The 461,373-nt window shown below is 52.5% G+C and carries 403 protein-coding genes, 2 tRNA genes, 13 pseudogenes, 2 riboswitches and 1 other annotated feature (2 of these 421 running past the window's edge); of the genes and pseudogenes, 304 read left to right on the top strand and 114 right to left on the bottom strand.

Annotation, left to right across the window (positions count from 1 at the left end):
- From FPL14_RS18015 to FPL14_RS18125, 23 genes are all read left to right on the top strand, one after another.
- Positions 1–741, top strand: partial view of a sensor histidine kinase gene (locus FPL14_RS18015; protein ID WP_182299084.1) — the 3' end only. The gene continues 1,074 nt to the left of window position 1, outside the view; 741 of the gene's 1,815 nt are visible here — the last part of the coding sequence; the start codon falls outside the window, past its left edge; the stop codon is at positions 739–741.
- Entirely contained in the window at positions 716–1,510 is a 795-nt protein-coding gene (locus tag FPL14_RS18020; RefSeq protein WP_182299085.1) for a response regulator transcription factor, read from the top strand. Before FPL14_RS18015 ends, FPL14_RS18020 begins: the two co-directional genes overlap by 26 nt.
- A 136-nt stretch (positions 1,511–1,646) precedes the next feature.
- Complete coding sequence (locus tag FPL14_RS18025; RefSeq protein WP_182299086.1) at positions 1,647–3,692, top strand: beta-galactosidase; 2,046 nt, start codon at positions 1,647–1,649, stop codon at positions 3,690–3,692.
- An 8-nt stretch (positions 3,693–3,700) separates the two neighbouring features.
- Positions 3,701–6,097: a glycoside hydrolase family 95 protein gene (locus FPL14_RS18030; RefSeq protein ID WP_182299087.1), complete on the top strand. Its 2,397-nt coding sequence runs from the start codon at positions 3,701–3,703 to the stop codon at positions 6,095–6,097.
- Between the two features lie 107 nt (positions 6,098–6,204).
- Positions 6,205–9,303 (top strand): glycoside hydrolase family 2 TIM barrel-domain containing protein, encoded by a 3,099-nt coding sequence (locus FPL14_RS18035; RefSeq protein ID WP_182299088.1) that lies wholly within the window; start codon positions 6,205–6,207, stop codon positions 9,301–9,303.
- 30 nt (positions 9,304–9,333) lie between these two features.
- A complete protein-coding gene (locus tag FPL14_RS18040) occupies positions 9,334–10,032 on the top strand; it encodes an SDR family oxidoreductase (protein ID WP_182299089.1) in 699 nt (232 codons plus the stop codon).
- A 323-nt stretch (positions 10,033–10,355) separates the two neighbouring features.
- Positions 10,356–10,727: a YhjD family protein gene (locus FPL14_RS18045; protein WP_182299090.1), complete on the top strand. Its 372-nt coding sequence runs from the start codon at positions 10,356–10,358 to the stop codon at positions 10,725–10,727.
- 11 nt (positions 10,728–10,738) lie between these two features.
- Positions 10,739–12,007: a DNA polymerase IV gene (locus FPL14_RS18050; protein ID WP_182304044.1), complete on the top strand. Its 1,269-nt coding sequence runs from the start codon at positions 10,739–10,741 to the stop codon at positions 12,005–12,007.
- Positions 12,004–12,333 (top strand): YolD-like family protein, encoded by a 330-nt coding sequence (locus FPL14_RS18055; RefSeq protein ID WP_182299091.1) that lies wholly within the window; start codon positions 12,004–12,006, stop codon positions 12,331–12,333. Before FPL14_RS18050 ends, FPL14_RS18055 begins: the two co-directional genes overlap by 4 nt.
- Before the next feature lie 429 nt (positions 12,334–12,762).
- Positions 12,763–13,608, top strand: a complete 846-nt coding sequence (locus FPL14_RS18060) for an alpha/beta hydrolase (protein ID WP_182299092.1) — start codon at positions 12,763–12,765, stop codon at positions 13,606–13,608.
- Positions 13,609–14,289: 681 nt separating this feature from the next.
- A complete protein-coding gene (locus FPL14_RS18065; protein ID WP_182299093.1) occupies positions 14,290–14,892 on the top strand; it encodes a TetR/AcrR family transcriptional regulator in 603 nt (200 codons plus the stop codon).
- 111 nt (positions 14,893–15,003) lie between these two features.
- The gene (locus FPL14_RS18070) at positions 15,004–17,307 is read left to right on the top strand and encodes an MMPL family transporter (protein WP_182299094.1); all 2,304 of its coding nucleotides are present in this window, start codon (positions 15,004–15,006) and stop codon (positions 17,305–17,307) included.
- 55 nt (positions 17,308–17,362) lie between these two features.
- Entirely contained in the window at positions 17,363–17,725 is a 363-nt protein-coding gene (locus tag FPL14_RS18075) for a DUF1304 domain-containing protein (RefSeq protein WP_267875379.1), read from the top strand.
- A gap of 212 nt (positions 17,726–17,937) precedes the next feature.
- The gene (locus FPL14_RS18080) at positions 17,938–19,182 is read left to right on the top strand and encodes a glycoside hydrolase family 5 protein (protein ID WP_182299095.1); all 1,245 of its coding nucleotides are present in this window, start codon (positions 17,938–17,940) and stop codon (positions 19,180–19,182) included.
- A 95-nt stretch (positions 19,183–19,277) separates the two neighbouring features.
- Positions 19,278–20,141, top strand: coding sequence for an ABC transporter permease (locus tag FPL14_RS18085; protein ID WP_229263986.1), 864 nt, complete (start codon positions 19,278–19,280; stop codon positions 20,139–20,141).
- Positions 20,142–20,157: 16 nt separating this feature from the next.
- Complete coding sequence (locus FPL14_RS18090; protein WP_182299097.1) at positions 20,158–21,060, top strand: carbohydrate ABC transporter permease; 903 nt, start codon at positions 20,158–20,160, stop codon at positions 21,058–21,060.
- 68 nt (positions 21,061–21,128) lie between these two features.
- Complete coding sequence (locus FPL14_RS18095) at positions 21,129–22,772, top strand: extracellular solute-binding protein (RefSeq protein ID WP_182299098.1); 1,644 nt, start codon at positions 21,129–21,131, stop codon at positions 22,770–22,772.
- A 79-nt stretch (positions 22,773–22,851) separates the two neighbouring features.
- Positions 22,852–24,417, top strand: a complete 1,566-nt coding sequence (locus tag FPL14_RS18100) for a response regulator (RefSeq protein ID WP_182299099.1) — start codon at positions 22,852–22,854, stop codon at positions 24,415–24,417.
- Positions 24,418–24,438: 21 nt separating this feature from the next.
- Entirely contained in the window at positions 24,439–26,211 is a 1,773-nt protein-coding gene (locus tag FPL14_RS18105) for a cache domain-containing sensor histidine kinase (protein WP_182299100.1), read from the top strand.
- Positions 26,212–26,625: 414 nt separating this feature from the next.
- Entirely contained in the window at positions 26,626–27,309 is a 684-nt protein-coding gene (locus FPL14_RS18110; protein ID WP_182299101.1) for a response regulator transcription factor, read from the top strand.
- Positions 27,306–28,694 (top strand): sensor histidine kinase, encoded by a 1,389-nt coding sequence (locus tag FPL14_RS18115; RefSeq protein WP_182299102.1) that lies wholly within the window; start codon positions 27,306–27,308, stop codon positions 28,692–28,694. Before FPL14_RS18110 ends, FPL14_RS18115 begins: the two co-directional genes overlap by 4 nt.
- A 71-nt stretch (positions 28,695–28,765) precedes the next feature.
- Positions 28,766–30,949 (top strand): MMPL family transporter, encoded by a 2,184-nt coding sequence (locus FPL14_RS18120; RefSeq protein WP_182299103.1) that lies wholly within the window; start codon positions 28,766–28,768, stop codon positions 30,947–30,949.
- A 309-nt stretch (positions 30,950–31,258) separates the two neighbouring features.
- On the top strand, positions 31,259–33,556 hold the full coding sequence (locus FPL14_RS18125; RefSeq protein ID WP_182299104.1) for a type IA DNA topoisomerase: 2,298 nt from the start codon (positions 31,259–31,261) through the stop codon (positions 33,554–33,556).
- A gap of 121 nt (positions 33,557–33,677) precedes the next feature.
- Here FPL14_RS18125 and FPL14_RS18130 read toward each other — a convergent pair whose 3' ends face one another.
- From FPL14_RS18130 to FPL14_RS18140, 3 genes are all read right to left on the bottom strand, one after another.
- Complete coding sequence (locus FPL14_RS18130) at positions 33,678–34,661, bottom strand: phosphotransferase (RefSeq protein ID WP_182299105.1); 984 nt, start codon at positions 34,659–34,661, stop codon at positions 33,678–33,680.
- Entirely contained in the window at positions 34,658–35,788 is a 1,131-nt protein-coding gene (locus FPL14_RS18135; RefSeq protein ID WP_182299106.1) for a glycosyltransferase family 4 protein, read from the bottom strand. Before FPL14_RS18135 ends, FPL14_RS18130 begins: the two co-directional genes overlap by 4 nt.
- A 211-nt stretch (positions 35,789–35,999) precedes the next feature.
- A complete protein-coding gene (locus tag FPL14_RS18140) occupies positions 36,000–36,704 on the bottom strand; it encodes a DUF421 domain-containing protein (RefSeq protein WP_182299107.1) in 705 nt (234 codons plus the stop codon).
- Between the two features lie 265 nt (positions 36,705–36,969).
- Here FPL14_RS18140 and FPL14_RS18145 point away from each other — a divergent pair, with 265 nt between their 5' ends.
- The 10 genes from FPL14_RS18145 (at position 36,970) to FPL14_RS18190 (ending at position 46,004) form a co-directional block, all read left to right on the top strand.
- Complete coding sequence (locus tag FPL14_RS18145) at positions 36,970–37,869, top strand: SDR family oxidoreductase (RefSeq protein WP_182299108.1); 900 nt, start codon at positions 36,970–36,972, stop codon at positions 37,867–37,869.
- Between the two features lie 282 nt (positions 37,870–38,151).
- A complete protein-coding gene (locus tag FPL14_RS18150) occupies positions 38,152–39,063 on the top strand; it encodes a dihydrodipicolinate synthase family protein (RefSeq protein ID WP_229263566.1) in 912 nt (303 codons plus the stop codon).
- Between the two features lie 6 nt (positions 39,064–39,069).
- Positions 39,070–39,717, top strand: coding sequence for an SGNH/GDSL hydrolase family protein (locus tag FPL14_RS18155; protein WP_182299110.1), 648 nt, complete (start codon positions 39,070–39,072; stop codon positions 39,715–39,717).
- Between the two features lie 8 nt (positions 39,718–39,725).
- Positions 39,726–41,147, top strand: a complete 1,422-nt coding sequence (locus FPL14_RS18160) for an ABC transporter substrate-binding protein (protein ID WP_182299111.1) — start codon at positions 39,726–39,728, stop codon at positions 41,145–41,147.
- A 95-nt stretch (positions 41,148–41,242) separates the two neighbouring features.
- Positions 41,243–42,118 carry a carbohydrate ABC transporter permease gene (locus FPL14_RS18165; RefSeq protein WP_182299112.1) on the top strand — a complete coding sequence of 292 codons (876 nt, stop codon included), beginning with the start codon at positions 41,243–41,245 and terminating at the stop codon, positions 42,116–42,118.
- A gap of 10 nt (positions 42,119–42,128) precedes the next feature.
- The gene (locus FPL14_RS18170) at positions 42,129–42,980 is read left to right on the top strand and encodes a carbohydrate ABC transporter permease (protein WP_182299113.1); all 852 of its coding nucleotides are present in this window, start codon (positions 42,129–42,131) and stop codon (positions 42,978–42,980) included.
- A gap of 26 nt (positions 42,981–43,006) precedes the next feature.
- On the top strand, positions 43,007–43,696 hold the full coding sequence (locus tag FPL14_RS18175; RefSeq protein WP_182299114.1) for an N-acetylmannosamine-6-phosphate 2-epimerase: 690 nt from the start codon (positions 43,007–43,009) through the stop codon (positions 43,694–43,696).
- Between the two features lie 3 nt (positions 43,697–43,699).
- Positions 43,700–44,584, top strand: a complete 885-nt coding sequence (locus FPL14_RS18180; protein WP_324617814.1) for an ROK family protein — start codon at positions 43,700–43,702, stop codon at positions 44,582–44,584.
- A gap of 38 nt (positions 44,585–44,622) precedes the next feature.
- Positions 44,623–45,477: a MurR/RpiR family transcriptional regulator gene (locus tag FPL14_RS18185; protein ID WP_182299115.1), complete on the top strand. Its 855-nt coding sequence runs from the start codon at positions 44,623–44,625 to the stop codon at positions 45,475–45,477.
- 53 nt (positions 45,478–45,530) lie between these two features.
- A complete protein-coding gene (locus tag FPL14_RS18190; RefSeq protein ID WP_182299116.1) occupies positions 45,531–46,004 on the top strand; it encodes a NanQ anomerase/TabA/YiaL family protein in 474 nt (157 codons plus the stop codon).
- A 98-nt stretch (positions 46,005–46,102) separates the two neighbouring features.
- Here the strand turns inward: FPL14_RS18190 and FPL14_RS30550 are convergent, their stop codons facing one another.
- From FPL14_RS30550 to FPL14_RS18210, 4 genes are all read right to left on the bottom strand, one after another.
- Positions 46,103–46,465: a response regulator transcription factor gene (locus FPL14_RS30550; protein ID WP_324617815.1), complete on the bottom strand. Its 363-nt coding sequence runs from the start codon at positions 46,463–46,465 to the stop codon at positions 46,103–46,105.
- An 8-nt stretch (positions 46,466–46,473) separates the two neighbouring features.
- Positions 46,474–46,713 (bottom strand): response regulator transcription factor, encoded by a 240-nt coding sequence (locus FPL14_RS18200; RefSeq protein ID WP_182299117.1) that lies wholly within the window; start codon positions 46,711–46,713, stop codon positions 46,474–46,476.
- A gap of 14 nt (positions 46,714–46,727) precedes the next feature.
- Complete coding sequence (locus tag FPL14_RS18205; RefSeq protein WP_182299118.1) at positions 46,728–49,025, bottom strand: sensor histidine kinase; 2,298 nt, start codon at positions 49,023–49,025, stop codon at positions 46,728–46,730.
- Between the two features lie 88 nt (positions 49,026–49,113).
- Complete coding sequence (locus FPL14_RS18210) at positions 49,114–51,081, bottom strand: serine hydrolase domain-containing protein (protein ID WP_182299119.1); 1,968 nt, start codon at positions 51,079–51,081, stop codon at positions 49,114–49,116.
- Between the two features lie 312 nt (positions 51,082–51,393).
- On the opposite strand from FPL14_RS18210, the gene FPL14_RS30020 reads away from it, so the two are divergent.
- The 6 genes and pseudogenes from FPL14_RS30020 (at position 51,394) to FPL14_RS18235 (ending at position 56,453) form a co-directional block, all read left to right on the top strand.
- Positions 51,394–52,155: a hypothetical protein gene (locus FPL14_RS30020; RefSeq protein WP_229263567.1), complete on the top strand. Its 762-nt coding sequence runs from the start codon at positions 51,394–51,396 to the stop codon at positions 52,153–52,155.
- Positions 52,065–53,549, top strand: coding sequence for an anthranilate synthase component I (locus FPL14_RS18215; RefSeq protein WP_229263988.1), 1,485 nt, complete (start codon positions 52,065–52,067; stop codon positions 53,547–53,549). The genes FPL14_RS30020 and FPL14_RS18215 overlap by 91 nt, the downstream gene beginning before the upstream one ends.
- A gap of 70 nt (positions 53,550–53,619) precedes the next feature.
- Positions 53,620–54,704: pseudogene (pabB, locus tag FPL14_RS30025) on the top strand (aminodeoxychorismate synthase component I).
- Positions 54,705–55,162: 458 nt separating this feature from the next.
- Positions 55,163–55,402, top strand: coding sequence for a RidA family protein (locus FPL14_RS30555; protein ID WP_324617816.1), 240 nt, complete (start codon positions 55,163–55,165; stop codon positions 55,400–55,402).
- On the top strand, positions 55,360–55,620 hold the full coding sequence (locus FPL14_RS30560; RefSeq protein ID WP_324617934.1) for a RidA family protein: 261 nt from the start codon (positions 55,360–55,362) through the stop codon (positions 55,618–55,620). Before FPL14_RS30555 ends, FPL14_RS30560 begins: the two co-directional genes overlap by 43 nt.
- Before the next feature lie 83 nt (positions 55,621–55,703).
- The gene (locus tag FPL14_RS18235) at positions 55,704–56,453 is read left to right on the top strand and encodes a GTP cyclohydrolase II (protein WP_182299122.1); all 750 of its coding nucleotides are present in this window, start codon (positions 55,704–55,706) and stop codon (positions 56,451–56,453) included.
- A 5-nt stretch (positions 56,454–56,458) separates the two neighbouring features.
- Here the strand turns inward: FPL14_RS18235 and FPL14_RS18240 are convergent, their stop codons facing one another.
- Together FPL14_RS18240 and FPL14_RS18245 are read right to left on the bottom strand one after the other, a co-directional pair.
- Entirely contained in the window at positions 56,459–57,517 is a 1,059-nt protein-coding gene (locus tag FPL14_RS18240) for an LLM class flavin-dependent oxidoreductase (protein ID WP_182299123.1), read from the bottom strand.
- Between the two features lie 153 nt (positions 57,518–57,670).
- Positions 57,671–58,735 carry an LLM class flavin-dependent oxidoreductase gene (locus FPL14_RS18245; protein ID WP_182299124.1) on the bottom strand — a complete coding sequence of 355 codons (1,065 nt, stop codon included), beginning with the start codon at positions 58,733–58,735 and terminating at the stop codon, positions 57,671–57,673.
- Between the two features lie 361 nt (positions 58,736–59,096).
- Between FPL14_RS18245 and FPL14_RS18250 the strand changes: the two genes are divergently transcribed.
- From FPL14_RS18250 to FPL14_RS18260, 3 genes are all read left to right on the top strand, one after another.
- Positions 59,097–59,237, top strand: coding sequence for a hypothetical protein (locus FPL14_RS18250; RefSeq protein WP_407644623.1), 141 nt, complete (start codon positions 59,097–59,099; stop codon positions 59,235–59,237).
- A 61-nt stretch (positions 59,238–59,298) separates the two neighbouring features.
- The gene (gene infC / locus FPL14_RS18255; RefSeq protein WP_182299125.1) at positions 59,299–59,787 is read left to right on the top strand and encodes a translation initiation factor IF-3; all 489 of its coding nucleotides are present in this window, start codon (positions 59,299–59,301) and stop codon (positions 59,785–59,787) included.
- Positions 59,788–59,826: 39 nt separating this feature from the next.
- Positions 59,827–60,891 carry an acyl-CoA dehydrogenase family protein gene (locus FPL14_RS18260; RefSeq protein ID WP_229263568.1) on the top strand — a complete coding sequence of 355 codons (1,065 nt, stop codon included), beginning with the start codon at positions 59,827–59,829 and terminating at the stop codon, positions 60,889–60,891.
- Between the two features lie 57 nt (positions 60,892–60,948).
- Here the strand turns inward: FPL14_RS18260 and FPL14_RS18265 are convergent, their stop codons facing one another.
- Entirely contained in the window at positions 60,949–62,991 is a 2,043-nt protein-coding gene (locus tag FPL14_RS18265) for a molybdopterin-containing oxidoreductase family protein (RefSeq protein ID WP_182299126.1), read from the bottom strand.
- Positions 62,992–63,121: 130 nt separating this feature from the next.
- Between FPL14_RS18265 and FPL14_RS18270 the strand changes: the two genes are divergently transcribed.
- Entirely contained in the window at positions 63,122–64,234 is a 1,113-nt protein-coding gene (locus FPL14_RS18270) for a WD40/YVTN/BNR-like repeat-containing protein (protein WP_182299127.1), read from the top strand.
- A complete protein-coding gene (locus FPL14_RS18275; RefSeq protein ID WP_182299128.1) occupies positions 64,224–64,499 on the top strand; it encodes a MoaD/ThiS family protein in 276 nt (91 codons plus the stop codon). Before FPL14_RS18270 ends, FPL14_RS18275 begins: the two co-directional genes overlap by 11 nt.
- Before the next feature lie 52 nt (positions 64,500–64,551).
- Here the strand turns inward: FPL14_RS18275 and FPL14_RS30810 are convergent, their stop codons facing one another.
- Positions 64,552–64,677: an EspF repeat-containing protein gene (locus FPL14_RS30810; RefSeq protein ID WP_182299129.1), complete on the bottom strand. Its 126-nt coding sequence runs from the start codon at positions 64,675–64,677 to the stop codon at positions 64,552–64,554.
- Positions 64,678–64,766: 89 nt separating this feature from the next.
- Between FPL14_RS30810 and FPL14_RS18285 the strand changes: the two genes are divergently transcribed.
- The 13 genes from FPL14_RS18285 to FPL14_RS18340 all read left to right on the top strand — a co-directional run bounded on the left by FPL14_RS18285 (position 64,767) and on the right by FPL14_RS18340 (position 82,234).
- On the top strand, positions 64,767–65,939 hold the full coding sequence (locus FPL14_RS18285; protein ID WP_182299130.1) for an amidohydrolase family protein: 1,173 nt from the start codon (positions 64,767–64,769) through the stop codon (positions 65,937–65,939).
- A complete protein-coding gene (locus FPL14_RS30565; RefSeq protein ID WP_324617817.1) occupies positions 65,936–66,670 on the top strand; it encodes an amidohydrolase family protein in 735 nt (244 codons plus the stop codon). Before FPL14_RS18285 ends, FPL14_RS30565 begins: the two co-directional genes overlap by 4 nt.
- A gap of 5 nt (positions 66,671–66,675) precedes the next feature.
- Positions 66,676–67,230 (top strand): amidohydrolase family protein, encoded by a 555-nt coding sequence (locus FPL14_RS30570; RefSeq protein WP_324617935.1) that lies wholly within the window; start codon positions 66,676–66,678, stop codon positions 67,228–67,230.
- A 307-nt stretch (positions 67,231–67,537) separates the two neighbouring features.
- On the top strand, positions 67,538–69,013 hold the full coding sequence (locus FPL14_RS18295) for a sensor histidine kinase (protein ID WP_182299131.1): 1,476 nt from the start codon (positions 67,538–67,540) through the stop codon (positions 69,011–69,013).
- Positions 69,010–69,699 (top strand): response regulator transcription factor, encoded by a 690-nt coding sequence (locus FPL14_RS18300; RefSeq protein ID WP_182299132.1) that lies wholly within the window; start codon positions 69,010–69,012, stop codon positions 69,697–69,699. Before FPL14_RS18295 ends, FPL14_RS18300 begins: the two co-directional genes overlap by 4 nt.
- 241 nt (positions 69,700–69,940) lie before the next feature.
- Complete coding sequence (locus tag FPL14_RS18305; RefSeq protein WP_182299133.1) at positions 69,941–71,419, top strand: S-layer homology domain-containing protein; 1,479 nt, start codon at positions 69,941–69,943, stop codon at positions 71,417–71,419.
- 292 nt (positions 71,420–71,711) lie between these two features.
- Entirely contained in the window at positions 71,712–71,912 is a 201-nt protein-coding gene (locus tag FPL14_RS18310) for a cold-shock protein (protein WP_041059099.1), read from the top strand.
- 77 nt (positions 71,913–71,989) lie between these two features.
- Positions 71,990–72,220, top strand: coding sequence for a cold-shock protein (locus FPL14_RS18315; RefSeq protein WP_182299134.1), 231 nt, complete (start codon positions 71,990–71,992; stop codon positions 72,218–72,220).
- Between the two features lie 325 nt (positions 72,221–72,545).
- Positions 72,546–74,954, top strand: coding sequence for a nitrite reductase large subunit NirB (gene nirB / locus FPL14_RS18320; protein ID WP_182299135.1), 2,409 nt, complete (start codon positions 72,546–72,548; stop codon positions 74,952–74,954).
- 144 nt (positions 74,955–75,098) lie between these two features.
- Positions 75,099–76,277, top strand: a complete 1,179-nt coding sequence (locus FPL14_RS18325) for an MFS transporter (protein WP_182299136.1) — start codon at positions 75,099–75,101, stop codon at positions 76,275–76,277.
- A 68-nt stretch (positions 76,278–76,345) separates the two neighbouring features.
- Positions 76,346–78,694, top strand: a complete 2,349-nt coding sequence (gene nirB, locus FPL14_RS18330) for a nitrite reductase large subunit NirB (protein WP_182299137.1) — start codon at positions 76,346–76,348, stop codon at positions 78,692–78,694.
- Positions 78,695–80,812 carry an assimilatory nitrate reductase catalytic subunit NasC gene (nasC, locus tag FPL14_RS18335; RefSeq protein WP_182299138.1) on the top strand — a complete coding sequence of 706 codons (2,118 nt, stop codon included), beginning with the start codon at positions 78,695–78,697 and terminating at the stop codon, positions 80,810–80,812.
- Between the two features lie 165 nt (positions 80,813–80,977).
- Complete coding sequence (locus tag FPL14_RS18340; protein WP_182299139.1) at positions 80,978–82,234, top strand: NAD(P)/FAD-dependent oxidoreductase; 1,257 nt, start codon at positions 80,978–80,980, stop codon at positions 82,232–82,234.
- A 55-nt stretch (positions 82,235–82,289) separates the two neighbouring features.
- On the opposite strand, the gene FPL14_RS18345 is transcribed toward FPL14_RS18340, so the two are convergent.
- Positions 82,290–83,522: an S-layer homology domain-containing protein gene (locus FPL14_RS18345; protein ID WP_182299140.1), complete on the bottom strand. Its 1,233-nt coding sequence runs from the start codon at positions 83,520–83,522 to the stop codon at positions 82,290–82,292.
- A 237-nt stretch (positions 83,523–83,759) separates the two neighbouring features.
- On the opposite strand from FPL14_RS18345, the gene FPL14_RS18350 reads away from it, so the two are divergent.
- On the top strand, positions 83,760–84,314 hold the full coding sequence (locus FPL14_RS18350; protein WP_182299141.1) for a guanylate kinase: 555 nt from the start codon (positions 83,760–83,762) through the stop codon (positions 84,312–84,314).
- Positions 84,315–84,332: 18 nt separating this feature from the next.
- Here the strand turns inward: FPL14_RS18350 and FPL14_RS18355 are convergent, their stop codons facing one another.
- The 5 genes and pseudogenes from FPL14_RS18355 to FPL14_RS18375 all read right to left on the bottom strand — a co-directional run bounded on the left by FPL14_RS18355 (position 84,333) and on the right by FPL14_RS18375 (position 89,323).
- Complete coding sequence (locus tag FPL14_RS18355; RefSeq protein WP_182299142.1) at positions 84,333–85,427, bottom strand: GerAB/ArcD/ProY family transporter; 1,095 nt, start codon at positions 85,425–85,427, stop codon at positions 84,333–84,335.
- Between the two features lie 6 nt (positions 85,428–85,433).
- The gene (locus FPL14_RS18360) at positions 85,434–85,676 is read right to left on the bottom strand and encodes a hypothetical protein (protein WP_182299143.1); all 243 of its coding nucleotides are present in this window, start codon (positions 85,674–85,676) and stop codon (positions 85,434–85,436) included.
- Positions 85,677–85,682: 6 nt separating this feature from the next.
- A complete protein-coding gene (locus FPL14_RS18365) occupies positions 85,683–86,879 on the bottom strand; it encodes a Ger(x)C family spore germination protein (RefSeq protein WP_182299144.1) in 1,197 nt (398 codons plus the stop codon).
- 44 nt (positions 86,880–86,923) lie between these two features.
- Positions 86,924–88,392 (bottom strand): annotated as a pseudogene (locus FPL14_RS18370) (spore germination protein).
- A 139-nt stretch (positions 88,393–88,531) separates the two neighbouring features.
- Positions 88,532–89,323 carry a (2Fe-2S)-binding protein gene (locus FPL14_RS18375; protein WP_182299145.1) on the bottom strand — a complete coding sequence of 264 codons (792 nt, stop codon included), beginning with the start codon at positions 89,321–89,323 and terminating at the stop codon, positions 88,532–88,534.
- A gap of 187 nt (positions 89,324–89,510) precedes the next feature.
- Here FPL14_RS18375 and lplT point away from each other — a divergent pair, with 187 nt between their 5' ends.
- Complete coding sequence (lplT, locus tag FPL14_RS18380) at positions 89,511–90,710, top strand: lysophospholipid transporter LplT (protein ID WP_182299146.1); 1,200 nt, start codon at positions 89,511–89,513, stop codon at positions 90,708–90,710.
- On the opposite strand, the gene FPL14_RS18385 is transcribed toward lplT, so the two are convergent.
- On the bottom strand, positions 90,686–90,982 hold the full coding sequence (locus FPL14_RS18385) for a hypothetical protein (protein ID WP_182299147.1): 297 nt from the start codon (positions 90,980–90,982) through the stop codon (positions 90,686–90,688). The two genes, lplT and FPL14_RS18385, sit on opposite strands and share 25 nt — an antisense overlap.
- A 140-nt stretch (positions 90,983–91,122) precedes the next feature.
- Between FPL14_RS18385 and FPL14_RS18390 the strand changes: the two genes are divergently transcribed.
- Positions 91,123–92,973 (top strand): LTA synthase family protein, encoded by a 1,851-nt coding sequence (locus FPL14_RS18390; RefSeq protein ID WP_182299148.1) that lies wholly within the window; start codon positions 91,123–91,125, stop codon positions 92,971–92,973.
- A 37-nt stretch (positions 92,974–93,010) separates the two neighbouring features.
- Positions 93,011–93,670, top strand: a complete 660-nt coding sequence (locus FPL14_RS18395) for a phosphatase PAP2 family protein (RefSeq protein WP_182299149.1) — start codon at positions 93,011–93,013, stop codon at positions 93,668–93,670.
- Between the two features lie 74 nt (positions 93,671–93,744).
- On the opposite strand, the gene FPL14_RS18400 is transcribed toward FPL14_RS18395, so the two are convergent.
- Complete coding sequence (locus FPL14_RS18400) at positions 93,745–94,368, bottom strand: TetR/AcrR family transcriptional regulator (protein WP_182299150.1); 624 nt, start codon at positions 94,366–94,368, stop codon at positions 93,745–93,747.
- 221 nt (positions 94,369–94,589) lie between these two features.
- On the opposite strand from FPL14_RS18400, the gene FPL14_RS18405 reads away from it, so the two are divergent.
- A complete protein-coding gene (locus tag FPL14_RS18405) occupies positions 94,590–96,092 on the top strand; it encodes an MDR family MFS transporter (RefSeq protein ID WP_182299151.1) in 1,503 nt (500 codons plus the stop codon).
- 229 nt (positions 96,093–96,321) lie between these two features.
- Here FPL14_RS18405 and FPL14_RS18410 read toward each other — a convergent pair whose 3' ends face one another.
- Entirely contained in the window at positions 96,322–97,212 is an 891-nt protein-coding gene (locus FPL14_RS18410; protein ID WP_182299152.1) for an MBL fold metallo-hydrolase, read from the bottom strand.
- Between the two features lie 166 nt (positions 97,213–97,378).
- Positions 97,379–98,302, bottom strand: a complete 924-nt coding sequence (locus tag FPL14_RS18415; protein WP_182299153.1) for a helix-turn-helix domain-containing protein — start codon at positions 98,300–98,302, stop codon at positions 97,379–97,381.
- A gap of 450 nt (positions 98,303–98,752) precedes the next feature.
- Here FPL14_RS18415 and FPL14_RS18420 point away from each other — a divergent pair, with 450 nt between their 5' ends.
- From FPL14_RS18420 to FPL14_RS18495, 16 genes are all read left to right on the top strand, one after another.
- Positions 98,753–99,697 (top strand): DoxX family membrane protein, encoded by a 945-nt coding sequence (locus FPL14_RS18420; protein ID WP_182299154.1) that lies wholly within the window; start codon positions 98,753–98,755, stop codon positions 99,695–99,697.
- A gap of 71 nt (positions 99,698–99,768) precedes the next feature.
- Entirely contained in the window at positions 99,769–100,338 is a 570-nt protein-coding gene (locus tag FPL14_RS18425; RefSeq protein ID WP_182299155.1) for a hypothetical protein, read from the top strand.
- Positions 100,339–100,397: 59 nt separating this feature from the next.
- A complete protein-coding gene (locus tag FPL14_RS18430; protein ID WP_182299156.1) occupies positions 100,398–101,378 on the top strand; it encodes an ABC transporter permease in 981 nt (326 codons plus the stop codon).
- Between the two features lie 67 nt (positions 101,379–101,445).
- Complete coding sequence (locus FPL14_RS18435; RefSeq protein WP_182304049.1) at positions 101,446–102,306, top strand: carbohydrate ABC transporter permease; 861 nt, start codon at positions 101,446–101,448, stop codon at positions 102,304–102,306.
- Positions 102,307–102,379: 73 nt separating this feature from the next.
- Positions 102,380–104,077 (top strand): extracellular solute-binding protein, encoded by a 1,698-nt coding sequence (locus tag FPL14_RS18440; RefSeq protein ID WP_182299157.1) that lies wholly within the window; start codon positions 102,380–102,382, stop codon positions 104,075–104,077.
- Positions 104,078–104,129: 52 nt separating this feature from the next.
- Positions 104,130–105,872, top strand: a complete 1,743-nt coding sequence (locus FPL14_RS18445) for an extracellular solute-binding protein (RefSeq protein WP_182299158.1) — start codon at positions 104,130–104,132, stop codon at positions 105,870–105,872.
- 22 nt (positions 105,873–105,894) lie between these two features.
- On the top strand, positions 105,895–107,466 hold the full coding sequence (locus FPL14_RS18450) for a response regulator (protein ID WP_182299159.1): 1,572 nt from the start codon (positions 105,895–105,897) through the stop codon (positions 107,464–107,466).
- Between the two features lie 36 nt (positions 107,467–107,502).
- Positions 107,503–109,275: a sensor histidine kinase gene (locus tag FPL14_RS18455; RefSeq protein WP_229263571.1), complete on the top strand. Its 1,773-nt coding sequence runs from the start codon at positions 107,503–107,505 to the stop codon at positions 109,273–109,275.
- A gap of 226 nt (positions 109,276–109,501) precedes the next feature.
- Positions 109,502–110,440 carry an ABC transporter permease gene (locus tag FPL14_RS18460; protein WP_229263991.1) on the top strand — a complete coding sequence of 313 codons (939 nt, stop codon included), beginning with the start codon at positions 109,502–109,504 and terminating at the stop codon, positions 110,438–110,440.
- 18 nt (positions 110,441–110,458) lie between these two features.
- Positions 110,459–111,349, top strand: a complete 891-nt coding sequence (locus tag FPL14_RS18465) for a carbohydrate ABC transporter permease (protein ID WP_182299161.1) — start codon at positions 110,459–110,461, stop codon at positions 111,347–111,349.
- 61 nt (positions 111,350–111,410) lie between these two features.
- Positions 111,411–113,111 (top strand): extracellular solute-binding protein, encoded by a 1,701-nt coding sequence (locus FPL14_RS18470; RefSeq protein ID WP_182299162.1) that lies wholly within the window; start codon positions 111,411–111,413, stop codon positions 113,109–113,111.
- Between the two features lie 117 nt (positions 113,112–113,228).
- Positions 113,229–115,142: a sensor histidine kinase gene (locus FPL14_RS18475; protein WP_182299163.1), complete on the top strand. Its 1,914-nt coding sequence runs from the start codon at positions 113,229–113,231 to the stop codon at positions 115,140–115,142.
- A complete protein-coding gene (locus FPL14_RS18480; RefSeq protein WP_182299164.1) occupies positions 115,117–116,676 on the top strand; it encodes a response regulator in 1,560 nt (519 codons plus the stop codon). Before FPL14_RS18475 ends, FPL14_RS18480 begins: the two co-directional genes overlap by 26 nt.
- Before the next feature lie 269 nt (positions 116,677–116,945).
- On the top strand, positions 116,946–120,089 hold the full coding sequence (locus FPL14_RS18485) for an efflux RND transporter permease subunit (protein ID WP_182299165.1): 3,144 nt from the start codon (positions 116,946–116,948) through the stop codon (positions 120,087–120,089).
- Positions 120,090–120,139: 50 nt separating this feature from the next.
- Positions 120,140–121,042 (top strand): TetR/AcrR family transcriptional regulator, encoded by a 903-nt coding sequence (locus tag FPL14_RS18490; RefSeq protein ID WP_182299166.1) that lies wholly within the window; start codon positions 120,140–120,142, stop codon positions 121,040–121,042.
- A gap of 93 nt (positions 121,043–121,135) precedes the next feature.
- Complete coding sequence (locus FPL14_RS18495; protein WP_182299167.1) at positions 121,136–121,735, top strand: zinc ribbon domain-containing protein; 600 nt, start codon at positions 121,136–121,138, stop codon at positions 121,733–121,735.
- A 66-nt stretch (positions 121,736–121,801) separates the two neighbouring features.
- Here the strand turns inward: FPL14_RS18495 and FPL14_RS18500 are convergent, their stop codons facing one another.
- A complete protein-coding gene (locus tag FPL14_RS18500; protein WP_229263572.1) occupies positions 121,802–122,677 on the bottom strand; it encodes an aldose epimerase family protein in 876 nt (291 codons plus the stop codon).
- Between the two features lie 298 nt (positions 122,678–122,975).
- Here FPL14_RS18500 and FPL14_RS18505 point away from each other — a divergent pair, with 298 nt between their 5' ends.
- The 4 genes from FPL14_RS18505 to FPL14_RS18520 all read left to right on the top strand — a co-directional run bounded on the left by FPL14_RS18505 (position 122,976) and on the right by FPL14_RS18520 (position 126,482).
- Positions 122,976–124,109, top strand: coding sequence for a phosphodiester glycosidase family protein (locus tag FPL14_RS18505; RefSeq protein WP_182299168.1), 1,134 nt, complete (start codon positions 122,976–122,978; stop codon positions 124,107–124,109).
- A gap of 126 nt (positions 124,110–124,235) precedes the next feature.
- Complete coding sequence (locus tag FPL14_RS18510; protein ID WP_182299169.1) at positions 124,236–125,276, top strand: LacI family DNA-binding transcriptional regulator; 1,041 nt, start codon at positions 124,236–124,238, stop codon at positions 125,274–125,276.
- A gap of 24 nt (positions 125,277–125,300) precedes the next feature.
- Positions 125,301–125,753, top strand: coding sequence for a VOC family protein (locus tag FPL14_RS18515; protein ID WP_182299170.1), 453 nt, complete (start codon positions 125,301–125,303; stop codon positions 125,751–125,753).
- 27 nt (positions 125,754–125,780) lie between these two features.
- Positions 125,781–126,482, top strand: coding sequence for an SDR family oxidoreductase (locus tag FPL14_RS18520; RefSeq protein ID WP_182299171.1), 702 nt, complete (start codon positions 125,781–125,783; stop codon positions 126,480–126,482).
- Between the two features lie 56 nt (positions 126,483–126,538).
- Here FPL14_RS18520 and FPL14_RS18525 read toward each other — a convergent pair whose 3' ends face one another.
- The 3 genes from FPL14_RS18525 to FPL14_RS18535 all read right to left on the bottom strand — a co-directional run bounded on the left by FPL14_RS18525 (position 126,539) and on the right by FPL14_RS18535 (position 129,289).
- Positions 126,539–127,147 (bottom strand): DUF3298 and DUF4163 domain-containing protein, encoded by a 609-nt coding sequence (locus FPL14_RS18525; protein WP_182299172.1) that lies wholly within the window; start codon positions 127,145–127,147, stop codon positions 126,539–126,541.
- An 89-nt stretch (positions 127,148–127,236) separates the two neighbouring features.
- Positions 127,237–128,466, bottom strand: a complete 1,230-nt coding sequence (locus tag FPL14_RS18530; RefSeq protein ID WP_182299173.1) for a nitrate/nitrite transporter — start codon at positions 128,464–128,466, stop codon at positions 127,237–127,239.
- 265 nt (positions 128,467–128,731) lie between these two features.
- The gene (locus FPL14_RS18535; protein ID WP_182299174.1) at positions 128,732–129,289 is read right to left on the bottom strand and encodes an ANTAR domain-containing response regulator; all 558 of its coding nucleotides are present in this window, start codon (positions 129,287–129,289) and stop codon (positions 128,732–128,734) included.
- A gap of 320 nt (positions 129,290–129,609) precedes the next feature.
- On the opposite strand from FPL14_RS18535, the gene nirB (FPL14_RS18540) reads away from it, so the two are divergent.
- From nirB (FPL14_RS18540) to FPL14_RS18550, 3 genes are all read left to right on the top strand, one after another.
- Positions 129,610–132,102 carry a nitrite reductase large subunit NirB gene (nirB, locus tag FPL14_RS18540; protein ID WP_182299175.1) on the top strand — a complete coding sequence of 831 codons (2,493 nt, stop codon included), beginning with the start codon at positions 129,610–129,612 and terminating at the stop codon, positions 132,100–132,102.
- Positions 132,103–132,357: 255 nt separating this feature from the next.
- On the top strand, positions 132,358–132,696 hold the full coding sequence (gene nirD / locus FPL14_RS18545) for a nitrite reductase small subunit NirD (protein ID WP_182299176.1): 339 nt from the start codon (positions 132,358–132,360) through the stop codon (positions 132,694–132,696).
- Positions 132,697–132,721: 25 nt separating this feature from the next.
- On the top strand, positions 132,722–133,564 hold the full coding sequence (locus tag FPL14_RS18550; protein ID WP_182299177.1) for a uroporphyrinogen-III synthase: 843 nt from the start codon (positions 132,722–132,724) through the stop codon (positions 133,562–133,564).
- A 241-nt stretch (positions 133,565–133,805) separates the two neighbouring features.
- Here FPL14_RS18550 and FPL14_RS18555 read toward each other — a convergent pair whose 3' ends face one another.
- The 3 genes from FPL14_RS18555 to FPL14_RS18565 all read right to left on the bottom strand — a co-directional run bounded on the left by FPL14_RS18555 (position 133,806) and on the right by FPL14_RS18565 (position 138,461).
- Positions 133,806–135,752: a sensor histidine kinase gene (locus FPL14_RS18555; protein WP_182299178.1), complete on the bottom strand. Its 1,947-nt coding sequence runs from the start codon at positions 135,750–135,752 to the stop codon at positions 133,806–133,808.
- Positions 135,749–137,710 (bottom strand): sensor histidine kinase, encoded by a 1,962-nt coding sequence (locus FPL14_RS18560; RefSeq protein WP_182299179.1) that lies wholly within the window; start codon positions 137,708–137,710, stop codon positions 135,749–135,751. Before FPL14_RS18560 ends, FPL14_RS18555 begins: the two co-directional genes overlap by 4 nt.
- Before the next feature lie 91 nt (positions 137,711–137,801).
- Complete coding sequence (locus FPL14_RS18565) at positions 137,802–138,461, bottom strand: response regulator transcription factor (RefSeq protein ID WP_182299180.1); 660 nt, start codon at positions 138,459–138,461, stop codon at positions 137,802–137,804.
- A gap of 192 nt (positions 138,462–138,653) precedes the next feature.
- Between FPL14_RS18565 and FPL14_RS18570 the strand changes: the two genes are divergently transcribed.
- Together FPL14_RS18570 and FPL14_RS18575 are read left to right on the top strand one after the other, a co-directional pair.
- A complete protein-coding gene (locus FPL14_RS18570) occupies positions 138,654–139,808 on the top strand; it encodes an HD-GYP domain-containing protein (protein WP_182299181.1) in 1,155 nt (384 codons plus the stop codon).
- 70 nt (positions 139,809–139,878) lie between these two features.
- Positions 139,879–139,954, top strand: a tRNA-Thr gene (locus FPL14_RS18575).
- Positions 139,955–140,014: 60 nt separating this feature from the next.
- On the opposite strand, the gene FPL14_RS18580 is transcribed toward FPL14_RS18575, so the two are convergent.
- Both FPL14_RS18580 and FPL14_RS18585 read right to left on the bottom strand, forming a co-directional pair.
- On the bottom strand, positions 140,015–140,656 hold the full coding sequence (locus tag FPL14_RS18580; RefSeq protein ID WP_182299182.1) for a class F sortase: 642 nt from the start codon (positions 140,654–140,656) through the stop codon (positions 140,015–140,017).
- A 72-nt stretch (positions 140,657–140,728) separates the two neighbouring features.
- Entirely contained in the window at positions 140,729–141,037 is a 309-nt protein-coding gene (locus tag FPL14_RS18585) for a hypothetical protein (protein ID WP_182299183.1), read from the bottom strand.
- A 151-nt stretch (positions 141,038–141,188) separates the two neighbouring features.
- Here FPL14_RS18585 and FPL14_RS18590 point away from each other — a divergent pair, with 151 nt between their 5' ends.
- From FPL14_RS18590 to FPL14_RS18605, 4 genes are all read left to right on the top strand, one after another.
- Positions 141,189–141,935 (top strand): polysaccharide deacetylase family protein, encoded by a 747-nt coding sequence (locus FPL14_RS18590; protein WP_182299184.1) that lies wholly within the window; start codon positions 141,189–141,191, stop codon positions 141,933–141,935.
- A gap of 72 nt (positions 141,936–142,007) precedes the next feature.
- The gene (locus tag FPL14_RS18595) at positions 142,008–142,481 is read left to right on the top strand and encodes a YhcN/YlaJ family sporulation lipoprotein (RefSeq protein WP_182299185.1); all 474 of its coding nucleotides are present in this window, start codon (positions 142,008–142,010) and stop codon (positions 142,479–142,481) included.
- A 119-nt stretch (positions 142,482–142,600) separates the two neighbouring features.
- Positions 142,601–142,676, top strand: a tRNA-Thr gene (locus tag FPL14_RS18600).
- Positions 142,677–142,854: 178 nt separating this feature from the next.
- Positions 142,855–143,523 (top strand): PsbP-related protein, encoded by a 669-nt coding sequence (locus FPL14_RS18605; protein WP_182299186.1) that lies wholly within the window; start codon positions 142,855–142,857, stop codon positions 143,521–143,523.
- Positions 143,524–143,554: 31 nt separating this feature from the next.
- On the opposite strand, the gene FPL14_RS18610 is transcribed toward FPL14_RS18605, so the two are convergent.
- Together FPL14_RS18610 and FPL14_RS18615 are read right to left on the bottom strand one after the other, a co-directional pair.
- Complete coding sequence (locus FPL14_RS18610) at positions 143,555–144,115, bottom strand: ImmA/IrrE family metallo-endopeptidase (RefSeq protein ID WP_182299187.1); 561 nt, start codon at positions 144,113–144,115, stop codon at positions 143,555–143,557.
- Positions 144,116–144,189: 74 nt separating this feature from the next.
- Positions 144,190–144,594, bottom strand: coding sequence for a helix-turn-helix domain-containing protein (locus FPL14_RS18615; RefSeq protein ID WP_182299188.1), 405 nt, complete (start codon positions 144,592–144,594; stop codon positions 144,190–144,192).
- A 264-nt stretch (positions 144,595–144,858) separates the two neighbouring features.
- Between FPL14_RS18615 and FPL14_RS18620 the strand changes: the two genes are divergently transcribed.
- The 21 genes and pseudogenes from FPL14_RS18620 to FPL14_RS18715 all read left to right on the top strand — a co-directional run bounded on the left by FPL14_RS18620 (position 144,859) and on the right by FPL14_RS18715 (position 160,318).
- On the top strand, positions 144,859–145,425 hold the full coding sequence (locus FPL14_RS18620; protein WP_182299189.1) for a sigma factor-like helix-turn-helix DNA-binding protein: 567 nt from the start codon (positions 144,859–144,861) through the stop codon (positions 145,423–145,425).
- Between the two features lie 112 nt (positions 145,426–145,537).
- On the top strand, positions 145,538–146,386 hold the full coding sequence (locus FPL14_RS18625) for a hypothetical protein (RefSeq protein ID WP_182299190.1): 849 nt from the start codon (positions 145,538–145,540) through the stop codon (positions 146,384–146,386).
- Between the two features lie 14 nt (positions 146,387–146,400).
- Positions 146,401–146,592 (top strand): YqzN/YkzM domain-containing protein, encoded by a 192-nt coding sequence (locus FPL14_RS18630; protein WP_182299191.1) that lies wholly within the window; start codon positions 146,401–146,403, stop codon positions 146,590–146,592.
- Position 146,593: 1 nt separating this feature from the next.
- Positions 146,594–148,042: a phage tail sheath family protein gene (locus FPL14_RS18635; RefSeq protein WP_182299192.1), complete on the top strand. Its 1,449-nt coding sequence runs from the start codon at positions 146,594–146,596 to the stop codon at positions 148,040–148,042.
- Between the two features lie 15 nt (positions 148,043–148,057).
- The gene (locus FPL14_RS18640) at positions 148,058–148,465 is read left to right on the top strand and encodes a phage tail tube protein (RefSeq protein ID WP_182299193.1); all 408 of its coding nucleotides are present in this window, start codon (positions 148,058–148,060) and stop codon (positions 148,463–148,465) included.
- Between the two features lie 20 nt (positions 148,466–148,485).
- The gene (locus FPL14_RS18645; protein WP_182299194.1) at positions 148,486–148,890 is read left to right on the top strand and encodes a phage tail assembly chaperone; all 405 of its coding nucleotides are present in this window, start codon (positions 148,486–148,488) and stop codon (positions 148,888–148,890) included.
- Between the two features lie 23 nt (positions 148,891–148,913).
- Positions 148,914–149,057 carry a hypothetical protein gene (locus FPL14_RS18650; protein WP_182299195.1) on the top strand — a complete coding sequence of 48 codons (144 nt, stop codon included), beginning with the start codon at positions 148,914–148,916 and terminating at the stop codon, positions 149,055–149,057.
- A 4-nt stretch (positions 149,058–149,061) separates the two neighbouring features.
- Positions 149,062–150,438 (top strand): hypothetical protein, encoded by a 1,377-nt coding sequence (locus FPL14_RS18655; protein WP_182299196.1) that lies wholly within the window; start codon positions 149,062–149,064, stop codon positions 150,436–150,438.
- Between the two features lie 24 nt (positions 150,439–150,462).
- Positions 150,463–151,070: pseudogene (locus FPL14_RS18660) on the top strand (LysM peptidoglycan-binding domain-containing protein).
- Entirely contained in the window at positions 151,067–152,032 is a 966-nt protein-coding gene (locus FPL14_RS18665) for an XkdQ/YqbQ family protein (RefSeq protein WP_182299197.1), read from the top strand. The pseudogene FPL14_RS18660 and the gene FPL14_RS18665 overlap by 4 nt, the downstream one beginning before the upstream one ends.
- Complete coding sequence (locus FPL14_RS18670) at positions 152,025–152,444, top strand: hypothetical protein (protein ID WP_182299198.1); 420 nt, start codon at positions 152,025–152,027, stop codon at positions 152,442–152,444. The genes FPL14_RS18665 and FPL14_RS18670 overlap by 8 nt, the downstream gene beginning before the upstream one ends.
- Positions 152,437–152,886 (top strand): DUF2634 domain-containing protein, encoded by a 450-nt coding sequence (locus FPL14_RS18675; RefSeq protein ID WP_182299199.1) that lies wholly within the window; start codon positions 152,437–152,439, stop codon positions 152,884–152,886. Before FPL14_RS18670 ends, FPL14_RS18675 begins: the two co-directional genes overlap by 8 nt.
- On the top strand, positions 152,886–153,998 hold the full coding sequence (locus FPL14_RS18680) for a baseplate J/gp47 family protein (protein WP_182299200.1): 1,113 nt from the start codon (positions 152,886–152,888) through the stop codon (positions 153,996–153,998). The genes FPL14_RS18675 and FPL14_RS18680 overlap by 1 nt, the downstream gene beginning before the upstream one ends.
- A 7-nt stretch (positions 153,999–154,005) precedes the next feature.
- The gene (locus FPL14_RS18685) at positions 154,006–154,560 is read left to right on the top strand and encodes a YmfQ family protein (protein ID WP_182304052.1); all 555 of its coding nucleotides are present in this window, start codon (positions 154,006–154,008) and stop codon (positions 154,558–154,560) included.
- Positions 154,560–157,313, top strand: a complete 2,754-nt coding sequence (locus tag FPL14_RS18690; RefSeq protein WP_182299201.1) for a hypothetical protein — start codon at positions 154,560–154,562, stop codon at positions 157,311–157,313. The genes FPL14_RS18685 and FPL14_RS18690 overlap by 1 nt, the downstream gene beginning before the upstream one ends.
- A 14-nt stretch (positions 157,314–157,327) precedes the next feature.
- Positions 157,328–157,810 (top strand): hypothetical protein, encoded by a 483-nt coding sequence (locus FPL14_RS18695; RefSeq protein ID WP_182299202.1) that lies wholly within the window; start codon positions 157,328–157,330, stop codon positions 157,808–157,810.
- A gap of 1 nt (position 157,811) precedes the next feature.
- Entirely contained in the window at positions 157,812–157,919 is a 108-nt protein-coding gene (locus FPL14_RS29600) for a CD1375 family protein (RefSeq protein WP_229263573.1), read from the top strand.
- A 107-nt stretch (positions 157,920–158,026) separates the two neighbouring features.
- Positions 158,027–158,287 carry a hemolysin XhlA family protein gene (locus FPL14_RS18700; RefSeq protein ID WP_182299203.1) on the top strand — a complete coding sequence of 87 codons (261 nt, stop codon included), beginning with the start codon at positions 158,027–158,029 and terminating at the stop codon, positions 158,285–158,287.
- Positions 158,288–158,292: 5 nt separating this feature from the next.
- Positions 158,293–158,556, top strand: coding sequence for a hypothetical protein (locus FPL14_RS18705; protein ID WP_182299204.1), 264 nt, complete (start codon positions 158,293–158,295; stop codon positions 158,554–158,556).
- The gene (locus FPL14_RS18710) at positions 158,543–159,382 is read left to right on the top strand and encodes a glucosaminidase domain-containing protein (protein ID WP_182299205.1); all 840 of its coding nucleotides are present in this window, start codon (positions 158,543–158,545) and stop codon (positions 159,380–159,382) included. Before FPL14_RS18705 ends, FPL14_RS18710 begins: the two co-directional genes overlap by 14 nt.
- 90 nt (positions 159,383–159,472) lie before the next feature.
- Positions 159,473–160,318, top strand: coding sequence for a tyrosinase family protein (locus FPL14_RS18715; protein ID WP_182299206.1), 846 nt, complete (start codon positions 159,473–159,475; stop codon positions 160,316–160,318).
- On the opposite strand, the gene FPL14_RS18720 is transcribed toward FPL14_RS18715, so the two are convergent.
- Entirely contained in the window at positions 160,293–160,931 is a 639-nt protein-coding gene (locus FPL14_RS18720) for an NUDIX hydrolase (protein WP_182299207.1), read from the bottom strand. The two genes, FPL14_RS18715 and FPL14_RS18720, sit on opposite strands and share 26 nt — an antisense overlap.
- 6 nt (positions 160,932–160,937) lie before the next feature.
- On the bottom strand, positions 160,938–161,426 hold the full coding sequence (gene mscL / locus FPL14_RS18725) for a large conductance mechanosensitive channel protein MscL (protein ID WP_182299208.1): 489 nt from the start codon (positions 161,424–161,426) through the stop codon (positions 160,938–160,940).
- A 108-nt stretch (positions 161,427–161,534) separates the two neighbouring features.
- On the opposite strand from mscL, the gene FPL14_RS18730 reads away from it, so the two are divergent.
- The gene (locus FPL14_RS18730) at positions 161,535–163,295 is read left to right on the top strand and encodes an ATP-binding protein (protein ID WP_182299209.1); all 1,761 of its coding nucleotides are present in this window, start codon (positions 161,535–161,537) and stop codon (positions 163,293–163,295) included.
- Here FPL14_RS18730 and FPL14_RS18735 read toward each other — a convergent pair.
- Positions 163,262–164,182, bottom strand: a complete 921-nt coding sequence (locus FPL14_RS18735; RefSeq protein WP_182299210.1) for a diacylglycerol/lipid kinase family protein — start codon at positions 164,180–164,182, stop codon at positions 163,262–163,264. The genes FPL14_RS18730 and FPL14_RS18735 overlap by 34 nt on opposite strands.
- Positions 164,183–164,334: 152 nt before the next feature.
- Between FPL14_RS18735 and FPL14_RS18740 the strand changes: the two genes are divergently transcribed.
- The 4 genes from FPL14_RS18740 (at position 164,335) to FPL14_RS18755 (ending at position 168,268) form a co-directional block, all read left to right on the top strand.
- On the top strand, positions 164,335–165,324 hold the full coding sequence (locus FPL14_RS18740) for a 2-hydroxyacid dehydrogenase (RefSeq protein WP_182299211.1): 990 nt from the start codon (positions 164,335–164,337) through the stop codon (positions 165,322–165,324).
- A gap of 3 nt (positions 165,325–165,327) precedes the next feature.
- Positions 165,328–166,005 carry a hypothetical protein gene (locus FPL14_RS18745; protein WP_182299212.1) on the top strand — a complete coding sequence of 226 codons (678 nt, stop codon included), beginning with the start codon at positions 165,328–165,330 and terminating at the stop codon, positions 166,003–166,005.
- A gap of 65 nt (positions 166,006–166,070) precedes the next feature.
- Positions 166,071–167,213: a DNA alkylation repair protein gene (locus FPL14_RS18750; protein ID WP_182299213.1), complete on the top strand. Its 1,143-nt coding sequence runs from the start codon at positions 166,071–166,073 to the stop codon at positions 167,211–167,213.
- Positions 167,210–168,268 carry an FUSC family protein gene (locus FPL14_RS18755; RefSeq protein WP_182299214.1) on the top strand — a complete coding sequence of 353 codons (1,059 nt, stop codon included), beginning with the start codon at positions 167,210–167,212 and terminating at the stop codon, positions 168,266–168,268. The genes FPL14_RS18750 and FPL14_RS18755 overlap by 4 nt, the downstream gene beginning before the upstream one ends.
- A gap of 212 nt (positions 168,269–168,480) precedes the next feature.
- Here FPL14_RS18755 and FPL14_RS18760 read toward each other — a convergent pair whose 3' ends face one another.
- The 6 genes and pseudogenes from FPL14_RS18760 to ilvA form a co-directional block, all read right to left on the bottom strand.
- Positions 168,481–168,759 (bottom strand): transposase, encoded by a 279-nt coding sequence (locus tag FPL14_RS18760; protein WP_182304053.1) that lies wholly within the window; start codon positions 168,757–168,759, stop codon positions 168,481–168,483.
- 13 nt (positions 168,760–168,772) lie between these two features.
- Positions 168,773–168,916, bottom strand: a complete 144-nt coding sequence (locus FPL14_RS18765; protein WP_182299215.1) for a hypothetical protein — start codon at positions 168,914–168,916, stop codon at positions 168,773–168,775.
- A 73-nt stretch (positions 168,917–168,989) separates the two neighbouring features.
- Complete coding sequence (locus FPL14_RS18770) at positions 168,990–169,625, bottom strand: TVP38/TMEM64 family protein (protein ID WP_229263574.1); 636 nt, start codon at positions 169,623–169,625, stop codon at positions 168,990–168,992.
- A gap of 33 nt (positions 169,626–169,658) precedes the next feature.
- A pseudogene (locus tag FPL14_RS18775) lies at positions 169,659–170,821 on the bottom strand (MFS transporter).
- Positions 170,822–170,856: 35 nt separating this feature from the next.
- Complete coding sequence (locus FPL14_RS18780; protein WP_182299216.1) at positions 170,857–172,038, bottom strand: MGDG synthase family glycosyltransferase; 1,182 nt, start codon at positions 172,036–172,038, stop codon at positions 170,857–170,859.
- 104 nt (positions 172,039–172,142) lie between these two features.
- A complete protein-coding gene (gene ilvA, locus FPL14_RS18785; protein WP_182299217.1) occupies positions 172,143–173,411 on the bottom strand; it encodes a threonine ammonia-lyase IlvA in 1,269 nt (422 codons plus the stop codon).
- Positions 173,412–173,527: 116 nt separating this feature from the next.
- Positions 173,528–173,784, bottom strand: a binding site (T-box leader).
- Positions 173,785–173,863: 79 nt separating this feature from the next.
- Here ilvA and FPL14_RS18790 point away from each other — a divergent pair.
- Positions 173,864–174,427, top strand: coding sequence for a hypothetical protein (locus FPL14_RS18790; protein WP_182299218.1), 564 nt, complete (start codon positions 173,864–173,866; stop codon positions 174,425–174,427).
- Between the two features lie 136 nt (positions 174,428–174,563).
- Positions 174,564–175,781, top strand: a complete 1,218-nt coding sequence (locus tag FPL14_RS18795; RefSeq protein WP_182299219.1) for a copper amine oxidase N-terminal domain-containing protein — start codon at positions 174,564–174,566, stop codon at positions 175,779–175,781.
- Between the two features lie 275 nt (positions 175,782–176,056).
- Here the strand turns inward: FPL14_RS18795 and FPL14_RS30815 are convergent.
- Together FPL14_RS30815 and FPL14_RS18805 are read right to left on the bottom strand one after the other, a co-directional pair.
- Positions 176,057–177,047: pseudogene (locus FPL14_RS30815) on the bottom strand (electron transfer flavoprotein subunit alpha/FixB family protein).
- A gap of 52 nt (positions 177,048–177,099) precedes the next feature.
- Entirely contained in the window at positions 177,100–177,828 is a 729-nt protein-coding gene (locus FPL14_RS18805) for an electron transfer flavoprotein subunit beta/FixA family protein (protein ID WP_229263575.1), read from the bottom strand.
- 223 nt (positions 177,829–178,051) lie between these two features.
- On the opposite strand from FPL14_RS18805, the gene FPL14_RS18810 reads away from it, so the two are divergent.
- From FPL14_RS18810 to FPL14_RS18845, 7 genes and pseudogenes are all read left to right on the top strand, one after another.
- A complete protein-coding gene (locus FPL14_RS18810) occupies positions 178,052–180,121 on the top strand; it encodes a (Fe-S)-binding protein (protein WP_182299220.1) in 2,070 nt (689 codons plus the stop codon).
- Positions 180,118–182,484, top strand: coding sequence for a 3-hydroxyacyl-CoA dehydrogenase/enoyl-CoA hydratase family protein (locus tag FPL14_RS18815; protein WP_182299221.1), 2,367 nt, complete (start codon positions 180,118–180,120; stop codon positions 182,482–182,484). Before FPL14_RS18810 ends, FPL14_RS18815 begins: the two co-directional genes overlap by 4 nt.
- Before the next feature lie 479 nt (positions 182,485–182,963).
- Positions 182,964–184,147: pseudogene (locus FPL14_RS18825) on the top strand (thiolase family protein).
- Positions 184,148–184,175: 28 nt separating this feature from the next.
- Positions 184,176–185,962, top strand: a pseudogene (locus tag FPL14_RS18830) (acyl-CoA dehydrogenase family protein).
- 12 nt (positions 185,963–185,974) lie between these two features.
- A complete protein-coding gene (locus FPL14_RS18835; protein ID WP_182299222.1) occupies positions 185,975–187,681 on the top strand; it encodes a long-chain-fatty-acid--CoA ligase in 1,707 nt (568 codons plus the stop codon).
- A 157-nt stretch (positions 187,682–187,838) separates the two neighbouring features.
- A complete protein-coding gene (locus FPL14_RS18840; protein WP_182299223.1) occupies positions 187,839–188,648 on the top strand; it encodes an FHA domain-containing protein in 810 nt (269 codons plus the stop codon).
- A 215-nt stretch (positions 188,649–188,863) separates the two neighbouring features.
- Entirely contained in the window at positions 188,864–189,052 is a 189-nt protein-coding gene (locus tag FPL14_RS18845) for a hypothetical protein (protein WP_182299224.1), read from the top strand.
- A gap of 65 nt (positions 189,053–189,117) precedes the next feature.
- On the opposite strand, the gene FPL14_RS18850 is transcribed toward FPL14_RS18845, so the two are convergent.
- A complete protein-coding gene (locus FPL14_RS18850) occupies positions 189,118–190,260 on the bottom strand; it encodes a hypothetical protein (RefSeq protein WP_182299225.1) in 1,143 nt (380 codons plus the stop codon).
- Between the two features lie 122 nt (positions 190,261–190,382).
- Between FPL14_RS18850 and map the strand changes: the two genes are divergently transcribed.
- On the top strand, positions 190,383–191,162 hold the full coding sequence (map, locus tag FPL14_RS18855; protein ID WP_229263576.1) for a type I methionyl aminopeptidase: 780 nt from the start codon (positions 190,383–190,385) through the stop codon (positions 191,160–191,162).
- Positions 191,163–191,196: 34 nt separating this feature from the next.
- On the opposite strand, the gene FPL14_RS18860 is transcribed toward map, so the two are convergent.
- Complete coding sequence (locus tag FPL14_RS18860; protein ID WP_182299226.1) at positions 191,197–191,913, bottom strand: hypothetical protein; 717 nt, start codon at positions 191,911–191,913, stop codon at positions 191,197–191,199.
- 400 nt (positions 191,914–192,313) lie between these two features.
- Here FPL14_RS18860 and coxB point away from each other — a divergent pair, with 400 nt between their 5' ends.
- The 15 genes from coxB (at position 192,314) to FPL14_RS18935 (ending at position 206,726) form a co-directional block, all read left to right on the top strand.
- Complete coding sequence (gene coxB, locus FPL14_RS18865) at positions 192,314–193,342, top strand: cytochrome c oxidase subunit II (RefSeq protein WP_182299227.1); 1,029 nt, start codon at positions 192,314–192,316, stop codon at positions 193,340–193,342.
- Between the two features lie 78 nt (positions 193,343–193,420).
- Entirely contained in the window at positions 193,421–195,226 is a 1,806-nt protein-coding gene (gene ctaD / locus FPL14_RS18870; RefSeq protein WP_182304056.1) for a cytochrome c oxidase subunit I, read from the top strand.
- On the top strand, positions 195,223–195,840 hold the full coding sequence (locus FPL14_RS18875) for a cytochrome (ubi)quinol oxidase subunit III (RefSeq protein WP_182299228.1): 618 nt from the start codon (positions 195,223–195,225) through the stop codon (positions 195,838–195,840). Before ctaD ends, FPL14_RS18875 begins: the two co-directional genes overlap by 4 nt.
- Before the next feature lie 4 nt (positions 195,841–195,844).
- Positions 195,845–196,168 (top strand): cytochrome C oxidase subunit IV family protein, encoded by a 324-nt coding sequence (locus FPL14_RS18880; RefSeq protein WP_182299229.1) that lies wholly within the window; start codon positions 195,845–195,847, stop codon positions 196,166–196,168.
- 126 nt (positions 196,169–196,294) lie between these two features.
- Positions 196,295–197,206 carry a cytochrome c oxidase assembly factor CtaG gene (gene ctaG, locus FPL14_RS18885; RefSeq protein WP_182299230.1) on the top strand — a complete coding sequence of 304 codons (912 nt, stop codon included), beginning with the start codon at positions 196,295–196,297 and terminating at the stop codon, positions 197,204–197,206.
- Positions 197,207–197,314: 108 nt separating this feature from the next.
- Complete coding sequence (locus tag FPL14_RS18890; protein WP_182299231.1) at positions 197,315–197,776, top strand: DUF420 domain-containing protein; 462 nt, start codon at positions 197,315–197,317, stop codon at positions 197,774–197,776.
- A gap of 304 nt (positions 197,777–198,080) precedes the next feature.
- Entirely contained in the window at positions 198,081–198,920 is an 840-nt protein-coding gene (locus FPL14_RS18895; RefSeq protein ID WP_182299232.1) for an electron transfer flavoprotein subunit beta/FixA family protein, read from the top strand.
- Positions 198,917–199,951, top strand: coding sequence for an electron transfer flavoprotein subunit alpha/FixB family protein (locus FPL14_RS18900; protein ID WP_182299233.1), 1,035 nt, complete (start codon positions 198,917–198,919; stop codon positions 199,949–199,951). The genes FPL14_RS18895 and FPL14_RS18900 overlap by 4 nt, the downstream gene beginning before the upstream one ends.
- Positions 199,935–201,230 carry an FAD-dependent oxidoreductase gene (locus FPL14_RS18905; RefSeq protein WP_182299234.1) on the top strand — a complete coding sequence of 432 codons (1,296 nt, stop codon included), beginning with the start codon at positions 199,935–199,937 and terminating at the stop codon, positions 201,228–201,230. Before FPL14_RS18900 ends, FPL14_RS18905 begins: the two co-directional genes overlap by 17 nt.
- Complete coding sequence (locus tag FPL14_RS18910) at positions 201,212–201,544, top strand: ferredoxin family protein (RefSeq protein ID WP_182299235.1); 333 nt, start codon at positions 201,212–201,214, stop codon at positions 201,542–201,544. The genes FPL14_RS18905 and FPL14_RS18910 overlap by 19 nt, the downstream gene beginning before the upstream one ends.
- Before the next feature lie 17 nt (positions 201,545–201,561).
- Complete coding sequence (locus FPL14_RS18915; RefSeq protein WP_182299236.1) at positions 201,562–201,708, top strand: hypothetical protein; 147 nt, start codon at positions 201,562–201,564, stop codon at positions 201,706–201,708.
- Between the two features lie 201 nt (positions 201,709–201,909).
- Positions 201,910–202,578: a DNA-binding response regulator gene (locus tag FPL14_RS29610; protein WP_220471170.1), complete on the top strand. Its 669-nt coding sequence runs from the start codon at positions 201,910–201,912 to the stop codon at positions 202,576–202,578.
- A gap of 529 nt (positions 202,579–203,107) precedes the next feature.
- Entirely contained in the window at positions 203,108–204,277 is a 1,170-nt protein-coding gene (locus FPL14_RS18925; RefSeq protein ID WP_182299238.1) for a PQQ-dependent sugar dehydrogenase, read from the top strand.
- Positions 204,278–204,378: 101 nt separating this feature from the next.
- The gene (locus FPL14_RS18930) at positions 204,379–205,242 is read left to right on the top strand and encodes a zinc ribbon domain-containing protein (RefSeq protein ID WP_182299239.1); all 864 of its coding nucleotides are present in this window, start codon (positions 204,379–204,381) and stop codon (positions 205,240–205,242) included.
- Positions 205,243–205,280: 38 nt separating this feature from the next.
- Entirely contained in the window at positions 205,281–206,726 is a 1,446-nt protein-coding gene (locus FPL14_RS18935) for a zinc ribbon domain-containing protein (RefSeq protein WP_182299240.1), read from the top strand.
- Positions 206,727–206,815: 89 nt separating this feature from the next.
- Here FPL14_RS18935 and FPL14_RS18940 read toward each other — a convergent pair whose 3' ends face one another.
- The 6 genes from FPL14_RS18940 to FPL14_RS18965 all read right to left on the bottom strand — a co-directional run bounded on the left by FPL14_RS18940 (position 206,816) and on the right by FPL14_RS18965 (position 212,720).
- A complete protein-coding gene (locus FPL14_RS18940) occupies positions 206,816–207,649 on the bottom strand; it encodes a sugar ABC transporter permease (protein ID WP_182299241.1) in 834 nt (277 codons plus the stop codon).
- Entirely contained in the window at positions 207,646–208,953 is a 1,308-nt protein-coding gene (locus FPL14_RS18945; protein WP_182299242.1) for a sugar ABC transporter permease, read from the bottom strand. The genes FPL14_RS18940 and FPL14_RS18945 overlap by 4 nt, the downstream gene beginning before the upstream one ends.
- A gap of 103 nt (positions 208,954–209,056) precedes the next feature.
- Positions 209,057–210,370, bottom strand: a complete 1,314-nt coding sequence (locus FPL14_RS18950) for a sugar ABC transporter substrate-binding protein (protein WP_182299243.1) — start codon at positions 210,368–210,370, stop codon at positions 209,057–209,059.
- Between the two features lie 295 nt (positions 210,371–210,665).
- On the bottom strand, positions 210,666–211,604 hold the full coding sequence (locus FPL14_RS18955; RefSeq protein ID WP_182299244.1) for an RluA family pseudouridine synthase: 939 nt from the start codon (positions 211,602–211,604) through the stop codon (positions 210,666–210,668).
- A gap of 58 nt (positions 211,605–211,662) precedes the next feature.
- On the bottom strand, positions 211,663–212,049 hold the full coding sequence (locus FPL14_RS18960) for a hypothetical protein (protein WP_182299245.1): 387 nt from the start codon (positions 212,047–212,049) through the stop codon (positions 211,663–211,665).
- Positions 212,001–212,720: a CAP domain-containing protein gene (locus tag FPL14_RS18965; protein ID WP_182299246.1), complete on the bottom strand. Its 720-nt coding sequence runs from the start codon at positions 212,718–212,720 to the stop codon at positions 212,001–212,003. Before FPL14_RS18965 ends, FPL14_RS18960 begins: the two co-directional genes overlap by 49 nt.
- 155 nt (positions 212,721–212,875) lie before the next feature.
- Between FPL14_RS18965 and FPL14_RS18970 the strand changes: the two genes are divergently transcribed.
- From FPL14_RS18970 to FPL14_RS19060, 19 genes are all read left to right on the top strand, one after another.
- On the top strand, positions 212,876–213,616 hold the full coding sequence (locus FPL14_RS18970; protein WP_182299247.1) for an ABC-2 transporter permease: 741 nt from the start codon (positions 212,876–212,878) through the stop codon (positions 213,614–213,616).
- Positions 213,617–213,644: 28 nt separating this feature from the next.
- Complete coding sequence (locus tag FPL14_RS18975) at positions 213,645–214,046, top strand: GntR family transcriptional regulator (protein WP_182299248.1); 402 nt, start codon at positions 213,645–213,647, stop codon at positions 214,044–214,046.
- Positions 214,047–214,048: 2 nt separating this feature from the next.
- Positions 214,049–214,972, top strand: coding sequence for an ABC transporter ATP-binding protein (locus FPL14_RS18980; protein WP_182299249.1), 924 nt, complete (start codon positions 214,049–214,051; stop codon positions 214,970–214,972).
- The gene (locus FPL14_RS18985) at positions 214,969–215,874 is read left to right on the top strand and encodes an ABC transporter ATP-binding protein (RefSeq protein ID WP_182299250.1); all 906 of its coding nucleotides are present in this window, start codon (positions 214,969–214,971) and stop codon (positions 215,872–215,874) included. The genes FPL14_RS18980 and FPL14_RS18985 overlap by 4 nt, the downstream gene beginning before the upstream one ends.
- Positions 215,867–217,132 (top strand): ABC transporter permease, encoded by a 1,266-nt coding sequence (locus tag FPL14_RS18990; RefSeq protein WP_182299251.1) that lies wholly within the window; start codon positions 215,867–215,869, stop codon positions 217,130–217,132. Before FPL14_RS18985 ends, FPL14_RS18990 begins: the two co-directional genes overlap by 8 nt.
- A 16-nt stretch (positions 217,133–217,148) precedes the next feature.
- Entirely contained in the window at positions 217,149–217,349 is a 201-nt protein-coding gene (locus FPL14_RS18995; RefSeq protein WP_182299252.1) for a hypothetical protein, read from the top strand.
- A gap of 152 nt (positions 217,350–217,501) precedes the next feature.
- Positions 217,502–218,293, top strand: a complete 792-nt coding sequence (locus FPL14_RS19000; RefSeq protein ID WP_182299253.1) for an endonuclease/exonuclease/phosphatase family protein — start codon at positions 217,502–217,504, stop codon at positions 218,291–218,293.
- A 147-nt stretch (positions 218,294–218,440) separates the two neighbouring features.
- The gene (locus FPL14_RS19005) at positions 218,441–219,604 is read left to right on the top strand and encodes a cache domain-containing protein (RefSeq protein ID WP_182299254.1); all 1,164 of its coding nucleotides are present in this window, start codon (positions 218,441–218,443) and stop codon (positions 219,602–219,604) included.
- Complete coding sequence (locus FPL14_RS19010) at positions 219,571–220,263, top strand: sensor histidine kinase (RefSeq protein ID WP_182299255.1); 693 nt, start codon at positions 219,571–219,573, stop codon at positions 220,261–220,263. Before FPL14_RS19005 ends, FPL14_RS19010 begins: the two co-directional genes overlap by 34 nt.
- Entirely contained in the window at positions 220,244–221,428 is a 1,185-nt protein-coding gene (locus FPL14_RS19015) for a response regulator (protein ID WP_229263992.1), read from the top strand. Before FPL14_RS19010 ends, FPL14_RS19015 begins: the two co-directional genes overlap by 20 nt.
- Before the next feature lie 185 nt (positions 221,429–221,613).
- Positions 221,614–222,906, top strand: a complete 1,293-nt coding sequence (locus FPL14_RS19020; RefSeq protein WP_229263577.1) for an ABC transporter substrate-binding protein — start codon at positions 221,614–221,616, stop codon at positions 222,904–222,906.
- A 66-nt stretch (positions 222,907–222,972) separates the two neighbouring features.
- Positions 222,973–223,854 carry a carbohydrate ABC transporter permease gene (locus FPL14_RS19025; protein ID WP_182299257.1) on the top strand — a complete coding sequence of 294 codons (882 nt, stop codon included), beginning with the start codon at positions 222,973–222,975 and terminating at the stop codon, positions 223,852–223,854.
- Positions 223,851–224,684: a carbohydrate ABC transporter permease gene (locus FPL14_RS19030; protein ID WP_229263578.1), complete on the top strand. Its 834-nt coding sequence runs from the start codon at positions 223,851–223,853 to the stop codon at positions 224,682–224,684. Before FPL14_RS19025 ends, FPL14_RS19030 begins: the two co-directional genes overlap by 4 nt.
- Positions 224,685–224,733: 49 nt before the next feature.
- The gene (locus FPL14_RS19035) at positions 224,734–226,224 is read left to right on the top strand and encodes an alpha-L-fucosidase (RefSeq protein WP_324617821.1); all 1,491 of its coding nucleotides are present in this window, start codon (positions 224,734–224,736) and stop codon (positions 226,222–226,224) included.
- Entirely contained in the window at positions 226,224–227,228 is a 1,005-nt protein-coding gene (locus tag FPL14_RS19040) for an asparaginase (protein WP_182299258.1), read from the top strand. Before FPL14_RS19035 ends, FPL14_RS19040 begins: the two co-directional genes overlap by 1 nt.
- Before the next feature lie 36 nt (positions 227,229–227,264).
- A complete protein-coding gene (locus FPL14_RS19045; protein WP_182299259.1) occupies positions 227,265–227,951 on the top strand; it encodes a copper homeostasis protein CutC in 687 nt (228 codons plus the stop codon).
- Between the two features lie 22 nt (positions 227,952–227,973).
- Positions 227,974–229,437, top strand: coding sequence for a dipeptidase PepV (gene pepV, locus FPL14_RS19050; protein ID WP_229263579.1), 1,464 nt, complete (start codon positions 227,974–227,976; stop codon positions 229,435–229,437).
- Between the two features lie 2 nt (positions 229,438–229,439).
- Positions 229,440–229,628: a hypothetical protein gene (locus FPL14_RS19055; RefSeq protein ID WP_182299261.1), complete on the top strand. Its 189-nt coding sequence runs from the start codon at positions 229,440–229,442 to the stop codon at positions 229,626–229,628.
- Positions 229,577–230,914: a leucyl aminopeptidase family protein gene (locus tag FPL14_RS19060; protein ID WP_182299262.1), complete on the top strand. Its 1,338-nt coding sequence runs from the start codon at positions 229,577–229,579 to the stop codon at positions 230,912–230,914. The genes FPL14_RS19055 and FPL14_RS19060 overlap by 52 nt, the downstream gene beginning before the upstream one ends.
- A 76-nt stretch (positions 230,915–230,990) precedes the next feature.
- On the opposite strand, the gene FPL14_RS19065 is transcribed toward FPL14_RS19060, so the two are convergent.
- From FPL14_RS19065 to FPL14_RS19075, 3 genes are all read right to left on the bottom strand, one after another.
- Positions 230,991–231,371, bottom strand: a complete 381-nt coding sequence (locus FPL14_RS19065) for a VOC family protein (RefSeq protein ID WP_182299263.1) — start codon at positions 231,369–231,371, stop codon at positions 230,991–230,993.
- Between the two features lie 86 nt (positions 231,372–231,457).
- Positions 231,458–232,276: an AraC family transcriptional regulator gene (locus FPL14_RS19070; RefSeq protein WP_182299264.1), complete on the bottom strand. Its 819-nt coding sequence runs from the start codon at positions 232,274–232,276 to the stop codon at positions 231,458–231,460.
- A gap of 60 nt (positions 232,277–232,336) precedes the next feature.
- Positions 232,337–233,041: a FadR/GntR family transcriptional regulator gene (locus FPL14_RS19075; protein ID WP_182299265.1), complete on the bottom strand. Its 705-nt coding sequence runs from the start codon at positions 233,039–233,041 to the stop codon at positions 232,337–232,339.
- A gap of 125 nt (positions 233,042–233,166) precedes the next feature.
- Between FPL14_RS19075 and FPL14_RS19080 the strand changes: the two genes are divergently transcribed.
- From FPL14_RS19080 to FPL14_RS19125, 10 genes and pseudogenes are all read left to right on the top strand, one after another.
- Positions 233,167–234,582 carry an FAD-binding oxidoreductase gene (locus tag FPL14_RS19080; RefSeq protein WP_182299266.1) on the top strand — a complete coding sequence of 472 codons (1,416 nt, stop codon included), beginning with the start codon at positions 233,167–233,169 and terminating at the stop codon, positions 234,580–234,582.
- 24 nt (positions 234,583–234,606) lie between these two features.
- The gene (locus tag FPL14_RS19085) at positions 234,607–235,965 is read left to right on the top strand and encodes a (Fe-S)-binding protein (RefSeq protein WP_182299267.1); all 1,359 of its coding nucleotides are present in this window, start codon (positions 234,607–234,609) and stop codon (positions 235,963–235,965) included.
- A 231-nt stretch (positions 235,966–236,196) separates the two neighbouring features.
- Complete coding sequence (locus FPL14_RS19090) at positions 236,197–237,123, top strand: hypothetical protein (protein WP_182299268.1); 927 nt, start codon at positions 236,197–236,199, stop codon at positions 237,121–237,123.
- Between the two features lie 93 nt (positions 237,124–237,216).
- Entirely contained in the window at positions 237,217–237,957 is a 741-nt protein-coding gene (locus FPL14_RS19095; RefSeq protein ID WP_182299269.1) for an ABC transporter ATP-binding protein, read from the top strand.
- Positions 237,950–238,699 (top strand): ABC transporter permease, encoded by a 750-nt coding sequence (locus FPL14_RS19100; RefSeq protein ID WP_182299270.1) that lies wholly within the window; start codon positions 237,950–237,952, stop codon positions 238,697–238,699. Before FPL14_RS19095 ends, FPL14_RS19100 begins: the two co-directional genes overlap by 8 nt.
- A gap of 2 nt (positions 238,700–238,701) precedes the next feature.
- Entirely contained in the window at positions 238,702–240,162 is a 1,461-nt protein-coding gene (locus FPL14_RS19105) for a sensor histidine kinase (RefSeq protein ID WP_182299271.1), read from the top strand.
- Positions 240,140–240,828: pseudogene (locus FPL14_RS19110) on the top strand (response regulator transcription factor). The gene FPL14_RS19105 and the pseudogene FPL14_RS19110 overlap by 23 nt, the downstream one beginning before the upstream one ends.
- A 165-nt stretch (positions 240,829–240,993) precedes the next feature.
- Positions 240,994–241,542, top strand: a complete 549-nt coding sequence (locus FPL14_RS19115; RefSeq protein ID WP_407644676.1) for a glycerol-3-phosphate responsive antiterminator — start codon at positions 240,994–240,996, stop codon at positions 241,540–241,542.
- 60 nt (positions 241,543–241,602) lie between these two features.
- Positions 241,603–243,093: a glycerol kinase GlpK gene (gene glpK / locus FPL14_RS19120; protein WP_182299273.1), complete on the top strand. Its 1,491-nt coding sequence runs from the start codon at positions 241,603–241,605 to the stop codon at positions 243,091–243,093.
- A gap of 142 nt (positions 243,094–243,235) precedes the next feature.
- Positions 243,236–244,915 carry a glycerol-3-phosphate dehydrogenase/oxidase gene (locus tag FPL14_RS19125; protein ID WP_182299274.1) on the top strand — a complete coding sequence of 560 codons (1,680 nt, stop codon included), beginning with the start codon at positions 243,236–243,238 and terminating at the stop codon, positions 244,913–244,915.
- 14 nt (positions 244,916–244,929) lie between these two features.
- On the opposite strand, the gene FPL14_RS19130 is transcribed toward FPL14_RS19125, so the two are convergent.
- Positions 244,930–245,880 carry an AraC family transcriptional regulator gene (locus FPL14_RS19130; RefSeq protein ID WP_182299275.1) on the bottom strand — a complete coding sequence of 317 codons (951 nt, stop codon included), beginning with the start codon at positions 245,878–245,880 and terminating at the stop codon, positions 244,930–244,932.
- Positions 245,881–246,078: 198 nt separating this feature from the next.
- Between FPL14_RS19130 and FPL14_RS19135 the strand changes: the two genes are divergently transcribed.
- From FPL14_RS19135 to FPL14_RS19145, 3 genes are all read left to right on the top strand, one after another.
- Positions 246,079–246,813 (top strand): ThuA domain-containing protein, encoded by a 735-nt coding sequence (locus FPL14_RS19135; protein ID WP_182299276.1) that lies wholly within the window; start codon positions 246,079–246,081, stop codon positions 246,811–246,813.
- The gene (locus FPL14_RS19140; protein ID WP_182299277.1) at positions 246,810–247,847 is read left to right on the top strand and encodes a Gfo/Idh/MocA family protein; all 1,038 of its coding nucleotides are present in this window, start codon (positions 246,810–246,812) and stop codon (positions 247,845–247,847) included. The genes FPL14_RS19135 and FPL14_RS19140 overlap by 4 nt, the downstream gene beginning before the upstream one ends.
- A gap of 157 nt (positions 247,848–248,004) precedes the next feature.
- Entirely contained in the window at positions 248,005–248,562 is a 558-nt protein-coding gene (locus FPL14_RS19145) for an NUDIX hydrolase (RefSeq protein WP_182299278.1), read from the top strand.
- 49 nt (positions 248,563–248,611) lie between these two features.
- On the opposite strand, the gene FPL14_RS19150 is transcribed toward FPL14_RS19145, so the two are convergent.
- Both FPL14_RS19150 and FPL14_RS19155 read right to left on the bottom strand, forming a co-directional pair.
- Positions 248,612–250,846 (bottom strand): DUF5050 domain-containing protein, encoded by a 2,235-nt coding sequence (locus tag FPL14_RS19150; RefSeq protein ID WP_182299279.1) that lies wholly within the window; start codon positions 250,844–250,846, stop codon positions 248,612–248,614.
- Positions 250,847–251,001: 155 nt separating this feature from the next.
- Positions 251,002–251,769, bottom strand: a complete 768-nt coding sequence (locus FPL14_RS19155) for a TIM barrel protein (RefSeq protein ID WP_182299280.1) — start codon at positions 251,767–251,769, stop codon at positions 251,002–251,004.
- A 179-nt stretch (positions 251,770–251,948) separates the two neighbouring features.
- On the opposite strand from FPL14_RS19155, the gene FPL14_RS19160 reads away from it, so the two are divergent.
- On the top strand, positions 251,949–252,584 hold the full coding sequence (locus tag FPL14_RS19160) for a ThuA domain-containing protein (RefSeq protein WP_182299281.1): 636 nt from the start codon (positions 251,949–251,951) through the stop codon (positions 252,582–252,584).
- A 120-nt stretch (positions 252,585–252,704) separates the two neighbouring features.
- Complete coding sequence (locus FPL14_RS19165; RefSeq protein ID WP_182299282.1) at positions 252,705–252,989, top strand: hypothetical protein; 285 nt, start codon at positions 252,705–252,707, stop codon at positions 252,987–252,989.
- A 27-nt stretch (positions 252,990–253,016) separates the two neighbouring features.
- Here the strand turns inward: FPL14_RS19165 and FPL14_RS19170 are convergent, their stop codons facing one another.
- Entirely contained in the window at positions 253,017–253,769 is a 753-nt protein-coding gene (locus FPL14_RS19170; protein WP_182299283.1) for an RNA polymerase sigma factor, read from the bottom strand.
- A gap of 233 nt (positions 253,770–254,002) precedes the next feature.
- Here FPL14_RS19170 and clpP point away from each other — a divergent pair, with 233 nt between their 5' ends.
- From clpP to FPL14_RS19200, 6 genes are all read left to right on the top strand, one after another.
- The gene (clpP, locus tag FPL14_RS19175; protein ID WP_182299284.1) at positions 254,003–254,605 is read left to right on the top strand and encodes an ATP-dependent Clp endopeptidase proteolytic subunit ClpP; all 603 of its coding nucleotides are present in this window, start codon (positions 254,003–254,005) and stop codon (positions 254,603–254,605) included.
- Positions 254,606–254,678: 73 nt separating this feature from the next.
- Positions 254,679–255,086 (top strand): hypothetical protein, encoded by a 408-nt coding sequence (locus FPL14_RS19180; protein ID WP_182299285.1) that lies wholly within the window; start codon positions 254,679–254,681, stop codon positions 255,084–255,086.
- A 500-nt stretch (positions 255,087–255,586) separates the two neighbouring features.
- Positions 255,587–256,585, top strand: coding sequence for an ABC transporter permease (locus tag FPL14_RS19185; RefSeq protein WP_182299286.1), 999 nt, complete (start codon positions 255,587–255,589; stop codon positions 256,583–256,585).
- Positions 256,579–257,385, top strand: a complete 807-nt coding sequence (locus FPL14_RS19190; protein ID WP_182299287.1) for an ABC transporter ATP-binding protein — start codon at positions 256,579–256,581, stop codon at positions 257,383–257,385. Before FPL14_RS19185 ends, FPL14_RS19190 begins: the two co-directional genes overlap by 7 nt.
- 18 nt (positions 257,386–257,403) lie before the next feature.
- Positions 257,404–257,820, top strand: coding sequence for a FixH family protein (locus FPL14_RS19195; protein ID WP_182299288.1), 417 nt, complete (start codon positions 257,404–257,406; stop codon positions 257,818–257,820).
- A 37-nt stretch (positions 257,821–257,857) separates the two neighbouring features.
- Positions 257,858–258,196, top strand: coding sequence for a hypothetical protein (locus FPL14_RS19200; RefSeq protein WP_182299289.1), 339 nt, complete (start codon positions 257,858–257,860; stop codon positions 258,194–258,196).
- Here FPL14_RS19200 and FPL14_RS19205 read toward each other — a convergent pair.
- Positions 258,161–258,745 carry a TlpA family protein disulfide reductase gene (locus FPL14_RS19205; protein WP_182299290.1) on the bottom strand — a complete coding sequence of 195 codons (585 nt, stop codon included), beginning with the start codon at positions 258,743–258,745 and terminating at the stop codon, positions 258,161–258,163. The two genes, FPL14_RS19200 and FPL14_RS19205, sit on opposite strands and share 36 nt — an antisense overlap.
- A gap of 280 nt (positions 258,746–259,025) precedes the next feature.
- Here FPL14_RS19205 and FPL14_RS19210 point away from each other — a divergent pair, with 280 nt between their 5' ends.
- From FPL14_RS19210 to FPL14_RS19235, 6 genes are all read left to right on the top strand, one after another.
- Positions 259,026–260,366: an O-acetylhomoserine aminocarboxypropyltransferase/cysteine synthase family protein gene (locus FPL14_RS19210; protein WP_182299291.1), complete on the top strand. Its 1,341-nt coding sequence runs from the start codon at positions 259,026–259,028 to the stop codon at positions 260,364–260,366.
- Positions 260,367–260,457: 91 nt separating this feature from the next.
- Positions 260,458–261,549, top strand: coding sequence for an ABC transporter substrate-binding protein (locus FPL14_RS19215; protein ID WP_182299292.1), 1,092 nt, complete (start codon positions 260,458–260,460; stop codon positions 261,547–261,549).
- Between the two features lie 86 nt (positions 261,550–261,635).
- A complete protein-coding gene (locus FPL14_RS19220) occupies positions 261,636–262,160 on the top strand; it encodes a carboxymuconolactone decarboxylase family protein (protein ID WP_182299293.1) in 525 nt (174 codons plus the stop codon).
- A gap of 18 nt (positions 262,161–262,178) precedes the next feature.
- Positions 262,179–262,985, top strand: a complete 807-nt coding sequence (locus tag FPL14_RS19225; protein WP_182299294.1) for a mycofactocin-coupled SDR family oxidoreductase — start codon at positions 262,179–262,181, stop codon at positions 262,983–262,985.
- Positions 262,986–262,991: 6 nt separating this feature from the next.
- The gene (locus FPL14_RS19230) at positions 262,992–263,714 is read left to right on the top strand and encodes an HAD family hydrolase (protein ID WP_182299295.1); all 723 of its coding nucleotides are present in this window, start codon (positions 262,992–262,994) and stop codon (positions 263,712–263,714) included.
- Complete coding sequence (locus FPL14_RS19235) at positions 263,699–264,730, top strand: LLM class flavin-dependent oxidoreductase (protein ID WP_182299296.1); 1,032 nt, start codon at positions 263,699–263,701, stop codon at positions 264,728–264,730. Before FPL14_RS19230 ends, FPL14_RS19235 begins: the two co-directional genes overlap by 16 nt.
- Before the next feature lie 5 nt (positions 264,731–264,735).
- On the opposite strand, the gene FPL14_RS19240 is transcribed toward FPL14_RS19235, so the two are convergent.
- The 5 genes from FPL14_RS19240 to FPL14_RS19260 form a co-directional block, all read right to left on the bottom strand.
- Entirely contained in the window at positions 264,736–265,065 is a 330-nt protein-coding gene (locus FPL14_RS19240; protein ID WP_182299297.1) for a DMT family transporter, read from the bottom strand.
- Entirely contained in the window at positions 265,062–265,637 is a 576-nt protein-coding gene (locus tag FPL14_RS19245) for a TetR/AcrR family transcriptional regulator (RefSeq protein ID WP_182299298.1), read from the bottom strand. Before FPL14_RS19245 ends, FPL14_RS19240 begins: the two co-directional genes overlap by 4 nt.
- Complete coding sequence (locus tag FPL14_RS19250) at positions 265,634–266,044, bottom strand: DUF5360 family protein (protein ID WP_182299299.1); 411 nt, start codon at positions 266,042–266,044, stop codon at positions 265,634–265,636. Before FPL14_RS19250 ends, FPL14_RS19245 begins: the two co-directional genes overlap by 4 nt.
- 115 nt (positions 266,045–266,159) lie before the next feature.
- Positions 266,160–266,678, bottom strand: coding sequence for a putative periplasmic lipoprotein (locus tag FPL14_RS19255; protein ID WP_182299300.1), 519 nt, complete (start codon positions 266,676–266,678; stop codon positions 266,160–266,162).
- Positions 266,679–266,780: 102 nt separating this feature from the next.
- Entirely contained in the window at positions 266,781–268,124 is a 1,344-nt protein-coding gene (locus FPL14_RS19260) for an LLM class flavin-dependent oxidoreductase (RefSeq protein ID WP_182299301.1), read from the bottom strand.
- Between the two features lie 187 nt (positions 268,125–268,311).
- Between FPL14_RS19260 and FPL14_RS19265 the strand changes: the two genes are divergently transcribed.
- From FPL14_RS19265 to FPL14_RS19275, 3 genes are read left to right on the top strand one after another with little or no spacing between them, the layout of a single operon-like run.
- Positions 268,312–269,346: a LacI family DNA-binding transcriptional regulator gene (locus tag FPL14_RS19265; protein ID WP_182299302.1), complete on the top strand. Its 1,035-nt coding sequence runs from the start codon at positions 268,312–268,314 to the stop codon at positions 269,344–269,346.
- 22 nt (positions 269,347–269,368) lie between these two features.
- Positions 269,369–270,088, top strand: coding sequence for a ThuA domain-containing protein (locus FPL14_RS19270; RefSeq protein WP_182299303.1), 720 nt, complete (start codon positions 269,369–269,371; stop codon positions 270,086–270,088).
- 21 nt (positions 270,089–270,109) lie between these two features.
- Positions 270,110–271,210 (top strand): Gfo/Idh/MocA family protein, encoded by a 1,101-nt coding sequence (locus FPL14_RS19275; protein ID WP_182299304.1) that lies wholly within the window; start codon positions 270,110–270,112, stop codon positions 271,208–271,210.
- 23 nt (positions 271,211–271,233) lie between these two features.
- On the opposite strand, the gene FPL14_RS19280 is transcribed toward FPL14_RS19275, so the two are convergent.
- Genes FPL14_RS19280 through FPL14_RS19295 form a run of 4 tightly spaced genes read right to left on the bottom strand, consistent with a single transcriptional unit; the run spans position 271,234 to position 275,329 of the window.
- Positions 271,234–271,404, bottom strand: coding sequence for a hypothetical protein (locus FPL14_RS19280; protein WP_182299305.1), 171 nt, complete (start codon positions 271,402–271,404; stop codon positions 271,234–271,236).
- A gap of 33 nt (positions 271,405–271,437) precedes the next feature.
- Positions 271,438–272,565, bottom strand: coding sequence for a GerAB/ArcD/ProY family transporter (locus FPL14_RS19285; RefSeq protein WP_182299306.1), 1,128 nt, complete (start codon positions 272,563–272,565; stop codon positions 271,438–271,440).
- Between the two features lie 39 nt (positions 272,566–272,604).
- Complete coding sequence (locus FPL14_RS19290) at positions 272,605–273,789, bottom strand: Ger(x)C family spore germination protein (protein ID WP_182299307.1); 1,185 nt, start codon at positions 273,787–273,789, stop codon at positions 272,605–272,607.
- A 19-nt stretch (positions 273,790–273,808) separates the two neighbouring features.
- Positions 273,809–275,329: a spore germination protein gene (locus FPL14_RS19295; RefSeq protein ID WP_182299308.1), complete on the bottom strand. Its 1,521-nt coding sequence runs from the start codon at positions 275,327–275,329 to the stop codon at positions 273,809–273,811.
- Between the two features lie 234 nt (positions 275,330–275,563).
- On the opposite strand from FPL14_RS19295, the gene FPL14_RS19300 reads away from it, so the two are divergent.
- Both FPL14_RS19300 and FPL14_RS19305 read left to right on the top strand, forming a co-directional pair.
- Positions 275,564–276,475, top strand: coding sequence for a DMT family transporter (locus FPL14_RS19300; protein WP_182299309.1), 912 nt, complete (start codon positions 275,564–275,566; stop codon positions 276,473–276,475).
- A 238-nt stretch (positions 276,476–276,713) separates the two neighbouring features.
- Positions 276,714–278,071 (top strand): IS1182 family transposase gene (locus FPL14_RS19305; protein WP_182299310.1). Its coding sequence is split into 2 segments (ribosomal slippage): positions 276,714–277,284 and positions 277,284–278,071, totalling 1,359 coding nucleotides; the frame shifts between segments, so codons are not numbered across the junction.
- Positions 278,072–278,238: 167 nt separating this feature from the next.
- Here FPL14_RS19305 and FPL14_RS19310 read toward each other — a convergent pair.
- Together FPL14_RS19310 and FPL14_RS19315 are read right to left on the bottom strand one after the other, a co-directional pair.
- On the bottom strand, positions 278,239–279,783 hold the full coding sequence (locus FPL14_RS19310) for a M56 family metallopeptidase (protein WP_182299311.1): 1,545 nt from the start codon (positions 279,781–279,783) through the stop codon (positions 278,239–278,241).
- Positions 279,784–279,786: 3 nt separating this feature from the next.
- Positions 279,787–280,161, bottom strand: a complete 375-nt coding sequence (locus FPL14_RS19315; RefSeq protein WP_182299312.1) for a BlaI/MecI/CopY family transcriptional regulator — start codon at positions 280,159–280,161, stop codon at positions 279,787–279,789.
- Between the two features lie 228 nt (positions 280,162–280,389).
- On the opposite strand from FPL14_RS19315, the pseudogene FPL14_RS19320 reads away from it, so the two are divergent.
- Positions 280,390–281,429 (top strand): annotated as a pseudogene (locus FPL14_RS19320) (sulfate ABC transporter substrate-binding protein).
- A 3-nt stretch (positions 281,430–281,432) separates the two neighbouring features.
- Here FPL14_RS19320 and FPL14_RS19325 read toward each other — a convergent pair.
- Positions 281,433–282,320, bottom strand: coding sequence for a helix-turn-helix transcriptional regulator (locus tag FPL14_RS19325; protein WP_182299313.1), 888 nt, complete (start codon positions 282,318–282,320; stop codon positions 281,433–281,435).
- Positions 282,321–282,474: 154 nt separating this feature from the next.
- Here FPL14_RS19325 and melA point away from each other — a divergent pair, with 154 nt between their 5' ends.
- From melA to FPL14_RS19340, 3 genes are all read left to right on the top strand, one after another.
- A complete protein-coding gene (melA, locus tag FPL14_RS19330) occupies positions 282,475–283,782 on the top strand; it encodes an alpha-glucosidase/alpha-galactosidase (protein ID WP_182299314.1) in 1,308 nt (435 codons plus the stop codon).
- Between the two features lie 56 nt (positions 283,783–283,838).
- A riboswitch (PreQ1 riboswitch) is annotated at positions 283,839–283,882 on the top strand.
- A 144-nt stretch (positions 283,883–284,026) separates the two neighbouring features.
- Positions 284,027–284,518: a preQ(1) synthase gene (gene queF / locus FPL14_RS19335; protein ID WP_182299315.1), complete on the top strand. Its 492-nt coding sequence runs from the start codon at positions 284,027–284,029 to the stop codon at positions 284,516–284,518.
- A 14-nt stretch (positions 284,519–284,532) separates the two neighbouring features.
- Entirely contained in the window at positions 284,533–285,072 is a 540-nt protein-coding gene (locus tag FPL14_RS19340; RefSeq protein ID WP_182299316.1) for a VUT family protein, read from the top strand.
- Between the two features lie 60 nt (positions 285,073–285,132).
- Here FPL14_RS19340 and FPL14_RS19345 read toward each other — a convergent pair whose 3' ends face one another.
- The 3 genes from FPL14_RS19345 to FPL14_RS19355 form a co-directional block, all read right to left on the bottom strand.
- Complete coding sequence (locus tag FPL14_RS19345; protein ID WP_182299317.1) at positions 285,133–287,130, bottom strand: sensor histidine kinase; 1,998 nt, start codon at positions 287,128–287,130, stop codon at positions 285,133–285,135.
- A complete protein-coding gene (locus FPL14_RS19350) occupies positions 287,127–287,789 on the bottom strand; it encodes a response regulator (protein WP_182299318.1) in 663 nt (220 codons plus the stop codon). Before FPL14_RS19350 ends, FPL14_RS19345 begins: the two co-directional genes overlap by 4 nt.
- Positions 287,790–287,988: 199 nt before the next feature.
- The gene (locus tag FPL14_RS19355; protein ID WP_182299319.1) at positions 287,989–288,753 is read right to left on the bottom strand and encodes a Crp/Fnr family transcriptional regulator; all 765 of its coding nucleotides are present in this window, start codon (positions 288,751–288,753) and stop codon (positions 287,989–287,991) included.
- Positions 288,754–288,993: 240 nt separating this feature from the next.
- Between FPL14_RS19355 and FPL14_RS19360 the strand changes: the two genes are divergently transcribed.
- From FPL14_RS19360 to FPL14_RS19370, 3 genes are read left to right on the top strand one after another with little or no spacing between them, the layout of a single operon-like run.
- Positions 288,994–289,434: a GAF domain-containing protein gene (locus FPL14_RS19360; RefSeq protein ID WP_182299320.1), complete on the top strand. Its 441-nt coding sequence runs from the start codon at positions 288,994–288,996 to the stop codon at positions 289,432–289,434.
- A 23-nt stretch (positions 289,435–289,457) separates the two neighbouring features.
- Entirely contained in the window at positions 289,458–290,114 is a 657-nt protein-coding gene (locus FPL14_RS19365; protein ID WP_182299321.1) for a response regulator, read from the top strand.
- Positions 290,104–291,153: a PAS domain S-box protein gene (locus FPL14_RS19370; protein ID WP_229263581.1), complete on the top strand. Its 1,050-nt coding sequence runs from the start codon at positions 290,104–290,106 to the stop codon at positions 291,151–291,153. The genes FPL14_RS19365 and FPL14_RS19370 overlap by 11 nt, the downstream gene beginning before the upstream one ends.
- Before the next feature lie 63 nt (positions 291,154–291,216).
- Here FPL14_RS19370 and FPL14_RS19375 read toward each other — a convergent pair whose 3' ends face one another.
- Complete coding sequence (locus FPL14_RS19375; RefSeq protein ID WP_229263582.1) at positions 291,217–292,227, bottom strand: YpdA family putative bacillithiol disulfide reductase; 1,011 nt, start codon at positions 292,225–292,227, stop codon at positions 291,217–291,219.
- 206 nt (positions 292,228–292,433) lie between these two features.
- Between FPL14_RS19375 and FPL14_RS19380 the strand changes: the two genes are divergently transcribed.
- Positions 292,434–292,967, top strand: a complete 534-nt coding sequence (locus tag FPL14_RS19380; protein ID WP_182299322.1) for a DoxX family protein — start codon at positions 292,434–292,436, stop codon at positions 292,965–292,967.
- Between the two features lie 61 nt (positions 292,968–293,028).
- On the opposite strand, the gene FPL14_RS19385 is transcribed toward FPL14_RS19380, so the two are convergent.
- Entirely contained in the window at positions 293,029–293,583 is a 555-nt protein-coding gene (locus tag FPL14_RS19385) for a PadR family transcriptional regulator (RefSeq protein ID WP_182299323.1), read from the bottom strand.
- 119 nt (positions 293,584–293,702) lie between these two features.
- Here FPL14_RS19385 and FPL14_RS19390 point away from each other — a divergent pair, with 119 nt between their 5' ends.
- Positions 293,703–295,163, top strand: coding sequence for an MDR family MFS transporter (locus tag FPL14_RS19390; RefSeq protein WP_182299324.1), 1,461 nt, complete (start codon positions 293,703–293,705; stop codon positions 295,161–295,163).
- A gap of 159 nt (positions 295,164–295,322) precedes the next feature.
- On the opposite strand, the gene argC is transcribed toward FPL14_RS19390, so the two are convergent.
- On the bottom strand, positions 295,323–296,267 hold the full coding sequence (gene argC, locus FPL14_RS19395) for an N-acetyl-gamma-glutamyl-phosphate reductase (RefSeq protein WP_182299325.1): 945 nt from the start codon (positions 296,265–296,267) through the stop codon (positions 295,323–295,325).
- A gap of 164 nt (positions 296,268–296,431) precedes the next feature.
- Positions 296,432–296,476, top strand: a riboswitch (PreQ1 riboswitch).
- Between the two features lie 7 nt (positions 296,477–296,483).
- Here argC and FPL14_RS19400 point away from each other — a divergent pair.
- Complete coding sequence (locus FPL14_RS19400; RefSeq protein ID WP_182299326.1) at positions 296,484–297,164, top strand: queuosine precursor transporter; 681 nt, start codon at positions 296,484–296,486, stop codon at positions 297,162–297,164.
- Between the two features lie 71 nt (positions 297,165–297,235).
- Here FPL14_RS19400 and FPL14_RS19405 read toward each other — a convergent pair whose 3' ends face one another.
- Positions 297,236–297,982 (bottom strand): MBL fold metallo-hydrolase, encoded by a 747-nt coding sequence (locus tag FPL14_RS19405; RefSeq protein ID WP_182299327.1) that lies wholly within the window; start codon positions 297,980–297,982, stop codon positions 297,236–297,238.
- Positions 297,983–298,110: 128 nt separating this feature from the next.
- Between FPL14_RS19405 and FPL14_RS19410 the strand changes: the two genes are divergently transcribed.
- The 6 genes from FPL14_RS19410 (at position 298,111) to FPL14_RS19435 (ending at position 305,110) form a co-directional block, all read left to right on the top strand.
- Positions 298,111–298,545 (top strand): Lrp/AsnC family transcriptional regulator, encoded by a 435-nt coding sequence (locus FPL14_RS19410; protein ID WP_267875380.1) that lies wholly within the window; start codon positions 298,111–298,113, stop codon positions 298,543–298,545.
- Between the two features lie 45 nt (positions 298,546–298,590).
- Positions 298,591–299,211 (top strand): RNA polymerase sigma factor, encoded by a 621-nt coding sequence (locus FPL14_RS19415; protein WP_229263583.1) that lies wholly within the window; start codon positions 298,591–298,593, stop codon positions 299,209–299,211.
- Positions 299,174–299,527, top strand: a complete 354-nt coding sequence (locus FPL14_RS19420) for a hypothetical protein (RefSeq protein WP_182299329.1) — start codon at positions 299,174–299,176, stop codon at positions 299,525–299,527. The genes FPL14_RS19415 and FPL14_RS19420 overlap by 38 nt, the downstream gene beginning before the upstream one ends.
- Complete coding sequence (locus FPL14_RS19425; RefSeq protein WP_182299330.1) at positions 299,505–301,769, top strand: carboxypeptidase-like regulatory domain-containing protein; 2,265 nt, start codon at positions 299,505–299,507, stop codon at positions 301,767–301,769. Before FPL14_RS19420 ends, FPL14_RS19425 begins: the two co-directional genes overlap by 23 nt.
- 785 nt (positions 301,770–302,554) lie before the next feature.
- Positions 302,555–303,697 carry a serine hydrolase domain-containing protein gene (locus tag FPL14_RS19430; protein WP_182299331.1) on the top strand — a complete coding sequence of 381 codons (1,143 nt, stop codon included), beginning with the start codon at positions 302,555–302,557 and terminating at the stop codon, positions 303,695–303,697.
- A gap of 237 nt (positions 303,698–303,934) precedes the next feature.
- The gene (locus FPL14_RS19435) at positions 303,935–305,110 is read left to right on the top strand and encodes an MFS transporter (protein ID WP_182304063.1); all 1,176 of its coding nucleotides are present in this window, start codon (positions 303,935–303,937) and stop codon (positions 305,108–305,110) included.
- 47 nt (positions 305,111–305,157) lie between these two features.
- Here FPL14_RS19435 and FPL14_RS19440 read toward each other — a convergent pair whose 3' ends face one another.
- A complete protein-coding gene (locus tag FPL14_RS19440) occupies positions 305,158–306,087 on the bottom strand; it encodes a LacI family DNA-binding transcriptional regulator (protein ID WP_182299332.1) in 930 nt (309 codons plus the stop codon).
- A gap of 174 nt (positions 306,088–306,261) precedes the next feature.
- Here FPL14_RS19440 and FPL14_RS19445 point away from each other — a divergent pair, with 174 nt between their 5' ends.
- Genes FPL14_RS19445 through FPL14_RS19475 form a run of 7 tightly spaced genes read left to right on the top strand, consistent with a single transcriptional unit; the run spans position 306,262 to position 314,533 of the window.
- Positions 306,262–307,614: an alpha/beta hydrolase gene (locus FPL14_RS19445; RefSeq protein WP_182299333.1), complete on the top strand. Its 1,353-nt coding sequence runs from the start codon at positions 306,262–306,264 to the stop codon at positions 307,612–307,614.
- Complete coding sequence (locus tag FPL14_RS19450) at positions 307,611–308,942, top strand: alpha/beta hydrolase (protein ID WP_182299334.1); 1,332 nt, start codon at positions 307,611–307,613, stop codon at positions 308,940–308,942. Before FPL14_RS19445 ends, FPL14_RS19450 begins: the two co-directional genes overlap by 4 nt.
- 17 nt (positions 308,943–308,959) lie before the next feature.
- Positions 308,960–310,351, top strand: coding sequence for a sugar ABC transporter substrate-binding protein (locus FPL14_RS19455; protein ID WP_229263584.1), 1,392 nt, complete (start codon positions 308,960–308,962; stop codon positions 310,349–310,351).
- Positions 310,352–310,358: 7 nt separating this feature from the next.
- Positions 310,359–311,675: a sugar ABC transporter permease gene (locus tag FPL14_RS19460; protein WP_182299335.1), complete on the top strand. Its 1,317-nt coding sequence runs from the start codon at positions 310,359–310,361 to the stop codon at positions 311,673–311,675.
- Positions 311,672–312,514 (top strand): sugar ABC transporter permease, encoded by an 843-nt coding sequence (locus FPL14_RS19465; protein WP_229263585.1) that lies wholly within the window; start codon positions 311,672–311,674, stop codon positions 312,512–312,514. Before FPL14_RS19460 ends, FPL14_RS19465 begins: the two co-directional genes overlap by 4 nt.
- 12 nt (positions 312,515–312,526) lie before the next feature.
- Complete coding sequence (locus FPL14_RS19470) at positions 312,527–313,804, top strand: MFS transporter (protein WP_229263586.1); 1,278 nt, start codon at positions 312,527–312,529, stop codon at positions 313,802–313,804.
- A 48-nt stretch (positions 313,805–313,852) separates the two neighbouring features.
- A complete protein-coding gene (locus FPL14_RS19475; protein WP_182299336.1) occupies positions 313,853–314,533 on the top strand; it encodes a BsuPI-related putative proteinase inhibitor in 681 nt (226 codons plus the stop codon).
- Positions 314,534–314,634: 101 nt separating this feature from the next.
- On the opposite strand, the gene FPL14_RS19480 is transcribed toward FPL14_RS19475, so the two are convergent.
- From FPL14_RS19480 to FPL14_RS19490, 3 genes are read right to left on the bottom strand one after another with little or no spacing between them, the layout of a single operon-like run.
- On the bottom strand, positions 314,635–315,048 hold the full coding sequence (locus tag FPL14_RS19480) for a hypothetical protein (protein ID WP_182299337.1): 414 nt from the start codon (positions 315,046–315,048) through the stop codon (positions 314,635–314,637).
- Positions 315,048–316,382, bottom strand: a complete 1,335-nt coding sequence (locus FPL14_RS19485) for an ABC transporter permease (protein WP_182299338.1) — start codon at positions 316,380–316,382, stop codon at positions 315,048–315,050. Before FPL14_RS19485 ends, FPL14_RS19480 begins: the two co-directional genes overlap by 1 nt.
- Positions 316,369–317,085 carry an ABC transporter ATP-binding protein gene (locus FPL14_RS19490; protein WP_182299339.1) on the bottom strand — a complete coding sequence of 239 codons (717 nt, stop codon included), beginning with the start codon at positions 317,083–317,085 and terminating at the stop codon, positions 316,369–316,371. The genes FPL14_RS19485 and FPL14_RS19490 overlap by 14 nt, the downstream gene beginning before the upstream one ends.
- Positions 317,086–317,286: 201 nt before the next feature.
- Here FPL14_RS19490 and FPL14_RS19495 point away from each other — a divergent pair, with 201 nt between their 5' ends.
- Both FPL14_RS19495 and FPL14_RS19500 read left to right on the top strand, forming a co-directional pair.
- Entirely contained in the window at positions 317,287–319,125 is a 1,839-nt protein-coding gene (locus FPL14_RS19495) for a glycoside hydrolase family 9 protein (protein ID WP_182299340.1), read from the top strand.
- Positions 319,126–319,285: 160 nt separating this feature from the next.
- Entirely contained in the window at positions 319,286–320,068 is a 783-nt protein-coding gene (locus tag FPL14_RS19500) for a hypothetical protein (protein ID WP_182299341.1), read from the top strand.
- Positions 320,069–320,368: 300 nt separating this feature from the next.
- Here FPL14_RS19500 and FPL14_RS19505 read toward each other — a convergent pair whose 3' ends face one another.
- Positions 320,369–321,235 carry a VOC family protein gene (locus tag FPL14_RS19505; RefSeq protein WP_182299342.1) on the bottom strand — a complete coding sequence of 289 codons (867 nt, stop codon included), beginning with the start codon at positions 321,233–321,235 and terminating at the stop codon, positions 320,369–320,371.
- Between the two features lie 274 nt (positions 321,236–321,509).
- Between FPL14_RS19505 and FPL14_RS19510 the strand changes: the two genes are divergently transcribed.
- The 4 genes from FPL14_RS19510 to FPL14_RS19525 all read left to right on the top strand — a co-directional run bounded on the left by FPL14_RS19510 (position 321,510) and on the right by FPL14_RS19525 (position 324,070).
- Positions 321,510–322,100, top strand: coding sequence for a beta-class carbonic anhydrase (locus tag FPL14_RS19510; protein WP_182299343.1), 591 nt, complete (start codon positions 321,510–321,512; stop codon positions 322,098–322,100).
- A gap of 171 nt (positions 322,101–322,271) precedes the next feature.
- A complete protein-coding gene (locus tag FPL14_RS19515) occupies positions 322,272–322,835 on the top strand; it encodes a LemA family protein (protein WP_182299344.1) in 564 nt (187 codons plus the stop codon).
- A 2-nt stretch (positions 322,836–322,837) separates the two neighbouring features.
- Complete coding sequence (locus tag FPL14_RS19520) at positions 322,838–323,623, top strand: TPM domain-containing protein (protein WP_182299345.1); 786 nt, start codon at positions 322,838–322,840, stop codon at positions 323,621–323,623.
- Positions 323,624–323,710: 87 nt separating this feature from the next.
- Positions 323,711–324,070: a response regulator gene (locus FPL14_RS19525; RefSeq protein WP_182299346.1), complete on the top strand. Its 360-nt coding sequence runs from the start codon at positions 323,711–323,713 to the stop codon at positions 324,068–324,070.
- A gap of 26 nt (positions 324,071–324,096) precedes the next feature.
- On the opposite strand, the gene FPL14_RS19530 is transcribed toward FPL14_RS19525, so the two are convergent.
- Positions 324,097–324,987: a helix-turn-helix transcriptional regulator gene (locus FPL14_RS19530; RefSeq protein ID WP_182299347.1), complete on the bottom strand. Its 891-nt coding sequence runs from the start codon at positions 324,985–324,987 to the stop codon at positions 324,097–324,099.
- Positions 324,988–325,122: 135 nt separating this feature from the next.
- On the opposite strand from FPL14_RS19530, the gene FPL14_RS19535 reads away from it, so the two are divergent.
- From FPL14_RS19535 to FPL14_RS19565, 7 genes are all read left to right on the top strand, one after another.
- Complete coding sequence (locus tag FPL14_RS19535; protein WP_182299348.1) at positions 325,123–327,105, top strand: glycoside hydrolase family 127 protein; 1,983 nt, start codon at positions 325,123–325,125, stop codon at positions 327,103–327,105.
- Positions 327,106–327,267: 162 nt separating this feature from the next.
- The gene (locus FPL14_RS19540; RefSeq protein WP_229263995.1) at positions 327,268–328,701 is read left to right on the top strand and encodes an ABC transporter substrate-binding protein; all 1,434 of its coding nucleotides are present in this window, start codon (positions 327,268–327,270) and stop codon (positions 328,699–328,701) included.
- A gap of 71 nt (positions 328,702–328,772) precedes the next feature.
- Positions 328,773–329,696 (top strand): carbohydrate ABC transporter permease, encoded by a 924-nt coding sequence (locus tag FPL14_RS19545; protein ID WP_182299349.1) that lies wholly within the window; start codon positions 328,773–328,775, stop codon positions 329,694–329,696.
- Positions 329,693–330,562: a carbohydrate ABC transporter permease gene (locus FPL14_RS19550; protein ID WP_182299350.1), complete on the top strand. Its 870-nt coding sequence runs from the start codon at positions 329,693–329,695 to the stop codon at positions 330,560–330,562. The genes FPL14_RS19545 and FPL14_RS19550 overlap by 4 nt, the downstream gene beginning before the upstream one ends.
- Before the next feature lie 75 nt (positions 330,563–330,637).
- Positions 330,638–332,002 carry an ABC transporter substrate-binding protein gene (locus FPL14_RS19555; RefSeq protein WP_182299351.1) on the top strand — a complete coding sequence of 455 codons (1,365 nt, stop codon included), beginning with the start codon at positions 330,638–330,640 and terminating at the stop codon, positions 332,000–332,002.
- Positions 332,003–332,122: 120 nt separating this feature from the next.
- Entirely contained in the window at positions 332,123–333,049 is a 927-nt protein-coding gene (locus tag FPL14_RS19560; RefSeq protein WP_182299352.1) for a carbohydrate ABC transporter permease, read from the top strand.
- Between the two features lie 4 nt (positions 333,050–333,053).
- Positions 333,054–333,908 carry a carbohydrate ABC transporter permease gene (locus FPL14_RS19565; RefSeq protein WP_182299353.1) on the top strand — a complete coding sequence of 285 codons (855 nt, stop codon included), beginning with the start codon at positions 333,054–333,056 and terminating at the stop codon, positions 333,906–333,908.
- Between the two features lie 32 nt (positions 333,909–333,940).
- Here the strand turns inward: FPL14_RS19565 and FPL14_RS19570 are convergent, their stop codons facing one another.
- From FPL14_RS19570 to FPL14_RS19585, 4 genes are read right to left on the bottom strand one after another with little or no spacing between them, the layout of a single operon-like run.
- Positions 333,941–335,038, bottom strand: coding sequence for a GerAB/ArcD/ProY family transporter (locus FPL14_RS19570; RefSeq protein WP_182299354.1), 1,098 nt, complete (start codon positions 335,036–335,038; stop codon positions 333,941–333,943).
- Positions 335,039–335,055: 17 nt separating this feature from the next.
- Positions 335,056–335,286, bottom strand: a complete 231-nt coding sequence (locus FPL14_RS19575; RefSeq protein WP_182299355.1) for a hypothetical protein — start codon at positions 335,284–335,286, stop codon at positions 335,056–335,058.
- Positions 335,287–335,292: 6 nt separating this feature from the next.
- Positions 335,293–336,495, bottom strand: coding sequence for a Ger(x)C family spore germination protein (locus FPL14_RS19580; protein WP_182299356.1), 1,203 nt, complete (start codon positions 336,493–336,495; stop codon positions 335,293–335,295).
- A gap of 17 nt (positions 336,496–336,512) precedes the next feature.
- Positions 336,513–338,075: a spore germination protein gene (locus FPL14_RS19585; RefSeq protein ID WP_182304068.1), complete on the bottom strand. Its 1,563-nt coding sequence runs from the start codon at positions 338,073–338,075 to the stop codon at positions 336,513–336,515.
- 85 nt (positions 338,076–338,160) lie between these two features.
- Between FPL14_RS19585 and FPL14_RS19590 the strand changes: the two genes are divergently transcribed.
- The 3 genes from FPL14_RS19590 (at position 338,161) to trxB (ending at position 342,851) form a co-directional block, all read left to right on the top strand.
- Complete coding sequence (locus FPL14_RS19590) at positions 338,161–339,642, top strand: sialate O-acetylesterase (RefSeq protein ID WP_182299357.1); 1,482 nt, start codon at positions 338,161–338,163, stop codon at positions 339,640–339,642.
- A gap of 55 nt (positions 339,643–339,697) precedes the next feature.
- Complete coding sequence (locus FPL14_RS19595) at positions 339,698–340,651, top strand: phosphotransferase family protein (protein WP_182299358.1); 954 nt, start codon at positions 339,698–339,700, stop codon at positions 340,649–340,651.
- A gap of 1,273 nt (positions 340,652–341,924) precedes the next feature.
- Complete coding sequence (trxB, locus tag FPL14_RS19600) at positions 341,925–342,851, top strand: thioredoxin-disulfide reductase (protein ID WP_182299359.1); 927 nt, start codon at positions 341,925–341,927, stop codon at positions 342,849–342,851.
- A 52-nt stretch (positions 342,852–342,903) separates the two neighbouring features.
- Here the strand turns inward: trxB and FPL14_RS19605 are convergent, their stop codons facing one another.
- Positions 342,904–343,059: a hypothetical protein gene (locus tag FPL14_RS19605; RefSeq protein WP_182299360.1), complete on the bottom strand. Its 156-nt coding sequence runs from the start codon at positions 343,057–343,059 to the stop codon at positions 342,904–342,906.
- Positions 343,060–343,319: 260 nt separating this feature from the next.
- Between FPL14_RS19605 and FPL14_RS19610 the strand changes: the two genes are divergently transcribed.
- On the top strand, positions 343,320–344,636 hold the full coding sequence (locus FPL14_RS19610) for a phytoene desaturase family protein (RefSeq protein WP_182299361.1): 1,317 nt from the start codon (positions 343,320–343,322) through the stop codon (positions 344,634–344,636).
- Positions 344,637–344,655: 19 nt separating this feature from the next.
- The gene (locus FPL14_RS19615) at positions 344,656–345,555 is read left to right on the top strand and encodes an RNA polymerase sigma-70 factor (RefSeq protein ID WP_267875381.1); all 900 of its coding nucleotides are present in this window, start codon (positions 344,656–344,658) and stop codon (positions 345,553–345,555) included.
- A gap of 81 nt (positions 345,556–345,636) precedes the next feature.
- On the opposite strand, the gene FPL14_RS19620 is transcribed toward FPL14_RS19615, so the two are convergent.
- The 5 genes from FPL14_RS19620 to FPL14_RS19640 form a co-directional block, all read right to left on the bottom strand.
- A complete protein-coding gene (locus FPL14_RS19620; RefSeq protein WP_182299362.1) occupies positions 345,637–346,197 on the bottom strand; it encodes a peroxiredoxin in 561 nt (186 codons plus the stop codon).
- A 131-nt stretch (positions 346,198–346,328) separates the two neighbouring features.
- Positions 346,329–347,099, bottom strand: coding sequence for a winged helix-turn-helix domain-containing protein (locus FPL14_RS19625; protein ID WP_182299363.1), 771 nt, complete (start codon positions 347,097–347,099; stop codon positions 346,329–346,331).
- Positions 347,069–347,473 (bottom strand): Fur family transcriptional regulator, encoded by a 405-nt coding sequence (locus tag FPL14_RS19630; protein ID WP_182299364.1) that lies wholly within the window; start codon positions 347,471–347,473, stop codon positions 347,069–347,071. Before FPL14_RS19630 ends, FPL14_RS19625 begins: the two co-directional genes overlap by 31 nt.
- Before the next feature lie 124 nt (positions 347,474–347,597).
- Positions 347,598–348,512 carry an ArsR/SmtB family transcription factor gene (locus FPL14_RS19635; protein ID WP_182299365.1) on the bottom strand — a complete coding sequence of 305 codons (915 nt, stop codon included), beginning with the start codon at positions 348,510–348,512 and terminating at the stop codon, positions 347,598–347,600.
- 143 nt (positions 348,513–348,655) lie between these two features.
- Positions 348,656–350,707, bottom strand: coding sequence for a methyl-accepting chemotaxis protein (locus tag FPL14_RS19640; protein WP_182299366.1), 2,052 nt, complete (start codon positions 350,705–350,707; stop codon positions 348,656–348,658).
- 403 nt (positions 350,708–351,110) lie between these two features.
- Between FPL14_RS19640 and FPL14_RS19645 the strand changes: the two genes are divergently transcribed.
- The 16 genes from FPL14_RS19645 (at position 351,111) to allB (ending at position 371,515) form a co-directional block, all read left to right on the top strand.
- Positions 351,111–352,454, top strand: a complete 1,344-nt coding sequence (locus tag FPL14_RS19645; protein ID WP_182299367.1) for an ABC transporter substrate-binding protein — start codon at positions 351,111–351,113, stop codon at positions 352,452–352,454.
- Between the two features lie 82 nt (positions 352,455–352,536).
- Positions 352,537–353,472 (top strand): carbohydrate ABC transporter permease, encoded by a 936-nt coding sequence (locus FPL14_RS19650; RefSeq protein ID WP_407644624.1) that lies wholly within the window; start codon positions 352,537–352,539, stop codon positions 353,470–353,472.
- Between the two features lie 36 nt (positions 353,473–353,508).
- The gene (locus FPL14_RS19655; RefSeq protein ID WP_182304070.1) at positions 353,509–354,321 is read left to right on the top strand and encodes a carbohydrate ABC transporter permease; all 813 of its coding nucleotides are present in this window, start codon (positions 353,509–353,511) and stop codon (positions 354,319–354,321) included.
- A 30-nt stretch (positions 354,322–354,351) separates the two neighbouring features.
- Complete coding sequence (gene arfA, locus FPL14_RS19660) at positions 354,352–355,869, top strand: arabinosylfuranosidase ArfA (RefSeq protein ID WP_182299369.1); 1,518 nt, start codon at positions 354,352–354,354, stop codon at positions 355,867–355,869.
- Complete coding sequence (locus tag FPL14_RS19665) at positions 355,862–357,301, top strand: arabinan endo-1,5-alpha-L-arabinosidase (RefSeq protein WP_182299370.1); 1,440 nt, start codon at positions 355,862–355,864, stop codon at positions 357,299–357,301. The genes arfA and FPL14_RS19665 overlap by 8 nt, the downstream gene beginning before the upstream one ends.
- Positions 357,302–357,417: 116 nt before the next feature.
- Positions 357,418–358,377, top strand: coding sequence for a glycoside hydrolase family 43 protein (locus tag FPL14_RS19670; RefSeq protein WP_182304071.1), 960 nt, complete (start codon positions 357,418–357,420; stop codon positions 358,375–358,377).
- Positions 358,378–358,450: 73 nt separating this feature from the next.
- The gene (locus FPL14_RS19675) at positions 358,451–359,437 is read left to right on the top strand and encodes a glycoside hydrolase family 43 protein (RefSeq protein ID WP_182304072.1); all 987 of its coding nucleotides are present in this window, start codon (positions 358,451–358,453) and stop codon (positions 359,435–359,437) included.
- A 103-nt stretch (positions 359,438–359,540) separates the two neighbouring features.
- Positions 359,541–360,650: a rhamnogalacturonan acetylesterase gene (locus FPL14_RS19680; protein ID WP_182299371.1), complete on the top strand. Its 1,110-nt coding sequence runs from the start codon at positions 359,541–359,543 to the stop codon at positions 360,648–360,650.
- A 103-nt stretch (positions 360,651–360,753) separates the two neighbouring features.
- Positions 360,754–362,499 carry a cache domain-containing sensor histidine kinase gene (locus FPL14_RS19685; protein ID WP_182299372.1) on the top strand — a complete coding sequence of 582 codons (1,746 nt, stop codon included), beginning with the start codon at positions 360,754–360,756 and terminating at the stop codon, positions 362,497–362,499.
- Positions 362,500–362,502: 3 nt separating this feature from the next.
- Positions 362,503–364,065, top strand: coding sequence for a response regulator transcription factor (locus FPL14_RS19690; RefSeq protein ID WP_182299373.1), 1,563 nt, complete (start codon positions 362,503–362,505; stop codon positions 364,063–364,065).
- 103 nt (positions 364,066–364,168) lie between these two features.
- Positions 364,169–365,527: an ABC transporter substrate-binding protein gene (locus tag FPL14_RS19695; protein ID WP_182299374.1), complete on the top strand. Its 1,359-nt coding sequence runs from the start codon at positions 364,169–364,171 to the stop codon at positions 365,525–365,527.
- 566 nt (positions 365,528–366,093) lie between these two features.
- The gene (locus FPL14_RS19700; protein WP_182299375.1) at positions 366,094–366,993 is read left to right on the top strand and encodes a carbohydrate ABC transporter permease; all 900 of its coding nucleotides are present in this window, start codon (positions 366,094–366,096) and stop codon (positions 366,991–366,993) included.
- A gap of 1 nt (position 366,994) precedes the next feature.
- Complete coding sequence (locus tag FPL14_RS19705) at positions 366,995–367,840, top strand: carbohydrate ABC transporter permease (protein WP_182299376.1); 846 nt, start codon at positions 366,995–366,997, stop codon at positions 367,838–367,840.
- Between the two features lie 24 nt (positions 367,841–367,864).
- Positions 367,865–368,896, top strand: a complete 1,032-nt coding sequence (locus FPL14_RS19710; protein ID WP_182299377.1) for a glycoside hydrolase family 88/105 protein — start codon at positions 367,865–367,867, stop codon at positions 368,894–368,896.
- Positions 368,897–369,016: 120 nt separating this feature from the next.
- Positions 369,017–369,970, top strand: a complete 954-nt coding sequence (corA, locus tag FPL14_RS19715) for a magnesium/cobalt transporter CorA (RefSeq protein WP_182299378.1) — start codon at positions 369,017–369,019, stop codon at positions 369,968–369,970.
- 132 nt (positions 369,971–370,102) lie between these two features.
- Positions 370,103–371,515, top strand: coding sequence for an allantoinase AllB (gene allB / locus FPL14_RS19720; protein WP_182299379.1), 1,413 nt, complete (start codon positions 370,103–370,105; stop codon positions 371,513–371,515).
- A gap of 22 nt (positions 371,516–371,537) precedes the next feature.
- Here allB and FPL14_RS19725 read toward each other — a convergent pair whose 3' ends face one another.
- Positions 371,538–372,929, bottom strand: a complete 1,392-nt coding sequence (locus FPL14_RS19725) for a hypothetical protein (protein WP_182299380.1) — start codon at positions 372,927–372,929, stop codon at positions 371,538–371,540.
- Between the two features lie 157 nt (positions 372,930–373,086).
- On the opposite strand from FPL14_RS19725, the gene FPL14_RS19730 reads away from it, so the two are divergent.
- Positions 373,087–373,755 carry an HAD family hydrolase gene (locus tag FPL14_RS19730; RefSeq protein WP_182299381.1) on the top strand — a complete coding sequence of 223 codons (669 nt, stop codon included), beginning with the start codon at positions 373,087–373,089 and terminating at the stop codon, positions 373,753–373,755.
- A 144-nt stretch (positions 373,756–373,899) separates the two neighbouring features.
- Here the strand turns inward: FPL14_RS19730 and FPL14_RS19735 are convergent, their stop codons facing one another.
- The 4 genes from FPL14_RS19735 to FPL14_RS19750 form a co-directional block, all read right to left on the bottom strand.
- A complete protein-coding gene (locus tag FPL14_RS19735) occupies positions 373,900–374,124 on the bottom strand; it encodes a helix-turn-helix transcriptional regulator (RefSeq protein WP_182299382.1) in 225 nt (74 codons plus the stop codon).
- 1 nt (position 374,125) lies between these two features.
- The gene (locus FPL14_RS19740) at positions 374,126–374,572 is read right to left on the bottom strand and encodes a hypothetical protein (RefSeq protein WP_182299383.1); all 447 of its coding nucleotides are present in this window, start codon (positions 374,570–374,572) and stop codon (positions 374,126–374,128) included.
- Between the two features lie 196 nt (positions 374,573–374,768).
- The gene (locus tag FPL14_RS19745; protein WP_182299384.1) at positions 374,769–375,266 is read right to left on the bottom strand and encodes a YcxB family protein; all 498 of its coding nucleotides are present in this window, start codon (positions 375,264–375,266) and stop codon (positions 374,769–374,771) included.
- Between the two features lie 43 nt (positions 375,267–375,309).
- Positions 375,310–375,498 carry a hypothetical protein gene (locus FPL14_RS19750; protein ID WP_182299385.1) on the bottom strand — a complete coding sequence of 63 codons (189 nt, stop codon included), beginning with the start codon at positions 375,496–375,498 and terminating at the stop codon, positions 375,310–375,312.
- A 194-nt stretch (positions 375,499–375,692) separates the two neighbouring features.
- Between FPL14_RS19750 and FPL14_RS19755 the strand changes: the two genes are divergently transcribed.
- From FPL14_RS19755 to FPL14_RS19770, 4 genes are all read left to right on the top strand, one after another.
- On the top strand, positions 375,693–376,787 hold the full coding sequence (locus FPL14_RS19755) for a GntR family transcriptional regulator (RefSeq protein WP_182299386.1): 1,095 nt from the start codon (positions 375,693–375,695) through the stop codon (positions 376,785–376,787).
- Between the two features lie 107 nt (positions 376,788–376,894).
- Positions 376,895–377,599: an L-ribulose-5-phosphate 4-epimerase gene (araD, locus tag FPL14_RS19760; RefSeq protein WP_324617822.1), complete on the top strand. Its 705-nt coding sequence runs from the start codon at positions 376,895–376,897 to the stop codon at positions 377,597–377,599.
- Between the two features lie 51 nt (positions 377,600–377,650).
- Positions 377,651–379,324 (top strand): ribulokinase, encoded by a 1,674-nt coding sequence (locus tag FPL14_RS19765; RefSeq protein WP_182299387.1) that lies wholly within the window; start codon positions 377,651–377,653, stop codon positions 379,322–379,324.
- A 424-nt stretch (positions 379,325–379,748) separates the two neighbouring features.
- The gene (locus FPL14_RS19770; protein ID WP_182299388.1) at positions 379,749–380,396 is read left to right on the top strand and encodes a TVP38/TMEM64 family protein; all 648 of its coding nucleotides are present in this window, start codon (positions 379,749–379,751) and stop codon (positions 380,394–380,396) included.
- A 303-nt stretch (positions 380,397–380,699) separates the two neighbouring features.
- Here FPL14_RS19770 and FPL14_RS19775 read toward each other — a convergent pair whose 3' ends face one another.
- Positions 380,700–381,398 (bottom strand): hypothetical protein, encoded by a 699-nt coding sequence (locus FPL14_RS19775; protein ID WP_182299389.1) that lies wholly within the window; start codon positions 381,396–381,398, stop codon positions 380,700–380,702.
- A 225-nt stretch (positions 381,399–381,623) separates the two neighbouring features.
- On the opposite strand from FPL14_RS19775, the gene FPL14_RS19780 reads away from it, so the two are divergent.
- The 15 genes from FPL14_RS19780 (at position 381,624) to FPL14_RS19850 (ending at position 401,746) form a co-directional block, all read left to right on the top strand.
- Positions 381,624–382,643: a substrate-binding domain-containing protein gene (locus FPL14_RS19780; RefSeq protein WP_182299390.1), complete on the top strand. Its 1,020-nt coding sequence runs from the start codon at positions 381,624–381,626 to the stop codon at positions 382,641–382,643.
- A gap of 22 nt (positions 382,644–382,665) precedes the next feature.
- Complete coding sequence (locus FPL14_RS19785; RefSeq protein WP_182299391.1) at positions 382,666–384,480, top strand: cache domain-containing sensor histidine kinase; 1,815 nt, start codon at positions 382,666–382,668, stop codon at positions 384,478–384,480.
- Positions 384,481–384,482: 2 nt separating this feature from the next.
- On the top strand, positions 384,483–385,709 hold the full coding sequence (locus FPL14_RS19790; protein ID WP_182299392.1) for a response regulator transcription factor: 1,227 nt from the start codon (positions 384,483–384,485) through the stop codon (positions 385,707–385,709).
- A 119-nt stretch (positions 385,710–385,828) separates the two neighbouring features.
- Positions 385,829–386,833 (top strand): LacI family DNA-binding transcriptional regulator, encoded by a 1,005-nt coding sequence (locus tag FPL14_RS19795; protein ID WP_182299393.1) that lies wholly within the window; start codon positions 385,829–385,831, stop codon positions 386,831–386,833.
- A 302-nt stretch (positions 386,834–387,135) separates the two neighbouring features.
- Entirely contained in the window at positions 387,136–389,166 is a 2,031-nt protein-coding gene (locus tag FPL14_RS19800) for a cellulase family glycosylhydrolase (RefSeq protein ID WP_229263589.1), read from the top strand.
- A gap of 219 nt (positions 389,167–389,385) precedes the next feature.
- Positions 389,386–390,513: a multiple monosaccharide ABC transporter substrate-binding protein gene (gene chvE, locus FPL14_RS19805; RefSeq protein WP_324617823.1), complete on the top strand. Its 1,128-nt coding sequence runs from the start codon at positions 389,386–389,388 to the stop codon at positions 390,511–390,513.
- Positions 390,514–390,605: 92 nt separating this feature from the next.
- Positions 390,606–392,138, top strand: a complete 1,533-nt coding sequence (mmsA, locus tag FPL14_RS19810) for a multiple monosaccharide ABC transporter ATP-binding protein (RefSeq protein ID WP_182299394.1) — start codon at positions 390,606–390,608, stop codon at positions 392,136–392,138.
- Between the two features lie 3 nt (positions 392,139–392,141).
- On the top strand, positions 392,142–393,305 hold the full coding sequence (gene mmsB, locus FPL14_RS19815; protein WP_182299395.1) for a multiple monosaccharide ABC transporter permease: 1,164 nt from the start codon (positions 392,142–392,144) through the stop codon (positions 393,303–393,305).
- A 777-nt stretch (positions 393,306–394,082) separates the two neighbouring features.
- Positions 394,083–395,117 (top strand): LacI family DNA-binding transcriptional regulator, encoded by a 1,035-nt coding sequence (locus FPL14_RS19820; protein ID WP_182299396.1) that lies wholly within the window; start codon positions 394,083–394,085, stop codon positions 395,115–395,117.
- A gap of 85 nt (positions 395,118–395,202) precedes the next feature.
- Positions 395,203–396,534, top strand: a complete 1,332-nt coding sequence (locus FPL14_RS19825; RefSeq protein ID WP_220471171.1) for an ABC transporter substrate-binding protein — start codon at positions 395,203–395,205, stop codon at positions 396,532–396,534.
- Positions 396,535–396,641: 107 nt separating this feature from the next.
- Entirely contained in the window at positions 396,642–397,550 is a 909-nt protein-coding gene (locus FPL14_RS19830; protein WP_182299397.1) for a carbohydrate ABC transporter permease, read from the top strand.
- On the top strand, positions 397,540–398,364 hold the full coding sequence (locus FPL14_RS19835) for a carbohydrate ABC transporter permease (protein ID WP_182299398.1): 825 nt from the start codon (positions 397,540–397,542) through the stop codon (positions 398,362–398,364). The genes FPL14_RS19830 and FPL14_RS19835 overlap by 11 nt, the downstream gene beginning before the upstream one ends.
- Positions 398,364–399,488, top strand: a complete 1,125-nt coding sequence (locus FPL14_RS19840; RefSeq protein ID WP_182299399.1) for a Gfo/Idh/MocA family protein — start codon at positions 398,364–398,366, stop codon at positions 399,486–399,488. Before FPL14_RS19835 ends, FPL14_RS19840 begins: the two co-directional genes overlap by 1 nt.
- Position 399,489: 1 nt before the next feature.
- Positions 399,490–400,212: a ThuA domain-containing protein gene (locus tag FPL14_RS19845; protein WP_182299400.1), complete on the top strand. Its 723-nt coding sequence runs from the start codon at positions 399,490–399,492 to the stop codon at positions 400,210–400,212.
- A gap of 172 nt (positions 400,213–400,384) precedes the next feature.
- Positions 400,385–401,746 (top strand): MATE family efflux transporter, encoded by a 1,362-nt coding sequence (locus FPL14_RS19850; RefSeq protein WP_182299401.1) that lies wholly within the window; start codon positions 400,385–400,387, stop codon positions 401,744–401,746.
- A gap of 681 nt (positions 401,747–402,427) precedes the next feature.
- Here the strand turns inward: FPL14_RS19850 and FPL14_RS19855 are convergent.
- From FPL14_RS19855 to FPL14_RS19880, 6 genes are all read right to left on the bottom strand, one after another.
- Positions 402,428–403,066, bottom strand: coding sequence for a ThuA domain-containing protein (locus tag FPL14_RS19855; protein WP_182299402.1), 639 nt, complete (start codon positions 403,064–403,066; stop codon positions 402,428–402,430).
- 56 nt (positions 403,067–403,122) lie between these two features.
- A complete protein-coding gene (locus FPL14_RS19860; RefSeq protein WP_182299403.1) occupies positions 403,123–403,848 on the bottom strand; it encodes an SDR family NAD(P)-dependent oxidoreductase in 726 nt (241 codons plus the stop codon).
- A gap of 39 nt (positions 403,849–403,887) precedes the next feature.
- Complete coding sequence (locus FPL14_RS19865; protein WP_182304076.1) at positions 403,888–404,610, bottom strand: SDR family NAD(P)-dependent oxidoreductase; 723 nt, start codon at positions 404,608–404,610, stop codon at positions 403,888–403,890.
- Positions 404,611–404,636: 26 nt separating this feature from the next.
- Positions 404,637–405,473, bottom strand: coding sequence for a carbohydrate ABC transporter permease (locus FPL14_RS19870; protein ID WP_182299404.1), 837 nt, complete (start codon positions 405,471–405,473; stop codon positions 404,637–404,639).
- Entirely contained in the window at positions 405,473–406,330 is an 858-nt protein-coding gene (locus tag FPL14_RS19875; RefSeq protein WP_182299405.1) for a carbohydrate ABC transporter permease, read from the bottom strand. Before FPL14_RS19875 ends, FPL14_RS19870 begins: the two co-directional genes overlap by 1 nt.
- A 77-nt stretch (positions 406,331–406,407) precedes the next feature.
- A complete protein-coding gene (locus FPL14_RS19880) occupies positions 406,408–407,727 on the bottom strand; it encodes an ABC transporter substrate-binding protein (RefSeq protein WP_182299406.1) in 1,320 nt (439 codons plus the stop codon).
- Between the two features lie 388 nt (positions 407,728–408,115).
- Here FPL14_RS19880 and FPL14_RS19885 point away from each other — a divergent pair, with 388 nt between their 5' ends.
- The gene (locus tag FPL14_RS19885) at positions 408,116–409,948 is read left to right on the top strand and encodes a sensor histidine kinase (protein ID WP_182299407.1); all 1,833 of its coding nucleotides are present in this window, start codon (positions 408,116–408,118) and stop codon (positions 409,946–409,948) included.
- Entirely contained in the window at positions 409,920–410,672 is a 753-nt protein-coding gene (locus FPL14_RS19890; protein ID WP_182299408.1) for a response regulator transcription factor, read from the top strand. Before FPL14_RS19885 ends, FPL14_RS19890 begins: the two co-directional genes overlap by 29 nt.
- 89 nt (positions 410,673–410,761) lie before the next feature.
- Here the strand turns inward: FPL14_RS19890 and FPL14_RS19895 are convergent, their stop codons facing one another.
- Positions 410,762–411,976: an MFS transporter gene (locus FPL14_RS19895; protein ID WP_229263590.1), complete on the bottom strand. Its 1,215-nt coding sequence runs from the start codon at positions 411,974–411,976 to the stop codon at positions 410,762–410,764.
- Between the two features lie 177 nt (positions 411,977–412,153).
- On the bottom strand, positions 412,154–412,312 hold the full coding sequence (locus FPL14_RS30040) for a hypothetical protein (RefSeq protein ID WP_229264035.1): 159 nt from the start codon (positions 412,310–412,312) through the stop codon (positions 412,154–412,156).
- On the opposite strand from FPL14_RS30040, the pseudogene FPL14_RS19900 reads away from it, so the two are divergent.
- Positions 412,305–413,072 (top strand): annotated as a pseudogene (locus tag FPL14_RS19900) (alpha/beta hydrolase); the annotation flags it as partial. The gene FPL14_RS30040 and the pseudogene FPL14_RS19900 sit on opposite strands and share 8 nt — an antisense overlap.
- 22 nt (positions 413,073–413,094) lie before the next feature.
- On the opposite strand, the gene FPL14_RS19905 reads toward FPL14_RS19900, so the two are convergent.
- On the bottom strand, positions 413,095–414,942 hold the full coding sequence (locus FPL14_RS19905; protein ID WP_182299410.1) for a cache domain-containing sensor histidine kinase: 1,848 nt from the start codon (positions 414,940–414,942) through the stop codon (positions 413,095–413,097).
- Between the two features lie 4 nt (positions 414,943–414,946).
- A complete protein-coding gene (locus tag FPL14_RS19910; protein ID WP_182299411.1) occupies positions 414,947–416,590 on the bottom strand; it encodes a response regulator transcription factor in 1,644 nt (547 codons plus the stop codon).
- Between the two features lie 236 nt (positions 416,591–416,826).
- Here FPL14_RS19910 and FPL14_RS19915 point away from each other — a divergent pair, with 236 nt between their 5' ends.
- From FPL14_RS19915 to FPL14_RS19940, 7 genes are all read left to right on the top strand, one after another.
- Positions 416,827–418,239, top strand: coding sequence for an ABC transporter substrate-binding protein (locus tag FPL14_RS19915; RefSeq protein ID WP_182299412.1), 1,413 nt, complete (start codon positions 416,827–416,829; stop codon positions 418,237–418,239).
- Positions 418,240–418,316: 77 nt separating this feature from the next.
- Positions 418,317–418,751, top strand: a complete 435-nt coding sequence (locus tag FPL14_RS30945; protein ID WP_456064435.1) for a carbohydrate ABC transporter permease — start codon at positions 418,317–418,319, stop codon at positions 418,749–418,751.
- A 32-nt stretch (positions 418,752–418,783) separates the two neighbouring features.
- Positions 418,784–419,224 (top strand): carbohydrate ABC transporter permease, encoded by a 441-nt coding sequence (locus FPL14_RS30950; RefSeq protein WP_456064436.1) that lies wholly within the window; start codon positions 418,784–418,786, stop codon positions 419,222–419,224.
- An 11-nt stretch (positions 419,225–419,235) separates the two neighbouring features.
- Positions 419,236–420,078, top strand: a complete 843-nt coding sequence (locus FPL14_RS19925; RefSeq protein WP_182299413.1) for a carbohydrate ABC transporter permease — start codon at positions 419,236–419,238, stop codon at positions 420,076–420,078.
- Between the two features lie 19 nt (positions 420,079–420,097).
- A complete protein-coding gene (locus FPL14_RS19930; RefSeq protein WP_182299414.1) occupies positions 420,098–421,045 on the top strand; it encodes a dihydrodipicolinate synthase family protein in 948 nt (315 codons plus the stop codon).
- Positions 421,046–421,138: 93 nt separating this feature from the next.
- The gene (locus tag FPL14_RS19935; protein ID WP_182299415.1) at positions 421,139–421,504 is read left to right on the top strand and encodes a CidA/LrgA family protein; all 366 of its coding nucleotides are present in this window, start codon (positions 421,139–421,141) and stop codon (positions 421,502–421,504) included.
- A complete protein-coding gene (locus tag FPL14_RS19940; protein WP_182299416.1) occupies positions 421,485–422,171 on the top strand; it encodes an LrgB family protein in 687 nt (228 codons plus the stop codon). The genes FPL14_RS19935 and FPL14_RS19940 overlap by 20 nt, the downstream gene beginning before the upstream one ends.
- Before the next feature lie 156 nt (positions 422,172–422,327).
- Here FPL14_RS19940 and FPL14_RS19945 read toward each other — a convergent pair whose 3' ends face one another.
- From FPL14_RS19945 to FPL14_RS19955, 3 genes are read right to left on the bottom strand one after another with little or no spacing between them, the layout of a single operon-like run.
- Positions 422,328–423,305, bottom strand: a complete 978-nt coding sequence (locus FPL14_RS19945) for a sugar ABC transporter substrate-binding protein (RefSeq protein ID WP_182299417.1) — start codon at positions 423,303–423,305, stop codon at positions 422,328–422,330.
- On the bottom strand, positions 423,280–424,887 hold the full coding sequence (locus tag FPL14_RS19950) for a response regulator (RefSeq protein ID WP_182299418.1): 1,608 nt from the start codon (positions 424,885–424,887) through the stop codon (positions 423,280–423,282). Before FPL14_RS19950 ends, FPL14_RS19945 begins: the two co-directional genes overlap by 26 nt.
- 12 nt (positions 424,888–424,899) lie before the next feature.
- The gene (locus FPL14_RS19955) at positions 424,900–426,708 is read right to left on the bottom strand and encodes a sensor histidine kinase (RefSeq protein ID WP_182299419.1); all 1,809 of its coding nucleotides are present in this window, start codon (positions 426,706–426,708) and stop codon (positions 424,900–424,902) included.
- Positions 426,709–426,989: 281 nt separating this feature from the next.
- Between FPL14_RS19955 and FPL14_RS19960 the strand changes: the two genes are divergently transcribed.
- The 13 genes from FPL14_RS19960 to FPL14_RS20020 all read left to right on the top strand — a co-directional run bounded on the left by FPL14_RS19960 (position 426,990) and on the right by FPL14_RS20020 (position 444,585).
- Positions 426,990–428,063, top strand: a complete 1,074-nt coding sequence (locus FPL14_RS19960; protein WP_182299420.1) for an ABC transporter substrate-binding protein — start codon at positions 426,990–426,992, stop codon at positions 428,061–428,063.
- A gap of 101 nt (positions 428,064–428,164) precedes the next feature.
- A complete protein-coding gene (locus FPL14_RS19965; protein ID WP_229263591.1) occupies positions 428,165–429,688 on the top strand; it encodes a sugar ABC transporter ATP-binding protein in 1,524 nt (507 codons plus the stop codon).
- A gap of 16 nt (positions 429,689–429,704) precedes the next feature.
- Positions 429,705–430,733: an ABC transporter permease gene (locus FPL14_RS19970; protein WP_229263996.1), complete on the top strand. Its 1,029-nt coding sequence runs from the start codon at positions 429,705–429,707 to the stop codon at positions 430,731–430,733.
- Positions 430,726–431,691: a galactofuranose ABC transporter, permease protein YjfF gene (gene yjfF / locus FPL14_RS19975; protein WP_182299421.1), complete on the top strand. Its 966-nt coding sequence runs from the start codon at positions 430,726–430,728 to the stop codon at positions 431,689–431,691. The genes FPL14_RS19970 and yjfF overlap by 8 nt, the downstream gene beginning before the upstream one ends.
- A gap of 39 nt (positions 431,692–431,730) precedes the next feature.
- Positions 431,731–433,731, top strand: a complete 2,001-nt coding sequence (locus tag FPL14_RS19980) for a methyl-accepting chemotaxis protein (protein ID WP_182299422.1) — start codon at positions 431,731–431,733, stop codon at positions 433,729–433,731.
- Positions 433,732–433,781: 50 nt separating this feature from the next.
- Positions 433,782–434,828: an ABC transporter substrate-binding protein gene (locus FPL14_RS19985; protein WP_182299423.1), complete on the top strand. Its 1,047-nt coding sequence runs from the start codon at positions 433,782–433,784 to the stop codon at positions 434,826–434,828.
- 236 nt (positions 434,829–435,064) lie between these two features.
- The gene (locus FPL14_RS19990) at positions 435,065–436,156 is read left to right on the top strand and encodes a cache domain-containing protein (protein ID WP_182299424.1); all 1,092 of its coding nucleotides are present in this window, start codon (positions 435,065–435,067) and stop codon (positions 436,154–436,156) included.
- Positions 436,107–436,853 carry a sensor histidine kinase gene (locus FPL14_RS19995; RefSeq protein WP_182299425.1) on the top strand — a complete coding sequence of 249 codons (747 nt, stop codon included), beginning with the start codon at positions 436,107–436,109 and terminating at the stop codon, positions 436,851–436,853. Before FPL14_RS19990 ends, FPL14_RS19995 begins: the two co-directional genes overlap by 50 nt.
- Positions 436,854–436,856: 3 nt before the next feature.
- Positions 436,857–438,479 carry a response regulator transcription factor gene (locus FPL14_RS20000; protein WP_182299426.1) on the top strand — a complete coding sequence of 541 codons (1,623 nt, stop codon included), beginning with the start codon at positions 436,857–436,859 and terminating at the stop codon, positions 438,477–438,479.
- A 99-nt stretch (positions 438,480–438,578) separates the two neighbouring features.
- Positions 438,579–439,931 (top strand): ABC transporter substrate-binding protein, encoded by a 1,353-nt coding sequence (locus FPL14_RS20005; protein ID WP_182299427.1) that lies wholly within the window; start codon positions 438,579–438,581, stop codon positions 439,929–439,931.
- An 820-nt stretch (positions 439,932–440,751) separates the two neighbouring features.
- Positions 440,752–441,645 (top strand): carbohydrate ABC transporter permease, encoded by an 894-nt coding sequence (locus tag FPL14_RS20010; protein ID WP_229263592.1) that lies wholly within the window; start codon positions 440,752–440,754, stop codon positions 441,643–441,645.
- Between the two features lie 46 nt (positions 441,646–441,691).
- Positions 441,692–442,531, top strand: coding sequence for a carbohydrate ABC transporter permease (locus FPL14_RS20015; protein WP_182299428.1), 840 nt, complete (start codon positions 441,692–441,694; stop codon positions 442,529–442,531).
- Entirely contained in the window at positions 442,528–444,585 is a 2,058-nt protein-coding gene (locus FPL14_RS20020) for a hypothetical protein (protein WP_182299429.1), read from the top strand. The genes FPL14_RS20015 and FPL14_RS20020 overlap by 4 nt, the downstream gene beginning before the upstream one ends.
- Before the next feature lie 196 nt (positions 444,586–444,781).
- On the opposite strand, the pseudogene FPL14_RS20025 reads toward FPL14_RS20020, so the two are convergent.
- Positions 444,782–445,920, bottom strand: a pseudogene (locus FPL14_RS20025) (virulence factor).
- 53 nt (positions 445,921–445,973) lie between these two features.
- On the opposite strand from FPL14_RS20025, the gene FPL14_RS20030 reads away from it, so the two are divergent.
- The 11 genes and pseudogenes from FPL14_RS20030 to FPL14_RS20075 all read left to right on the top strand — a co-directional run.
- Entirely contained in the window at positions 445,974–448,403 is a 2,430-nt protein-coding gene (locus tag FPL14_RS20030; RefSeq protein WP_182299430.1) for a YcdB/YcdC domain-containing protein, read from the top strand.
- 119 nt (positions 448,404–448,522) lie between these two features.
- The gene (locus tag FPL14_RS20035; protein WP_182299431.1) at positions 448,523–449,503 is read left to right on the top strand and encodes an MBL fold metallo-hydrolase; all 981 of its coding nucleotides are present in this window, start codon (positions 448,523–448,525) and stop codon (positions 449,501–449,503) included.
- Entirely contained in the window at positions 449,500–451,128 is a 1,629-nt protein-coding gene (locus FPL14_RS20040; protein ID WP_182299432.1) for an ABC-F family ATP-binding cassette domain-containing protein, read from the top strand. The genes FPL14_RS20035 and FPL14_RS20040 overlap by 4 nt, the downstream gene beginning before the upstream one ends.
- Positions 451,129–451,591: 463 nt before the next feature.
- A pseudogene (locus FPL14_RS20045) lies at positions 451,592–452,466 on the top strand (cation diffusion facilitator family transporter).
- Between the two features lie 338 nt (positions 452,467–452,804).
- On the top strand, positions 452,805–453,788 hold the full coding sequence (locus tag FPL14_RS20050) for a C40 family peptidase (protein ID WP_229263593.1): 984 nt from the start codon (positions 452,805–452,807) through the stop codon (positions 453,786–453,788).
- Positions 453,789–454,025: 237 nt separating this feature from the next.
- Positions 454,026–456,389 carry a glycoside hydrolase family 9 protein gene (locus FPL14_RS30820; protein ID WP_229263594.1) on the top strand — a complete coding sequence of 788 codons (2,364 nt, stop codon included), beginning with the start codon at positions 454,026–454,028 and terminating at the stop codon, positions 456,387–456,389.
- 62 nt (positions 456,390–456,451) lie between these two features.
- Entirely contained in the window at positions 456,452–456,625 is a 174-nt protein-coding gene (locus tag FPL14_RS30955) for a hypothetical protein (RefSeq protein ID WP_220471268.1), read from the top strand.
- 11 nt (positions 456,626–456,636) lie between these two features.
- The gene (locus FPL14_RS30960) at positions 456,637–457,005 is read left to right on the top strand and encodes a cellulose binding domain-containing protein (protein ID WP_229263997.1); all 369 of its coding nucleotides are present in this window, start codon (positions 456,637–456,639) and stop codon (positions 457,003–457,005) included.
- A gap of 218 nt (positions 457,006–457,223) precedes the next feature.
- Entirely contained in the window at positions 457,224–459,428 is a 2,205-nt protein-coding gene (locus FPL14_RS20065; RefSeq protein ID WP_407644677.1) for a glycoside hydrolase family 9 protein, read from the top strand.
- Between the two features lie 55 nt (positions 459,429–459,483).
- Positions 459,484–460,449: pseudogene (locus tag FPL14_RS20070) on the top strand (cellulose binding domain-containing protein); the annotation flags it as partial.
- 26 nt (positions 460,450–460,475) lie between these two features.
- Positions 460,476–461,373 carry the start of a glycoside hydrolase family 48 protein gene (locus FPL14_RS20075; protein ID WP_182299435.1) on the top strand. It continues 1,829 nt past the right edge of the window, so the window shows 898 of its 2,727 coding nt (coding positions 1–898); its start codon is at positions 460,476–460,478; the stop codon falls past the right edge of the window.

Below are 461,373 nucleotides of genomic sequence, written 5' to 3' on the forward strand. Positions count from 1 at the left end.
TCCTATAATTCGATGATTCATCGGATCGATGAGCTGTTGAATAAGGTTCAGAAAGCGGAATTGATGAAGAAAGAAGCCGATTATTTGGTTATGCAGGCGCAAATCAAGCCCCATTTTCTGTACAACACATTGGAATCGATTCGCATGCTGGCGGAAATAAACGACGATCAAGACGTAGTCGAAGCGACTTATACTTTTGGCAAATTGCTCCGATACACGTTATCTTCGGGAGATAATGAAACGCCGCTTGTGGACGAATTTGAAAATATTCGCAATTACTTGGAAATGTACAAGCTGCGGATGCTAGATCGATTAAGTTATGAAATCCATATGGATACAGATATCTCCGGCATATTCTGTCCGCGTTTTATCCTTCAGCCTCTGGTTGAAAATAGTATTCATCATGGAATTTCAAAGAGTCGAGGCCAGGGCGAGATTAAGGTGAAGATAACGGAAGCCGATCCGTTTATACACATCAGCATTTCCGACAACGGCGCGGGCATTACGGAGGAACGTCTATCCATCATACGGGGCGTGCTTGACAATCGATTGGATCGAAGCGAACTGCAAACCGAAGACTCCGGTATGGGGTTGTACAATGTGAGCGAGCGGATTAAAGTCTATTTTGGAGAAAGCTCCGGATTGGATATTTACAGCAAAGTTGGAGAAGGCACGCTTTATGTTGTAAAGCTTCTAAGAGAAAGGGGAACTCCGAATGCTAAATTTGATGATCGTGGATGATGAACCGTTCATGATTAAAGGGCTTATGAATATTATCGAGAAGGGAAATACGCCTTGTTCGGAAGTGATCAAGGCTTCCGATGGTTTCGATGCGCTGGAGAAGCTGGAAAACTTCAGGCCCGATTTGATGATTACGGATATACAGATGCCAGAGATGGATGGGCTGGAGCTCATCCGCCAAGCTCAGGAGAGAGGCCTTTGCAAACGTTTTATTATTTTGTCCGGCTATGATGACGCGAAGTACATGCGGCAAGCGATCAAGCGCCGGGTGATCGACTACTTGATGAAGCCGATCGACAAAACCGAACTATACGACATATTGGCGAATATCTCGCTTGAGTTGTTGAACTCGGCGTCGCCCAAGGATAATCCGAATTTACTAAGCCATGCGGTATCCGATCCGACGATTGACGAATTAGAGGAAAGCCGGCTCTCCAAGAACGTGAAAAAAATCATTCAATATATCGATCAGCACTATACGAAGGATCTTTCGCTGGATCAAATCGCCGACCACGTTTTCTTGCATCCCAATTACATCAGCGCATTATTCCGGAAGGAAACGGGGCTTACTTTCATTCATTATTTGCATCTGTACCGGATTAAGAAAGCCAAAGAAATGATGGTCATGGATAACGAGCTTTCGTTTCATCAAATTTCGGAGCGGGTCGGGTATGAAAGCGTGAGGCATTTCTTTAATGTGTTCAAAAAATACAGCGGAGCGACACCCGGAGAATATAGGGAACATTTCAAGCTTCAGATGCGGGGCTGATTACGGGAAGAATAATTAGTGTCAATAGAACATAGCGAAGGACGAATGCTTCAAAAAGAACATTCGAACCTGAGATATGTTCTATTTTGTATAGCCGATATTCATGTGAAAATAAGTGGATAAGGATGTGATGCCAATGTTTAATAAGCCTATCCCGAAAATGCTATATGGCGGGGATTACAATCCGGAGCAATGGCCCGAGGAAATATGGCAGGAGGACATGCGTCTGTTCAAGCTTGCCGGGGTTGATATCGCGACGATAAACGTGTTCTCGTGGGCGTTGAACCAGCCTGACGAGAATACGTATGAATTCGGCTGGCTTGATAAAGTGATGGACATGCTTCATGACAATGGCGTATACGCTTGCATGGGAACGGGGACTGCCGCTCATCCGGCTTGGATGGCGACCAAATATCCCGACGTGCTGACCGTCGATTTCGAAGGCCGCAAAAGAAAGTACGGCCGTCGACACAATTCATGCGCCAATAGTCCGACGTTCAAAACTTATTCCCAGCAAATCGCATTTCGGCTTGCTGAACGATATAAAAACCATCCGGCCTTGCTGCTATGGCACGTGAACAACGAATACGGCTGGCGCTGTTATTGCGAGAATTGCGAGAAAGAATTTCGGAAATGGCTGCAGCGCAAATACGGCAGTCTGGACGCTTTGAACGAGGCGTGGTACACGCGCTTCTGGGGACACACGTTTTATGATTGGAACGAGATTGTCCTGCCGAACGTGTTGAGCGAGCATCTGAGCTCGAGCAATCAGGATGCGACGGCCTTTCAAGGAATTTCCTTGGACTATGCCAGGTTTAATTCAGATAGCATTCTGGAGAGCTATAAGCTGGAACGGGATGCGATTAAGAGCATTATCCCGAATGCGGTTGTGACTACGAACTTCCAGGGTAACGGAACATATAAGCCGCTCGATTATTTCAAGTGGGCGAAGGAGCTCGATGTAATCGCGCTCGACAGCTACCCGCCGGACGATGCGCCGGCAAGTTATTCGTCGATGCGGCATGATCTGATGCGAGGGCTCAAGAACGGAGCGCCATTCATGCTGATGGAATCTTGTCCGAGCCAGCTCAACTGGAAGCCGCAAAATCCGCTCAAAAGGCCGGGCGTGTCCAGGCTATGGAGCTATCAAGCGATTTCTCGCGGCGCGGATAGCATCATGTATTTTCAAATGAGACGCTGTTCGGGAGCGTTCGAGAAATTCCATGGGGCGATGATTGATCACGCCGGCCACGAGAATACTCGCGTCTTCCGGGAATGCGCTTTAGTAGGACGGGAGCTTGGCCGGTTGGGCGATAGAATCGTTGGCGCGCGCACTCCGGCAAAGGCGGCGATCGTCTTCGATTGGGACAATTGGTGGGCGATCGAGTATTCGAGCGGGTTAACGGATCAGCTAAAGTATTTGCAGGAAGTTCAGAAATACTACGATGCTTTCCACGGTCGCAATATCGCGGTCGATTTCGTCAGTACGGAATCGGATCTCAGCGGTTATGACGTCTTGGTTGCTCCAGTGCTGTATATGGTGAAGGAAGGCTACGCGGAGAAGCTGGAACGGTTCGTCTCCGCAGGGGGGACGTTTTTGACGACCGCCTTTAGCGGTATCGTAGACGAGAGCGACAAAATCCCGCTGGGCGGTTACCCGGGCAAGCTGCGGAAGCTGTTAGGAATATGGGTTGAAGAGATTGACGCGCTTCTGCCTTTGCAGCGGAATCTGATGCGCGTAAGCAATCCGGTCGGAGAGCTTACAGGGTCGTATGAATGCAGCGTTTTGTGTGATGTGCTGCATGCCGAAGGAGCAGAGGTGCTAGCGGAGTTCGGTCGCGAATTTTATCAAGGAATGCCGGCGTTAACCCGCAATTCCTTCGGCAGCGGCGAAGCGTGGTATGTCGCCACTAGCCCGGAGCCGAGATTCTTGGACAAGCTTGTACTGCATCTGTGCGCGAATAAAGGGATTACCCCCTTGTTGGATACCCCATCGAATGTCGAAGCGACGTTCCGAGAAAAGGACGGGAACCGTTATTTGTTCGTGCTTAATCATAATGATGATGTGAAATGGGTGAACATTGGCCCGCTGCCGCATAGGGATCTGTTGAGCGGCGGCGATATAAGCGGCGAAGTTAAGCTTGAACCCAAAGGCGTGTTACTGTTGCAAATAGGAGTGTGAGCGTATCGATGAGCATAAGGAGCATAGGCAAGAACAACCCGATGCTGCTCTGGTATCGAAATCCAGCCGAGGAATGGGTGGAAGCATTGCCGCTCGGGAACGGCAGACTGGGTGGCATGGTCTATGGCGGCGTTAAACGAGAGCGCATTTCTTTAAACGAGGACACCCTGTGGACGGGCTCGCCAAGGGAAGCTGACAATATGGAAGCGGTTAAGCATTTGGACGAATCGCGTAAGTTGATTTTTGCCGGGCAATACCGGGAAGCTCAGACGGTTATCGAGAATCATATGCTCGGTCCTTGGTCTGAAGCTTATCAAGCGCTGGGTGACCTGGAGCTGGAGATGGAGCATGGCTCCAATGTACGGTCCTATCGCCGCGAGTTGGATCTTCGCAGCGGAATTAGCCGCACTGAATATACGCATGGAGATACGACTTACGTTCGCGAAGCCTTCGTATCCGCGGTTGATCGGGTAATGGTTATTCGGATTTCCGCGGATCATCCCAAGAAAATAAACGTGCAGGCTTCGTTGCGCAGTCCATTGAACTATTCGACCGGCAAATTGGGCGTGGATCGCATTTTCATGGCTGGCGCGGCGCCAAGCCGCATGGATCCAGTGGGCGACCCTGCCGAAGAAACGGTATTCTTCGAGGAGAACAAAGGGGTACGCTTTCAAGTTCAACTTCAGGCGATAGCGGAGGAAGGGCATGTCGAGACGCATGGCGCGCGTTTGCTCGTCAGGTCCGCGAAGGCGGTAACGCTTCTGCTGAGTGCATCTACCAGCTTTAACGGCTATGACAAGGATCCCGTAACCGAGGGGAAAAACCCGGCAGAGCTGTGCGAAGGCTCGTTAGCCGAGGCTTCTCGTTATAGCTATGCACAATTGAGAGAGCGGCACGTCGCGGATTTTCAACCCTACTTCGATCGAGTGGAGTTGGAGTTGGGCGGGGAGAGCCGAACCGAGCTGCCTACGGATGAACGTATTATTGCTGTGCGGGAAGGCGGGGAGGACGCGCAGCTCGCAGCGTTATTTTTCCAATACGGCCGTTACTTGATGATCAGCAGCTCGCGGCCCGGCACGCAGGCGACCAATCTTCAGGGCATCTGGAACAACATGACGAAACCGCCTTGGTCATGCAATTATACGACGAACATCAATACGGAAATGAACTACTGGCCAGCCGAAAGCTGTAACCTCGCAGAGTTCCATTATCCATTGTTCGATATGCTGAACGATCTTCGGACGACAGGCGGTAAAATGGCAGACGTCTATTACGGCGCTCGGGGCTGGACCGCGCATCATGGCGTTGATCTATGGCGGACTGCAACACCGCAGGGAGGACCGTCGAAAGGACCGGCGACTTGGGCTTACTGGCCGATGACCGGGCCTTGGATGTGCCAGCATCTATGGGAGCATTATGCCTACAATGGCGATGCTGATTTCTTGAGGGATGTCGCCTATCCGATCATGAAGGAAGCGGCTATGTTCTGCCTAGATTATCTGGTCGAGGACGAGAACGGGAATCTCGTATCGTCTCCTTCGACATCGCCGGAGAATACGTTCATCGCGCCGGATGGATCGCATGTCGCGGTCGGGATGAGCTCTACGATGGATATTGCGCTCATGCGCGAGCTATTTGCTAACTGCATGGAAAGCTATAGGATATTGAACGAAACCGATGGCTTCGGGGATACGCTGAGCCAAGCCTACGATCGCTTATTGCCATTCCGGATTGGCCGGCATGGGCAGCTTCAGGAATGGTTCCGGGACTTTGAAGAAGCGGAGCCGGGCCATCGACATACGGCTCATCTATACGGACTGCATCCGGGCAACCAAATTACGGTTCGCGGAACGCCTGAACTGGCGCAAGCCGTACGAACGACTTTAGATCGCCGTCGGGAGCATGAGGGCACGGATACGATCGGCTGGTGCTTTGCTTGGAATATTAACATTTACGCACGACTGGAAGATCCGGACAACGCCTACGGATATTTACGAAAACTGCTCGGCAATCCGTTTCCGAATCTCTTTAACGCGCATCGTCATCCGAAAATTACGTTTTATCCTTTTTCGATCGAAGCGAACTTTGCGGCTACAGCGGGCATTGCCGAGCTGCTTGTACAAAGCCATGCAGGTGAATTGCATTTGCTGCCTGCATTGCCTTCTGCTTGGAGCAACGGCAGCGTGAGAGGACTTCGCGCCCGCGGCGGATATGAAATCAGCATGGAATGGAAGCAAGGGAGATTGCATCATGCGATTATCCAAGCATCCTTGAACGGGAACTGTAGATTGCGATTGTCCGAGCTTGTCGGAATTGAAGGCGTCGACAGCGAGGTTGCGGCCGACGGCGTTATCGAGTTCAAGACGGAAGCGGGGAAATCGTATCGGGTTGTTCCGATCAAATAAGCAGAATATTCAATAGCAGAAGTCAGAAACGTCCCCTTCGCCAGGCTAGGCGAAGGGGATAAACTATAGGGACGGCTTGTCATTCAAGGTGGAATCGGAGGATGGATATGAGCACAATCGATACAGAAATACCGGATTGGATGAATTTGAACATTCTGGAGCGTAACACGGTAGCGCCGCGTGCGGATTTACTTCCTTACGGGGATTGGGACAGCGCTTTGGATAAGAATCGTGCGGCATCGCCCTTCTATCATCTATTAAATGGCAGTTGGAGATTTAACTACGCCGAAAGTCCGGATTTGGCTCCGGCGGATTTTCATGTAACCGATTACAGGGATGAAGGCTGGGATCAAATGCCGGTACCTGGAAATTGGCAGATGAATGGATATGGGCGCCCGCATTATAGCAGCTGTCCTTATCCGTTTCCGATCGATCCGCCGAATGTGCCGCTCATGAATCCGGTGGGCAGTTATCGCACGGTGTTCCGGCTCAGAGAGGGTTGGGGCGATAGACAGACTCGGCTCGTCTTCGACGGCGTGGATTCCTCCTTCCATGTATGGGTAAACGGCCAATTGGTCGGATATAGCCAAGGCAGCCACAATCGTTCGGAGTTTAATATTGCTTCGTACGTTCGGACCGGCGATAACGTATTGGCCGTACGCGTGTACCAATGGTGCGACGGAAGCTATCTGGAGTCGCAGGACAAGTGGCGTCTGAGCGGGATTTTCCGGGATGTATTCTTGTTGTCGCTTCCGGACGTGACCATTGAAGATGTTCGTGTGCGTACGCTAATGTCCGGCGATTACCGGAGCGCCGAGCTGGAATTGAAGCTGAAAATAACGCAAGCGCTGAACGGGAACCGGGAAATGCAATCCGAAGGCTATTCCTCGTGGAAACTGCGTGCGATATTGATGGACGAGAATCGAGAGACGATTTTCGATCATTATTATGATGGATCCCTTCAGCCGGAAGACGGTCATGAACGGATCATTACGCTCACGGAATCGATTGAAGCTCCTTGCATGTGGACAGCGGAAACCCCGTACTTGTACAGGCTGCTGTTAACGATATACGATGCTGACGACGTCATCGTGGAAGTCCAGGAGTCGTCCGTCGGATTCCGCGATATTGCGATTAGAGACGGACGGCTGTACATCAATGGGAAGCCGATTATTATTAAAGGCGTAAATCGTAACGAATTCCACCCGGTTACCGGTTATGTTACGACGATGGATGCTATGGTGGCGGATATTAAGTTGATGAAGCAGCACAATGTCAATACCGTTCGGCTATCCCACTATCCTAACGATACCCGATGGCTGGATCTCTGCGATCAATACGGCTTGTTCGCGATCGACGAGGCCGATTTGGAAACGCATGGCTTTCATTTTATAGAGGATGAGAGTTATTTAAGCAAGCATGCGGATTGGCAAGAAGCTTATGTTCAACGGGCGAGAAAAATGGTGGAGCGGGATAAGAATCACCCCTCCGTCATCCTATGGTCGCTAGGCAACGAATCAGGCTATGGTTCAAACCACGATGCAATGGCGGATTGGATCAGAGAGGCGGATCCTACGCGTCCTATCCATTATGAACGAGCCTACGAAGCTTCCGTTGTCGACGTTGTCAGCACCATGTATCCGTCAGTGGATATGCTGATCGCGGAAGGGGAAAAGGATGACCCGCGACCTTATCTGATGATCGAGTTCGGCCATGCCATGGGCAATTCCACGGGTAACCAAAAGGAATATTGGGATACGGTGTACGCCTATCCGCGTCTGCTAGGCGGACTGATATGGGAATGGTCCGATTTAGGCATCCTTCAGCGTACGGACGAAGGGAAAAGCTGGTACGCTTATGGCGGCGATTTCGGGGACGAGCCGCATAGCGGCCCCTTCTGCATGGATGGGCTTACGTTCCCGGATCGCGGTCTGAAGCCCTCGATACTCGAATACAAAAAAGCGATTGAGCCCGTGAAAATTGAAGCGAACGATCTGCTTGCCGGACGAGTGCGCATAACGAATCGCTATCATTTCGCAACGCTAGAGCATCTCAATGGCGAATGGAAGCTCATGCATGACGGCGTTGAACTTGACGGGGGAACGATTGCAGCTCTAGCAACGGAACCCGGCTCGGATGACGTCATCGAGCTTCCTCTTAACGGCGATTTGTTGAAATCTCCCGGAGAATATTGGATCCACATCCGATTTTTACTTAGGGATGATGCGTCGTGGGCAAAAGCGGGGCATGAAATTGCTTGGGCGGATTTGCGGTTGCCTGTGGAAATCGTTAACTCGGCATCTACGCCTATCACCGTGCAACATCCTTTGCGGGTAGAAGAAGATAACAAAGAAATCATCATCATCGGCGAAGAATTTCGCATTACGTTCGATAAACTCGCAGGATGGATCTCCGCTTGGGAACTTCAGGGGGAAAACGTGCTTATTTCCGGTCCGAAGCTGAACCTGTGGCGCGCTCCGGTCGACAACGATGTCCATCTGGCCAAAGAGTGGATGAAAGCCGGGTATAATCGGCTCATTGCGGACGTTCGGAAATTTTCGGCGTGCGAGCTAAGCGAGGACAGCTGCCGTCTTTCGGTGGAAATGGCCTTAGGAGCGAGGGGGGAAGGGCTAGCATTCCGGTCTATCATTCAATATGAGATTGACCGGAACGGACGGGTGAACATCGAAGCTGCCCTTGAACCCATGAAGGAATTGCCTTCATTGCCGCGATTCGGCTTGGAGCTGCGGCTGTCGGACAGCTATAAACAATTGACTTGGTTTGGCAAAGGCCCTCACGAATGCTACCCGGATCGCAAAGAAAGCGGAAAATTAGGAGTATACAGCGGAACTGTGGAAGAGCAATTTGTTCCGTATGAGAAGCCGCAGGAGAACGGCAATAAGTCAGAGGTTCGCTGGTCCACGATCATGAATGAGCAAGGGCTCGGTTTGCGATTCAAGGGTAAGCTTCCTTACGAGATGAGCGTTCATCATTATTCGATAGAGGACATGACCGCGACTCGCCATATTCATCAGCTGACACGCCTGAACGAGACGATCGTAAAGCTGGATGCCGGACAGAGCGGAATCGGCAACCATAGCTGCGGTTATGCGCCAACGATGGAGAAATATTTGCTCGGTTCCAAGGAACAGCGCTTTGAAATTTCGATCGCGGCAGTTTTCGGACCGCGAAGCAGCGGAGCTTGAACTAAATTAATTCCAGGGGAGGATATTGGAATGAATCTTATCATTACGGGCGCGAATCGAGGCCTGGGACTTATGCTTGTGCTGGAAGCGGCAAAACGGGGGCACACGGTATGGGCAGGAGTCCGGAAAGTATCGGAGTCGGGCAGCCTTAAAGATATGGCCCGGCAGTACCCGGGGAAGATCGAGATCGTTCCCCTTGACGTAACGAACGAGGAGGGGATCTCCAGCCTAGCGGAACGGCTGCACAAGGAGGGACGGAGCATCGATTCCATTATTAACAATGCAGCGGTCCTTATCGGCAGGGAGCACAGCTTGGAGGAGCTTCAGATCGCCGATCTCGAACGGACGATGGATGTCAACGTTTACGGTCCGATACGGATGGTGAAGCACTTTATGCGGCTGCTGCCGTCTCATGGCTCCAGTACGATCGTGAACGTGTCGTCCGCATCGGGCAGCTTCGAAAGAGCATACGGAGGAGATTATTCCTACGCGATCTCCAAGGCGGCTCTCAATTTATTTTCCCAGCAGCTTCATCATTTGCTAGAACCGAAAGGGTCTCGAGTATACGCCGTTCATCCCGGATGGCTGAGAACGGACATGGGCGGACCCCAAGCAACCAACGATCCGTCGATGCCCGCGCCCGGAATAATCGATCTTGCGGAAGGTAAGATCGAATGCGAGCGCGCTAATGTATTCGTAGACCACAACGGCAAGACTTTGCCGAGATGAGCTTAGTTCGACTCAGACAGAGGGGATCATGGTCTTTATGGGCATGATCCCCTCTGTGCGTTAGATCGACCCGTACGACAAATGAGGATTCGAGCATAATAGGTAACGAATAACCTTTTGGAGAGATAATTTCTTCGGAAGGTTATTTCTGATGCCCACGAAGGGACAAGCCCCAGCGCAGCTCGCCGAGCTTGTACTTCCAGTATAAGTTTGAAAAAGCAAAAAATAAACATGGATAAACGAACGTTTGTTCGTATATAATGAATAACACGAACACCGGGAGCGCTCGACGTTCGTGCCATACGGGATACGGGGGAATGGGAATGAAACCTCCAATGCTGAATCGCGAGGAGCTGCGAATGGTGAAGGAGTCGATTCTGATTCCGATCATGCTGGACTACCTTGAAAGTGATATCCACACGGCTCAATCGGCGGGATTCAAGCTGGACATGATTTTGATTCACGGCTTGAAGAAGGTGCAGGACGACATCATCAACGAGCATTACTCGATCAAGAAGCAGCTTCGGGAGCGAGGGATCAAGGTGCTTCCCGAGGAGCGGACGAAGCTCGGCGTCGAAGCGGATTACCTATGCCGGGGTTATCAGCATCATATGACTCTGTTATGGGGCACGGTGCGGACCGAAACGTTGAAAAAAGCGAGCGAGTACACGGGGGTTAAGCTGACGGATGGGTGAGGGTGACGGCGATGGGCCGCGACGAGGAAAGGATTATCATGCTTGCGGACTGCCAGAGCTTCTACGCTTCCGTGGAGAAAGCGAGCAACCCGCAATACGCGAACAAGCCGCTGGTCGTTGCGGGAGATCCGGAACGCAGAAGCGGCATTATACTGGCGGCTTGCCCGATCGCCAAACAATACGGAGTAACGACGGCCGAGACGGTGAGGGAGTCGCTGGCGAAATGTCCCGATCTCGTCATTATCAAGCCGCGGATGCAGCTGTATATCGACGTGTCCATGCAGATTACGAATATTTATCGTACCTATAGCGATCTCGTCGAGCCTTATTCGATCGACGAGCAATTTATCGATATTACGGGCAGCCGGAAGCTGTTCGGATCGCCGCGCGATATCGCGGAGGCGATTCAAATGCAAGTCCGGAACGATACGGGGGTGTATACGCGCTTAGGGATCAGCTATTCGAAAGTGACGGCCAAGATGGCGTGCGACCTATGGGCCAAGAAGAACGACGATGGCTTATTCACGCTGACGAAGACGATGTTGCCGGAGAAGCTATGGCCGCTGCCCATAGGCAAGCTGTTCATGGTCGGGAGCCGCATGACCGCCCACTTTACGGCGATGGGGTTGGCGACGATCGGAGAGCTTGCGCGGACGCCGCTGGCCGTCTTGAAGCAGATGATGCGGCGGAAGTTCGGCAAAAACTGCGACATCGACGCCGAATTATACTGGCGGCTCGCCAACGGGCTCGACGATAGTCCGGTCAGCCCTTACACCCATGAAGAGGCCCCTAAGAGCGTGGGCCATCAGATGACGTTGCCGCGGGATTACCGCAAGTTCGAGGAGTTGAAGGTCGTGCTGCTGGAGCTGACGGAGCTCGTCTGCCAACGCTGCCGCGGTCTTGGTTTCATGGGGGGCGTCGTATCCGTGGGGTGCCAAGGCGCGGATTTCGACCACCCTACCGGATTTTACCGGCAGATGAAGATGGTCGAGCCGACGAACGTGACCAATCTGGTGTACGCCGCCGCGGTTAAGCTGTTCCGGCAGCACTGGGAGGGAGTGCCGGTACGGAAGGTGGCGGTTAGCCTCTCGCAATTATCCAATGAAGAAGAGTACCAGCTCTCGTTGTTCGATCAACGGGATCGGTTTCGGGAGCTGGAGAAGACGACCGATGCCTTGAAGCTGAAATACGGCAATACCGCCATCATGAGAGCCGTATCCGTTACGGAAGCAGGGCAGGCCAAAGACAGGGCGGGCAAGATCGGAGGACATTACAAATGAGCAAAAAGCTGGAGAACAACGGATTGTGGGAGTCGAGCCGGATGATGCTTCCGGAGCATAAAGAGCGGATTATCGCCGAGAATCTAGAGATCAAGCACAGAAGGCCGACAAAGCCGGCGTTAGACGAGCAGCAATGGGAAGAGATCATGCGGGTGCTCATGGCATCGCTGGGCATGAGAGTCGCGGCGCAGTTCAAGCTGTATCACGAATACGAGGATTGCGCGGCGATCGGAATCGTCGACAAGGTCGATCCTTATACCCGGACGTTCATCATCGATGGGGAACGGTTTAGGATGGAGGATATTATCGGGGCGAGTTTGCAGTAGATAGAGGATGGGGCGGCGAGTACGACATCAAAGGGACATAACGAATGCGCGACCCCTCTCGTTCTCTACTGCTGATATCTGGGAGCATGGTCGTTGCCCATATTCTGTTTTGCATATTTCTTTTCGTATCTAAGAGAATCGAAAATGGGCTTGCCACAGGCATAACGGTCGGTTTGATGGTGCTGGCGGGTCTTCTATGGGCGTGGCTAGGCGTCTACTTATGGGGACGAATAAAACCGGTGCATTTCGATAAAATGATGCTTATAATGCAACTTCCAATGCAAGAATATGGAATGAGGCTATAGACCTAATTTTAAGCAGTACAAGTAGTACATTTGTGGTATAATGGATAAAAATAGCGCTTTCAATTATACTGATCCAGTGTAAACTATGGAAAAGCGTAAATGAGTTGACCGTCGGAGGTCCATCATGTTCGAAAGAGTACTGCCCCCAATTCAGACATACGAAGCAAGGGACGGAAGATCGTTGTGTTACCGCCATTACTTGGCGGAATCGGATAAAGTCATCATTCTGCTGCACGGGATTTCGGAGGACGGGCAATATTTGCATCCGTTGGCCGAATTCCTGTCCAAGAACCATCTGGCGCAAGTGGTCGTGCCCGATCTTCGGGGATACGGACTGCATCCGGTCCGTAGGGGCGACGTGGAATATATCGGCCAACATGACGACGATATCGAGGATTTGATCAAATGGATTCGGCCGCGACTCCCTTCGCCGCACACTTTGATCATGGCCGGGCATTCGGGAGGCGGAGCTAACGTGATCCGTCTAACTACACGTCGGTTGGCCAAGGAAGTTAACGCCTATCTGCTGCTCGCACCTGCCGTCCACCCGAAAGCGCCAATCAACCACAAGAAGGACCCATGGAGCACTATCCAGCTGGAAATGCCGAGAGTCGTATTTCTTACGATTCTTAACGCGGTCGGTCTCCGCTTCTTGAACAAATGGATCGTCATGCGCAACGACAAACCGATCGCGCGCAGACATGGACGCGAGACGTTGGAGCTCAGTTACAGGCTGCTTATGTCGAGAACGCCCAAAGCCAAATTCGAGCGTAATTTGCGGGCGATGACCCAACCGACTCTCGTATTGATCGGGGAGAAGGAAGAGGTATTTATTCCCGGGCAATACGCACCGATGTTCGCCGAATACAACGAAGCGAAGGTGTCGATGATTCTAGACAGCGATCACGATGGCATCCTCTCGAACGAGGGGACGTTCCGGGAAGTGGAGAGCTGGCTTAGAGCGTTGTGATCCTACGATAAGTTAGATGAAAACCCGACACAGTGGTCGGGTTTTTTGGCGATTTATTTTCCGACTTGCTTCCGGCGTAGACAGCATTCTCTCTCACTGAAGGACGGCGAAAGCCGGTTTGTGTTCGGTGCGTGGAAAAAGGGGGTTACTCGTTGGTTGTGGATGGATTGTGGATGAATGTGGATGAGTTGTGGACTAGTGTAGGTAAATTGTGCACTAATGTGGATGAGTTGTGGATGAATGTGGATAACTCTGGGGATAAGTCAAGGGTAGCCATGAGTTAGGACGCAAGTTAACCGGAAAATGACCACATTCTGAATCTTTATCCTACTCAGACGGGGCACCCCCGCAAGCTATTTAGTCGGTTTTTCCGCGCTACTTCCTTCCCCATCGCTTATCAGACGGGGAATGCGTCGCAGTAACACCACATTCTGATCCTGTAGCCACTCAGACTGTTCATCTACGGCTTCCTCGAATGGTTCATGCCCCAGTGAGGCAGTATAGAGGGACAGAAGCAGCCGGATAGTCAACTCAAAGGTCTCCAATGGCGTCCGCGAGCGGTTTAGAGTTTGCGACTTGCAAAAGATGGATCAACGTGTTATTCTCTGTTTGAACGTTCATTCAAACTCCATTCCTTCTGATCTCGTTCAAACCAAACTCTAAGATGCAGGAAGTGTGCCGATGACAGACGCAGACAAAAGAGACAGAATTATCGCGGCCGCGTATACCGTATTATCGGAGAAAGGCTACGATAAGGCCTCGACGAAGGAAATAGCAGCTACGGCGGGCGTGGCTCAAGGCTTGATTAACTACTATTTTCCGAGTAAGGATCTGCTGTTCGCCGAAGTATTCCGCCGCGAAACGAAGAAGTATTGCGATTCGTTTCTTCCCTTGCTTCAAGCCGCCGGTAACCCGGATGAGATATCTAACGCAACGATAGCGCAGATGCTTGAGCTGCCTAAGAGCAAGGCTCTTCAGCATCAGGACTGGTTCCGTCTTCGATTCGAGTTATTCGCGATCGGACTCCGGAAAGACAGCGCAACGGCTACTTTGCGGGAAATGCTCGCTACGGAGCGTGCTTATATTAGCGATACGATCGAATCGATCAGCGGGTTTTCCCGTGAGCAATCGGAGGCGATCGCTTCGATCTTGTACGCGGTGTTCGAAGGCTTAGGCCTGCAGAAGGTCGCCGATCCCGATTTCAAGTATGACGATGCGTACAATACGCTAGCGACAATGCTTGGCGCGTACTATGAATTCGTTAGCAAGAAGAGAGACTCGTGATCTTGTCTCTTTCTTTTTACCGCTTACTGTTTGAATGCTCAAACAATAAGCGACATATATTGTTAACGCAGTGTAGAACGAATACAAACAAAAGAGAAAGACGGTGGAGAGATGCACGCTTTATTGCATGGTTGGGGAAAGGCGCTTTACAAAGTAAGATGGGTAGTCGTAGCGCTATGGATCGCGGGTTTGTTGTTCGGAGGATTTGCGTTCGGCAAATTAACTCCTCTGCTTAGCGGCGGAGGTTGGGATGTTCCGGGGTCGCAATCGCTCGCCGCGGGGAAGCTGCTGGCATCGGAATTCGAGGGCAGATCCGAGAGTTCGCTGACGCTTGTCCTTAAGGATCCGAAGCATGCGGCCGGTTCCCCGGAATATAACGAGAAGCTGCAGAAGATCGTCGATCGGTTGAAAACCGAGGAAGGCGTATCCGGAGTATTCAGCATTCTGAGCGCGTCGGAGGGAATCGGATCCGGTCTGGTAGGCCAAGATCCGAACCTTAGCATCGCTTTCGTCGATATGGATACGAAATTGGATTTCTTGATTAACGAGGTTCCCGATTATCAAGAACGCGTAGTCGAGCAAGCTGCAAGCCTTGGAGCGGAAGCATACTTGGTGGGCGGCGCGGCGTTCTGGGGCGAGAGCAGCGTACAGAGTCAGGAAGGGCTGGCTAAAGCGGAAATGATCGTATTCCCGCTCATCGTGATCATCCTTCTGCTCGTCTTCCGTTCGATCATGGCCATGGTAACTCCATTAATGGTGACGATCGCTTCCGTGCTTGTCGCCATGGGAATCGTATACTTAGTCGCCCTTCAGGTAGAACTGTCGGTATTCGTCACGAATTCGGCCATGATGCTAGGGCTCGGAGTAGGAATAGACTATTCTCTCTTCATGGTTAGCCGGTTTAAGGCGGAGCTTGCCGTACCGGGAAATACGAAGCAGGATGCGCTGGTCAAAACGATGGGAACGGCGGGCCATACCGTATTCTTCTCGGCTCTCACCGTTATTGCCGCGCTCTCCGCGCTGTTCACCGTGCCGATAGCCGCGATCAAAGCGATCGCATTCGGCGGAATCGTCGTCGTGTTCGTCGCCGGATTGGCTAGCTTAACATTGTTGCCTGCAGTACTCGTCATTCTTGGAACCCGCATTAACAAGGGCAGCATCCCGTTCCTTCGTCCGCGCGAAACGACGAGAACGAGCGGCTGGAAACGGTGGACGAACGCGATCATGCGCCGTCCGGTCTTGTTCCTGATTCTTACGTTGGCGGCTTTGGGGGCATTCGCTTACCCGGCGCTCGATATGAAGCTGAATTCTCCCGATATTCGAACGTTGCCCGCGGACACGTCGGTTCGCCAAGGCTTTACGCTCATGGAAGAATCGTTCGGCATCGGAGCGGCTAATCAGATCAGCGTCGTCCTCCATAACGAAACCAGCGACCTAAGTTCGCCCGAGGCGCTCGCGAAGATCGCCGCGCTGCAGGCGGAGCTGGCCAAACAAGATCACGTTATCGGAGTATCGGCCGTAACGAACTTTTTCCCGGGCATGGAACCGGCTGCCGTCTCGGGAATTTTGAACGGAGGGGCCGACTCGCTGCCTCAAGACGTTAGCTACATGGTTAATCGTTACGTAAGCACCGACCGGCACACCGGGGTGCTCGAGGTAGAATTGGATCAATACGGCTCAAGCGACGTGGGCAGGGATTTCATCAAGCATTTGCGAGACACGTTATTGCCTGGGTTTGAACTTCCGGCGGGAACCGTGTTCAGCATCGGCGGAGAAACGATGACGGGCATGGATACGTCCAAGGCGATCAACGATAGCTTGTTGCCGGCGCTAGGAGTCATGCTGGTTCTAATCTTCTTGATTCTGGTACTCTCCTTCAAGAGCTTGCTGCTGCCGCTGAAGGCGATCATCCTTAACCTGTTCTCGGTAGCGGCTACCTACGGAATTCTAGTGTTCGTGTTCGCTCTCGGATACGGTTCGGAAATCTTCGACGTAGAATCGAACGGTTATATCATTCACTTCGTTCCGGTGTTGCTGCTTGCGTTGTTATTCGGACTTAGCACGGATTATGAAGTATTCCTCGTGAGCCGGATCAAGGAAGAGTACGACCGGACCGGAGCGCATGAGGACAGTATTGCCGAGGGAATGGAGAAAACCGGACCTCTGATTACGGGAGCGGCCGTTCTGATGGTTGCCGTATTCGCCGGCTTCGCGTTCTCGGGCGTATTGCCGATTCAGATGCTCGGCTTCGGTATGGCTATCGCAATCGCGCTCGATTCGACCGTCATTCGGATGCTGCTCGTTCCGGTAACGATGAAGCTGCTCGGACGGGCGAGCTGGTGGTTCCCGGGCAGACGGAAGCTGGAGCCTTCCCAACCGCGAAAACGGAGTGATAATTCCCTATCTCGAGAATAAATAATTAGTAGCGGTTACAACGCGTCAGGCTAGCAAACGGAAGGGGAGAGGCCCGGTGGTCATCGCGACGATTCTAGTTGGGCTTGTCGCTTTGGAGCATGTGATCATTCTGTTCATGGAGATGTTCCTCTGGACGTCTCCCGGCATTCGGAGAAGATTCGGAACGTCGGCAAGCTTCGCGCGGGACTCCCGGTCACTGGCCGCGAACCAAGGGTTGTACAACGGATTTTTGGCTGCAGGCCTAGTCTGGGGATTGCTTCATCCGAATGTTTCCACGGGGTACCAAATTCAGACCTTCTTTCTCGTTTGCGTAGTCATCGCCGCTATCTTCGGAGGTTTTACCGCCAAGAGGTCGATTCTATACGTGCAAGGCATTCCCGCCTTGGCCGCGTGGATCGCCGTCATGCTCGCGTGGTAATGCCGTCTTGCCATTAGAATAGCTTGCTTCCAGCTCGCCCGTAAGGGCGGGCTTTTTGTTTGTCTACCAATCCGATTCTGATCTTCTGACGGTCTAATCGGTTCGCACGGACAAGCATGGCAAAGTCCGTTGCAAACGTATTCAAATCGTTGCTGGGGTGCATTCCTTGAAGAGGTCCCTTTTCATATCATGGATATTGTAAGCAGTAACGGATGGGAGGGATCAAGATAGCTCGGAAGCGGCGAACGAAACAGCTCTTAGCCGCGGCAGCGATTATCGCGATTTGCGCGGCGTCTATCGTCATCTATAGACAATCCAACCCTGTCGAGCTTAAAGATGTACCGGAACATCGTTTGCAGAAATTGACTAGAGGCGTTAATCTTTCCGGTTGGTTCTGGTCCCATTACGACCCTTGGGCGTACGACTCGGATAAGTTGCAGAGTATACGGGATATGGGGTTCCTGCATGTCCGGCTGCCGTTCAACTCCACCAGCTTCTACAACGGCAACGACCCCGCCGCGATTAATCCGGTTATGCTGAAGCGCTTGGATCAGGCGATCGAGAATATTCTGAGCCATGATCTGGCCGTCGTGTTGGATTATCATGCGGAAGACGGCTTGAAAGCATGGATCCAGCTGGACCCGCTTCATGCCGAGAAGACGGCTTTATTCTGGGAGAGTCTAGCTAAGCATATGAGTCGATTCGATCCCGATCTGGTATTCCTGGAAGTATTGAACGAGCCTTACGCGGATGACCCGCAGGATTGGTACGATTCCCAGAAAACCATTATGGCCGCGATGCGCAGAGGCGCGCCCGAGCATACCTTGATCGCCAGCGCCAATCTGCAAACGGGGCTAGCGGAAGATTCGACCGACGGCATTCATAAGAGATGGAACAGTTCGCTTGCCCTGACTATGATGGAGCCCTTGAAGGATCGCAACGTCGTATACAATTTTCATATGTACGATCCGATGACCTTTACCCATCAAGAAGCCGGATGGGGTTGGGAAATGCAGAAATATATCAAGGACGTTCCTTATCCGTTGCCGGACGGCGCATCCTGTCCCGCAGCGAGGGAGAGCAGCGTTATGTCGCCGGAGGAAGCGACTATCGTTCAGGCGACCCTCGATCAGTATTGCCGGGAAGGGTGGAACAAGGATAAGGTCAGGGAATATTTGAAGCCGGTAGTCGATTGGGCGAGAAGCCACGATGTTCCTCTGACCGCTAATGAATTCGGCGTTTACCGCGCTGCGGAACAGATCAGTCGTCTTAGTTATATCCGGGACGTTCGGGAAGCGTTCGAGGAATTCGGCATCGGATGGACCCTCTGGGACTATCAGACGGATTTCGGCGTGGCGCCTAACGGGATTCCCGATCGGGGAGATATCGAGGCGCTCGGTCTGCAGCCGGTTCCGGGGTTCTGGGAATCGACGGCCGACGCGGAGGTGAAGCCATGAAGACGGAAGCCGGGGGTACGAATTCCGCGCGCGCGTCGCCTGCCCGGGGGAAAGGGATATGGCGCAGGCTGGCCGGCCAATGGGAATTGCAAGCGATGGTAATGCCGGGCATTGTCGTTATCTTTATTTTCAGCTATATCCCGATGTACGGGGTGTTGATGGCTTTTCAGGATTACAACCTGTTCAAGGGGTTCTTCCATAGCCCATGGGTCGGATTCAAGCATTTCGAGATGTTCTTCAACTCCCCGGACTTCTGGAACGTGATGCGCAACACGATCGTCATCAGCGGCTTGAAGCTGCTGATCGGATTTCCCGCTCCGGTCATTCTGGCGTTAATGCTGAACGAAGTCCAACGAATGTGGTTCAAGCGCACGATCCAGACAATCAGTTATTTGCCCCATTTCCTGTCGTGGGTCATCGTTGGCGGTTTCGTGTTTTCCATTCTGTCGACGGAGAACGGCAGCCTTAACATCTTGCTGCAACAGCTGAGGATCATAGGCGAGCCGATCAATTTCTTGTCCGTCCCGGAATATTTCTGGGCCATCTTGATCGGAACCGGCGTATGGAAAGAAATCGGGTTTGCCAGCATCGTGTATTTGGCCGCGATTGCCGGGATCGACCCTCACCTGTACGAGTCGGCTTCGCTAGACGGGGCGAGCAGGTTCAAGCAAATATTCCTGATCACGCTTCCCTGCATCGCGCCTGTCATTATTATCTTTATGATTCTTGCGGTCGGCAACATTTTGAGCGCCGGGTTCGAAGATATTCTGATTCTGTCCAACAATCCCATCCTGAAGGACGTTTCCGATGTCATCGATACCTACGTCTACCGGCTTGGAATCATGAATAATCGCTTCTCTTACGCAACGGCGGCCGGATTGTTCAAAGCGGTAATCAGCGTGGCCTTGCTCACGGCGGCGAACTATACGGCTAGAAGATTCGGCACGAGCTTATGGTAGCGCGGGGGGCTTGCGCATGAAATTCAGTTGGGAAGACAAGGTGCTTCAATCCTTCATTACCGTCCTGTTGGTCCTATTAGGCTTCAGCACGTTGTATCCGTTCTGGAACTCGTTGGTTCTTTCCTTCAACGTAGGCTCGGACACGGCGATGGGCGGAGTAACCTTCTGGCCGCGCAAGTGGACGTTGGACAATTACGATATCGTGCTTCAAGATACTCGGTTGTTGCGGGCTTTTATGATCTCGGTATTCAGAACCGTCTTCGGCACGGCGTTGTCCATTTTCTTTACCGCCATGTTCGCGTATGCGTTATCGAAGCGGGGATTGATTTTCAGAAAATACTATATGATCTACTGCATCGTTACGTTGTATTTCAGCGGCGGATTGATTCCTTCCTTCCTGCTCATCAGGGAACTGGGCCTTATGAATACGTTCTGGGTGATGGTCATTCCGGGGTTCGTCAGCGTGTGGAACATGATCATCTTTCGGACGTTCTTCCTGGAGCTTCCCGACGGCTTGGAGGAATCCGCGAGAATAGACGGCTGCAGCGATTTCGGTATTTTCTTCCGGATCGTCGTTCCCATCTCGGGACCGGTCATCGCGACGTTATCGCTGTTCACCGCCGTCGGCCATTGGAATGACTGGTTCGGTCCCAGTATATTTATTAATCAGGAAAATCTGTTGCCGATCCAGACGGTACTGAAGCAGATTCTGAACTCCAATATCGTAACGGACCAAATGCTGCAGGCAACGGGGGGCAACGCGGCGGCGCTCGATGCGCTGAGCAGGTCGCAGACGGTCACGACCAAGAGCTTGACGATGGCGACGATGATGGTGGCTACGCTGCCGATTATTCTCGTATATCCGTTCGTGCAGAAATATTTTGTCAAAGGCGTGTTGGTCGGTTCTTTAAAAGAATAATAAAGCGCTTTGTTCGGTATTCATGTCAAATTAGACTCGCAAACGAAATGCGGGAGAGGGGATGACGAATGCGCGTTCGAAGAGCATTCAGCTTGATTCTCGTTCTAATGGTTGCGTTTACCGTCATATTGGCAGGCTGCAGCGGAGGTTCCAACGAACCGGACAATTCCAAGGAAGCGAGCCCGTCGCCTTCGGGCTCCAATACGAAGGAGAATCCGGGTAACGAACTTGAGCCCTACACGTTCAGCTTCTACGGCAACTACGATTGGATGACTACGGAGCCTTGGGGCGCCGATCCGACTAGCAAATGGATACAAGAAAACATGAAAATCACGGTGGAACCGATTCAATCCGGAGGAGGAGCGGCGTCTAAGCTGAATACGATGATCGCCTCTAACACGTTGCCGGACGTGATGATGATCGATCGAGGCGGGGATGTCGAACGTCTTCGCGCGGGAGGCCAACTGGTCGCGCTGGACGAATATCTCGATAAATATCCGAATCTTAAGCAGTATGCGGGAGACCGGACGCTCAACATGCTGCGTTCCGAGGACGGCAAGCTCTATCAATTTCCTAACTGGTATACGTCCAGCGGCAACGGCAACACCGGTTGGATCATCAACACGAAAATTTATAAAGAGCTGGGAAGCCCTAAGCTGGAGACGTTCGACGATCTGTACGATTATTTGAAGAAGGTTAAGATAACCTATCCCGACGTGGTCCCGTTCGAGACGGGAATCGGAGGACAGGGAATCGACGTCATGTCGTCCGGATTCGCGGAGTACCACCCGATGAAATACATGTCGTCGAGGTTCGCTACCGACGGAACGCGGCTGATTTCCATTTTCCAAGACCCGGCATTCCAAGAAACGATGCTGTTCGCGAGCAAGCTGTTCCGGGAGAAATTAATTACTCAAGACGCATTAACGCAAAAGGACGACCAAGTGAAGGAGAAGCTGAATACGGGCAGAGTCGCGGTGTTCGCTTTCGGCGATGTGGCTAACTACGGACGCGAAGCGAACAATGCTTGGAAGGCGATTGATCCCGAAGGCGGTTACGAGCCGATATGGCCGATTCGCAAGTCGGGGCTGGATAAGGACAAAATCTTCGTCAGCGACTACAATTCGCTAGGTTGGAACGCTATTGTCATTACGAAGAACGCCAAGGATCCCGAGAGAATATTCGCCTACTTGGATTGGTTGACCGGACCCGAAGGGCAGCGCGTGGCATTCTTCGGACCTCCCGGATTGTACTGGGACGATTATGACGGGAACGGAGCGCCGATCCCTAACGATACCGCCATCAATACGCCGCAAGCCGAGAAGGACAAACAAAAAATCGGAGCGTTCGATTGGGTAGGCAATACGACGTTCGTCAACACTTCGAAGGCGGAATACGAGATGAAGCTGCCGGAGAACCAGCGGAATTGGACGACGGAAGCCCAGAAAAACTTCTTCTGGAAAACTTCGCTGGAGATGACGGAGTTCGTCAATATCGATCCGCTGCCCGATACCGATGAAGGGATAGCCAGAACGATGGTGAACGACATCTACGTTACCGCTTTTGCCAAAATGCTGTTCGCCAAGGACGATAACGAGGTGCTGTCTCTGATGGAACAGGCGCAACAACATGCCGTCGATGCCGGATATGATGAGCTTCTGCAATTTTATACCGATAAATGGAACGCAAACAAAGCTATCATACAGAAATAGAAAAGAAAATAAACTGGATGGGTGAAGAAGGGCTCCCGAGGGGGCTCTCTTCTCCTATGAAAAGCCGAAGGTGACAGCGATGTACAAATGCGTATTGGCGGACGACGAGCCTCTGGATCTGGAGGGGCTGCAGCGGTTGATCGATTGGCATTCGCTAGGCATCGAAGTGGTTTTCGCCGCGGGCAGCGGGTTCGCCGCTCTGGAATTTCTGAGACGAGAGAGCGCGGATATTCTGATTACCGACATCAAGATGCCGATCATGTCGGGATTGGAATTAGCGCGGCAAGCGCTCGAATCGCAGCCGCATATCAAGCTGATCTTTATTAGCGGATTCGAGGACTTTCAATATGCTCAGAAAGCAATCCAACTGAGCGCGTTCGGGTACGTGCTGAAACCGGTCGACGACTCGGAACTGTATGCTTTCCTGCAGAAGCTGAGATCGCAATTGGACAAAGATAAGGAGAAGCTTGCGTTCGAGCGGTCGATTCCGCTTATTCGCAATAGGCTCATTGCCCGGTGGCTGGAAAACGAAGGCGAACCGAACGATTTGGCCGTGTTGCCGGACGGCGGCGAGCGGCAGATCCGGCCGGATTGCAACCGTTCGGCGGTCGTGGAAATCGACGATCTTTCCTGGAAGCTGAACTCGTATCCGAAGGCGAGGCGGGATGCGGTCTTACGGCGAATCTATGATTATATCGAGAGGCAGTGCGGCAAATACGGGCTGTATCCGGTGCAAGTGGCTCCCCATCGGTTGGCGATTTTGTTTCGGGATTCGGCGGATTGCGGGGAACCGTTGCCCGTCTTCCGAACGATCTTGTCTGAAGCCGGAGAATGCATGCCTCTGACGCTTACGATTGCGGTCGGCGAGAGGGCGGCAGGCAGGGGCGAGCTTCCTTCCTCTTATCGGTCGGCCGTAGACGCGCTTTCCCTGAAATGGTTCGTCGGCAAGAACAGATTGATCTGCTCCGGGGAATCCAATCACTATATGGCCACGGAAGCCCGCAATCTCAACGAAGTGCTGGAAGAGTTATTCGATGCGATGAACGGTTACGAACTGGTTCGCATCGACGATATTCTGCAATTGCTGTTCGGTATCGCCCGCGGCATGGAAGAGAAGCTGCAGGTCCATCATTTTTCCTTCTATCTGATCGCCAGATTGGAGCAGTACTTGGCGTCCAAGGGAGAGAACTTCTATGCTTTGCTCGACATCGAACTATCCCATCTTGACGTGTTGTACCGGTTCGAGACGATCGCCGACATCCAGTCCTGGCTCCGGCGGCGGCTGTTCGAAATTTCGGAGAAGCTGAACGGGAAGAAGCTAGGGAAAAACCGCAAACTCGTGGAAGAAATGATGAAATACGTAGAAGAGCGGCTCGGAGATTCGTTCACGTTAAAGGACGTAGCCCATACCTTTTCCTTCAGCCCCAATTATCTCGGTTTTTTATTCAAAGAAGAGACCGGGGAAAATTTCAGCGATTACGTCATTCGCCAACGGTTGAATCAAGCGAAGGAGCTGTTGCGCGATCCGAAGCGCAAAATTTACGAGGTGGCCAGCGAGATCGGTTATAAAAACTTTACCGTGTTTAACCGGCAATTCCGCAAACTATTCGGCATCGCTCCGGGCGATTATCGCAAACGGATCTAGAGGTGAGGCAAGCTGAAGCGATTGTTATCGTTCGAGCGATTGTCGTTCAAGCGGGTGGATTCGGTTTCTTTCGGCGTTAAGCTGCTTGTCTCTTACATGCTGCTCGCGATGGTGCCGGTTATCATAACCGGTTTTTTTGCCTATCGGAATTCGGTCCAATCCGTTCGCGATCATACCCGCGACAATATTCAGGGTACTCTTCTGCAAATGCGGAACAACATCGCCTACAAAATGGAGGACGTTAAGCGAGTATCCGCTCTGGTGACTTCCGATCAGAGCCTTCAACGGCTGCTGAGCCGCAAGCACGATGCTTGGAGCGGCTTCGAGGCGATCACGAGATATTTGGATCCGTCGCTTCGCAACGCGGTGAATTCGAGCGCGAATGCGATTCAGCTATCGATCTACTTGGATAACGACAGCGTGCCGGAGGTTTACGACGTTGCGGAAGACGGAGTCGATCCGCTTAGCATGCCAAGAAACTATAAGGTGCTTCATGCCGTCCGGCTTGACCAAGAGCCGTGGTATTCGGAGGAGTTTTTCCAGAGCGGGCAATACGACGAAACGATTGTCTGGAAACAGGTAGGAACGGATGAAAAATACAATAACCTATCGACGTTCGGCAAGTTCTTCGACTTGCAGAAGCTGAAGAAAATAGGGGTCGTGAAAGTAACGGTCAAGATCGACCGGCTGCTTACCGAGGTGCAGCATTCGAGAATCGGCGAGCGATCTTCCCTATTCGTCATAGACGGTGCCGGGCGTACGATCTATTCTTCTAGCGGAAGCGAATCCCCGGTCATCGCGTCGGGCTCCGAGGCCGACGATTCTCGGCTCGTTATCCGCGAACCGATCTCCGGATTGGACTGGACGCTAGTCGCTATTATTCCCCGCGAAGTATTCGTCCGCGACGCGAGCCGCATGACCAATCTGACGCTGCTTATTCTCTCGGTCAATGTGCTTATTATTTTGTTCCTTAGTTATTTCGTTTCGAAGTATTTCATGAGACGGGTGAGCAAGCTGGTCCATTCGTTGCAGGCGTTCATGGACGGCGACTTATCGAAGAGGATCCGCTATACGGGGAAAGACGAGTTTGCCAGCATATCGAACGCCTTCAACAACATGGGCGAGAGCATCGAGCGATTGATCCGGCAAAACTATGAGGCCAACCTGCTGAAAAAAGAGGCGGAGCTGTCCACTCTTCAGGCGCAGATCAACCCCCATTTTCTGTACAATACGCTGTCTTCGATCGGCAGGCTGGCCAAATTCGGAGAAACCGAGAAATTGAACAGGATGGTCATCGAGCTGTCCAAATTTTATCGGCTGGCGCTTAATCAAGGCAGAACGGTCGTTACGGTCGAGCAGGAGCTTGACCATACGCGTACTTATATCGAGATCCAGAAAATCAAATACGGGGACAAGCTGCAAGTGTACTACGATATCGAACCTTCCGTGTATCCCTACGAAACGGTCAAAATCGTCGTGCAGCCTTTCGTCGAAAACGCGCTCGAGCATGCCTGGTACGGGGAACGGATCGCTATCCGCATCGTAGCCGAGTTAATGAACGATACGGTCGTCATTCGGATTATCGATAATGGCGTCGGCATGAGCCGTAATACGCTGGAGCAATTGATGAACAGGGACGGCATCCGAATCGGTTACGGGATACGGAACGTGGACGAAAGAATTCGTCTGCATTACGGGGAGAGCTACGGCGTCGATCTGCATAGCCGGCCGGGAATCGGGACGACCGCCGTCATTACGATTCCGCGCTGTCCCTCGCCTGCGCCGATGCCGTAACGTTCGGTTCTCGAATGACGCGCGGCAGGGGTGGAGTAGAGCTTGCGCACATTTACCAAGAGACTTGTTCCGATAGCCGATAGCGGCACGCCGTGCCGCTATATTGGTAAAATCCGGATCGTATGTCTATCTAACGGCACGCCGTGCCGCTATTTTGATGAAACTTGGATCGTATGTCCAATTAACGGCACGCCGTGCCGCTATATTGGTATAAACCGGACCGTATGTCCAATTAACGGCACGCCGTGCCGCTATTTTGATGAAACTTGGATCGTATGTCCATTTAACGGCACGCCGTGCCGTTATACGTGACCGCTACAAGGAAACACATTCTCCTCATCGAGGAGCCCTGTGATATACTGGAGCCAAAATATCGCGGAAGCCGTTCTGAGGTAACGGAAGAGGAGATCAAGCATGAGAATACATATCGTAGTGGCGGATGACGATCCTTCGATCCGGGAATTGCTTCGGCTCGTGTTGAGCAAAGAAGGTTATGTCGTGCTCGAAGCCGAGGATGGGGCGCAGGCCTCTCGGATATGCGAGAACGAGCAGGTTCATCTGGCGATCGTCGATGTGATGATGCCCGGAGTGGACGGGCTTGAGCTATGCCGCGAAATTCGGGAGCATTACGATATTCCCGTGATCATGCTGACCGCGAAGGGACAGCTTGAAGATAAAGAGCAAGGCTATTTGGCCGGAACGGACGACTACATGGTTAAGCCGTTCGAGCCGAAGGAATTGCTGTTTCGAATCAAAGCGCTGCTGCGGAGATACCGGCTGGTCTCGTCCGAAGTCATCAGGCTGGGCAACGTGAGCATCGACCGGAAAGGATACGAGATCCGAATAGGCGAGGAGCAGATCACGATCCCTTTGCGCGAATTCGAACTATTGGCGCAGCTCGCGAGCCAGCCTGGGCGAATCTACACCCGCGAGCAATTGATCCGATTGATCTGGGGCGCGGACTACGATGGCGATAGCCGCACGGTAGACGTTCATGTCAAACGGTTGCGAGAGAGGTTCGCCGATCGGCAAGCCGACTTCGTGATTACGACGATTCGCGGATTGGGCTACAAGCTCGAAGCGAGGGACGAGACATGAAGACGTTGTACGTGCGGATCGTCCTGACGTTCATGGTCGTCGCTCTCTTAAGCGGAGTGGTCGGGGTCGTACTGACGAGCTTATATTATCAGGAGAAAATCAAGACGAACAACGAGGATAAAATATTGGCGATGGGCCAGAGCATTGGCGCGCTGTACGGGCAGGATTCCGAAGTCAACCTGGATACTTACTTAACGGGAATCGCGGCGTTAGGCTTTCAAATCTACGCCGTCGACGAGAGCATGAACGGTAAAATGTTCGGGGGTCCGTTCAAGCACGGAAAGCTGAGCGACGAGGAAGTTCAAACCGTATTAGACGGCGGAATCTACCATGGCATGAAGGAAGAGAACAATCGACTGGAGATCTTCTCCTTGTTCGAGAACAGCGTTCGCAATACCGTCGGAATTCCTCTGTCAACGACAAACGGACCGAATGCCTTGTTCATCCGGCCCGACTTGGAAAAGCAAATCGGGGAAATTCGTATTATCGTTGCCGTCCTCCTCGGATTCACTTTTGTCACGAGCTTGATTCTAATCGTCATTCTGACGCGATTCATCGTCAAGCCGTTGCAAGTGCTGAAAAAGGCAACGCAGCAAATCGGCAAAGGAAACTTCAACGTCGGTTTGGAGAAGTCCCGGAACCGAAAAGACGAGTTCGGCGACTTGGCGGACCATTTCGCGCGAATGGCGGAGTCGATCCAGCGGCTCGATCGAATGAGGCAAGAATTCGTCGCGAACGTGTCGCATGAATTTCAGAGCCCTTTAACGTCCATTCAAGGGTTCGCCCGCGCCGTGCTGGACAAGCAAGTAACCGCCGAGCAGTCCGAGAGGTATTGGACGATCGTCGAGCAGGAAAGCAAGCGCCTATCTTCCTTAAGCAAACAGCTTCTTAAGCTCGCCGCGCTAGATAAGGAAGACCAGCGTCTGCAAATGACGACTTTCCGTTTGGACGAACAAATCCGCGAGATCATCATTATGCTGGAATGGCAATGGACGGAGAAAAGGTTGAACCTCGAGCTGGAGCTGCCCGAAGCGACGATCGCGGCGGATGCCCCTTTGCTCTACGAAGTATGGCTGAATCTGATTTCAAACGCGATTTATTTTACGCCTTCCGGCGGTACGATCGGCGTGGAGATTACAGACTGCGGCGCTGTCGGCATGGAGATCGAGTTCCGCGATTCCGGCGTCGGGATACCCGCGTCGGAGATTCCTTATATTTTCGAGAGATTCCACAAAGCGGACAAAGCTAGAAATCGTACCTCTTCGGGCAGCGGCCTAGGCTTATCCATCGTTCACAAAATCATCTCGCTTCATGGGGGAACGATCGAAGTCCAAAGCGAGGTTGGCAAGGGGACTCTGTTTACCGTCCGTATCCCCCGATTGTAATGCTCCGTTCATCGTCCGTTCATTCGCCTGTTCGATAATTCAGGTGAACGAACGGACAGGAGGTCGAGAGTATGAAACGATATGGATTATTTAGAATAACGAATTACGCGAGCAGCCGCAGAGGGGCGAAGATCAGCCTCCTTGTATGGTTGCTTCTTATTATCGCGCTAAGCGTAGCGGCTCCGGCGGCGAAACCCTATGCCATAAGCGCCGGGGAAGGAAACGCGAACGATAGCAACCCTTCCGCGGTTGCGCAAAGGATATTGGACGAGCGCTTTCCTTCATCGGGCGGTATGACCGCTCTGCTCGTCTTTCATAGCGGTCAAGCGATGACGGCGGAGCAATTGGAGACGATCGGAGCTTATAGCGAATGGTTGTCTTCCGGCGCTAAGCCGAAGTACGTTCAGAGCGCGATTCCTTTTCACGAGATGCCCGAGACAGAACGGAATCGTCTGTTATCCGAAGACCGGACGACTTTGCTGCTGAATGTCGAATTGAGGGAAGGCATGGAATCGGATAGCGCGCTGGAGACGATAGACGAAATGAAAGACCATTGGCAGCAGAAAGGGGACGGAACCGTTAGTATGGAGACGACGGGTCCGGCGGCGATCTCGGCGGATACGCTGAACTTGTTCAAGAACGCGGATTTCGTCTTGATGATCGCTACGGTCGTGCTTATTCTCGTATTGCTCGTTGCGATCTACCGTTCCCCGTTGCTGTCGATTATTCCTTTAGTCGTCGCCGGAGTAGTCTATCAAGCGGTGGACCGCTTGCTCGGGCTGGCGGGCAAGAACGGATGGTTCGTCATCGATAAGCAGTCTCTGTCGATCATGATGATTTTGCTGTTCGCGGTTATTACCGATTACTGTCTGTTCGTCTTCTCCCGTTATCGCGAGAAGCTGGCCACCGTCGATTCGAAATACGAAGCCATGGGCCAAGCGATGGCGCACGTCTCGGAACCGATTTTGTTCAGCGGAGGGACGGTACTCGCCGCGATGCTCGCGTTGTTCGCTGCCGTCTTCCAACCTTATCGCGGCTTCGCTCCAGTATTTTCGATCGCCGTTGCCGTTATCCTGCTCGCGGGCCTCACGCTTATTCCGGCGATCTTCGCCTTAGTCGGACGCAAAGCTTTCTGGCCATTCGTTCCGAGGATCGCGGGTGTAGCAGACGTGAAGCTGCCCAACGAGCGCCTTTCGTTCTGGGGAAGGGTCGGCCGGTTCGTCACGGATAAGCCGAGACGGGTCGCAGGCGCACTGTTGGCTTTGCTGCTGATAGCCTCTCTCGGAATCGGGACGATTCAATATTCCTTTAACCTGATGAAATCTTTTCCCGAGGATACGCCATCCCGGATCGGATTCGAGCTATTGGAGAAACAATTCCCTCCAGGTCGACTGGCTCCGGTTACGATCATCGTGGAGAACGATAAGGAGATATCGGGGGATGCTGCTTTCCCGGCTAAAGTGAAGGCTTTGATGGAGGAGCTGCGCCAAGACGGAGGAGTCGACTCCGTTGTCGAAAAGGGGTTGTCGGAAGATCGACGCGCGGTTCGGCTGCAGCTCGTGCTAAGCTCGAATCCTTACGTAGCGGACGCTCTGAATCTTGTTGACGGGTGGCTGGCGAATAAGGAAGAGTTGTTGGCGAATAGCGGAATGGATCCTGCTAAAGTCGATATGCATATTGCCGGACAATCCGCGCGGCAAGCGGACGTCAGGAGCCTGAACGAAAGGGATACCTTGGTGTTGTTTACGGTTATTCCGTTGTTCATCTTATTGATGCTTGCGCTCCAGACCCGCTCGATCAAGCTGTCGCTGCTCATGATGTTAACGATATTACTGTCGTATGCGGCGACGATGGGGCTCACTTGGACGGTGTTTCATAACTTGCTCGGCTTTGAAACCTTCAGCTATCGAATGCCCGTCTATACGTTTGTCTTCATGGTCGCGCTGGGCGTGGACTACAACATTATGCTCGTATCGAGAATCAAGGAAGAGGCTAAGCTTCATCCGTGGAAAGATGCGGTACGGCGCGGCGTAGCTTCCACTGGAGGAGTCATCTCTTCGGCAGGCATCATCCTTGCGGCGACGTTCGGAGTGCTGATTACCCAGCCGATGCAAGAGCTTTACTTGTTCGGCTTCGCCATGGCGGCGGGGATCCTCATCGATACTTTTCTCGTTAGAGGAATGCTGCTTCCTTCGATATTGACGTTGGCGGTTAAAGATAAAGGAATCGACCAATGGGGAGCTTCTTTTTCATAAGGGAAGGTAGCTCGTTATGGATAAGGCGATGACATAACGTTAAACGGTGAGAATTCCGTATGAGGTACGAGATAAGGCGATGGGGTAACGCTATGTGCTTGAAACTGCAGGAATGGGCTGGTTAAACAGGAAATAAGGTGATGGCATAACGCTATGAAAAGGAAATGGTGCGCACGGTTCAAGGATAAGGCGATGCGGTAACGTTATTTTCGGAAGGGGAGGTTGGCAAAAAGAACGGCGCTCTCCGATCTAGGAGTGTAGTATAATAAGGAATGGATTTGATTTCTTATCGGAAAGGGACGACCTTTGTTGAAGACGTTGGTTATAGCGGAAAAACCGGATATGGGCCGCAACATCGCCGCCGTCATTGAACCGAAAGCACAGAATAAGCGCTCGTACTTGGAGGGCGAAAATTACATCATTACTTGGGCGATCGGCCATCTGATCGGATTGGCCGAGCCCGACTTATACGACGAGAAATATAAAAAGTGGAGATTCGGCGATCTGCCGATTATCCCGGACGACTTCAAGCTGCTCCCCAATCCGAGGACGAAGGATCAGCTGCAAGTAATCGAAGACCTCGCGGCCCGGAGCGACGCGCTCGTTAACGCGTGCGATGCCGGGCGGGAGGGGCAGCATATTTTCTCGCTCATCGTGAGGCATCTGCATTTGCGGCAACCGGTCAAACGATTATGGATATCGGACCTTACGGCGGAGACGATTCGCAAAGGCTTCGATCAATTGAAGGACAATACGGAATACGACAATTTGACTCAGGCCGCCCGCGCGCGAAGCGAAGCGGATTGGCTCATCGGCATGAACGGTTCCCGGGCGTTCACGACGAAGCATAACGAGCTGCTGTCCGTCGGCCGGGTGCAGACGCCTGTACTAGCGTTGATCTATGATCGGCAGAAGCAGATCGAAGCGTTCGATTCCTTGAAATTCTACGACATTACGGGATTGTTCTCGCAACAGGCGACTAACTATAGAGGAATCTGGCAAGGCGATCGGCTTACCGACCCCGAGAAAGCCGAAGCGATCGCCGCCAAGGTGAAGGGCAAGACGGGAACTATCGCCAGCTATGAAGTGAAGGATACGAAGGAATATCCTTGGAAATTGTACGATCTGACGCTGCTTCAGCGGGAGGCGAACGGGAAGTTCAGCTTTTCCGCCAAGAAGACGCTCGACGTCGCTCAAGCTCTGTACGAGAAGCACAAGGTTATCTCCTATCCGCGTACGAACTCCAACTACGTGAACGAGCAGAACATTCCGGAAATGCACAAGATTGTGGACGCGATGCGAAGTTCGCCGGACTACGGGGATTTCGTGCAGGCTGCGAACAAAAAGCTCGTTCATACGGGCAACAAGAACGTGTGCAATCCAGCCAAGGTTGAAGATCATCACGCCATCATGCCGACGATGAAGAAGCCGCAAGGGCTGAGCCCGGACGAACGCAAGCTGTACGATCTGATCGTGAAGCGGTTTTTGTCCCATTTCTACCCGGCGGCCGAATATAAAGTACATACCGTTATGACCGAAGTGGAAAAGGAAAACTTCAAGACGACGGTGAAGCAGCTGTTGTCATTAGGCTGGAAGGTCATTTACGGCGGCGATTCGGCGCCGAAATCCGGGGGTAAAGAGAAGGGCAAGGATAAGGAAAAGGAAGACGGAGCGGGTTCCGCGGAAGACGAGGAGCAGGAGACGGATGCTCCGTTCGAGATCGATCCGCGGCAGCCGGTCGTCTGCTCCGACGTCGAGGTGAAGGAGAAGGAGACGCAGCCTCCGAAGCACTACACCGAAGGCACGCTGCTGAAAGCGATGGAAAGCGCGGGCAAGCAGATCGAGGACGAAGAGCTGCGCGACGCGATGAAGGATTCCGGGCTGGGCACTCCGGCGACGCGGGCAGCGACGATCGAGCGGCTGAAGCAGGTCGGTTATATCGACATGCAAGGGAAGAAGATCGTTATTACGCCTAAGGGCCGAACCGCCATCGAGCTCATCCGCGGCGCGGGGATCGAGCTGCTAACGTCGCCGGAGATGACCGGCCACTGGGAGCGGCGACTGACGGAAATTTCCCGCGGACAAGCTTCCGCGGAAGCTTTCATGGGCAACGTGAAGAAGTTCACATGGCAAATTATTGACAAGGTTAACGTTCAGCGGCCTGCGGCGAAGAACGCTTTCGCAAGACCGGAGCCCCCGGCCAAAGCTCCGCGCGGCAAGAAGGCCGCGGGAGCGGAAGGGGAAGCGGCTCCGAAGAAGACGAGGAACAGCGCCGCTTCGGCGAAAGCAGCAAGTACGGCTTCTTCCGCGTCTTCCGCGTCTGCGGCGCCGGGCACGATCGGCATCTGTCCTAGTCCCGGCTGCGGAGGGCATATCTTCATGGGGCGCAAAGGCTACGGATGCAGCAACTACAAGACCGGCTGCGGCTTCGTCGTCTGGAAAGAAAGCTTCGATCGCACGTTAACCGACACGATGGTCAAAACGCTCATCGAGAAGGGCAAGACATCGAAGTTGAAATTTGGCGGCAAAGACGGCGAAGAAAGCTTCGAAGCGCGAATCGTCTTGAAGAACGTTGCCACGGGCGAGCTCGCGTTGGATCGGGAATAGACGGAAAGCCTTCAATTCCACTCTCGCAAGGGTGGATCTGAAGGCTTTTTCTGCGTCCAATGGGGGAAAGGAATTGCAAGAGAGGAGTTAACCTGTATGCGATGAACGGATCGAGGCTTCATCAAGCGTAGTTGTTAAGTTTCTTCAGGAAGGTACCGATTTCCCTTTCAGACTCAAGCGCCCATTTCAACGAGTTCTTAGATAACGGAATTCTGTCAAAGGGGGATAACGCGAGATAAGTCGAATACGGAAACCGTAACCAGACTTGAATCAGCTTATAATCGGTTTTACTAAGCTTCGCAACCTGGCGATATCCGGATAGTATCGCCTTGGCAATCCCGAAATTCCAATGGTGATCTTTGCACGAGTTATAGATGATGCGATACAAGTCGTAGGCGCGCAAATTGACTTGCACGGTTTCGAAGTCGATGAGGTAGGTTCCTTTAGCATTTAGGATAAAATTGCTAGGACCTCCATCGCCGTGCGATACAACCCCGTATCGGCGCGGATTGCGACTGTAGGCGCGATACCCGCTATTTCGCAGCAATACTCCTGCTTGTTTCGAATATTGCAGGATTTCGGAGCTGATCTGCTGAACGAAACGGTTTATCGGCGGGCTGAATCCATTCCTTTTCGCCTTATTGATCATGCTTAGCAGTTTCCGTTGCCGACTGCGGAGATTGGCGTGCCATCTTCCTATCCGGCTGTAAGGGATTTGACCCTGAACGCCTGCGCGTCCGTTCATATGAAATTTTGCAAGCGCGACACCGCAGGCTCGCATGTCGCTTAATGAACGGGGAGAAGGGATTCTCCCTGAAATCCAAGGCGTAAGTACGTAAGGCTCACCGGTGGGAGCCTTCACGCAAAGCTGTCGTCCTTCCGGCATTCGCGGATTACGCCAAGCAAGGAGGGAGCCTCCGTTACGGATGCGTTGCAACGTTCGATCGATCCACCGTAAGCGCGCGATTCGCTTCGGCATTCGTTTCAAGCTGTAGGTTTTTCCGCCTGGCGCCGCAACTCGGAAAATCCCTTTTCGAATTCTCTTTATTCCGGTTACCTTAACCCCAAACCGCCGTGCGATCTTGGTCATTGTCTGCTCGTTCATCGCGACTTCACCTTTCTTAACTTTATAAACAGCGATTTGTAGCGACGAGCAATTACAGGCCATCTGTAACGGGCGGCAGTCGAACGGGCATTGATTAGCCGTTGCCGCGTCTTAGACGGATTATTCCACATCGTTGTAATGGCTCGAGCGATCGAGCCGCTATCTACGGAATGGATGATTTGGGCATTCCGGGAGTTCACGAATTCCTTCAATCCGCCCGACAATGTAGAGACAAGCGGGACGCCGTTTGCCATCGCTTCTAGCGCGACTAGACAGAACGACTCTTTTTGGCTAGGAACGATTACGGCACCGTATGAAGCGTACATTCGCCGTATCGTGGCATTCGGTTTACTATGAATCCAACGAATGCGCTTTGCGATGCCGGATCGTTTGGCGAGAGCCAGCAGATGATTTTTATAGCGCCCTTTGCCGCTTCCAACGATCGTCAAAGTAACATTTTTGCGATGGCGGGATAACAAAGCAACTGCTTTAATTAAGGGTTTAACGCCTTTTGAAGAAATAAGTCTTCCGATATAGAGCAATTTGGCAGGGGAACCTTGATGCTTCATCTGCATGGATTTTACGCCGTGTGGAATGATGGTTATCCGGCCTGACCTGCCCGGAAACAACCGCTTGGTTTCACGTGCTTGCCACCTGCTCGGTACGACGGTTCGTTTCGCGGCACGGATCAGCTTAGCTTGATTTTTGCCCGACGTTGAAGAAGTTCCTTTGGAAGCCGTAGAATGGCAAGTATATACGATTGGAATGCGGTATAGACTTCCTGCTGCCACAGCGACGGAAGCGAAATCCGTACTGTGAACGTGAATGAGGTCCGGTTTGCCGGAGCTCATGGCAGCTGCCGCCCGCAGAACGGGACTTGTTTTATATGCTCGTCTGGAGCAATTATAGTAGCGCGAGTCTCGGGGGATCCGAACGATACGTAATCTGCTGCCAGGATTCGAAGTCGTAAGACGAACGGATTCGCTGGAACATAACACGATAATGTCCACTTCTGCTCTGCTTAGCAATGTAGTTAATTGGGTTGCGACAATCCCAAGCCCACCGACAATATTCGGATGAAACTCATTGGTCATCACCCATACTTTAAGTCTCCGACGGCTCCCCACAAAGGCCCCCCTCAAAAAGGATTTCAAAACCCATTATATGGGGGGGAAATAAAAAAGTACGATCATATTTCGGAAAAGGGCGCATTCGGCAACTTCTATCAGATTATTTGAGTATTGGCCGAACCAAACCGAAGGGAATTTTAGACCTAATTCATGTCATAAGCGACAGCGAAAATTGGATGGCAAGAAAGGTGCGCAGTCGAGGTCGGGGCTAATCGATAGGCTTGTCAATGTGGTCCCGATAGTAGTCAAAATACAACTGATTTTGCGTGCCCCTCACGGCATAGAACACGTCGGATACGGACTTGTTCCGTTTCCGCAGCAACTCCTCCAGCCATTGGACGGTCAGCCCGTTGTGGTCGAGATTGTCTTCCATGATCCTGCCGTCCATAATCAACTCGACAGGGAACGACTGGACGGCCGCGGCATGTAGCTTTAGATCTTTGCGCGTCACCCACTCATACTCGCTTTTCTTCTTGACGGACAGCTTCCCGTGATCCTCCAAGCAAGCGTATTCGACCTCCGCCATATTGAAAATATCTTTTTCGCGCAAAGATTGGGCCAGGGAGTCCAACGTGTAGCGGATTTTTCGCATGTTGTCCTCGAGAATTTTGCCGTTCTCGATGACGACGGTCGGAGTGCCGGATACCAACCGGTTCCATGCCCGGTTTTTGATCGCGATCTTGGACACGAGGAAAGAGATGCCGAAGAACATCAGCAGCGATACGACGGTGAGCCAAGGGTTGAGTTTGTCGTTAAACGCCAAATTCGCCGCAATGGCGCCCAGCGTGATGCCGCTCACGAAGTCATGGAAGGTCATATTGGATATCGTCTGCTTGCCGAGAATTCTCGACGTGACCATGAGGAGGACAAAAGCGGCGATCGTTCGAAAAATAACTTCCACGTAGGTTTGCAATGGGCGGACTCCTTGTTCCAATTTGTAGGGCTGTCGTACGGCTCGATAGTAACACTATTGACAGTTGGAGCGGGTGTTATAACTCTTTCCGAGATGGCGCTCGCGTCGTTGCCCTTGCCATCGCCAGCCCCATGAGACCCGCGGCGGCACCCCTGCCCATCAGCAAGATTCCGAATCTAACTCCAGGATGGAATCAGAGGCTTTTTCACCAATCGCCCGCTGGGCGAATATCCTGCATATGCGATAAGAGCAAAGGAGGATTACGGTGGTCCCAATGTATCCCTACTATGGTTACCGGTTACGCTGTCGGCAGGAGCCGATCACTTTTCCGCCGCAGCATCAGAACGTGCAGCCCGGGTTGGAGTATTTAATGAACCCGCTTCCGATATCCGACAATCCCGGGTACAGGGGGAACGGTAAATTGGCGGGTAAAATCGCCATGATCACGGGAGGAGACAGCGGAATCGGTCGTGCCGTCGCGATCGGCTTCGCCAAAGAAGGGGCGGACGTGGCGATCGTCTACTTGTACGAACGCGAAGATGCCGAAGCGACTAAGCGGATGGTGGAAGGTTACGGTCGTAACTGCCTGTTAATCGAAGGCGATTTACGCGTACCTGCATTTTCCGCGGAAGCGGTAAAAAGGACGTTGGAGTGTTATGGGTGTCTAGACGTTATCGTGCTTAATCAAGGCGTTCAGTTCCCTCAGGAAAGCATATTGAACATAACGGACGAACAGCTCGAAAATACGTACCGGACCAACATTTTTCCTCACTTCTATATGACGAAAGCGGCGCTTCCTTACTTGAAGCCGGGGAGTTCCATCATATCGACGGCATCCGTGACCGCTTATGCGGGTGCTCCGTTGCTGGTCGATTATTCCTCGACCAAAGGCGCGGTCGTATCGTTCACCCGGTCTCTGTCTCTCCAATTAGTAAGTAAAGGCATCCGAGTCAACGCAGTGGCGCCGGGGCCGATATGGACACCGCTCATCGTATCGAGCTACTCGGCCGAATATGTAACGACGTTCGGCTTAGAAACCCCCATGAAACGTGCCGGACAGCCGTTCGAGCTTGCTCCGACCTATATCTATTTGGCATCGGAGGATTCCTCTTTCGTGACGGGACAAGTGTTGCATGTCAACGGCGGAGTCATGACGGAAACTTGAACGGAAACCTCCGGTCGCGGGCTACGCAATCAATGGAGACGCCTCCAATCCCAAGCCGATTTTGGGATTGGAGCGTCTTGGTTATACGGAACGGGAATGGACCCAACATCCGCATAGCGAAGGAAAATATGATCAATACTATTGCGCAGGAATGATAATTGTCAATTTTTATGGTGGAAATATTTTTCACGATTTAAATTATGGTGAAATTAATTTACAATCACGATTTTTAGTGATATGTTGTTAATGCCTAAACAATATGAACATCAGGAGGGGAGTTCATTGAGATTAGAAAAGTTCCATGGAATCATACCGGCTTTCTATGCTTGCTATGACGATCAAGGAAATATCTCAGAACCTCGAACGAAAGCTTTATGCGATTACTTGCTCGAGAAGAAGGTACAAGGGGTCTATGTCGGGGGGAGCTCCGGGGAATGCATCTACCAAAACCTGGACGAACGCAAAGCGATACTCGGCTATGTGGCCGAGCATTTGAAGGGAAAAATGACGCTTATCGCCCATGTGGGAGCGCCTTCCACGAGAGACAGCGTTGAATTGGCGAAGCACGCCGCGTCGCTCGGTTATGATGCTTTATCCGCGATTCCCCCTATTTATTTCAAGCTGCCGGACAGCGCTGTTTATAAATACTGGAGCGAGATTATCGATGCGACTCCTCTTGATTTCATTATCTATAACATTCCTCAGACTACGGGATACACGTTAACAACGTCGTTGTTCGCGAAGCTTCTGGCGAACCCGAAGGTCATTGGAGTTAAAAATTCCTCGATGCCGACAATGGATATCGAACGATTCAAAAAAGTCGGCGGAGACAACGTTATCGTCTTTAACGGCCCGGACGAACAATTCGTAGCCGGAAGAATCATGGGCGCGGACGCGGGAATCGGCGGCACCTACGGAGCCATGCCGGAGTTGTTCTTGCAAGCCAATCAATTTATTCAGCAAGGCAAGTTCGAGGAAGCGAAGCTCATTCAAAGCGAAATCAACGACATTATTATTGCGCTAGTCTCGCTGGACGGATCCATGTACGCCGTGATCAAGGAAGTTCTGAATAGACGGGGCGTAAATATCGGAAGCGTCAGAGGACCGCTCGAAGGCATTTCCAATGAAGATGCGGGTCGGATCGATAAGATTATCCATATGATCGATAAGTCCATTGCACGGTTCTGCGAGTAATTAACGATGAGAAAAACCATTGTATGTTTCGGGGACTCCAATACTTGGGGCTATAACGCGGAAACGGAATTAAGGTTCGACGAGGAGACGAGATGGACCGGTCTTCTGGCTGCCGGTCTTGGCAACTCGTATCGCATTGTAGAAGAGGGGCTTAGCGGTAGGACCAGCGTCAGCGAAGATCCGTTGTTCGAAGGGTTGTCGGGGCTTTCCTATCTCTATCCGTGCCTAATGTCGCATTCGCCTTTGGATTTGGTCGTGATAATGCTCGGAACTAACGATACGAAGGAACGCTTCGGTCTGAATTCGTATAACATCGCCCAAGGTATCGTCAGACTTGCGAGGAAAGCTAGAGGATCCGCATCCGGTATAGGCGGTGGGCCTCCCGAAGTATTAGTTATCGCTCCTCCTCCCATCGGAGAGAAGTACATCGACACTCCGATTGGCAATCCTATGGGGAGTCAATGCAGCATAAAGTCCGCAGAATTGGCGAAGCATCTAGAAAGTCTGCTTAAGGGAACGGATATTCACTTTGCGGATTCGGGAGCGCATGTCTCCATGAATAAGATTGATTATATGCATCTTGACGCGGATGAGCATAAGAAGATGGCGAAGTTCGTGCGGGGTCAGGTCATCAAAATATTAAATGAGAGGTAGATCTATACATGAATAGAAAGCGCTTACTGATTGTGGCTGTTGCACTGATGATGTTCGCTTCAATTGTTGCGGGATGCGCGGGCAAGAATAATGAAGCCGGCAACGCTACAGGTACCAATGCGGGCGGAGCCGCCGGGAACAAAGAAAAAGTGGAAATCAAAGTATGGCTGACGCCGCAGTGGAAAGGCGTGCTGGATGCTTCGGAATCAGGCGCCGACTACGACAGCTTCATGAAATACGCGGCAGAGAAATTTTCGTCCCAATACACGAAATACGATGCCAAAGTAAACGTGGAAGTCATTGCCGGAGATCAGCGCGATCAGCTTCTCAACGTAAACCTGAGCGGCGGAACTCCTCCGGACGTCATGTTTGAAAGCGTTTTTGCATTAGGGGATTACGTTCATCGCGGGGCATTGGTGCCATTGACGGATATTGTAGACGACGCGGCTAAAAAAGACATTTCCGAAAGCTATTGGAATTCCGTGACATTCGGAAAAGACGTTTATTTCTATCCGTTCCAAAATAATCCCGGTACCTTCGTATACAACGCGGATATGTTCAAGGCAGCCGGATTGGATAAGTTCATCGGCGAAGATTCCGAAATTAAAACCTGGACATTAGCGGAATACGAGGAAATATTGAAGGGTCTTAAAGACAATCTGCCAAAAGACAAGTACTCCAATGCTTATCCGATGGCTTTATATGCAGTGAATAACCAAGGAGACACTTGGAACCTTGCTTATCTCAGAATGTTCGGCAATAAATTCTTCGACGATCAAGGGAATATCGTTCTAGATGACGAGAAGGGCGTTAAGGCTGCGGCTTGGCTGAAAAAAATCAAGGATGCGGGTTATACGAATCCGGGCGCGGAATCCGTATCGTCCAACGACGTTAACGGAATGTTCCAGAACCAGCAGCTAGCCATCAGCTTCACGAATCCGATCTTGTTCAACAATACCAAGATGGACATGGAAAGCGGCAAAATCAAGAAATTCGATGCGCGTCTTGCCAACATTCCTTCCGAGAGCGGAGATCCGCTGTCCTTCACCTATGTAGTCGGAGCAGGGGTATTCCAATCGAAGGACGAGAAAAAAGTCGAAGTCGCCAAAGATTTCGTGAAATTCTTCTCTACCGACGCTGAATTGGTTAAATCTTCGAAGAACGGCATTCCGGTAAGAAGTTCGGTTGCCGAGGAATTCAAGAACGTGAATCCGCTATTCACCGCATACGATGCGAATTCCAAGTACTTGTTCAACTTCACGGGCAACGTTCCGGGATATAGCCAACTAAGAGAAGTTCTGTATCCTGAGCTGCAAGCTTTGTACACGGGAGCCTCGACGCCGGAGAAAATGGTTAAAGAATATCAAGCCAAAGGGAACGCGGTCATCGAGAACAACAAAAAGAATTCGGTGATCTACCAAAACCAGTAACTTATTAAACATTCACGATCGGAAGCCTTGGGACGGCAAGACACGGCCTTCAGGGCAGCGGTCTCAGGGCTCCCGATTAGAAAGGTAAAACAAATATGAGACTAAGAAATCAATCCACCAAAGAGAATTTGACCGGTTATTTGTTTATCTTGCCCCAAATGCTGATCTTCTTGATCTTCCTGGTCTATCCCATCGTTGAAGGGATCAGGCTCAGCTTATATCAGATTAATTATCAAAATGAAAAATTCGTCGGCTTGGACAATTACGTATCGCTGTTCAGCGATCCCGTATTCTTCAAAGCTCTCGTCAATACGGTCGTTTTCGTTGTATTCATCGTCGTTCTAACGGTTGGTTTCGCGTTGTTCGTAGCATCGGCCGTATTCGATAAGAATGCGAAGTACGTCTCTTTCATTAGAGGAAGCTACTATATTCCCGTAATGGTATCCATGGTCGTCATGAGCATGGTATGGAGCTTTTTGCTGAATCCTGCCAACGGGCTCATTTCGTACTTCTCTCAGGAAATGGGTTTCGGTACGGTTAATTTACTTGGGAAAACTCAGACGGTCATGCCGGTTATTATATTCGTCACGTTCGCGACAAACGTCGGGCAAGCGATCATCCTGTATATCGCAGCTATGATCGGCGTGCCTAAAGATCTATTCGAAGCAGCGGAAGTGGACGGTGCCAGCAGATGGCAAGTCATTCGCAAAATCCTGATCCCTTCCGTTCAACCTTCCACGATCTATATCACGATTATCAACATCATTGCCGTCTTGAAAATATTCGTCGTTATTCAGCTCTTAACCGGCGGCGGACCGAATAATGCGTCCGTGACGCTGATGTACTATCTCTATAACAATGCCTTTAAGTTTAATCAACTCGGCGTAGCTTCGGCCGTAGGGGTTATTATGTTCCTGATTACGCTGTTGTTGTCGGTGCCTCAGCTAAGAAGTTTGATTAAGGAGAAGTGAGGTAATCAGCATGTCGCAGAACCGGAATCCAAACAACAAGAAGAAGAAAGAGTTATTCGATGTCGTATCGAACGCGATCGTCTTCCTCTTCGCAATCGTCAACTTGTTTCCTTTATATTGGTTGTTTACGAGTTCGCTTAAAAATAGCTCGGACGTAGTCAAGATGCCTCCCGACTGGTGGCCGAGGACGGTAACGATGTCCAACTTCGTGGACATCTTTCAGAATCAACCGGCTTTGAGATGGGCTTTCAACAGCGTGTTCGTATCGGGAGTGTCCACGATACTTGTCATTGCCGTAGGGGCGATGGCCGCGTATGCCTTCTCGAAGCTTAAATTCAAAGGCAAGAGCATCATTTTCATCGTCTTTATTTCGAGTTTGATGATTCCCAAAGAAATCATGATCGTGCCCTTGTTCCGAATCACTCAGGATTTCGGGATGGTCAACAGCTACAACGGCATGATTTGGCCTAACGTGGCAACCGCATTCGGCGTGTTCTTGTTGAAGGGATTTTTCGATGCGACGCCGAACGCCTTAAGAGAAGCTTCTAGAATCGATGGGGCGGGGGAATGGAGAACTTTTCTGCAAATCATGCTGCCGATCGTCAAACCCGGCATCGGCGCGTTATTTATATTGAACTTCGTTCAAGTATGGAACGATTACTTGTGGCAATTGGTCATAGGACAGGAAAAAACAATGAAAACGCTGATGGTCGGCACGGCTACCTTGATGCAGGATCTAAATCCGAACTTCGCTTATAAAATGGCGGGTGCAACCGTTGCGGCTATTCCGATGCTGTTGATTTTCCTATTATTCCAACGGTATTTTACCCAAGGCATGACGGCCGGAGCGGTCAAGGAGTAAATATAATGGGCGTGGAGTGAAAACGAATGGATACTAAAAATAACGTTCTCGATAAAATAAACAGAAAGCTGATCGTTTCTTGCCAAGCGTTGCCGGACGAGCCGCTGCACAGTTCCTTCATTATGGGAAGAATGGCGTATGCGGCCTATTTGGGAGGAGCTTCCGGCATCCGGGCAAACAGCGTTGAGGATATTCAAGAAATCAAGAAACAGGTCGATTTGCCGATCATAGGGATCATTAAGAAGGTGTATGCAGGGTCAGAAGTGTTTATCACCCCAACGATGAAGGAAGTGGATGATCTATGCCGCGAAGGCGTGGATATCGTCGCGATGGATGCCACGGATCGCGTAAGGCCGGATGGTTCCACGATATCGGAATTGTTTCCCCTCATCAGAAACAAATACAAGGATCAGCTCTTCATGGCGGATTGCTCGACGTATGAGGAAGCGGCTAGCGCCGTCGAGCTTGGATTCGACTTTATCGGGACGACTCTAAGCGGGTATACGGAAGCGACGAAAAACAAAATTTTGCCCGATATCGAATTGGTTGAACGGATAGTGGGTTCTTTCTCCGTCCCGGTTATCGCGGAAGGGGGCATCTCGACGCCCGAGCAATTGAAACGGTTATACGATATCGGTATTTTTGCCGCGGTAGTAGGGTCCGCCATTACCCGACCGATGGAAATCACCAAAAAATTCATGAAAGTCGTCGATTAACCGATGAACTTGAACATACTAGCCGCGGATATCGGCGGAACGAATACGAAGATCGGCATTTGCGACGAACGGGGTAAAGTCGATCGGTTCAAGGAATATCCTACCGAAAGCCATATGGGCGGCCCTCATGTCGTGGATAGGTTGCTTGCCAAGCTGGGGGAATACGAAGGGTTCGACGCGATCGCCATCAGCACGGCCGGACAAGTCGATTCCGAAACGGGGACGATCGTGTACGCGAACGAGAATATTCCGAAATATACGGGGATGAACCTCAAAGAAATCATCGAGAGTCGATTTCGCGTGCCCGTGAAGGTCGAGAATGACGTCAACGCGGCCGCGTTGGGCGAGGCGACCTTCGGGGCAGCGGTCTCGTTTCCCGATTTCCTATGTCTCACCTTCGGTACGGGGATCGGCGGAGCCATCGTAACGAATCGCCGGATCTACCGGGGAGCTAACGGAGTGGCGGCGGAATTCGGTCATATTTGCACTCATTCGCTGTCGGAATCGGAAGGCGATCGGAGGAAGCTTTACTACGAACACTACGCCTCGACAACCGCTCTTGTCCGAATGGCTCGGAATGCGGATCCGGAATGTGTGGACGGAAAAGTTTTTTTTGATAAAATAAACAAGGGTAACGAGATATTGAACGAACTGTTGCATTCATGGATTGCCGAAGTCGCTATAGGCTTAGCTTCTCTCATACATGTCTTCAACCCGCCGGCCATTATCGTAGGGGGCGGAGTGATGGAGCGAGAGGATTTGGTACGCCTGATCGATAAACGAACCAAAGAGTTCATCATGGAAAGCTTCGCGGACGTGAAAATCCTAAAGGCTTCCCTTGGCAATAAGGCTGGATTACTGGGAGCGACATCCCTGTTTTTACGCTGAACGAAACGCATTCGATGAGGAACGGAGGAGGTGGCAGGTTGCGCGCAGTCAATATTTTTACGACGATCCATTCTAAGTACAATAATTTGACCAATACGGAAAAAAAAGTGGCTGACCATGTCCTGGAAAACCCGAAAAGCGTCGTATACATGTCGATTACCGACCTCGCGGATGCGTGCGGAGTAGGCGAGTCCAGCATATTCCGGTTTTGCAGGTCTTTAAGCTACAAGGGCTACCAAGATTTCAAGATCGCGCTGGCGCACGGCATTACGGTAGAGAACGAAATCCCGCAGCTCACGGACAAAGTCCTAATGAACGATACGATAGATCAAGTGGCTTCGAAGGTGCTGACCACCAATATTAGCGCTTTGAACGAAACGTTCAATTTAATCGACAACGCCAAGATCGATCAAGCGATCGAATATTTGCTTCAAGCGGACAAAGTCATCTTTTTCGGCGTGGGCTCCTCCCTAATGACCGCCATGGAAGCGAAAATTAAATTCATGCGGATTACGAACAAGACGGAATGCACTATCGATTCCCACCTTCAGATGATGTCGGCCGCTCTAATGACGAAACGCGACGTCGCGGTCATCATTTCTTATTCAGGCTCGACCAAGGATTCCATCGAAGTGGCGAAGAAAGCGAAAGAACGCGGGGCTACGATCATTTCCATCACTCGGTTCGTGAAATCCCCGCTTACTTCCTATTCCGATCTAACTTTGCTTTGCGGCGCTAACGAAGGCCCTCTGCAGGGAGGTTCATTGTCCGCGAAAATTTCGCAGCTTTACTTGCTGGACGTTCTCTACGTGGAATATTTCAAAAGAGCTTACGAGGAATCCATTAAAAATAAGGAAAGCACGGCGGAGTCGGTATCGGTGAAATTGCTCTGAAGATAACGAATGTCGCATAGGCATGCGGCAATAGGCAGATGGAGGAATGGGTTATGATTTTAGGCTCGATGTCATCATGGGAAAGCCATCGCAAGTATGAGCATAAGGTCATTGTGGCGGCAATGGGCGAACTGCAGAAAATACTTGCGGGAAACCCCGCTAACGGGCGTGTCGAGATCGACGGCGATCGGATGTACGTCTCGATTATGGAGTTCGACGCGAAAGCGCCGGAAGATCATCTCGCCGAGAAACACGAGTCCTACGTCGATCTGCAATATTTGATCGAAGGCGAAGAAACGATCGGGTGGTCTTCGCTGCGCGAGGAAGACGTCGCGGTTAAACCATACGACGGCGAGCAGGATTACGCGCTCTATGATCCTTCTTCGGACGAGATCCTGCTCCGTCTCAAGCCCGGCAATTTCGCGGTCTTCTACCCTAACGATATTCACAGACCCGGCATGGGGCAGTTAGGGACGAAAATCAAAAAAGCGGTAGTCAAAATTCACGTCGGCTTGTTGCAAGCTTGATTCAAAAGAGAGGCTGTCCCAAAAGATAAATTTGGGGCGGCTTCTTTTTTTATATCGATTATGGTTTAGCCGGGGATGTATCTCTTTGGGCTGCTCTCTCAAAAAAGCAGCCCAAGCTCAAACCCTTTCACGATAGCGCCGATGCGGGTTTTGACGCCTAGCTTCTGATTGATCGAAGCCAGATGGTATTCGACGGTGCGTTGGCTGATCGCCAGCTCCAGCGCGATTTCCTTGTTCGTCTTTTCCTTGGCCAGCAATTGAAGCACTTCCCGCTCGGCATGGGTCAGGGCGTCGGGAGACCCGGTCGAGCCTATGTTCTCCGGAATAAGGACGTGGCCAAGCATGCTTTGTTTGATCGCGTTGATGATTTTGGAGTAGGAAGCCTGCTTCGTCAGGTAAGCATGCACGCCGATGCGGTATGCTTTGTGGTAAAACTCTTCATACGTATAGCCGGACAGCAAAATGATTTTCAGGGAGTTGCCGTAACGGTCCTTAAGCTGCTGAGCCAGCTGAAACCGTCCGCGTCCGGGAGCGAGATGTCCAGGAGGACGACGTCGGGACAGACCCGCTCGGTTTGGGCGATAAATTCGCGCGGATCGGTGAACGTGCCCAGCACCTCGATGCCGGGCTCGGCGTCGAGTCGGTTCTTGAGCCCCTCGAGCACGAGGGGGTGGTCGTCCAGCAAATAGACGCGTATGTTATCGGTCATAGGATAATCGCTCCTTAACAAAGAGGTAGTTTAAGGGTAACCGAGGTACCTTGTCCGGGAACGGAATCGATATCGGCCGTTCCTCCCATATGTTCTATCTGATCACATACGGACAGCAGTCCGAAACCGGAACCGCCGGCGGCCGGTTTGTCGGGAACTGAAGCCGCCGTGAAGCCTTTGCCGTTATCGATGACGCTGCAATGGACGCAGTCCCGGTTCATCCAGACGCGGACGTTTAATTCCGATGCTTGCGCGTGTTTGAAGACGTTAACGATCAGCTCGCGCACGGCCCGGAACAGGTTCGCTTTGACCAAGGCGGGAAACGGGTCCGGCGCCGGCGCTTCATAATGCAGAGAGACGGCGATTTCGTCTTGGCGGTTCATGTCGCGCAGAAGCCACTGGAGAGCTTCCTGCAAATCCCCTCTGTCCAGAATGTGCGGATACAGATGGTCGCTCATCGTCCGGATGCTGCGTTGCGAATCGTAAAGGCATTTCAACCAAGTAGCGTTGCGTTCGCGCTCGTATCGGCCGGTATCGTGCAGTTCCTCCAGATCTCGGGACAGGAAAATCAAATTTTGCAGCAGGTCGTCGTGGAGGAAATAGGAAATTCTGATTTTTTCGGCCTCTCTTGCTTCCAGCAGCATTTGACTGTACGTCCGAAAATCGCGGAACCGGCTCTCGTGGTGAACGATTTGATGTTTGTTGAGCTCGTATTCCTGTCTTAAGCGGCTCAATTGCCTGACGTTCAGGAGCATTCGAACGGCCATCTCGCGGATGCTCTCTACGGCAAGAAGCTCTTCCCGGGTGAACGGAGCCCCGTCTATTTTCGATCCGAGGCACAAATAGCCCAGCTTCGTTTGCTCCCGATCGTCCGACAGCTCCAATGCCTTGGCGTAACCCTTCCCTTCGCTCCAATCGTGAAGAGTCGGCGTTGGCGCGTTCCCGTTTCCCCGTATTTCTGTATAGATCCCCGTGCTATGGACGAGCGGCAAGGCATCGTCTTCGAAATAAACCAAAGCAAGGCCTTGTATCTCGATCTTCTCGTGAAGCGAGTCGGCGAACAGCCGAAGAAGATCGCGGACGTTTTTCTTTTCGGATAGCTGCAACGTCATTCGGAGCTTCTGGTGATCAAGCCATTCCTTGTTGCGGTTCCCTTGCCGCCGCATGCGGAGGAGGAGCCGGCGATAACCAAGCGTCAGCAACGCGAGCAGGATGCACAGGCCGGCGGCATAAAGCGCCGAACCCCAAGCAGCCGCCAGCAGAAACAAAGCGAGCATGGAGGCGTAATAGGCGCCGCTTACGGCCAGCTTGGGAATATATAGCTTCCAATCGAGCATCTGGCGTTGGACGAGCAAATAAGTCAGCGTGCCGGATACCGGAACCAATCCGATGAGCGTATACTCCGCGGAGACGAAGAAGTCCGACCACAGAAGCCGGGGCAGGGCGTAAAGCAGCACGTAAGGCATCAGGCTCGTAAATACGCCGAGGAACAGAATAAAAAGCTGATTTTTTTCGATGCGGTCGAACTTAGTCCAATAAAATGCCGTTATGCACGTCATGAGCACAAGAGTGAAGATGAGAGCGATGTTAAGCAGATCCGTCATCCAATCGAACTTTTCCTGTCGGACAATGAAGGCTGCGGAGAAAACGGAAAGGGCGGCCGAGTAGAGTTGGTAGCCGAGCAACAAGGAACGGAACCGGGAATAGATGGACCGAAACGCGAACAGCAGGTAAAACGAAAGGATGACATACGGCAGCCAAATGGCGCAAAAGACGAAGATATAATTGGAAAGGTAGAGCTCGTCCGAGAACATGGAAACAATGCAGAAGGCGATGATGACGTTCATCAGGAAGAACCGCCGGAAAAGAAGGGATTCCGGCTTTTTGCGGACGGAGTACCAACCGACCCCGACGAGAAAAGCTTCCAATAGAAACGCAAAGCCGTTCTCGAGCATATCGGTTCGAGTCGGCTTGATCCCGATCGTCCGCTGCCTGCCTTCCGAGTCCAGTACTTCGATGTTTCTGGCGCCGCTCAATACGTGCTCGGCTTCGAACACGAACAGCTTCGGGTCGGGCTTCCCGTCGAAGCTCAAGATGCGGTCGCCTGGCCGAATGCTTAAGCCGGAAGCGATCGAATCGTTAAGAATTTTCGAAACGATCCATTCCGAAGACGAGTTCCGCTCTACCAGAATGCCAGGGCTAGGACTCGTAAGCGAGTGGAATTGAATATAGGAAGCGGCGCAAAGAAAAAACGCCAGACAGACGGGAACGAACAAGCGGCGAATACGCGGATGCTGAAGGATGCTCTGCATGGTTCACGATCCTTTGGGCGGGTTTCCTTCCATCATAATGGAAAGCAAGCGATTCGTCTCGAATCGCTTGCAACTTTCGTTCGGCTCGCTATAGAAGCTTCCGAAGGAACAAATAAATCAATGCCGCCGATTCCTGGTTCCGCATGGGTTCTTTCGGCCTGTAGTCTACCGGATCGGTCGACGGCCGTACGTCGGGACCGTATAGCTCCCGTCCGACCACGTACTGGACGCCTTCGGATGCCCAGGAAGAGACGTTATCTCGCAGCTCGGTCCGCACCGGGGCCGCGCCCAGTCCGATCTTGGCCAACCGCCAGATGAAGGTAGCCGCCTGCTCGCGGCTTAGCGGCTTGTCGGGACCGAACGTGCCGCCCGGCTGCCCTTGAATGAGGCCGAATTCATAAGCCGTTTGGATGGCAGCTTCATATGGGCTTCCGGTCGTATCGGTGAACGAAGAGGGCCGTGTTGAATACTGAAAGCCGGTTAACGGCATGATCTGGGCAATGAACCGGCCCCGGGAAATCGGTTCGCCCGGGTTGAATTCGGCAGAGTCGCTTTTGATGGCGCCCAACTGAACGAGCGGGTAGATATATTCGGCATACGGGTGATCGTCGGGGACGTCTTTGAATTTGGGAGGCGCGGGAAGCTTCTCGGCCCAACCGTCGAGCAGGTCGTACGAGAAGTATTGAATGTTTCCGTCCGCATCCGTCTTGAACCCGGCCGGAGTCCCCTCTTCGTCGTAGAACAACAAGTCGCTTACTTGCCGCAAAGTATGGCTGCCGAAAAGATTATCGACGATCAATGCCCCGTCTATTGCCGTTATCTCATAGCGGAATGCCGGAGTGCGCAGGTGCCGGTACAATCCCTCGAATCGATGCAGCTTCTGCTTGGTCGGTTCCGGGCTTACGAAAGCCGGCCCGTCGGTCGTTCGCGGGAAATAGCGGGACATAAACTGTTCGAAGAAAGGCTCGCGCAAGTTGCCCTTATCGCTGTTCAAGGCGAGGAATATTCCGGTATTCTGCTCGGGAAGCAGCCACAGATTCGAATGGAAGCCAGGCAAATCGCCGCCTTTTTCTACGACCGTGTAGCCGTTGTAGTCTTTGGGATACTGGGTTTCTAAGGCATATCCGACTCCGGGCACGTCCGGATGAATCGTGACGCTTCTTTTCTCCATGGCTTTCACGGACTCTTCCGTCAGAATGCGATCGTTGCCGGCTTGGCCGCCGTTCAGCATCGCGAGAAGGAACTTGGCCATGTCGGCCCCGGTAGTAAACATACCGCCTTCCGGAGCGCTGTCGGGTACGTTCGGATACTGCTCCACCGGTTTCAGAGTGTTGTCATGGGGAGTCGCGATCGTTTTTTTTACCTCTTCTCCGAAGATGAAGGTGCTGCTGTACATGCCTAAGGGTTGGAACAATTTCTTGGCCATGTAATCCTGAAAAGGCAGGCCCGATACTTTCTCGATAATATATCCTTGCAAAGTAAAGCCGTAGTTATCGTAGCTGAACGCTTCGCCCGGCTTCCGCACGACCGTCGGAACCGTGTCTTTCAGAAACGGATACAGCGCGTAAGGTTCGTTGGAGTCGGAATTGACGGTATCCGATACATCGAAACCGGTCGTATGGGTCATCAGATGCTTTAGCGTAAGCGGATATCCGGTTTTATTCGGGATTTGCAGATCCGGCAAATAAGCTTGCACGTCTTTGTCCAAATCGACTTTGCCGGCTTCGGCCAACTGCATGATGCCGACCGACGTAAATAGCTTGGATACGGAAGCGATGCGGAAAAGCGTTTTGTCGGCGTCGACCGGTTTCTTGGCGGCAATGTCGGCATAGCCGTAGCCCTCGTTCAAGAGAACTTGCCCGTCTTTGACGATGACGAGAACGGCGCCCGCCAATTGTTCCCGTACGTCCTTTTGCTGAAAAAACCGTTCGGCGAACGTTGCGACATCGGCCTTGTCCAGCTTGGCGGCGGATGAGTCGGCGGGAAGAGCGGCTGCCATCGCGGAAGCCGGAATCCAAAGTACGGCAATAAGCAGGAGCGCGATTATTTTTCTCAAGGGTAACTCTCCTTTGGTCTAGTATCGTACTTCTAGACTATCATCCCGGCTCCGATCCGAAATCCGTAGGAAGGGGCGAATTCGCGGGGCGGTCGCGCATTTGTATTGCGCGATCGCGCAATGCGCTTATCGCGGTCCGCGCGGGTTCCCATAAACGTATCCTATTGATATAATAAGCTAGAATTTAGATTAGCTGAGACGAGACAGGAAGAGCCGAGCTTGAGCCGAGATACGCGATGTTTATTTGTGTTATCCTCCTCTGCAAACTCCATAAAAAATCCTGTTCTCCTCTATGAAAATGGAGGCTTGAAGATGAACAGCATTTTATCCAAACTGATTTACAATCCCGAGCAACAACAGTACGCTTCGCAAGGCAAAGTTAATATTGCGCGAACGGTAGAACCGTTAGATTACAAGTCGGCCGCGGAAAGAATCTTGGAGCAGATCGACCATGCCAAAGGCGCTCTTTACTCCAGCTCCTATGAGTATCCCGGCAGGTATTCGCGCTGGGATATCGGATTCGTCAATCCTCCGGTTCAACTGCGTTCCGTTGAAAATCGTTTCTATGTAGAAGCGCTTGATAAACGCGGAGAACTGTTGATTCCAATCTTGCTGAATGCAATAGCCGAGCTGGAATCGATCGAGGCGAAGTTGGTTTCAGGCAGGATTGAAGGGATCATCCACCGGACGGAGCGAACGTTCACCGAAGAGGAAAGAACGTCGCAGCCTTCTATTTTCCATGTGCTGCGTTCTCTCAAAAATCTTTTTTATGCGCCGGAGGATTCGTTCCTGGGGCTCTATGGCGCATTCGGCTATGATCTCGTGTTCCAGCTTGAATCCATCCAATTACGCCAGAAGCGCGATTCTGAGCTTTCGGATATGGTTTTATTTATCCCCGATGAATTGATCGTCGTGGACCATCAGATGTCTTCCGCTTATAGAATTTCTTATGAATTTGAGAAAGACGGACAATCCACGCCGCGATTGCGAGAACAAGATCAGTCGTTCCTAAGGCTTCCGCGGCCGGGGGGAAAACGGATTACGTATATACGCCCGGATATTATGCGGGACTAGTAAATAAAGCAATAGAACAGTTCAAAGTAGGTAACTTATTCGAAGCCGTCCCCGCTCAGACTTTGTATGAAGAATGCAAGGATTCCGCCTCCGAAATTTTCCGGCGGCTTAAGAAGCTGAACCCGAGTCCCTATGGATTTATTATCAATTTGGGAGACGAGTTTCTAGTAGGTTCCTCTCCGGAGATGTATGTTCGCGTGGAAGGAAACCGAGTGGAAACTTGTCCGATCTCGGGTACGATTCAACGTGGCGCCAATGCCATCGAGGATGCGGACAATATTCGTACTCTGCTCAATTCAACCAAAGACGAAGCGGAACTGACGATGTGCACGGATGTCGACCGCAACGATAAATCCCGTATTTGCGTTCCGGGTTCCGTTAAAGTGATCGGCAGAAGGCAGCTCGAGATGTATTCCCATCTCATCCATACGGTAGACCATGTAGAGGGTTATCTTGAGCCTCGGTTCGACGCGTTGGATGCCTTCATGACGCATATGTGGGCGGTTACGGTCACCGGGGCGCCTAAGCGCGCAGCGATTCAATGGATCGAGAACAATGAAAAGTCTGCTCGCGGATGGTACGGGGGAGCCGTCGGGGTGTACGGCTTCGATGGCAATCTGAATACGGGTCTGACGCTGCGGACGATAAGCATCAAGAATGGGATTGCCGAAATTAAAGCGGGCGCCACGCTCCATATTGATTCGGATCCTGAATCGGAAGAGCAGGAAACCCTTACGAAAGCGGCAGCGTTATTGAAATCGATACGCGGCTGGAAGGAGCAGGGGGATTCCGCTTCCCCGGCGGAATTGAACGGCAAGGGCAAACGGATTTTATTCGTCGACCATGAGGATTCTTTCGTGCATACGCTGGGGAATTATTTCAAGCAGACGGGAGCCGAGGTCGTCACGTACCGTTCTTCAGCCGCCAGAGAGCAGATACGGTCGGGACGGTATGATCTTGTCGTCTTATCGCCCGGACCCGGAAAGCCGGAGCAATTCGGGCTAAACGAGACGATCGGGTTATGCGTGGAGCGTAATCTTCCTATATTCGGAGTCTGTCTGGGGCTTCAGGGGATCGTCGAGTACTTCGGAGGAACATTGGATACCTTATCCTATCCTCAGCACGGTAAAAGATCCGAAATCCGGATTACGGAAGATTGCCATCTATGGAAGGGTCTCGATAAAGAGGTAACCGTATCCCGGTATCATTCCCTGTATGCAAGCTCGGTACCTGACTGCTTGAAGGTCACGGCCGTGTCCGAAGATGACGTCGTGATGGCCGTGCGACACGAATCCCTTCCCATAACGGCAGTGCAATTTCACCCGGAATCCATCCTGACGGCCAGTCGGGATGTAGGCATTCAAATCATTCGCAACGTAGTCGGTTCTCTATAATAGAGAGTAATGTTTCTCTGCGTATGGCGTTGGAGGTGTAGGGCAACTAGTGAAAGACGAACCCGTCATCGTGATTGATTTTAATCAGAGAAGGTTGAAATTCGAGAAGCCCCTGCAAGTCTGGCAGACTTGCCGAACGGAACAAGTCAAAAGCATATTCGAAAAGGTCCAAGAGGCCATTGACGGGCAGTACTATGTCGTTGGGTACGTCAATTATGAGTGCGCGCCCGCTTTCGATACGAAGCTGAGCGTCTGCCCATCCGACGAGGAGGTTCCTCTAGTATGGTTCGGCATCTACGATAAACCAACGGAAGAGGAAGCCGCAAGGGAGCATGGGGACTACTCCGTATCAGACTGGAAGGCCGATATTGACCGCGAGATATATGAAGACAACATTGAAAGCATCCATGCGGCGATTGCGCGGGGAGAGACGTACCAGGTCAACTATTCGACGCGTCTTCGGGCGGAGTTCAGCGGAGATGACTTTGCCTATTACGAACGATTGAAAGAGGCGCAACAAGCCGATTATTCGGCGTATTTGAACATGGGCGATACCGGATATTGTCCGTTTCGCCCGAGCTTTTCTTTCACTGGGACGGAGATGTCATCCGTACGAAGCCGATGAAAGGTACCCTTCCCAAGTCGGAGGACAAGAGAGCTTTGCTCGAGTCCGAGAAGAACCGGGCGGAGAACGTGATGATCGTGGATCTCCTCCGGAACGATTTGGGCCGCATTGCCAAGACAGGCTCCGTAAAGGTTCCAAAGCTGTTCGAAATCGAGGAATACCCTACCCTGTACCAAATGACTTCGACAGTAGAAGCGAATACCAAGCCGGGGATAACCTTGTTCGAAGTTTTTCAAGCTATGTTCCCGTGCGGATCGATTACGGGTGCTCCCAAAGTTTCTACGATGAAGATCATTTCTTCCTTGGAGCGGGAGCCGCGTCACATCTATTGCGGCGCGGTGGGACTCGCCGTACCGGGTAAAGGCATCACGTTTAACGTGGCCATCCGGACCGTTCTTGTGGATACTCACACGCGGCAGGCCGAGTATGGAGTAGGGGGAGGAATTATTTGGGATTCGACCGCCGAGGACGAATACGAGGAGTTGAGGACGAAATCCCGAGTGCTAACGTACGATCAAGAACGCGGTTGACGCGTTGCGCCAGCTTGACTTCTCCGACGAGGACTAGGCTCACATTGACGCGATTTTGAAATAACGGCACGACGTGCCGCTAATGGGAGGAAACTCGGTTCGAGTTGCCCAATAGCGGCATGGCGTGCCCTTAAATCGTAGCCAACCCCGCAAATCCCGAGCACTCCACTGAAATAACGGCACGACGTGCCGCTAACAGGAGGAAACCCGGTTCGAGTTGTCTAATAACGGCATGGCGTGCCGTTAAATTCGGTCCGTAACCTATTTTATTGACAGGAGGTCGTCCAAGTACACGCGATGAGGGACGGGGATGTATTTACCGGAGGAGGAATTACGGCATCTATCGATCTTGGCTTGTTTTTCATCGAGTCGATCGAGAACAAGGGAGACGTGCCGGAATCCAAAAACGGATCGATTATCCTTACTATAAACGCATGATACAAGAAGGAGGAGCGAAGATGATTGGGCAAACGGCAACGGAGAGATTAATGGCATTTGGAATCGTACTGCCGGAGGCAAGCGAGCCTGCCGCCAAATATGCCAACTTTGTTCAGGTTAACGGTCTGTTGTTTCTTTCGGGGAAAGGGCCGCCGGCAATCCGAAGGGCAAGCTGGGCAAAGATTTCACGACCGAGGAAGGGTATCGGTTCGCCAGGCTGGCCGGAATCGAAGCGCTCGCCGTGCTGCAATCCGCTCTAGGCTCTCTGGATAAGGTCAAAAGGGTCGTAAAAATTCAAGACTTCGTGAACGCGGATCCGCAATTCGAGGAGCACCATAAAGTATTGAACGGCTGTTCGGACTTGATGCTGGACGTGTTCGGAGACAAGGGCTTGCACGCGCGCTCCGTCTTCGGGGCCGTGTCGGTGAGGAATAATCTCCCGATTATCATTGACTCCATTTTCGAGATCGAGGAGTAGGGGGCAGTTATTCGGTTAACGAATATTACTACTTTATCCGAGAAATATTAGGTATCAAAAACTCGATTCTAAGGGGTCATCTTATGTCCGTGCTTCAAGAGAAAGTCATCTCCATTCTGGAAAAGAAAATCAAATTAATTAAAAGCGACAAAGACGCCCTTTATCTAGTCGGCCCGATTCAACTGCCCGTGAGCTTGGACGGAGAAACCGTGACGTTCCAATGGTATTGTTGGCTGCAATGCGAAGAGGTGACGAATCATTTCGAACGAATCATCGAGAAATTATCCTCCGTTAACTTGGCTGAAATGCAGCAATCCAGCGTTCTGGTCTACGGGGATTTCGCCTCCAATGAAGAGGCTCTAATTCGAATGCACTCCATTTGCCATACGGGAGACATTTTCGGCAGCCAAAGATGCGATTGCGGCTTCCAATTGGAGCAATCGTTGAAGATGATCGTGGAGCACGGGACCGGCGCTTTGTTCTATCTCGCCAACCATGAAGGAAGAGGGATCGGGCTTTTCAGCAAAGCTATGGCTTACGTTCTTCAAGAGAACGGATACGATACCGTGGAAGCCAATTTGAATCTCGGTTTCGTTGACGATGCACGGAATTACGGAGACGCTATCCGGATCTTGAAATCCCTGCGTTCTAAGCCGGTCATGCTGATTACCAATAACCCCAAGAAACTAGACGCCCTGAGGAGCTCCGGTATGGACTTGTCGGGCAGAGTGCCGTTATGGGGCAACGTTTCGGAGTTCAACGAGAAGTATTTGCAGACCAAGATCAATCGGTCCGGACATCTGGCCGCAAGCGGCAGCTGCCCGAACGACTGATTCCGTTATTTGCTCGTCGCCCTGCGAACGATCGGAGCCACTTCCGCGGCAAGCAGTTCGATGCCGGCTGCCACTTTCTTAAACGGTATGCCTCCGATATCGATTTGAGCGACAAAACGCCGATGTCCGAACAGCTCGTATTGACGAAGGATTTTTTCGCTGACTTGCTGCGGGCTGCCCACGAATAGCGCGGTATCCGGATCCGTCATTCGATCGAAGTCGGACCGGGACATCCCGAAGTCCATTCCTCTCTGGCGATCGACCGTTGACCGATAACCGGCATAATACGGATAAAATTCATCTTTGGCTTGTTGAGTCGTTTTGGCGAGATATCCATGCCCGGTTATGCTTAACTTGAGATCCTCCGCGGCATGGCCGGCCTCGATACCCGCTTGGCGGTAGGCTTCGACAAGCGGCATGAATCGCACGGAATCTCCGCCGAGTATAGCGACGGTCATGCCAATGCCCAGCTTTCCGGCGCGAGCCGCGCTCTTCTGCGTGCCTCCTACTCCCATCGATAGGGGCAAACGGTTTTGGATAGGGCGGGGCGCGATTTCGGCTTCGGTCAAAGACGGGCGAAAATGGCCGCTCCAGGTGATTCTATCCGTTTCGTTAAGCTTCAGGAAGAGCTCCAGATTTTCCGAGAACAAGTTATCGTAATCCTCCGTGCCGTAACCGAACAAGGGGAACGATTCCAGGAATGCTCCCCGGCCGGCGATGATTTCCGCACGCCCGTCCGAGAGCAAATCCAACGTAGCGAAGTCCTCGAACAGCCGCACGGGGTCAACCGTGCTTAGCACGGTGGTTGCGCTAGTTAACTTGATTCGTTTGGTTGCTTGGGCGATGGCCGCTAGAACAACCGGAGGAGCGGATACCGCATAGTCCAGACGATGATGCTCTCCGACCCCGAACACGTCAAGCCCCGCTTCATCCGCGAGCTTAGCCGAATCTATGATTTCCCTTAACCTCTGCTTTGCGTTTATGGTTTGGCCGGTATGAGGATCCCGTACGATATCTCCAAGCGTATATAAGCCGATTTCCATGCCTGATTTTGCGAGTTCCATATTCTCTCTCCTTCAATCTCCCGCAGGGGAGAATGCTGTAGCCTAAGCCGCTGCCCGTAATAATGTTCCCAACAAATCTTTCGACATTACTTCTTCCGTGGGAAAAGGCCCGAATCGGCTCATTAAGCGAGCGAATTCGGGCCTTGTTTATGCTTAATCCACGCTCCGGGCAAGCTCCTTGCGCACGATCGGCGCGACCTTGGTGCCGAGCAGCTCGATCGCTTTCAGCACTTCGCGGTGCGGCATCGTGCCGACGTTCGCGTGCAGGAAGAACCGGGTGACTCCTAGATTGCGGCGCAACAAAAGGATCTTCTCCGCGACGAATTCGGGATCTCCGACATAGAGGGCGCCCCGAAGGCTGCGCGCGGCGTCGAAAGCTCCGCGGTCGTAAGGCGGCCAGCCCCGCTCGCGTCCAATGACGTTCATCTGGGCTTGCGTAGAAGGGAAGAATAAGTCGGCAGCCTGCTCGGTAGTCTCTCCTACGAATCCATGGGAATGAGTCGCGATCTGCAACGCGTCCGGGTTGTGGCCCGCTCGCGCGGCGGCTTCCTTATAGAGATTAACTAAAGGGGCGAACCTCTCGGGCATTCCGCCGATGATGGCGAAAGCGATAGGAAGACCCAGCGTTCCCGCGCGTACGGCCGACTCCGGATTTCCGCCGCTTGCGATCCATACCGGAAGAGGGTTCTGCACGGAACGGGGGTACACCCCGCGGTTCTGGATGGCCGGACGATGACCGCCGCGCCAGGTGACTTTCTCCGAGGCTCTGATAGCCAGGAGAAGCTCTAGATTTTCTTCGAACAACTCATCGTAGTCGTCCAAGCTATATCCGAACAGAGGAAACGATTCGATGAACGAACCGCGGCCTGCCATGATTTCCGCCCGGCCGTTAGAGATGCCGTCCAAGGTGGAGAAAGCTTGATAGACGCGAACCGGATCGTCCGAGGACAGCACGGTAACCGCGCTCGTAAGCCTGATCCGCTTGGTCATGCTTGCCGCGGCCGCTAGAATGACGGCTGGCGAAGACGCGGCGTAATCGGCTCGATGGTGCTCCCCGATACCATACACGTCAAGTCCCACCTGATCCGCGAGCACGATTTCCTCTACAGCATCGCGAATCCGCTGGGCATGGTTATAGGCTTTGCCCGTCACCGGATCTTGCGTCGCTTCCAAAAACGTACTGATTCCAATTTCCATATTCATTGCCGAATCGGCCATTGTCATTCGCCTCCCTCAATATCTATAGTTTACTATAATAATTATTGCTTCTCAACTAAAGTAAGTAAATGTTGAAGTTGATACAAGACGGAGGTTCAAAGTAATATTCGTATTGCCGAAAGTTTACTGTTGATATAAGTTATAAGAAGTTGAATCGCAATAAACGGGTGCTTGATGAAGTCGGGCTGAGATTGCGGCCTCGTGCCGCTGACCGTCGATCTGATCTGGGTAATGCCAGCGTAGAGACGTTATTGTCGAGCATGCTTTATGATGCCGTGCGCTAGCCTGCCCTTTAAGGGCAGGCTTTTTTTAATGGCTTCTGGCCCAGAGCATCAGGCGCGTTCACCGGATCGCCGTGGCGATGGAAGCGAAGCGGTTTGCCGGGGAAGCTAAGAGAACTTATTATTATATCATTGGCTACTCTTATCGGGATGCCGTGTTTGCCTTCTACGTGGTTGCCGTGCTCGGCGCGGCGTTAGCGGCCGGTATGGCGTGGCCATAGGTGGACATTACGGATGTTCGATAAGGATTGCCGGAGAGCATAGGACGGAGTTGGAGGCTGCATGATGATTCTGAACGAGAAAATAAAAGCGTCAGAGGTGCTGTTGACGGGAGTTAACGGAGAGGATTTGGGCATTGTCTCGCGGGACGAGGCGTTGGCTATGGCTCGCAAGCTTAAGGTGGATTTGGCGTGCACGTCGTTGTTCAGCAGCCCCCCTCCTTGCAAGTTAGTCGCGCGAGGAGCGGCCAAGCAAGAGGCGGCAAAGCAAAAGCAGGACGAGCGCAAGAAGGATCAGCCTTTGAAGGTAAAGGAGATCCGGCTTACGGCGAATATCGAAGACCACGATTACGACACGAAATGCCGGCAAGCCGAGAAATTGCTCGCTTCGGGCAACGCGGTTCAGCTGGTCGTCAAAATACAAGGCAAGGAAGGTCCTAAAGCGAAGGAATTGTTGGAACGATTGCTGAAGGATCTGGCCGCAAGCGGCACCAAACAAACCGGAATTCAAGTCAGCGGCAAACAAGCGGCCGTCCAGGTCAATCCGTTGTGAGCGGAAGATCGGCGGACCGACAGAAACGAGGATAACAACATGATGACATTCCCAGAAGCTATCGTACGCGAAATACGCGAGAACGCCGATCATGGCGATCATGCGGGGCGATTGACCCCGCGCATATTGGACTTTATTTATGAAGCTAAGCTATTCAAACTATTCGTTCCCAAAGACTTGAACGGTTTGATGCTCCCCTTACCGGAAGCGTTGCGCGTGTTCGAACAGGCGTCGCGGATCGAGGGAAGCTTCGGATGGCTGGTTACGATCGGCTCAGGCGGAGGATTCTTCTCGGCGACATTGCCGCCGGATCAAGCCAAAGCGCTGTTTAGCGGCGCGAACGCGGTCGTCGCGGGCAGCGGCCATGCCAACGGAATCGCGCGAAGAGTGGAAGGAGGCTACGTCGTGAGCGGGCAATGGAAATATTGCAGCGGATCGACTTACGCGAGCGTGTTCACCGCTAATTGCCGCATTGAAGGGGAGTCTGGCGAAGAGGCGGAGATTCGCTCCTTCGCGTTCTTGCCCGATCAAGTGAACGTGATTCGCGATTGGAATTCCTTCGGATTGAAAGCGACGGAGAGCCATTCCATTGCGGTGGATAACGCGTTCGTTCCGGCGGAACGTACTTTCGATATCATGAGCGCTCCTAATTTTGACGATCCGATTTTCAAGTACCCGTTCATGCCGTTCGCCCAAACGTCTTTCGCCGCGGTCAGTCTCGGGATATGCAGGCATTTGTTGGAGGAGGCTCGCGCATTCGCCGATGCGAAGCGGGAGGAATGGTCGCATTCCCGTCCCGAGCGTCTGGGCGGATTGCTTCGTGCGCTAGATGAACAAGAGCAAGAGCTGGAATCCGTTGCCGGACGATTCTATGGAACGGTCGAGCGTACATGGGAGCTTTTCGTTAGCGTGGGCTTTATGACGGAGGAGCAGCAGCGCGAGGTTAGAGAGGTTAGCCAAGGTTTGGCTAGAAGTACATTAGCATATGCGCATGCGATTTTTCCGCTGCTGGGGATGGCTGTCTTGATGGAGGATAACCTGATCAACCGAATTTGGCGGGATCTTCATACGGTTACCCAGCATTCGGTGCTCGTTCCGGCGTAAAAATGTAGCTATAAAGTCAAAAGGCCGGGAGAAGGATTCTTCTCCTGGCCTTTTTCATCATATTTTCTCGATGTCGACTCGAGTAGAGAAGAAGGTGGCGCCGCCGCCCATGTCGGCTAATCGCTGCGAGGTCAGCGAGTTGACGGCTTGAACGCCCTCGTTGCCGTGCTCCCACCATAAGCCTTGGCATACGAGTACGCCGGGCAGCACGTTGTTCGCGACTTTGACCGTAATCCGGCATTCGCCTCGGTCGTTCCATAGTCGCACCCGATCTCCCTGCCGAAGTCCCCGGGCCGAGGCGTCCTCGGCGTTCATATCTGCGGTCGGCTGCTTCTCCAACCGCTTTAGTCGGTCCTGATTGCCGAAGGTTGAATTGATGTAACTGTGGTTAGGACCGGTCACGAGCAGGAAGGGCAGTTCCCCAGGCTCCTTAATCGGCGTATATTCGGGTACGGGAGGGAGTCCGGCCCTCAGCATCGCCTCCGAATACAGCTCGAACTTGCCGGAAGGCGTAGGAATTTTCTCCGGGAACGTCGTAGAGCTTTCCAGCTTCATTTTCGCCCAGCCGTTCCGCGCGAGTTCCTCGTAAGTGAGTCCGTTCAAGTATGGCGTGTTGCGGTCCAATGCTTGCCGGATCATCTGCTCTTCGGTCAAGTCGAACGCTTCCGGTTCGAAGCCCATTCGCAAGCCGAGCTCCTTGAACAGAGTGAAGTTGGATTTGCATTCTCCCATCGGTTCGATAATCGGCTCGTGCAATTGAACGTATAAATGCCAGTAGGAGGAGAATAGATCAAGATTCTCGAAGTGGCTCGTTGCCGGCAGTACCAAATCCGCATAAAGGCAAGTGTCGGTTAAGAACAAATCGTGAACGACGGTAAACAGGTTATCGCGCATCATGCCCCGGCGAACTTGGTTCTGATCCGGCGCGACGACGGCGGGATTGCTGTTGTACACGAATAGAAAATCAATGGCGGGATCGGCTTCCAATAACGCTTCCCCGAGCCGGTTCATGTTGACGGAACGGACGTTTCGATCCGGCATCAAGTCGGGGCGCTCTAACTTATAGGCGTTCACCGCGGAATAATGGCTGTTTCCTTTGATCGCGCCGCCGCCCGGAATACCCCATTGTCCGGTCAAAGCGGGTAAACAAGCAATCGTACGGATGGCCATGCCGCCATTGTCGTGATGCTGCAAACCGTTGCCGATCCGAATGAACGAAGGAGACGCATTGCCGTACTCGCAGGCCAGTCTGACGATAACGTCAGCCGGAATGCCCGTAATTTCCGCTACGCGCTCCGGAGGGTATAGCGCAGCTTGAGCGGCGAGCTCCTCGTACCCCTTCGTGTACTTCCCGATAAACTCCGCGTTCGTCAGCTTCTCCCGGATAAGCACATGCATGATCCCTAATGCCAAAGCCGTGTCAGTGCCCGGGATAATCGGGATGAACTCGTCGGCCCACGCGGAGGTTCTATTCCGATGGACGTCGATATGAACGATTTTGGCGCCGCGCTTGCGGGCTTCGTTCAGATACATGACCTGATGCATGTTAGTCGAGACCAGATTGCAACCCCAGACGAGCGCGTACTTCGAATGAATCGTATCCTCGGGATCTATTCCCGCCGAGGCGCCCATCGTATAACGATAACCTGCCGATCCGGCCGCGTTGCAGATCGTGCGTTCCAACTGGCTCGCTCCGAGGCGATGGAAGAAACGGCGATCCATGCCCTCGGCGTTGAGGATGCCCATGTTTCCATAGAAGCTGTAAGGCAGAATCGTCTCCGCCCCCTTGTTCGCTATCGCGTTGCGCAACCGGCGGACAATCTCCTCGTAAGCTTCCTCCCAACTGATTCTCTCGAAGTCCATGGTCCCTTTAGGCCCGACTCTTCGCATCGGATACATTAGCCTATCGGGATGATAGACGCGTTCGTTGAGGTGCCGGACTTTGTTGCATATCGCGCCTTGCGTGACCGGATGGTCGGGATTTCCGTCAATCGAAACGATGACGTCTTGATCCATTTTCACGTTTAAGCTGCAAGTATCCGGACAGTCGAAAGGACAGACCGACCGAGCAATCGTAAATTTCGTGGTTGTTGCCGACATTCGCTACACGCTCCATTCCTTAAACCAGTATACCGTAAAATAATATGCGGAAATATCCGTTTCGAAAAAAGGAAATCCTTACCTATAGAACGAATGTTTGTACATCAAGTAGGTAAAGGGAGGAAATCGCTTGGCTAAAAGAGTGAATCTGCTAGTCGGAACGAACAAAGGCTTATTCGTCTATTCCTCGAACGAGCAAAGAAAGGATTGGAAGCTTAGCGGACCGTACTTGAACGGTTGGGAGGTTTATAGCGTACTTGGAGATAGCCGTAACGGGAATGCGATATTCGCGGGAACCTCCCACGCGGTTTACGGTCCGTCCATACGAGTGAGTTACGATACGGGAGAGACTTGGACTCAGATCGAGGAGGGTCCGCGTTATTCGGAGGAGAGCGGCTTTAAGTTGAATCGGATATGGCAGCTTGTTCAAGGCGCTTCATCGCAACCGGATATCTTGTACGCGGGAGTAGAAGAGGCCGGTCTATTCATCAGCCGCGACCGTGGAATCACTTGGCAGGAGCTAAGCGGGCTAACGAGCCATCCGACGCGTCCGGGTTGGTTTCCCGGAGCGGGCGGCATGTGTCTGCACACGATCATCGTCGACCCGAATCGCCCGGAGAGAATATGGGTCGCCATGTCGGCCGTAGGCGTATTCCGATCGGAGGACGGAGGGCAAACTTGGCAAGCCCGCAACGCCGGCCTTGCTCGCGTTCCTACGGGACAACCCTACGACGAGGTCGGGTATTGCATTCATAAAATGGCTATCGATCCGGAATGCTCGGATGTTCTATACATGCAGGAGCATTGCGGCGTATTCAAATCGGAGGACGGCGGGGATAACTGGACGCCCTATGAAGAAGGGTTGGTATTAAAAGAGGGGGATGAGCCGTTCGGATTTCCGTTCTGCGTATCGCCTACCGGGGATCTGTTCATTATTCCGCTGGAAAGCTCGGAGCAGAGGTCGATGAGAGACGGCAGGCTTCTTGTCTACCGCAGGCATAGGGACGAGCCCCAATGGCTGCCGATCGGCGACGTGCTCCCTGAGGAGAAGCGACACGTCAGCGTATTAAGGGACGCTATGTCGGTGGACTCGCTGGAGCCTTATGGCATTTATTTCGGTACGACGTCCGGCGAGCTGTTCTGCTCCTTGGATCGAGGAGAGAGCTGGCAGAGGCTTCCCGGTCAACTATCGCGAATCTTATCGGTGAAACCGTGGATCGTGGAGGCGGAGGATGAGGGTTGAAGTCGTCGTGCCGGGCTTGCTTGCGGATTGTACGGGAGGGCGCGCGAAGTTTTCTCTGGAAGCCGATACTCTACAGGGCGCGCTTGATCGGTTGGTAGACGATTATCCCCTGTTGAAACGGCACCTGTACGACGAGAGCGGCAAGGTCAGGAAACACGTGCTGTTATGCTACAACAATGAGAATATCGATTGGCTGGAAAGCTTGGATGTCCCTCTTCATCCCGGAGACCGGCTGGCCGTCATGCAACTGGTGTCCGGCGGATAAAAAAGCGAGAGCGAGAGTTCATCCTCGCTCTTTTTTTTTGCGTTTAGGCGAGTTAACGATCAACGGAAGCGAGATTATGGGGAAACGTTGGAAAAGGCCATTCCGGTGCTGGAATACGGTGTTCGGCCATTTCAACGCACTCATAGGGGTCAGCTTTCTGGCGGTAATTGTGATACACTTGTATTTGTTTAAAACCCCTGGGGCTTACATCCGTAAGGGATCAGCGCGCGTAAGGGACTCGGGGTCGCAAATAGGAGGTTGGAAAAGTTGATCGAGAAATTCAGGAGAGTGCGTATCGATTCCGATCTGTACGAGTTGGAGATTGATGGGGGCAAATTCACTCGTGTTGAATTTGATCGCGGGGATCGGACTCCGGAGATCGGGGAAGGCGAATGGGATGCGGCGGGTTTGCTGTATATGCCTACGTTGGCCGATATGCACTGCCATTTGGATAAGCATTTTATCGGAGAGCGTTGGCGGTCGCGCAAGAGGATCGACACGCTTCCTAATCAATTGCATAGGGAGAAGGAACTGCTGGCTTCCTTGAGCGGCACCGTAGAGGAGCGGGCTCGCATTTTGCTGAACCTCATGCTAAGCCACGGGACAACGCGCATCAGAACGCATGTGGACGTCGATCCCGAGCTCGGGTTAAAGCATCTGGAGGCGGTTCTTAAAGTACGGGAAGAGTATCGCGGCCTCATGGATATCGAGATCGTGGCGTTCCCGCAGCAAGGGCTGCTTCGTTCGCGTTCTTACGGCGTCATGCGGGAAGCGATGCAGAGCGGAGCCGATCTGGTAGGAGCGGTAGATCCGGGTGGCTTGGATCGCGGCATCGAACCTTGTTTGGAGCAGGTGTTCGGATTGGCGACGGAATTCAACGCGGGCGTCGATATCCATCTCCACGATCCGGGTCATCTCGGCGTGTATACGATCGAGCGAATGGCGGAATATGCCGGGCAAACCGGACTGCAAGGCCGGGTGGCGGTTAGCCATGCTTGGGGTCTGGGGCAGATTACCGAAGCGGAATCGGCTGATATCGGCCATAAGCTTAGGGAACAAGGCGTATCTGTCATTACGAGCGTGCCGATCGATCGGCAGATGCTTAACGTGCCGCAATTGTCGTCCATGGGCGTGGATGTTCGCGTAGGTACGGACAATGTGCTGGACGCGTGGTCTCCGTTCGGGAGCGGGGATATGCTGGAGCGTCTTGGCAGATTGGCGGAGAAGTGTTACTGGGTCGAAGACGAACAGTTGCTCGGGGCTTACCGGTACGGAACCGATAAGCAGCTCTCGCCGAAAGTCGGAGATTCCGCGGATTTCGTCCTCGTCGACGCCATGAATCTAGAGCATGCGATGGCATCCGCTCCGCCGCGCGAATGGGTTATCGTCGGCGGCAAGCCGGTCGCGGGCCGGCGATTCGAAGGGGGCTTGAACAAATGATCATCGTAAATGCTGTTCTTCGCGATAGAGAGGGGTTATGCTTCATTCGGTTGCGGGACGGTAAGATCGCCGCGATCGGGAGGATGGAGGAGATGTCCGACGCGGACGGTTCAGGGATGGCTCTCGTCGACGCGGAAGGCGGGCTCGTCCTGCCGCCGTTCATTGACTCCCATCTGCACTATGATTCGGCGCTTACGGCCGGGGAACCTCGTTGGAATCGGAGCGGAACGTTGTTCGATGCCATCGAGCTCAACGGCGAACGCCAAGCTTCGGCTACGCGAGAGGATTACAAGAGCAGAGCCGTTCGGACGATTAAGTGGCAAGCCGCGCAAGGGATTCAATATGTGCGCGTCCATGCCGACGTATCCGGTCCGAAGCTGACTTCCCTTGAAGCGATGCTGGAGCTTCGCGACGAGATGAAAGGCTGGGTGGACATCCAGGTCGTCGCTTTTCCGCAGATGGGCTTGATGGGCAGTACCCGTTCCTTGGAGCTCATGGAAGAGGCGGCGAAGTTGGGGGCTGACGGAATCGGGGGCATTCCCCATTTCGAGATGACCAGGGAGCTTGGCGTCGAGTCGGTTAAAGCTGCTTTCGATATTGCGGAGCGTTATGGCCGCTTCGTCGATATTCACTGCGACGAGACGGATGACGAGCATGCGAGATTCGTCGAGGTCGTAGCCGCGGAAGCTTATTTCCGGGGGATGGCAACCGGACGACGGCAAGTCATGTGACGGCGATGCACTCTTACAATAATGCTTACGCGGCTAAGTTGTTCGGAGTGCTGCAGCGATCCGGCATACACATCGTCGCCAATCCGTTGTCCAATATCAGCTTGCAAGGGCGGTTCGATTCCTTCCCGGTTCGCCGCGGAATTACGCGTATTAAACCGTTGCTCGAAGCGGGAATCAACGTTAGCCTCGGGCACGATAATTTCCTCGATGCGTTCTACTCTCTCGGAACGGCCGGTATGTTGCCCGTGCTCCATATGGGCTTGCATGCGTGCCACATGCTCGGATACGAGGATATTCTGCGATCTCTTGACTTGATTACGGTCAATGCGGCTAAGACTTTGGGTTTGGGATCGGAGGAATACGGGATTGACGTTGGTCGTCCGGCTAATCTTATTCTGATGGATGCGCCCGATGCGTTCGAATGCGTGCGGACGCAAGCCGCGGTCAAATTGGCCGTCCGCGGCGGTAAAGTGCTGGCGGAAACGCCGGTCGCCAAGACGAAGGTATACGATCCCTCGACCGGCCATGAGGAGAACGTCAATCGGATTCGTCGGCGTTAGAATAAATAGGGCGGAGAGGCGGGCGATCGACGGATCGCTCGTCTCTTTCTTCATTGGTTCAGCAGACTACAGCCTCAATTCCCTGCGCAAACCGCCTCGCATCCCCTCCAACCCTGCCCCCAATTAATAAAAATTTAATAACCGATTTAGATGCGATTAATTTCTGTCCTATAGTATAGGATCGGAGGGCATCCTGTGAAGGAGTGCCGCCTTTCGAAAGGGGGTTCGAAAAGTCGTCTTTGCGAAGGGTGCCGAAAACCCGACTTTTTGAACTCTCATTTTATACTTATGGAAACGGGGAGTGCCGATGCCGATCCGGAGGCGAATGCTGCTTTCTTACACGGTTATGATGCTAGTATCCGTGCTGTCGATATTGGCGTTGTTACTAACGGTAGCGATAGCCATAACGGGAGATTGGACCGGGGTCCGCAATCTTTTCGATAAGCAATACGCGCTTAAACCGATATCCATCGAGGAGCAAAACGCGTTCGACGAAGTGCGATACTTAGCCAAGAAAACCCCGGACCGCCTGCACGACACGGAATTGTTGTCCGGCCTGGACGTCCGGTTGCCTTCGGTGCAGTCCGGCCTTATCGTAAGGGAGGGCGATCGTATCCTATACGCGACGCCGGCGCTCGGGATGATCGCAACGGAAGTTGAACTGCCGGCATACGAGATGGTCAACATTAACGTTCGGGGGACGTGGTCCGCTGACGATCGGTTTTTCACTTACGTGAAATTCGATTTTTTATTTCCTAACCAAACCCCGGGAAGCATCTACATTGTTAAGCAGGTCAGCCCTTACGGGGAGATGACGAGCGAATGGTTCCCGGCCATGATCGCATTGCTCTTGATATTGCCGTTGCTCGTTAACGGTCTGCTCAATTATTACGTCTCGCGCAGCATCGTGAATCCTCTTAAGGAACTGAAGCGGGCAACGGATCAAATACGCGAAGGAGATCTGGCGTTCGAGGTCCGAAAAGGCTCTCGGGACGAAATCGGGCAATTGTTTCACTCGTTCGAGGAAATGCGGCGGAGGCTGGAACAGTCGGTCGGGCTGCAGCTTCAGTACGAGGAGAATCGCAAAGAATTGCTGTCGAATATTTCGCATGACTTGAAAACGCCGATCACCACGATTAAAGGCTATGTGGAAGGGATTCGGGACGGCGTGGCTAATACGCCGGACAAGCTGGACGTTTATTTGTCGACGATCTATTCCAAAGCCGTCGCGATGGATCGATTGATCGACGAGTTGTTTTTGTTCTCTAAGCTTGATCTGGGGAAAGTTCCGTTTAACTTCGAAAAGGTGAATATCGGGCGATACATGGAGGATTTGGTCGAGGAGCTGGAGATGGATCTGGCCGAGAGGGGAATTTCCATTCGATACCTCCCTCCGCATGACGGTCCGTTGTATGCCAAAGTCGACCGGGATAAGCTGAAGCGGGCGATGTTCAATATTACCGACAACAGCGTGAAGTATATGGACAAACCGCACAAGGAAATTCTGATCTCAATGTCCGCCCGGAAGCGCGATGAAATCCTCGTCGAGGTAGAGGATAACGGTCCGGGAATCGAAGCGGAAGCGGTTCCGCATATTTTCGAGCGGTTCTATCGGGCGGAGCAATCGAGGAGCTTGCAGACGGGCGGAAGCGGACTAGGGCTTGCCATTGTCAAACAAATCATTCACGAGCATGGCGGCAACATTCGGGCAACGAGCCGGGAAGGCGAGGGGACGACCATCTCGTTCACGTTGAAGCGGATGGAAGGAGAGATGGATAGTTGAAAAAAATATTAATCATAGAAGACGAACCGAGCATTGCCCAACTTCAGCGGGATTATCTCGAGATCAGCGGGTTCGCGGCGGATATCGTCGCGGAAGGGGATGCGGGGATCAGGCAGTCGCTAACCGGCCAGTACGATTTGATACTGCTCGACGTCATGCTGCCCAAAGCCGACGGTTTCGAGGTATGCCGAACGATTCGTTCGAAGATAGACATCCCTATAATCTTCATCTCCGCCAAAAAAGAAGAGTTGGACAAGATTCGCGCTCTCGGGCTAGGGGCGGACGATTACATGATCAAGCCGTTCAGTCCCGGCGAGATGGTAGCCCGGGTGAAGGCGCACTTATCCCGTTACGACCGCCTGCGGGGCGACCCGGTTGCGCAATTGAACGAAATCAACATCCGCGGGTTGAAAATAGACCGTGCCGCGCATCGCGTATTCGTCAACGACAAGGAGATTACGGTTACGGCCAAGGAATTCGATTTGCTTACTTTTCTCGCCGATCATCCTAACCGGGTGTTCAGCAAGGAGCATCTGTTCGAGCAGCTATGGGGGTTCGACGCGGCGGGGGATCTCTCGACGGTTACCGTCCATATCCGCAAGCTGAGGGAGAAGATAGAGGCCGACCCGTCCGATCCGCAATATATCGAGACGGTGTGGGGAGCGGGGTACCGTTTTACGGTGTAATTGTCCGAAAAAAGTCAAATCGTCGTCGCGCAAGGGATCTTTCGAATAAGTCTACTCGACTTGTCGGAAGGTCCCTTATTTGCGTTAGGCGGTGGTGCCGGGGCGTGCTGCCAACGATTTAATCAAATGATTGGATGGATTTAAGAAATGGATAATATCCCGTTTAGGGCGAATTTAGAATGACCCTTTATGATGAAATCTGTTAGCACGATTCACAATAAACGAAGGAGTGACTCACCTCATGAAAATCAATAAAAAAATTCCCGCGTTGGCGCTAGTCGCGGCAATGGGCGCTACTGTCGCCGGACAAGCATTCGCGGCCGAAGCGGTTACGACGAATGCGGCATCTGTCGCCAACAGCGAAGCTGCTATGAACGAGCTGGTTAAGCAAGGCGTATTGAACGGTTATGGCACGCAAGGGTTGAAACCCGAGCAACAAGCAAGCCGAGCGGAGTTGGCGAAGATCGTGAAGCTCGCCTTTAAGCTGGAGCTAGGAAACGCGGCGGCCAAGTCTTTCGCGGACGTTCCTAGCGGAGCTTGGCATTCCCCTTATATTAACGTCGTCAGCGGACTCGGCATCATGAACGGAACGTCGGCCTCGGCGTTCAAGCCGACGGCTCCCGTCATGCAAGCGCAGCTTGCGCTTGTCGTTTCGCGTATTACGAAGATAGATATGGCGACCGTGACTTCATGGTTGCCTCAATACTCCCCGCTAGCTGTCGTGACCCGCGGAGAGATCGCACGAGTCGTTGTCGCCGCGCAAGAAGCTCTGGTTAATGCGCCGGTTAAGGTGATGAGCGTCAAGTCGCTTAGCAAAATCGCGGTAGAGCTTGTCCTGTCCAAGCCGATCGCCGAAGAGGAAGCGAACTTGGATCTGGCCAAACAGAATCTGACGTTCAATAACGACTTGAAGATCGTAAACGTGCCCCGCCTGAAAAGCGGTTCTACTTCTACCTATATCGTGCCGGTAACGACTCAGAAAGCGGCTACGACCTATACGTTCTCCTACAAGGGCAAAGCAGCGGGTTCGTTCACTTCGAGCCAAGAGAATATCCGCATGGATTCCGTGCGCTCCGTTACGTCGGATACGTTCGAGGTAGAGTCGTTGATTACCGACGGAGTGACGGATTACGGTAACGTGATCAAAGCTTATGCCGGGGGGCGCGGTTCCCAAGCTTTCGCGCTCGACGAGAACAATCGTTACAACGGCCAAACCTATCAGATTATTTCGTCTCTCCGAGATCGCAGCGTAACGATCACTCCGCAAGGCGGGGAGCCGATCGTGGCGGCATACGTGCCGTTCACCCAAGCGACGGACGGTCGTCAAGCGGCGAAATTCCGATTGCCTTCAGGACAGACGTTAAAAGCGGGGACTTCCTATACCGTAGCGGCGGATTGGTTCGTTTTGAAGAATCCGACATTCGTCGCCCGGGAAGCTGCTCCGCTCGTTATCAAGAGCGCGAAATCGTTAAGCGCGACTTCGCTTGAAGTCACGCTGGCCGCGGATCCTAAAGACGAACTGTTCGCCGGACGTAGCGTAACTCTGAAAGCCGACGACGGAACTGAGCTGTCTGCGCAATATAAATTCCAGTCCCGCAAAGGCGCGGCAGGCATGTTCGATGTTCTTAACGGCGGTCAATTGCAAGCGGACAAGGAGTATACCGTTATTCCTATAGGAGACTGGGCAACCGTTGCTCAAGCGGTTAATCTCGGAAGGTAAGAAACGTATATTCCGCTATTAGAAGGGCAACCTATACCAGCAACGCTTGAAGTCGGAGTGTTGCTGGTTATCGTTCCAGGGAAAAAGGGGTTGTGCGAATGATTACGTAAGGTGATAATTAAGTTTGCTTTTTATTAGGGAACCTGTTATAGTAAAAACTATCGAAATCGTGACCTGGATTCACAAAATGGAAAGGGTTATAATTTTGAATTAAACCCTAGCCATGTTGTGGATTTTTTATTCGTATGAATAAAAAAGTTCATGAGGCAATAGAAGTTGGAGGTGAATTTAAATGCAAACAGGTACAGTGAAATGGTTCAATGCAGACAAAGGCTTCGGTTTCATCGAGGTTGAAGGCGGTAACGACGTATTCGTGCACTTCAGCGCGATCACGGGTGAAGGCTTCAAAACTTTGGACGAAGGACAACGCGTTCAATTCAACGTGGTACAAGGCAACCGCGGACCACAAGCGGAGAACGTTGTTAAACTGTAAATCCAGTGTAAAAATGCCCTTAACGGTTAGTTAAGGGCATTTTTTTTGGTTATGCTAATGGAAAAGGGGGCTCGTCCATGTACTCACGGAAAAAAGTGTTCGAAGAAATTCCTGAAGAAATGACGGCAATCTGGTCCTGTACGAGTGATGATTGCAACGGGTGGATGAGAGACAATTTCGCTTTCGAAACAGCGCCCACCTGCGGGCTCTGCCACCAGCCGATGAAGAGCGGCATGAAGATGCTGCCGCAGCTAGTGAATACAAGCCGGGATCAGAAATCCTCTCGTAAAGGCGTATCAATCGGATAACCAAACATATTTGTAGAAGAGCACCGCGAGAGGTGCTCTTTTTCTTTTTTATATATGTCATATTAAGTTACATAATCCGCGCATTTATGAAAACGCTTAACGTCATTTGGGGAAAGGGGGAAAACGTTTCCTGTATTTAATAAGACGTTGATAAAACAGGGATTGAGATGCGTTATCCTTAATGAAAACAGTTGAAAAACGAGGGGGTTAAGGTGAAGTAGCTATTGAATTATGTTAGAATTTATGACATAATTTAAGTCGTAGAACGATATTAATTCCTATTACATGACAATTTGTGTTAGATAATAGGTTGGGGGCTGCTGACATGAAGAAGAAACTTGTACTAGTAGGTAACGGAATGGCGGGGGTTAGTTGTATCGAACAATTGCTGAAGCTTGCTCCGAACCGTTACGACATTACGATATTCGGCAGCGAGCCGCATCCTAACTATAACCGCATTTTGTTATCCTCCGTACTCGCGGGCGATGCCGATATGAAGGACATCGTCATTAACGATTGGTCATGGTACGAGGAAAATCATATTACGCTGCATACCGGGCAAACGGTAACCCATATCGACAAAGATCGGAAGCTGGTCCGCACGGACGGTGGAATTAGCGTTCCTTACGACGAGCTGATCATCGCGACGGGCTCATTGCCGTTTATGCTCCCGCTTCCGGGCGCGGACAAGGAAGGCGTGATCGCCTTCCGCGACATTAAAGACTGCGAAACCATGATAGCTACGGCTAAAAAATATAAAAAAGCGATCGTCATCGGAGGAGGGCTGCTTGGCTTGGAAGCGGCTCGCGGATTGCTTAACCTCAACATGGAAGTATCCGTCGTCCATATCCATCCTTATTTAATGGATCGACAATTGGACCAACCGGCGTCCTTGATGCTGCAACGCGAGCTAGAGGGGCAAGGAATGAAGTTCCTGCTCTCCAAGAACACGGAATCGATTCTCGGCAGGAAGCGCGTTACGGGCTTGCGATTTACGGACGGCTCGGAAGAGGCGGCGGATCTGGTCGTCATGGCGGTCGGCATTCGGCCGAATGCCGCGCTGGCCAAGACCAGCGGGATCGAGTGCAATCGCGGAATCGTCGCTAACGACTTTATGGAAACGGACGTTCCGAATATTTACTCCATCGGAGAGTGCGCGGAACATCGCGGGATTTCGTACGGCTTGGTCGCTCCTCTGTATGAACAGGGGGCTGTCCTTGCGAAACGTCTAGCCGGCGTGGACACGCAAGGGTACCAAGGCTCGGTCGTCTCGACCAAGCTCAAGGTGTCGGGAGTTAACGTATTCTCGGCGGGGCAATTCAAAGACAGCTCGGATACGCGCGCCGTACGGCTCCAGGACGAACTGGACGGCGTCTATAAGAAAGTCGTGATCCGGGACGGCAAGGTCATCGGGGCCGTACTGTTCGGGGACACGGCAGACGGGTCGCGATTGTTCGCGATGATCCGCAGCGGAGAGGACGTAACGGGCAAAGAGAAGGAAGTGCTTCTCGGAGCGAGCGCCGGCGGTTCCGCGAAGTCGGGCGTAGACCTTGTAGCGGCGATGAGCGACGACGAAATCGTCTGCGGCTGCAACGGGGTCAGCAAAGCCGGCATCGTGCAAGCGATCAAGGAAAAAGGCTGCACAAGCGTCAACGAAATCAAGGCGTGCACGAAAGCTTCCGGTTCTTGCGGCGGCTGTAAGCCGCTCGTAGCCGACGTGCTCGCTTACGTGCTTGGCGCTGACGGCGTGACAAGCGTTAAAGAAGGCATTTGCGGTTGTACGGCATTGGGACGCGATGAAGTAGTCGAGGCCATTAAAAGGTTGCATTTGACGACCTCCAAGGAAGTCATGAACGTTCTGGAATGGAACAATCCCGAAGGGTGCTCCAAGTGCCGGCCGGCCGTCAACTACTACCTCGGCATGGTATGGCCGGAGGAGCATGAGGACGAGAGAGAGTCGAGATTCGTTAACGAGCGCAATCACGCGAATATCCAGAAGGACGGCACGTACTCCGTCGTGCCTAGGATGTACGGCGGCGTGACGACGCCTAAGGATTTGATGAAAATCGCGGAAATCGCGGATAAATACGAAGTTCCGCTTGTGAAGATGACCGGCGGGCAACGAATCGATTTGCTTGGAGTCAAGAAGGAGCACCTGCCGGCGATGTGGGCGGATTTGGATATGCCTTCGGGTTACGCGTACGGTAAATCCCTCCGCACCGTGAAGACTTGCGTCGGCTCCACGTTCTGCAGGTTCGGAACCCAAGACGCGATGGGCATGGGGATCAAGCTGGAGAAGAAATTCGAACGATTGAATACGCCGGCTAAAGTCAAAATGGCCGTATCCGGATGCCCGAGGAATTGCGCGGAAGCGACGATTAAAGATTTCGGCATTATCGCGATCGACGGCGGCTGGGAGTTGCATGTCGGAGGTAACGGAGGAACGAAGCTGCGGGGAACGGACCTCCTCTGCAAAGTCAAAACGGAAGAAGAAGTTCTTGAATGGTCCGGCGCATATCTCCAATATTATCGGGAAACGGGCAAATATAACGAACGGACTGCCGAGTGGCTAGAACGTCTCGGCTTGGATACGATCAAAGCGGCGTTGGAAAAGCCAGAGGATCGGATCGCCTTGAACGAACGAATCGATAAGACGTTAGGGCTCATGAAAGACCCTTGGAAAGAAATCATCGAAGAGAAGAAGCTGAACGAAACCTTCGTACCTTTAACTTAATCGTTCGTATGACGGTTACCAGAGAGACAAAGAAGTCTCCTATGGAATCGAATAGCCAGCATATCGGCTAATGAATGAGACAACGGAGTCTCTAAGCAGTGCTAGGACTTCGTTGTCTCATTTTGATTCGTAAGGAGCTGTAACATGGTCAAATCAACCTCTACGCAAATACTCGTCTTTTCCACCCTCGCCATGACGGCATCCTTTATGATCTGGAGCTTGTTCGCGCCTCTTGCAGGAAGCATCCAAGAAATGCTTCATCTGTCGACGCTTCAGAAGAGCGTGTTGATAGCAACCCCCGTCTTGCTCGGATCGATAATGCGAATCCCAATGGGAATATATACAGACCGCTTAGGCGGCAGAAAAATGTTCGTAGGAACGATGCTGTTTCTGGTGCTTCCTCTTCTGGCGGCGGGATGGGTCAAAAGCTATCCTCTTTTGCTGCTATGCGCTTTATTCATCGGGATGGCCGGTACAACGTTCGCGATATCCTTAACCTATGTTTCCAGGTGGTTTTCCGCGGACAAACAGGGTTTCGTGTTAGGTCTCGCGGGACTCGGCAATCTCGGAACGGCCGCTTCCAGCTATCTGATGCCCGTTATATACGGTAAGTTCGGCTATCAATGGGTGTTCTGGAGCATGGCTTGCATGATCGTCGTTACGGCCCTCGTATTCTGGTTCGGAACATCGGAATTGCCGAAGCCCAGCCAAGCCAAAACCTTCAAACAAGCGATGTCCGTAGTCAAGGAGAAGCCGACCCGGTATTTATCCTTGTTCTATTTTCTAACCTTCGGGGGCTTTGTGGCCTTTAGCGTCTACTTACCGACTTTGCTGAAAGAGCTGTTCGATAGAAGCACGGAGGATGCGGGCATTCAGACGGCCGCATTCGTGCTTCTGGCGACTTTGATTCGACCGCTCGGCGGCTATTTGGCGGACAAAATCGGATCGCAGAAAGTATTGGACGCCGTTTTTGCGGGAATTGCGGTCGCGGCGCTGCTGATCGCGGTTTCCGTTCATCATGACGTGCCCTTCATGATCGTGTGCTTGTTTCTCGGGGGGTTATTGGGTATAGGGAACGGTGCCGTGTTCAAAATGGTTCCCGAGGTTTCTACCGGGAATACGGGCGCGGTTACGGGAATCGTAGGCGCTGCCGGGGGCGTCGGCGGATTTTTTCCTCCGATCGTCTTGGGAATCGTTCAGCAGCAGACGGGCGGTTTTGCCTTAGGGTTCGTGTTCATGGCTATTTTCGCGGGAGTCTGCTTATGGGGCAATCGGGTTACGCGTGCGATGCAGGCATCTAAGCGGATGGCCGTAACGAGCTAGAAGCGGTCGGCGCAGGGAGAACTTAGTTTCGAGGGAAGCGGGAATGGATCCGGGGAGGGCGTAGGCTTATGGGAAAACAAAAACTGGTGCTGATCGGCAACGGGATGGCTGGAGTCAGGTGTATCGAGGAGATTATTAAGCAGGAGCCGGATGCTTTCGAAATTACGATTTTCGGCGGCGAACCTCATCCGAACTATAACCGAATCATGCTTTCCAAGGTGCTGCAGGGCGATACGCAGATTAAAGATATAACGATCAATGATTGGCAGTGGTACAAAGACAATGGAATTACGCTCTACACGGGCGATCCGGTCGTTCAGATCCATACGGGCGAACGCGTCGTTACTAGCAGCAAGGGGGTAACCGCGCGGTACGATAAGCTTATTCTGGCTACCGGTTCTTTGCCTTTCATGCTTCCGTTGCCGGGGGCGGACTTGCCGGGAGTGACCGCGTTCCGCGATATTAACGATTGCAATACGATGCTGGAAGCATCGCGTAAATATAAGAAAGCTATCGTCATCGGCGGCGGGCTGCTCGGGATCGAGGCTGCGCGGGGGTTGCTTAATCTCGGAATGGAAGTCGACGTCGTGCACATCTACCACCACATCATGGAACGGCAATTGGATGCGGACGCGGCGGAGATGCTCAAGAAGGATCTGGAGAAGCAAGGGATGAAATTCCTGCTGGGCAAGCACACGGAGAAAATTTTAGGCAAAAAAAGAGTGGAAGGCTTGCAGTTCAAAGACGGTACGAAGGCGCTGGCGGATCTGATCGTCATTGCCGTCGGCGTTCGGCCGAATATTAAGCTGGCTGCGGAAAGCGGCATTGAAGTTAACCGGGCGATCGTCGTCAATGACCGAATGGAAACGAATATCCCCAACGTCTATGCTGTCGGAGAATGCGCGGAGCACCGCGGGATGGTATACGGATTGGTTGCGCCTCTCTATGAGCAAGGGAAAGTGCTCGCGAAAACGATCTGCGGAACCGAGACGGAGGGTTATCAGGGCTCCATTCTGTATTCGCAGCTAAAAGTGTCCGGAGTGGAAGTGTTCTCTGCAGGCGAGATCCGGGATTCCGAAGTGGAAGCTACGTTCAAAATACACGACGGCATTCGCAACAAGTATAAGAAGGTAACCGTCCGGGACAATCGCGTCGTTGGCGCGGTATTGTTCGGAGACAGCAGCGAAGGCAACAAGCTTCTCGGATATATCAAGCAGGGCGCGGACGTCTCGGTATTGGATCAACAAGCAGGAGGCGGGGCGGATGCGGAGGATGAAGCGATATGCGCCATGTCCGACAAGGAAACGGTGTGTTCCTGCAACGGCGTAACGAAAGGGGCGATCGTGTCGGCGATTCGCGGCGACAAGCTCGAAACCTTCGAGGAAGTCAGGGAATGCACGAGGGCATCCAGCTCCTGCGGCGGTTGTAAACCTCTCGTGTCCGCTATTCTTCGGGTAACGTTAGCGAGCGGCGAGGAAGGCGAGGTAGAGAAGAAGACGATTTGCGCGTGCGCGGACTACAGTCACGACGAGCTGAAGGAAGCTATCGGACGGCAACGGTTCGGCACGGCTGAAGAAGCGCGTAGACTGCTTGGGTGGAAGGAGGAAGCGGGCTGCTCTGCGTGCCGTCCTGTAATGAGCTACTATTTGGGCGCTTTGAACGGCGATTCCGATCAATTTGCGGTTGCGCCGTTCGCCGATGGAACGTATTCCATCGTACCCCGATTGCATGGGGGGCTGGCCAAGGCAGCGCAATTGCGGCAGATCGCGAGCGTTATGGATAAATACGAAGTTCCGCAAGCGAAGCTCGGGCATGACCGGCTTGAGCTGTTCGGGATTTCCGATGACAAGCTGGCGGAAGCGGTATCGGAACTGGCCATGCCCGTAGCTTTGGCAAGCTACGGGCATCCCGTGACGGTAACCTCTTGCGAAGGAATGAAATACGATCCGCTCGCTTTGCGGGATTCGATCGGCATGGCGATCGCTCTGGAACGGCGGTTAGAAGGCTTGCAGATGCCTGCTCCGTTAACGATCGCCGTATCCGGGAGCCCGTTGCATCGCGCGGGGACGCTTGCCAAGGACATCGGCATCGTCGGAGTTCCCGGGGGCTGGGAAATCTACGTCGGAGGCAACGCGGGACGATCGCTTCGTCAGGCACAGCTGCTCAGTATCGAGACGATGGACCGGGCGGCGCTGGAACTGGCGGCGGCGTTCCTGCAAGCCTACCGCGAACTAGCCTATTACGGCGAAACGACATGGGATTGGATTGATCGGGCAGGGCTCGTGGCGCTGAGGGAAAGATTGTTCAACCGGGCGGAACGCGCCGGATTCATGGAGCGATTGGATTCGGACAGGGAAATCAGCTTATCCAGATCAATACAACGGCGGCCGGCGGCTGCCTGGGGGCGGGTGAATTAAATGGAGAGCAACGTTAAAGCGCTTGAGCCGCAAGGGACGTCGGTATTCGATACGCAGTGTCCATTCTGCAGCGTTCAGTGCAAAATGCAAGTAGTCGAGGAAAGGAATCGCGCGCAAGTAAGCTATACGGTTATCCCGAAGCCGAACGCCGCATCGGAAGGCCGCCTGTGCATCAAAGGCATGAACGCTTATCAGCATGCTTTGACCGCCGAGCGCATTCTGCATCCGATGGCGAAGGTAGACGGACAGTTCGTGCAAATCTCCTGGGAAGAAGCCTACCGGCGGATCATTCATAAATTCACGGAGCTTCGCAACCGTTACAGCTACGATTCGATCGGAGTTTACGGAGGCGGATCTTTAACGAACGAGACGGCTTACTTGCTCGGTAAATTTGCAAGGGTTGCCTTGCAAACCAAATATATCGATTACAACGGCCGATTTTGCATGTCCGCGGCCGCTTCCGCGGGCAACAAAACGTTCGGCATGGACCGCGGCTTGACGAATCCGCTGTCCGACATTCCTCTGGCCAAATGCATCATCCTCGCCGGAACGAATATCGCGGAATGCCAGCCTACGTTGATGCCGTATTTCACCAGGGCGAAGGAGAACGGGGCGTACGTCATCGTCATCGATCCTCGGGAGACGGGAACGACGGCGATCGCCGATTTGCATTTGAAGGTCATGCCGGGAATGGACGCCGCGCTTGCGAACGGCTTGCAGAAAGTTCTGCTCGAGGAAGGGTTGCTGGATAAGGAGTTTCTGTCCGATCGCACGGCAGGGTTCGAGAAGCTGAAATCCCACTTGCAGCAATTGGATCTTAACGAGATTGCGGAATTAACGGGCGTATCCGTCGAAGACATCCGCAAAGCTGCCATTGCGTATGGTAAGGCGGCAACCGGAATGGTATTCACGGCACGTGGGGTCGAGCAGCAGACGGACGGCTATATGGCGGTAAGAAGCTTCTTGAATCTCGTGCTGATGACCGGCAAGATCGGCAAGCCCGGATCGGGTTACGGGGCGGTAACGGGCCAAGGCAACGGGCAAGGCGGCAGAGAACATGGGCAGAAAGCCGATCAACTGCCGGGTTATCGAATGATCGACAATCCGGAACATCGGGCCTACGTGGCCGGAGTGTGGGGGATCGATCCGAGTACTTTGCCCGGGAAGGGCGTCTCTGCGTACGAGATGATGGAGAAGGTTCACGCCGAAGAGATTCGCGCGCTGATCATAATGGGATCCAACCCTATCGTGTCCAACCCGAACGCTAACTTCGTGGAAGAAGGGTTGAAGAAGCTGGATTATCTCGTCGTCGCGGATATGTTCCTATCGGAAACGGCGCAGTTGGCCGATCTTATTCTTCCCGTCTCCGCGTACATCGAGAATGAAGGAACGCTGACGAATATGGAAGGCCGCGTTCTATTGCGGGAAGCTAATCGTCCGGTGCCAGGGGAAGCTAAACATGATTGGCAAATTCTATGCGACATCGCGGAAGGGTTGGGGAAAGGGGAATACTTCGGCTTCCGTTCCGCGGAGTCGATCTTTAACGAACTGCGCTTAGCAAGCAAAGGCGGCATTGCCGATTATTACGGCATTACCTACGATCGGCTTCGCGAAGAAGAAGGCGTCTACTGGCCTTGTCCGTCTGCGGCGCATAAGAGTACGGGGCGCATATTCGAGGCCGAATTCGCGCATCCGGGCGGCAAGGCGGAAATCGTAAGCGTGGATAATCATTTGCCGGATGAACCGACGGACGAGCAATATCCGCTCATTCTGACGACGGGGCGCGCGCTGACTCATTATTTAACGGGCGTGCAGACGCGCAGAAGCCATTCCCTCGCCGCAAGGGATTTCGAATCCTATATGGAAATTCATCCCCGCACGGCCCGGAAGCAAGGGATTAAAGACGCCTCCTTGGTTCGGTTGCAATCGAGAAGGGGAGATATCGTCGTCCGCAGCCGATATCGGGCCGACATTCGGGAGGATACCGTGTTCGTGCCGATGCACTGGGGAGATATTCAGAACGTGAACAAGATCACGAATCCCGCTTTGGATCCGACCTGCCGCATGCCGGGCTTCAAGTCTTGCGCGGTTAACGTTGTATCGCTTTTCCCGCAATGAACTCATAAACGCCATTAAATCAAGAAACTCGACCCGGTCGAGTTTTTTTGCGTTTTTATTCCATGACCGCCTTGATGACTGCGGTAACTGGTCATATTACGTGACGGAGATATACGATAAACGGAGAGTTGAAACCTATCTACGCCGGAAGAGGGAGAGAGCTTAATGGGCAATGCGTACGACATCATTGTGGTTGGGGCAAGAGTAGCCGGCTCCACGTTAGCTTACTTATTGGCCAAGGAAGGATACAAGGTGCTTCTGCTGGATCGCGGAACGTTTCCGAGCGATACGCTGTCCACCCACAACATGTACAGCAATTCGTTAGGCATGCTTCGCGGGTTAGGCATATTGGATGCCGTGCTGGAGACGGCGACTCCGCTTTATCGCAGAGCGCGAGTGGACTTCGATGGAGCGATTATCGACGGGATTTTTCCGGAATCGGACGGTTTGCAGGGCTGTTTGTGCGTTCGTCGCAAATATTTGGACACGATCCTGTTCGACAATGCCAAAGCTGAGCCCGGGGTAACGGCGATCGAAGGCTTTCGCGTGACCTCGTTGATCGTAGAGAACGGAATCGTTAAGGGAGTAGAAGGGAAACGCAAGGATGGCGATGGAGAGGTCGAAAGGTTTACGGCTCATCTCGTCGCGGGCGCGGACGGCAGATTGTCCAAGGTCAGGGAATGGGCGGGAAGCGAGCGGAAAATCGTCGTGCCGACGGATTTCGCTTCTTATGTCGCTTACGTTACGAACTTCGAGCAAGCGGGGGAAATCCATGTCGAGTTTTACAAGAGCAAGGATAAGCTGGCGATCGTATTTCCGACGAGCGACAATCAATACGTGCTCGGAGTGATGTTCCCGCTTACCGACAACGCGTGGATGGCAAGATTCAAGGCTAGTCCGGAAGCAGGTATACGCGACCTCATCGACGAAGGATTCGCTCACACGACTTTAGCGGACCGGTTTAGGAAAGCCGAGTTTGCGCCATCGGAGTCCGTCAAGGGCCTGCACGGTTACGATAACGATTGGTTCGTCGGCATGGGCCGAGGCTGGGCGTTGCTTGGGGACGCGCTGTCGTTCAAGGATCCCGCGGTCGGCCAAGGAATGCACGACGCCTTATATGGAGCGCACATGCTGGCCGAAATCCTGTCGCAATACGCAGCTCAAGATTGGCAGGACAATTGGGAGTCAATGGGCGCGGTGTATCAATCGGCCATGGAAGCCAAACTCATGTCCCGCTTCTGGATGGGCTGCCAGTTTACGAAGAACGTGCCGGTTCCTCCGGAAGTGACGGCCGCGTACCATCTCGTAGGGCAAGATGCCCAAGCCACGGAAGTGTTCCTAGGCGTCTATAACTACGTGAGCGAACCGGAACATCTTCATGAAGAAATCGGAAGATTGATCAACCGGGTTGGATCGGCTTAACTCTCCTATTAACGAACAGCCCCGACTTTACGGTCGGGGCTGTCGTCATTATTGTTCAGTTCTTCTTGGCGATGGAGAAAATGACCGTCTTGCTGTCGGCATCGATTCGGATATCGACCGTATCCGTTCCGATCGTCACTTGCTTGGAGGAAACTTTCGTTCCGGCGTCCACATGGGTACAAACCTCGGTAAACCACTTGCGGAAGGTGGCGGCGTTATATCCGAACAAGTAGTTGGAGAAAGTCTCGACGACTTCCTCGTTACGAGCGAACGTTCCTTCGCGAAGCCGGATCGTAATTCCGTAGGTGTTGTATTGAGGATCCAGCCATAAGGCGGTTTCCGCCTGCTGCCCGGCTACTCCGGAGGCCGATGCCGTTAGATTGTCTTTTTCCTTCTGGTCCTTGTACAATCGCAACGTCGTGTCCAACAGTTCATGGTTGGCGCCCCTTAGTTGACCAGCCTGCTTCAGGACGTCGTAAGCGTCTCGCATTCTTTGGTCGGGGAACACGATCATTTTCGTTCCTCCGCCAACCGTAGGCACGGAGAGCTGCAGCCGATCCGCGGACGAGCTCGAGACGGCGATTCTTTCTTTTATGTTCTTGAGTCTGTTCAGAAGCACGAGCGATTGCGCTCGGGTCACTTTGTCGCCTACCCCGAAATAACCGTTCGGATAACCTTGCATGATCCCTTTGGCTAACGCTTCCGCTATGAATTTCTGTTCGCGCTCCGTTGCGCTTATGAGATCTCCGTACGATTGCGCGAGCTTCTGGCTGAATTGGCCATCCTCCAGAAATTCCGTTTCCTGCAACGTGTAGTAGATGACCTCCGCAACGTTCTCCCTGGTCATGTCGCTTTGGAAATCGCTGTAACGGCTTTTGTTCAAGAAGTGAAGATCGCTGGCGACGTCGATATATGGCTTAGCCCAGTATCCGACCGTGGCGGGTTTGAAGTCGTAGTAACGGTAGTCTTGCTTGAGGATCGTCTGATTCTCCGCGCTTAAGGATTGCAAGAACGCGGGGCTCCAGCTTCGTTCCCCGTTCTGATGAAGATCCGAGTAGGATAGGATGAGCATCTTGATGAATTGGTCCACTTTGACCGGTTGGTCCGGTTGGAAGCTTCCGTTCGGATAACCGTCCAGAATGCCTTTCGCGACCATCTCCGTTATCGTTTTCTCGGCCCAGTGGCCCTTGATGTCTTTGAAGGGTAGTTCTTGTTGTCCCTGCGCATATGCAGCGCTGCCCGTGCATAATACGGAAATCATTAAAGCGAATATCGTCCAACGACGCATGATAATCCTCCTGATCATGAATTGCCAAATGGTGGCTTTATAAGCTAATCATAATCGGGAAAGGTTCGAAACAGCCGGGATGACTAAAGAGCCGGGAGACGCGAGCGGTCTTTGGTTATATTTCCTCTAGGTCCGAAGTCATGCAACCCATCTGCGGCAAGATGTTGATAACGTTAAACATTTGCCGGGTTAAATGCCGATATATGAAGTACGAACCACTAAATGGGGGTGCTTCATATGACTAGGCCGACTATCTTCGTGTTAACCGGTACTAGCGGATCAGGCCGCAAAACCGTAGCCAGGAAGACGGGGGAGAAGCTCGGATGGGTACCGGTTCGGTCCTGCACGACCCGTGCGCCGCGCAATCCCGAGCAGCCGGATGGAGACTATAAATATATTAGCCGCGAGAAATTCGACGAGTGGGAGCAATCGGGGAAATTCGTGCAAACCGCGACCATCGATAAGAACAAATACGGGATATTGCTTAGCGATCTGGAAGCGGCGATGAAGGATGATCGCGGCGTATGCCTTATTCTGAACCGGGATGGTGCGTCGGCCGTTAAAGAACGATTCGGGGACAAGGTCGTACGGATCTTCATCTACGTGGACAAACAAACGGTTCGCGAACGGCTCGAGAGCAAAGGCACCCGGTACGACGTCATCGAGAACTACCTGGAGCATTATACGGAGGAAGTTACTTATCGCAAATCATGCGAGCATGTTTTCGAGAACGTAGAATTAAACCGGACGATAGAGCACATTTGCGAAGCGATGAAAACGTACGGGGGTTAACGGAGATGCGTAAATGAATCAAGCCTTCTTCTTGCGAAAAAGCGAGACTAAGTAAAGCAACAGCAACGGAAGAACGGCGCAAGTTATTCCCCACATCGGATGAATGCCGGATACGATAAAATTCCAATAGGCCTCGCCGCGAATTCCTACGGATATCGCAATGACCGAGCATAGCAGGGCGAGCGGGAAAGTAAGCTGTCGATTGTCTTGCGGTACGCCCAATATTTGGTTAAGCGTGAGATGGGCGCAGAAAAAGACGATGGCCGCTTTCATGAAGGAAGCTACGATCATGGAATAACCCATAAGCGCCTCGAAACGTTGGAAGATTTCCGTCACCTCGATCGTACGGGCTACCTCGAACATGGAGTATTTGCGTTCTCCCGCGAGCGGTCCGAACGTCATCAAGGTTATTAGCGTGACGATCAGCAATGACGCGGAGTTCAGGAGAAGCGCCAGCGCCATTTTGCGGCCCGTACGATCGTTCGGTTTCCGCTTAACGTAAGGAAGAATCATGCTGAACAGGACGATCTCGCCATAAGGAAAGCCGAACGTGAAGTATATTCCGTGCAACAGCGGCTTCATCCCTTCGTTGACGACGGGCAGTAGAAAATGCCAATTGAGATTAAGCGAAGAAAGCGAAATGTTGAATACGACGAAAATCATGACGCTCGCCATCAACAATCCGAACATCCCCGCGATTTGCCCTAAGCCCGCCCGAACGGTAAGGGCTACGGCCATGATTATAAGGATAATAAAAACCGTATGTTCGGTATTTCGCATCATGGAGCTTTTGAGGAACAACGCGATATCCATGGTAATCCCGGCGATCATCTCAAGCTGAAGGGACAAAAATAACAAACCGAGCACGATCGCCAGGGGTCTGCCGATCAACTTCGAGGCGTACTGGACATAAGTCATGTCGGGATAGCGGTCGGCCAGCCATACGATGGGATAAAGCAGCATTAAGCCGAGCGCGGTCGAGGCGAGAAGGCTGATCCACGCGCCCGCATGGCTGAACGATATGAGAGGAGCCGGGATGTTGATGATGGAAGAGCCCGTCATGAAAGTGAACAGCAATACCGCGCCTTGATTGGGGGTGAGCGCGTTTCTCATTCGGGGTCATCCCTTCGGATTGAGATAGGACAATAGCGCCTTCACGACTCCGCCGAAGATAAAAGTCGCCGTATCGAGATAGGAGTAAGAGCGAAGTTTACCGCTATAGACAAGCAAGTGATAAACCGATAAACCCAACAAAGCCGCATAAACGGCCTTAATCCGCCACCGGGCGGCGTTTAGTTTATCGTAGAACCAATCATGCACGAGAAAGGCGATCCATATCGCCCCTAACAAGAAATACATCATTTAGAATCACCTATCCGAGTATACAGGTTTGCCGATATTCGTACCGGTGGATACGAGAATGACTTCGGCATGCATTTCGTAACCGGAACTCGCGAACCTCGCCGGCCAATCCGCTTTCCATTGTTTCCACAACCTCGGATTTTTCTCGTACACGATGTTCCCCGCCCCAACGAGATCGATATGCTTGTCCAACATCCATTCGATACTCTCGGTCATGTTTTTAACAATCGTATCCCTTACTCTTTTTTGCACGATAAGATCGTCTTGAGGCATGAGCGCCTTCCCGCATATGAGCTCGGAAGCGGCCACGAAAGATTTGTTTCTGAATACGAGAAGAGGGCGGTCGCCGTCGATTCTCACTTTCATAGAAGTTTCCGTGTGCAGCACTTCGAAAGCGTCCTCTTGAAGAAGACGACTGCCGGTTGAACCGCCGGCGCAGGGGACTTCGAGAATTCCGGATTTATACCGGCTCTGCAGCAACTGGACTCCTTCGGTAAGCGAGGCGGGGATAATCTCTTTGATCCGGCCGTCAACGAGAACGGCCGATCCGGCGACGTTAGTAGCGGGCACTTTTTCGTTCTCGGTTTTCTCCTTGTACAGATAAGGGAGCAAGGCGACGGCGGATTGGCTTCTGGCTTGCAACGCCAGTTCGAGCAAGTTGATTCTCGCCGTTTTGCCCGCGAACTCATGAGAAGCTTTCTCGCCCAAGAAATATTGCTGGCTAATGGAATTCTCGATGTACGGCGACGAATTCAAGTAATCGAATGCTTTGCCTCTCGTAATGAGCACGTGGGAGGTCAAACGCGGTTCATGATCCCGATAGAAAAAATCGAGAAGGCGAAGCAAAGGGACTTTGCGAGCGAGAGCCTCGCTGATCAATATGACTCTCATATGGCTCCACTGGGCTTTGCGCCCTAAGTGGATCGTAATGTCCCGTATCGCTTCGATGACCGATTGGTCTTTCGTATGGATGTTAATGTAGGCTTTACCCGTCTTTCCTTTTCCCGTTACGGATTGCGAAGGCTTGAAAATCTGGACGGATAAGTCGATGTTGTCTTGGCCCGAATCATCCATTGCGATTCCCATGACGAATCCCTTCTCGGGAAGCTCGGCGCGATCTCCGCAAGCGGTTAAGAATAAGCTGACCAGGGACAGCAGGAGAATAGCCGGGGCGACTATTCTTAGAATAAAACCGTGACGCATGAGATCTTCTCCTCGTTGGCCTCGAATGCCTCGATTGCCCAAGCTTAGGTCGATCGGGGAGGTTTCGTTCGGCGGATAAGCCCGGACAGCCTCTTCCGAATGAGAGTATCGCGGAATTGCCGGGCATTCCAAGGGGCGATCGGCGTAAGATATGGAACTTTTAGAGATGTTAAGGTAACGAGATGAAGCCAAATGAACAAGTAGCCTAGTAAAATGCCGAACCCTCCGAGCATCGCGGCCAATGCCATTAACGGAAACTGCAACAGCCGCAAAGCGATGGAAAGGTTGTACTGCGGTAAGGAGAAAGAGGCGATTCCGGTTAGAGCGACCACGACGACCATAATCGGAGAGGCGATGCCTGCATTGATGGCGGCTTCGCCGATGACTAGGGCGCCTACGATGCTTACCGCCGAACCGACGGGCCTTGGAAGACGTATTCCCGCTTCTTTAAGCAATTCGAAGAAGAATACCATGATGACGGCTTCGATGAAGGCGCCGAACGGAATTCCTTCGCGGGAATCGATGATCGCCAACAACAGGACGGTGGGAATCAACTCGGTATGGAAGGTCGAGATAGCTATGTATAAGCTTGGAAGTGATACCGCCATCAGCAGAGCGATCATTCTGAGCCAACGGATGAAGTTGGACACAAGTACTCTCTGATAATAGTCCTCGCTGGATTGAAGGAGCTCGAAGAACAGTCCGGGACAGATCAGGATAGAACCCGATCCTTCGGCCAATACGATAATTTTCCCGTTGAGCAAAGCCGCCGCCGCGACGTCGGTTCTTTCCGTATAGCGGAATTGGGGGAAGGGGGAATAGGGAGAATCCTCGATCAATTCTTCGATATAGGACGTATCCAAGATTTCACCGGGATTGACCATGTCGATGCGCGATTTGAATTCCGCTAGCAATGCGGGTTCTACTACTCCTTCCAAGTATCCGTAGCTGATAGTCGTATTCGATAGTCCTCCGGCTTTAAGGGATTCGAACTTCAACGCCGGGTTTTTTACGCGCATGCGGATCATTCCGATGTTTTTCTGCACGTTCTCGATCGTGCCTCGCGAGGTCCCTGCACGACCGGTTCCGTCTCCGGCTCCGTAACCTGGCGGGATTCCAGGCCGTTCGCTTCGTAGCTTATCGCTTTATCCCAACCGTCGAGAAAAATAACGACGCAGCCATTGAGGATGCATTGGTCAATGTCCGACCACTTGCTCTCAACGGTCGCCGATTCGGAGGAAGCGCCGCGAGAGTCGAAAAAATGGATGAGCATTTCCGGGGTTACATGCGTTCCGGGGCCGACGAAATGTTCAGTCAAGTCCTGCATGGAACGTTTCATATAATTAATCTTCTTATTTTGGATGATCGTGCGGAAATAAACCGAAACCGCCGAATTTCTCATGCCGGGACCGTACTGCCAATGCGCGTATTCGAGATCGCTGCACGACTTAAAGGTATCTTGCAGCCTTTGAAGGTTCGTTTGCAGATGATTGGATAGATGATCCGCTCTCATGAAGGGCAACTCCCTGCGATAGGATAATTGGCTTATGTAAAGTTTTCCATCATCGTAGCGTTTTTATGCAATTTCCTCAGGAGGCGTTAGGCAAGCGCAAAAAAACCGGCTGGATGGCCAGCCGGTTATAAGTATGCGATTAAGCGGTCCGCTCTGCTACGGCCGCCTCGATTTCCAGCTTCATAACCGCGCGTTCCTCGTCTTTGAGGATCGGACAGTTGTAACATTTTGTTCCATCTTCTCGTTTATAGTACATACAGCATGCCGAGCGCATCATGATTTGGCCGCCGGGCTCGTAAGGGCTATCTAGATAGCACGGCGTGTGCACGAACGGGTTTTTCCTCCGGTTGAAGATTTCCCCGGGCATGCGGGATAGCAGCGTAAAATCGTCGTCGACGAGCTGCCGTACAGCTCCTTCCGGAATCGTCTTCCGTATGTAATCCATTAAATGTGCGGATCGAGCGCCGTATTGGTTCCAGATAATGGCGGGCTTCAGTCCAGCCGCGGCTGCTGCCGTCTCGATGAGCGGGTTCATCGTTTCCGCGAAGTAACGGGACCATTCCGCGACGATCGCCGCTTCCCGGTTAGCGTCCGGCAAGTCGGTCCAACGCAACTCCGTGATTTGGAATACGACATGGGCATGGTCATCGTGGGTTTCTAATTGGATGGTTAAGTTGTCAAGAGACAGGTCCAAGATCCTATTGTACTGGGACATGACGATTTGCTTGGTGGCCGCAAGCCCGAAGAAGGCTAGCCCGATGTAAGAGGCGGCAAGCTCCAGTCCGATTCCCTTAACGAGCGCCGAGCCTTGCCGCAAAACTTCTTTCATGTTCTCATGTTGAAGAAGGTCGGCAAGCGGCAAGGACAGGATCGGATTGTCCGACCCGTTGGTCGAGATATGAAAATACTCTTCGAACAACTTCAGATCCACTGTAGCTTCACCCGCTTTTGATTATGATAATCATTATCATACAATCATAGCTCCTGGCGGCTATTTTTGTCAAACCGATGAATGTGCCTAAAGCTTATGTAAAAAAGTGACATCATGTAAGGACGAACCTATGGCGAAAGAGTATAATAAGGGGGCTGAACAGAAAGGGTGGAGGAAGTTGTCAGGTTTGCGAAATAAGCTTTCGCCGCTAAACGCGGTCGTATGGACGCAATTTTTAAGCGCGTTCGCGGATAACTTGAATTTTTTTCTGATCGTAGGATTGGTCAAGAGGGAAGGCGTGTCCGATCCGGACGGAATGGTCACATATATTCAGATGGCGGTTCTTGTTGCCTATGTCGTGCTGGCTCCTATCGTAGGCGCTTTCGCGGACAAAAAAGCCAAGTCGCACGTGTTGTTGCTCGGCAACGTGCTGAAAGCGACGGGGATTATGCTGCTATTAGTCGGCGTACCTCCCGCGATCTGCTACTTTTTCGTCGGGGTCGGCGCGGTCGTCTATTCCCCGGGAAAATACGGCATACTATCGGAATTAACGAACAACGAACGAGATCTCCTAAAGGCAAACGCGCAAGTGGAGGGATCGACGATCCTGGCGATTCTGCTCGGGACCGTTGCCGGCGGATTCCTCGCGGCAAGCTCCGACCTGCCGGCCATTCTCGTCTGCCTCTTCATTTATTTGCTGTCGCTCAGCATGACGTTCCTTATCCCGGCAAGGGAGGGAAATTCAAATATACGTTATAGCCAGGCCGCGGGACAATTTTTCCGCGACGTACACAAGCTGTTCCGCAATCGCAGAAGCCGGTTCTCGTTAATCGGCACGGGGGCTTTCTGGTTGACGGCATCGGTATTGCGCATTGCTCTTATAGCGTGGCTTCCGTTGAATTTAGGAATCGAGGATACGGACCAACAATCGATGATCATCGGAGTGACGGCACTCGGGGTCGTAGCCAGCGCGTTCCTGACGTCTAAGCTGGTGCCGGAGGGCAGGCTTTATCGGGGATATTATTATGGGATCGCCATGGTTGCCGCCGTCATGGCCGTTAATTTCACGAATGAGCTATGGCTGACGGCAACGCTGCTGTTCATTACCGGGGTCATGGGCGGAATTTTCCTTATCCCGTTGAATACGATGCTGCAAGAGGAAGGGAAAACCGCCATTGGCTCGGGGAGAACGATAGCGGTGCAAAACTTCGTTGAGAACAGTTTGACCGTTGTAGGTCTGTTCCTGTACCTTACGCTTCGGGAGATGGACGTGCCCGTCAATCATTCCGTAATCGGAATCGGCGCGGTGTTGACTTTGTTTTTCATTTACTTGGCTTTCCAGATCGGCGCGATCAAGGCGAGCTATTCCCGCAAGGAAATGAGATGAACGAGCTGAGGGTTGGCCGTGACTTTGATGACCGCATGGCCGGAGTCGTACTCCGCGGTTCCCGTGCCGACCTCGGCGGAAGCTTCGGTTCCGAGCACGTAGAACAGATCGTCGGCTAACGTGCGGATGCACACTTCGCGCTCGTCTTTGGAAAGGCTCTCCCAATCGTCCGCCTCCATCTCGAATGCTTCATAAAATTGCGGTACCGTGGAGATGGCGCGGGACAAGTCGTCGAGAATATGATCATATGCTCTAGTATAGGAGATGGCCATAGGGATACCCCTTTCAAGTTTTGTTTCATTATACGCGAGACTTTATTCTTTAGCCAACCTTTAGGTCGCCTTCCTTGATGTAACACTTTAACACTGTGTTTACATTCGTTATAATAAATGAGGTTGTGGAGGTGAATAGCATGAAATCATTAAGGCTAGGGACATGGTTATCCAAGCCCTTCGTCTTTTTCACCATCTTGATGGTCATCAAGATTTATTTGGCGAGAATCGTCATTTTCGATAGTTCGTCCGCATGGCTTCAACTTGCGACGGGGATTCCATCGGTCTGGGTGCTATTCTGCCTGATCGAATGGTTGGCGCCGCGGAGGAAACTGGGCGTCTATATCGCGGTCAACCTCCTATTGACGACTATCTTTTTCGCGGTCATCATGTATTACAAATATTTCGGAGTTATCGTCACCTACCATGCCCTGCAGCAAGTAAACCAAGTAACGGAAGTGAAAGGCAGCGTATTCTCTCTGCTTCACCCTTACTTCTTGTTTATTTATACGGACGTGGTAGTGTTCCTCTTGTTGTATATGAGCCGCCGATTCCGGGAATGGGGCAAGTCGTTGGCGGTTCGCGAGTCGAAATGGTTGATTACTTCCCTATTCTCGCTGTCGTTGGCCGCATCCGTAACGACTGTATGGTTGCACCAAGACAGCATTAACGAGCTTAAGCAAGCAGAGAACATGGGTATATTGAATTACGAGGCCTATGCGGTATTCGCTAGCGCGACGCAGGAAGTCGAAGATCCGAGCAATGTCACGGAAGAGGCGATCGCCAATCTGAAAGCTTGGCAACCGCCTGCATCGCCACTCTATTGGGGGGAGGCTCAAGGGAAAAACGTAATTATTCTGCAGTTGGAAGCGGCCCAGAATTTCTTGCTTGATCTGAAGATTGACGGACGGGAAGTCACGCCAGTCATGAACAAGCTAATGAAAGAGCACTTCTATTTCCCTCACTTCTACCAACAAGTAGGACAAGGCAATACTTCGGATGCCGAATTCGTCGTGAACACTTCCTTCTACATTCCCCAACACGGAGCGGCAGCTCAGGACTATGGGGACCGGGCGCTTCCGAGCATGCCTAAAGTGTTAAAGGAACACGGGTACCAGACGGCGACGTTCCATACGAACGACGTGCAATTCTGGAACCGCAAGGAGCTTTACAAAGCAATCGGGTTCGATCGGTATTACGACGCCGAATTTTTTGGCGGCGACGACATGGTATTCTTCGGACCGTCCGATGAAGTATTGTATGACAAGACGGCGGATGAATTGCTGAAGATGAGCCAAACCGGCAAACCGTTCTATTCGCAGATCATCTCGATGTCTTCTCATCATCCGTTTAATATTCCGGAACGCAAAGTGCATTTCCAACTGCCGAAGAGATATGAGAACACGCTCGTGGGCGATTATATCCAAGCCCAGAACTATACGGATTACGCTCTCGGAAAGTTCATCGACAAGCTGAAGGAGAACGGTCTGTGGGACAAATCGGTATTGGTCATTTACGGAGATCATCTTGGCTTGCCGATCTATTCCCTAAGCGATCACGAGATGAATCTCATGAAGGAAATTTACGGCCGCGAATATCGATATTCGGAAATGCTGAACATTCCTCTGATGGTCATTGCTCCCGGAGTCACCAAGCCGCAAAGGCTGGAGCAAACCGGCGGACAAGTCGATATTATGCCGACATTAGCTAATTTGCTTGGCGTTTCCTTGGAAGGGCACATCCATTTCGGACAGGATCTGTTGAATACGACGCATAATTTGCTGCCGCAACGCTATTATTTACCTTCGGGCTCATTCGTGAACGACAAAGGAATATTCGTGCCGGGACTCAATTACGAAGACGGAATAAGTTACGTTTACGATGGCGGAAAGTCGAGCGAGACCGATTCTACGGAAGATGAATATAATCGTGCGTTGGACCTTTTGCGGTTATCGGACAGCTATGTGAGCCATTTGCCGAAGCATGAATGATCGATTGGCATTATAGATATTTAGAGGGGGTCAGGTAGTGGCATTAAAAAAGATAGAATGGAAAAAGTACACTCCGCTGCTATTAATGTTGGTGTTTCCCGTTCTTGGTTGGATGTACGCTTTGACCAACAATATCGACAATCAGGAAGTGTACAGGTTAACGACGAGCGTAGACGAGGCTATCCCGTTCATTAAGTACTTCTCGTTGCCGTATTCGATCTGGATTTTCTATATTTACGTTTGTTTGTTCTATTTCTTCAAGAAAGACATTAACGTATATTATCGTTCGCTTATGACTTACGTCGTGTGCGCTTTGCTGTGTTATTTGATTTACTCCGTATTTCAAACGACTGTAGATCGTCCGATGATCGTAGGCAGCGATCCGTTCTCCGAGTTGATGAGATATATTTATAATCGGGATCAGCCCTTTAACTGCTTCCCGAGCATTCATTGTTTCTCGAGCTACATGGTGATGAGAGCGATCTGGACCAGCAACTTCCGCAACAAGTGGAACGTTACGCTGATCACAGGCATGTCGAGCATTATTATTATGTCCACTTTATTCGTAAAGCAACACGTGATCATGGACGCTTTGGCCGGATTTTTCTTGGTTGAGGTAGTAACCGCGGTAATCATCCTGTTCGAACGCAGGCTGCGCGTTACTCGCGAACGCCAGAAGAGCACTTTCGGGGCCTAATTCATAGCGCAATAAAAAAAGCTGATCGTCATGGCAGAACGATTACTTCGCCGTGACGATCAGCTTTTCGCGTTTTATCGGGAACAGGTCATCGTAAACCGGCACAAGCGCCGCAAATGCTGCTTGATCTGCTCAATGGAGTAGCCCTTCTCGTTCTTGATGTGGAAGTAGCCGACAGGCGACATCGAACAGATGATGAAGTGAGCGGCCAATTCGGCATCGACCGGCTCGGAGTCGGAGTCCGTTCGGATGATTTCGGCCAACAGCTCGGATATCCGGTCCCTGAAGAAATGGTATGTGGGCGTATGGAAAAAGTTTCCTCGTTCGTCGTTGCAATTCATCTTCGATTCCATCGCCATCATTAACCCGGAGATGAGCCCCGACTTCTCTTCGATGGCATCTACCCAGTGATCGATAATTCCGCCTAGGCGTTCAGCCGCTGGGGCCTGTTTATTTTCCTCTAAATAAGCGCGAATCATTTCCACCAACTGATTGCTGTAATCATCGAGTATATCTAAGCATAGATCCCCTTTATGGGCATATCTTCGATAAAGCGTTGCTTGTCCTACGCCTGCCGTCTTGGCGATCTGATGCATGCTAACGGGTTGAACGCCATGCTCGTTAAAGAGATCATGGGCGGTCTGAAGAATCAATTGGCGGTTTTCTACAGCGTCTCTACGTTCCCGACGAATGGACACAGAATCGCCCCCTCGTTTCACTGAAATTTTACGTTCCACTTGTTGACAACCGGACAATTGTCCGGTAACATCGAGATTAAACGGACAATTGTCCGGTATCAATGCGGGTTACCGTTCGTAGCGTCCATATGTGTCTATTGTACCGCCAAGGCATGGTACGGTCAATGGAACGAGAGAGACAGCGCGGAGGAGGATCCTTACTTTAGGATAGGAGGAAACACATGTCTTCGAAAGCAGCACCTGCAACAACGGAAGCCCCGTTCTCGATGAAGACGATTCTAGGGCCGTTGATTGCGATTGTCGTCGGTATTTTCATGGTTATATTGGATGGTACGGCCGTTAACGTCGCGCTTCCCAAGCTACAAGAAGAATTCGAATTGTTGAACCTGTCGTTAGTCCAATGGACGGTTATCGGTTATGCGTTAGCCCAAGCGGCGGTCATTCCTCTAGCCGGATGGCTATCGGATCGGTTCGGCGCCAAGAAAGTATTCCTGATCTCGGTCGGGTTGTTCACGATCGGATCGTTGCTCTGCGCGTTAGCTAACAGCGTGGAGACGCTGATCGCGTTCCGTATCGTTCAAGGTTTAGGCGGAGGCGTAGTCGTGCCTATCGCTATGGCGTTCATTTACCGCTTGTCTCCTCCAGGCAAAGTCGGTGCCGTTATGGGCATGATGGGGATCCCGATTCTGCTCGGTCCGGCGCTTGGTCCGGTAGTCGCGGGATGGTTCGTCGAGTATCATAGCTGGCAATGGATTTTCCTGATCAATATCCCGATCGGCATCATCGGCGTTGTTCTTGGCATTCGTACGTTGCCTAACATTCAACGCCAGACGGTTGCGGCATTGGATGGATTTGGAATGATCTTGGGACCATTGGCATTTGCCGCGTTAGTATTCGGCGTATCGCATGGCGGTATCGATCCGATCACGGGGGAATCCACATGGTTGGATTGGGAAACGTTGGTCGGATCCGGAGTAGGCCTCGCGGCGTTGATTCTATTCGTTATCGTGGAGCTTAATCGCCGGAACCCGCTTCTCGAGCTTCGGGTATTCCGTTCGGGCAACTTCACGAAAGGGATTATCGTGCAATGGATCTCGCAGATCGCCATGTTCGGTACGATGTTCCTCGTTCCGCTGTTTCTGCAACAAGCAAAGGGTTATAGCCCGCTTGAAACCGGTTTGATCATGTTGCCTCAAGCTCTGGCTTCCGGTTTGTTCATGCCGATCGGCGGTAAATTGTCCGATAAATTCGGTGCTCGTCCTCTGGTTATCGCAGGGATGGCTCTGACGACGGTTGCGGCTTTGCTGCTGTCCAACATTTCCGGAGATTCCGGCATCGGCGCGGTTATGCTGCCGCTTGGACTGCTTGGCGCGGGAATGGGATTGTTCATGATGCCGCTCAATAACCATTTGATCCAATCCGCTCCGCAGAACTTGGTAGGACGCGTAACTTCGCTTACCAATGCGGCGCAACAAGTCATGATGTCGTTCGCGGTCGCGATCCTCATGACGATCTCCACGACTAAGATGCAGAATTTGATGATCGAGCAGGGCAAACAACAGCCTGACGTGCATCTGTATGCATCGTCGTTCGGTTACACTTTCTTGATCTTGCTCGGAATCGCGGTCGTCGGAGGTCTTCTGGGGCTTATGCTTTCGAAGCCGAAGAGAGCCGAAGGCGAGTCCGCGGCGAACGCGGAAGTTCCGATCATGGTAGGTCATTAACAAGATAATGAGCAACGCAAAGGAGCTGACTCGAAAGGAGTCAGCTCTTTGTTTTATATCGATTATGCTTTTTACGGGCATGTATCTCCTTCCGGTTGCGTTGAAATCGTGAAATCTGATTCAATAAACCATTAGCAAAGTAATTTCACGATTTCAAAAGGCAAACGCTCCGCTCCTCCAGGAGATACATGCCCTCTTTTTCCATCGATTGAAGCCTATTTATTCTTTTCTAGTTAATCATGTAGAAGTCCGTGCCTTTAATGGCATCGAGATCCGCGCGATCGACCGCAATCTCCGTTACTTCTCCCTTATCGGTCAACTTTGCCGTATCGATTACTTCTTTTACGATCTCGGGCTCGTAGTGGGTAGGGCTCGCGATCTTAGGCTTGACTAGCTCAAGAGCCTTAAGCGTGCTTGCTGTAGAGGCGCTATATTCGCTTACGTTCGAGAATCTCGAGAGCATAATATCGATTTTGCCGAGTTTCTTAAGCTGATCGGGCGTCAGTTCATCCTGTCCCATATCTCCGAAATGGGCGATGCGCAAACCGTCGACTTCGAACACGTAGATGAAGTCGCTCGGCACTCCTTCGAAGTAGGTCGGGGTGTGGCTTGCCGGAATCGAAGTGACCGTAATATCTTTGACGGTGAAGGATTCTTCTTGGAACACCGATACTTTCGCTTCCGGCGAAGCGTTGATGAAGCTTTCGTCGAAATGATCGGGATGCTTATGGGTAACCGTAATAATGTCGGCTTTGAGAATTTTTTCTTTGTTGTATAGTCCGTAAGGATCGGCGATCGCGACCGTTCCGCTTTTGGAGACGATGGCATAAGAAGCGTGATACGCTCCGCTCTTATCCGAGGTGACGTTGCGGATTAACGTTTTGCCCGTCGTGTTGCTCAAGGTGTCGGCGTCGAACGTTAACTCGGGTTCCGGGCTTGCCGATGGAGCGGGTTCGGACGCTTGGGCGGGTTCAGGCGCCGCGCTAGCGGGCGCGGCAATGGTCGCGCTTGGCGAGCTTGCCGCTTGGGAGGCGGGACTTTCCGCCGAGTTGCCGCAAGCTTGGGCCAGCAACAGAAAAGGAATGCCGAGAAGCAACAATCGAGTTTTACCGAATCGCATGAATAAGACCCCCTATGAAGTGTCGCGCGTCTAGGCGCGGCTACGATTACTATCGTACTGAAGGGGGGAGCCGAAGGGTATAGCTAATCGTCAGCGATTAGGTGACAATCGACAATAGCAAAAGAGCCAGGAGCGACATGTCACCCCTGGCCCGGCTTCTATTCCGTTATTGAGGCATCCGGCAATATAAATTACGAAACTCCGCGGGAGAATAGCCCGAATGCTTGCGGAAGGTGCGAATGAAATGCGCGTTATCCCGCAGCCCTACCCGGTTCATCACTTCCTCGGACGGCAGCAGCGTGTTTCGGAGCATATATCCGGCCATCTGCATTCTAACGGAGTTCAGGTAGGACATGATGGACAATCCGGTCGATAGCTTGAATTGCTGGTTTAACGTCGTTTTGTTGGTATGGAAATGTTTGGTCAGATCTTCTATCTTGATCTTCTGTTTGTAGTTCATATGTAAATAAAGAATGACAGGACGCAATGCCTCTGCAGCAGCGCCCGGAATAGGCTGAATCATGGGCAATGCGTCGCTGTAAGGACGACGAAGCAAGGTTAGCAACTCCATAAGAATGGAACGGCTGCGGCACGGCCACTGTCCGTCCGGTTGCTCCGTCAGTTGCCGTCTCGTCTCATCGAGCAAATACTCGGCGTGCTTGGCGATCGAAGGATCTACCGGAACGATGTTCGGATTATAGCGATATTCCGTTACCTGCCTTTTGCGAAAGGGGTCGAGATACCATAGATCCTGGTTGTCGCGCACGGTGAATTCGGAGACGTCTTCCTGGGAGAGATCCAGCTTAAACCGATCGTTAACCAGATTAGGATGAAAGTAGATCGATCTTGATTTCATATAGGAATCGGCAAGAAGGACGATCGATTCCCGTTCATTCAAGCAAATAAAAGCCGGGCTAACGATCGGAAAGGCAATGCCGCCGACTTCGCATATTCCGGTACCTTCCATCACCAGCAAGAGATGATACCGTTCATGCAGCCCTAGATTGAGCTGATCGTCGTTGTCGTCGCGAATCCACATCGGGTGCGCGTATCCGGAATGATGATGCAATCCTACAGCGGACAATTGCATGGCCAAGCCCCCTTTACCTGGTCAACATATTGGACGACCCCCGCGGACGAGTCCGACGGGGGTCTTAATATTGAAGCGCAACCGCGCGATTCTTCCTGATTCACTTTCACGAAAACAACGATAGCCCTACCTCTCCATCGTTCTTGCGGCTCCGTGGCCGCGCCAGTGAGAATTCGTGTTTCCTTCCAGCAGCCGATTCTTTGATCTTAATAAGGAATGTGTGGTAAAACGGAGGAATATTACCCTTTAATATGAGGAAAATCTGAGGGTCACAACTTCTTTAAGATATTATTATAATTCTTCGGTTGGTAATTGTCAATAGATTGTCAAATTTTATGCATTGACCGGAGGAGCAAGGGAGCCTGATATCGAAAACTAATGAAGAAGTCATTTTGAACCGATGAACATGAAGAAGGATTTTCAATAATCATCAGAGCAGGTGTTAAGCCAATGGTTCAGTACATGCACGTCAAATGGTTCACGGATGTCGATCCGGTCAAGGAAGCGTTGGAGAACGTTCTGTCTCCCGTGTTTATGGGTACGGCGATAGCCGTCGCTCTGTTGCTCGCGATACTTACCCAATTGCTCCCTTCGATTATGAAGCTTTCCGCGCTAGGGAAATTGGATCGGCAAGTGGAGCGCTTGCGTCCGAAGTCGTTCTATATTTTGCAGTACGGTACCGCGATTGCATTGCTGTGGTCGTTGCTGGAGGGCAGCTTGTTCGCGCCCGAATTCGGCCAACCTCAGCAGGAGATCAAGATTGCCGTATACGCGACGATCGTCTTATTGCTCATTCCGCACCATATCTCCCTAAAGGCGGCAGCTCTGATTATTTTCGGATTGTACGTCTATGACGTAGGCGAGTACGGATTGTTCCATATGCTTGACTATGGGTTTTATTTGGCGATTGCCGCCGCGCTCGCCTTCTATAGGACCGCGTTCGAGAAGTGGTCGTTTCCGTTGCTTTATTTGGGTACGGGTTTATCGCTCTGTTGGGTAGCGGTGGAAAAATGGATTTATCCGGCCATGAGTCTCGATATCGTGGAGAACCATCATGTGCCGACGTTCGGATTCGACCCGGGCGTGTTCATCGTATTGGCGGCGTTCATCGAATTCGTGGTCGGATACTTGCTCGTCGTCGGAATATTGAACCGTCTGCTGTCTATCGTTCTTACGCTGATCTTCATTATGACGACAATGCTGTTCGGTTACGTGGAGATCGTCGGCCATTTTATGATCCATGTCATTCTTCTGCTGTTTATTATCGAAGGCGTGAGCTTCTATAAACCTCCCGTCGACATGCACAAGACGAAGCTCGACCGGATCGTTTTCGTAGCGCTCAATTTCTTGCTCGTGCTCGCTACCTTCTTGTTGATCTACTACCGGTTCGCCTAAAAATCGTTGCCGCATGGCGTGCATCGGGATAACCTCGCCGTTATACAATAGGTAATAAAGGAGGAATTCCCATGCAGCAATTCGCGGTTGTGGTCAAAGAGATCCGGAAGTTTCTGGCCTCGTTCCAGATCGTAACGTTTTTGTTGCCGTTCCACCTCTATATTTTATTCGGCGGTCTCGGCGTCCTGTTTGTGGAAGAGATTCTGTACCGCAACGTGTCATATTCCAACTATGACGTTCTGAACACGCTGTTCAACGACATTCCGCTGCATATTATCGCGTATTACGGAACTTTCGTAGGGCTCTGGCTGACGCTGATCTCGAAGGACGTCAAGTACTTGCCTTACGGGCTATGGGGATATGCGTTCCTCGCATTGTTCCCGTTCGAAGGATTAAGTCTGTTCGATATCGTAAGGGCGCCATATATGCATACGGCGGATACTTGCTGTTCCGTTTCAGTTCCAGCTCGTCGAGTAAATCGGATAACCGAACTCTTAAAGTCTGATAATTTCAAAGCCGAATATCGATTAGATCGCCTTACGTTGGGCGGTCTTTTTTTTGCGTTCTCGACAATCGGCCCAAATGCGAAGTTTGTTACCCTATCGTGGGAATGTATAAACAATCGGTACTCTGTTATATAGTTTCGCCGTATTCCAGGGGATAGAATGAAATACAAGAACAATCATTATGGGGGATGAGCATGTCGCAAGCAACGACGAAGCAGCAGTATGCAGCGATGCCGCCAAAGCAAGGCATGGTTAGCAAAAAAGGCTTCTTCCACAGACTGTTCAAGCAATTGGACGTTCAACTGATGGTTTGGCCGGGGGTCTTGTTGGTCTTTGTATTTTCCTATATCCCCATGTACGGCGTGTTAACCGCATTCATGGACTATAACGTGTTTACCGGATCGAATATCTTCGACAATCCATGGGTGGGGTTCAAACATTTCGAGAAGTTCTTTAACGCTCCGGAGTTCGACACGATCTTGAGAAATACGATTGTCGTCAGCTTGTTGAAGTTCCTAATCGGGTTTCCCGCACCGATCATTCTTGCGCTTATGCTGAATGAAGTGCGTCACATGATGTTTAAGCGGTTCGTACAGACGATTACATATCTTCCTCACTTCATGTCTTGGGTTATCGTAGGCGGATTGGTCATCTCCTTGCTCTCGACCGAGAATGGAAGCGTCAACATTTTGCTGGAGAGCGTAGGTGCGGTTGACGAGCCGCTCAACTTCTTGTCCATGAAAGAATACTTCTGGGGAATTCTCATAACGACGAACGTTTGGAAGGAAATCGGCTTCAACTCCATCGTCTATCTTGCGGCGATCGCGGCGGTGGATCCGCACATGTATGAAGCGGCAGACATCGACGGCGCAAGCAAATTCAAGCAAATCTACCTCATTACGTTGCCTACGATTATGCCGGTCATTACGATCTTCATGATTCTTGCAATGGGTAACTTCCTGAATGCGGGCTTCGAAGATATTTTGATCCTTGCCCAGAATCCGTCGCTGAGACCGGTCTCGGATGTCATTGATACCTATGTTTACCGAGTCGGGCTGCAGAATCAGAAATACTCGTACGCCGTTGCCGTCGGGTTGTTCAAAGCGCTCGTGAGCATCTCGCTTCTGACGATAGCCAACTATCTGGCTCGAAGATCCGGAAACAGCCTATGGTAAATCTCGACATCATACAGGGGGGCGAAAAAAGTTGAGTTTTAAGCGGTTAGGCTTCGGCGATCGATTTATGATATTGAGCATATACGCGTTCCTGATTATATTGTCTTTCTCCGCGTTATATCCGTTCTGGAACGGATTGGTCATCTCGTTCAATGAAGGTTTGGATACGTCGAAGGGCGGCGTAACGTTCTGGCCGAGAGCGTTCACTCTGGAAAATTACGAAATCGTATTAAGCGATAAGAACCTGCTAAACGCGTTCTTCATTTCCGTAAGCCGTACGGTAATCGGTACGATTACCGCCACCTTCATGACGGCGCTTATGGCGTATGGCTTAACGAAAAATGATTTGATAGGGAAAAAGTTCTACACCGTATTTCTACTCTTCACTTTGTATTTCGGCGGCGGTCTCATCCCGACGTTCCTATTAATTAAATCGTTAGGCCTGATGAACAATTTCTTGGTTTTCATTATCCCGGGGCTGGTCAGCGTTTGGAATATGATCGTATTCCGTACTTTCTTCAAGAGTCTGCCCGCAGGATTGGAAGAGTCGGCGCAAATCGACGGCTGCGGCAATTGGGGGACATTCTTCAAGATCGTCCTTCCGCTCTCGGGTCCGATTATCGCGACGTTAGGACTATTCACGGCCATTGCCCACTGGAACGACTGGTTTCTGCCTACGATCTATATATTCGATGAAAATCTGATGCCGATCCAGAGCGTGTTGAGGCGGATTCTTAACGCTAACCTCATTCAGGATTCGGGAATCGTGAGCGCGGAGACGGCCCAAAGGCTCGCGAAGAAGAGCTTAACCTCCAAAGCGCTAATCAACGCGACGATTATGGTCGTTACGTTGCCGATCATGCTCGTATATCCTTTCGTGCAGAAGTATTTCGTGAAGGGCGTACTGGTAGGGTCTTTGAAAGAGTAGAAGGTTTCCCATCGGTTTGGAGCGTGCAACGCTTTAGACATATAAGATTAGTCAAGAGAGGGGTAAAATCTGTATGAAGAAAGTTAGAAAGCCGTTACTGCTAGTCGTATCGGCGGTATTGCTTCTTGCAACCGTGCTAGCCGGCTGCAGCAGTTCGAATAACGGCAACAATGCGGCATCTCCTTCCGCGAGCAGCCCGGCTTCGTCGCCTGCAAGCAGCGCAAGCGGCGAGGAAACGCCTGCCGCGGCAGGATGGGTTTTAGGTTCGGAGCCTCTAGAATTTTCCGCATATGCCCATTATGGCTGGCTGGATTTCCCGGCCGATATGGCGTCAGTTCCATTATGGAAGTACTTGAAAGAAAACAAACAGGTTAATATCAAAGCTATTCAAGCAAAAGGCAACCACGCCCAATTGATGGCGACGATGATGGCCGACAAGCTTCCCGATCTTATCTATACGGATCGCGAACACCCGGATCTCGACAGGCTCTATAACAATGGCAAACTCGTCGCGTTCGACGACTACTTGGATAAATATCCTAACCTGAAAAAATACCTTGATAACAAATATGTGGATATGCTGCGTTCGCCGGACGGCAAGCTTTACAAATTCCCGAACTGGTACACGGACAAACCGACGAGCACGTCCGGTTATGTCGTGAATAAGAAGATCTACGAAGAGCTAGGTAAACCTAAGCTCGAAACGACCGACGATCTGTACGCATACCTCGTGCAAGTCAAACAAAAATACGGGGACGAAATCGTTCCGTTCGAGCCGGACCGCACGCAGGACGGCCAAGGAATCGGCGTATTGTACGCGGCATTCAAAGAAGGCGCGCTGTACCAGTCGCTTGCAGCCGCATTGTTGGCTACGGTGGACGGAGATAAGCTGACTTCCATTTTCGCGGATCCGGCATTCCATGAATCGCAAAAATTCGTATCGAAATTGTATCGCGAGAAATTGATTTCCCAAGACATGTTCACGCAAGACAGAGGTAAAGTATTGGAGAAACTGCTAGCAGGCCGCGTAGCCGTCTATGCAGGATCCAGCCCTACGACTTACGCGTCGCAAGGACATTATGAATTGATCAAATCCGATCCGAACGCAGGTTATTTCATGATCTGGCCGCTCGTAAAACCGGGTCTCGATAAGACAAAAGTATACGCCGGCGGTTGGGATGCTCTCGGATGGAACGTTAGCGTTATTACGACGGAAGCCAAAGATCCCGAGAAGATCTTCGCGTTCTTGGATTGGTTGACCGGACCGGAAGGCATGACGATTCAATTCTACGGTCCGGAAGGCAAGAACTGGCAAGGTTTCGACGGGGAAGGATATCCGATCTTTACGGATGCGTATGACGCTACCGAAGTAGCGGATATTCAAACGAAGAACGATCCGGTCATGATCGCGGGCAATAGTTCTTATATCGATAAAGCGAAGATGAAATACGAAGGCACGTTGCCTCCCGAGAAGCAAAACTGGCAGGCGCGTTGGCAGAACGAGATTACTTGGCCGTCGTCCAACGAAATCACCGAATTCAGAACGGGACTCGAGCCGACTGCGGATGAAGAATTGGGCGATATCAGACAAAACATGCTCGACCTGTTCCTGCAAACTCTGTCCGAATCCGCGACGGCCAAGAGCGACGAGGAAGTCGACAAAATTCTTAACGCGGCCAACGAAAAAGCGATGGATCTAGGTTACCAGAAGCTTCTGGATTGGCGTACGGAGAAGTGGCAAGCGAACAGAAAGACGCTTGGACTTCAATAAAAGATAAAGGCATGCGAGCTATCCCAAGGGATCCATCCGGATCTCTTGGGATATGTCTGCATTTTTTTGCTTCTATTCTCTAAATAGGGGGCGCAACGTATTGAGACAAAAAAGAGAATGGATCGTGCGGGTCGTTTCGGTATTGGTTGCCATGTCTATTCTAGCAGCTTGCAACGGCGAGGCCAGCCGTCCGGCCGCCTCGTATTCTTCGGCCGAGCCCGAAGCGGAAGAGAGCTTCGTTAGCGCCGGTCGCGAAGGCAAATTATTCGAATTCGGGGCAGAACCGCTCGATATTACCTTCTATGCGCATTATAGCAACTACAAAATGCCGCAATGGGGCGCCGATCCTTCGTCGAAATGGATTCAGGATCACATGAAAATCAATATACAAGCGGTTAGCGCGGAAGGCAACGGCGCGCAGAAGCTTCAGAAGATGATCGCCGGCAAGCAGTTGCCCGACCTGATATGGGGGCAACGCGATTCCGACCTGGAAAGGCTGCGGGAAGCGGGCTTGCTTGTTCCCCTTGATGAGTACATCGAGAAATATCCGAATCTTAAGCGCTGGGCAGGGGACAAAATACTAAATTTGCTTCGCGCCCCCGACGATAAAATCTATTTTTTTCCGAATTACTATACGGATAAACCGCACGGCAACGCGGGATACGTGGTGAATAAAAGGATTTATAAGGAGCTTGGCTCGCCGAAGCTGGAAACGACCGACGACCTGTACGATTATTTGAAGCGGGTCAAGAGCAAGTTCCCCGGCGTCGTGCCGTTCGAGACCGGCCTTGCGAACGAAGGGCATGGCATCGATCAGTTGTTCTCGGCGTTTAAGGAAAACAACTTCAGCTTTACGAGCAATTACGCGGTCACTTCGGGAGATCGGATGGTATCGATCTACAAGGACGAAGGCTTCAGGGAATCCGCGAAATACGTGGCGAAATTGATGCGGGAAGGTCTCATGACGCAGAATGCCTTGACTCAGACCGCGGACCAAGTGAGCGAGAAGCTGAGTCAGGGGCTCGTAGCGGTATACGCTTCCGCGGATCCTATCAAGATGGCGATGCCGGCCGATGCCGAAATGTCGAAGAACAATCCCGACGACGGTTACTTCTTCATCGAGCCGATCTACAAGAAAGGATTGGACAAAAGCAAAATCTATCCGGGCACTTACAATTTATTGGGATGGAACGTCACGGCGATCACGACGAGCGCCCAGAATCCGGAAGCGATCTTCGCGATGCTCGATTGGATGACCGGCCCGGAAGGCTCGTCCGTGCAAATGTGGGGGCCTCCGGGGCCGGACGGGTATTGGGACGGTTTCAAGGAAGACGGGATAACCCCGAGATTCACGGCGAAATACGCCGAGGATCCGGAGGGACTGGCCAGGATTCAATCGGTTTCGGGGGATTTGATCTGGGTGGGCAACACTGCGTTCCTGGACCAAACAAAGAGCGATTACGAAGCGACGTTGCCGGAAGACAAACGCAACTGGTCCACGTATTGGCAGCATAAGGTTACTTGGAAGTCGCAGGGGGATGCGACGCCGTTCATGAACCTCCATCCGATGCCGGATACCGAGGAAGGAATCATTCACCGCCGGATCAAGGATATTTGGTTGGAGGCCAGGGCGGACGCGATGTTCGGAACGAGCGATCAAGAGGTAATCGACATCTTGGATGAAGCGCACGACAAATCCATGGAAGTAGGTTTTCAACGGTATCTTGATTACATTACCGCGAAATGGCATGCGAACTTGAAAACCCTGAACGAAGGGACCGCCCCACAACCTTAACTACTCGGATGGAGGATGCGCTATGTATAAGGTGCTGCTGGTTGACGATGAAGAGCTTGATCTGGAAGGGATGCGGCAGTTTATTCCGTGGAAAGAGCTTGGGATGGAAGTGATGGGAGCCGCCAACAATGCGCTCACCGCCAGCGAGATGATGGCGCGGTGGCCGATCGACATTCTCGTGAGCGACGTGAACATGCCCTATATGTCGGGATTGGATTTGGCCCGCTCCGCGCTTGAACGTTCCCCGAACTTACGCGTGATCTTCGTGAGCGGTTACCAGGAGTTCAGCTACGTAAGGCAGGCATTGTCATTGAAAGCTTATAACTACGTGTTGAAACCGATGGAAGACAACGAGCTTGTCGCCACTCTGGTCAAGGTAAAGCAAGATTTGGACGAGGCGAACAAGCAGCGCGAAGTCGAGGAATCCTATCAGCAAATGATCCCCATCGCGAAGAGCGATTTGTTGATTCGGTTGCTGGAAGGAGAGGCGGGGGAGGACGGCGACTCCCGGTCGAGGCTGTTCGCGTCCCACGGCTTGGATCGGTTAAACTGGCCGCTCCGGGTGGCTATAATGGAGATCGACAAATGGACTTGGGAGTACGAAGACGCACAGCGATCCCAGTTGGAAATTTCGCGAGTGTTCCTGCAGCAGGTGCATGAGGCCGTTGAGGGGGAGATCCCTTATTGCAAGCTGAGCAATCAGAGGATTGCGTTGCTATTGGAGGAGGCCGGACTGGAACAAGCGGCGCGGAAGCTCTACGCTTCGATCGGGAAGCAATTGACGGTGTCCGTAACGACCGGCTTGGGCAATCCCGTGCATGACCTGGAGCAGCTGCATTCCTCCTATCAACAAGCGATCAAAGCGGTCGAAGGCAAAATGTTCTTGGGCAAAGGGACCTTGATCAAGTACGAGGAAGTGCAACGGGACCCTGAGATGTTGGACGCCCGCATGCTGGACGCGAGGATGGAAGCATTGCTCAAAGCGATGACGGAATACGACCTGGTGCGGGTCTATGACGAACTCGAGAATCTGTTCCAATCGGCGGCAAGCTTGCGGTCTAGATTTACGGTGCACAATCTGGCGATCTATATCGTATGGAAGCTGGAACAGCATCTTAACTCGATGGATGAAGATTTGTTCAAGCTGCTCGATATCGAGCTGCACAATCTCGACATCGTGTTGCAGTTCGATACGATCAACGATATTCGCTCTTGGCTCGTCCATCGCGTATACGAAATCTCGGAGCGCCTGCACGAGAAGTCCAATACGACGTCGAGCAAGTTCATGAGAAGCGTTATGAAAATGATGAAGGAACGGATGAGCGAGAACATTACGATGAAGGACTTCGCGAAACATTTTCCTTTCTCGCCCAGCTATTTCGGATTTCTCATCAAGGAAAAGTCGGGCCATACGTTTAACGAATTGCTCGTTCAACTTCGCATGGAGCGGGCATGCGAGCTGCTTAAAGTGCCGGGAATCAAAATTTACGAGGTGGCCGATCAGGTCGGCTATCGCTATCTTCCGTATTTCAGCAGGCAGTTCAAAGAGAAGATCGGGATGACGCCGCTCGAATACCGCAAAAAGGAGCTATAAAGAAGCCTATCTCAGCAGCAATAGTGGAGGTCATCGATGAAGCTGATTCCGGAAAGCGGCAGAAAGCTAAAATATATCCCGATCGGATACAAGCTCATGCTTTCTTATATGATTTTTATCATCATTCTCGTATCCGTTAACGGTTACGTTACGAATTCGATGTACAATAATTCGATCCGCAAGCAATCCCGAACGAACATTCAAGCGACGATTACGCAAATCAAGGACAATATAACCTACAAGACGGACGATATGACCCGGATTTCATCCTTGCTCTACGACGACTATAATCTCGTGCAGAACTTGAAATCGTTGGAGACGGGAAGGGAACAATTTTACCGAATGACGCAGATTATTAAACCGAAGCTGGACAGCGCATCCAAGTCGATAGGCTTTAGCCAGCGGCTCAGCGTCTATTTCCATAACGAATCCGTAGATGAAATCTATCAAACGAGAACGGAAGGGGAGGATGATCTTATTCAGCAAACCTTCGATATCTACCATATGAAACGAATAGTCGAAGAAGACTGGTATAAGGATTATCCCGAGGAACGATATAGCGTTACGATGCAGTGGAAGCAGGTGGAGGAAGACATGGACGAGAATCGAATCTCCTTGATCCGGCGCATCGTGGACACGAGCAACCCGCTGCATCTTCAAGAGCTGGGCATGATGAGATTCAGCGTTCGATTGAAGGATCTGTTCGAGAGCGTCGACTTCTCGAAAGTAGGCGAGGGCAGCCTGATTTCCGTGAAGGATAAAGAAGGCAAGGAAATCTATTCCTCCGGCATGCCGATCCTAAATCCTGACGAATCGAACAATTCCGAGAGCCCCTACATCACGATCGAGGAAAAGCTGGGAAGGCAGGAATGGACGATCGTCGCCCATGTCCCCGTCATGATTATCGAGCAGGAAGCCCGGAAGGTCAGGACTTTTATCATCGGCGTGTGCGTCGTTTGCTTCATCTTGTTTACGTTCGCCGGCATTTTCATGTCCCGTTATTTTTCCATCCGGATTACGAAGTTCGTATCGGTGTTGAACGCGTTCCGGGAAGGCAATCTGCACAAGAGAATCTCTTACAAAGGAAAAGACGAATTCTCGCAGATCGCTACCGCCCTCAACGGAATGGGCGAGGATGTCGAAGCGCTCATCAATAAAGTGTATTTAACGCAGCTGCAGAAGAAGGAAGCGGAGCTGGAAATGCTCCAGTTGCAAATCAATCCTCATTTTCTGTACAACACGTTATCTTCCATTAACCGATTGGCGAAGTTCGGGGAGAACGAGAAGCTGCAGAAAATGGTCGTGCAGTTGGGCAAATTTTATCGGCTGACGTTAAATTCGGGCCGTACGCTCATTCCGATCTCGTCCGAAATCGAGCAGTCTAACGCCTATCTGGATATTCAGAAGGTTAAGTACGGGCAGCGGATGGAAGTGTCGTACGACATCGACGTGAACATATGGCCTTACGAAACGATCAAGCTGATCTTGCAGCCGTTCATCGAGAACGTCCTCAAGCACGCTTGGTGGGGCGATCGAATTCATCTTCGGATCGTTGCGCGGTTGGAAGGGGACGACATTCTCTATCGCATTATCGACGACGGCATGGGGATGCCGCAGAAGAGAATTCGGGAGATTCTCGCTCCGTCGGACGAGAACGAGAACGGTTACGGCATTCGTAACATCGACGAGCGTATCAAGCTGCAATACGGTACGGAGTACGGAGTGTCGATCGTGAGCAGACCCGGCATAGGAACGTCCGTGCAAATTCGAATTCCGGCCAAGAAACGCAAGCTTTATCTCAAAGAGTAGAATTGCGAATCAACGAAGTTTTCCATTCTCCTAACGATAGGGAACGGGAGGCTTCTTTTTTTTCGGTCGGAATCGAGGTTCACCTGAAAAAATGCAACCCCAAACGAAATTTGGAGCCTTACGCACGAATGCGGGCACTGAGTATACTTATCAATATGAAAAGGCTTACAAGTTGTTGCGAGGAGGGGTGGCCGGAATGGAATCGAATGCGGGAATAGATCGCCCGATGCATAAGCCAATGAACAAAATGAGAGGGAGGACTAGTCTGTTTCGTAAATTATACGGCCAGCGATACCTCCAGGTCATGGCTTTGCTCGGAGTCGCGTGGATGATCTTGTTCCATTACATCCCGATGTACGGGATTATCCTTGCGTTCAAGGAATACATCGGAATCGGGGAGATTTCGAAAGTTCCTTGGGCAGGATGGAGCCATTTCAAGGCGATATTCGAAGACGACATGATGGGACAGGTTATCAAGAATACGTTGGGCATCAGTTTGTTGAAGTTGATTATCGGATTCCCTATTCCGATCATATTCGCTCTATTCCTGAACGAGCTTCGTTCCATGAGGTTCAACCGGATCGTCCAGACGATTTCGTACCTTCCCCACTTTCTGTCTTGGGTTATTCTTGGAGGGATACTGACGGCGTGGCTGTCCGACGTGGGAATCGTGAACGACGTCTTAATGGGGCTAGGTATCATTAGCGAACCGATCTATTACTTAGGAGAACCCGGATATTTTTGGACGATCGTCATTTCGTCGGACATCTGGAAAGAGTTCGGGTGGTCGGCCATCATTTATATCGCCGCCATCGCCAGCATCTCGCCGGAGCTCTACGAAGCCGCGACGATCGACGGGGCAGGGCGTTTCCAACGAATGTGGTACGTGACGCTTCCTTGTCTCAAAGGCACGATCTCGATTTTGTTCATTCTGGCCGTCAGCGGCATCTTGAATTCCAATTTCGATCAGATCTTGGTGTTGAAAAACCAAGTCAACGAAAGCGCCAGCAGCGTAATCGACATTTACGTGTACGAGGTCGGGATCAAGCAAGGACGCTTCTCCTACTCGACCGCGGTCGGGTTGGTTAAAGGGCTTATCGCGCTCTTCCTGCTGTTGCTTGCAAACTCCGTAACGAAGCGGATGAACCAATCTTCCCTATTCTAGCAAAGGCGGTGAACGGCCATGTGGGCGAAAGACCGCAGAACCCGCGGCGACGTTATATTCGACAATCTTAATATCATCGCGATGCTGTTGATTTGTTTTGCCACCTTGTATCCGATCTGGTATGTGTTAGTCAACTCGTTTAACGACGGGAAGGATGCAATGACCGGCGGCAATATTTACTGGATTCCTCGGCAGTTCAGCCTGGAAAATTACACGACCGTCTTCGATAATGCCGGGATTATGACGGCGATGGGCGTTACGGTGGCGAAGACGTTAATCGGAACCGTCATCCATGTGTTCTTCACGGCGATGGTCGCTTACGCCTTATCCCGCAAGGAACTGATCTTCCGTAACGTCTACATGATCATCGGGACGATCACCTTATTTTTCAGCGGGGGCTTGATTCCAACCTATCTCTGGTTTCGCGATCTCGGCTTGCTGGATACTTTCGGGGTCTATATCTATCCGGCGATGTTCAGCTTCTTCGATCTCATCATTTTCCTGGCGTTCTTCCGCGAAATTCCGGAAGGCCTGGAGGAGGCGGCCAAGATCGACGGCGCTAACGACTTCACGATCTTCGTCCGGATCGTCTTGCCGGTATCCTTGCCGGTCGTAGCCACGATCGCGTTGTTCCATGGCGTGTGGCAATGGAACGATTATTTTACGGGACTTCTCTATACGAACAACGATAAGTTGCAGCCGATTCAGACGTTCTTATATCGAATAATCGCCCAATCCAGTTCCAATCAGATAGTCGGAGCGACTGGCGGAGCGATCAACCGGACGGTAACGTCTCAATCGATCAAGCTCGCGACGATGGTCATCACGACGTTGCCGATCGTTCTGGCCTATCCGTTCCTGCAGAAATATTTCGTCAAAGGGCTCATGATCGGCTCGCTCAAAGGCTAGCTATTCAAGAGGTTTCACTTTCCCCGAAAGGGAACTTATTATATAAAACAGTTAAAGGGGTATGACAATGAAAAAGTGGTTAAGCGTAGCGATTATCGCCGCACTCATGCTTTCTATCGTCGCTTGTTCCGGCGGCAACAACGAACCGGCCGCAAGCAGCCAGAGCGCGTCGAGCGAACCTCCCGCAGCTAGCTCCAGCGCGAGCGCTAGCGAGAAGCCGGGAGCGGACGAACCGGGCTGGAAGGCGGACACTTCTCCGATTACTTTCGACTGGTATCTCAACTTCGCTTGGTTCCCGAACAAATGGGGCGTCGACCCGACTTCCCAGTATATTACGAAGAAAACAGGCGTCAACTTGAACCTCATCGTTCCGGCGGGCAACGAGAACGAAAAGCTGAACGCGATGATCGCGGCCAATCAGCTGCCTGACTTTATTACGCTCGGCTGGTGGGAAGAAGGCGTCAAGAAGATGGTCGAGGGCGGACTCGTGGAGTCTCTGACCGACTTGGCCGACCAGTACGATCCGTATTTCTTTAAGGTTGCCGACCCTGCGAAATTATCGTGGTACGCTCAACCGGACGGCAAAACGTACGTATACCCGAACGCTTCTTCCTCGCCGAAAGATTTTCAACAATACGGTACCCAGTTTACGTCGAACCAAACGTTCGTCGTTCGCAAGGATATGTACGAAGCGATCGGCAAGCCGGACATGCGGACTCCTGAAGGTTTCTTGAACGCCCTGAAGCTGGCGAAGGAGAAATTCCCGGAAGTGAACGGTCAGCCGCTCATTCCGATCGGCTTCCATGAATTCGGCGACGTGGGCAACTATTCGTTCTACGACGTCCAGCAGGACTCCTCGTACCTGTCGCATTATCTTGCGCTTCCGAGGGAGAAAGAAGGCAAGTTGTATGACCGTCTAACCGATCCGGAGTTCGTCACTTGGCTCAAAACATTCCGCCAAGCGAACCAAGACGGCTTGATCTCCAAAGACGTGTTCGTCGACAAACGCGCGCAAATGGAAGAGAAGATCGCCCAAGGCCGTTACTTCGCGATGCTGTACCAACGGACGGACTTCGCGGCGCAGCAAAACGTACTGTTCGCCAAAGATCCGAATTCGGTGTACATCGCGGTTGACGGACCGGCGAATTCGAAGCTGGAACCGCCGCAATTAGCCGGACCTGCCATTTCCGGATGGACGGTAACCTTGATCTCCAAGAACGTGAAAGACAAAGAGCGCGCGATCAAGTTCCTGAGCTATTTGCTTAGCGAAGAAGGCCAGAAAGACATGTATCTCGGAGAGAAGGGCGTCTCCTATGACACGATCGACGGCAAAGACCAGTTCAAGCCGGAAGTACACAATCTGATGAACACGGATCGCTCCGCGTTCGATAAGAAATACGGCGCTTCCCATACGTTCTGGATGCTCATGGATACGAACATGCAGCTGCAATGGCAACCGCCTTCCGTAGAGCCTTTCAAGCAACTGGAAGACTGGACCAAAGGGAAAACGACGAGCTTCTCCCAATACGATCTGATTAATCCGCCGGCGACTTCCAAGGAAGGCATTAACGCGACGAAGATCGGCAACGAGTGGGGCAAGGTGCTGCCGAAGCTGCTCTTGGCCAAGTCGGACGGGGATTTCGATCAAATCTTCAAGGAGTTTATCGAAAAACGCGACAAGACGGGATTCGCGGAACTGCAGGCTTACCGTCAAACAAAATACGAAGAGAACGTCAAGAAATTGGCGGAATTCATGAAGTAAGAGCGAAGGCAAGTCCAAAAAACCCAGAACGCCTGGGTTTTTTGGGCTTTTCCCGCGTTAAATATCACAAGCGCGTGATAGAATAGGGACACGACCGCCGCGAAAGAGATGTGACGCATGATGCCGCGCTACTGGAAGAACAAACGGGAGAAAATCAAGTTCCGGCTGGAGCAGCTGACTCTGCAGAAGAGGCTCGTCATCGCCTATATTCTCATCATGCTGGTTCCGAGCTTGCTGATCTCGATGTATATTTTCCGCGGACTGACGGGCAACACGGTTCAGGAGCTGCAGAAGAACAACGAGTACGCGTTGGAGATCGAGCAGATTAATATTAAAAACAACATGGAAACGATGAAACGGGCCGCCCAGCGGGCTATCGTCGATCAGAAGGTCGTCGATTATTTAATGCAGCCAAGCCTGATGAGCGTATCGGATTTAATCGAATTGGACCGCCTCAGCTTGCAGAACATCGTAAGGATTCAGTTCAACAATCCCAATATCGAACTCATTCGTATTTTCATGAGCAATTCTTCGACGAACGAGATGTCCCCCGTCCTCTTGCACGAAAGTCGGATTCGAAACGCTCCCTGGTATTTGCCCGTAATGGAAGCCGAACAGACGGACGTATGGGTATTCAGCCGATCGACGAGAGAGCTCTTCAAAAGCCGTTCCGAAGGGCAAGAGGATAAGCGGCCGAGAATCTCCCTGTACCGCGAGCTTCAGTATCCTCAAGGTACTCACGTCGGCATTCTGCAGGTAGATATGTTTCTGACGAACTTCTTTCCGAATACGTTCAGCGCCTTGCAGGACGATCAATCCCAATTGGTAGTCATCGACCGGAAAGGCAACTTCTTCCGCAATTCCGCGAACGGTTTCTTGGATCGTTCCGGATTGACCGACGAGATTTTGCAACGGCAGATCGCCGCCATCGAACCATCCGAGACGAACAAGGGCAGCTTCGAATTCAATGTAGCAGGTTTGCCCTTCCTGGCCGTCTATTCTTATATCGAACCTCTCGATTCCTATATGATGAAAGTAGCATCGCTGAAGCCCGTATACGATGGAATTAACGAAACGCGTAATCGTATCATACTAGCCAATGTAATTTTGCTGATCATTTTGACGGTGTCTACTTATTATCTGAACTCTTTTATTCTGAAAAAATTGCACGTGCTGACGGACTCGATGAAAAAAATGCGTCAAGGAGACTTCGGCTTCGACATCAATATCCGCGGAGGGGGAGAGGTCGGCGACCTGGCCCACCATTTCCGCAAGATGCTGCGCAAGATCAACGAGCTGATCGCCGATGCGGTCAAGAAACAGGCGGCGGCCAAGGAGGCCGAGCTGGCCACGCTGAAGAACCAGATCGATTCTCATTTCCTCTACAATACGTTGGAAAACATTAAAATGATGGCGGAAATCAACGATCAGCGGAATATTTCGGACGCGCTCACCTCCTTGGGCAGCATGATGCGCTACAACATGCGCTGGACGAGCGAATACGTGCGCTTGAAAGACGAGTTGACCCATATCGGGCATTACGTCAATATCGCCAATATCCGCTTCGACGATAGAATGAAGCTCGTGACGAACGTTCCCGGCGCTTACGTGAACCAGGAGCTTCTTAAGATGTCGCTTCAGCCCGTCGTCGAGAATTCCGTTAAGCACGGGCTAGGGGACGGAGAACTGAAGATCGTGATCCATGCGGAGATCGAGGAAGACGCGATGCTGATCTCCGTTACCGACGACGGAGTGGGGATGACGTCCTACCAGGTGCAGGAGTTGAACGAGCGAATCGCGCGATCGGACAGATTAACCGCTGCCGGAGACGATCAGGGCTACGCCGGTAGTAACGGAACAGGCATTGGATTGGTCAACGTTCATAGCCGAATCCAAATGCATTTCGGCAGAGAGTACGGGCTGAAGGTGGAGAGCGAGAAGGGAAGCTATACGCGGGTGACGATTCGGATTCCGCATTTTATTCTGGACGGGGGGAACTCCTCATATGAGAACGCTGCTGATCGTCGATGACGAACGAAATATTCGAAACGGCTTGAAAGCGATGATCGAGCGGGAATTTCCCGGAGCATACCGCGTCGAATTGGCGGCCGACGGCAAGCAGGCTCTTGAACTGCACGAGCAGGACCCGGCGGATATCGTTCTGACGGACATTCGGATGCCGGTCATGGACGGCATCGCTTTAATCAAAGAGCTGGCGGGATCGCATGACGGACCTGCCTTGCTGATCTTAAGCGGTTTCGATGATTTTCAATACGCCAAGGAAGCGATTAAGCACAAAGTGAAGGAGTACTTGCTTAAGCCGATCGTGCGGGACGATTTGTTCGCGGCGCTTGGCAGAATCGAATCCGAGCTTGCTCAACGGGAAGCGATTCACGACAAACTGGAGGCGACGGATAAATACCGTAAAGGCATGCAGGTCAATACTCTCCAGCATATCTGGGCAAGGGCCGGCATCGGCGAGCGGGAAGTGGAGGCGTTAGGCGCGGAAGCGGGGCTGCGGAAATTCGAGCCGGCTTATTATATCGGAATATTGGATTCTCCGGGCAATCAACGCAATCTGATCAAAAGCAATGAGTATTTATCGAGGCGCGATCAACTAGGGTCCTTCCTCTCGATGGAGGACAAGGACGGGCGGCTAGTCGTATTGACCTCGCAGTTGGAAATTCTGCAGGGGCTGGCGGATAGCTTGGCTTCGGCATCCGGCGGAACCGGAACGTTCGCTACGGGGATCAGCGGCAAAGGCGAAGCCGTCGGGCAGCTCCGGATGAAGTACGAAGAGGCTCGGCATGCGCTTAAATATCGGATTTTGCTGAGCAGATCGGAATCGGCCCTGATTCATTATGAACGGCTTGACGTAAGAGATCCCTCGTACCGGGTTTCCGAAGATACGATCCGTAAGCTGGCCAATATGCTTGGAACGGACAGGGATAAGGAGATGAAAGCGCTCCTTATGGAACTGTTCGCGGCGAAGGCGCTATGCGAGGCGGATATCGGCTACTTCGAAGCCCTTAGCCAGGCGCTTAACGAGAAAGTGTTCGATCAAGTATTCCATACGTACGGGGAAGCCTCCGTAGAAATCATTAAGATGTATAAGCTGGCCGGAAACTTGTATAATTTTACGCACATCCAGGATTATATCCACTGCGTTCAGAATCTTCTGTTCGCTTTGAACGACTATATCCGCCATTTGAGATCTATCCACGTCGACCAGAAAGATATGGCCAAGGCAGTGGAATATATCCAAGCCAATTATGCGAAGGATCTTAGCATGACTATGGTGTCCAACTACGTCTCGCTTAACTATTCGTATTTCAGCCAAGCCTTCAAGGATTTCGTAGGAACAACCTTCGTCAATTACTTGAAAACCTTGCGAATCGAGAAAGCGAAGGAGCTTCTGGAAACTACCGAGCTCAAGGTGCTTGAAATCGGAGACAGGGTCGGATTTGAGAATACGAAGCATTTCAACCGGGTATTCAAAGAGATGCAGGGAGTTACGCCGCTGGAATACCGGCAGAACAGGATCGAACGCCCGAAGGGACGATAAGCGAATAAAAGCAAGCCGATTCGAAGGCCCTACAGGCGTTGTTCCCGTAGGGTCTTTTGGCGATGGTCAACTAATAAACGGGGAAAGGGAGAATCTAAAGGGGGGAGAATGAAAATCTAACCAAAGATGGCGTGAGAAATACTGAATTGACCGGCTGTTCAATAGATAATTCCTTGAATAATAAGACTGTTAACATTTTCGCCATTTGACTTTCGAACGGTCGTTCGATAAGCTTGGCATCAGAGATATCTAGAGGAGGAGTTGGAGAAATGAGGAGCGTTATCGGTTTTTCTTTGAAGAATAAATTCGCCTTGTGGATGATTACGATTATCGTGATCGTGGCGGGGTTGTACTCCGGTATGACCATGAAGCAAGAGAGCTTGCCGAATCTTAACTTGCCATTCCTAAGCGTGACCACGGTTTCGCCGGGTTCCGCGCCGGATGCCGTCGTTAAGCAAATTACCGAGCCGTTGGAAAAGCGGCTTACGAACGTCGAAGGGGTTAAGAATATCACTTCGACTTCCATGGAGAACGTATCTTCGATCTTCGTCGAATACGATTTCGGCCAAAACATGGACACGGCCGTAGCCCAACTAAGGGAAGCGGCGGCGGAAGTCGCGCTTCCGGAAGGAGTCGTAGCGCCGGATATTTCCAAGTTCTCCTTTAACTCTTTCCCGGTTATATCGTTAAGCGCATCCGGGCAAGGGAGCTTGGAAAATTTGACGAAGACCGTAACCGACGAAATTCAGCCGGTGCTGGAAGGGATTCCGGGAGTCGCTTCGGTACAGATCGCCGGGCAGTACGTCCAAGAAGTGACGTTGAAATTCGATCAAGCCAAGCTGGCGGAGCTAGGCCTTAGCGAAGATACCGTAAAAGGGATCATCCAAGGTTCGGCGTTAAAGGTTCCGCTAGGACTGTTCCAGTTGGACGAAACGCAAAAAACGGTTGTCGTCGATGGACGAATCACGACGATCGACGATCTGAAAAAGCTCGCGATCCCGGTCGTTCCATCGGCCGCTGCGCCTAACATGGCTGCCCCTAACGCAGCCGCTCCTACCGCGGCGGCACCCGAAACGGGCGCCGTCAACCATGCCGCACCGGGTACTGGGGGCTTGCCAACCGTTCAATTAGGGGATATAGCCGAAATTAAGTTGCTTGGCAAAGCCGAGTCCATCTCGCGCACGAACGGCGCCGAGTCCGTCGGAATCCAGATCGTCAAAGCGAACGATGCGAATACGGTAGACGTCGTTAACGACGTCAAAGCCGAAGCGGACAAGCTGAAAGAAAAATTCGGCGATCTGAAGCTCGACGTTCTGCTCGATCAAGGCAAACCGATCGAGGAATCCGTCGAGACGATGTTCAGCAAGGCGTTATTCGGAGCATTGTTCGCCGTTGTCGTCATCTTGCTGTTCTTAAGAAATATTCGTACGACGCTGATCTCCATCGTCTCGATTCCATTATCGCTCATTATCGCGGTTCTTTTCTTGAAGCAGTTCGACGTTACCCTGAATATCATGACGCTCGGAGCGATGACCGTCGCGATCGGGCGGGTTGTCGATGACTCGATTGTCGTCATAGAGAATATTTACCGCCGAATGTCGCTGGCGGGCGAGAAACTGAAGGGCAGCGAACTCGTGCTGGAAGCGACGCGCGAGATGTTCCTTCCGATCATGTCGTCTACGATCGTCACGATTGCCGTTTTCCTGCCGCTTGGACTCGTGAGCGGGATGGTCGGCCAGATTTTCCTTCCGTTCGCGTTAACGATCGTCTTTGCTTTGCTGGCTTCCTTGATCGTGGCGATTACGGTAGTGCCGATGTTGGCTCATCAGATGTTCAAAAAGGGAATTAAAGCAGGCCAATCCCACGATCATGAAGAGAGACCGGGGCGCATGGCCAACGGCTATCGCCGGTTGCTTACGTCCGCTTTGAATCATAAGATTATTACGTTAGTTATCGCATTCGCTCTATTAGTGGGCAGTTTGTTCCTCGTCCCTCTTATCGGAGCAAGCTTCTTGCCGGAACAAGAGGACAAATATACGATGGTGACCTACTCTCCCGATCCGGGCGACAGCATCGAGGATGTAGAGGAACGCGCATTGATCGCAGAGAAATACATTCTGGAGCAATCGGATATCACGAACCTGCAATATTCCGTCGGCGGCTCGAACCCGCTCCAGCCGGGCCCATCGAAGTCGGGATTGTTCTTCGTACAATATGAGCACGATACGAAAGATTTCGCGGACAAGAAGGAAGCCTTAATCGAAGGGCTGAGCAAGGCCGTACCTATCGGTCAATGGACCGAGATGGATATGTCCGGCGGTCTTGGAGGAAGCAGCTTCAGTATTAGCGTCTTCGGGGAAACTTTGGAGGACATTGCTCCGGTCGCCGATGAGATCGCCGAGCTAATGAAGGCCGACGATTCTTTCGAGAAAGTCGATACAAGCCTGTCCAAGACCTATGATCAGTACACGATCGTTGCCGACCAGGCGAAGCTAAGCCAATACGGGCTGACAGCAGGGCAGATCGCGATGGCCCTAAGTCCGCAACGCGTTCGTCCGGTTATTACGCAGGTCGAGGAGCAAGGCAAAACTTATAACGTGTACGTAGATGTCGATAAAGCGGAGTTTAAGAGCGTTAACGATATATTGGATTCCAAGCTTCAATCTCCGTTGGGCGTCGCCGTGCCGATCCGTGACGTAGCCCAAGTCGAAGAAGGAACTTCTCCGAATTCGATCGCAAGGCAGGAAGGCAAAATGGTCGTCAACGTTACGGGAGAGATTACGAAGTCCGACGTTGCGAAAGTATCGAGCGACTTGCAAGCGAAAGTAGATAAATTGGAAAAGCCGGCTACCGTGGAAGTGAAATTCGGCGGCGTCACCGAGCAGATTAACGAAACGTTTACGCAGCTCGGCCTTGCGATGGCGGCGGCGATCGCGATCGTCTATCTCGTTCTCGTCCTGGCTTTCGGAGGCGGACTAGCTCCGTTCGCGATTATGTTCTCCTTGCCGTTCGCAATAATCGGCGGACTCGTCGCATTGTATCTGACCGGAGAAACATTAAGCGTATCGGCGCTAATGGGAGCGCTGATGCTGATCGGTATCGTCGTCACGAACGCGATCGTTCTTATCGACCGTGTCATTCACAAGGAAAAAGAAGGCTTATCGACGCGCGAAGCCTTGATCGAAGCGGGCGGCGTCCGTCTGCGTCCGATCTTGATGACCGCACTCGCTACGATCGGAGCGCTCTTGCCGCTTGCGTTCGGCTTCGAAAGCGCGGGCATTATTTCCAAAGGGCTCGGAGTAACGGTCATCGGCGGTCTCATCAGCTCGACGTTGCTCACCTTGCTCATCGTGCCGATTATTTACGAAATCCTGATGAAAATCAAACGCAAATCGAGGAATTCGGCCGCTTGATCGCGGGAAGACGCGAACGAGGGGACTTGAAGCAGGAGGTGTAACGGGTCTTGCAGGATAAGAAAAAGCAGATTCTCGAAGCGGCGATTCATTGCTTTGCCCGCAAAGGATTCAACGCGACAACGATACAGGAAATCGTCGATGAGCTTGGCATGGCCAAAGGTTCCATCTACTTTTACTTCAAGTCCAAGGACGATCTTCTGATATCGGTGATCGAGTATTATAGCCAAATGCTGTTCGAGCGGATGGAGGGGCTCCCCGACGAGGCCGGGCTCCCTCCCCGCGAGAAGCTTGAGCTTCAATGGGAGAGGCAGTTCCGGTTTATCCGCGAGCATCTGGATTTCATGATGACGCTGATTAAGGAGCCGATTACCGGATTGCATCCGCACATCCAAGGAATGATGATTCGCCTTCGGGCCAGATCGCAAGTATGGAACGTCTCGCACCTTCTGGCGATATACGGCAGCCCGGTCGAAAACTACCTCGCGGATGCGTCCGCTTTAATGTCCGGAATCGTCGCGCAATACTTGGAAGCTATCATGTTCGAAAAAAAGAGCTTCGACGACGCTCAATTAAGCCGATTCTTGCTGCGGCGGTTGGACGACCTGATAGCCGGGATGATTCAGGCGGGGGAACCTCAGATTTTGCCGCCGATGAATCTGGACCATCTACGAACATTAGCGGGATTGACTCCGGCGATCAGCAATTCCAATACGGTTCTTATCCAAGAGATCATGGACCGGATCGTCGGTTCGGAATCCCCGCGGGACGAATCCGTCCAGAGGGACATGATGGCCGCGTTGGCGCTGTTGAAAGACGAGATCGTCAAACCGGCGCACAAAAACCATCTCATTATCCGGGCCATGCTCGCTTTGCTCAAGCAACATGCATCGGATGAACTGATGGAGCCGTTGCTTCGTTTGGAGCAGAGCCTATTAGAAAATCCAATATAAAGTTCTTCTAAAGTTTTCCTCTCCCGCGACAATTCGATTGCCAAGTTGTGTATAGTAAAAAGGAAACTTTCACAGCTTGGAGGATGCACGGAAATGTATTGCTCGAATTGCGGAGAGAAGCTAATCGCTTCCGCCATCTCTTGTCCTACCTGCGGCTTCGAGGTTAGACCGGTTCCGCCTATGCCGGAAGCGAAGGAGGCGCCGGTATCGAGCGAGGAGCAACGCCCTTCGTTGACTGTCCAGCGCGACTCCTATTCGTATGGATTGTCCAATCAATCCAAGAAATTAATTTTGGTCGCTCTAGGGGCTATCGCTATCGTTTATCTTATATTCAAGTTCGCCGGCGGCGACGGCAGCCAAGCTACCCCGGAGAAGACCGTTAAGGGCTTCATGAACGCGGTTAAACAAGAAGATGCCAAGAAAATGGTAAGCTATATGTCGATCTCGACTTTGGACCTTCCCGAGGGGGACGGTATGGATTCCTTTATCGAAATGCTGGAAAGGCGGTTCGAGGATAGAATTATAAATCTTCGGGATTACGACATTAAGGATGTCGACATCGACGAGCAAACGGCGACGGTCGATTATGAACTGGAATATACGTACGATGACGAGAAGTTTACGGAGGACAATTCCTTCGACCTCGTGAAAATCAAAGGCAAGTGGTTCATTAGCGGAGGCTTAGACTTCTAGATATGAGCGCAAAGCCCTCGAACTCCTTATGGAGGGCGAGGGCTTTCGTCATGAATGCGGCACGTATTAAGCTTCGAGCGCGATATTTAACGTCAAATCCAGCGTATCGCCGGGCGCTACCATCAGCAACTCTTTCTTATCGTTCAATGCTTCGTTCAAGGCTGTCCAAGGCTCTACGCAGACGAACGGTTTGCCGGCTACGGACCACAGCACGACGTATCGGAACTGCTCGCTGTAAGTCAGGCGAACGCTGCGTCCTTGGGCTAACGGAAATCCGATCTCCGGTTTGCCGGCGTCCAGCAGCGCGGCCGATTCTACCATTCCCTCAAGGAACAAGGTTCCGTCGAATGGTTTTTCCTGTTTGTCGTTATAGTCCAGAATCCGGGTGGCATCGGTATCGTAGGTTAAATTCTTGCCTTCCGTGGCGAAATACGGATGGAAGCCGGCCACCATCGGCATCTCCTCGCCGGAGCGGTTCGTATATTGTTGTTCGATCGAGAGCGCGCCGTTCTTCAGGCGATAAGTGAAACGCAGCTCGAATGCGAACGGATACGCGGCCAGCGTCTCCGCATTGCCGTTCAAGACTAACGTAATCGATGCGGATCCTTCCGTCTCCGTAGCGACGACTTCCCATGGAAGAATGCGGGCGACGCCATGATTCTTCATCGCGTAAGTCCGGCCTTTCCATTCATATTGTCCCTTGACGAGTTGTCCCGCAATCGGGAACAGTACGGGAATTCCGCCCCTGATGTTCGCGTCTGGATTCAGGAAGGTGTCGCGGTCTAAATACAACAGCTCGATGCCTTGCAGCCGGCAGCTCGTGACGATGCCTCCGCGTTGCGGGCAAATAACGACGGTCGAATTCGTGCTCTCTTCCTTCAATTCATAGAGAGGGAAGCCGTCGATCGTTTGATTGATTTGATAGGCTGAGTTCGAAGTCAAAAGGTATTCCTCCTGTGTCGTGGCTTGCGTCTTTCCCATTATACCAATATTTGACCAGGTGCCCAACTGAACTTCCACGATCAGAAGAAACGTCCCTTTCGATCTCCCGGGCCGAGAAAGGAGCGTTAAACGTCATTTCCTGGGAAATGCTGTCGGATACGGTCAACGCTTGAAGAAACATTGCAAGGCTGGACACGAGGACGCGTATAAACTATTATGTATGTTTACTTTTGCAACAACTATGTTGTTGCCCTCGTATAAAGGAAGTACGAATCTGATAGAGGGAGAGTGGACGCCAATGCCAGCATTGCCGCCTAGAGCATCGACTACGGCGTCGCGTAAAAATAAAAAGGTCCGCAAGAGGCAGCCGGTGCTGTGGGTATTGTTCAAAATCGTATTCGCGACCGGGTTTACGTTCGCGGTATTGTTCGCCGGGTGGTTCTTCTTGACCCCATCGGGCAATGAATACCGCTTTATGCTAGCGGACTCCTTGATTACGACCCAGCACAGGGAGTGGGCGAAATACATTATCGGGGAGAAAGCATTGCGGGAACGGGTAGCGTCGTACGTCAATCAGTTCGAGGAGATGGGCGAGGAGCGCGATACGCATACGATTCCGGCCGACTCCGCTCAGAACGATCCCGACCCCGCGGAAGCCGAACCGGAGAAGCTCACGTCCATCGAGGAAGTCGATGGCGAAGGATTCCACGGATATCTTCTGTCGGTCAGGGATCCGAAGAAGATCAGGCTCGTCGTTCCGATCAAGAGGGGGCGCGGGGAGAAGGTGTCCAGCATGGTTAAGCGGACGGGCGCCATCGCCGGAGTGAATGCCGGAGGATTCTCCGATCCGAACTGGCGGGGAAATGGATTCAAGCCGATTGGCTTGGTCATTAGCGACGGGAAAATTCTCTATAACGGTTTAGGCAATAAAAATAGCGTGCAGATCGTCGGAATAGACAAGAACGGCAAGATGTTGGCGGGCAAATATTCCATAGACGAGCTTATGGAGCTAGGGATCTCAGAAGCGGTCAGCTTCTCTCCGCGGATAATCGTGAACGGCAAAGGCCTTATTCCTAACCGTGCGCAAGGTTGGGGAATCGCTCCCAGGACGGTAATGGGACAGCGAGAGGACGGTACGATCCTGTTTCTGCTTATCGACGGACGGCAGCCCGGCTACAGCATCGGCGCGACCCTGTACGATGCTCAGGAAATTCTACTCGAGCATGGGGCCGTCATCGCGGCTAATCTGGACGGAGGTTCTTCGACGGTGTTAGTCACGGAGAACGGGGAAATCGTGAACAAACCTTCTTCCTCGTCCGGGGAAAGATATTTGCCGACCGGGTTTCTCGTCTTCGATGATCCGGATGCCGTCGAGGTGCCGAACATATGGGCAGGCTTGAAGCCGTCGGAAATAGACGCGGGCAAATGGTAACGGAATAAGCGGAGCCGGATGGGAGATCCGGTTCCGCTTTTCATTTTCGGCCCAACCGTTGACGCACTGAATTCGATCCATTACGATAGAATCATAAACGCGTGTTTACAGAAAGAAGCTGAGCTTGTGAAGAAGAATGAGATCAATTCCATGGAGATCGCCAAGCTTGCGGGAGTTTCGCGGAGTACCGTCAGTCGGGTCATCAACAACTATTCCAACGTCCCGCCCGAGACGCGCGAAAAGGTGCTGCGGATTATCGAGCAGTATCATTACGTTCCGAACGCCTCGGCGCAAGTGTTGGCCGGCAAAAAAACGCGGACGATCGGCCTGTTCATGATCGAAGCGGGGCACGTCTCCAGCGATGTTCTAACGAACATGCTGATCGCGAGCGTAATCGAGAACGCTTCCTTTCATGGCTATTACGTGCTTACCCGCATTATCCGCGATGCCAAGGACGTCGAGAGCGTCCGGGGCGTTAAAGATATTTTTTACCAGCGGCGCATTGACGGCGGATTGTTCATTGGCGCGGCTAACGACGAACCGTTCATCGAGCAACTGATTGCTGAAGGGTACTCCGTGGCGATCGTGGACCAAGAGAAGCCGGGAAGCGATGAACCGAACCGGATCGTGGCCAACTTCGACAACGAGAGCGGCATGATGCAGGCAGTGGAGTTCTTATCGGGGTTGAATCACAGGCAGATCGGGCTGATCAGCGGCGACATGAGAAGATTTTCCGGTCCCTCTAAGCTAGAAGGGTTCCGCAAGGCGATGGAACGCTACGGAATTCCGATAGAGGGGAAATGGATCATGCCGGGAGGGTTCAGCGAACAATCGGGCTATGACGCGATTCGCGAGTTCATGAGAACGGAAGTCCCGCTTCCGACGGCTATGATCATGGCGAATGACAGCGTCGCTTTCGGCGCGATCCGGGCATTGCGGGAGGCTGGCGTTCGCGTTCCCGAGGACGTCTCGATCATCGGCTTCGACGACCATGCCTTTAGCTCCAGGTTCCAGCCTGCCCTGACGACGCTGAGGGTCGATTTCGGGGAGATGATGCAACGGCTCACGACTTCCCTGATCGACCATATCGAACAGCGATCAAGCGAGTTTATTAAGTTCGCGGCGGATATGCGATTGATCGTTCGGGATTCCTGCATGAAACTATAGATTCGATAAGGGAGACGATCGAGGATGGACAAAAACTTGCTGGGGAATAACGTCATTACGCAAATCGGACTTCTGGTCAACGACATTGAGAAAACCTCGCAGACGTACGCCGATTTTTTCGGAATCGAGAAACCGGAATGGTTCTGGACGGATCCCTTGGAAGCCGCGCAAACGGAATACCGGGGCGAACGTTCCGAAGCGAGGGCGAAGCTCGCCTTCTTCGATATGGGTTCCTTGCAGCTGGAATTGATCGAACCCGATCATCACCCAAGCACATGGCGCGAATCGCTCGATCGGGACGGCGAGGGGTTTCACCACATTGCCTTCGCGGTTAGAGGGATGAAGGAAAAGATCGCGGTATTGGAAGCTAGAGGGATGCCGCTGCTGCAGAAAGGCGAGTATACGGGCGGGCGTTACGCTTATCTCGACACCTTCAAGGATCTAAAAGTATTGGTCGAGCTTCTCGAGAACGATTAACAATCAAATGAGGGGGCTGCATCTGCAATGAACATCCTGGTTACCGGCGCAGGCCGGGGACTTGGTTTTCAATTAACCAAACTCGCGGTACAAAGAGGACATCAAGTCGTGGCATGCGTCCGCGAAGTATCGGATGCTTCGGAGGGATTGCTGGCATTGGCGATCCGGCACCCCGAATCGGTGCGAATCGAAAAAATGAACGTGACGAACGAGAACGAGATCGAATCTCTCGCCGACAAGCTGAAGTCGGAATCGATTAAACTGGACGGAGTCATTAACAATGCGGGAGTGTTGTTAGGCCGCGAACATAAGATCGGCACGCTCCCGTTGCAATTGGTCAGGCTCAGCTTCGAAGTGAATCTCTACGGTCCGATGTACGTGATGAAATATATGTCGCCGCTAATGAAGGATCGATCCGACGCGACCGTCATTAACGTTTCGTCCGAGGCGGGAAGCATCGCCCTGGCCTATGGGGGAGATTACCCTTACGCGATTTCCAAGACGGCGCTGAACATGTTCTCCAAGCAACTGAACGATGAGCTCCGTCCGCGGGGAATTCGGGTGCTGGCCGTTCATCCGGGCTGGATACGTACGGATATGGGAGGCAGCGAAGCTCCGCTGGAAGCATCGGACAGCGCGAACGGGATATTGGATCTATTGGAACGCAAGACGGTCGTCAAAGAGGAACTGTTTTTCGTGGATTATACCGGGCGTTCGATGCCCATTTAACGACGGAAGGCGAGCAGCGGGGAGTGCGTTTTCCCTATTGCTCGCCTTCTATTTCATTAATACATCATGAATCCTAACGGTCCGGCTTCGTCGATAATATCCTGTATCTCGTATACGGAGATCGGGAAGTAAGGGAAGCCCCAAGCGTAGGGGACGATGGCGTATAGCGGGAAGTAAATGACTAACGATTTGTCCGCGATATAGAAATCTTGATCCGGCGCGATTCCGGGATAATCGACGAGCAGAGGGAGCTGCCTGGCTTTGATCTGAGCTTGAATGATCGCGTTCAGGCGCGCCTCATAGTTGCTGCCGGGCTTGAACAACTGTCCAAGCTTGTAGCTGCGGCCCGTGTCGGCATCGAAGGTAAGGGATTTCTGCAACGTATTGCCGTGAGCTCCCCCCGTGAACGCGTAATTCAGAAGAGATAAGCTGAGCACGCCTCTTTGGTTCGTCTTGATCTCGAAGGTGCCGTCCATCTCTTGAATGTCGTTGCTGGGGAAGCCTTGCGCTTTCATCAGCTCTTGAGCGGCCGCGGCAATGGCTTTGTTCATGGCTTCTTGCGCCGCGGACGTCGTGCCTCCGTCCACGTAAGGGACGTTAATCTTAACGTTCTTGGCAGTCGTCCTCCGGATCCGGATCGGAAGCATTAAGGTTTGGCCGTTCATCTTCATTCCCCTTTGCCGATATGGGCTATTGTCATCCCAGTGTATGCAGGGGAATCATTTCCGGTTAACCTAGCAAAGGCAAGGTTATGTTACGCGGACAACTCCGTCGGTTGTACGTTCGCGCGTCCGCCTTCTCCGACCCAAGAGGCTTTCCAGTTTTTCTGAACGGCTAGTATCGTCAGAATACAGACGATAGCGATTCCGCTTAGGATAAGGAAGCCGGTGGAGTAGCTGCCCGTTGCTTGTTTGATATTGCCGAGAATTTTCGGCAGGAAGTAACCGCCCAAACCGCCGGCTGCGCCGACGAATCCGGTAATGAGGCCGATTTCCTTGCGGAAACGTTGCGGAACGAGTTGGAATACAGCGCCGTTGCCCATTCCCAGCATCATCATCATGATGAATAACAGAGTGGTGACAACGGCAAGCGGAGGAAGGGCTGAGATGCTGGCCATGATAATGGCGACGCCGCCGTAGAGCATGAGCAACATCCGGATGCCGCCTAATCGGTCGGCGAGGTATCCGCCTAGCGGCCGGAAGAAGCTGCCCGCGATAACGCAGATCGTCGTGAAGTCGGCTGCGCGTACCGGAGTCAGGTTGTATTGCGTGTTGAAAAATATAGTTAAGTACGTAGCCATTCCGACGAATCCGCCGAACGTTACGCTATATAACAGGCTGAACAACCAAGTGTCGCGTTGCGCCAACAATTTTCCGTAATCTTTAAGGGTTGCGGGAGCGGGTTGATTGGGACTATCTTTGGCTAATAAGGTAAACACGATAAAGGTGATGGAAATCGGGATCAGCGCGAAACCGAAGACGATATGCCAGTCGCCGTAATGGGTAGCGATACGGTTGGCGAACAATGTCGCGAATACGGTGCCGCTATTTCCTGCTCCGGCGATTCCCATCGCTAATCCTTGGTATTGCGGCGGATACCAGCGGCTGGCAAGCGGCAGGGCGGCAGCGAAGCTGGCTCCGGCGACGCCAAGCAGCAGGGCTACGTAATACATGCTGGATAAGCTGTCGGCGAATTGCCACGCCCAGACCAGCGGAATCATCGTGATAAGCATGCCGATCTGGCCGGTTCTCTTCGGGCCGATGCGATCGGTAAGGAATCCAAGGACAAGGCGGAGAATCGAACCTCCTAGAGTCGGAAGGGCGACCAAGTTGGCTTTCTGAGCGGCGGTCATATCGAAATCGTTCATGATGATGACGGCAAGCGGTCCGAGCAATACCCAGATCATGAAGCTTACATCGAAATAAAGAAACGAACTAAACAACGACGGTTTATGTCCTGCTTGCAAAAATCCTTTTCCAGCCATAGCGATCTCTCCTCCAATTATGAAACCGTTTTATTTCTAATTAAGAAAAGCCGGCATAGTCGAACGTTCGACTAGTACCGGCTTCATTGCCCAGTTTACGTACGGCCTTGTACGGTAAACTGCAGTTATCTTTCGTATTCGGGTAGAACTCTCAGGGTAACGGATACGGCCGCATCGCCGAATCCCGCTCCCTCGATCGAGGGTGATATCGCCATTATATGGGTGAGGTGAGAGGTGTGTCAACTAAATTAACATTGGCATTCAATCAACCATGAATGAGCTGGTACACTTTAACGATAGAAGCGGCGACATCGCCCATTCTCTTGCGTTCGTTCATGGCTTGCTTGCGAAGGAAGTCGTAAGCTTCCGATTCGGATATTCCCTTAATCTCGCATAAGATTCCTTTGGCTTGGTCGATCCACTTTCTTTCCTCGATGCGCAGCAATAATTGTTCCTTTTCTTCGAGCCATCTTTTGCGCTCCGCATAGGCGCGGGTTGCCGCCTGCAGCGCCCAGTCGATTTGGTGCCGATCCATGCTCGGGAACAGCAAGCCGTCGAGCGAATAACCCCATTCGGGTTCCTTGGGTACCCGAGGTTCGTTGCATAGCCATAAGATAGGAAGCCGCCTCGTATTGGTGATGGCGATTTGTCTCTCGCTTAGCTTCGAATAAGGAACGTAGAGGATTGCCGCCGAAGCGACCGGCAAAGCCTGACGCAGTTCGGATTCATTGCGTACGTTCGTTAGGTTGCGATAACAATTGTTCAAGGAGACGATCGGGGTGGGATCGAGCTCTGAGTCTTGCCACACTAACGGTTTGTTCATGGTCATTCCTCCCCCATTCCGTCTATTTTTTAGGAACGATCTTATCTGATCTCTAGCTTTACATGTAATATAATATAACATAAGCACTGTTTTGTTGTATATAAATTCATATAGGGTAGCGTGTGACTGTGAGAACGGGATCTTGTGTGAATTATATTGACATAAGATTGCGGCGGACATTATAATCTAACTATAAAATTTAAGAACTTAATTGTAGTGATTAGGCACAACGGCGTGTCTTCACTCTGGCGACGAAGCCTATCCTTTTGGAATCAAAAGGATAGGCTTTTTGTGTCCACACGCTGAAAGGGGAGAAAGACATGAAACAAAAGCTGGTCATGGCAGGGAACGGAATGGCCGGGGTAGCGTTTGTCGAGCAGTTATTGAAGCTGAATCCTCATAAATACGAAATCACGATTATCGGAGCAGAACCTCACCCCAACTATAACCGAATCATGCTTTCGTCCGTGCTTGCGGGAGATTCGGAACTTAAGGACATCGTTCTTAACGATTGGGATTGGTATCGCGACAATCAAATTACGTTGCATACCGGACATACAGTGACGGGGATCGACGCCAAAAAGAAGAATATCAAGACGGATCAAGGGTTGGTCGTCGAATACGACGAACTGGTGCTGGCGACGGGTTCGTTGCCGTTCATGCTTCCTCTTCCCGGCGCGGATAAGGAAGGGGTTATCGCCTTCCGGGATATCAAAGATTGCAATACGATGATCGAGACGAGCAAGAAGCACAAGAAAGCGGTCGTCATCGGCGGAGGTTTGCTCGGTCTTGAGGCCGCTCGAGGTTTGCTCAATCTGAATATGGAAGTAAGCGTCGTTCATATTTTCCAACATCTAATGGAAAGGCAGCTGGACCCAACGGGCTCGAAGATGCTTCAGGAACAGTTGGAGAGCCAGGGGATGAAGTTCCTGCTCGAGAAGCAGTCAGATTCCATTATTGGTAAGAAACGCGTGCAGGGCTTGAAGTTCAAGGATGGCACAGAGGTGGAGGCCGATCTAGTCGTCATGGCGGTCGGGATTAAACCGAACGTACAGTTGGCAAGAGATAGCGGTATTGAAGTGAATCGCGGAATCGTCGTTAACGACTTCATGCAGACAAGCGTGCCGGGTATCTACTCCCTCGGAGAGTGCGCTGAACATCGCGGAATCGTCTATGGCCTCGTTGCTCCGCTATATGAGCAAGGAGCGGTGCTCGCGAAGAAGCTGGCGGGTTCGGAAACGGCGGGGTACGCGGGTTCCGTCCTCTCCACGAAGTTGAAGGTGTCGGGCGTTCAAGTGTTCTCCGCGGGCCGCTTTACGGATGAGCCGGGTACGAAAGCATTGAGAGTACAGGACGATCTTAGCGGGATCTACAAGAAAGTCGTGTTCCAAGACGGAAAAGTCGTAGGAGCCGTGCTGTTCGGCGACACGGCCGAAGGGTCGAAGCTGTTTTCCTTGATCCGCAAAGGGGAAGATTTCACCGGCCGCGAGCGGGAAGTATTGTTCGGAGCCGAAGGAAGCGGCGGAAAAGGCGGCGGCGGCACGGCGGATTTGGTCGAGGCGATGAGCGGCGACGAGATTGTCTGCGGCTGTAACGGCGTAACGAAAGATACGATCGTAGAAGCGATCAAAGAAAAAGGCTGCGTCAGCATCGGAGAAATCAAAGCGTGCACGAAAGCTTCCGGATCTTGCGGCGGCTGTAAGCCCTTAGTCGAAGAAATTCTGGCGTTGACGCTAGGAGCCGACAACGTTCAGAAAGTTCAAGAGGGAATATGCGGGTGTACTTTGCATACTCGGGATGAAATCGTGGAAGCCATTATGAGTATGAAGCTGACGACCTCCAAAGAAGTCATGCACGTACTCGAGTGGAAAAATCCGGAGGGCTGCTCCAAATGCAGGCCGGCATTGAACTATTACTTAGGAATGGTGTTTCCGGAAGAGCATGACGATGAACTGGAAAGCCGTTTCGTGAACGAACGGAATCATGCGAACATTCAGAAAGACGGCACGTTCTCTGTTGTCCCTCGGATCTACGGGGGCGTGACGACGCCGGAGGAATTGCAACGGATCGCGGACGTCGCCAAAAAGTACGACGTACCGCTGGTGAAGATCACGGGCGGTCAGCGCATCGACCTGCTCGGAGTGAAGAAAGACGATCTTCCCCATATGTGGAAAGATCTCGATATGCCATCTGGATACGCCTACGGCAAAGCGTTAAGAACGGTTAAAACCTGCGTAGGCAATACGTTCTGCAGATTCGGGACGCAAGATTCCATAGGCATGGGAATCGCGATGGAGAAAAAGTTCGAACGCCTTAACACGCCTGCGAAGATCAAGCTCGCCGTATCCGGTTGCCCGCGCAACTGCGCGGAATCGACGATCAAGGATCTCGGCGTCGTGGCGATCGACGGCGGTTGGGAAATTTACGTCGGCGGTAACGGCGGAACCCGCGTGCGCGCGGCGGAGCTTCTCGTCAAGGTTAAGACGGAGGATGAAGTGCTGGAGTGGACCGGCGCGTTCCTGCAACATTACCGCGAGACGGCCAACTTCAACGAACGTACGGCGGAGTGGGTGCAGCGCGTCGGCCTTCAGAATGTCAAGGACGCCCTCGCTCTTCAAGCCGACCGCGAAGCGCTTGTCGCCCGAATCGAGAAAACGCTCGGTCTCATGAAAGATCCATGGCAGCAGATCATCGAGAACGAAGACTTGCGCAAAGCTTTCGATTCGTTGACGGCCCGTTCGCCCGACCCTTCCGCCGGCGGCGCCGACAACCGCGCCCAAGGCGCCCTAGTCGAGAAACCTCCTACGGAGTAACACTCGTCAAGGTTTGCCGTTCCTCGCTGAACTACGAGAGCCTGGGTTGACTAGTTATTCAAGTTGACATTGCTCGAAAAGGTGTGGAGGAAAAGGGTAATCATGGAGAGTTTACGTCCGCCTTTAATTCCGAGTTGCCTCAACAATTGAATAGAAAAATAGCAACTTGGAATTAACAGCGGCGGAATGATTACCCTTTTTCGGAATACCTGGATTATGAGCCTAGAGAAAAATTAAATGGGAGTGGGAAGAACCATGGCGAACATCCTAATTGGAAATTTCAAAGACTTCACAGACAGAAGAGCAAGAGTAGTCCATTCCGGTGGAGTCGAATGGGCCGTATTCCTATTATCCGACGGCAGCTTCCGCGCAATCGAGAACAGCTGTCCGCACAAAGCCGGCAAGCTGTCCGAAGGCATCGTGTGCGACCATCACGTATTCTGTCCGTTGCATGATTGGAAAATCAACCTGGACGACGGTCAAGTCCAAGCTCCCGATCATGGCTGCGTAACCACGATCGAGGTTATTCACGACGAAGCTACGGGCAAAGTTTACTTAGCCGACGATAACGCGCGACTGAAACGTTCGTCCTAAGCAAGCTTCCGAAGGGGGAAACGGCATGGGTAAATTATCGGGAAAAAAGATAACCGTAACCGGTCCGCGTTGCGAAGAGGAGTTCACCCGGATGGTCGTCAAGATGGGGGGACAACCTTTTATTTGCCCGGCGCAAGGAAATGTTTATTCCGATGAGGAACGGCTTGGAGAGCAGCTTCGCCTATTGACGTCGAGCAAGGCGGATTGGCTGGTGCTTACGACAGGCATCGGTACCGAAGCGCTGGTCGCGAAAGCGGAATCGCTCGGGATGAAGGAAGAGCTGCTGATCTTCATGTCATCGACGCAAATCGCCGCTCGCGGTTATAAAACGGTAAACGCTCTTCGCCGCTTACGAATCGAACCGACGCTTACGGCGGAAGACGGGACGACGGACGGCTTGTTCCGGCTGTTATCGGATTATCCGCTGCCCGGGGCGACTATAGCTCTGCAATTATATGGCGATCCGTCTCCCAAGATATCTTCCCGCCTGCGGGAAGCGGGGGCGGAATGCATAGAGTTGTTGCCTTATATTCACGTAATGCCGGATGCCGGTCCGATCGACGAACTTATCAATCGCTGTATAACGGGCGATATGGATGCCGTTGTGTTTACAAGCACGGCCCAGGCTCGCTGCGTGTTCCATAGAGCGCGGGATACGAATAAGGAGCGCGGCTTATTGGCGGCGTTCGAGAGCGGCGTGCTCTGCGTTGCCGTCGGTAGAGTCACGGCGGATTCGCTTCATGACGAAGGAGTCATAAGAGTCATGTATCCTGAGGAAGAGAGATTAGGTCCTGCCCTCGTTGGAGCGGGGAAATGGTTTCAAGAGCAGGCGGAGACAATCGGCGTATTGGATTCCATCGCGCAATAAACGGATAATCAAACGGGGCTGTCTCATAAGTAGAGTCGTACAAAATGGTCGATTAAGAAAAAGTGCATGTATCTTCTGGAGACTGCCTCATACGGTCCTGAAATGACCTTATTACGGGTTTACCTATTCAGGTTTCGGGACCGTATAGCATCGTAAGGAGATACATGCACGGCAACATTCTCTATCGATCATCCTTTCGTACGACCCTTTTTACTTATGGGACAGCCTCGTTTTTTTGGCGTTAGATGACCCAATGGTCCGCTTTCACAAGAGGGAGGGATAGAGCCAAGACGAAACCCGCGTTTTCTCTTTCGGCTCTTATTTTTCCTCCGATCAGAGCGGCGTGCTCTACGATGGCGTGCAAGCTGGGGTCAAGATCCCTGGCGGTATAGCTATGCTCATCCAAGTGGACCAATTCCATTCGCAGAGAGTCTTCTACGACTACGAGCGTAAAGCGGAATTGGCAAGGCGCGCGTCTTCCGTGCTTGATCCCGAATCTAAGGCCTTCTTGCAGCGTTTGGAATACGATTCTTTTTTGCAACGTGCTTAAGCTTGAGGGCAGCGCATCGATTTGGTTATGCACCTGGCAGCCGGTCGAATGTTCCGTTTCCCGAATAAGGGCGCCAATCGAACCGTGCAAATCGTAATAGGACGCATCCTCGCGGAGCATTCTGACGGATTGGCGAATATCCTCAAGCCCTCTGCGCACGAGACCTTGCGAGGCTTCCAGCTTCGCTTCCGCCAAGGAATGATCTTTAGCGATCAACCGCTTGGCCGCTTCCAGTTGAATGATCGTCGCGCTTAACGTATGCCCGACCGTATCATGGACGCTTCCGGTAATTCTGTGCCGCTCCTCCAGAATCATCGCATCCGCCAAAGCTTCGGCATTCTCGCGCATCGAAGCGCCCAGCTGCGCGTGGGCGGTCTCCAACTGCTCCGTTCGTTCTTGCAGCTGCTGCGTGCGAGTGTGAACGACATGTTCCAGGGATCGGTTAAACTCGAACAACTGACGGTTCATGGCGGTGTAGCGGTGCATGATGACCCGAATCAGACATACGACGAAAGCGAACAAGCCCCAGAACAACAAGTCGTTCGGCAATCGGTGAACCCAAAGAATCCTTTCGTTAATCCAATCGGGCACGTACACAATTACGATAAAGCGATAGACGTGAATGACGGCAATGGCAGACAAGGAGGCGAAGCCGGCGAGCATCCAGATGGATTCGAGATCTCGTTTCGAACGATAAGCCGACCATAATGTCCACGACACGGCAATAAAGACGACGGTAAACAACGGGCCGAACGATTGGAACATGTAAGTATAGTACCACGACGGATTCGCGAGCGAAAAGAGGATCGTGACCAACGTATCGGCAAACATCAGCCACAGCATGAACCGGATCGTTCGCGGGTTCGCATACGGAAATACGTGTTTCAATATTCCGATAAAGGCAAAAGTAGCTAACGGCAAGCAAATGTCGTGAAAGTAACCCAACCGCGGATTATCCCATATGACTTGCAGCAGCAGGTTGCGTACAAGGGAGGTGAACCCGCCCGAGAAGGCCAGAAGCGCAAAATAGAGATACAGCTTATCCCGTTTCGTGCTGAACAGCCCAAGCGTGATGAATCCGCTGAAAATCAGCAACGTTCCTAATATGATATTGTCCAAATCGTTATTCAGAATTTGATTGAGTAAATCCGCTTTGTTGCCCATCGTGATATATGCCGTGATCGGGTAATGGTCCCCGTATCCGACCAGAAGATCGACGTAGCCGGGCATGGGCAAGGGGACTTCGATCATCTTCCAATTGACTCCCGTGTTTATCCGTCTATCGGTCAAACGGTAGGAGTAAAAAACTTCCTTGCCGTCATACGCTTTCAGGCTTCCGGTCTGCATGATCAGCAACTGGGGATCCGTAAAGCCGAACTTAAGAAGCGGAATTCTTATCCAATAAATATGGGATGGAATCACGTCGCCGTTCGTATAGTCTTGCCACCCCGACTCCGGCGATCTGTTCTCGTCGAAAGAGCCGGCGGGAGCCCACTGCCAGTCTTCGCGATCGAGTTGAACGATATGATTGTCTTTCCGTTGGAAGGCGGATAACGCAAGTCCGATGCACAGAATCAAAGCAATCAAAACGAACAAAGTGCGGAGAAGGGGGAAGTGAGCTTTCAGAAATCGGATCATCCTCGGTTGGCCCCCTCCGATAATTCTAGCGGGCGGATAGGTAAAGACAGCGTAAGTATGCACCCGGGATTACCCGGGGCGACCGCCATGATTCCGCCGAGGTTGGCGATTCTTTCCGACATGGCCTTCAAGCCGAAACCAAAGGCGGAAGGCGTATAAGTGCGACCGTCGCTAACCAGGCGAAAACGCAAAACGGAGTCGTCGGACGTTAGAGTAAACTGGAAGCAACTGCTGCCGCCATGCCGTAATCCGTTCGTTAACCCTTCTTGAAGGGCTTGAAAAAGTACTCTTTTCTGAAGCGTGGTCAAGGAGTCCGGCAAGGGGGCGATCCGGCTCTCGATGGAGACTCCGGTCGTTTGTTCCGTTTCCTTGATCAATTCCGATATGGCCGCGGCAAGATCATAACGCGAAGAGTCGTCGCGCAGCAGGCGGACGGAATTGCGAATCTCCTCTAGTCCCCGCCGTACCAAGCCCTGAGAGGCGTTAAGTTTCTCGAGCGCCAATTCCGGGTCGCGCTTGAGCAAGCGTTTGGCGGCTTCCAACTGGACGATCGTCGCGGTCAGCGAGTGGCCGATCGTATCATGTATCGTTCCTGTGAGCCGGTGTCTTTCTTCCAGCACCATCGAAGAGGCGATCGCTTCCGCGGTGCCCCTCATCGTGCTGGCAAGTTGGAGGTTCGCTTCCTGAAGCTGGGTTTCCCTTTCCCGCAGCTCTTCCGTTCGTCTCCTGACATTAGTCTCGAGGGAAAGGTTGAAAGTCGTTAGTTGCTTATTCAACAATCCAAACCGATACACGATAATGCGAATAAGGCAAATCAAGAACAGGAACAAGGAGATGGATAAGATATCGAACGGCAGCTTGAAAAGCAGCGGAATGTTATGTTCGAGCCAGTCGTATAGTTTCGGCAAATAAGTGCGAAGGACGTGGATGAGGGCAAAAGTGGCGACGATGAAGAAGCCTGCCATCATCCATATGGATTCCGTGCCTTGCCTGTCCTGATAAGCGCTCCAAATAGAGTGGAATACGACGCCCGCCGTAACGAGAAACATCGTTAATACCGGATAGCTAAGCAGCCAACCGAACCATATGATATCGAGAAAGATGGCGCAGATCAGCGTTACGATCGCGAAGGAAAGAACGACCCAACGGATTTTGCGAAGGATATGGGTATGCTCGGCACTGAACACGTTAATCATGATGTTGACGAACCCATAGACGCCCAGCGGGAAGATGACGTGCTCTATAAAGCTCACCCATGGCTGATCCCATATGACTTGCAACAAGTAATTTCGTGCTAAGGAAGCGTAACAACCGCAGAATGCCAGCAACGCGAAATAAAGGTGGAGATTGTCCTGCCGTATGAAATAAAGCCCGAGAGCTACGAACAAGCTGAAGAGGAACAACCCGGATAGCATAAAGGCATAGGTATCTTTCTGGATAAGCTGCGCGAAGAGATCTCCTCTACCTATCAGCTGAACGGATGGCACTGGCCGAAGCGAACCGCGATTGTCTAGCAGCATATACACTTCGCTGGGGATTGGGGTCGGCATCGGCGCCAGGTTCCAGTGATAGAATAGATTCAGCCGATGGTTCCTTTGATTAGGATCGTAGCTAAAGAGAAGTCGGTTTCCGTCGAATACGGATAAAGCGACGGTATTGAAGATTAGCAAGTGCGGATCGCGGACCGCGCTCGGATCGAGCGGTATTCTCAACCAGAAAGATCCGTTCTGCTCGAGATTACCGGGTCTGCTCGAATAGGGGAGCCAGACGCCTTGGGGAGGCGAGGAGTCGCGGAAGGAATGGGCGGGGGCCCAGCTCCAGTTGTCGGAATCCAAAGCGGATGCGCTATAGTTTTTGCCGGCGGATCCCAGACCCCAGCCTATGAGAATAAGGAATCCTAGCAACACCGACAAGGTGCGCAACAACGGAAAATGATTTCGTATACCGCTTCCGATCAACCTTCATTCCCCCAAATAAAGCAGCCCTGTATGCGACGTAGAGTCACTTCTTATTGTACTCTCAGGGCTTCCGCCGTCACAGTGACGCGAGTCATATGACAGTCATGTCTTTCAGCCAGATCACGGCCTGCGTGCGGTCGTTCGTGCCGATCTTATCGTATATGGCGCTGATATAGTTTTTGACGGTCCCTTCGCTCATGAATAGGAGCTGGGCGATTTCCCGATTGTTGCGTCCTTCTACCATTAAAGCGATTATGCTCATCTCGCGATTCGTGAACTTAAGATCGGCGGCTCTGCCTCTCGAACGAGGAGGCGGAGTGCGTCCTGGAGCGGGGGTAGATAATCGGGTCGCCAATTTCACGGCGATAGACGAAGGAAGCATGATTTCGCCCCGGGCGGCTTCTCGCACCGCTTGCAAGAGTTTCTCGGTCGGGATATCTTTCAATAGAAAACCGACTGCTCCGCTAGCGAGAGCGTCGATGATATATTCGTCTTCGTCGAATGTTGTCAGAACGAGCACCTTCGTATGAGGAGATTCGACGCGAAGCCTCTTGACTGCCTCGATGCCGTTCATGACGGGCATGCGAATATCCATTAACACTAAATCCGGATCATGAACGGCCACTAACCGACAGGCTTCTTCCCCGTTCTCGGCCGTAGCGATAACCTCGATATCGTCCTCTAATTGAAGAATCGTTTGCAATCCGTCCCTCATCAGCGTTTGGTCGTCCGCAATCAATACTCTCAGCATGAGTTTCTCCCCTTTCTTTTCCATTATAGATGAACATTTTAATTTGAACAGTATTGAAGAGACAAAGGATAGGAATATTCATGACGGAACAGGTGACACGCGTCACTGGTCATATGACTATCGATTTAGATAGGATTAGGACATAAGGCGGGGACAAGCGAATGCCCCGAGAGCTAAAAGGGAGATGAAAGTATGATTATTATGCATACGAGCCAGTGTCGTCCGGGAATGAAGCTGGGCCGATCGATCTATACAGAACAAGGACATGTGTTGGCGGGACGCGGATTCGTGCTGACGGAGCACGCGATTAACAAGCTTCAACAATTGGGATTGCCATACCTTCATATTGAAGAGCAAGGGACGGAGGATATCGCCCCGGATCAAGCGATCCGCGACGAAACGATTATCGTGCTGCATGGCGCGTTGACGCATGTTATGGACGAGCTGTCCGGCGGAGTTAAGGATAAGCTGTCTCCTAGCGTGGTTCGTTTCTGCTTCGATGCGTCGAAGCTTCTGATCGACGATCTGAGAACGCGCCGGAACCACTTATGCTTGCCGGTGCATCTGACGACGACGTTAACGGACGGGGATAAGCAGCATTTTCTGGAGCACGCGATGAATGTCGGCGTATGCGCGACTCGATTAGGCTTGGACGAAGGCTTGGTCGGGGAGGATTTGCAGGCATTGGCGATGGGGGCGATGCTTCACGACGTGGGCAGGCTGCTCTTGCCGGACGGTTTGAAGGCACGGGTGACGCAAAACGACAAGCTGTACATGACTCACGCGGAGCTTGGGTTTAAGCTGTTGCGCGACAGCGGGTTCCCGCTTATGGCGGCTCACTGCGCCTTGTTCCACCATGAGAGAATGGACGGCAGCGGGTATCCGTTCGGGTTGGAAGGAAGAAAGATTCATCCGCATCACCAATGGATCAGCATCTTCGATATGTTCGACACGCTCGTTAACGGCCGCGGCAACGGAGCGCCGATGCTTCCGCACGAAGCTCTGGAAGTATTGTACGGCGGAGCGGGAACGCTCTACGATATGGACAAGGTATGCAGATTGCGCGACGATATGGCCTTGTTTCCAAGAGGTACTACGGTACGCTTAAGCACGGGAGAGCTTGGAGTCGTATCCGCCTTGCACGATGACACGAAGCAACGGCCTATCGTGCGCGTTATTCGCACGCCCGAGGGTCAGTTGTTGCCGCAGCCGTACGAAGTCGATCTTAAACGTCAGCTCGATCTGATGATTAGCGGCGTAGGGAACGACAAATCCGGCAAGCTGTTGGTCGGGGGCGTACCGGAAGAGGCAGAACAGCGCTCGAATAAAGTATTTCACCTCGTGTGAGCATACAAAAAAATCCAGTCGCGAAAATCTTGACTTTTGCCGCGAAAAATCCTATCCTAATAAAGGATTTGCTGATGTAGCTCAGCTGGTAGAGCAACGCATTCGTAATGCGTAGGTCGGGGGTTCGAATCCCTTCATCAGCACCACTAAACAATCCTTCAATAACGCGCTTTCCGAGATTCTCGGAGGCGCGTTTTTTGCATGGTTTATTTACGAATACCGCCGATCGTTAACGGCTCGTTAACGAGCCGTTTTGTAAAAACGACTAGCCGTGCTTCATGTTCGCGTTTTTTTCTGCTATACCGACCTGCGCATGTAATCAAATTTAGCCTGGATTCGTTAATTGGACCGAATATTCTCCCGATGGGAGCTTCGGAAGTTTTGAAAACTTCAACGGATTCAACGACAAAAGCAATGGCGCGCCCCTTATCGTTTTTTATGAAGACGGGATCGCCTTTTTTCAATTTTTTCAAATCGAAAAATACCGCAGGCCCGTTATAGGTATCGACATGCCCGTCCATAACGGCATTTCCTGTTGCACCCGGCAAAATACCGGTGGATAAGTAGCCTACTTTTTCAGTGCTGTCAGGTACACCCATTCGACCGTTGTCGGAAACGTTAACGGGCTGGATGGCTGCATGGACGTTAATGGTAGGAATATAAATACGCGCGGGAATAATCCCGTCGTTGGCCTTTTTTTGCTTAGAAGGAATAGGGGGGACGGGTAACTTGATTTCTTGTTCTTTCTTGTTTTCTGGAAAGTATGAAGGTTCGTTAGCATTTGTGTAGGTTTTTGTTTTTTCATTGACTTTGGAGCAATTGGTATTACTGACGATAAGCGCAAGCATTACAACGCATATTAGCCACTTTTTCATAATGAATTAAAGAAAAGGGAGATCGATAATCTCCCTTTATCCTCCCTACTCGGTTTGTTCGCTTGCACCGCCGAATCCCGTTTTTGGCAATTCGCTAATTTCTTTTGCCTTTAAGCTTTTGGCATGGAGGCTCTTAGCTTTCATTCCTTTAGCATGAATTTTACTTTCGTGTTTGTGGTGTTTTTTGGCTTTAATTTTCTTCTCGTGCGCAGCTTTCATATGAACTTTATGCTCGTGTTTTTTCTCGACTTTTTGCTCGTGCTTTTTCTCGGCTACCGGTACGGCCGCGAAAGCCGCAGAACTTGCGGTTAACAACATGCATGCGGATAATAACGTAACTATGGTCTTCTTCATTGGAGAGCCTCCTAAAATAAATTGTGAGCCAATCGGCTGCTCTGTCATTATGTCCGTTGTTTATTTGATCATGAGTGTCAATTAATTCCGCAGTATGAAATCGGCCGATTTCGAAACCCTAATATGGCGAATTAAGCTAGGATGGTGGATTATGCTGAAACGGAAATGCTTGTATTGCCTCATGGGTCTCTCCGTTCTGTTAATGAATAGCGAAGCGGAGGCGCAACCATTTAAGAAAGACAGATTTTATTATGAGAAGAAAGGCGAGATGATCTGGGAAGTTCAAACGGATCGTAAAATGATTGCGTTAACGTTCGATGACGGACCGGATAAGGTACAAACGAATCAGATATTGGATTTGCTTGAAAAGTACGACGCGAAATGCACTTTCTTCGTGGTCGGAAGCCGAGTGATTAAAAATCCGGAGACCATGAAAAGGATTGTCGAGAAGGGACACGAGGTTGCTAACCATACTTTCAATCACGTGTACTTCAATCCACCCGCATCGGCCCGTAAAGTGGAACAGGAAATCGAACGAACCGAACAAGAGATCTATCGTACGACAGGTAAAAAGTCATTATTGTTTCGTCCGCCAGGGGGGATTTACGACGATACGATCGTCCAAGTATCCAATCGCATGGGGTTAATTCCCGTCATGTGGTCGTGGCATCAGGATACCAAGGACTGGAGCAAGCCGGGAGTGCTGAGGATAAGGGATAAAGTGTTACGGAACGCCCATAACGGAGATATCGTGCTGCTGCACGATCATGTGAAGGGGCAGTCGCAAACGATTGCGGCGCTTGAGATGATATTGCCTGAATTGTCCGCCAGGGGATATCGTCTGGTGACGGTTTCCGAGTTAATCAAATCCTCGTTGTCCAAAGAAGTTCGAAAATAGTCGAAAAATAGCGATTATGAATAATAAAGGACCTATCCGCGAAGGATAACTTTGGAGGTGAGGTGATCAATCATGTTCAAGCGTTGTACGGTAATGATTTTGTCTGTCGCATTGTGCTTCTCGTTAGCCGGCTGTACTAAAACCAACCAGTACAAAGCTCGCTCGACGGAGCATCGCAACGTTATCGATGGGGCTCATCCGAACGCGAACAAACGAGTGTCCGAAAAAATAGCCAAGGATGTATCATCCGTCAAGGGAATCAGTAAAGCAACCGTTGTCGTGCACAATCGCGACGTGATAATCGGGCTGGATGTTAAAGGCGGAGAAAACGCGGCAGCCGTAGAACAAAAAGTGGTACAAGCCGCGCATAAGTCGGAACCTGGTTATACGGTGCATGTGACGGCGGAGAGAGGCCTTCACACCCGTATCCAAAATCTTCATTCTCAAATGTTGCCTTTGGATGGCCACCCCGTCCGAAACTTCACCGAAGATGTAGGGATATTAATCCAAGATATAGGCAACAGGGTAACTAGACCGTTGCGCTGATCTACATAGACCGTCGCTTTGATTAAGCGGCGGTCTATTACTCTTTTAATATTTCGCGTTTTATGTATTGCAAAACAATCTGAGTAATGGTATTATCTTATCTTGTGAGCCATTATTTCGCCGACTTAGCTCAATTGGTAGAGCAACTGACTTGTAATCAGTAGGTTGGGGGTTCAAGTCCTCTAGTCGGCACCATTTTACGTCAATCGATCCTCGTTCAGCCTCAGGCTAACGGGGATTTTTTGTTATTTTGAACAAATGGTGAAATTTGTCGAAACGCTTTACTAGATAAGGGAAATCCTGTATCCTTGTCGAAGGGCGTTTTCCGAATGGAAAAATATAACAATAGAGCGCCAACGGGAGGAAATGGATAATGAGAGATTCATCGAAAAAAGGTTTGAAAATGGCCATTGCGTTAGCTGCGCTGGCTTTGGCTTTAACCGCTTGCGGAGGTTCCAAAGACGACAACAAGAATAATGCTTCACCGTCCGCATCGGAGTCTGCTTCTTCATCTGCATCGCCATCCGCATCTGCGTCGGCTTCGCCTTCTGCCGAAGCGAGCGCACCGGCTTCCTCCGAAGCTGCCGCTGGATTCAAAACCTTCAAAGACAGCACTTACGGAACGACCCTTCAGTATCCGGAAGATTGGACTTTCCAAGAAAACATTGGCGGAGCAATCGTTGCGTTCTTGTCTCCTAAGGAAAGCGACAGTGACTTGTTCCAAGAAAATATTAACTTCCTGATTCAAGATTTGGGCGGGCAAGAAGTTAAGTTGGCTGATTACGTAGAAGCTACGAAACAGCAGCTTGGCACGCTCATCACAGATTTCAAGCTCGAGGACGAGGGTTCCGAAGCGGAAGACGGAGTCGAGGCATATCACCTTCTCTATAGCGGAAAACAAGGAGATTACACCTTGAAATGGCAACAAAGCTTCGCGATTATCGAAGGAAAAGCTTATGTCATCACTTATACGGCAGAATCGGGCAGCTTCGACAAGTTCGTGGAGCAAGCCGGATCGATCGCGGAATCTTGGGATTATTAATTCATATTTATAAAATACGAAGCGCGGTCCGTCAGTGGACCGCGCTTTTCGTATGGAGGTTTATTCGCAACAATCGTTGATCGGCCTCTTGCTTCAACGTCTCCTCCCACAGAATAGAAGCGAACATTCTTCGTTGGACCTGCTCCAACCTTTTGCGGGCGAGCTCGAACGTTACCCCGAAATGACAGGCCAAACTCTCGGCGGCTTCGTCTATTCTCCTAGGAAGCTTGAAATGGCGCAGCATGAAGAAAGGCATGGCCGCGTACAGCACGAACCGATTGGCTTCCGCTTCCTGGCCCTCGCAGAACAGGCGAGGCATGGTCGTCTGATTCCCGGCATGCCGAAGAACGTGGCACAGCTCGTGCAAGAAGTCCTCCCATTGAGCTTCCGAGCCTTGCCGCTGATCGATCAAGATGGTGCGCATGCCCATATACTCCAAAGCGCGGCTGGTATCCTTCATATAATGCACCCACACGTCTAGGCGAGAGGCTACTTCTTCAACGTTCAGTTGCGATGGGGCAGTGATTCCTGATTTCAGCCACAACTGCTCTATCCATTGTTCCAATGGGGTCGTTTGATAGTATCGGTACATAGTCCCGTCCTTTGAGATGAGAATGTATGTTCGTATTTCGTGGGAAAAGAAAAGCCCTTACGGGCTTAGCGCGTCTAGTTATTTCCTTGTTGATCTCCGGGTTTCCTACCTTTTTCCTTCTCTTGAATGAACTCCCAAAAACGTCGCATCTCTTCTTTGCGTTCCTCCGGGGCGTTCAAGTAATCTTTGAAAAATACCCCGTGCTCCGGATTGTTGATGAATTCCTCGAAAGCCGGATATTCGACCGTTCCGGAAGAATCAAGGAGGTCCAAGGACGCATTGTCCGTCCGTCCTAGCAAGTAATCCGTGGTCGTGCGGTAATATTCCGCGAAGCGGCTGAGCATGTCCGGATCAGGCTTCCGGTCATCGGATTCGTATCGGGAGAGCTGGACGTTGCTTATGCCTAAGTGCTTGGCCGCATCTAGTTGCGTTTTGCCGAATTTCTCGCGTCGTTCCCGAAGCCGCAAACCCAACGACATTGTGATCTACCTTCTTTAATAGGATATCTATAGTATATCAAATTTTTCCGTTTTGGTAAACTTAATAATTTGCCATTTTGGTAAAATAACAATTGACTTTGCCTATATGGCAATATATGATAGTTATAAGTTACCGATTTGGTAATTATTGAGCCGCAAACTACAAGGTGAATTCAGATTCATCACACAGAGTAAGGGAAACCATTTTCTTTTTTAACTTCAAAGTTTACCAAAATGGCAAAATACAAAGGGGAGAGTGAACAGATGAATACCACATCAATCACTAATTTAGGGTCCGCTACATTAGAAAGCTATTTAGAGACAAGGAGAATGCTGCTTCGCAAAGCGGATGAACTGACAGTCCGAATCAGCCGGCTTGAGCCGGTCCAAACGCTTGAGGAGATGAACGAGATTCTTGCATTAGATAAAGACCGCCGATTGGTCATGGAAATGATCGCAAGCTGCTCTTACGTTATCGAATGGCTCCAGACCGGGAGAAGACCCGGCAACCAGAGAGGAATCGAACGCCGCGCGGGTTATCAAAGGGAAGTGCTGACGGATCCCGCGAAATTGCCGTCGGTTCCGAGCGCGGAGGTGACCGATGCTTCCCGGGAGGTTTCGGAAGTTAGCCGATTTCGGCTCGAAGCCGCCCTGCGCGGATTAACCGAAAGAGAACGCAGCTGCTACATGCTCGCCCATGGCGAATGCTACTCTTTCGCAGAGATTGCCGCCTTGCTCAACATTAGCAAATCGAGCGTAGGCACTTACATGACGCGCGCCCAGCGCAAAGTCGAGAACAACGTTAGCAGCATCCTTATCCTCGTCGGATAAGCCGATCGCCGGGTTGTCGTACGATTGCCACCTAATAGTGTGAGGACAAATTGATGGAGAGGAGGATGTACATGGCAAAGATCAACTTACCTGATCGCTATGGGCTTCTGCTATGAGATCGGCGATCAAACAACGGTTGACGGAGCAAATTCCGTTAATCGACGGACGGGTAGTCGAAGTTCACGATCCCGTGGATAGCCTGATCAAACCCTATGTTTTACTTGTGCAGGGTGCCGATTCGGTTGATACGCTTTGGACCGGATTACGAACCACATTTGAAATCTGGCCTTACGTAGCCGAGACATCGGATTTCGCAGGCGTTGATGAGCTTTCGAAGCTGATTATTACTTCGTTGGACGGACAAGCCATCGAAGATACGGATACCGACGAAGCGTTCACTTGTCATTATGACGGGAATGTCGGAGCCGACAAAGTCGACGCCGAGCGGAATGCTCTTACCCGGGGGCTTCGGTTTTCCGTCATCTCCGTGCGAAGAAGCACAGAACCCGAAATCTCGCAGGAAGATGACTGGCTGTCAGCCCTCTCGAACTGGACCAGTGATTTGTTGGACAGTGAAGACTGGCAGGTGTATTGCGGCCAATGGCCAACCAACTATGTTCGGCCGTCCGTCTTATGGAGATTGGAAGGCGCCGAAACTAACGCAAGTACTAGGGCGGCCACGATCGAGGTTCGCAAAAAAGCGATCGGCCATATTGTCGGACGAACGCTGAGCGAGCAAACGGCAACCGTTTTGGAGCTTGCGCAAGGTCTGACCAGCGTCGTGAAGATTCCGTTAAACGTATCCGATCGTCGTTATCTAACCGTGTTCAACCCGATCGTCGATCTAGAGCAGGACATGATGACGGAAGGACAGATCTCGGTAACTCTATCGCGTAAAATCGATCGTCGACCCGAAATGGGTCCACTAATGGGATCCGTCCATTTTAACTCCAAATTATGAACGAGGTGGTACGAATGGCAAGCAAGAAATCCGGAATGATCGAGTCGAAATATACCCGGGATGAATTTATAGAGAATGCGCAGGCGCTCTTTCAAGTAAAGCCCGAAATCGTCGCAGGCGCGATTCATGAAGTCAAGCAAAATCAACTTACCATCGACGAAGCGAAACGCTTAGTCGCTCAATTTCTGAAAAGGAAGGTGCTTTAACATGGCAGGAGGAACTTGGAGTACGACGGACAAACCGGTATTACCGGGATTTTATATGGCTTTTCGCTCGGCGGCAACGGCGGCGATCCAGCCCGGATCTAGAGGCATCGCTATTGCGCCGGTGAGAGCGCATTGGGGTGCGGTTAATCAATTCGTTGAGATCGTAAGCGAGTCCGATATTGCAAATGCGTTTACCCGAACGGAAGAAAACGGCGCAACCGCTTATAGCTCTCTTAAGCTTGCTTTGCTTGGCGGCGCGCGGAAAGTGCTCGCTTACCGATTGGCTGACGGAAATGCGGCAGCCGCAACCGTTACGCTGGCAGACTCGGCAGGCACTCCGGTGAACGTGCTTAAGCTGGATGCCAAATATACCGGTTCCCGCGGGAATGACTTCAAGGTCACCGTTCAGGTCAATCCGTCGGATTCCGGCAAGAAGGATTTGAAGCTGTTCGAAGGAACGACGCTGCTTCGTACTTTTACTTTCGTGGGAGTTTCTATTCAGGCGGCGGTGGACGAGATTAACGGCGATGCCGGAAATAAATGGATTACGGCAACCAAGCTAGCGGACGGGAACGGCACTTTAGCGAACGTTTCCGGTAATGCCTTAACCGGCTGTAATTCCGGGATTGCGTCCATTGCGAATTCGGAATATCTCAATGCGCTAGCCGATTTCGAGACGCAGGATTTCAACGTTTTCTTCCTGGACGGAGTGTCTGATTCCGCGTTGCATTCGAGCATTGCTGCATGGGTTTCCCGAATCCGGGATGAAGGGAAAGGCGTAATCGCCGTGCTTGGAGGCTCTGCCGCGGACGATACGGCCGTGGATGCGGTAAGCAAAGCGACAAGTCGTAGCGCTACTTTGAACCACGAAGGCATCGTGAATGTCGGAACCGGAGTTAAGCTGAACGGGACTGCATATAGTTCCGCGCAGGTTACGGCTTATGTTGCAGGTCTGATCGCGGGACAGGGACTGAGCCAATCGACGACTTATGCGCCATCTCCGTTCGAAGACGTTACCCGCAGGTGGCCCCGTTCGGAACAGGAACAGGCCGTACGCAACGGGGTATTCCTGCTTGTTCATGACGGACGCTTGGTGAAAGCATTGCGAGGCATCAACAGCTTGGTGACGCTGCGCGAAGGCCAGAACAACCCGTGGAAAAAAATCCGCACGATCCGCGTGATGGACAGCATTAACTCCGATCTTCAACGTACCGCGGAAGATGCCTATATCGGCAAAGTCAACAATACCGAAGAAGGCCGTCTGGCGCTGATCGGCGCATGCAAGCAGTACATGCAGTCTCTTGCGCAAGCCGGCGTTATCGAAGCCGAAGGCTACGACGTATATGTCGATACCGAATTTACGCCGGAGCCGGATCAAGTGTACTTGAAGTGGGAAGCGCGCCTGACGGATGTCATGGAACAAATTTTCAGCACGTTCATCGTGCGATAAGGAGGAAGAAATAAGATGATGGATCCAACAAGAGCGATTCTAGGAACGTACGGGCAAGTGTTTATTGACGGGGTGTGGCAGACGAATATTAATAAGCTGGAAGCCTCGGTCGAGGTGGAGAAGCGCGAGTTGAAGCTGTCGGGCAGCGAGTGGACGACGCACAAACTAGGCGCGAAAAAGGGTACGGGCACGATGAGCGGTTACAAGGTGACGAGCGATATGATTCGTCGCGGGTTTACTAAGATCGAAATTATCTGTAAGTTGTCCGACCCCGAAGCTTATGGTTTCGAACGTATTGTGCTCAAGAACTGCATACCTGATAAGATTCAGCTTGCGAATTGGACCGCAGGGGAAGAGGTCACGGAAGAAACCACATTTACATTCCAAGGCTATGATCCTGTTGATTATATCGTGGCGGGCTAACCAGAAAAGGAGCGATTACTTTGTCTTTTGAAAATCTTACGGATGAACAAGTGCTACAGCGATTGTTAGACGCGGATACTCTGCCCGAACGAGTACTCAGGCTGCAACGGTTGGACATTCCGATCAAGCTTCGCGGTCTGACCGGCAAGCAAGTGTTCAGCATTCGCGAGCGCTGCACGGAAGTCAGGGAGAAGCGCGGACAAACGACCAAACGGTTGGACGAAGAGCTGTTTAACGTTTCTCTGATCGCTGCGTCGACCGTCGCTCCCAATTGGGGCAATTCTCAGCTGCTGTCCAAATATTCGGCGAGCAGCGGGGAAGAAGTGATCAAGAGAATTTTGCTGGCCGGCGAGTTATCCGCGCTAGGAGAAGTCGTTCTTGATCTATCCGGCTTCAACACGGAACTCGAAGACGTAAAAAACTAATCCGATCCGGGGCGCTGGCCGGCATGCTGCATGCCTTATGGGTTCGCCACCACCTGCGCCCCGGAGAGTTCTGGCGCTTGCCGCGGGGAGAGCAACTATTCCTCATGGCAAGCATGGAACTGGAATGGGAAGCAGAGAAAGCGATGTGGGCGAAGAAAGGAGTGTGAAGGCATGGAGCAGAAGCGAAGCGTAGTTGAAAACGATCCAAGCGTCAAACAGTCAGAATTGATGGAGAAATTTTTGAGGCAAACAAATCTGCAATCGAGTGCGCTAGAACGGATGAGTTTCCCTCAAATCAATTCACAGACTTCAGCGCCTCCGGCTGTCCCGAGTCCGCCGACATCGAGTTGGAAAGATATCTATGATGAACAATGGGTAAAAGATATCGCGGCAGCTAATGAAAAAGTAAGTAATGTTATAGAAAATGTAAATAAATTAACTGAGGGAGTAAAAGAAATTCATACTGATTTGGAGAAGAAATATAACGAAAGGACCAGTCGAATTAATGAAGCGAGACAATCTAGGCAAGCATCCACGTTACCTAGTCGAACTATGACACAGAGAGATTCATCAAGGAAATGGTGGAATAATCGTAGTGTAAAAAAGGTAGTTGATCTGAGCGAGAAGTCAGGGAAGGTTTTTAAATGGGCCGGTCGAGCTAGCGACATAGTAAAGCTAAGAACAACTAAACCAGGAGATGAGCGAAACGAAGCAATTGGTGAGTTAATTGGAAGTTCAATTTTTACTCCTGCATTTGCTGCCGCGTTTTCTTTTATTCCAGTTCCGGGTGCTACGTTTGTAGGCGGACTAATTGGTGACTATGTTGGAAAAAAAGCTGGCGGATATGTGGGGAAAAACTTTAACAATATTAAAGACTGGACAACAGATACCTACAATCAAGCTGATGCTTGGGCTAGAGATGCCTACAATCAAGTAGATGCTTGGGCTACAGATGCCTACAATCAAGTAGATGCTTGGGCTACAGATACCTACAATCAAGCTGATGCTTGGGCTAGAGATGCCTACAATCAAGTAGATGCTTGGGCTACAGATACCTACAATCAAGTAGATACTTGGGCTACAGGTACCTACAACCAAGCTTCAGATGTCGTAAGCGAAAAGTTTAACGAAGTGACCGATAAGGTCGAGCACGAGTTTAATTATGCGATTAACAGCTTAAAATCAGCCTTTTGGGGCGGCGGTAAAAAAGACGAGCCGGAAATGCCGAATATAGAGCCTTATGGTCCACCAAAGCCGTTAACCGTACAAGACGTAAAAATTCAGGAATGGATACACCAGCGACAAAACTATCCTATGTATCCTTCAACAATGTCGCCTTTTCCGGCAGCGTCAAATCCTTCGGTGTCAGCGCAGCAGTCGAGTCCATCGGCAGCCTCTCCAATAAACGTAAATCTGCCTGCGGGAGCCGTCCAGCTTTCGGTTTCAGGAACCGAACTTAATTACGGGGCGCTATCGGCAGCTATTGGAGCTAAATTAGGCGCTGCTATTTCGCAAGCTATGGAAAACAGGGCTGTAGCTGCTCCGTGAATCGATGGAAGGTAGGGGGAAATATTGCAAATCACGCTCAGGGATTCAATTGACGGCGATTTTGTATTCCCGGTTAATCCGGAGGAGATTCGGATAAGCCGGGAGAAACGGTACGAGACCGTGTCGCTGCTATCGCTTGGAGAGGTCGACTTTATTCAAGGAGGGAAGGTGAAGGAAATTGCCTTCTCTTCTTTTTTCCCAAATTCTATGACGAGAGGTATTGCAACGATTCAACAATTCCCGATCCCCAGGTTGCGATGAACCGCCTTACCGCCCTGTTGGTGCAGAAGCGGCCGGTAAGATTGATTATCTCCGGTACGATTATTAATACGCTAGTGCATGTTTCCGCCAACCATTCGACGTTCAAAGGCGGAGAACCGGGCGACGTTTACTTCGACGTTACGTTTCGAACCTGGTATAACATCAAGGTCGGGAAAACCTCGTTTTCACGCCCCGATACGAAACCCGTGCCGAAAGTGTACGTCGTGAAATCGGGAGACTCGCTATGGGCGATAGCCAAGCGGGAGTTAGGGAACAGCAAGAGGTGGAGCGAAATTTATAACCTTAACAAAAAGGTAATCGGCCCCGACCCGAATCTGATCAAGATCGGGCAGAAGTTGGTGATGCCATGAGTTACGAAGTCGTATTTGCCAAAAAGTACGATATTAGCAGGTTAGTAGAGTCGATATCCCTAGACGAGTCACTGGAAGAAATCGCGTATCGGGCAAACCTACGGTTGGTAGTCACGCCGGACATGCCCGTCATCTCGCCGGGACAGGAATTGAGAATCGGGGGCATTCCGTTCGGGCAATCGCGCAAAGAAAATCTTTTTAACCCGGGCGTCGTATGGGAATGCAATAGCACGAACGCGGGGAGCAAGCATCTGAGCATAACCGCTTACGAAAAAACGATATATCTTGCGAAATCCGAAGACGAGAGGCTCATGCCCGCGAATCAGACGGCGACGGAGCGATTGAAGCAGTATGCGAAAGATTGGGGAATCCCGGTCGGCAACATCGCGGACACGGGCAAGAAGCTGGCGAGGAGCATCAAGCGCTCGCAGACGATTCTGTCCATGATCATGGGCGATTTGAAGGAAACCGTCGATAAGGGCGGAGCGATGTATCGGGTTCGGATGACCGAACGAGGCTTGGAACTGGCTGAAATCGGCCGCAATAAAATCGTATGGGAGTTAGAAGCGATACAGGATGTTACTCAGGTTCGTACCCTTGAGGGGGCGATTACTCGGGTTAAAGTTTTGGGGTCGCAACAAAACGAAAACTGGGTGGCAGAGCCATTGGCGGTAAAGAGCAAAGACACCGACAAATACGGTACTCTTCAGAAATTGATTTCCGATAGCAATATCAAATCGAAGAAACAAGCGGAGGAAGCGGCGGCAAAAATGCTTCTGGGCGTTCAGGAGACTTATTCCGTATCTTCGCTCGACATTAACACGATTCGCGCCGGGGATCGGGTACGTCTGAACGGTCTGGAACTGATCGTGACGAGGATCAGCCATCAACTGGGGGATCCCGGACATATGGAGCTGGAGCTTGCCGCGGAGAACAAAGTCAGGAGGGATTATCTTGCCTGATCCATACAAACAATTGGTGTCTACGTTGGAGCAACGTATGACGGACATCGCCTCGAAAACATTATCCGGAATTCCTTCGGAGCTTGGAACGATTACGTCGTCCGGACTGAAGTTGGATTCCTTTAAATATGCCATCCCGGATTATTACGTTGCGGAGTGGTTAACGGCGTTGGAACTCCCCGCTTTCTCGATGGTGGGGACAATGACGGCTCCGGTAGACGAGCTTGGCAATCCGAAGGGCGGCTCGGTTCCCTCGCAGCTTACGAGATTCGATTATATAGAGACGAAAATAGACGACGTACGGTTAAATTGGGCGCAAGGGATCAAACCCGGAGATCGCGTGCTCGCCGTCCCCGTTAACGGGGGCAAAGATGCCGTCGTCGTCTGCAAGGTGGTGAATACGGGTGGCTAACTTATTTCCGACTTCGGACATTCCGGAGGAGCCGGCAATCGTTGAAACCGATAACGTGATCTTCGGTCGGAGCTGGCGATTCGATTTTGACGCGGGAGAATTCGTTCTCACACCGACAGGCAAAGTCGCAAGTAGCGAAGGAGCGGACGCATGGGTGGAATGGTGCAAAAAAGCGCTGCAGACCGAGCGTTTTCGCTACCTTGTATACTCCAGAGACTATGGCCAGGAATTTAACGATCTGATTCGATCCGGTCTATCACGACCGGTAATCGAGATGGAGATTCAGCGCATCGCGACCGAGACGCTGATGGTAGATCCGAGGACGGCAAGCGTTGACGGATTTGTTTACGAGTGGGCGGGAGATCAGTGCAATTTTACTTGCGAGATTTCGAACGTTCACGAACAGACGGCAGAAATTCAAGGAAGCGTGGTGAATGCTTAATGACGGTATTGCCTGAATTTTTAAATGAACAGACGGAAGAAGGAATTCTTCGGCGAATGCTCAGCCGCGTGCCGGCCGACTTGGACAAATCGGAAGGTTCATATATATGGGACTCTCTATCTCCCGCAGCCTATCAATTGTACTTGTCATCCGAATGGGCTCAAGAAATTTTACGGCGCGGCTTTGCTTTGACGACCTTCGGTCCTTACTTGAGGTTGCGTTGCGAGGAGCACGGAGTTATTCCGCGTCCGGCAATCGCGGCTACCGGAACCGTTAAGATTACAGGCGCCGCGGGTACGGTCATCCCGATCGGTACCCTTGTTGCTACGCCGGCGGATGAAATTACGGCTACACAATCAATAGAGTACGAGACAACGGAACTCGCGACTTTGGACAGCCAAGGAGAAGCTAACGTTGCTATCAAAGCGATTGAAGCTGGAGCAGTTGGCAACGTTCCATTAGGAGCAATAAGCTTGTTGGTTAACTCTCTGCCCGGCGTAACTAGCATAACGAATTCGGCTGCTACGACTGGCGGTACTGACGAAGAAACCGACGAATCCTTGCTGTCGAGGTTTCTCCTTAAAGTGAGACAACCCGGAACAAGCGGCAACAAAGCCGACTATCAGCAATGGGCGCTAGAATCGCCGGGAGTGAGCCGAGTTCAGGTTGAGCCGTTATGGAACGGTCCGGGGACAGTGAGATTGTTCCTTCTGAACTCAGAGAAGAGGGCGCCTAATCAAGACATTGTCGATGCCGTACAACAATATATTTCTCCCATGTCGGGTCAAGGCGAAGGTAAAGCTCCAATCGGCGCTAACGTTACGGTATCGGCGGCTGTTGAGGTTCCTATCCATATTTCCGTTCAATTGACGCTTGCAGCGGGAGCAACCTTGAACGAAGTGCGGAGCGATTTTGAGGCGGGTTTAGCTGCTTATTTGGAGCAGTTGGCTTTTGTTGATCCGCTTGTCCGATACAATCGGATTGCGGCAATCCTACTTGATATTTCGCGCATTGTGGATTATGAGAATTTGGTCGTTAACGGAGGCAGCGATAATATCGATCTGCAGTTGGGACAGGTTGCCGTAATCGGGACGGTGAGCATGAGTGAGTAATCTATCGATGAACAGCATTCGCGGCAAAGAAATGATGTCGTACCTACCGGATTACTACGCGACTTCGAGAGTCATGAGTTCTACCATGGATGCTCAAGGAACCGAAATGGACATGCTGTGGCAGGCGATGGACGACGTGCTCCAGCAATATTTTCTCTCGACGGCAACATGGGGGCTTGATCTGTGGGAGTCTGAATTGGGAATCCCTGTAGACATTTCCAAACCTATTGAACAACGTCGCAGCGTGGTTCTCTCGAAGATGCGCGGAATAGGTACCGTGACGGTCAAACTCATTAAGTCTGTAGCGGAGGCTTACGACGGCGGTTTGGTTGAAGTTACCGTAAAACCGGAGATTTGCACCTTTACGGTGAAATTCGTGGATACGAGAGGGATACCTCCGAATCTAGACGACTTGAAGGCCGTTATCGAGGAAATTAAACCGGCACATCTCGCTGTGGAATTCGCCTTCACGTACACGCAGTGGGATGAGCTGAAACAAACGACTTGGAACAACCTCAAGGAATTTACTTGGGGCGAAGTTATGACGAGGAGTTGGAGCTAATGGCTGATATAACGCCGAATATTGGATTGAAGAAGCCTCTTGGAAATGAGTTTGTAGATATTGCCGATATCAACGGGAATATGGATAAGATTGATCAATCTCTTGGGCAAATGACCAATGTACCGACCGCTGCCAAGGATGTCGCCGGAGCTATTGGGGAAATACATGCGGAATTGGAAACCATGCCGTGGACCCCGGTAACTTTAAGAAACGGCGTTCAGATTGTTCAAGGTGGGGACGTACCTGCTATTTTGCATCCAAGAATGTCGGGTCGCACGTTGGTTAACTTGTTGGGGCGTGACGGGAATTGTGAAAGTTTAAACCCATTTACTTTATCTGGAACGGCGCCTACCCTTTCTACAACGCAAAAGAAAAACGGGTCAAACTCTTTAAGAGTCTCGCCTACGTCGAGTACGGCGAGCTATGCGTTTAAGGACTACTCTTATAAATTGGACACGGCAAAGCGGTATATCGTAGCGGGTTGGGTATATATGGAGTCTTATACATCAGGTACAGCTCCAGAAATTCAGATTTATGATTATAACCAAATTGTCGTGCCTAGATATAGAGTAGCCGCTAGCACCGCAACGGTTGGAAATTGGCAATTTGTTTACGTGAAAATTCCAACCAGCAACACAATTTCGACTAACGGATTCAGGCTTTTTATTGGTTGTGGTGGGATTGGAGTATCGGTAGCGTATATAGACGGAGTTCGTATCTATGAGTTGACATCAGTAGACTACGACGCAATCGGAACGACGTTAACAGGCGAAGCGATTGATAAATATCTCCCATACGTCGAGGATATGAAACACGTAAATGCGGTGTACCTCAGAAATCCGGGGAAAAACTTGTTTCCCCCGGCGTCCGAATTGACTAATACTTTACCGACTACTAGCCTCTACACAGTAAGACCAATGGTAGTGGAAAACGAGAACTCCTTTATTATCGACGCGGAGCAAAACGGGGTCGGAGGAACTACCGATTTTATTCCGGTAGTCAATGGTCAAATATACGCTTTACGGGCAACATTCCAAAGACTCGCGGGAAGTTCAGACTCTTTCCTTTATCAAGTAGTGTGCTATGACGCTGCGTTCAATATATTGAATCTTGATGGGTTGCTTACAGCGCCTAACTTGTACCATGCACCTGCTTATCAAGGGTATGTCTATAACGGAGTTGTCTCAGGGGTCAGTACTACATTTACGGTTAACAGTAATCGTGTGGCATATGTCCGGGTAAAGTTCGGGATATACTCTGTTACTAATACAACATTAGCAAGGGTAACTAACCCCGTCTTATGTATAGGATCGACCGCTATCCCGCACGAACCACATAAACCGTCTTATATGTACCTGCCTGACGTTAGTTTAAAGTCCAACCTTGAAGGTAGCGTTGTCGATCAGCTTTACACGGACAGTCAAGGTAAACCGAGGGTCGTAAGACGATTTAGGGAAATAGCAATAAGTGGTGATTATTCATTCGCATTCGGTTTGGACGCATTAGGATACAAATTAATAAACGTGTTGGATATCCCTAATTCGTTCGCGAATTACGATTTTAAACGATCTAATATAGTTAAGTATGACGGTAAATTACTTCCATGGAATGCGACCGGCGGGGTTACCCAAGCAGATCAATATGCTATGGGAAATATAAGCGCAGCGACCGGTAATGAGGTAACTTTAGGCATTGCAGACGTTGAAAGCGGCTGGGGAGAAAACTACCAACCAAATGACGCAGAAATTAAAGCGTACTTTAATGGCTGGAAAATGTACCCTCAAGGAGGAGTAAGTACAGACTCATACTCTTCGGGAACTAAACTGTGGTGCAGAAGGTCCGAGGTTGGATTAACGTTAACTGATACACGCAGTACGGTACCTACTGATATGTCGCCCAACTTTACCCCCTACCGCCTAATGTACCAACTAGCCCAAAGTGTGGATGAAGCGGTTAATTATGAAGGCTCCCTAATGCTTCATGAGGGTGCTAATCAAGTCGATGTGGGTTTGGGGATTGTAGTGAGAGAAGCTGTCGGCCAAGTATATACATCGAACCCTACAGATAGGTATATTAACGCGGCCTCTCCCGGTTATGCGCTGAAATATAGAGTTGGTCGACTATTAGAGTTGTTCGTAGGTAAAGACGTAGATAAAAGATGGACTGTAAGCATACCTAGTTCTACGGAAACAATTTCGTGGATTGGTAGGGGGCAATGGAAAACGCCAATCGCCAACTATGACCCCATAGCAGAATACAGTACGACATACTTAGCTCTGGACACCTATGCGCTTGGAATCGCACCAATGATAATCAACGCTGAATACGCGCCGAATATTCGGGAGTCGGTCGAGTCGCTAGTCCGTAAAGTCGTCGAAGCCCGGACGGAAGTATCCGTACTTCGGAATACGAAGGCCCAGAAACAGCAAGGGCAATGGATAACGCCAACGTTGGTTGGTGGTTGGGTAGACTCAAGCGGCGTTTACGAGGTCGCGGGATATCGAAAAGACGATCAAGGAAATGTTATGTTGAGGGGTGCAATTAAGTCGGGAACTGCCGGGACGGTCGCCTTTACTCTTCCCGCCGGTTACAGACCTAAGTTAGCGTTACCGTGGGTTACGCTTGGAAGCGACGGAACCAATCGTAGTTTTGGAAACATCGATATTAAGGCGAATGGGGAAGTCACAATAAATATCCCAACGAGTAACGCGCTAGTTTCATTAAACGGAATTATGTTTCAAGCTGAACGATAGGGGGAGGGGAAAACATGAAAGACGCTGCCATTGTAGATTTGGATTATCAGATTATCGACTTTACGCTCGTAGACGATATGACTACCGGGGTTATCCCGCTAAAGAAAAAAATCGAAGGTGCGGAAGAAGAAGTCTACGCCTATATCATCACCGACAGAATACCTGCCGGGATGTACCAGCCTGTTTGGGACGTCCAGAACGGGGTCTGGAAAGATCGCCTGACGCCCGAAGAAATCGAAGCGATCAAGAACGCGCCGCAACCGGAGACGCCGGAACAGCGAATCGCAATGCTGGAATCCGAAAGCGTCGATACGATGTTAGCAGTCGCAGAAGTCTACGAGATGGCGGGCAGCGCCAATGCGACGCGAGAGCAGGAAGCGGTAGATACGATGCTCGGGCTAGCGGAAGCCTATGAAATCATCCTTGGGCAACAGGCGACAATCGAGACTCTTACAGCAAGAATCGAAGCGCTTGAATCTGTCGGGGGAGGTGTATAGTATGGCACAGGTATACGCGAACTTAATCCGCAAAGGGTTAAAAACGATCGAAGACGTACCAACCGAAAAACGTACGGAAGTAGAAGCCATCCTAGCAAGCAATGAATAAATTGCGAATGGACAGGCTTCTTTTCTTATCACGATGTTTCATTAAGAAGAGCTCCGCTTCGGCGGGGCTCTCTTTATTTCGTAAACATCACCAAAGGAGGTGCCACCATGTCCAATGAAGAAGCGCGAGTGCTCTCGGATATACGGGAGCGCGTCGTACGGTTGGAGACGAAGATCGATGCGATGACCGACGTGCGCGAAACGGCGGAGGCGGCGAGAGAGGCGGCGCTTGAGGCGCTGCAGTCCTCCAGGTCATCGCATCTTCGAATAGACGAAATCGCCGATAACCAGCGTTGGTTATGGAGGACGTTGGTCGGAGCCATACTGGCTGCCGTCATAGCGGCCGTGACCAATCTGCAAGGGGGATGAATAAAATGATTATGGACAACTTCGACTTATTGACCGACAAGGTGATTATGCTGGCTCCCATCGTCGCGGCATACGTGGGGATCGCGAAGGAGTTCCGCGTGCCCAGCCAATACTATCATCTGATCAGCTTATTGATCGCGGCCGTATTCGTGCTCGTGCCGAGCTCCGTCCAGCAAACGTTAACGACCATCTCCATCATCGGTTTGACGGCGTCGGGAGTGTATCATTTCACCAAGAAAAGGGAGGAGCAGCCGGATGGCGAAGCTTAGCAAAGCGCAATTTATCGCAGCGTTAGCCCCTATGGCGATACGAGCTAGATTAGAAGGATCGCCGATGTTCCCGTCGGTTCGACTGGCGCAAAATTTACTCGAGACGGGGGGAGTCATTCACCCCTGGAACAATCTCGGCGGGATTAAATTCGGAAGCGGCAAGCCAAATGCGTATTGGCACGGACAATGGGTACGGAAAGGCACTTGGGAGGTAGAGAACGGCGTTCGGACCGACACCTCCGCCCTGTTCCGCGCATACGACAGCGTATATGATTTCTACAAGGATCAAGACTTGCTGTTCCAACTCCCTCGATATGAGCGCGTCAGGCTAGCGCAAACCCCCGATCAGCAGGCGATAGCGCTGCGATTATGCGGGTATGCGACGGACCCGCAGTATGAGACGAAGATTATTTCGCTCATCAATGCCAACAAATTAACCCAATACGACGAACAAGCTCTCCCTAACAAGGCGCCTGCGGAACCAGATGAGTCCACAAAGCCGGCGAACCCCCAAAGTCCCCAAGATCCCGACACGCCAAAACCTCCCGAAGACGTTTATCCGATCATGATCGATGGAGTTCAGGTCGCGGAAGGGCAACGGTTCGACGGTCATATCTGGGTTCCCGCAAGGATCGTCGGCAACGCGCTCGGGATCGCAATAGACTGGAAGGATAAAACGGTGACCGCAAACGGCAAACCGTTGCCGACCCGCGCGATCGGGGACAAAGGTTACGTTCCTGTTCGCGAGCTAGCCGCCGAAGCTCACGCACCGGCGAAAGTCCAATGGAACAAAGACGCGAAAAGCGTAGAGATTACGACAGGGTAACGGTACCCCCTCGCGAAGCTGCTGCATATTCTGTAGGCAATTATATTGCCCGCATTAACGAATGGGGCTGATCATGAGGGGGCTGTCCCTGTGCCGCGAATTCCGAATTTTCCGCAAGACCTGCTCGTTGAGCATCGAAATTGGCATAATGCTCGGCATAAAGTGAATACGAACAATCCTCCGCCGGGCTATGGGCTTGAGTTTCTGAGATTTCATCGCGATTTCGTCGGGCGGGCATTAGCCTGGTACCGCCAGAACGGACTTGATCCGAGTCTCGTGGAGCCGTGGGTTTCCGTTCCCGAGGAGATTCGCAACGCTCCTTGCTACGACCAAGCCGCCGAAGCACGCATCCTGTTTCAACCGGAATCCTTCGCAACCGCCGACGAGCTGGGGAGATTTATCGAATCGTCGAATATGCATGCCTGTATCCATCAGCAATCCGCCCAATTGTATGGGGATGGCGGAATCAATGATTTCGACATGGCTCCGAGCAATACGGTTTTCTATAACATTCATGGAATGGTCGACCGCTGGTGGCGAAATTGGGAAGGCTTAGGCCGATTTCGCGAGGAAGGCGGCTATTGGTGCGGCAGGTTCGAGGGAGAAGACGACGAGATTCTTCTATACAGCTCTCTATTCGGCGATTGGTGGTTAGGGAAGTCGCGGCAAAATCAATCGACGGAGCAAGAGGAAACGAGAGTGGAGTGGGAGGTTATCGGCGAAAGCCGGGTTTTCGGAGAGATGACGAACGAACGCCAGTTTCGGATATGGGACGTGGACGAGGACGGCAAGCTCGAGGTGCTGTTCCGCCACCCCCTGCGAGATTGCTGGATAGAAGGCAAAGTGAAGAAAGGACGGATCGCATGGCGACCCGTCCGCTTGCAGCTAAGCGGGAACGGTCTGCCAAGCGCTAATGCAGATCCCGCAAAAATTTGAAAACAGAAACATAATACCCGAAATCCCGGCTGACGAACGAGCTGCGGGCGACGACGGTTTCGGCCGCCTGCAGCTTGCCGGAACGCAGCGTCACTCCTCGGGCGGTCAAGTTTTCCAGACGGCCTTCCATTAGAGCGATGAGCATATCCGCATCCGCTTCGTACAGTCCCGATACTTCTTCCTCCTGCAATCGGAAATCCGTGAGGGGCTTATCGATGATTAGCCCGAATACGTGGCTGATCTCGGCATCCGTAAGCTGGACCCCGTGGTAGTTCCCGATCCCGTATTCTCGGACGATTCCGTATTCCCGCAACCGATCGAAGGCAACGCTCACGCCTAACTCTTCCTCTAATTCCCGAGTGACCGCTTGCGGCGTTTCCCCGGCCTGAAGATGGCCTGCAACCGTAATGTCGAAGCAACCCGGGCTAGTATCCTTGTTAGCGGCCCTCATCTGGAACAAGATCGAAACGCTTCCGCCATCGGCATTCGGATCCTTGCGGAAAAGCCAGCAATGAACGGTCTTGTGCCACAAACCCTTCCTATGAACCTCGCTTCGCTCCGCAACGCCCGTCCAATACCCCTCTTCGTCGTATACGTCGAACATCTCGGCCATTCGCGATTATCCCTTCGCCGGAGAAGCTTGTCCCACTGGAGTAACCTCGGACGTACAGTGAGAGCATTTGGTTGCGGCCAATGGAATTTCCGACAAGCAATAAGGACATTCGCGGGTAGTAGGCTCCGCGGCGGCCGGCGCTTCTTGCTCTTTCTTGCGGCTGAGCTTGTTCAGGAATTTAACGAGCATGAATACGCAGAAAGCGACCAGGATAAAGTCGATCAGAATATTGATGAACTGGCCGTAAGCGATGACCGGAACGGCGGCTTTCTGTGCCTCGTCCAAAGTTGTGGCGGTCGTAGATTTCAATGGAATGAACAAATCTTTGAAATCCACGTTTCCTAGCAATCTTCCGATCGGCGGCATGACAATATCGTTTACGAGAGAAGTAACGATTTTACCGAACGCGGCTCCGATAATGACCCCGACTGCCAAATCTACGACGTTTCCGCGCATGGCGAAAGTTTTGAATTCTTTTAGCGTTGACCGAAACATTCTTATAACCTCCAATTTTTAGCTCTTTTCCGAAAAGGAATTTGCTGGTATTCGTCGAATCCTAATACACAAAAGTATACCATGTCAGTTTCTGCGAGGGATCGAACGATGAACGGTACCGTAGCCTCCTGGCCTACTTTCTTTTTGCTGCTGGCACTGTTAATTAGCATACTCGCATCTTATACCATGTTCAACTTCATCGGCAATCTCAAAAGAACGAATGGAACGTTTCGCCAGTTCTGGCTAGCGGGCGGAGCATTCGTCTTCGGGGTAGGATTATGGGCGAAACATTTCGTGACTTTGCTGGGCTTCAACGATCCGCTTAACTTTACATGGGTCATGCCGGTTGCCCTGATGTTTATTATTTTCTTCTCGTTGATGGCTTTCGTCATGCTGACCTTTCTGGAAGTATTGAAGTATCGGATCGTGCTCGGCAGCTCGATATTGGCATTCGGCGTAGGGATCATGAACTACTTCAGCGTGCTCGGACCGAAGATCGACCGATTGGGCATTAGTTACGGAGAAGTGTTTCTTTCCCTGCTCTTGTTGTTCTTTGGCACCTATTTATCCTTCCTGCTGTCGGAAAGCACCTACAAATACAGGAAGATCATTTCTAGCTTAATTCTCGGCGCTTCGGTCGTTGCCGTGCAATTGATAGGCAAAGATGCGCTGACGATCGAATACAGCGAAGGGTTCTCCACTTCGGATAAGTTGAACCAGGATATTAACCTTCTGGCTCTAATCGTGGGAGTTGGCGCTTTGCTTATTCTGGTATCGACGCTAATTACTTGGTATATCGATAAAAGGTTAAACCAAATGGACGAACGTTACCGGCTGCTGGTGGAAAACTCGTTGGACACGATCGCGATATTGAAAGGCGACCGTTGGGGTTTCGTCAATGCGGCCGGACTGAGAATGTTCGAGGCGGAGACGGACGGAGACCTGATCGGCAAATCGATCTATACGTTCCTTCCCGCTAAGGACCACAACGCGGTTAAGGAACGGTTGCATAACCTGGTGTTCGTCGGCAGCGGCAAACCGATCGAGCAGGATTGGTTTACGCTGAACGGGAAGGTGTTGCACACGGAGATCGTAGAGACGATGACGACGCTCGATAACGAGCCCGCGATTCAGGTCATCATTAGGGATATTTCCGAACGGAAGAAGAACGAAGAGCTGTTGATCAACTCCGAGAAGCTGTACGTAGCCGGACAGTTGGCCGCGGGCATTGCCCATGAAATCCGCAACCCGCTTACTTCTCTCAAAGGTTTCTTGCAACTGATCGCCTCCGGGAGAAAAAGCAATAACAGCTATTACGACATCATGAACGCGGAGCTCGATCGGATCGAGGATATCGTAAGCGAGCTGCTGATGTTATCCAAGCCGCAGGTCTACGAGCTTAGTTATCAGGACATGAGGGTAATGATGAGGGATACCGTTACGCTGCTCGAGACGCAAGCCATTCTTCACAACATTGCGATCGAGGCGGAATACGGAACGGACCCGCTATGGATCTACGGCGTGGAGAATCAAATCAAGCAAGTGTTCATCAACGTCATTAAAAACGCAATAGAAGCGATGATAGACGGAGGAGTTATCGGAATCAAGCTCTCTAGGGAGAATGACAGGGTATATATCCGCATCAGGGATGAAGGTCCCGGCATCGACGAAGACCAGCTTGCGAAGATCGGCCAACCGTTCTACACGACCAAAGAGAAGGGGACGGGCCTTGGACTGATGGTCAGCTACAAAATCGTGGACAACCATCAGGGCAAGATCGAAGTGAACAGCGAGATCGGCAAAGGCACTTTATTCGAGATCATGCTTCCGTTCCGCTATCCGGAGGCGGCGATCAAGAAATCCAGCTGACGCGGATTAAGGGTCGCCGAGATCGGGGTTTGTCCGGCAGGCTCCCCGTCGCCGAAGGCGAGCATGGGAACGTGGGATTGAATCGCGACGGCTCTTCCGGATACGATCGTCACGAATCGGCGGTGGCGAACATGTCGGCCGAACAATACCGTCGGGAAAATGAGCAGCATCCGCAGAACGCTGCAACTATGCACGATACATACATGCAGCTGCCCATCGTTCGGAAGAGCGTTTGGGCATATTTTTAATCCTCCGCCATAGGTGGAGACGTTCGAGATCGCGGCCAGCCATCCCATCTTGAATTCGTAGACGGTCCCGTCGATCGTCACCGTAAGGGGACGAGGCTTGTATTTGGCCAGCGCCCGCAACAAACCGATCACGTAAGCGAGCGAGCCGAGGCCCAGCTTGTTGCACCAGCCTTTGTAGCCCGATTTGTTGACATCGTCGGCGACCGCGGCGTCCAATCCGACCGCAACGGCCGTTAGCGTAAGCTGTCGGTGTCCGTTATCCGTCGAAGTTTCCAGCAAATCGATGGCATGGGTATTCCCGGCTAATATAATATCGAGGGCTTGGATCGGATCTTTGGGAATGCCCAACGAACGAGCGGTGTCGTTGCCCGATCCCGAGGGAATGAGCCCGAACGGAAGGTCGGCTGCTGCGAGAATAGGCAGAAGGCTATGCAGCGTTCCGTCGCCCCCTATGGCCGCAATCGCTTTCAATTTGCCGTGCTGAAGATGCTTGCTTACTTGGATATTCGCTTCCGATTCTGAGTCGGCTATGACGCTGATATAATCCGTTCCTCTTTTTCGGAGCTGTTGTTCAACCGTAGCCCAGATCTTCTTGCCGCGGCCGTTGCCGGAATTTTCGTTGATGACGAACAGAAGCAAGCCTTTCCAGCCTCCCTTGATGTAACCCTGATCCTGTTCCCATTATAAGATGGCGTCGGGGGATTGGGGAAGACTTGCCTAACAGGACGGAGAAACCTTTTAGGGCTTTTTCTCGTCCATTTGCTCATAATGCCGTTGAAGGAGCGTGTCTTATGTCCATAATCCGTAATCAGGTGGCCGTTATAACGGCGCAAGGGAGAAATACGTTTACGGAGCATCAAGCTTCTAAGCTGGAGGACGTCGCGCAGGTCGATTTCAGCAAGGCGGTAAATCCGCTTCGCGCGGATGAAATCATTGCGCGTCTAGAGAAGGCCGACTATGCCGGGTTGACTCCGCGTTCGGTCCAAGCGATTGACGGGAGCTGGCTCGAAAGTTTGCCCCGTTTGAAGGGGATTGCCGTCTTTGCGACCGGGGTGGATTATATCGACACGGCCTATTTGCGTCAAAAAGGAATTCTCCTGAGCCATCTGCCCGATTACTCGACGGTATCGGTTGCCGAGCATGCGCTAGGTTTATTGCTTACTATGTCGCGCCGGATTCATTTGAGCCAAGACCGGGTGCGGGGGCGCGTTCCCGCGGGGACTTCCGTATTGGGATGGGAGCTGCGCGGGAGGACGATCGGAATCGTTGGGCTAGGGAGGATTGGAAGCCGCGTAGCGGAGTTAGCGCGAGCGTTCGGAATGCGCGTGCTCGGGCATGATCCTAAACGCCAGATAGAAGGGATCCCGAACGTGAGCATGGAGGAGTTGTTTGCTTCCAGCGATGCGATCAGCCTGCATTTTCCCGCGACGTGGCAAGGGCAGGCCGCTATCGGACGCCAAGAAATCGCGAAAATGAAACCGGGGGCAACGCTGATCAACGTCTCCCGCTGCGCGTTGGTCGACCCCTCTGCCGTCGTAGACGCCATAGGCTCGGGGGCGCTAAGAGGATATGCGGTCGATGATATTTTCCCGATCGGGGAAACGGACGAACGGGCTAAGCGACAAATCGCCGAAGGGCGCATTTTGCAGACCGGCCATACCGCGTGGTACTCGCAAGAGGTCATCCAGCGCGGATACGACACATGGATCGACAATCTAATCGGCCTTGCGACGGGCAATCCGCACAATCTGATAGGGGAGTCGAACGATCGGGGGGAATAGGAAATGAAAAGTCGGAAAAGCTGGAAGATCGAGCAAGGTCTACTCCTCGTTTTGTGGGCCGCAGTTGCGGGATTCCTGTTGCTGATGGTCATAGCGGCTTGGCCGCAATACTGGCGGTTCATCGCCGCGGAGACGACGCCTCTTGCTTGGCTGGAGAGCGTATTGCTCGTGCTGACGGGCGCGGTAACCGGATCTATCGCTGTGGTGGAAGCTATGATCGGGAGACGGAGGAAAGTCATTATGGGCTGGATAATCGTATCGGCGGCGTTTGCATGGTTGTCTCTGGATGAAAGATTCGCTCTGCACGAGAGGATAAGAGATCGATTCCTGAAGCCGACCGGAATTAAACTGCTCCCTTGGATGGAGGCGGGAGATTGGTTGATTCCCCTTTATGCGGTCTGCGGTCTAGCGGCGGTTTGGAGCATTTGGCGTTTAATCGGAGTGCATAACGGTGCCCGAATTTTCTTAATCGTCGGCTTGATCATTGCCGCTTGCGCGGTAGGGATGGATACGATCGATATTCGCAGCTTGGATAAAGGAGCGGAGAGATTGCTGCAATCCATCGAGGAAGGACTCGAGACCGTTGCGATGACTTCATTCTTGTCCGCGTTCTTATGCGTATGGATGAAACGAATACGAGAGCTTACGAGCGAAGCGCGAAATGAGCCGAGTAACGGATAGGCGTGTTAGGGCAGCAGGACATGCTATAATGAAAAGGCTTCATTGTGGCATAAGGAGGAAGTAGAATGGCAGAACCGCTCAAGGCGATGTATAACGAGCCTTTTCTTAGAGCGTTCATGGATATCGTGAAAAAATCACACCCTGAGTTTCAGGGAGAGTCCTTCGTTCGGCTCGTGCTTGCCGAGGGTTGGGCGGAACTGGAGCTTAAAGGGAGAATGCGGAGAATTACGGAGAGCTTAGGAGCGACGCTTCCTTCCGATTACGGCAAGGCTCTCGACGTACTGGAAGCGATAGCGGACGAATGCCGCGGCTTCCCTTATTTGTTCTTTCCCGATTTCGTCGAAGTCTACGGTTTGGAGCATTGGGAGCGATCTATAGCGGCATTGGCGTTATTCACGCGAATGTCGTCTTCCGAATTCGCCGTTCGTCCGTTCCTGAAGCGGGATCAACGGCGAATGATGGCGCAGATGCAAGCGTGGAGCCTCGATCCGAACGAGCATGTGCGCAGGCTCGCAAGCGAAGGATGCCGTCCGCGGCTTCCTTGGGCGGATGCTCTCCCGGCGCTTAAGTGCGATCCGGACCCGATCTGGCCGATACTGGAGCAGTTGAAGGCAGACCCTTCGGAGTACGTAAGACGGAGCGTAGCCAACAATCTGAACGATATTTCGAAGGATCATCCCGAGAAAGTTCTGGCTATCGCGCAAGCTTGGATTGGAGCGTGCGAGGAGACGGATTGGGTAGTTCGCCATGCTTGCAGGGGGATGCTGAAAGCTGCCCGCCCCGAAGCGATGAAGCTGTTCGGAATCGTGCCGCAGCCTGAGATCAAGGTTCTGGAATGGGAAGCGGCTCCTTCGGCCGTACGGATGGGAGGGACGACCGAATTTCGCTATGCCCTTGAGACGCCTGGCGGAGATCCGGCGAAGCTAAGGCTTGAGCTTGCCGTCGAGTTCCCCCGGTCTACGGGTAAATTGTATCGCAAGCTATTCAAGCTTAGCGAGAAAACGGTCGCGGGCGGTACTCGGCTGCAAGGCGGGCGAAGCTTTTCTTTCGCGGACTTAAGCACCCGCCGTCATTATCCGGGCATTCACCGGTTTGCGCTGATCGTAAATGGGCAGGAAGTCGCTTCCGCCGGCGTATCGCTTTACGACGGGACGAGCCCATCCGATTCGATCGGGGAATCGGAGCGGGGAGGATTGATTAGCCCATGACGATCGGAGCAAGAGTGCTGAAAACCGGGTTAGCCGTCGCCATTGCTTTATGGGTTGGAGGATTGGTCGGGTTGGAGTCTCCACTAATCGCGGCTATCGCGGCTATTTTTACGATCCAACCGTCCATTTATCGTTCTTGGATGCAAGTACTGGAGCAGGTGCAGAGCAACGTGCTCGGCGCCATTATTGCGATTACGGCCGTAGCGCTCATCGGAAATACGCCCATTCTGGTCGGGCTTGTATGTATCGGCGTCATCCTTATTTGTATCCGCTTGAAAACCGAAGAAACGATCGCCTTAACGTTGGTGACGGTCGTCGTCATCATGGAAGCGCAAGGCCAGGGGTGGATGCTCGCGCTGGATCGGCTGGCCGCGATCTTGACGGGAATGGTATCCGCGTTCGCGGTTAACGTCGTTATCGCTCCTCCTAAACATCGGAATCGCTTCCTGAAGCAAGTGGAAGAGGTGCAATCCATGTTATCCCGCTTGCTTAGGACGGTCGTGTCCAACGAGCTGAAGGAGAACGTGTTCCGGAAGGAACAGCACGATTTGAGAGCCAAGCTTCGCAAGCTGGACGGATTTTACGAGCTGTTTGCGGAAGAACGGGTATGGAGGAAGAAGTCGAAGCAGAAGCGGGCCAGACTGCTGGTCATATACAAGGGAATGCTAACCGCGCTTGAACGGGGATATGCGCTCATCGAAGCGGTAGAGGATCACTATTGGGCCGTATCGACGCCCAAAGCTTGGAACCATCTCATCGATCGCCAGATCGAAGTGTTGTGCGGCTATCACGAACAGCTTCTGTGGAAGTGGGACGGCAAAATGAAGCCGGGAGCCTCCGCGGCAGCGCCGCCTCCGGATGCTTCCCTTCTTCTATCGGAGATCATGGGGGAGCGAATGGACGAGGACGCGCCATCGCGAGCCAGGATATTCGTCATTACCTCGGCGATATACAGTTACGAAGAGCGTCTGCGGCGGCTGGACAAGCTAATGGAACAATGGCTGCAGCGCCAGAACGAGCTGGATAACGACGAGACCGAGCGCAAATCGAAATGACGTTCAAAAACGGAATTGACATTTAATGGGTCGTACTTTACTTCGAAACGGCGGTATTATTGGCTACTCTTCCTAAAGACGGACCCACGGGCGGATTTTATCGGCAATGGGGAAGCGCTGCCTTGGTAGTCGATCGGCAGAAATAAGCAAAAGGGTTGAACGGGCGTTAACTCGGTAAACGCTCCGTTCAACCCTTTTACTAGGTAAAGCCGCTATTTCTTGCCTCGATCCATTTGTCTGCGGGGATGATCGATCTTGCCCATCTTATCGACATCGTCTTCTTTGGGCACCAGACGCGGATCCGTGCGGCCTTCATGATGATTGTCGAAGCTGTACTCCGTCAGAGTCCATTCCGTCTCGCCAAGGATCAAATCGGCAGGGAACGTATCTCCGCGCTTCAACGCCACGGGGTGTCCGGACTCATTCTCGTATACTCCGTCTACTTGGACGATCTCGCCGGACATCGGGTCCATTCGATTAGACTCGCTCATCATGCACTCTCCCTCACAATCCGTGTTTCGGAACGGCGGCTCTGTCGGCTTCCGATTGAAGCTTGCGGGCTCTTTCTTTGCCGACTCCGGTTTGATCGGCCTCGGATTGAGCTTTGCTGGCCGCTTGTTGGTTGGCGGAAGGGTTTTTGCCTGACATGTCCATTCCTCCTTTGCGATTCAATGCAACTTAGGTTGCACCGGAGGAGGGGTGTTATGCTTTGCCTGAACGCTCAACTATATCGGGACTCCAGTTTGCGTCCGCCGAACCACATGAGGAGCAGAATAGCGATGGCCATGACAATGCGCCATGGTTGATCTGCCATCGCCTGAAGATCGTGTCCGAGGAAAGACAGAGTGAATATCATCACCGCTTTCCCTAGCGCCATGGAGATTAGGAAAGTATGTAAAGGAATTTTCGATAAGCCCGAAGCGATATTAACGATGACGGAAGGCGAGAACGGGAAACAAGCGAGCAAAAAGATCGGAGTAAATCCTTTGCGCTCGATAAAACCGAAGAGTTTTTCCGATTTCGGGAATCTTCCGCGAATTCGATCGCCGTACCGGTACCCGAAGCGCCTCGCCAGCAGGAAGACCACTAACGAACCGGAAGCGACCCCGATCCACGAGTACAGGAAACCTAGCCACATTCCATAAGCCGCGGCGTTGGCCACGACGAATACGACAAGAGGCAGAATGGGAAGCAGAGCTTCCAGAAAAGGGAGCAATATGCCGGGAAGAGGCCCGAACTGAGAATAGCGGTGGAGGAGGTTCTTAATCTCCTCCAGGTTCATGTCCTTCGCATAAGTAATCCATTCGTGAAAGCTCCCGGCGGAAGCCATCGTCCATGCTAAATGCGCGTTATGCATACTCGAACTCCAATCGACCTGCCGGCACGTTATTTATTTCATTTGTTTGGCGGGAGGCGAAGCCTCGCCCTTGAATAGCCGGAAAGGAAAGAAAACGTAAAATAAACTCATGATCACGAATAAGATTCCGGCCAAGCCCACGACGGAAGATTCGCTGAACCTCGTCGCCAGCACGCCGCCGATAATCGGCCCGATCATGCCGCCGATTCCTTCCACCGTAGAGAGCACTCCCCAGCCAAGGCCTTGTTGTCCGGGCGGGACATAAGCCGCCAGCAGAGCGTTCAAGCCGGAAGCACCGCTGCGTAAGAAATACCCAGCACGAACGCCCAGAATAGAGCGAGCGCGATCGGAGGCTGTTGGGTGAGGGCGAATAACACGACTCCGAACGCAAGGAAACCGACGATGAGAAACCACTTTTTGCCGAGCGAATCCGACAGTTTTCCCATCGGTATCAGTCCGACGACCGTACAACCTCCGCCGATAATGAGCAAAAGGGAATAGTGGGATGCCGTCATTCCCAGACCGTTAACCGCAAAGCTGGGCAAGATCGGAAGAAGCATGCCGGCGCCAAGCGTCTGCAGCACCATGCCGGGCATGAGCAGCTTCATCTCTTTTAGACGGTTCCCGAGGATGGCAAGTTGCTGCTTGAACGGGACGACGTCGATGTGGACGCTGCGCCCCCCGGCAATAAACAAGGATAAAACCAAGGAAGTTAGAGCAACCCCGCTCATGATCCAATAGGTCAGGCCGAGATTATAATCCAGCAATAAATTCGTCGCGACGGGTCCGCTTCCCAGGCCGACCAGCCACACCGTATACAGGAAGCCCATTTGCGTAGCCCGCTGATCCTCTTTCACTCTCGTCAAACATACGATCCATATCGGGGAAATCCCGATACCGTAGATGGCCGCGGCCATAATGAATACCCATGGGATATCCGCGAATTGCAATGAGGCGATACCGATAAACGAGAACAGCAGACCGACGCTAACGACCATGCGAACCGACAAGCGGTCGAGCAAATAACCAATGGCCAGCTTCAATCCCGTATCCGTAATATAGTGAGCGGTAATGGCTGCCCCGATCACGTCCAGCTCGAGCCCCAGAGCCTTGTCGCCATAGATCGGAAGGAAGCTGATCAGAGCGGCTCCTCTTACGAACTCGACAAGAAACAATATCGTCAAATAAAGCAGCATGTCCGTTTGAAAAAAAGATTTCAGGGATGTCTTGCTCACAGGAAGCGCTCCTTTAACGAACCTTCGATCGGATTCGAAACCGGAATGGAAGCTGCGGAATTCTCTTCCATTATATGCAATTGACGAACAATATCCAAGGCGATGCGATCGGAAGCTCCTTTTTTCCTCAAAGATTTCAGCGCGCGCAGCATCTCGGATCGACGCAAGGGGTTGTGGAAAAGCTCGGTTATCGCTCTCAGAAGCTGATCGTTGTTGTGGCAAATAACGGCGGCGCCTTTGCTTTGCAAGTAACGGGCATTGTTGCGTTCTTGTCCGGGGACGGGGCGATAGAGAAAAAGGGGCAATTCGGCCGTAATGGCTTCGGATAACGTCAGCCCGCCCGGTTTCGTTATGATGCATGAGGAGATAGCCATTAATTCATCGATTCGATCTACGTATCCAAGAACGGCGATGTTTTCCAACGTTTTGAAATGGTCCTTTAACGTTTTTTCCAGCGTTTTGTGTCTTCCGCATACGATGACGACTTGGGCGTTGCAATGGCGGACGAGTTTATGGGAGAGCTCCGCGATGTTGATCCAGCCAACGTTGGCGGCGGCCATGAGGAGCACGATCGGTTTATGGGGATGCAAAGGATAAGCGGATGCGGAGGCGGCCGTTTCGGACATAAAGGTAGGGCGGATCGGAATGCCCGTAGCGGCGACTCGTTGAGAGTGGACGCCCAACTCGCATAGCTGCCTGCTCATATCTTCCGTAGCGACATAATATTTATCCACGTCGGGGTGGACCCATCTGAGATGAAGGTCGAAATCCGTAACGACGTTGTACATGGGGATTTTTCGACCCGTTTTTTGGGTAACGAACGGTAAAACGAGGATAGGGAACGTATGGACGACAGCGTCCGGCCGCTCTTTCTCCACAAGCTTTCGTAACGTGACGGCTCCGAAAGAGTGCAGCCAGGCGGCGAATGCCGAATCGGACCTCATGCTTTTAGTGGCTTCGTATACCCATCCGTATACCTGAGGCAATACGCGATAGCTTTTGTTATACACGTAACGGCTGACTTCATTGATAACGGGATGGGATTCGGCCAGCAGATCGACCAGCCTTACGTCGACGTTCCCCTGTTGCTCGAAGCTATGCCGCAACGCGGTCGCAGCTTGCCAATGGCCGTCTCCGAAACGCGCGTAGAGAATGAATATTTTCCTCTGTTTAGCCATAATCTCCCTCGCTTATCCCCGTTAGTCGGAACGAATCGGTTCTCCGTTCACTGTAACGTCCGAGTGTTAAATAGGGATAAACGAGAAAGCAAGGACCATTAAAATTAGATCAGAAGGTTAAATAAGAGAGGGTCCTTGTTCAACTCGATAAACTGGAACCCTTTACCGTTCATTCTGGCCACGAGGGCATCGTAGTCTTCCGGGCTCTTCAGCTCGATGCCGACGAGGGCAGGACCGTTCTCTTTGTTATGTTTCTTCGTATATTCGAATTGCACGATATCGTCGTTCGGTCCGAGCACGTCATCCAGGAACTCTCTGAGAGCGCCTGCCCGTTGCGGAAAGTTGATCATAAAATAGTGCTTCAACCCTTCGTAAATGAGCGAGCGTTCCTTGATTTCCTGCATCCGGTCGATGTCGTTGTTGCCGCCGCTGATGATGCAGACCACATTTTTTCCTCGCAACTGCTCGGGATCCACGGCCGATAGGGCGGCAACGGTCAGAGCTCCTGCGGGCTCGGCGACGATCGCATGCTCGTTATAGAGCTCGAGGATCGTCGTGCAGACCCGGCCTTCCGGAACGATGACGATCTCGTCCAGCAAGTCTCGGCATACGGCGTAAGTCAGTTCCCCAACTCTTTTGACGGCTGCTCCGTCCACGAATTTATCGATTTCCCGCAACGTTACGACTTGGTTCTCTTCTATCGCGCGTTGCATAGAAGGAGCGCCTTCCGGCTCGACTCCGATGATGCGCGTCGCCGGATTGATCGCCTTAATATAGGTGGATACGCCGGCTGCCAGTCCGCCGCCGCCTATCGTCAAGAACAACAGATCGATGGAAGGGATGCCGCCTTCGATGATCTCCTTGCCGACGGTTGCGTTGCCGGCTACGATTCGGGGATCGTCGAAAGGGTGAACGAACGTTATTCCATCTTCTTGGCTGACCCGGATGGCTTCCGCGTAGGCATCGTCGAACGTATCGCCGGTCAGGCGAATATCGACCTTATCTCCTCCGAATAGCCGCACTTGGTTGATTTTCTGCCTAGGCGTCGTAGCGGGCATGTAGATGATTCCCGGGATGTCCAGCTTGTGGCAGGAGAAAGCGACTCCTTGCGCATGGTTGCCCGCGCTGGCGCAGATGACGCCGTTGCGGCGTTCTTCCTCGGATAGGGAAGAGATAAGATGGTATGCCCCGCGGATTTTGAAAGAACGCACGACCTGAAGGTCTTCCCGTTTCAAATAAACGTTGCATCCGAATTTAGCGGATAGCGCGCGGTTGTGCTGTAACGGAGTGGGACTCACCACGTCTTGAAGAACGCGGTGGGCGTTCAGAATATCGGCTAGGGTTACGAGTGAATCGGGATTCGGGCTAGTCATGCGGAATCATCCTTTCCGGGGTTCGAGTTTAATTTTAAATAAAAGTTCAAAAAGTCAGATTTTCAGCACCGAGAGGGTTGAATTGCCACTTTGGGAAATAAAAAAACCGCCCCTGTAAAAGGGACGGAGGTTATCCGTGGTACCACCCTCGTTCCGAACTTTACATCCTGCGGGATGCAACGTTAGGCGCTCGCGTGTCGTATAGTATACGACGTCCCATAACGGGGGAGACCGTCCGCGCCTACGCGAAAGGGTTTCGGCGCAACTTCTCGGGGAGGATATTGATCTGAACTTCGACCGTCGGCTCTCAGCAAATCGCCGACTCTCTGGAGATCGAAGGGATCAGGCAACTTGTTCCCGTCATCGAATGTAATTCTTGTTATACGCCTCCTGCTCGCGGAAGTCAATCGTTGATTTGCCGAATTCATGATGTTCTAGTAAAGGGGATTGAAATGAGGAAGTTAATCATAAGCCTGTTCGTCCTTGCGATCATCGTTGTCGTTGCGCTAGTCGGCGCGCTCTATTATGTAAAACCCGATCAAAGCTTGGATCTTGCGTATCAGAAAGTACCGCTGAAGGACCGCGCGATCGACATGGTCAGAAGAATGTCGCCGGAAATGATTCTTACCTCCGAGGATTTGAATAATCTGGCGAAGAAGTCGATAGCGGATAACCCGCGGGTCGAGAAAGACGTAGTCGTGACGGGCGCGGATTTCGATTTGCAGGGAGAGCTGCTTATCGCGGACTTAAACATCATCTGGAAAGATCAAGTGTCCGCCGCCATACAAGTTACGTATCGATTGCATTGGGAGCACCCGAACGTGGTGGCCACGGTGGAAAAGGCCAAAATGAAAGGGATCAAGCTGCCTAACTCCATGTTCTCCGACAGAATCATTCCGATAGCGGACGATCTTCCGAAGCTGTTGAAGATTAAGGATCTCCAATGGGCGGGCGGCGAAGTCAAGGTCGTTTTCCAGATGCCTTCGATAAAGGATTTGCAACAACTGATAGGCTGATTCCTTGGCAGGGAATCAACTTACGGCTTAAAGTTTGATTAAAACTGCCTGTAAAGCTTGTATTAGCAGGCTGAAATCAACTAGAGTGATAGTGAGTGAAGCTCGGGTACAATATTAGGAAAGAAGGTGACTAGGGTTGAAGAAGAAATTATTCGTTATGTTCGGTTCCGCGGTACTGGCATTTTCTATAGCCGGAACGGCTTCCGCGGCCGGTCAGGCGCAGGCGCAAGCGCAAGCGCAAGCACAAGCGCAAGCACAAGCGGTCAAAGTCCAATTGAACGGCAAAACCGTGGATTTCGGCTCGAATCTAGTTCTATCTAAAGGCAAATCTTACGTAGAGTACGCAACTTTATTCAAACAATTAGGTTATGAAACGGAATTCGACTTTACTACGCGGACCATTAAGGCCGCAACGGAAGGAACGGATATTCAAGTGTCCGTCGGCAGCGATGTCGCATTCGTCAACGGCAAGACGGTCGCCAGCACGGGAGAAGTAATCAATCTGGACGGCCGGACGCTGGTCGGTCTCCGTTTTGCAGCAATCTTGACGAGCCATGATGTCGAGTGGCTGAAGCGGGAGAAGACAATCTCGATTACGTACGCGGGACCTTCGGCCGAGGAGAAAGCGGCCATTGCCGACGTGTTCAATAAGATGCTGCTCGTCGAGGCTTCCGGCGATAGCGAAGGCCTTCTTGGGTTGATGTCCGAGGATAGCGTTATGGACGTATCCAACGTGATAGAGAGATGGAAGTCTTCCAGGACGAAAACAAAAATCGAACAGCTAGCGATCCAATCGTATAGCGAGACCGAGGCCGTCGCCATCCTGATTGAGGATACCTCGAAAGTAAGCGGCGACTTTTTCCCTGATAACTTGTCCAAAACCCGCTACACTTTACATAAGGACGCGGACGGAAGCTGGAAAATTTACAGCATCGAGGTACTAGCTCAGCAACTGACGAACATTCCGGGGCTTTTCGAACAGAAGGCATCGATCCCGGATGCCGACAAATCGGCGATTGATAAGGTGTTCGCAGATCAAGCCCAAGCCGCTAACGAGAGGAATGTGGAGGCTTACTTAGCCACGATGGTGGATTTCTCCGGCAAAGATCAACTGAAGACGACGATTACCCAAATCTTCGAAACGACAAAGCTTAAAATTACGACCGAAAATTCCGCTATCGTTCAATACAACGGAACGGATACGGCGTTGCTGCTGATCTCCACGCTAACGGATTCTGAGACTAGTGGAGTTAAGGCCAAAACCCGCGCTATCATCCTTAACGAAGCCAAGAAAGTAGAAGGAAAATGGCTCCTCCAAGCCGAGGCTTCCATTCTTTATAGCGAACAATTGTAACGAAGAGACGAGTTTCCGCCAGCCGATCGAAAGGCGTGCGGACTCGTCTCTTTTTGGCGCTATCCCCTCGGTTCAGGAAATGCCCTGAACGGAGGGGGAATCGTCGAAGTCCTAATTAAGGGAGCAGATTTTATACTGAGTGAAAGGGATAACGGCAAAAGTAAAAAATAAGAGGACTTAGCTCCTAAGCGACGGGGATAGCGTAAAAAGCGTGAATAGGAGCCGTTATGATTCTGAGCGAAGGGGATAGCGGCAAAAGAAATCAGTGCAGCTGCTCAGCGATGAACAGTCAACTCTTCTATGAGCGCCGGGACGACTTCGAATAGATCTCCGACGATCCCGTAATCGGCTACGCTGAAAATGGGAGCGTCGGGGTCTTTGTTGATGGCGACGATGACGCGGGAACGGCTCATCCCCGCGAGATGCTGGACGGCGCCGCTGATGCCGCAGGCAATGTAGAGGTCCGGGGTGACGGTTTTGCCGGTTTGCCCGATCTGGAGGGCATAATCGCAGTAACCGGCATCGCAGGCGCCGCGCGAAGCGCCGACCGCACCGCCGAGCAGCCCCGCGAGCTCCGCGAGCGGGGCGAAGCCGGCGCCGCTCTTCACGCCGCGTCCGCCGGCGCGATAATCCGCGCCTCCGCCAAATCCACCGACTCCGGCAGCCCGACGAACGACATCTCGCACGATGATGCGAGAAACAGGCGGGGTGAACGGAACGGAACGGATTGGCGCGGCTGGAAGCCCGGCTGCCGCGGCGGCCGGGGCGAAGTTGTTCGGGCGCACGGTAACGACGGTCGCGAAGCCCGGCAAGAAAGCGCGCCGCTCGAGCGCTTTGCCCGCGTGCAGAGCGCGCGTGAATACGAAGCGTCCGTCCGCGCCGGGCGGCCGGCGAGCGCACGGAGATTTGCCCCGCCCCGAGGCGCGCCGCGAGCCGCGGGGCAAGATCGCGCCCGATCGCGGTGTGGCCGAGCCACCACCGCGCCTCGGGCGCAAGTGCTTTCGCCGCCTCCAGCAAGGCGGCGAGGTGCACTTCCGGCGCATAGCGGCCGAGGCTGGGGTGATCGACGACGATCACCTCATCCGGGCCGTGCTGCGCCAGCACCCCCGCGGCGGCGGCACCGTCCGCGCCGGCCGCGTCCAGCAATAGGACGGCGGCGAGCTTATCGCCGTCCTGCATGCAGCCCCGGGCTGCGGCAATCGCCTCCAGCGAGACTTGCCGCAGCTGGCCGTCGCGGCATTCCGCGACTACGATATGTTGGCTCATGGCTACGCTCACTCCTCCTTCAAGACTTGCGCTTCGTTCCGAAGCAAGGCAATCAGCTCCGTCGCTTGCTCCCGCGCCGTTCCGCCAAGCTTCCGGCCTTCCGGCCGGTTCGGCGCGCCTCGCAGCCGAGTCGTTCCGTGCGAGGCGCGGCATCCGCTCCCGCAAGGAGCTCCCCGGGCGTCAGCTCGGTCACGGGCTTCCGCTTCGCCTTCATGATGCCGGCCAGAGCCGGATACCGCGGCTCGTTCAGCCCTTGCTGTGCGGTAAGCAAAGCGGGCAGAGACAGCTCCCAGCTCTCGCTGTCCCCTTCCGCGTCGCGAACGACGTGCAACGAGTTGCCTTCCCCGATCCTGCAAGCGACGACGGCCCCCGCGTGCGGCCAGCCGAGAAGCTCCGCCGCGCGGATGGCGACCTGACCCGCCCCGTTATCCACCGACAGATGCCCTGCCCACGCAAGGTCGTATCCGCCCCTACGGATCGCCTGGGCAAGCATAAGGGAAAGCCCCCGTTCATCCGAATCCTCCAACGTATGGATCCAGACAGCTTCATCCGCGCCCATGGCCAACGCGACGCGTAACGTTTCCACGGTTTTCTCGTCGCCTGCCGAAATGACGGTCACCGTGCTCCCGTCCGTTTCCTTCATCCGCAAAGCCGCCTCCAAGCCGTATTCGTCGTAGGGGTTTATCCCTTTTTTCGCTCCCGTGTCTTCAAGCTTGCCTTCACGCACGAAGACGGGTTCATCCGTCGCGATGACGGATTTGATCAATACCGCAATGTTCATGGCGTCCTCCTTGTAAACGGATTCGCAGAATGCGATAACGACCGCCGAGCCATGTCCTTTTTTGCCTATGTGGGCATATGAAGGGCGGGCTCGGGAATAAATTTACAAGTATCAAGACGATTGCAAGGTCTTATTTTCATCGTATGACCTCGAGGAAGGTTCAGAAGATCGCGATCGTTCCAAGGGGGGGGCGCAAGCAAAGGGAAGCGGGGTGGGCAGCTCAATGAATGGTTGGCTGGCAGCGGCCGTCACCTTATGCGGAATCGGAATCTTCGGTTGGATTGTCGTCGGTAAAATCAGGCTTATTCTAGACGGCGCGCCGGACGGGGGGATGAGGCTGGATTGGCGGCGCGCCGCGAACGCGGGCGGGCAAGTATTCGGACATCGCAGGCTTCTTCAAGACCGCCGCAGCGGCGGCATGCATCTTGTTTTGTTCTATGGCTTCTTGATCCTTCAGTTAGGAGCATTAGAACTACTGTGGAAAGGGGTTAGCGGAAAATCTTTGGCTTGGGCGGATAACGGAACTTTCTCGCTGTTGCAGGAAACGACCGTCGGGTTAGTGCTGTTGGCGGTCGCCTTCGGGGCTTACCGGAGGTACGGGGAGAAGCTTTCGAGGTTGCCTAAGGGGTGGAAACCCCTGCTCGTATTGATCTGGATCGCGGCGTTAATGTTCTCCGTCGCGTTCACGCTTGCGTTCGATCGATTGAAGGAGTATTCCGCCGCTTCGCTAACGGCTCCGATTTCTTCGGCGCTTGCCTCGGGGATGGAGAGGATGGGCGGAGGAGTTTCCACGGCATGGGCGGATATCGGTTACGCCGTTTCGTGGTGGGCGCACCTTCTGTTGTTGCTCGGGTTTCTCGTCTACGTCCCTTTATCTAAGCATTTTCATATCTTTACGGCGCCGGCGAACTGGCTCTTGCGCCCGCCCGGTCCGCCGAAAATGACCAAATTGGATTTAGAGGACGAAGCTGCGGAGAAGTTCGGGATGAACTCGATTGCGGATTTGACCCGCAAACAGAGGCTTGATCTGTTCGCATGCGTGGAGTGCGGAAGATGCACAGACGTATGTCCCGCGGCAAATACCGATAAGGGGCTATCCCCGATGCATCTGATGACGAAGCTTCGGGATACGTTGCAAGGCAAAGGCATGGAATTCAAGCCGGCAAGCGAGGTGGAAAGCGGCGATCCGGGCGTCGTGGGCATCGGCGGTACCATGGCATGGCAATCGTCGGGCTGGATGAAGAGCAATAACCCGCAAGCCGCCGAAGTGATCGGCGAAGTGATTACGGAGCGGGAGTTGTGGGCTTGTACGACGTGCAGGCATTGCGAGGAACGGTGTCCCGTAGGCAACATGCAGTTATCGCCGTTGATGGAGATGCGGCGGTATCTCGTGCTGACGGAAGGCAAGATGCCAGCTGAAGCGAGGCGCACGCTGCAAAATATCGACCGGCAAAGCAATCCGTGGGGATTCCCGCGCCAGGATCGCACGGCATGGATGGAGGAGTTCACCGCCAAGACGGGCTGGCATATCCCGACCCTTCGAGAGAATCCGAGGCCGGATTGGCTTTGGTGGGTAGGAAGCATGGGAGCATACGATCGGCGAGCTCTTCGGGTTACGTTTGCGTTCGCTAGATTGCTGAAGGAGGCGGGAGTCGATTTCGCGGTGCTGGGGACGGATGAACGCAATTCCGGAGATACCCCGAGGCGGCTTGGCGACGAATTTCTTTTCCAAGAGCTATGCCGCGCGAACATAGAGACTTTCAATAAACACGGCATTACGAGAATCGTCACGACTTGCCCTCATACGTATCATCTTTTTCGCAACGAATATGCGGATTTCGGCTTCGTTGCCGAGGTTAAGCACCATACCGTGCTGTTGGCGGAGCTTCTGGACCAAGGGCGGCTTGACCCTCGGAACCCCGTTTCTCGTACGATGACGCTGCATGATTCGTGTTACTTGGCGCGTTACAACGGGATCGTCGAAGCTCCGCGTTCGATTATGTCGGCGATCCCCGAGCTAATGACGAAGGAGATGGAGCGTTCTGGCAACCAAGGGCTTTGCTGCGGCGCGGGAGGAGGGCGCATGTGGATGGAAGAGCCCGGGCGCAGGGTGAATGAAGTACGCGCGGCCCAAGCGCTTGCGACCGGAGCGCAGTTGATCGGATCCGCCTGCCCTTATTGTTTGACGATGATGGAGGAAGGCTTGCGCAAGCATGGAGAGGAGGAGCGGGTCGGAGCGCTGGATGTGGCGGAGTTGCTGGCGATGTCGGTGTTCGGAGTGGGGACAAAATGACCCGAGGGGAGTGGGGACGTTTGTGGAATGTGCGGAAAGCGGCGGTAATCGGAGCGGGGGTGATGGGGTCGGCCATTGCCGCCCACTTGGCGAATGTCGGTGTTCCGTGCCTGCTTCTCGACATGGAAGGGTTGGCGGTTAAAGGCATTGCGCGCCTGAAGGAGGCGAAGCCGTCGCCCTTGTATGATCCTTCGTTTCTAACCCGAATACGGGCGGGCGATTTGGATAGGGATTTGGCGTTGCTGTCGGAGTGCGATTGGGTCATCGAGGCGGTCTCGGAGAAACTGGACGTCAAACATAGCGTATGGAAGCGCATTGACTCGGTATGGAGGCCGGGGATGATCGTCAGCAGCAACACCTCGGGCTTATCGATTAACGAAGTGGTTTCGGTATGCGGTGAGGCTTGTCGCCGACATGCGATGGCAACTCATTTTTTCAACCCTCCTCGGTATATGAAATTGCTTGAAATCGTCTCCTGCCGGGAAACGGATCCGCAAGCGGTATCGGACGTTGCAAGGTTTTGCCGCGAGCGGCTCGGCAAAGGGGTGGTGACGGCCAAAGACACGCCCAACTTCATCGCTAACCGAATCGGGACGTACGCGATGTTAGCAACGCTTCAAGCGATGGAGAAACACGGCTTGACGGTAGACGAGGTCGATGCCGTTACCGGACCGTTGATCGGGCGGCCTAAGAGCGCTACCTTTCGCACGTTGGACCTGGTGGGATTGGATACGTTCCTGCACGTGTGCCGCAACGTGAGGGAGAATGTAGCCGATCCATTGGAAGCGGCGGCATTCGCGGCTCCGGCGATCGTAGAGGATTTAGTCTCGCGAGGTTGGCTCGGCGAGAAGAGCGGCGGCGGCTTTTATCGCAAAAACAACTCCGAAAAGGGTAAAGACCGAATCCAGGTGCTCGATCCGGTCACGATGACGTACGGCGCTCGGAACAAGGTGACATCGCCCGCCTTGGAAGCAGCCAAGATGGCGACGGGAACGGCAGGGAAGTTGCAAGCCTTGCTGGCGGCCGCGGATCATGACCGGTTAGCCGCGTTCGCGCGCGACGTTCTGGAGGCTTCGCTTCGCTATTCGGCGGAGAAGCTCGGCGAAATCGCGGATACCTCGATCGAAATCGATCAAGCGATGAGATGGGGGTTCAATTGGGAGGAAGGACCGTTCGAAACGTGGGATGCGCTCGGCGTGGCGGAGACGGCATCTCGTCTTGAGGAAAGGGGGATAGCTGTTCCGGCGCCGGTTTCCGCCATGCTGAATAAAGGTTCCTCCTCCTTCTACGTCCGGCAGGAAGGGCGTCTGTTTCATTACTTGCAAGGGCAATACAAAGCCGTGGAGGAGAGGCCCGAGGAATTGTCTTTAAGAACGCTAAGAGAGAGGGGTCATACGATATTCGACGCTGACGGCGCAAGATTGATCGACCTTGGAGACGATGTGGCTTGCTTGGAGTTCTACTCTCCGCACAATGCCATCGGTCCGGGCGTGCTTTCCGCCATTCGCCGGGCGTCGGAGGAGGTCGATCGCAACTGGCGCGGGCTAGTACTTGCGAATGAAGGACGAAATTTCTGCGTCGGGGCGAATCTGATGCTGCTGTTGATGGAGGCCGAGAATGGGGAATGGGAAGAAATCGATCTCATTATCCGCGATTTCCAGAGGAGCATGAAGTCGCTGCGCGTTATGCCTCGTCCTGTCGTAGCGGCTCCGCATAGAATGACTCTGGGAGGAGGAGTGGAAGCTTGTTTGCCGGCGGATCGGATTTTATTCTCCGCCGAAACGTATTTCGGTCTCGTGGAAACGGGAGTAGGTCTGATTCCGGCCGGAGGGGGGTGTCTGGCGGCGGCCGCGATGGCGCAGGAACGAGCGGAGGCGGCGGGCTTGAATGACGTGACGGCGCCGATCTCCCATCTCTTCGAGTCGATTGCGATGGGGAAAGTGTCGGAAAGCGGATTTCATGCAAAACGGCTTGGCTATTGGCGATCGGGCGACGGGGTCGTCATCCGCGAGGAGGCGCGGATCGCCGAAGCGAAGAACGCGGTGTTGGAGCTGGACCGCCGAGGTTATGCCGTTCCGTCGGCGGATAGGCAAGTAGCCGTCGGCGGCCGGGAAGCGGCGACCGTGCTAAGGCTGGGAGTATCCGCTATGAAACGCGGCGGCTATATCTCGGATCATGACGTCCGCATCGCCTCGAAGCTCGCCGGCGTCCTAACCGGCGGAGACGTGCCGGCAGGCACGGTCGTGCGGGAAGAGCATTTGCTCGACCTGGAGCGGGAAGCGTTCTTGAGCCTTTGCGGCGAACCGCTGACGCAATCCCGCATGCGCCACATGCTCGCCACGGGCAAACCTTTGCGGAACTAAATTGTCTTTCAACGACAACCAACCAACCAACCAACCAACCAACCAACCAACCAACCAACCAACCAACCAACCAACCAACCAACCCAAGCCCCATTGTCGCAAAAAGCGACTATAAGAAGTCAATCGAGAAGAACCGCCCTCTTATTGTCGCAAAAAAGCGACCATAAAAGGTCAATCGAGAAGAACCGCCCTCCCATTGTCGCAAAAAGCGACTATAAAAGGTCAATCGAGAAGAACCGCCCTCCCATTGTCGCAAAAAGCGACTATAAAAGGTCAATCGAGAAGAACCGCCCTCTTATTGTCGCAAAAAGCGACTATAAAAGGTCAATCGAGAAGAACCGCCCTCTTATTGTCGCAAAAAGCGACCATAAAAGGTCGATCGAGAAGAACCGCCCTCCCATTGTCGCAAAAAGCGACTATGGATATGGCGACCTTGAAGGTAGAGCGAACGAAAGTTCACATCAAGGAGGGAGAGCGCTATGACCGGCAGAGAAGCCGTCATCGTCTCGGCAGTGCGTTCGGCGGTCGTCGGGGGAAGAAAGGCGGCTTCGCGCAAACCCGACCGGAAGATTTGGGCGCGGCGGTACTGAGGGAAGCGGTCCGGCGCGCCCCGGGGTTGCAGCCTTCCGACATCGACGACGTCATCTTCGGCTGCGCGATGCCGGAGGGCGAGCAAGGGCTGAACGTGGCCCGATTGATCGCGCTGCATGCGGGATTCCCCGTCCATGTTCCCGCGGTAACCGTAAACCGGTTTTGCGCTTCGGGTTTGCAGGCGATTGCCCAGGCGGCCGCGGCGATCCGGGGCGGATTCGTCGATACGGTCGTCGCCGGCGGAGTGGAGAGCATGAGCCGGATTCCGATGTCCGGCTTCAAGCTTTCTCCCCATCCGGGCCTATTCGACGCGTTGCCCGCCGCGTACATGGGAATGGGCCACACGGCGGAGCTTGTAGCCAAGCGCTGCGGAGTGACCAGGCAGATGCAGGATCGGTTCGCCGCGGAAAGCCATCGCAAAGCCGCTCAAGCGGCGGCGTTGGGAAGGTTCCAGGAAGAAATACTGCCTATTCTTACGACGGCTGCCGTAGCGGATGCCGAAGGCCATTTGCATACGAAACATTTTACCGTGGCGAGCGACGAATGCGTTCGCCCGGATACGACGGAAGAGAAGTTGGCTGCCCTTAAACCGTCTTTCGCCCTAAACGGAACCGTAACCGCGGGCAACTCCTCCCCTTATAGCGACGGAGCGGCAGCTCTGGTCATGATGAGCCGAGAAAAAGCCGACAGCCTTGGCATCCAGCCGCTTGCGACGTTCAGGGCATACGCCGTAGCCGGGCTGCAACCGGAAATCATGGGCCTAGGGCCGGTCGAAGCCGTACCCAAAGTGTTGGAACAGGCAAAGCTCTCGAAGGAGCAGATCTCCCTATGGGAGGTCAACGAAGCTTTCGCGGCGCAATGTTTGCCGGTTATCGACCGGCTAGAGATCGACCCCGAGCTGGTCAACGTCAACGGAGGAGCCATCTCGCTCGGTCATCCTTTAGGCAGCACGGGCGCCAAACTGACCGTTACTCTGTTGCACGAGTTGCTTCGGCTGGGCGGCGGGTACGGAGTAGTGACGATGTGCGTCGGCGGCGGAATGGGGGCGGCCGGAGTATTCGAGGCGGGTTAACAAACTCCAACAAAGGAGGTGGCGCACGATGTCTAACGGGGTATGGGGCGGCGGGCGTTTCGTTGTCGATGACGCGGAACCGGGACAGATCGTGACGCCCGAGGATTTCACGGAAGAACAGCGGCTGCTGGCGGAGACGGTTCGCGCCTTCGTTGAACGGGATATCAACCCGCGCGACGCGGATATCGAGAAGCTCGATTACGAACTCACGGTGAAGCTTATGCGCAAGGCGGGCGAGATCGGACTGCTGGGCGCGGACGTGCCGGAAGCCTACGGCGGCTTGGGACTGGACAAAACAAGCACGACGCTGCTCGCGGAAACGTTATCGCCGGCTTCCTCGTTCGCTCTGTCTGTCGGGGCGCATACCGGAATCGGAACGCTGCCCATCGTGTTTTTCGGAACGCAGGAGCATAAGAAACGATGGTTGCCGCAGTTGGCCGAAGGCGAGCTGATCGCCGCGTGTTGCTTGACGGAGCCGGGCTCGGGATCGGATGCGCTAGGCGCGCGAACGACCGCGACTCTTACCGAGGACGGCCGGCATTACATCCTTAACGGCTCCAAGCTGTACATCACGAACGCCGGTTTTGCGGACTTGTTCATCGTTTACGCGAAGGTGGACGGAGCGCATTTTAGCGCTTTTATCGTCGAGCGGGATACGCCGGGCTTCACCATCGGGCCGGAAGAACGGAAGATGGGCATTAAAGGCTCGTCTACCCGCCCGCTCTTTTTCGAGGACGCGCGAATTCCTGCCGATCATCTGCTTGGCGAAGTGGGCAAAGGCCACCTGATCGCCTTCAATATTTTGAATATCGGCCGATTTAAGCTGGCAGCGGCCTGTCTGGGCGGCATGAAGGAGGCCGTGCAACTGGCTTCTTCTTACGCGAACCAACGGAAGCAATTCGGCAAAAAAATCTCCTCCTTCCCGTTGATCGCGGCTAAGCTAGCCGATATGAATACGCTGGCGTACGTGACGGAAAGCATGGTGTACCGAACGGCCGGTTTGATCGACGAGTCGCTAAGCCAAGCGGATCCTGAAGGAACCGAAGGCGGTCATAACGCGGCCAAGGCTATCGCGGAATACGCTTTGGAATGTTCGATCAATAAAGTTTTCGCTTCGGAAGCGATGGATGCGGTCGTCGATGAAGGAGTTCAAATCCATGGAGGCTGCGGCTATATCCAAGAATATAAAATCGAAAGGCTGTACCGCGATTCCCGCATTAACCGGATATTCGAGGGAACTAACGAAATCAACCGTTTATTGATTCCCGCCACTTTGCTGAAGCGGGCGCTTAAGGGCGAGCTTCCTTTGATCGAGAGAGCCCAGGCGCTGCAGCGCGAGCTGCTGAGTCCGGCCCCGCTGGCGACGACGTCGGCGGCATCCCCCTTATCCAGGCAGATCGCTATTCTCGCCGCGCTCAAGAAGGTGTTCCTCATGGTCGGGGGGCTCGCCGTGCAGAAGCATGGGCTGCGGCTTGAACGCGAGCAGGAAACCGTCGCGGCGTTGGCCGATTCCATGATCGATATGTACGCTCTTGAAAGCGCCGTCCTGCGGGCTCGTAAGCAGCTTTCGCGGAGCCAAGAGAATAGTCCGGATAACTTGATCGACATGACGGCATTGTTCGCGGAAGATGCGGCGGAGAGAGCCGGCCGGCGCGCCCGGACGATATTGGCCGCGTTGGAGAAAGGAGAGAGCCTGAGACTGCCAAGCTTTCCGTGCTGAAACGGTTGCTAAGATTCGAGCCTATCGACTTATTCGCTCTGCGCAAGCGCATTTCCGCCCGCGTCATCTCTGCCGAGAGCTACGTCGGACTCTGAGGAGGCATGCATATGAGTGAGGTTACCGATCGGCAGGAAAACAAGCGGCCATGGCTTCGTCACTATCCTTTGCAAGTCTCTCCGACCTACGAGTACCCCAAAACCAACATCGCTAACATTCTGCTCGATTCCGCGCGCGAGTACCCGAATCACGAAGCGCTCGATTTTCTCGGCAGAAGTTATACGTACAAGGAGTTGCTGCGCCAATGCCGCAAGCTGGCGAACGCGCTTAGAACGTTTGGCGTGAGCAAGGGAGACCGGGTGGCAATCATGCTTCCCAATTGTCCGCAGGCGGTTATCGCTTATTACGGAGGGTTGATGGCCGGTGCCGTCATCGTCCAGACGAACCCGATCTATACGGAGCGGGAACTGCACGATCAGCTTGCCGACTGCGGGGCGACGACCCTGATCACGCTGGATTTGCTCATGCCGAGAGTCGACAAGGCGAGAGAGAATACTGCCCTTAGACAGGTGATCGTCACCTCGTTGTCGGACGCTCTTCCTTTTCCGAAGAACGTTCTGTACCCGATCAAGCGCCGTAAGGAATATCCGGATCTGCATGTGAAATATAAAAAGGCGGAAGGAATTGTGCGTTGGTCTGCCGTGCTGAGAAAGGGAAAAGAAACTCCGATCTGCGAAGAGGTAAACGCGGATACCGAACTAGCGATGATCCAATATACGGGAGGAACGACCGGGCGGCCCAAGGGCGTGATGTTAACGCATGCCAATCTGCTGGCCAATACGGTTCAGGCTGCGACGTGGTGTTATCGGATGGAGAAGGGCAAGGAAAGGTATTTGGCCGCGCTTCCTTTATTCCACGTGTTCGGATTGACCGTTCTGCTGAACCAGGCGATTTACCAGGGGGGCTCGATCTTGCTCGTGCCCCGGTTCGATCCGCGGATGGTGCTCGAAACGATACGCCGAAGAAAGCCGACCGTTTTCCCGGGGGCGCCAACGATGTACATCGCGCTGCTCAATCACCCCCACGCTATGGAGGGGGATCTAAGTTCGGTGCGGGTATGCGTAAGCGGAGCGGCGCCTCTGCCCCGGGAAGTGCAGGAGAAGTTCGAGAAGAAGTCGGGCGGCAAGCTGATCGAAGGGTACGGCTTAACCGAAGCTTCGCCGGTGACCCATTGCAATCCGATCTGGAGCTACCGCAAAGCCGGCACGATCGGCATTCCCTTGCCGGATACGGACGTCAGAATCGTAGGGGAAGATAGCTTGGATCCTCTCCCGGCGGGAGAGATAGGCGAACTGGCGATCAAAGGGCCGCAGGTGATGGCGGGCTATTGGAATCGACCGGAAGAGACCGCCTCGGCGATACGGGACGGGTGGTTGCGAACCGGTGATCTCGCAAAGATGGACGAGGAAGGGTTCTTCTCCATTATCGATCGGAAAAAAGATATCATTCTGGCTGGAGGATTTAACGTATATCCGAGGGAGGTCGAGGAAATTCTGTTTGAGCATCCCGCGGTGAAGGAAGCTTCCGTGCTCGGCGTGCCCGATTCTTATCGCGGAGAGACGGTGAAAGCCTATATTGTGCTTAAGGAAGGTTGGCAAGTATCGGAAATGCAGCTGAATCGTTGGTGCCGGGAACGGTTAGCTCCTTATAAAGTGCCTAAACTATATGAATTCAGGGACAGCTTGCCGTTGTCTCTTATCGGTAAGGTCATACGGCGCAAGTTAAAGGAAGAGCTGGAAGGGAAAGAGGAAGAGTAGTTAAAAATATCCTAAAATATGGATGGAACGAATTGAAGGGGGACTTCTTTTTCGCTATAATGATCGTATGCGCGAAAAATCGCCTTTCCTTTCTAATCAATAAGGAAAGCGTTTACAAAATAACTAATCGCATGCGGTTATGATGGAGGTGAGATTGTTGACTGAGCGAATACAAGACCATAAAGAAAGGGGGAATCGCATCAAGTACCGAAGGGGAGTCAATCCCGCATTAGCCAAAGTCGCGGCGTTCATTGCGCTTCTGCTGGGGGGGATTCAGACAGGGCCTTATCGCGTGTTTGCCGCGCAATCTCTGGAAACCGCGACGGCAATCAAGGCAGGCACGCTTCCTTTGCTTGCTGCATTAGGATTGGGGATCGCGGTCGCCGTGGGAGCCGTAATCGCTTTTCTCCAGATGACGGCGAAGGGCAAGGATACCTATGATTATTCTTCTACAACAATAGAGGATCACGATCACGAATCGTTCGAAGAACATTCTTTGGAGGAGTGGAACGAAGAGGAAACGTTGCCCAACCCGGAGGCGGAGCACAATCCGCTCACGGATTACACGATTCCGATTACGAATATTCTTAGTTTTCCGGATCAAGTGGAAATGGCGGAAGAATGGGAACCGCGTCTTTGCGGCATAGAAGGAGAGCATGCGGGCACGAGCTACCGCGTTCTGAATCGCCGCCTGACTTTCGGACGCGATCCTTCGCAATGCGCGATTTTGTTTCCTTACGAAGCGGGCGAAATTAGCCGCGTTCATTGCACGTTAAGATTCAATGAAGAAAGCCGCACTTTCGTGCTTGAAGATAACGGGTCTTCTAACGGGACCTTTCTCTATAACGGCGAGAAGCTGCAGCCCGGCATGCGTTACGAACTCCGAGCGGGAGAACGGTTTTCCCTGTCCGGGAAAAATCATTTGTTCGAAGTCAGGGACGTGCAAGAGCAGGTTTCCAAGGGCTAACTTCCCGGGGATCATGAGCCTAACGTTTTTTACTTTATCCCCCAGCCGATAAATGGTATAATCAGAAAATGCAGGAACGTTTTCTTAATGGCATACAGCGGTGGAACATCGAAGCTTAAGGAAGAACCTTAATTTCGGTTCTCCAAGTGGCGAAATACCGCCTCCGTTCCGGGATTTGCGCCGGTCCGGAATCCATTCCACTGGGAGGGAATTGCATGGCCAAACGCAGCCACAACGAAGTTCAAGAAAGTTTGCGAGAACTGACTAGAATTTTCCGCCCCAAGGATCCGCGCAAGTTCGTTAAAGATTACATCCGCAAATACAGAATTACCGGTGGATATGAAGAGGAGCTAACGACTCTCGTAGAACGCGAGCTGACTAAATTAAATACCCCCGCATCGTGACGTTGCGGGGAATAACCGACCTGGAGCAGGCGCAAGCCGCTTTCGGTCGGTTTTTTTGGCTATTCTCATCTGCCGGTGTAGGCAAATTCGTGATCGCTTATTAGGATATAACTAATCAATTTACTTTCGTCATCCGTTAGGATAAAGCTCATGTAATAACGTTGGTCGATCGGCGGAATCTCTAACGGGCTAGTCGTTTCCGTCATTTTGCCTAAACCGTCTTTCTTCTTGTAGAAAGAGTAATCGATGATTTTATCGGAGACGTGCGTGGGTTGACCGTAAAGTTTGACTAGACCTTCGAAGTCGGTTAACAATCCTAACCCTCGGGGCGTTCGATAGATTTTAGTGAAATCCTCGTCTAGACGGATGAGAATCGCGACAGCTTTCTTATTCCGGTAATAGACTTCCGCGCCTTCATATACGTAAAACTTGCCCGCGAAACCATCGCGCGTCCCCGGATCGCCGAGCAGTTTATCAACGGACGTTTTACTCATTCCGATCGCGACTCTGCCTTTGCCGCCATCCGCTTGAACGGAAAGGTCCCACATCGTAAAAGGCTTAGTCTTGTCCGGTCGAACGATATGCGAGTTCATGGCTGCAACCCGGTCGTCCGCTATGGGCTTAAAATCGCCACGTTCAATGGAAAAGGAATAAATCTCATCCCTATGCGAGGAGTAAAACTTAAGTCGATAAAGCGATGATTCCTCAATGCCGGCGACATTTTCGTTCGGCTTAATTTGAGAAATCTCACCATCTGTCTCTCTAAATAAATACTCGCCTGTCTCTTTCAAGCTGGGGCTTCCAAGCTGCCTTTCAACGTCTTCGCGGGCGGAGGATTCGTCGATCGTCCCGTTAAGCGATGCTTTGCCGCCCTCGACGGAAAAGTAAACGGCCTGATCGTTCTCGTAAGCAATGATAAGATCGCCGTGCTTGTCGTAATCAAAGGCTGGGGTCCGATAGGTGATCCCTGTTCCGAGAAGCTGATCGACATTCTTCTTGCTCATGCCCGGCTTTAGCTTTACGATGTTGCCGCCTATCGAATAATGAAGGGTTAAATAAGGATGATCGGCGATAGGAACAGAGGGGGGCGATGACGGGCTTTCCGCCGAGAGACGGGAAAACGGCGGGAAAAAGCTTGCGGCAATTAGAAGAAACAATAAAACGTTCATTCTCCATACGATTGATTTCCTACTCTGAAGAAATAGCATGATAATCTCCTTCTCGACATTAATCTTATAAGAGGAATATTCAACGATTTCCGCCGTTTTCCTCCTGCAGGTGGTGCTTCGGATCCCGTTGGAATACATATAGAAATACGGGAGGTGTGGAAGTGGGAGCTAACCCTAACAAGAAAACCGAGGCAAGCCGGATTCCGATACGATCGCGGGAAGAAATTGCGCGGATGGCCGCGACGGGACGATTGGCGGGCCGGCTGAGAAGAGAGTTGGGCAAACGGGTGACGCCCGGCGTTTCGACGCTGGAATTAAACCGATACGCGGAGCGATATTTGGAGGAACGCGGGGCAATCGCAGCGCAGAAAGGCTACCATGGTTATCCTTATGCCATATGTACGGCGGTTAACGACTGCGCCTGTCATGGTATGCCTAGCGAGAGAATTCTTAAGGAAGGCGATCTCGTTACCTTGGATTTCGTCGTTGAATGGAACGGATGGATGGCCGATACGGCATGGACTTTCCCGGTAGGCCGAATATCCAATGAAGCGAAGCGGTTGCGGAAAGCCGCTTACGAAGCGATGACGAGAGGAATCGAGTATGCTAGGGTAGGGCGTACGCTTGGAGATATTGCGGCGGCAGTCGGACGGGTTGCGGATTCGGGGCCATACGGAGTGGTCAGCCAATTCGGCGGCCACGGAATCGGCAAATCGATGCACGAACCGCCGGAGGTGCCCTTCGTCGGTGCTGCAAGAACCGGCCATAAACTGAGGGAAGGAATGGTCATTACGATAGAACCGATCTTAACGATCGGATCTCCCGAGGTCTATATCGGGGAAGACGGTTGGACGGTCTTGACCGTGGAGGGCGGCATAGCCGCCCAATTCGAACATACGGTCGCGATTGCTTCCGAAGGACCTATCCTGCTTACTAAATAGGTAAATGCCCGGGCCAATGGCGAAGCCTTGCAAGTTATTTGCCCGGCGTTTGCTTCGAATAGAGGGGGATCGGAACTTTGTTTCCATTGGCGAACGTGTATTGAACAAGCGTATTGAAGTCCGTTGTCAGAGGGGCAAGCGGCTTCTTTAGCCATGCTGCTTTTGCATACTCTAACGATTGATTGACGAATTCGCGATTGGCGGAAATATGAACTTCTTGAGCGCGAGCGAAATCTTTTCTGATCGTATCTCCGATGACTTGCCGCAGCTCCGTCGATAAATCTCCGAAGTCTTTATGCGTGAAATAAGAATTGTAAGGAGTGGCGACTTGGCGATTGTCCCATTTCGAACTGCCGGTGCTGACGTTGTACACGCCTTCGGTCGTACCGCTATTGTCCTGTTCATGCGATCTTGGACCGCCTCGCGCCTCCGTTCCCGTTGCCGACCAGTCCGTTAGAATGCCGACATAAGCATTCTTGTCCGTCAAGAAGACAAGCGCCGTATTGACGCCGGGAAGCGAAGCGACTTTGTTCGAGAGCGCGGAGCTGTACTCGAAATAACGATTGTCATGCTGCTTCGGGTTGCCGGACAAGGAACCGTAAGAACGGACGCCGGTCATTTTCGGATCGTTCGCGCTTCTGCTGGCGTAGTCGTTCGCGCTCTTCTGAAAGTATGATTTGTAATTGCATGCAGTCATTAGGACGAGCAATAAAGCAATTCCAAGTAGCGAGCCAGAACGTCGAGCTGACATGAGACAACCCCCTCCAATGCATTCAATATGCGATTAGGTTTTACAGCCGCTCGGAAAGTATGCGCGTCCGATCGCACATAAAACTCGGGCATATTGGCAAAAAGAAGGGAGAGGCGAAAAAGGGGAGGAAAGCGAAGCGGTCGGGAGAGGTTTCGCGAATAGACGCCGAAGAAGTACAAATGATTGTCTCAATTCAATGAAATCCTTATGATTACGCCATATTTGACAGTTTTGAGAACAATGTGTGAACTGTTCTGTGAACATTGACAAACTGTGATATCAATCATAATATTTGTTAGTGGAGATGAAAAGCGCGTGTTGCTTGTTACAACATCTAGGTGTAGAAAGCGTTTGCTACATAAGGGCAAAAGCTCTACGAAAACGTCAAAATGGGGTTGATATGATGAAACGGTGGCCTGTAATGAAGCGGCTGCTTCCGCTGCTGACAGGTTTAGTGCTGTTGTTGTCGGCATGTGGAAGAGAAGACCTCTCAACTCTGAATCCGCAAGGACCGGTAGCTGAGAAACAATTAGATTTGATGAAACTGTCCATTGGCATCATGGCTCTGGTCGTTGTTGTCGTGTTCGTCATCTGTATTTACGTGCTGATTCGCTTTCGTCGCCGTCAAGGCGACAAAACGATTCCTAAACAAGTCGAAGGGAATCACACGCTGGAGATCATCTGGACGGTTATTCCTCTTGTCCTGCTTTTGATTCTCGGTTTTCCGACAATTAGAGACGTGTTCGGATTAGCTAAGGATTACAGCAAAGACAAAAACGCAGTGCAAGTAAAAGTAACGGCGCATCAATACTGGTGGGAGTTCGAGTATACCGATTACGGAATTACGACTGCCCAAGAATTGATCGTTCCAACGGACAAGAAAATTTCGTTCGAACTCGTAGCAGCCGACGTTAAGCACTCTTTCTGGATTCCTTCCATCGGAGGGAAAATGGATACGAACCCTGGCGTAACGAACAGGATGTATCTGGAGTTCCCCAATGAAGGCGTGTTCCGCGGCAAGTGCGCGGAATTGTGCGGACCGGCCCATGCCTTGATGGATTTCAAAGCCAAAGCGGTTAGCCCGTCCTCGTTCGATCGTTGGGTCGCGGCCATGAAAGCTCCGGCGCAAATGCCTGCGGATGCGGAAATCGCCGAGAAATTTACATCGCAATGCTTAAGCTGCCATGCTGTCGGAGAGAATGGCGGTAACAGCGCTCCTAACTTGACTGGTGTCGGATCGCGTCAAACAGTCGGCGGTATTCTCTATAACGACGAGGCCGGAGTGGAGCAGAACCTCCACGATTGGATTACGGATCCTCAGAAATATAAAATCGGCGCTATGATGCCGGGTGCGGAAGACAATAGCTTGACGCCTGAAGAAGTCTCAAGCATTGCCAAGTATTTGGCGGAATACAAGCTCGACTATTAATCACGCGGGAAACTAAGGGGGTACGTGGCCTTGGCAGCACATGCACATGGACACACAGTCAAGCGGTACACAGGCTTGATGGATTGGCTAACGACCGTCGACCATAAGAAGATCGGTATTCTGTACATGATTGCAGGATTGTTCTTCTTCCTGATTGGCGGCTTGGAAGCGATTATCATCCGGGTTCAATTGATGAAGCCGATGAATGATGTCGTTGCCGGAGATACGTTTAACGAATTAATTACGATGCATGGTACGACCATGATCTTCTTGGCGGCGATGCCGTTGTTGTTCGCGCTCATGAACGCGGTCATTCCGCTACAGATCGGCGCGCGCGACGTAGCGTTCCCGTTCTTGAATTCCCTAGGGTTCTGGACGTTCTTCTTCGGAGGATTGCTTTTGAACCTGAGTTGGTTCGCGGGAACGGTGCCTGACGCCGGATGGACGTCATACGTGCCGCTCGCGGGTCCGACGTTTAACTCGGGCCATGGCGTAGATTATTACGTCATAGGCTTGCAAATAGCCGGTATCGGTACGTTGCTCGGCGGTATCAACTTCATGGCGACGATCATTAACATGCGCGCGCCTGGAATGACTTTCATGAGAATGCCGATGTTTACATGGACGATCTTCATTACTTCCGCTCTGATCGTGTTCGCCTTCCCTGTACTTACGGTCGGTCTCGTTGCGATCATGTTCGACAGGCTGTTCCATGCCAACTTCTTCGAAGTAGGTAATGGAGGAAGCGGCGTACTTTGGGAGCATATCTTCTGGGTGTTCGGACATCCTGAGGTGTACATTTTGATCTTGCCTGCTTTCGGCGTTATTTCCGAAATCGTAAGTACGTTCTCCCGTAAGCGTCTGTTCGGTTACAGCTCCATGGTTTTCGCGACAGTGCTGATCGCCTTCCTTGGATTCATGGTATGGGCTCACCACATGTTCACGACGGGTCTTGGACCGGTAGCGAACGGACTGTTCTCCATCGCGACGATGTTGATAGCGGTGCCGACAGGGGTCAAAATCTTTAACTGGTTGTTCACGCTGTGGGGCGGCTCGATTCGCTTCACGACGGCTAGCTTGTTCGCCATCGGATTCATCCCGACGTTCGTTATGGGTGGAGTTACCGGCGTTATGCTCGCTTCGGCTCCGGCCGACTTCCAGTATCACGATAGCTATTTCGTAGTCGCTCACTTCCACTACGTTATCGTCGGCGGTTTGATATTCGGTATTTTCGCCGGCTTGCATTACTGGTGGCCGAAAATGTTCGGACGTATGCTGAACGAGACAATCGGTAAAATTACGTTCTGGACATTCTTCATCGGATTCCACTTGACGTTCTTTGTCCAGCATTTCCTTGGATTGCTGGGTATGCCTCGCCGGGTTTACACGTATCTTGGCGGTCAAGGCTACGACGATATGAACTACATCAGTACGATCGGCGCGTTCTTGATGGGCGTCGGTACGATCGCATTTTTGCTCAACATCTTCATCACTTGGGCTAAGCCTCGCAACGCGGCTGCCGATGCTTGGGAAGATGGCCGTACTTTGGAGTGGACGATTCCTTCGCCGCCTCCGGAGTACAACTTCCAACAAACTCCGCTCGTTCGCGGTTACGATGCATGGTGGAAGGAAAAGATGGATGGAAACAAGGCTATGACGCCGGCGGAACCAATCGGTTCGATTCATATGCCGTCTCCTTCGATCCTCCCGCTCATCATGAGCATCGGATTATTTATCGCAGGATTCGGATTTATGTATGATCGCCTTATCGTAGCAGGTGTCGGTTTAGCAATTACGTTAGGCTGCATGGTCATCCGTTCCCTTCGCGACGATCACGGTTTCCATATCGAACCGGAAGATCAGGAGAAAGGGGTGCACGCATGAGCGCACACGATCACGTAGACGGACAATTGCCGCATGAGCCGGAGAAAGCGACTTTGCAAGCCCGCAATAACATTTTGGGCTTCTGGTTATTCCTCGGCGCGGAAACCGTATTGTTCGGAACTTTGTTCTCGGCTTTCTTGGCCCTGCGCCACAATATCGGAGACGGTCCTTCGGCTAACGAACTGTTCCAGCTTCCGATGGTGTTCGCGGCGACAATGATCTTGTTGACTTCAAGCTTAACGAGCGTATTCGCCGTTCAAGCCTTGCACCAACACAAGAAGAAAGCCATGATTGGTTGGTTAATCGTAACCATCGTGCTTGGCCTTAGCTTCCTAGGGCTGGAAATTTACGAATTCTTCGAGTACGTGCATGAAGGTCATAAATTTACGACAAGCGCGTTTAGCTCCTCGTTCTATACGTTAGTCGGCTTCCACGGCGCTCACGTTGCTTTCGGGGTTGTATGGATCTCATTGGTCATCGGCCAAATCCTCAAAAAAGGTTTGACGGTCGTTACCGCGCCGAAAGTATATATTTCCGCCATTTACTGGCACTTCATCGACGTTGTTTGGGTATTCATCTTCACCGTTGTTTACTTGATGGGAAAGGTGGGCTAATCTCATGTCGAGCAATCATGACCACGCGGCTTCTTCGGAGGTAACCAAACGCCATAAGGTGGAAGGTCCTCAGAAACATATTGTCGGTTTCATTTTGTCCCTTGCGCTCACGATCATCGCGTTCGCGGCCGTAGCTGCCGGGGAGATCAATGCAACGTTCACGTACATTATTCTGGTTGGAATGGCAGTCGTCCAAGTATTCATTCAAATGGCATTCTGGATGCATATGAAGGATCGCGGACACTTGTTTCCGATCATCGGAATTATCTCGGGCGCGGTCGTCGTGTTCACTATGGTGATCATGGCTCTGTACTGGGTTTGGTGGTAAGTCGGTTAAGGCAATAAACTTAAGAGAGGCGGGCCACAATCCGTCCTCTCTTTTTTAATGAAGACAACGTTGCGCATGCCTGATCGCGGCGCGGGTTGTTGCATCTAGAAAGGGAGGTTGGCGGCAATGTGGGGATTAGAGTACTTTTCCTTCCGTGACCTATGGAGTCCGTTGTTCATGATCTTCATGATGGCGATTATCGTGTTGTATACGTTCGTCATAGGTCCATGGAGACATCGTTTTGCGGGTAGCGCTCCGGTATCCGTCTCTCGTCAGCTGGCTTTTTTGCTCGCGATCGTTCTCCTGTATTTAACGCAGGGCGGTCCGCTAAGCTTAATGGGGCATCTGATGTTTACGTTCCATATGACCAATATGGCTCTCGCTTATATTCTGGTACCTCCGTTGCTCATCTATGGAATACCGGATTGGCTTTGGAGAAGGATATTCCAAGCTCGCTTCTGGAGATGGCGCGTATTCTATATTCTCATGAACCCGGTCATCAGCATGGGCTTGTTCACCTTGCTGTTCTCGTTCTATCACATGCCGGACAATCACGACTGGATCATGACGCATTATACGGTGCACAGAATTTATTACGCGCTTCTGTTCCTTTCCGCTACCATGATGTGGTGGCATGTCTATTGTCCGATTCCGGAATGGCGACGGATGTCGCATATGCTTACGCTGCTGTATATTTTCATGAGCGGCTTGCTGCTGACACCGGCCTGCGCCATGATTATTTTCGCCAGCGGTCCCTTGTTCGGGGTGTACAACGATCCTCAAGTTTGGGTGAAGGCGATGGGGTACTGCATGACGGGCGATCCCGCGGAAGTGTTAAGCCAGGTTGGCGGTCCGGCGTTTTTCAACATGATGAGCGGCAAAGACGATCAACAGCTCGGCGGAATCGTGATGAAGCTGTTGCAGGAATTCGTTAACGCGGCCGCCCTCTATACCGTGTTCATGCAATGGTATCGCAAGGAACGCGAGCAGGATGATGAGCAACCTGCAGCGCCCGCAAGCAAACCGTTGGTAGATTAATATTTAACAATCTGTGACGGAGTGCCGAAACGTTTGAACTCGGACGTTCGGACAGTTACAATAGGTTGTAAGCTAGATGATGTTATGACGATAGAGCGGGTGAAGGTTATGTCGTGGTACGATATTTTTCCGATGGTCAGTACAAGCTTTATCCTGATCAGCGGAATTTTGGTAGCCATTGGTTGGCGGTTGATTATCAAGAAAAAAAGAGAAGCCCATGAGAAGGTCATGATTGCGGCGGCAATCGCGGCTACTCTGTTCTTCATTATCTACGTGTCCCGGACCATCTTCATCGGGAATACGATGTTTAACGGGCCGGAAAGCCTGAAGACGATCTATTTGATCTTCTTGCTGTTCCATATCGTACTCGCGACGGTAGCTGCCGTATTCGGAATAACGACGCTTACGCTGGCCTTTAAGAAGAGTTTTGCCAAACACCGCAAATGGGGTAAGGTTACCGCGATGATCTGGTTTGCCACCGTTATTACGGGCGTAACCGTATACGTTCTCTTGTATATTTGTTACCCGGGCGGACATACGAAACCGGTTATCGATGCGATATTCGGATAAGAAATAGCGTAAAAGAGAGTCCATGGACGTTCGCGTCCATGGGCTTTTTTTCATGCGGTCAAGCGTACACGAATTTGCGCTGAGCCCAATAGCCGAAACGATAGGCCATCATTAAGAGATACAATCACTATTACGACTAGAAAGGTTGAAAAACAGATGAGGGACAGTTGAGCGTTTGCTGAAAATTTCCGTTAAAGGTGGATGAATCATGGACAAACCCAGTCATGATATTCCCGCTCTTCTAATATAGATAAGATTGAACGGTTGAACCTGTCATTCGGGAAGAGCGGAAAGGGTGAGGAACATGCTGCATATCGTTGCCTGCATTAAGCAGGTGCCGGATACGAAGATCATCAAGATGAATCCCAAGACCAATACGATGGATCGTTCGAGCGCCCCGGCGATCTTGAATCCTTACGACTCGCACGCGGTGGAGGAGGCGGTTCGCTTAAGAGCGCGTTACGGCGGCGTTGTCTCCGTGTTGACGATGGGTCCTCCTCCCGCGGTTAAGGCGATCCGCAAATGTATCGAGATCGGAGCGGACGAAGGTTATATGATCACGGATAGGGCATTCGCGGGAGCCGATACGCTTGCCACCAGCTACGCCTTGACGAAAGCGTTGGAGAAAATCGCATCGGAAATCCGCCCTATCGATCTGATCATTTGCGGCAAAATGACGATCGACGGAGATACTGGCCAAGTCGGACCCGGAATCGCCCGCAGATTGGATATGCCGCCGCTGACGTCGGTCAACAAAGTCGTGGAGGTCAACCAAGAGGAAGGCTACGCGATCGTGCACAGGAAGCTGGAAGACGGATACGAGGTTATTCGGTCGACGTTGCCTTGCTTATTCTCGGTAGAGAAGGACATTAACGAGGTTCCTTACTCCACGCTTCCGAATATGCTGCGTGCCGCCCGCTACAAGCCGAATATATGGGCGGTCAGCGATCTCAAGGAGATTGATAAGACGCAGCTTGGATTAAAGGGTTCGCCGACGATCGTTAGCTCGGTATGGGCGCCGCAGAAGCCTCAAGGCGGGAAGTTGCTGGAGGGCGAGCCTGAAGCGCAAATCCGGCAGCTGCTAGATATCTTGTTAGCCCGCAAGGAACTCTTCGAGGCAGGGGCAGGAGGTGGAGCAGATTGAATTTCGAAGATTATCGCGGAGTATGGGTGTTCATCGAGGAGAAGGACGGTGCCGTCGCCAAGGTATCCTTGGAGTTGTTGGGCGCGGGGCGGCAGCTTGCGGATAAGCGTAAAACGGAACTGGCCGGCGTGCTGATCGGAGACAACATTCAAGAGCTTGCGCAAACCGCGTTCGAATATGGAGCCGATAGAGTCTACGTGTACGATGCCCCGATTTACCGGTTCTATCGGACGGAGACTTATATGAGAGCGATGCTTGCTTGCGTGGAAAAGCATAAACCGGAAATTCTTCTGTACGGCGCGACATCGACGGGGAAAGACCTGGCGAGCGCGGTGGCGACGGACTTGCCGACGGGCTTAACGGCCGACACGACGCAACTGGACGTGGAGGAAGATACGGGACTTCTGCTGGCCAGTCGACCGGCATTCGGCGGGAATATCATGGCTACGATTCTGTGCAAGAAATATCGCCCGCAGATGGCTACCGTCCGCCCTAAGGTTATGAAAGCGCTGCCCCGCAATCCTAAAGCTTCCGGCGTTATCATAGACGAGCGCATTCCGATAACGGAAGAGGATATCCGCACCAAGGTGCTCGAGATCGTCCGTTCAACGACCCAGCACGTACGAATCGACGAAGCGGATATTATCGTAGCGGGAGGCAAAGGACTGGGAGGGCCCGCAGGATTTGAAGTCGTTCATCGGTTAGCGGAGACGCTGGGAGCCGCGGTCGGAGCTAGCCGGGATGTCGTCGAAGCGGGCTGGATCGGGCACCATCATCAGGTCGGGCAGACCGGAGTGACGGTTACTCCGAAAATCTATTTTGCGATCGGGATTTCCGGGGCAATTCAGCACATCGTAGGCATGCAAAATTCCGGATTAATTATCGCCATCAACAAAGATCCGGCCGCTCCGATTTTCCAATCCTCCCATTATGGAATCGTAGGGGATGCGCTTACGATCGTACCGATGCTTACGGAAGCTTTCAAAACCGCGCTAGGAAGAAAGGAAGAGGCCGATGCCGGAAAAGTTTGACGTCATCGTAGTCGGAGCCGGACCTGCCGGAATCGCTTGCGCATACGAGCTAGCCAAGGCGGGCGTGAACGTGCTGCTAATCGAGAGAGGAGAGTACCCAGGCTCCAAGAACGTCATGGGAGGCGTACTCTACCGCAAAATGATGGAGGAAATCGTGCCGGACTTCCACAAGGAAGCGCCGCTGGAACGTCCGATCGTGGAACAAAGGTTTATGATGATGGATAAATCGTCGGCCGTGACGTTCTCTTACAAGGGGATGGAGTGGGCTTCGGAACCTTTTAATAACTTCACCGTATTGCGCGCCAAGTTCGATCAGTGGTTCGCTTCCAAGGCGGTGGAAAAAGGGGCATTGCTTCTTAACGAAACGGTCGTGTTGGAATGCATCGTGGAAGACGGCAAAATAGTCGGCGTGCGCACGGATCGCCCGGACGGCGAGCTGCGCGCGGATGTTGTCGTGCTGGCGGACGGCGTCAATTCATTGCTAGCCAAATCGCTCGGCTTTCACAAGGAGTTCCGCCCGGACGAAGTCGCATTGGCGACGATGGAAGTTCTTAAGCTCGACAAGAAGATCATCGAGGATCGCTTTAATCTGGAAGAGGGTCAAGGCTGTACGATCGAGCTGTTCGGAGACGCGACGAAGGGCATACTCGGAACAGGGTTTCTGTACACGAACAAAGATACGCTCAGCATCGGCGTCGGCACGTTGCTTTCGGGTCTGATCAAGCATAAGATAAAGCCTTACGAGTTGATGGAATACGTGAAAACGCATCCGATGATCCGACCCTACATTCATAGCGCCGAACCTCAGGAGTATTTAGCGCATTTGATTCCCGAAGGCGGCTATCATTCCATGCCTAAGGTAGTCGCGGCGGGAGTGCTCGTGGTCGGGGATGCGGCGCAGCTCGTCAACGCGATTCACCGCGAAGGCTCGAACATGGCGATGACTTCCGGCCGATTGGCGGCGGAGACGATCATTGCCGCGATGTCGCGCGGGGATTTCTCCGAGCCGTCGCTGGACGAATACCGGAAGAAGCTAATGGGGAGCTTCGTGGGCCAGGATTTGAAGAAGTACAAGGACGCGACGCATCATTTCGACAAGTTCCCGCAATATTTCGAGCAGTACATCCCGATGGTAAATCGCGCGGCCAGCCAAATGTTGACCGTGGATGGTGCCTCTAAGCGGGAGAAACAAAAGAAAATATGGCGCGACATCGGTCCGGCGAAGGAGAAATTCAAGATTGCCCGCGACCTCTTCCGGGCATGGAAGGTGATGAAGTAATGAGCGATCCGCAACCGTCCGCCGCTAACGCCAAGGCGGCAAGCATCGAGGAGAAGCAATATTTGCTCAGGTTCAACGCCGATACGCAATCCCACTTGCACGTCATGGATACGGAGGTGTGCATGTCGAGCTGCCCGGACAAGATTTGCACGATATTTTGCCCGGCCGAAGTGTACAAATGGGAGGAAGTACGCATGCATGTCGGCTATGAAGGCTGCCATGAGTGCGGGAGCTGCCGGATCGGCTGCCCGCACCAGAACATCAAATGGGTATATCCTAAGGGCGGGCATGGAATCGTCTTTCGACTCGGGTGACAGGGGTGGGACGCAAGATGAAAGTTGGCGATAAGGTCGTTTACGTTCAGGATGGCACGAAAGGAATCATCATCGAAGTTCACGACAACCTGTACCATATCATTTGGGAGGACCACTTCAGCAGCTGGGAATACGGCGAGCGGTTGATTATTCAGGAGGGGTGAGTTTCGCGCGACGCGTACTTCTCTATTCGAGGTTTGCTCCAATTTCTAGGCCGTTTCTGCAAAAGTTCGTGACAATCCGCATAGGTTGCATTATTTTATAAGTAATAAATCTATTCGGCGAGTGAAGCACACCGCGTTTATCCCTATGTGGGAGGCGCGGTGTTTTTGTTGCTTTGTAATCGTCGCGGGGAGCGAGAGGAAATGTTCGAGAAACATCATGAGCTGTGGATGGTTAGTCAGCGCAAAGCGCGAAGAGGGGAGTCGCTCCGTAGGCTGAACGAAGGCCACGCATTCGTGGAAAAACGATTCCTTGAAGAGGTCTGGTGGCCAGCTATAGGAAATTTCGAGTTTCTTTATGCTGAGTATGAGGTGCCTAATACTCGCAATAGTTCATACTATCTCGATTTTGCTTATATTCGCTCTCCCTATCGTATCGATTTCGAGGTGGATGATTTCAGCTCCCATGCGAAGAATATCACCCGGCGCGGTTTCGACTACGAATTGGACAGACATAATCAACTTATGCATGACGACTGGCGTATCTATCGTTACTCGTTGGACGCTATTAAAGAGCGTCCGCTTCAGTGCCGGCAATCGTTGCTGCAAATAATGGGAAAGTTGTATAGCGGTATTTATCAGGAATCTCCCAAACTCACGCTTAAGCAAAGAGAGATTATGAGGTTGGCGAATCGATCGGAAAGGTCGTTCACTCCGGAGGAAGCTTGCAGTCAGCTGGGACTTGGTAATCGGCATATTAGAAATCTGCTGCACGAATTGGTGAGTTTAGGCTTGCTGGAGGTTGCAGCGGGCTCAATTCGTGCTCGAAGTTACCGGGCAACTCCTCGCGGCAAGACTATTTTTCTCGGATAACGGCACGGGGTGCCGTTAATGCGGAAGAGTGGCCGCCGGGGCGGCGAATAACGGCACGGGGTGCCGTTAATGCGGGAGAATGGCCGCCGGGGCGGCAAATAACGGCACGGGGTGCCGTTAATGCGGAAGAATGGCCGCCGGGGAGGCGAATAACGGCACGGGGTGCCGTTAATGTGGGAGAATGGTCGCCGGGGGAGGCGAATAACGGCACGGGTGCCGTTAATGCGGGAGAATGGCCGCCTGGGGCGGCAAATAACGGCACGGGGTGCCGTTAATGCGGAAGAATGGCCGCCGGGGAGGCGAATAACGGCACGGGGTGCCGTTAATGCGGGAGAATGGCCGCCGGGGCGGCGAATAACGGCACGGGGTGCCGTTAATGCGGGAGAATGGCCGCCGGGGCGGCAAATAACGGCACGGGGTGCCGCTATGCCCGGCAAGCCCCACCCCAGCCTCTCCCAAACTAGGACGCTGGATTCTTGTGCTCCCGTCCGAGGTGTGCGATGCTTGGTTAAAGGGAGGGCTGGCCGAGATGAAACGATTCGGATTGTCGTTAGCGAGCGCTTTATTGATCCTTAGTCTCGCCACCGCGTGCTGGGGAGCGGACGAGCCCGAGGCACAGGAAGCCGCGTCCGGCAAGGAAGCGGGAGGCATCATTTCGCTGGACGGTATTTTCGGGACGGAGCGGTTCGACAAGCCGATCGGGCTGGAGAATCGGGCGGGATATTCCGATCTCGTCTACATCGTTGAACAGCCGGGCCGGATCGTGAGCAAAGACCTGAAGCAGCCGGCGGCGAAGCCGGAAGTCGTGCTCGATATTGCGGACCGCGTCTACGATGTAGAAGGCGAACAGGGACTGCTAGGATTGGCTTTCCATCCGAAACATCCGAACCAGGCTTACGTGAACTACACGACCGAGACGCACACGGTTATCGCGCGATATGATACTCTGCCGGCTAACGATAGACTGCTAGATCCCGCGAGCGAACGGATTCTGCTCACTTTCGAGCAGCCTTTTGCCAATCATAACGGGGGACAGCTCGGCTTCGGGCCGGACGGTTACTTATACATCGCGACGGGAGACGGCGGCAGCGGCGGAGATCCGCTCAATAATAGCCAGAATCTCGATAGCCTGCTCGGCAAGATCCTCCGCATCGACGTAGACGGCCATTCGGAAGAACGGGCTTACGCGATTCCGGCAGACAATCCGTTCCTGGACAACGGGAAACCGGAAATCTATGCCTACGGACTGCGCAATCCATGGCGGTTCAGCTTCGACGAGGAGACGGGCAAGCTGTGGGTAGCCGACGTCGGACAAAGCCGCTACGAGGAAATCAACCTTGTCGAAAAGGGCAAAAACTACGGTTGGCGGATCCAAGAGGGAACGGAATGCTACAATCCGGAGAACGGGTGCGAGCAACAGGGGTTGGAGCTCCCCATATTTACTTACGGGCGCGATCAAGGGGTATCCGTGACAGGGGGATACGTGTATCGGGGCGATCGGATTCCGGAACTCGTCGGCTGGTACGTTTATGCCGATTACGGTTCGGGGTTAGTGTGGGCATTGCGATTGGACGCTAGCGGAAAAGTCGAAAATCGATTGTTGCTGGAGACGGAGACGAACATTACGTCGTTCGGCGAAGACGGTGAGGGCGAGCTCTATATATGCACACAAGAAGGGGAAGTTTTAGCAATATTTTAGGGTGTTAAGGATGGACGCGGTACTTCTTTCCTACTATAATACTTATGATTACTAGGAAATAATTCCTATATTATAACAATTATTCGGAGGATGAGAAGTGCATGCAATGTACCCAATGCGGCCAGTTAAATCAGTCAGCTAAGTTTTGCGTGAAATGCGGTACCAAGCTGCCGGTAGCGGCTACGGAGGTAGCGGCGACGTCGGAAGCGGTAAACTACGACCATCGCGCGCCTGCCGACCCGATCGCTGCTTCCCAGCAGCCTGCAAGCCAACAGTCATATCAGCCCAATACATACGCTAACCAGCCGGTTGCGCCAAGTCAACCCAATCCGCAGCTTCAGCAGGCCAAGCAAATCAGCAAGCAATACTTTTCGTATTTTTTAGAGGTGCTGAAGAGCCCCGTCAAGAGCGGCCAAGCTTCGAATGCGGGCCATATGGTTAACGGTCTGATTACGATCATACTGTTCTCGCTTATTTTACCGTTAATTGCTTATTTCCAAATCAGGGAAAGCGTAAAGCGCTTCGGCGGATTTATGGGCGATGATCTCGACGTTCCGTTCGGGGCCGTCGTCATCAAACCGTTTGTATTCCTCATCTTGGTCGTTATGATGGTCAATTCGATTATTTTCCTAGTTCTGAAAATGGGCAACGTAGTCATTAACTATCGTGAAGTAACGGCTAGATTCGGAACGTTCATGATCCCTTCGGTTACGTTCTTCTTCATCGGATTGCTGTTTACCTTGATGGGCATGGATTCCGAAATTCTGGCATGGGTTATCGGCGCCGGAATGTTCTCTTGGTTCGTGGCCATTTGTTTTACGATCTACAGCTTCAAGAGAGACCACACGAGCGGATTGGATGCTTTCTATGGCGTCATTATTACTTACGCGGGCTCGATTCTCTTACTCTATCTTTTCGGAGACAACGTTCTTGCTAGTCTTCTGAGAGGACTAAACGATATCTAATAACGTATCGGCGATACGGAAAACAGGTGATAGTCATCGTGCAGATCCATTATTGCAAAGAGTGCGGAACGAGGATGGAAGGCGAACACTCCTACTGCCCGGAGTGCGGTACGCCAGTCGTATCCGATGCTGCTTCGCGCAACGTTCCCGACCAGTCGACGGCATCTCCTGTCGTTCGGAAACCAAAGGCAGCATTCTCGCTGTCGCTGAAAGCGAAAATCGCGATCGCCGGCGGAATCGTCGTCGTGTTGCTGCTCGTCGGAGCTTATTTTCTGGGCAAATATTTGACGGACGAACAACGGTTGCTCGACCGTTTCGAACACGCGATAGACAAGGGCGAGTCGGACAAGCTATTCGAGCTGTTATCTTCATCGAACGAGGACGTTCGTCTCGATCAGAAGGCTGCCGACGGCATCGTAAACTATTTGAAATCGAATAAGCAATCGTTCGATACGCTTATGGAACAGTTGAATGCCGAAGCCGATCGATTGAAGTCGGGCGATACGGAGTCCCTTCAGGATAGCGATAAGGCGTTCATCTATTTGAACAAGAAAGAGAAGAAGCGCTGGCTGCTCTATACCGATTATGAATTAAAAGTGAAACGCTATATGGTCCCGGTGCAAACGAACTTCGAAGGCGCCAAAATCTTGGTCGACGGCAAGGAAACGGCAACCGCGGGCGGGGAAGGTTCCATCGTCGAGTTGGGCCCGTTCCTTCCGGGAGAGTACGAGATCAAGGCGGTCTACAATGGGGAATACACGACGTTGGAGAGTAAGGAATCGATCCCTCTCTATCCGCTTGCAGGAGATGTGGACGCCGTCGAGCTAGCGCTCGAAGGGGATTACGTAGAGGTCAGTTCCAATAACAGCTTCGCCCGTATTTTCATCAATGGCAAAGATATCGACTTAGTCGTAGGAGATGGCCAGCGAATCGGTCCGATCGCCTTCGACGGCTCCAACCGAATGTTCTTGGAAGTCGAATATCCGTGGGGCAAAATGAAGAGCGAAGAGTTGCCCGTAGACAACGAACGGTTGGAATTCTCGATTTCCGGTTTCGACGACTCGGTAAAAGACGACATCATGAACTCGACCTATGACTTTATTGCGAGCTGGATGCAGTCCTTCCGGGAAAAGGCTAACGTGCTCCGGCATGCCCACCCCGACCGGAATGGCGATATCGAACAATATGTTGCCGACATGGAGAGGAACAACGAAGCTTATATCGGCAATCTGCATCGGGTAGCATTCGATCTGGATAGCTTTAGATTTAACCAGTACAGCGAACGGGAATACGTGATTTACGTTAAAGTTCAGCTCGATTACGACGAAGTGTTCTACTTCCCCGAGTATGACACCGATCCCGTTCCCGTGGCGGGAACCAACTATACGGAGTATCAGTTGGAATACGCGGACGGGCAATGGCTAGTGTCGGGCTGGTCGCCTTCCTATGACGTAGGAACGGATAACACGAAAGTTTTCGAATAAGCTTGAAAGCGACAAAGCCGCCCTCCTGGAACAACGGTTCCAGATAAGGGCGGCTTTGTCGCTTGCGACCAATCTTTTGGCGATGGTCGTTAACCTTTGTTAGCTCCGGCGGTTAATCCGTCTACGAGGTACCGTTGCAGGAACAGGAACAGTAGAGTGACCGGCAAGGCAACGAGCACGGCGCCGGCGGCGAACATCGTGAATTCGGTCGAGTTTCGCTGGCTGACCATTTTATACAAGCCTACGGCCAAGGTGCGTTGCTCTTCCGTACGCAGAATCAGATCCGCGAAGATGAAGTCGATGAAAGCGCCGTTAAAGATCATCAAGCTCGCATAAGTCAGCATTGGCGTGGATAAGGGGACAATGACCGTCGTAAATACCTTGAAATGGCTGGCTCCGTCTATTCTCGCCGCGTCCTCCAAGCTTCTGGGGATCGTATCGAAGAACCCTTTGGCAACGAATACGTTCGCGATGATGGAACCCGAGCTGTATACGAGAATGAGCGCCCAATGCGTGTTCAACAGGCTCATCGCGTTCAGCAGCACGAAGATGGCGATCATGGCCATAAATCCGGGGAACATTTGCAGCACGAGCATGACCTTTAGCGACGTTTTCCTCCCCTTGAAGCGGAAACGCGAAATCGCGTAGGAGGAAATCAACAGCAGGAACGTACCGAATATCGTAGATAATACCGCGACCTTAAGCGTGTTCATAAACCAGATCGGATATTTGGTTTTATTGAAGAGATCCAAGTAATGCCCGAACGTGAATTCCCGGGGAATAAACGTATCGCTGTATAGGCTGTTTCCGGTTTTTAACGAGCTTAGGACGATCCACATCGCAGGGAACAGGCTTATAAAAGTCAATCCGACCAAGATGATATAACTAAGGGCAAGCTTCACATTGCCATCGGAAGATTTCATTGGATCATATCCTCCTCTCTGTAGGAACGAGTCCGTGTATAACTCCAGATCGAGATAGAGGCTACGATAAGGAAAATGACGATACCGATTACGGATGCGAAGCTGAACTGGGATTGGTTCAAGGCAAGCTTGTAAAGCCAGGTCACGAGCAAATCCGTATGGCCGGCGAACTGATAATTCAGATTGACGGGTTCGCCGTTAGTCAGTAGATAGATGACGTTGAAGTTGTTAATGTTGCCCGCGAAATTCATGATCAATATCGGCGAGGTAGAAAACAGAACCATCGGCATCGTGATTAAACGGAACTTCTGACTAGAACCGGCGCCGTCCACTTCGGCGGCTTCGTACAGGTCGCGCGGAATCGTCGTTAATACCCCGAACGCAAGAATCATGACGATCGGAATGCCGATCCACATATTGACGAGGATAACGGTGACCTTGGCCCAGAACGGATCGGTGAGCCACGGCAACCCTTTTAAGCCGAAATATTGAAGATAACCGTTGACCGGACCGAACTGGTTGTTGAACATGTTGCGCATGACGAGCAAAGAGATCATATTCGGGATCGCAAAAGGGACGATCAGAGCGGTCCGCCAAAACTTCTTGAACCGTACGCGCGGCTGATGAATGAGCACGGCAACCAATATGCCGCCGACATAGGTCGTAGCGGTCGCAACGATAGCCCAAATAATCGTCCATTTCAGAATGCCTCCGAACGTGCTGCTCCAAACTTTCAGATTCAGCATTTTGGAGAAGTTATCGAATCCTACCCAATCGACGAGATTCGCCGGGGGCAGTATAGGATCGGCGAAGTTAGTGAAAGCAAGCGCTATCGAGAAAACGAGCGGAAGAACGGTCAAAAACGTGATGACGATAAAAGGCGGAATAAGGACGAGATAAGCGAAGTGCTTGTCGCCCAGAGCCGACAGCGACTTCCGGAAGGGAGCGGGAGTTTTGCCTTCGTCGCGCATACGGCCGACGAGATAAGCGTCCCGAATGTTGAGTACGTAAAAACTAAGGAAAAACAAAACGGCAACGAGGGCGATGAGTCCTTTAATCAATAAAAAGATGGAGTGGTCCCCTTCGACCATCTTCATCATTTTGCCGACTTTGACGAATCCGCTCGGTTGATCCCCTAGCGTAATAAGTCCTTTTAAATGATCGAACAGCTGGAACACCGAAAAATAGATACCGGCGAGCGCGGCGGCCAGGAATACGATCCCTTTGCCCCATTGTCGATTATAGAGTTGTCCGAGCCCCATCAGCACAAAGGAGAGGAACGCGCCAATCGTCTTGCTCTGCATGCTATGAACGACCTCTTTCCTTTAACGAAATACCTGTCTTCATCCTCCGTGCTCAAGGATGAAGACAGGCTCGGTTGAAGATATATCCCTGCTCTAATAGGGCTTATCTGGCTGCTAATCCATCCTGGATCGTTTGTACCATCTTATCCAAGCTGGTTTTGATATCGAGCTTCGGATCGTCCCACAAGGAGATGAAGGTTGCTTTCAAAGCTTCCCAAGCCAAGTCCGTTCCCGGAACGGAGGACATCGGATGAGAGTTGGCGAACTGCTGGAAGAATCCGCTGACGAACGGATCGTCTTTGATTTTCGGATCTTCGCCGGCTTCCTTGTTGGCCGGGATGGCTCCGGTCATTTCGAAGTTTTTCAGCTGATTTTCCTTGCTGCTGGCGAAATGGGCGAACATACGGGCAGCTACCGGATAGCTGGTATAAGCATTGACGTAATAGGATTTCACGCCCGAGAAGGAAATCGAATCTTTGCCGTTCGGGAATTTCGGCAACGGGGCGACCCCGAAGTTGACGCTGTCTTTGAACGCGGCTACGGACCAAGGACCGTCTACGTTCAGCGCGAGCTTGCCTTCTTTGAACAGCTGCGTCTTGACGTCGTAGGAAATATCTCCGGCATTCATAGGTAAGATTTTCTTAAGCGATCTTAGGAACTCGAAGCCTTGAACGGTATCGCCTTTGTTGAGCCCGATATCGTTCGCGTTCGTGTTGTTGTCTCCGAACATGTATCCGCCGTAGCTGGCGATGAACGGATAGGAGTAATACCCGACGAACTCCCACATGATCGTATATTTCTTTTGCGCGGGGTCGTTGAACGTTTCCGCGAACTTGATGATTTCGTCCCAAGTTTTAGGCGGTTCCGGGAACAGGTCTTTATTGTAGAAAAGGGCGTACGTTTCTACCGATTTCGGATAGCCGTACAGAACCCCGCCCTGGGAGGAAGCGGTAACTGCCGTTTCTACGTTGTCGTTGCGCGTTTCTTCCTCGTAAACATCGTTTGGCAGCAATAGTCCGGCTTTGACCGCCAAGCCGATCTGATCATGCGGCAAAGTCAGGATGTCCGCCGCCGTCTTGGAAGGTCCATCGGTCGACAAGCGCGAGCCTTGGTCGCCGCCGGCTACTTGCTCTACGGTGACGGGCACTCCGTATTGTTTCTCGAACTCCGCGCCGACCGCTTTCATGTACTCCACTTGTTCCTGAGCTTCCCATACGACGAGCTTGGCTCCGGCTTCCGGAACTAGCTCCTCTTCCTCGGCAGCTTGGCTTGCCGTTTCCGAAGCAGCCGATTCCGTAGACGCGGCACCGCTTGACGGAGCGTTGCTAGCTCCGTTTCCGTTGCTTTTGCCGCAAGCCGCGATTGCTAATACGAGAGACAGACTGAGAAGCAATGTACCCCACTTTTTAACGACCATTCGTTAACCACCCTTTCGTTTCTTGTCTTTGCGTAATCTCGAAAAAAACCCAACAACAAAAAGAGGCACAACCGCATCGCACACATCATGTGCCGAGGTTGTACCCCTAAAGGTAACATCGCCTTCATATTGTCATTGAGTATCTAAATCATACGACAGTCGTAAAAGCGTTTGCAATCTGGGAATTAAGCCATAAATCACTGTTTTTAAGTATTTTTCTAGTGTTATCTGGATATCCCTTGAATTTAATGGCGTTTACTCTCGATTTTATAGAAAGGGAACCGGTTTCCTTGTGTTACCTCGGTTCTTCTTTGAATTGGCTAAGAAAAGATTTCGGAACGTCCGTCTCGAACCGGACAAGCTTACCGGTGACGGGATGCTCGAAGGCGAGCACGCGGGCATGAAGGCCTAAGCGCGAGAAGGGCTTCGTCTTCGCGCCGTACTTCTTATCGCTTGCGATCGGATGGCCGAGATCTTGCATATGCACGCGGATTTGATTTTTGCGGCCCGTCTCGAGGCGAACCTCCAGCAAGGAATAGTTGCGGCTAGCCCTAATGACTTTATAATGCGTTACCGCATGCTGTCCGTCGTTCGGAGTGAAGCTGGAGTACATTTTCAGCGTCGACGTTTCCCTGAGCCAAGACGTAATGGTGCCTTGGGTTTTCTTGACCATTCCTTCGACCAGCGCTACGTACGTGCGTTCCTTCACGAGTTCTTTCCATCCGTTCTGCATCTTCTGCTGGATGCTCTCGCTCTTGGCGAACATCATGACGCCGGAGGTTTCCCGATCCAGACGGTGCAAGACGAAGATCCGATTGCGGGGATCGGCAAGCCGGACATGCGCGGTTAGCTGCCGATAAGCGGTTAGCTCGGTTTCCTGCTCCGTCGCGATCGACAGCATTCCGGCGTCCTTATTAATGACGATTATCGCGTCATCCTCGAATAAAATTTTAAGCCCGACAAGGGGCGGCGCGACCGTCGTGCGATCTTTGCGCACGGTAACCACTTGTCCCGGCCGCAGAGGATGGTTATAGAGCTTTTCTACCCGGTCGTCGACCGATACTTGACCATGGGCAAGCAACGATTTGACCGAGTTTCGTCCTTGCGGAGCAAGCTTGTCCAGAAGGAAGAGCAGAAGCTCGGTTTGCTCGGTCACCTTGAGTTGTTTCGGAGGCGTTTGACTCCGGTTAAAAGCCCCGCCGGAGGAGCGGGGCGCTTTGCTTCTATTTTTCATAGGGAATCTATCTTTCCTTTCGCGAATCGCGCGCTTCGTGTGGTGGTTCAATTATACCCTATTTCGTTACGCTCATGAAATCTACCGTATAAGAAAGAGTGACGTTCAAGCCTTTTTTGGATTGAAGTCCGGTAATGGTCACCGAGAAACGATCCCCTGCTTTGTACTCGTCGATGCCGTTCGGTCGGAAAATGATCGCGGCTCCCGAGCCGAAGGGGCTGGATTCCACGTTGAAGTACGCTCCTTGCTCGGTTACTTTGTCGTTTTTGTAGTTCAATTTCCATACTCGGTTATCCCTTAATCTCTTAAGCGTCAGCTTAATGTTTTTTTTCGCCGGATTTTTGAATTTATCCATGTTGAGGCTGACTGACCAGGCATAGCGGGGACCGAACACCTCTATCGGAAACGATCCTTGAGCGGGATAGGCGATGAAGTTATTATCCACGGCCTTGGATCTACTCTGATCGAAGACTTGCAGGGCGGAATAAAACCATTCATCCTCGCCCTGGGCCAATCCGAGGCGACCTTCTTAAGCGCTGGGTTAAGAATCCACCTGCGGTGTCCGAGTCTGTCAAGATTGTTCGTATCGGAGTCTTCCATATAGGCGTCGATCGACCGGACGACGATATGATCGTCATATCCGTAGGAGGCATAGATATTGGCGCTGGAAGTGGACTTATAGCCTTTGGCGTAAAAGTCTTTCGGCATATCGTCGGGTTTCGCCGGCGTGTGGCTGAACTCGCCTTCCGCAGCAAGCAATACGGAGCCGTATTGGGCTAGGACGTTCAGATCGCCCGCGGAAGTCACGTCGTAAGGAAGACCGCTGATGAAGCGATAGAAGTTCACGGCATTAACGCCGTCTTGAATATACTGCGCGTCCAGACTGCCCGGCGAGTAAGGAGCGGCAACGGACGGCTCGGTTACGAAGGGCTCGCGATCGGCTTCGGACGGAACCATGAGCTTGTTCCACTGGGCCAAGATGTCCTTGTCCGTGCGGGTCGGCAGTCCGCTCTTCGTAATGGAAGCCGCGGCGAACGCTTGCCCCGGATGAGCCGGCAGGACAAGGGCAAGCAGAAGAGCCAGAGTCAGGGAGATAGAGCTAAGCTTTCGTTTCATGATGTCATCTCGCTTTCATAGAGGCTTGTACTTCACCCTAAAGAAATTCGCCGCAAAACAAATTTTTCCTTTCCGCTTGACGAAGATAGAATGACCTTGTATAGTGTGTATATGGATATACACACATAAACACTGTGCGCAGGAGGATAACCCCGATGAACGAGCGGCAAGGAGTTAAACACATTGGTTCCTACATATGGAGAAGGGATCGGCTAGGCATTCTGTTCACTCTGCTGTTCGCCGTTTACATGGGAGCGGTGATAGGTCCGAACATGAACGCGGTATGGGACGCGGACATGGACGGAGAAGCCGTGACTCCGTTCCTTAAGGGCATAACCGATTGGTTATACTTGACGATGTTCCCGGTATACGGAATGGTCATGAACAAATCGGCGATGGGAATGTGGAGGGACGACCACTACTCGAAGAGGCTTGCCCATTGGCGAACGATGCCCATCCCGCTAGCCTCCATCGTGCAGGGAAGATATTTGCAGATGGCTCTTACTTTGCCGGTGATCGGAACGGTATTCCTGTTTCTCCAGTACTTGATCGCCTCGGGTCTAAGAGAAGCGGTAACGCCGGTACAGTGGGTGGAGAACGGGATCGTATGGATGTGTTATTCTTTCGCCGCCAATGCTTTGTATATTTGGTTCGAGCTAGGGTTCAGCGGCAGAAAATACGTTCAGTTTTACATGGGGTACATGATACTGATGGCGGTTATCGTAACGATCTTTACTTGGCAGGGCATTCACTTGTTCCAAGAGGCTATAGGGGTTATCGACAAGGGATACGGCTTGATTCTGATCGCGGTCGCGGCGATCGCGGCGATCGTTGCCACACGGATCGGTTATAGGGCGACGATCAATCGGATAAAAGAGAGATCAATGACGTTCTAGTCCAATAAGGTGGAAGTGAGGTGAGCTTGTGTGGCTGCCGATACGCATAGATGAACAACGTCCCGAACCGCTCTACCATCAAATTGAGGTGCAGCTTCGCGGGCTCATACTCGGCGGGCAGTTGGCGGAAGGAACGCTTCTTCCCTCCATACGGGAACTAGCGGTTTCGTTGAAGTGCAGCGCGATTACCGTCCGAAGAGTGTATCAGGATTTGGAGAACGAGGGTTTGATCCGGACGAGGCAAGGAACGGGAACTTTCGTCGCGGGAGTAGGCTCCGTCGTACGGGACGAGCATCGGCTGGAACGCGCGAGCGAAGAGCTCGAACGCGCGGTGGAAGCGGGGCTCCAGCTCAACTGCAAGCTTGAAGAGCTGGAAAACGCGTTTCAACGGATCATTCATAGAAAACGCGCAGAAGGCAAGGGGGGATAACGATGACGCTTATGGATACGGAAACCGCGATTTCTTTGCGAGGGGTGAAATTGCAGCATGACAAATTCGTGCTGGGTCCCCTCCAGTGCGAGATTCCCAGGGGAATGGTGACGGCGATCGTCGGGCCGAACGGCTCGGGGAAGAGCACGCTCTTCCGTACTCTGCTGGGACTGGAGCCGGTTCAAGAGGGAGAAGCCGAAGTGCTCGGAGTCCGCTTGAACGGCGACCAAGGCGATAGCTTCAAATCCAGAATCGGGTTTCTGTCGGAGAATCCGCATACCCACGAGAACCATTTTACCGCCGACGAGAAGGCGAAATTCGCTTCCCATTGGTATCCAAGCTGGGATTGGGAGAGATACCGCAAATACATGCGTCATTTCGACGTCGACGGCGGCGTAAAATTAGCTAAGTTGTCCAAAGGAATGCGCCGCAAAGCGGAGCTGTCCATCGCGATGGCGCATGATCCGGAGCTGTTGCTGCTCGACGAGCCTTCCTCGGGGCTTGACCCGTTCGCTTGGAAAACGATGTTGGACGCGCTCCAAAAGTATATGGAGGAGAACGATCGGACGCTTGTTCTCGCGACCCACATCATGGAAGAAATTCGACGGTTGGCCGACTACATTCTATTTATTTACCGCGGACGCATTCTCGGCTTGTACGAGAAGGATCGCCTGCTGGACGACTGGAGAACGTTGCTCGTGCAACTGGAGCCGGGAACGGGAACGAGCGGCGATGCGCTGCTGCGTACTCCGGGATTACAAGGAATGACGGAAGCTGGCTCGGGCGTCTATCGCTTGGAAGTAAACGAGCCCGAGCAAGGAGAAGCTTACTGCCGATCCTGCGGATTTCAAATACTGGCCGTCCAACGCATGGAATTGGAAGACATACTAAGCTGTTTGATTCGGAAGGAGGAAGCTAAACGATGAATTCGCTTATAGTAGATAACATTATTAAGAATTATGGGGACAAAACGGCCGTGAACGGCCTTAGCTTCGAGGTGTCGGAGGGTGAAATTTACGGATTGCTCGGAGCCAACGGCGCGGGCAAAACGACCACGATGCGCATGGTTTTGGGACTGATATTGCCGGATCAAGGAGACATTCGGTACCTAGGCAAGCCATACGGCCAGGAACAGCTCAGCATGCTCGGATATTTGCCGGAGGAGAGAGGCATGTATCCGAAAATCAAAGTCAGCGATCAAATCATTTATTTGGCCCAGCTTCGCGGAATGTCCCGCCAAGATGCCGACAAGAACCTCAAGCGTTGGCTGGAGAAGTTCCAAGTGCCCGAGTATTACAACAAGAAAGTCGAAGAGCTGTCCAAAGGAAACCAGCAGAAAATCCAGTTTATCGCCGCAGTTATCCATAATCCAAAAATTCTTATTCTCGACGAAGCGTTCAGCGGCCTCGATCCGGTTAACGTAGAATTGCTGAAATCCACGGTCAAGGAGCTTCGCGACGGGGGAACGAGCATCCTGTTCTCCACCCACCGGATGGAACACGTCGAAGAGCTGTGCCGCAACATCACGATCATGCACAAGTCGAATCCGGTACTGCAAGGGCCGATCAAGGACATCAAGAAGAAGTTCCCGCAGGAGAGAGTCGTCGTCGCCGCGGAGCACGAGCTGAGAGGCTTGGAGTCGGTGGCGGGAGTGAACCAAGTGATCCGCCATGAGCACGGTGGCTACGAGTTGAAGGTGAGCTCGCCGGAAGTAGGGCAACTCGTTCTGCATCACGCCCTGTCCCAAGGACAAGTAACGCGCTTCGAGGTTATGGAACCGACGTTAAACGAAATCTTCATTAAGACGGTAGGTGAGAGCAATGAATAATAGCTTATGGACAGTCATGTCGTTCACGATGCGCAATAAGCTTCGCAGCAAAGCCTTCATCATCATGACGGTCGTGCTGGCGGTGTTGCTCATCGTCGTCGGTAATCTTCCTTACCTGATCGACAAGCTGGGCGGCGGAGATAAAGTAACGAAAGTCGGTTACGCCGAAGGGCAGCAGGCGCAAGTTATCGAAGGGCTTCAAGATTACTTCGCGAAGCTTCCCGATGCCAAAATCGAGCTAGTGTCCCAGTCATCGGAAGAGGAATTGAAAAAGGCGTTGGAGAACGGGGATGTCAGCGGCTACCTGACTTTTACGGACGATTCTTCGCTTGGATTCCCGAAAACGGTCTATAACGCGAAGAGCGCCTTCGAAGGCGGAACGTCGTCAACCTTGGCGACCGCGCTGCAATTGGTCAAGAATAACATCATCACCGAGGATGCCGGATTGAGCAAAGAACAGAAGGCCCAATTGGATGCTCAGGTCTCATTCGATACCAACAAGGTAAGTTTCTCGAACGAAAAGGGCAAAACCGAGGAAGAGCAAGGCATGGCGATCGGATTGACTTACGCAATGATCATTCTGCTGTTCATGGCAGTCATGATTACGGGGCAATTGATCGCGACCGAGATTACGGCGGAGAAGAGCTCCCGCGTCATGGAGATTATCGTAACGAGCGTGTCTCCTCTGAAGCAGATGTGGGGTAAAATCCTCGGGACGTTCTTCGTGGCCATCATTCAAATCGTCATCCTGATCGGCGCGTTCGTCATCAATCTGACGATGCCGCAGAATGCGGATTCCCTCGACAAGTTCGGAATCGATCTAAGCGTGCTCGATACGAATCTGGTTATCTACGCCATTCTGTTCTATCTGGCCGGATTTTTCCTCTATGCGACGCTGTTCGCCGCGGTCGGCTCCATCGTCAGCCGCACGGAGGATCTCGGTCAAGCGGTAATGCCGATTACGATGATTACGCTAGTCGGATTCTATATCGCCATGTTCGGCCTGACGCATCCCGATCATGTTCTGATCCAAGTGTGCCAGTACATCCCGTTCTTCTCCCCGTTCCTCATGTTCCTGAGAATCGGGCTATCGGAACCGGCTTGGTGGGAAATCGCGTTGTCCGTCGGAATCCTGATCGCTTCGATCCTCGCGATCGGCTGGTTATCCGCGAAGATCTATCGCGTCGGCGTGCTGATGTACGGAAAACGTCCTTCGGTCAAAGAGATCATTAAAGCCATGAAAGCTTATAAAGTATAAGGGGGGACAATGAACGATGCTCAAGAAGATGACTAAAAACCAAGTTCTCTTTATCCAACTGGCGTCTTTCGTAATTTTCATCGCTTTTCTGATCATGAACCGTTACGACGGCCAAATCCCGGATTTCGTGCAGGGTATGGCTTTAGGAATGTGTACGACCGGTTTCGTCGTTGTTCTGTTCAAGCATAAGCTGCTGAAGAGCGCAGCCAAAGCGTAACAAAAGAGAACGCCGGAAAGCCCGACCTAATGCCGCCAAGGCAAGAGGTTGGGCTTTCCGCCTAAATATCGTTCCTTTCTACTCCGGTTTATATTAGAATGTTAAACATGTTTAAAAAACCAGAACAGTTGCGAATAGGGTGAACCTATAAAATGGAACTCAAAATCATGACATTCAACTTGCGGGTGAACACGTCGATCGACGGCGATAACGCTTGGCCTTATCGTATCCGACATGTTGCCGATCTCGTGCGGAAAGCCGAACCGCTCATTATCGGGACGCAGGAAGGCCGGTACGATATGCTGCGCGATCTGGACCGGGAATTGCCCGGCTATAGCCGGTTGGGCGAAGGACGGAGCGGCTATGAGAGCGGCGATCCGCGGATGGACGAGTGTTGCGCGATTTACTATCGGCATGATCTCTTTAAAGCTATTAGGCATGGACAGTTCTCGTTATCCGAAACGCCGGAAATCCCTGCAAGCGTAAGCTGGGACAGCAGTTATCCGCGTTTCTGCACTTGGGCGTGCTTGGAGCGGATCGATGAATCCGGACGGCGCTTATACGTCTACAATACTCACTTCGATCATGAGAGCCGGCTTGCCCGCGAGAAGAGCGCTAAGCTGCTTCTTGATCGAATCACGCGCTGCCAAGCGGAAGAGGGGCTTCCCGTTCTATTGACGGGAGACTTCAACTCCTTCCCGGATAATCCGGCGATCGCGACATTGCGGCAAAACCTTGTAGATGCTTACCTGGCGCATCCGGAGCCGATCGGCCGAACCTTCCATGATTTCGAAGGCGGAGTCGAAGGCGAGCCTATCGACTATCTGTTTTTCACCCGGGACGTTTTCCTCTTGGAAACGACCGTTTATCGGGATGAATATGAAGGGAAGTACCCTTCCGACCATTATCCGATCGCGGCTCGAGTGTTGCTCAATAGGAAGTAGGAAAACCTTGATAGGCCAATCTGTCGGCCTATCAAGGTTTTTTACTGTTTGCCGAGATTCGGATCATAGGCTTATACTTGTGGTGCTGCTATCAAACTCATCCGTTTCGGCATAAATTAGGTGGTCGCAACCAAAGGGGGACCCGCGATGAGGATATGGAACACGCGTACTTTTCAATCGAAATTGCTGATCGTATTATGCTTGCTCTGTATTCTTCCGACGATATCTCTCGGCTGGCTCGCTTATCAGAAATCGGTTGACTCTTTAGAACGCAAAGTCATTGAGGATCTCAAGGTGATCATCGGCCAATTCGATAATACGCTCGCTACGCAAGTGGAGGGACTGGATCGATTCAGTACGCTTCCGTACGCAACGGAAGAGCTCATTGACATTGCCGCGTCTCCAAGCGCGCCGACCGAACAATGGGATTTGGCGGAGCTGAACAAGCAGCAGCGCCTGATCGAATTGATTTCCTCTTATCCTTCCGTAAATAGGATGATTGAAGCCATGCTGTTCTATGGCGTTAACGGCAGCATTTACGGGTATCGGGTCAGCGGCTTCAAATCGATCGATAAGTCCGGCAGTCCATCCGACGAACAATGGTTCAAGGATGCGGTTCAAAAGAACGGAGCCCTGGTAATATCCGGTCTGCGCAGCGAAACCCAATTCAGCGACGAACCGTTCGAGACGATCACGATTGCGCGAATGTTGGTGGATCGCAAGTATGCTCCGGCAGCCGTCATCGCCGTCGACGTCAAACCCGACTTTATCGCGAAGACCGTCCAATCGCTCGGTTTTCAGAACGTCCATGTGACGGTAGCCGGACCCTACGGAGAGGTTTACACGACGAATCCCGCCATTTCCAAAGAACTCCTTAACAAAGATACCGATTTGAGTCGCGATACCATTAGGCCATTGCCCGTAACGATCGACACGAGAATCAATGGAGAGACGGAGAAGTGGAGCGGCGTCAAAAAATACAATGATTATACGGGATGGACAACCTATTTGCTTGTCGATCGTAAAGAGCTTTTAAAAGAGAGCGCTGTCATCAAGGATTATTCCGTTTTCGTAGTGGTGTTGATCTGCGTGGCCACCGCGATATTATCATGGTTGCTGGCCCGAGGGCTATCCAAGCCGATCAGGGGACTTATTCGATCCATGCAGGCGGTTGAAAAAGGACTCTTCGTGCTGCCGGCGACCCTGTTGAAGCTCGGAAAGACGAATTCGGCCAATTGCTTCTCCGTTATAATCGGATGGTCGTACGATTGGAGGAAATGGTCAATTCAATCAGCCAATCGGAACGGTTAAAAAGGGAAGCCGAGTTGAACGCTCTTAGAGCCAGAATAAATCCGCATTTCCTTCATAATACGATCAATTCGATTCGGATGCTTGCCATTCTCCAAGATTCGGATCAAATCGCCGATCTTCTTCGCGCGTTCAGCCAGCTGTTGAACTCCAATATGAAGCTTGATCAAGAACTTATAACGATTCGCGAAGAGATCGTGTTCTTGAAAGATTACTTGCAACTGATGGAGCTGCGTTACACGGAGAAATTCTCGGTCGAATGGCGCATCCAAGACGAGACCCGGAATGCGTTGATTCCGGCGATGATCTTGCAACCGATCGTGGAAAACGCGATTTTCCACGGGGCCGCCGGAATTAACGATCGGGTTCATATCGTCATCTCGGCGGAGGTATCCGCGGACGGAAGCCAATTGCAGTTGTGCATTGCGGACGACGGGATCGGAATGGATGCGGAGAAAGTCGCAAAATTGAATGAGGACAAATACGGTACGGACAATCGGAATATCGGTATCGGCAATGTCCGTGACCGCATTGGATTCCGGTTTGGCCGACAATACGGATTGTCGATAGAAAGCCAGGTTGGACAAGGAGTCAAGGTCAAACTTAGCATGCCTTTCATAGGGGGTGACAAATTTGTGGAAGATGATGGTCGTAGAGGATGAGTCTATCGTTCGAATCGGAATACGTCACATGATAGATTGGGAGTCGCACGGAGTAAAATGGGAACTGGAAGCTTCGAACGGAGCGGAAGCGCTTAGTTTGTTGGAGGACCGGAGCGTCGATATCGTGATGACGGATATCCGGATGCCGGTCATGGACGGGATAGAACTGATCAAACAGCTAAAGGCGCTATACCCGGAAATTCATATTATTCTCGTGAGCAGCTACAACGACTTCGTTTACGTGCAGGAAGCCCTACGTCTTGGCGTCGTTGATTATTTGCATAAGCCGACGATGTCCAAACAAGAGATTATATCCTCCATGCAGCGGGTGATAGACAAGCTAGAACAGTCCGAACGGGCATTGGAAAACAAACAGCAGGACTCTAAGCTCGTTCTTCAAACGTTGTTAACCGCGATAACAGACGATAGCGAATTTGGAAACGATACGGGAAAAGACGAGGAAACGCTATTGCGATCGCCTCTGTTTCATGAAGGCTATTGGATTGCGGTCATTCGCCTTGAACCTGCGGATTCCTCGGACGAGCATGCCGGCATGGTCGGAAAATCGTTGTTTCCTTCGATCCAATCGCTGATTGAAGGATATGCGGTCAAAGCGGAGGGCAGCATTCTGGCCGGCAGGGACGATTCGGAGATCATATGGATGTTGCCGGCTCAAGCTATCGAGAATGCGGGGATGTTGGATGAAGGATTAAGCGAGATTCGCCGAATGGTCATGAATCTGCTGCGCGTATCCGTCATATTCGGCTCAAGCGGCATTCATCAGCCGACTCAGCGGATCAGAATGGCTTACGACGAAGCCGTAGCCAAATTGTCGGAACGGAATTCCGGAATCCATCAAACGATACGTCTTGCCAAGGAATACGCCGATCTTCATTTTCGCAGGGAGATCTCGCTGTCTGAATGCGCGCGGCACGTACACGTCAGCAGCGGTTATCTTAGCAGATTGTTCACCAAAGAGCTCGGCATGAACTTCAGCGACTACGTGACCCGCAAGAAGCTGGATGAGGCAAGGCGCATGCTTAGCCATACCACGATGAGGATTCAAGCTATATCGGAGGAAGTCGGCTATTCGAACGCGCATTATTTCAGCAAGCAGTTCAAAGAGTATACCGGAATGACCCCGAGCGAGTTTCGCAGAGTCTAGTTGCGGATATCAAAAGTACAAATCGTATACGGATGGTACAATTCGTCTGCTTGACGGGAGTTCAAGGCTTAAATCCGGTTAAAATCGTGTTAGTAATATCAATTCTGGGTCATACCAAGCTTGCCTTGCACGATTATATACTTGTTATGCAGACCATAATTGAGTGACAAGGGGATGGCACAAAATTGACAAAGTTCAAGAAAATGAAAGCGCTATTTATTCTGACTCTAGTCGCGATGATCGTTACGGCATGCGGAGGGAATAACGCGAACGATTCCGGCAACGGCAAAGAAAGCGCCGGGGCAAGCGCATCGGCTTCCGCGAAATCCGACAAGGAACCGGTCACTCTCAAATTATCGACATGGAACCCGATCAGTAAGCAAGTCATCGAAAAGTTCGAACAAGCCTATCCTTACATCACCGTCGAGCACGATCAGATCGCGGATCAATACAGGGAAATTATCCGTACCCGAATCGTGTCCAAGGCGGACATGGACATTGTCTGGATGTTCCCGAACCAAATGAGGGAGTACGTAGGACAGGATGTGTTAATGGACCTGAGCAATGAGCCGTGGTTGAACAATTACCTGGAATCGGCTGTTCAATTGGGCACGGTCGACGGCAAGACGTACGGCATGTCCTACAATTATTACGCGGTCGTTTTCTTCTATAACAAGGATATTTTCAAGAAACTCAATCTGAGCGTGCCTACGACATGGGAACAACTCCTCGAAGTCAGCGCGAAAATCAAAGAAAGCGGAACGGCTCCTTTCATTACGGGAGGCAAGGACGCATGGGCCACCCAATTCCTATCCAGCAGCAACTACGGATACTATCAGAGCAAGGATCCTCAAACATTCGACAAACTCGCGAGCGGCGAGAAAAAGTGGACGGATCCCGAATTCGCCAACTTCTTCGATCCGATTATCGAACTGACGAACAAGGATTATTTCCTCGAAAATTCGGTTGGACTAGGCAATGATCAGGTCGTGCAAGTGTTCAAGGAAGGCAAAGCAGCCATGTATCCGATGGGCACGTGGTCGTTGGATTCGTTCACCGCGGATTCCCAGAAATTCGAGGTCGGCGCGTTCTCCATCCCGTTGAACAAAGGCTCTGAAACGCACGTGGTCAACCTAGTATCGGATAACATTTTTACCGGAATTTCATGGAGCAAGCATCAGGAAGAAGTCAAGCTGTTCTTGTCCTTCATCTCCGATCCGGAAATCGCCAAGATATGGTCGGAAGAGACGAAGTCGGCAGTCACCGTCAAGGGAGGCACTTCGCCGAACTATCATCCGATTTCCGCGGAGCTGACTCAAACGATCGATTCCAATCAGACTTCGATCTTCCCGAGCCTCACTCCATCTATCGAACCTACTTATTTCCCGATTCTGCAGAAGATCTTGCTTAAGAAAAACGGCTCGCCGTCCGAGCTTCTGGGCGAGATGCAAAAGGCGCAGGAGAAAGACTATAAGTAATGGGGGGCTGACCCGGTGCAACCGGGTCTTTCCTTTCTTATCCGATTCGAAGGTGGGGCACAGCTCATGAAAATCATATCCTTAAGGACGTACCTACTGTTTCTCGCGCCGGCTTTCGTCTTGTTTTTGTTGTTTTACGCAGCGCCTATATTTAGCGGATTTTATTACGGATTTACCGATTGGCGCGGACTCTCGTTCTCGGCGAATTGGGTCGGGTTCGATAACTTCGTGAACGTGTTCAAGGATCCTCTGTTTACGACGGCATTGCGTAATATCTTTATTTTGTCGGTTATAGTACTGCTCGTTCAGCATGTTTTGGCCATTCTGTTTGCCGTCGTTCTCGACCAGAAGCTCAAGGGCGTCTCCTGGATGCGCGCCGTCATTTTTTATCCGGCCATCCTGAATACGGTCGTCATCGGCTATGTCTGGAGCTATATGTATTCGCCTTTCGTAGGTTTTCTCCCGAAAATGTTCGATCGGCTGGGCTTGGATAGCCTGGCTTCGATCGATTGGCTGGGACGTCCGGATTTGGCGATCTTCTCGATAGCATTCGTTATCATATGGCAGTATATCGGTTACTCCATGATGATCTATATGGCGGGCTTGCAAAGCATTCCGCAGGATATTTACGAAGCGGCGAGCATCGACGGAGCGGGAGCGCGCCAGCGGTTTTTCCGCATTACGCTGCCTCTGTTAATGCCGGCGATTACGGTCAATACCGTTCTTTCCGTTATCGGAAATTTGAAACAATTCGAACATATCTGGGTGATGACGCAGGGCGGTCCGGCAAATTCGACCCAAGTATTCGGATCGTTGATCTACCAATTCGCGTTTAAAACCTCTCAACCCGGATACGGAACGGCTATGGCGATGATTCTGTCCGTCTTCATCCTGGTCGTCACTTTCGTGCAGATCCGTTTTCTGAGCAGATGGGAGGTCAAATATTGAGCGCCGCGACTATGAATCGTGCTAAAAAAATATCGTCGTACGGGATGGCTCTGTGCGCGATGGTCGTCATTTTGGTTCCATTGTTCGTATTGGCTACGGTATCGTTGCAAAATCCTGCGACGGGCCCGAACCCTCTGAAGCTTCCGGATAGCTTTTATTGGAGCAATTACGCCGAAGCGATCGAAAAAGGCCGGCTACTGCTTTATTTCGGCAACAGCATGACCGTGCTCGTCTTAACGACATCGATTACCTTGTTGGCAAGCGTTCTAGCGGGCTATGCCCTGCGTCACGGGAAACCGTGGAAAGCGGATTTGATTTTTACCTTTTTCCTAATGGGGCTTATCCTTCCCGGATTCGCGGGTACGATCCAATCGTTCCTCTTGTTAAGGGAGCTTTCGTTGCTTAATACGCACATCGGGTTATCCATCGTGCAAACGGCGGGCGGAATGGCTTTGCCGATCTTCTTGTATTTGCAGTTTTTCAGAACCGTGCCGCTGGAAATCGAGGAAGCGGCGGTCATCGACGGTTGCTCTTCCGTTAAGTTGTTCTGGAAAGTGGTTTTTCCGCTGACGCTCCCGGTAACGTCGACTTGCGTCATCATTATCGCTCTCAACTCTTGGAATGACTTTTTTAATCCGCTTGTCTATTTGCCTTCGCCGGACATGAGAACTTTGCCGACGGGACTGATGGCTTTCCGCATGCAATATTCGACGGAGTGGCAACAATTGTTCGCCGCCGCCGTGCTGATCGCGGCTCCGTTTACGCTGCTCTACGTTTTCATTCAACGCTACATCATCAAAGGACTGGTCGGGGGAGCCGTGAAGGGGTAACGTGTGTTCCGGCTTCGCGGCAAAATTCAAGAGGAAGGTGACCATAAAATTGACTTCTCTATCCATGCAAGACATACAAAGGCACAAGGAAGAAATCAAGAGAACGATTCGTGGAGGTCCCTTCGCGGATGACTGGGACTCATTAGGCGGATACGAGATTCCGTCTTGGTACGAAGAAGGGAAGTTCGGCATTTTCATTCATTGGGGCGTTTATTCGGTGCCTGCATTCGAGAATGAATGGTATCCGAGAAATATGTACCGGAAAGATTCCAACGCCTATCTTCATCATTTGAAAACTTATGGTCCCCCGGATCAATTCGGGTATAAAGATTTTATCCCGAAATTTCAGGCGCAGTCGTTCGATGCCGATGAGTGGGCCGCTTTATTCAAACGGGCAGGAGCTAATTTCATCGTGCCCGTTGCCGAGCATCATGACGGCTTCGCGATGTACGACTGTCCCTTCACGAGTTGGAACTCGTGCAATATGGGACCGAAAAGAGACATTATCAGGGAACTGTCCGAAGCCGTCCGCAAACGGTTTATGACCTTCGGCGTATCTTCGCATCGTGCCGAGAATTGGTGGTTTTACAATGGCGGACGGGATATTCCTTCCGACATCGAGGATTCCGAATTTGTCGGTTTATACGGTCCCGCGCAGAGAAGTCTCGGCAGGATAGACACGCCTGCGCCGTTGTTTCAACCAAGTCAGTCTTTCTTGGACGATTGGCTGGTCAGAACCTGCCACCTCATCGATCGATACGGCCCGCAATTGGTGTACTTCGATTGGTGGATCGAACAGCCTGCATTTCAGCCGTACCTTCGCCGACTGGCCGCTTATTACTATAATCGCGCGGCGGAATGGGATCAGGGGGTTGTTATTAACTATAAATTCAATGCGTTCAAAGAGGGAACGGCCGTTTACGATATGGAGCGAGGTCTATTAGATCGAATTCAACCGAGAGTATGGCAGACTTGTACTTCCGTGAGCGAGACGGCTTGGTGCCACATCGAAGGGCATGTCTATAAGTCGCCTGAGAGAATCATCGGCGATCTGGTGGATGTCGTCAGCAAAAACGGCGTTCTATTGCTTAATGTCGGGCCTAGAGCCGACGGTACGATTCCGGAGGAAGAAAAGTCAATTTTGCTGTCGATCGGAGAATGGCTGAGCCGTAACGGCGAGGCGATATACGGAACCCGGCCATGGACCGTATATGGCGAAGGACCGACGAAAATCATAACGGGAACGTTTAACGACACCAAGCGAAGTCCCTTTACCCACGAGGACATTCGGTTTACGACAAGGGGAACGACTCTTTACGCGATTGTTCTGGGAAGGCCGGAAAATGGGCGGTTAGTCATACGTTCGTTAGCCGAGAACAGCCACCTCTACCCGGGGGGCATCGCATCGGTGAACTTATTGGGATGCGAACAGACGATTCAATGGCAACGAGCGGCGGAAGGGCTTATCGTTACGCTTCCGGAAGAAGAAGCGAACACCTTCGGACTGTCCCTCCGAATTACCGGCGAGGAGGATAAATAATGGAAACGGCGCTTGTTCGCGAATATAGGGGGGAAACGGAGGAATGCGTTCATTCCGGCCATATTTGCGGGGTGAACGACCAAGGGGTAATCAAGTACAGAGCAGGAAGTCCGGAAACCGTCACGTTTCTGAGGTCGGCGGGGAAACCTTTTCAGGCGATCCCGGTCATTCGCCGCGGAGCGGACTCCTATTTCGGCTTGACTGACGCTGAAGCGGCTATTTTCATGGGCTCGCATCGGGCTGAGCCTTTCCATGTCGAGGTGCTGGAATCGATTATGCGCAAGACGGAAATCGGGGAAGCAAGCTTGATTTGCCATCCGACCTATCCGCTCAACGCGAACGCTACGGGGAGCCTCCTCCGTCAACGGAAGCCCAAGCGGTCCATTTACCATAATTGCTCGGGCAAGCACCTTGGTATTCTTGCGCTGTGCAAGACGATGGGTTATCCTCTCGAAGGTTATGGCGAACCGGACCATCCGGCGCAGCAAGAAATATTGGATACGTTAGCCTGCTTAGCGGGAATACCGAAGGAAAAAATACGGCTGGGCACTGACGGCTGCGGTTTTCCGGTTTTCGCGATGACGCTCAGAGAACTGGCGACGGCGTTCTTGAAGCTCGCTTGTCCGGATCTGATCGAAGACGCCGAGATTCGCCAAGCCGTGGCGGTCATTGTCCGTCGAATGAACCAGCATTACGAGATGGTGGCCGGCACCGACCGCATCTGCTCAAGTCTGCTGAAGGATCCTAATATCGTGGCCAAAGGCGGCGCCAAGGGCGTATATGCCTTCAGCCTGAAGAAAGAGCGGCTGGCATTCGCGCTAAAAGTGCTGGACGGTTCCGAGGACGAATGGCCTCTTATCGTGGCGTCCATCCTCGAGCAGATCGGTTACGGCAACCGGGAGACGATCGAGGAGATGTACCGTCTCGCTCCCAAAGAGATCCGCAATGACAATCGGCGCGTCATCGGCATGAACCGGACCGTATTTACGTTACGGTCCACCTAAATCGCGAAATCAGTATGGATTAGGAGAGTAGGCCAAATGCTTCTGGAAGTCATCGCTACGAGCATAGACGATGTTAGACGGGCTGTATCCGGCGGCGCGGACCGAATTGAATTGTGCACGGGGCTTAAGGAAGGCGGAATGACGCCCAGCCTGGGATTGATCGAGGCCGCCGTTCAAGCAAGCTCCGTTCCCCTGCACGTCCTCATCCGCCCGCATAGCCTTTCGTATTTTTACGAAGAAGACGATATCCGAGTTATGATCCGGGACATTCGGCATGCGAAGCTGGCGGGAGCGGCCGGCATCGTCATCGGGGCATTGACGAGGGAGAATCGCGTTGACGAGAAGACATTGAGGATCCTGCTGGATGAAGCCGGAGGACTGAATGTCACGTTTCATCGCGCCTTCGACGAGGCGAGGGATTTGGATGAAGCGTTGGAAGCTTTATTGGCGTTTCCGCAAGTAAGCCGGATCCTGACTTCCGGAGGCAAGCCGAGCATACTGGAAGCCATAGGTACGATAGCCGAGTTGCAGCGGAAAACGCGAGGAACGGCGATAACGATCTTGGCCGGCGCGGGTTTGACCGTACCTGGTTATTCCGAATTCGTCCGACGAACGTCGGTCACGGAGGTGCATTTCGGCCGCGGGGTTCGGGTAAATTCGTCGACGGAAGGTCCGGTCGATCCCGAACTTGTGCGAACCGTCAAGGGGTATGAACCGACATAAGATTAGGATCGGATGTGGTAGCGTGGATTGGCGCCAAGAAGCGGAGAAGCGCAAGGATCGGCTGCTCGCCGATCTGTACGGGCTCCTCAAGTTCGAAAGCGTGAAAGATACGGACACTCGCGCGCCGGGGATGCCTATGGGACAAGGTATCGCCGAAGCTCTGAACTATATGCTCGCTCTTTCTCGCGAAGCCGGCTTTCACGTCTCCAATCTGGAAGGTTATGCGGGATACGCGGAGTATGCTCCTTTGTCTTCCCAAGACTATATTGCCGTGCTGTGCCATTTGGACGTAGTACCCGCGTCGGGCGAATGGACATCTCCGCCGTTCGAGCCGGAGATACGGGAGGGCAAGTTGTTCGCCCGCGGCGCGATTGATGACAAAGGGCCGGCGATGGCGGCCTTTTACGCCTTGAAAATCGTAAAGGAACTAGGGCTGCAAACCAAGCACAACGTCAGGCTTATTTTCGGAACGGACGAAGAGCATACGAGCACCTGCATGGACAAGTACCGGGAGCGGGAAAAACCGCCCTTGTGCGGGTTTACCCCAGACGGCGAATTTCCGATTGTTCATGCGGAGAAGGGGCAGATCAACGTTAAGGTCGTTCTTCAGGATATGGACGGGGCAGATGACTTTGCGTCGGGCGAAGGAGCGGGGATTCGCTTGATAGCCTTCCACGCCGGTCATGTTGCGAACATGGTGCCGGATCAGGCTACCGCGACGTTAAGCGGAGAAACGGAAAGGCTGCTCGCCATCTCCGCAAGCTTTGGGCATTATTGCGCGGGGAACGGTCTTGAAGGGGGCACGTCTTGGGCGACCGAAGGAAGGATGGAGTTCTCGGTCAAAGGGATATCCGCGCACGGCATGGAGCCGCATAAAGGGGTGAACGCGGGGCTTGCGCTCGTTCACTTTCTGCGCCCTATATACTTGCAACGCGAGGCTGGTCGTTTCCTTGCATGCGTGGACGACGTTTTATACGCGGATTGTTTAGGCGGGGGATTCAGCATTGCGATGCAAGATCGGATTACCGGAGCGCTTACCGTGAATGCCGGTATTCTGCGATATTCTCCCGGAAGGGAATCTTTCTTTCATCTCAATCTTAGGTATCCTGCGTGCGGAGATGAAGCGTGGATTCTCGAACGGATTGCGGTCAAAGCGGAAGCTTACGGGCTGAAGCTGGATACGCCGATATTGAAGAAGCCGCATTACGTACCGGATAGCTATCCGATGATCCGCTTGCTGCAGGACGTTTATCGGGAGGAAACTTCAATGGAGCCGAGCCTGCTGTCGACCGGCGGCGGTACGTACGGAGCGCATATTCCCAACGGCGTCTGCTTCGGACCGTTGTTTCCGGGTACGCCGTCGACGGCGCACCAGCAAGATGAATGCATAGACATCGAGGATCTGCTGAGGGCAACGGCCATTTATGCCAGAGCTATCTACGAGGTAGCGAACGCGGATTTACCCATTCAAGAAGCGGGGGTATGATCGTGCGGATCACCTGGGGAAAGCAAAGCGGGTTTGAAGCGGATGCGTTGGTTTATCCGATGTTCGCGGAGGATATTGGGCAGCCGGGGCTTTGGTCTTGCGAATTTTTACCGGATATGGCTAAGCGGGGAGAGACGAATTGGTTTTTCCGGCGCGCGCGGACGAACGCCATTTCCTGTTGGTTGGTTTAGGGAGCAAGGCGGATTTTGATCTGGAAGCATTCAGGCAAGCGGCCGGAGAAGCCGCCAGAGCCGTTCGCAAAACGTTGAACCGTTCGGCGGAAATTTCCTTTGCCCCTTGGCAAGGGCAGACTATCGACAATGCGGATGCGTTAGCAGCCGCTTGGGTTGAGGGATGGCTGTTGGGGCTGTATTCCTTTGATCGTTATCGTAAGCGCCCGTCAGGTCCGGATCCGGAATGGTTGCATCTGGGCTGCGATATATCCGGCGAGGAGGTCTTGCGCGAAGTCCGTGTCCGGGCCGAAGCGACGATGCTGGCGCGCGATTTGGTTAATGAACCGGCGGGACGTCTTAATCCAACGACGTTCGTGGAGTGGATTCAGGCCCGATTCGGCTCGTATGCCGTTCGGATCAACGTTTATCAAGGCGCGGAACTGGAAGCGAAACAGATGAGAGGCTTGCTGGCGGTGGGAAAAGGAAGCATGCATTCGCCCGCGCTCGTCGAAATCGCATATGAATCGGCGGAAGGCGAGCCCTTCATCGCGCTCGTAGGTAAAGGAGTTACTTTCGATCTTGGCGGAATGAACGTCAAGATCGGCAAGGACATCAGCGATGCGCGCATGGACATGGGCGGCGCGGCGGCCGTGCTCGGGGCTATGGATTTGTTGATCCGGCGCCAGGCTCGTCGCAATGTGGTAGCGCTGTTGGCTATCGCCGAAAATGTTCCGGACGCACGGGCGTATCTGCCTTCCGACATCATCTCTTATTCCAACGGAATGAATGTGCAGGTCAAAAACACCGATGCGGAAGGGCGGCTGGTATTGGCCGATGCGCTGTTATATTCGGCGACATTCGAGCCGCGGGAAATCATTGATATCGCCACGCTGACCGGCAACGTTGGCGAGGCGCTCGGTCTCGGCATCGCCGGAATGTGGGGCGATTCGGACATGACGGCCCGGTTGAAGGCGGTCGGTGCGTCTAGCGGGGATCTCGTTTGGCCGATGCCGCTGTTGAAAGATTATGAGACCCAATTGATGAGCGATTATGCCGATATTGCTAACTGGGCGCCTACCCCTTACGGCGGAGCGGGTCTGGCCGCGTTGTTTCTTCGTCGTTTTGTACGGGATAAAGTTCCTTGGGTACATATCGACATGGCGAACACGGTACAGGTACATAATACGCGTGGTTATTGCCCCGTCGGCGCAACGGGATACGGAGTTCGGTTGCTATCGGATTATATCTTATCCGGCAATCGCTTTTCGGACCAAGAACCGAAACTCGAAACGATGGCCAAGTAACCGATAGAGACGGCGGAAAGCCCAACCTAATGCCATTAAGGCTAAAGGTTGGGCTTTCCGCCGTTCATTCAACTATTTAGGATGCGAACAAGCTGATGAGATTGCCGTCGGGATCTTGTACGATCGCGTAACGCTGTCCCCAGAAGGCATCCCAAGGTTCGCGGTACCCGATGTAGCCATGCCCGGTAATGTTGGCGTACAACTCGTTTACCGCGTCGCGATTGTCGCATAAGAAGGCCAACTCGATCCGATGTCCGGATGGTTGTTTCCAGCCGCCGTAAACGTCTTTAATGATTTCCCGAGTATCGAAAGCCAGTCGAAATCCTTCTTGATTAACCTCGACATGCTTGTCTCCGTTCGCGCTCTCGGGAATCTCTAAACCCAGCAAACGATAGAAGTCCAAAGCTTTCTTCATGTCTTCCGCGACGATACCGATCATATCGAATTTGATTCCCATTTATTTCAGCCCCAAGATTTGGTTTCTGTATACAATGACTATGTTACTCTCTGTCTATCTACTTAAATAGTAAAAAACGGACATCTTCATTCCGTTCTCAGCATTTCTCTCGGCAACAAGCCGTAATAACGTTTGAAGTGTTTAATGAAATGAGATTGATCATAGTAGCCGAAGTTCGCGGCGATATCCGTCAATCGCGTATTTCCGCCCCCGTTAAGCTCTTGGAGCAGGCTTTGGAAGCGAATGATGGATAACATCTCTTTGGGACTCATTCCGAGTTCCCGGTCGAAGGTTCTTCTAATATGCCGGCCGCTGAAACTTAGCTTGTCCGCTAAATCGGAAGGAGTAAGGGTTCCCCTATGGGTATACATGTATTGCATGCTCGCGTGCAATACGGGATCGGAAGGCGAATCATCGAGGGATAACCGCTTGATTAACTTACGCTCAACGATATCTATAACTTTCGATACTTCGTCGGCGGACAGGATCTCTTCGACCATGGCCAGCGAATCGATACCCCAAAACTCTTCGAGATAGACATGATATCCTCTAAACTCGGAGACGGGATACTTAAACACCGACCTCGCGGCCTCCGAATAAAAGCGTACGCCGAACAAAGACTGTGCTTCAGTTAGGTTCATGACTTCGTACTGGGCCATTAAGCCCGCAACGAAGGAGGCGTTCCGGTAGGAAAGAGAACGGCGATCGAATAGGATATCCACGCAGCCGTCCGGCAAAATCCGATGCGGTTGTATCGAACCCGTTACGGCATGGAAGTCCATCGTCCAATAACAGGCGATATGCGACGTTAATTTATCGCAGGGCTCATATTCCCGATAGACGTAATCGGTATGGAGCAGCTCCCGTTGCAGTTTTGGCGGTTGTAAAGGACGATAACGTTTCATGATTCGCCAATACGCCTCCGTTCATGATATATCGTCCTCGCTCGGTAACGTTCGCCGGAGCTAATCCAGAACTTTGCGAAGCACTTCGATGACTTTATCCAAATGCGCGCCTGTCAACGACGCAGCCAAAGTTCCGTCTCTCTGCGCGATAGCCTCATAGATGCCGCGATGTTCTTGGAGCAACCGTGCGGCTGTCGCGTTCTCGCGATAGAACCATAGCTCGCGCGATTGACGGATCGTGGACGCGAACCGGTCCGACAACGATTCGGTAAGCTGCATGAACAGAGAATTACCCGACGCTTCGACGATGGCGAGGTGAAAAGCGACGTCGGCCCGCTCGCCCTCCGACGTATCGTTACGGGTTAAGCTTTCTTCCATGGCGACGAGCAACTGCCGCAGATGCTGTAGATGCCGTTCCTCTCTTCTCGATGCCGCAAGCGAAGCGGCCCCGACCTCGAGCGCTTTGCGAACTTCAAGCAACTCGATCAAAGTACCTGCGTCCCGGAACAGGAGATCGGCGGCGTTCCTCGGTTCTCCGGGTAGTTCTTTGCTAACGAACGTGCCTCCGCCGTGGCGGACATCGAGCCAACCCATTGCTTTGAGCGCGCTTACGGCTTCGCGAACCGTGGATCGGCCGACACCGTATAATTCGGCTAGCTCCACGACCGAAGGCAGCCGCTCGCCCGGAAGGCGGAGTCCGCTCTTGATTTGTTGGAGCAAATGGTCCGCGACGAGCTCGCTGCCTTTTGCCGTTTCGATCTTCATAAAAGAACCTCCGAAAAATATGCTCCATATCGCGAATTCGATCTATACAATAGACCCAGTATAGCATATAATTTTCTCCAAAGTCATCAGATGACATGATGTGTGAAGAGATGAGGGAACCTATTATGTTGGTTACAGCTCTAACCGAACGACTTCGGCGAATCGTCGGAGAACGCCATTACCGGGATGACAAGGAAGCGCTGATCGCCCATTCCTATGACGGCACCCCGATGCTGCAAAGCTTGCCGGACGGCGTCATCTATCCCGAGAGCACTTCGCAAGTATCCGAGATCATGCAAGCTTTGGCCGAGTATCGGGTTCCGGTCGTTTCGCGGGGATCGGGATCGAATTTGTGCGGGGGCACCGTTCCTGTCCAAGGCGGCGTAGTGATGGTGATGCACCGAATGAACCGGCTCTTGGAAGTCGATAAAGAAAACTTGACCGCGACGGTTCAACCGGGAATGATCACCGCGGAGTTCATTGCCCAAATCGAATCGCTGGGGCTCTTCTACCCTCCCGATCCGAGCAGCATGAAAATATCCACGATAGGCGGGAATATCGCGGAATGTTCCGGAGGGCTGCGCGGATTGAAATACGGCACGACCAAAGATTACGTTATCGGTCTCGAAGCGGTACTGGCAAGCGGAGAAATCGTCCGTACCGGCGGCAAGCTTATGAAGGACGTCGCCGGATACGATTTGACGAAGCTGCTCGTCGGCTCCGAAGGGACGCTCGCGATCATTACGGAGGCGACGCTGAAATTGATTCCGCCGCCTGCGGAAAAAAAGACGATGCTCGCGATGTACAAAGATCTCTATGGAGCGGCTCGCACCGTTTCTAGGATCATTGAAGCGAAAATTATCCCGGCAACGCTCGAATTCATGGACAATCCGACGATCCGGGTCGTAGACGATTTCGCTAAGCTCGGTCTGCCTCGCGATATGGAAGCCATACTTCTCATTGAACAGGACGGGGCTGCCGAGACGGTCGAACGAGACATCGCGCGCATTAGGGACATATGCGAACAAGAGAATGCGGACCGAATCGAAGTCGCGGAAACGAGAGAGCATGCGGATAAGCTGTTAACGGCTAGGCGCAGCGCATTCACCGCGCTTGCCCGTCTCCGTCCGACGACGATACTGGAAGACGCAACCGTACCCCGGTCGCGTATTGCCGACATGGTGCTCAGAATTAACGAGATCGCCCGGAAGTACGAAGTATCGATCGCAACATTCGGGCACGCGGGAGACGGGAACCTTCACCCGACGGCGACGACGGACGCAAGAGACAAGGAAGAAGTCCATCGGGTCGAATTGGCTTTCGAGGAAATATTCGAAGCGGCGATCGCGCTCGGAGGAACGATTACCGGCGAGCATGGCGTCGGAGCGGTTAAAGCCCCGTACCTGGAGTGGAAGATCGGCAAGGCGGGCATAGACGTCATGAAGAATATCAAGCTTGCGTTCGATCCCCATAATCTGCTCAATCCAGGAAAAATATTCGCTAAGGAAACGAGGAAACGGGTGGTGATCGAACGTGGCTAATACCATAAACGCGAATGCTCCCGCATGCGGAAACCTGATGTGGATCACGCTAATCCGTTGGCGCGAACGATGCTGGCCAAGCTGGATTACGACCAACTGACGAATTGCATGCGGTGCGGCTTCTGCCTTCCCGCTTGCCCGACCTTCCGCGAAACGGGGCTCGAGCCGGAATCGCCGCGCGGCAGGATTGCGCTTATGAAAGCGGTCGTGGACGGGATCATGGAACCGGATCAAGCATTCTCGAACCAAATGAATCATTGTTTGGGCTGCCGTGCTTGCGAGCCGGCTTGTCCGGCCGACGTAAAGTACGGACAATTGATCGAGCAAACCCGGGATGCCATCGAAGATCATGCCGAACATGGCGTGGCCGTTAAAGGACTTCGCAGCGTGCTCTTCAAGAGCGTATTTCCGAATCGAGGGCGGTTGAAATGGGTCGGGAGATCGCTTGCCTTCTATCGAAAATCAGGCTTGCGGGCGATCGCAAGAGGAACCGGCATCATGAAGCTGTTTCCGAAGCCCATTCGAGACATGGAAAGGATATTGCCGGCGGCTTCCGGTAAAGGCGTCGTGGAGCGGATCGGAACCGTATATCCCGCTAAGGGAGAAAAGATCGCGCGGGTCGCCTTGTTCCGCGGTTGCGTCATGGACGTGCTCTTCTCCAAGACTAACGTGAATACGGTCAAGTTGTTGTCCGAAGCGGGTTTTGAAGTCGTGATCCCGGACGCTCAGACGTGCTGCGGCGCTCTTCACGCCCATAGCGGGGAGATGGATCAAGCAAGAGAGCTTGCCCGCGTTAACGTGAGGGCGTTCCAAGAAGCGGGCGTAGAATATATCGTTTCGAACGCGGGCGGCTGCGGCGCGCTTCTTGTTGAATACGATCACCTTCTTCAAGACGATCGAGAGTACGGAGAGTCTGCCCGATCGTTCGCAGCCGGGGTTGTCGATGTTAGCAAGTTGCTCATCGAACGCGGAAGATTGCCGGCTTTCGCCGATGCAAACGCGAGCGAAGCCGACCCCGTTACGATTACTTACCAGGACTCCTGCCATCTCCGCAACGTCATGAGAAGCGCCGATGCCCCCAGACAGCTTATGCAACGAGTCTCGAACGTCCGTTTCGTCGAGATGAAGGAAGCCGATCGTTGTTGCGGCTCCGCGGGCATCTACAACGTTACGCAGCCGGAGATGGCCGGACAAATACTTGAGCGCAAAATGGAGCACGCGAACCGGACGCAGGCCAATTATTTGCTGACGAGCAATCCCGGATGTCTGCTGCAGATGAAACTCGGGGTCGACCGGCATGGAGTCGGCGACCGGATGGAAGTAAAGCACGTGGTCGATTTTCTTTACGAAAGATTTGCTGGAGCGAGAGAAGAATCGGATTAATGAACGCTTCCGTATGGAAGAGGTAGCGGGAGCAAGAGAACCCAACCGGCGCGCCGAGACGGCGCCAGGTTGGGTTTTCTGCGTTCAGAGCACTCCGACTTTATACTTTTTTTAGAATTTTTTAGAAGCGGTTTACAACTGATTTACGGGGAGTTTAGATCTGGCGTCTAAAATGAAATACATGGAAGCCGAGAGGAATTCCAAATAGCCATTCCCAGGGAGGAAAAAGAAGTGAAGAAGAAAATCGCCATGATCGGAGCGGGAGTAGTCGCCGGAAGCGTGCTATTGATGTCGTCGGTATACGCGGGAATCGGAAGCACGCCGGGCTACGATACTTACAAATCAGCCATCAAGAATACGGCCGCGGTAGAGAACGCCACTAAGCAAGTGAATTTGTCCGTCGAGGATAACGGCAAAACGTTGTTCGAAGTCGATTCCACGCTGAAGTCGGGCAAGGAGGATCTGACGGGCAGCGCGGCTATCACTCTTCGCAGCGGCGGCACGGAGCAAGGGATCCAAATCTACAGCCAGAACGGTAAGGAAATCATCAAGACGAGCGGCTCCGACGTGTACCGCATCGTGGAGAGCGGGGACGAGGAGCGTGAGTGGGCTAAGGAAAGCCATGATCGCAAGAAGCTGCACGACCCGGAATTCGCCAAGGAAGCGGAGAAGGTCATCGACTCGCTCGTGGGCAATCTCAAACAGGCAGTAACCTTGAAGGAAGAGGGCGCAGCCAAGGAAGTATCCTTGCAATTGGAACGAAGCCAAATTCCGGCCATCGTAAACGCGATCGGTTCGCTTATCGTTCGCGAAGGCGGACGCGAGCATGGCAAGGAGCATCAATTGGACTCCGAGGATACTTTTGGCGTTGACGTGCAACGATTAGCGGATGCTCTTCCGAAGCTGACCGACGAGATTAAGATCGATGCCTTGAGGATGGACGCGGACGTGAATGCCGATAACGTGATCACGAATCACGCGGTTGAAATAAGGATCAGCGGTAAAGACAGCCAAGGCATCGCTCATCAAGTAGCGGTCAAACTCGACCTGATTTTATCGGAATTCAATCGATCGATTCCGGATACGGTTGATTTAGCCGGCAAGAAAGTCGAGACCGTGAAGCCTCATGAAATGTTCAACCGGGGACACCGTTCGTAAATCGGAACCGTAGCAAGCAGTTAAGCGAAGAGCGGGGGCGTCGTCCTTAATGGCGAACTCTCCTCTCTTCCGCCAAACAAGGAGGACGATAGGATGGAAACCATCGTGTCGATAGAAGGGTTAACGAAGACGTTTCGCAACCAAAGAGGCATTCGCGACATCAGCTTAAACGTTCATAGGGGGGATATTTACGGCTTTTTCGGACCTAACGGCGCAGGCAAAACGACGGTCATGAAAATCATGGCGGGATTAAGCCGGGCGGATAGGGGCAAAGTGCGACTGTTCGGTCATGACGTATCTACGCATTACGAGCAAGCCATGGCGAGCGTAGGCGTATTGATCGAAACTGCCGAAGCCTACAACTATATGAGCGGAAGGAAAAATCTGGAGCTCGCGGCCAGAATGTATCCGGGGCTCCCGGGCAATCGCGTGGACGAAGTGCTGGAACTCGTAGAGTTAAGCAGCGTTCAGCGAGAGAAGGTAGGGCATTATTCGCTTGGCATGAAACAGCGGCTCGGTTTGGCTTCCGCGATCTTGTCGCGGCCGGAGCTGCTCATTCTCGATGAACCGACTAACGGACTCGATATCGAAGGAATGGTCCAGATCCGCGAGGTGATCATGCGGCTCGCCAGCGAAGAACGAACGACCTTCTTCCTCTCCAGCCATATCGTTCACGAGATGGAGCTTATGTGCAACCGGATCGGGATTTTGCACGGGGGCAGACTTATTCGCGAAGGGCTGAAATCGCAGCTGTTGGATGAACGGTTTCCGACGTTGGAGTCTCTCTTCATTCACGAGATTAGAGAAGAAAGGATGGCGAAAGCGCATGCATAGCTTATACGCTAACGTCTGGAACGAAACGACGAAGATGGCGCTTAAGAAGAAGACTTGGTTTTTCATGGCTATCACCCTCTTGATCCCCATCGGGGCGGGCCTGCTGCTCGCCAATTTTCAAAGCGGCTTCGGCATTAGCGCCGTTTCCTCAGGAGATTTCCCGATCGTCATTCTCGGGTTGTTCACCGGGATATTCCTTCCGCTCTTCCTGTTCATGGGCGCGGCGGATCAGTTCTCGGGGGAGATCGGCGACCGTACGATGAAAATCTTGCTGACGAGACCGATTTCGCGCTTCAAAGTGTTCGCGTCCAAGCAAATTTCCCTCGGTATTTCAATTGTAGTCTACTTATTCCTCGCGATGATCGGGTCGGTCGTCTCGGCTCTTTTCTTAAACGGCGGCGTCTCGGGCTCTGCCATCGCGGATTGGCTGCTCGCGTACGGTACGGCATTCGTGCCTCTTGCGGCTCTGAGCATCGCGGCGGTGTTCGTCGCGCAGTTTTTCTCGAGCGGCAGCAGCGCGTTAACCGTCAGCGTATTGCTGTATATCTCGGTGAAGGTAAGCTCGTTCTTCTTCCCGCAAGTATCTACTTATTCCCCGACCGCTTATTTGGATTGGCATACGCTCTGGATCGGGAATCCGATGGCGTCTAATCAAGTATGGAGCGTATTTATGTTTCTGATAGCATGCAGTATACTATTTTTTACGGCAGGTTATTATTTGTTCGATAAAAAGGAGCTTTAATCTTGTCCATTCGCGTGAGGCTCGTGCTATCTTATTTGGGGATGCTCGTCGTTCTGTTCGTGCTGTCTATCATAGCGATGGCCATCATTTTTCATATCTATGAAGGCCGCGATTATCCGATGAGGAAATCGATAGAGCAGGAAGCGGACCTGTATGCGGAGATCAAGCTGATGAGCATTCGCGAGCCGGGGGTATTGCTCCAACGGTCCGTAGCCGAACGGTTCGATGAACGGTTAAGCGAAATCGGCAAAATGCTTATCATTCGGGTAAATAAAGAAATTCAATATGCATCGCTTGATATCAACAAATCCGAGCTGCCAGGACTCCCGGAATTCGGAACGGTGTCCGAGGGGGAGCTGGATTTCTTTGATAAATCCTTGATCATCCGGCATGAGGATTTCCTGCTGCCGGACGGGCGGGAAGCATCCCTTTTCGTCGTGACGGACGAGAACCCTTTTCCCAAATACGTTTTTGATGCTTTTATGTGGGTTGCCGTCATGGTTTTGCTCATCCTCGCTTTGACCAATGGGTTGCTGACTTATTTGGTATCGCGCAGCATTATTCGGCCATTGAAAGTATTGCAGAGAGCGACGGAAGAAATCAAAGAAGGCAATCTGGACCATGTGGTCAAGTCGAGGTCCAAGGACGAGATCGGCAAGCTTAGCGTCGCATTCGAAGAAATGCGCAAGAAGCTTAAGGAATCGATCGAACTGCAGCTGCAATACGAAGAAAACCGCAAAGAACTGGTGTCGAACATCTCGCACGATCTGAAGACGCCGGTAACCGCGATTAAGGGGTACGTGGAAGGAATCATGGACGGGGTGACGGATTCGCCCGACAAGCTGGATAAGTACGTTAGAACGATCTATTCCAAAGCGGTCGATATGGACCGGATGATCGAAGAACTTTTCCTTATCTCGAAGCTCGAATTGGGGAGATTGCCATTTCATTTCGAGCGGGTGGATCTAGGCGAATACTTGCGCGACTGCGCGCATGAGCTGGTTGTGGATATGGAAAAAAGGGGTATTAAGCTGGAGCTGAACGATCTGCCGGAGACCGCGGTCCTCATTCAGGCGGATCGCGAGAAGCTGAAGCGCGTACTCATGAATATATTGGAAAACGCGATGAAATACATGGACAAAGCGGACGGCAAAGTGGGGATGAACGTCTCCGTGCAAGAAGGAAAGGCTCTGATCCGCATAAGCGATAACGGTCAGGGAATAGAAGCGGCGGCGCTGCCGCACATTTTCGACCGCTTCTATCGGGCGGATCCTTCGCGGAACTCCTCTACCGGAGGGAGCGGTCTCGGACTGTCGATCGCGAGACAGATCGTCGAGGAGCATGGCGGCCGGATCTGGGCGGACAGCGAAGCGGGCAAAGGGACGACGGTATGCATAAGTATCCCGTTGTGGAGTAAGCGCGAGAGGGAAGGGGATAAGCATGAGCACGGTGTTGATTATTGAAGACGAACAGAGCATAGCGGAGCTGGAGCGGGACTACTTGGAGATCAACGGCTTCGCCGTAGATATCGAGAACTGCGGGGAGAAGGGGCTGCAGCGCGCTCTCCGATCGGATTACGATCTCATTATTCTTGATCTCATGCTGCCTAAGGTAGACGGCTTCGAAGTGTGCCGGAGAATCCGAAGCGAGAAGGACATTCCGATTATTATGGTGTCGGCGAAGAAAGAAGACATCGATAAGATCCGCGGCCTTGGCCTTGGCGCGGACGATTACATGATTAAGCCGTTCAGCCCGGGAGAGCTCGTTGCCCGGGTGAAGGCGCATCTGTCCCGCTATGAACGGCTCAGCGGACGAAGGGAAGCCCGCAACGACGAAATCCACATCCGCGGCTTATCGATAGATAAGACGCGCGCCGCGTATTCGTGAACGAGAAGGAAGTCGCGTTTACGACCAAAGAATTCGACTTGTTATGCTGCCTGGCGACGAACCCGAACCGGGTGTTCAGCAAAGACCAGCTGTTCGACCAGATATGGGGCATGGAGGCGATGGGCGAGATCGCCACCGTCACGGTACATATCAGCAAGCTGCGCGAGAAAATCGAGGCCGACCCGTCCAACCCCCAATACATCGAGACGATCTGGGGCGCGGGTTACCGGTTCCGTGTCTAGTCCGATGGGCCGGAGGTTGACGATCGTTTCGAATCGAGACTATAATTAAGCCAAGTTAATAACGTGATGGAGAAACGGAGATCCACTTCATTTGCTTGTCCGAATAGGAGGGGCATTTGTGATGCGGGTCTTTTTCGTAATACATTTAAGCATTGCGGAGGTTGTATCTTGATCATAAACCATAACGTATGGCCAGCCGTGAAGACGGCCAGGGAATTAGAATCCGCGCTGTCGACTCCGTATCCGTATTTGGTGTTGCTGGGCGGACATCTAGGCCAATTAAGAGCTTTGGTCGAGCTGGCGGAACGACACGGCAAAAAAGTGCTGCTGCACGCGGATCTGATAGACGGGTTGAAGAACGACGAATACGCGGCCGAGTATCTTTGCCAGCATGTCAGGCCTTCGGGCTTGATTTCTACTCGCGCCAGCGTCGTTCAGAAGACGAAGCAAAACAAACTTATCGCGATTCAAAGGTTGTTCCTGATCGATACGGGAGCGCTTGAGAAAAGCTATGCGCTATTGGAGAAGACGAAGCCGGACTACATCGAAGTGTTGCCCGGCGTCATCCCGAGCATGATCCGGGAAGTGATGGACAGGACCGGCATACCCGTCATCGCGGGCGGGCTCATCCGTACGGAAGAGGATGTTCGAATAGCCTTGGAAGCAGGGGCGACGGCGATTACGACTTCAAGGCGGGAATTGTGGAAAGCGTAAACAAACGGGAGAACCAGGCGGAAGAAACCGGACGGTAAAAGGGATTTAGGAGGATACGGGATGAAACGCTATATGCTTGCTTTGGATCAAGGAACGACGAGCACGAGGGCTTTATTGGTAAACGAGCAAGGCTGCATCGACGCGATGGAGCAGCAGGAAATCGGGCTGCAATATCCGCACCCGGGTTGGGTGGAAGGAGATGCGGAACGGATCTGGTTATCGGCGGTCGAGGTTATTCGGGATTTGCTGGCCAAGGCGAATATCGGAGCGGAGAGCATCGTCGGGATCGGCATAACGAATCAGCGAGAGACGGCGGTCGTGTGGGATCGGGCGACAGGGGCACCCGTATATCCTGCGATCGTCTGGCAATCCCGCCAGACGACGGGCATCTGCGAACGGCTGAAACATGAAGGCCACGAACGCCTCATTCAGCGGAAGACGGGCTTGAAGGTCGACGCTTATTTCTCCGGAACGAAGATCGCATGGATATTGGACACGGTAAATGGAGCGCGGGAGCGGGCTGAACGCGGGGAATTGCTCTTCGGTACGATCGATAGCTGGCTCATCTGGAAGCTGACGGGCGGACGCGTTCATGTGACGGATGTCTCGAATGCTTCCCGTACGCTGCTGTTCAATATTTACGAAAGACAATGGGATCAAGAGTTGCTGGACATCCTTAACATTCCGAAGTCGATGCTGCCGGAGGTGCGTTCCTCCTCGGAAGTATACGGGGATACCGATGCCGGATTATTCGGACGCGCGATTCCGATTGCCGGAGCGGCGGGGGATCAGCAAGCGGCATTGTTCGGTCAAGGCTGTTACGATCCCGGCAGCGTCAAGAATACTTACGGAACGGGTTGCTTCATGCTCATGAATACCGGGACGGAGGCCATCCACTCTCCATCCGGCTTGTTGACGACGATTGCTTGGGAAGTAGAAGGCAAGGTCGAATATGCGCTTGAAGGAAGCGTATTCGTTGCGGGTGCTGCGATCCAATGGCTAAGGGACGGCTTGGGCTTCATCGAGAATGCGGCGGACAGCCAGCGTCTTGCGGAAGCGGCGGGTTCTTCGGAAGGCGTATACGTGGTGCCGGCTTTCGTCGGGTTAGGTACTCCTTATTGGAATAGCGATGTACGCGGGGCGGTATTCGGATTGACGAGGGGGTCGTCCAAGGAGCATTTCGTAAGGGCGACGTTGGAATCGCTTGCTTATCAAGCCAAAGACGTGCTGAAGGCGATGGAGCGGGATTCGGGAATTACTTTGTCCGAGCTGGCCGTAGACGGCGGAGCGGTCAGGAACGATTTCCTCATGCAGTTCCAGAGCGATATGCTGGGCGTTCCCGTCGTCAGGCCGGTCGTGAACGAATCGACGGCATTAGGGGCGGCGTACTTGGCGGGATTGGCCGTCGGATATTGGGATAACCGCGAGCAAATCCGTTGCCTTAAACAAGTGGAGCGCGAATTCCAGCCGCGCATGGAAGCCGAGGAAAGACAGCGGCTGTACGCGGGCTGGGGACGCGCGGTAAAAGCGGCCATTGCGTTCGCGGAGTAACGGTGCTATGATTGGCGTAAGTTAATATCGGTTGGAGTTCATGGAGAAACCACGATAATGGTTTCCGGGGCGCACGTAGGATGCCCCCGGAGATGGTTAGCGTGGTTTTTCTATTTTGACCTACGAAAAGGGAGAGATAGATATGGCTATAAACAAAACGACAAGCTTGTCGGCTTCGAAACGACATGAAATATTAGAGGATATGCGCGATCATCAAGTGGATTTGCTCGTCATCGGCGGAGGGATTACCGGCGCCGGCATCGCTCTGGACGCGGCAAGCCGGGGGCTGCGCGTAGCGCTGGTCGAAATGCAGGATTTCGCGGCGGGGACGTCGAGCCGTTCGACGAAGCTCGTGCATGGCGGTTTGCGTTACTTGAAGCAATTCGAGATCGGCGTCGTCGCCGAAGTAGGCAAGGAACGGGCGATCGTATACGAGAACGGTCCGCATGTCACGACGCCGGAATGGATGCTGCTCCCGCTATATGCGGGAGGGACGTTCGGCAAGTTTTCAACGTCGATCGGACTTCGCGTTTATGACTTTCTGGCAGGCGTTAAGAAAAGCGAACGCCGTTCCATGTTAAGCGCCGGCGAGACGCATAAGAGAGAGCCGTTGCTGAAGAAAGAAGGGTTAAAGGGCGGCGGGTATTACGTGGAATATCGTACCGACGATGCGCGATTGACTATCGAAGTAATGAAAAAAGCACGGGAATTCGGCGCGCTCGCGGTTAACTACGCCCGGGTAGACTCGTTGAAATACGACAAGAACGGGCATTTGACGGGGGCAATGGTTCGCGACGTGATCGACGGTAAAAAGTATGCGATTACGGCGACTAAAGTGGTGAACGCAACGGGTCCTTGGGTGGATGAGCTTCGCGACCTCGATGGGTCGAAGTCCGGTAAAACGCTGCGCTTAACGAAGGGAGTCCATCTCGTCTTCGACCAATCCCGGTTTCCGCTTCGGCAAGCCGTGTACTTCGATACGCCGGACGGTCGGATGGTGTTCGCGATTCCTCGCGCGGGCAAGGCGTATTTCGGGACGACGGATACGAATTATCAAGGCGAGATCGATCGCCCTAGGGTGACGAAGGAAGACAGGGCATACTTGCTTAAAGCGGCGAACTTTATGTTTCCGAAGCTTAAACTCGCGGATTCCGACATTGAATCCAGTTGGGCAGGCTTGCGGCCGCTCATCCACCAAGAGGGCAAAGACCCTTCGGAAATTTCGCGGCGAGACGAAATATTCCACGCTCCTTCCGGCTTAATCTCGATCGCGGGCGGTAAGCTGACCGGATACCGGAAAATGGCGGAGTCCATCGTGGACGACGTAGTGAAACGGTTAGCTGAAGAAGGGGCTAAATCCGGCGTGGGAGCTTGTTGCACGAAGGATATGCCGATCTCGGGCGGCGATGTCGGCGGGTCGGACAATTATAGCCGTTTCGTCGCGGGCAAAAAACAAGCGGGGATCATGAAAGGTTTTCCGGCTGCGGATGCCGAAGCGATGGCAAAGTTCTACGGCTCTAACGTTGATTCGTTATTCGCGTTAATGGATGACGAGAGGGAATTGCAATGGGCGGAGCGGAATGGCTTGCCTTTATCGATCGCGGCGGAACTGCGGTATGCGATGGACGAGGAAATGGCGGTTAAGCCGCAGGACTTCCTCGTTCGCCGAAGCGGTTGGATGTTCTTCGACATCGACTCCGTCCGCAAGTGGGGCGACAACGTCATTGCCGCCATGGCGGAACGGGCGGGCTGGTCGGAGGAGCAACGCGGCGAATATTCCGCCGAAGTAACCCGGCTGATCGCGGATGCCGTTGAAGCTTAAGCCGGCCGGCGCCATTAGGCCTCGGCTTCGGCGTTCACGATCGGCACCCGCAGCCGATCTTTGAATTGCTTTGGCGAACAGTCGTTATAGCGGCGGAACATATCGTAGAAGTGGCCGATGTTGGAGATGCCTACCGACTCGGCCACTTCCGCTATGCTCAAGTCGTCGTTGGTGAGCAATTGCTGCTCGGCCTTCTTGATCCGTTTGTAGACGACGAAATCGGTGAACGACATTCCGACCGCTTTCTTGAACGTCTTGATGAAATGCGTATAGCTCATGTTCACGAGACTGCTTATCTCCGATACGGATAATTTCTCGCTCAGGTTCTGTTCGACGTAATCGACGGCGGGCTGGAGCCTGCCGAGCAATCGGTTGTCGTTATAGTTGAGTTTCAATTGGGTATCATAGCGGAGAAGCAGCAATAGGATGTTCTTGATCCGGGCGGAGACGGCGAGCTCGTATCCGATCTGCGTTTCGTTCATTTCCTTGTATATCTCTCGAATCAAGGCGGCGGTTTGGGATCGTGCGTCCCGATTGTCCCGGTAAATATAATTAAGCGAGCTAAGCGGCCGGATGACTTCGGAGAAATGCTGCATGCTGTTCAGCGTGCTCAGATCCCAATATTTGCGCAGATCGATCTGGAATACGATATAGCTCAGGTTGCCGTCCTTCGTATGCATCGTCATATGAGGCTCGGACGATCCGAACAGGGCGACGTCCCCTTTGCGCAGCACGAGTTGTTCCTCTCTGACGAATGCCGTAAGCTCCCCCTTGAGAATAAGGAGCAGCTCTACTTCTTCGTGGTAGTGCCAGTGCCAATCGGAGAATTTCTTTTGCTTCCAATCCTGCTCTTTCCATAGACGAATCGCTTCCGGAGTAAGATCTTCGGAGTCGATCTGCCAGATCCGCATCGCGAGAAAAGGATTCTGGTATACGACTTGCTCATGGCGCATCTCAGGATACATAATCGAGCTCCTTATACATAGGGTTGCGACAGGATCGCGTAACGATATCATAACACATACGTCTTTTTGTACATAGACAATGACAGAATAGCGTAAAAAATGAGTCGAAAACGCAATCGATTGCAAGCGCATCCTCGAATAAAATGAAGAAGAAATCAACATTCAGAAACAACCCTATCAAAGGAGCGTTTTTTAACGATGAGCCAATCTATCAACGTAACCGTATGGAACGAATATCGTCATGAAAAATCAAACGAGAAAGTAGCCGCCGTCTATCCTCAAGGAATGCATGCGGCGATCGCCGAAGGGCTGGACGTGACCGGCAAAATTCAAACGGCAACTCTGGATCAGCGTGAGCACGGCCTCACCGAAGAAGTATTGAACGGAACGGATGTCCTTATCTGGTGGGGGCACATGGCGCATGGAGACGTTAAGGACGAGATCGTCGAGAAAGTGTACCAGCGCGTATTGCAAGGCATGGGGCTGATCGTGCTTCATTCGGGTTCATTTTTCGAAAATTTTCAAAAAGCTGATGGGCAGTCCTGCGATCTGAAGTGGCGCGAGGCGGACGAGAAGGAACGCATCTGGGTCGTTAATCCGGGACATCCGATCGCGGACGGCATTGGCGAATATATCGAGCTTCCGAAGGAAGAAATGTACGGCGAACACTTCGACATTCCGCAACCGGATGAACTGGTAATGGTTAGCTGGTTCGAAGGCGGCGAAGTATTCCGCAGCGGGTGCTGCTATACGCGCGGCATGGGCAAGATTTTCTATTTCCGTCCTGGACACGAGACTTATCCGACCTACTACAATCCGCAAGTCCGCAAAGTCATCTCCAACGCCGTGAGATGGGCCGCGCCGGTTGATCGCGAATATCCGCGTTACGGCAACGCTCAACCTCTCGAGACGATTAAGGAGAAAAACCAATGACGCTAAAAGTAGGGGTTATCGGTACGGGCGGGATATTCAAATGGGCTCATCTGCCGGGTTGGCTATCGTCCAAGGAAGTCGAAATCGTGGCGTTCTGCGATGCCTTCCGCGCTTCCGCGGAAGCAGCGGCCAAAGACTTTCCGGATGCGAAAGTGTATGACGATTACCGCGAGTTGATCGCCGATCCGTCGATCGATATCGTCGGGATCAGCACTCCGAATTTGTACCACTCGGAGATTGCCATCGCCGCTTTGCAGAAAGGGAAACACGTATTCTGCGAGAAGCCGGACGCCGTAAATCCGGTCGAGGCGCAGAAGATGGCCGACGTAGCGCGCGGCTCGGGCAAGCTGCTCATGACGATGCGCAACAACCGCTTCAGCGAGGAAGCTAAATTCGCTAAACGGATTATCGAACAAGGCCAGTTGGGCGACCTTTACATGGGACGTTGCGGTTGGATTCGTCGCCGGGGCATTCCGGGGCGCGGCGGCTGGTTTACGACGAAGGAGCTGTCCGGCGGCGGGCCGTTGATCGATCTTGGCGTGCACATGATCGACATGGCGATGTGGCTGAGCGGCAATCCGAAGCCGGTTACGGTGTCGGGCTCGACTTACCGCAAGTTCGCCGACCGTCCGGACGCCGACGGTAAAATTCCCGCCGGGACGTTCGACGTCGAAGATCTGGCGGCAGGGTTTATCCGCTTCGACAACGGCGCATCGCTGCAGATCGAATTCAGCTGGGCTTCCAACATCGAAGAAGAGAAGAAGTTCTTGGAATGGAGAGGCACGGAGGGCGGGTTCAGCCTCGTCAACGATAAGCTTCGGCTGTTTACCGAGAACTCGGGCGTACTGGTCGACCAACAGCCGATCTTCCCGGAAGCGGCTATCCCGCAGCACACCGCGAACATTCAACATTTCATCGGATGCGTACTCGGCCGGGAGACGCCGATCATTACGCCGGACCATGGCGTAGACATGATCAAGATCCTGTCCGCGATCTACGAATCCGCCGAGCTCGGGCGCGAGATCAGGCTGTAATTTTGGATAGAGAATATAGAGTAGGTATAGAAGCATGCCCGGCAATGGCGTTCCGTTGCTTGCGGCGTGCTTTTTGCCGTATACCGGGATGAGATATAATGAGTTCAGGCAGTAGATTCGCATGTAGGGAACACAACATTCGGAGCAGGTGACAGTAATGGAAGTGAAGTTTTGTTCGTCGTGCGGGGCCGGGATGGAAACGCGCGAGGTGGACGGTACTTTAAGAAGAGCATGCACGAAGTGCAGCTTCGTTCATTGGGGAAACTATAGTATTGGCGTAGGAGCTCTTGTCGTTAAGGAGGACAAGATGTTGCTCGTGCGCAGAGCGCAGGATCCGGGCAAAGGGTACTGGACGAATCCCGGGGGCTATATCGAGCAATTGGAGCCGATAGAAGAGACGATCGTCCGCGAAGTCAGGGAAGAGTGCGGAGTCGAATCCACAATAAAGGGAATCGTCGCGCTTCGGGATCAGCCGAGGAGCATTCACAATTTGTATGTCGCGTTCGAGATGGATTACGTCGGCGGAGAACCGACTCCCGACGGAGTCGAGGTCGATGCCGCTGGCTTCTTCGGTATGGAAGAGATGGAGGCCATGAACGTTGCTCCATTCACGAAGTGGCTCGTCGACGTCGCCCTGCGAGGCAAGTCGGACGGCTTGACCGTCGACGGCAATCCGATCGTTCCTCTTAACGGGTATGGCCTGTTTAGAGCATAGAAACAATTAACGGGAAGCCTCTCGATTCATGAGGGCTTCCCGTTAATGTTTACTTCGGAGGCGCTTGGACTAGCGTTTCCTTCATCGTTTCCAAGTTAAGCTGGTAGTTGCCTACCCACTTCCCGTTCTGGGACTTGTGATAGACGATGGACTTCGCGCTTGCTTTTTGCAACCGATAGCTCGTTTTCGCGGTTCCCTGCCTAATGATTTGCTGGTTGGATCCGTCCAGATTCATCTGGAAGATCTTATCACCTTTATTATTCTGGAAGATGATCCGGTCGCCGTTGAAATACAAGTCGCTGCTCTGCCCTTCGCTGCTTAACAGCTTCTTGTCGGTGCCGTCCGGGTTAACGGAATAAATCTTATATCCGTATTGGCCGTTGACGGGCTTCTGACCCATATCGCCGTAATACACTTTGCCCCGGTAGACGTCGAAGCTTGCCGCAACGGCAATGTCTTTCTCCGCGCTTCCGTCCTTTTTGACCGAGTGGATCGTTACCTTTTTCGCTTCGGCGGCATCGTTATAATTCATCGAGCTTGGAACCCTGGTGTATACGAGATAATCGCCCGCCAGTTGCAATCGGTCCGCCTTGTTCAATCTCCCCTGGCCGGGGATCGTGCTGAGCTTTTCCAATTCGCTGCCATCGTATTTGTAACGGATAGGGTAACCTTTGTTCCCGAATCCGCTAGGGATCGTGTACCACGAATAAACGTAGGTGCCGTCAAAGTCGGTCATTCCGAAGCTAGCCGTTTGGCCTGCATACTTGGCAAGCATATGCGAGGTTTCGGAGAACTGCAGTTTGCGATAAATATCGTCGGCGAAACGTACGAATTCTCCGTATGGATTGTTTCCGTCGAGCTGAAGTTTCTTCAAATAAGAATTCTCGAGATAGTAGAGGATACCGTCCTTGTTCAGCAGAAATTGAAAGTTTCCGTCCAAGACGATTTCCCTGGCTTTCCCGGCTTGCTCTCGGACCAGATATTTGCGGGTGTACGAGATCCCGTTCTCGCCGAATCGGAAATCGGCCGCGGATTCCAGCGTGTACACCGTTTTATAGGTCCATTCCCCTTCGCGGAACAACGTTTTGTAACCTACCTCTTTGCCGGAAAGCTTCTTCCCGCTTGCAGAGGAAGCTTCCCCTGGCTTATCGACCGGAAGTTTGTCGTCCCATACTAATAATTCCGCCCGGAGTTTCCCGTCCAAGCTGCCCATGAACAGCGTGTTGCCGTTGTCGAGGGGGATGGAAACCAAACTGCCGTACTGATAATTCATGGCCGGGCCCGGAGACCATTGATCGGTGGAGGGATCGTAAACTTCCGTAGCGTTGATCCATTTATGATCCGATCCTTTGCCTCCTGCGACGAGCACTTTTCCGTTAGGTAAACTTGCCGCGGCGGAGAAATATCTTGCCGTCTTCATCGGGCTGATCGATTGCCAATAGTTGTTGTCCACTTGGAAAATAAATGCCTTACTGGTAGGGTGTATGGTTGTATTTCCGCCATCAGAACCCCCGGCATGAAGGAAGTTTCCGTCGTTCATGGCGACAACGCTAGGATAGGATATCGGAGAAGGCATCATGCTCGTAGTAGAGAATTGATCGTTCTTTGCCCGATACAATTGGCCGTGCGAGAAGAACTCCCCGGCTTTGCTGCCGGTGTTCAGGACATCGCCTTGCTTGTTGACGGTTAGCGTACTGCCTACATAAGCCAATGCGGCCGGCTCCGTCCATTCTTCTGTCGAAGGGTCGTACAAATAAACGAAATTTTCATTAATCGCGTTGACGTTGAAATAACCGATGACAAGGATTTTGCCGTTTGGCAGCGATGCCGCGTCCATGTTAACGTAACCGGCCATGGCCCCGGGCAATTCGGCTGCCGGCGTGGCCTTCTGGGTGCGAAGATCGAATATGACGTTCTGTTTGTAGGTAATGCCGTTTGCATCCAGACCGCCGATCAACATCACTTTGTCGTCGTTTATTTTCGCAATGGCGGACGCTTTCGCGATCCCTGAAATTTTCATCGTCGTCCAACGGTTGTTATTGGCGTCATAAGTGAATAAGTTTTGGGCGGACAGAAACAATACGCGATTTCCCGATAAAGGAATCGGATCGTAAAGAGCGGACAACGCGGAAGGCAAGTTGCTTAGGGCTTGGAATGATCCGTTTGACGAAGGGTTCGTCGCCGCATCGGTACGGGGAGTTAGGATCGCGGAGAACACCGATAGGATGAGCAAGATTCGCAGAGTCAAGGCGAGAGGGGGGTAACGATGCTTCATAGTTGTCATTGGATCCTCCGGTTAAAATATGTATTTTCCCTATTATTATATCGAAATCCATATGTTTCCCCAGATCAAGCAGTGGCGTTATTTACTTATTTTACCGTTAAAAAAACGCCGATTGCTCTCAAATGACAAGAGAGATCGGCGTTTCAGAACTAATCTTAGATTACTTTCGACAGGATTTCGTCTTTGAACTGTCGGACCGCTAAGTCCGTATCGATCGTAAAGCCGCATTCCAAGCCGACGAAACCGGCAAATCCGCTGTCTCTGATCGAGCGTAAAATGTTGACGTAGTTAAGCTCGCCGGTGCCCGGTTGCTTGCGCCCGGGGTTGTCCGCGATGTGGTAGTGGTTGATCCGGTCTTTGTACCCGACCGCGTTGCGGATCACGTTGCCTTCGGTAATCTGTTGATGATAGACGTCGAAGACGAGCTTGACGTTCGGGCTGTCGACTTGGTCGATCACGTCGACGGATTCGTCCGATCGTTGCAAGAAATGCCCATGATGGTCGACGAGTCCGTTCAACGGTTCGAGCTCCAGCACGATGCCGGCTTCTTCGAAGAGAGGCGCGCAACGCTTTAACGTCTCTACCATCGCCTGGCGTTGCGTATCCCGAGGGATTCCTTCGAGTACGTTTCCCGTCTGGGAGATGACGGAGCGGACGTTCAATATTTTACACGCTTCGATCGTTTGGCGAACGCCTTCTATGTAAGCGTCTCTCAGCGATTCGTCGACGAGGCTGATGAACTTGGTGCAGGTCGCGCTAATGCCGACGCCGATTCGTTCTTGCTCTCTTGCCGTATTTTTCAGATCGGGCAGTTCCCACCAAGCATAGTATTCGAGTCCGTGGAAACCGTGTTCTTTGACTTTCTCTAGATGATAGACCTCGTCCTTGCCCGGGTAAGCGCCTATGCATAAGGAATATTTCAAGTTGTTCGAACTCCTCTCGGATGTAGATAAGGGTAGGTTGACCGCGTTGCCAAACGAATTCGTTCATCGAGGCCTTGCTCATTCATTATACCTCTTATCCTATTCGAATAACGAGAGGATTCGGCCGGAGCGAGGTGGTACAATGATAGAGCAAGCAATACGGAAGGAGACAAGAAGCCATGACGACTATTCAAGCGCTAGCCTTAGGAAACTACTCGGATGCCATCTATCATCCTTTCGAAGGCGTCGACAAGGAGATCGAGCAAATTTTTCAAGGTAAAATAGACGTCCGGAGCACGGGCGATTACGGAATGTTGAATGAAGAATATTTAGCGCCTTACCGGCTGTTCATCTCCTACACGGAATTTCTCGAAGAGAAGCTGTCTCCCGCCCGCACGGCAGCGCTGCTCTCGTTCGTTGCGCGCGGCGGCGGACTGCTGGCGATCCACAACGGCATCTCGTTGCAAAGAAATCAAGAACTCGCGGCGATGATCGGCGGGAAGTTCATGAGCCATCCCGAATTTACTTCGTTGCCGATCCGAATTCGCGAGCCTCATCATCGGATCATGGATCGGGTCGAACCGTTCGTCGTCGACGATGAGCCTTACCGGTTCGAGTTCGACCCGTTTATTCGGAAGACGATCCTTGCCGAATACGAGCATGACGGGGAAATGTGGCCCGCGGCGTGGACGCATGAATTCGGGCTGGGGAGAGTCGTCTATTTAATGCCGGGGCATCAATTGTCCGCGTTTAAGGTCGAAGGTTACCGGAAGCTCATTCTGAACGCGGGGTTGTGGGCGGCTAAAGCGATATAAACTCATGACCGAAATGACTAGTAACATATGGCTCCGGTCACTAACGGGAAAACTCTTCTTCGTATACACTGTTGATGAAATCGAAATGGTGAACGCGTAGACGAAGAGGAGAGGTTTGGATTGAATAAAAAGACCAATGTTCAGGAGAACGGCTTGAAGGATTTCATTGCCGGCGCGGCTATCTTAATCCTAGCCGGAATTTGGCTGGCTTTCGTAATCTGGAGCGCGGATAAAGCGCCTGTGCCGGCTCATTCCGAATTGCCAAACAGCATTAACGCATCGGAGATCACCGAGGATAACGGCGGAGCCGCCGTAGCGCGACGGATTATCGTGTATTCGACCGGAGTTGCCGAAGAAGAGGGAGACGCCGCGGCGGGCGGTACCGATCTCTCTTCGGCAGGTTGAAGTAGTATAGGCCAAGCCGTCAAGCCGTCAAGCCGTCATCATCATGCGAACCTGTTGGTAAGAGCGGAACTCGATCGCGGATGGGAATGGGGATGGCGCGGCAATGCGGTTCCCGCCCATAATTCTTGTCTGCAAAATTCCGATAGCCGCGGCCGGTTCGGCGATATCGCGCATGGCGAGCTCGACGATCGCCGGAATGTCGCCCAACCGATAGGCCGAAGCAAGCGATCGGAGATAATCTTTTAAATGCTCTTCGGACGGATGCGGAAGAGTCTCGTTTGCTAGATCGGCGCGAACGGCGCCTAAAGACTTTCTTGCGCGATGAAGCGCTGCTTTGACCGCGCCCTCCGTTGTTTGGAGCAGTTGGGCCGTTTCGGCAATGGAATACTCGAATACGTTCCTTAACAAGAAGACGGTTCTTTGCAACGGCGGTAAATGCCTCGTCAATGCATGGAACGCGATCTCTATTTCAATTAGGCCATTCTCGGGCGTGGCCACCATCGTTCGCTCCTTATTTAATATGCGGGCAAGCACGGTTTTCCTCCTTGCTTGGTCGATCCACGTATTTTTTGCGATCCTCAGCAACAAAGCCTCCGGATTTCGATGTCCCGTTTGTTTGGACGCTTCAAGCGCCTTAACCCAAGTATCCTGGGCTAGATCTTCCGCATCCCAAGGAGATCCGGTAAGGGAAAGACAGTATCGATTCAACGTAGCGCGCAATTGCTCATCGTCGTTTGCAGGCGCTTGCGCGGCAATCGTGCCGAGACCAATCAAGTTCATTCCGCATTTCTCCTTCTTGCCTATTGGCGTTCAGGTTCAAGTTCAGGTTACGGCGTAGCCGTAGATCTTTGCTTTAGTAAACGAACGAAGTGTAGAAAAAGATACGCGAATCCTAAAATTCGTTAGCGACTTTTTATTTTTCTCCATTATAGCTTAACCTCCGTATCCTTCGCAGTCCTACGTTCGTTTACTTGTGGCAAGCGAACATCAATCAGGGAAGCGGAGGTACGCAAATGACAAGTTACGTTCCATACGTGGTCGAGCAGACGAATCGCGGCGAGAGGTCCTATGATATTTACTCGCGGTTGCTGAAGGACCGAATCGTGTTTCTGGGGGCGGCGATCGACGATCAAATCGCGAACAGCATCATCGCGCAATTGCTGTTCTTGGCGGCCGAAGATCCGGAGAAGGAAATTAGCCTGTATATCAATTCTCCGGGAGGATCGACTTCGGCGGGGTTCGCCATCTACGATACGATGCAGTTCATTAAACCTCAGGTGCATACGATATGCATGGGAATGGCCGCTTCATTCGGAGCGATCCTGCTGCTCGCCGGAGCTAAGGGCAAACGTTTCGCCTTGCCGAATAGCGAGATCATGATTCACCAACCGCATGGCGGCGCGCAAGGGCAGGCAAGCGACATCGCGATCAGCGCCAAGCGAATTCTGCAAACCCGCGATAAATTGAACCGAATCGCCTCCGATCGAACGGGCCAACCTCTGGAAAGGGTGGAGAAAGACATGGATCGCGATTATTTTATGACCGCGCAAGAGGCACTTGAATACGGGATCATCGATCAGGTCATTTCTTCGCCGGATCAGGCGTTGACCCCGTAAGAGAGCCGGTGGAATGAAGGCCGTCGAGATTTCGGCGGCCTTTTGCTTTTGCGCTCGTTGCGGATTTTCCCATATGCGTCGAAGCGGCGGCTGGAATAACGGCGCGGGGTGCCGCTATTATGGGGGGGTGTTGAGCGGTAGAGGAATAACGGCATGGGGTGCCGCTATTCGGGAAGAGTTGCTGCTGGGACGGCGAATAACGGCACGGGGTGCCGTTATTAAGGGGGAAATGTTGAGCGGTAGAGGAATAACGGCATGGGGTGCCGCTATTCGGGAAGAGTTGCTGCTGGGACAGCGAATAACGGCACGGGGTGCCGTTATTAAGGGGGAAATGTTGAGCGGTAGAGGAATAACGGCATGGGGTGCCGCTATTCGGGAAGAGTTGCTGCTGGGACAGCGAATAACGGCACGGCGTGCCGTTATTAAGGGGAGATTGCTGCCTGGGCAGGAAATAACGGCACGGTATGCCGCTAATTTATAGCTTCGCACCGACACCCGCACCAACTCCCGCATCGACACCCGCACCGACACCCGCACCGACTCCCGCATCGACTCCCGCACCGACACCCGCACCGACACCCGCACCAACTCCCGCACCGACACCCGCACCGACACCCGCACCGACACCCGCACCGACACCCGCACCGACACCCGCACCGACACCCGCACCGACACCCGCACCAACCCGACCGTCAACCGGACCGCCAACCCGGCCACCAACGCTAAATCGAATGAGACGCCGAAACGGGAATCGTGCTCATCGGCGCCAGTCATCTGATTCATGTTAGCCGATTATGGTTTATAGAAGCTTCATCCAGTTCCAGTTGTTGACAGTCCCTCGTTTCCGTGATAGAGTTTATTCCATAATACCGACTAATTAGATCGGAATAATAAATAAGTCTACCGGAATTCCGGCGACCCCTACTCCCGCTAGCGGAGAGGGGTTTCTTTATTTTCGGGAAGACGAGGAGGCTAACCGACTTGGAGATTGCTGAACAGATTGGCATTCAAGCCAGTATCAAAGAAAAAATTCCTTTACGCGGAGCGGTCAAGATCACGCTTCCCGTCGTGGCGCTCGTGATCTCGTTGCTGCTGCATTTGCTGGTTCCGAGCGTTCAGCCGGTTCTATCGGAGCGGGCTTACACGATCGTTCTGGCTGCGCTTCTTGCCGTTTTCGCCGCTTGGACGCTAACGGCGCTGTACCGCAAATCAACGTACCGAACGCTTCATTATTTCTCCAGCATCCTAACGTTAGTTTTCTTGCTGCTCGCGGGCTGGGAGCTTCTGACGTTGAAGTCCGCCACGTTGCCGTTACCCTATTTTCCTTCGCAGGTCAAAATATTGGATGCGTTGATCAGCGACAGGCACAAGCTGCTCATCTGCATTCTGTACTCTTTGCGCCTATTGGTTATCGGTTATTTGATCGGAGCCTTCTTCGGTCTCGTGACCGGAATTCTGATGGGGTGGTACAAACACTTTCAATACTGGATTAATCCTTTCCTCCGATTTATAGGGCCGATTCCGGCAACCGCTTGGATTCCCGTCGTGTTAATCGTGTTTCCTAGCAGTTTCACCGCAAGTATTTTCCTCATCGCGCTCGGGACTTGGTTTCCCGTCACGGTCATGACCTGGTCGGGCATTGCCGGGGTGAACAAATCCTTCTTCGAGGTAGCGCGCACGCTGGGCGCTAATGAACGGTATTTAGTGCTGAAGGTGGCATTGCCGGCTGCTTTTCCGCTTGTGTTCATCGGGTTGTTCATGGGACTCGGCACCTCTTTCGTGACGCTTATCGTGGCCGAGATGATAGGGGTCAAAGCCGGGCTTGGGTTTTACATTACATGGGCGCAAGGTTGGGCCGAGTATTACAAGGTTTATGCGGCATTGTTCATTATGGCGGTATTATTCTCTACGATCATTACGGTACTGTTCAAAATCCGCGATCGCGTATTGATCTGGCAGAAAGGGTTGATCAAATGGTAGCGGCTTCGGTTAAAGAGGGAGGGCGCATCTCCGTTAGCGGAGTGTCCCGCGTGTTCGAGGATCAAGGCAAAGGAGGGCAACCCGTCGTTGCTCTCGGCAAGGTGGAATTGGATATCGCTCCGGGAGAATTCATTTCCTTGATCGGTCCGAGCGGATGCGGGAAGTCAACGCTTCTCCGGTTGATCGCCGGCATAGATTCGCCTACCTCGGGAGAGCTCAGATTGGACGGAGAGCCCATTCAAGACGCCCATCCGAGCAGAGGACTGGTGTTCCAAGACCCGACGCTTTTCCCGTGGAAAAATATTTGGAACAACGTAGCTACCGGACCGGAAGCTCGCGGAGTATTGAAGGAGCAGAAGGAAGAGGTCGACAAATTCATCGAGCTGGTCGGTCTCAAAGGGTTCGAGAAAGCTTACCCTCACCAATTGTCCGGAGGGATGGCGCAAAGGGCCGCATTGGCGCGAGCGCTGGTGAATCATCCGAAAGTGCTGCTGCTGGACGAACCTCTCGGGGCTTTGGACGCTTTTACGAGGATGAACCTGCAAGAGGAGATTCTCCGGATCTGGCGGGAGAGGGGAACGACGATGGTATTCGTTACCCATGATATCGACGAAGCGGTGTATTTGAGCGACCGGGTCGTCGTCATGACGCCTCGGCCCGCGCAGATCAAAGAAGTGATCAAAATCGATTTGCCAAGGCAGCGAATTCGCAATAGTGCCGCGTTTTTCGAGTACCGTTCGCGAATATTGGAGACTTTGCAGCTCGTGCCTGAGATCGAGCAACCGGAATACATCGTGTGAGGAAAGAAGGATGGAGCAATGATGAGATCGAACAAGCGGATTCGACTGGCGGCCGTTGCGGTTCTTTTGCTGACTTTTCTGGCCATGGCCGGCTGTTCGGGCGGGGGAAGCAGCGTCTCCGCGGCCGGCGGTCCGGAGGGGACGTTGGATATTCGGTTTACGACGGCGCCGGCCAAGCTAAGCGCTACCGGAAGTTCCTCGCTCAATCTTGAGATCAAGGAAAAGTCCAAGCCCGTCGTCGGGGCGTCGGTCATTTTCGAGATTTGGCCTAAAGGCCAAGACCAGCATGCGCAATTAAACGCGAAAAGCGTAGACGACGGCTTGTACTACATCAAAGGAGAGTTCTCGCAGGTCGGGGATTACTATTTGCTCGCCCATGTCACGACGGCGGAAGGCGTGCACGAGATGAAAACGTTCGAATTCAGCATTCAATAACGTAAAAGGCGATGAGGAGAAAAGAGGAGGAGTTTCGATGAGAAGGTTACGGAGAGCGAGCGTGACGTTGTTGCTGTTAATCGGCTTAACGGCTAGCGTCGCCGTCGCGTCGGCGGATGAACAAGCATTCGTCGCGACTTCATCGGGGGGAACGGAGTTGCCGTCGTGCCATTATGTGGACGCGGACGACGGCAAACCGATCAAGATTGTCGCAACGTCTGCCGCCGCTTCGGTATCGGCGCCGGTTGAACAATCTTCGGGCGGCGAGTCCGCATCGAGCGTATGGACAGCCGCGATAGTGACGGCCGGCGTTGCCTTTGCGGCGGGAGCATTCGGATTTTTAATTTTCTGGTTCGGCAGGTTCAAGAAGGGCTAAGGAGCGGGATTTCAGGTCGTCCCAAGCAAGCGCTCCGAGCACCCCGTCCGTTATGATTCCATCGCTATCGATGAACATAGTGGACGGAATGGGGCGAATCTCGTACTTGGCCCCGACTTGGCCGTCGGTATCGAAGACGACCGGGAACTTGAAGCCGTAATTTTGCGCGAATTCCCGTGCGGACTGTACGCTATCGGTTGCGGTCAGGTTCACTGCTATGATCTGCAGGCGGTCTCCGTACTGTTTGTCTAGTTTGACGAAGGACGGGGCTTCATCCTTGCACGGACCGCACCACGAAGCCCAAAAGTTGAGGATGACGGGTTTGCCTCTCAACTTCTTGAGATCGTAAATTTTGCCGTCCGTGCCGGTCAACGAGAAGGAGGGGGCGGTGAAGCCGATTTGCGGCTTTTCCGGGATATTCGCAGCCTCGATTAATGCCGCCGAATTCGCGGAAGCGCCCTTGCGGTTGCCATTCAATTGCTGAAGAAGGACTAAACCCGTCAATAAGGCGACCGCGATTAGAATGAGCCAATTTCGCCAATTTTTCATACGAAGCCTTCTTTCTGTATCTATTATTCCTACAATTCCTACCTGTTTTATATAAATTAACTTCAGTTCGTTTGAATTGTCAACCGCAAGAGACAATATAAATAAATATTTGAAAAAAATGTAATTGACATCAGTTCTTCAAAGGGATATTATAATCTTATAAATCCGCCCAGATTACTATGAATTATCGGGCGCGACAAAGTTGACCAGACATCTGGAGACTGAATTCCCTCAAGGGAACTCAGTCTCTTTTTATTATCCAAGATGAGGAGATGAACGCATGGGAGATCAAGGGACGACCTCGAATCCGCACGCCGAAGCCAAGAAATGGAGGTTCGATACGCTGCAGGTGCATGCGGGTCAACAGCCGGATCCGGTAACGGGAGCGCGCGCGGTGCCAATCTATCAGACGACCTCGTTCGTCTTCAAGAACACGGAGCATGCCAGGTCGGTCATTAACTTCGAAGAACCGGGCAATACGTACACCCGGGTCGTCAATCCGACCAACGACGTGCTGGAGCAACGCATTACGGCGTTGGAAGGCGGCGTAGGCGCGCTTGCCGTCGCATCCGGTTCGGCGGCGGTCACGTATTCGATCTTCAATCTGGCAGGAGCCGGCGACGAAATCGTATCGGCCAGCACGTTGTACGGAGGGACTTACAATCTGTTCGACGTAACGCTGCCGAAGCTTGGGATCACGACCCGGTTCGTCAACCCCGACGATCCCGACCATTTTCGCAAAGCGATCAACGGGAAAACGAAAGCGATATTCATCGAGTCTATAGGCAATCCGGGATTGAACATTCTCGATATCGAAGCGATAGCGGATGTTGCCCACGAGAACGGTATCCCTCTTATTGTAGACAATACTTTCGGCACTCCATACTTGATACGTCCGTTCGAGCATGGAGCGGACATCGTGGTCCATTCCGCGACCAAGTACATCGGCGGCCACGGCAATTCGATCGGAGGACTGATCGTCGACGGGGGCAGGTTCGATTGGAGCAACGGTAAGTTTCCCGGCTTCACGGAACCGGACAAAAGCTACAACGGCTTGAAGTACGTGGAGAAGTTCGGCGAGCTTGCTTTCATTACCAAAGTCCGCGTCCAGTATCTCAGAGACATCGGGGCTTCGATCAGCCCATTCAACAGCTTTCTGCTTCTGCAAGGTTTGGAGACGTTATCGCTTAGAGTGGAAAAACACTTGTCCAACACGGCTCGGGTCGTCGAGTACTTAAGCCGGCATCCGGACGTGGCGTGGGTCAACTATCCGACGCTCGAAGGCAATCCGTACAAGGCGTTGGCCGATAAATATTTTCCGAAAGGACCGGGTTCGATTTTCTCGTTCGGCCTGAAGGGAGACGTGGAGACGGCTAACCGTTTCATCGACGAGCTGCAGCTGTTCTCTCATCTGGCGAACGTGGCGGACGCAAAGTCGCTCGTCATACACCCGGGCAGCACGACCCATGCGCAGCTCTCGCCGGAGGAGCAGTTGGCGGCCGGGGTGCGGCCGGATCTCATTCGGCTGTCGATCGGAATCGAGGATGCCCAGGATCTCATCGAAGATCTGGAGCAAGCCATTCGGAAAGCGGTCCGCACGGCGAATGCGGCGCAAGCGTAATCCGCGCCCGGCGAGAGGAGGGGAGCGGATAAGAGGAACCGTACTTATCGGAGTTTAGATAAAGCACTCAAGCCAATCTTAGGGAGGATTCATGAAAGCTATGAAAAACAATCTAGCCAAACGCAAATGGGTATTATCGGCCATTGCTCTGACCATGGCCATCGCCGTTCTTAGCGGTTGCGGCAAAAACAACAATAACAACAGCGCGGGCCCGGCTTCCGCAAGCAGCGATAGCCCGAATCCGGCGGCGAATGCTTCGGCTACAAACGTTTCCGGCGACGGCAAGAAGCTTAAGAAGGTGACGTTCGCGTACGCCGGAGGCACATGCGAAGCTCCTATCTATACCGCGGTGGAGAAAGGCTTCTTCAAGGAAGAAGGCTTGGACGTCGAGCTCGTCCAGATGGATTTCGAAACGCTGAAATCCGGGATCTCCTCCGGCAAAGTCGACGCGAGCGTCGGAAACTTCGCTTGGTTCAAGCCGATCGAGCAAGGGCTCGACGTTAAAATTACCGGAGGACTTCACGCCGGTTGTATCCAACTGCTCGCGTTGAAGGATAGCGGAATCGCTTCGGTCAAAGATCTGAAAGGCAAAAAAATCGGCGTCGACGTGATCGGCGGCGGTCCGCAAATTACGCTGGCGATCACTCTGAAGCAGAACGGAATCGAGACTACGGACGTGGATTGGAGAGCTTATCCGTCGCAGCAACTGGCTACCGCGGCGGAAAAAGGCGAGATCGACGCGTTCATTACGTGGGATCCGGCATCCCAGCAAGCGCTGGATACGGGTAAATACAATCGCCTGCTGAGCAACGGACATGACGAGCCGTTCAAATCCGGTTACTGCTGCTACTCCGTAATCAGCGGCGCGGTAACGAAAGACGATCCGGAAAAAGCGGCGGCGATCACTCGCGCGTTGTTGAAATCGGCGGAGTGGGTAGGACAGAACACGGCCGAAACGGCCAAGATCGAAACCGACAAGAAATACGTAGCGGCAGATGCGGCTACTAACGAGAAGCTTCTTGCTTCGTACCACTGGAAGCCGGGAGTCGTCAATGCCAAGAAGAGCGCCGAGTTCTTCATTAACGAGCAGAAAAAACAAGGAATCCTCGATGCTTCCACGGACGTGACCGAGCTTCTCGACCGCGCTTTCTTCGAAGCGATTCCGGACTTCAACGGCAACTAACCGCCGTTAGGCAACAAAGGCTGAAGTGTCAGAGTCCTAGAGGCTTTGACGCTTCAGTCGTTTCCATATGAAAGGAGGATCGGATTATGGGCGCCATTATCAAACCGATCGTATACGAACAGGCCTCGCCGGAGGTTAAGAAGGAATACGAAAGCCAATATCGGACTTCGGGAATCGTGACGAACATGAAAAAGACGCTGCTCCATCACCTTCCCTCTTATCGCGTATACGAAGAATGGTATAAGCTTCGTGCGGCATTGCTGGAATTCATCAGCCACCGCGCGTTCGTCGTGTTCTCTTATGCGATCTCGCTGGAGGGCGACTGCCTGCTCTGTTCGATTTACTTTCGCAAAGCTCTGACCGATCGGGGAGAAGATCCCGAGGAGCTCTTTCTCGATGACGAGGAACAGGCGCTTGAGCAATACGGCAGGCACCTGTCGAGAAGTCCGAACGAGGTTCCGGACGCGCTGTTCGCGCACTTGAGCCAATATTATTCTCCGGAGCAGATCGTCGCGCTCACGGCATTCGCCGGGCAGATGATCGCGACGAACGTGTTCAATAGCGCGCTTCGCATCGAGCTGGACGAGTATTTGCTTCATTTCTCAACTTAGATTGAAGGAGCGGTTGACGTGTCGAAGGAATTTACGGGCAAAGTCGTCTTCATAACGGGGGCGGCGCATGGACAAGGGAGAGCGACGGCGCTGGCATTCGCCCGCGAAGGGGCGGACGTGGCGGTATTCGATATCGCGAAGCAGATCGATTACCCGAGCTACCGGTTCGGATCGACGGAGGAGCTTCTTGCGCTGCAGTCGGAGATCGAAGCGCTTGGAAGCCGCGCTCTCCTATTCGCCGGAGACGTGAGAGACGACGAGGCGGTCTCGAAGGCGGTAGCCGATACGGTCGAACGGTTCGGGAAGATCGACGTCCTGTTCAATAACGCCGGCATTGCCGCTTACGGACTATCGCACGAGCTATCCGAATCGGAATGGGATTCCGTTCTGGATATTAACCTGAAGGGAGCTTGGTTAGTCGGCAGGAGGGTCATCCCGCACATGATCGAGGCTCGCTGCGGCGTCATTATTAACAATTCTTCGATCGCCGGGTTACGGGGCTTGCATCGGATGTCTCACTATACGGCTTCCAAATGGGGGCTCGCGGGCTTGACGAAATCTTGGGCGATCGAGCTGGCGCGTTATCGGATTCGCGTCGTCAGCCTTCATCCGACGGGCGTGAATACTCCGATGAACGACGGGCTGGCGGAGCTGGAAGGCACGACCGCGGCGGAGATCGCCGAGCGTTCGGCGGGCAATCTGTTAGCCGTACCTTGGATCGAGGCGGAAGACGTGGCGAACGCGGTGCTGTTCCTGAGCAGCGATCGGGCCCGTTACGTCACGGGATCCCCGTTCGTGCTGGATGCCGGTTTGCTCACCCGGTAAGCGAGGATGGGCAAATCCTTCATTTGGTTCGATCTAGGCTACACGCTGGTCTATAAACCGCGAGAGCGAATCTATCGCGCTTTCCTGCTCGAACACGGCATTCATAGGACGATCGAGGAAATCGAGTTGGCTTATCATGTAGTCGACAAACACTTCATGCGGTACTATCCAGGCGTGCTCGGACGCGAACAAGAAAGGTTTTTCCCGTGGTACTTAGGTTTGTTGAATTACGAGTTGAAAGTCGATTTTAAGCTGCACGAGCAATATGCGAGGTTGGAAGAGCTGGAGCGGCTCCAAGGCTATAGGTGGGAGTTGTATCCGTTCGTTATCGAAACGCTGGAACGCTTGAAACGAAACGGGATCGGACTCGGCTTGATCAGTAACTGGGACGGCGGCGCCAGGGACTTGCTTGACCGTTGCGGGTTGACGCGGCTGCTGGACGCGATCGTGATCTCGTCGGAGGTCGGCTTCGAGAAGCCTTCGCAGGAAATATTCCGGCATGCTTGCTTGATCGCGGGCGTGACGCCGGACAAAGGCTTGTACGTTGGCGATAACTATTACGACGACGTGGTCGGCAGCAGGGCGATCGGGCTGGACTCGGTTCTGATCAACCGGCTGGGCTACAGAGGAATCGAAGAAATCGAGTTTTCACCAATCTTGGCATCTATCGCATCGTTGCCGGATTGGCTTAATCATACGGTGGGGGCGGGAACATGGGAATTCGACTGAGCATACTGGATCAAACGTTGATCCACAAGGACGAGAGTCCGACGGAAGCATTCCGGCATACGATCGAGCTGGCGCAAAAGGCGGAGCAATGGGGCTATCACCGATTCTGGGTGTCGGAGCACCACGATTCCGATCTCGTCGCGGGATCGTCGCCGGAGGTGCTGATCTCGCATCTGCTGGCCAAGACGGAGCGGATTCGGGTAGGATCGGGCGGGGTCATGCTGCAGCATTACAGTCCCTATAAAGTAGCCGAAAACTTTAACGTACTGGCATCGCTTAGCCCCTCCCGGGTCGACCTGGGCATCGGCCGCGCTCCCGGAGGGCTGCCGCATTCCATTAAGGCGCTGCAAGCGGGTAAAACCGATACGGCGACGTTGCCGGAGAAAATCGCGGAGCTTATCCATTATACGCGCAAGCCCTTAGGTCCCGATCATGCATTGGCCGGGTTAAAGGCAAGCCCGATTCCGGCTATTCCGGCTGACATCTATATGCTCGGAGCAAGCCGATCCAGTGCCGAGACCGCCGGGGAGTTAGGGCTGCCGTACGTATTCGCCCAATTCATCAATAACGACGAGGCGGAGGCGGCTCAAGCTTTCGAAGCGTATCGCGGCGGTTTCAAGCCCGTTGACGGCAGTCGGCCCGAAGCGATACTGGGAGTGCCCGTCATTGTGGCCGATACGAGCGAAGAGGCGAAACGTATCGCGGATGATTACCGGATCGTGAGAATCCATCTGAAGAGCGGCAGGACGATTACGGTCGGCAGCGTGGAGCATGCCGAGGAATACGGCAGGCAAGCGGAGGAGGAATTCGCGATCGAGGATCGGCTGGCGTACGTCATTCACGGCTCCAAGTCCGAGGTGCGAACGCAACTGCTTGAAGCGCAACGGAAGTACGGCGTGGAGGAATTTATCATTATCTCGACGATTCGCAACGCCGCTCAGAGGCTGCGTTCTTACGAATTGTTATTCGAGGCTTTCTCCGAAGTGGCGACTCCATTGGAAGCTCCTCGGGCATAACTCCGTTAATGCGCCGCGGCGCCCTTGAGGTTAAGGACGACGACTCCGGCGATAATCAGCACGATCCCAACGGCAGTCGTCAGACTGGCCGTTTCTTTCCATACGACGATTCCGATGACGGCAGTCAACGCCGTTCCTACCCCGGACCATATCGCATAAGCCACGCCGAGCGGGATTTGCTGAAGGCTCAGCGACAAGGAATAGAATGCCAGCGCGAAGCAAGCTATCGTACCGATGCTAGGGTACAGCTTCGTAAAGCCCGCGGAAGCTTTAAGCAAGGATGTGCCGAATATTTCGCTCACGATAGCGACCGCCAAGAACAAATAAGCCTTCATGGGTGAACCTCCTTAGATGTCGTCGGTGCTAAGATGCCCCGAAGCAATAAATCGACCACTCGCGCGAGCGCTTCTTCCAGAGAAAGCATTCGGGCCTCTGCCGCGCCGCGATCCATCAATTGGTAAACCGCTCCTACGTACACGCGGATAAAGGTTTCGATATCGAAGGCGCGCAAATCCCCGTTGTCCATGCCGGCTTGCAGCATCAGTCGAATGTTATCCCAGCCTTCGTTCAAGTAGTCGTCCATGACGGCCCACTGCTCGGGATAGGTATTCTGCAGCTCCTTCAATACGCGAACGTCGCTGAAGGCGAAGCCTTGCGGAACGATAACCAATGCGTCATAGAGCTTTTCCGTTAGGGGGAGCTCTGCGGTCATCAACAGCCGTTCGCGTTCTTTCATTTGAGATACCGCTTGTTCGACGATGCAAGCGACGATCAGCTCTTTCGAGGCGAAGTGTTGATACAACGTTTTCGTACTGATCCCCAGTCGATTCGCCAAGTCCCGGATGGAAAATTTCAATCCTCTTTGCGCGATTTCCTTCGTTGCCGCTTGAACGATTCTGTTCTTCATGCCGGCCTCCCGATCGAAGCGTATTGCCGTTTTGCTAGCGCGGGCAGGAAGAATAGCGGGTAGATCAGCAAGTATAGGTTCGGAATCCACCATGTCGGATCGAAATCTAATCTAATGCCCCAGAAGGCGATAGCCTGAAGCCCGGAACAAAACGTTAAGCTAAGAGATAAGATGCATAGCGGCAGCCATGCGGGATGTTGGCGTTTGTGCAAGATGAGGCTCGCCGCGCCCGTCGCGGAGATGAACAAATCCAAAGGGACAAAAGATAAGTTCCAAGCGACGAGTAATTCGTTGGCGTAATCTTGGTACAAATATTCCTTAGGGATCAGTCCGAGCCATGTAATCGACCAATAGAGGACAAAGCCGATATCCGTTACCCACATCAACGTTTTCAAAGTTTTGTTCATCGGAGCACCCACAATCGAAGAATGGAAAACAAGTAAAACATTTTGTTTTACTTGTTTTCCATATTATCTTATTAAAATAGGGATTTACTGTCAAACGTTTTTGGGCATAACTCGTTTACTTACCTTGGGAAGGTACGAATACCGAGAGATCCGATACGACGATCGCTGCTACTTTATCCTGAATGATCGAGAGCTCCATCAGCTTCCGATTGTTCTTGTCCACATACCCGATTAGCGCAATGTCGCCTTGGTTTCTCTTGAAGAAATCTTTGCCGTACATCTCCGCGATACGTGCCTCGGCATCGCCGACTTGCACTTGCCGGGCGGTAGGAATGCCGGGCTTTACGATCATATAGCCCGCGACTTTGCCGTCGATCACGCTGTATTGATAATCTTCGTACTCCAGAATAACCGTGCTTTTATCGGGCTCCATCCGCATTTTCGGTTCCCCGCGTTGCTTCTTGAGCTCCTCCTCCGAACCCCCCAACGAAGCGATTCCGCCCTGCTCCGCCGTCAAGTCGGTGCTGTTCACTTGATCGATATAATCAAGCGGGGAAGAATCCGCATTCGTCGAATTCGCGGAACAAGAAACGAGCAGCCAAGCCATAGCTAACAAAATCAAAACTTTTTTCATAGGAAAGTCCCCCTCTGATCCCATTCATAGGTTATGCCCTATATTGGTCAGAGGAGGGGAAAAGGTTCGGTTCGGGAGGATATTTCGTTCTCTTGCTATTCCTTATTTCGTTTCGTACGCTCTAGCGAATCGATTGGAAGGCACGGGCAGTCCGATATTTTCTCGTAAGGTGTTTCCTTCGTACTCGGTACGAAACAGCCCTCTCTCCTGAAGAAGCGGGACAACCCCGTTGACGAAATCCTCCAATCCGTCCGGCAAGATCGGGGACATGAGCATGAAGCCGTCCGCGGCTCTCTCGTTGAACCAGAGCTCCAGCGTATCCGCGATCTTCTCCGGCGTGCCGACCAGATGATCGCCGCTGAACGAACCCGTCAGCAAGGAATACACTTCCCGCAACTTCGGATTTTCCCGGGCGATGACGGGCTGGTGCTTCTTGTAGTCCGATTTCGTCTCTTCCAGACGATCCAGTCCTACGTCCTTCGATCTTGAATCCAAGGTGAAGCCGGTGAAATCGACCCCCTTGAAGTAATCGGACAAGAAGCCGATGCCGGTCTCTTCCGTGATGAGAGATTCGAGCTGCTTCAGCTTCGCTTGCGCTTCCTCCTCCGTACGTCCGATAATCGGGGAAATTCCTTGGAGAATGTAAACTTCATCGGGATTACGGCCTACCGACGCGACCTTGCTTTTATAGGTGCGATAGAACTCCTGCGCGTCTTCGAGGTTGTACTTGATGGAGAAAATAACCTCTCCGACCTTGGCGGAGAAGTTTTGGCCGGATTCCGACGTGCCGGCTTGCACGAGCACGGGGTGTCCTTGCGGCGAACGTCCGATATTCAGAGGGCCTTCAACGGAGAAAAACCGGCCTTGGTGGCTTAATCTGTGCAGCTTGGTCCGATCGAAGAACTCCCCGCTGTTTTTGTTTTGAACGAAAGCATCATCCTCCCAAGAGTCCCATAACCCCCTGACGACGTCGAGAAATTCCTCCGCGCGCTCGTACCGGAAGCCGTGGTCGAGGTGCTCCTCCGCGTTGAAGTTACGGGCGGTATTGCCGGACAAATCTCTCGTCGTCACGATGTTCCATCCGACTCTCCCTTTACTGATATGATCGGCTGACATGAATAACCGTGCCAGATTAAACGGTTCGATATACGAGGTAGAGGCGGTAGCGACCAAGCCGATCTTGGAGGAGGCTCCGGCCAACGCCGAGATGAGGGTAATCGGCTCGAAGCGGTTGAGAATGTTCGGATGGGATTGCTCGTTGATGGCCAGGCTGTCCGCCAGAAAGGCGATATCGAACTTGCCCCGCTCGGCGGTTTGAACCAGTTTCTTGTAAAAGTCGATGTCGTGGCTGGCGTGAGACTGCGCTTGCGGAAGCCGCCAGGAAGCCACGTGCATCCCCGTTCCTACCAAATAGGCGGAAAGTTTGATTTGCCGATGGTGAGTCATTCCGAAACCTCCATTTTAATTCATAGTATTTAAATAAGAATAGTGTGGTTAAAATGTAACATTTGTGGAAATAGAGGTCAATACGGATTTCGTCGCGTGCAATCGGCGCTACGGCACGAATACCGCTTGACGCGTTCGGGTGTCCGTGACATAATGTACACGCGTACATTATTCGGAATAGAGAAGGATGAATAACCATTTGACGAACCGCAAGGAAGTGGCAAAGCTGGCCGGCGTATCCGAAGCGACCGTCTCCCGGGTACTCAACGGCATCGGCCCGATGAAGGAATCGACGCGGGAGCGGGTGTTGGAAGCGGCAAAGCAGCTCAACTATGAATTGAATGCCGTTGCCTCCAGCTTCGCGCGAGGGAGAAGCGGCAATCTGGGCGTCGTGCTTCCGTACGTGCCGAAAGTCCATTTGTTCTCCACGTATTATTTCTCCGAATTGCTGAGCGGAATCGGGGAAGCCGTTCGCGCTAAGGGCTACGGATTATTGCTGCTATTCCGGGATCCTACGGCTGTATATGACTATGCATCCTTGTACCGCACGCAACGGGTTGACGCTTGCCTTATTCTCGGGGCGAGCGCGATCGATACGGAGCTGGAAGGAATCAATAGATTGGCCGAAGAGCAATTGCCCTTCTGCGTGATGGACCAGAAGTTCGATAATCCGCTCGTGAGCATCGTCGCCGCCGATCATGAACAGGGAAGCTATGACGCCGTGAAGCATTTGCTCGGCAAAGGGTTGCGGAAGATCGGATTTCTGAACGGATCCCCGCAATATTCGAATAGCCGGGACCGAATGTCCGGCTACCGACGAGCTTTGCTGGAGGCGGGAATCCAACCGGACGAATCGATCATGTACGAAGGCAACTATAGCCGGAAGAGCGGAATCCGTGCGGCGACGGAAGTCTATCGCGACTTGGGGAACATGGAGGCTATTTTCGTCAGCAATGACCGTATGGCCATCGGGCTTATGCAAGGATTGCGGGAGCAAGGCTGCCGGTTGCCGGAGCAGCTGAAGGTCGTCGCGTACGACGACTCCGACGCGGCCAGCCTGACGGAACCGACCCTTACGACGGTGAAAGTCCCGTTCTACGAGATGGGGCGCCTGGCCGCGGAGCGATTGCTGACCCGGCTGGCGGACAAGGATAATACGGAAACCATTATTAATGAGAAATTGAAGACCGAGCTTGTCATTAGAAAATCTAGCGGGAACTAAGCGGAATGGAGAGAAAGCGCGAATGAAAAAGGCTCTTATCGTATGGGGAGGATGGGACGGCCATCAACCTAAGGAAGTAGCGGAAATCTTTCGCTCCCAGCTCGCGGAAGAAGGCTTCGAGGTCGAAGTGTCGGATACGTTGGAGGCTTTCTCCGACGGCGAGAAGCTGAAGGGACTCGATCTGATCGTACCGGTGTGGACGATGGGACGCATCGAGCAGGCTTGGGTGAATAACGTCTCCGCGGCCGTGCAGAGCGGAGTCGGATTGGCGGGTTGCCACGGAGGAATGTGCGACGCGTTCCGGGAGAACACGGACTGGCAGTTCATGACCGGGGGACAGTGGATCGCGCACCCGGGCAACGACGGCACGGAGTACAAGGTCGAGATCAAGAGCGGCTCCAGCCCGCTGGTCGAAGGGATCGACGATTTTATCGTATCGACGGAGCAGTATTATTTGCACGTCGATCCGGCCAACGAAGTGCTGGCGACGACTCGTTTTCCGGTCGTGGCCGGACCGCATTCGCCGAACAAAGCGGTAGATATGCCGGTCGTCTGGACGAAACGCTGGGGGCACGGGCGCGTGTACTATAACTCGCTAGGGCATCAAGCGAACATTATGGAAATTCCGGTCGTGAAGGAGCTCATGAGGCGGGGATTCAATTGGTGCGCGGAAGGCAAGGCGTTAGCGCCTTCCGAGCAGGTTGCTGGAGCATACACGGGCATGGCGGATAACCAACTTTAAATTCGGGAGACGAGAGACCTCATGGACAAAATTAAAGTCGGCGTAATCGGGACGGGCAATATCAGCGGGATCTATTTTCAGAACGGCGGAAAGTTCGATTCGATGGAAGTGGTCGCTTGCGCGGATTTGGACGTGGAGCGGGCTAAGGCGAAAGGCGAAGAATACGGTATCCGGGGCTGTTCGGTTGAGGAGCTGCTCGCCGACCCCGAAATTCGGATGGTCATCAACCTGACAATTCCGTTAGCGCACGCTTCGGTGAGTTTGCAGGCGCTGGAAGCGGGCAAACACGTCTACGTGGAGAAGCCTCTGGCCGTTACCCGGGAAGAGGGCTTGCAAGTATTGGAGCTGGCTAAGCGGAAAGGGCTGCTCGTCGGAAGCGCGCCGGATACTTTCCTCGGGGGCGGGATTCAAACGTCGATCAAGCTCGTGGAAGACGGTTGGATCGGCACTCCGATCGGCGCAACGGCCTTCATGGTGTGCGGAGGGCACGAAACCTGGCATCCGGCTCCGGAGTTCTACTACCACAAGGGCGGCGGTCCGATGTTCGATATGGGCCCTTATTATTTGACGGCGCTTGTCGCATTGCTTGGACCGATTGCCCGGGTTACGGGGTCTGCGCGCGTCACCTTTCCGGAACGGACGATTACGAGCCAGCCGAAGTTCGGGCAGAAGATTCAAGTGGAGACGCCTACCCACATTGCGGGGATCATGGATTTCGCATCCGGTCCGATCGGCACGATATTGACCAGCTTCGACGTGAAAGGCAATTCGCAGTTGCCGCGGATTGAAGTCTACGGCAGCGAAGGAACGTTGATCGTTCCCGATCCGAATACGTTCGGAGGTCCGATCGGCATCAGCAGGGCAGGTTCTAGGGAATGGTCCGATATTCCGCTCACTCATGGGAGAGCCGAGAACGCGCGAGGCGTAGGCGCGGCCGATATGGCCAGAGCAATCCAGACGGGCCGTAAGCACCGCGCCAACGGGGAGATGGCCTATCATGTGCTTGAAGCGATGCACGGATTCCATGACGCCTCGGAGCAAGGGAAGCATTACGTCATGAAGAGCACATGCGAGAAGCCGGCTCCGTTGCCGATGGGTTTGGCGGACTTTGACTTGGATTGAATAAGTCGCGATCGTAATCGGGATTATTTCGGAACCTCCCTAGCGGGAGGTTCTTTATGTTTTCTTTTACGAACTGCCAGCCTGGCCCAAGTAATGACCGAAAGGAAGATAGCGGCAACGGCAAGCGCGATTACGGCCATCCATGGGGAGTGGATGATAACGGTCGATTCCCAAGGCCAAATAAATATGTTCAATGCCGGCCACCTCCGAGCTAAACGCAAGTAATCTTATTGCTGTTGCTGCCGTTCCGGAAGGAACGGTTGTCCTTTCTTCCATTTCGTTCTTATCCCTGCGACGATCAATAAGAGCAAAGGAAGGTAAATGGTCAGAGGGAGCCAGAGATATCTCGGGAAGTTATTAAATGCGACTTCCAAATGCTCCGAAAGGTTGGAAGCCATGGTTAAACCCATAACCGAGGCAATGGAGGTTACCAAAATAATGATTAACCCGTTGCTCTTTGCCAATGTTAGCTGCTTAACTGCCATAACGGCCGCCATCAAGTAAAAGGATATTTTCAGAAATGCGGTAACTGTAAAATACATCATTCCGAGCGCGTCCAGGTTCTCCAAGAAATCGGCCACGCTTACTAGCCTTAATACGGTCAGATTGGGAAAAACGCTTCTCTGAAGCACGCTTTCGCCGAGGGCCATAACATTCATTAAATTCATGATCGATATGAGGACGCCGGTAAATAACGTTGCGATAACCATGACCTTGGGCAACTTTTTCCGGTCTTTCGTATTCAAGTTGGTCCAGAACATGGCAAACAGAATGCTTTCCCCGAAGGTTTGCGAAATGCCGAGTTGCCACTGATCCCAGACTCTCTCCCAGCCTGCCCCCATAATCGGCCGCAAGTAATCGAGATGCAAGATTTTCGCCCCGTTCAACAGCATAATTTCAAGGATAAAGAGGATAAGGATGATTGGAAACAGGATGCTGGCGATTCTGCAGAGCACTTCTAACCCGCTGAATAAGATATAGGAGACGACAAGCATTAAAGGTACGATAACAGCCCAAACAGGCGTGCCGGGCAGCATCATCATATTCACGAAAAATCGAATGTCGCCAATGATTCTTCCCGCAACGTAAATAAACAACAATGGATATAACCATGCGAGCGGGACCCCCAGACCAAGTCCGAACTGAGTTGGAAACCATTGTACTAACGTCAAGCCTGGCTGCAATCGCATCATTACCGAAACAAGAAAAATGAAGCAGCAACCCGCGACGGTGGACAACAAAGCAGCGATCCAAGCATCGCGTCCGGCTTCGGAAGAAAAACCGAAAATAATCGTAGTTCCAATCTGGAAGAGAACGATGCTTGCAAATAATTGATATTTCGATATTCGAATCATCTTATTCGCTCCTTAGGTGAACCAATCGGTCAAATCCCGTTATTTCATACTCATCGTCTCGTTTATCATGCCGTTTCTCCGAATGTCGACTTTGGATTGAACCGAAAATCGGACATTCGGGAAGATTTCATTCCAATTCTCCTTATATTGCCGCCTCCAGGTTTTCGGCCGCCGTTGGAATATAGCTTGACCCAGCCCGGTAATATCGGATTTTAATTGTTGCGCCTTATCGCAAGTCTCGCCGATTCTTTGCTCGAGATCTTTTTCTATTAATCGTTCCAAAAACGAGATGTTTTCGGAGTCTTGCAGCTTTAGCCGGGACGTATTCTCGTAAACGTCGAATTCGGCTTTCACATTCACTTGCGCTCTTGGGATGCGGCCGTTTAGGATTGGAATCAATTTCGTGTCCGCATTCACCAGCTCCGCGCTAATTTTTCCGCCTCCCTTTTCCAACGGAACATCCACCGTGATTACCCCGATCTTCATTGTGCCGCGAAGCCAAAGCAAACCTCTGGTCTCCCGATTATTCAGCCAACCGGCTATCCGATTGCGATGAAGAACCGCCGTTCCTTTTAGGACAAGGTCGCTCAATCCTTCCTTAGAATCCGCGCCGGGTCTTGAAGAGGCAATCTCGATCTGCGGAGCGAACGGATCCTGTCCTTCCGCGGCGAGCATATTTACGAACTCGTTCAGTTGAATATGAACGCCGATTCCGGACTTGACTTCTTCTTTGATGACTTCGGCCGTGAGCTTCTCGAGCTTAGGCTTGAAGCCCAATATATCAGCGGCTTCGCCCTTGGTGAACAGAATGTAGCTTCTCATCTGGCTTTGCCTGTACCTTTCGTAAAAATCCAATACTTCGGACACGTTTTTTCCGGCAAGTTTCCCTCCGATGATAATCGCCCTGTTATGCGAGAAAAAAATTTTCCGGGGTATCTTCTCTTGAATGCGCCGATACGCATCCATGATTGTTTCCCCTTGCTCAGATACTAACCAACCCGCATCGTTTACCAATTTCCCGCCCCCTCCTCCCCCTTCCGCGGAAGTTCCGAGCAGTCTTGGGACGGCTAATTGAATGGACACTTTGATATCCCCGTTATCCATCCGGTCCAGCCCCGTAGCGGTTACGATGGCGATATCGTTAACCTCGACCCGGCTCCAGCAGCCGGTCAAGAGAAACATCGGAACGATGAACCATAAAAGAGCATTCGGTTTTCCCATCATCGTCTTCCTTCCGCGTATGTTAATTTCTTGAACTGGGCGGTCCGGGACGTGAGTCGTTCTTGATGCGATTTCGATTGCGCTTGGCCGTCTGGACAGGACGTTTGATCATAGCCCACCAGGGAGCGCGAATGACAACGTCTTTTAGACCGCTAAAGCTTAGAGGAGCTAAAGGGGATAGGAAAGGAACCCCGAAGGAACGGAGCCGGGCCAGATGAATCAGAATGGTCAGCAGTCCTAGCAATAGGCCATACAGCCCCAACGTTCCCGCAGCGAACATCAGAGGAAAACGAAGCATTCGGATGGCAAATCCAAAGCTATAGGTCGGGAAAATAAACGACGCGATTCCGGTAAAGGAAACCACGATAACCAATGTCGCGGAGACGATTCCGGCTTGGACGGCGGCTTGGCCGATGACAAGCGCTCCAACGATGCTTACCGCTTGTCCGATCGGACGGGGAAGACGAACCCCTGCTTCGCGCAGCCCTTCGAAGGCTACCTCCATGAGGAAAGCTTCAACGATCGCGGGAAAGGGAACCGCTTCGCGGGACGCGGCGATGCTGAGCAGCAATGTCGTCGGCAGCATCTCTTGATGGAACGTCAGCAAGGCAATGTATAAGGACGGAAAAACAAGCGCGCTGAACGAAAGCACGAAGCGCAGCCAACGGGTTGCCGTGGCGGGAATATACCGTTGGTAATAGTCTTCGGAAGCGTGAAGCAAATCGAACATCGTGACCGGTACCATCAGAGCGAAGGGGGTATTGTCCACGATAATCCCGACTTTTCCTTCCAACAAGCATGCGGCGAATCGATCGGGCCGCTCTGTGCTCAGCACTTGCGGGAATATGGAAAAGGAATGATCTTCGATCAGTTCCTCGATATATCCGCTCTCCAGGATGGCATCGATGTCAATGCGGCCGATTCGCTCGCGAACCTCGTCGACGATACTCTTCTCCGCTATATGATCTAGATAGACCACCGCGACATCGGTACGGGATAACCGTCCGATTTTCGTGGCTTCTATCTTCAAGTAGGGAGTTTTAAGTCTTCTTCGAACCAAACAGGTATTCGTTCTTATATTTTCCGTAAAACCTTCCCTGGGTCCGCGGATGACAGGTTCCGAAGCCGGTTCTTCTACGGATCTCGATTCCCATTTGCGAGTACCTATTATCAAAGCCTGCAAGGTATGATCCAACAGCAATACCGTGTCGCCGGAAAGGATATTTTCCGTCAGGACGTCCATCCGGTCTCCCTTCGTTGTTTGGCCCGAGCAAATCATCCGCGATTCCAAATAAGCAAGCCGGTCCGCAATCGGGACTTCATTTAAGGACGGGCCGACCGTTCCGCTTAGCAAAGGCTTGATAATATCGGAATCGATGATTTCCGAATTGACCATGCCATCAACGTAAATCAGAGCGCAATCGCACCGACCTCCGATAGGAAACTCTTTAAATACGATATCCGAAGAGCGATCGAATAGGGTTTTGAATCGTCCAAGATCAACTTGCAGATTACCGCTTAGAGGCTGTCCGGCAGCCGGCATTTAAATCCCTTCTTCACGACCATTTATTTCCTGTAGCGATTGTATTATATCCCGAACCAACATGATGTATCCGACGAATGGCCGGGCATATGCGCGCGATCAGATGAATGCGGGAACCCTTGCATAATTTCATGTGAATTCATAGATCCGTTTGATATAATCCGAGTAAAACGACAGCGTGAGAAATCTTTGATATGATTTTTCGTCATCGGAATGGAGCATGGCAAAAGCAATATGGATAACAAATGGGTTTATTATGCGGGATTAATTATGGTGGCTGCCGTATGGGGAGCGAATTTCGGGGTATCGCGTTCCGCGATGGAAACGTTCGATCCGATTTTGTTCTCGTTCCTTCGGTTCGGACTTGCCGTTCCGTTCTTCTTCCTCATTTTGAAGATTAGAGAGGGCAGCGTAGGTTTGCCATGGAGAGTCGTGCTGCAGCTGGCTTTAATCGGCCTAGTCGGGGTAACCGGTCTCGAGATCGCGGTTATGTACTCTATTAAATATACGACGCTAGCCAATGCGTCCTTGTTGAACGTGGCGCCTTGGCCGATATTTGCGGCGTTATTCGCGCCGATGTTCGTGAAGGAGAAATTTACGAAACGCCTTGGGATCGGAGGAGCGGCGGCGATCGTTGGCGTCACCTGTATTATTCTAGGCGGAGAAGAAGGGTTTAATCTCTCGTCCGATCATATGCTGGGCAATTTGCTGGCGTTCGGGATCAGCATCGTGGGAGCTTTGTTTAATCTCTCGTGCATGCCGTTGATGAAGCGATATTCTTCTCTGAGAGTCAGCGCGTGGTTCATTATGTTCGGAAGCTTGTTCATGCTGCCGTTTACGGCGGGAAGCTGGGGCAAAGTCGATTGGGCCGGCTTGGAGGCGGGGCACTATACGGCGATCGTCTATAACGTGCTTATTTGCACCGTTGCGGCTTTCATCGTCTGGAACGCGAGCATGTTCAAGATCGGAGCCGCCCGGGCGAACTTCTTCCGTTACGTCGTACCTGCCGCGGCGGTCATCGCGGGGCTAGTCTTTTTCGACGAGGGCATTACGGTCTGGCAGATGATCGGGGCCGTCTTCATGGCGGCGGGTCTGGTGTGGATTAGCACGGAGAAAAAGCCATCCGTAGCGATAAACCCGAGCTAGGGCTTCTGGGCTATCCCATTGGCTCAGGACATTGCGGGTAGCGGTACATGTGTAAAAAATAAGCCTGCCGGGCGGGCTTAAATCCCCGAAAACGGCGCCATAACGGAAAATAAGCCTGCTCAGCAGGCTCAGGCTGTCGAGAAAGTCTCGACAGCTTTTATTATGTCTAAATAGTTTAATACGACACCGCGTTAATTTGGTATAATAGATTTAACTATACCGAACGGATGGTGTTTCCATGCTTCGTTCTAATCGCGATAAACAACAGAACTATGAATTTGTTTCCATCGAAGATCTTGTTCCCGCCGATCACATGCTTCGAAAGATCGATAAATATATCGACTTCTCTTTCATCGATGATAAGGTACGCCCACTTTATTGCGAAGACAATGGTCGTCCCGCTGTTGATCCGGTCGTACTCTTTAAGATGATTTTTCTGGGCTACTTCTATGGCATTCGGTCCGAACGGCAGTTGGAGCGAGAAATCCAGACTAATCTTGCTTATCGCTGGTTCCTCGGCCTCGGATTGACTGACCGCGTGCCGGATCATACGACGATTAGCTGGAATAGAAGAACACGGTTTAAGGATACAACTGTATTTCAAGATATCTTTGATGAAATCGTCTTACAAGCGATCTCACACCGGATGGTCGGCGGAAGAGTCCTTATTTCCGACTCGACTCACATCAAGTCCAGCGCCAATAAACATAAGTACACCAAAGAACAAGTACAGCAAAATACGAAGGCGTATGTGGACGAGCTGAACGCCGCTGTTGAAGCTGATCGGAAGGCGCATGGAAAAAAGCCCTGAAACCTAGAGAGGAGGTGAACGAAGACAAGGAAGTGAAGGTTAGTACCACCGATCCCGATAGCGGGTATATGGTTCGCGACGGCAAGCCGGAAGGCTTCTTTTATCTGGACCACCGCACGGTTGATATGAAGTACAATCTCATTACCGATGTCTTTGTCACGCCAGGTAACGTACATGATTCGATGCCCTATCTCGAACGATTGGACCGTCAACGCGAAAGATTCGGTTTTCAGGTAGAAGCAGTAGCATTGGATTCAGGTTACCTCACAGCACCGATCTGTAAGGGGTTGGACACGCGGAAAATCTTTGGCGTTATTGCTCACCGCAGATTCCATCCTACACAAGGCCTGTACCACAAACATGAATTTAAGTATGATGCCGAGCGAGATCTTTATATTTGTCCGCAAAAGCAGGAGTTACCGTACAAAACGACAGACCGACATGGTTACCGACACTATGCTTCTGATCCGCAGCAATGCGCGTCATGTCCGATGTTAAACAAGTGTACCCGGTCACAGAACCGCCGAAAAGTCGTGACTCGGCACGTGTGGGAAGAGAGCAAAGAGCGCGTGCGACTTAACCGACTGAGCAAGTCGGGCAAGAAGCTATACCGCAAACGAAAAGAAACGATTGAGCGAAGCTTTGCGGACGCCAAAGAGCTCCACGGGTTTCGCTATTGCCGTTTGCGAGGACTGCGAAATGTGACCGAGCAAGCGCTTATGACTGCTGCTGTACAGAATATGAAGAAGATTGCCCTCCATCTGGACAGGAGGGAAATGGGGTAATAATCTCCCCAGATCCCCCTTCTTCCAGGCACCTAAATAAAAAAAGAAACCCAATGTCTAAAAAGACGTGGGTTTCTCGACGATCTGAGCCTGCTCAGCAGGCTTATTTTTTATGAGTGCTGTGATGTACGCCGAACTTTAGGATTAACCGCCTAACCCAAGCAGGATCACGGTTGCCATTGCTTGATCACGGTCATAGGATCAATATATTTTCCGTCGCTAAGAACGGAAAAGTGAAGATGAGGTCCGGTGGATTCGCCGGTACTTCCCATTAATCCGATTAGATCCCCGGATTCGACCGAAGCGCCTTCCTCTACGGAAAGCTTGTCCAAATGCCGGTACTCCGTGGTCCAAATCCCATTGTGCTCGATCTTGATCGTATTGCCGTATTTTTTATCGTATTCGGCTTTGACGACTTTTCCGCCAGCGGCGGCGTAGACGTCGGTGCCTTTTTTGTTCGCGATATCGATGCCGTCGTGCAACGATTTCTTTGAGGTGACCGGATGGATACGTTCGCCGTAAGGCGAAGTCAGCTTGCCGGCGGTCGGCGCGATGAACGGGATTGTAACGGAGCCCGCCTCTTTCCGGGTATCGACGATAGGAGCAGTCGTCGGTTGTTCGGCGGCCGTGGATGAGTCGCCTTTCCCGGAAGCGAACGCGGAAGGCAGCGTGAATAACGCGGCCGCGACAAGGATCGCAACTCCTATGAAAGATACGCGTTTTTTGGACGGTTTATATTGATGGATCATGACAATCCTCCTTTTGATTTGATTTTTGGTACCGAAAAATCCGACGCCTGCCGTAACGGTTGTTCGCGATGCGCCGATCTCCAGTAATCTGATAATGCTCGCCGCATACGTTTCCCTAAGCTCCGAAGAACTTAGAACACTGGCGTCGCAGGCGGCTTCTTGATCGGCCCTCATGCCGCGCAGCCCGTACCATACCGCCGGGTTGAACCAGTGGACCGATGCCAGGACATACGCCAGCAAGTTGATCGGGATATCCCTTCGTTTCAGATGAGCGAGCTCATGCCGAATAATGCATTCCCATTCGTTCGGACTTAACTGTCCGATGAGATGGCGCGGTATGAGCACGGCCGGGGAAACGATGCCGAATAAAGCCGGAGCCGACACTAGGCCGGTGAGCCGAATTCGGACGCGGGAACGTATATCTCCTTCGTGAATAAGCCGCTTGAACAGCTTGTCCAGCTCCCGGGGAACTTCGGTTGCCGACTCTCGGCGAAGGGTCAGGTATGTTCTCAGATGCGCCCCGGCTAATAGCAGCCAAGCGGTTGCCGTTCCGATCAGCCAGACAATCGCCAAAGCCCCCGAAAGGGAAGACGGCCATTCCCGGCCAGCATCGGACGTTTCTACAACGGGAGCGACGTTGCCTAGGGCCATATTTCCAGTCGAACCTGCTGCTCTCGTCGGTATTTCCTCGGCCGCCGGCTGTCCGATTCCTTCGGAATAACCGCCAGGGATTTGAGACCCTATCGCTTCGGGAAGGGAGAACCAGCGCAGCTCGCTCTCCAACTGACCCGGCAGCCAGGGAAGCAAAAGCTTCGCGAGAAGAAGCATCCATAGGGCATAGTGCCAAGCCGGAGATAGTCTCCTTCGAAAAATCCTCAGCAACAAAGCAATCGCGACAATCAACGCGGCAGCTTCCAAGGAGTTGATTAGCGTACGCTCGAACAAACGGATCAAGTACTCCATCGCCTATTTCTCCTTTTCTTGGAGCAGCGCCTTCAACTCCTTGATATCCTCGGAAGACAGCTTTTCGTTTTGTAGAAAATGCACCATCAACGGCTTGAGCGAGCCTCCGTAAATCCGATCGAGGAACGACCGGCTGGCCTCTTGGACGCACTCATCCTCGTTAAGCAAAGGGAAATAAGTATATTCGCGTCCATCCTTATTGAATCCGAGCGCTTGCTTCTGTACGAGCCTGCCGATCAGGGTCTTCACGGTTTTCGGCTTCCACGCCTTGCTCCCGCTTAAACGAGCGATAATATCGGCGGCCGTTAACGGCGAAGCTTGCCATACGATGCGCATAATATCCCATTCCGCGTCCGAAATGTTAGGCGATTCAGGCATTGCTAACCCTCCTAAAGCGATTGTGTTTGAATATTCACCGGTGATTCGCAATTGAAGATTACAGTTGTAGTCTACGAACAAAGATTACAATTGTAATCCGTAATTGTCAAGCAAGTTTCCGGTAATATCATCCAACATTTGTTTAAATACTAGTTTACAACTAGGAATAGTGTGTATTATGATGATGGAGATTATTACTAAATGACAATCAGTTTGGAGGAACGGCAAATGAAGAGCTTCAAGAGGTTAAAGATCGCGGTTATCTTGCTATCGGCGGTTGCCTTGCTTTTCGGTTCGGTTAATCCCGGGGTTAGCGGCAAAGCGGAGGCGGCATCCAAGAAGAAAAAGATAACGCTCCTGAACGTCTCTTATGACCCCACACGGGAACTATACGAGGAATTCAATAAGATTTTCGCGACCTATTGGAAGAAGAAGACGGGCCAAACGGTGGAAATCAAGCAGTCGCACGGCGGATCGGGCAAGCAAGCCCGTTCGGTCGTAGACGGGCTCAAAGCCGACGTCGTCACTTTGGCATTGTCTCTGGATATTACGGAGATTCAAAACAAGGGCCTGCTGGATGCGCGTTGGGAGGATAAGCTACCTTACCATAGCTCCCCCTACACGTCGACGATCGTATTCGTCGTTCGCAAAGGAAATCCGAAGAAGATCAAGGATTGGGACGACATCGTCAAATCCGGCGTGCAGGTCATTACTCCTAACCCGAAAACGGGCGGGCGCCCCGTTGGACGTATTTGGCGGCTTGGGCGTATGCGCTTAAGCATAACAAGAACAGCGAAGCCGCGGCCAAAGATTTCGTAACGAAGCTGTATAAAAACGTACCGGTGCTGGATACCGGGGCGAGAGGATCGACGACTACGTTCGCGCAACGCGGGATCGGCGACGTATTGCTTACTTGGGAGAACGAAGCCCACTTGATTCAGAAGGAGTTCGGATACGATTACGAGATCATAACTCCGTCTTTAAGCATTCTGGCCGAACCGTCGGTCGCCGTAGTAACCAAGAACGCCAATAAGAACGGCACGACGGAAGTAGCGAACGAATATTTGCGTTATCTGTATACCAAGGAAGGGCAGAGGCTCGTAGGGAAACATTTCTACCGTCCTAACGATCCTGCGGTTCTTAAGGAATACGAGAAGCAATTTCCGAAGCTCGAGCTGGTCACGATTCGCGACTTCGGCGGATGGGCCGCCGCTCAGAAGAAGCATTTCGCGGATAAAGGAATTTTCGACCAGATCTACAATCCTTAATTTTCAATCTTCATATGCACCGACAGGGCGCTTCGGATGATTCCGAAGCGCTTTGCGGTATTCCGAAGGGGATTGGCCGCTCCATTGGCGGAATTTTTTCGAGAAATAGAGCGCGTCTCCGAATCCGACGGATGATGCGACTTGGTCGATAGTTATCGGGGTGGCGAGCAGCAGTTCCGCCCGCTGCATGCGAATGTTCAACAAATATCGCATGGGCGACAAACCGGTCGATTGCTTGAACAGCTTGCAAAGATGAGTCCGATGGTAGCCTAGCGTCCCGGCCAAATATCCGATGGAGATCGGCTGGGTGAATTGCAGCGTGAGATATTGGATAGCCTGCTTCACGACAAGGCTGCTGGCCAAAGTCGGCTCGGGATCGCTATTCTCAAGCTTTCGAAGCGCGACTCCGAATCGCTGGAGCAAGAGGCGGAGCCGTCCTCCGGCTTCCAGATTGGACAGCTCGGGATACGACGCGGAGTCGAAGCAGCGGCGAAGCTGTTCATAATCGTTGCGAACGTTAGGGTTAAGGCTATCCGGGACGATCGGCCGCCCGGGCGAGACGCCGATCTTGGCCATGGCCGCGGCGGCTCCATATCCTACGAACGCTACCCACGCATAACTCCATGGCTCATCTCCATCCGCCTGGTAAGTAAACAATTCCCCTGGAAAGATGATGAACGTATCTCCGGCCCCGCACCGGTAGCTCCGTCCGCCGATCGTGAAGTCGCCAAACCCGGATAGTACCGTATGAACGAGATAGTAGTCGTGGGTGGCCGGACCCGTCTTGTGCAGCCGGAAGGGCACGGCTTCGCCGCTGAAGAGCACGGATAGCTCCTCCTCGATAGGAGAGGGATTAATGCTGACCGTAAAAGAATGATGCTCGGGAGTCATCCGCGTCACCTGCCTGTGTCGTCTATTCTCTTACCTACTTTAGCAAATAAACGACAAATGTCCATATTGTTGCGCGAACCATCCATACTCTTCCGAATGCGGTTACATTACATTGAAAGTAGCAAAACACTTTATCCATTCGGAGGGTTTAACCTTGGCGAAATTGACTTTTATAGGCGCCGGAAGTACGGTATTCGCGAAAAACGTTCTAGGAGACGTCATGCTGACGCCGGCATTGCAGGACTTCGAAATCGCTTTGTTCGACATTGATCCGGTTCGGTTAAAAGAATCGGAGAACATGCTCAATAACATCAAAAAGACATCCGGGAGCACCTGCACGATCAAGTCCTTCTCCGATCGCAAGGAAGCTCTTCGCGGAGCGAAATACGTAGTTAACGCGATTCAAGTCGGCGGATACGATCCATGCACGATTACCGATTTCGAAGTACCTAAGAAATACGGTTTAAGGCAGACGATTGCCGATACCGTCGGAATCGGCGGCATTTTCCGCAACCTGCGGACGATCCCCGTCATGCTGGATTTCGCGGTCGACATACGCGAGGTGTGCCCGGACGCGCTATTCCTGAACTACACGAACCCGATGGCCGTCTTGACGAACGTGATGAACACATACGGCGGCGTGCAAACGGTAGGGTTATGCCACAGCGTGCAAGCGTGCGTTCCGGAAATGTTCAAGCATCTGGGGCTCGATCAGACGGGAGTCAAAGCGAAAATCGCGGGTATTAATCACATGGCTTGGCTGCTGGAAGTGACGAAGGACGGAGTCGACCTATATCCGGAAATCAAGAGACGCGCCGCTGAGAAACAGAAAGAGAAGCACCACGATATGGTACGTTACGAGATGATGCTGAAATTCGGCTATTACATTACGGAGTCTTCCGAGCATAACGCAGAGTATCATCCGTATTTCATCAAACGCAACTATCCCGAGCTGATCGAGCGTTTCAATATTCCGCTTGACGAATATCCTCGCCGCTGCGTCGAGCAAATCTCCAATTGGGCGAAGATGCGCGACGAGATCGTGAACGATGCCCATTTGAAGCACGCGCGCTCGCATGAATACGCTTCGTATATTTTCGAAGCGATCGAGACGGACGTACCGTTCAAGATCGGCGGCAACGTCATGAACACCGGCGGATTGATCGCCAACCTGCCTCGCGAAGCTTGCGTGGAAGTTCCGTGCCTCGTCGATCGTTCCGGCGTTAACCCGACTTATATCGGCAACCTTCCGCCTCAGCTGGCCGCATTGAACCGAACCAATATCAATACGCAATTGCTGACGATCGAAGCGGCGATCACGGGCAAGAGAGAACATATCTACCATGCGGCCATGCTCGATCCGCATACGGCCGCCGAGCTGTCCATGGACGAGATCGTCGCCATGTGCGACGATCTGATCGAAGCGCACGGGGATTGGCTGCCGAAGTTCTCTGTGGTATAGTTACGAAGCAATAACTAAAGAAGAAAATCTGGACAGCCCGTCTAGCGACCGGCGTCTCAGGAGAGGTTCGCGAACTCCCTCTATAAAAAACTAAGGAAAACGACCACGTCCGTTACCGATCGGGCTGCAACCGCCGTTGCAGCCTAGGTCGTGCGCGAGGTGCCGTTTTTTTCATGTTCTTTAGCGAATTTGGGATTTGTCTCGCCGATCTCTTTCTTCTCATCCAGGAAGGGGATTATTCGTCATGCGCACGAAAGAAGAAATGCAAGACATCACTTTGCTCGGCAATCAAGGAACCCGGTACGTGTTCGAGTACGATCCGCAAGTATTGGAGGCGTTCGACAACAAGCACCCGGGCCGGGATTATTTCGTCAAGTTCAATTGCCCTGAGTTTACCAGCCTATGTCCGATGACCGGGCAGCCGGATTTCGCGACGCTGTACATCTCGTACGTTCCGGACCGGAAAATGGTGGAGAGCAAGTCGCTTAAACTGTACTTGTTCAGCTTCCGGAACCACGGGGATTTTCACGAGGATTGCATGAACATCATCATGAACGACCTGATCGCCTTAATGGAACCGCGTTATATCGAGGTGTGGGGGAAATTCACCCCGCGCGGCGGAATCTCTATCGATCCTTATTGCAACTGGGGACAGCCTGGAACCAAGTACGAGCGGATGGCGGAGCATCGTCTCTTGAATCACGATCTTTACCCGGAGAAGGTGGATAATCGATGAGGGGGCATAAGGGAATGAAGATAGCGACGATCGCGCTTTACTTGCTGGCGATCGTTACCGCCAACGTTGTTACGGCTTCTCTGGCGCCTATTCAGCTCGGCTATTTGATTATTCCGGCAGGGTCCTTCCTAATCGGAGCTACGTTTATATTCCGGGATCTCGTTCAGAACGCGATCGGACGCAAATACACGTACGGCATTATAGCGGCAGCCATGTTATTATCAGTGGCTACGTCTTATTACCTTGGCGATACGTTATGGATTGTCGGAGCATCGGCGCTTACGTTCCTGTTCTCGGAGACGACGGACACCGAGATTTACACGCGCCTTAAGCTTCCGATGTCGCTAAGGGTGTTGTACAGCGGGGTGGTCGGCGGCGTCGTGGACAGCATCGTCTTCGTCATCATCGGCTTGTCCCCGCTAGGCGCCGGTTTCTTGCCCTGGGATATGGTCGGCTATGCGATTGCGGGCCAGATCATCGTGAAAATCGTCATGCAACTGATAGGATCGTTGATCGTTCAACTCGTGCCGTCAACGCGAGCGGCTTCATTCTAACGTATAAATAAGCGTTGGTACGGGAATAACCTCCCGTACCAACGCTTTTGCATATTGCGATTAACCGGCGGTTGAAGCCGGAGAAGATCGTTCCTGCGGCAACGGCAGCTTGATGGCGAGTTCGCAGCCGATCGGGACTCCGTCATCGCCCTCCGAGGATCCGATCTCGATCGTGCCTCCAAGAAGATGGATTCGTTCCATCATGCTCGTCAGGCCGAATCCCGGCTTGGCGAAACCGAAAGGCATGCCGTCGTTCCACAACTTGATGTCCAGCCATTGCCCGTCAGGGCGAACCGTATAACGGAACCAGCTGCATTTCGCATGGCGAATTCCGTTCGTTAAGCCTTCTTGCAGAGCGTGATAGATCACTTTCTCGGTCAATTTGCCCAATTCGAACGGAATCTCGATATCGGCTTCGACGGCGACCTCCATCGTCTCGATCGTTTCGCGAATAAGCTCTCTAAGCGCGGCCTCCAACTTGACGGGAGGAGAATCGGACTTCAGCATGCGCACCGTTTTGCGGATATCTTCCAATCCTTTGCGCACGAGTCCGCTGACCGTGTCCAGCTTCTCCATCGGCAAGTTGCCTTCCTTGGCGGCGAGCTTCTTGCTTGCCTCCAATTGGACGATCGCCGCGGTAAGCGTATGGCCTACGACATCGTGCATGTCGTGGGCGATACGGTTTCTTTCCTCCAGCACGGATACTTCGGCCAACGTCTCCGCTTTTTCCCGCAAGGTGACCGTTAACGAACGATTCGCTTCCCCCAACTCTTCCGTGCGAATTTCCACTAATTGCTCCAAATTGCGATGGAACTGTTCCAACTCGATATTTTTCGCTTTGAGTTCTTTGGCATTCCGTTCCGAGTCTTGGTAGATGTAGCCAACTCTATGAATGACGACTAACACCATGCAGGACATGAAAAGGAGTAGGCCGTTAGGGAGAAGGTTTGCGATTACGGTTTCAAAGTATGGCCATAATCGGATGTTCGGCATAGCTTGGGCGAACAGGGTGTTTGCGATCATATGCCCTAATCCGCCAACGACTAATATAGCGTAACCCCGCAGCAACCATCTTCTTTCATACGGCCGTTGCGCGTTATTCGGAAAACGTGCCAGGGCATAGGTGACGACTCCTATGGAAGCTATCGCTAGCCACGGAAAACCGTCGTTAAGCATTTTCCAATACCAGGTCGGGTTCCAGATTCCCGCGAACAAAGAAGCGACCGTGTATAAAAGCAGGGCGAGCTTCGTGATTCGGATGATGAGCCGTCTGGAAGCGCCTAGCACCTCGCCGTATAATCCCGTAAACGCGTATACGCCAAGCGTCAGCAATAGATCCTTCCAATAGTACAAGGCTTGAACGTCGGCGAACCATTGCAGAGAGCTGCACAATAGAAGCAACCCGAGTCCGGCGGAAAGCGTGAGCATGGAGAACCAGAAGTATAACTTTTCCTTTCGTCTGGCGAAGAAAATCAAACCTACGATGCCGACGGTTAAATACAGGACGGAATAGATGTAACGGGAAGTATCCCTCTGTATCGTAAGGGTTAAGATGGTGTCCGGATCCGCGGCGAGAATCCAACTGTTCATCACGAAAGGCATGCGGTCCCATTCCATATGCAGCATAATTTCCTTCTCTTGCTGCTCCGGGAAGATCGGAATCGGATGACGGGTCATTAAGAAATGGTTCCAGTGAGGGCCGGGCTCCATATTGAAACGATACACGGATTGCCCGTCCAAGAAAACTTCGAACTTATTCATTCCGAATAGGAATAAATAGGGTTTCCTCCAGGGCAGTTCGGGTAATGTACGCTTGACCCATAGCGAGCCTTTATAACCGTTTAGCTTCTTCCATTCCTCTTCGCCGAAAGGTTGCCAGCTATCGCCCTGAACGGGTTGCTGCCCGTAAAACACCTGCCAATTTTTCTGAAGAAGGTACGGCGCATGATTACGTTCGTCGATAAAATTTTTGTTGATGAAGAGGGACGGCAAAAATAGCCCCAATACGATTACGCATGCAAATAGCCATATTAATAGGGAAGTCGACCTGCGGTTCATGGGATCATATACTCCTTCAAGCGGCTAATCGCCGCGTTACGGTCGTTCGTACCTATTTTATTATATATGACGCTAATATAATTGCGTATCGTTCCTTCGCTCATATAGAGAGAGGAGGCAATTTGTTTGTTCGGTTTGTCTTGCACCATGAGCTGAATGATTTCCCGTTCCTTTTCGTTGAAGAAGAGGCCATGCTGCTCAAGCGCTTGCTCGTAGAAAGGCCCTTGCTCGGCATGATTCAAATAGGATAACCTTTCGGTCAGCTTGGAGGCGATGGACGCGGGCAGTATGAGATGGCCTTTTACCGCTTCGCGAATCGTCTGAACGATATGCTCTCCCGCCATGTCCTTCAAGAGGAATCCGTCCGCTCCGTTAGCCATGGCGTTAATAATCCAGTTATCCTCCAAGAAGGTCGTGAGCATAAGGATCAGGATGCCGGGATATTGTTCTTTGATCCGTTTCATGCTGTCGATTCCGTTTAACAGCGGCATTTTGATATCCATGAGAATGAGATCGGGATTGAGGCGTGCGGTCATCTCGATGGCTTCAAGTCCGTTGCATGCCAAGCCGACCGTCTGCATGTCGTCTTCCAAATTAATAATCGTCTGCAGGCCTTCCCGCAGCAACGTTTGATCATCGACAACCAATACTCTTATCATGGGCATCTTCTTTCCATTAGGATGCTCTCAGATTACCACAGGTGTTAGCGATATGGCTTTAGCCTCAAACCATCTCGTGACTAAAATGACAAAAGTTATGACGCGTGTCATATATTCTATATGTCCGGTAAGCATGATTAACCTGAAAAAGCCCTCGTTCCCGGCGTTACCCGGGAATGAGGGCTTTTCTCTTCCATGTTCAAATTCGGCAAACCTCGCCAGGGCAACCGGGGCAGCTAGGGCAATGGCAGATTTCTTGCAGCGCTTTAAGCTGCCTAACGATAATTTTGCCGTAACGGAAATCAAGGATTCCTTCTTCCTTGAATTCGTTGAGCATCCGGTTCACGCTCTCGCGGGTCGCGCCGATGAAATCCGCAAGCTCGGAATGCGTGAGCTTCATATCGATTCGGATTCCGTAAGGCTCCATAATCCCGTACGAATTGCATAGACGGATAAGCGTCGAGGCTAACGCCCCTGGTTTGCCGAATAACAGCAAGTCGCGGAATTTGGACTGGGTGACCCTTTGGGACAACGACATCCAATTCATGAAGCTTAGCGCGAGGTCGGCGTTGTGCTGCATAAGCGCTTCAAGCGCGTAACGCGAGATGACTCCGATCTCCGCCGTCTCCACGACTTCCGCCGTATAGCTGTATTGCAGAGCCTTGTTTCCGCCAATATTCTCGCAAATCAGATCCCCGGACTGAAGAATGGTAAGGATGTATTCTTTGCCGTCCTCTGTAGATTTTCTCAGTTTCACTCTGCCGTCGCGAATATAATAGATGTTTTCCGTATCGTCGCCTTCCCAGAACAGGAAGCCGCCGGTTGGAATACGCATAGGAACCATTATGCTTTCGAGTTGCTCGAATTGCTTCCGCGTGCAGAAGCCGGCAAAACCTTTGTTTCTCTCCGTCGTTTGATCCATTTCATCACGCTCGGTAGTCTTGACAGGACAATTAATTCCCATTGCCGTCATCCCCCTCGATTTATCTTAATTCCATCTTACCTTGAGCAGGTAAACATTGTTATCGGGGAAAACGCTGAATCCATCCGGGGAATTCCCCTATTTTTCTGTGAGGAAAATCACACCTTAGAACAAAGTTAGGTGTTTCCCCGCGTTTCTTTCAGGGTTTTCCCTGAATTACAAGCTTATCGCTTAGCGATAGAATAGAAGTTGAGAAGGTTTCGCGTACGGGGAGTGAAGGGTATGAAAGCGGATGAGAAGCGCATAAGGGAAATGCTGAACGGACTGAGGCAAGAGGCAGCCGTCGACTTTTCGGCTCTTGCCGCCATTAATCACAGGGAACGGTACACGTGCTGGAGATGGGTTTCGGGAAATTTGAACGAGAGATATTCGAACATTCGCGTACGGCACGGACAAGGCATCGAAGGAGAAGTCATTAAGGTGGGCCGCGGATTGTCGTGGAACAAGAACGAGTCCCAAGTCGCTAGCGAGCATGCCAAATATTCCATCTTACTAACGGAGAAGCTGGAGTCCGCCTTCGCGGTTCCTGTAATGGCGGGCCAATCGATGAGCGGAATTTTGTTGATCGGCGACCGGAGTCACCGGATTTACGAAGCGGCGGTCAGGGAAAAAGTCGTGCAGGCGGGAATGAAAATAGCCGGATTATTGGTGGATTTGATATAGTAGTCGTATAAGGAGGCGGGATAATGATCCGTATATTGCTTGTTGACGATCATGCCGTCGTTCGTTCCGGGCTGGCGATGCTGCTGGGAGCCAAGGAGGACATGGAAGTCGTCGGAGAAGCGGCGGAAGGGGAGGAAGCGATCGCCAAAGCGATGCAATTTCTGCCGGACGTCGTGCTCATGGATCTCAGCATGCCCCATGGCAAGGACGGGCTAAGCACGACCGCGGAATTAAAGAAGAAGCTGCCGAATACGTCCGTGTTGATCCTGACGATGCATGACGACGAAGAATATTTGTTCCGCGCCATTCATCTCGGGGCGTCCGGGTATATTCTGAAGAGCTCGCCGCATGACGAGATGATTAGCGCCATCCGCCACGTAGCGGCCGGCAATGCGTATTTGCACCCGACGGCCACGAAGAAATTGATGGGCGAATATTTGGAGAAGCTGAAGCAAGGCGGCGACCAAGGCACTTTCGAGTCGTTGTCCGAGCGGGAGCGGGAAATTCTGGCCAAGGTAGCGCAAGGCTATACGAATAAAGACATTGCCGAACAGCTCGTCATTAGCGTCAAGACGGTAGAATCGCACAAGAGCAACCTGATGGACAAACTCAATCTCAAAACGAGGCCGGATCTGGTCAAGTTCGCGATGAAGAAGGGGCTGCTTAATTTTGACGCTTGATCATAACGGGTATACTTCGTCCTCCGGCGGATCGCTGGAACAGACGCTGAAGCAACTGTCCGATCTGAAGTACGCGTTGGATGAAGCCTCGATCGTGGCGGTAACCGACCGAAGCGGCAAAATCCAATACGTCAACGACAGGTTCTGCGAGATCTCGCGTTACTCCAGGGAGGAATTGCTTGGCAAGGATCACCGGATTATTAATTCCGGACATCATGGGCGATCGTTCATGCAAGAGCTGTGGAGCACGATCGGCTCGGGAAAAGTATGGCGCGGCGAGATTAAAAACCGCAACAAGGACGGCCATTATTACTGGGTGGATACGACGATCGTTCCGTTCTTGAACGAAGAAGGCAAGCCCTATCAATACTTGGCGATTCGTCACGAAGTCACCGCAAGAAAAAACGCCGAGGAAGAGCTGCAGCTGCTTCTCTCCCAAATGATGCAAATCCAGGAGGAGGAACGAAGACGGTTTTCCCGCGATCTTCACGACGGCATCGGGCAAAGCTTGTTCTCGTTGCTGATCTCCTTGGATACGATCATTTCCGGCGGCGCTTACGAGCGATTGGCCGTTCTGCGGGAAGACGTCGCCCATCTGATGGCCGACGTTCGAGGCTTGGCGTGGGAGCTTAGGCCATCGGTACTCGACGATCTTGGAGTTATTCCGGCATTGCGCACTTATTTCGACACGTACTCCAAGCATTACGGAATTCAAGTTCAATTTGAATCCGACTTGCGAAGAAGGTTGAGCATTAAAGAGGAAACGACGATCTACCGGATCATTCAAGAAGCTTTAATGAATCTGGGCAAACACGCGGACGTGGAGGAAGCTTCGGTTGCGGTTCGCGATTGCGGAGCCTGCGTCGAGGTAACGATCGAGGATCGGGGCAAAGGATTTGCCCGGGACGGCGGAACGAAAGGCGTAGGGTTGTTCAGCATGGAGGAACGCGCGCGAGCGATCGGCGGAGAGCTTCGCATTCAATCCGTCCCCGGCAAAGGGACGAAAGTCGTGCTGATCTTGCCTCAAGGCGAACAATAGGAATAACGGAACGGCCCTTCGGATTATCGAAGGGCCGTTCGTCATATGCAATCACGATTGCCCTTACGTAAGCCGGGCAATACGGCGCGCGATTAATTGTCCGTGATGGCGCCCGCTTTCAATGAAAATTTCGTTCGCTTCCCGTCCGGCTGCGATAACCCCGGCGATGAACAGGCCCGGAACGTTCGTCTCCATCGTCTCGGGATCAAAGGTAGGAATAGTCGATTCGGCATCTACTTCGGCCCCGGCATTCGTTAGCAAAGTCCGTTCCGGGCGGAAACCCGTCAAGGCCAGCACGAAGTCGTTGTCCAGCGTATAGGAAGGGCTGCCTTGCTCGGGCTGTATCGTAATGTTGTATTCGTTGATGGATACGACGCGGGAGGAGAACAGCATTCGAACTTTGCCCTTGTTCACCATGCTTTCGAATAGCGGTTTCACCCAAGGTTTAATGCTCGGAGAGTATTGATCGCCGCGATACACGACCGTAATCTCCGCTCCTACCCGCAATAATTCCATGGCGGCATCCACTGCCGAATTATTGCCGCCGATTATAGCTACTTTCATTCCGGTATAAGGATGGGCCTCACGGAAAAAATGGCTGACCTTCGCCAAATCCTCTCCTGGGATGCCCAACAGGTTAGGATGATCGAAGTATCCGGTGGCCACGACGACATGTTTCGTTTCATAGACGAGCGTCGCTCCGAACCGATCGACGGTTTCCACCCGGAACTCCCCGTTAGCTTGGGGCTCGATGGAAACCGCGTTCTCGTAAGCGCGAATGCGCAAGCCTCGGCGCAGGGCGACGTCCCGATAATACTGCAGCGCTTCGCGGCGGGTCGGCTTGTCGTTCGGGCTAGTAAAAGGAATGCCGCCGATCTCGAGCAATTCGGTCGTGCTGAAAAACTGCATGTAAGTCGGATATTGATAGATGGAATGGACGACGGCGTTCTTCTCGATCAGCAGCGGCTCGATTCCGACGGCTTGCAGCTCTAGAGCTGCCGATAGGCCGCACGGGCCGGCTCCGATCACGATTGCTTGTTCGAGTTGCATACTTGGATTGATTTGTTTGGTCATGTCTGGTTTTCTCCATCTGATTCTTTTGCTCTCTATTGTATCACGATATGCGGATTCATCCGAAATTCCGTCCATCCTTCCTTTACGAAGGAGGTTCATCATTTCGACACGTAATTTGTGATTTAATTCACATTCTTTTATTTGTTTAAGAGTCATAATGAGGGTGTAAGAAAAAGACGCGTACAAGAGAATGGGAGATGGCCGCAATGGTGATGAAATTTCTAAGAGAAAACGTATGGGCTGCGGTGGCATTGACATTGATTCGTATCTATCTGGGCTGGCAATGGATGGAGGCGGGTTGGCATAAATTAACGGGTGACCAAGCGTTCAGCGCCGCGGGCTTCCTGAAAAACGCGATTACGAACCCGGTTGCCGACAAAGCGACGCAGGAAGCGATCTATCCGACGTATACGGCATTCCTGGAGAACTTTGCGTTACCGAACGTGAAGATCATTAACTTCCTGATTCCGTTAGGAGAATTTCTGGTCGGATTAGGTCTGATCGTTGGGGGATTAACGGCCGCAGCCGCCTTCTTCGGACTGATGATGAACTTCCTGTTCTTGTTCGCCGGTACGGTAAGCACTAACCCATGGTTGACCCTGATCGGCGTGATCGTATTGTTCGCAGGCGCCAATGCAGGCAAGTTCGGCCTTGACTACTTCCTGCTTCCGTGGATCCGCAAAGGCTGGGCGAAGCTGACGAAGCGCGGCGGCGGGCAAACGACCCAAGCGAGATTATAACGCGGCTTATGCTTAGAATAAAAGCCAACTGTTCCTTTAACGGAACGGTTGGCTTTTTGGGTCAGTTCTCTTCGGAAGGAATAGCCGAGAGCACCCACTCGCACCATTGAATGTTGGTCCGGGTGCTCATGAGCGCTTTGTTAAGCAAAATATACGCGCCGATCAGAGGAGAATCGAAGGACGGGAACTCGTTCTCCCTTAAGCCGCCCATCTGTTGGATTTGGCGAATCCGATCCTCGATCCGGCCGATTTTCATCCGATAATGTTCAAGGCGGGCAAGGAACAGCTTGCGGGAGATGTCCGGTTTCACGAGCGATATGCAGTAAGCTTTAAGCATGAGTTCGTCGCGCATGACCGGATCGGAAGCGGGTTCGGTTAGCCAAGTCCGCAGGCAATCGATCCCTTTGTCCGTAATGGAGTATACCTTCTTATCCGGCTTATCGCTCTGCGAGACTAGCTCGTAAGTGAGTTGCTGTTCCTTCTCCAAATTCGCGAGCAGAGGATAGATCTGACTATGTTTCGCCGGCCAGAAGGGCTGAATTCTCAGCATTAAATCATATCCGGACAAGGGGGAATGGGATAATAAGCTTAGCAATCCGTACGCAAGGGTGTTCATGGACGGGCCTCCAGGAAATACAAACTTTTGACAGATGTAAATTTCAGTAGTATGATAACTCTCCGACCTTTAAAATATGTAAAAAATACATAGATACATGGGAGAGTGGAGAGAAGAAGATGAGCAATAGCAACAACATTCAACAAATACGTTTTATGCCGATAATGGTTGCAATTTTTATCGGTTCGTTCTTATGTATTCTAGCTTCGAGCACGATCAATATCGCGTTGGAAATTTTGAAGGATCACTTTCATACGTCGCTCGATTCCGTCACTTGGACTTTAACCGGATTTATGCTCGCGATGGGCACGACGGCGCCTATCGTTGGTTATTTAGGGGAGAAGTTCAGTTACAAGAGGCTGTATTTATTCTCGTTGATCGGCTTTACGGTTACTTCCGCGTTGTGCGCGGCCGCTTGGAACGAGACGTCGCTAATCGCGTTTCGGGTATTGCAAGGGGCGTTCAGCGGATTGATCATTCCGGCTACGATGTCCATTATCTATCAAATTATACCACGGGAAAAGCAAGCGATGGCGATCGCGCTATGGGGCTTGGCTTCGATGATGGCGCCTGCCTTCGGTCCGACGCTAAGCGGATGGCTGCTGGAAAACTACGATTGGCAATGGCTGTTCCTCATGAACGTGCCGATCGGCCTGATTGCGATCTGGTGCGTAGCGGTCTATATTCCCTATTACCGGCTTAGCGTACCTAAGAGCTTCGATGCGTTCGGGTTCCTTACGGTCATTCTCAGCAGCGCGGCTTTGCTTCTTGCTCTAGGCCAAGGCCACAATTGGGGATGGGGATCTTGGAAAATCGTATCGTTGCTCGTCGGCGGTTCGATCACGCTTGTTCTCTTCATATGGAGAGAGCTTACGGCGAAGACGCCTCTGCTGAATTTGCGAGTGTTCAAGAACGGGAGATACACTCTCAATCTCATCATCGCTAACATTCTAACGATCAGCTTGTATTCGGGTACGTTCCTTACCCCGGTGTTCTTGCAGAGAATCCAGCATGTGTCCGCGATGGATACGGGGTTGATCCTGCTGCCGGCTTCGCTCGCCATGGCTCTGGTCATGCCGATCGTAGGCAAGCTATACGGAATTGTCGGACCTCGTTGGCTTATGGTCGTGGGCATCGTGTTGCTCTCGGTCGGAACGTTGACGTTAAGCTGGCTCAGCATCGATGTGTCGCATACGTACATCCTGTTCTGGATGATCGTCCGCAACTTGGGAATCGCGCTCGTCATGATGCCTTCTAGCAACGCCGGCATGGAGCTCGTTCCGCGCGAGCTGTCCGGCCATGCGTCCGCGATCATGAACTGGACCCGCAACGTGTTCGGCTCGTTCGCGATCGCGATCTTTACGACGCTGCTGGCAACGCGGTCTACTCACCATGGCATGGATTTCGCCATGGCCGGCGAGACCGATAAAGCGTTCATATCGATGATGTCGTTCACGATGAGCGTTAACGACGTTTATCTCATCGCTACCTTTATCGCGATCGCGGCGCTGCCGCTTAGCCTGTTCGTGGGCAAAGTCAAGCAACCGCAAGAAGATCGGCTTAAGCAAGACGCCGCTTGATCAATAGGCGCTATACTTGGAACCGGATGCTAGAAGATTTACTTCTGGCATCCGGTTTTTGCGTTGGCCGGGAGTGTGCTGGTTGCCGCGATGAAATAACTGTAAAACTACAGTTATTTTTGTTGTCGTTAATGGTAAAGCGAAAAAGTTACCTCATACTTACTTTAAACCTAGATCTTCATCAAATCCGAGCATCATGTTCATATTTTGAATAGCAGCCCCTGAGGCCCCTTTTCCAAGATTATCGAATCTAGATAGTAGTAAGATTTCGTCTTTATTTCCAAAAACGAATAGATCTAAATAATTCGTATGATTGCATTCCAAGACATTAAAGAAACCGTCCTCAAGGTAGGCGTCCGACTCGTACGGCATTACACGGATAAATCGCTCATCTTTATAATAAGCGGCGAGTACCGCTTGAACTTCTTTAGCCGTTATTTGCTTTAGAAACATTTTTGGAAACAAAGGAATAGATAGTGCAAGACCTTGATAATAGCTCCCGACAATGGGAGTAAATAGGGGTGCGGAGTTTAACCCGGAATGCAGTTGCATTTCTGGAAGATGTTTGTGATTCAGACTTAGCGCATAGTGTCTTGGTGCAAACAGCTGATCGCTTTTTGAGTCCGAATAGGCAGATATAAGTTTTTTACCCCCGCCGCTGTATCCTGTAATCGAATAGCAAGTAGCAGGATAATCCTTCGGGATAATACCTTCAGCTACAAGAGGTCGAATAGCTAAAATAAAACCTGTCGCGTGGCATCCCGGGACGGATACTCTAGTTGAATTTTGGATGCTATTTCTTTGGTGTTTGTGCAATTCGGGTAGTCCGTACGTCCATTCAAGATTGGTTCTAAAAGCAGTGCTTGCATCGATGATTTTGGTCCTTTTGTTCCTTACCATCGAAACGGCTTCTTTCGAGGCCGAATCCGGGAGACAAAGGAATACTAGATCTGCTTCGTTGATTAATGAACTACGGGCATCCCTATCCTTTCGCGACTCGGAATCAATCTTGATTACTTCTACGTTCGAATTCTTGGATAAATAATCATGTATTTTTAAGCCTGTTGTACCGTCTTGCCCATCCACAAATATTTGATATCGCACATTCCCACCTCTTACCATTTTATTTATTGTGAATAATTATATATTTATCTGTATAATTATTCAATGTGTGATGCGCGAATTAACGCCTTGAGCTTGGTAAATTTAAGGTACGGGGTAGCTGCAGCATTTTTTCATGCTATAATTAGGCGTTTGCTCCGCAAAAGCGGAGCGCGGTTCGCAAACTCCCGCGTTAACAAAACTAGGAGGATGATTCATATGTTTAATCTCGGTTGGGGCGTGCTGTTCGTCCTGGTCAACTTTGCGCTGTTCTTGATCTGCTACAGGCTGTTCGGCAAGATGGGCTTGTACGCTTGGATCGCGGCGGCGGTCGTGCTGGCCAATATCCAGGTCGTCAAGACGATAGGCATGTTCGGGTTCGTCATGACGCTCGGCAATACGATGTACGGCACGATCTATCTTACGACGGACTTATTGAACGAGAAGTACGGGGAGAAGGAAGCGAAAAAAGCGGTATGGTTCGGGTTTTTCTTCTTGCTCATGTCGACGGCCATCATGCAGATGGTGCTCGTGTTCGAGCCTCAGGAGACGGATTTCGGGCAACCGGCGCTTCAGACGATATTCGGTTTGGCTCCGCGAATCGCGCTAGGAAGCTTGGCCGCTTATTTAATCAGCCAGTTCCTCGACGTTAAGCTGTTCAGCAGGCTCAAGGTGAAATATCCGACGAGAAGCCAGCTATGGATTCGCAACAACGGAAGCACGGGAGTAAGCCAACTGGTCGATACGCTCGTTTTCTGTTCGATCGCTTTTGCTGGGGAATATCCTTGGGACATTTGGTGGGAAATCGTCATCACCACCTACGTGCTTAAATTCATCATTTCGGTGTCATCGACTCCGATCATTTACTGGGCGAGAAACTTTAAATTCAAAACCGAATAGGATATATACTGCTTATCGGACCATAGAGAACCCCCAAGTCTGCCGACTTGGGGGTTTAGTTATGATATCGTTCAGCACCATTGACCGTCCCCGGGAATGAATACCCGATCCGCGAACGGAGTATCGGCCAGCTCGGCTCTTAGCTGCTCGCGCGACACAAGGCAATGATTGATCGAATCCATGTGGACGGCAACGACCTTAGCATCGACAGCGGCAGCGCAGACGGATTTGACGTGATCGGGGGTCATCGTTATCGGGTCGCCGACGGCGAACCGCGCGCCCCCGGCATTCACGACGACAACATCCGGTTGGTAGGTTGACAGAGCTTGAGCGACTTCTTCGCAATAGATCGTGTCCCCGGCGATGTATAACGTAGGTTCTCCGGCGGCTTGCAGTACGAAACCGGAAACGCGTCCCATCTTTTGTCCGATATCTCCTGTGCCGTGCCGTCCGCCCGTGAGATGGATGGTAATGCCTTCGAAGGCAACGGAGGAATGCACGGGCGAGGCACTATGGAAGCCGGATGCGATAATTGCGGACTCGTCCCCGGGTTGACATAAGATCGGCGTCGATGGTTGGATAAGGCTTTTCGCGGCGTCGTCCCAATGATCCGGGTGAAGATGGGTCAATAAGAGGAGATCGGGATGGGACAGCCGGTCCGGGTCGAACGGAAGGGAAACGAGCGGATTGTTCCTGGGGTTAGGGCTATTGGAAATCGGCGGGCTCGTCTCCTTTTCGCCGAACATCGGATCGATTAGAATGTTGGAGCCGTTATACTCCAGCCATAAGGTGGCGTGGCGAATCAATTGAAGTCTCATCGGAAAAACTCCTATCTTTATGAAATCGTCGTCTGATACAATTATAGGTAAAACAGGGTGCCGTTCGATACAAGGCGATGAAACGAAAAGACGCTTTTCCTTTTCGCGATGAAAGGAGTTTTCCGAATTTGCTTAACTTGTCCATAGACGAAACGGATTTGCGTATTTTGAAGCTCCTAAGCGAAAATGCCATGCGTTCGCATAAAGAAATCGGCGAGCTCGTCCATTTGACCGGGCAAGCGGTGGGAGCGAGAGTCCGCAAGCTAGAAGAGTCGGGCATTATCGAAGGCTATACCGTGCGGGTCGACAAGACGAGATTGGGATTGCCGCTAACGGCGATGGTGACGGTGTTCTTGAAATCGAGCGATGCCCATGAAGGTTTCCTATCGTTCGCGACCAACGACGAGAGAGTCGAGGAAATCCATCGGGTAAGCGGAGAAGGCTGTTATTGGCTTCGCTTGAAGGTCGAGAATCACGAGAGATTGACCGATTTTCTAGACGGGCTGCTCCGGTACGGCAACTATAAGCTCAGTCTGTCGATCGGGTTGCTGAAACGGGAATAAGCAGGAGACGAGCTATCCGAGATGCGATCTCGGGTAGTTTTTTTGATGATATGCAACCCGTTCGTATCGAGACGCATCTTAGGTTATAGGAGAGGGGGAGCCGATCTGGATCTCGTCCGCAGGCTAGCCGATAAAGATGAAACCGCGCTTAGGGAACTGATGGCGCAATATAGCGAAGAGTTGTTGCGAACAGCTTATTTGCTCGTCAAGGACAAGCAAACCGCGGAAGAAGCGGTTATGGATAGTTTCTTGCAGGCTTACAACAAGATCCTTCAGTTGAAGGAGCCGGATAAGCTTCGGGGATGGCTCCTCCGGATCGTCGTCAATCGATGCCGAATGAGGATGCGGACTTGGAGCTGGAGTCGGCTGCTTCCCTTCGCTCAAGTCGAGCCGAAGGAGCTGGAGCCGAGCCCGGAAGACCTGCTGTTAATGGAGTGGCGCAATGAGCGGCTGAGCGCGGCTATCCATAAGCTTGATTATATTTACCGGGAAGTTATTGCTTTGTACTACTACAACGGACTTAGCGTATTGGAGATCGCGGAACACATCGGAAGCAACGAAAATACCGTTAAAGCGAGATTGTCCAGAGGCCGTTCGAAGTTGAAACGAATGCTGGAGGAAGAGGGGGATGGAGATGAAGCGGGACATGGAGCGGGAGTTTATTAAGAACAGGCTGGATGAAGAACTGAGCGCTTTGCATTTTACGAAGGAAAACGAAGTGTTGCGCAGAACCCATCCCCGTTCTTGGAAAGAGCGGCTGACGGCATTGTGGAACAAGGAGATCGAAGTGCCTCTTTTTCCGCTTGGGGCGAGCATGGCCGTCATTTTAACCGTCATCACGTTAACCCAATTGCAGAGTTTCATGGATGCGGATGGCTCGTTAGAAGAGCAAAGACAGTTAATCGAAGCTGGAGGCAATACCTACTGGAAGGATGATTACGAGAAGGCGGTGGCATCGGTTGAAAGTGACCTTCAAAGTTAAACACCTCGTCTTGGGGGTGCTTGCGGCCGGAGCGATAGTTCTGCTGCTTCAATATGTCGTTATCCCGAAGCTTCAGGTGCACTATGCGGTGAAGGGGTATGAAGACGGGAATCCGGGCGGCAAAGACAGCCTGCTAACCGCCATCGACGAGTCCGCGTCAAGCGGCAAGAAGTGGGAGCTGATCCGCGAGTATATGATTGGAGACTCGATGAGCTCCCCGGCCCATAGTTTCGATGTATTCGTCGGATCGGGTTGGACGCAGAGCAGCCCGTTAGACAAGGAGAGCAGATTATGGAGTTGGGAGGATAAGCTCCCCTATCTGAAAGCCTATTTGGCCGAAGGTCCTGCGGATCACTACCTCGTTCGAGCGGCTAAGCAAATCGCCGACTACTACATTAGCGAAGACAAGGCGCGCGAAGCGCTGGAGGCGCTGGAATCGGTCGAGAAGCGGCTAAGCGGCGATTATTCGAATCAGGCGAGAGAGCTGAAGCTGGAACGGGCAAAAATCCATGCGAATCGCGAGGAATGGACGGAAGCCGAGAGGCTGCTCGATGATTTAGAGAGGACGAGGAGTTCCGGGAATATTGATTTTAACGGGGACATCGTGCAATTAAGAGCCCAACTGATGATAAGGCGAGGTGACGTTCGCAGCGCATTAGATAAAGTTAGCGGCGAATTGGCGGAGCTTCGGAAGTGGATAAAAGAAGAGAAAAAGAAGTTCCCCGACATGGGCGATTTCACGCCCGCCAAGCTAGAAGAGTTGACTTCGCTGAAGGCGCGGCTAGAGCATTCTCTGGAGCAACGGGTGAACGGTATGAGGAGTTCGACCGTGTCCGGGGTAGTCCGGAAGAGCGACGGCACGCCGATGGCGCGCGTAGGCGTCTTCTTGCGAAGCGAACAAGACGTCAATCACAGCATCACGGAAGGCGAGCCTTATCAATTGCTGACGGACGCTCAGGGGCATTATGAATTCAAGGGGGTTCTTCCCGGCAGCTATCAATTGTTCATCGGTCTGCTTTACGAGCAAATCGACGGATGGACATGGCCGACGATGAACGACGACTGGATCGACGTCAAGGAAGATCAGAGCTTGGCGGAGAATATCGTCCTTCGTCCGCTAATCGAGATTAAGTCTCCCATCAATCAGAAGACAATGACGGGCAGTGCCGTTAAGTTTCAATGGGAGCCTGTCGAAGGAGCGGCTACCTATAAGTTGTACGGGACATGGCCGAGCAAGAGCGGAACGACGAACGCCTTGATCGAGGAGAACATCGGGGATTCCCGCGCGGAGCTGCCCGTAGACGTTCTCTACGACGCCGCCGGCGGTATTTATATGAACGAGGTCGACGGACAATTCGTTCTGGATCCGGCTCAGTTGCTGGGGTTCGCGAATCCGGAAGCTCGATTCTCTTGGTACGTGGAAGCCTACGATCAAGAAGGCAGATTGCTTACGCGAAGCAACGGTTATCGGTTGAACGAGGATTCCATGGGGGCGTTGCCGTTTTTTTACTTGAAGTCCCGGACGTTAACCGACGAGGATCGGATCTTCCTTGACGGGAACATGGAGGAGGCTCTTATTGCCTACAAGAAAGCATTCGAGAACGATCGTCAGGACCGGCATAGTCTGCGCATGATCATTCGAATCTACGAGGGGCAAGCTTCGATAAACGGGCAGCGGACTTTGTCCGACGAGTCGGTGCCTTATCTGGAACGAATGGCGGAACTGGCTCCGTCGGGATACGTCTACAAGTTGTTCGATTATTACTATGAAAAGAAAAATTGGGAGAAAGTCGATTATTACTATGGAATGATGGCGCAGGAGGAAGGTTGGAGTAACAGCTACGTCCAATCCGTGTATGGAACTGCGTTAATGAAGCAGAGACGAATCGCGGAAGCGGCCGCGCAGCTTCGGGAGGGGATCTCTAAAGATCCGTCGCATCGGTTCGTCGGCCATTGCTTGGCGGTCGATATTTATTCGACGGGTTCGTTGGATTCGGCCGCGCGGTTGGCGGACAAATACCCGGAGCGGTCTCCGTTCGAGCAAGGAACTCCAAACTGGAGCAAGCTCGTTCGCGAACTCCGACAAGAGAGCCGAACTGTCGGGGCTAGTTATGCCGAAGAGATGAAACAAGCGTTGGGGCTGTATTTCGACGGAGATTCATCGGGGTTGGACAAATGGCTGTCTTCGACGGAACGGACGGCGATGAAAGCTTTCGTTAAGGCTTTGGAGACGGTGAATTAGCGGAGCCTCTCACCGTTAAAGCGGCGTGAAGTAAGATGATTCTCGAGAAGTAGCGGTGCTCAGCACCGCTACTTCTGATTGTGGCGGGATTCCGTGAGAAATAGCGGTGCTCAGCACCATTATTTCGGTGCGGGCCGGGATTCCGTGAGAAATAGCGGTGCTCAGCACCATTATTTCGGTGTGGGCCGGGATTCCGTGAGAAATAGCGGTGCTCAGCACCATTATTTCGGTGTGGGCCGGGATTCCGTGAGAATACGCGGTGCCTCAGCACCATTATTTCGGTGCGGGCCGGGATTCCGTGAGAAATAGCGGTGCTCAGCACCATTATTTCGGTGTGGGCCGGGATTCCGTGAGAAATAGCGGTGCTCAGCACCATTATTTCGGTGTGGGCCGGGATTCCGTGAGAAATAGCGGTGCTCAGCACCATTATTTCGGTGTGGGCCGGGATTCCGTGAGAAATAGCGGTGCTCAGCACCATTATTTCGGTGTGGGCCGGGATTCTGTGAGAAATAGCGGTGCTCAGCACCATTATTTCGATGTGGGCCGGGATTCCGTGAGAAATAACAGTGCTCAGCACCATTATTTCGGTGCGGGCGAAGGTCGAGACAGAATGCCAACGTAAATTATTGTTTCGTGACTAGACAAGGGCTCACGGCAACCTCATTTGATACTAATGAATGATTTATGTCACTATGAAATGGATTCCCTCGGTACATATAGACGCGGCAAAGTCGTTCCATTAGAATATGTCCAAGTTTCTAATATAAGGAGGGCGAGGAGAGGCGATGAACGATTTGCCGAACGATTGGCCGGTGTTGGAGGGACCTTTGGACGCGGCGCCCGAGGGGGTGCAGTTGGACTCCCGGCAATTGAATAAGCTGGATAATCACTTTAAGGGGTTGATCTCTCTTAACAAGATCCAAGCAGCCGGCTATCTCGTGGCCCGTCAGGGGAAAATCGTGGCATGGAGATCAATGGGCAAGCTCCATGGGACGACGAACGAGGGGGAACTGCGGCCGGATTCCCTGCGCAAGCTCTCTTCTATTACGAAGGCGTTCACTAGCGTCTCCATCGTCAAGTTGGTCGAGGACGGCAAGCTGTACCTCGATCAACCGGTGGCTACGATATTGGATGAGTTCGATAACGCGATGCATCGGAATATCACTCTGTTTCACTTGCTGACGCATACTTCCGGTATTATGCCGGTACCGGGGTACTTCAATGAGCCGTACCCGCGGGGATGGCGGGACGCCGGCGGAACGGATAATTGGATTACCAAAGCGCTGCAGGGTACGCTCGTATGCCAGCCAGGCGAAGCCTACAACTATTCCACAGTAGGTTTCGTCCTGCTCGGCGAGATCGTATCTCGAATTTCCGGCAAGAAGTATGAAGATTACGTCATCGACAATATTTTGCAGCCGCTCGGGATGAGCCGGACGTTCTTCGATGTGCCGGAGCAGCTTCATTCTGAAGTGTGCACGGTCGATCAAGGCGATGTCGCGGCGCTAAGCGAGCGTCGGGAAGGATCGTTAACGCCTCCTAGATCGGACAGCGGCTTGTATTCGACCTTGTACGATATGTGGAAGTTCGGACAGATGCTGCTGAACGGAGGAACCTATGAAGGAAGACGCATTCTCGGTAGAAAGTCCGTGGACCTGCTGACGAGGCGCCATTTGTTCAATGTTCCTGCCTATCACTGGGGGGGCCAGATCAAAGACAAAGGCCATGCCCTCGGATTCGACCTGGTTATCGATCCTCTCGTATACGAATCGCAGGGGACGTACCAATTAGAAGGCGGAGGAAGGTCCGGGCTGTTCGTCGATCCGTCCGAGAAGTTGGTCGTTACATTGTTCGTGCCTTCCGTCTATTCCTGGGTGCCCGAGTCGGTGCTGGGAACCAAACAAATCATATGGTCGAGTCTGGAGTGACGATGCGCGTTGGACTAGGCGACAAGGAATAGGACTTGATTTATTCCTATTCGCCTTCGTATTGGCGCCGCTTTGTTTCCGCTTCCGGGTTCCCCGCCAATGTGAGCAAATGCCTTGACTTCAAGCCGCGCCCCTTCTAAACTTGGAGTTCATAAGCGTAATTGCATCGGAGGGAACACTTTGGCTTCATTTGCCGGATCAAAAACGGCGGCTTCGAATGCAGGGACGAAAGCCGTCATGCCCGTACTTCTAGGGATCAGCTTGGTACATATGCTTAACGATTCGATGCAGGCCGTCGTGCCTGCCTTGTATCCGATATTGGAGGATTCGCTGGACTTGTCGCTGATGCAGGTCGGCTGGATCGGCTTCATGCTGAATATGACGTCTTCCGTCATGCAGCCCGTAGTCGGCGCGTTCTCGGACCGCCGTTCAATGCCTTCCATGCTGCCGATCGGGATGGGATTAAGCTTGATCGGCATGGTCGGAATCGCATTCGCCCCGCAGTTCTGGTATTTGCTGCTCGCGGTCGTATTCATCGGATTAGGGTCGGCGATCTTTCATCCCGAAGGCTCGAGAGTCGTCTATTTCGCGGCGGGGGGCAAGCGCGGCTTCGCCCAATCGGTCTATCAAGTCGGAGGAAATGCGGGAAGCTCCTTGGCGCCGCTAATGACGGCATTCATCTTCGTGCCGCTCGGACAGTTCGGCGCCATCTGGGGGACGTTATTCGCGGGGTTCGCGATCGCGGTTTTGCTTGGGTTGCTGCCTTGGTATAGGCGTAAGCTCGGGGAATGGGAAGCCGAAAGATCGAAAGCGGCTGCGGGCAAGTCCGGATCCACTCTCGTCGAGAGGATGAGTCACCCCCGGGTGAAATTCGCGATGGGGATGCTCGTATTCCTAGTGTTCGCCCGTTCTTGGTATCATACGGGGATTAGCAGCTTCTATCAATTTTTCCTAGTGGAGCAATATGGATTAACGACGTCGCAAGCGCAAATTCCGGTATTCCTGTTCCTCGCGGCCGGCGTGCTAGGCACTTATTTCGGAGGCGTTCTGGCGGATAAGCTCGGTTTGAAAAACATGATCGTATTCTCCATAGCGGGTGCGGCTCCGATTGCGCTGATTTTGCCGCATCTTCCGCTATTCTGGGTGTATCCGGTCATCGCCATTCTCGGTTTCGTCGTCTTGTCCGGGTTCTCCGTAAGCGTCGTATACGCGCAATTCCTTATGCCGGCCAACGTAGGAATGGCTTCGGGCTTGACGACCGGGTTAGCGTTCGGGATGGGGGCAATCGGAGCGGTTGCCTTAGGCAGAGCCGCGGACGTATTCGGATTATACGACGTCATGCTCGTGAGCAGTTTCTTCCCGTTAGTCGGGCTTTTCGCGTTAATGCTTCCGTCCGACCGGCAAAAAACATAAATGTCGGACCGCCCTGCAGGCAGCCTGATCGGCATGCCGCGGGGCGGTTATTTTTTGGGCATTCGCAAAGGGATGTTCTGGTCCTCCGACGAGCTGAAAGGGGATTGCAGCAACGCGTTCATCAAATCGAACGCGACATCCGCTTTCGATCGGCCGAGAACGATCGTCTTAGCTTGTTTGGGCACGAAGTCAGGGCATTCCGAAGTACAGGCGACGATGATATCCCCGGGATCCCGGTATTTCATGACCTGCAGAGCCAGAAACTCGTTCATCACGACGAGTGGTTTGTCGGCATGCCGATCGATAAAGGCACGGAGCTTATCCTCGTCTTTCGTAGCCGCGCATATGAGGGAATCGTCCAATCCGGAAGCGGATTGGATTTTTTGATGAAACAGCTTATTGGACGGCTGCTCGTGTATAAGGGCATAGGAGCGATCGCCCGGGAAGGCGACTTTCAATTCGGCGAACAGTTTTTGCAGATCCGGGTTTACTTTGCGAAACAACGGATCGTTAATCAAGCTATCGACCAGAACCAGGGGCGAGCCGTATTGAAGGTGGCTCGATATCGAATGGAACGACTGTTCGATGGCATCGATCAGGAAGACGCCGTCCAGCTTTCTCTCCACGATGATTTCTAAGCTTGGGTTCAGCGAATCGATCTGCGACACCAGGAGATGATAACCGTTTTCCCGGCATCTGCGCTCCAGTCGGTCGAGGAACGCGCCGTAGCTGATCGGCTTAGGAATGCGGGAATCGGGACTGCTAACGAACAACACGCCCAAGACGTTGGTTTTGCCAAGGGACAGCGCCTTGGCGGTCAGGTTTTGCACGTAATTCAGCTTGCTGGCCGCCGCGAAAACCCGCTGTTTCGTTTCTTCCGGAATCGTCTGCTTGCTTACGTTATTAAGCACGTAGCTTACCGTGGCCACGGAAACTCCGGCTTCTTTGGCCACGTCTCTTAAAGTCGTTTTTCTCATCGTTTGGAAACCGCCTCATTGGGATCGAAAGCTTAGCTAATCATAAATCCGGATTCGGAAAGATGTCAATCTGGCATGTTGACAGTAAGTTTATCATCCCCTATACTGAAATCACTTAACCGGTTAAGTTCATTTTCGGCTCGTTGTTATAACCGAGTAGAAGGGACTTATGAAATGGCTAATATCGATCAATCGCAAGTGGTTGTCTTACCCGGCGTACGCGCATCCCGGTTGGGGAATGAAAGAGATGTCTATGTCTATTTGCCCCCCGGTTACTACGCCGATCAGTCGAAGCGTTACCCGGTATTGTACATGCACGTCGGCCAGCACGTATTCGAGCCGCGAAAGCAATCGGGAGAATCGTGGGCCATGCATCGCGTCGCGGATCGCTTAATCTCGGAAGGCCTGATCAAGCCGATCATTATCGTGGCCGTGGAGCACAAGTACGAGGACGGAACCAGCGAGTACTTCCATGACCTGTGCGCCTACCCGATCCGTTGCGTCGGAGAGCAGTACGAGCATTTTCTTATCGAGGAGTTGAAACCGCTCATAGACCGGCGCTTCCAGACGCTGGCGAAAGCGGAGAACACCGCTTTGATGGGGTCCTCGGCCGCCGGAATCGCGACGTATAACATTGGGCTTCGCAATCCGAACGTATTCGGCATGCTGGGGATTTTATCGCCGTTCTTCATGCAAGTCGACCCTTACACGCTGAAGGAAACGCCGCAGTACCGGTTATACCCTCTGAATGCCGGGCAGAAAATTTGGCTGGATATCGGCGGAGCGGAAGGATTTTTTATGACTTCCCATGTAAAGAACGTAGCGGAAGAGATGTTAAAGGCGGGATGGAAACAGAGAGATGAATTGTATTATTTCCAGGACCAAGAAGCCGCGCACTCCGAATGGGATTGGAGCCGTCGGGCGCACATGCCGCTGCTTCACTTCTTCGGAGGCAAGGGAACCCCGGTCGAATTGGCGCTTGAAGGCCAGAATGTCGCGGGAGTGAACGGTCCGCCTGTCGCTCTTAACGCGGTCGTTACGCTAGACAACGGATTGCGATTCAGCGATCTGGAAGGCGACTATCGGTCAGAGCATCCCGATATTCTCGAGATCGCTCCGGACGGACGACTGCTTCCGAAGACGCCGGGGTCCGCGAATGTCATCTACCGATATGAAGGCCTTGAAACGGCTCGAGCGATTACGGTGGTAGAGCGGTTGTCCGAGACGGTAGAGGTCGAGCTTGAAATCCATGTTCCCGATTCAACGCCGGAGGATGCCGAGATTTATGCCACTTTCGGGGTGCCGAAGCTGGCAAAGGGACTGTACGGCGGCAAGATCAAGCTGCCGAGAGGCGTAACCTTCGATTTTCTGATTACGCGCGGTTACGAGAAAGAAGAAGTCGATCAAGATTACGGGCAGCTTCCGTACAGAAGGCTTGTCGCGGACAAGGATAAGAAAGTCAGCTATACGGTGAAAAATTGGATCGACTTGAGGCCGGAGCCGAGAGGAGGCAACCGAAAGAGATGATCGGACGTTCGCGTATCGACACGATTGCGGGATATCGATCGGAGTGCTTAAACAATGAACGGGACGTATTCGTTTATTTGCCTCCGGGTTACGATGAGCAACCGGATAAGAAGTATCCGGTCTTATACGTCCATGACGGTCAAAACGTGTTTCATGCCGCTTTTAACGGACAGACTTGGAACTTGCACAACGTGTGCGACCGATTGATAGCCGAGGGGCGCATCGAGGAAGTGATCGTCGTAGCCGTCTCCAATATGGGAATGGAGAGGAACAGCGAGTTTGCCCATAACGGACCGTTCGCGAGCGAGCTGGACTATCCTTGCCATGGAGAGTCGTACGAGCATTTTTTAATAGAAGAGCTGAAGCCCTACATCGATCGGACATACCGGACGAAAGGGGAAAGCTGCCACACGGCGCTCATGGGTTCGTCCAGGGGCGGACTCGTTACCTATCATATCGGTTTTCGCCGCTCCGACGTGTTCGGCAAGCTTGCCATCATTTCCCCGTATTTCGCCCAATACGACGAAGAGAAAATGACGCATCGGCCTATCGTGCAGCATTTCGTTAAGAAACGTCCGTTGAGGTTATGGATAGATACGGGCGGGTTGGAAGGGATGACCGTTCAGGTCGGTCACGTGAGGAGCATGGTTGAACATTTCGCCGGGCTCGGATACCGGTCCGGGGAAGATCTTATGTTCTGTTACGAGCCGGTCGCGGAGCATAACGAGGAGGCATGGGAGAAGAGGGTGCACGCCCCGCTGATCTATTTCTTCGGGGACATCGGCTCGCCCGTCTCGTCGGAATTGGCAGGAGGCGACGTAGCGGGAATAGAGGGAGCCGACAGCTGCGTTTATCCGTTAATTAACTATGAAAGCGGTTTAACGGTAGCGGACATGAACGCGCGCTATGTCGTTACGCCGGGCGACGCGGCTACGATCACCGCGGAAGGCTTGATCAAAGCCGCTAAAATCGGGGATTGCAAGATAGAGTATGTTCATCCTACATTATCTGTATCCAAATCTCTAACCATCGTTCCCGAATTGTCCGCGGAAGTTACGGTAGATCTCGAAGTCTGCGTTCCCGCGAACACTACGGCGGATGCTAGAGTGTATGCGGGCGTTGAACTCGATAGAGTCGGACCGCGAATCTATAGAAGAAGCTTTACGTTGCCGAGAAACACGGGATTCTCCTTCCACGTTTGCGAATACTCCGGTTTACGGGAAGCCGACGCGGAAGGGAAAGACGTTCCGAAGCGCCGGTTCGTCGCGAACGAGGATTTGAAGCTGCGCTATGAAGTAATGAGCTGGGTTAAAGGTCAAACCCTATAACGAACGGAGGAAATACGATGACAAACAAATCGTCGCGCAGCATGGCTAAATTATCGATGTTCGTCTTGGCATTATCGGTAGTCCTTACGACGGCATGCTCGAATGAAGCGGCCAGCCCGAATGCGGGAGAAAGCGCAACGGGTCAGAACGCAACGGGCCAGAGCGCAAACGGAGAAAGCAAGTTCGAATTGGAGTTCAAGAAGCTGGATACGGATCTTGCGCCGGAACCCGGGGCCAGCTTGTCGGTCTGGGAGAGCAAGGAAGCTCGCCCGTTCGTGGAAGCGATCATGAAAGAGTTCACGGAAATCTATGGCGTCGAAGTCAAAATGCAGGAGCTCGGAACGATGGATCAGATCGGGAAGTTCGAGCTGGACGGTCCGGCGGGGTTGGCCGCGGACGTCATCACGACATCCCAGGATCATCTCGGCAAAGCCGCTAGCGCGGGATTAATTCTGCCTAACGACGAGTTCGGGGACGTTACGCGCAGCGAGCACGAGGATGTGGCGATCGCCGCCGCTTCTTACAAAGATAAACTGTACGGCTATCCGATCAAGGTCATGACTTACGCGATGTTCTATAACAAGGATCTGATCAGCAAGCCTCCCGCGACGATCGAAGAGGTCGTCGAGTTCGCCAAGACGTTCAACGATCCGGACAACAACAAGTACGCCTTTATGTTCGACGCGCCTTTCTTTTATTTCAGCTATCCGTTCGTCGGATCCACCGGCGGATATATTTTCGGCAAAGACGGCACAGATCCCGCGGACATCGGATTGAACAACGAAGGCGCGCGGAAAGGGATGGAAGTATTCGCGGGACTCCGCAAGGAAATTCTTCCTATCTCCGCGGGCGATATCGCAAGCGATATCAAAACGACGCTGTTCAGCGAGGGCAGCGTAGCGATGAACGTCACCGGTTCGTGGTTTATCGATACGTTCCGGCAAGCGGGCGTCAACTTCGGAGTAGCTCCCATCCCGGCTGTCGGCGGCAAAGATTCCGTAACGCTGTCTCAAGTGAATTCATGGTATGTCAGCGCTTATAGCAAATATCCGAACGCGGCCAAGCTGTTCGCGCGATTCGCTTCCAACAAATCGGCGCAGCTGCTTAATTACGAGCTTACGGGCGCTGTGCCGACGCATAAGGAAGCGGCGCAAAATCCTATCATTCAAGCGGACGAGATTACGAGCGCGTTCTATAAGCAATTCAGCAACTCTCACCCTGCACCTTCCATTCCGGAAGTCGGCAGCATCTGGGTTCCGATGGACGCCGCCATGGTAGAAATCTGGGACGGCAAGGATATCCGGCAAGTATTGGACAGAGCGGTTCAGCAAATTCGGGATGCTATCGCGTTGAATGCCCAGCAGAAGGACAAACCGGCTGAGCCGGAATCGTCCAAGGCTCCATTCTGACTGGCCTATGAATACTAATTACCGGTTGGTTGCAGCTCTCTTGTCGGCAGGAGTACCGGGGACGGGACAATTGTATAACCGTCAATGGATAAAAGGGATTATCGTTCTTTCGCTAAGCGTCGTAGCCGTGTACTATTTCTCGTCCTCCCTGCCCGAAGCGATATGGGGGATCACCACGCTAGGGGACGTTCCGTCCCGATTGATCGAGGTCGACGGCAAGTCCCAGCACGTTCCCGGAGATCATTCGATTAATTTAATGATTCAAAGCTTGATCGTTTTATTCCTGTTCGCGCTCTATATTCTCGTCTACGTCAGCGCGATCAAGGATGCTTACCGGACGGGACGGCACCGGGATTCCGGCCGTTCGCCGGCAAGCTTCAAGCAGACGCTCAAGTACGTTCACGACTTCAAGTTCGCCCAGACGATGTTGATCTTGCCGGCGGCAGGCATATTGTTCCTGACGATATTGCCGATCGTGTTCATGATCCTGCTCGCTTTCACGAACTATGCCTCGCCCCACCACATCCCTCCCGGCAATCTGGTCGATTGGGTCGGACTCGACTCGTTCGCGCAGCTCTTCCGGTTAAAAAGCTGGAGCGGCACCTTCCTCGGCGTATTGGGATGGACGGTGATATGGGCCGTCATCGCGACCGTGACGACGTTCGTCGGCGGCTTGATCGTCGCCTTGGTGCTCTCGCAAAAAGAGATTTGGTTAAAAGGGACATGGAGGACGCTGATCATTATTCCTTATGCGATCCCTCAGATGATTTCCTTGCTGGCGATGAAGATGATGTTCAACGGCCAGTTCGGTCCCATTAACCAATATCTATCCTATTTCGGGCTGGGCAAGCTGCCATGGTTAACTGATCCTTATTGGGCCAAGTTTACGGTTATCGTCGTAAACATCTGGGTCGGAATGCCGCTGTCGTTCCTCCTCGTCAGCGGCGTGCTGTCGACGATCTCGACGGAGCTGTACGAAGCCGCGAAGGTGGAGGGCGCAGGGCGCTGGCAGCAGGGCAAGATGATCACGTTCCCGATCATTATGTTCGCGATCGCGCCGATTCTGATCATTCAGCTTGCGGGCAATTTCAACAACTTCAACGTCATTTATTTGCTGACGAACGGCGGTCCTTCCAATCCGGAATACCAGTTCGCCGGGCATACGGACTTGTTGATTACGTGGCTCTACAAGCTGACGTTGAACAACAACATCTACAATATCGCATCCGCGATAGGAATTATTCTCTTCCTTATCATCGCCGGATTTTCAATATTGAACTATCGGCAAACCCGGTCGTTCAAGGATGAGGAGATGATCCAATGAGCATGAAAGCTTCTACGAGAATCAGAGTCGCTGCCAGTTACCTCTTCCTGCTCATGGTCGTAGGCTGGAGCTTGTATCCCGCGGCTTGGGTCGTTCTCTCTTCCTTCAAGCCGGGGAAGTCGCTCTATAGCGAGACCTTTATCCCGAAGAGCTTGACGTTAAGCCACTATTCGGAACTGTTTCATTCGGACAGCTTAATGTTCACGACCTGGTATTTCAACACTTTCAAGGTTGCCGTATTCAGCATGCTGCTCAGCACGCTTCTGGTGACGTTGTCGGCTTATGCGCTGTCCCGTTTTAGGTTTCCGTGGAGAAAAGCTTCTCTTACCTTAATGCTCATTCTCGGAATGTTCCCCGGATTCATGAGCATGGTCGCGGTGTACATCCTGCTCATGCAGGTGGGACTGTTGAACACGCATACGGCGTTAGTGATCGTCTATTCGTTCGGAGCGGTTATTTTTAACCTGTTCGTCGCCAAAGGGTTTTTCGATACGTTGCCTAAGGGGCTCGAGGAAGCGGCGCGAATTGACGGAGCCAGCAATTTCCGGGTGTTCAGGAGCATTATGCTGCCCCTGTCCAAGCCGATGCTTGTATTCGTAGCGTTAACGACGTTCACCGGAGCATGGGTGGACTTTATATTCGCGAGCCTTGTTCTTCGTTCCAAAGAAAAATGGACGGTGGCGGTCGGGCTGTACGATATGGTCAATTCCTATCAGAACGCCTATTTCACATTGTTCGCGGCGGGTGCCGTCTTCATCGCCATTCCGATTACGCTCCTGTTCATGTATTTACAGCGTCACTTCGTCGACGGATTAACGGCTGGCGCCAACAAAGGCTAAGGGGGACGGAAGATGGAAAGCGAGATCGTGCCGCAACCGAATGCCTCTAACGCCATGCCGGCGGCAACGGGGATTGGCGCGGGTCAATCGTTAGTGCGCAATCGGACATTCATGTGGGTCTTATCCGGCAATACGATTTCCGTATTCGGCGATTGCTTTAACGGCATTGCGCTCAGCCTGTGGATTCTGCAAAAGACCGGGAGCGCCAAATCGATGGCGGCCGTCCTGATGACCCATATGATCTTAAGCCTGCTGTTCGGATCCGTAGCCGGAACGGTGGCCGACCGCATGGACCGCCGTAAGCTCATGCTGATCGCGGATGCGTCGCGATGCGTCATCGTGGCCGTTCTGGCCATCTTAGTCTTCTATGTCGACGTCCCTTTCCCGGCGGTCATCGCGATGGTTGCGCTGCTGGCGATAACGAGTTTATTCCAAGCTCCCGCGTTCCACGCTTCCATAAATCCGATCGTTGGGAAGGATAGGCAGCAACAAGCGACGGGTTGGATTCATCTGACGGACAATGTGGCTAGAATCTCGGGATTGGCTACGGCAGGCATTCTGATCTCGGCGTTCGGAGGGTTCGTCGCGCTTCTATGCAACTCCCTAGCCTACTTCCTGTCGATGTTGTGCGTATTGGCCGCGGGGAAATTTCCCGCGTACCGGAGCGCGGAATCAAAAAGCACGACGTTCGTCAACGATCTTAAGGAAGGGTTCCGCTTTATCGCGAGCAACGCCTTGGCTAAGGCGATCGTGGTGCTTCATCCATTGCTTATTCTGTTCTTCATGTCTTCCTTGACGATGGTTCAAGTCATGGCGGTGAAAGAGTGGCGAGCGGGGCCCGTCGCCTTCGGGTTTATCGAGCTTTGCATTCCGCTAGGGTATATGATCGGCGCGAGTTTGATCTTAAGCTTAGGCTCGCGGATCGGTCGCCGGGGAATATGGATATGCGCGGGACTGTTGCTGCTGGGGCCGATGTTCTATCTATTATCCGCCATGCGTACCGTATGGCCTGCGCTGCCGTTCGTATTAGGGTGCGGGCTGTTGTTCGCCTTCAGCACGATGCTCATACAGATCATTCTTCGTTCGGAGGTTAGCGTAGAGCTTCAGGGACGATTGTACGGAGCGATGGGGGCTTTGTCCGGAATTGCCCCGCCGTTAGGCTTAGCCGTTTTTTCCTCTCTCGCCGATCATTACGGAGCTTCATGGACGTTATCTCTCATCTCCGTGCTTTTCTTGGCGGTCGGCATAACGGTGACCGTTACGATGAAGCAAATTCGAACTTATTCGTGATCGGAACATTATGGGGGAGGAACGCGTCTAGGTCAATGAGGTGATGGTATGGGGAATTACCGCGGCAATTGTGCCGTCTTTTGTTCGGGCTTGATTTTGAGCTTGGTCTTGATCGCGGGGTGCTCCAACGGCTCGCGAGTTGCAGGGGGCGGAAGTGATACTCCGGTACCCGTAAATAGTGGAAATCAACCCCCTGCCTTGCAACTGGAAGCAAAGATTTCGGACGGCGGCGAGAACAAGGAACCGATTCGGCATAAAGAACAAGCGATTCTCGATCCTACCCTTCGGAAACAGTTAAAAGAAGAGAAAGATAAACGGAACAGACCCGTTAAGGGGCTATTGAATACCGTGATGGACACGGCGATGGAAGACGGGGAATTGCTTCTTACCTTTTCCTTGCGGAATGTGTCCGAGCGGGATTTAACAATCGAGTTCGGCTCGGGGCAGCAGTATGACTTCGCGGTTTACAATGCCCGGAAGGAAGAGGTTTACCGTTGGTCCGATTCCTACAGCTTTACCATGGCGCTCGTCGAGAAGGAGATCAAGAAAGGGGATCGGCTCGATTATGCGGAAAATTGGGACTTGAAAGATCGCGAAGGAAATCCGGTTCCGGACGGCGTCTATACGATTAAAGTGTCTATCGTGGCTCAAGTCGTTAATACAGAGGGCCGAGTAAATGCCGATGATTTTCTGGCCGAGTCGACGATCGATCTAGTTACGCCTAGGTGACGCCAAGGTGATCGTGGGCATGAAATGACTCTATAGTCGAAAAAAAGAGGGAATGTATCTCCTGTAGGAGGTACATTCCCTTACAATATATAATCATATACTTACATACAGTCTTGTTCTACTTCGATTCGATCGTTGCGGATCGTGACCGTGGAATGTCCCGAGACGTACTCGGTATAGCCGCATGCGATCGTTTCTTTGGAATTGCCGTCGGCGAAGACGAACTTCTGGTAGATGACTCCCTCTCCGTTCGAACGAAGCTTAGGCTTAATCGTAACGTTTGAGCCCGCCTCTATTTTATCCTCGTATAGGTGTTTTGAATTTCCCGTGCCCCCTGAGCGGATTCCGGTCTCTACGGAAATAATGGCATGTTCCGATTCGTTCGCTACCGTAACCGTAAAAGAGCGAAAAGGTTCTAACAAGTTTTTCGCCCACAGGACAAAGAAAGCGAGAAGAGTAACGATAAGGGCGGCGGCCATCAAAAGAAACAGCGGTTTACGTCCGGGAATTCTCATTACATATCCCTGCGAAGCGCGCGAAGGACGTCGATGCGCGTAGCGCGTTTAGCCGGACGCGATCCCGAGAGCAGCGCGACGCCGAGCGAAATCAAGCAAGCGATGATTGCCAAGTAAGGCGGAATCCAAGAGAATCGGAAGTCCGCGGGCACTTGCTCGTCCATGAATCCTTCGATGACCAGAGGCAATCCGAAATTGACGACCATCGAGATGATATAGGCGACGATCGTTCCGATAATAGCCCCGATGACTCCGATCATGCTGCTCTCGAGCAGGAAGATGCGCCGGATGGAGGAAGGATGCGCGCCGATCGCTTTCATGATGCCGATGTCTTGCGCCCGTTCGGTAACCGCCATCGTCATCGTATTGAATATACCGATGGAAGCGATAAGCACCGCGATGGTGCCGACGAACCCGAGTCCGATCTTCATGATGAGGAAAACCAGGTTGACCTGTTCCAGTTCATCCGCGATCGAATGGCTGTAATAGCCTTGCTTACGAATTTCCTCCGCGATGCCTTTCACGTGGTTCGCTCCGTCGGCGATCGCTTGAACCTCGTTATACTGGCGGGGATCCTGCAATCCGGGAGGTTCGAAGCCTTCCGGATTATTCTTATCGGGCAAGATACGGGCAGCTCCCCATTGCGTTTGGGTAAACCCTTCGATTTCGGCCAATAGCTCATTGCCGATGTAGACGTTCGAGTCCGTCTGCCATTCGCGGGACGGCTTCTCGCCGATGCCGACGATCGTAACGGGGATCGTCTTCTTCTGCTCCGTACCGTCATCCGCAAACTGCCGGACCTCTAAGTTCATTGTTTTGCCGAGCCAATCTTTGGCCGCTAGAGGTTCTGCGTTCGGCTCTTGGCCATCTTGCGTTCGCCGAATATGGTAACCGGCGACGACTTCGTTGTCCGACTGCGGCAGCCTGCCGGAGCTGAGCTTGAATCCGGCTAACGTCTCGGCTTCGAAATCGACGTTAATCGCCGCGTTGCTATTAACGGCGTTGCCATCGACAGACGGATTCAACGATTGCTGAATATAATTGCGGTACGTAACCGTTTTGACGTGGTCGACGGAACGAAGGTATTCGATGTTCTTCTCTCCGATAACCCGATCGACCGTGCTGTCGGATTCGATTCCGTAAATATCTATGGCCGTAACCATCCGATCGCCGACCATTTTGTCCACGATGCTCTTCTGCAAGCCGAAGCCGACCGAAGCCAAGACAATGAGGAAGGAGCAGCCCATGGCCGTCGCCAGCACCGTCATGAACAGCCGGGTTTTGTTTTTCTTCATGTTTTGCCGGACGAACCGGAACTGGTCAGTGAGTTTCATAAGCGAGCGTCCCTCCGTTTCCGTATGCGTTCAGCAAATGGCCGTCCTTCAGCGAGATGGTCCGATTGGCGATAGAGGCGACCTGGTCGTCGTGCGTGATGAGGACGAACGTCGTTCCGCGCTCTTGATTTAAGTGGCGGATGAGGGCGAGAAGCTGCCGTTCGTTATCGCTGTCCAGGCTGCCGGTAGGCTCGTCCGCAAGCACGATGGGCGGGTTCAGCATTAACGATCTCGCTACGGATACCCGTTGCTGTTGTCCCCCGGATAATTCCCCCGGATAGTGGCTGGCGTAATCGCTCATCCCGACTTGCTCCAACAACTCCAGCGTTCTTTTCCTGCGTTCGGTTGCTCCGATTCCCTTGAGCACGAGAGGCAGCTCGGCGTTCTCGAAGGCGGTCATGCTCGGAATCAGTTGAAAACTCTGGAACATAAAGCCTAAGTGGGCTAAGCGAAAATTCGCCCAATCCCCTTCGCTCAGGCCGGTCACGACTTGGCCCGCCACGCGTATCGTTCCGGACGTTGGGCGGATATAACCGGACATCAGGTTGAGCAACGTTGATTTCCCCGAGCCGCTTCGCCCGACGATAGCGACGATCTCGCCTTGCTTAACGTGAAGATCGATGTTGTGAAGCACGGGAACGACCCGTTCCTTGCCTTTTTTGCCAATGGCGAATTGATGGTTGACTTGAATCATTTCGATCATGAAAGATCCCTCCGTTCTTGTTTGATTATCAAGTACAATCCTTAATGCTTTGGAAACAACATCTGAAGAATTTCTTAAGATTGAGGTTCGCAGGTGAAAAAGAGGAGAACGATGCCTCGGAGTCGGCGGGAAGGAATTTGCGGGGCTAAGTCGAATTGATTTTTGATAACGTTTTCCATTAATAAGGGAGGCATGGGCCGGATGAAAAAAAGGGCGATCAAGATAGTCGCTTTAAGTATATTCGTGAGCGGGATTGCGGCGTTAGCGGGGTGTACGAACGGTTCGGAGCAGACGCGTACGGCTTCCCCGTCGGCTTCGAAGGCGTCCCCGCCATCCCCGACTGCCGCAGCCGGAGAGGCGCAATCTCCTGAGGGGGATGAGCCGGCAAGGAAATTGCGTATCCACCTGAATCAGGTCGGCTACTTGCCGGACGGACCTAAAGTCGTCGTGGTCGCCGCGGACGAGCCGTTCGGAGAGCTTAACATCAGCGTAACGGACCGTAAAAATCATTGGAACAACGTGTGGAAGGGAACGATTCCAGCGGCGCGGAAGGACGACATCTCCGGGGATTGGGTTTCTCAGGCGGATTTCGGAGAGCTGACCGCGGATGGGCGGTATGAAGTCGAAGTCGCAGGGAATGTGTCCGTTCCTTTTTTCATCCATACGGAAGTCTACAACGAATTATTTCTTAATGTAGCTCGTTCTTATAGGCTGCAACGGTCGGGAGAGCCGATCGACGATCCGCTCTTGGGGTTAAAGCTGCTTCCCGGGCATCTTCAAGATAAAGAAGCTACGCTGTTCTATAAGGATGAGCAAGGGCGTCAGCCCGTGATAGACGTGCACGGCGGTTGGTACGACGCAGGTGATTACGGCAAATATATCCCGGTAGCGGCGGTGACGGTCGCGCAGCTCCTGCTTGCTTACGAGCTTCGACCGGAGTTCTTCGCGGACAAGAAGTTTTTGCAAGATGCCGAGAAATCGGGATGGAAGCACGCGGCGGAAGCTCCGGACGCTCTCGCCGAAGTGAAGTTCGAGCTCGATTGGATGCTTAGGATGCAAAGGGAGGACGGGGCCGTCTACCACAAAGTGAGCGGAGGGGCATTCCCTGAATTTATTTTGCCGGCGGAGGATGTTCAGGATCGCACGGTATACGGGATGTCGACTTACGGAACGGCCATGTTCGCGGCGGCGACGGCGATGGCTGCGCGAATCTATGAACCGTTCGATTCTGCCTATGCGACGGAGTTGCTGAAGAGCTCCAAGAAGGCGCAGGCGTGGCTCGATAGTCATCCGGATGCTTACTTTCGCATGGATGAAGGACAGAATACGGGCTCCGGTCCGTATGACAAATCGACCGATCGCGAGGAGCGTTTCTGGGCGCTGGCAGAGTTGCTGAAGACGACGGAAGATGAAGGATATGCTGGTAAACTGACGAGCCGATATGCCGATTTGCTGGAAAGCCGTCCAACCTTCGTTAGCTGGAATAATACGCACCTTCTTGGGCAGTGGGCGATGGCAACCGCGTCTCGATCGCCCGAAGCGGCCAAGGACGCAACGGCTCGAGCCATCGTCGGGGCGGCGGATGAGATTTGCGCCCGGGTCGGCACGGACGCTTACCGCAGCGCGCTATTAAGCAAGGAGTATTCATGGGCATCGAACAAGAACGCGCTGGCGGAGGCGGAACTGATGTTGCTCGCGAACGAGCTCAAGCCGAGTGCGGATTATGAAGACGCGGCAGCCGACCAGCTTCATTTCGTGTTGGGCAGGAACGCGATGGGTATGAGCTACGTAACGGGAGCCGGCACGAGATATCCTCTTCATCCACATCACAGAATTTCGGCCGTGAGCGGAATTCCGGTACGGGGGCTGATAGTCGGCGGGCCGAATCAATATATGAACGATCCCGTTCTGGAGAAAATGACCGACCTTGGCCTTCCTCCCGCGAAGAGCTATATCGATGATGTACTCAGCTACGCGAGCAATGAGTACGCGATCGATTATAACGCTCCGTTGTTTTTCACCCTTGCTTTCCAAGAGTAGTTCTCGGCATATTCAGTTTGCTCGGCCTGATCGAAAGGATTTCTTTCAGTTAATTTTCAGTGGAGCCTTATGTTCCGTTAAGGTTTGCTTCATTCTATTTTCAGAAAAGATGCGAATAATGGATGAAGTAAGACGACTATAGGAACAAGGAGGATTTACGATGAAAAACACGGTAAGAGCTTTGGGCATTACGGCGGCGCTGGCGGTTATGATTCCTTTGTCCGCATATGCGGCAACGTCAACGGGCAGTTCGACGGCAGAGGTGAAGGAACCGTCGGCGTGGTCGGCCAAAGGAGGGGCATTCGAAGGACGCGGAGGTTTCGGGCACGGCGGAGCGATCGTCAGCCAAGAAGTGTTGGACCTGCTCAAGCTGGATAAAGAAGCTCTGAACAAGAAAATCGAAGCCGGTACGACGTTGGCGCAAATTGCCGAGGAACAAGGCGTTTCCCGGGAAAGCCTGAAGAGCGTTATGACGGAAGCTTACAATAAAAAGCTTGAAGAACAGAAGCAGCAATACGCGAGCAACCTGGACAAGGCGATCGATTCCGACCTGAAAAAAATCGCTGGCGGACGCGGCGGCGTTCATGTATCCCGGGATTTAACCGCGGTCGGGGAAGTGCTCGGACTAAGCGCGGACGAGGTAAAGGCTCAGCTCAAAGCCGGCAAGTCGTTAGCCGATCTGGCTACGGAAAAAGGCGTGGACGTCCAGAAGCTGATCGACGCGCAGACTGCCGCCATTACCGCGAGCATTAACGAGGCGCTTCAAGCGGGCAAACTAACCCAGGAGCAAGCGGACAAGCAGTTGGTCGACGCGGCTGACCGTGCCGAGAAAATCGTCAACGGCAAAGGATTCGGCGACGGCGGTCATCCCGGCGGCAAAGGCCGTGGCGCTAAGGGCGAGAAGTCTGCGGAATCGACGGCGGATGCTTCGGCTTCGTCATAAGCACGAGAAAAAACTTGCCTGCCCCTTGTTTCGGGGAGGCAAGTTTTTTTGCTGTGGTCCTATTTGCCGGATTAACCCGAGTGAGTCGTGTAAATGCGCAGAAGGAGCACCATTCGCCGGATTAACCCGAGTGAGTCGTGCTAAATGCGCAGAAGGGGCACCATTCGCCGGATTAGCCCGAGTGAGTCGTGTTAATGCGCAGAAGGAGCACCATTCGCCGGATTAACCCGAGTGAGTCGTGTTAAATGCGCAGAAGGAGCACTTTTCGCGGTATTTGCTCCGTTCGGCGCGAGGACGGAATCAAATTGCAGCAGTCAGCCGAATCGCGATGCCGGAAGGATCGTTCACTTGCCAATAACCTTCTTCCTCAACGGAAGGGATACCGGCGCTGCCGATCTTCGCGAGGACGCGGTCCAACTCCTCTGCGGTAGGGAGCGCGATCGTATAATACTCAAGCCCGGTTCCGTTCATTGGAGGACGCGGAGCTCCGACGCCCGCCCAAATGTTCATGCCGATATGATGATGGTACCCTCCTGCCGAAATGAAATAAGCCCCCATCATAGCCGCGGCATCCGCCACCATATCGAATCCTAGAACGTCGCAGTAGAACGCTCTGGATTTCGCAAGCTCGCTCACGTGCAGGTGGATATGCCCCAAGATCGTTCCTTCGGACAAGCCCTTCCAAGGCTTATCTCCCGCCAACTCCAGCAATCCCTTGATATCCACGGGCTCCGAGCCCATGACATAGTTGCCTTCCGCGTCTTTCCGCCATTCCGAGCGGGGGCGGTCGCAGTAGATTTCGATTCCGTTCTGGTCCGGATCGGCGATATAGAGGGCTTCGCTTACAAGATGGTCGCCCTGGCCGATGTGGATACCGGATTCGGCTAACGTCCGTAGCGACAACCCTAGCTGCTCGCGCGTCGGAACGAGGATGGCGAAATGGTACAAGCCCGTTGCGGATCTTCTCGGTACGACGACGGCATTCGGAAGTTCCTCGAGAATGAGAAAGGCGTTTTTTCCGTCCACGGATAATTTCGCAAGGTTGCCTTCCTGGCTCAAGACCTGAAAGCCGACGACTTCCCGATAAAACCGGACAGAACGTTCCAGGTTGCTCACCTTCAGCTTTAGCTGTCCGAGTACGGTGTTCTCGTGTATGGATTGAGACATTCGGCATTCCTCCAAATGATCATAGTGTTAGTTACTTAATGTAAGTAACTATACCAAATAAATTACTTCTTGTAAAATGTTAGTTTTATAGGCTAGTCTGCGTGCGTCAGATCAAGGTAATCGCGGGTTGTAATATTCTGTATTTTGCAATTTCAAATAAATAGAATAAAATTAGGGATAGATAGTTTCGTCGTTCTTGATCATTTTTCCGCGGCGCCGTACAGATTTTACAGAGAAAGATCCATAGGATATAGAAGCGAGGAGAGAGAAAACAATGTCTATCGTAAGCGATATTTTGGATCATAATAAGAAGTTCGTGGAAGAGAAAAAGTACGAGAAATATTTAACGGACAAGTTCCCGGAGAAAAAAGTCGCGATTCTGACTTGCATGGATACGCGCCTGGTGGAGCTGCTGCCCAAAGCGCTTAACCTGCGCAACGGGGACGCCAAATTCATTAAGAATGCCGGCGCGATCCTGACTCAGCCTTTCGGCAGCGCAATGCGCAGCATTATCATCGCCATTCACGAGTTAGGCGCTAAAGAAGTGCTCGTCATCGGGCATCACGGTTGCGGCATGACGCAGCTCAATTCCGATTCGCTAGTGGAGAAGTTCAAGGCTAACGGGATCTCGGAGGTGGTGCTGTCCACGCTTGAGAACTCGGGTATTCGCATGGATCGTTTTTTGAGAGGCTTCGACAAACCTGAGGATGGCGTCAAGCATAGCATCGATGTGATTCGCAAGCATCCGCTGATTCCGTCGTACGTTCCCGTTCATGGATTCTTGATTCACCCGGATACAGGCAAGCTTGAACTGATCTGCGACGGGTATAAAGCGTTAGAGGAAGCCAAATCGAGCAACAAGTAAGAAAGCAAGGAGCCTTCACTTCGGTGAGGGCTTCTCTTTTTTTGATATTCTTTCCGGGTCGCCTATTAATATTAATCTCCGCGGATATCCTAATATGAGCTGCCATTAAATACAATATGTAAAAGAAAAGAAAGAACAAGCTCAAAAGGAATATCCAATGGAGGTTAGGGAATGAAACGTTCAACGATTGGCTGGCTCGTTATCGCCGCGCTACTGCTTGTCCTTGTTTTTACGGCTGTAGGCTCTTATAACAGACTCGTGTCCTCGGAAACCGCCGTGGACAATAAAGCCGCCCAGATCGATACGCAGCTGCAGCGCCGGGAGGATGTGATCCCGAATTTGGTCAACACGGTCAAAGGGTATGCTGCGCACGAGAAGGAAGTGTTTCAAGCGATCGCGGATGCGCGCAGCAAGCTTGCCGGAGCGGGAACGACCGCGGAGAAGGCGGCGGCCAACACGGAATTGGAAGGCGCGTTATCCCGTTTGCTCGTCGTCGTCGAGAATTATCCGAATCTGAAAGCCGACGCGCAATTTACCCGGTTGATGGATGAGCTGTCCGGAACCGAGAACCGAATCGCGGTCGCGCGCCAAGACTATAACAATTCCGTCACCGACTATAATACGAAGATCAGGAAGTTTCCCGCAGCTCTTTACGCGTCGATATTCGGCTTCGAGAAGAAGGATCTGTTCAAAGCGGCTCCCGGCGCGGAAACCGTGCCTGAAGTACAGTTCTGACGATGGCCGCCCCGAGGTTTAACGTAAAGCGATTGTCCGCAAGCATGCTGCTGCTCGCGTTCGTTTCTATGTTGACGATGGCGGCGGGAGCAGTTCAGGCGCAAACGGACACCCGCTATGGCGTCTATGTTCAAGACGAGGCCGGCGTGATCTCCGCGCAAACCCGAGACGAGCTTTATCGAAGAGCCGTGTGGTTATTCAGGAATACCGGATCGGCTCAGATAGGAGTCGTTACGGTCAGTTCGCTCGACGGGCAGACGCTCGAGGAGCTCGCGGTTGCCAAGTTCCGCAAGTTGGGGCTAGGATCCAAAGAGCGGAATGACGGCGTGCTGCTGCTGTATTCGGCATCCGAACGGCATGTGCGAATGGAGGTCGGATACGGGTTGGAAGGACGAATCCCCGATGGCAAAGCCGGAGCGATATTGGATCAATATTTTGTTCCTAACCGGGATTCGAATCGGCTTGACGCCGCATTTGCCCAGACTCAGAGCGCGATCTTAAACGAAATCGGCGCGGAATACGGCCTGGATACGTCCGGCGTTATCGAAGCGGATATGCCTCCGCTTGGCGCACGGGAGGAAGGCGGCTTCTTCGCCGGGATGCCGGGTTACGCGAAAGTATTGTTGGGGTTGGCGATCGTGTTACTCGTGGTGTTCGACTTCAAGTTTACTGGCGGAGCGATCACCTATGCGATTCTAAACATGCTTGGACGACGAGGGGGATCCGGCGGAGGCGGAGGCGGAAGAGGCGGAGGAGGATCGTCCGGCGGAGGCGGCGCGAGCAGATAATAGAGCGCCGCGCGGGATGTTCAGAAATTGTTGAGACCTCTCGAGTATGATCATAAGAAAAGGTTTCATGCTCGGGAGGAATGCCGAATGGCAAAAATCATGGTAGTAGACGATGCTGCTTTTTTGCGGGCCATGCTCAAAGATATATTAGTCAAAGCGGGGCACGAGGTCGTATTCGAAGCCTCAAATGGCCAGGAAGCAGTGGAAAAGTACAAGTCGGTGCGTCCCGACCTCGTGACGATGGACATTACGATGCCCGTTATGGAAGGCGTCGAAGCGGTGAAAGAGATTCGCAAGATGGATCCGAGCGCTAGAATCGTCATGTGTTCGGCGATGGGCCAACGAAATCTCATCATCGATGCGATCAAGAGCGGGGCCAAAGATTTTATCGTTAAGCCGTTCCAAGCGAACCGGGTAGTCGAAGCGGTAGAGAACGCGATCAGCTAACCGTTCCGTCGCCCGTTCGCAATCCCCTATACATGTCCCATGACTTTTCTGCGAAAAGCCAGCGGAGCGATTCCTTCTTTATTGGAGAAGCAGAACGTGAAATAGGAGCCGTGCTGGAAGCCGACCTCCTCCGCGATACGGCTGACGGACCATTCCGTCTGAACGAGCAGCTTCTTAGCCTGCTCTATTCTGTATTGCAGCAAGTAATCCATGGGCGTCATTCCGTACACTTTGAGCATGCACTTGGCCAAGTAGTTCGGATGATAATTCAATTCCTTCTGAAGCGTTGAGTTCGTCAACTTAATCGTATAGTTCTGCCGGATGAACAATTCGATCTTCTCCGCCAAGTGGAAGGCCGTACCGTCCGACGTCGAGGCAAGCTCTCTGTCCAGATGCTGAATGAACATCTGGAAGGCGGTTTGCCTTTTCCAGTTGCGCAGGGATCTAGGCTCATCCTCCAATTGAAAAAATTGATTCAAGATTTCAAGCGCCTTCGGTTTAAGCTTCGTATGCTTCGGAATAAAGATCGAACACACCTCGCTATGGTTCAAATACGCGGTCTGCTTGTGAGCGGCGATGAGGGAGGACTGGTTCTCCAAGCAAGCGTTCATCCCGCTGCATTCATCCCATGCCCCGAAAGTATGAAAATGGATCCAAATGATTTCCGTGTCCTCGGAGCAAGGCTCGGTTCCGTAATGATTGGCATCGGGCCGAAGAATGAACGCTTCCCCCTCCTCGATTCCCCATTCGTTAGATCCTTCGCCGATGTTCAATTTCCCTTTCGCGACGACAACCAAATCGAATACTCCGATGTTATTCCGGCTGATATGACGTTCCCCGGCGTTGTAGTACGCACGGCCGCAATCAATGAAGTAAGGCACGGGCGGCGAGATGAAATGCAGGATGGGCGAGCTCAAATTCGATCCCTCCGGTTGGTTGTAATTTTAAAATGTGGTTGTAATTGAATATATAAAACCATGATAACACATGTATTATACTTGATATAGCGCTTACATTGTAAGTGGGATTTATTAAATAAAGGGGAATTATTGATGCGAAATTTATCCGTCTCCACAGCTACTTCACTCAAGAATATAACGATACAGGATGACTTTTGGTCCCCCTATATTTCATTAGTCCGCGACGTCGTTGTTCCTTATCAATGGGAGGCGCTGAATGACCGGATCGAGGGGACGGAGCCGAGTCACGCGATTAAAAATTTCAAAATCGCGGCGGGTTTGGAAGAGGGCGAATTTTACGGAATGGTGTTTCAGGATAGCGACGTTGCCAAGTGGTTGGAGGCGGTAGGGTACTTGTTGGAACTCCAACCGGATCCTGAATTGGAGACCGTAGCCGATTCCGTAATCGAGATCATCGCCAAAGCCCAACATGCGGACGGTTATCTCAATACCTACTTTACGCTCAAAGAGCCGAACGGCAGATGGACGAATCTAGCGGAGTGCCATGAATTATACTGCGCGGGACACTTGATCGAGGCCGCGGTCGCTTATCACAAGGCGACAGGCAAGAATCAGATCATGAGCGTGGCTTGCAAGCTGGCGGACTGCATCGACGAAGCTTTCGGTCCGGAAGAGGGCAAGATCAAAGGCTACGACGGGCATCAGGAAATCGAGCTGGCTCTTATGAAGCTTTATCACGCTACCGGGCAAGAAAGATACTTGAGGCTTAGCCGATTTTTTCTCGACCAACGCGGACAGCTTCCTCACTTCTACGACGAGGAATATGAACGGCGCCAAGGATCGATCCACTTCCCGAGCTTACGAATGGCGAAGGATAGATCGTATAGCCAAGCGCATCTGCCGGTAAGAATGCAGCAGACGGCGGAAGGCCATGCGGTAAGGGTCGTTTACATGCTCGCCGGAATGGCGGACGTCGCGGCCGAAACCGGCGACGAAGATTTGCTGCAAGCTTGCCGGGCGCTCTGGAAAAATATCGTCACGAAGCGGATGTACATTACGGGAGCGATCGGATCGATGGCTCATGGCGAAGCGTTCACGTTGGATTACGACTTGCCGAGCGATACGGCCTATGCCGAAACTTGCGCTTCAATAGGATTGATCTTCTTCGCGCAGAGGATGCTCGGCATCGAGCCGAAGGGCGAATACGCCGACGTCTTGGAGCGCGCCCTGTACAACACGGTTATCGGAGGCATGTCGCGGGACGGCAAACATTTCTTCTACGTCAATCCGCTCGAGGTGTGGCCCGAAGCGAACCGCGTGAACAAAAACTTCGAGCATGTGAAGGTAGAGCGCCAGCAATGGTTCGGTTGCGCGTGCTGCCCGCCTAACATCGCGAGATTGCTCGCTTCCCTAGGCTCTTATATTTACTCGGTGAAAGACAACACGGCTTATGTGCATTTATATATCGGAAGCCAAATCCAATTGGAACTGGCGGGACAGAAGGTTCATCTCGTGCAGCAATCGGAGTTGCCGTGGGAAGGAGTCGTTCGCTTCGAGGTGGGATTGCAGACGGCGGCTAGATTTAAGTTAGCTTTGCGCATTCCCGACTGGAGCGGCGAGCCCGAAATTCGCATTAACGGCGAGGGGCTAACGATCTCTTCCGATCAACGGACAGACGGCTACGTCGTTATCGACCGCCAATGGGGGCCAGGCGATATCGTTCATCTCGTGCTGCCGATGCCGGTTCAACCGATGAAGGGCAATCCTCTTATCCGCGAGACGATCGGCAAGATCGCATTCCAGAGAGGCCCGATGGTTTACTGCCTAGAGGAAGCGGACAACGGCCCGAATCTTCACCAATTGGTCGTGAAATCCGACGCCGATAAGCAAGTCGCCTTCGAATCGGGCTTGTTGGGAGGTTTGCAGTCGATTACGGTTCCCGCTTACCGAATCCGGGAAGAAGGATGGGCGGATAAGTTATATCAGGCCAACATCGACATGAAGCTAGAGGCAACGACCGCACGGTTCATTCCCTATTTCGCTTGGGCAAACCGAGGCTCGGGGGAAATGAGGGTATGGGTGGCCGAGACGATGGCATCAACCAAATTCATATAAACGCTTCTGATTTGGATTCTGACTCTGGTCAGGGAGGGAAGTACATGGAATAGTCGTTCCGAAGTGCAACCTCGTAAAGCAGAATGATTATTCCCTGCGCAAGTGGGAGGAATTGGAGAAAGAGCACGAATTAAATAAAATGGAGGGGTTTGCGTGAAGGTGATGAAAAGAAGCTTGGAGAACGGGACAATGAAAGCAGGAAAGAAACTCGGGGTAGGCCTGCTCGCGGCTGCAGTGGTCTTCGGTGTCGTAGGTTGCGGGAACAACGACGAGAAAACCAACACAGCGGCACCATCGGGAGAGGCTTCGAAATCGCCGGAGAAATCGCCTTCCAAGACGGAGAAGGTCAAGCTTACCTATTCGATGTGGGGAACCGCGGAAGAAGGAACCAAAGTCCAGGAAACGGCGGACAAATTTAATGCTTCCCAAGACAAAATCGAAGTCGAAGTGCTTGCGATTCCTTACGAAAACTACATGACCAAGTTGAATACGATGGCAACGGCTGGCCAATTGCCGGATGCGGGGATGATGCGGGAGGATGGCGTCATCCAGTGGTCCTCCGAAGGCATGCTGAATGATGTAAGCGCCATGTACGAAGGAAGCGACAGCAAGCCGCTGGATAGCTTGGCTTACACCTATCAAGGCAAGCCCGTAGCCTATGCGGCTGCCAACGAAATCCTTCTCCTGTATTACAACAAAGACATGTTCGACAAAGCGGGCGTGCCATATCCTCCAAATGCGCTGGATAAAGCATGGACATGGGACGAATTCGTAGAAACGGCCAAGAAGCTGACGAATGACAAAAACGGCAAACATCCCGGCGAAGACGGCTTTGATTCGCAGAGCATCGTTCAGTACGGCGCATCCGTCGAAAATCTGACGTGGCAGTTGGAAGCCTGGACGCTTACCAATGGCGGAGGTTTCTATAACGACGACGGGACAGAGGTGAGAATCGGGGAAGACGCCAGCGTCGAAGCGATTCAGAAAGTCGCGGATCTGTACTTGAAGGATCATGTTGCTCCGTTGTCCGTTGGACAGACCGATGACGGCATTCAGCGCACCATTATTGCAGGAACGGTCGCCATGGCCACGAACGGCCAGTGGAACATCGGAACTAGCTTGAATGCGGCCAAGGAAGCAGGGCTGAAATATGGCGTAGCCGTATTGCCTTACATGAAGGAAAAGGTTACCCTCAATACGGGCGGCGCAAATGTCGTATTTTCCCAGACCAAGCATCCGCAAGAAGCGATGGAATGGCTTAAGTGGTACGGTCAAGAAGAAAACAACTGGGGACTCATCTCATCGGGAATCTGGATGCCGGTGCTGGATAAGTGGTATAAGGATGAAACTCTCACCCGTAAATGGGTCGAAAATCCGAACTTCCCTCCGTATGACGAATACAAGTCCGCGGTAGTCGATTATGCGTCTTCCTCCGCCGCGAGGCCGGCTTCCTGGTTCTTTACGAATCATACGACGGAATTCAATACCTTGCTCGCATCGGTTCTTGGGGACGTTTGGACCGGAAAGACGACCGCGAAGGAAGCGATTTCCAAAAACCTCGATGCTTTGAAAGCGGCAAATAAAGGCACGAAATAAAGGATAGGAAGGATGACCGCCAAAATCGCGCAAGTGGCGGTCATCCTTCATAACGGGGTGGGGAGCGAGTTATGGAAATCATCAACAAAACGACGAGACGCCGTTCACGCATTCATTCCAGCGAGGAACGAGTTGCTTATCTATGCTTGATTCCGGCCTTTCTAGGACTGATCTTCTTGACTTATGCGCCTCTTGTGGGGGTGCTGGGAATCAGTATGACGAATTGGACAGGGTTGACCAAACCCGAATTCGTCGGCTTCGAAAATTATGTCAATCTGTTTACTACCGATCCTTATCTTAAAGATTCGATTATCGCGACGATCTACTTCGCCGTATTATCCGTCGCCGGAAGCATGATTTATTCGCTTTTTATCGCGATGCTGTTGAACCGAAAAATTCCGGCCAGAGGTTTTTTCAGAGCCGTATTTTACGTGCCTTATGTTTTGCCGGCTGTTGCCATATACGTAGGATGGTCCTGGCTGTACGAGGCGAATTTCGGATTTTTCAATTATCTCCTCTCCGAAATGGGACTGGATAAAGTTCTCTTTATCGCGGATTCCAATTATGTGGTTCCCTCTCTGTCTTTGATTGCGGTCTGGCTGTCCGGGAACTTGATCGTTATTTTTTTGGCCGGGCTTCAGAACGTTCCGAGAGTCTATCATGAAGCGGCTGAAATGGATGGCGCGAATGGCTGGAAACGCTTAAGGCATATCACCTTGCCCACGATCTCGCCGATCATCTTTTACAACTTGTTGATGAGTCTGATCGCTAATCTCCAAATCATTACGCCAGCCCTTGCTCTAACGAACGGAGGTCCGGGCAATTCTTCCCGATTCATGACTTATCTGATGTACGATCAGGCTTTCGTCAATTACAAGCTGGGCTACGCTTGTGCGACGACCTTTATCATTTTCGCCATCCTTGCCGCTTTTACCGCCGTGTTGTTCAAGACGTCAAGCCGGTGGATCTTTTCCGAAGGGGGCGACGAGAAATGAGCGAAGCCGTATACGGCAGACTAAAGAGCAAAAAACGCAATGATCGAATGATGAACTTCCTAACGCTTGTCGTCGTCGTTTTCTGCGCTATTCTAGTCCTCTTTCCGATTTGGTGGATATTCCGTACGTCGCTAATGACGAATGCCGAGATTTACAAATATCCGCCATCTCTAATACCGGAAAATTGGCTATTTTCTAACTATGATAAAACACTGGAAATATTCAAGTTTTGGAAATATTTATGGAATACGATGGTGATTATCGTTCCTTCCTGTTTGGCGGGAACCTTTACGGCCACCTTGTGCGGATATGCCTTCGCGAGATTGCGGTTTCGGGGCAAAAGTTTGATCTGGGCCCTTTGTATCGGTTCGATGCTTTTACCTACCATGGTTACGCTCATTCCGCTGTACATTGGGTGGACGCGGGGTCTGGGGCTTAATGACAGCTATCTGCCATTGATTCTTCCTTATTTCTGCGGGGGCGGCGCTTTTAATATCTTTTTGATCCGACAGTTTATCATGTCGATACCGAGAGAGCTCGACCAAGCGGCAACGATCGACGGCGCCGGATACTTACGCATCTTGTTCAGCATTATTATGCCGGCGATCAAGCCCGCCATGATCGTCGTCGCGTTGTTTATCTTTATCGGCCTATGGAACGATTTGCTCCAACAGATGATTTACATTAATTCGAGCGACAAATACACCATTGCGCTGGGGCTTACCAATTTTAGAGGGCAATTAAAGTCGGATTGGTCGCTGACGATGGCGGCCACGTGCCTGTCCTTTGCGCCGGGCGTCATTTTCTACCTGGTTGGTCAAAAGTACTTCGTAGAAGGAATCACGATGACCGGAATAAAAAGTTAGTCCGGATACCTTGAACATGGCCACAATCCGCAAGGATGTAGCACATAAACAACAACGATTTGGGGGAGTTATGAAATGCGTAATAAAGTTGTTTTATTGCTAGGTGTTGCATTAATGCTGTTAACGGTATTGTCTGCTTGCGGCAACAACAACAACAACGAAGCCAGCCCTTCGGCATCGGCGCCTGCCAGCGAGTCCGCGCCGGCATCGGATTCGGCTTCCGAAAGCGCGGCTCCGGCCGCGGAACCGACAAAGCTAACCTTGTGGACGTTCGTGCAACAGCATGCCGATTATTACAAGTTTATGGCGGATAGCTGGAATGCGGCGAATCCGGATCAACCGATCGAGCTGGATGCGCAAAATATCCCTTATGACGACATGCACACAAGGTTGCTGCTCGCGCTTCAATCCGGCGAAGGAGCGCCTGATTTGGTAGATATCGAACAGAGCAAGTTCCCGAATTTCATGAAAGGGACGGTACAGCTCGCGGAATTAAACGATATCGTCGAGCCTGAAATCCCGAACATCGTGAAATCCCGCGTAGATATTTACAGCAAAGACGGCAAGTACTATGGCGTAGATCTGCATGTCGGCGCAACCGTTATGTACTATAACAAGGAATTGATGGATGCCGCGGGCGTTAATCCGGACGATATTAAACTGTGGTCCGACGTGGAGAAATTTGGTAAAATCGTCGTCGAGAAAACGGGCAAGCCGTTCATCACGTTCGAAGGAGCGGGCAACTGGTCATGGTGGCCGGCGATCAACCAGCTTAAATCCGATCAAGTCGGCGTCAACGGCGAAGTCACGGTGGACGATCCGCGCAATATCGAAGCTATGAAATTTTTCCAAAAACTAGTGAACGAGAAAATCGCGGCCGTTGCGCCGGGAGCGGGACACGATACGCCTGAGTACAAAGCCTTCATGAACGACGGCGGAGCCGCATCCGTATTCATGCCGTTCTGGTTCATGAACCGCTTTACGGACGAAATGCCCGATCTGAAAGGAAAAATGATTTTGCGTCCGATGCCTGCGTGGGAAGAAGGCGGCAACCGTTCGGCCGGTATGGGCGGTACGGGGCTATCGATTACGAACCAAACGAAATCTCTCGATTTGTCCAAGAAATTCCTCTCATATGCTAAGCTTTCTAAAGAAGGCAACATTCAAGTATGGAAACAGCTTGGAATGGATCCTATCCGCACGGAAGTATGGAGCGATCCGGCGATGAAAGAACCGAACAAGTTCACGGACTACTTCGGTACCGATATTTTCGATACTTTGCTGGAAATCAAAGACGAGATTTATCCGGTTAACATTCGCGAGATTTCGCCTAAAGTGTTCGATGCGATCCGCAACGAAGCAATCCCTAAAATCTTCCAATTCAACGAAGATCCAGAGGCCGTGCTCAAGAAGATTGCCGACACGCTCCGCAAAGGCTAAGCGAACTACCGAAATAACGGTTATACGGCAAATCAAGTTGAATTGTCCGGCATTGCCGCACGGTTTCCGTCGGCGATGCCGGATATATTTCGAACCAGAGAAAGAAAAGGTGGGAGAACGATGCAAACACAGAAGAAGGCCGCTCGCGGGAAACCGATCGTCAAATCCCGGTGGAGCATCTCACCGAAGCAAGCGCCTTATATATTCATAATGCCCTTTATCCTGTCGTTCCTCGTTTTTTTCTCTTATCCGCTCGTCGATGCGATTATCATGAGCTTCCAGCAAGTGCTCCCGGGAAGCGTGAAGTTCGTCGGCTTCGATAACTATAGGAAACTTTTTAACGATGACTTCTTGCGGGCGCTGCTGAACAATACGAGATATACGTTCTGGACTCTTCTTGTCCTCATTCCGTTGCCGCTGGTTCTGTCGGTTTTGCTGAATTCCAAACGAATGAAAGCCAGTCATTTTTTTCGTTCCACTTTGTTTATTCCGGCTCTGACATCCATCGTCGTCGCGGGTATTATTTTCCGTCTGGTTTTCAGCGAGCTGGATGGCGCCATTATGAACTCCTTAATTCGACTATTCGGACTCGAAAGCCAGAAGTGGCTCATGAGTTCATCTCTTAGCATGTTCGCGCTTGTCGTCTTGGCCACTTGGCGGTGGGCCGGGATTAATATGCTGTACTTTTTGTCTGCTCTCCAGAACATTCCCAAGGAGCTGTACGAATCCGCGGAATTAGACGGGGCGGGCACGCTAGGCAAATTTTTCCGAATCACGCTGCCTTTGCTTAAACCTATCAGCCTATACGTTTTTACGATTACCATCTATGGCGGTTATGCGATGTTCACGGAAAGCTTCATGTTATGGGGAAGCCGGGGGTCGCCGCAGAACGTCGGGCTTACGATGGTAGGCTACATCTATCAGCAGGGATTCCAATACTTCGATCTAGGCTTCGGCTCTACGATCGGGATCACGCTGTTAGCCATTACCTTGCTTGTCAGCTTGCTTCAGTTAAATCTACTCGGCTTTTTCAAGAAGGAGGACTAAATAGATGGGAGAGAAACGCTCAACCTTCTCCGCTTCTTCGCTGCTCCTGCTATTGTTGTTCGCCGTTCTTGCCGTATTGGCTTTGTTCCCGTTATATGCCTTGTTCTTGGCGTCGATTAAGCCGGCTTCGGAATTGTTTCGTTACGGCTTGAACGTGCGGTTAGACTTCGACGTGATGACGTTGGCGAATTACAAATCGATCTTCTCGGGCAAAGGCGGAGCGCAAAACTATTTCGATTGGTATCGGAACAGCTTGGTGATCACGATCCTGTTCACGTTCATTTGCTTATTGTTGTCCTCGATGGTCGGCTATGGCTTGGCCATGTATCGGTTCAAAGGCCGAACGTTCGTGTTCACGTTGGTGCTTGCCGTCATGATGATTCCGGTGGAAATCATAATTCTTCCGTTGTACAAGTTGTCGATCGATTTGCTGATTATCGATTCGATCTGGGGAGTTATTCTACCGTTCGTCGTAGCGCCTTTGCCGATCTTTTTCTTCAGGCAATTCGCTCTAGGCTTGCCAAAGGATTTCATGGATGCGGGCAGAATCGACGGTTGCTCCGAGATGGGTATTTTCTTCAAGATTATGGTTCCGCTAATGCTGCCCGCATTCGGGGCGATGACGATATTGCAGGCGCTGTTCAGCTGGAACAACTTCCTCTGGCCCGTTATCGTGCTTAGAACTGCCGAAAAATTTACGCTGCCGATTGGACTATCCGGGTTGCTGTCTCCGGCCAGCAACAATTATGAAGTACTGCTTGCGGGTTCCGTCATGACGATCGTACCGATATTGGCGTTGTTCCTGTTGTTCCAACGTTTTTTCATCGAAGGCCTTACGGTGGGCGGAGTGAAAGGGTAACGATGTAAAGCTTATAGCAGGAGCCGATTCGTTCAAGCCGGATCGGCTCTTTTCTTGCGAATCAAATGAACTGCGATAAGCAGGAGAGGAAGGAGCAGGGCGTTGGCGAAGTCCCAGAGAGGGAACATTCGCTTCAGTAGATCGTTATAATACACGACGTTCGGAGTTATGGCGTACGCAATACCGAAAAACAGAAATCCTGCCGGCATGATGAGCGTCCGATCGTCGCGGACGCCGAACAACTGTGAAAAGCCTCTCACGAACCCATAGCCGTACAAGATCGTTTTGAAGAAGGTCGAGATGATCCAGATGAGGGCGAGAAAGGCTTCAACCCGCTCGAAGAATCGCCCGATGCTGATTTTTTTGGCCAATGCGTATGTCGGATACACCTGGTGAGCGGTAATATACGATCCGAGCACGAGGATGCAGACGATGATGACGGAAATCAAGACTAGCCCCCCGATCGCCGCGGCTAGGAAATAGTCCCTGCCGGTATGCGCCTTCCTATCGACGAGAGGGAACAACATCAGAAAAATGATCATTTCCGCGTATGGAAACACGATTACATAAACCGACCCATGAAACACCGGTAACCACCCATGGCCCAACATCGGCTGCAACCGATCCATTTTAACCTGCGGGAGCAGGCACAACAGCAATGCCATCAGGAAGACGATGAACCAAGGAAAAAGGAGCTCGGCAGACAGAGAGATCGTGACGATCCCGCTGCGAAGCGCCCACACTAGCAATAAGATTAAGAGCAAGTGAATGGCGCGAATCGGAGTCTCCGGCATCATCTGCGTCGTGATGAAATCCCCGACTTCTCGTAACAAACCGCACGTGCTTATTAAGAAATAAAAGATAATTAGGCTGGATACAGCGCCGCCAAGCCACCTGCCCAGCAATGTCCGATTGAATTCGATTAGAGTCGATTGGGGATACATGCGGCTAACCGCGTAGAGCAATCCGGCGATCAGTACTCCGATCATAACGCCGATGACGCCGCTGATCCAGGCATCTTCCTTGGCGAAAACCGTCACTAGGCTTGGAGCGATTAGGATGGAGTCGCCGATGACCACGAGAATGACGAGAATCGCCAGCTGTTGCACGCTGATTTTGCCATTGGCCATAGTGCCGCCTCCGATCGTTAAAAAAGAGAATTCATCCACCGCTCCACGGGCTCTAATGCCATGGCGATAATGCCGACCGGGCTTGGCACGCGGGCTAACCGGACGGCGAAGATGCTATAGGTCGTCCCGACGGCAAGCATGAGGACGTATAGAAAGATTTCTTTCCCCCACCGCTTGCGGAACAGCGAGGGCAGCTCTATGGATCCGACGATCGCCGCGGCCGCTATGACGACGATGGCTCCGAGCATGCGCGGTCACCCCTTAACGTCTTGAATGAACGAGTTGTCCGTCGTGCCGATTTTCCGGACTATGTAATCCACCTTATAGTCCACCTGCAACCGTTTGAACCGTTCCGTCCATTCTTTTTGAATCGACTCCCAATATTTCGGGTGGCTCCGGTAGATAGCCTGGCCGAATCCGAATATATCCGAGGAGTAGCGCGACTGGGCGGTTTGGACGGATTTTTCCATTAGCCCGATGCCGGTGCGCGCTCCTTCTTTTTCAAGCCATTTGATCGTTTCCGGGTCGTTCATGTCGATCGTGCAATTGACTTCGCCGACGTTGGCTTCGGTTTTGACGTGAACCAAAATCCTTGGTTCGCCGTTCACCACCTTTCCCTTGACTTTGGTCTTCGATCGCATGATTTCCAGAGCGATATTGCCGCCGTCCGGACATGAGATATTGGCCGCGGAGCTTTTGACATTGTCCATGATAATGTTGTAGCCCTTGCTTTCGGCCTGGTCGAGCCAGCCGACCATGCGCGGCCCTTTGAATACCGCCAGCCCCGACAAGCTAAGCCTCGCGGGGGGATCGATTTCCTTGACGTTGATCTGGCTTTCTCCTTTATCGGGGTCGCCTTTGATCTTGATGCCTGTCAGCACGGGGTTCTGGCCTGCTACGACCATCTGGGAAATCAACTGGTCTAACGTAAAAGTGGTCGTCGGCGCCCATACTTTCTCGGAGACGTCCAAGGAAGAGAACAGCTTATTAGCGGGAATTTTCTCTAGCGGGGTCAGCACCTTGAGGATTTTCTCGGCGGTTGTCCCTCTGGCGATCATGATGTAAAAATCGGTTCTGATCTCGGCATCTCTGGAAAGGAGGTCAAGCACCTTGCTGATTCCGTCCCGCGCCAGCGATTCTCCGAGAATGAGCACGCGGATATGGGCGCCGTAAATTTTCCGCGGGCTTGTCTCCGTCAAGCTTCGATAAGCGGACAAGAGCGTCGAGGCGGTCGATTTGTACATCACGACGGGAGACCGCTCCGGGGATACGCTTCTGGCCGCGGCAACCTGGCCCGGATCGACGACTTGCACGGATATCCGGTATTGATCGCCGACTTTGTCGATGCCTGTTCCGAGCTGGATGGCGAGCGTGTTCAGCTCACGGCGGTTCCAGCATCCGGTCAAGAGCGATAGGAGTGCGATGCAGACAGTGGCAATAAGTATTCTCCTGCTCATGGAATCGCGCCGCCTTGTCATTTGCTTTGTTTTTGCCGCCGGACGTTCTTCTTGTTGACCAGCAGCGGTCTTGTCGTCAGGTGCTGCCAGGGGTACCGGAATAACGTATCCTTTTGGTTTTGAGTAATGAAAGGGGCCAAGGAGGACATATAAGGAACGCCGAAGGAGCGCAATCCGCACAGGTGGAATACGAGGCCGAATATTCCGATCAGTATGCCGAATACGCCGAAGGAAGCGGCAAGCCCCATAAAGACGAAACGCAGCATCCTGACCGAAATGGACATGCTGCCGGAGGGCATCACGTAGCTGGCGATAGCCGTAATCGATACGATAATGACCATGACGGCGGATATGATTCCGGCTTGCACGGCCGCTTGACCGATTACGAGCGTACCGACGATGGATACCGCTTGACCGACCGTGCGCGGCATGCGGACGCCGGCTTCGCGGAGGATCTCGTAAGTGACTTCCATCAGCAGCCCTTCGATGAAGGCCGGGAAAGGGACTCCTTCGCGTTGCGCGGCCAAATTGATCAGCAGGCTAGTCGGAAGCATCTCTTGATGGAAGGTCGACAAGGCAATATAGATCGACGGGGCGAGCATCGCGATAAAGAACGAGAGATAGCGCATCAAGCGAATCAAGGTGCTGATATCGAATCGTTGCGCGTAATCTTCCGCCGACTGGAAAAATTGGACGAATAACGCGGGAACCAGCAACACGAACGGCGTTCCGTCGACGATGATGGCAACTTTGCCTTCCAGCAAGCCCGCGGCGACCACGTCGGGCCGTTCGCTGTTGTACACCGTGGGAAACGGAGTATACGTGCGATCCTGTATAAATTCCTCGATATACCCGCTTTCGAGGACGCCGTCGATATCGATCCGGTTCAAACGCTCACGAACTTCGCTCAGAACAGTCTCGCTCGCGATCGAGGAAATGTAGAGAAGAGAAACTCTCGTATGGGAAAGGCTGCCGATTCTGAGTTGCTCAAGCCACAGGCGAGGGTCGCGGATTTTCCGCCGGATCAAGGCGATATTCGTCTGGGAATTTTCCGTGAAGGCTTCCATCGGTCCGCGAACGACCGTTTGGGTTAGAGGTTCGGAGACGCTTCGCTCTTCTATGCCGGTTACTTTGACTCGAATGCAATTTTCGGTACCTTGCAGCAGGAGTATGGCTTCTCCCGACAATAAGCTCGTGATCAGCTCCTCGAAGTCGGAGGAGACGCTTAGGTCTCCGGCGCTTAAGACCTCTTGGATTAACAGCGCAGGCAAGCTTTCCTTCGGGACGGACGCGAGGTCAAACGGTGCGGTACCCGTCTTCAGCATGGGTTGAATCACGAAGTCGTGAAGAGCTTGAGCCAGAACCATTCCGTCCATGAACAAGACGGCGACCGGCAATTCGCCGCATAAGCGCATCTCCCGAACGATGAGATCGGGGCTGAACCCCAAGGCTTCGCGGTACAGACGGATGCGATCCGGCAGCTTCGCGGAATCCAATCGAATGACCCCCTCTCGCCAATAGGAAAAATGCGTATAAAGCCGAGTTGTCCTATTATGCGCAAAGCCGGGGCTATTATGCATATGTTTCCAGCACATTTGCGAATGGACACGTTCTGATTTATATGAGATTAATTAAGAGACAAATCGTAAAGGCAGGTTGCCTCTAATGAAACGTAAGCTAAAAATGATGGGTATGTTCTCGGACCGTATGGTTCTTCAAAGGGATAGCCTCGTTCCCATATGGGGGGAAGGAAGAGAAGGCGAAACGGTAACGGTAACGTGTTCGGGCGTTAGCGCCGAAGCCGTCGTTAAGGATGGGAAATGGCACGCGAACCTCCCGCCATTCGGCGCGGGAGGCCCTTACGCGCTGACCGTTCAATCCGGCGACGAGACGATCGTGTTCCGCGATGTGTTGTTCGGTGACGTATGGCTCGCAGGCGGTCAATCGAACATGGAATGGAGATTGAAGGATACAAAAGGGGGACCGGAGGAAGCGGCTCGGGCGTCCAGCCCGATTGTCCGTTTCTACGACGTTCCGAGAATTTCCTATGAGGACGGGCTAGAGCATCCGGCGGAATGGAAGTCGTGTACATCCGATCACGCGGGAGAATTCTCGGCGGTTGCTTATTATTATGCGAACGAGCTCGCTCGTTCCTTGGAAGTGCCGATCGGCGTTATTGGCTGCAACTGGGGAGGAACCTCCGCTTCCTGCTGGGTTCCGAAAGAAGCGCTTGCCGGTAACGATGAGCTCCATGCTTATATTGACGAGTTCCAAGCGAGCTTGGACAGCGTAGGTCCCGAAGAGCGCGTTACGGAGGAAAAACGATATCATGAAGCGGTAGCCGAATTCAACCGCAGACAATCTGCCGGGATGGTCGGCGAGGAGCTAGGGGATTATCCATGGCCGCCGCCGGTTAGCGAACGAAGCTTCCTGAGGCCGAACGGCCTTTATTGCACGATGATTCGTAAGGTTGTGCCTTATGGATTGAAAGGTTTTATTTATTACCAGGGCGAAAGCGACGCGCATAAGCCGGCGTTGTACGATACGCTGCTCGGCACGTTGATTAGGACGTGGAGAAGCGATTGGGGCAATTCGGAGCTGCCGTTCTTATTCGTGCAGTTGCCGGGATATGCGCATGACGGCAAGCCGCGCGGAGAAGAATGGCCGCTGTTAAGGGAATCCCAACTGATCGTGACGGAGCAAGTTCCGCATACGGCAATGGCCGTCGTCTTGGATTGCGGAGAGGAGAACGATATTCACCCCCGCGATAAAAAGCCGGTAGGAGAGCGACTCGCGTTGGTTGCCCTTCGCTCTGTATACGGGCAAGACGTGGCGAGTTCGGGGCCGGTATTCAGGAAAGCGGCTTCTGCGGGGAATAAGCTTACGATTAAGTTCGATAGCGGTGCGGGGAGGCTTGTTGCCGCGAACGGCAACATCGTCGGTTTCGAAGTGGCAGGGGGAGACGGCGTATATGTCCCCGCCTCCGCAACGATCGTTAGCGACGACTCCGTTCAAGTATGGAACGATAAAGTCGCTGCGCCCGTCCATGCGAGATACGCATGGGCCAATTACCCGGAAGCGAATCTGGTCAATAGCGCCGGTCTGCCCGCCGGTCCGTTCCGAACCTCTCGGACAGGCAGGAAGTAAGCGGGCGGGTGCCGTGGGAATAAGTTATACACGTTGAAGGGGGAAGTTGGTCGAGATGGAAGGCGCCTATAAATCGAAGCTGGATGAAAGACAGCTTAACGAAGTCGTTCATAAGGTTATGAATAGCTCTATCCGTTCCTATTCCGAGTTGTCTGACGGATGGGCGAACAGCGCGTATTCGATCGAGCTTGAGGACGGCCGCAAAATCGTGCTGAAGGCTCGTCCTCCCGAAGGGATCCGATTCATGCGTTGCGAAGTCGATCTGATGAAGACGGAAGTCGAAGCGATGCAGCGGCTGTCTTTGGCGGGACAATTGCCGATTCCGCGTATATACGCCCATGATACCTCTTGCGAGATTCTTCCCGTCGAATACTTCATCATGGAGTATTTGGAAGGCAAGCCGTACAATCAGTTGAAACCGGAAATGCCGGATGAACAGCGAGACGCGATCGACCGCCAGTTAGGCGCCTTTAACCGTCTGATCAACGAAGTCAAAGGTCCCGGCTTCGGCTTCTATGCCCGGCCAACCGGTCGGTCATGGCGCGACGCGTTCGCCGAAATGATCTACGGCGTAATCGAGGACGGGAAAGACGTCGGGTTATCCATGCCGATCGCGTACGAAGAGCTGGAGCAGCTAATCGAGCGGAATTTGGAGCATTTGGATGAGGTTACCGAGCCGAGATTGCTCCACTGGGATCTATGGGACGGCAACGTATTCATAAAGGATGGCCAAGTGAGCGGGATTATCGATTTCGAACGTGCTATCTGGGGCGACCCGCTGATGGAGCATTATTTCAGCCACTTTAATCCTTCCGATGCTTTCCGGGAGGGGTACGGATTGTTCCCGACGGAACCTTCCCAGCTCGCGAGAAGGAAGCTATACGACCTCTATCTGGATCTGATCCTCTATGTTGAGTGCACGTACCGTAAATACGAAAACGAACACCACGTGAAGTGGACATACGAGAATCTAGCGGAGAGCTTGGAGAAGTTCGGCGCAAACGATTAACGCTAATGCGTTCGAGCAAGAGGAGACAGCCGGAATGGCTGTCTCCTCTCTGTTTGTTTCTTGCGAGAAGGGAACCTGTCTGCGGCCGGGTGGCCGGCGGGGCTTAACGGCACGCGGTGCCGCCATCCAGCCCAAACTCCCGCTCGTGCGCTCAATAACGGCACGCTGGTGCCGTTATCTAACCCAAACTCCCGCTCGAGCGCCGAATAACGGCACGCGGTGCCGCTAACTAACCCAATCTCCCGCTCGTGATCCCAATAACGGCACGGGATGCCGCTATCTAACCCAAACTCCTGCTCGTGCGCCCAATAACGGCACGCGGTGCCGCTATGTACCCAAACTCCCGCTCGTGCGCCCAATAACGGCACGCGGTGCCGCTAACTAACCCAATCTCCCGCTCGTGATCCCAATAACGGCACGGGATGCCGCTATCTAACCCAAACTCCTGCTCGTGCGCCCAATAACGGCACGCGGTGCCGCTATGTAACCCAAACTCCCGCTCGTGCGCCCAATAACGGCACGCGGTGCCGCTAACTAACCCAATCTCCCGCTCGTGATCCCAATAACGGCACGGGATGCCGCTATCTAACCCAAACTCCTGCTCGTGCGCCCAATAACGGCACGCGGTGCCGCTATGTAACCCAAACTCCCGCTCGTGCGCCCAATAACGGCACGCGGTGCCGCTAACTAACCCAATCTCCCGCTCGTGATCCCAATAACGGCACGGGATGCCGCTATCTAACCCAAACTCCTGCTCGTGCGCCCAATAACGGCACGCGGTGCCGCTATGTACCCAAACTCCCGCTCGTGCGCCCAATAACGGCACGCGGTGCCGCTAACTAACCCAATCTCCCGCTCGTGATCCCAATAACGGCACGGGATGCCGCTAACTAACCCAAACTCCCGCTCGTGATCCCAATAACGGCACGGGATGCCGCTATCTAACCCAAACTCCTGCTCGTGCGCCCAATAACGGCACGCGGTGCCGCTAATCTAACCCAAACTCCCGCTCGTGCGCCCAATAACGGCACGGGATGCCGTTATCTAACCCAAACTCCCGCTCGAGCGCCCAATAACGGCACGGGATGCCGTTATCTAACCCAAACTCCCGCTCGTGCGCCGAATAACGGCACGGGATGCCGTTATCCCAGCGGCTAAGATATCTCAACCTTCATGAAATCTTCATCTAACGTTCATCGTACCTTCATGCAGCTTGCCGGCGTGAATGGTATGATTTTTACATACTAGAACACATATAAGGAAGAGGATGAATATGTACAAAACAATCATTATAGGAACAGGACCGGCAGGATTAACGGCGGCGATTTACTTGGCGCGCGCGAACCTGAACCCATTAGTGATCGAAGGACCGGAACCTGGCGGCCAGCTGACGACTACGACGGAAGTGGAAAATTTCCCTGGTTTCCCGGAGGGTATCATGGGCCCCGAGTTAATGGCGAACATGCGTAAGCAAGCGGAGCGATTCGGAGCGGAGTTCCGTTCCGGTTGGGTCAATAGCGTGGACATGTCGAAGCGTCCTTTCACCTTGTCCGTGGAAGGCATTGGCGAGCTGACTGCCGAGACGCTAATTATCTCTACGGGAGCTTCGGCGAAATACCTAGGTATTCCCGGGGAAAAAGATAACGTCGGACGCGGCGTCAGCACGTGCGCGACTTGCGACGGATTCTTCTTCCGCAACAAGAAAATCATCGTAGTCGGCGGCGGGGATTCCGCGATGGAAGAAGCGCATTTCTTAACGAAATTCGCGTCCGAAGTCGTATTGGTCAACCGTCGCAACGAGCTCCGCGCTTCGAAGATCATGCAGGACCGCGCCCGCAGCAATCCCAAAATCACTTGGAGCCTGAACCGCACGCCGCTTGAAGTGGAAAGCGGGCCGCTAGGCGTAACGGGCCTCAAGGTTAAAAACAACGAAACGGGCTTGGAAGAGACGATCGCAACGGACGGGCTTTTCGTCGCTATCGGGCATACGCCGAATACGAAGTTCTTGAACGGTCAGCTGAATACGGACGAAACCGGATACTTGCTCGTTAATCCGGGCTCGACCGAGACGAACGTTCCCGGCGTATTCGCTTGCGGCGACGTGCAGGATAACAAATACCGGCAAGCGATCAGCGCAGCGGGAACCGGCTGCATGGCCGCTTTGGATTGCGAAAGATTCCTCGAAAACGCCGAGCACTAATATAACCTTATAACAAGGACCATCGGGACATTCCGATGGTCCTTGTCCTTATTTAATGATCGGGTTCTTCCGCCGCTTCGCAAGCTTGCTCTACGGCTGCTTGGAACTCCTCTTCGTTGTCCTCGGCCAGCTTGCTTCCGAATTGACCCAATTGGCTAGGGCTGCTAGCCGGTCCGTCATTATCGGGTTTGTTGTTTCTCCCCGCCAAAGAAATCCCCTCCTATACATGAATTAATTTTTACCGGAGCCGTTATTGCCTTTCTTATCGGACGTTCTAGTCGTCGTATTTTTATTGGCGTGGCCTTGCTGCTTGGACATGGTGAGCCCCCCCTTTGCATACCGGATGGGCTTACTTTGCGCTCAAACCCGAATAATGATTCCCTTTTATTTATTTTTTTCGTCTTGGTTGTCACAAAACAACCTCCTCCAACGACTTAAGGGCAGAACGAATAATTGGAGGGCGATAAAATGAAAAAAATCGACGTGGCGGTAATCGGCGGAGGGCTGGCGGGACTCATCGCGGCTATTGAATTGGCGAGAGCGGGTAAATCGGTAAGGGTGTTAGAGAAATCCGGCAAACTAGGCGGCAGAGCGATGACGGTCGACAAGAACGGAGCGCTGTTCAATCTGGGAGGCCATGCGCTCTATCTCGGCGGAGAAGCGAATCGCGTTTTCGAACGATACGGATTAAAGCTGACGGGCAGCAAGCCGTCTGCCAAGGGGTTGACTATATGGAATAATACGCTGTCGCCGTTGCCGGGAGATCCAGTGGCATTGTTATCTTCCAAACTGCTGGGTTGGTCGGGGAAAGCCAAGCTGATGTCCATCATGGTCAAGATGATGAGAGCGGATTTTGCGTCCATGCCCAATATAAGCTTGAGGGAGTGGGCCGAATCCCAGATCGGCGACCCGATGGTTCGCCACATCTTCTACTCGTTATGCCGTACGGCGACTTACACGACGGACCCCGACTATCAAGCCGCGGGGCCGGTACTGAGACAAGTGAAGAGCTCGCTTACGTCGGGAGTGAAGTATTTGGACGGAGGCTGGCAATCGATCATCGATCAGTTGCGGGATTCGGCTATCTCCTTGGGAGTCGATATCGTACCGGGAACTACGGTCGTCGAAATCAAGCACGATCGAGGCAAGGTTCAAGGCGTGGTTTACGCTAGCGGCGATACCGTCCCCGTCGATACCGTCATTAGCACCGCCCCTCCGGCGACGACTTACCTGATGGTCAAAGGAGCGGAAAATACGATACTGCAAAGGTGGAAGGACGAGGCAAGGCCTGCGACGGTGGCAAGCTTGGATCTGGCTTTGAAGCGGCTGCCGGTCGCGAATCGCCATTTCGCCATGGGGTTGGATCAGCCGGTGTTTTTCTCCGATCATTCCAGGGCCGCCAAACTAAGCGAAAATGGTACAATAGTGGTGCATCTGACCAAATATAACGGACCGGGACCGCAAGACGCCGAAGCGGACGAGAGCTTGCTCAAGCAGACGATGAGCCTGCTGCATCCGGGATGGGAGCGCGAGGTCGTGTCCCGTCAATACTTGCCTCATATTACCGTCGTGCATGATTACCCTCATCTAGGACGTACAAAGAACGAGACGGGTCCGGAAATTCCGGAAATACAAGGCATGTACGTCGCAGGAGATTGGGCCAGCCATGGGGAAATGCTTGCGGACGCTTCCGCGGCAAGCGCCGTAAGGGCGGCCGAATCTATTGTAAGAGCAGCGAACGCCGCGAACAATCGGGCTACGGCCGAAGGCATTCTAGCTCGCTAAATCGAAAGGAGAGGCCTGTTTGGAAACCGTTAATCCGGAAGGCGATTATCAAGCATATAAGCCGCTAATGTTCTCGATTGCATACCGAATGCTGGGCAACGTAATGGACGCGGAGGATATCGTTCAGGAAGTTTTTCTCGCATGGAACGCAAATAAGCCTGAACAAGTTCAGAACATAAAATCTTATTTATGCAAAATGGTAACGAACCGCTGCATCGATCATATCCGCTCCGCTAGCAAACGTAGGGAGGCGTACGTCGGACCTTGGCTTCCTTCGCCGTTATTAACGGACGATCCGGGAGAACCCGACGGCCCGGCGTCGATCTATTTGCATAAGGAATCCCTCTCCACCGCATATTTGCTGTTGTTGCAGCAATTGTCCTGGATCGAGAGAGCCGTGTTCGTATTGAGGGAAGTGCTCCAATACGATTACGACGAGATCGCCGAGATCGTGGATAAGAGCAGCGCCAATTGCCGGCAAATCTTTCATCGCGCCAAGGGAGCGATATCCGGGATTTCGAGCTCGAGCGAAACGGGACCGCCTAAGTCGGAATCGCTCAAACGGCGGATCGAACTGTTCGTTCATGCGCTCACTACCGGGAACAGCGGGCAGCTTGTGAACATCCTGAAGGCGGATGCTCGGCTGCAATCCGACGGAGGAGGCAAGGTTACGGCCGCTATTCGTCCGATTCTGGGAGCGGAAAGAGTTTCCGCGTTCTTGTTCGGAATCGTCGGCAAAGCTACGCCGGATTCTTCTTATCGGATGGTCTCGGTAAACGGAGAACCCGGTATCGTCACTTATGCCGGGAAGAAGCCGAATTCGGTTATGACTTTCCGAATACAGGATGAAGAAATCGCGGATATCTATATCGTTATTAATCCCGACAAACTGCTCCATCTGCCTGATCTATCCTCCTGAACGTAAAACGGAATCGATATGTAAAAAGAAGCTGGCCAAAGGTTTTGCCTTGGATCAGCTTCTTCTTTTGTTCAATATCCGTTACCCAAGAGTTTTGTCGCCTTTTCTCCAGTTGATCGGGCACAGCCCGCCGGATTGCAGCGCTTCGAGAATGCGGATCGTCTCTTCTACGCTGCGGCCGACGTTCATGTCGGTGACGACTTGATAGCGAATGATGCCTTCGGGGTCGATAATGAACAAGCCTCTATGCGCGGCTCCGGTTTTCTCGTCGAGCACTCCGTATGCACGTGCCGTTTCCTTCGTGAAGTCCGATACCATCGGGTAACGGATCAGGCCGATTCCGCCTTGGTCGCGGGGGGTGTTCATCCACGCTTTGTGCGTGTAGACGCTGTCCACCGAAGCTCCGATGATGTCGCATTTGAGATCCCGGAACGTGCCTACCGACTCGTTGAATGCCATGATTTCCGTAGGGCACACGGTCGTAAAATCATAGGGCCAGAAGAACAGCATGACCCAGCGTCCGCGGTATTCCTCAAGGCTCAAGTTTTCGGACAACGTGTCCAAGTTCTTCGTAGAAGGAAGATTGAAAGAAGGGGCCGGCTCGCCGATTTTTGCGGTTTTTACGATGGTGGTTTCAATCATGATGTTGTTTCTCTCCTCTTATTTTATAATTAAACTAAATCTAACTAATGGCCATGAAAAATCATACCCCATAACGGCTTGCGCTGCATGAAGGTATGATTAAGGTTTCATGAAGATCTCATGAACCGGCTTTATAGGTCGGCTAGGCGATAACCGGCCCCTCTGACGGTAGCGATGTAACGAGGTTCCTTCGGATCGTCCTCCAGCTTGCTTCGCAAGCTTCTTATGTGCACGTCGACCGCATTGCTGCCTCCGAAGTATTGCTCTCCCCATACCTCGTTCATCAGCTCTTGGCGGGTTAGCACCTTGCCGTCGGCAGCGATAATCGTCCGCAGGAGATCATATTCCGTCTTCGTTAATTCTACTCTAGAGCCGTTCCGGGTAACGGTCATGCGGTCCGGGTCGAGAACGACGTCTTTGAATACGTAGGTGCGCGATTCTTCGATCGGGACAGTGTACTTGAGAGAGAGCTGCTGGATCTTCGCGATGACTTGTTCGATCGAACCGGGCCACTGAACGGTTTCCTCTCCAGGATGGACAGTCGAGTCCGCGCCGTTAATGAGTGCGAGAACGGGAGAGCTTCCGTCGCTAGGCCACGCGTTAGCCGTTGCAGACGGAGAATGGGCCGTGCGGTCGACAACGATAATGTTGCCTTGCACCATATTAAGAAGCGGGTCGTCGGCATGGTGCAGCAGAAGCACGTCGTAACATTTGTCCGCCAGCTCCGCAACGAGAGAACGAAGGGAGGCCGGACGTGGGCTGATGATCAGAATTCGGTTCGTGATCTCGCAGAATCCTTGGTCGTTCGGTTCAATGGGCGAGATCAGGCTTTCGTTAACGACGGCAACTTCGGTTGCCTCGGAAGCTCCGTTTAGTGAGCGGATTTGTTCGCGTTCTTGCATCCGTCGCACACTCCTTTGAACAAGATGTTCTCTTCGGTGATGTCGTAACCGGTTTGCTCGGAGACGGAATTCAACCATGCCGCGGGAAGCTCCACGAACACTTCGTCGACTTTGCCGCACGAGGTGCAGACGACATGCTGGTGATCTTCGATTCGCGCATCGTACCGGCTGGCGTCGCCCTGGAGCTTGAGCTCATGGATGAGGCCTTCCTCGGTTAAATATTTCAGCGTATTGTAGACGGTCGCGTAAGCGAAATTGTGTCCCTCGGCTTTGAGTCTCTCGATAATATCGGCCGCCGTCGGATGATCTTCGGCAGCGGTTAGCAGCTCGTATATGGTTTTGCGCTGAAGGGTCATGGCACCCGCTTTTCTCATCGCAATCATTCCTTTAATTTAGAATTAGTTTAAGTTTAATCAAATTCATGCTCGCCGTCAATGCGGATAGCAAAAACCGCCTTGCCAGCTCGCAGGCTGCCGAAGGCGGTTTATGGACGACGCGTTATTGAAGATCCCGATACAGAACCCGAATAAGAATATCTTGATTATAATTGCCGAAGTGCTTGCCGAAGACGGTAAGGCCTCTTTTGTTTTTCGATTTCTCCTCGACCGCCATTTTAAAACGAATATCGCTTTTGTAATTCAGATCGATCTCGGACAAGGTAACGTCGGATATTCTGCAACCGTCGATGAAGCTTCCTTCCCCGTTAATCCGAATCAGCTTCAGCATCCCGTATTGGTTCAGATGCGGCGGCCACCAGTCGGGATTGAAGGCTCCCTTCGTATCGCCGAAGTCGCCCGGGCTGGTCCAAGATCCGATCTCGATATCGTTAACGTAGAAGTAAATGTCGGACGGCCAATTGTCGGCGAATCCCGGCGCTTCGGAGCCTAGTTCCAAAGAAAATTGCAGTTCTTGGAACTCCTGGTTCGGCTTCAAGTAGTTCGGGATGCGATATTCCAGATACCCTTCCGATAGCCAGATGATTTCGGCGTCTACCCGCTGCGGGTCGGCGAAGTATCGAGGATCGTCGAAATCCCCGATAATGCTATCCTTCGTTGCAAGCCCGCATGTCGGGACGGCATGGTAATTGCTGTAATGCCCGGTTTTCAATTCTACCTCGTACAGATTGCCGACTTCTTTCGTGCGCAATTCCACCATCAGCTTCTCTTCGTTGAGATAACACATTTTTTGCAAGCCGTGTTTGCCGACGACGGTATTGATCTCGATTAAGCCGCTTTCTTCAAGCTTCTTAATATGCATAGTAATGGCGCCGTTGGTTAGCTCTAATTTGGTAGCCAGATCGTTAAGGTTAAGCGTCTGATGCTCTGCCAAGAGCTCGAGAATTTGAATTCGGATTTCCGAACTGAGCGCTTTGAAAATATTAAGACCGGACCGGAGTTCTTTAATATGAATCATTTCCGCAAGTCCTTTCCGATTTGGAGGTTCGATAGGATCGAAAGGTTCGATATACCTATAGCTTACCATAAAGATTTATTTTATTATACATAAACCTAAAACAATATAAATGAATGTTCAACAACTTCCGACAGCGGCATTCGTTATTGTTTGGTGAATCTTTGCAGAACGATGTTTAACTGTCGCGATAATTCGTTCAACTGCTTGGCATAATCTAACGTCTCGTTGCTTGCTTCCGTTTGGCTCTGGGTCATGGAGGCTGCATGAGAAGAAGAAGCGAGCGATTGTTCCGCCACTTTGCTGACGACCCGCATGGATTTAGCCAACAGCTGCTGCGCATCCTTGAACTCGTTAAGGGATTCGGTCGTCCGATTCAGCTCGCCCATGAATGCTTCCATGTCTCTGTTTACTTCGTCGAATATGGTATTCGTTTGATGCACCGAATCGTTCTGGCTCTTGAACAGCATCAACGCGCTTTGCTGTTCCTCGACGATTACCGCAGCGCTCGATTGAATAACGTCAAGGGTGACGGCAACCGTGTCGATCGATTGTTTCGATTGTTCGGCAAGCTTGCGGATTTCATCCGCTACGACCATGAACCCTTTGCCTGCATTGCCGGCACGGGAAGCTTCGATGGTCGCGTTAAGCGAGAGGATGTTCGTTTGTTTCGTAATTTGGTGCAGCACGTCCATAATGTTCTGGATCGATTGGGCATGTTGCCGGAACTCCGTCATTTTATCGTTCATGGAACGGTTAATCCGTTCGGATCGATCGGTCTGTCGTCTCAGATCTTCAAGAATAGCAATGCCCTTGTCGCTAGTGCTCTTAACGTTGGCGGCCGAATTAACCAGTACGGAATTGGCTTCGACGACCTCTTGAAGCTTGTTCCCGAATTGCGCGGTGAACGCGCTGACGTTATCGGATTCGGCCGACAGCTCGGTAGTTCCCGCGGCGATTTGTTGAGCGGCTGCCGCGATTTCTTTGGCCGAGCCGTGAGTCGTCTCGGATAGATGGAGCAGCTTGCTTCCGGCATGCAGAACTTTCGAGACGGAAGCGTCGGTCTCTGCGACCAGCAAGCTCATGTTCTCCATCATTTGATCGAAGGAGCGGCCGAGTTGCCCGATTTCGTCTTTCCGCTTGAAGCGGGAACGGACGCTTAGTTTGCCGTCGGCTCCTTCAAGCATAAGTCCTTTCATGTCGGACAAGGGACGGCTGATCATCCGGGTAATGAAATATCCGATGACGAGCGCGGCAACGAGGGAAAAGCCGGACATGATCAGGGTGAAGTTTAAGATTTTGGCCGCGTCCTTTACGATTCGTTCGACCGGTATTTCTTGAACGACGGACCAGCCCGTAACGGGAGACAGGTATGCGGCCGTTAGATGGTCGCCTTCGTAATAGGCTTGCTTGCCGTCGACTGCGTACTCCTCGGCGTTGCGCAACGGATAAGGAGTCCCCAGTCCGTCAGTAGAGCGATCGTATATCGTACTCCCGTCCGCGCCGACAACGTACGCTTTGCCGTAGCTCTCGAGTTCTATTAACTGCTCGTGCAAACTATCGGGATCGATCTCGATGAAAATAACGCCGAGCTCCTTGGCCGATTGCAGTCCGGTAAATATTCTCGCCATGGCAAAGCTGTTCTCGTACGAATTGCTCGTATGCGAATAGCCGTCTTTGACGATCGGCAACCAGGTAGGTTTGGCCCCATTCCGGACGACCGTGTCGAACCAAGATGTTTCCTTTAGATCGGCAGGGCCGTTAAACATTCTTTCCGTCACTTTCAGATCCGTTCCGTCGGCATTAAGGATATGTATGGCTACGACGGAGGGGACCGAGTTCGACAAGCCGTTCAGCGACTCCCGCAGCTTGAGGTTCAACTCTCGATAAGCAAGGGAACGGGCATCCGTCTTCTGCATCTTAAGCAGATTGTTCTCGATATCGCGATTGGTCATCACCTGTCGGGATAGACTTTCGTACACATTGAAATAATAATCGAGCTTCTGTCCTAGTTGGACGACGGTTTGAACGGAGTTTTGCTCCATCTGCTCTTGAAGCAAGGCCTTGGACGAATAATAGGACGATAAACCGACGGATAAAGTGAAAATCAATATGCTGGCGAACAATGAAAGGAACAATCGCGCGCTGAGCGTTGGTTGGAGGAGATCCTTGATTCGGAACGATGTCGATTTAGCCATTGTAAACATCCTTTGCCTTAAGGTGAAATGCGATAGGATTTTAATATAATCTAAACTATATAATTATTATATGTAATTATAAAACATAACCGTCGTTTTACTGTCAATAGAGAATAGTAATCGCTTACATTTTGAGGGAAAAGGTACTCGTAATGACTGAGGAAAGATTCGCGCACATCGAAAAACCTTGATATATAGAGGTTTTAACGCGATTTAAGGCCGGGGATTTATTAGTAGACTTTTACACTGCTAAGGGTTCATATTATTCTAAAGAAAAATTTACGTAAACGCATACAAATTTGCTGTTGACAACAAATAGGATGACGAATTATCATTAACTCATAAATTGTTTTAGTAAAATCTAAAATGATTTATCAATCACACCACAAACGGGGGAAACAAAATGCGTAAGACTTGGTTTACGGTTTTAGCTCTAATGCTGTCTATAATGTTAGCGCTTACGGCGTGCAGCGGCGGAAATAACAATGAACCGGCCGCAAGCAAGCCAGCGGAAAGCGGAGCTGCCAGCGAAGCTCCGAAAGGCGATGGAAAACCGACTAAAATCGTATTCTGGACATTCCAAGAGCTGCACCAAAAGTATTACGAGGACATGGCTAAAAAATGGAACGAAAAGAACCCGGACAAGCAAATCGAATTCGAAGGCAGCACTTTTCCATATGACGACATGCACAATAAATTGCTCGTCGCTCTTCAAACGGGCGTAGGCGCGCCGGACATGGCGGACATCGAAATCAGTAAATTCGCGAACTACCTGAAAGGTAAGCCGCAGCTTGCGCCGCTTAACGATATCGTTGAACCCGAGCTGAACAACCTGGTTAAATCCCGTTTCGATATCTACGCGAAAGACGGACAATACTACGGCATCGACTACCACGTTGGCGCAGCCGTTATTTACTACAATAAAGAAATTCTTGATAAAGCCGGCGTAAATCCGGACGACATTAAAACTTGGGACGACTACAAAGCAGCCGGCAAAACGGTTCTTGAGAAAACGGGCGTTCCGATGACGACTCTGGAAACGACGGAGCAATGGTCCCTGTGGCCGCTGATCGCTCAACAAGACGGAGACTTCTTGGGCGCGGACGGCAGCGTAACGCTCGATAGCGACGTTAATATCAAAACCGTGCGGTACTTGCAAGACCTCGTAAAAGAGAAAATCGCGATCGGTACTCCGGGCGGTTTCCACCACTCCGAAGAATACTGGGCATTCATGAACAAAGGCGGCGCGGCTTCCATCTGGATGCCGATGTGGTACATGGGCCGTTTCGTAGACAACATGCCTGAATTGAAAGGCAAAATGGTCATTAAACCTATGCCTGCTTGGACGGAAGGCGGAGCGCGTTCCGCCGGTATGGGCGGTACGGGAACGGTCGTAACGCAACAATCCAAAGTTCAAGAGATCACTAAGCAGTTCCTTTCATTCGCGAAACTGTCCAAAGAAGGAAACATCGAGATCTGGAAACAGCTTGGCTTCGATCCGATTCGTTCCGAAGTTTGGGAAGCTCCCGAGCTGAAAGAACCGAACAAATTCACGGATTACTTCGGCCCGGATATCTTCACGATGCTGGCGGGAGTGAAAAACGAAATCAAGCCGGTTAACATCGGCGAGAAAACTCCGGCGATCATCGACGCGGTCAAACGTTCGGTTATGTTCCGTACCTTGAACGACATGGAAGATCCGGCGAAGGTGCTTAAAGAAGTCGCGGAAGAAGTAAGAGCCCAATAATGAAGCGATAAAGAAATAAATCACTAGCCTCGTTAGGTTCGGCCTAGCTTGGCTAGTGGTTCTTTCAAGAAGGGGGATCAACGTGGTGAGCAAACCAACCAGCACCGCGACCGCGAAAGCGCCAGCACCGAGAAAAACCGGCTTTCTGTATAACCAGCGTTATGCGCCTTACGTATTCACGCTGCCATTCGTCCTTACGTTTCTCGTTTTCTTCACGTACCCGGTCATTTCCACGATCCAGATGAGCTTCCAAGAGGTATTACCGGGAGCTACGAAATATATCGGCTTCAAAAATTACGAAAATCTGTTCAATAAGCACTACTACCGAGCAATCTACAACAGCTTGATCTATACCGTTCTAACGTTAGTCGTACTCATTCCGCTTCCGCTGCTGTTCGCGGTTATGCTTAATTCCAGCAAGCTGCCTTTCAAAAACTTTTTCCGCTCGACGTTCTTTATTCCCGCATTGGTTTCCATCGTCGTAGCGGGTACGATATTCCGTCTGATGCTCGGCCAATCCGAAGGCGCCATCGTAAACCAAATCATCGGCCTATTCGGCTTTGAACCGCAGAAATGGCTGGCGGATGCGCGCTTGGGAATGCTCGCCCTCGTATTGATGGCCACCTGGCGTTGGCTCGGCGTAAATATCATCTATTTTCTCTCGGGACTGCAAAGCATTCCGAACGATATCTACGAATCGGCTTCCATCGACGGCGCCACGACGTGGCAAAAATTCATGAAAATTACGGTCCCGTTGCTCAAACCGGTGACTATTTACGTGCTGACCATCAGCATATTCGGCGGCTTGTCGATGTTCATCGAGAGCTTCATGCTATGGAGCGGAAACCGCTCGCCTAAGGATATGGGATTGACCATGGTCGGCTATATTTATCAACAAGGCTTCGAACAGAACAATATGGGCTTCGGATCCGCGATCGGTCTATCCCTGCTGGGATTCACCCTCGTGCTGAACTTGATTCAGCTGAAAGTATTCGGACTCTTCAAGAAGGAGGACTAACCGGTGAAAGAAAAAGTAAAAATCACCCCTTCTTCGATGTTGATGCTGCTTTTGTTTATCGTGGTTACCGTTCTAATGCTTACGCCGTTCTACGCGATAATAGTGGCTTCGCTCAAGCCGGCTAAGCTCGCTATCAGTTCGGGCCTTAGCTACAAGATCGATTGGGAGCTATTCACGTTCGAGAACTATAGGTCCCTGTTCACGGAATCGGCCGATACGTATTTCACTTGGTTCAAGAACAGCATCGTCATTACGATTCTCGCGACAATCTTGTCGCTGTTTCTATCCGCCTTTGTCGGATACGGATTGGCGATGTACGATTTCAAGCTCAAAAACGTCATTTTCGTGGCGATCCTGCTCGTCATGATGGTGCCGATGGAAATCATTATGCTTCCGCTCTACAAGCTGATGATCAGCTTCAAGATGATCAATACGCTGTGGGGGGTTATCATCCCGTTCGCCGTTGCGCCGCTGCCGACCTTCTTCTTCCGGCAATACGCCAGCGGACTGCCCAAAGATTTCATGGACGCGGGCCGCATCGACGGGTGTACGGAATACGGCATGTTCTTCCGCATTTTCATTCCGTTGATGGTGCCGGCATTCGGCGCGATGGTCATTCTGATCGCGCTTAGCAACTGGAACAACTTCCTGTGGCCGCTGCTTATTCTGCGCACGAACGATATGCTTACCATTCCGATCGGGCTCAGCACGCTTCTGACTCCTTACGGAAATAACTATCAAATGCTGATCGCGGGCTCGGTAATGGCTATTCTGCCGATTTTGCTGCTGTTCGTTTTCTTCCAAAGGTACTTTATTTCCGGTCTGACGGTCGGCGGAGTGAAAGGGTAACAGAAACGGACATAGAAAGAGGAGAGCACCATGACATCCACTGTTAAAGCAAAAATGATCGTAGATAAGGAATTTCAAATCTCGCGTATCGATAAAAGAATTTACGGTTCCTTCATCGAGCATCTCGGAAGAGCCGTATACGGCGGCATCTACGAGCCGGACCATCCGGAAGCGGACGAGAACGGGTTCCGCAAGGACGTAATCGAATTGGTGCAAGGGCTGAACGTTCCGATCGTTCGTTATCCCGGAGGCAATATGGTGTCCGGCTATAACTGGGAGGACGGCGTCGGGCCTCTGGCGAACCGTCCTCGCAGGCTGGAGCTTGCGTGGAGGACGATCGAGCCCAATTACGTAGGCACGAACGAATTCGCCGATTGGTGCAAGAAAGTCGGATCCGAGGTGATGATGGCGGTCAACTTGGGGACGCGCGGCATCGAGGAAGCTCGTAATCTGATCGAATATTGCAATCATCCAGGCGGTTCCTATTATAGCGATCTTCGGATTTCCCATGGATACAAGCAGCCTCACAAAATCAAAACTTGGTGCTTGGGCAACGAGATGGACGGGCCATGGCAGATCGGGCACAAGACGATGGACGAATACGGCCGCATCGCGCTGGAGACGGCTAAGGTTATGCGATGGGTCGACCCGGATATCGAGCTTGTCGCATGCGGAAGCTCCAATTCCGGCATGCCTACGTTCCCGCAATGGGAAGCGACGACTCTCGAGCATACGTACGAAGCGGTAGACTATATTTCCCTTCATCAATACTTCGGCAACCGGGATAACGATAGCGCGAACTATTTGGCTCTCTCCTTGGAGATGGATCGGTTTATTAATACGATCATTTCCGTGTGCGACTATATCAAAGCCAAGAAGAGAAGCAAAAAAACGATGAACCTGAGCTTCGACGAATGGAACGTATGGTACCACTCCAACGAAGCCGATAAGAAGATCGATCCTTGGACTATCGCTCCGCCGCAATTGGAGGATATCTATAACTTCGAGGACGCATTGTTGGTAGGAACGTTGCTGATCTCCTTCCTCAAGCGTTCGGATCGCGTCAAGATCGCTTGCCTCGCCCAACTCGTTAACGTTATCGCTCCGATTATGACCGATAACGGAGGCGCGGCATGGAAACAAACGATTTATTATCCTTACATGCACGCCTCCGTATTCGGGCGCGGAATCGCGCTGAATCCGGTTATCGTCTCGGACAAATACGACAGCAAAGACTTTACCGACGTGCCTTATTTGGAAGCGGCGGCCGTCTATAACGACGAAGCGGACGAAGTGGTCGTGTTCGCGGTGAACCGCAGCTTGAACGACGGTTTGGAGCTTTCGTGCGATGTCAGAAGCTTCGCCGGATACCGTATCGCGGAACATATCGTACTGGAGAATCCGAATCTGAAAGCAGTGAACGCCGCCGGCGCGGAGACGGTGAAGCCCCATAGCAACGGCAATGCGAAGCTGAACGACGGAATCGTTAACGCCGTTCTGCCGAAACAATCCTGGAACGTCATTCGGTTACGGAAAGCCGATGCCTAAATATACCTGCAGGAAAGGGGCGGCCTTCATCCTATTGTCGGCCGCTCTTCTAATGGGAGGGTGCTCCGGCGGAGCCGAGATCGCGGAGCCCATCTATCCGTCCGCGCCGATAGACTACCCTCTATATGATTTAAGCAACGTCGATAACGAGCAAGAATGGCGCATAAGCAACGCGCACGACCCCTCGATCATTAAGGTCGGGGACGCGTATTATGTATTTTCCACCGATATCAAAGCCGCCGGTACTCCGCGCCCCGGAATCATGGTTCGTAAATCGAAGGATCTCGTGCAGTGGGAATGGGTCGGCTACGCGCTGAAGGACGGCATTCCTTCGGCTGCTTCCTCATGGACGCAAGCGGCGAATCTATGGGCTCCGGACATCGCGAAGCTGGGAGAGAAGTATTACCTGTACTATTCCGCGTCCGAGTTCGGGACGAATCGCTCTATGATCGGATTGGCTACGAGCACTAGCGTTGAAGGGCCGTGGACGGACGAAGGGGAAGTCGTTAAAACCCGGCAGGGGGATGCTCCGAACGCGATCGACCCTAACGTCGTCATCGACGCGGAAGGCCAGCCCTGGATGGCGTACGGTTCCTTCTTCGGAGGAATTTACGTCGCGCCTCTCGATCCGGCGACAGGGAAGTTCAAAGATCAAGGATTCGGGAAGCGGATCGCGAGCAGAAGCCATCAGACGGAAGAAGGCGCTCTGGAAGGTCCGTATATCATCTATGAGCCGAAGTTCAAAAAGTATTATTTATTTGTTTCCTACGATTCGTTGTTTGCGGATTATAACGTTCGGGTCGGCCGATCGGACGACATCGAAGGGCCTTACGTAGACGTTAACGGGCGGGAGATGAACGATTCTTCTTATGAGCCGCAGCACGAAATCGGGAATAAAGTGCTTGGAGGTTACAGCTTCTCGGAAGGAGAAGGCTGGGTCGCTCCCGGGCACAACTCCATTCTTCGAGACGGAGACAGAAGCTTCATGATCCATCATGCGAGAGGCCAATCCAAAACGTCTTGGGCGTATTTGCACGTTAGGCAAATGCTGTGGACGGAAGACGGCTGGCCCGTCGTATCGCCGGAGAGGTACGCGGGGGAGAAGGTCCAAGCGATTCCGCAATCGTCCATTCCCGGACAATGGGAGCGGATCTATCTAGCGAAGGATAGCAACGGCCGCGTAAAAGGGAAGCCGCTCACGCTGTCGGAGGATGGCGGGGCGGAAGGCGATCCGGGGACCGGCAAATGGAAGCTCGCGGGCGAGCATACGCTTGAAGTGAAATGGACATTGGACAACGGCGAGACGTCCGTGGAGGTTCTCGAGCTATTGCCTTCATGGGATTGGGAGTTGAAGAAATCGACCCTTGCTTTCACCGGATTGTCGTCCGACGGTACCGGAGTGTGGGGGAAGAAAATCTCTTCGGCTAAGTAGGATAAGCAAGAAGCTCAGCGAGATGAAATCATACTAAATAGATAGCGTGGTGTTGAATGATGGAGACTAGAGACAACAATACATTTTCCTCCGGAAGCGACGAGGTTGTGGCCGTCATGACGGAGTTCCGCAATCCGATCGTCGAACAACGGGCCGACCCGTGGGTGTACAAGCATACGGACGGCTACTACTATTTCACGGCTTCGGTGCCGGAGTACGATCGAATCGAATTGCGCAAATCCGCGACGATTCAAGGGATAGAGTCTGCCGTTCCGGTCGTTTGCTGGAGGAAATACGACAGCGGACCTATGAGCGCCAACATTTGGGCCCCGGAAATCCACTATATCGACGGCAAATGGTATATCTATTTCGCGGCGGCGCATACGACGGAGACGAACGAAGGTTTGTTCGATCACCGGATGTACGTGCTGGAGAACGAAGCGGCGGATCCGACGCAAGGAACGTGGACGGAAAAAGGTAAAATCATTACGAAATGGGAATCGTTCGCGTTAGATGCCACGTCGTTCGAGCATAAAGGAATCCGGTACCTCGTATGGGCTCAGAAGGACCCGGACATTAAGGGCAATTCGAACCTCTATATCGCTAAGATGAGCAACCCTTGGACTCTTGAGGGTGAACAGGTAATGATCACCCAACCCGAGTACGATTGGGAAGTCATAGGTTTCTTGGTTAACGAGGGAGCGGGAGTCATTAAGCGCAACGGTAAAATATTCATCAGCTATTCCGCGAGCGCAACCGATCACCACTATTGCATGGGGCTGTTATGGGCGGATGAAAACAGCGATCTTCTGAATCCGGGTAGCTGGAGCAAATCGCCTGCTCCGGTGTTCGAAACGAACGAGACGACCGGACAATACGGCCCCGGCCATAACTGCTTCACCGTATCGGAAGACGGGCTTACGGATATCCTCGTCTATCATGCCCGTAATTACAAAGAGATCGTCGGAGATCCCTTATACGATCCGAATCGGCATACCCGGGCGCAAGCCGTGAGGTGGAATTCGGACGGCATGCCCGAATTCGGTATTCCGGCGGCAGATGCGAAGAAGCGCTAAGGAAATTATTTCGATCGAGAGCCGCGGTGATGTATTCATGCGAAATCAAGGATGGAAGATCGCGTCCGCCTTCATGGCGTTGATCGTGCTTCTATCGTCGGTAGCCGGCTGCGCGAGCAAGCCGGAAGAGCTCCGCGATCCGCTTGTGGAACAACGGGCGGATCCGTGGATATACCTGCATACGGACGGTTATTATTATTTCACGGGCTCGGTCCCGGAATACGATCGCATCGAGCTGAGGCGGGCCAAGAGCTTGAATCGGCTAGCCGATGCGCAGACGGTAGACGTATGGAAGAAACCGGCTAGCGGGCCGATGAGCAAACATATTTGGGCGCCCGAGATCCATTATATCGACGGGAAGTGGTATATCTATTACGCGGCGGCCAGAGAAGACGCTCCGTTCGATCACCGGATTTACGTGCTGGAGAACGAATCGGCCAATCCGCTAGGCGGCAAATGGACCGAGAAGGGGCAGTTAAAGACGAATTGGGAGTCCTTTTCTCTTGATGCTACGACCTTCGAGCACGAGGGGACGCATTATCTCGTCTGGGCGCAGAAGGATCCGAAGATCGAAGGGAACACGAATCTGTACATTGGGATATTGGCTGATCCATGGACGCTGAGAGGGGAGCAAACGCTCATTACGAAGCCGGACCAAGCTTGGGAGCGAATCGGCTTCAAAGTTAACGAAGGGGCCGCGGTTCTGAAACGAAACGGCAAAATCTTCATCAGCTACTCCGGCAGCGCGACGGACTCGAACTATGCGATGGGTTTGCTAACGGCTTCGGATACGAGCGATCTTCTCGATCCGAGGAGCTGGACGAAGTCGGAAGCGCCGGTGTTCTACTCTAACCCCGAGGCGAATCAATTCGGACCGGGACATAATAGCTTTACGACGACGCCGGACGGCAAACAAGATATTATCGTGTACCATGCAAGGCCGTACAAGGATATCGAAGGCGATCCGTTATTCGACCCGAATCGTCATGCGCGCGCGCAGCTTTTCGGCTGGAACGGGGATGGAACTCCGAGTTTCGGGAAGCCGGGGCAGAAAGACTGATTTTTAAACAGAAAGACCGGATTATCGTTCATCGATTATCCGGTCTTTATTTTAAACTATTAGCAAGGCTAAATTTTAGGATGAATGAGGGGGGCTCGCGAAGATGGCGACGACGGAATGGAAATTCGATTTCGGAATCGGCGAGGCGGCGGACGGATATACGAAGGTGACCGCGGAATGCGGATACGATTCAGCGCGAGGTTACGGCTTTACGGACGTATCGCGGGTAACCGCGCGCGATCGTAAAGCGCCCGATGCGTTAAAGCGCGATCTGTGCATTCCCGCGGATACGTCATTCCGGCTAGACGTGCCGAACGGCAATTATGCGGTATCGATAGTGATGGGGGACTGGATCGTACCGGCATGCACGACGCTCAAGGCGAGTCCGGGCAGGCTGTTGATCCGTCATCGCGCCGTATCCGCCGGACAGTTCGTGCGCGAGACGGTCGCGGTATACGTGCGCGACGGTCATATGAACCTATCGTTCTCCGGGCCGGCGCCGAGAGTGAACGCGCTCGAAATCCAGGCGGTTCCTCGTGCGATCAATCTTTATTTGGCGGGAGATTCGACGGTGACCGACCAACCCGAGGAGGGGTTCCCCTATGCCGGTTGGGGGCAGATGCTCCCGGCGTTCCTCAAGCACGATGTCGTCGTCGCCAATCATGCGATGTCCGGCCGAAGCTCGAAGAGCTTCATCGACGAAGACAGGCTGAACGCGATCTTGCAAGAAATCAAAGCCAACGATTACTTGTTCGTTCAATTCGGGCATAACGATCAGAAGACGGACGAAGAGCGATATACCGACCCGTCTACGACTTATAAAAGTTATCTTGAGCAGTATATCGATGGCGCTCGGTCTAAAGGCGCATTCCCGGTGTTGATTACTTCCGTGCATCGGCGCTTCTACGAAGCGGACGGACGGATAAAGGATACTCACGGGCCTTATGCGGAAGCCGTTCGCGAGCTTGCGGCCGAACGGGATGTTCCGTTAATCGATTTGGCCGAGATGAGCAAACGATTGTTCGAGGAGATCGGACCGGAAGAAGCGAAGTCTATCTTCATGTGGGGAGCACCCGGCGAGTTCGCTCATTTCCCCGGCGGTATCGAGGACAATACGCATTTTCAAGAACAGGGAGCGATACGCGTCGCGGAGCTGGTCGTCTCGGGAATTCGGTCGGCCGCGATCTGGCCGCTTGCGATGTATTTAAGATAATCGGCGGTTCGTTGGTAAATGAAACCGCTTGCTTTACAGGGGTAACCGAGGATGTCATACTGTCTATTACTTATTTGGATTGACGGAAAGGATGGCATCCGGCATGCAGAAATGGTTTATTTCCTTTCGGCACATGAAAATCAAGAACAAGCTGTCGATCCTGTTCGCGCTCATTATCGCGGTTACTTTCTCTTTTACGTTTCTCGTTCAGCAATATGCCTTTTCTATTTACGATCAGCAGTTGTACGACAAGTCGTCGCAGGTGCTCAATCTATCCTCGGCCGCGATCGAGACTAAGCTTGGCCGCATCGAGCAGATGTCCTATGACATCATCGCGGACATTCAGCTTCAGAGCCAACTACTGTCCATTAAAAATGCCGATTCCGAATACGATAAGCTTATTTTAAGGCAAAAGCTAATCGATCGGCTTCTGACTTACGCCGGTTCGGAGCCGTCCATATACTCTATTCAGCTGATGGATTCCCATGGCAAAGAGAACGGCGTCGGAAACGTGACCGAGATAGACGCGGCGAAGAGTAGTCGGATCAAGGAGCTGACGAGCGCGGCGGAAGGGGACAATCTGTGGATCTATCCCGACGAGCAAGATCCGGCGCTTATCTCCGCGAGGGAAATTCGTTCGTTCAACAATACGAACTTCGACCTGCAATATCTGGGAACGCTAGTCATTCGGATTAACATCGCGAAGATCGCGCAGCAATATTCCGCCGCGGAAGGGGATTTGATTCTGTTCTCCGGCGAAGAGGTTATTTATCCGAAGGAACCTCTGTTCAGCCTAGCGGAAGTTGACAGCTCCATTCGGTTTCCGAAAGGCTATTTCACTCGGAAAATAGACGGCCATTCGTACTTTATCTCGTACACGAAATCGGCCAATACGGGATGGACGTACTTGAATATCACCCCTTTCAATCAAATTTTCGAACGGGTTATTTTCATTAAAGAGCTTGTCGTCGTCGTGTTCGTCGGGATATTCGCGCTCGTGATGCTGCTCGGAGTCCGGTTCTCCAGAAGCTTGACCCGTCCGATCGACGGTTTGATTGCCCGAATGAAGATGGCCGAGAAAGGGAATTTCGCCGGGGCGCATCTGCAAACGGCGGACGACACCCCGATGTCCATGGACGAGATGGGGCTGCTGCACCGGACGTTCCGGTTGATGGTCGAACGGATTAATACGCTCATTACGGAAAATTACGCAAACCAGCTGCTAATCAAGGAAACGGAATTCAAGGCGTTGCAAGCGCAGATCAACCCTCATTTCTTATATAACACGCTGGAATCGATCAACTGGATCGCCAAGGTGAACAAGCAAACGCAAATTTCGAACATGGTGGAATCGCTGGGTTTCCTGCTGCGCAATTCCATTAACATGAAGGAAGAGATTCTAACCCTTGGCGAAGAGCTTGAGGTCGTTAGAAGCTACGTGACGATTCAGAAGTACCGATTCGACGAAAGGTTGGACTTCAAGCTCGAGGTTCCGAACGGCTTGCTGTACCGCAAGTTGCCGAAGTTGACGCTTCAGCCGCTCTTGGAAAACGCGATTCAATACGCTTTGGAACCGACGATAGGAACAAGCCGTATTGTCGTTCGAGCCGAACTGGAGAACGAAGGCCTCTTGATTACGGTCGAGGATGACGGCCCCGGCATGCCGCAAGATACGCTAATGCGGTTGCGCAGCGGGGATATGAAAGCCAAAGGCAAAGGGATCGGCTTGTTGAACATCGACGAACGGATCAAAATCGCATTCGGGGAGCAATACGGAATCCGGATAGACAGCGCCTTCGGAAACGGCACTCGGGTGATTATTGTCTTGCCGAGGGAAGAGGGGGAGTAATCGATGTACAAAGTGATGCTTGTAGACGACGAGAAGATCATTCTTGACGGCATATCGCAGATGATCGACTGGGCTTCGCTCGGAACGCGGTTGATCGGAACGGCTCCGAACGGAGTAGAGGCCTATGAGAGAATTAAAGAGCTGCTGCCGGATATCGTCGTCAGCGACATTCGGATGCCGGGCATGGACGGACTAGAGCTCGTGGCCGCCGTACATCGGTCTCATCCGGGCATTCGGTTCGTGCTTCTATCCGGCTTCGGGGAATTCGATTATGCCAGTCGCGCCATGCAATACGGCGTCAAGCACTATTTGCTGAAGCCGACGAACGAGAATAAAATCGCCGAGGCGCTGTCGGAAATCGTGGCGGAGATTGAATCGGACGAGCAACGGGAACGATTCGTCAGCGCGATCAAGCAAGGGCTGCAAAAGGCGATACCGCATGTGAAACAACAGGTGTTGAAAGAATTCGTTACGAACAAAACTTACGGAAGCCGGGACTGGGATTATTACCGGGAGCTGTTTCAGTTCGAATTCGAGCGTCCCGTGCGCTTGTTGCTGTTCCAGCTAGAGGGTGCAGTAGAGTTCGAGCACCTGTTCGCGATCAAGAACATTGCCGAGGATCTTTTGGACACGACCTTGCTCAGCACGACGATCGGCGATCACGTGCTCGTTCTAGTCGAAGATACGCTCGAACTGTCGGAGCTGTACCGGCGTATTCATGAGATTCGGGATACGTTCCTTCGTTACTACAAGCTGGACGCGACGATCGCCTTAAGCGAGCCGGATCGGATTACCCAAGCGCGCAGCTTGTATCAGGAAACGTTGCAGAGCTTGAATTACCGGTTCTATCTCGGCGAAGGCGGTTTGATCACGCGCAAGGATACCGGAGCGCGGGGGCCGGAGTTAACGGGACATTTCAACTTCGAGGAAGAGAGGCTGACGATGCCGGTGCAGTCCGGCCATCGGGAAGAGGCGGAACAGGCTTTATCCAGCCTGATGGACGAGCTCATGCACGCCAAGCTCGACATCAACGTGACGAAAACTTATGTCATCCAGCAATTCGTGTCGCTGTTGCGTCTCGGAGACCCGCAACAGATGAACCGTTACTACGGGCGCTTGTCCGAACTCGTGGAGATGAATACGCTGCAAGCGATTCAAGAGCTGCTCGAAAATACGGTCAGGGAGATCGTTCAATACCACTACGAGCGCAACGTGGTTAAGCATACGTCGATCGTTCGCAAGGTCATCGATATCGTCGACGAACAGCTTGGCAACTCCGAATTGTCGCTTAACTTGGTGGCCAGCGAAATGCTATACATGAACGCGGACTATTTAGGCAAGCTGTTCAAGAAGGAAACCGGGGAGAAATTTTCCAACTACGTGGTGAAAGCGCGGATCAAAAAAGCGACGGAATTGATGGCGAAGGATCCCGATATCAAAATTTTCGAAATGGCCGAACTGCTCGGCTTTGGAGATAATCCCCAGTATTTCAGCCAGGTGTTCAAGAAACAAATGGGATGTACTCCGTCCGAATATATGAAGCTTCCGGACAACTCTGGTTTTTGAACAAACAGCACGGTTTTTTGAATTACGCTTTCGGTCTATCCCGCTGATAATAGGAAATGTAAGCACTATCAAAAACTACTCAAGGCTCAGGGGAGGGCTACAAATGAAAAAAGCACTAACGGGGTTAGTAATGCTTGCTTTAATCATTAGCATGATCGGATGCGGCTCCAATAACAACAAAGACGCGGCTAGCTCCGCGCCGGCGGCGTCGTCGCCAGCGGCGAGCTCGGGAGAAGCTTCTCCGGCGGCATCGGACGGCGACAAGAAAGATCCGGTCACTTTGCGCGTTGCCTGGTGGGGCGGCCAAGCTCGGCATGATTATACTTTGAAAGTTATCGAGCTTTACGAATCGCTTAACCCGCACGTAACGATCGAGCCTGAGTATGCTTCTTTCGACGATCACTGGAAAAAGCTCGCTCCGAACGCGGCTGCAGGCAATCTTCCCGACGTCATTCAAATGGACATTTCGTACCTCTCCCAATACGGCGGTCGCGGGCAGCTGGAAGATCTAACTTCCTTCACGCAGAACGGCACTATCGATGTTAGCTCCATTAGCGACGCTTCGTTGTCCGGCGGGAAAATCGGCGACCAATTGTTCGCCATGAACCTTGGTTCCAATGCTCTCTTGGCCGTAGTCGATAAAGCAATGCTGGAAAAAGCCGGCGGTACGATGCCGACGCAAGATTGGAAATGGGAAGACTTCACCAGGCTTGGACCGATTATGAAGGCTCAAGGAAAAATTTTGACGCAAGATCTTCGCCATGACGTGTTCTTCCCGTTCTACTTGAGAAGCCAAGGCCAACATATGTACGCGGCCGACGGCACGAGCTTAGGCTATTCCGACGATAAACCGTTCATCGACTTCTATAATATGTACAAAACGTGGTACGACAACGGCAATCTGTTGTCTCTCGACAAGCTGGCGCAGAAAAAAGGTACGCCTGAAGACGGCGAGCTTGAGCTTGGCAACGCGGTCAGCACATGGGGCTGGTCCAACCAATTCATCCTGTCTTCCAGCGTAGCGAAGCGTCCTTTCGAAATCCTGCCCGTTCCGGGCTGGAACGAGAACAAAGCTTTGTTCTTGAAACCGAGCATGTACTTCTCGATCGCGAAAAATTCGAAAGCCAAAGAAGAAGCGGCGAAATTCATCAACTTCTGGGTTAACGATATCGAAGCGAACAAAATCATCATGGGCGAGCGCGGCGTTCCGGTTTCCTCCAAAGTGAAGGAAGCGTTGAAGCCGAGCTTGACTCCGGATCAAGTGAAAGTATTCGACTATGTTGCATGGGCTGAACAAAACAGCAGCCAAATGGATCCTCCGAACCCAGTGGGAGCGGTCGAAGTCGACAAGCTTCTGAAAGATACGGCCGAACAAATTCTGTACAAGAAGCTGTCCGTTGAAGAAGGCGCGGCTAAGTTCCGCGAAGAAGCGAACAAAATTCTCGCTAAAAACAAAAAATAATAAGCGTACGGAAGGCCGGATCCGCGATATTCGCGGGTTCGGCTTTTTTTTTGTTGTTGTTGCCGCTTGCTCCCGCACCCCGCACCCCGCACCCGCACCCGCCGCGCTCCCGCACCCCGCACCCCGCACGAAGACGCCAAAAGACTAGCGAGTTTTCTCGCTGCGCTAAAATAAATGGATTTATCCATTTATTTCTAGGTTTCAAGGTCAATTCATGCGAAATAACTGTATAAATCCAGTTATTCCATCGGGGGCCTAGTGATTAAGCGTTACATTCTGTTAGTCAGATGCCTCTGCCCGCACGAGTCTTCGCCAAGCGCCGGTACGCCTCACTTACGGTAAACCCCCGCCCCGCCAAGCGCCGGAACGCCTCGATCACGCGAACCCGCCTCTTGACCATGTCGGCTATTTGAACAAAAACAACGGTTTTTTGCATTCAGATGTTCGATTCGGAACTTCATAATAGGAGTATAAGTAAACGCTTTCTAGTCGTAACCGATTCGTCGAGACGAAAGATGCCTTATTCGATGGAACAACGAACCTGACATGCCCAAGGAGCTGAAATCATGAAACTACGCGAGAATAACCATGTGGTGGGCTACTTGTTCGCCTCTCCCTTCATCTTGGGTTTCCTAGTGTTTATCGTTTACCCGGTGTTCTCCTCCCTGTACTACTCCTTTACGGATTATAATCTGCTGGAGGCGCCGAATTGGGTCGGCTTGGACAATTACCGCACGATGTTCACGGATGACGAGAAGTACATGAAATCGATCTCCGTCACTCTTAATTACGTGTTCGCCAGCGTGCCGTTAAGGCTTGCTTTCGCCCTCGGCGTCGCGATGCTTCTTAACAAAGCCATCTCGGGCATCGGACTATATCGCTCGGCTTATTACCTCCCGTCGCTGATCGGCGGCAGCGTCGCCGTATCGATTCTATGGTCGCAAGTGTTCGGGGATCAAGGATTAGTCAACTCCGCGCTGGGCTTGATAGGAATAGACTCGGACACGTCTTGGATCGGGAATCCTTCGACGGCGTTATGGACGTTAATCGCTTTGTCCGTCTGGCAGTTCGGCTCGTCGATGCTGATTTTCCTGGCGGGGCTCAAGAACATCCCTAAAGATTATTACGAAGCCGCGAGCGTGGACGGAGCGAACAAAGTTCGCCAGTTTTTCAAAATTACGCTTCCGCTGCTCAGCCCGATTATTTTGTTTAACTTGATCATGCAGACGATCTCGGCCTTCATGACCTTCACTCCGGCTTACATTATCTCCAGAGGCGAGGGCGGCCCGCTTGATCAGACGCTGCTGTACTCCCTCTATCTGTACAAGAGAGCGTTCGTCTTCTACGAGATGGGCTATGCGTCGGCAATGGCTTGGGTTGCCTTGATCGTAATCGGTATAGTCACTTTGCTGATTTTCCAATCGTCGCGCTACTGGGTTCACTACGAATCGAAAGGAGACAAATAACATGGCGATCTCGCGCAAAAGATGGAAGTCGCTTTCTTATCATCTCCTCGTCGGCGGTTTGGCGCTTTGCATGATCTATCCGATCTTATGGCTGGTTGCCAGCTCCCTTAAGCCTAACGACGAAATTTTCTCGACGGCATACAGCCTCATTCCGAGCCGGCTCGAATGGAACAACTACGAAACCGGTTGGGAGGGCTTTGCCGGCAATTCGTTCGGAACGTTCTTCAAAAACTCGTTTATCATCGTAATCCTCTCGACGATCGGAGCGGTTTGCAGCTCGGGGTTGGTTGCTTACGCGTTCGCGCGCATTCCGTTCTTCGGCAAAGGGTTGTGGTTCGGTTGCATGATGCTGACGTTGATGCTGCCGCGCGACGTGACGATCATCCCGCAATACATCATGTTCTCGGAGTTCGGTTGGCTGCAATCGTTCAAGCCGCTCATCGTGCCGCAGTTTCTAGGCATTCCGTTCTTTATCTTCCTGATCATGCAGTTCATTCGGACGGTTCCGGTGGATCTGGACGAAGCGGCCAAGATCGACGGTTGCAGCAAATACGGCATTTTCTTCAAAATCATCCTGCCGCTTATCGTGCCAGCGCTTATGACGTCCGCTATCTTCTCTTTCTATTGGACGTGGGAGGATTTCCTCCACCCGTTGCTGTATTTGAACAAGCCGGATTTGTACCCGGTATCTCTTGCGCTTAAGTTGTTCCTTGACGGAGAGTCTCTTAACAACTGGGGCGGAATGTTCGCTATGTCGACGCTGTCGCTCGTGCCGGTATTCATCATTTTCTTCGTTTTCCAGAAATATATCGTCGAAGGCATCAGCACAAGCGGATTAAAGGGGTAATTCACATTGGAGGGAGCAGACGACATGCCTGCATTGCAATTTAACGATAACGAAATCATCGACGTCATCGATCGCGTAGTAGACCGGACCTTCCGGATGGACTTTAGTTGGGATTGGCCCGGCGGAGTAGCGTTCTACGGGGTGTGCGAAGCTTATGCGGCAACGGGTAAAGCGGAATATCTCGACAGGCTTAAAGCTTGGGTCGACGAAAATATGGAGGAAGGCCTGCCTAAGTTGTCCGTAAACGGCGTATCGATCGGGCATTCGCTGCTCACTTTATACGAGGTTACGAAGGACGAGCGCTATATCGAAACGGCGAAAGAAATGGCAGAGTATTTGACGCATGAAGCGGTGCGGTTCGGGGATGGCATTTTCCAGCATACCGTGAATTCCGAGACGTACAATTTCCCGGAGCAAGCTTGGGTAGACACGATGTTCATGGCGGGTTATTTTCTTCTGCGGATCGGCAAGCTGTTGAACCGGGAGGATTACTTCGCGGACGGTCTGCGCCAATATCACGGACATGAGAACGTGCTGCAGGATTCTCGCACGAACCTATACTATCATGGCTGGGACAATATAGCGGGGAACCATATGTCGGGCATTCACTGGGCCAGGGGGAATTCGTGGGCGGCGCTAACGATGGCGCGGGCGCTCGACATCGTACCGGTCGATCTTCCGAACTTCATGGTCATCGAAGGTTCGTTGCGCGACCAATTGAGCGCGCTGGTAAGGCTGCAGGACGAGTCGGGGTTATGGCATACGATACTGGACGATCCGTCTTCTCCGCTGGAGACTTCGGGGTCGGCGGGAATCGCCGCCGCGCTTCTGACGAAAGGGCGTCTGTACAACAAATATACGCAGCGTTCCATCGACGGAATTGTGGCGCGGATAACGGAAGACGGAACGGTGACCGGGGTTTCGGCGGGCACGGCCGTCATGAAGGACGCGGCTGGCTACAGGGGCGTTCCGGACAAGAGAATCCAAGGTTGGGGACAAGGGTTGACGCTGGCCTTCCTGTCCGACGTACTGAACGTTCGCAAAAATCCATATTGAGTTTTAGGGGCGCGTTCCCGAGCGTAACCAGCTTGGCGGCGCGTCTTTGCCGTACGGCGGTTGCCGCCGGTTGCCAACCGTTGTCATTTGGGAGCATAATGAACGGTAGAGGTGAGGCGAATGCTGCGGATAATGGCGGTAACGGAACAACAGGAGATGTTGGCGGATGTTCCCCTGCATAGCCTGATGAATAGCGATATCAAATGGTTCTGGGTCGATTTCGATTGCCCGACGGACGAGGAAATGCACTTGCTGGACAGTTATTTTCATTTCCACCCGCTCGCTATCGAGGATTGCATGCATCTTCTTCAACGGCCCAAAGTGGACCATTACGAGGAGACTAACTTTTTCGTCTTGCATGCTCTTCATCCCGAGACCCTTAAAGCGGAAGAGGTGGATTTTTTCCTCGGACCGCGCGGCATCGTGACGGTGCACTTGACTCCGTCGCAAGAAGTGGACGAAGCATGGCGCAGGATGCAAGATTCGAACTTCCGCAAAAACAGGGATCATAACTATGTCGCTTATTTGATCGTGGACAAGTTGGTCGATAATTATTTTCCGACCTTATATAAGATCGAGGATCAATTGAACGAGCTGGAGGATCAAGGGGAAAATAGAGCCAATATTCAGGAGATGACCGAGCAGATCTACGATATTCGTTCCGATCTTCTGCGAATAAGGCGTACCGTTATTCCGATGAGGGATTTGCTGTATCGGATCATCAACTCGGAGAAGATTCCCGGCGTGAAAGGGCAGCTCGCTTATTTTACGGATATTTACGACCATTTGTTGAAGCTGACGGAGATGATCGAGTCGAACCGCGAGATGACGGCGGATCTCAGGGACAGCTATGATTCGTTGCGGTCCAACCGGATGAACGCCATCATGAAAACGTTGACGGTCATTACGACGATCTTCATGCCGCTCACTTTCATTGCCGGCGTATATGGCATGAACTTCGTGAATATGCCGGAGACGCAATGGAACGCGGGGTATTTCATCGTCATTGGGGTTATGGTCGTTCTGGGATTCGGGATGTATTTGTGGTTTAAGCGTAAAGGGTGGTTCGACTAATGAATCTGAAATGTTTATGTGAAATAAGCTTACGTAAAAAATGAATTTTGTTTCCTTTTCCTGATCAACAGCCGAATTTATGTTATATTATATAACATAAATTCGGCTGTTTGGATTAGGGAGGGACCGGGGATGCGGGACGAAGCTAAATTGGATCGTGTAATTAAAGGAGGAAACGTCGTGTTACAGGGCGGTGTCCGCATCGCGGATATCGCCATTCAGGCCGGGGTAATCGTCGATATCGGTCCCGATATTCAGACGCCTACTAGACAGACTATAGATGCGCAAGGATTGTACGTGATGGCGGGAGTCGTGGACGCGCACGTTCATCTCAACGAACCGGGGCTGGGCGAGTGGGAAGGATTCGAGAGCGGCTCGGCGGCGCTGGCGGCCGGGGGCTGCACGACTTTTTTCGATATGCCTTCTAACGGGCCGCCGCCGACGTTAACGGTAGAAGCGATGAATCGGAAGCTGCAAACGGCTAACCGGACGGGCAGCTACGTGGACTACGCCTTATGGGGAGGTCTGGTCCCGGACAATCTGGACGATCTGGAAGCTTTGGCGGATGCGGGAGTGATCGGGTTCAAAGCGTTCATGTCCGCTCCGGGCGATAAGGGGGAAGGCTGTTATAAGGAAGTCGACGATATCGTCTTGTTCGAAGGCATGAAAATTATCGCGGGCAAAAAGAAAGTGCTTGCCGTGCACGCGGAGAGCGAAGAGATTATCGCGGCCTTGTCCGAGAAATTCGATGGCCGCAAGAAGAGGAGCGTGCGCGACTTTCTCGAGTCCAGGCCGCTGGCGGCGGAATTGGACGCGGTGCGCCGAGTGCTCTTGTTCGCGGAACGGACGGAGTGTCCGCTGCATTTGGTGCATATCAGCAGCCCTCAGGCCGTCGATATGATTTGGGAAGCGAAAATGAACGGCGTTAACGTAACGGTAGAAACATGTCCTCATTATCTGATGTTCACGGACGACGATCTGGAGAGGCTCGGTCCGCTCGCCAAGTGCGCCCCGCCGATTCGCGGTTTAAGAGAACGCGAAGGGCTATGGACTAGATTGGCGGAAGGCAAGATCGATCTGATCGCTTCGGATCATTCGCCCTGTCCGCCTTCGATGAAGCTAAACGCCGACGAGGATTACTTCGCGATCTGGGGCGGGATCGCAGGCGCGCAAAGCACGTTGGAATTGATGTTCGACGAAGGCCATCTCGAAAGGGGGCTTCCTCTGCCCCTGTTGTCCAAGCTGCTGTCCGAAGCGCCGGCCAGAAGGTTCGGCTTGTTTCCCCGAAAGGGCAGGTTGGCGGTCGGAGCCGATGCCGATATCGTCCTCGTGCATCCCGATTCCCCTTATGTGCTTGAGCGGGAGCATCTGCAATACCGGCATCGGCAAAGCGTGTACGCGGGAAGGAGCTTTCGCAGTCGGGTAGTGATGACCATGAGCAGGGGGAAAACGGTTTATACGAAGGAAGAGGGTATCGGAGCTTCGCGGGACGGGGAGTGGCAACGCGCGAAGAGAGGATCTCCCCGGTCCTTGTTCGGAACCTGAGGGAGATCCTCTCTCCTTCGGACTAATTGTAATATATGTCATCCTGATTTTCGGCTTCGGGCCCTTCTTGTTCGGCGGGTATATCGGTGTAGTATGCCGCGTCGGCCTGGCTGGCCTGGCTTTCTTCTTGTTCCTCTTCGATGTCTTCATATTGGTTAGGGGTATAATCGGATTCTTGATCGCCCATGTAGAAAGCGTCGGGAGTTCCGTTTTGCTGCTCGGCTTCCGATTCGGGAGCCGTTTCTTCCGGTCTCTTGTTGATTTCGGAAGGGATTAAATTTTGACCATCGGGGTTATTGGCGCTTTTGCTTAACAATTCCTGCAGAACGGAGTTTTTCTTGGCGTGGTTCTTGCGCATCTTCTCTTCCGCTCTATCCGGTTTATGGTCGGCATATCCTAGCAGCTCGAGAGCGGAGGCTTGCATGTTCTGGGTGCCCCCTTTGCCGACGAATTCGACGCCGAGCTGCTCGGGCTTAACCTTGTTTTTCTCTAATTGCTGGACGGTCTGGATCATCTGCTTGGAGCCGGGCTGGTAATGGCCGCTCGTGTCCGACAGAAGCTCCACTTGCCCGTCTCGGACTTGCAGTTCGCCTGCGCCGGCAACGGCATCGCCTGCATGGAAGCTGGAATGGTGGAACCGATCCTGCATGCCGAGTCCTTGATCGAGGGCGGATTGGCCGCGGTCTTCGTTTTCTTTGATCGCATCCGCCGAATGGAATTGTCCGTCCTTGTCCATCGTGAAAATATGGCGATCCGGTTTCGAGCCTCTGAATGCCGCTTTTCTGGCCCCGATCGTGTTAAGCTCGCTGCCGTCCGAGGCGTTCGTCATCAGCCCTTGATCGTTGAACCCGCGCGCGTAAGGCGCTCTCTGCTCCTCGTTCTCGGCATAGAACGTCTGAGAGGGCAATTTGGTATTCATTCTATCGTTCGGACCGATGATGTCTTGTCTATCGAACTTGGGCATGGAAGGGAGCATCGATTTCAAGGCGAATGCATTGGCGCCCTGTGCGTTCGAGGCTTGCGGGTTAAGGGAAGGAGGCGGCGGTATGCTATCGTCGTATCCGTTGGAAGGCGCGCGAGACGGCGGGACCGACGTATCTATGTAGTCAGGCGTTTCGGGCGGGTTCAATCCCGGACTGCTGCTCGATCCGATGCTCGGCTGCTCTCCATCGTAATAGACGGAAGGGATCGGGGATTGGTTAGCCGTTTCTAAGTAATAAGGAGTTTCGGGAGCGGTATCCATTCCTTGAAGCACGGCTTGGTTACCGATCGATTGCTGCAAGTCCGCCATTGGATCCTGCCGCGGTTGCCTATGCGCGCCGATCATCGGGGTCCTTGCGGGGCCGGGCGGTCTTTGGGCGCCTATGAACGGCGCGCGGCCGCCGGAAATCGCGTTGCTGCGTGATCTTGTCATGGAAATCGTCTCCATTATTCAAAGTTACTTCCATCGTACGATCTTTCGACTTTTAACGCAACGAAATTCTGTCAAAAGCGCTAAGGTCGACGATTCTCGAAATCTTGCGTAGAATAGAGTCAAGTTATAGAGAGACGTGGATAGGGAGTGTTGAGCAATGGCGATAAAAGCGGTTGTGTTCGACTTTGACGGAACGCTGATGGATACGGAGACTTGCGCGTACGACGCTTACTGCGGAATCTACGCGGAGTACGGCTTGCGATTTCCGCTCGAGGCTTGGGCCGCGGGCATAGGGACGAAGGGATACGTTTACGATCCGTTCGCGGAATTGGAAAGATTGACGGGAGCTCCGGTAGACCGGAATGCGATGAACGCGCGCTATCAAGAGGCTCATGCGGCTAACGTCGAGCGGGCGACGCTGTTTCCGGGCGTGTTGGAGCGATTAGAGGAAGCGCGTAGGTTGGGCTTGTCGATCGGACTTGCTTCGAGCTCGGACCGGGCTTGGATCGAACGTCATTTGGGGCGTCAAGGGATCAGGGACTATTTCCGCACGGTCCGGACTTGCGACGACGTGGAACGGGTGAAACCCGACCCGGCGTTGTACAGATTAGCCATAGGGGATCTCGGGGTAGAGCCCCAAGAGGCGTTCGCGATCGAGGATTCATTTAACGGTCTTAGGGCGGCCAAGGCCGCGGGGCTCTATGGCGTGGCCATACCGAATACGGTGACGGCCAAGATGGATTTCGCGGAAGCGGATTTGATCCTGAAAAGTCTGGAGCAACAATCGTTGGAGGACATCATTCGTCTATTGGAGCAGGATAAATAAGTTGCGCGAAACAAAAGGGATAGAGCATCGGAAGCGTTCCGATGCTCTATCCCTTGTCTAGTTGACGGCAACATTATGATTTAGCCGTAACGGCTGCAAGGATAAACAGCACTCCCACGATTTTTGCGGCTTTTTTATTTGAACTCATTTTTTATCCCCTTCCCCATAAAAGAATACGTCTTCCAACGGTAAGTTGAAAGCGTGGGCAATGCGAAAAGCCAGTTCCAGAGAGGGGGAGTAGTTTCCCTTTTCGAGAGCCACGATGGTTTGCCTTGTTACGCCCACCTTGTCTGCCAATTGCTGCTGAGTCATTTCATCATGGTCGAATCGTAATTTGCGGATATGATTGCCGACAAGATGTTTTCCCATCCTACACTCCTCTTCTATAGTGATAAAGTTTGCTGACGGAGCCGGTCACGTCCGAAAGGAATCCTGAAGCGATCAGGATGACGAACATCACCTGCGACGGCTGATCGATAACGAGCGAACCCATGGCAAGAAGAAAGCCCAGGACAAACACGAAAAAAGAGTTCCGGAACGCTTTCAAGTCGATGAGTTTATCCAGTTCATCCGCGAATGCGGGTTCCTTTTCTCCGGTCGTGATTCGAAAGACGATGTTAAAAATAATGCTGATGAGGATGTGCGCGACGATTGAAATCAAAGTCAGGTAGAGGACGAAGGAACCCCAAAAGCGAAAGGTTTCGGTCGACCCCGGCCCCCCCTCGGGATATTGCGGGTACATGTACAAGCAAAAAGATACGAAGATGAGAATAGCGCTGATCAACGATACGATGCTTTTCTTTTCTTGATAAGTCATGGTTCACGCCCTTTGTGCGTTTATTTTTACATGAAGTAAAGTTTTATATTCATAATGTAATAAAAACCATTCATGATGTCAAGTTTTCTTTACATCATATTTTTGAAGAAACAAGTTAAACAAAAAAAGAGGCGAAGAACCGTGGAAGTTGCTCGCACGGTTCTTCGCCTGTCGGGTTTTAAGATCTCTAATTTCTCTACCTAATGAGACCTCGATTGATTTTACGGTGACGGCTAGCGATTTGCTTGAATTGTTCTTCTTGCGCCTGATCCGCGAAGCGGTCTCTTGGAATGATCCAGAATTGTCTCTTATCCAAGAACAAATAATAGAACTTGTCCGTTGCCCACACTTTCGTCACGGTAGACCAAGCGGCGTCGGAATGGAGATCTTCCGAATGGAGCCGAATTTGTTCGTCGCCGACGGATAAGGTGAACGGCTTGTTATACCTGGCGTCGCTCATGAACTTGGCGGGCTGCAGGTAACAAGAGGTTACGTACGAGAAGCCAAGCACCAGCAATACGAAGAAAGCGATCCATAACAGCTTTTGATTGGAAGTTTGGCTATACATAATGATCTCCAGCAGGACGATCGCTAGCCCGAGTACGTTGGAGATCCAGAATCTAAGCGAGTTATGATGGTAACCGCGGATGGCTTTGCCCATATATTCGTTGTACTTATACGTGATGTCTATCAATTTGATACTCCTCCTTATTCTAATGAAGCGGCGTTCTTGCTATCTATTCCAATGAGGACTTCGCGGTTTGCAACGCTTGAATGATCCGTTCAAGCTCATCGCGGTCGTCGATGAACAATGAGACGTATTTCGGACGGTAACCGCTGCTCGCGAGCTCGATGTGCACCTGTTTTTTGTCGGAATCGGCGCTGATATCGATATTTTCGGTCGAATAGATCATTTGATTGGCCAAAAAGAAAACCCTCCATGAATAGAATAAACAAACTATACCACAACTTAGGCCGGATTGGGCATTCGCGAAGCTTCTAAAATGGATACCGTACAACTGCGTCAAGTAATGGCGGAAAAGGTACGTACAAGTGAAATCCTGTGGTATACTGTCATTAAACATTTTGACAGGGTTCGTGTGAAGAGGAGGTGCCCCCATTGAGTGCTCAATCGCCGAAATATTTGCAGCTTAAGGAAGAGATTTTGTCATGGATCGCAAGCGGAAAATATCGTCCGGGGGACAAACTGCCTTCGGAGAACGAATTGGCGGAACAATATTCATTGAGCCGCCAGACGGTGCGCCAATCGATCGGAGAGCTTGTTACGGAAGGGTGGCTTGCCCGCGAACAGGGTAAAGGAACGTTCGTGAGCAGGCAATCCCCCGAGCGCCGCAGCGCTTCCGGGAATCGTACGGTAGGCGTCATAACGACCTCTATATCCGACTATATTTTTCCCTCCATCGTCCGGGGGATCGAAGCGACATTGAAGGAAAAAGGCTATCGCATGCTGTTGTCCAGCACGGATCACCGCAAGGATCGGGAGCGGGAGTGTTTGGAAATGATGCTGAGCCACTCGGTATGCGCGCTTATCGTCGAACCGACGAAGAGCGCCGAAGGCAATCCGAATTTCGATAACTATTTGGCCATCGAAGATCACGGCATTCCTATGGTGATGATTAACGAGTCCTATCCCGATATGGAGTTTCCGAGCGTGCGAGTGGATGACGACGCGGGCGGCTTCATGGCCGCGAGCTACGTGATCGGGCTTGGACACCGGAGAGTCGCGGGATTTTTCAAAACGGACGATCTGCAAGGCGTGCGAAGGATGAAAGGGTTTATCCGCGCCTGCCGGGAACATCATATTCCGTCCGAAGCAAGCATGATCGTACGCTATTCGACCGAGGATAAAGGGGAGCACCCGCATCGGATGCTGCGCGAGATGCTTATGTCCGACCAGAGTCCTACGGCTCTCGTGTGCTATAACGATCAACTGGCCATTTCGTTGCTAGACACCGTTAGGGAGATCGGTTTGCGGGTACCGGAAGATCTATCGATTATCGGTTACGACGATTCGTTCCTAGCGACGGCTACGGAAATTAAATTAACGACGATAGAGCATCCTAAATCGGGTCTCGGGGAGCAAGCGGCAAATCTTCTCATCGCGCAAATGGAGAAGGGTACCGCTCCGCCGAACGAAGAAATGCTGTATCCTCCTAAGTTGATCGTTCGTCAATCGACGATGGAAATCCAGTAACGATTACTATCGACACACCTGTACGTACAAGTGTATAATGAGATCAGTTATTAAGGGCATTAGAATCGTTAATATCTTGATCTATGTAAGGAAAGGGAGTGTTTCACTTGTTGGAACAACTTAAGAAAATCGTATGTCAAGCCAATGCGGAGCTGCCGAAATACGGTTTAGTGACTTTTACTTGGGGCAACGTAAGCGGCTTCGATCGAGAGTCCGGCCTTATGGTTATCAAGCCGAGCGGCGTGCCTTACGAGGAACTGCAGCCGGAGCAGATGGTCGTCGTCGATCTGGACGGCAACGTGGTGGAAGGGACGATGCGTCCTTCGTCGGATACCCCGACGCATCTCGTGCTTTACCGTTCTTTTCCGAACGTCGGCGGCATCGTTCATACGCACTCGCCGTGGGCGACGATCTGGTCGCAGGCGGGTCAAGGAATCCCGGCGCTCGGAACGACTCAAGCCGATTATTTCTACGGAACGATTCCGTGCACTCGGCCGATGACGAACGCGGAGATCGAAGGAGCATACGAAGCGGAGACAGGCAACGTCATCGTGGAAACGTTCCATGGGATCAATCCGGATCGGGTTCCGGGCGTGCTCGTGAACAGCCATGCTCCGTTCGCTTGGGGCAAGGATGCCATGGATGCGTTGCATAACGCGGTAGTGCTTGAGGAAGTCGCGAAGATGGCTTATCACACCAGACAGTTAAACGCCGGAATTCCGTCGATGAATCAAACGCTGCTGGACAAACATTATTTGCGCAAGCATGGCGCGAACGCTTATTACGGGCAACCGGGCGATTCGAAGCACTAAAGCTTCTGAATCGTTAGACCGATATCATTCATTCCTTCGAGGAGGCAAATCATGAGCCAAAAATACGCTATCGGCGTTGATTACGGTACCCAATCGGGACGCGCGGTTCTCGTCGACCTGTCCAACGGACACGAAATCGCGGATCACGTTACCCCTTATCCTCACGGAGTTATCGACGAAATATTGCCTACGTCGGGCCAAGCGTTGGAGAACGATTGGGCGTTGCAGCATCCCGACGATTATTTGGAGGTGCTTCGTCGGTCCATTCCCGCGGTTCTGAAGCAATCCGGTATCGATCCATCCGACGTGATCGGGCTAGGGATCGACTTTACGGCTTGCACGATGCTGCCGGTCGATGAGCAAGGCGTCCCTCTCTGCTTCAAGCCGGAGTGGAAGGATAACCCTCACGGCTGGGTGAAGTTATGGAAACATCACGCGGCGCAAGACGAGGCGGATCGCTTGAACGCGATCGCGGCGGAACGCGGGGAGAAATTCCTTCCGCGTTATGGCGGTAAGATTTCTTCGGAATGGATGATCGCGAAAGTATGGCAGATCGTGAACGAAGCTCCGGAAGTATACGAAGCAACCGATCTGTTCACGGAAGCAACGGACTGGGTTATCTCTCAGTTGACCGGCAATTTCGTGCGCAATAGCTGTACGGCAGGATACAAGTCCATCTGGCACAAGCAAGACGGTTACCCGAGCAAAGAGTTCTTCAAAGCGCTGGACCCTCGTTTGGAAAACTTGACGGAAACGAAGCTGCGCGGAGAGATCATGCCGCTCGGAACGAAGTCGGGCGAGCTGACGGAAGCGATGGCGAAGCTAACCGGCCTAAATGCGGGTACGGCAATCGCGGTCGGCAACGTGGACGCGCATGCCGCGGTTCCGGCTGTCGGCGTCGTGACGCCGGGCAAGCTCGTTATGGCTATGGGAACTTCGATCTGCCACATGCTGCTCGGAGAGAAAGAAGTAGAAGTGGAAGGCATGTGCGGAGTGGTCGAAGACGGAATCATTCCGGGTTATCTCGGGTACGAAGCCGGACAGTCCGCGGTAGGAGATATTTTCGAATGGTTCGTTGAAGAAGCGGTGCCTGCATACGTGAAGGAAGCGGCGGACAAAGACGGCGTCGGCGTTCACCAATGGCTGACCGAGCGGGCGGAAGCTTACAAGCCTGGAGAAACGGGCTTGCTGGCGTTGGATTGGTGGAATGGCAATCGCTCCGTGCTCGTAGATACGAATCTGACCGGCGTAATCGTCGGGTACAGCTTGCTGACCAAGCCGGAGGAAGTGTATCGTACGTTGCTGGAGGCGACGGCTTTCGGTACGCGCAAGATCATCGACGCGTTCCATAACAACGGCGTTCCGGTAGACGAAGTCTACGCTTGCGGCGGATTGCCGCAACGCAACCGGCTATTGATGCAAATCTACGCGGACGTTACGAACCGCGAGATCAAAATCGCCGATTCCAAGCAGACGCCCGCGATCGGAGCGGCGATGTTCGGCGCGGTCGCGGCGGGAAGCGCCAAAGGCGGCTACGACAGTGTCGTGGACGCGGCCAAAGCGATGGCTCGCGTGCGCGAGGAGACGTTCAAGCCGATTCCGGCCAACGTTGCCGTGTACGAGAAGCTCTATCAAGAATACAGCACGCTGCACGATTATTTCGGCCGCGGCGCCAACGACGTCATGAAGCGTTTGAAATCGCTGAAGGATGACGCGTCGCATTAATCGGCGAGCTTTGATAAAAACTGCCCCATGAACAGCTTATGGGGCAGTTTTTATATTCGTATAGAAAAAATATCGATATTAATTTGTAGTTTTTAGGTAAGAACCTTTGCTCCTAAGTGACTCGGATTCTGGAAATAAGCGCGTGTGGTGGTACTATTTCATTTTCTAATTAGTTGTTCAGCCTCGCAGCCGTAAGTTAGTAACGGCGCAGTTGCCTTAATTCGGAAAAATGAACACCATGTGTGAGAATAGTGCGGCTTAACCGCCTTATCATACTCTCGCAGAATGCGATCGGATTGGTCAGTTCCATGAATCGCAGGTTAGTTAGGCTGCTCGCCGGTTACGGCGTTTGTTTTGTTTTCTCATCCCGGTTTTTGTATGATACGAATAGACAGATGGAAAACAAAGGAAGGGGCTTGTCCGTTTGCGTCGTTCTATGGTGTGGAAAATCGCGGCCGCTATCCTCATAGTGGCTGCCCTGCTATGGTTTGATCTTAAATATTTGAAGTTGAACCCGGAGTCGATTCGAACGTGGGTGCTGTCGTTCGGATGGGTGGCTCCGGTTCTTTATATTGCGATGTATATCGCGCGTCCGTTTATCCTATTCCCGGCTTCGGTCTTATCCATGGCGGGAGGGTTGGCGTTCGGAACGTGGTTGGGCATGGTGTATACGTTGGTCGGAGCGGTTACAGGAGCGGTTCTGTCCTTTCTGCTGGCGAGGAAAATAGGAGGCAGCTTTTTTCGGGGGAAAGAGGATCCGAGGCTGGAAAAGATAGAACGGGCTATGGAGAGGAAAGGATTCATGATGGTGCTGTTGCTGCGGATCGCTCCTTTCGTCCCGTTCGATTTGGTCAGTTACGCGGCGGGCGTAGCCCGCGTGCCTTTGCGGGCGTTTCTTCCCGCGACGATCATCGGAACGTTGCCGGGAACTTTCGCTTATAACTTCCTAGGTTCCAGTCTAACCAAAGGGAGCTGGCAGCAATTCGCGATTGCCGGATGCGTGTTCGCCGTTGCTCTATCCGTCCCATTCCTGTTCCGCCGCAAGGTGGAACAGGAGATGGAAGGGAATTGAACGGTCAGAGAGGAAGCGGAACTGCACCCGTGAATGAAAGGAAAAGCTCAAGGCCGACGATGCTTCCGGGCTCAGCGGGAAAGTTCAGAAGCGTCTGCGGGATCACTCGCCCATTGTAGCGAAGACGTACCGTCGTTGTTCCGAAGATTGGAATTCCGGCAACGCTGCGGATGAAGCCGGCCGGTCCGAAGCCGACTAAGCCGGTGGACTCCAATGCTTGGCGGATCGTGATTCCCGGAAAGAACGGGATGAAGTTCGTAAAGTTGATTCTAGGGAACGCCGCTCCTCCGGTGATTCTTACCGTTATGAAGGCAGGCGGAATCGGGAACGGTCCAGGTCCCGGGAAAGGCGGTGGCGGGAACGGTCCAGGTCCCGGGAAAGGCGGAGGCGGAGGCGGGAACGGTCCGGGTCCAGGTCCGGGTCCGGGAACGGCGGAGGCGGGAAACCCGGACCTCCAGGTCCGCCGGGACCGCCCGGTCCGGGGAACATACCGCCGCCCGGACCCCCGGGTCCGCCGGGATCGCCCGGTCCGGGGAACATACCGCCACCCGGACCCCCGGGTCCGCCGGGGCCGCCCGGTCCGGGGAACATACCGCCACCCGGACCTCCGGGTCCGCCGGGACCGCCCGGTCCGGGGAACATACCGCCACCCGGACCTCCGGGTCCGCCGAGACCGCCCGGTCCGGGGAACATCCCGCCGCCCGGACCCCCGGGTCCGCCGAACAAGCCGCCTCCTTGCCCTCCAAACAAGCCTCCTAGCAACCCTCTTTGTTGCTCTTTCGGGAAAACCCACCATGGAATTTGCCGAGTCTGGTAGGCCGGTTGTTCCTCGTTCTGATGCAAATGCACAACGTCGTCTTTGGGCGACTCTTTTTTATTGGATTTGCCGGATACGGCTTTAAGTTGAGGTTGCGCGGACTGACGGGATGAGAGCTTCGCTTTCGGATCAGCGGGAGCTTTGCGCAATTGCGGCTTCGCATCCGTCGACCGTAGTTTCGACATCGTTGTTCCTCCTTTGCCCATGGGCGTTTGACGATTAATGCAGGATATGCGCCCACCCTCATTCAGGTACCATATTCTCCTGGGTACCCGAAACGCGAAGTTAAAAAAACGAAAAAAATGTGCTCTTTTGTGAAAAGACGGAAGTTGGCTCCCCCACTATGATAAAAGTGGGAAAGCTACTGAACAGGAATTCCGGCCGACCCGCCGCGAAGGAGGTTTCTTGCGATGAAAAAACAGCTCTTATTAATCGTCTATGGATTGGTTACGGGCTTATTCGCATTGTTTTTCTGGTACTTCGGCTTTCGCGAGGATAATCGGGACGAGTGGAACGAGAATCCGATCGGCCTGATGGGAAGCATGGAAGAGAAATACGTGATGGTCACCTTTCAATCCGGGTTGGATTATTGGAAGAGCATCATGAAGGGATTCGAGGATGCCGCGCAGGTGCTGAACGTTTCCGTGGAATTCCGGGGAGCTTCCCAGTATGACGCGAACGAAGAAATTACGGTCTTGGAACAGGTCATCGCCATGAAGCCTGCGGGCATTGCCGTCACGGCGATTAATCCGGAAGCGTTGGTAGGAACGATCGACAAGGCGATTAAGGCGGGCATTCCCGTCGTGCTGTTCGATTCCGATTCGCCGAGCAGCAAGGCTTATTCTTTTTTGGGGACGGACAATTACGGCGCGGGGGCCCAAGCGGCGCGCGAACTTGGCAGGCTGCTGTCCGGACAAGGGAAAGCAGCCGTAGTTACCCAGCCTAATCAATTGAACCACGAGGAGAGAACCAAAGGATTTACCGAAACGTTAAAGCAAGAGTTTCCGGCCATCCAAGTCGTACGAATCGCGGACGGAAGAGGAAAGATTCAAGAGTCGGAGAAAGTTGCCAAAGCCATCTTGCGGCAATATCCGGACCTGGACGGGTTCTTCGCGACGCAAGCGAACGGAGGAGTCGGGATCGGGAAAGCTCTTAAGGAATCGGGGGTGGCGAAAAGCAAAGTCGTCATCGGATTCGATACCGACAAAGGAACGCTGGATTTGGTCAAGGACGGAACGATTAACGCGACGATCGCGCAGGGAACATGGAATATGGGTTACTGGTCATTGCTCGAACTGTTTCACCAGCATCACGACCTGGTCCAACCTAACAGCGAAGATATATACGGCGCCCATCCGCTCCCGTCTTTCATCGATACCGGCGTGACGATCGTAACTCAAGACAACGTGGACAACTATTACGCCAAATAGGGGGAGCGGGGGAGGTTCGCGTATGCATTCTTATGACAATCGGGAAGGCCGTTCGTTTTTTGGAGGGTTGCTGCCGAAAAACTTACCTATCCGATACAAATTGCTCGTGCACTTTTTGCTGATTACGATTTTACCGTCATTGGTATTGGGCGTTCTGACCGACTGGGTCGTCAACCGGATCATCGAAAGGCAAATGAACGAGAACACGCTGCAGTTAATTTCCAAGGTCAATCGTTCGATCGAATTTTATGTCGGGAACGTACAGAATACGACTTATCTGATCTCCTTTAATCCGCAAGTCCGCGGTTTTCTCGACGAGGAGAAACCCGATCAGGCGAACCGGGACGAAGCATTGGAATTCATGAGAGGATTTTCGACGCTTCAGACGGAGATCGCGGGCATTATGGTCGTGAACTCTCATGGGGAATATCTAAGCAACGATATGTATTCGCGTTCTTCGGCCAAAGATCTGACGTTGGAGCCGTGGTATCAGGAAGCGGTCGCGGGCAAGGGGATTTTCCAAGTCATCGGGCATCCTTACGGGCGCAACGTGACGACTCACGCGAATTATAAGGATAATGAAGTCGTGTCCGCCGTGAGAGCGATCCTTGATCCGGATACGCAGAAAGTGTTGGGCGTCGTGCTGATCGATTTGAAATTGAGGGTTATCGTAGAGGCGGCGCAAGATATCCAATTAGGAAAAACCGGACTGCTGATGGTCATGGACGAGAAGGGGGAGTCCGTATACGTGCCTAAGCAGCTGGGGTTTCAATCCATTCCTTTAATGTGGTTGAAAGGACAAGCATCCGGACAATTCGTCGAGACGGTCAACGGAAGGGAACTGCAGTTTATTTTCCGCAAATCCTCCTTTACCAATTGGTCGACGATCGGGGTATTCTCCACGGAAGAGGCTGCTCCCGAAGTCCGTCAAATCCGGTTATACGTCGGGACTTTCGTCTTTGTCGTTTGTTTATTGGGAATAACGGCCTCATTTGCTTTGTCCCACGGGATTTCGCGACCTATTCACCGGTTGATGGCCTTTATGCAACGCGCGGAGTCCGGGGATTTGACGACCCGTTATTGGGGCGACGGGAGAGACGAAGTCGGAATGCTGGGGCGCAGCTACAATAGCATGCTGACCAAAATCAACGAATTGCTCCAGCTGACGGAGAAACAGGAAAAGCAGAAGAGGGAGGCCGAACTGCGTATTCTTCAAGCGCAAATCAAACCTCATTTCCTGTACAACACGTTGGATACGATCCATTGGATGGCCCGCAAGCAGGGAGCGGAGGACGTCTCGGAAATGGTGGAAGCCTTGTCGAAGCTGTTCCGAATCGGCCTGAGCAAGGGGAACGAGTTCATCCCGCTGGCGGAGGAGTTCGATCATATTCGCAGCTATTTGCAAATTCAGAAGCTTCGCTACAAAGATAAGTTGCAATACTCTCTTGAGCTCGATCCCGACATCGCGCATATCCCCGTATTGAAGATCATTCTGCAGCCCATAGTGGAAAACGCGATCTACCATGGGATCAAGGAACGTCGGGGACCGGGCAACATTACCGTAAAAGGAACGCTTAGGAAAGATCGGATTCGCCTGTCCGTAAGCGACGACGGAGTGGGCATCCCGGAAGAGACTTTGCTCCGGATGCGAGAACGAATGAACGATCCGAGAATTACCCAGATGGAAACCTCGGGTTCCGGATACGGGCTTGCCAACGTGCAAGCGCGATTGAAATTAACCTACGGTACGGACGATTGCGGAATCACGATCGAAAGCGAACGGGGAATCGGAACTACCGTATCGCTGATCTATCCGATCCATGCGGAGGAGGGGTAGCCATGGCTTTATCGAAGATTAATTCCTGGAAGGTCCTGATTGCCGACGATGAACCGATCATTCGCGAGGGCCTTCGGGAAGCCGTTGATTGGCAAGCTATAGGGTTGGAGGTCGTAGCGGAGGCGGAGGATGGCGAAGAAGCGCTGGAACTGGCGATCAAGCATCAAGTCGACGTCATGCTCGTCGATCTCAACATGCCGATCAAGAATGGCTTAATGCTTATCCAGGAAGCCAAGCAGTTGCTTCCTTCGTGCCGGATCGTGATCGTATCCGGGCACGACGAGTTCAATTACGCCCAACAAGCCGTCCATTTCGGGGTGGATGAATATATCCTGAAACCGGCCAATCCCGGACACCTGACCGAGGTGCTGAGCAGGATCGCCGGTCAACTGGAACAAACCAAAGCTCAGGAGAAGCATTTCGAGCAAGCTTCCCGCCAAATCCGTAAAAACATTCCGCTGCTCAGGGAGAGATTTTGCAACGAATGGATCGAGGAGGCGGTCAACGAGAAGGAAGTTCAGGAGCAATTGCGGTTTCTTGATTTGCCGGATACGCCTCCTTCCCTATTCGGAATCGTCCGCTGGCCTGAGATCGATCTGGGTCAATCCGTTCGCTCGGAACGGGATCGCCAGCTTATGCTGTTCGCGATCGAGAACATCGCCGAGGAGATCATTTCTCCCTACGCGCAAGTTTTGTTTCGGGATCCGCTTGGATTTATTTGCGTTATCGTCTGGAATACGACGGACGCGTCTTTGTTCGCGGCGATCGAGCAAGCCGTAACCCAATACCTCAAACTGCAGATCGTCGCTCAAGGCGAACCGGTCGAGCAAGGGTTCGACGGCGTGGCCGCGGCCTATCGCAAAGCCAAGAGCGGCGTCTACAAGGAAGCTTCCATATCTCCGCTCGTGCGAAGGGCAAGGCAGTATTTGCGCGACCATTACGCCGATAAGGAGCTTTCCTTGGAAGGAACGGCTAACGCCATCGGGGTGTCGTCCGTCTACTTAAGCCGCTTATTCAAGCAGGAGCTCGGAATTACTTTCGTCACGCTGGTGACCCAGCTTCGCATATCCAAATCGGTTCAACTGCTTAGCTCGACCAATCGCAGCATCGCGGATATCGCCGAAGCCGTCGGATACGACTCGCAGCACTATTTCAGCACGGCGTTCAAAAAAACGGTAGGCGTATCCCCTATCCGTTATCGTAAAGGCGAAGCTTTCGAAGAAGAGTGAGGGCGAATCGAACGAAATTTGGACATTTTTCGGGGCGAATATTGTTATCGTAGGGGGATACGGATATCATGTAAGAAGAGATTTCGTATCGATTGTTTATGAAGGGGCTGCTGTAACCTATGAAATCCGGAGTGACTATGCGAGATATCGCGGATAAGCTGGGAATCAGCGTAGTTACCGTCTCTAAAGCGCTTAGCGACAAAGAAGGCGTCGGCGAAGAATTGAAGCGCAAAATCAAGGAACTGGCCAGCGAAATGGGATATCGAATGAATGTCATGGCCAAAGCGATGAAGGAAGGATATACCTATAACATAGGGATCATCGTTGCCGAACGTTTCACGGGCGTATCTCCGTCCTTCTATCAACAATTTCACCAGCATATCGTCAAATCGCTGGAGGAATACCGCTATTCCGCGATCCTTCATATCTTGTCCGCCCAGGACGAAGAGCAGTTCGTCATGCCTTGGATATATCAGGAGAAGAAGGTAGACGGATTCATCATTTTGGGCCATATCCACAAAAGTTATATCGAGATGCTCCACCAGGCCGATACTCCGGTCGTGTTTCTGGACTTTTACACGGATCAAGAGCGAATGGACACCGTCATCACCGATAATTTCTATGCCATGTACGAAATGACGAATTACCTAATCAACTGCGGACATCGAAAAATCGCGTTTGTAGGAAATCTTTATTCTACCAGCAGCATACAGGATCGTTTCTTGGGCTATTACAAATCGTTGCTAGAACATAACCTCAAATTGGATGAACGGTATATTATTAACGATCGGGACGAGAGAGGTCGTTTTATCGACATTCAGTTGCCCGACGAAATGCCGACGGCATTCGTATGCAACTGCGACCAAGTCGCTTATGAACTCATGATTGTACTAAAAGCCAACGGTTATAAGATTCCGGACGATTGCTCGGTTGTCGGTTTCGACAATGATATTTTCTCGACTCTATGCGAGCCGAAATTAACGACCGTCGAGGTTAATATGCCTGAAATGGCAAGAGTGGCCGCGAAGTTCATGATCAAAAAGGTGACGAATAAGAGCTCGAGTTTCGGAAGGGTGCTCATAAAAGGGAAAATCATTCGCAGGGAATCCGTCAAAAAATTGTAAGAACGCTTTGATTCGTAAGAGATCCGGACGCATCCGGCTCTCTTTTTTTTTGTTATTTATTGACATTGAAACGCTTTCATTTTACAATTAGTTTTGTTAGCTTAACGATAACCTAAATTATTGCTAACTTCTTGTTTAGTCGTAAAGCTAATTACTGAGTTCCCGAAGCTCAAGCGGCCATCTACAAAGGGATATGGGAGGTGAGCGAGTCTTCTACCCAAAGGAATGTAAGTGCTTACAATGCGGTGGCTTCATTGGATTGCGGTAAGTTACGGATTTACATTTCTAGTAATGGAGGGTTAATGATGTTATTGAACAAATCGACAAACCGATTTATGGCTTTGATGTTGGCGCTGGCCTTGGGATTAAGCCTAGCTGCCCTTTCGGTCGGCAGCGGCAGAGCCTCTGCCGCACCGGTTCCCGGCTTCTACGTAAGCGGCACGACGCTATACGAAGCTAACGGAACTCCGTTCGTCATGAGAGGCGTGAACCATGCGCATACTTGGTACAAGAACGATTTGGCCGCGGCGATTCCCGCAATCAAGGCAACAGGCGCCAATACCGTTAGAATCGTTCTCTCCAATGGCGGCCAATGGACAAGAGACGATATCGCTTCCGTGCAAAATATTCTCGCTTTATGCAATCAATATAAACTTATCGCCATGCTGGAGGTGCACGATGCGACGGGATCCGATTCTACGTCTACTTTGCAGGCGGCGGTCGACTACTGGATCAGCATCAAGGACGCGTTGATCGGCAAAGAAGACAGAGTGATCATCAACATCGCCAACGAATGGTACGGCACATGGGACGGTCCGGCGTGGGCTAACGCCTACAAGACGATGATCCCTCAACTCCGCAATGCCGGGTTAACCCACGCCCTCGTCGTGGATGCGGCGGGATGGGGCCAGTATCCGGCATCCATTCATAACTACGGGCAAGAAGTACTGGCATCGGATACGCTCGGCGACACCGTATTCTCCATACACATGTACGAATACGCCGGAGGGAATGCCGCAACGGTCAAGGCCAACATCGACGGCGCATTGAATAAAGGGCTTGCCGTTATTGTCGGAGAATTCGGGTACCAGCATACGAGCGGCGACGTAGACGAAGCTACGATCATGAGTTATTCCCAGCAAAAAGGAGTAGGTTGGCTGGCATGGTCGTGGTACGGCAATGGCTCGAGCGTGGCTTACTTGGACTTGGCGACAGGTCCGGCAGGCACTCTTACGACTTGGGGGAATACGGTTGTCAACGGTCCGAACGGCATTGCGGCCACGAGCGTTCAAGCAACCGTATTCGGCAACGGAGGTACCGTGCCTTCCGCGCCTGCGGGCTTGACGGCAACGGCCGGCAACGCGCAGGCGACTTTGAACTGGACGGCGTCCAGCGGCGCAACGAGCTATACGGTGAAACGTGCAACGACGAGCGGCGGACCTTACACGATCGTAGCGACCGGCGTTACGGCGACGAGCTACACGAATACCGGCTTGACGAACGGTACGACTTATTACTATGTCGTCAGCGCATCCAACGCCGCGGGAGCAAGCCCGAACTCCTCGCAAGCAAGCGCGACGCCGAGCGCGGGAACCCCGATTCCCGCAGCTCCGACCGGACTAACGGCCACGGCCGGCAACGCGCAAGCGTCGCTGAGTTGGACGGCATCGAGCGGCGCAACGAGCTACACGGTGAAACGCGCCGCGACAAGCGGCGGACCTTACGCGGACGTGGCGACCGGCGTAACATCGACTAGCTATACGAACACCGGTCTGACGAACGGCACGACGTACTACTACGTCGTCAGCGCGACGAATTCCGCCGGAACGAGCGCGAACTCGTCGCAGGCGAGCGCGACGCCTAGCAATGGCGGCGGAACGGGCAACCTCGTCGTTCAGTACAAAGCCCAGAACTCAAGCCCGACCGATAACACCATCTCCCCGTTCTTCAACATTAAGAATAACGGAACTTCGGCGGTCAACCTAAGCACGCTGAAACTCCGCTACTACTTTACGAAAGACGGCAACCAGGCGCTGAACTTCTGGACCGACTGGGCGCAGGTAGGCTCATCGAACGTGCAAGGCACGTTCGTCAATGCGTCGGGAACCGGCACGGACACCTACGTGGAAATTTCTTTCGCGTCGGGGGCGGGTTCGATCGCGGCAGGCGGACAATCAGGAGAGATCCAGACTCGCTTCGCGAAATCCGACTGGGCGAATTTCAACGAAACCGGAGATTATTCGTTCGACGCGACTAAGAATACCGCTTATGCCGATTGGAGCCGCGTGACGCTCTATCAGAACGGCACGCTCGTATGGGGGACGGAGCCGTAACGACTAAACGACTAGACGACTGGATTTTCCGTAAATCTATATCCGAAGAGGGTTGCGACAGGTCGCCGAAGAGGGACTTGCCGCAGCTCTCTTTTTTTGCGTTTTTTTCTAAAAAACAAAGGTTTTGTTTTTTGAAAAAAGTTGTCCGATTCGTCGAAAGACCCCTATAGCATCCCCATGATAAATTCTTAATAGTCAAAGACGAAAGGGGAGCTTTACTTGAAAAAATATTCGGTTATCGCGCTTATGCTAGCATTCGTTCTCGTACTGGCGGCATGCGGCGGCAAAAACAACAACGAGGGCGGCAATGCTCCGGCTAGCGGCAGCGCATCCGCCGGCGCCAAAGCGGCAGACGGAGACAAAGGAACGATCGGGATCGCCATGCCGACGAAATCCTCCGAGCGTTGGGTTAACGACGGAGCGAACATGGTTAAAGAATTCGAAGCGTTAGGCTACGATACGGATCTTCAATACGGAGAAGACGTGATCGAAAACCAAGTGTCCCAAATCGAGAACATGATTACCAAAGGCGTTAAGCTGCTTGTTATCGCATCCATTGACGGCGAAGCTTTAACCGACGTTCTGCAAAAAGCGGCGGATGCCAATATTCCGGTTATCGCTTATGACCGACTGATCAAGAAATCCGAACACGTCAGCTACTACGCGACTTTCGACAACTTCAAGGTAGGGGTGCTGCAAGCCTCTTATCTCGAAGAGAAGCTTGGCCTCAAAGAAGGCAAAGGCCCTTTCAATATCGAACTGTTCGCGGGTTCGCCGGATGACAACAACGCTTACTTCTTCTTCGACGGCGCGATGAGCGTGTTGAAGCCTTATATCGACAGCGGCAAGCTGGTCGTCAAAAGCGGCCAAACGAAGTTCGACCAAGTCGCGACATTGCGTTGGGACGGCGGCGTAGCTCAGTCCCGCATGGACAATTTGTTGTCCGCCAACTATTCTTCCGCCAACATCGATGCCATCTTGTCGCCTTACGACGGGATCACGATCGGTATCCTTTCTTCGCTTAAAGGAGTAGGCTACGGTTCCGCCGACAAACCTTTGCCGATTACATCCGGCCAAGACGCGGAGCTTGCGTCGATTAAATCGATCATTGCCGGAGAGCAAACTTCGACCGTGTTCAAAGACACCCGCGAGCTTGCCAAAGTAACGGTAAACATGGCGGTCGCCGTATTGGCCGGCAATAAGCCGGAAGTTAACGACGAGAAAACCTACGACAACGGCGTGAAGGTCGTTCCTTCTTACTTGCTCGTTCCGGTTTCCGTCGATGCTTCCAACTACAAAGAAGTGCTGGTCGACTCCGGGTACTTCTCCGAAGACGATTTGAAATAAGTTCGTAACCGCTAATCCGAATGATTTAGTGACGGTCGGGATTCGGCCGTCGCTAAATCATTTCTAATTTCAAACGAGGACCGGGTGATGAAATGGCAGACTATATCTTGGAAATGCGTAACATAACCAAGACGTTCCCCGGCGTCAAAGCGCTAGCGGATGTCAACCTGAAAGTCAAAGAAGGCGAAGTTCACGCTCTATGCGGCGAGAACGGAGCCGGTAAATCCACTTTAATGAAAGTGCTAAGCGGCGTTTACCCCCATGGATCGTACGAAGGGGATATTTTGTACAAAGATCAAGCATGCGAATTCAAAGACATCAAACAAAGCGAGAGCCTAGGTATCGTCATTATTCATCAAGAGCTTGCCCTTATACCTTATCTTTCGATCGCGGAAAATATCTTTCTCGGGAACGAACAAGCCAGCAGAGGCATTATCAATTGGAACGAAACGATCATTCGGACGAGAGAACTGCTGCGAACGGTCGGCTTGAACGAAAATCCGAACACGCTGATTACCAATTTGGGAGTCGGCAAGCAACAGCTTGCGGAAATCGCCAAAGCGTTATCCAAGAAGGTCAAGCTGCTCATCCTGGATGAGCCCACGGCCGCATTGAACGAAGAAGACAGCGCCAACTTGCTCAAACTGATCCTTGAGCTTAAGAAGCAAGGGATTTCGTCTATTATTATTTCTCACAAGCTGAACGAGATCGCTACTGTAGCGGATTCGATTACGATTTTACGAGACGGGAAAACGATTGAAACGTTGGACATGCGGGGCGACGAAGTGACGGAGGATCGGATCATCAAAGGGATGGTAGGCCGGGACTTAACGAATCGTTATCCCGAACGAACTCCCGAGATCGGCGAGAAGATCTTCGAGGTTAACGGTTGGAACGTCTATCATCCCCAGCATTTGGACCGCAAAGTCATCGACAACGTTCATTTTCATATTCGCAAGGGCGAGATCGTCGGCATTGCCGGATTAATGGGATCCGGACGCACGGAATTGGCCATGAGCGTATTCGGGCGCTCCTATGGCCGCAACATTAGCGGACAGATCAAGAAAGAAGGCAAAGAGATCCAACTCAAGGATATCAGCGACGCGATCGATAACGGCATAGCCTACGTGACGGAGGATCGCAAGCATTACGGCTTGATTCTGATGGATGATATCAAAAGCAATATTACGCTGGCGAACTTAAAGAAAATATCGCGCAGATCGGTCGTGAACGAGAACGAGGAAGTCGTCGTCGCGGAGACGTACCGCAAAAAAATGAATATTAAAACGCCTAGCATTTTGCAGAAAACCGGTAATTTGAGCGGCGGCAACCAGCAGAAGGTCGTGCTCAGCAAATGGATTTTTTCCGAGCCGGATATTCTTATTCTCGACGAGCCGACAAGAGGAATCGACGTCGGCGCGAAATACGAGATTTATACGATCATCAACCAACTGGCCGCGGAAGGGAAAGGCGTGTTGATCATCTCTTCCGAATTGCCGGAAATTCTCGGAATGTGCGACCGCGTCTACATCATGAGCGAGGGTCGAATGACCGGAGAAGTATTGCGAGAGAACGCCACACAAGAGACGCTCATGAAATATATGACGAAGAGCAAAGGGGAGTAACCGATGGAAGTCATGAAAAATCTGTTCAAGAACAACGTCAGGCAGTACGGCATGATCGTGGCCCTCATCCTGATCACGGTGCTGTTCCAAGTCCTGTCCGACGGGATATTGCTTAAGCCTCTGAACGTAACGAACATCCTGCAACAATACGGCTTCATTCTAATTCTTGCGATCGGGATGGTTATGGTCATCATTACGGGGCATATCGACCTGTCCGTAGGATCGATAGCCGCGTTCGTCGGGGCCGTATCCGCCATTATGATGGTAGAACACGATATGTCTTATCCTTTGGCCATCGTTTTGTCGCTCGTTATCGGAGCGCTGATCGGGGCATGGCAGGGCTTCTGGGTCGCTTACATGAAGATTCCTTCTTTTATCGTTACTTTGGCGGGGATGCTGTTGTTCCGCGGGTTAACGATGGTTATTCTGGAAGGCAAGTCGATAGCGCCGTTTCCGAAAGAGTTCCAGAAGATGAGCTCCGGATTCCTGCCGGACATCGACGGAAGCTCCTCGATCCACATTTTGACGATTATCATCGGCGTGTTCTTGTCCATCGTAACGGTCGTTCAAGAATTCAGGGATCGCCGCACGCAGCGTAAATACGAATTCGAAGTGCTGCCTTTCCCTTGGTTTATCGCCAAGCTTGTCGGAATCGTCGCGGTGATCAACTTGTTCACTTACGTGCTGGCCAAATATAAAGGGATTCCCTTTATTCTGATCATCCTGTTCGTGCTCGTAATCGTCTATAGCTTTGTCATGAAGAGAACGGTTATGGGGCGTCATACGTATGCGCTTGGCGGCAACGAAAAAGCGGCGAAGCTGTCCGGCGTTAAAACGAAAAGAGTAACTTTCTGGGTATTCGTGAACATGGGAGCTTTGGCCGCGTTATCCGGATTAATCTATGCCGCGCGCTTGAACGCGGCGACGCCGAAAGCCGGCCTCAACTTCGAGCTGGATGCCATTGCGGCCGTATTCATCGGCGGCGCTTCCGCATCCGGCGGGATCGGTACCGTTATCGGAGCGATCATCGGCGGTCTGGTCATGGCCGTCATGAACAACGGGATGTCGCTTATCGGCCTCGGAATCGATTGGCAGCAAGGGATTAAAGGTTTGGTGCTGCTGTTAGCGGTCGGCTTCGATATTTACAACAAGAACAAATCCGCGTAAGCAGCCCGAGAAAGCAAACCGAGAAGGTTACTTCAGTAGATCGCTCTCCTGTAAAGGAGGGCGATTTTTTGTGCGGCGGATCCTAGTCCCTCGCGTTGCCGCATCATTGCGTTATGCCATCACTCTATTTCACTTTAGAAGTCGAACCCTTATCAATTAGCGTTACGGTATCTACTTATCTGGAGCATATTATCAGATTAGGGGCGTTCCTCCGAAAATAGCGTTATGCCATCACTCAATTTCACTGTAAGAAGTCGAACCCTTATCAAATAGCGCTACGGTATCACCTTATCGACGGCACATCAACCCGAATCGGAGTGGCTGGGCGGGGGCTTCTAGCGATAGCATTAGAATAACGTTACACTTAGGATCCCATCGTATTCAACCACCATTCACTCATTAAAAAGTCCCTTCGTTGAAAAGAAACGGCTGCTATGAAGCATGAAGGCCAAAAAAGTGCCTTGATTGAGCAGTAGTGGCTGTTTATGAAGCACGAAGGCAAAAAAAGTGCCTTGATTGAGCAGTAGCGGCTGCTATGAAGCATGAAGGCCAAAAAAGTGCCTTGATTGAGCAGTAGCGGCTGCTTATGAAGCATGAAGGCCCAAAAAGGCCTTGGTTCCTCTTTTCAAGCAAGCTCCACCATGGATCCCATAGGCGGCTCAACAGGCTCGATGCACTTACAAATTAAGCGTTTTCAATTTCTGTTGACAACGGAACGATCACCGTTTATATTTGCATTAAACGTTTAACCCCAAGGAGGTTGATTCCAACGAACTCATGAAGAAAATTACGATAAAAGACGTAGCCCGCAACGCCGGAGTATCTATCGCTGCCGTATCTTACGTGCTTAACGGTAAAGAAAACAAAGTGTCGCAGGACACCATCGCCAGAATCCACGAATCGATCAAAGACTTGAACTACATTCCCAGCATAACGGCTCGGGGGTTGGTCAAAAACACCTCGGAACTCATCGGAGTCATCATCCCGCAGACGGAAGACCGCAAGCAGCTCGTATTCGAAAACCCGTTTTACAGCGAAATGATCAGCGCGATCGAAGGCGTCGTACGAGAAGACGGGTACCACATCATTCTTGCAGGCGTCGATAAAGGCAAATCCTATCTCGATATCTCTACTTCGCGCAACCTCGATGGCGCTATTATTATGGGCATCTACTCCGAACAATTGTATGACGAATGCAAGAAAGCCAACATCCCTATCGTCCTGATCGACAGTTACGTACACGATCATTATTTTACGAACGTAGGCATCGACGACGAACTAGGCGGTTATATGGCGACCAAACATCTCATTGACAACGGCCATCGGAACATCGGTCTCGTGACCGGCATGATCCGCAAGGACGGCGTCGTGGAAAAAAGATTTCTCGGCTACAAGCGTGCGTTGCAGGAGGCAGGCTTATTTTACAATCCCGATTACGTCTTCGAGAGCTCCGTCAGCTACGAACATGGCCATAGCTCGGGCGTTCTGATCGCGGAGAAATACACGGAAATGACAGCGGTATTCGCAACGGCCGACATGGTCGCGTTCGGCGTCATTCGCGGAATCAAGGAAGCGGGCAAAGACGTTCCGGGCGACTTTTCCGTCATCGGTTTCGACGATATTTCCATGGCGCACATGTTCCTGCCTCCGCTTACGACGGTTAAACAACAGATTTTCCTGAAAGGCGAGACGGCCGCGCGGCTGCTCATCGATCAGATCAGAAATAAATCCGGCGCCAGCGCGGCAATCGCAAGATCGGAAATTCCGCTTCAACTGGTAGAAAGGGAAACGGTACGGAAAATATCCAAATGAGGGCAAGAACATCGGAAGTTAAACGCTTAATCTAACTTGTCCAGGCAATGAATCATCTTCAAATCTATGAAGGGGGATTTATTCGATGGTTATGACCAAGTTTATGAAGGCGCTTTCAATAATGCTCGTTCTTTCAATGATCACTGCAATAACGGCATGCAGCGGAGGTAACGGCAACAACGCGGGGAACTCCAGCCCCGGCGCGAGCGAGTCGACGAAAGCCGCCGATACGCCGAAGGAGTCTTCGGATGAGCCGTCCCGGGAGGAGACCGTAACGGTGAAATTCGGCAACTTCTCGGGCTCCGGCGACACGGCGAAGTATTTGACCCAAATGGAGGAAGCTTTCGAGAAAGCGAATCCCAATATCCGTATCGAGATCGAGACGATCGCTTACGGCGACTATTTCACCCAGATGCAGACGCGGGTGGCGGCGGGCCAAGCGCCCGACGCTTACGAACTCAACTATGAAAACTTCGTATCGTACGCGAAAAAAGGCGTTCTGATGGACATCAATCCTTTCTTCGATGCGACGCAATTCGATAAATCGATCCTGAACTCGCAAGCCCTGAACGCCTTCTCGGCCGATGGCGTCCAGTACGGCATGCCCGGAAGCTTCTCCAACGTCTTGTTGATCTACAACAAAGAGCTGTTCGCCAAAGCGGAAGCGGACCTGCCTACTAAGGATTGGACTTGGAAGGAGTTCGACGAGGCGGCAGTCAAAATCCGGGCTCTCGGCAAGAATACGTTCGGAGTGTTCCAACCGATTCAGTTCCACGAGTTCTACAAGCTCGTTCAGCAGAACGGGGGCAGCTTGCTTAACGCCGACAAGACGGCGTTCACGGTCAATTCTCCGGAGAACGTGGAGACGCTGCAGCGGCTTGTCGACCGCGTGACGGTGTCCAACGTGATGCCTACGCAAGCTCAGCTTAGCGGCGTGGGCGATTGGGATCTGTTCAAGGCCGGGCGCCTGGGCATGATCGTTACCGGAGTATGGGCGTTCTCGGACTTCATGCAGAACGTAACGTTCGATTGGGACGTCGCCGTCGAGCCGGGGAACAAACGAAAGGCAACTCATTTCTTCTCCAACGGACTCGTCATCAACAAGGACAGCAAAGTGGCGAACGCCGCTTTCGAATGGATCAAGTTCCTGTCTTCCAGCAAGGAAGCGGCCCAAATTCGCGTAGACGCGGGTTGGGAGCTGCCCGCTGTCACATATCCGGACGTATTGGACGCCTATTTGAAGAAGACGCCTCCGGCGAACCGCCAAGCCGTGTTCGACTCCTTGGAGTTCCTGGTCACGCCCCCGGTCATCGAACAGTTCGGAGAAATGTCGGATATTCTGGGCATCCACCTGACTGCGGCCGCGGAAGCGCGAAACCCGCGCAGCAAGCGCTTGACGACGCTCAGAAAGAATTGACGGATAAAATCAAGCTTCAATAACTTTCAATAAACGGACGAAGCGGCTGCCTGCAATGCAAAGACAAGACATAGCCGGGCGGCTGCTCGTTCCTTGCGGGGTGAACGATGCTGAGCGAACGAAATCGTAGGAAATGGCTGACGATTATAGGTTTCCTGCTTCCGTCAACGATCGGGCTCATCGTGTTTAGCGTTATTCCCATCGTTTATTCCTTGGTTATCAGCTTTACGGATTGGAACGGATTGAATCCATGGAATCTATCCGCCGGGACGCCGGATTTCCTCGGGTTCGGCAATTTCAAAACCATCTTGGAGGGAGAGGAGTTCTGGCGGGTGCTTAAGAACACGATGTATTACATCGTGCTCTATATTCCGCTAATTCTCATTGCTTCCGTATTGGCGGCCGTACTGCTCAACAATACGTACAAAGCCATCGGACTGTACCGGGTCGTCTTTTTCATTCCGGTACTGACCTCTTGGGTGGCCGCCGCGCTTATCTGGAAATGGCTGCTCAGCGACGATTACGGTCCGGTAAACGCGATCTTGTCGTTCGTCGGAATCGACGGCCCGGCTTGGCTGCAGGACCGGACGTGGGCCATGCCCGGCATCGTGTTCGCCAGCATCTGGAAGGACATGGGGTTCTTCGCGTTGATCATGCTCGGCGGCTTGCAAGCGATCAATCCGACGTATTACGAGGCGGCCAACATAGACGGCGCCAGCTTCTGGAGCCGTTTTACGAGGATTACGCTGCCGCTTCTGTCGCCGATGCTCTTTTTCGTTCTCGTCATGTGCATCATCAATTCCTTCCAGCTCTTCCCGCAGGTCATGATCATGACGCAGGATGCCGGCCCTTACGGCTCCACGCAGGTCATGGTCGAGAGAATTTATAAGTTCGCTTTCAAATACTACAAAATGGGATACGCCTCTTCGTTCTCTTGGATTTTGTTCGTCATTATTTTCGTCTTCACCATCGTTCAGATGAAGCTGCAGAAAAAGTGGGTGCATTATGACTCGTAACCGGTTCGTACAGCCCCTGTTGTTTTATTTGTTCGCGTCGATTCTGGCCGTATTCGCGCTCATTCCTTTTTTCTGGATGGTCAGCACCTCGCTCAAGAGCAAAGGCGCGCTGATCAGCATTCCGATCGAATGGATTCCCGAGAAAATATCGTTCGAAGGCTACAACAAAATTTTCACCGTATTCCCGTTCGCCAAGGCGATCTTCAACAGCTTGTTCATCTCGGTAGCCAGCACCGCGCTCGTGATCGCTTCGGCTTTGATGGCCGCTTACGTGTTCGCGAAGATCGAGTTCAAAGGCCGGGAGATCTTATTCGCCGTTTTCCTGGCGACGATGATGGTGCCCGGGCAGGTGACGATGATTCCCGTCTTTCTCGTGCTTAAAGAATTTCAACTGCTTAATTCGTTTACGGGCTTGCTCCTGCCTACCGTATTCAATCCATTCGCTATTTTCATGCTAAGACAATACATTAAAACGATTCATAACGATTTCGTGGACGCGGCGTTCATCGACGGGGCTTCGCAGCCGAGCATCTTCCTGCGCATCATCGTTCCGCTCTCGATGCCGATCGTCGCGACTCTCGGGATCGTCACGTTCATGGGGGCTTGGAACGATTACTTCTGGCCGTTGATCGTCTTGTCGGACAGGGAACTCATGACTCTGCCGCTGGCCTTAAGCTCTCTTAACGGTCAGTACGGCAGCGAATACAACACGTTAATGGCCGGGAGTCTGATCTCCATGCTGCCGATCATTATATTGTATATGTTCGCTCAAGGCTTCTTCAAAGCCGGTCTTCAGATGGGAGGGATTAAGTGATGGGCAAAGTCAGCGATTTACGGGAAATTAGAATCGGCATTATCGGGCTTGGCGGAATGGCGGGCGAGCACGTCAAGCATTTGGAAAAGCTCGAAGCGGTTAGGGTGAGCGCGGTATGCGATACGAACGCCGAGTCGGTAGAGCGGTTCGCGCGCAAGCTTGGCATCGAGCTGGAGCATTGCCACCGGGATTACGTCTCCCTCGTTGCGGATCCCGACGTGGACGCCGTTCTCTCCATTACTCCGAATGACGTACATTATCGGATCTTGGAATGCTGCCTGCAGTTTCGAAAGCCGTTCATGACCGAGAAGCCGTTCACGCGCACGTACGAAGAGGCGTTGGATCTCTACAGGCAGCATCTGTCGGATCCGGGCGTTCCGGGAATGGTCGGATTTTCTTACCGTTACGTCCCTTCCTTCCGTTATGCCCGCGATCTCATTCGCAGCGGGGCAATTGGTACGGTCCGGAGCGTGTTCGTTCAATATTTGCAGTCATGGGGCGTTCCGATGTTCGGCACGCCGATGAATTGGCGATACGAACGAGCGATTACCGGAACCGGCGCCCTGGCGGATCTAGGCTCGCATATGGTGGATGCGGCCCGGTTCATCATCGGCGAATTCCGGGAAGTAGCCGCACACTTGAATACATTTATTTCCCGTCGTCCCGACCCGCGATCGGGCGGCGAAGGGACGGTAGACGTAGACGACTTCGCGGGATTTTTGGCATTGCTCGATGGAGGCGTATCGGGGGTATTCCAGACGTCGCGCAACGCATACGGATCTGGCAATCAACTGGAGTTAACGATTCACGGCGATCTCGGTACGATCAAGGTCGGTTGCGAGAAGCCCGAAGAGCTCGTCTGGATCCGCCGACAAACGGAATCGGACAATCCGTCGTCCAGCGTGACGGAAGCGCGGCGGGTGCCGGCTTCGTACGAGCTAAGCCAAATGCAGGATTTCGTGGATATGCTGCGCGGCCGCGTTCGCGAGGAACTGCCTTCCTTGGTTGACGGATACGAAAACCAGAAAGTGCTAGAAGCGATTATCCGTGCCGCCGAAGAGCGAAGAACGGTGTCGCTGGCGGACATTTCATCGCCGATTGCAGCGTCGGAAGGAGCGGGTTAAGATGGCTATCCGAGTCACGGTATGGAACGAGTTTCGGCACGAGCGGTCGAATCCGGCGGTTCGGAGCATCTATCCGGACGGTATCCATCGGGCGATCGCGCATTCGTTGGACAGCTTCGGTTACGAGACGAGCGTCGCAACGTTGGATGAACCTGAGCACGGGCTATCCGAGGAGAAGCTTCGTCGTACGGACGTGCTAATCTGGTGGGGGCATATGGCTCATGACGAGGTGGAAGACGCTATCGTACAGCGCGTATTCGATCGCGTATTGGAGGGGATGGGGCTGATCGTGCTGCATTCCGGACATTATTCGAAAATATTCCGCAAGCTGATGGGGACGAGCGGAGCACTCAAGTGGAGAGAGGCGGACGAGAAGGAACGGATATGGGTCGTCGATCCGTCCCACCCGATCGCGGCCGGTATCGGCGAATATATCGTACTGCCGCAGGAAGAAATGTACGGCGAACATTTCGACATTCCCGCCCCGGACGACCTCGTGTTCGTCAGTTGGTTCGCCGGCGGAGAAATTTTCCGTAGCGGCTGCGCATACCATAGAGGGCGAGGGAAGGTTTTTTACTTTCGGCCGGGGCACGAAACTTATCCGACGTACCACAACCCCGAGATCCAGCGGGTTATCGCCAACGCCGTAAGCTGGAGCGCCCGGACGGGAGGGGCATCTCCGCAGTACGGTCACGTGCCGGTGCCATTGGAGAAGTTAAAATGAATCCAGATTAGTAAAAGCCGTACGCCGAGCGACGATCGCTCGGCGTACGGTTTTTTTAGCGTTAAGAGGGTTAGTAGGATTCTGCCAATAATCGTAAGTTCGTATAATGAACCCCTCGGAAACAGGGACTTATAATGAAAGTGATCAAATGAAAGCGATTACTGGAGGCGTTATGAAATCACAACATCGAGAGAGAGAAAATTCGTCCCTATGGCTCCTGGCCTGGCCGATCGTAATGGAATTGTTGCTGCAATACGTGATGGGCGCAGCGGATACTCTGATGATCAGTTCGATATCCGACCGGGCGGCTTCCGCGGTAGGGCTGTCCAATCAAGTTCTTCATGCGGTCAATATGTTGTTTCTGTTCGTGAACGCGGGCGCGGGGATCGTCTTAGCCGTCCGGTGGGGTTCCGGCAGGAAGGAGGAAGCCGGACAGGTAGCGGCGCTTGCGATCCGGCTTAATCTTGTTATCGGAATCGTTCTGGGAATAGCGATTTTGTTTGGCAAAGACATCATATTGGAGGCGATGCAAGTTCCCGCGGAAGTGCTTCCCGATGCCAAAATTTACTTAGGCGTCGTCGGAGCGGGAACCGTCTTGGTTGCCCTCCATACTTCCGCGGCCGCATCGATAAGAAGCTCCGGGGATACGAGAGGTCCCATGTATGCGGCGGTGGCCATGAACGTCGTGCATTTGTCGTTAAATTACGCGTTTATCTACGGCGTTTTCGGCATTCCCGAGCTAGGTACGCAGGGAGTGGCGATATCGACGATCGTGAGCAGAACGCTGGCGGTCGTTTTCTCCATATGGCTGCTGTACAGGACTTTCCCTTCCTTATTTCAACGTCTAAGGATGAATGCTTCTACGCTGTCGACCTTCAAGGACATTTGCAAGGTCGGTTGGCCGATTACGCTAAGCAATAGCTCATATACATATGTTCAGACCGTTTTGTTTTCTTTCATCGCTTCCGTGGGAGTTGCACCGCTGGCGGCTTTCACTTACATGAATACGATACAAGGGCTGCCGACGATGATCGGTTCGGCTATCGGACTTGCTGTACAAATCCGGATCGGACAATGGTACGGCGCGGGAAGGGTAAAAGAGAGTCATCAGAGCGCTTATGCCGCCGTATGGATGGGATGGGCGATAATGTCGATTATCGCGATAGCGCTGTGTCTGTTCAGGAACAGCATTATCGGAATGTACACCGACGATCCGGAAATAGCATCGTTGATGATGACCATTTTTCTGTTATATCTTGTGCTTCAGCCGCTTAAAATGACTACGATGGGCTTTGCGCAATCGCTTTACGCGGTCGGCGATAACAAATACGTGACTTTCGCGGGAATGGGTTCCATGTGGATACTCGGCGCCGGAGGAGCTTATTGGCTGGGGATTCGGTTAGAGCTCGGATTGATGGGCATATACGCGGCGTTGATGTTGGATGAATGCGCAAGAGGAGCCTTCGCTTGGCTGAGATGGAGAAGCGGCCGTTATCGGTTGAAATCGACTATCGGTACAGCATCGAAGGGATAAGGTTGGGGCTGTCGCATAAGCAAGCATATGGACAGCCTCGTTTTATTCACCCGAGTAAGTTTTGCCGGGAATGTACCTCCTTCCGGTTGCTGTTAAAATCATGAAATCTGATTCATCTGACCCTTAACAAGGAGATTTCACGATTTTAAATGCAAACGCTCCGCTCCTCCAGTAGATAAATTCCCCCTTTTTCTATCGAGTTATCTGACTAAATCAATCAAAAAGAAACCACTCTTTGGTAAATAGAAGTGTCGAGCAACCAGTATGAAATTACAGGAATGGCGGTGCCAGGATAACCCTAGCACCGCCATTTTCGTCTCACATCTGTTTTTTACCAAAGCGAGCGTTACTACTCAGGTCTCCTCGAATTCGCACAACTCTATTGACGGTTTTGCCGCTAACCTGTTGCCGAGAAGGACCATCAAGGTGGAATTAGACGGTTTAGCCGACTAACTCGCTGCCGAGAAGGACCATCGAGGTGGAATTAGACGGTTTAGCCGACTAACCTGCTGCCGAGAAGGACCATCGTAGATGGAATTAGTCGGTTTTGCCGACTAACTCGCTCCGAGACGCGCCTTTGAGACCTAAGTAGTAACAAGCGAGCTAACTATTAAGTGAGATTACGTACTTTTGAGACACTCCCTCAGAACAACTAGCCAATCGACCGTTTAAAAGAAGCGGCTAGAGGTTGCCCGTTAGGGCTTTCACGGAACGAAGAATGATCTCGCGGTAAGTCGGGTGGAAGAACGGGCTGCCGTCATGACCGTTCATCAAGTAAACCACCCGACCTTCTCCGAAGGGATGAGTCCAGCCGGCGGGCCATTGTTTGCCGTCGTACTCGTAGTCCAATAGAATGGTGGTTTCGAGCCCATCGACGAAGTCGAACTGGTACGGTTCGTCCGTAACGGTAAAAGGCTCGATGTCCCGCACGATCTCGTGGCCCGTCGCGACCGGCCGGATCTCGAGTATGCCGTAAGGCGGGTGTCCGTTCAGCCTAGCCCCCATCATGCGCATTAATTCATCGCTGGTCTGAAGCGATATGCCGCTATGAATGACGAGCAAGCCTCCCCCGTTCCGAACATAGCCGAGCAAGCCTTGTACTTGCTCATCCGGCAGTTCTCTCCGCCAGCAATCCGTGTAGGAAATGACGAGGTCGTATTGCCCGATATTCTCCGCCCGCAGCTGATCGTAGTCCTCCGTGCATACCGTCTCGAGAAAATCCCGGAGAAGATCGGTTACGGGGAGGTCCATGTTCGGAAGCTGATGGTATTTGAAGTTCGTATAATCGCCGAGTACGAGTGCTTTGCCTTTGTTGCTCATGGTTCGATTCCTCCTGCGTGCAAAATAGGGTTCGCATGATTCATGACGTTCACGATCTAGTAAGCCAAATCTTGTCCGAGCCAATTCAAAAATGCGGGTTTGTTGGTCTGATAAGTTCTGTAGCGCAGGATGATCTCAATGAGATGATTCGCGGAAAATTCCGGCGTCAGATCGGCGCTCGTATTCAGGCTGCCGCCGAGACGGCCCTGTACCCAGCCGGGGTGAAGATTCAATACGTGTCCGCCCAAATCCCGAAGCTTGTTATAGGTAATGGTGGAATGCATATTCAAGGAAGCTTTCGACATGCAGTAAGCGTAACCGTTGTTGCGCCAGCTTTGATTCAGGCTGCCGGCCTCGGAGGAGACGTTGGCGACCAATTTGCCCGAGCCGTTCAGGAGCAACGGCATAAAGGCATGGGTTACCCGAAGCGCGCCAAGCGCGGTCACGTTGAATGTACGAAGCATGGATTCGAAATCCATCGACTCCGTGATCGTCTTGCCCGCGTTCGCCGGATCGACGATGGCCGCATTGTTCAGGATGATTTCCAGCTTGTCGGTCTTGGATCGGACAACCTCGAGAGCTTGCTTGACGCTGTTGCTTGAACCCACGTCAAGAGAAACCGGAATAAGGCAGTCCGGGTTAGCCCTTTCGGCGGCCTCGAGCTCGCTCCAGTCGGATGCGAACCGTCCGGCGAACACGGTATAGCCGTTGCGCGCAAGCCCTTTGGCGAGTTCCAAGCCCAAGCCGCGGTCGGCTCCGGTAACCAAAGCGTATTTACTCATATTTTCCATCCTCCTAGCTCGGATTGTCGACTCGTACGATTACCAAGGCAGTTTCCTGCCCAAGTAATCGAGAAATGCCGGTTGATTCGTTTGATATGTGCGATAGCGCCCGATAATTTCCATCAGCTTCTCCGCGGAGTATTCCGGCGTAAGGTCGGCGCTCGTATTCAGCTTGCCGCCAAGCCGGCCTTGCATCCAGCCGGGATGCAGGTTAAGCACGTGTCCGCCAAGCTCCTTGATCCGGTTGTACGTAATGGTCGAGTGCATGTTCAATGCCGTCTTCGCCATGCAATAGCCGTAGAAGTTCGTGCGCCAGCTCTGGCTGACGCTGCCCGCCTCGGACGAGATGTTGACGATGAGCTTGCCGTTCCCGTGCAGGAGCGGTTCGATCAGCGCGTTGGTTACGCGAAGCGAGCCTAGCCCCGTAACGTTGAACGTACGCAGCATATCGTCGATGTCGAGCTCATCGTCGAGTATGGATTGCTGTCTGTCGTTGCCCAGGATCGCGGCATTGTTGATGATCATTTCCAGCTTGTCCGTGCGCGAGCGGATTTCCGCCGCCGCGGATTGGACGCTCTCGTCGCTGCCGACATCCAGGGAGATCTGAAAGAGCGTCCGAGGATATTCGGCTTGCAGCTCGCCAAGCTCGTCCCAATCGGAAATATATTTACCGGCGAAAACCGCGTAGCCCGCTCTCAGCAATTGCCGGGTAAGCTCGAGGCCTAGTCCGCGGTCGGCGCCGGTGATGCATGCGTAATTCATCAATGGAACCACTCCCTATCGCATAATTAGCCTTTCAAGGCACCGGCCGTTAAGCCTTCGATGATATATTTCTGGGCGAGCAGGAATACGGCGACGATCGGCAACATGGACAAGCAAGCCGCCGCAAAGGCCAGTCCGTATTCGGTCGAATTTTCGCCGAAGAAGTAAAACTGCTGGACGGTCAGCGTCTTGACCGCTTCCTTCTGGAGCACGATCAACGCGACGTTGAAGTCGTTCCACATCCATAGGACATAGAGAACGGCCAGGCACGAGGTGATCGGCTTAAGCAGCGGAAATACGATTTGCCAGAAAGTCCGGTACGGGCCGCAACCGTCGATGATAGCCGATTCTTCCAATTCCCTCGGAACGGATTTGATAAATCCGATTAATAGAAAGGTACAGTAAGGAATGCTGGTACCGACCAGAATGAGTATGGCGCCCGTGAGAGAATTGAGCAGCAACGTCGTCTTAAGCAGCTTGTATACCGGAATCATGATGATCTGGAAAGGAATCATCAAGGCCGCGAGCAGGAGAACTTCGGTCATCCTGTATCCCCGCTTGGCGTAGTTCCGGGCAATGACGTATGCCCCCATCGAACTGGACAAAATAATGAGAGTCGTCGAAGCGACGGTCACGATCAAGCTGTTGAAGAACGATCTGCCCATGTTCATCATGTCCATCGCCTTGGAATAATTGGCGAAAGCGAGCTTCTCGGGTAAGGATAGCACCGATTCGGCGATCTCTAACGGCGTCTTGAAAGACGTCACGACCGACAGGTAGAACGGAGTAAGGAAGATCAGCGCGAGCGCCAGGACAAGCAGGTTGACCGACCATTGTTTGAGGTTAGCCGCTCTAAGTCTCATCAGGCTTCGATCTCCTTTCTTCGCAGCAATCGGGATACGGTTAAACCGACAACGAGCAGGAAACCCATGAATAGGAAGGCCAATGCTTGGCCGTATCCGGCTTTGTTATACGTGAACAAATAGTTATAGATGTATATCGCGAGCGTTTCCGTAGCCCGAACCGGTCCGCCGCCCGTCGCGACGAGAGGAAAAGCGAATTCGCGCAAGCCGCTCGTTAACGACAACGTAATGCATACGGTGAACGCGGGAACGATCATCGGCACCGTGACGTGCGTGAAGCGATGCCAAGCGCCGGCACCGTCGACTGTCGCGGCTTCGTAAAGATCCTTGGGTACTCCGCTTAGCGCGGCTAGATAGATCAGCATGCTTATGCCGACATTGTGCCATACGGCCAGAATAACGATGCCGAACAAAGCCGTGCCGGTGCTGCTAAACAAGCTTTGGATATTAAACAGTTCTTTGAATAAGTCTTTGAAAATGAAAGACCACACGAAGGCGGTAAGCACCGGGCTTAAGGCGTTAGGAATAAAGAAAATGAGACGGGAGGCGTTTCGGCCCCGGAACGTACGGTTTAAGGCGAGCGCCAGGCTCAACGCAAGCACGTTGTTGGCAACGACGTACATTAACCCGTATAACATAGTATTTTTCAACGGAATCAACACGTCCGCGCTGATGAAGATATTCCGATAATTTTCGAAGCCGATATAATCCATCGTCCGGGACAACCCGTTCCAATCGGTGAACGAAACGTGGATGCCCATGAAAAAGGGAGTCAGCATGGCGAAAGTGAAAAAGAGAGCGATAGGAAGCAGGAAAGACAGATTCACGGCCGTCCTTCGGATTCGGATACGATTCATAGGGTTATTCTCCACTCCTCCCGGGGATAGGGACTCCGCCCGATTCGCGGACGGTGCCCCTACGCCTCGTGGCTTTCTTATTTGCCGCTCGTCTTGGCGATTCTATCGAATTCGGAATCAAGCTTCTTCAATGCGGCGTCGACGTCGCGTTTCGAATCCATGAGGAACTCGACCGTTTTCTGCGCGAGGGCATTGTTATACTCGGTAGAGAAGTTGGTGCGGATCCCCGTATAATCGAATACTTCGCCGTTGTCCCGATATCCGATAATCTCTTGGAAAGTCGGGTTCTCCGGCAGGGAGACATCCTTGATTAAGGACAGTCCGCCTTTGTTGTTCTGCAGCGATTCGCCCATTTCTTTGGTGGCGACTTGCTCAAGGAATTTAAGCGCCCATTCCTTATTCGGAGAGTCTTTGTATACGGCAAGTCCGCCGATTCCGCTTCCGAGAGGCAAGTTGTTTTTCGCCTTCTCTTCGGACCATGGGAACGGGAAGAAACCGAGGCGAACTTCCGGGTTGATTTTCTTGATGGCGTCGACCATGAAGGAGCCGTGTTGCAGAATGCCTGCTTTGCCCGTGGCGACCAACGATAGGGCCGAGTTGGCATCGGTTCCGAACGGATCGGATTGCGCATAGGCGAAGCGGTCGTTCAGCCTTTCCAGAATGCCGCGCATTTGGTCGTCGTTCTCGAACCGCAGCGTGCGGTCTTGCAGTTGGGTTATCCAATCCGGGTTCACCGACAATGCGCCCGCGCGCCAGTCCGCCCCGATATCCCCGGTCACGTAGTAATTTTCTTTGAATCCCGCCGCCATTCCGTCGAAGCCGGCTTGCTTGAGTTTTTCCAACGTTTCTTTGAACGCGCCGTAAGTTCTCGGTACTTCGGTAATGCCCGCTTTCTCGAATACGTCTTTGTTATAGATGACTCCGTTGGCGTTCATGTCGAACGGCAAAGCGTACAGCTTGCCGTCGATATATTGGCGTTCGATCGAGTTCACGTTGTTCATGAACGGCTGATCCGTCAGATCCAACACGAAGCCGCCGTCGAGGTAATCCCGGTTGGCATCGTTAAGGTTGGTCAGCAGCATGATATCGGGAGCATCGTCGCTGGCGATCTTGGTTTTGAGCATCGTATTGTACTTGTCCGAGTTGGCCGCGATTTCTTCGACCTCGACGTTCGGGTATTTGGCCGTGAAGTTGGAGATCATGTCCGCAACCCATACGCGAGCTCCTTCTTCGACCATCAGATGCGCGATCGTCAGCTTCACCTTAGGTTGGTTTCCTTCGGGCGAAGCGCCGCTTGCGGCGGACGATGGCGCGGCGTTGTCGTTCTTGCTGTCGCCGCATCCGATAATGACTCCCAACATGGCGATGATCATCGTTAAGCCAATCCATTTTTTCATTTTGTATTACCCCTCTCGATCTCGGTATGTCGGACAAGCGGTGGACCCTCCCGCCATCCTAAGGACATTATATAGAGTCTCTGAATGCGTTTTCATTACACGATGTTACGAGAAATTAGACGATATTATCGCAGTCGGGAACGCTCTTAGCCCAGGCTTGGCGAACGGATAAAACCGATGAATATCGTACCATTTTTCGTAGTTTTGTTTAATGCCAGTTTTCCCGGAACGGCTATATAATATAGATGTCTAAATTTTAGTAAGCGCTTACAATTCTAATGTGTTCCTGCTTTATATGTAACCGCTATCAAGTATAATGGGAGAAAAGACGATTAGAGGGGCGGAGCTCCTGCGGGGTCCCGCCCGAGACCCGGAAAGAGGGGACACCATGACAAGCCTGTCTTGGAGCAGAGCGAGAACCTATTTAAGAACCCCACGTATGCGTACGCGGCTGCTTTTCTCGTATTTAGCCGTCATTGTGCTGACCGTCACCATGATCGGATATTTGTCTTATCGGATTTCCACTAAGGAGATTATTAGCAACACGAAGACATTCTCCGCCATGCTGACGGATCAATTGTCGTTCTCCGTTCCTAGCCGTGCCGACAATTTCGAGCAGAGCACGTACGCCATCCAGAACAACGAGAAATTGTTTGCCTTGGTTTCGGAAAGGGTGGAATTCACGACGAAGGAGCAATTGTACCATAATCGCAGGAACGTCGAAGCGATATTAAGCCTCTTCTTCGGATTAAGCCGAGACGTAAAAGCGGTGCTCGTTAAATCGGAAGAGGGTCACCTGTACTGGTACGAGAGAAATTCCTACCTGAGCTTAAGCGGGAGCATGAACGGCAAGGAAGCCGGAGCGTTGTACGATTGGGTGGATGGCCGGCTTGAATCCGCAGGCAATCCGCAATCGCTATGGCTTCCGGCGGAGAAAGAAGACGAGATCGCGTACACGAGGAAGCTGATCGACTCGACGACGCTACGTTCCTACGGCAGGATCATCTTCTATTTGGACAGCGGGTATTTGGATGCCGTGAGCGGCAACCATAACCAAATTTACGGGGGATCGACGGCGATACTTAACCGTCACGGCGAGGTCCTGTATGCCGAAGATAACGTCAGGCCGATTGTTAAAGCCTGGCAACACGGCACGGAGCGGGGATCGGCAGCGCAAACCTTGATCGAGGCCGCAGGAGAGAGCTACTATATTACGCGCCAATCTTCGAAGGATGCAAGCTGGGAGGCGCTTCATATCGTTCCGAGATCGGAACTGCTCCTTCCTTCCCAGAGATTTAGAGTTTATTTGCTGCTTACGTGTTTGGTTTCGCTGGTCGTAACGGCCATGATCGCGTTGTGGATTTCGGGAACCGTCACCCGGAGCATCCAGAAGCTCGAGAGGACGATGCGCAGGGTGGAAGACGGAGACTTCTCCGTACAAGTGAAATCGGCAGGCAACGACGAGATCGGACTGCTCGGCCAGCGGTTTAACGTCATGCTTGGACGCATCAACGAATTGATACAGAATCTCTACATCGAACGATTGGCTAAGCAACAGGCGGAATTCCAGGTGCTTAAAGCGCAGATCCACCCTCATTTTCTATATAACACGCTAGGGTCGATACTCTGGCTCGCCAATCGGGACAAGCAACCGACGATCGAGAACATGGTTCGGAATTTAATCGGATTGCTCAATACGTCCGTGAAACGGAAAAGCGAGTTCGTTAAGGTCCGGGAAGAATTCGAATATATCGATCATTATCTGGGGATCCAGGCTTTCCGGTACGAGAACCGTTTCCGCGTCGTTCATGAGGTGGACGGCGAGTTGCTCGATTGCATGATGCTTCACTTTATCCTGCAGCCCCTTGTCGAGAACGCCTTGCAGCATGGCATCGAGATGTCAAAGGGCAACGGTATCCTCATCTTGAGGGCTTACCGGAACGAAGCGAACCTCGTGCTCGAGGTGGAGGACAACGGGATAGGCATGAGCAAGGAAAAGCTGGAACGGATTACGACGAGCGAAGAAGAGAGCCTTTATCCGGGGCTATACAGCATCGGGGTCAAAAACGTGAACGAGCGAATTAAGCTGTATTACGGCGAAGAGTTCGGGCTTCGATACCGATCGGAGGAGGGGAAAGGAACCATAGTGACGGTGCTGTTGCCGTTGGACATTTCCAAGGGAGGGGTTAACCATGCAACAAGTCATGATCGTAGAGGATGACGTCATGTATCGCTATGCCATTCGTTCCAGCATGGAGTGGGAGAAGGAAGGCTTCCGCATCTGCGCGGAGGCCATTAACGGCAAACATGCGTTAACCCTGCTTCAAGATTGCCGTCCGGACATCGTGATCACGGACATCAATATGCCCGAGATGAACGGGATCGACCTGATCGCGGAATTGCAGGAACACCATCCTTTCATCAAAATTATCGTCTTGAGCTCTTACGACGACTTTCCTTTCGTCAAGCAGGCTTTGAAATCGGGAGCCAAAGATTATTTGCTGAAGCACGAATTGGAACCGGGCGAGCTCGCGGATTTGATGAAACGGTTGAAAGAGGATTCCGCAGAGTACGAACATAGTCCGGAGACGAAAAACGGCGCGGAGATCCCGGTAAAAGGAACGACCCATAGGGAAGTGCAGCAATTGATGGATTATATCAAGTCGCATTACAGGGAGCCCATTACCTTGCAGCAGTTGTCCAACCATCTGTTCCTAAGCCCCAACTACCTGTGCAGCTTGTTCAAGCAAGAGACCGGGATAACGATCGTGGATTACATCAAGCAGTTCCGAATAGAGATGGCCAAGCAATTGCTGGAGAGTTCACACCTTAAGGTATACGAGATCGCGGAAAGCGTCGGGTTCACTAGTTCGTCGTATCTTTGCCGGGTGTTCAAGGAAATGACCGGTTTCAACATCAACGAATACAAACGTACGATGCATTAAGCGTCATTTCAGGAAGGGTATTTCTCGAAGAAAAGGTAAAAATAAGCCCATCCCCGTTTCCGGGGGATGGGCTTATTCGCAAGGGATGATTACAAGGAATGCGTCTGGGTCATGGTCTTCACTTTACGGTCGGAAGGCAGCAGGAGTCCGATAGCTCCCAGCAACGGCAGGAAAGAGGTCGCGCCGATGACGAAGCTCAGACTGGTCAGATCGATCAATCCTCCCAAGCCTACGGCGCCGAGCGCGCCCATTCCGAAAGCCAAACCGGTGACCAAACCGGATACCGTGCCTACCTTGCCGGGCACGAGCTCTTGCACGTACACGACGGTTACGGAAAAACTGCTGTGGTTAATAATGCCTAAGGTGACCAGAAGAACATAACTCCACCATTCGGTTGCGATCGGCAATAACATCGCGAACGGAGCGGCTCCCAGCACGGAGAACAGGATGACGTTTTTGCGTCCGAAACGATCCGCCAGCGGTCCGCCGAAGAAGGTTCCGACGATGCCCGCGCCCATGTACAGGAAAATATAGACTTGGGATTCGGGAACGGACAAACTGAATTTTTCCATCAAATAAAAGACGAAATAGTTGGATATCCCCGCGCCGTACCAAGATCTCGCGAACACGATCAAGACGACGAGGGCAACGGCGATCAGAATCTGCTTGCGCCTTCGGGGATCGGCTTCCCTTACTTTGACGACTTTGGGCCGCGGAGGCAATAGAGAGAGGTAACCGCGATACCATTTCGCGATCCACAGTTGAATGCCGACGCCCATTGCCGCGATGACCGTGAACCAGATGGCGCCGAATTGGCCGTAAGGGAAGAAAATGAAAGCGGTCATTAACGGAGCCAAGGCTCCCCCCGCGTTGCCGCCGACCTGGAAGATGGACTGGGCGAGTCCTCTTCGCGACCCCGCGGCGAGATAAGCGATCCTGGCCCCTTCCGGGTGGTACATCGCCGAGGCTATGCCGACCATAAGAACCGATAGAAGAACCATGGCATAGCCGGGGGAGAAAGCAAGGCCGAGCATTCCCGCCCCCGCGATTCCCATTCCTAACGGCAACATGAACGGAGAAGGCTTGGCATCCGTGTACATGCCGACGAACGGTTGCATGACGGATGAAGAGAAGAACAGGACGAACGTGACGATTCCGAGTTGGGTATAGCTTAGCCCCAGAGCCTCGCGCAGAATCGGGTAAGACGCCGGAATGACGGCTTGTAACGCGTCATTCATTAAGTGGGCGCCGCTTATGGCGAACAGGATGGAGTAGATTGTTTTCTTGTTCGTAAGTTCGGACATGGTTGCTACGCTCCTCATTGTCGCAATGTTAACGATTACATTATAGCTTCGAGCATTCTTCTGCCGCATTACACAATGTTACGAAATATAATCCGATATTCATGGAAAGAGAGGAGTATTCTATGGAGAAAGGGGGCTTCCGAATGGATAAGGCTTTGTTCCCGGGGAGAAATTGGGTTACACTGGAAGGGAGAATGGCCATGTATCGGAGGGATTGGAGATGAGCATTGCGTTAATCGCATGGACGGTTGGCGGAGTAGGAGCGGTGACGGGCAGCGCCGCGGCGGCTTTGTACGGTTTAACCGTGAAAGCCCAACGGCCTCGTCTCGTGCCCAACGAACAGCTGCCGCCGGTACCTTATGAGGCAACGGAGTGGGAGAGCGGAGGGAAGACGGTTAAAGGGTGGTACCTATACCATGCAGGTCTTCAGAGTCCGGGACCGGTTATTATTATCGCGCACGGATGGGGATCCAACCGCTCGCGGGTATTGAGATACGCATTGCCCTTATACGATGAGGGGTATTCGATCCTGATGTTCGATGCGCGCAGCCATGGGGAAAGCGATTATTACAAAACTCCGACGGGCCTGCAATTCCGCGACGATCTGCTTAGCGCGATCCGATGGCTGTCCAATCGGCCTGACGCGGATCCCGCTCGTATCGGAGTGCTCGGGCATTCGCTAGGCGGATTCGGAGCGGTGCTCGCGTTGGACGAGGAAGCGCCGATCGCCGCGCTCGTCACCGATTCGATGCCGGTCAAGTTCTCGACGATGATCGGAGCGGAGCTAAAGCGAAGGAAACTACCGCAGTTTCCGTTGGCCCAGCTCCTGCCCAGGATGATGGTTTGGCGCAGCGGAATTTCGAACTCGACGATGAGACGGGCGAATCCGGCCAGAATACTGAGCGATAACGCCCGCGGACGGAATACGCCGGTATTGCTCGTCCATTCGCGCAAAGACGGATTCATTCCTTCGACGGAGCTTAACCACATTCTATCGCGCGCCCCGGATTTGCCTCATTTGTTCGTGGATGCCGAAGGCCATAGCGCCTCGGATCGCGATCCCGCATTCTGGCCGGCGGTGAAATCGTTCTTCCAAGCCTCGCTGCAAAAAAGTAAGCTTACGGCAACGGATCCGCAAGCTTGGCGATCTGGCCATCTTTCGCCGCGGGAACCCGGATATAGACGGTCGTACCTTGACCTAAGCGGCTATCGAGCTCGATCCCGTACCGATCTCCGAAATAAAAGCGGATTCGATCGTGTACGTTCTTCAATCCGATATGGGTCTCGTCCAGAGTGTCGGAAGGGCTTAGAAGGCGTTCCCGCAGTTGTTGGAGTTTTGCTTCGTCCATACCTACCCCGTTATCGGACACTGCAATCAGCATCTCATTCCCCGCAAGCGTTGCGGCGATCTCGAGCATACCGGAACCGGTCCGAGGTTCCAATCCATGAACGATCGCGTTCTCTACGATGGGTTGCAAGGAGAAGTGCATGACGGGCACGAGCTCGCTGCTCTCCGCCAGACGCTCGACGTATCGGATTTTATCGCCGAAACGCATTTGTTGAACCTGAATATACAGACGAGTATGGGCAAGCTCTTCGAGCAGAGTAACGGTTTCTTTACCGGTCTGGATATGGGTGCGGAATAAACGTCCCAGTAATCCGACCATCTCTCCGATATCCCTTTGTCCGCTCAGTACGGCCTTCATCTGAATGGATTCCAGCGCATTAGCCAGAAAATGAGGATTGATCTGGCTTTTCAGCGCTCCGAACTGCGCGACTTTCTGCTGGGCTTTCGTGATCGACGATCTCTCGATATGATCTTGAAGATCTTCGACCATCTTCCGAATGCCTTGGTATAGCACGCCGAATTCGTCTTGGCGTTCGCTATGTAAATTTACGTCGAATTTCCCCATTCCCACCAGCTTCACTTGTCTCCCTAACAGGATGATCGGTTTGGTTACGCGCATATATAGAATAAACATGAACAGCAATGCGGCTCCTAAAGTAAAGAAGGCTAATCCTAAAATAATCATGCGGAGCAGTTCCGAGTTTTTCGTGATTTCTTTTTCCCCGATATATTGAATGACTTTCCAGCCGGAATAGGGCGAGGTAACGAAGTTAACGAACGAGTCCGTGCCGGCGATCGGCGCGTAGAAGCTTCCCGTATCTTGATCCAGTACGGATTGCATCGATGAAAGATCGACATTTTCCAGCAGAGGGGCGTTGACTTGATCCCGTTCCGAAGAATAGATGACTCCTCCCTTATCGTCCACGATAATAAACTTGCGGTTGCTATTCTCGGATAGATTCAAGATTTCCCGCAAGGAATCCAGTCGAATATCGATCAGAATAACGCCGAGCGGCTGCTTGCTGCCGACTTTGTTAATGACCCGGGCGATGGAGATCACCGCTTGCTGGGCGTCTATTCGATGGAAGGGTTTATGAGTGCCGAATAGAACGATCTTTCCCTTGCCCTCAAGCGTTCGGATATACCAGTCTTCTTCCGCGAAGTTGTCTGCATGATAGTCGGCCCGATTAAAGTTCATGGAGTAGAATACGCTGTCGCTCGCGTAAATCCGTACGCTGTCCACGTTTTTGATCGTCATTTCTATCGAGCTGACGAATCTCTCGATGGTAGATCCGTATAGAATCCTTTTGTCCTCGATGTTTTCCTCTTTATTATTGGACCATTTCTCAAGCGCTTCCTGAAGCTGGCTGTCCATCTGCGAATTGAGCGTTCCCTTCTCGATGCTTTGAAGATATTGATCGATATTGAAGCTCAGGTTCGTCAAGATGAGATCGGAGCTGTGCTGATATTCTTTCTTGACGGTTTGCAGGGAAAACAAATAGATGATTACCGACAGGATAAGAAGCGGGACGGTAATCGTAACGATCACAAGGATGAAGATTTGATGATTCACGTGTTTGATTTGATAACGCTGGGAAAATCGCTTGAATGCCCCCACTTGATCACAACCCCAATTGTTTTCGATACTCCGTCGGCGTCATTCGGGTAACGCTTCGAAAGGTTTTCACGAAATGCTTATAGCTTTTGTAACCGCACATCGTGCATACGTCCGTCACCGACGCCTTCTGGTCCATCAAGCATTGTTGCGCGTAATGAATTCGAATCTCGGTCAAGAACGTCATGTAGTTTTTGTTTAATTTGGTCTTGAATAGCCTGCTTAAGTAAGACGGGTTATAGAAAAAACGGTCCGCGACGGCTTGAAGCGTGACTTCTTTGTCGATATGCTGTTTGATGAAACTTTCGATTTGCTCGAAGATAAGCGATTCTTGCGGAGCGGAAGCCTTCGCCTTGTCCCGATAAGCGGCATGGAGATGGACCATCCAGTCGGCGATCCAATCGAATAGCTGCTCCGCGGTCGCAAAATCGTCCACGAAAGCGAGGGTTAGCACCTTATCGCTATACACTCCTTCGAAGCGAATATCGTTTCTATGCGCGAAGCGAAGAGTCACGCCTATGATATCTTGAAGGAGCGCGAGCCATCTGCCATAGGAATCGTACGAGAAATGATCGATGGTTTGAACGGCCATTCGCCTGAGCAGTTCCCTTGTTTGCCGTAACTCGCCTTGCTCTAGGCAAGTTAGGATAAGCTCCCTGATCTTGTTATCGAGCGGATAAAAGCACTCTTTGAGCGAAGGCAACGTTTGGCCTGGCATTTCCGAATGGAACAATCTGCGATCTGGCCGGAAGAAACGCCGGTTTAAAGCCTTTTCCGTAAGCTGCAGAGAAATGCAGGCTTGGGACAATTCGATTGCGGGTTTGCCGACAGCCATATAGAATGCGGCTTGAAGCTCCGTGCCGGCTTGTATCAGCCTGTTATTGATTAGCTCTTCCGCGTGCTTATCGAACGCTTTGTTTTCTTGATCGTCATGGATTGTAATCGCATACAATTTCGATTTGCCGTAATAGGCGAGAAGTTGTCCGCGACCGGATGGATAAATAGAGTCGACGGCTTCGGTTAATACTCGCTCCGCTTTTATTTTCCACGCTTTCCTTGCCTGAACATTGAGCGTGGAAGGAAGGATGCAGGACAGGACGATGGGATGGTAAGTAACGATCTTGCCGTCTAGTCCGAATTGCCGGAGTACCGCGTCTTCCCGCAGCGAACCGTCATCATCCAGCATGGATTTCACGATCTGGCCGCCTCTATGCACGGAGTTCTCTTTTGCGGCGGATTCAAGCTCCGAGCGTTGTCGGTTCGCCTGTTGCCTGGCGCTTAATACTCTAATGGATTCGACGATCGTTGATAAGCTTTCCTCATATTGCAGAGGCTTGAGGAGGTATGCCTGTATATTGCCTAACCGTATGGCTTTCTGGGCATAGGTAAAGTCGTTGTATCCGGTCAAGATAAGGAATAGCGTATCCGGGAGCGCGGGGCGCAGCCGTTCGATCATCTCGAGACCGTTGATCTCCGGCATGCGAATATCCGTAATGACCAGATCCGGGCGTTCGCGCAGGGCGATTTCTATACCGTCTTTGCCGTTCTCCGCTTCAAGGATCGACTCTATGCCAAGCTCATGCCAATTGAAATATTGTTTTAATCCTGCTCGTATGAGGGGTTCGTCCTCGACAATCATCAGCTTGTACATGCGACTCCCCCTAGATGTTTGAATAGATAAAGACTACGTTTGCTGGCTTTACTCATTATACTTGATGTTGAATCGATAGAAACCGAAAGAATGGGGGGCTCGCGGCAACAGGTCAATAATGGACCATGAATGTAAAAGATGAGGGATTTTCCGCGAATACCCGATGCATTTATGCTGAAGTCAGGAAATGAAAACGCTTATTTCCTCATTTCGACACTACTATAGGGGGTTACAGAATGGCAGCTTTGAGAAGCAAGCTCGCAATGGTTATCTGTATGGTACTCGTCATGGCGTTACTGGCGGCATGCGGCAGCAACAACGCCGATGAGTCGAAGAGTTCCGCTCCGCCGGCGACGGCATCGGCAACGAATTCGGCCGAGGTATCGCCGGAAGCATCCAAAGAAAATGCAAAACCGGTGGAAATCACATGGTGGAACTTCCCGAGCTACCAGGCTCTGGATGGGGAAGTAGGGAAATACGAGAAACAGATCATTGCGGCGTTCAACGAAAAATATCCGGAAATCAAAGTCAATCTAGAGATGATCACCTTCGATGGCGGACCCGAGAAATTGAACGTAGCCATCGCGACGAATTCGGCTCCGGACGTTATCTATGACGCTCCAGGACGGATTATCGATTGGGGCAAGAAGGATCTTCTCGCTCCGCTCAACGACATGATAACGGACGAAGTGAAGAAAGACATTTCGGATGCGTTCTGGAAACAGTCCATGGTAGGCGATCAAGTGTACATGTATCCGATCAATACCGCGCCTTTCCTGATGGCCGTAAATAAAACGATTTTCGAGAAAATCGGCGCATTGGATTTGCTGCCGTTAGACAAACCCGATCGCACGTGGACTCTTGCCGAGTACGAGGCGGCGTTAAAAGCGGTCAAGGAGAAAGCTCCGGACGTCATCCCATCGGGCTTCTTCGCCAAGAGCCAAGCGGGAGACCAAGGCACGCGGGCTTATATCGCCAACCTGGGCGTGTCCAGGTTCTTGAACGAGGATAACAGCCAGGTTGCCATTAATACCGAGAACGGCGCGAAAGCGTTGGATTGGATCGTTCAAGCGTCGAAGGACAAGCTGATCGTATCGGGAGCCGCATCGCTCGCGGCAGCGGATGTTAACGATTTATTCCTGCAAGGAAAACTGGCGTTCACGCTTAATTATTCTGCGGTATTGAAAGCGCAGAACGTGCCTAACAAAAAAGTGCCGTTCGAAGAAGTATTGTTGCCTTTCCCGACGCTCGACGGCTCCGAGCCGAAGCTTGAGCCTTACGTCGGAGGCATGGCCATCTTCAATAACGATAACGCCGACAAAATCGCGGCTTCCAAGAAACTGATCGATTTCATCGCGAACGACGAAGTATGGGGCAAGAAAAACATTATCCAAACCGGCGGATTGTCGGTACGCAACTCCGTCACGGGGCTGTACGGCGACGATTCGGAATACAAGTACTCCGAGCTTGCCCGCAAGTTCATTACGGACCCGCCGACGGTAGCCGACGGGTATGCCGAGATTCGCACTTTCTGGTTCCCCGAATTGCAAAGCGCGTTGCTCGGCGCGTCAACGGGCAAAGAAGCGCTTGATGCTTTTGCCGAGAAGGCGAACAAAGCGATTGCCGACGCGAAAGCTAAAATGAAATAAACCCTTGAACGGAAAGGAGCGGCGAGCGTAAGGCGCGCTGCTCCTTTCCGTAAATAGGGGAGAGGGAGAGATTCGAAGTGTCAACTACGGTGCTCAGAATGCTTAAATCGACAAGACGCAAACCATGGCGTGATTGGTTGACAAGTTACTTGTTTCTATTGCCGGCACTGGGGTTTTTCTTGTTATTCGTCGTTTATCCGATGGCCAAAGGCGTATACATCAGTTTTTTCGACTATGACTTGCGAGGGTTTGATTTCGTCGGGCTTCAGAATTATCGGGATTTATTGCAGGACGACGTATTTTTCAAATCGATGCGCAATACGATGCTTCTCGTATTGATTACGGTTCCCGCGGTCATTATCTTCTCTATCTTCGTTGCGATGAACATCTACAAGAAGAAGGAATTCAATCGGTCGTTTTTCAGAGGCGTGTTTTATTTGCCTGCCGTATCCTCCGTCGTCAGTATTACCGTCGTGTGGGCTTCGATCTATCATCGAACTATGGCCTGTTGAACTACGTGACCGGGTTGTTCGGAGCGGAGCCGATGGCTTGGCTAGGCGATACCCGTACGGCTTTGCTGGCGATTATAGCGGTTCTGATTACGACTTCGGTCGGTCAGCCGATCATTCTCTACGTGGCTTCGCTAGGGAACATCCCGGCTTCCTATATCGAGGCTGCTCAGATCGATCAAGCGACGCCGTGGCAAATTTTCCGGAAAATCATTTGGCCGATGCTGATGCCAACGAATTTATATATTATCGTCATTACTACGATCAATACGTTTCAATGCTTTGCGATCATTCAATTGCTTACTTCGGGCGGGCCGATGTACAGCACTTCGACCGTCATGTACGGCGTATACGAGCAAGCGTTCAAATTAGGGCATTTCGGCATCGCATCGGCGATGGGCATTATGCTAGCGGCCGTAATCGGGATCATTTCCTTTATCCAATTCAAATATTTAGGTAGCGACGTTGAGTACTAGGGGGCGGCAGCATGATTAGCAAAGCGATAGGGCGACGCGATTTGACGTTGTCCGGTATCCTGTCTAATACGTTATTGGCGATTTCGGCCTTGTTTTTTATTTTTCCGTTTTATTGGATCATTACAGGCGCGTTCAAGGTTCAGACGGTCGCGGTGGCTTATCCTCCCCAATGGATCCCTTTAGAGCCGACCTTCCAGAACTTTATCGATCTGTTCAAAAATCCGGTCATGCGTTGGACCTTCAATAGCTTCTTCGTCGCCGCGGGAGAGATGGTGGGCGTCTGTATCGTCGCTTCGATGGCGGGTTACGTGCTCGCCAAGAAATCCTTTCCGGGACGGCAAGCGATCTTCATTCTGTTCGTCTCCGCGATGGCGCTGCCCAAACAAGTCATTCTTGTACCGCTGTTTACGATGTTGGCCGATTTCGGCTGGATCAACTCTTATCAAGGGTTAATTCTTCCGGCTATCGGCTGGCCGTTCGGCGTGTTCCTCATGAAGCAGTTTGCCCAGACGATTCCGAGCGAGCTGATGGAAGCCGCCAAGATCGACGGGTGCACGGAAATCCGAATGTTCTATAAGATCATCTTGCCGTTGCTTAAGCCGGCGATCGGCGCTCTAGCCATCTTTACGTTCGTCGGCGGGTGGAACGATTACTTCAGCCAGTTGATTATTACCCGGTCGACATCCATGATGACGCTGCCGCTTGGCGTGGCAACGCTTCAAGGGGAGTATACGACGCCTTACGGCGTCTTGATGGCGGGAGCGGCGATCGCCTCCCTACCGATGATCGCGATCTTTATTTTATTCCAAAAGGCGTTTACGCAAGGAATCACGATGGGTGCGGTTAAAGGATGACAACCGGAGGTTGAACGGCATGGAATCGAGGACTTATCCGATCGATCGCTTCAAAGGAATAACCGTAGCCATGTACTCTTGCTATGACGAGCATGGGGAAGTCAGCAAGGAAGCGGCGCGGAAGCTGGCTAGGCATTATGCCGACATTGGCGTTAACGGCCTCTACGTCGGGGGAAGCACCGGCGAAGGCATGCTGCAATCGGTGGAGGAACGCAAACGAACGTTGGAAGCGGTCGTGGACGAGGTCGGAAACGAGCTTACGATCGTTGCTCATATCGGCGCGCCGTCTACCCGGGATTGCATCGAGCTAGCCAAACATGCCGAGCAGGTCGGAGCCCATGCGGTATCGGCCGTTCCGGCGATTTATTACCGGCTGTCCGCTCGGAGCGTCGAAGCGCATTGGCAAGCGATCGTCGACAGTACGTCTCTTCCGTTCATTATCTATCATATTCCCCAGACGACGGGGTTTCAGCTTTCGACGGCGCTAATGGCCAAGATGGCGGCGCAGGATAAAGTCATCGGCGTGAAAATTTCAGCGGAGAGTACGTTCGAACTGCAGCAATCCAAGGCGGTCGGCGGCGAAGATTTCCTTGTCCTGAACGGTCCCGACGAGCAGTATTTGGCCGGCAGGAGCATCGGCGCGGACGGCGGAATCGGCGGCACTTACGGAGTAATGCCGGAATTGTTCCTGAAGATCGAACGCTGCTTCCGGGAAGGTCGCATGGAGCAAGCCCTAGAATGGCAGTTTATCGTGAACGATTTGATCAAGCGACTGCTCTCCTTTCCATCGTTGTACGGCGCTTGCAAGGCGATCTTGAAGCTGCGGGGATTGGACTGCGGCGGTCCGAGAATGCCGCTCTTGCCGATATCGGAAGCGGATCGGGAACGGATCGTATCCCTTGATCACGACATTAGGAAATACGTAAGCCTAGCCGATTGGAAGGGTGAGCATGGCAAGAAACAATAGGATTATACAAAGCTAACCTAGAGCGATTGACTGCCCGGCTTATGCGGGGGGCAATCGCTTTTTTCCGCATGACAGGATGAGAGGTGAGGACACGTGTTAGGGCTGGCTATTCTGCTCGGCTTTGAATTTATCGGTTACATGGTTCACCACTTTCTTCGCTTCCCGCTTCCTCCGAGCGTAATTGGATTAATTCTTCTTGTTCTTTCGTTGTTTCGAGGATGGGTGAAGCCGGAGTGGATCGAACAGCCCGCGGAGTTTCTGCTCAAGCATATGATGGTGTTTTTTGCCCCTACGATTGTCGGAGTCATGATCTTCTTCTCCAGGATCGGGGACGAATGGATCGCGATCTCGTTCAGCTTGATCGGGAGTACGCTATGCGTGCTTCTCGTCACGGGCTGGACGATAACTAAGCTAGCGGGAAAGGGGGAACGACGGAACAATGCTCGAAGAGACGGTTAGCACGCCATTGTTCGGAATCGCCCTTACCGTCGTTTTCTATGCGGCTGCCCAACTGTTGAATCAATGGAAGAGATGGGTTCACCCTTTGTTCGTTACTTCGGGAGGAGTCATTACGTTCCTGCTTGCCTGCGGGATTCCTTATCGGGACTATAAGGTCGGCGGGGATATCGTTACATTTTTCCTCGGTCCCGTTGCCGTTGCTCTCGCCGTGCCCCTGTATAAATCCGCGCAGAAATTGAAGGGAAACGTTCGAACGGTCGTTATCGGCGTAACGATAGGTTCCGTTAGCGGATTATTGTCCGTAGCGATCTTAGCTTGGGCGTTAGAAGGGAGTCGCGATACGCTATTGTCGATGCTGCCGAAATCCACGACCTCGCCGATCGCTATCGAGCTCTCGCGTCAGTTAGGCGGATCTCCCGAGTTCGGAGGCGTATTCGCCGTTCTGACCGGATTGTTGGGCAGTATGCTTGGTCCGCTTTTGCTCCGTATGATCAAAGTGCGCGGAGACATCGCGATCGGTACGGCGATGGGGACGGCTTCGCATGGCATCGGGACGGCCCGGCTTCTAAGGGATTCGGAGGTTCAAGGAGGGGTTAGCGGCTTTGCGATGGGGTTGTCTAGCATCATTACTCCGATATTGTGCATTCCGATCCTGTGGTTGATTTGAACAGGCCAAAAAAAGTAGGCTTACGGCAACGGAGCCGCAAGCCTCAAGGTATATATTATTGAAAAGGGGGGTCATGTTTGTATTGTAACCCCCTTAGATGAAGAGAAGATGAAAGAGAGATTACGGTTCCATTACAAAAGAGAAAGCGGTACCACTTTATGGATCGCCCGCGCCCGACACTTCCACGAGCCCCGTATCGTCGAACGGGGGAAGTTGCCGTCCTTCGGCGGCGTCCACCAGCCGCTCGACGATTCGGGTTCCCCATTCTTCCTCGTGTTGCGATAATACCGACGTTAACTGGCCGTTGCGGATCGCCTCTTGGATTTCCGGAGTAAGCCCGAAGGTAAAGGCGTAACGCGCCAAGCCTTTGGCTTTCCATACGAGAATGGAAGCGGAACCGGATACGAAGTCGAGTCCGACGAAGGCGTCGAAATGAGGATGGGCGTCGATCATTTCCTCGAGATCCCTTAACGCGCGGCTCTCGCTCCCTTCGTTATAGCGAACCTCCAATACTTGTATTTTCGTTCTATTGTTGAGATAGGTAAGCATTCCCTCCAGCCGCTGGTCCATGCTGAGCGTCCGGCGCGTTCCGGTTTCCACCAGCACCATGCCGCTCCCGTCGAGCAGCTTATCCAGAGATTCTCCCATTCTGCGCCCCGATTCCAGGTTGTTCGTTCCGATATACGTTAGGCGTTTGCTTGCGGGCGAATCCGATTCGAAGCAGATGACGGGTATCCCGCCGTTAACCGCTTTATCGATGATGGGGGCGAGCGCGTTCGCGTCGATCGGGTCGATGGCGATCCCGTCTACTTGTTGGCGGATCATCGTCTCCATCATGCGGATTTGCTGCTCCAAGTTCGATTCTCCCGGAGCTTTGACGACAAGCCTGACGTTCGATTCGGCTGCCGCCTTTTCGGCCGTGCGGGTTATCGTTTCGTAGAACGGATGCGTCATCGGATAGATGATCCCGAACGTATACGCCGTTGCGGCACTCGTTACGATGGGAGGCGTAGTCGATGGGGGAGGCGAGACCGAATCCGCATCGTTGGCGCATCCCGATAAGATAACCGACAAGAGAGCAACCGGCAGAAGAAAGCGGAGTAATCGGTTACGCCAAGCGCTCTGGGCTGTCATGATACTCTCCTTCCGCGGATCGGCCTCCGGGCATCCCTTGCCGTCTAAATTCCCGCGTCGTCATTCCCGTCATTTTCTTGAACAGGTTGGAAAAGTAATGCGCGTCGTTATAGCCGACCCGATAGGCGATTTCGTAGGACTTGTCGTTCGTCGCTTGCAACAGCTCCATCGCTTTGCGAATCCGGGTTTGCGTCAAATATTCGATGAAGGTTTGGTCGGTTTCCTGGCTGAACACTTTGCTTAAGTGGCTAGGACTGACCCGAACGTGCTCGGCCGCGTCCTGCAGAGACAGCCGGTCGTTGACGTATTGCTGCTGAATAAATCTTTTTACCTTGGCGATGATATCCGCATACTTGCTAGCCGCATCGGCTCTCCACGCCCACAGCTTCTCCAATAGATCCGTTAAGAAACGGCAGCATTCCTCCCAGCTTGCGATTTTGCGGATTACCCCCTGCAAGTCGGCAACCAAGGCGTCCGAATTTTCGGAGGCGCGGAATACGCTTTTCGCTTCTTGAAGCGATTCCAGCATTAATTCATTTAGCAAGTAATAGCCGTACATGGACGATTTCCAGTCCACTCCCGTTAGACAGCCGGCGAAGCCGCGCACGAAATCGTCGAGCTGGGCGGGGGTTCCGATCTTCAGAAACTCGATGAAGCTCCCCCGGTCCAAGTACGCGGTTGCGCCGGTTGTTCGGCCGGCCGCGCTCCACAGCTCGTTCCGATTGATTTTCGACAGCCGGTGGAGGTTGCGGTCTTCTTCCGCTTCCAAGAAGGAGACGTGAATGCCCTGCAATCGATCCTGAACGCTCCCGATTCCGAACGTAACCGCGCCTTGAAGCTCGTTCTCCAGCTGAGGGACAAGTTTGTTGCGCAGTTGATCAAGGGTTGCGGTCAAGTCTGAAGCGGAATCTCCGTGCATGATCCAGACCTTCTCCGTCCGGCTTCGCTTGAAGCTCCAGCTGGCAATGACGTTCGCTAGCTTGTCGTCGATGATCCTTTCCGCCTGCACGATGGTTGCCGCATCGGTATATGCGGATTGATCGGAGCATCTGAGGTCGCAGATAAGGACGGCATAGCGGGCCGCAATTACGTTCAAGGATAGAGCCCCCGCCGCTTCCACGGCTTCGGTCGTCGAGATCAGCCCTCCGCACAAGTCGCCGAACAGCTTCTCCCGCGTGTATGCCTTGCGCTCTTTCATCCGTCGTTCATGGTCGATCTTGTCGCCTACGGAATGGAGCAGCTTGATCAAGTCGACCGAATGAACCGGCTTCAAGCAGTATTCTTCCACGCCGATCTGCAGGGCGGAGCGGGCATAGCTGAACTCGTCGTGCCCGCTTAAGATGATGATCTTCGTATCGGGCAGCCGCTGACGGACGATGGAGCTGAGCTCGAGCCCGTTCATGAACGGCATCTTAATGTCGGTGATCAGGATATCCGGCATCCACTTCTCGATCAGAGGGAGCGCGACTTCGCCGTCCGGCGCGTCCCCGCAGTAGACGAACCCTTCCTTTTCCCAGTCGATGCACACTCTTATATTTTCTCTAATGACGATTTCGTCGTCGACCAGCATGACCTTTTTCACCGATTAACCCCCTTATTTCTTAGGTATTCGGACGTAAATGCAGGTGCCCTTATGTTCCTCGCTGTCGATTCGAAGCCCGTAACGTTCGCCGAAATACAGCCGCAATCGTTGATGCACGTTCTGCAAGCCGAACCCGCCGTTTTTCCCGTCTTCGATATCCGCCTCGTCCGGCAGCATTTCGCGAGGCTGGTCGAGCTGCGCGCGCACCGCGTCCAAACGTTCGGAATTCATTCCGATTCCGTTGTCTTCGACGAACAAGACGATATCCTGGACCTGGTCGACGTAAGCGCCGATACGGATTAAGCCTTTGCCCCGCTTGTTTTTGATGCCGTGGTACAAAGCGTTCTCGACGAGAGGCTGCAGCGTCATCTTCAGAATCGGATACACCTGAAGCTCCGGGCTGACGTTGACTTCGTAATCGAGAATATCGCGGTATCGCATTTTCTGGATGATTAAATAGTTTTGCACGTGATCAAGCTCGATTTTGATGGAGATCCAATCGCGGCCCTTGTTCAAGCTGATCCGGAAAAATCGGGATAGCGCCTGCACAAGCTGGATTACTTGCTCGTTCTTGCCGGCTTCGGCCATCCAAACGATGGAGTCGAGCGTGTTATAGAGGAAGTGCGGGTTGATCTGGGCTTGCAGCGTTCGCAGCTCCGCTTTCTGAATATGCTCCTGCTCGCGGATGCTCTGTTCGAGCAGCATTTTGATTTTCTCGATCATCGTATTGAAGCTGGTACCGAGATCGGCGATCTCATCCTGCCCCGAAGGCTTCACCTTGGCGTCCAGATAACCGGAGGCGGCTTGCCGCATCTTGCTTTTGAGCAGCTGGATCGGCCGGGTAAGACGCGAAGTGATAAAAAAGTAGAGCGTGATCGTAAAGACGATGCTTAAGACGACGCTGACGATGATGAGCTGGCGGATTCGATTGGCGTCCTCGACGATTTCTTCCAGCGGCGCGCTGCCTACGATTTTCCACCCTGTAGCTTGCGATGTGGCAAACACGACGAATTGCGAAGGATTTGCGGTAGAGTCTACGAAACTGTCTCGCGGCATGCCGGCGCGTTCGCTCAGGTTAACCGGCCGGAAGGGGCTTTCGGACTCGGCTGGCGCCGAAGGCGTAAAGATCGGGACGCCTTTGTCGTCCGCGACGTAGAACAGTCCCGTCTTGCCGATCTTCACGTTGCTCGAGAACCGCTCCACGACCGAATCATCCAAGTCTATGACGATGAAGCCGACGACCTCGTGCGTGATTTGCTGTTTGACGGTCGCCATGATCGTAATGACGTTGCGGTCCGGGTAACGGAAGCCGTCCAGCCGGTCCCAATCGGACGATTTCGTAGGCGGTATATTCAGCACTTCGTTCGGTTCGGACATCAACTGCGCGAAGTGCGGGTTTCTCAGCGGATTGTAATCCAGTTGGAAGACGCCTTTCCTTTCGCTGATGCCCCTGCCGTACAAGTTGATCATCGTCATATTGAGCACGCTTTCATATTTGTAAGTCTGTCGGTATAGATCGAACGTCTTCAAGATAAACTTAGCGTCTTCGTAGGTTTCGCTTTGAGAGAACAGGAAACGGAGCACTTGAGGATTTTTCTCCAGCTCGAGCAGACGGCCCGTATCTTGAAACAAGACGTCGATGTCCAGAGCAAGCCGATCCGCGACGAGCATCGTGGCGGCTTTGCTATGGCCGGAGACGGTGTCGAACGATTTCTGATAGGAGACGAGACCGACCGCGATGAGCGGAATCGACGTTAGAATGACGAACATGGTCAGCAGCTTGGCACGCAAGCTGGAGGTAATCTTTCGAAAGAAAGGCATTCCGCAGCGTTCCTTCCTGAGTTGTGGCGTTCGCGGAGAGACGCGGTCCCTTTTCTACTAACTATAGCAAAAATCGTTCATTTCGTGGGCTCCCTTACGCGAACGTGATGGTTATCTCCAACTTTTGAATAAAAAAACACAATAAAACGATTCCGGGTTCCCCGAAGTTCCCATAAAAACGCAAAAAACGGCTGCGATCGTCCGTATAATCGCCCTCTGGAAGCGCTTTATAATGAGCTCACGCCAACAAAAACGGTGAACCTATGGGGAGGAAGTTACAGATGAAAAAGTTTAAGAAGTGGGGCGTATCGCTTGCCCTGGTCGCTCTTATGGTCGTTGTCTCCGCTTGCGGCGGCAACAACAATAACGGAGGCAATGCCAGCCCGTCGCCGGCGGAAAGCTCGGCAGCGCCAGCCGCCGAAAGCTCGGCGCCGGCTTCCGAGAGCGCAAGCGAATCCGCTCCCGCAGCCTCGGATAAGAAAGTCGTTCTCGGCTTCGCGCAAGTTGGCGCGGAAAGCGGTTGGAGAACGGCAAACACGAATTCCATCAAGGAATCCGCGGCGGAGGCCGGCTTCGATCTGAAATTCTCCGATGCGCAACAGAAGCAAGAAAACCAAATCAAAGCGATTCGTTCTTATATCCAACAGAAGGTTGACGTGATCGCGTTCTCCCCGGTGGTCGAGTCGGGATGGGACACGGTACTGAAGGAAGCTAAAGACGCGGGCATCCCGGTTATTCTGACGGACCGTTCGGTGGATTCCAAAGATACGTCCTTCTACAAAACGTTCATCGGCTCCGACTTCGTCGAAGAGGGCCGCAAAGCGGGACAATGGGTAGTCGATCAGTACAAAGACTCCCAAGAGGACGTCAATATCGTCGAATTGCAAGGAACTACGGGATCCGCTCCGGCGAACGACCGCAAAGCCGGCTTCGAGGAAATCATCAAATCCAACGCCAAGCTGAAAGTGATCGCTTCCCAGACCGGCGATTTCACTCGCGCCAAAGGGAAAGAGGTTATGCAAGCGTTCCTGAAAGCGCACAAAGACATCGACGTGCTGTACGCCCACAACGACGATATGGCTCTCGGCGCGATTCAAGCGATCGAAGCGGCCGGTCTTGTACCGGGCAAAGACATCGTCATCATTTCCGTCGACGCGGTTAAAGACGGCATGACCGCCGCCAGCGAAGGCAAAATCAATTTTATCGTAGAGTGTAATCCGCTTCTTGGACCTCAGTTAATGCAGGCGGTTAACGATGTTCTTGCCAACAAGGAAATTCCGCAACGCATCGTGACCGAAGAGACGACGTTTACTTCGGAACAAGCCAAAGAGGCGCTTCCGAACCGCAAATACTAATCGTTCAGTCGCAAGTCCGCATGCCAGTAGATGAGGCCGCTCCGCTTCCGATGTATCGAGTCGGAGCGGCTTTTTCTCTTAAAGGAGGAGAGGATGTTCAAATGGAAGAGAGGAACATGAACGAAGGACAGCCGGTTCTGCAAATGAACGGAATCGTTAAAAGCTTTCCCGGCGTGCGCGCGTTGAAAGGCGTCGATTTCCGGTTGTTCACCGGCGAAGTGCACGCCTTGATGGGCGAGAACGGAGCGGGCAAATCGACGTTGATCAAAACGTTAACGGGGGTTTACTCCGTGGACGAGGGGAAGGTCGTGCTAGACGGCAAACCGATTGCTCCCCATAGCCCGCAGGATGCCCAAGCCGTTGGGATAAGCACCGTCTACCAAGAGGTCAATTTATGTCCGAATCTGACGGTGGCGGAAAATATTTATATCGGCCGCGAACCGCGGAAGCTCGGATTCATCCAATGGAAGGAAATGAACAAGAACGCCGCCGCGCTTCTGGCGGAACGGCTTCATCTTGACATCGATGTCTCTCAGCCGCTGCAATCGTATTCGGTAGCCATCCAGCAGCTCGTAGCCATCGCGCGCGCCTTGAGCATCTCCGCTAAGGTGCTCATTCTAGACGAACCGACGTCGAGTCTCGACCGGAATGAAGTTCGGCAATTGTTCGCCATCATGCGCAAGTTGAAGAGCGAAGGGCTAGCGATCCTGTTCGTGACGCACTTCTTGGATCAGGTATATGAAATTTCCGATCGCATTACGATTCTTCGCAACGGGGAGTTCATTGGGGAGCACATGGCGGAAGAGCTGCCGAGAATCGAGCTTGTCTCCCGGATGATCGGCAAAGAGCTGCATATGCTCGAGGAGCTCCCAAAGTCGCTTGACGCGGAACATGCGGTTTCAGACGACGTCTGGATCGAAGCTTCGGGCCTTGGACGCAAAGGGGCGATAGAACCGTTCGACCTGGGCATTCGCCGCGGCGAGGTCGTGGGATTGGCCGGACTTCTCGGTTCCGGCCGAACGGAGATCGCCCGCTTGTTCTTCGGGGCGGATCGGGCCGATCACGGCAAGCTGAAGCTGGCCGGGGCGGACGCTGTTCGTTCTCCGCGGGATGCCATCTCTCAGGGAATCGGATTCTGTCCCGAGAACCGGAAAACGGAAGGCATCATCGACGATTTGTCCGTACGCGAGAATATCGTCTTGGCGATGCAAGCGTCCCGGGGATGGCTCAGGACGATCCCCCGCAAGCGGCAGGATGAGATTGCGGACCAATATATCAAGGCGTTAAACATCAATCCTCCGAACCCCGAGCATCTCGTGAAAAATTTAAGCGGCGGCAACCAACAGAAAGTAATTCTGGCCCGTTGGCTTCTGACGCAGCCGAAGCTGCTCATACTGGACGAACCTACGCGCGGCATCGATGTCGGGGCGAAGGCCGAAATCCAGAAGCTCGTCTTATCGTTATCCCAGCAAGGAATGTCCGTCCTGTTTATTTCGTCCGAGTTGGAGGAAGTGCTTAGAGTAAGCGGCAGGATCGCCGTATTAAGGGACCGCAGGTTGGTGAAGGAAATCGAAGGTCAAGACATCAGCCCGCATCATGTGATGCAGGCCATCGCGGGAGGTTGAGGGCACTGTGAACCGAATGATGAAGCATCACTTATTTTGGCCGCTCGCCATGCTGGGAGCGCTGCTTTTATTTAATCTTTTCTATTCTCCCGATTTTTTCACGATTAGAATGCAAGGCGGGCATCTATACGGTAACTTGATCGATATTCTGAACTTCGGGGCTCCGCTTATTCTCGTAGCCGTGGGGATGACGCTGGTCATCGCCACGAAAGGAATCGACTTATCCGTCGGCTCCGTCGTCGCGATCGCCGGGGCCATGTCTTGCCTGACCATTAGCAAAGGAGAGGACCAGAATTCGCTGGGCCTGGTGCTCATGGCTATAGGGTTCGCTTTAGGGTTATCCGTGATTCTGGGGTTGTGGAACGGGCTGCTCGTAACCGGAGCAGGCATCCAGCCGATTATCGCGACCTTGATTCTGATGGTGGCCGGCCGGGGAATCGCCCAATTGATTACGGACGGGCAAATTATTACTCTTTCCAGCTCAAAGTACGAATTCATCGGCGCGGGCTCTTTGGCGACGTTGCCGTTCTCCATTTTCATCGTTGCGGCCGTGTTCGTCGTCGCTTCCCTGTTAACTAGGAAAACCGCCTTAGGCCTATTCATCGAATCGGTAGGGACCAATCCCCATGCGAGCCGATTGGCCGGCATACGCTCGAGATTCGTCGTCGTATCCGTGTACATGTTCTGCGGATTATGCGCCGGAATCGCGGGCTTGCTGCTTAGCTCCAACGTATCCAGCGCCGACGGGAACAACGCCGGATTATGGTACGAACTGGACGCTATCCTTGCCGTGGTCATCGGGGGGACTTCGCTGAACGGAGGCCGGTTCTACTTGTCCGGCACGCTCGTCGGAGCGCTGATGATCCAGACGTTGTCCACGACGATTTATTCCGTAGGGATCGCCCCGGAAATTACGCTCGTCGTAAAAGCGTTCGTCGTCCTGACGGTATGCCTGATCCAATCCGAAGCTTTCCGCAAAGCCATCGTAAGGCGTTGGCAGACGCGCCATTACCCCGGCGAGAAAGAGGTGACCCGGCATGCTTAACCGCAAATTCGTTCCCATTCTGGTTACCGTTGCCTTGTTCGCGGTCATGCTGGCTGCCGGTTCGTTCCGATATACCGGATTTTTCTCCATGCAGGTCGTATTGAACCTGTTGATCGACAATGCGTTTTTGCTGATCGTCGCGGTCGGCATGACTTTCGTTATCGTCTCCGGCGGCATCGATCTATCGGTCGGTTCCATGATCGCGCTGACGACGATGATCTCCGCGAGCCTCATTCAGGAGCACGGGATGCCGCCTATCGTCGTCATTCCTCTCGTGCTAGCCATAGGGTGCGTATTCGGCTGGGCCATGGGCGCGATCATCCACTATTTTAAGGTTCAACCCTTTATCGTTACGCTTGCGGGAATGTTTCTGGCCCGGGGGCTATGCTATATGATCAGCCTTAACACCATTACGATCGACGATTCCTTCTATACGAAGGTCGCGCAGACGAAGGTCGTGCTGCCGGGCGGAAGCTTCGTGTCGATTAACGTCATCATCGCGTTGATCGTCGTTCTAGTCGCGATATTCGTCGCGCATTACACCCGGTTCGGACGCAACGTCTACGCGCTTGGGGGAAGCGAGCAATCGGCGCTGCTTATGGGACTTCCCGTAGCAAGGACCAAAATCGGAGTTTACGTCGCGAGCGGTTTCTGTTCCTCGCTTGCAGGCGTCGTGTATACGTTCTATATGTTGTCCGGTTACGGACTACACGCGGTCGGGACGGAGCTGGACGCGATCGCTTCCGTCGTTATCGGAGGCACTCTGCTGACGGGGGGCGTAGGTTATATCTTCGGCTCGTTCTTCGGGGTTATGATCTATGGCGTTATCCAGACGATCATTAGCTTTGAAGGGACTCTCAGCTCTTGGTGGACCAAGATCGTCATCGGGCTGCTGCTGTTTATTTTCATCGTGCTCCAAAGAGTGCTAAGCGTGCGCCGTTCGACGGTCAAAACGTAGAGAGACTGTCTTATTCTACTTGCGAGGGAGCATATCCGGATGCGATCAATCGGCACTAAGCTGTTTGCAGTTCTCTTCGTCATCGTCGGCCTATTGTCCGCGACATTGGGCTTGTTTTCTTATTTCACCGCGCAATCGGCGATCGTCGACCAAGCGAAGACGGGCTCCATGCAGACGATATCGCTCACCGGCGAGAAGCTGGATATGAAGCTGCGATTTTTCCTCGATGCGGCCAATCAGATCGTGGGCAACAGCGAGTTCCAAGAGCAGCTCTTTCAATTCGCCAACGCGGGCCGGATGCGCGAGGAGGAACTAAATAGCCGAATGGCCGGCGTACTGGGGCTGCTGGATCAGATCAAGTTATCCGAGCCGCGCATTCGCGACATTACGTTGGTCCCGCTCGTAGACCCGGTGCCGATGATGAGCACGGATAGGCAGGCGGCAAATCCGGACGCGGAGGCCGATTGGATGCGCAGCATCCGGGGCTCCGAAGGCAAACCCGTTTGGTTGCCCATCGAAGATCAAGGTTATCTGGGCAACTCGCCCAAGCCGTTATTCGCGTACGGGAAACTTCTAGGCAAGAAAAATATCGGCTCGAACGATTTCGTGCTGCTCGTTCAGATCGAGTCGACCGTGCTGCAGGAGATGATTCAAGGCGTCAAACTCGGCGAACAATCGGCGGTCGCGATCTACGACGGTACGGGGCGGCCCGTTTCAACCGACGGGAGTTCCGGGCAACGGCTTGACCTCTCGGGTGCCGGAGGTGCCGTATCGGACACCCGAAGCTACGTCGGGGCGGATAAACGATTAGTCGCTTATCGGACTTCATCCGTTACGGGATGGATTCTAGCGGGTTTCGTCCCCTTAAGCGAACTGACGAGCGCGGCCGACCGCATTCGCGATTTGACGTTCGTCGTCATTGCGGCAAGCGTAGTCGTCGCCGTTCTTGTCGGCATATGGCTCGTCCGAATGATCTCGAAGCCGCTCGGACAATTGAAGCTGTTGATGCGCAGGGCGGCCGACGGAGACTTGCGAGGAAGAATGGCGACCAATAGACGGGACGAGATCGGGGATGTGTCGGTTGCTTATAATCAAATGTCGGAGCAGATCGGAACGTTGGTATCTAATGCCCGCAGATCGGTAGACGAAGTTGCGGGCTCCAGCCTCCAGATGGCTAATGCCGCCCAGCGGACGGCGAATTCCGCGCACGAAATCCATTGGGCAGCCGCGCAAATCGCGCAAGGAGCGGCGGGGCTCGCCACCAATGCCGAACAGAGCGGCGACAACGTCGGCATGATGGGGATCCGAATGGGCGATGCGAGAGAGTTGCATGAAAAAATGGAGGGAGCGACCCGCGTCGTCGACGAGCTTTGCAACGAAGGCGGAGCGATCGTGGAAGGGCTGCTCGTCAAGACTCGGGAGACCGATCGGCATTTCCGCTCGCTGGCGGATCGGGTAAACGGTTTATCCGACAGCGCGGCTTCCATTCAAGGAATTCTGAAGCTGATCACGCAAATGGCGAAGCAGACGACGATACTATCGCTTAATGCGGCGATCGAAGCTTCGAGAGAAGGGCAAGCCGGAGGGATGAAGGCGATCGCGGACGAAATCAGGCGGGTGGCCGAGCAGTCCCATGCTTCTATCGGCCAAGTAGAACAATTAGCTATGAATATTCGCTCCGAGGTTGACTCCTCCGTCGGCACGATGCGGGAAACGGAACCTTTCTTCCGGGAAATGACGGAAGGAGTGGGCTCGGTTCACCGATTGTTCCGCAGCGTTCGCGAGATGATGGAGCAGCTGAAAGCCCGGCTGGATGAAGTAAGCGTATCGCTGGTGCAGCTTCATCGAAGCCATCATACGATTCGGGAATCGATCGAAGAAGTGTCGGCCGTATCCGAGGAAGCATCGGCTTCGGCAGATCAAGTCGCGGCGCTTACGAACGCCCAGAAGGATATCGGGCTCGAGCTCGTGCAGGTATCGGAAGACTTGAAGAGGGTGTCCGCCAGATTAGAGCAACAAATGTCGAGCTTTTTGGTATAATGAACGCACGTAAATGCCTTGGATAAGCATGTGTAATGGGGGCCGGCAAAATGAAATTCGGCATTAAGAGCTTGCGGGGGATCATAGCCGTTATGGTTGTTCTGCTTCTCGCGGGGTGCAGTTCTTCGTCCTCTTCCGTGACGCCGCAGCCTCCCGTACCGACGGAGACGATCGCGGGACAGGACATTATAGGGGAAATTCCCGTTTCTTCCCGGCAGGACATTACGCTTGGATTTTCCCAGCTGGGCTCGGAGAGCGATTGGCGGCTGGCGAATACGGAGTCGATACAGGAGGCCGCGAAGGAAGCGGGAATCAAGCTGCTGTTCGATAACGCGGAGCAGTCCCAGGAAAAGCAGATCGAAGCCATCCGAGGATTTATCGAACAGAAGGTCGACGTCATCGCGATAGCTCCGGTCGTCCAATCGGGCTGGGAACCGATCATGAAAGAAGCGAAGCAAGCGGGCATCCCGCTTATTCTATCGGATCGTTCGGTAGACGTTAACGACCCGTCTCTGTATGTCACGTTTATAGGCTCGGACTTCACGGAGGAAGGACGAAAGGCCGGCAAATACTTATTGGATAAAATGCGCGACGAGGTCGGCTCTATCGGCATCGTCGAGCTTAAAGGAACGGAAGGCTCATCGCCTTCTATCGAACGAGGCAAAGGCTTTCGCGAAATTATGGCCAAACGGGAAGATTTCAAAATTCTAAAAAGCGAATACGCGAACTTCACGCAGAAGGAAGGCAAGGAGGTCATGAAATCGTTCTTGGAGGACAAAGGACGCGACATTCGCGTGCTGTTCGCCCATAACGACGACATGGCGCTTGGGGCAATCGAGGCTATCGAAGAATACGGGCTCGTTCCCGGCAAAGATATCATTATCATTTCCGTCGACGGAACCCGCAAAGCGTTCGAGATGATGGCGGAAGGCAAGATCAATTGCGTAGTCGAATGCAATCCGCTGCTAGGACCGAATCTAATGCAGGCGGTTAAAGAATTGATAGCCGGCAGAACGTTGCCGAAACGTATCGTGACGCCGGAGAGCGTCTTTACGGAAGAGATGGCGGAGAGGGAAGCGGCGAACCGGAAGTATTGAGCCGCGATAAACCGACGTTCGCCATGAATCTCTTGCCTGAACAATTCGCATGTCCGTCCCCGAAAAAATTGAATTCCATCCCCTTCGGATTGCTGATAAAGTAGAGAGGAAAGTCTCGCGCGGAGCACGCCTAGCAACGAACGCTACGCCCGCGCCGCGTCTGCGTCAACCGATCCGCAACACCCCCTTTCAGGCTCCGTCCGGAGGGGGTTTTCCTTATATGGAGGGGGCTCCTTATGTTCTACTCGCTCAGAACCCGTTTGTCCGTCACGTTCATCGTCCTGCTCATCGTCCCGTTCATTACGATGGTCGCCGTGTTCACGCAAGCATCGAACTCCGTCATCGGAACGTCCATCGAGGAATCGACGTCGCAGACGATGGACCAATACGCTTCGTTCGTGAACACGCTGACGACGCAGGTCGAGGACGTGGCTAACCAGGTACTCAGCAACGAAGTGACGCAGCAATGGATCACCGTCCAACTGGACAGGAGCCTTCCTCAGGAGAAACGGATCACGGCCGACGCCGAAATCCGCAAGTTTCTGTCTTCCATCGCGCTTAACCACTCCTCTATCTCTTCCATTACGCTATTCAACGAGAACGGAACGGCCGTCGGCATACGCGACCAAGTGTTCGACGATCCGGCATTTCTCGCCAGCGACTGGTACGCCACGTTCAAGCGGGACGAAATCCGCTGGGTGCCCGCCCACGTCGACCCCTATCAACCGAACTATCTCCAGAAGGAAAGCATGAACAGTCTCCTCTACAATCTCGTGCAATTAAGCTCGTTCCGCAACATCGGCGTATTGAAGCTGAACGTGGAAACCTCGCAGATCCAGACATCGCTCGACAAGATCAAATTCGGAGAGACGGGCCGCGTATATTTGGTAAACATGGACGGACGTCCGGTATTGAACCAGCAAATAGACGAAGGCATGTCCGGGTTCCTGAAGGAGATGCCCGTTATCCGCGAGGATAAGCACTCCGGCGGGAAGCTGACCGTAGCGCACGATGGGGAGGAACACCGGATCCTCTATCGCAAAATCAAAAGCGCGAATTGGATGTTAATCGGCGAAGTTAAGGAATACGAGCTGTTCGAGAAAATGAAGCGGGTCCAGCAGACGATGCTGCGGTCGGGGCGCTGCTGCTGTTGCTCACGATCGTTGCCGCGTTCTGGTTGTCGTCCGGCATCGCCCGGCGCTTACGCGGCTGGCGGCCTCCATGAGACTCGTGGAACGGGGCGACTTCGGCCGGCTCGAGGACGAGGCTCTTGCGAAGATGCCGATTCCCCGCAACGAAGTCGGTTATGTCGTCAAGGTGTTCCGTAACATGGTCCAAAGGCTGAGGTTTCTGATCGAAACCGAATTTCAGTCCAATATGCGGCGCAAGGATGCGGAATACAAGGCGCTGCTTATGCAGATTAACCCGCACTTTCTATATAACACCCTGGAAGCGATCGGCAGCTTGTCCGCGCAACAACGCAGCGACGAAGTCATCGACGTTACGGAATGGCTGGGCCAGATGTTAAGGTACTCGCTTCGGGCCGATAGCGATCTCGTCAGGCTGCGGGACGAGATGCAATATATCCGATACTACGTCTCCATCATGAGAATCCGCTTCGGCGATCGCATTCGCGTGGACATCGCGGAATCGCCGGGACTAGGCGACGCGCCGATCGTCAAGTTCATCCTTCAGCCGCTCGTCGAGAACGCGATCAAGTTCAGCCAGGAAAACCCGGACGGCGCGCGCGTCGGTATCGCCGCGGCCAAAGAAGGGGATTCGCTCGTCATCGAAGTGTCGGATAACGGGACGGGGATGTCGGTCGAGCTGATCGAAGAGTTGCAGGAGGAAATGGCCAGAGGCCGTATGACAGACGTGCTCAGCGCCCACGGGCGAAGAATCGGCCTTCGCAACGTTCTGGCGCGGTGCTCGCTCCATTACGGCGCGGGCTTCAGCGTCCGGATGAAGTCCGGTCCGGGCGAAGGCACCCGTATCGCATTGCGATTGCCCATGAAGGAGGGATAACCGATGTATCGCGTACTGCTCGTGGACGACGAATTGGAAATTCGCAGCGGACTTAAGTTGAAGATCGATTGGACGGCTCTAGGCTTTACGATCGCGGGAGAGGCTCAAGACGGAAGAGAAGCGCTCGCTTATCTGGAACGGGAGCGTTTCGACCTGATTCTTACCGATATTCGGATGCCCGTTATGAGCGGGCTGGAGCTGCTGAAGCAATGCGCGGAAAACTATTCTCGGGTGAAATCCATCGTGCTTTCCGGTTACGACGACTTTCATTTCGTGAAAGCGGCGCTTCAGTGCGGGGCGAAAGATTATTTGCTGAAGCCGGTCGTCCGCGGCGAACTGGCGAGCATACTCGGCAAGCTGAAGGAGGAACTGGATTCGGAGAGACAAGCCGCGACGATGGACGAGACGGTTCGGCACCGGCTGTCGGAGAGCGAGTCGGTGTTAAAGGAACGGCTCGTGCTGGAGTGGATCGGCAACGACGACGCGGACGCGGTCGGCGCGTTGCGAAGAGAGCTTGGCCGCTACGGCATGGACGTCTGGCTGAACGATACCCGAAGCCTTCAATTCGTCAGTACGGAATACCGGATGAAGGAGGGGCGGCTTGGGGAGCGTTCCGAAGGAGGCGGGTTGTTTCGGCTTGCTTTCCAACTGCTGTGCAGAGAGACGCTTGAGCAATTCGAATGGCGGGATTCCGCATTCGTATTCCACCATCGAGGTTATCCTCAAATGATGCACGTGCTTGTTTCCGCTTCGGACGAGGAGGAAGGAGAACGCCGCAGAATTTTGCTCTGCAATCAGCTTCAGTCCAATATTCACCGCTATTTGAAGGTCGAGACGGTCATCGGCATAGGCGTTCCGGTCCGCGGGACGGCTGCGATGCGTCAAGGGTTCGTGTCGGCCATGCTGAGCTGGAGCCAAAGCCGATCGGGCGCGATCTCCCAGATCGTCATGCCCGATCCCGTATCCGATACGTTCACGGAGCTGTCCCCCGAAGTGGAGAAGAGGCTAGAACTGGCGCTCGAGAACGCCGATCTGAGAACGTTCTCCAGCACGGTGGAGACGGTGGTCCAGGCCGAAAATTATCCGATGCAAGGCGTCGCGTCGTTCGTGCTTCGCGTCATCCTGCTCTTGGACCAATCCGCCCGCAGGCATAAGCTGGCGGTTCCCGAGACGCAGGAATGGATGTTGCCGGACGCGGCGTGGAAGATCGGTTCCGGAGCCGACGCGATTCCTTATTTGAACGGAATCGCCGCGAGGGTCGTCGAGGGAATCCAGAGTTCCCGCGTCTCGGACGGAGTTTCGGCGGTGGAAGCCGTCCGCGATTATATCGAACGCTCGTATATGAACGAGTTAAGCCTGACGATGATGGCGGATCGTTTCCATCTCAATCCGACCTACCTGTCGGAACTGTTCAAGAAGCAGATCGGAACGACGTTCAGCGACTACTTGACGCAAGTGCGTATCGGCAAGGCGGCGGAGCTGCTGCGCGACCCGCAGATGCGCCTAGCGGACATCGCGGAGCTCGTCGGCTTCGCCAACGCGAGCTATCTGAGCAGCGTGTTCAAGAAGCATTACGGGATCAGTCCGAACGAGTACCGCAACCTTCCGACGTTGCCCGCTACCTGACGATTTTATATGCGAACATCCAAAGAGGACGAATTCCAAGGCGCACCCGACGGATGCTAGCCTGTAGATGCAGCACATTAACCGAAGGGTGAGGGTCATATGAAAAAAAGTTTGTTGCTTGCGCTTACCATCGTATTGGCATTCGGGCTTGCCGCATGTTCCTCGAATTCGAATTCCGGCACGAATGCCCCCGCGTCGGCTTCGCCGGCGGAGTCCGGCGCGGCGCCGTCCGAAGCGGAAGGGGAAACCGTAACGCTCACGTTCTGGCGGCACGATTACGCTCCCGAAGCCGAAGCGTTCAAGAAGCTGATCGCTTCTTTCGAAGAGAAGCATCCCAACATCAAGATCGATTTTCAAATGATTCCGAACGACCAGTACGAAACGAAGATCCGCACGGCGCTCGCGGGGGGCAATCCTCCGGACATCATGGCGCTGGACGCGCCGACGCTGGCTTCCTACGCCAATTCCGGGGCGATTATCCCGCTTGAGGATTATTTCGCCAAAGACGGCAACAAAGACGATCTGCTCAAGCCCGTCATCGAAGGCTTAACCTTTAATGGCAAAATGTACGCGGCGCCGAACAACGAAGGCACGATCGTCATGTTCTACAACAAAAAGATGTTCGAGGAGAAAGGGATCCCTCTTCCTTCCAAGAACGTGGACGAAGCTTGGACTTGGGACCAAGTGCTGGACGCCGCGCGCAAGCTGAACGATCCGGCCAAAGGCGTGTACGGCTGGAACCCGACGCCGTGGGGATTCGCGGGACACGAAGGCGCTCCGTATTCGGAGATGGCGTTCCTGTGGCAGGCCGGCGCGGAAATCCTGAGTCCGGACGGCACGACGGCGAAAGGGTACCTGGACTCCGCGGAAGCTAAGAAAGCGATGACGTTCTGGAAGTCGCTCTTCAATACGGAGAAGGTGTCTCCTAAGGAGCTGCCGCAAGACGCATTCTGGAACGGCAAGGTGGCGATTCACGTGGACGGTCCGTTCGCGTTCTCCTACCAGGAGCAGAACTTCCCGAACTTCAAGCTCGGCGCCGACTACGACGTCGCACCGCTGTGGAAAGACCAGAAGATGATCGGTACGACCGGAAGCTGGGGAATGGCGATTACGTCCAAGTCCGAGCATCCCGACGAAGCATGGGCTTTCGTGAACTGGGTAACGGGAGTAGAAGGGTCCAAAGTCTGGTACGAGGAAACGAAAAACTTGCCGGCCCGCCAATCGACCTTCGACGCGTTCGCGGAATTGAAAGAATATCCTATGAACATCTATGCCGAGCAGCTATCCAAATACGGCCATCCGCGCCCGGTCACCCCGGCGTATCCGGCGATCAGCGAAGCGATCCGCCTTTTGTTCGAGGACGTCGGATTAGGCAACGGAGACGTGGACGAAGCACTGGCTAGAGCGGTCAAGAAGATCGAAGACGGATTGGCGATCCAGAAGCAGCAATAGCTCCTCTGCGATCAGTTATGCATAGCTGCCGGAGTCAGGTGGGGCGAACGCACTAAGGTGATGGGATAACGTTATTTCTGGATCTGATAGGCTACATGACGCAGATAGAGTGATGGCATAACGTTATTCTGTTACCAATCCATCGAAACGGGGCGCATGGGGAGAGATAAGGTGATTCCATAACGCTATTTCCACTCCTAACACCGAACTTATTGAAATAAAGCGATGGCATAGCGTTATCATCTCGGATCAGAGTCCCAGCCACACGGCTGAATCCAAGATTCGAAGCCGAATCGACCGCCTCGAACAGCATCGTGATCAAAAACGGACTTTTTGAACTGCCTTAACCAATCAGGGTCAAAAAGTTCGGTTTTCAGCACCGAGAAGGTTGGAAGAAGCTTAGGGAGCGAGGAACGGAGCGTAGGCAAATCCTACGCGAGTACCGGAGGGCCCGGCTGAATCCAAGATTCGAAGCCGAATCGACCGCCTCGAACAGCATCGTGATCAAAAGCGGACTTTTTGAACTGCCTTAACCAATCAGGGTCAAAAAGTTCGGTTTTCAGCACCGAGAAGGTTGGAAGAAGCTTAGGGAGCGAGGAACGGAGCGTAGGCAAATCCTACGCGAGTACCGGAGGGCCCGGCTGAATCCAAGATTCGAAGCCGAATCGACCGCCTCGAACAGCATCGTGATCAAAAGCGGACTTTTTGAACTGCTTATCAGAAACAGGAATGCAGGGGGAGTAGGGAAAGGCATACGTCCTTACTCCCCTTTGTCGTTCCATAAAACCGATATCCGCAAGGATCGGAGGAGGGTTTCCCGTTGAAAAATCCAAGATTCGCGGTATACGACAAGCAAGAATCGAGGGCCGCCTACCTTTTTATCGTTCCCGCGTTTATCCTGCTCGCCGTGTTCATTTTCTACCCGATGTTTCGCGCGCTGCTCATCAGTTTTCAGAACTACAATTTGATTTCCTCCCAGTCTTCCTTCGCTGGCTTTGCCAATTACGGCAAGCTGTTCGAAGACGGCGCGTTCGGGGCAAGCCTATGGCATTCGTTCTACTTCACGATCGTGGTACTTCCCGTGCAGACGGCGATTTCTCTCGGATTGGCGCTGCTCGTGCAGAAGAAGTTCCGGGGAGTCGGTTTTTTCCGAACGGTCTATTTCATCCCCGTCGTCGTGTCATTCGCGATCGCTTCGACGGTATTCAGGCTCATCTACAACAAAGACTACGGCATGCTGAACGTCGTGCTTAAGGGACTGGGATTGCCGGCGCTCGATTTTCTGTCCAACCCGGACATTTCCATGCTGGGCATCATCGCGCTGTGCATCTGGCGGGCGATGGGCTTCGTTATGGTCATTTTCCTCGCGGGGCTCAACAATATCCCCGAATCGCTGTACGAGGCGGCGCACGTGGACGGAGCGAGCTCCGTTCAAAGATTCTTCCTCATCACCTTGCCCCTCTTGAAGAGGACGATGGCTTTCGTGGTCATTATTACGACGATGGACGCCCTGAAAATATTCATACCGATCTACATTACGACGAGCGGGGGACCGGCGGGTTCGACGAGCACGGTCGTGCATTTCATCTACGAAACGGCGTTCAAGCAGATGAATATGGGGTACGCTGCGGCTGCCGCGTTTCTGTTCTTCTTTCTGGTGCTGATCATTTCCATCGTGCAGCTTCGAATCTTCCGCACGGATGTCGAGTATTAGGCATGCGCTGGGCGTTACGAAATTTCAAAAGCAAGGAGACGGACCTATGAATCGAACATTCATCGTCATCGTTCGTACGGCGGTCATGATCGCCATAGCGGGCATCGCCATTTTCCCGATCTATTGGATGGTCATGAGCTCGTTCCGCACCCACGAGGAAATTTTCAAATATACGACTTTAAGTCCCGAATTGTTCTTGCCGGTCGAATGGACTTTGCAGAATTACAAAGATATTTTCCTGGATCCTAGCAAGCCGTTCGGCAGATACATGCTGAACACGTTGTTCGTCGCGGTTATCGTCACGGCGATAGGCTTGCTGGTCAACGCGATGTCCGCTTTCGCCTTCGCGAAGCTAAGATTTCCGTTCAAAAAGCTGTTGCTCACGGTATTCATGTCTTCGCTGGTCATTCCGTACGAGGTGATCATGATTCCGCAATATTTGCTTATGCGCGATTTCGATTGGATCAACTCCTACATGGCGTTGATCGTCCCGCAGATCGTATGGGTGTTCGGCATTTTCATGCTCGTGCAGTTTTTCTCCGACATCCCGAGAGATATTTTGGACGCCGCCCGTATGGACGGAGCGGGGTGGTCGCGCATATTCGCCAAGATCGTGCTGCCGACAGCCGTGCCTGCGCTTATCACGCTGGGCATCATGACGTTCCTCAACCAATGGGACTCGTTTCTCTGGCCGCTCGTCGTCATCAACGAAGAGAAGAAGCAGGTTATTCAGGTGGCGATCTCTTCGTTCCAGTCGTTGCGCAATATCTCGTGGGGCAAAATCTTGGCCGCCACCTCGATCAGCTCGGTTCCGATCTTGATCGTGTTCCTGTTCCTGCAGCGGTACTACGTGCAAGGTATTACGATGTCCGGAGTAAAGGGGTGAGCGGGGTGCTTCCGGTTTGGTTAAACGAAAAGGTGGGCTTTCGCTGGCATGAGGAAGGCTTGTGGAAAGAAATCGAGTTCGGAGCGGCGTTGTACGGTTCGGACGAAGCGGTCTGGACGGCTAGCGCGGACGACGTTCCGATCGAGGTTCGTTTGGATTGGGAAAAGGGAGGCGAGACGACGAACGAGAGGAAAGTCGCATGCGTGACGGTGACGATCGGAAGGGATTTTCCCGGAGCATCGACGCCGTTCTCCGGCGCGAAAGTGTACTTCGAGAACGAATCCTCGCTAGAATGCGTCTGGAAGCCCCATCTCGCGCCGTCTGAAGGAATGGTCGTCGGCGATAAAGCTTTCCGTTCTCCGGCGATCGTCTTCGAGAACGGGACGGCGATGACGGCGCTCGTTCCCGATCTGCACTCCTTAGCAAGCGATAGGGACGTTCCGAACGTAATGGACTATACGGTTTCCGACCGGGAGCTCGTCTACGGATTATGCGAATACGAGGAAGTCGGACACGTCTATCACCGACTGACGCCGAGGTCGAAAGTGCTGGATCGAAGGTTGCAGTTCCGGTTTTATCTCGTGGAATGGGAAAAGAAGGCGGGACAAAGAGAGCGCGATTTCCGTGCCGTGGAACGATTCCTCTGGGAACGGTTCGGACGCGAGGCGATGCCGGTGTCCGATGAAGACGGAGGCGCGAAAGAGCTATCGTCGCTTGAACCGTATGCCAATTATGCTTACGGCTGGGCGCTGGACCGATGGAAGAATGTCGCTTGGCAGCAATTCCGGTTGGAAGGAGGGACGGAGGTCGGAGGAGTCGTCTTCCTCGTCTGCGCAAGGCAGAAGCCCGGCTTCGGACAAGAGGAGGAGTGGCGCGAGCCGAAGAGTTTATGGAACCAAGCGTGGTTCTGCGGACTGCGCTCGGCGTACGGATATGCTTTATGGGGACGGGAGAAAGGCAGGACGGACTGGGAGGAGAAAGCCGAACTCGCTCTTAACTTCGCGCTGTCGGCCCCCCAGACGGACGGCTTGTTCCCGGGTTATTACCAAGCCGGCGAGGACAACCGGTGGGAGTCGGGCCGGTGGTACATGTCGGGTCCGAGGCGTCCCGCGGGACACGAGGAGCATATCCATCTGCTGGACGCTTCGTGGACGTGTTGGTGGCTGCTCAAATGGTACCGGGACATTAAACGGGACGAACGGATACTGCCTTACGTGACGCGGTATGCGGAGAGACTGCTCGCGCTTCAGCGGGAAGACGGGGCATTCCCGGCTTGGGTCCGATTGGATGGAGCGGGGACGTCCCCGTTCCTAACGGAAAGCCCGGAGACGTCCATGCACGCCATGCTGTTCGTTTTGCTTCATCGCTTGCGGCCCGACGACAAGTACGTCGCCGCGGCGATCCGAGCGGCAACTTTCGTCGCCGACCGGATCGTGCCCGAAGGCCGATGGGAAGATTTCGAGACGTACTGGTCGTGCTCCCGGCAATGGGAAGGCAAGCAATTCGGGGAGAAGGATTCTCGCAGCGGCTTGTATAACCAATGCAACTTCGGGATGTATTGGTCGGCGGAGGCTTTCAAAGATTTATATTCCGTCACGGGAGATCCGCAGTGGTTGGAGCACGGGGAACAGGTGCTCGCCGAGGCTTCGCTGTACCAGCAAATCTGGCAGCCCGACTTCTTCCCGGTACCGACGGTCGGCGGATTCGGCGTCATGACCAGCGACGACGAATGGAACGACGCGCGTCAAAGCCTCTTTGCTTTAACTTACTGGGACTATTACCGCCTGACGGACAACGATAGCTACCGGGCCCGCGCGATATGGGCAATGAAGGCGTCCTTCTATATGATGTATTGTCCGGAGAACGTGGCGGTAAGAGCGATGTACGAGTCGGTGCACCCGCACTTCGACGAACGGGATTACGGGTTCCACATGGAAAACTTCAATCACCACGACGGTACTCCCGTCGACGGATTGGGAGAGTTCACGATCTTCGATTGGGGCTGCGGCGCGGCGGCCGCATCGTTGGCGGAGTTCAAACGGAAGCTAGGTTAAAAAAAGGAGGCTTGCGGCAACGGGCCGCAAGCCTCAAGTTATATATTTCAAAGGGGGGTCATGTATGTATCTTAACCTCTGAACATGAAGAGAGGATGAAAGGAATATTACGTTATGATTACAAAACGACTACAGGGCTGCCGAGGAGAGTTTCTCTACTACGAGTTTCTCTACTACGGCAGCCCTGCTAATTGTTTTAGTTATCCGCTTGCTGCTCGCGCATCCTAGTCATCTGCTGCCAGACGGAGCCTGCGGCTTCTTCGCCGCGTTCGATGCGGGCAACCGCCATCTCGGCTTGCAGGCGAACTTCGAATTCCGCTTCGCTTGTCGCCGTCCGGCGAAGGGCTTCCAGCGCGGTGTCGTCTCCCGCTTCGTACAAGAACCGGGCGGCGCGCCAGCGAACGAGCTTGTTGGAGTCTTCGAGAGCCTCGATCATCGGCGCGATCGCGATCGGGTCGCCGATATCGGACAACGTATCGCCCGCGTCCGGCGTACGGAACCGGACGAGTCTTTCAAAGCCGCGAACAGATACGGGAACGATTCCGGCGTGCGAAGATCGCCTAAGTAGACAACGGCGAGCCTTCGCACCGACATTTGGCTGTCATGGAGCGCACGGGCGATGACCGGCAAATCTTCCGGCGTAGGCTTAAGCCGTTCCAATGCGGCATACCGTTCTTGCCATTCTTGGGAATCGAGGGCCTTCATGACCTGATCCCCCGTTAACGGAGCGGGTGGCACGGGAGGGGCGGCTTCCGGTCCGGCAGCTATCGACTGGCGGATTAAGTCGCGCAACCGAGCGTCGGAATAGGCCGCTTCAAGCTCCCGCTGCACTTCGTCCAGTACCTCCTGAGGTTCGCCATAGCGAACCCCAAGATCCTCAAGCATGCGCTCGCGGATCATCGTCGCTCCCGCGGCTTCGGACACGGCTTGCGCGAATCGTTCGGGCATAGCCGCGCGGAATTCCTGGCCTCCGCTGCGCACCCGAAGCTGCATCGGGATGCCGCGGAACATTTGCACGCGGACGTGAGCCTCGCCGAACCCCCCCGCGTCTTCTCCCGGACCGGTTAACGATCCGCCGGCCGCGATTCCGAATGCTTCCCTGACGCCGTCTAGAATGGCGGCCCAGTCCGCATTGCCTCTGCGGTCCAGGGCAAGAAAATCCGACGTATGGAATATCGCTTTGACGCCGGGAACCTCCAACAGTTTCGCGATTAACGGAGGCACCGCCGTCGAGTATTTGCCGTAATTCAACTGAACTCCGGGATCGAGCCTAACGTCCACGTTCAGCTTCATTGTATTGGGACTTGGGGTAGGCTCGATGGACAACAATTTCATGGAATACCCCTCGCTTTCTTCTTTTACTCCACAATACCTTAATCGGGACCGAAATGCCAAAATTGCGGTTGTCGAAAAAAAGGATTGATCCATCATTTGCAGAATTACCTTATGATTTACTAAGTGTAACTTGGGAGGCTTGGCCCGTGCGTGCTTTTCTACTCCTTTCGGCGGTTGTTAAGTTCAACAGTCGGAAACCCCCTACCGTTCAATGGCGGGTATCCGGCATTTATCGTTATGCGTTTAGTTTGTTAGTGAGCTTGTCGCTATGCATAGGCAGTGCTGCTTCGGCTTTCGGAGAGCCAAAGCCGGATCCTGCTATCGCTGTATTTTCCCAAGAATCCGCGATGGAAAAGGTTGTTCAATTGCTGCCGGACGTCCGTTCCCTGAAGCCTAGCCTATCGGAGCTAACGTACAGGAGCGATGATATCGCGCGTCTAACTGTACCGGTTTGGCATTTTGTTTGGACAAAGGGGGCGGGGGCTCACCCTACCCAATTGCATGTTAACGTGGACGCGATGACCATGGATTTGTTGGACGTTCATTGGCGCTCATGGGACGGGACACCCAACGTAGATTCTTCTTATCCCGCGAAGATTAATAGGGAGCAAGCAATGGGAATTTCAAAGAAGTTTATATTGGAAGCCTTGCCCTCCCTAAAAGGAGCGGGGTTACGCGTAGTGCCTTGGAATATGGAAGATACGGAGCCAATCTCTCCGTTGTTCGGTAGTGCAAGATATTCTTTTTCTTTTGCGGTCATCATAAATGGTTATCCGATTTATAATACTCGAGTTCATGTCTCGCTGGATGGCAGCGGGGATGTGAAGGGCTTTTATTTTACGGGGGATCCCGGGACATTTGCCCCAGTCGATATCAAGCTGTCTTCTTCTGAAGCTCATGCGCGATGGTCCGAGCAGCTCAGCCTGAGGTTGAACTATACGAATTTTAATCCGTTTTTCTTCGACAGTAATAGCGATTGGAACTTGGCTTACGAGATTCAAACCTTGAGCGAAGCAATTGATGCAAAGAATGGCTCCCCAATTTCTACGTATCGATTCAAGGGGGGAGATCCATTGGAGATGAGATCGGTAACCTCCGATAGTATGCCTTTCGTCAAGCATACCGTTTCGAAGCAGCAAGCGATTTTCGAAATAGAGGCTTACGCGGAAATTCCCGATAACATGGAATGGACTGGCTTTAATCGATCCGATATCGATCCGAGTTCTCCGAACTTATGGGTTCTTAGAGGGGAAAATCGGGATGAGCCCGAATCTCGGGGGGTAGAAGCAGAAGTAAATGCGGATACAGGACAAATTTATTCTTTTACCACCCATGCCGATGTCTTATTCCACGGATTAACCGAGGAACAAAAGAGCGCGTTACCGAAGATAACGGCTTCCGAAGCTTTGGTCATCGCGGATCGTTGGATGGTGGCTCACGTCGAAGATTTCTCCGCTCGTTATAAGCGAGGAATACTACTCGAGGCAGACGACGATTGGGGCTACTATATTCGGATAAAATACATAATGTTCTATCGGGGAATTCCGGTTAATAACCAGGACATGACGATTACCTTAAACGGCAACGGCAAGGTAGTCGAGTACGAAGGTCAAATGAAGTCTCCGACTATATCTGAATTAGCGCTTCTGAAGAACGAAATATCGGCAGAACAAGCGAAACAAAAACTTTTGGACGATTTTGAGCTAGAGCCTATGTATGCAAGTGACGATCCGGGGGCGAAAGTGACGAAGGATGGTCAATATGTACGCCCGGAATCGTATGTGCAATTTATACCCGTAGACAGGATGAAATATAGTGGATATTTATTCGCGCTCGATGCGGGCACAGGGCAAAGAATATCGATGAATGGTATCCTCACTCCAGTAATCGGTGGAACACTGCCGACGAATATCGCCTCACACAAGTCATCTAAGGCCATGCAAATGCTACTTGACCATGGCGTTATATTTCTGGATCAACAAGGGAAGTTGAATCCGAATCGGACGGTTGCCAGAGGAGAATTCTTGCGTATGGTTCGATTGGCGGTCCAACCGCTATTTCCGACTGGTCCCCGGATGGATAATCCCGCATTTACGGATATCGATGTTCATTCACCATATAGCGGAGATATTCAATTTTTTATTAAGAGAAAATGGCTACAACCAGCTCCGGAAACGAAATTTCAGACGGATATACCTCTAACCAGGGAACAACTGGCTATATGGATAACTGCCATAACGGGGGGCGAGAAAGTAGCAAGCCAATTAAGTAGAGCTGCCTCCGTAAATAAACTTAAAGATAATAAGAGTTTGACGAATCGCGGAGCGGTGGCGTTCGCTCTGAAGTACGGCTTCATGACAGCACATAAGGGAGAATTCAAGCCGTTATCAAAGGTTACCTTGGCAGAGGTTTCGGAGGTTTTAGTTAAACTGGCGGAGAAGCAACAAAAGATGGATTATTCTCTGTTAGAGACGGGTAATTAATAAATAGATGTTCGACAGAGTGCCTTGCCCGTTAGGGTCGGGCTTTTTTTCTTGAGTACCTTGGTACATTTCTGAGTTTCCTGATATAGTATACATGAGCACATCATCGGAGGGATTCCATGCTTAGAAGACGCTTCGGAAATTTGGATTCCGTAGGTGCTGGCAAAGCATCGATGGATCAATTCGACCGTTGGCGTGAAGATAGGTTTCGCAAGCTGCGCAACAAAGAATACGGAGAGTGCGTCCGTAACGTCGAGCCAGACCTGAGATTTTTACAGCATAATCGCAGCGAGCCATCTATAACATGGATCGGCCACTCCACGTTTCTTATACAGATGGCGGGCTTGAACATCGTTACGGATCCCGTATGGGCCCGTAGGATGGCATTTCAGAAGAGACTGGCTCCGCCCGGTATAGAATTGTCGGACATGCCGTCGATAGACGTTGTTCTGATCTCGCATGCCCACTATGACCACCTGCACGTATCGTCTTTGCGGAGACTTAAAGGTCCGAAGAAGATGATCGTCCCGGCCGGTTTGCGAAAAAAGCTGATCGTGCGCGGGTTTCTTCAAGCCCAAGAACTGCACTGGTGGGAGGACACTTCGTTCCACGGGGTGAAGTTTACTTTCGTCCCGGCCCAGCATTGGACGCGTCGCAACCCTTGGGATATGAACACGTCTCATTGGGGCGGTTGGGTGCTGCAGATCGATCATGGACCGACGATTTATTTTGCGGGAGACAGCGGTTATTTCCGCGGATTTAGCGAGATCGGACGGAAGTTCGATATCGATATGGCCCTGCTGCCGATCGGAGCTTATGATCCCGAATGGTTCATGGCTTCCCAGCATGTGAGCCCGGAAGAAGCTTTGCAGGCTTTCCTGGACGTTAAGGCGAAGTATTTCGTACCTATGCATTACGGTGCATTTAAGCTTTCGGACGACACTCCGGCCGAGGCTTTGCAGAGATTGGAAGCGGCTAGGGTGCAGCTCGGCATTCCGGAAGAGAAGCTTCTGCTTCTGCAGCATGGCGAGACTTTGCGGTTCGAAAGCCATATTCTAGAAACCCCCAAAGAAAAAGAAAAGGATGGATTAGACTCATGATTACCGTATCCGGCGTAAGCCTGCGTTTCGGCAAACGCCCCCTATTCGAAGATGTAAATATCAAATTCACTCCCGGCAACTGCTACGGTCTGATCGGAGCGAACGGAGCGGGTAAATCCACGTTCCTGAAAATCCTGTCCGGCGAAGTGGAATCCTCCTCTGGCGAAGTTCACATCACGCCGGGCGAGCGTCTCGCGGTCCTTAAGCAAAACCATTTCGAATACGACGAGTTCAACGTATTGGAGACGGTCATTATGGGACACGATCGTCTGTACAAGGTTATGAAAGAGAAAGACGCCATTTACTTGAAAGAGGATTTCTCGGACGAAGACGGCATGCGCGCCGGCGAGCTCGAAGCCGAATTCGCGGAAATGAACGGCTGGGAAGCCGAGAGCGAAGCTGCAGGCATGTTGAACGGCCTCGGTATCACGACCGAACTGCACGATAAGAAAATGTCGGAGCTCAGCGGTAACGAGAAGGTTCGCGTGTTGCTCGCGCAAGCTTTGTTCGGCAATCCGAATATTTTGCTGCTCGATGAGCCTACCAACCACTTGGATCTGGTGTCCATCAACTGGTTGGAAGATTTCTTGTCCCGTTACGAAGGTACCGTTATCGTCGTATCCCATGACCGTCACTTCTTGAACCAAGTATGTACGCATATCGCGGATATCGACTACGGCAAGATTCAAATGTATGTCGGTAACTACGATTTCTGGTACGAGTCCAGCCAATTGGCGATGAAGCTCATGCGCGACCAGAACAAGAAGAAAGAAGACAAGATCAAGGAATTGCAAGAGTTCGTTCAACGGTTCTCCGCGAACAAATCCAAAGCGAAGCAAGCGACAAGCCGTAAGAAGCTATTGGACAAAATCTCGCTGGACGATATCCGTCCTTCGAATCGCAAATATCCGTTCATCAACTTCAAGCCGGAGCGCGAGGTAGGCAAACAAGTCGTAACGGTAGAAAATCTCTCGGCTACTCTGGACGGAGAGAAAGTGTTGAATGGCGTTAACTTCGTCGTTAACAAAGGCGACAAAATCGCGCTGGTCGGTCCATACGGCCATGCCAAAACGTTGCTGTTCCAAATTCTCGTCGGGGAAAAAGAGCCTGAAGAGGGCGCGGTGACATGGGGCGTTACGGCGACAAAAGCTTATTTCCCTAAGGAAAACTCGGCCTATTTCGACGGAGTGGACTTGAATCTGGTCGAATGGCTACGTCAATACACTAAAGATCCGGATGAATCGTTCATCCGCGGTTTCCTTGGCCGGATGCTGTTCTCGGGCGACGAAGCGCTGAAGAAGGGCTCAGTATTGTCCGGGGGAGAAAAAGTACGTTGCATGCTTTCCCGCATGATGCTGACGAACGGCAACGTGCTGTTGCTTGACGAGCCGACGAACCACTTGGACTTGGAGTCCATTACGGCGCTCAATAACGGGTTGATCGACTTCGACGGACCGATTATCTTTACGTCGCATGACCATCAGTTCATGCAGACGATCGCCAACCGGATAATCGAAATTACGCCTAACGGTATCATCGACAGGATGATGACTTTCGACGAGTACTTGGAGCATCCGGAAGTGCAGGAGCTTCGCGCGAAGTTGATCCCAGAAGAAGATAGATAAGATTTCGACGCTTGCCGGCACTGATCGGCAAGCGTTTTTTGCAGTTGGAGGCAGCCGGTTGCGTTGAGCCCCATTTATAGCGCAAAAAGCGACTATAGCTAGGCTGAACCGTCAACGTGCCCTCTCATTGTCGCAAAAAGCGACTATAGCGAGGCCGAACCATCGACGTGCCCTCTCATTGTCGCAAAAAGCGACTATAGCGAGGCCGAACCAACGTGCCCGCTCTTTGTCGCAAAAAGCGACTATAGTGAGTCCGAACCGTCATCGTGCCCTCTCATTGTCGCAAAAAGCGACTATAGCGAGGCCGAACCATCGACGTACCCTCTCATTGTCGCAAAATGCGACTATAGTGAGTCCGAGCCGTCATCGTGCCCTTACAACTTAAAAAAATCCATAAACCCAGTTTCGGACATAAGATGAAAGGTTAAACTAATGCGATGGAGAGGAGGCGTTACGGGTGACGATGGACGTGTACGGCGAGATCAAAAAGGGAGAGAAAGGCGCATGGGTCAGCATTGCGGCTTATCTCGTGCTATCTTCAATGAAGCTGGCGGCCGGTTGGTTTTTCGCTTCGGAAGCATTAACGGCTGACGGCTTCAACAACGTCACCGATATCGTAGCATCCGTGGCCGTCCTCATAGGCCTTCGCATCTCGCGAAGACCTCCCGACGCTAATCATCCGTACGGCCATTTAAGGGCGGAGACGATCGCGGCGCTAATCGCCTCTTTCATCATGGCGACGGTCGGTCTGCAGGTCGGGCAAGTGGCTATCCGCAATATTTGGAATGGGCATTACGAAGTGCCGGACATCACCGCCGGATGGATCGCCCTTGCGGCAGCGATAGCCATGTTCGGAGTTTATGCCTATAACGCCCGGCTCGCGCGGCTTGTCCGCAGCCAAGCGCTAATGGCCGCCGCGAAGGATAATCGTTCCGACGCGCTCGTCAGCATCGGGGCGGCGGTCGGCATCTTCGGAGCGGGTCTCGGATTGCCTTGGCTCGACGCCGTTGCGGCGGTTGTCGTTGCCCTGATTATCTTGAAGACGGCATGGGAAATATTCTGGTCGGCGACGCACGATTTGACCGACGGCTTGACGTGCGGCAGCTTATGTCGTTAAGAGGAGTCGTCGAACGAACGGACGGAGTGCGCGGGATCAAGGATATTCGCGCGCGCCTTCACGGGAGCACCGTTCTCGTCGAAGTGATCGTGACCGTTGACCCGGCGCTGTCTCTGATCGAAAGCCATAAGATCAGCGATGCCGTGGAGCAGAGACTTCAACGCAAACAAGACATTCTGAACGTGCATGTTCACGTCGAGCCCGAGGTAAACGAAAATTGAAACCAGGCATCTCTGGCAAGACAATGGGACTTAAGTAGCGTTAGCAAGGTTAATCTTTCTCAGAAATCCCGCATTCGTCCGATATCGTCGCCTAACGGCGGCGGTTTTTGTTTTAAACGGCCGCGACGAGCTGGTAAGTTTGGGGAAAACGATCGCCCAAGATCCGCATGCGGCGCGGTTTGGCGTGCCAGGGACCCACGTGAGCTTGGAACTTATTCCCCATGCGGAGTCCTAGTCGCTGGGCTCGACGCCCGATGGAAGGCTTTGGGCGTCCCTCTATAATAAAGCAAGTAAGGGGTTGCCCCCCTTAACGCCGTATCCAGAGGAGGACTTCGCAAGTGAAACGAACTTTGATGTGTCTCATGGTGGCGACGATGGCGTGGACAGCTTTTCCCCAGCCCCAAGCGAACGCCGCAGCCACGACCGGCACGATCCAATCCGGGGTGAATTTCCGCACGGCGCCTAGTACTTCAGGTGCTGTTATTCGCATGATAGGCAAAGGCGAGGAAGTAGTCATACTCGATAAAATCAATAGCTATTGGCTTCAGGTGAGGGATTCTTCCGGAAATGTGGGTTACATATCTACCGATAGCAAATACGTTCGCGTAAACGGTTCGAACGTCGGCAGCGGGACGGTTGCCGGCGCGAACGCGACGATCGTCGGAAGCGTATCTTTCCGGACAAGCCCTTCGACCAGCGCTTCCCGTATTCGCTATATGGCCAAGGGAGAGCAGGTTAAGGTAACCGGACGACCCAATTCGTATTGGTATGCGGTAACGGATTCCAAGGGGCAGTCGGGTTACGTGAGCACGGATGCCAAATATATTAAGGTGACGGGATCGATAGCGGATCCGTCTCCCTCGAAGCCTTCCGTTCCGGGTTCGAATCAAGTAGAATCGATCATCGCCGCGGGGATGAAATATTTGGGTACGCCATACGAGTACGGTTCTAGCCGCAATAACACGAATACGTTCGATTGCTCGGATCTCATTCGGCAAATGTTCAAAGACGCAATAGGAGTTACTTTACCGGCGGATTCGCGGGGACAAGGCGAATACGTCAGGGGCAAAGGAGCCGTCACGACCGATTGGCACCAGCTCAAACGCGGCGATCTGATGTTCTTTATGGATTACAAGGGAACCAAAGCGTCTAGTTATTCCGGTAAAAATTCGTTCGGAGAGAAAATCAGCCACGCTGCCATCTATCTCGGAGACGGCAAAGTGCTGCACACTTATTCCAAAGACTCGGGCGGCGTCCGCACGGACAGCATCTCGGGCAAGCATTGGGAGTATCGCTTCCTGTACGGCGGCAGCGCGCTATAATACCGGCGGTAAGCAAAGGCCTCGTTATCTACGGATGACGAGGCTTTCGGATTTTAAATCATAAGCATGGTCTCCGTTCCGGCATCGGTCAGGCCAAGCTTTTTTTTCGATAAAACGAAAATCGACTACAAAAACGCGAAAAAGTGGTCACAATCCGCACATTTCGGGTTTCTTCGCGGTCTTATAATGGAAGTGCAGGATAGAAAACCTTTTCCATAAAAGGAGGAGAATCATATCATGATCGGGACTGCCGGATGGGGACGCAAATGCGGGGCTTTGGCGCTCGCGGCATCGGTTGCATTGACGGGATTTACCGGTACCTTCGGTTTTGCCGGTAAGGTTAGCGCCAATCCGTCATACAACTATGCGGAAGTGTTGCAAAAATCGATGTATTTCTACGAGGCGCAGAGGGCGGGCGATCTTCCCGCGAACAACAGGGTGCAATGGCGCGGGGATTCGGCGCTGTCCGACGGTTCGAATGTCGGCCTCGACCTGACGGGAGGCTGGTACGACGCGGGAGACCACGTCAAGTTCGGTTTGCCGATGGCGTATTCGGCTACGATGCTTGCTTGGTCGGCATACGAGTACGGAGACGCATACGCTCAAACGGGGCAGACGGACGAGCTGTTAGGCAATATCAAATGGGTGACGGACTATTTGATCAAAGCGCATCCGCAACCGAATGTCCTGTACGGGCAAGTAGGCAACGGCGGCGCGGATCACGCGTACTGGGGACCGCCGGAAACGATGACGATGTCACGTCCCGCTTATAAGATCGACGCCTCTTGCCCGGGCTCCGATTTGGCAGGCGAGACGGCCGCAGCGATGGCGGCCTCGTCGATACTGTTCAATGCTTCCAACCCCGCCTATGCGGCTACTTTGCTGACCCACGCGGAGCAGTTATTCGATTTCGCGGATACGTATCGGGGCAAATACAGCGACTGCATCGCGGATGCGCAAGGGTACTACAATTCGTTCAGCGGTTATTACGACGAATTGGCTTGGGCCGGAGTCTGGCTCTACTTGGCGACGAATGATTCCGCTTACTTGACGTATGCCGAGAATATGACGCAAAACTTCAAGAAGGAAAATTACGGAAACAGCCCTTATTGGGAATACAAGTGGGGACTTGCATGGGATGACAAACATTATGCGGTTCAGCTTCTGCTTGCCAAGCTAACGAACAATTCCGCCTACAAAATGAACGTGGAGAGAAGCCTCGACTATTGGACGACGGGCACGGCGGACAACGAACGAATCGCGTACACCCCCGGCGGGCTGGCGTGGCTCGACCAATGGGGTTCGCTGCGCTACGCGTCGAACATGTCGTTCCTTGCCTTCGTCTACTCGGATTGGCTAGAAGCGTCAAATCCCGCAAAGGCGCAAACCTATCGCAATTTCGGCATTTCCCAGATTAATTACGCGCTAGGGGATAATCCGGGCAACCGCAGCTACGTGGTCGGGTTCGGCAACAATCCGCCGATCAATCCTCACCATCGCAGCGCGCACGGCTCGATCGTCGGCAGTATCCAGAATCCGACGGACAATCGCAACGTGCTGTACGGAGCGCTTGTCGGAGGACCGGGGAGCAACGATAGCTACTCCGACGACCGCAGCAATTATTTCAACAATGAAGTCGCGACCGATTACAATGCCGGGTTTACCGGCGCCGTCGCGAAGATGTTCCTGATGTTCGGCGGAACGCCGCTGGCGAACTTTCCCCCGGCCGTCGCGGCACCGGATGAAATGTACGTGGAAGCGAAGGCCAATACGTATTCGGCGGGCTCGACTTCGATCGATACGTATTTGAACAACGCTTCGGTACTTCCTCCTAGGGCGAGCGACAAATTGTCTTTCCGCTATTACGTCGATCTGAGCGAGTTGCTGCAGTCCGGATATAACGTCGCCGACGTCACGATTCGCAAGGACAACGCGGGCGGGGCCAACATTACCGGTTTGATGCAATGGAGCGGTACTGTCTATTACGTATCGGTGGATTTTACGGGTACGAGTCTGTATCCCGGAGATATCAATAAGTACCGGAAGCAGTCCACTTTCACGTTAACCGTGCCGAACGGAGCGCCGTGGAATCCGGCTAACGATCCGTCCTATCAGGGGCTGGGCGGAGGCAGCCATTTGAAAACGGCTTATATTCCGGTGTACGACAACGGAGCGAAGGCGTTCGGCATTGAGCCGGGCGGCAGTATTCCGACGGTGCCTGCGGCTCCGGTCAATGTGACGGCAACGGCGGGCAACGCGCAAGCGGCAATAAGTTGGACCGCTTCAAGCGGCGCGACAAGCTATAACGTAAAGCGCGCGACGACAAACGGCGGACCGTACGCCAACGTGGCGACGGGGGTCGTAGGAACGAGCTTTACGAACAGCGGCTTGACGAACGGAACGACTTATTACTACGTCGTAAGCGCGGTTAATGCGGTCGGAGAAAGCGCGAATTCGGCGCAGGCAAGCGCAACGCCGCAAGCGCCTGCGCTGCCGGCGGCTCCAGCGGGCTTGACCGCCTCGGCGGGCAATGCGCAAGCGACGTTAAGCTGGACGGCTTCCAGCGGCGCAACGAGCTACACGGTAAACGCGCGGCGATAAGCGGCGGACCGTACGCGAACGTAGCGACGGGAGTTGCCGCAACGAGCTTTACCGATACGGGCTTGACGAACGGAACGACTTATTATTACGTCGTCAGCGCGGTGAACGCGGTCGGCGAGAGCGCGAACTCGGGTCAAGCGAGCGCAACGCCGCAAGTTCCGCCGGCGGGCAATCTCGTCGTTCAGTACAAAGCCGCCGATACGAGCGCGACGGACAATCAAATCAAACCCATCTGAACATCAAGAACATCGGCGCGACGGCCGTAAATTTAAGCGACGTGAAGGTTCGCTATTATTTCACGAAAGACGGAAGCGCGGCGATGAATGCCTGGATCGATTGGGCGCAGCTTGGCGGCACGAACATTCAAGTGACGTTCGGCAGCGCTTCGGGAACGGGCGCGGACGCTTACGTCGAGCTGACTTTCGCGTCCGGAGCCGGCACGCTCGCGCCGAACGGACAGTCGGGAGACATCCAATTGCGGATGGCGAAGACGGACTGGTCGAATTTCAACGAGGCGGACGATTACTCGTACGACCCGACGAAGACGGCTTATGCGGATTGGAGCAAGGTAACGCTGATCTTGAACGGGACGTTGGTTTGGGGGACCGAGCCCTAATCGAATCCGATAGAGCTGTGCCGAAGTCCATCCGCGACATTCGGTACAGCTCATCGCGCGACGGTTCCGGCGGCGTGAACGGCAGTTTTGGCACGGGAATTGGAAAGCGGTTACAACAGAAACCCCTTTTCTTAAGGAGGTGATGAATAGCCGGCAAGAACGTCGGGCTAAGTATGATCGAATTATTAATTGAACAGGAGGGAATTTGCATGAATTCGATGTGGAAGAAGACGTTGTGCATAGCGGCAACGACGGCGATCGGGTGTTCTTTGCTGCTCGGGGCGGGGCCGTTCGCCGCTCCTTCGGCGAAAGCTTCGGTCAGTTCTTACAATTACGCGGAAGCCCTGCAAAAATCGATTTATTTTTACGAGGCGCAACGTTCCGGAGACCTCCCGGCGAATAATCGCGTGGCTTGGCGCGGAGATTCGGGAATGACGGACGGGGCGGACGTCGGCAAAGACTTGACGGGCGGTTGGTACGATGCCGGAGACCACGTGAAATTCGGATTGCCGATGGCGGCGTCGGCGACCATGTTGGCTTGGTCGGTCTACGAATATGAAGACGGGTATAAGCAAGCGGGTCAATACGAAGAAATTCTGGACAACCTGAAGTGGGCTACGGACTATTTTATTAAAGCGCATACGGCTCCCAACGAGCTGTACGTCCAGGTCGGACAAGGAGGACCGGATCATGCTTGGTGGGGACCGGCCGAAGTGATGCAGATGAACCGGCCCTCCTATAAAATCTCGGCTTCCTGTCCGGGATCGGACGTAGCGGGGGAAACCTCCGCGGCATTAGCGGCTGCGTCCTTGGTGTTCGAGGAAACCGATCCGGTATACGCGGCTACCTTGCTCCAACATGCCGAACAGTTGTATTCTTTCGCCGATACGTACAAGGGCAAATATAGCGATTGCGTAACGGATGCCCAATCCTACTACAACTCGTGGTCGGGCTATTGGGACGAGCTTTCCTGGGGCGCAACGTGGTTGTACTTGGCAACGAATAATTCTGCTTATCTGACCAAGGCGATCGCGGCTTCGAACAATTGGGGCAAGGAGGGGCAATCGACGAACTGGGGATACAAATGGACTCACGCTTGGGACGACAAACACTACGGAGCTCAATTATTGTTAGCGCGAATCACGAATGACGCCTCCTTCATCACATCGACGGAACGTAATCTGGACTATTGGACTTCCGGCGTTCCGGGTACGGGCGAGAGAATCACGTACTCTCCGGGCGGACTGGCTTGGCTGGATACGTGGGGTTCGTTGCGATACTCCATGAATGCGTCTTTCTTGGCGTTCGTCTATTCCGATTGGGTAACGGATACGGCCAAGAAAAACAAATACCGGACCTTCGCGACGAATCAAGCGCTCTACGTGCTCGGCGATAATCCGCGCAACAGCAGTTACGTGATCGGGTACGGGACGAATTCGCCTCAGCATCCGCATCACCGGACATCCCACGGTTCATGGGCGGACAGCCAGTCCGTTCCGGCGAACCATCGCCATGTATTGTACGGAGCGTTGGTCGGAGGTCCGAATAGCAGCGACGGCTACACCGATTCGATCGGCGATTACGTCAGCAACGAAGTCGCGACGGATTACAACGCGGGATTCACCGGGGTACTGGCCAAAATGAACCTGCTCTATGGAGCGGGACAACAGCCTCTGGCCAACTTCCCCGCGCCTGAAACGAAGGAAGACGAAATGTTCGTCGAAGCCTCCTTTAATAGCACGGGACCGAATTATACGGAAATCAAGGCGCTCGTGAACAATCGCTCCGGCTGGCCGGCACGGATGGGCGATAAGTTGAGCTTCCGCTATTATGTCGACCTGACGGAGGTATATAACGCGGGTTACACTTCCAGCAACATTACGATCAATACCAACTACAATCAAGGAGCGACCGTGTCCGCGCTGCTTCCTTATGACGCGGCCAATCATATTTATTATGTGGTTGTAGACTTCACGGGAACGAAAATTTATCCCGGCGGTCAGTCCGCTTACAAGAAGGAAGTCCAATTCCGTTTGGCCGCGCCTTCCGGGACTTCTTTCTGGAATCCGGCCAACGATTATTCCGCGCAAGGCCTGTCGGCGACTTCCACGGTCAAGACGGCATATATTCCGGTATACGACAACGGAACGAAAGTATTCGGCAACGAGCCGGGACCGGTCGTTCCGACGCCTCCGGCGGCGCCTGCCGGCTTGACCGCAACCGCGGGCAACGCGCAAGCGAGCTTAACCTGGGCCGCATCGAGCGGCGCGACGAGCTATACGGTTAAGCGTTCCGCGACTAGCGGGGGGCCTTACGCGACAGTGGCATCGGGAGTGACCTCTACGAATTACGCGGCTACGGGCCTGACTAACGGAACGACGTACTACTTCGTCGTCAGCGCGGCCAATGGCGTTCGGCATTGAGCCGGGCGGCAGTATTCCGACGGTGCCTGCGGCTCCGGTCAATGTGACGGCAACGGCGGGCAACGCGCAAGCGGCAATAAGTTGGACCGCTTCAAGCGGCGCGACAAGCTATAACGTAAAGCGCGCGACGACAAACGGCGGACCGTACGCCAACGTGGCGACGGGGGTCGTAGGAACGAGCTTTACGAACAGCGGCTTGACGAACGGAACGACTTATTACTACGTCGTAAGCGCGGTTAATGCGGTCGGAGAAAGCGCGAATTCGGCGCAGGCAAGCGCAACGCCGCAAAGTTTGCCAGCGGCGCCTGCGGGCTTGACGGCAGCGGCGGGCAATGCTCAAGCGACGTTAAGCTGGACGGCTTCCAGCGGGGCAACGAGCTACACGGTAAAACGCGCGGCGATAAGCGGCGGGCCGTACGCGAACGTAGCGACGGGAGTTGCCGCTACGAGCTATACCGATACGGGCTTAACGAACGGGACGACTTATTATTACGTAGTCAGCGCGGTGAACGCGACGGGAGAGAGCGCGAACTCGGGTCAAGCGAGCGCGACTCCGCAAGTACCGCCGGCGGGTAATCTCGTCGTTCAGTACAAAGCCGCCGATACGAGCGCGACGGACAATCAAATCAAACCCCATCTGAACATCAAGAACATCGGCGCGACGGCCGTAAATTTAAGCGACGTGAAGGTTCGCTATTATTTCACGAAAGACGGAAGCGCGGCGATGAATGCCTGGATCGATTGGGCGCAGCTTGGCGGCACGAACATTCAGGTGACGTTCGGCAGCGCTTCGGGTACGGGCGCGGACGCTTACGTCGAGCTGTCGTTCGCAACCGGAGCCGGCACGCTCGCGCCGAACGGACAGTCGGGAGATATCCAATTGCGGATGGCGAAGACGGACTGGTCGAATTTCAACGAGGCGGACGATTACTCGTACGACCCGACGAAGACGGCTTATGCGGATTGGAGCAAGGTAACGCTTTATTTGAACGGCACTCTTGTATGGGGCACGGCACCTTAATGATATAAGCGAGGGAGGAATAAGGAATGACTAGTAATCTGTATCGTAAAGGGTTGGTATGGTGGCTTGTCGTCGCCATGATCATAACCGCGTATGCTAGCTTGTGGGTGGCTCCGAAAGAGGCATCGGCCGCCACCGTGAACGAGACGAGATTTATGCAGCTTTACAATCAGATCAAGAATCCCGCGAACGGTTACTTCTCGCCGGAGGGAGTTCCATACCATTCTATTGAAACTTTAATCAGCGAAGCGCCGGATTACGGACATATGTCTACCTCCGAAGCTTATAGCTACTGGCTCTATCTTGAGACGCTATACGGACACTTCACGGGGGATTGGTCCAAGCTGGAAGCCGCTTGGAACAACATGGAGAAATACATCATCCCGATCAACGAAGGGGACGGCGTAGAAGAGCAGCCGACGATGAATTATTACAATCCAAGCAGCCCGGCGACATACGCCGCCGAAAAACCTTACCCGGATCAATATCCATCCCAGCTTTCCGGACAATATGCGGCCGGATCGGACCCGCTGGACGCGGAAATGAAAGCCGCGTACGGAAATAACCAAACTTACTTGATGCATTGGCTGGTCGACGTTGACAATTGGTACGAGTACGGGAACCTGTTGAATCCATCGCATACGGTCAACTACGTGAATACGTTTCAGCGCGGCGAACAGGAGTCGGTGTGGGAGGCGATAGACCATCCTTCGCAGGACAACAAAACTTTCGGTAAACCGAATGAAGGCTTTATGTCCCTGTTTACGAAAGAAAACCAAAGCCCCGCGGCTCAATGGCGATATACGAACGCGACCGACGCGGACGCGCGGGCGGTTCAAGTCATCTATTGGGCGAAGGAGCTCGGATTCAACAATACGACGATCTTGAACAAAGCGAAGAAAATGGGCGACTATTTAAGGTACG

It is taken from the genome of Cohnella cholangitidis (assembly GCF_014107495.1).
Taxonomy (GTDB): domain Bacteria; phylum Bacillota; class Bacilli; order Paenibacillales; family Paenibacillaceae; genus Cohnella; species Cohnella cholangitidis.

Coding starts and splice junctions, on each gene's coding strand:
- FPL14_RS19965 (WP_229263591.1), top strand. CDS start 428,165: ATGGAAGAGAGGAACATGAACGAAGGACAGCCGGTTCTGCAAATGAAC.
- FPL14_RS19400 (WP_182299326.1), top strand. CDS start 296,484: ATGTTTAATCTCGGTTGGGGCGTGCTGTTCGTCCTGGTCAACTTTGCG.
- FPL14_RS19610 (WP_182299361.1), top strand. CDS start 343,320: ATGAAAAAAATCGACGTGGCGGTAATCGGCGGAGGGCTGGCGGGACTC.
- FPL14_RS18445 (WP_182299158.1), top strand. CDS start 104,130: ATGTCTGCATTTTTTTGCTTCTATTCTCTAAATAGGGGGCGCAACGTA.
- FPL14_RS18485 (WP_182299165.1), top strand. CDS start 116,946: ATGAGGAGCGTTATCGGTTTTTCTTTGAAGAATAAATTCGCCTTGTGG.
- FPL14_RS19700 (WP_182299375.1), top strand. CDS start 366,094: ATGAAACTACGCGAGAATAACCATGTGGTGGGCTACTTGTTCGCCTCT.
- arfA (WP_182299369.1), top strand. CDS start 354,352: ATGACATCCACTGTTAAAGCAAAAATGATCGTAGATAAGGAATTTCAA.
- FPL14_RS19490 (WP_182299339.1), bottom strand. CDS start 317,085: ATGATCGAAATGATTCAAGTCAACCATCAATTCGCCATTGGCAAAAAA.
- FPL14_RS18745 (WP_182299212.1), top strand. CDS start 165,328: ATGAAAAGTCGGAAAAGCTGGAAGATCGAGCAAGGTCTACTCCTCGTT.
- FPL14_RS19540 (WP_229263995.1), top strand. CDS start 327,268: ATGAAAAGAAGCTTGGAGAACGGGACAATGAAAGCAGGAAAGAAACTC.
- FPL14_RS18415 (WP_182299153.1), bottom strand. CDS start 98,302: ATGCAATTGTCCGCTGTAGGATTGCATCATCATTCCGGATACGCGCAC.
- FPL14_RS18655 (WP_182299196.1), top strand. CDS start 149,062: ATGGAGCAGAAGCGAAGCGTAGTTGAAAACGATCCAAGCGTCAAACAG.
- FPL14_RS18895 (WP_182299232.1), top strand. CDS start 198,081: ATGCTGCATATCGTTGCCTGCATTAAGCAGGTGCCGGATACGAAGATC.
- FPL14_RS19220 (WP_182299293.1), top strand. CDS start 261,636: ATGGGCGCCATTATCAAACCGATCGTATACGAACAGGCCTCGCCGGAG.
- FPL14_RS19460 (WP_182299335.1), top strand. CDS start 310,359: ATGAATACTAATTACCGGTTGGTTGCAGCTCTCTTGTCGGCAGGAGTA.
- FPL14_RS18200 (WP_182299117.1), bottom strand. CDS start 46,713: ATGACCGATAACATACGCGTCTATTTGCTGGACGACCACCCCCTCGTG.
- FPL14_RS18130 (WP_182299105.1), bottom strand. CDS start 34,661: ATGAACGAGCAGACAATGACCAAGATCGCACGGCGGTTTGGGGTTAAG.
- FPL14_RS19500 (WP_182299341.1), top strand. CDS start 319,286: ATGAAAAACACGGTAAGAGCTTTGGGCATTACGGCGGCGCTGGCGGTT.
- FPL14_RS18810 (WP_182299220.1), top strand. CDS start 178,052: ATGAATGGTTGGCTGGCAGCGGCCGTCACCTTATGCGGAATCGGAATC.
- FPL14_RS19865 (WP_182304076.1), bottom strand. CDS start 404,610: ATGAATTACGCATGCATCACCGGCGCCGACCGCGGACTAGGCCTCGAG.
- FPL14_RS18630 (WP_182299191.1), top strand. CDS start 146,401: ATGGCAAGCAAGAAATCCGGAATGATCGAGTCGAAATATACCCGGGAT.
- FPL14_RS18275 (WP_182299128.1), top strand. CDS start 64,224: ATGAGGGTTGAAGTCGTCGTGCCGGGCTTGCTTGCGGATTGTACGGGA.
- FPL14_RS19275 (WP_182299304.1), top strand. CDS start 270,110: ATGGACAAAATTAAAGTCGGCGTAATCGGGACGGGCAATATCAGCGGG.
- FPL14_RS19430 (WP_182299331.1), top strand. CDS start 302,555: ATGAACGATTTGCCGAACGATTGGCCGGTGTTGGAGGGACCTTTGGAC.
- FPL14_RS19005 (WP_182299254.1), top strand. CDS start 218,441: ATGAGGATATGGAACACGCGTACTTTTCAATCGAAATTGCTGATCGTA.
- FPL14_RS19195 (WP_182299288.1), top strand. CDS start 257,404: ATGATGAGATCGAACAAGCGGATTCGACTGGCGGCCGTTGCGGTTCTT.
- FPL14_RS19575 (WP_182299355.1), bottom strand. CDS start 335,286: ATGCTCGGAGCCATCGTCGTCATAGCGGCCGCGGCGATCGTCGGATCC.
- FPL14_RS19325 (WP_182299313.1), bottom strand. CDS start 282,320: ATGACTCCCGAGCATCATTCTTTTACGGTCAGCATTAATCCCTCTCCT.
- FPL14_RS19845 (WP_182299400.1), top strand. CDS start 399,490: ATGGCTATCCGAGTCACGGTATGGAACGAGTTTCGGCACGAGCGGTCG.
- FPL14_RS19630 (WP_182299364.1), bottom strand. CDS start 347,473: ATGAGAAAAGCGGGTGCCATGACCCTTCAGCGCAAAACCATATACGAG.
- FPL14_RS20035 (WP_182299431.1), top strand. CDS start 448,523: ATGCTTAGAAGACGCTTCGGAAATTTGGATTCCGTAGGTGCTGGCAAA.
- FPL14_RS19240 (WP_182299297.1), bottom strand. CDS start 265,065: ATGAAGGCTTATTTGTTCTTGGCGGTCGCTATCGTGAGCGAAATATTC.
- FPL14_RS18590 (WP_182299184.1), top strand. CDS start 141,189: ATGCTGAAACGGAAATGCTTGTATTGCCTCATGGGTCTCTCCGTTCTG.
- FPL14_RS19620 (WP_182299362.1), bottom strand. CDS start 346,197: ATGATTGAAACCACCATCGTAAAAACCGCAAAAATCGGCGAGCCGGCC.
- FPL14_RS19085 (WP_182299267.1), top strand. CDS start 234,607: ATGCGGAAACCTGATGTGGATCACGCTAATCCGTTGGCGCGAACGATG.
- FPL14_RS19585 (WP_182304068.1), bottom strand. CDS start 338,075: ATGCATAATAGCCCCGGCTTTGCGCATAATAGGACAACTCGGCTTTAT.
- FPL14_RS19520 (WP_182299345.1), top strand. CDS start 322,838: ATGGCCGCCCCGAGGTTTAACGTAAAGCGATTGTCCGCAAGCATGCTG.
- FPL14_RS19445 (WP_182299333.1), top strand. CDS start 306,262: ATGGCTAATATCGATCAATCGCAAGTGGTTGTCTTACCCGGCGTACGC.
- FPL14_RS18420 (WP_182299154.1), top strand. CDS start 98,753: ATGGTTCAGTACATGCACGTCAAATGGTTCACGGATGTCGATCCGGTC.
- FPL14_RS19040 (WP_182299258.1), top strand. CDS start 226,224: ATGGAAACGGCGCTTGTTCGCGAATATAGGGGGGAAACGGAGGAATGC.
- FPL14_RS18525 (WP_182299172.1), bottom strand. CDS start 127,147: ATGAACGGCCAAACCTTAATGCTTCCGATCCGGATCCGGAGGACGACT.
- FPL14_RS18940 (WP_182299241.1), bottom strand. CDS start 207,649: ATGAAATCTTCCGATGGCAATGTGAAGCTTGCCCTTAGTTATATCATC.
- FPL14_RS18620 (WP_182299189.1), top strand. CDS start 144,859: ATGAATACCACATCAATCACTAATTTAGGGTCCGCTACATTAGAAAGC.
- FPL14_RS19265 (WP_182299302.1), top strand. CDS start 268,312: ATGAATAACCATTTGACGAACCGCAAGGAAGTGGCAAAGCTGGCCGGC.
- FPL14_RS18085 (WP_229263986.1), top strand. CDS start 19,278: ATGGTAATGCCGGGCATTGTCGTTATCTTTATTTTCAGCTATATCCCG.
- FPL14_RS19145 (WP_182299278.1), top strand. CDS start 248,005: ATGGAAGTGAAGTTTTGTTCGTCGTGCGGGGCCGGGATGGAAACGCGC.
- FPL14_RS19915 (WP_182299412.1), top strand. CDS start 416,827: ATGGCAGCTTTGAGAAGCAAGCTCGCAATGGTTATCTGTATGGTACTC.
- FPL14_RS18770 (WP_229263574.1), bottom strand. CDS start 169,625: ATGCATAACGCGCATTTAGCATGGACGATGGCTTCCGCCGGGAGCTTT.
- FPL14_RS20065 (WP_407644677.1), top strand. CDS start 457,224: ATGTGGAAGAAGACGTTGTGCATAGCGGCAACGACGGCGATCGGGTGT.
- FPL14_RS19515 (WP_182299344.1), top strand. CDS start 322,272: ATGAAACGTTCAACGATTGGCTGGCTCGTTATCGCCGCGCTACTGCTT.
- FPL14_RS19435 (WP_182304063.1), top strand. CDS start 303,935: ATGCCCGTACTTCTAGGGATCAGCTTGGTACATATGCTTAACGATTCG.
- FPL14_RS18070 (WP_182299094.1), top strand. CDS start 15,004: ATGCACGCTTTATTGCATGGTTGGGGAAAGGCGCTTTACAAAGTAAGA.
- mscL (WP_182299208.1), bottom strand. CDS start 161,426: ATGTTTCGGTCAACGCTAAAAGAATTCAAAACTTTCGCCATGCGCGGA.
- FPL14_RS18350 (WP_182299141.1), top strand. CDS start 83,760: ATGACTAGGCCGACTATCTTCGTGTTAACCGGTACTAGCGGATCAGGC.
- FPL14_RS19560 (WP_182299352.1), top strand. CDS start 332,123: ATGCAAACACAGAAGAAGGCCGCTCGCGGGAAACCGATCGTCAAATCC.
- FPL14_RS19200 (WP_182299289.1), top strand. CDS start 257,858: ATGAGAAGGTTACGGAGAGCGAGCGTGACGTTGTTGCTGTTAATCGGC.
- FPL14_RS19725 (WP_182299380.1), bottom strand. CDS start 372,929: ATGACAAGATCACGCAGCAACGCGATTTCCGGCGGCCGCGCGCCGTTC.
- FPL14_RS18030 (WP_182299087.1), top strand. CDS start 3,701: ATGAGCATAAGGAGCATAGGCAAGAACAACCCGATGCTGCTCTGGTAT.
- FPL14_RS19250 (WP_182299299.1), bottom strand. CDS start 266,044: ATGAACAAAACTTTGAAAACGTTGATGTGGGTAACGGATATCGGCTTT.
- FPL14_RS18465 (WP_182299161.1), top strand. CDS start 110,459: ATGTGGGCGAAAGACCGCAGAACCCGCGGCGACGTTATATTCGACAAT.
- FPL14_RS18530 (WP_182299173.1), bottom strand. CDS start 128,466: ATGGCTGGAAAAGGATTTTTGCAAGCAGGACATAAACCGTCGTTGTTT.
- FPL14_RS18480 (WP_182299164.1), top strand. CDS start 115,117: ATGAGAACGCTGCTGATCGTCGATGACGAACGAAATATTCGAAACGGC.
- FPL14_RS18045 (WP_182299090.1), top strand. CDS start 10,356: ATGAAACCTCCAATGCTGAATCGCGAGGAGCTGCGAATGGTGAAGGAG.
- FPL14_RS19215 (WP_182299292.1), top strand. CDS start 260,458: ATGAAAGCTATGAAAAACAATCTAGCCAAACGCAAATGGGTATTATCG.
- FPL14_RS18360 (WP_182299143.1), bottom strand. CDS start 85,676: ATGATGTATTTCTTGTTAGGGGCGATATGGATCGCCTTTCTCGTGCAT.
- FPL14_RS18425 (WP_182299155.1), top strand. CDS start 99,769: ATGCAGCAATTCGCGGTTGTGGTCAAAGAGATCCGGAAGTTTCTGGCC.
- FPL14_RS18170 (WP_182299113.1), top strand. CDS start 42,129: ATGTCGCAGAACCGGAATCCAAACAACAAGAAGAAGAAAGAGTTATTC.
- FPL14_RS19635 (WP_182299365.1), bottom strand. CDS start 348,512: ATGATTCATATTAAAGAACTCCGGTCCGGTCTTAATATTTTCAAAGCG.
- FPL14_RS19730 (WP_182299381.1), top strand. CDS start 373,087: ATGGCGATAAAAGCGGTTGTGTTCGACTTTGACGGAACGCTGATGGAT.
- FPL14_RS29600 (WP_229263573.1), top strand. CDS start 157,812: ATGGCACAGGTATACGCGAACTTAATCCGCAAAGGGTTAAAAACGATC.
- FPL14_RS20040 (WP_182299432.1), top strand. CDS start 449,500: ATGATTACCGTATCCGGCGTAAGCCTGCGTTTCGGCAAACGCCCCCTA.
- FPL14_RS18950 (WP_182299243.1), bottom strand. CDS start 210,370: ATGGTCGTTAAAAAGTGGGGTACATTGCTTCTCAGTCTGTCTCTCGTA.
- FPL14_RS18355 (WP_182299142.1), bottom strand. CDS start 85,427: ATGAGAAACGCGCTCACCCCCAATCAAGGCGCGGTATTGCTGTTCACT.
- FPL14_RS19820 (WP_182299396.1), top strand. CDS start 394,083: ATGAAGAAAATTACGATAAAAGACGTAGCCCGCAACGCCGGAGTATCT.
- FPL14_RS18680 (WP_182299200.1), top strand. CDS start 152,886: ATGACGGTATTGCCTGAATTTTTAAATGAACAGACGGAAGAAGGAATT.
- FPL14_RS19885 (WP_182299407.1), top strand. CDS start 408,116: ATGACAAGCCTGTCTTGGAGCAGAGCGAGAACCTATTTAAGAACCCCA.
- FPL14_RS18100 (WP_182299099.1), top strand. CDS start 22,852: ATGTACAAATGCGTATTGGCGGACGACGAGCCTCTGGATCTGGAGGGG.
- FPL14_RS18160 (WP_182299111.1), top strand. CDS start 39,726: ATGAATAGAAAGCGCTTACTGATTGTGGCTGTTGCACTGATGATGTTC.
- FPL14_RS19830 (WP_182299397.1), top strand. CDS start 396,642: ATGCTGAGCGAACGAAATCGTAGGAAATGGCTGACGATTATAGGTTTC.
- FPL14_RS18910 (WP_182299235.1), top strand. CDS start 201,212: ATGGAAGGTGATGAAGTAATGAGCGATCCGCAACCGTCCGCCGCTAAC.
- FPL14_RS18580 (WP_182299182.1), bottom strand. CDS start 140,656: ATGCTTGCGCTTATCGTCAGTAATACCAATTGCTCCAAAGTCAATGAA.
- FPL14_RS19985 (WP_182299423.1), top strand. CDS start 433,782: ATGAAATTCGGCATTAAGAGCTTGCGGGGGATCATAGCCGTTATGGTT.
- FPL14_RS18750 (WP_182299213.1), top strand. CDS start 166,071: ATGGCAGAACCGCTCAAGGCGATGTATAACGAGCCTTTTCTTAGAGCG.
- FPL14_RS19970 (WP_229263996.1), top strand. CDS start 429,705: ATGATGAAGCATCACTTATTTTGGCCGCTCGCCATGCTGGGAGCGCTG.
- FPL14_RS18020 (WP_182299085.1), top strand. CDS start 716: ATGCTAAATTTGATGATCGTGGATGATGAACCGTTCATGATTAAAGGG.
- FPL14_RS18455 (WP_229263571.1), top strand. CDS start 107,503: ATGAAGCTGATTCCGGAAAGCGGCAGAAAGCTAAAATATATCCCGATC.
- FPL14_RS19670 (WP_182304071.1), top strand. CDS start 357,418: ATGACGGAGTTCCGCAATCCGATCGTCGAACAACGGGCCGACCCGTGG.
- FPL14_RS19785 (WP_182299391.1), top strand. CDS start 382,666: ATGCATTCTTATGACAATCGGGAAGGCCGTTCGTTTTTTGGAGGGTTG.
- FPL14_RS19365 (WP_182299321.1), top strand. CDS start 289,458: ATGATCCGTATATTGCTTGTTGACGATCATGCCGTCGTTCGTTCCGGG.
- FPL14_RS19385 (WP_182299323.1), bottom strand. CDS start 293,583: ATGAACACCCTTGCGTACGGATTGCTAAGCTTATTATCCCATTCCCCC.
- FPL14_RS18340 (WP_182299139.1), top strand. CDS start 80,978: ATGGGCAATGCGTACGACATCATTGTGGTTGGGGCAAGAGTAGCCGGC.
- FPL14_RS20005 (WP_182299427.1), top strand. CDS start 438,579: ATGAAAAAAAGTTTGTTGCTTGCGCTTACCATCGTATTGGCATTCGGG.
- clpP (WP_182299284.1), top strand. CDS start 254,003: ATGACAAGTTACGTTCCATACGTGGTCGAGCAGACGAATCGCGGCGAG.
- FPL14_RS19075 (WP_182299265.1), bottom strand. CDS start 233,041: ATGAAGATCGAAACGGCAAAAGGCAGCGAGCTCGTCGCGGACCATTTG.
- FPL14_RS18055 (WP_182299091.1), top strand. CDS start 12,004: ATGAGCAAAAAGCTGGAGAACAACGGATTGTGGGAGTCGAGCCGGATG.
- FPL14_RS18635 (WP_182299192.1), top strand. CDS start 146,594: ATGGCAGGAGGAACTTGGAGTACGACGGACAAACCGGTATTACCGGGA.
- FPL14_RS18405 (WP_182299151.1), top strand. CDS start 94,590: ATGTCTTCGAAAGCAGCACCTGCAACAACGGAAGCCCCGTTCTCGATG.
- FPL14_RS19590 (WP_182299357.1), top strand. CDS start 338,161: ATGAAACGTAAGCTAAAAATGATGGGTATGTTCTCGGACCGTATGGTT.
- FPL14_RS18240 (WP_182299123.1), bottom strand. CDS start 57,517: ATGGAACTCGCAAAATCAGGCATGGAAATCGGCTTATATACGCTTGGA.
- FPL14_RS19800 (WP_229263589.1), top strand. CDS start 387,136: ATGATGTTATTGAACAAATCGACAAACCGATTTATGGCTTTGATGTTG.
- FPL14_RS19795 (WP_182299393.1), top strand. CDS start 385,829: ATGAAATCCGGAGTGACTATGCGAGATATCGCGGATAAGCTGGGAATC.
- FPL14_RS19945 (WP_182299417.1), bottom strand. CDS start 423,305: ATGACAGCCCAGAGCGCTTGGCGTAACCGATTACTCCGCTTTCTTCTG.
- FPL14_RS18880 (WP_182299229.1), top strand. CDS start 195,845: ATGTCGAGCAATCATGACCACGCGGCTTCTTCGGAGGTAACCAAACGC.
- FPL14_RS18995 (WP_182299252.1), top strand. CDS start 217,149: ATGCTCAAGAAGATGACTAAAAACCAAGTTCTCTTTATCCAACTGGCG.
- ctaD (WP_182304056.1), top strand. CDS start 193,421: ATGGATTGGCTAACGACCGTCGACCATAAGAAGATCGGTATTCTGTAC.
- FPL14_RS19860 (WP_182299403.1), bottom strand. CDS start 403,848: ATGAGTAAATACGCTTTGGTTACCGGAGCCGACCGCGGCTTGGGCTTG.
- FPL14_RS19655 (WP_182304070.1), top strand. CDS start 353,509: ATGTTGATGCTGCTTTTGTTTATCGTGGTTACCGTTCTAATGCTTACG.
- FPL14_RS19355 (WP_182299319.1), bottom strand. CDS start 288,753: ATGGGAATTAATTGTCCTGTCAAGACTACCGAGCGTGATGAAATGGAT.
- FPL14_RS19710 (WP_182299377.1), top strand. CDS start 367,865: ATGCCTGCATTGCAATTTAACGATAACGAAATCATCGACGTCATCGAT.
- FPL14_RS18755 (WP_182299214.1), top strand. CDS start 167,210: ATGACGATCGGAGCAAGAGTGCTGAAAACCGGGTTAGCCGTCGCCATT.
- FPL14_RS19065 (WP_182299263.1), bottom strand. CDS start 231,371: ATGGGAATCAAATTCGATATGATCGGTATCGTCGCGGAAGACATGAAG.
- FPL14_RS18970 (WP_182299247.1), top strand. CDS start 212,876: ATGAACGAGCGGCAAGGAGTTAAACACATTGGTTCCTACATATGGAGA.
- FPL14_RS19640 (WP_182299366.1), bottom strand. CDS start 350,707: ATGGCTAAATCGACATCGTTCCGAATCAAGGATCTCCTCCAACCAACG.
- nirB (WP_182299135.1), top strand. CDS start 72,546: ATGAAGAAGAAACTTGTACTAGTAGGTAACGGAATGGCGGGGGTTAGT.
- FPL14_RS19535 (WP_182299348.1), top strand. CDS start 325,123: ATGCGAAATTTATCCGTCTCCACAGCTACTTCACTCAAGAATATAACG.
- FPL14_RS18065 (WP_182299093.1), top strand. CDS start 14,290: ATGACAGACGCAGACAAAAGAGACAGAATTATCGCGGCCGCGTATACC.
- FPL14_RS19940 (WP_182299416.1), top strand. CDS start 421,485: ATGCTCGAAGAGACGGTTAGCACGCCATTGTTCGGAATCGCCCTTACC.
- FPL14_RS19775 (WP_182299389.1), bottom strand. CDS start 381,398: ATGTCGAAACTACGGTCGACGGATGCGAAGCCGCAATTGCGCAAAGCT.
- FPL14_RS19780 (WP_182299390.1), top strand. CDS start 381,624: ATGAAAAAACAGCTCTTATTAATCGTCTATGGATTGGTTACGGGCTTA.
- FPL14_RS18685 (WP_182304052.1), top strand. CDS start 154,006: ATGAACAGCATTCGCGGCAAAGAAATGATGTCGTACCTACCGGATTAC.
- FPL14_RS18250 (WP_407644623.1), top strand. CDS start 59,097: ATGGAAGCGAAGCGGTTTGCCGGGGAAGCTAAGAGAACTTATTATTAT.
- FPL14_RS30565 (WP_324617817.1), top strand. CDS start 65,936: ATGATCATCGTAAATGCTGTTCTTCGCGATAGAGAGGGGTTATGCTTC.
- FPL14_RS19890 (WP_182299408.1), top strand. CDS start 409,920: ATGCAACAAGTCATGATCGTAGAGGATGACGTCATGTATCGCTATGCC.
- FPL14_RS18705 (WP_182299204.1), top strand. CDS start 158,293: ATGATTATGGACAACTTCGACTTATTGACCGACAAGGTGATTATGCTG.
- FPL14_RS18640 (WP_182299193.1), top strand. CDS start 148,058: ATGATGGATCCAACAAGAGCGATTCTAGGAACGTACGGGCAAGTGTTT.
- FPL14_RS19995 (WP_182299425.1), top strand. CDS start 436,107: ATGCCGATTCCCCGCAACGAAGTCGGTTATGTCGTCAAGGTGTTCCGT.
- FPL14_RS19880 (WP_182299406.1), bottom strand. CDS start 407,727: ATGAAAAAATGGATTGGCTTAACGATGATCATCGCCATGTTGGGAGTC.
- FPL14_RS20000 (WP_182299426.1), top strand. CDS start 436,857: ATGTATCGCGTACTGCTCGTGGACGACGAATTGGAAATTCGCAGCGGA.
- FPL14_RS18440 (WP_182299157.1), top strand. CDS start 102,380: ATGAAGAAAGTTAGAAAGCCGTTACTGCTAGTCGTATCGGCGGTATTG.
- FPL14_RS18365 (WP_182299144.1), bottom strand. CDS start 86,879: ATGCGTCACGGTTTTATTCTAAGAATAGTCGCCCCGGCTATTCTCCTG.
- FPL14_RS18665 (WP_182299197.1), top strand. CDS start 151,067: ATGAGTTACGAAGTCGTATTTGCCAAAAAGTACGATATTAGCAGGTTA.
- mmsB (WP_182299395.1), top strand. CDS start 392,142: ATGGAAGTCATGAAAAATCTGTTCAAGAACAACGTCAGGCAGTACGGC.
- FPL14_RS18050 (WP_182304044.1), top strand. CDS start 10,739: ATGGGCCGCGACGAGGAAAGGATTATCATGCTTGCGGACTGCCAGAGC.
- FPL14_RS19895 (WP_229263590.1), bottom strand. CDS start 411,976: ATGTCCGAACTTACGAACAAGAAAACAATCTACTCCATCCTGTTCGCC.
- FPL14_RS18595 (WP_182299185.1), top strand. CDS start 142,008: ATGTTCAAGCGTTGTACGGTAATGATTTTGTCTGTCGCATTGTGCTTC.
- FPL14_RS18345 (WP_182299140.1), bottom strand. CDS start 83,522: ATGCGTCGTTGGACGATATTCGCTTTAATGATTTCCGTATTATGCACG.
- FPL14_RS18035 (WP_182299088.1), top strand. CDS start 6,205: ATGAGCACAATCGATACAGAAATACCGGATTGGATGAATTTGAACATT.
- FPL14_RS18860 (WP_182299226.1), bottom strand. CDS start 191,913: ATGTCAGCTCGACGTTCTGGCTCGCTACTTGGAATTGCTTTATTGCTC.
- FPL14_RS19675 (WP_182304072.1), top strand. CDS start 358,451: ATGGCGTTGATCGTGCTTCTATCGTCGGTAGCCGGCTGCGCGAGCAAG.
- infC (WP_182299125.1), top strand. CDS start 59,299: ATGATGATTCTGAACGAGAAAATAAAAGCGTCAGAGGTGCTGTTGACG.
- nirD (WP_182299176.1), top strand. CDS start 132,358: ATGGCGAACATCCTAATTGGAAATTTCAAAGACTTCACAGACAGAAGA.
- FPL14_RS19420 (WP_182299329.1), top strand. CDS start 299,174: ATGGAGATGAAGCGGGACATGGAGCGGGAGTTTATTAAGAACAGGCTG.
- FPL14_RS18310 (WP_041059099.1), top strand. CDS start 71,712: ATGCAAACAGGTACAGTGAAATGGTTCAATGCAGACAAAGGCTTCGGT.
- FPL14_RS19665 (WP_182299370.1), top strand. CDS start 355,862: ATGCCTAAATATACCTGCAGGAAAGGGGCGGCCTTCATCCTATTGTCG.
- FPL14_RS18410 (WP_182299152.1), bottom strand. CDS start 97,212: ATGCGATTCGGTAAAACTCGATTGTTGCTTCTCGGCATTCCTTTTCTG.
- FPL14_RS18925 (WP_182299238.1), top strand. CDS start 203,108: ATGAAACGATTCGGATTGTCGTTAGCGAGCGCTTTATTGATCCTTAGT.
- FPL14_RS18295 (WP_182299131.1), top strand. CDS start 67,538: ATGCCGATCCGGAGGCGAATGCTGCTTTCTTACACGGTTATGATGCTA.
- FPL14_RS18890 (WP_182299231.1), top strand. CDS start 197,315: ATGTCGTGGTACGATATTTTTCCGATGGTCAGTACAAGCTTTATCCTG.
- FPL14_RS19835 (WP_182299398.1), top strand. CDS start 397,540: ATGACTCGTAACCGGTTCGTACAGCCCCTGTTGTTTTATTTGTTCGCG.
- FPL14_RS18205 (WP_182299118.1), bottom strand. CDS start 49,025: ATGCAGAGCATCCTTCAGCATCCGCGTATTCGCCGCTTGTTCGTTCCC.
- FPL14_RS18260 (WP_229263568.1), top strand. CDS start 59,827: ATGATGACATTCCCAGAAGCTATCGTACGCGAAATACGCGAGAACGCC.
- FPL14_RS18385 (WP_182299147.1), bottom strand. CDS start 90,982: ATGGCCATCTCCTATACTAGAGCATATGATCATATTCTCGACGACTTG.
- FPL14_RS19740 (WP_182299383.1), bottom strand. CDS start 374,572: ATGACTTATCAAGAAAAGAAAAGCATCGTATCGTTGATCAGCGCTATT.
- FPL14_RS18550 (WP_182299177.1), top strand. CDS start 132,722: ATGGGTAAATTATCGGGAAAAAAGATAACCGTAACCGGTCCGCGTTGC.
- FPL14_RS19210 (WP_182299291.1), top strand. CDS start 259,026: ATGGGAGATCAAGGGACGACCTCGAATCCGCACGCCGAAGCCAAGAAA.
- FPL14_RS18265 (WP_182299126.1), bottom strand. CDS start 62,991: ATGTCGGCAACAACCACGAAATTTACGATTGCTCGGTCGGTCTGTCCT.
- FPL14_RS18080 (WP_182299095.1), top strand. CDS start 17,938: ATGGGAGGGATCAAGATAGCTCGGAAGCGGCGAACGAAACAGCTCTTA.
- FPL14_RS18520 (WP_182299171.1), top strand. CDS start 125,781: ATGAACATCCTGGTTACCGGCGCAGGCCGGGGACTTGGTTTTCAATTA.
- FPL14_RS18570 (WP_182299181.1), top strand. CDS start 138,654: ATGATTATTATGCATACGAGCCAGTGTCGTCCGGGAATGAAGCTGGGC.
- FPL14_RS19345 (WP_182299317.1), bottom strand. CDS start 287,130: ATGAACCGCAGGTCGACTTCCCTATTAATATGGCTATTTGCATGCGTA.
- FPL14_RS30950 (WP_456064436.1), top strand. CDS start 418,784: ATGGCTTGGCTAGGCGATACCCGTACGGCTTTGCTGGCGATTATAGCG.
- FPL14_RS18180 (WP_324617814.1), top strand. CDS start 43,700: ATGAACTTGAACATACTAGCCGCGGATATCGGCGGAACGAATACGAAG.
- FPL14_RS19095 (WP_182299269.1), top strand. CDS start 237,217: ATGGAAACCATCGTGTCGATAGAAGGGTTAACGAAGACGTTTCGCAAC.
- trxB (WP_182299359.1), top strand. CDS start 341,925: ATGTACAAAACAATCATTATAGGAACAGGACCGGCAGGATTAACGGCG.
- corA (WP_182299378.1), top strand. CDS start 369,017: ATGCTGCGGATAATGGCGGTAACGGAACAACAGGAGATGTTGGCGGAT.
- FPL14_RS18565 (WP_182299180.1), bottom strand. CDS start 138,461: ATGCTGAGAGTATTGATTGCGGACGACCAAACGCTGATGAGGGACGGA.
- FPL14_RS18175 (WP_182299114.1), top strand. CDS start 43,007: ATGGATACTAAAAATAACGTTCTCGATAAAATAAACAGAAAGCTGATC.
- FPL14_RS18475 (WP_182299163.1), top strand. CDS start 113,229: ATGATGCCGCGCTACTGGAAGAACAAACGGGAGAAAATCAAGTTCCGG.
- FPL14_RS18555 (WP_182299178.1), bottom strand. CDS start 135,752: ATGATCCGATTTCTGAAAGCTCACTTCCCCCTTCTCCGCACTTTGTTC.
- FPL14_RS18025 (WP_182299086.1), top strand. CDS start 1,647: ATGTTTAATAAGCCTATCCCGAAAATGCTATATGGCGGGGATTACAAT.
- FPL14_RS19160 (WP_182299281.1), top strand. CDS start 251,949: ATGACGACTATTCAAGCGCTAGCCTTAGGAAACTACTCGGATGCCATC.
- FPL14_RS30020 (WP_229263567.1), top strand. CDS start 51,394: ATGAACAGCATTTTATCCAAACTGATTTACAATCCCGAGCAACAACAG.
- FPL14_RS18815 (WP_182299221.1), top strand. CDS start 180,118: ATGACCCGAGGGGAGTGGGGACGTTTGTGGAATGTGCGGAAAGCGGCG.
- FPL14_RS19375 (WP_229263582.1), bottom strand. CDS start 292,227: ATGACCAAACAAATCAATCCAAGTATGCAACTCGAACAAGCAATCGTG.
- FPL14_RS18040 (WP_182299089.1), top strand. CDS start 9,334: ATGAATCTTATCATTACGGGCGCGAATCGAGGCCTGGGACTTATGCTT.
- FPL14_RS19390 (WP_182299324.1), top strand. CDS start 293,703: ATGAGCAATAGCAACAACATTCAACAAATACGTTTTATGCCGATAATG.
- nasC (WP_182299138.1), top strand. CDS start 78,695: ATGGAGAGCAACGTTAAAGCGCTTGAGCCGCAAGGGACGTCGGTATTC.
- FPL14_RS19555 (WP_182299351.1), top strand. CDS start 330,638: ATGCGTAATAAAGTTGTTTTATTGCTAGGTGTTGCATTAATGCTGTTA.
- FPL14_RS19930 (WP_182299414.1), top strand. CDS start 420,098: ATGGAATCGAGGACTTATCCGATCGATCGCTTCAAAGGAATAACCGTA.
- FPL14_RS20015 (WP_182299428.1), top strand. CDS start 441,692: ATGAATCGAACATTCATCGTCATCGTTCGTACGGCGGTCATGATCGCC.
- FPL14_RS18450 (WP_182299159.1), top strand. CDS start 105,895: ATGTATAAGGTGCTGCTGGTTGACGATGAAGAGCTTGATCTGGAAGGG.
- FPL14_RS19450 (WP_182299334.1), top strand. CDS start 307,611: ATGATCGGACGTTCGCGTATCGACACGATTGCGGGATATCGATCGGAG.
- FPL14_RS18090 (WP_182299097.1), top strand. CDS start 20,158: ATGAAATTCAGTTGGGAAGACAAGGTGCTTCAATCCTTCATTACCGTC.
- FPL14_RS18325 (WP_182299136.1), top strand. CDS start 75,099: ATGGTCAAATCAACCTCTACGCAAATACTCGTCTTTTCCACCCTCGCC.
- FPL14_RS18985 (WP_182299250.1), top strand. CDS start 214,969: ATGAATTCGCTTATAGTAGATAACATTATTAAGAATTATGGGGACAAA.
- FPL14_RS18120 (WP_182299103.1), top strand. CDS start 28,766: ATGAAACGATATGGATTATTTAGAATAACGAATTACGCGAGCAGCCGC.
- FPL14_RS19235 (WP_182299296.1), top strand. CDS start 263,699: ATGGGAATTCGACTGAGCATACTGGATCAAACGTTGATCCACAAGGAC.
- FPL14_RS19485 (WP_182299338.1), bottom strand. CDS start 316,382: ATGAAACTCACTGACCAGTTCCGGTTCGTCCGGCAAAACATGAAGAAA.
- allB (WP_182299379.1), top strand. CDS start 370,103: ATGCGGGACGAAGCTAAATTGGATCGTGTAATTAAAGGAGGAAACGTC.
- FPL14_RS19545 (WP_182299349.1), top strand. CDS start 328,773: ATGGAAATCATCAACAAAACGACGAGACGCCGTTCACGCATTCATTCC.
- glpK (WP_182299273.1), top strand. CDS start 241,603: ATGAAACGCTATATGCTTGCTTTGGATCAAGGAACGACGAGCACGAGG.
- FPL14_RS18585 (WP_182299183.1), bottom strand. CDS start 141,037: ATGAAGAAGACCATAGTTACGTTATTATCCGCATGCATGTTGTTAACC.
- FPL14_RS19705 (WP_182299376.1), top strand. CDS start 366,995: ATGGCGATCTCGCGCAAAAGATGGAAGTCGCTTTCTTATCATCTCCTC.
- FPL14_RS19245 (WP_182299298.1), bottom strand. CDS start 265,637: ATGAAGAACAGAATCGTTCAAGCGGCAACGAAGGAAATCGCGCAAAGA.
- FPL14_RS19550 (WP_182299350.1), top strand. CDS start 329,693: ATGAGCGAAGCCGTATACGGCAGACTAAAGAGCAAAAAACGCAATGAT.
- FPL14_RS18930 (WP_182299239.1), top strand. CDS start 204,379: ATGCAATGTACCCAATGCGGCCAGTTAAATCAGTCAGCTAAGTTTTGC.
- FPL14_RS18700 (WP_182299203.1), top strand. CDS start 158,027: ATGTCCAATGAAGAAGCGCGAGTGCTCTCGGATATACGGGAGCGCGTC.
- queF (WP_182299315.1), top strand. CDS start 284,027: ATGCGCACGAAAGAAGAAATGCAAGACATCACTTTGCTCGGCAATCAA.
- ctaG (WP_182299230.1), top strand. CDS start 196,295: ATGTGGGGATTAGAGTACTTTTCCTTCCGTGACCTATGGAGTCCGTTG.
- FPL14_RS18460 (WP_229263991.1), top strand. CDS start 109,502: ATGCATAAGCCAATGAACAAAATGAGAGGGAGGACTAGTCTGTTTCGT.
- FPL14_RS19045 (WP_182299259.1), top strand. CDS start 227,265: ATGCTTCTGGAAGTCATCGCTACGAGCATAGACGATGTTAGACGGGCT.
- FPL14_RS18625 (WP_182299190.1), top strand. CDS start 145,538: ATGAGATCGGCGATCAAACAACGGTTGACGGAGCAAATTCCGTTAATC.
- FPL14_RS18305 (WP_182299133.1), top strand. CDS start 69,941: ATGAAAATCAATAAAAAAATTCCCGCGTTGGCGCTAGTCGCGGCAATG.
- FPL14_RS19180 (WP_182299285.1), top strand. CDS start 254,679: ATGCGTCGAAGCGGCGGCTGGAATAACGGCGCGGGGTGCCGCTATTAT.
- FPL14_RS19525 (WP_182299346.1), top strand. CDS start 323,711: ATGGCAAAAATCATGGTAGTAGACGATGCTGCTTTTTTGCGGGCCATG.
- FPL14_RS19000 (WP_182299253.1), top strand. CDS start 217,502: ATGGAACTCAAAATCATGACATTCAACTTGCGGGTGAACACGTCGATC.
- FPL14_RS19310 (WP_182299311.1), bottom strand. CDS start 279,783: ATGGAGTACTTGATCCGTTTGTTCGAGCGTACGCTAATCAACTCCTTG.
- FPL14_RS18720 (WP_182299207.1), bottom strand. CDS start 160,931: ATGGCCGAGATGTTCGACGTATACGACGAAGAGGGGTATTGGACGGGC.
- FPL14_RS19855 (WP_182299402.1), bottom strand. CDS start 403,066: ATGAGCAACAAAGGCAAAGCACTCGTACTCGGCGATTATACGAACTTC.
- FPL14_RS18905 (WP_182299234.1), top strand. CDS start 199,935: ATGCCGGAAAAGTTTGACGTCATCGTAGTCGGAGCCGGACCTGCCGGA.
- FPL14_RS18315 (WP_182299134.1), top strand. CDS start 71,990: ATGTACTCACGGAAAAAAGTGTTCGAAGAAATTCCTGAAGAAATGACG.
- FPL14_RS18875 (WP_182299228.1), top strand. CDS start 195,223: ATGAGCGCACACGATCACGTAGACGGACAATTGCCGCATGAGCCGGAG.
- FPL14_RS18605 (WP_182299186.1), top strand. CDS start 142,855: ATGAGAGATTCATCGAAAAAAGGTTTGAAAATGGCCATTGCGTTAGCT.
- FPL14_RS19680 (WP_182299371.1), top strand. CDS start 359,541: ATGGCGACGACGGAATGGAAATTCGATTTCGGAATCGGCGAGGCGGCG.
- FPL14_RS18990 (WP_182299251.1), top strand. CDS start 215,867: ATGAATAATAGCTTATGGACAGTCATGTCGTTCACGATGCGCAATAAG.
- nirB (WP_182299175.1), top strand. CDS start 129,610: ATGAAACAAAAGCTGGTCATGGCAGGGAACGGAATGGCCGGGGTAGCG.
- FPL14_RS18650 (WP_182299195.1), top strand. CDS start 148,914: ATGCTGCATGCCTTATGGGTTCGCCACCACCTGCGCCCCGGAGAGTTC.
- FPL14_RS19285 (WP_182299306.1), bottom strand. CDS start 272,565: ATGATTCGAATATCGAAATATCAATTATTTGCAAGCATCGTTCTCTTC.
- FPL14_RS18190 (WP_182299116.1), top strand. CDS start 45,531: ATGATTTTAGGCTCGATGTCATCATGGGAAAGCCATCGCAAGTATGAG.
- FPL14_RS19340 (WP_182299316.1), top strand. CDS start 284,533: ATGAAGATAGCGACGATCGCGCTTTACTTGCTGGCGATCGTTACCGCC.
- FPL14_RS19315 (WP_182299312.1), bottom strand. CDS start 280,161: ATGCCTGAATCGCCTAACATTTCGGACGCGGAATGGGATATTATGCGC.
- FPL14_RS29610 (WP_220471170.1), top strand. CDS start 201,910: ATGTTCGAGAAACATCATGAGCTGTGGATGGTTAGTCAGCGCAAAGCG.
- FPL14_RS19735 (WP_182299382.1), bottom strand. CDS start 374,124: ATGGGAAAACATCTTGTCGGCAATCATATCCGCAAATTACGATTCGAC.
- FPL14_RS19360 (WP_182299320.1), top strand. CDS start 288,994: ATGAAAGCGGATGAGAAGCGCATAAGGGAAATGCTGAACGGACTGAGG.
- FPL14_RS19270 (WP_182299303.1), top strand. CDS start 269,369: ATGAAAAAGGCTCTTATCGTATGGGGAGGATGGGACGGCCATCAACCT.
- FPL14_RS18390 (WP_182299148.1), top strand. CDS start 91,123: ATGAAATCATTAAGGCTAGGGACATGGTTATCCAAGCCCTTCGTCTTT.
- FPL14_RS19295 (WP_182299308.1), bottom strand. CDS start 275,329: ATGCCGGCTGCCGGACAGCCTCTAAGCGGTAATCTGCAAGTTGATCTT.
- FPL14_RS18805 (WP_229263575.1), bottom strand. CDS start 177,828: ATGAACATTGCGGTATTGATCAAATCCGTCATCGCGACGGATGAACCC.
- FPL14_RS18835 (WP_182299222.1), top strand. CDS start 185,975: ATGAGTGAGGTTACCGATCGGCAGGAAAACAAGCGGCCATGGCTTCGT.
- FPL14_RS18915 (WP_182299236.1), top strand. CDS start 201,562: ATGAAAGTTGGCGATAAGGTCGTTTACGTTCAGGATGGCACGAAAGGA.
- FPL14_RS18730 (WP_182299209.1), top strand. CDS start 161,535: ATGAACGGTACCGTAGCCTCCTGGCCTACTTTCTTTTTGCTGCTGGCA.
- FPL14_RS18165 (WP_182299112.1), top strand. CDS start 41,243: ATGAGACTAAGAAATCAATCCACCAAAGAGAATTTGACCGGTTATTTG.
- FPL14_RS19875 (WP_182299405.1), bottom strand. CDS start 406,330: ATGAATCGTATCCGAATCCGAAGGACGGCCGTGAATCTGTCTTTCCTG.
- FPL14_RS19510 (WP_182299343.1), top strand. CDS start 321,510: ATGTCTATCGTAAGCGATATTTTGGATCATAATAAGAAGTTCGTGGAA.
- FPL14_RS19870 (WP_182299404.1), bottom strand. CDS start 405,473: ATGAGACTTAGAGCGGCTAACCTCAAACAATGGTCGGTCAACCTGCTT.
- FPL14_RS19825 (WP_220471171.1), top strand. CDS start 395,203: ATGGTTATGACCAAGTTTATGAAGGCGCTTTCAATAATGCTCGTTCTT.
- FPL14_RS19440 (WP_182299332.1), bottom strand. CDS start 306,087: ATGAGAAAAACGACTTTAAGAGACGTGGCCAAAGAAGCCGGAGTTTCC.
- FPL14_RS18690 (WP_182299201.1), top strand. CDS start 154,560: ATGGCTGATATAACGCCGAATATTGGATTGAAGAAGCCTCTTGGAAAT.
- FPL14_RS19455 (WP_229263584.1), top strand. CDS start 308,960: ATGACAAACAAATCGTCGCGCAGCATGGCTAAATTATCGATGTTCGTC.
- FPL14_RS19980 (WP_182299422.1), top strand. CDS start 431,731: ATGCGATCAATCGGCACTAAGCTGTTTGCAGTTCTCTTCGTCATCGTC.
- FPL14_RS18110 (WP_182299101.1), top strand. CDS start 26,626: ATGAGAATACATATCGTAGTGGCGGATGACGATCCTTCGATCCGGGAA.
- FPL14_RS18955 (WP_182299244.1), bottom strand. CDS start 211,604: ATGAAAAATAGAAGCAAAGCGCCCCGCTCCTCCGGCGGGGCTTTTAAC.
- FPL14_RS19190 (WP_182299287.1), top strand. CDS start 256,579: ATGGTAGCGGCTTCGGTTAAAGAGGGAGGGCGCATCTCCGTTAGCGGA.
- FPL14_RS18060 (WP_182299092.1), top strand. CDS start 12,763: ATGTTCGAAAGAGTACTGCCCCCAATTCAGACATACGAAGCAAGGGAC.
- FPL14_RS20030 (WP_182299430.1), top strand. CDS start 445,974: ATGCCAAAATTGCGGTTGTCGAAAAAAAGGATTGATCCATCATTTGCA.
- ilvA (WP_182299217.1), bottom strand. CDS start 173,411: ATGACTAGCCCGAATCCCGATTCACTCGTAACCCTAGCCGATATTCTG.
- FPL14_RS18470 (WP_182299162.1), top strand. CDS start 111,411: ATGACAATGAAAAAGTGGTTAAGCGTAGCGATTATCGCCGCACTCATG.
- FPL14_RS19850 (WP_182299401.1), top strand. CDS start 400,385: ATGAAATCACAACATCGAGAGAGAGAAAATTCGTCCCTATGGCTCCTG.
- FPL14_RS18945 (WP_182299242.1), bottom strand. CDS start 208,953: ATGCAGAGCAAGACGATTGGCGCGTTCCTCTCCTTTGTGCTGATGGGG.
- FPL14_RS19015 (WP_229263992.1), top strand. CDS start 220,244: ATGATGGTCGTAGAGGATGAGTCTATCGTTCGAATCGGAATACGTCAC.
- FPL14_RS19495 (WP_182299340.1), top strand. CDS start 317,287: ATGAAAAAAAGGGCGATCAAGATAGTCGCTTTAAGTATATTCGTGAGC.
- FPL14_RS19480 (WP_182299337.1), bottom strand. CDS start 315,048: ATGAGAATTCCCGGACGTAAACCGCTGTTTCTTTTGATGGCCGCCGCC.
- FPL14_RS19255 (WP_182299300.1), bottom strand. CDS start 266,678: ATGAAAAAAGTTTTGATTTTGTTAGCTATGGCTTGGCTGCTCGTTTCT.
- FPL14_RS19170 (WP_182299283.1), bottom strand. CDS start 253,769: ATGAACTTGATTGGTCTCGGCACGATTGCCGCGCAAGCGCCTGCAAAC.
- FPL14_RS19840 (WP_182299399.1), top strand. CDS start 398,364: ATGGGCAAAGTCAGCGATTTACGGGAAATTAGAATCGGCATTATCGGG.
- FPL14_RS19350 (WP_182299318.1), bottom strand. CDS start 287,789: ATGATAAGAGTATTGGTTGTCGATGATCAAACGTTGCTGCGGGAAGGC.
- FPL14_RS19505 (WP_182299342.1), bottom strand. CDS start 321,235: ATGTCTCAATCCATACACGAGAACACCGTACTCGGACAGCTAAAGCTG.
- FPL14_RS19685 (WP_182299372.1), top strand. CDS start 360,754: ATGCAGAAATGGTTTATTTCCTTTCGGCACATGAAAATCAAGAACAAG.
- FPL14_RS18430 (WP_182299156.1), top strand. CDS start 100,398: ATGTCGCAAGCAACGACGAAGCAGCAGTATGCAGCGATGCCGCCAAAG.
- FPL14_RS18115 (WP_182299102.1), top strand. CDS start 27,306: ATGAAGACGTTGTACGTGCGGATCGTCCTGACGTTCATGGTCGTCGCT.
- FPL14_RS18245 (WP_182299124.1), bottom strand. CDS start 58,735: ATGGCCGATTCGGCAATGAATATGGAAATTGGAATCAGTACGTTTTTG.
- FPL14_RS19150 (WP_182299279.1), bottom strand. CDS start 250,846: ATGACAACTATGAAGCATCGTTACCCCCCTCTCGCCTTGACTCTGCGA.
- FPL14_RS19625 (WP_182299363.1), bottom strand. CDS start 347,099: ATGCAAGAACGCGAACAAATCCGCTCACTAAACGGAGCTTCCGAGGCA.
- FPL14_RS18615 (WP_182299188.1), bottom strand. CDS start 144,594: ATGTCGTTGGGTTTGCGGCTTCGGGAACGACGCGAGAAATTCGGCAAA.
- FPL14_RS19925 (WP_182299413.1), top strand. CDS start 419,236: ATGATTAGCAAAGCGATAGGGCGACGCGATTTGACGTTGTCCGGTATC.
- FPL14_RS30555 (WP_324617816.1), top strand. CDS start 55,163: ATGATTGGGCAAACGGCAACGGAGAGATTAATGGCATTTGGAATCGTA.
- FPL14_RS18535 (WP_182299174.1), bottom strand. CDS start 129,289: ATGAACAAACCGTTAGTGTGGCAAGACTCAGAGCTCGATCCCACCCCG.
- FPL14_RS19260 (WP_182299301.1), bottom strand. CDS start 268,124: ATGACTCACCATCGGCAAATCAAACTTTCCGCCTATTTGGTAGGAACG.
- FPL14_RS18740 (WP_182299211.1), top strand. CDS start 164,335: ATGTCCATAATCCGTAATCAGGTGGCCGTTATAACGGCGCAAGGGAGA.
- coxB (WP_182299227.1), top strand. CDS start 192,314: ATGATGAAACGGTGGCCTGTAATGAAGCGGCTGCTTCCGCTGCTGACA.
- FPL14_RS19790 (WP_182299392.1), top strand. CDS start 384,483: ATGGCTTTATCGAAGATTAATTCCTGGAAGGTCCTGATTGCCGACGAT.
- FPL14_RS18610 (WP_182299187.1), bottom strand. CDS start 144,115: ATGTACCGATACTATCAAACGACCCCATTGGAACAATGGATAGAGCAG.
- FPL14_RS19025 (WP_182299257.1), top strand. CDS start 222,973: ATGAAAATCATATCCTTAAGGACGTACCTACTGTTTCTCGCGCCGGCT.
- FPL14_RS18850 (WP_182299225.1), bottom strand. CDS start 190,260: ATGCTATTTCTTCAGAGTAGGAAATCAATCGTATGGAGAATGAACGTT.
- FPL14_RS18710 (WP_182299205.1), top strand. CDS start 158,543: ATGGCGAAGCTTAGCAAAGCGCAATTTATCGCAGCGTTAGCCCCTATG.
- FPL14_RS18235 (WP_182299122.1), top strand. CDS start 55,704: ATGTCCGTGCTTCAAGAGAAAGTCATCTCCATTCTGGAAAAGAAAATC.
- yjfF (WP_182299421.1), top strand. CDS start 430,726: ATGCTTAACCGCAAATTCGTTCCCATTCTGGTTACCGTTGCCTTGTTC.
- FPL14_RS19080 (WP_182299266.1), top strand. CDS start 233,167: ATGTTGGTTACAGCTCTAACCGAACGACTTCGGCGAATCGTCGGAGAA.
- FPL14_RS18095 (WP_182299098.1), top strand. CDS start 21,129: ATGCGCGTTCGAAGAGCATTCAGCTTGATTCTCGTTCTAATGGTTGCG.
- FPL14_RS19380 (WP_182299322.1), top strand. CDS start 292,434: ATGGTGATGAAATTTCTAAGAGAAAACGTATGGGCTGCGGTGGCATTG.
- FPL14_RS18435 (WP_182304049.1), top strand. CDS start 101,446: ATGATATTGAGCATATACGCGTTCCTGATTATATTGTCTTTCTCCGCG.
- FPL14_RS19645 (WP_182299367.1), top strand. CDS start 351,111: ATGCGTAAGACTTGGTTTACGGTTTTAGCTCTAATGCTGTCTATAATG.
- FPL14_RS19135 (WP_182299276.1), top strand. CDS start 246,079: ATGAGCCAATCTATCAACGTAACCGTATGGAACGAATATCGTCATGAA.
- FPL14_RS19010 (WP_182299255.1), top strand. CDS start 219,571: ATGGTCAATTCAATCAGCCAATCGGAACGGTTAAAAAGGGAAGCCGAG.
- FPL14_RS19580 (WP_182299356.1), bottom strand. CDS start 336,495: ATGAGCAGGAGAATACTTATTGCCACTGTCTGCATCGCACTCCTATCG.
- FPL14_RS18845 (WP_182299224.1), top strand. CDS start 188,864: ATGGCCAAACGCAGCCACAACGAAGTTCAAGAAAGTTTGCGAGAACTG.
- FPL14_RS18765 (WP_182299215.1), bottom strand. CDS start 168,916: ATGTCAGGCAAAAACCCTTCCGCCAACCAACAAGCGGCCAGCAAAGCT.
- FPL14_RS18790 (WP_182299218.1), top strand. CDS start 173,864: ATGAGGAAGTTAATCATAAGCCTGTTCGTCCTTGCGATCATCGTTGTC.
- FPL14_RS18695 (WP_182299202.1), top strand. CDS start 157,328: ATGAAAGACGCTGCCATTGTAGATTTGGATTATCAGATTATCGACTTT.
- FPL14_RS18780 (WP_182299216.1), bottom strand. CDS start 172,038: ATGGCTAAACAGAGGAAAATATTCATTCTCTACGCGCGTTTCGGAGAC.
- FPL14_RS18155 (WP_182299110.1), top strand. CDS start 39,070: ATGAGAAAAACCATTGTATGTTTCGGGGACTCCAATACTTGGGGCTAT.
- FPL14_RS19910 (WP_182299411.1), bottom strand. CDS start 416,590: ATGTACAAGCTGATGATTGTCGAGGACGAACCCCTCATACGAGCAGGA.
- FPL14_RS19565 (WP_182299353.1), top strand. CDS start 333,054: ATGGGAGAGAAACGCTCAACCTTCTCCGCTTCTTCGCTGCTCCTGCTA.
- FPL14_RS19570 (WP_182299354.1), bottom strand. CDS start 335,038: ATGGCCAATGGCAAAATCAGCGTGCAACAGCTGGCGATTCTCGTCATT.
- FPL14_RS19070 (WP_182299264.1), bottom strand. CDS start 232,276: ATGAAACGTTATCGTCCTTTACAACCGCCAAAACTGCAACGGGAGCTG.
- FPL14_RS19475 (WP_182299336.1), top strand. CDS start 313,853: ATGGGGAATTACCGCGGCAATTGTGCCGTCTTTTGTTCGGGCTTGATT.
- FPL14_RS19465 (WP_229263585.1), top strand. CDS start 311,672: ATGAGCATGAAAGCTTCTACGAGAATCAGAGTCGCTGCCAGTTACCTC.
- FPL14_RS18980 (WP_182299249.1), top strand. CDS start 214,049: ATGACGCTTATGGATACGGAAACCGCGATTTCTTTGCGAGGGGTGAAA.
- mmsA (WP_182299394.1), top strand. CDS start 390,606: ATGGCAGACTATATCTTGGAAATGCGTAACATAACCAAGACGTTCCCC.
- FPL14_RS19960 (WP_182299420.1), top strand. CDS start 426,990: ATGAAAAAGTTTAAGAAGTGGGGCGTATCGCTTGCCCTGGTCGCTCTT.
- FPL14_RS19470 (WP_229263586.1), top strand. CDS start 312,527: ATGGAAAGCGAGATCGTGCCGCAACCGAATGCCTCTAACGCCATGCCG.
- FPL14_RS19300 (WP_182299309.1), top strand. CDS start 275,564: ATGGATAACAAATGGGTTTATTATGCGGGATTAATTATGGTGGCTGCC.
- FPL14_RS19415 (WP_229263583.1), top strand. CDS start 298,591: ATGATATGCAACCCGTTCGTATCGAGACGCATCTTAGGTTATAGGAGA.
- FPL14_RS19100 (WP_182299270.1), top strand. CDS start 237,950: ATGCATAGCTTATACGCTAACGTCTGGAACGAAACGACGAAGATGGCG.
- FPL14_RS18965 (WP_182299246.1), bottom strand. CDS start 212,720: ATGAAACGAAAGCTTAGCTCTATCTCCCTGACTCTGGCTCTTCTGCTT.
- FPL14_RS18505 (WP_182299168.1), top strand. CDS start 122,976: ATGCCAGCATTGCCGCCTAGAGCATCGACTACGGCGTCGCGTAAAAAT.
- FPL14_RS19140 (WP_182299277.1), top strand. CDS start 246,810: ATGACGCTAAAAGTAGGGGTTATCGGTACGGGCGGGATATTCAAATGG.
- FPL14_RS19690 (WP_182299373.1), top strand. CDS start 362,503: ATGTACAAAGTGATGCTTGTAGACGACGAGAAGATCATTCTTGACGGC.
- nirB (WP_182299137.1), top strand. CDS start 76,346: ATGGGAAAACAAAAACTGGTGCTGATCGGCAACGGGATGGCTGGAGTC.
- FPL14_RS18495 (WP_182299167.1), top strand. CDS start 121,136: ATGTATTGCTCGAATTGCGGAGAGAAGCTAATCGCTTCCGCCATCTCT.
- FPL14_RS19990 (WP_182299424.1), top strand. CDS start 435,065: ATGTTCTACTCGCTCAGAACCCGTTTGTCCGTCACGTTCATCGTCCTG.
- FPL14_RS19765 (WP_182299387.1), top strand. CDS start 377,651: ATGAGCCAAAAATACGCTATCGGCGTTGATTACGGTACCCAATCGGGA.
- FPL14_RS19290 (WP_182299307.1), bottom strand. CDS start 273,789: ATGATGGGAAAACCGAATGCTCTTTTATGGTTCATCGTTCCGATGTTT.
- FPL14_RS19230 (WP_182299295.1), top strand. CDS start 262,992: ATGGGCAAATCCTTCATTTGGTTCGATCTAGGCTACACGCTGGTCTAT.
- FPL14_RS18760 (WP_182304053.1), bottom strand. CDS start 168,759: ATGAGCGAGTCTAATCGAATGGACCCGATGTCCGGCGAGATCGTCCAA.
- FPL14_RS30570 (WP_324617935.1), top strand. CDS start 66,676: ATGCACTCTTACAATAATGCTTACGCGGCTAAGTTGTTCGGAGTGCTG.
- FPL14_RS19405 (WP_182299327.1), bottom strand. CDS start 297,982: ATGAGACTTCAATTGATTCGCCACGCCACCTTATGGCTGGAGTATAAC.
- FPL14_RS19125 (WP_182299274.1), top strand. CDS start 243,236: ATGGCTATAAACAAAACGACAAGCTTGTCGGCTTCGAAACGACATGAA.
- FPL14_RS19695 (WP_182299374.1), top strand. CDS start 364,169: ATGAAAAAAGCACTAACGGGGTTAGTAATGCTTGCTTTAATCATTAGC.
- FPL14_RS30820 (WP_229263594.1), top strand. CDS start 454,026: ATGATCGGGACTGCCGGATGGGGACGCAAATGCGGGGCTTTGGCGCTC.
- FPL14_RS18515 (WP_182299170.1), top strand. CDS start 125,301: ATGGACAAAAACTTGCTGGGGAATAACGTCATTACGCAAATCGGACTT.
- FPL14_RS19130 (WP_182299275.1), bottom strand. CDS start 245,880: ATGTATCCTGAGATGCGCCATGAGCAAGTCGTATACCAGAATCCTTTT.
- FPL14_RS19595 (WP_182299358.1), top strand. CDS start 339,698: ATGGAAGGCGCCTATAAATCGAAGCTGGATGAAAGACAGCTTAACGAA.
- FPL14_RS19955 (WP_182299419.1), bottom strand. CDS start 426,708: ATGCCTTTCTTTCGAAAGATTACCTCCAGCTTGCGTGCCAAGCTGCTG.
- FPL14_RS19205 (WP_182299290.1), bottom strand. CDS start 258,745: ATGAAAAATTGGCGAAATTGGCTCATTCTAATCGCGGTCGCCTTATTG.